Origin of the sequence: Curtobacterium sp. YR515, assembly GCF_900113095.1 — a bacterium.
In the GTDB taxonomy this organism is placed as follows: domain Bacteria; phylum Actinomycetota; class Actinomycetes; order Actinomycetales; family Microbacteriaceae; genus Curtobacterium.
On sequence record NZ_FOOD01000005.1, the window covers coordinates 1 to 449,441 of the forward strand.

Below are 449,441 nucleotides of genomic sequence, written 5' to 3' on the forward strand. Positions count from 1 at the left end.
GGTGGTCGTGGTGTCAGCCATGTTCGTTCCTTCCGTAGACCCGCCGGGCGTTCCCAGCGGTTGCTGTTCACGGATGAGACGGGGCCCACCAGACGGAAGTCACACCCGGCTCGTGCTGTTCAGCGATGTCCCAGGAACGGGGTCGGACGACGGGGTTCTTGTCCCCCGCCGACGACCGCGGCGGCACCTGGCGCGCAAAGCGGCCGCAGCGTCGCGCGGGCTGTCCCGTTCCCGCGCGATCCCGGGTCCGCACGGGCCCGGGCGTGCGGAGCGCCGGCGACGGGAGTAGCGGCTACAGGTCCTGCAGTCGGCGGCCGGTGATGCCCTCGTTCCACCGCGTGACCGAGCCGCTGACGACCGACTCGTGGTGTCCCGCGTGCCCGTCGGCGAGTCCGCAGCGCCACCGGTCGAAGACGCTGAGGCACGGGACGCGGGGAAGCCGGTCGGACCCGGTGCCGCTCGGGACCGGGTCGGCGGGGTACGTGGCGTTGCTGTCGTCGATCATTCCGCGGAGAAGACGACGCGACACCCGGATCCGTCACGAAACGGTCGGCCTCCGGTCCGCCCGGGCGTTTCGCCGCCGGCCGGTGCAGGGTGGACGGACCACGACCGGACGGCGACCGTGGACGACGACCGGAAGGCGGGGATGGACCACGACGATCCCCTCCTGCGTGCGGAGGACGCCACCCTCGTGGTCCGTGCGGTCGAGGGCGACGTGCGCGCGTTCGAGGTCCTCGCCCGGCGCCACGGCCCGGTGATGCGCCTCTACGCCGAGCAGATGCTCGGTTCGAACGTCGAGTCGGACGACGTCGTGCAGGACTCCTTCCTGACCGGCTGGCGTCGACTGTCCGACCTCAACGACCCCGCCCGGTTCCGTCCGTGGGTGATGCAGATCGTCACCCGGAAGGCGCTCGACCGGCTCCGCCGACGACGCCACCACGACGACGTCGACACGGTGCAGCACCCGGCCGAGGTCGCTCGGCAGCCGGAGCGTATCGTCGAGACGCGGATGCAGCTCGACGCGATGTGGACCGCGCTCGACCGCCTCCCCGCAGACCAGCGGCGGTGCTGGCTCCTGCGTGAGACGGCCGGCTACAGCTACCAGCAGATCGCCGACGAACTCGAGCTGCCGGTGTCGACGGTGCGTGGGCTGCTCGCTCGTGCCCGTCGGTTCCTGACCGTGGAGATGGAGGCATGGCGATGAGCGACATCGACGATGTCCCGGTGCCCGAGGACGACCTCGACGGCCACACGATGGAGGAGCTCGCGGAGTACCTCGATCGTGGCCGGTCACCACGCGACCCCGCCATCGAGGGCTCTGCCTCGTGCCGTCTCGCCCTGTCGAACATGGAGCGGCTGCGCGAACTCTCCCTCGGCGCCCTGCAGCACCGGGCCGACGCCGAACCGGACCGCGAGACCGACTGGGTCGACCGGTTGCTCGCGACGATCCGCTCCGAGGTCCGCCCCGGTCGGGACGTGCCCGTCCCCCACCCCGATCCCCGACTCCGCCTGTCCATGACCGAAGCCGCCGTCCGTGGGCTGGTCCGCCGGACCGGCGACACGATGGGCGGGGTCGTGATGGGCAGCTGCACACTCGACGGCGAGCTCGGCGACCCCGGCGCCCCGGTCCACGTGCGCGTGACCGCCGGACTCGTCTACGGGGCGCCCGCGGACGAGACCGCCGACCGCCTCCGGGTGCGGATCGCCGCGGCGCTCGCACGCCACACCACCCTGACCGTTGCGTCCGTCGACGTGGTGTTCGACGACGTCTACCTGCCGTAGGAGCCCGACGTGAGCGACGAAGCGCTGTCCCGAGCCCTCACCGACCGGATCCGGAGCGTCCCCGGCGTCACGGGCGTGTACCCGACGAGGCCGATCGTGCACGCGGCCGCGGAGGCCGTCGCGTCGACCTTCGCGCTGCAGGAGCCCGACGTGCTCGTCGACGTGCACCGCGACGGCTCGGCGCTCCGGATCGGGGCGGGGATCGCCGTCGACGACGCACGTCCGGCACCGGAGACGGTCCGCGAGGTGGGCGAGCGCATCCGCGACCTGGTCGACGAGCGGACGGGCGCCCCAGCCGACCTGGTCGAGGTGACGATCCGGCTCGTCGAGGGCATCGGCGGACCGGTCGACGAGTCGGCCGGTCACGATGCGGGCGAGCCCGCCGCGACACCCGGCTGACGGGGGCCGTGCGGCCCTCGGCGCACCGCGGACGGACAGGAGGCGCGGTACGGGCCCGCACCGCGCCTCCCGTCCCTGCCTCGATCGGGCGTCCGCATCGCGTTCTGGATCGCGCAGGTGCGCGCCGACACAGCCGGACGAGGATGAGTCCCGATCACCCCGTCGAGGAGGCGAGCGCGATGATGCGGACCGACGACGATCCCCTGCAGACCGATCCCGAGCACTACCGGCTGCTCTGGGAGAACGAGCACGTCCGCGTGCTCGACTACACCGACGTACCGGGCGACCGGACCCACGTGCACCGACACCCGGCGAGCGTCATGGTCACGCTGACGGGCTTCGATCGCCGACTGGTGGCCGACGGGAGGGAGCTCGACGTGGCATTGCCCGCCGGGACCGCGGTGTGGCTCCCGGCGCAGCGACACAGCGGGCGGAACACCGGGTCCACACCGACCCACACGATCCTGGTCGAGCTCCTCGACGTGCCGGTCGAGGACCCTGACCCGACCGTGCTCGGACCGGGCCCGAGCCAGAGTTGAGCGTGGTGTCCCAGCGGGCCGGCACCGTCGATCAGGGGGCCGCCGGGACCTGACGGACGCTGTCGGCGGCGCCGGGGGTGGCCCAGACCGTCCCGTCGGCGGCGAAGGCGAGCACGTCGACGTCGGCGTCGCCCGTGAGCCGCCGGAGGTCGTCCTCGTCGCCGGCGACGACCGCGGTCGCGAGGACGTCCGCCGTGACGATGTCGTCGGCGATGACCGTCGCCTGGACGAACGTCGGGGTCGCCCGGCGCCAGATGTGCTCGCCGCGCTCGGCGGTGCCGGAGGTCGCGACCGCACGACGAGGTGCCTCGAGCCGGACGACGCCGACGACGGTGTCCCGGTGGGCCGGATCGACGACGCCGACGCTCCAGGGGTCGTCGGCGCGGTGGTGGCCGCGGACGAGCACGTCGCCGCCGGCGCTGACCATCCAGTCGCCGCTGCTGCTCGCGGCGTCGAGGACGGCTCCGGCATCGCGGATCGCGAGCGCCTTCACGACGCCGGAGAGGTCGATCACGCCGTCCGGGCGGTGCGGGGTGAACGCGCCCCCGGTGCGCTCCCGCCAGTCGAGCGCGAGCGCGTAGACGTCACGCACCTCGGACGGGGTGTCCGCGAGCCGGACCGAACCGTCGGCGACGCGGCTGAGGACCGACGACGGGTCGTACAGGCTGTAGCGGTGGTCGTAGCCGGCGAAGACGGCGCACACCTCGGATGCGGCCTCCGGGGTGGCTCCCCGGAGGCTCACGACGGTGCCCATCGTCTCGAAGGTGGTGACGCCGCTCACAGTCCGGCCTTGTCGATCGCGGACTGGAGGGACGTCGTGTAGCCCTCACTGGTGAAGGTCGCGCCGCTGACGGACTGGATCTGCGCGGACTGCGCCTGCAGCGCCTCCTGGCGGAGGATCGGGGCCGCCTGCTGACTGATCTGCACCGACCGCCCGTCGGTGTTCGTGAGCTGCAGCGCGGTGACGTCGGTGATCGTCCCGTTCGCGACGGTGATCCGGACCTGCACCGGGCCGTACCGGGTCTGCGTCGTGTCGCCGGTGAAGGTGCCGGTGGCGGAGGACCCGCCGGTGGTGCCGGTGCCGGTGCCGGTGCTGCTGCCGGTGGTGCCGGCACCGGACGTCGTGCTCTGCTGTGCCGGTGCGGTGACCGCGGGCTGGCCGCCGAGCTGCCACCCGACGACCAGGACCGCGATGGACGAGACGACCCCGCCGGCGATGACGCGTGCTCTCATGACTCGAACCGTTCCTGGTGGATCTGGCGCTCGGGGACGCCCGCGAGCCGTGCTTCGCGGACGACCAGGTCGGACCAGGCACGCGGCCCGCACACGTACAGGTCCGACTGGAGCAGGTTCGGGAACACCGACCGGAGGGAGACCCCGCGCCGGACGTCCTCCTCGGTCATCCAGCTCTCGCGGGAGCGGGACCGGTGACCGACCATCGTGTACAGCCGGCTGCCCGTCGCCTCGGCGAGGTCGGCGGTCTCGTGCCACAGGTACCGCTGGTCGGCGTCGGTCCCGCGCAGCAGCACGGTGGCCTCACCCGGACGGAGGTCGGTGTCCTCGAGCAACGACCGCACGGGGGTGATCCCGATGCCGGAGGCGACGAGGGCGAGGTACGGCGCGGTCCGAGCCCGGCTGGTGAACAGGCCGTAGGGGCCCTCGAGGGAGACGAACGCACCCGGGGTGATCCGGCCGAGTCGCGCGGAGCCGGCGCCGAGGTCGCGCACCGTGATCCGGGCACGATCGCGGCCGGGGACGGCGGAGAACGACACCGGGTGGGCGTGCCACCAGGTGCGGGCGGTCCAGAAGCGCCACACCCCGTACTGCCCGCCCTCGGTCCCGAGGCGGTCGAGGTCCCGTCCGGCGAGGTGGATCGACACGACGCCCGGTGCGATGGGCTCGACGCCGACGACACGGATGCGGTGGCGGAGCGTCACGACGAGGGGCAGCGCGAACCGGTACAGGGCGATCAGGCCGAGGGCCAGGACGTACAGCGCGATCCAGTAGACCCGCTGCCACGTGCCCTGCGCGAGGACGCTGCCGACGCTGAGCATGTGCGGCAGCGCGACGAGTACCGCGGCGTAGCTGAGGAGGTGGATGACGTGCCAGGCCTCGTACGGCAGGCGACGGCGGACCGCGACGAGCGAGGACACCACCACGGCGACGAACAGCCCGAGTCCGAGGTAGGCCAGCGGCATGTCCGGCGTGGAGAAGAGCGCGATCGTCTCGGCGATCGGCCCGGTGCCCGCCGAGGCGCCGTACCCCAGGGTCAGGAGCGCTCCGTGCGCGAGCAGCAGGTACAGCACGGGCTTCCCGAGCGACCGGTGCACTGCGATGGCGTTGTCCTGGCCGAAGGTCCGGTCGATGAGCGGCACGCGCGCGGCGAGCACGAGCATGACGAGCACGAGGTCGGTCGCGACGAGTCCCGCGACGATCCCGGCGTCGGTGAGCCAGCCGCCGATGCCGACGACCGTGTGCGATCCGGGCGACACGAGCCAGAGCATGACGGCCACCGCTGCCGAGACCCAGGCGAGGACGCCGAGCAGGTCGGTGACGGCGTTGCGCCGGCGTCCGGCTCGGCGGCGGCGACGGGCCGCGACCTCGAGGGGTTCGTCGTCTCCGACGGGTCTCGGGACGGGGCGAGCAGTGGGGCGAGCGGTGTCGATCATCGGCTCGTTCCTCTCCAGCATGTGATCGGGTGGCTCACAGCATCGGCATCGGAGCTATGGAGGAACCCGGAACGGGACGTGTCCTTCGTTCGAGACTTCGAGTGATCGACGGCGGCGTCGGATCGGCGTCAGAGCGCGGGCAACCGGACGGTCGCGATCGCGCCGCCGTGCTCACCGTTCTCGCCGTTCTCACCGTTCTCGCCGTTCTCGCCGTTCTCGCCGTTCCGGAGCGACGCCGTCCCGCCGGCGCGCTCGGCGATCCCACGCACGAGCGCCAGACCGAGTCCGCTGCCACCGAGCACCGCACGCCGCGCACTGTCCGCCCGGGCGAACCGCTCGAAGGCCTGGGGCAGGAAGTCCTCGGGGACACCGTGACCGTCGTCGACGACGGTGAGTTCGAGCGCGTGCGATGCGTCCTGGGCGAGCGTCACCCGGATCACACCGCCGTCGTCCCCCGCGGCGATCGCGTTCGCGACGAGGTTGTCGACGATCCGGGCGAACGCGGCGGGCTCGAGCGCGTACCGCTCGTCGGGGGCGTCGAGCGCCACCGTGAAGTCGATGTCCCGGTCGACGGCGCCGCCGAGTGCTCGCGCGCGGTCGATCGAGCCCATGAGCTCCGTCACGAGCGCGGCCGCCGGGGTCGACGGTGCGGGACCGGACTCGTCGAGCCGGCTGAGCTCGAGCATGGTGTTCGCGAGCGCTACCAACCGCGCAGCGTCTCCTTCGGCGCCGCGCAGCTCGCGTTCGAGGGCCTCGGCATCGCCCGACGAGCGGTGCGCGAGTTCGAGCCGAGCGGTCAGGGCGGCGAGCGGTGTCCGGAGTTCGTGACTGGCGTCGGACACCATCCGCCGCTCCCGCTCGGCGTTCTCACGCTGCCGGTCGATGAATGCGTTGAGCGTCCGGGCGAGGGCGGCGAGCTCGTCGTCCGAGGTCCCGACCGGCAGGTGGCCGCCCGCGGTCCCGGCGCTCAGGTCCTCGGCGGTCCGCCGCATCCGCCCCACGGGTCGGAGTGCCAGCGTCGAGAGCAGCCAGGCCGTCGCCGCGAACGCCACGAGCGCCAGGACCGTCCCGACGACGAGCGAGCGGTCCACGCGCTCGAGTGTCTCCTGCCCGGCACGGCCGTCGTGCGCAGCCCAGACAACGGAGGAGCCGTCGTCGTTGGTGACGGGCACCCCGACGACGGTGACGAGCCGGTGCCCGGTGTGCAGGCGGAGCGTGACCTCGTCCTCGGGGACACCGGACGGCAGTGCTGCCCGGACGTCGCGCGGCAGGGAGTCGACGAGCCACGAACCGGAGGAGGTCCGGATCCCGACCAGGACGTCCTCGGCGGGGCGGTCCGGCGCCTCGTCCGGGTTGTGGCGGAGGTCGGAGACGAACGGCGCGGCGTCCCCGGCGGCGAGCGACTCGTCGGTCGCGATCGTCGCCCGCTCGATCTGCACGTGGAGCACGACCGCGATCCCGGAGAGGACCACGGCGCCCACGACGAGGCTGCCGAGCGTGATGCGCGCGCTGATCGAGAGGCGGCGGAGGACCCTCATGCCGTCGGCACGACCTCGAGCGCGTAGCCGACGCCGCGCACGGTGCGGATCGCGACGTCGGCGTCCGCCGCCTGGAGCTTCTTGCGGACGTAGCTCACGTACTGGTCGACGATCGTCGGGTCGAAGTGCTCGGCGCTCCCCCAGACCTCCTCGAGGACCTCGGCGCGGGTCCGCGGTGCCGGCGAGCCCTGGATGAGGAACCGCAGCAGCGAGAACTCCTTGACGCTCAGCGGCAGGTCACGCCCGCGCACGGCGGCGCGGACGGCGACGGTGTCGAGTCGGACCGAGCCGGCCTCGACCACCGTCGCGGTCCCCGCCGCGCGACGGCGCAGGTGGGCTCGGATGCGGGCGTTGAGCTCGGCGATCGCGAACGGCTTCGTGAGGTAGTCGTCGGCGCCGGAGTCGAGCCCGAAGACCCGGTCGTCCACCGCGTCGCGCGCCGTGACGAGCACGACCGGGAAGTCCTCGCCCATCTCGCGCAGCCGACGGCAGACCTCGAACCCGGACATCTCCGGGAGCATGACGTCGATCGCGGCCGCGTCGAAGGACTGCGCGCGGGCCTGGAGGAGCGCGGCGACGCCGTCGGCCACGACGGTCACGGCATGCCCCTCGCCGACGAGCCCGCGTTCGACGAGCACACCCATCTCGGGGTCGTCCTCGACCACCAGGATGTTCGCCACGTCACCCCACCCCGCTCGTGCCGAGGAGGGATCCGATGACGAACGTCGCCGTGGTGGTCATGCCCCCAGCGAACCAGGTCCGGGCGCTTCCGTTCGTGTGAGGTTTCGAACGATGCCGGCGCCCGAAACCGGTTTGCTGGAGCCACCGTGCCGGTGTCGATCGGCGCACGATGTGGAAGGCCGACATGGACTGGCAGTTCGGCGGGATACCGCTCCACCCCCTCTTCGTCCGCCTCACCTCCGTTGCCGTCCCGGTCGCGGCCCTCACCGCGATCGCCGTCGCCGTGTGGCCGAGAGCACGGCGGTGGCTCGCGGTCGGTGCGCCGATCATCGGGCTCGTCGCGCTGGTGTCCGTGCCGCTCGCGACGTCTTCCGGCGAATGGCTGGAGCACCACGAGCGGGAGACCGCCTTGCTCGAACGGCACACCGAGCTCGCCGACGGGATGCTCCCGTGGTCGATCGCGGTGTTCGCGCTCCTGGCGCTCTGGTGGGCCTGGCACCGGTTCGGCACCGCCCGGGTGACGAACCGCGGCGCGGTGCGGGCCGTCGGGATCATCGGGCCGGTGCTGCTCGTGGTGGTCGCCGTCGTCTCGATCGTCGAGGTCGTCGTCATCGGCCACGCCGGAGCAGAGTCCGTCTGGAAGGGGTAGGCGCCACCCGCGTCGGACAGGAGGCGCGGTGCGGGCCCGCACCGCGCCTCCCGTCCGACCGTGCGCCGGTCAGTGCGTGTGGTCGCCGGTGCTGGTGGCCACCGCGGGGGTCACCGTGAACCGGTCGACGTTGCGCATCGCGTCGCGGAGGTGTTCCTCGGCGTGCTCCGCGAGGTGCGTGGCGGCGTGCAGGTCGGTGGCCGCGACCTCGACCGTCGCGGATCCCGTCAGCCGGTGCCCGGTCCAGCGGAGCCGGACGTCACGAACGGCGAGCACCCCGTCGGCGTGCTCGAGCGCGTGTTCCGCCCGGCCGACCAGCGCGGGATCGACCGCGTCCATGAGTCGCGCCCCGATCGACCGCACCGTTCCCCAGAGCAGCAGCAGGATCGAGATCGAGATGAGGAGACCGATGATCGGATCGGCGAGCGGGAAGCCGAGCATCACGCCGATCGCACCGAGGACCACCGACAGCGACGTGAAGCCGTCGAGCCGGGCGTGCACGCCGTCGGCCACGAGCGCCGCCGAACCGATGCGCTGACCGACGCGGATGCGGTAGATCGCCACGATCTCGTTGCCGGCGAACCCGATGAGCCCGGCGGCGACGAGCAGCCAGGGCGCCTCCACCGGCCGCGGGTGGACGAACCGGTCGATCGCCTGCCACCCCGCGACGACGGCGGAGAGCGCGACGACGAAGACGATGAACATGCCGGCGAGGTCCTCGGCGCGACCGTACCCGTAGGTCATCCGGCGGGTCGCGAGGCGGCGGCCGAGGACGAACGCGATCCACAGCGGCACGGCGGTCAGCGCGTCCGCGAAGTTGTGGATGGTGTCCGCGAGCAGGGCGATCGAGCCGGTGAACGCGACGATCACGGCCTGCAGGACCGTGGTGACGAGCAGGACGAACAGGCTGATCTTCAGCGCGCGGACGCCGGCGGCGTTGGCTTCCATCGCGTCGTCGATCGAGTCGGCGCTGTCGTGCGTGTGCGGCACGAAGAGGTGCTGGAGGAAGCTCCGCACCCCACCGTGCGGATGCGAGTGGTCGTGCCCGTGGTCGTGCCCGTGGTCGTGCGGGTGCGTGTGGTCGTGGCCGCTCATGCCCGTCCCGGCTCCCCGCGGTGGTGCGGTGGGGCGCCGACCACGTGTTCCGCCTGCTTGACCGCGTCGATGACGAGCTCGGACGCGTGCTCGTCCGTGAGCCGGTAGAACACCGTCGTGCCCTCGCGCCGCGTCGAGACCATCCGGGCGAGCCGCAGCTTCGCGAGGTGTTGCGAGACCGCTGCCGGAGTCTTGTCCACGACGTCCGCCAGGTGGTTCACGGACATCTCCTCGGCGCTGCGCAGGGCGAGGATGATCTTCACCCGGGTCGCGTCCGCGAGCATCGCGAACACCTCGACCGCGAGCTCGACGTACTCCGACTCCGGATCGAGTCCGCATGGTTGCTTGTCTACGTGCACACGCAGATACTAATGCACTGGTGCGTCACCGCCACCCGGGGTTCCCGCTCAGGGCATCCCACCCGGCCGCCCGGCGCGCGAACATTCGACCGTGACCACCTCGACGCCCCGGGCCGCGCTCCTCCTGGCCTCCCTCGGGTTCTTCCTCATCACGCTCGACATCCTGATCGTGAACGTCGCGCTGACGTCGATCGGCCGGGAGCTCGGTGGCAGCACCTCGGGCCTGCAGTGGGTCATCGACTCGTACACGCTGCTCTTCGCGTCCCTGCTGCTGTTCGCCGGCAACCTGTCCGACCGCATCGGTGCGAAGCGTGCCATCGGGTGGGGCATCGCCGGGTTCCTGCTCGCCTCGGTCGCCTGCGCGATCGCCCCGACGCTCGGCACCCTGATCGGAGCGCGCGCCGTCCAGGGCGCTGCGGCAGCGGTCATGCTGCCGGCGTCGATGGCACTCGTCCGCGAGGCGTTCCCGGACGCCCGCGAACGCGCCCACGCCCTCGGCATCTGGGCGGTCGGCGGCGCGGTGGCCGGAGCGGTCGGGCCGGTCCTCGGCGGCGCGCTGACCACCCTCGACTGGCGGCTCGTCTTCGCGATCAACCTGCCGGTGTGCGTCGTCATGCTCGGCATGCTGCTGCGGGTGGCGCCCTCGCCCCGTCGCCCGAGCCGGTTCGACCCCGTGGGCCAGGTGCTGGCGCTGCTCACCCTCGCCGGACTCGTCTTCGGCCTCATCGAGGGCGGCGCGCACGGCTTCGGCACCGGGTACGTCGTCGCCGCACTCGTGGTCGCCGCCGCATCGCTCGTCGGGTTCCTCGTCGTCCAGGCCCGGGGTCGCTCCCCGATGATGCCGCTCGACCTGTTCCGGTCGAGCGGCATGCGGATCGCGCTCGGAGTCGGGTTCGCGTTCATGGTCGGCAACTTCGGCAGCGTCTTCGTGCTGAGCCTGTACCTGCAGCAGCACCTCGGGCTGTCGCCGCTGCTCGCCGGACTCGTGTTCCTGCCGTCCGCGGCGTGCAGCATCGTCGGCAACGTCGTCAGCGGCACCCTCGCCAACCGCTTCGGCGCCCGCGTCCCGGTCGTCGCCGGGCTCACCACGATGGTCCTGGGTCTCGTCGTGGTGATCGTGTCCGCACCGTTCGACTCGTGGGTCGCCGTCGCCGTCTGCGCGGTCCTGACCGGCGCGGGCGGATCGGTCGCGATGCCGCCGGCGACGTCCGTCGTCCTCGCCAGCGTCCCCGCGGAACGCTCGGGGACCGCGAGCGCCGTGTTCAACACCTTCCGCCAGGTCGGCGGCGCGGTGGCCATCGCCGTGTTCGGCGCCCTCCTCGCCGACCGGGCGCACTTCGTGACCGGAACCCAGGTCAGCTTCGTCGTCGCAGGAGCCGTCATCCTCCTTGCTGCGGTCGCGGCCACCCGCATCCGGACCACGTGACGGACGGACCGGTGGGTCGCGACAAGACCGGTGACGGACGGGAGGCGCGGTGCCGGCTGGCACCGCGCCTCCCGTCCGCTGGGTGGTCGCGTCGCGACCCGGTGTCAGCGAGCCGTCGTCACGCGCGCCCGTCCGCCGCAGCGGGGTCGGCGGCGTGCGCCGCGTCCCGGCGCTCGGTGGCGTCGAGGGATCCGAGCAGGCGGAGCGCATCCGCCGTCGGCGAGCCCGGTTCGGCCGTGTAGAGCAGGAAGCTCAGCGCCGGGTCGCTCATCAGGCGGGAACCCTCGAACAGCAGGTCGAGCGCGCCGACGACCGGGTGCACGAAGTGCTTCTCGCCGGTGCCGTGCCGGCGGACGTCGTGCGCGCCCCACTTCGTCCGGAACTCGGGGCTGCGCGTGGAGAGCTCGCCGACGAGGTCCTGCAGCTCCCGGTCGTGCGGGTCGTGCCCCGCGGCGGCCCGGAGGATCGCCACGCTCTGGTCGGCGGCGAGGTCCCAGTCCGGGTAGAACGCGTCCGACCACTCGCGGTCGAGGAACGCTGCGCGGGCGAGGTTCGGGCGGTCGGCCTTCCGGAAGAGCTCGGCGTAGAGGGCCCGTCCGAGCGCGTTCGCGCCGAGCACGTCGAGGCGGTCGTTGCGGATGAACGCCGGTCCCCCGGTGAAGGCGTCGAGCGCGTGCTGCAGGCCGGGACGCAGCGTCTTCGGGGTCGTGGACCGGCGGCGGGCGGCCCGCACCGGCGAGGCGTTCGCGGCACGGGCGAGGTCGAACAGGTGGTCGCGTTCGGCGTCGTCGAGGAGCAGCGCACCGGCGATCGCGTGCAGGACGCCCTCGGACACCCCGGAGAGACTGCCGCGCTCGAGTCGGGAGTAGTACTCGACGCTCACGTCGGCGAGCATCGCCACCTCGCCGCGGCGGAGGCCCGCGACCCGCCGGTTCGCTCCTGCGGGCAGGCCGACCTGCTCGGGGCGGACGCGGGCGCGCCGGCTGACGAGGAAGTCCCTGACGTCGTCGCGGTTCGTGCTCATGGACGGGGACTGATCCGGACGGTCGCCGAGGTCGGTCCGTCCTGCAGCATCGGGGGCAGGTAGGGGCTGCCGGCGTACTTCGCCTCGTAGGCGGCGTCGATGCGGCTGTTCAGGTCGGGGCCGACGGCCTCGAAGGCTGCCTCGTGCTCGGCCCCGGCGGCGCGGATCCTGCCGGCACCCTGCTCGACGGCGGCCCGGTACCACCGGGAGCGCCGACCGTTGTAGGCGCGGGCGTACAGCCCGCCGTCGACGACCACGGACCAGATCCACGTCGGCGTGCCGTACGTCGTGCCGTCCCCCCGGAACGGGCTGATGTGGAGGTCGTCGCTCGCGCCGATCGCGGCGATGGTGTCCTCGTCCCAGTTCGTCATCGGGTCACCGGCCCGCGAGGTCGTCGTCGGAGACGTGCTCGAGCCAGGTGGTCGTGGTCGACGGGTCGTCGGCGCTCTCGAGCATCGCGAAGTGCTCCATGAAGGTGCCCTCGGCGGAGGCGTGGAAGTGCTCCTCGCCCGGTGAGACGTACACGGTGTCACCGGGACGCGCGGTCACGACCTTCCCGTCGCGGGTCCCGAAGCGCGCCACGCCCTGGGTGACGCGGAGGAACTGGCCGCGGGCGTGGGAGTGCCAGGCGGTGCGGGCACCGGGGGCGAACTTCACGAGCGCGAGCGTCGCGCGCTGGTCGCCGTCCTGCGGGGTGACGATCGGGTCGACCCACACGTCGCCGGCGAACTGCTCCGGCGGGTTCTTGGCGGTGGGCTGCTTCGGCAGGATCTCCTGCGGCATGGGTGCGTCCTCTCTCGGCGGGTGGTCGTGTGCCCGCTGCGTCCGACGCTACGACCGATGGCGGTCGGGAGGGATGTCCTGACAGGGTGACCTTCGTGGACGACCGGTCACGCGTCGTGGTCCATGGACGACGACAGCTCGCGGTGCGCGTCGGCCTGTTCGACCAGCATCGCGGCCTTGGCCTCGGCGGTCCGCACCGCGTCGGCTCCGGCGAGGAAGCGTGCGGGGGGCTCGGGGAGCGCGGCGATCTGGACCAGTGCCGCGGCGAGCTTCGCCGGATCGCCGCCCTGGGTGCCGTTCATGCGCTTCCAGGCGGCGATGGTCTCGGTCGTGCGTGCGGCGTAGTCGTCGATGGACAGTGCCGGCCAGATGGTCGAGGACCCTTCGACCAGGAGCTCGGTGCGGAAGAAGCCCGGCTCGACGATCGTCGTGGTGATGCCGAACGGTTCGACGTCGGTGCGGAGGGTCTCCATCCACCCCTCGAGCGCGAACTTCGACGACGCGTAGGCGGAGCAGAAGTCGACCCCCATGAGTCCGGCGGTGGAGGTGATCGTGATCACGCGGCCACTGCGCTGCTGCCGCATCACGGGCAGGATCGCGCGCGTGACGGTGAGGGGGCCGAAGAAGTTGACCTCCACCTGCTGGCGGTACTGCTCGTCGCTGATCTCCTCGAAGTAGCCGGCGGAGAACATGCCGGCGTTGTTCACGAGGACGTCGATGCTGCCGAACCGCTCGACCGCGGCGGCGGCTGCGTCGTTCGCGGCTGCCGGGTCGGTGATGTCGAGCGAGAGCGGGAGGAGGTCGTCGTGCTCACCGAGTGCCTCGGTGACCCGGGCCGCGTCACGGGCGGTGGCGACGACGCGGTGGCCGGCGTCGAGTGCGGCCCGGGCGATGTCGACGCCCATCCCGCGGGCTGCTCCGGTGATGAACCAGACGGTCGTGTCAGTCATGGTGGTGCCGTCCTGCTGCGCGGTCGCGCTGCTGCTCCTCCAGTGAAACCCGAGCCGGCCGGTCGAGAGGTGCCACGTCTGTAGGGGTACCGACGCTGACCCTCTGGCCGCGGATCGGCGACGTATGGTCGTCGGCATGGACAACCGCGACGAGCTCCGCGCGTTCCTGACCTCGCGTCGGGCCCGGCTCACGCCACAGGCTGTCGGGCTGCCGGACTTCGGCGGCCGTCGACGGGTTCCGGGGCTGCGACGAGAGGAGGTCGCGCTCCTCGCCGGGATGAGCGTCGAGTACTACAAGCGACTCGAACGGGGCAACGCGACCGGGTTCTCCGACGTCGTCCTGGACGGCATCGCACGGGCACTGCGACTCGACGAGGCCGAGCACCGGCACCTGTTCGACCTCGTCCGGACGGCGAACGACGGCGACCGACCGAGGGCGCGTCGTTCGATCGCGCGCACCACGCAGGTGCGCCCCACCGTGCAGCAGACCATCGACGCGATGTCGACCGTCCCGGTCTTCGTCCAGAACGGCCGCCTCGACGCGGTCGCCACGAACGCACTCGGTCGTGCGCTGTTCTCGGAGATGTTCACGCACCCGCAGACGACCGTCAACGCGGCTCGCTACGTGTTCCTCGACCCTCGAGCGCAGACCTTCTACCGGCACTGGGAAGCCGACGCCCGACAGATCGTGGCGATCCTGCGGGCAGAGGCCGGTCGCTCGCCGTACGACACGGCGCTCAGTGGGTTGGTCGGGGAACTGTCCACCCGCAGTGACCTGTTCCGCCGGCTCTGGGGCGCCCACGACGTCAAGGAGCACCGGACCGGACTGAAGATCGTCCACCACCCGGTCGTCGGCGACCTCGACCTGACCTTCGAATCGATGGAGCTGGCGTCGAACCCCGGCCTGACCCTCCTCGCGTTCTCGGCCGTGCCCGGCACCCCCTCCCACGAAGGCCTGCAACTGCTCGCGAACTGGGTCGCCACCGAGACGACGTCGCCGGGACCGACCGCAGCGGAGTCGTCGGTCTAGCGTCGCACCGTGGACGATGACGTCACGGCAGGCGCAGCGGAGCGCACGACGGCAGGAGCAGGACCCCGGATGACCGATCCCGACGACTCGACGCAGCAGCTGTTCCTCCGTCGCAACCGCGTCCGACTGCAGTCCCTCGTCGACCGGGTCGTGCCCGCCGACGAGTACCCGTCGGCGTCCGAGGCCGGCGCGCTCGAGTTCCTGGCGTCGGTCCTCGACGAGCGTCCGGACTGGCTCGACCGGATCCGTGCGGTCGTGGACGGCCACGACCAGGACGACGACCCCGACTGGGCGTGGTTCGCGGGGATCGTCGCCGCCGGCTACTACGCCGACGCGGGCAACGGCGGCAACGCCGGCGAACGCTCGTGGGAGATGGTCGGCTGGCAGCCCGGGCCGCCAACGGGGTGGAGTGTCCCGGTACCGGTGCCCACCGCGCAGCCGGTGGTGGTGCGCCCGTCGGAGTTGGCCGAGCGGTACGACGCGATCGTCATCGGTTCGGGGGCCGGTGGGGGTGTCGCGGCGTGCGGGCTCGCCGAGTCCGGGCGCCGGGTCCTCGTGGTCGAGGCCGGGTCCTGGCCGGGCACCGCCGACCTCGCGCAGGACCACATCCGCAATCCCCGGTCGACGTGGGGGCTCGCACCGCGGTCCGGTCCCGTCGACCTCGGCAACCCGCGCGTCATCGCCTCGCCCGAGGGAGACCGGGTCGCCCGGCCGTCCGACTGGGACTGGCACAACAACGCCTTCACGGCGGGCGGTGGCACGAGGGTCTACGGCGCGCAGGCGTGGCGGTTCGCCCCGAGGGACTTCACGATGGCCACCGACCACGGCGTGCCGGACGGCAGTGCCCTGGCGGACTGGCCGATCGGCTACGCGGACCTCGAGCCCTGGTACGAGCGGGCGGAGTGGGAGCTCGGCGTGAGCGGCGACGGCGACGGTCCGTGGGCCGGTCCCCGCACACGGGCGCTGCCGATGCCGGCGATGGCGGCGGGACCCGCGCGGGAGCGGCTGGCGCAGGCCGCGACCGAGCTCGGCTGGTCGACGGTGCACGTCCCGCTGCTCGTCAACTCGGTCCCCTTCCTCGGGCGGGGAGCGTGCGAGCAGTGCGGGATGTGCGTCGGGTTCGCCTGCCCCGTCGACGCGAAGAACGGCAGCCAGAACACGATGCTCCCCCGGGCCGTCGCCACCGGCAACGCGTCCGTCCTCCTCGAGACCCGGGCCGCGCGGATCCGGACGGACCGGTCCGGCCGCGTCGTCGGGGTGACGCTCGTCGGGACGGTCGACGGCGTGGACTGGCGTTCGGACGTCGACGCGGCGGAGGTCGTCGTCGCGGCGAGAGCGGTGGAGTCCGCCCGGCTCCTCCTCAACAGCCGCAGTGAGCAGGAGCCGAACGGGCTCGGCAACGGCCGGGACCAGGTCGGACGACACCTGCAGGGGCACCGGTACGGCGGCGCGATGGGCATCTTCGACGACGTCGTCGAGGACGGCCTCGGGCCCGGGCCGTCCATCGCCACGACCGACTTCCGGCACGGCGTCCCCGGGCAGATCGGCGGCGGGATCATCGCGGACGAGTTCGTCGCGACGCCGTCGAACACCTACGCGTACCTCACCGGGTTCGGGCTCCTCCCCCGTGCGGGCATCGACAGCAAGCACGGGATGCGCGACCTCGCCCGCCGGAGCATGCGACTGATGGGGCCGATCCAGGAGGTCACGTCCGCCGACTCCCGCGTCCGGGTCGACCCCGCCGTCACCGACCGGTGGGGTGTCCCCGTCGCACGGTTCAGCGGTGGTCCGCACCCGGAGGACACCCGCGCCCGCGACCACACCAGTGCGCGGAGCGGGGACTGGCTCCGGGCCGCGGGTGCGAGGCGGGTCGCCGAGATGCACGGGGAGCTGACCGGGACGAGTGGTGGCCAGCACCAGGCCGGGACCCTCCGCATGGGCGATGACCCGCGCACGTCGGTCGTCGATCCGTTCGGCCGGGTGTGGGGACACGACAACCTGCGCGTCGCCGACGGGTCGGTGCACGTCACGAACGGCGGGGTGAACCCGGTGCTGACGATCTTCGCGACGGCGATGCGGACGATCGACGACATGATCCGGTGACGTCGGGCGTCCCGGACGCTACCCGCGGCGACGGGTGCGGGGGCCCGGCGGGCCCGGCGGGTCCGGCGGGTCGGGCGGGTCCGGCGGATCGGTCGGCTCCGTCGGCTCCGTCGGCTGACCGAGGACGGTCCGTCCGGCGAGCACGGCCAGCGCGACCTCGGTGACCGGGAGCCGGTTCCGCCGCGCGTGGTCGCGCAGCAGCGAGAACGCGATCGCCGGGTCCACGCCGTTCCGGTTGGCGAGCCACCCCTTCGCCTGCTCGATGACCGTCCGGCTCTCGAGGGCCGCCTGCAGCTGCGCCTGCGTGGTCACGGCGTCGTCGATGGTCCGCTGCTGCACGACCGAGATCGCGGCGATGTCCGCCAGTGCCCGCGCGGCGACGAGGTCGTCCTCGTTGAACGCGCCCGTGGACTCGCCGAACAGGTTGAGCGACCCGATGACGGTCGCCCGGAGTCGGAGCGGGATCGAGTGGACGGCGCGGTACCCGGCATCCGCAGCGGCCCGGGAGAAGTGCGGCCATCGAGACTCGGCGGCCAGGACGTCTGGGATCGAGACCACGGTCCCCGTCCGGGCGGCTTCGAGGCAGGGTCCGTCGCCGACCTCGAGCTGCAGGAGCTCGAGCAGTCCGCTGTGGTGCCCCACCGAGGCGGCGATGTGCAACCGGTCGTCCGACCCGAACAGCATCAGCCCGGCGGCCTGCACGTCGAACAACGCCGCCGACTCGTCCACGAGGAGCTGCAGGCGGCCCGCGAGGTCCCGTGGACCGGTGGCACCGCCGACCAGTTCGATGATCGTGTCGAGCAGTCGTCGTTCGCGGTCGACACCCAATGGGTCACTCCAGAGGCGGTGATCAGAAGTGGCCGGTCGTGCGCTGCTCCAGCGGTCGGGGACCGCGTGGTCCCACCGTACGGCCCGCACATGCGAACGCACCCGGGCGTCCGACGTGCCTGACCAGCGCACAACGGAAGGCACCGCGAACCGCGGTTCCCCGTGGTTCGCGGTGCCTTCCGTTGTGCGCAAGCGCCCCGCACCGCGGGGCGCCGCGGCCGCGCCGCCGCCGGCCCCGCGCTACCGCTTCAGGTTCGTCAGCTCCTGCAGCACCTCGTCCGAGGTCGTGATGATGCGCGCGTTCGCCTGGAACCCGCGCTGCGCCACGATGAGGTTCGTGAACTCCTGCGACAGGTCGACGTTCGACATCTCGAGCGTGCCCGACGCGAGCTGCCCGACACCGGGCGACCCCGGAGCGCCGACCGTGGCGTTGCCGGAGTTGGCCGTGGCGCGGTAGCCCGACGCCCCGGTCTTCTCGAGACCGGCCGGGTTCGCGAACGTCGCGAGGGCGATCCGACCGATGGCGAGCGACGCACCGTTCGAGAACGTCCCGACGACCGTGCCGTCCTTCGAGATCGAGTAGCCCTGGAGCGACCCGGCCTCGTGGCCGTTCTGCGACGAGATGGACGCGGTGTTGAGCGAGGCGAAGCCCGTGAGCTGCCGCATGTCGACGGCGATGCCCCCGACGGCGAGCGTGCCACCGGCCGTGAGCTTGCCGTCGGTCCCGAACGTGAGCGACGTCGTCGCCTGGGTGCCCTGGCCGTCGGTCGCGGTGACGTCCCAGCCGGCAGCGGTGCGCTCGTAGGCGATCGACATGGTGTGCTTCGCACCGGACGCGTCGTAGACGGTGGCGTCGCGCGTGATGACCGCGCCCACGGCGGTCTCGGACGGCAGGTTGCCGGTCACACCAGCGGTGGAGGTGCGGACGGCGGGCGCGGCGGCGTCGAGCGGCAGGACGATGTCCGACAGGGCGCCGTTCTCGTTCACGACGCCGTTCGTGGCCGGGTAGCCCTGCACGATCTTCCCGTCGGCGCTGACGAGGCGGCCGTCGGCGTCGAAGTCGAACGCACCGGCGCGGCTGTACACGGTGTCGTTGCCGAGGCGCGTGACGAAGAACCCGTCGCCGGAGATCATCAGGTCGGTGGCCTTGCCGGTGGCCTGGGCGGAGCCCTGGGCGAAGTTCGTGGAGACGCCGGCGACCTGCACGCCGAGGCCGATCTGGGCGGGGTTCGTGCCGCCGATGCCGGTCTGCGGTCCGCCGGCACCCTGGGTCATCTGCGACAGGGTGTCCTGGAAGACCGTCGACGACGACTTGAAGCCGACCGTGTTGACGTTGGCGATGTTGTTGCCCGTGACGTCCAGCATCTGCTGGTGCGAACGGAGGCCGGAGATCCCGGAGTAGAGCGAGCGGAGCATGGTGCGTCCTTTCGTGGAGGTACCGAAGAAGAAGAGGAGGGGGTCAGGAGGTCGTCTTGATGCCGGAGATCACGTCGAGGTTGACCTCCTTCCCGTTCACCGTCACGGTCGGCACGCTCTGGGCGTACGACACCGCGGTCGCCGTCCCCGTGATCGATGTGCCGGACGTGGCGTCGGTGTAGCTGACCTGCTTCCCGACGAGGTTGGCGGCGGCGATCCGCATCTGCAGCGAGAAGTTCTCGTTCGCCGTCGTGGTCTGGTTGGTGATCTGCTCCATCATCGCGAGCTGCGTCTGCTGGCTGATCATCTGGTTCGTGTCCATCGGCGAGGACGGGTCCTGGTTCTGCAGCTGCGTGACGAGGAGCTTCATGAACACCTCGGAGTCCATCGTCTGCGACCGCGAGCTGGTCTGGTTCGCGGCGAGGGCCGCGGCCTGGGCGGCCTGGTCCACGGTGCCGGTGATGCCGTCGATCGGCATGGTCGTTCCCTTCGGTTCTGCCTGTGCTGGCGGTCGTCGCTCAGGCGAGGACGTCGAGTCCGACGGTGCGGACGGTGGGCGTGTGGGCGGTGTCGGGTGCGCGCGGGGTGTGCCGCGCCTCCTGGCCGGTGTCGACGCGTGGACCCGTCTGGGCGGGCCGTTCGTCGTGCCCGGAGCGGGTGTCCGGGTGGTTCTGCGAGGACAGGTCGAGCGTGGTCGACAGTCCGGAGCCGGCGGCGTCGCGGCGGAGGTCCGGCATGACCTGCCGGACCGCGTCGCGCCCCGCGTCGGAGGCGGCGAAGAGCTCGACGTGCATCCCGTGCGCGGTGACGTGCGCGCGGACGGTGACCGGGCCGAGCGTGTCCGGCGTCACCTGGACGGTGACGACGTGCTCCCCCGGGCCGGCCTGTGCGAGCGTGAACACCGGTCGGGCCAGCTGCTGCGCGAGCGGGGCCGGGGCGTTCGCGGTGGCTGCGCCGGACGTCGGCGTGGCCGGCGCGGCGGGCGCCGTCGGCGAGGTGGTCGGGACCGCGACGGCGCTCTCGCCGCCGCGGGGCGTGGTGACGGCCTGGAGGCGCGGATCGCCCTGGTCGGGCGCGCCGCTGTCCGCCTCGCGGCCGGTCTGGGCACTGCTGCCCGGTGCTCCGGCGGCCGGGGTGGTGGCCGTTGCCGTGGCCGTGGCCGTGGTGACGACGGGCTGCCCGGCGTCGGCGGGGCCGGTACCGGTCGTGGCGGCCCGGGCGCCCTGAGCGTTCTGGCTGCCCTGGGCGCTCTGGGTGACCGGCGTGCTCGCTGGTGCCGGAGCCGTCGGTGCGGCCGTTGCCCCCGGGACGGCGGACGGCTGCGTCGCTGCCGTCCGGTCGAATTCGTGCGGGGACACCGCCGGGAGGGCCGGGCCAGGCGCGCCGAGCGGGGCGGCCGGGGTCGTCGCCGCGGCAGCTGTCGTTCCGGCGGCGGTCGTCGCTGGGGTGCCGCCGAGCGACCCGGCCGCGGGGGTCGCGGCAGCGGTCGCCGCGGTCGGGTGCGCGGTGCTCACGGCGTCGGCGTGCGGCGTCGAGCCGGCGGGGTCGGGCGTCGGGGTCGCCCCGCTGCCCGGCACGGGTGCGTCGAGCGACGCCACGGACGAGCTGGCTGCTGCGGGAGTCGCGAGCGGCTGGGCGGCGGCGGTCGGCGCGGCGGGGACCGGCCCGACCATGGCATCGACGATCGACGCCGTGTCGACGGTCGGCGCCGTCCCCGTGGCGGCGGGACCGGCGGCGGTGCCGTCGCTGGAGGTGCCGTCGGCGGAGGTGTCATCGGCGGAGCGTGCCGCGGTGGGACGGGTCCCACCGTCCGTCGTGCCGTCCGTCGTCGTCGCGTCCGTCGCCGAGCGGCGGTCCCGTCCTGCTGCCGAGGCCGTGGGCGGCGCATCGCGGTCCGTTCCGGGCGCCGGGGTGCGGCGGTCGTGGGACGGCCCCGTCGGCGTGCGGCGCTCCCGGGCGTCGGCAGCCGAGGCAGCGGACGTGGAGGACCCGGTGGCCGCGGCCGAACCCGCGTTCCCCGCGGCGGCCATCGCGGCGCCGAACGAGTCCGCGGACGCCGGCGCACCCGACGAGGACGCGGCCCGCGCCGGTGCCGGGGCGGCAGCGGACGTGGTGATGGTCAGGCTCATGCTGCGCTCCCCGCGTTCATGAGGGACAGCAGCGCCGCCGTCTGCAGGTCCGTCGCACCCGAGGCCGCGGTCGCCGCCGTCGTGGCGGACGCCTGCGCGGGCACGATGCGTCGGATCGTGGCGATGTCCGAGTCCTTGTACCAGTTGTCGACGATCCGGACGTCCTTGCCCGGTCGCGGCGCGTGCAGGACCTTGCCGTCGCCGACGTATATGACGACGTGCCCCTCGCCCTTCGGGATGATGAGGTCGCCGGGCTGCGCGTCCTTGAGGGACCCCACCTCGACGCCCATCTTCGCCTGGTCCGGCACGACCCGGGGCATGGTCACCCCGAGGTCCTTGAACACCGTCTGCACCAGCCCCGAGCAGTCCATGCCGCTCGTGGTGGTGCCGCCGAAGACGTACGGCACGCCGAGGTACTTCTTCGCGTCCGCGACGACGTCGGCACCCGTGGCACCGCTGCCCGTCGCGAGCGTCCCGGCCCCGGCGTCGACGGACGTGGCGGCCGCGGGCGTCACGGCCGAGGTCGTGCCGGTACCGGTCGCGCCGGTCCCGCTCCCGGTCGCGGTCGCCAGGGCGTCGGCGAACGCGGTCGACGTGGCGGCGCCCGACGCGGCCGAGGTGGCCGCCGTCGCGGTGGTCCCGCTGCGCAGGGCATCGATCTGGGTCCGGATCTCGGAGATCCGGGAGAGCACGGCGTCCACGCTCATCGGGCACCACCTTCCGCGCGGCTGCGTGCCGCGATCTCGTCGAGGGCGTTCTGTTCGGTGCGGAGGTCCTCGGCGGCCTGCTGCTCGTCGTGCTGGACCTCGAGCTTCTCGAGCCCGAGGGCGGACCGGCGGGCCGCGTTGTAGTCGTCCTGTGCCCGGTCGGCGTCGGCGCGGCGGGTCCGGGCGACGGCGTCGAGCTCCTCGAGCATCCCGCGGGTGGCGGCACGCGCCGCGGCGACCGCGCTGAGGGTCGCGGCGTCCTGGATCGGCTGCGACCCCTCGGTGTCGGCGAGGTTCCGACGTGCCGCGATCCGGGCGTCGGCGGCGTCGCGCACCCGCTCGTTGGCGGTCGCGAGGGCGGCGGCGGCACGGTCCTGTTCGGCGTGCCGGAGCCGGAGGAGCCCGGCGAGCGGGAACCGGCGGGCCATCAGGCACCACCCCCGGTGCCGAGCGTGCTGACGAGTGCGTCGAGGGAGCGCCACGACGCAGCCGCGGTCGCACGCTCGTCCATGCCCTGCCGCAGGAAGCCGTCGATCGCGTCCTGGTGGTCGACGGCGGCGTCCACGAGCGGGTTCGTCCCGCGCTGGTACGCCCCGACGTCGAGCAGGTCCTGCGCCGCCCTGCGCGCGGCCATGACCTTCCGCAGGGCCGTCGCCGCACCGCGCTGCCCGGGCGTGGTGACCTTCGAGGCCACGCGCGACACCGAGCCGAGCGCGTCGACGGACGGGAAGTGCCCGGTGATCGCCAGCTTCCGGTCGAGGACGACGTGCCCGTCGAGGATGCTCCGGGCGGCGTCGGCGATCGGTTCGTTGTGGTCGTCGCCGTCGACGAGGACCGTGTACAGCCCCGTGACGCTGCCGACCCGGTCGGTCCCGGCGCGTTCGAGCAGTCCGGCGAGGACGGAGAACGTCGACGGCGGGTAGCCCCGGGTGGCCGGCGGCTCCCCCACGGACAGCCCGATCTCGCGCTGCGCCATCGCGACGCGGGTGAGCGAGTCCATCATCAGCACGACGTCCTGTCCGGCGTCGCGGAAGGACTCGGCGATGCGGGTGGCGACGAACGCGGCACGCAGGCGCATGAGCGCCGGCTCGTCCGAGGTCGACACGACGACGATCGAGCGGGCGAGGCCCTCCGGACCGAGGTCGTCCTCGAGGAACTCGCGCACCTCGCGTCCGCGCTCGCCGACGAGGGCGATGACGTTGACGGCCGCGTCGCTCCCCCGGGCGATCATCGACAGCAGCGAGGACTTGCCGACGCCGGAGCCCGCGAACAGGCCCATGCGCTGCCCGCGCCCGACCGTCGTGAGGGTGTCGAGCACGCGGACGCCGAGCTGCATCGGGGTGTCGATGCGCGTCCGGGCCATGGCGTTCGGCGTCTCGTGGTCGAGCGGCACCCACGCGACCGGCTCGCCACCGGCGCCGACGAGCGGACCGCGGTCGTCGATCGGGCGTCCGAGTCCGTCGAGCACGCGTCCGAAGAGTCCCGCCCCGGTGGGCACGAGCACCGGTCGCCCGGTGGGCCGTGCGGGCGTGCCGGCGGTCACACCGGTCAGGCGCCCGAGCGGCATGCAGCGGACGCCGGTGACGTCGGTCGCGACGACCTCGACGAGGGTCTGCGGCGCACCCTCGGCACCGACGGCGACGACCTCGCCGACGTGCGCGTCGAGTCCGGCGATCGTGAGGCCGAGTCCGACCGCGCTCGTGACGACACCGACCCGCTGCGGAGCGGCCTGTCGGAGTGCCTCGTCGAGCCCACGGGGGCGGAGGAGCGTCGTGGTCACGGGGTCACCCCCAGCGCCGTGCGGGCACGGTCCAGCGCGGTGGCGATCCGCGCGTCGAGCATCCCGTCGGGCAGGTCGACGACGGCGTCCCCGTCGCGCAGCGACGGGTCGGCGACGACCGGGACCGGCAGGTCGAGTTCGGCGACGCGCGCGGCGTCCGCGACGCTCAGCCGGAGGGCCACGGCGACGGTGCGGTCGATGGACGCGAGCGCCCGCTCGACGGTCGCCTGCGCACCGGGGACGACCCGCGCCTCCCGTCCGTCATCAGCGGTGTCCGCGGTTCGGGAGGCGCGGATCGCGTACCCGACGACGGCTTCCGCCAGGTCGACGGCCGCGACCGCGACCGACTGCTCGGCCTGGTCGAGGACCGGTGCGACATGCGACAGCATCGCGTTCGTCGCGGCGTCGAGGACCGCGATGCGGCGCGCGGTGTCCGCCTGCATCGAGGCGGTGCGGGCCGCGTGCTCGGACTCGAGCCGGGCGCGCAGCGCGTCGGTCTCGGCCTGCGCCTGCCGGAGCCCCGCGGCGTACCCGGCGGCGTGCCCGCGCACGTCGGCGCTGGCGGCGCGCGCGTTCCCGGACGGGTCCCCGATGACGGGGAACGCGACGCGCTGGACCACGGACTCAGTCAACGAGCTCGTCCTCCTCGGCGCGGTGGACCGTGATGACGCCCTGCGCCTCGAGTTCGCGGACGGAGCGGACCACCTCGGCGCGGGCCTCCTCGACCTGCGAGACCCGGACCGGGCCCATGGCTTGCAGCTCGTCGTCGAGGAGCTCGCGGTTGCGCTCGGAGACGTTCGCCCGGATCGTCTCGACGACCGGCGCGGCGGCACCCTTCATGGCGGTCGCGAGGAGCTTCGAGTCGATCCCGCGCAGGACCTGCTGGATGTCGCGGGACTCGAGCTTGACGATGTCCTCGAACGTGAGCATCCGGGAGCGGATGTCCTCGGCGAGCTCGGGGTCGCGCGCCTCGAGCCCGTCGAGCACGGCCTTCTCGGTGGCGACGTCCGAGCGGTTGATGATGTCGACGAGCGGGGCGATGCCGCCGACGACCTCGACGCTCTCGCGCGGCGACACGACGGCACCGGCGCGCTGGCGGAGGACGCCGGCGACGATCCCGACGGCTTCCGGGGTCGCGCTCCCCATGGTCGCGAACGCCTGGGCGACGTCGGTGCGGGCGCGCTCGTCCACCCCGGCGAGCACGGCGCTGGCCTGGGCCGGCTTCAGGTGTGCGAGCACGAGGGCGATGGTCTGCGGGAGCTCGCCTTCGAGGAGCGTGACGACCTGGCCGGGCTCGGCGTCGTCGAGGAAGTCGAACGACTGCCCGGCGAGGTTCGAGGCCAGGCGGTCCATGACGCCGGCGGCGCGTTCGGCACCGAAGGACGCCTCGAGCAGCCCGAGCGCGGTCTCCTTGCCGCCGCGCTTCTGCGTGCGGCCGCTCAGCGTCATCCGGTGGAACTCGGTCAGGGTCTTGTCGACGACGGTGTCCTCGACGCGGCGCATCCGGACGATCTCGGCGGAGATCTCCTCGGCCTCGATCTCGGTGAACTGCTTCATCACCTCGGCGGCGCGCTCGGTCTCCATCTGCATGAGGATGAGCGCGACCTTCTGCGCACCGGTCAGCGCACGGTCGCCAGCGCCGGTCCCGCCGGCGCTCGGCACCAGGGCGCTCACACCGGTGCCCGGTCGTCGAGGAGCCCGCGGAGGAGCTCGGCCGTGCGCTTCGGGTCCCGCTCGGCGAGGGCGGAGATGTCCTGGCGACGACGCTCCGCGGTGATCTCCTCGGTGGTGAGGACCTCGGTGGGGGCGTCGTCGTGCGGGACGGTGGGCAGCGCGACGGTCGGGGCGTCCCCGGCCTGGAGGGTGCTCCGGTCCGCGGCGCCGTCGACGGCGAGCGGGAGCTGGAAGGTCTCGCCGGAGAAGGCGTCGAGCTCGCCGAGGTCGACCGCCTCGCGCTCCTGCTTCCGGCTGCGGCGGGCGAGGACGACGATGATCGCGATGAGGGCGAGCAGCGCGCCGACGACGATCCCGGCGGTGCGGATCGACGACCACAGCGCCTCCTGCTGGTCGGCCTTCTGCTGGGCCTCGAGCGCCTTCGTCGCCTTGTCGGCGGCACTGGTGTCGAAGTCCATCATCGCCACGCGGACCTGGTCGCCACGGGTCTGGTCGACACCGGCGGCCGCGGCCACGAGGTCGTTGATGCTCTGCAGGTTCGCGTTCTGCACCGCGGCCGCCTTGGAGTTCAGCGCGACCGAGATCGTCTGGCGGGAGAGCCCACCGGCCGGCAGCTGCGTGGTCTCGGTGGTGTGGTCGACGGCGTTGTTCTTCGTCGCGGACTCGTTCTTGTACCCGTCGTCGGCGCCGCTCGTGGCGGTGCCGTTCGGCACGGCGATGTTGTCCGGGCCGAGGACGCCGGTCGCCCCGGCACCGCCGGCACCGGACCCCGCGCCGTACTGCTCGGTGGTGGACGACTCGTTGAGCGCGACCGGGCCGGTCGTCGGCGTCGTGTAGGACTCCGACGTGCGGGTGCCCGAGTTCTGGTTCATCGTGGCGGACACCACGACGCTGGCGTTCCCGGTGCCGAGGGTCGTGTCGAGCAGGTCCTGGATCTTCTTGCTCGTCGAGGCGTCGTAGTCGGCCGCCTGGTCCGCCCCGCTGCCGGTCGCGCCGGTGCCGACGGCGGAGAGCGTCTGGCCCTTCGCGTCGACGACGGAGACGTCGGTCGGCTGCATGCCCTCGACGGCGGCGCTCGTCAGGTGCACGATCGCCTGGACCTGGTCGGTGCTCAGCTCGCTGCCGTTCTTCGTGGCGATGAACACCGACGCGGTCGGGTCCTTCTCCTCGGAGACGAACACGGTCTTCTCGGGGATCGCGAGCTGCACGGTGGCGGTCTGCACGCCGTCCATCGCGCCGATGGTCTTCGCGAGCTCGCCCTCCATCGCGCGCTTGTACGTGACGTCCTGCTGGAACTCGGAGCTCGTCACGCCCATCTTGTCGAGCAGCGAGTAGCCGCCCTCGTTCGAGGCGGGCAGTCCGTTCGACGCGGCCTTGAGCCGCTCCGAGTACACCGACCCCTGCGGGACGAGGATGGTGGCACCGCCGTCGGTGAGCTGGTACGGCACACCGTCTGTGGTGAGCTGGTCGGTGACGCTCGCCGCGTCGGCCGCCGCCAGTCCGGTGAACAGCGGGGCGTAGGACGCCTTGCCGAGCCAGCTCGCGAGCGCGATGCCGCCGAGCACGAGCGCGGCGATGACGAGGATCGCGATGGTCCGCTGGGCAGCGCTGAAGCCCTTGACGTAGGCGGCGAGACGACCGAAGAGGTCCTTGACGGCGACGGGCATCAGGCCTGCATCCTCATGATCTCGTTGAAGGCGTCGACGCCCTTGTTGCGGACGGCGGAGACGAGCTCGAGGGTGACCTGGGCGCGGGTGGCGGCGATGGTCGCGTCGTGGATGTCGTCGAGGTTGCCGGTGACGGCCTTGAGCGCGAGGGTCTTCGAGTCGCTCTGCAGCTGCTGGAGCCCGTCGACCGCGTTCCCGAGCGATGCGGCGAACCCGCTGCCGTCGGACGTCGCGCCAGCGGCCGCGACTCCGCTCGTCGCGCTCGTGCCGACGTCGCTGGACGTGCCGCTCAGGCTCGTCATCGCGTTCGTCATAGCGTTGGTGGTCACACCGTTCACGGCGTCGATGGGCATCAGTTCTTCCCGATCTGCAGGGCCGCCTCGTAGGCGGTCTTCGCGCGGTCGACCACGGCGGCGTTCGCCTGGTAGCCCCGCTGGGCCATGATGAGGTCCGCCATCTGCGTGCCGAGGTCGATGTCCGGCATGCGGACGTAGCCCTCCGCGTTCGCGAGCGGGTTGTCCGGGTCGTACGTGACCCGGCCGGCGGCGCTGCCGAACGCGGCGCCCTTGACGTAGGCGCCGGAGACGCCGTTGCCCTCCTGGACCTCGACGTAGCGGGCCTGGAAGGCGGAGTCGTCCATCGACTTCACCGTGTTGACGTTCGCGATGTTGTCCGACACGGCGTCGAGCCACTTGCGGTGCACCGTCATGCCGGTGCTCGCGATGCCGATCGCGTCGAACGTGGTCACGAGGTGGTCCGCATCGCCGCGCGGACACTGGTGAGCTCGGAGTTCATCGCCTGCGTGGCGAACTGGTACCGGAGCACGGTGTCGATGTTCGAGAGCGTCTCCTCGTCGAGGTTGACGTTGTTGCCGTTCGTGTTCGTCGGCTCGAGGCTCCGCGCGACGGTCGGGGTCGTGCCGCCGTCCCCGTCGACGATCGACTTCGCCAGGGCGTCCTCGAACTGGACCTTCTCGGCGTGGTAGTTCGGCGTGTTGATGTTCGCGATGTTGTTCGCGATGACCTTCTGTCGCATCGACAGGCCGTCGAGCGCACTCTGCAGTGCGACGCTCGTCACGGAATCGAACACTGGTGGACCGTCCCCTCGCTGACGACGTCCCCTGTTGACGTCGCCTGATGGCGGTGGCCGATCCGTGGCCGAACTGGTGAGCGATCCGTGCTCAGGGGGCGCTGTCGGCCGGGCCGTGGGGCGCGTTAGGGGTCGCCCCGAACGGGGGGGGGCTCACGTGTACATGCTTCGACATTCCGCCGGTCGATCGACGCGTGCTTCGTCGCACGATGCACACGCATCCGGTGCGTGTGCATGCTCCGACGTTCCGCCAGTCGATCGACGCGTGCTTCGTCGCACGATGCACACGCATCCGCGCGCCGCCGCGGCTCGTCCCGCCCGAGCCCCCGCCGGCGCCCCGCGTCAGGCCGACGCGTCGAGGTACACCGACCCGCGCGGCTCCCGCGTCGCGTCCACCGCCCGGAGCGCCCCGAGGTGGTCGAGCGTCGCCCGACGGTCCCCCTCGAGCGCAGCGATCCGGTCCCGCTGCGCGGCGAGCAGCCGGGAGGCACGCCCCACCAGCTCCCGCGGCACCGGCCCCAGCCCGGTCGGCTCGGACCACCGCACGTCGCCGCCCGCCGTCAGGTCGGCTTCGAGCGCCTCGAGCACGGCCTCCCACGCGGCACGGCGGCGATCCGCGTCAGGCGACACCGAGTGCCCCGCCGGTCGGGTGCTGCACCGTGGTCGCCGCCGGGATCGACGCGGCGGCCTCGTGCCACGACTGCCGCAGCGGCTCGAGGATCCGGATGCAGTCTCGGGTGGCCTGGACGTCCCGGTGCACGTTCGCGGTGATGAGCGACGTCGACGCGTAGTTGTAGATCGCCAGCAGTCCCTCGCCGCCGTCCCACACGTCGATCTTCAGCGTCGAGGACAGCTCGCCGACGATGGCCTGCGCGTGCAGGAGCTGCTCGCGGGCCGCGTCCCAGTCGGCGGTCGTCTGTGCGGCCTCGGCGCGGTGCAGGTCGAGGAGCAGCCGGTCGTAGAGCATCGTGACGAGCTGCGCCGGCGTCGCCGAGAGCACGGCTTCGTTCGTGTACTGGGCACGGCGCTGGTCCGTGACGGTGCGGGGCTGCGCGGCCTGTCGGAAGGCGGCGGACTGGAGGTCGAAGGCGTTCATCGGTGTTCCTGTCAGCTCGTCGTCGACGCCAGCTGGCTCGCGAGCCAGCTGGACTGGGACTGGAGCTTGCTGAGGCTGGTCTCGAGGCTCGCGTACATCGTCTGCAACGCTGCGCGACGCGAGGTGAGCCGGTCGGTCCAGCTGTCGATCTGGGTGTTGAGGTCCTTCGCGACGGCCTGCTGTCCGGTGATCGCGGTGGTGATGGACCCGTCGTACTTGTCCGAGGCCGAGGTGGCAGCGGCGCCGACGTTCGCCGCGACGCCCGAGAGCATCGCCTGCGTGCCCTCCGGATCGGTCGCGAGGGCCTTCTGGAAGACGTCCGCGTCGAAGGTGAAGTCGCCGTCCTTCGTGATCGAGATCCCGATCGACGACGGGGACTTGCCGCCCACCGGCGCGGACATCGTGCTCGCGAGCCGCTGGACGACGTCACGCGTGGTGCCGTCGCCCGAGAGCACGCCGGCCGTCGTCGTGGTGGTGCCGGTCGTCGGACTGGTCGTGCTCGTGACGGCGGTGTTCGAGCTGTAGTACGCGGCCACGGCGTTCATCGCGTCGACGAGGCCGGACGCGACGGTCTGCGCCTTCGTGGTGTCCTGCGCGACGGTCAGCGTCACCGGGTCGGTGGTGGGCTGCGTCACCGTGACGCTGACCCCGGGGACGAGATCGGTGAACGTGTTCGTCGTGCTCGTCACCGTCTGCGCCGCCGCGGTACCGGCCCACAGGGTCACGCTGGCGTCCTTCGCCTGCGTGACGACCGCGGCACCGACCTGGGTGAGGACGTTCGTCGCGGTGCCGGCGGTGACCTCGTCGGCCGTGCCGCGGTACACCTCGAACGCTCCGGCTGCCCCGGTCTTCGCCGAGGTGAGCTGCAGGCGGTAGAGCTTCGTGCCGTCGGCGTCGGTCCCGGCGGCGACCCGCGTCGCCGTGACACCGGCGCCCGACTTGTTGATCGCGGACACGGTGTCGTCGAGGGACCCGGAGGCCGGTGTGACGGTCGTCTTCGTGCCGTCGGCGCCGACGATCGTGATCGGCTCGGCCGCGGAGGACCACGTCGCCATCGCCGCGGTGACGCCGACCTGCGCCGACGCGGTGGACCCGACCGTGAAGCTCAGCGACCCGGCGCTGGCGTTCGCCCCGGTGACCGCGGTGACGCCCGGCGACGAACTCGTGGCCGTGAAGAGGTCGAGCGAGGTCGCCTTCGCCGCGTCCTTCGCCTTCGTCGCGAGGGTCTGCACGAGCCCGTTGATCGTCTGCAGTGACGAGATGAACGAGTTGGTGCTGGTGAGCTTGTTCTTGAGGAGCGTCTGCGGGACCCCCTCGACGCTCATCAGCGAGTTGATGAGGTCGGTGGTCTTGAGACCGCTGACGAGACCGTCGATCGCGAGACTGCTCGCCGATGACACGGACGACATCGATGGCTCCTGCCGCTACGAGGGGAAAGGGTGCGGGTGACGCCGCCGCCCGGGGTACCTGAACGATCCCGGACGGCGGCGTCAGCGCTGCTAGCGCAGGAGCGAGAGCACACCCTGCGTGCTCTGGTTCGCCTGCGCGAGCATCGAGGTGCCGGCCTGGCTGAGGATGTTGTCGCGCGTGTACTTGACCATCTCCTCCGCCATGTCGACGTCGGTGATGCGCGAACCGGCAGCGGTGAGGTTCTCCTTGGCCACGTTCGTCACGTTGATGGCGTGGTCGAAGCGGTTCTGGATGGCACCGATGTTCGAACGTGCCGTCGACACGCTCTTGATCTGCGCGTCGATCGTGGTGATCGCGGTCTGCGCACCGGTGGCGGTCGTGAAGTCGAGACCGGTGACGGCGGTCGCCACGGTCGAGACGTTCGCGCCCGACAGGTCGACGTCGATCTGGCTCGCCGCGTCGCCGTTGGCGCCGACCTGGAACTTCAGGACGCCTGCGGTGCCGGCGGAGCCGTCGAGCAGGTTGATGCCGTTGAAGTTGGTCGACTGGGAGATGCGGGTGAGCTCCTTGGACAGCTCGGTGACCTCGGTGGAGATCGCCGTGCGGGAGTCCGCGTTGTTCGAGTCGTTGCCGGCCTGCACGGCGAGGTCACGCATGCGCTGGAGGATCGAGTGGGTCTCGGTGAGGCCACCTTCAGCGGTCTGCACGACGGAGATGCCGTCCTGTGCGTTGCGGGCGGCGACCGTGAGGCCACCGACCTGGGACTTCAGCCCCTCGGAGATCGACAGACCGGCCGCGTCGTCGGCAGCACGGTTGATGCGGAGACCCGACGAGAGCTTCTCGAGGGACTTCGACAGGTCGTTCTGCGTCGAGTTCAGGTTCCGGTACGTGTTGAGTGCCGAGAGGTTGGTGTTGATGGACATACCCATGGTGGTTTCCTCCGTGAAATCTGGGTCGTACGTCTGCCCGTCCGTGGGCTGACAGGGGTGACTCTCGACCGGTTGGCCGGAGCCGTTAGGGAATCGGCGGAATTCGTCGTGCGACGAGACCGCCGAGGGCTAGCTCACCGCGACGACGGGTGCGGTCGTGACCGTCGTGGCGTCCTGCACGGCACGCGCCACGCCGGCTGCGGCGTTCGCGGCGACCCGTGCCAGGTACGCACTGCGGCGCGCGGCGGTGGTCTTCGAGGCCGGCTCCACGGTGACGCCGTCGTCCCCGTAGTGCGCGGCGAGTCCGTCGCGGAGCAGGCGCATCGCCTCGGAGCGCTGCTGCGACACGGCGGAGTGGGTGATCCCGAGCTCGGCGGCGACCTCGGTCACCGACCGGTCGCCGAAGTACACGTTCTCGACCACGAAGCGCATCCGCTCCGGCAGCGCCTCGACGGCGGCACGGAGGTAGCGGCGCTTCTCGGCCTCGAGCAGGTCCTCACCCGGCAGCGGCAGGTCCGCGGCGAGGGTGTCGTGCACGGTCTCGTCGATCGGCGAGACGGTGCGGGCCGCGTCGCTCATGGCGTCGGCGGCGGTCTGGCGGTCGACGCCCATCGCGTCAGCGATCTCCTGTACGCCGACGCTCCGCCCGAGCCGGGCCGACAGCGCCTCCTGCGTGGCGAGGGTCTCGCGGATCCGCTTCCGGGTGCCGCGGGACGCCCAGTCGGCGGAGCGCATGTCGTCGGCGATCGCGCCGGTGATGCGGGTGCGGGCGTACGCGCCGAAGGGGACGCCGAGGTCAGGGTCGAAGGCCTCGGCCGCGGCGACGAGGGCCAGCGACCCGACGGCGGCGAGGTCGTCACGGTCGAGGTGCGTGGCACGCGCCCGCACGTCGGCGACGATGTAGCCCACGAGCGGGAGGTGCTCCACGATCATCGCGTTGCGGTCGTTCCGGTCCATGCTGATCCCCTGGTCGCCTGACATGCCTGACCCGTCCGTGGGCGCGGCAGACGCCGGCCTCGGATGGCCGGTGCGTACGCCGAAGACCCACCCGGGTCCCTCCGGGTGGTGCACCGTGCGTCCCTGCGACGCGGTGCGGGGTGTCCCCCGCGGTGCGCTTCGAATGTATCGGCTGGCAAAGCCCTGAGTGGGTGCACAACCGTCCCCAAAGCGGGGGTGAGCGGGCGTTATCCCGGTCGGCATTTGGGGGGACCCCGGCCCGGGAACGCGCGTTCTTGTCCCCCGATGTGGGTGATTCCCTGGAGGCGCGGGTCGTGTCCGGCAGGCGCGGTCACCCGGTCGGTGCTTACGCCCGGCACCCGCGACCCGATAGGTCCCGGTGTCCGCAGGATGACCGACACACCCCACCGGGAGGAGCTGATGAGCGTGAACGAACTGTCCGCCGTGCTCTGGCGCGAACGCGAACTGCTCGAGCTGCTCACCTTCAAGCTCGAGGAGGAACAGCTGCTCCTCGCGGCCGGTCGCTCCCGCTGGGTCTCGCACGCCAGCCGCGAGGTCGAGCAGGTCCTCGAGCGCCTCCGCAGCACCGGTCTCGAGCGCGCCGCGTCGAGTGCCGAGGTCGCCGAGGAGTGGGGCGTCGCCGCCGACGCTCCCCTGCGCGAGGTCGTCGCCGCTGCGCCGAACGGCCCCTGGGGCGAGATCCTCGCCGCCCACCTCACCGCGATGGTGGAGCTCACCACCCAGATCGGGGCGCTCCGCGACGAGAACGACCGCTTCCTCCGTGCCGCCGCGCAGGCGACCGAGGAGACGCTCGCCGGGTCCGTCACCGGTGCCGCCACCTACGACGCCAGTGGTACCTCGGGTACGCGCACGGACGGCGCACGACTCTTCGAGGGGACCCTGTAGCACCGTGGTCAGCACCTTCGGCTCCCTCGCCACCGCCTACTCCGGCCTCGCCGCGGCCCGCGCCGGCATCGACGTCACCGGGCAGAACATCGCCAACGCCGGCACCGCCGGGTACACCCGCCAGCGCGTCTCGCAGTCCTCGATCCCCGCCGCCCAGACCGGGTTCATGCGCGGGACCGCAGCGCTCGCGGGCCAGGGCGTGTCCGTCGACGGCATCGCCCGCCTGGCGTCCCTCACGCTCGACGCCGGCGTGCGGGTGGCCTCCGGCTCCTCGGCCTACGCCGACGCCCGCGCCACCGCACTCGCCGCGCTCGAGAACGGGCTGAACGAACCTGGTGACGACGGGCTCGCCAGCAAGCTCGACGCCTTCTGGTCCTCGTGGAGCGAGCTCTCCAGCCACCCGGACGACCCCGGTGCCGCCAGCGCCGTCATCGGCGCCGCGAAGACCGTCGCCAGCGCGCTCGCCAGCGGCTCGAAGGCGATCGACGCACAGTGGACGAGCGTCCGCGGCACCGTCGACGGCCAGGTGCAGCAGCTCAACGACGCCGCGTCGCAGGTCGCCGACCTGAACGGTCGGATCCGCACCGCGCTGGCGTCCGGCGGGAACGCGAACGAGCTGCTGGACCAGCGCGACCAGCTCACCCAGCAGATCGCCTCGCTGGCCGGCGGCACGGTCCGACAGAACACCGACGGCACCGTCGACGTCCTCATCGGCGGCAACGCCATCGTGCAGGGCACCGATGCCCGCTCCGTGGCGCTCGGCGGCGGGCAGCGCATGGCCGACGGTGCCGCGGTCACCCTCACCTGGACCTCGGGCACGGCCGGCGCGGTCGCCCTGTCCGGCGGCTCGATCGGCGGGAACCTCTCACTGCTCGCCCCCGCGACGGCGAACGGCACCGGCGGAGCACTCGCCGAGGCGTCCGCGTCGTACGACCAGGTCGCGACGAAGCTCGCCACCGCGGTCAACGCCGTGCACGCCACGGGGACGACACCGACCGGTGCCACCGGGACCCCGTTCTTCACCCTCGCGGCCGGCGTCCCGGCTGCCCAGGGCCTCTCGGTCGTCCCGACCGACGGCAGCGGCCTGGCGACGCGGAACGCGGCGGGGGAACTCGACGACTCGTTCACCGACGCGCTCTCGCGACTCGGCGCGGCCTCCGACGGTGCCGACCGCTCCTGGGCGACGTTCGTGGCGGGGGTGGGCAGCGCCTCCAGGTCCGCCGCGTCGGAATCGACGCTCACCGGACTCGCGCTGACCAACGCGCGCACGCAGCAGCAGTCGAGTGCCGGTGTGGACCTCGACGAGGAGAACGTCAACCTGCTGAGCTACCAGCACGCGTACCAGGGCGCCGCGCGGGTCCTGACCGCCGTCGACGAGATGCTCGACACCATCATCAACCGCGTCGGACTCGTCGGGAGGGGCTGACCGTGATCACCCGTGTGACCACCCAGATGTCGATGACGGCCGCGAGCGCCAGGCTGCAGGCCGGCGCCGCGAAGCTCGCGCAGCTCACCGACCAGGCGACGACGCTGAAGAACATCCAGCGGCCGTCCGACGACCCCGTCGGGACCGCCTCGTCGATGCAGGTGCGCAAGGAGCAGGCGGCCGCCGCGCAGTACACGCGCAACGCGAACGACGCAGCCGGCTGGCTCGCCACGACCGACAGCGCCCTGTCGAGCGTGTACTCCGTGCTCAACAACGTGCGGGACCTCACCGTGCAGGCGGCGAACAGCGGCACCATGAGCGACACCGACCGCGACGCGTTCATCACGCAGTTCCAGTCCCTCAAGTCCGAGCTCGAGTCCCGGGCGAACACGACCTACGGCACGCGATCGGTGTTCGCCGGATCGTCCACCGCCGCCACCGCGTACGACCCGGCGACCGGGTGGGCGTCCTCCGGCACCGACGTCACCCGACGCATCGGCGACGGCACCACCGTGCGGGTCGACACCGCCGGCACCGCGGTGTTCGGCTCGGGGAACTCGTCCGTCTTCGCCATGATCGACTCGATCGTCGGCGACCTGCAGAACGGCGTGAACGTGAACCCCCGCATCAACGACGTCGACGCCGCGATCAGCACCGTCCGCGGCATCCAGGCCGACGTCGGCGTCCGGCACGCCGCGGCCCTCTCCGCGCAGGACTCCCTGAAGAGCGCGACCGTGTCGCTCGAGAACCGGCGCGCCGGCATCGAGGACAAGGACCTCGCGAAGGCCGTCCTCGACCTGCAGGTGCAGCAGACCAACTACCAGGCAGCCCTCGCCGTCACCGCGAAGGTCCTGCAGCCGACCCTGATGGACTACCTCCGATGAGCATCGACCTGACCTTCGCCGTCCCGCCGTTCGGCCTGGCGCCCGCCCCCGTCTTCACGCTGACGCCCGTGGACAGCGCCGACGGGCTCTTCACCCTCGTCGGGGGTTCCTCGCGCTTGTTCGTGCTCGACGCCGCGGTGCACCTGCCGTCGTACGCGCCGGAGCTCACGGACGAGCAGGCCGCCGGGCTCGGGCTGACCGCACCAGAGGACGCGATGCTGCTCGTCGTCGCGAACCCGGGCGGCGCCGACGGCGGGACCACGGTGAACCTGCTCGCGCCGATCGTCGTGAACGCCCGGACGTCGGTCGGAGCGCAGCTCATCCTCGAGGAGCAGGACCTGCCGCTGCGCGCGGAGCTCGCCGCGCGCTGAGCGCTGGCGGCCGCGGCCCGGCCCGGGTTCCGCGCGTGTTTCGACATCGCGCGAGTCGATCGACGCGTGCTTCGTCGGAACCTGCACACGCATGAGATGCACGTGCATGGAGCGACATCACGCCTGACGATCGACGGGTGTCTTGTCGGTCGATGTACACGCACGGATCACCCTCGGTCCTCCACAGGCGGGTCGATGACCGGAGGTGTCCACGGATCCGGCGGCACGGACGCCCGGGGACCGACGCGGGCGCGACCCTGGGGCGGTGAGCAGAGCAGACGACATCGAGATCATCCGCACGACCGGGCTCCCGAGCGCGGAACGGCGGCACCTCGAACGAGCCGTTCTCCGTGGGCAGCTGGTCCGGATACGGCCCGGCGTGCTCGTGCAGCAGGGTGCGCTGGACGATCTCCTGCCCGAGCATCGGCACCACGTGCTCGTGCGGGCCTCGATCCACCGCGCACGCCCGAGCGACCTGGTCTCGCACGAGTCCGCGTGCGCCGTGCTCGGACTGCCGTTCGTGGGGCCGTGGCCACCGAAGGTGCACGTGTGCGATCCGACCTCCCCGGACACCCGCGTCACAGCCTGGTTCGTCCGACACGGTTCCGAACACCGACCGCCGTTGGGTCGCACCCGGGCGAACGAGATCGCCGCGACCGATGCGGCCCGGACGGCGGTGGACCTGGCGGCGTCACGACCGCTGATCCACTCGCTCCCCGTCATCGACCACGTGCTCGGCCGTGGCCTCGCGACCACGACGGAGCTCGAGCGCGAGGCGGGCTCGCTGCGCAAGGGACGGACGAAGGCGGGGGTCGCGATCGGGATGGGGTCGGGGCTGTCCGGGTCGCCGGCGGAGTCGGTGTGCCGGGTCCGGTTCCGGCAGCTCGGCGTCCCGCAGCCCGTGCAGCAGCACACGTTCCGACGGCCCGGGGAACGCACGGCGATCGTCGACTTCTGGTTCCCCGAGGCCGGCGTGGTGGTCGAGGTGGACGGCCGAGGGAAGTACGAGGACCCGGCGATGCTGGGCGGCTCCACCACCGCCGACGCCCACTGGCAGGAGAAGCAGCGCGAGGACTTCGTGCGCTCCTTCCCCGAGGTCCGCGCCGTCGTCCGGCTGACCTGGGCGGACCTGATGGATCCCGAGCGGGTCCGGGCGAAGCTCCGACGGGCGGGGATCACGTGCCGGTGAACCGCGGAGCGTCCGGGTGGTGGGCCCGCTGGCGCTCGACACCGGAGACCGTGGCACGGCCGACGACCACGTCGCCCGCTCCGAGTCGGACGCCGTGGATCCGCCCCGTGCCCTTGACCACGGCGCCGCGCCGGTCCGGGTCCGGGTCGTGGCGGTCGGCCCCGGCGCCGAGGACGACGTCACGGATCGAGACCGTCCCGATCACCTGCGCACCGGCTCCGATCGTCGCCGGTCCCTCGACGAAACAGCCACCGGACAGCCGCGCATCCGCGCCGATCTCCACGTCGGCACTCCCGGAACCGGACGAGGCCGCACCGACCGCGACGACCGTGACCGGACCGGGCCCGAGCTCCGCCCGACCGATCTCGACGCGCGACCCCTTCGCGAGGACCGTCACCGGCCCCGGCCCCAACCGCGCCCCCGCGCGGACGACGACGGTCCCGGTCCCCCGGCTCTCGAGGACGGCACCCGGGTACACCACGACGCCCGGCTCGATGACCACCGAGCGACCGACCAGCACGGACGCCGGGTCCAGGACGAGCACGTCCGGCGCCAGTGCCGCGACCTCGTCCGGCGTGAGGAATCCGGCAGCGCGCCGTGCTGCATCGAGTGCGTGTGCAGGGGTCATCCGACGAGCCTCCCATGCGTCCGGCGTACCGTCGTCTCCATGGCCCGAGAGCAGAAGGACCAGGCGATCGTGCCCTTGCCGGCAGCGCCTGTGGCCTCCACCCCCACCGACCCCAACGCGCGCACTCCCGAGCAGACCCAGCCGGCCGGCTGGGTCAAGATGCTCGACCGGGTGCTGAGCGTGCAACGCCCCGTCGTCGTGGCCCACGTGCGGGCACTCCGCCGTCGGCACCCCGACTCGACCCCGGCCGAGATCATCCAGATCCTCGAGCGGCAATACCTCGCGGCGGTGACCACGGGCGGTGCAGCCGTCGGCGCGAGCGCGGTGATCCCGGGCGTCGGCATGGCGGCGGCCCTCGGGTTGAGCGGCGCCGAGACCGTCGGCTTCCTCGAGACCACGGCTCTGTTCGCGCAGTCCGTGACCGAGGTGCACGGCATCGCGCTCGACGACCCCGAGCGCGCCCGCATGCTCGTGATGGCGATGATCCTCGGTTCGCCGGGCACCCAGCTCATCAACCAGCTCGCGGGCCAGATCGCCGGTGGACAGGTCCGCACCGCGTTCTGGGGCGAGATGGTGACGTCGTCCCTCCCGAAGCAGGTCGTGAACGGCATCGGCGGACAGGTGCGCGACCAGTTCATCAAGCGCTTCGCCGCGCGGCAGGGCACGACGATCGTCGGTCGGGCCCTCCCGTTCGGGATCGGCGCGGCGGTCGGTGGCCTCGGGAACCACGCGCTCGGGCGGAAGGTGATCCAGGCCTCGCGGACGGGGTTCGGGCTGCCCCCGGCGCAGTTCCCGATCGTGCTGGAACCGAAGTCGGGCAAGGAACCGAAGCCGGCCAAGGAACCCAAGCAGGCCAAGGCGCCGAAGGAACGGCGGGCGATCGGGCGTCGGAAGGGCCGCGAGGACCTCTGGGCCGACACCCCGGACCGCACCGGCGACTGACGGTCACACCCACCGGCCGGACGCAACCGACGGACGGACGGGAGGCGCGGTGCCAGCCGGCACCGCGCCTCCCGTCCGTCCCAGCGCAAGCCCGCCTCAGCGCCCCCGCACCGGCGTCGTCACCACCTGCCCAGCGTGCGCGAACCCGCCCCCGAACCCGAACAGCAGTGCCGGCACCCCCTCGGGGAGGTCCCCTCGGGCCCACGCCTTCGACAGCCCCAACGGCACGCTCGCCGCCGACGTGTTCCCCGACTCGACGACGTCCCGCACCACGAACTTCGACTCCCCGCCGAGGGCGTGCACGAGCGGCTCGATGATCCGCAGGTTCGCCTGGTGGAACGCGAACACCCCGATGTCGTCCATCGTGAGCCCCGCAGCGGCGACGGCTGCCCGGGCGTGGTCGGCGGCCTCGGTGATGGCCCAGCGGTAGATGGAGCGACCCTCCTGGCTGAAGCGCTCGGGGTCGCCGGAGACGAGCACGGCCTCCTCGAGGTGCGGCACGCTCCCCCACGACACCGGGCCGATCTGGGCCTCGTCGGACGCACCGAGCACGGCGGCACCGGCACCGTCCCCGACGAGCACGCACGTGGATCGGTCGGTCCAGTCGACGATGCCGGACAGCACCTCCGAGCCGACGACGACCGCGATGTCCGTCGACCCGACCCGGATCGCCTGGTCGGCCAGCGCGACGCCGTACTCGAAGCCGCTGCAGGCGGTGTTGATGTCGATGGGTGCGGCGGCGGGCGACAGGCCGAGCGCCGCGGCGACCCGACCGGCGGTGTAGGGCGCCCGGTCGCGGTGGGTGGTGGACGCGACGATGACCAGTCCCACGTCGGAGGGCGCGACGCCGGCGTCGGCGAGGGCGTTCCGCGCTGCCTCGATCGCCATGGAGGTCACGGTGTCCGACGGTCCGGCGATGTGCCGGGTCTCGATCCCGGTCCTCGTGCGGATCCACTCGTCGTTCGTGTCGACCATGGTCGAGAGCTCGTCGTTGGTCAGGACGCGTGCTGGCTGGTGGTGGCCGAACCCGAGGATCCGGCTGCCACGGAGTGCTGGGGTGTTCACGAGACCGCACGCTACTCCCCTGCGCAGCCCGCTCATGCCCGGCGCGGCATGGAGCGCACCCTCCGAGGCGGGTACCCACAGGGCCTGCCTGCGGAGACCGGGACCGCGTAGACCTGGACCATGGACTACACACACCTCGGCCGCACAGGGTTGTCGGTCTCACGAGCCGTGCTCGGGACCATGAACTTCGGCCCGGAGACCAGCGAGGACGACTCGCACGCCATCATGGACCGGGCCCACGAGCTCGGCGTCAACTTCTTCGACACCGCCAACGGCTACGGCGGCTCGGTGGGCAAGGGCGCCACCGAGGAGATCATCGGCCGCTGGTTCGCCAAGGGGGGCGGGCGGCGGGAGAAGACCGTCCTCGCGACGAAGGTCTACGGCGACATGATCGACTGGCCGAACGGCGGGAAGCTCAGCGCGTACAACATCCGCCAGGCCCTCGACGCGAGCCTGCAGCGCCTCCAGACGGACCACATCGACCTCTACCAGTTCCACCACGTCGACCGTGCGACCCCGTGGGACGAGATCTGGCAGGCGATCGACGTCGCCGTGCAGCAGGGCAAGGTGCTCTACGTCGGCTCGTCGAACTTCGCCGGGTGGCACATCGCCCAGGCCCAGGAGGCCGCCGCGCGCCGGAACACCCTCGGCCTCGTCAGCGAGCAGTCGATCTACAACCTCGTCGTGCGCGACATCGAGCGCGAGGTCCTCCCGGCCGCCCGTGAGTACGGCCTCGGCGTGATCCCGTGGTCGCCGCTGCAGGGCGGCCTCCTCGGTGGCGTCATCGAGAAGACCGAGAACGGCTCGCGTCGCCTCTCGGGCCGCAGTGCCGAGTACGTCGAGGGCCACCGCGACCAGCTCACCGCCTACGAGTCCTTCGCGAAGGAGCTCGGGCACACCCCGGGCGAGCTCGCCCTCGCATGGCTCCTGCACCAGCCCGGCGTCACGGCGCCGATCACCGGCCCGCGCACCATGGAGCAGTGGGAGTCCGCGGTCCGCGCCGTCGACATCCGCCTCGACCAGCGTGCGCTCGACCGGCTCGACGAGATCTTCCCGGGGCACAAGACCTCGCCGGAGGACTACGCCTGGTGACGCGCTGACGCCACCACGTCGCTGACGCGACCCATGACGGGAGGCGCGGTGCGGGTCCGACCCGCACCGCGCCTCCCGTCCGTCCGTACGTCCAGAGCCGGACCCGCGTCGCGCGCGCAGCCACCGGTCAGAGCACAGCGATCTCCTCGTCCCGCAGCCCGATGCTGCGGAGGTACCCGTCCACCGAGCCCCACCGCCGCTCGACGCGCTCGACGACCGTCGTCATGATCTCCGGGACGCAGCGGTGGCCGATCGCCGTCGCCACGGGGTCCGTGCTGGCGGCGCGTTCGGCGGCGAACCGCTCGACGAGCCCGGCGGCGCTGGCCGCGTAGTCCGCACCGACGGCGTCGAGGTCGGCACCCCAGTGCCGGGCGAGCAGCGCGCTCACGATGCCGGTCCGGTCCTTGCCCGCGGCGCAGCAGACGAGCACGTCGCCGTCCGCGGTGGCGATCGTCCGCAGTGCCGCGGCGATCCCGGAGCGGTGCCGGTCGAGCCAGTCGGTGTACTGGTCCTCGAGGTGGACGGCCTCGGCGGCGGACTCGATCGCCGAGGCCGGGTCGAAGAGCGGCACGGAGCGGTAGGCGGGCGTGGCGGCGAGCGGGTGCGGCACCGCGTCCGTCTCGTCCACGCGGCGCAGGTCGACCACGGCGGCGAGGCCCGCCGGGTACGCGGCGGGGGCGACCGGGTCGGTGTTCGCCCGGTACACCGTGCGTCGGCGGCCGTGCTGGAGGCCGGGTCCCCCGACCTCGCGGAGGTTCGTGAGCGTGTTCGACGTCGTCGTCATGGCTCCACTCTGCCGGACGCGGGGCGCCGGGCGCGTCCGTCGGCCGCGCGCCCGCCGGCCGGGCCGCGTGCCCGGGCGGCCGCCGCGCCGCGAGCCCCGCCGGCCGGGCGCCTGCCGCGCCGCACAACCAAACTCACCCCGAACCACGCGATCGCACGGCTCGGGGTGACTTCCCTTGTGCGAACCCGCCCCGCACCACCGGCGCGCGCCGCCACGCGCGCCCGCGCCGTCACGGCCCGCGCCCCGCACACGACGACGGGCCCCGCGCTGCTGTGTGCGCGGGGCCCGTCGTGACGGTGTGGCAGCGAACTACCGGACGGAGACCGGGGTCTCGTCGCGCTCCTCGTAGAGGACGTAGCCCTCTTCGCCGTGGACCGCGGTGTCGATGCCGGCGACCTCGTCCTCGGTCTTCACACGGAAGCCCATCGTCTTCTCGATGATCCAGCCGATGACGAAGGCGAGGATGAACGAGTAGAGACCGACCACGCCGGCAGCGGCGGCCTGCTTGCCGAGCTGCGTGAACGAGCCCGAGTAGATCAGGCCGGTGTCGTTGGCGAAGAAGCCGAGGTACAGCGTGCCGACGATGCCGCCGACCAGGTGGACGCCGACGACGTCGAGCGAGTCGTCGAAGCCGAGGCGGTACTTCCAGTCGATCGCGAAGCAGCAGATGATGCCCGCGAGGAAGCCGAGCAGGATGCCCCAGCCCGGGGTGAGCGCGGCGCACGCCGGGGTGATGGCGACGAGGCCGGTGACGGCGCCCGACGCGGCACCGATCGAGGTGGCCTTGCCGTCCTTGAGCTTCTCGACGAGCAGCCAACCGAGGATCGCGGCGGCCGGGGCGGCGAGGGTGTTGACCCAGGCGATCGCGGCGATGCCGTCCGCGGCACCCTCGGAACCGGCGTTGAAGCCGAACCAGCCGAACCACAGGATCGCGGCACCGAGGAGCACGAAGGGCGGGTTGTGCGGCTTGTGCGCACCCTTGGCGAAGCCGACGCGCTTGCCGAGGACGATCGCCAGCGCGAGACCCGCGGCACCGGCGTTGATGTGGACCGCGGTGCCACCGGCGAAGTCGATGACGCCCCAGGTCGCCGCCCAGCCGGACGTGAGGTTGAAGACCCACGAGGCGACCGGGAAGTAGACGACCGTGACCCAGACGCCGGCGAAGACCATCCACGCGCCGAACTTGGCACGGTCGGCGATCGCACCGGAGATGAGGGCGACCGTGATGATCGCGAAGGTCGCCTGGAAGCCGACGAACGCCATCGAGGGGTACGCGGCGTTGATCGTCGAGGCCTTGGCCTCCTCGAACGCCTGCCCGAGGCCGATCTGGTTCCAGTCGATGCTGAAGAAGCCGACGACACCGGACACCGCCGTGCCGTCACCGTGGTTCGCGAAGGCGATGGCGTAGCCGTAGACGACCCAGAGGACGCTCACGAGCGCGATCGCTCCGAAGGACATCATCATCATGCTGATGACGGACTTGGCCTTCACCAGACCGCCGTAGAAGAAGGCCAGGCCGGGTGTCATGAACAACACCAGCGCCGCCATGACCAACACGAACGTCGTGTTGCCCTGATCAAGCATCTGTTCACCTCTCGATTGCACCAGCGGCTCTTGGTCCGCGTCGGGTGTCACCGAGTCTGGCGAGGCGAGGTTTCACGAGGGAGCACGAAGTGTTTCGCGGATGTAACGCGACGGCCCGGTGTGTAAACGTCGTGTTTCGTCCGTCGGGCAGTCCCCTGGACGGGGGCCACGAGTTCTCCCGGTCCGTCCGGACGGTGTCCGACAGCCGTCGCGGAACGGGGCCTGGAGGCGCGGCGCAGCGGGGCACCGGCTCCTCGCGACCGGCAGGCGGCTCAGTCCACGACGCGGGTCAGCGCCACGACGCGGCTCGCCGCACGCAGGTACTTCTTGCGGTACCCGCCGTCGAGCATCGACTCGGGGTACACCTGGTCGAGCGGGGTGCCCGACGCCACGATCCGGACCTGCGCGTCGTACAGCCGGTCCACCAGCGCGACCCACCGGAGCGCATCGGTCTGGTCGGTGAAGGGCTGCACGTCGGTGAGGCCGACGGCGTCGAGGTCCTCGACCATCGCGACGTACTTCGACGGGTGCACGGACGCGAGGTGCCCGACCACCGCCCGGAAGTCGTCGAGCGTGACGCGTCCGCCGGGGAGACCCGCGGCGACGTCGGCCACCACGCCCGCCGACTCGTCGACCGCACGCCGGCGGAAGTCGAGCCCGTCGATGCGCATGGTGTCGAACCGGTCGGACATCGCCTGGATCTCGCGCAGGAAGTCCTGCGCAGCGAACCGTCCCTCGCCGAGCGCGCCCGGCGGCGTGTTCGAGGTGGCGGCGAACCGCGTGCCGGTCTCGGTGAGCTCCTTGATGAGGCGCGTCATCACCATCGTGTCACCGGGGTCGTCGAGCTCGAACTCGTCGATGCACACCAGCGCCGTCCCGCGCAGCAGGTCGACGGTGCCCTGGAACCCGAGGGCCCCGACGAGCGCCGTGTACTCGATGAAGGTGCCGAACGTCTTCCGGCCGGTGGCGGCGTGGTAGGCGGCGGCGAGCAGGTGGGTCTTCCCGACGCCGAACCCGCCGTCGAGGTAGACGCCGGACTTCACGGTCGACTCCGCCACGGGCTTCCGGCGACCGAACAGCCCCCGGCGAGGCTGGTCGGCGGGACCGGCGACGACGAAGGCCTCCACCGCGTCGCGGACCGCCGCCTGCGACGGGTACTCCGCGTCGGGCCGGTAGGAGGCGAACGACGCGTCGGCGAACTGGGGCGGCGGGACCAGCGACGCAGCCATCTGCTGCGGGGTCACCTGCGGGTCGCGGTCGACGAGGTGTTCAGGCGCGGTGTTCGCTGACAATCGGGGCAGTCCTTCGGGAAGCATGTCGTGGGGTGTCACGTTGCGTCAGGAGCACGGCACGCCCGCGTACCGTTGCCCACAGGCACCGACGACCGATCCTAGTCCGGTGCCGGATGACCACCTGGAGGTAGCCCACCATGACCGCACCGGTCGACACGTCCGAGAAGTTCACCGCCTACGCCCACCCGGAGCGGCTCGTCTCCACCGAGTGGTTGCAGGAACACCTGGACGCCGGCACCCCGGACCTGGTCGTCGTCGAGTCCGACGAGGACGTCCTGCTCTACGAGACGGGCCACGTCCCCGGTGCCGTGAAGATCGACTGGCACACCGACCTCAACGACCCGGTGCTCCGCGACTACATCGACGGCGAGGCCTTCGCCGAACTGCTCGGCAGCAAGGGCATCGGCCGCGAGACCACCGTGGTGATCTACGGCGACAAGAACAACTGGTGGGCCGCCTACGCCCTCTGGGTCTTCTCGCTGTTCGGCCACGAGGACGTCCGTCTCCTCGACGGCGGCCGGGCGAAGTGGATCGCCGAGGACCGCGCGCTCACCACCGACCAGACCGTGGTCACGCCGGTCGAGTACCCCGTCGTCGACCGGATCGACACCGAGATCCGCGCCTACAAGGACGACGTGCTCGCCCACCTCGGCAAGCCGCTGATCGACGTCCGCAGCGCCCCGGAGTACGCCGGCGACCGCACCACCGCGCCGGACTACCCGGAGGAGGGCGCCCTCCGCGCCGGCCACGTCCCCACCGCCGTGAACATCCCGTGGGCCACCGCCGCGGCACCGGACGGCACCTTCAAGACCCGCGAGGAGCTCGACGCGATCTACCGCGACGGCGCCGGCATCGGCGACGCGGACGAGGTCATCGCCTACTGCCGCATCGGCGAGCGGTCGAGCCACACCTGGTTCGTTCTGCAGCACCTGCTCGGGTACGACAACGTCCGCAACTACGACGGCTCGTGGACCGAGTGGGGCAGCGCGGTCCGCGTCCCGATCGCCGTCGGCACCGAACCGGGTACGATCACCGACCGATGACCGACGCACTCCCCCAGTCCCTCGCCGAGATCCGCGACGACTTCCTCGAACTCTCCCAGCAGGACCGCCTGCAGCTGCTCCTCGAGTTCTCGAACGAGCTCCCGGCGCTTCCAGAGCGCCTGCAGGGGCACGAGGACGAGCTCGAACGCGTCGAGGAGTGCCAGTCCCCCGTCTTCATCACGGTCACCGTGGGTGCGGACGGCGACGCGCCCGGCATCGTCCGGATGCACGCCACGGCACCGCGCGAGGCACCGACCACGCGGGGCTTCGCGTCGATCCTCGCGCAGGGGCTGTCCGGCCTGACCGCCGAGCAGGTGCTCGCCGTGCCGGCGGACTACCCGCTGACGATCGGGCTGAGCGAGGCGGTCAGCCCGCTGCGGATCCGCGGCATGGTCGGGATGCTGGGCCGGGTGCAGCGGCAGGTGCAGGCGCAGGCCGCGGTCGCGTAGACGTCACCACACACGGACGGAGGCGCGGTGCCAGCTGGCACCGCGCCTCCCGTCCGTCTGCCGGTCGCGTCTACTGCTGGTGGGTCGCGCTGGTGGGCTGGACCACCTCGGTCAGCCACGCGAGGATGCGGGCGTCGAACCAGTCGGCGTCGTGGTTCCAGAGCTTGGTGTGCCGGGCGGTCGTCTGCACCTCGAGCCGCACGATGTCGGGCCGGGCCTCGGCGAGGGCGTGCGACGCAGAGGACGGGACGAACCCGTCGTCGTCGCTGTGCATGAGCAGGATCGGCACGTGCAGCTCGTCGGCCCGCGCGACCATGTCGAGCTGCCGCAGGTCGACCGGCTGCCGCAGGCCCGTGAGCCGGTGCAGGACCGGGGTGCGGAGCAGGCGCTGCGCGACCTTCCGGACCGGCCGCGGCAGACGGAGCAGCTGGCTCTGCGACTTGAGCACCGCGTGCCAGTCGACCACGGGCGACTCGAGCACGACACCGTCCACGAGGTCCGCGAACGCCGACCGGACCAGCGTCTGCAGCACGACCGCGCCGCCCATCGACCAGCCCATCAGGACGACGCTCGACGCACCCTGCCCGGCGAGCCAGCGGAGGACCGCGTCGATGTCCTCCCACTCGGTGCTGCCGAGGCCGTAGCGGCCGTCGACGCTCCGCGGGGCGACGCCGTCGTTGCGCCAGCTCGCCAGCACCACGGAGTACCCCGCCGCCCGGAAGACCGGCACCGCGCGGATCGTCTCGGCGCGGGTCACCCCCCTACCGTGCACGAGGACGGCCCACGGCGCGTCCGGGTCGTCGGCACGGACCACCCAGGCGGGTGCGGGGCCGTTCGGGGTGGGGACGTCGATGTCCTCGACCGGGACGTCGAGCTCGCCCGGGGTCAGGTAGAACCAGCCGCCCCACCGACCCCGGCGGGCAGCGGTGGGGTCGCCGGCGTCGATCGCGATGATGCGGCGGGTGACGGTCGTGTCGGTGGTGCCGAGGACCTCGCCGACGCGCATGTGCCCGGTCCCGCCGCCGAACCAGAGGCTGTAGCGGCCCTGCAGTTCGGTGTCCGCGGTGCGCTCGAGCGTCACCGTCCGACGCACGGGGTCGACGGCGTGGATCGGGACGCGTTCGGTGCGCTTGCGGTCGGGGGTGACCACCGCTCGGGCCACCGCCGCGACGAACCCGCCGATCACCGCGGTGGTGACGGCGGCCGCTGCGATGCCCGCTCCCAGTGCGACGAACCCGGCCGATCGTGCGGTCTCCTGGACGACGTCCTCGGCGGGTCGCGCGGATCGGGACATGGTCCGGAGCCTAGTCTGCATTCGTGTCCGAAACCCGAGAGCCCGACGCCTTCGCGCGGCTCCGTGCGTTCGTGGCGTCCGGCGGCGCGCGCGCCGAGACGACCGTCACCGAGATCCCCTCGCCGTCGCGCATCGCCCCGTTCTCGATCGCCCTGGCGGCGGACGTCTCGGGTGCGGCGCACGGCATCGACTCCGACCTCGGGACGGGCCGGTTCATCGCCCTGCACGACCCGGACGAGCCCGAGGGGTGGGGCGGGTCGTTCCGCATCGTGACCTTCGCCCAGGCACCGCTCGAACCCGAGATCGGTGTCGACGAGTTCGTCGCCGACGTCACGTGGAGCTGGCTCGTCGACGCCCTCGCCGCGCACGGTGCGACCTACGACCACGCCTCGGGCACGGCGACCAAGATCATCTCCCGCGGCTACGGCGACCTCGCGGCGCAGGGCGACGGGGCGCAGCTCGAACTGCGCGCCTCGTGGACCCCGCGCGGGGACGACCTCACCGCACACGTCGAGGCGTGGGAGGAGATCGTGGCGATGCTCGCCGGTCTCCCGCCCGCGTCGGACGGCGTGACCCTGTTGGCCCCGAGGAGGCTCGCACGTGACTGACCCCGCATCTCCGGCCGGGGCGTCGCCCGCTGTCCCGTCGGCGTCGCCGGCCGTTCCGCCGTCGGCTGCTCCGTCCGCGGCGTCGCCGGCGTTCGAGGCGTCGCACGACGCGGTCCACGTGATCGCCTCGCGCGAGGAGTACCTCGACGCCGTCGCCGCCATCGCGGCGGGCCACGGCCCGGTCGCCGTCGACGCCGAGCGCGCGAGCGGCTACCGGTACTCGCAGCGGGCGTACCTCATCCAGGTGTTCCGCCGCGGTGCCGGGGCGTTCCTCTTCGACCCGATCCCGATCGGCGACTTCTCCGAGCTCCAGGACGCGATCGTCGACGAGGAGTGGCTCTTCCACGCCGCGTCGCAGGACCTGCCCTGCCTGCAGGAGGTCGGCCTCGTCCCGACCCGCATCTTCGACACCGAGCTCGGTGCCCGCATCGCCGGGTTCCCCAGGGTCGGCCTCGGTGCCGTCGTGGAGCAGCTGCTCGGGATCACGCTCGCGAAGGCCCACTCCGCCGCGGACTGGTCGACCCGGCCGCTCCCGCAGTCGTGGTTGGTGTACGCGGCACTCGACGTCGAGCTGCTCCCCGACCTCCGTGACGCGCTCGCGGCGAAGCTCGACGAGGCGGGCAAGTCCCGCATCGCCGAAGAGGAGTTCGCCGCCGTCCTGACACGGGCGCCGAAGCCGCCGAAGGCCGAGCCGTGGCGCCGCCTGTCCGGCATGCACGCCCTCCGTGGCTCCAGGGCACTCGCGATCGCCCGGTCGCTCTGGACCGCACGCGACGCCTACGCCCGCGAAGCCGACATCGCGCCGGGTCGCACCATCCCGGATTCGGCGATCGTCGCGGCCGCGGCGGCGAACCCGGCCTCGAAGGGCGAGCTGAGCGGGGTGAAGGCCTTCACGGGTCGTGCCAGCCGGTCCGAGCTCGACCGCTGGTGGGCCGCAGTCGACGAGGGCCGCACGACCGAGGACCTCCCGCGGCTCCGCGGCACCGGCGAGGCCACGCTGCCGCCGCCCCGGGCCTGGGCCGACCGCAACCCGGCAGCCGACCGCCGGTACAAGGCCGCACGGGCCGCCGTGGTGCAGCGCGCCGAGGAGCTCGACCTGCCCGTCGAGAACCTGCTCACGCCGGACACCCTCCGCACGGTGTCGTGGGAGCCGCCGATGCCGATCGCCACCGAGACCGTCGGTGCCGTGCTCGCCGCGCACGACGCCCGCCCCTGGCAGGTCGAGGAGACGGCGTCGATCATCGCGCACGCCTTTGTCGCTGCTGCACAGGAGCCTGCTGCCGAGAGCAACACCGAGTCGTAGGAACGCCCCAACGGGCATGCGTCCGCACAGGCTCGGGGCATAGCGTCGCTGGTGCACGCCGGGTCGGACCCGGCCGGGCGGGGCGGGACGCGCCCAGCCTGATCAACGAGGATCTGGAGGCCCAGATTGCCAAAGGCAGCAGACGTCGTCTTCGTCGACGGAGTTCGGACACCGTTCGGACGAGCCGGGGAGAAGGGGGTGTTCTGGAAGACCCGCGCGGATGACCTCGCGGTGCACGCCATGCGCGGACTCCTCGACCGGAACGCCTCGTTGGACGGGGCCGCGGTGGACGACGTCGCCGTGGCGGCCACCACGCAGCAGGGCGACCAGGGGCTCACCCTCGGCCGGACGGTCGGGATGCTCGCCGGACTCCCGAAGACCGTCCCCGGGTACGCGATCGACCGCATGTGCGCCGGTGCCATGACGAGCGTGACCACCCTCGCCGGCGCCATCGCGTTCGGCGCGGCCGACGTCGCCATCGCCGGCGGTGTCGAGCACATGGGGCGCCACCCGATGGGCTTCAACTCCGACCCGAACCCGCGCTTCATCGCCGAGCGCATGGTCAACGGCGACGCGCTCGTGATGGGCAAGACCGCCGAGCGCCTGCACGACCGCTTCCCCGCGATCACCAAGGACCGCACGGACGCCTACGCCGTCCAGTCCCAGCAGCGCTACGCCGCCGCGTGGGCCGCGGGCAAGCTCCAGCCGGACCTGGTGCCGGTCGAGGTCAACACCGGCGAGGGCTGGGACATCGTCTCCAGTGACGAGCCGCCCCGCCCCGGCACCACGCTCGAGGCCCTGGCAGCGCTGAAGACGCCGTTCCGCTCGCACGGACGCATCACCGCCGGCAACGCGGCAGGCCTGAACGACGGCGCCACCATGAGCCTGCTCGCCTCGGCCGACGCCGCGAAGCAGCACGGGCTGCCGACGAAGATGCGCATGGTCTCGTTCGCCTTCGCGGGCGTCGACCCCGAGGTGATGGGCATCGGACCGGTGCCCGCGACCGACAAGGCGCTGGCCAAGGCCGGGCTGTCGATCGACGACATCGGGCTGTTCGAGATCAACGAGGCGTTCGCCGTCCAGGTGCTCGCCTTCCTCGACAACTACGGGATCGCCCAGGACTCGACGAACGTGAACGCCTGGGGCGGCGCGATCGCCGTCGGGCACCCGCTCGCCTCGAGCGGCGTCCGCCTGATGACCCAGCTCGCCGCCCAGTTCGCCGAACGCCCGGACGTCCGGTACGGCATCACGACGATGTGCATCGGGCTCGGCCAGGGCGGCACCGTCATCTGGGAGAACCCGAACTTCAGCAAGTCCGCGGCACGGAAGGCGGCGTGACCATGACCATCGTCGACAACGACCAGCTCCTCGCCCTCAGCGAGGACGAGGTGGTCACCCACTCGTACCTCAAGCACGTCGCGCTGCCGTCCGGTGGCACGCTCGCGCTCATCACGCTCGACAACGGCAAGGACTACAAGCGACCGTCGACCCTCGGGCCGCGCACGCTGCACGAGCTCTCCGGGGTCCTCGACACCCTGCGGACCGAAGCGTCCGCCGCGACGATCCAGGCCGTGGCGATCACCGGCAAGGAGTACTGCTTCGCCGCCGGTGCCGACCTCTCCCAGGCCGCCTCGGTGCCGTCGCGGGACGTCGCCCACGACCTGGCCGCCCTCGGACACGCCACGCTCCGGAAGCTCTCCGACCTCGGCGTCCCCTCCTTCGCGCTCATCAACGGGATCGCGCTCGGCGGTGGCCTCGAGATCGGGCTGCACTGCACGTACCGGGCGTTCTCGTCGGCCGCGCAGGGCATCGGGCTCCCCGAGGTCTTCCTCGGCATCATCCCCGGGTGGGGCGGCGCGACACTGCTCCCCCGCCTGATCGGCCCCGAGAAGGCGCTCCGCGTCATCGTCGAGAACCCGCTCAAGAACAACCGCCTGATGGACGGTCCGGCCGCGGTCGAGCTCGGCATCGGCGACGCGCTGATCCCCTCGGTCACCTTCCTGCCGTCCGCGGTGGCGTGGATCGACGGCGTCGTGTCGGGTCGCACCAAGGTCGTGCGGAAGAACGAGCCCGGCATGATCGAGAAGGCCGCGTGGGGCACCGTCGTCAAGGTCGCCCGCAGCCAGGTCGCGTCGAAGATCGGCACGGTCCCGAAGTCGCCGTTCCGGGCGCTCGACCTCGTCGCCGCGGCGAAGTCCGGCTCACTCGACGAACGGTTCGCCGACGAGGACGACGCCCTGGCCGACCTCATCTCGGGCGACCAGTTCGCCGCCTCGATGTACGCGTTCGACCTCGTGCAGAAGCGCGCGAAGAAGCCCGTGGGTGCCCCCGCGGACGTCTCGCCGCGCCCCGTCACGAAGGTCGGCGTCCTGGGCGCAGGCCTGATGGCATCCCAGTTCGCGCTGCTCTTCGCCCGACGCCTCGGCGTCCCGGTCGTCATCACCGACGTCGACCAGTCCCGAGTCGACGCCGGCGTGGAGCGCATCCGCGGCGAGGTGGACAAGCTCCTCGACAAGGGCCGGGTCTCCCCCGACGACGCGAACCGCATCAAGGCGCTCGTGTCCGGGTCAGTGTCCTACGACGCGTTCGCGGACGCCGACTGGGTCATCGAAGCCGTCTTCGAGGAGATGAGCGTCAAGCAGGAGGTCTTCCGGAAGATCGAGCAGGTCATCGCTCCGGACGCGATCCTCGCCACGAACACCTCATCGCTGTCGGTGTCCGAGATGGGCTCCGTGCTGTCCGACCCATCGCGACTCGTCGGGTTCCACTTCTTCAACCCCGTCGCCGTGATGCCGCTGCTCGAGGTCGTGCGCACCGCCTCGACCTCCGACGAGACCCTCGCCACGGCCCTCGCCGTCGCGAAGACGCTCAAGAAGACCGCGATCATCACGGCCGACCAGCCGGGCTTCGTCGTGAACCGGGTGCTCGCCCGGGTCCTCGGCGAGGCGATGCGCGGCGTCGAGGAGGGCACGTCGTTCGACGTCGTCGCCCAGGGCGCTGCGCCGCTCGGCCTGCCGATGTCGCCGTTCGAGCTGCTCGAGCTCGTCGGCCTGCCGGTCGGTGCGCACGTGCTCGACTCGCACCACGCCGCCTGGCCGGAGCGCTTCTACCCGGGTGACGGCCTGAAGAAGATCGCCGAGTTCGGGCACATCCTGACCCGCGACAAGAAGGGCACCGCGACCGGGTACGACCCCGCTGCCGTGAAACTCGTCGCACCGTCGAAGAAGGACGCGAAGCCGGTCGACGCTGCCGAGATGCAGCGCCGCTTCGAGGACGCCCTCGCCGACGAGCTGCACCGCATGCTCGAGGACGAGGTCGTCCAGCACGTCGAGGAGATCGACCTCGGGCTCATCCTCGGCGCGGGCTACCCGTTCCAGGCCGGTGGCATCAGCCCGTACCTCGACCGCTCCGGTGCGTCCGAGCGGGTCTTCGGCGGGGCGTTCCACGAGCCGCTGATCGTCGGGCCGGCCTCTCGCTAGCTGCGGCCGCTCGGCTCCGCACAACCGAAGTCACCCCGAACCGCGGCGATCCGCGGTTCGGGGTGACTTGCGTTGTGCGGCGTACGGTCGAACCATGGCACAGGAGTGGTGGGCACCGAGGACGACCGGGCACCCCAGCGTCGTCGTGCCCGTGCCGCTCGACGAGGTCCCGGAGCTGCTCGACCGCTCCGTGCACGCCGTCCCGGGAGCAGCGGCGATGGAGATCCGTCCGGACGGAGCCGTCATCGGCCGCCGGACCTCGTTCGCCGTCCGCGCCGAGAACATCGTCATGACGTTCGCGCGCGAGGGGCCCATGTCCTCGCGCGTGGAGATCATCCGCGAGGGCCGCGACGGCCTGACGTACGGCCAGGTCCTCTGGGTGACGCCGATGGCCCGCGCGATCCTGCGCGAACTCGTGTCCGCCGCCGCCGGGCCGCCCGCGCCGCACTGACCCCGCCCGCCCAAGCCGCGCCCGCACAACGAAAGTCACGCCGAACCACGGCGATCCGCGGTTCGGGGTGACTTGCGTTGTGCGGCGGCCGACCGAACCGCGCGCCGCCGGGCGGCGCCGCCGGGCCGAGCCACGGCCGCCGCGCCGCGCGCGCGCCGCTCAGCGGTCGGCGGACTCCCGGGAGCGCGACGCCGCCCGCGCCGGCTTCGCCTGCGGCAGCTTCGTCCCGACGACCTGGTCGATGACGTCCCGGGCGATCGCCTGCGCGGTCAGCCCCACGTCCTCGAGGATCTGGGACCGCGACGCGTGGTCGATGAACGCATCGGGCAGCCCGAGCTCGTTCACCCCGGTGTCGACACCCGCAGCGCGCAGGTCCTGCCGGAGCCGTGTCCCGACGCCACCGACCCGCACCCCGTCCTCGAGCGTGATCACGAGCCGGTGGTCACGCGACAGGTCGATGAGCGACGCCGGGATCGGCACCACCCACCGCGGGTCGACGACCGTCACGCCGATGCCCTGGGACTCGAGCAGCGCCGCCGCGTCGAGCGCCACCGGCACCATCGAGCCCACGGCGACGAACAGGACGTCGGGCTCCTGGTCGGACGACGGCGACCGCAGCACGTCCACCCCGTCCGGGAGTCGACGCTCCGCGACGATGTCCGGCCCGACCTGTCCCTTCGACCAGCGCAGCACGGTGGGTGCGTCGTCGACGGCGACGGCCTCGCGGAACTCCTCGCGCAGGGTCGCGGCGTCACGGGGTGCGGCGATCCGGATCCCGGGCACGACCTGCAGCAAGGCGAGGTCCCACATGCCGTGGTGCGACGGCCCGTCCGGTCCGGTGATGCCCGCGCGGTCGAGCACGAAGGTGACGCCGGCCTTGTGCAGCGCGACGTCCATGAGCACCTGGTCGAACGCCCGGTTCAGGAACGTCGCGTAGAGCGCCACGACGGGGTGCAGGCCGCCGAACGCGAGTCCGGCCGCGGTCGTCACGGCGTGCTGCTCGGCGATCCCGACGTCGATCACGCGCGAGGGGTGCTGTTCCTGGAAGAGGTGCAGCCCGGTCGGGCGGAGCATCGCCGCGGTGATCGCCACGATCTTCTCGTCCGACGCACCGACCTCGGCCAGCGTCGAGGCGAACACCGAGGTCCACGACGGCCCCGACGACACGTCGAGCGACTCCCCGGTCTCCGGGTCGATGTGCCCGACCGCGTGGAACTGGTCGGCCTGGTCGCGCAGCGCGGGCTCGAACCCGTGCCCCTTCTCGGTGATGGCGTGCACGATCGTCGGCGCGCCGTACGCCTTCGCCTGGCGGAGTGCGGCCTCCATCGCCCGCTGGTCGTGCCCGTTCACCGGCCCGATGTACTTGATGTCGAGGTTCGAGTAGAGCGCCTCGTTGTTCGTGAACCGCGAGAGGAACCCGTGCAGCCCGCCGCGCATCCCGCGGTAGAGCGCCCGCCCGGGAGCGCCGAACCGCGCCGCCGCGGCCTGGGACTTCTCGAACAGCGCCCGGTACTCGCGGCGCGTGCGCACCGAGCTGAGGAACCGCGCCATGCCACCGATGGTCGGCGCGTACGAGCGTCCGTTGTCGTTGACGACGATGACGAGTCGACGGTCGTTGCCGTCGGAGATGTTGTTGAGGGCCTCCCACGTCATCCCGCCGGTGAGCGCGCCGTCGCCGACGACCGCGACCACGGTCCGGTCGGCCTGGCCGGTCTGCACGAACGCGCGCGAGATGCCGTCCGCCCAGGACAGCGACGAGGACGCGTGCGAGGACTCCACGATGTCGTGCTCCGACTCGCTCCGCTGCGGGTACCCGGCGAGGCCGCCCCGCTCGCGCAGCCGCGAGAAGTCCTGCCGCCCGGTGACGAGCTTGTGCACGTACGACTGGTGCCCGGTGTCGAAGACGAACGGGTCGTGCGGCGAGTCGAACACCCGGTGCATGGCCAGCGTGAGCTCGACGACGCCGAGGTTCGGGCCGAGGTGGCCGCCGGTCTTCGCGACCTCGGCGACGAGGAAGCGTCGGATCTCGGCGGCGAGGTCCGTCATCTGCGCGTCGGAGAGACGCTTCAGGTCGCGCGGCGACGTGATGCTCGAGAGCAGACTCACGGGCGCTCCTTTCGTGGGGCTGTCGGCCCACTCTATGCGCGTGACCCGACAACGGACGGGAGGCGCGGTGCCAGCTGGCACCGCGCCTCCTGTCCGTCGGACGGGTGCGTCAGACGAGCGACCGCAGCACGTACTGCAGGATGCCGCCGTTGCGGTAGTAGTCCGCCTCACCCGGGGTGTCGATGCGGACGACCGCGTCGAACTCGATCGTCTCCTTGCCGGCGGGCGAGTGCTCGCTCGGCGCAGCCGTGACGTGCACCGTCTTGGGCGTACGGCCCTCGTTCAGCTCGGTCAGGCCGGAGATCGAGACGACCTCGGTGCCGTCGAGCCCGAGGGACTCGACCGACTCGCCGGCGGGGAACTGCAGCGGCACGACGCCCATGCCGATGAGGTTCGAGCGGTGGATGCGCTCGAAGCTCTCGGTGATGACCGCGCGGACGCCGAGCAGGTTCGTGCCCTTCGCCGCCCAGTCGCGGGACGAACCGGAGCCGTACTCCTTGCCACCGAAGATGACGAGCGGGATGCCCTGCTCCTGGTAGTGCTGCGAGGCGTCGTAGATGAACGACTGCGCACCGTCCGGCGTCGTGAAGTCGCGGGTGTAGCCGCCCTCCACGCCGTCGAGGAGCTGGTTGCGGAGGCGGATGTTCGCGAACGTGCCGCGGATCATGACCTCGTGGTTGCCGCGACGCGAGCCGTAGGAATTGAAGTCCTTGCGGTCGACGCCGTGCTCGGCGAGGTACTTGCCCGCCGGGCTGTCGGCCTTGATCGACCCGGCCGGCGAGATGTGGTCGGTCGTGACCGAGTCGCCGAGCTTCGCGAGCACCCGGGCGCCGGAGATGTCCGACACCGCGTCGGGCTGCATGGTCATGCCCTCGAAGTACGGGGGCTTCCGCACGTAGGTCGACTCGGTGTCCCACTCGAACGTGTCGCCCGTCGGGGTCGGCAGGTTCTTCCAGCGGTCGTCGCCCTCGAACACGGAGCCGTACTCGTGGGTGAACATCTCGGTGTCGATCGACGCGTCGATGACCTGCTGGACCTCGACCGCGTCGGGCCAGATGTCCTGCAGGAAGACGTCCTTGCCGTCCTGGTCCTGCCCGAGGGCGTCCTTGTCGAAGTCGAAGTGCATCGACCCGGCGAGGGCGTACGCGATGACCAGCGGCGGGGAGGCCAGGTAGTTCATCTTCACGTCGGGGTTGATGCGCCCCTCGAAGTTGCGGTTGCCCGAGAGCACCGCGGTGACGGCGAGGTCGTTGTCCTGCACGGCCTGCGAGATCTCCTCCGGCAGCGGGCCCGAGTTGCCGATGCAGGTGGTGCAGCCGTAGCCGACCGTGTAGAAGCCGAGCTGCTCGAGGTAGGTCGTGAGACCGGCCTTCTCGTAGTAGTCCGTGACGACCTTCGACCCCGGTGCGAGCGTGGTCTTGACCCACGGCTTCGCGGTGAGGCCCTTCTTCGCGGCGTTCCGGGCGAGGATGCCGGCGGCCATCATGACCGACGGGTTCGACGTGTTCGTGCACGACGTGATCGCGGCGATCGCGACGGCACCGTGGTCGATCGTGAACGGGTCGGCCCCGTCCATCGCGACCTTCGTCGGCTGCGAGGCCGTCGACGGGGCGCTCGAGACGTAGACGTGCTCGTGCAGCGCGGTGTCCTCGTTCGTGGAACCGGCGGCGATCGGGTCGGAGGCGGGGAAGGTCTCCTCCACCGCGTCGTCGAGGTCGGTCTGCTCGCTCGGCGTCGTGTAGTTGCCGAGGTCGACCTCGAACTGGGTCTTCGCCTTCGAGAGCTCGATGCGGTCCTGGGGGCGCTTCGGGCCGGAGATCGAGGGGACGACCGTCGAGAGGTCGAGCTCCATGTACTCGGAGTAGTTCGGCTCGACCGCCGCGTCGTGCCAGAGGCCCTGGGTCTTGGCGTAGGCCTCGACGAGCGCGATCTGGTCCTCGGAGCGGCCGGTGAGGCGGAGGTAGTCGAGCGTCACGTCGTCGACCGGGAACATGGCCGCCGTGGAGCCGAACTCCGGCGACATGTTGCCGATGGTGGCGCGGTTCGCGAGCGGGACCTCGCCGACGCCCTCGCCGTAGAACTCGACGAACTTGCCGACGACGCCGTGCTTGCGGAGCTCCTGCGTGATGGTGAGCACCACGTCCGTCGCGGTCACGCCGGCCGGGATCGACCCGGACAGCTTGAAGCCGACGACCTTCGGGATGAGCATCGACACCGGCTGGCCGAGCATCGCCGCCTCGGCCTCGATGCCGCCGACGCCCCAGCCGAGCACGCCGAGCCCGTTCACCATCGTGGTGTGCGAGTCGGTGCCGACGAGGGTGTCCGGGTAGGCGTAGGTCTCGCCGTCGAAGTCACGCGTGTAGGTGACCTTCGCCAGGTACTCGATGTTGACCTGGTGCACGATGCCGGTTCCGGGCGGGACGACCTTGAAGTCCTCGAACGCGGTCTGGCCCCAGCGGAGGAACTGGTAGCGCTCACCGTTCCGCTCGTACTCGAGGTCGGTGTTGCGCTGGAGTGCGTCCTCGCGACCGAAGAGGTCGGCGATGACGGAGTGGTCGATGACCATCTCGGCAGGCGACAGCGGGTTGATCTTGTTCGGGTCGCCGCCGATCTCGGCCATCGCCTCGCGCATGGTGGCGAGGTCGACGATGCACGGGACGCCGGTGAAGTCCTGCATGACCACGCGGGCCGGCGAGAACTGGATCTCGGTGTCCGGCTCGGCGTCGGGCTGCCACGACCCGAGGGCGCGGATCTGGTCCTCGGTGACGTTCTTGCCGTCCTCGGTGCGGAGGAGGTTCTCGAGCAGCACCTTCAGGCTGTACGGGAGCTTCTCGTGCCCGGGCACCGTGTCGATCCGGTGGATCGCGTAGTCGACACCCCCAACCGACAGCGTGTCCTTCGAGCCGAAGCTGTTGACTGCAGCCACTGTGCCGCCTCCCTGGTTGATCGGTGTGCCCCCATCCAAGCGGGGCGCGAGGCGTCCCACCAGCAAGGCAAACCTAAACCCGCCAGCCCGGGAAGGGCCGCGGGGAATTATCTCGATGTCGAGACAACTCTACACCCGGGTGGCGTCAGCCTCGCGCTTGAACACCGTCCGGACGAGCAGCCAGGTCACCCAGAGCAGAGCGGCGTAGAGCGGGACGCCCGTGATGAGCTTGATGCCGGCGAGCAGTTCGACCTGGGCGGTCAGGTACAGCGGCACCTCGATGAGGAGCCGGATCGCGAAGAGACCGACCCAGAGCCAGGTGGCAACGGTCAGCACGCGGCGCTTCGCCGGGTCGCGACGCCAGTCCTGCGGGGTGCCGTCCTCGTTCGGCGGGAGCAGGAAGCCGACGACCAGGCCGATGAGCGGCTGTCGGATCGCCAGCGTCACGAGCAGCCCGACGAGCCACACGGCGTTGATGACGATCCCGGGGATGAAGTTGCTCTCGGCCCGCCCGGTGATGAGCGCGAGGCCTGCGGAGATCGCCACGCCGAGGATCCCCGCGAGGCTCATCACGAGCGACTGGCGCTGCAGCAGGCGGAGCACCACGAACACGACGCCGATCGCGACCGGGATCAGGACGCTCGGGACGACCTCCTTCGTGATCGCGTAGACCACCAGGAACGCGAGCCCGGGCAGGACGGACTCGACCAGGCCGCGCACGCCGCCGATGGCCGCGACGAGGGCGTGCCCCGACGGCGCCTCGCCCGGAGCGACCTTGCCGAGCCCGGTGTTGGCGACGGCGGCACGCATCTGGTCGCTGAACGAGGGCAGCGCGTCGGGCGCGTCCGCCTCGGGACGGGTGGTGTCGTCGTGGTCCGGCACCGTGCCTCCTGGTTCGGGTCGCCGGTCAGATGGCCGACTGCGTCGACTTCGGCATGTGCAGCGGGATGAGGTCGCGCGGCGGCATCGGGGTGGTCCCGCGGACCACGACGACGCTGCGGAACAGGTCCTCGATCTCGGCCGCGTCGTCGGGCTGCTCGGCGGCCTTGCCGGCGATCACGCCGCGCAGGAACCAGCGCGGGCCGTCGACGCCGATGAACCGCGCGGGGCGGGCCCCGTCGGTGACGCCCGTGCCGTCGGAGACGACCGGGACCTGGGCGCGGAGCTCGGGGCCGAACGGACCGTCGACCTCGGACACGATGCCGCCCTGGCGCTCGATCTGCTCGGCGATCTGGGCGCGGATCTCGTGCCAGAGCCCCGTGGAGCGCGGTGCGGCGAACGGCTGCACCTGCAGCGTGGACTCGTCGTAGTCGAGCCCGACCGCGACGACGCGCTGCGAGCCCTCCTCCACCTCGAGCCGCAGGTGGAGCCCCTCGCGCGGGAGGACCTTCACGCCGCCGAGGTCGACGTACGGACGGACCAGGTTCGCCTCGGTCTCGTCGTGCGGGCCGCTCTCGGCACGGTCCTCGGGCGCGGACTTGTCGGTCGGCGCGACGGCGTCCACCTCGTCGAGGTCGGCGTCGGCGTCGATCGCGATGTCGACCTCCGGCGTCGTCTCGGCCACCTCGACCTCGTCGGCGACGGCGTCCGCCACCTCGACCTCGTCACGCTTGCGTCGGCCGAACTTCATGCGCGCGTTCCTTCCTGAGCGTTGTCCGCGGCGCCGCTGACGGCACCGCTCCGGTCACCGTAGCCCGACGAGCCGAACCCGCCCTGGCCGCGGACGCTGTCGGGCAGCTCGTCGACGCGGGTGAACGACACGCGCGGGACCGGCATGACGATCATCTGGGCGATGCGGTCGCCGACGTGCACCTCGTGCGCGGCGGCCTGGTCGGTGTTGAGCAGCGCGACCTTGATCTCGCCGCGGTACCCGGCGTCCACGGTGCCGGGCGCGTTCACGATCGTGATGCCGTGCTTTGCGGCGAGACCGCTGCGCGGGACCACGAACGCGGCGTACCCGTCCGGCAGCGCGATCTTCAGGCCCGTGCCCACGAGCCGACGCTCGCCGGGCTGCAGGACGAACGCCTCGGTCGAGACGAGGTCCGCACCGGCGTCACCGGGGTGGGCGTATCCGGGAGCGTTCTCCCCGGTCCAGAGCACGTCGACTGGTTCGGTCACGTGTCGAGGGTAGTGCAGACCGTGACCGTTCCGTGACCTGCCCGGAGTCGTGGTCGAATGGTGTCGTGACCCTGTACCGCGAACGACTGTGGGCTCCGCCCGTCCTCTACCTGGCGACGGCGCTCGTCATCCCCGCCAGCCTCCTCGTGTTCCTGCCGATCAGCGTGCTCGCCGGCGTCCTCGTGGCGGTCGGCATGTACCTCGGCGTGCTCGTGCTGCTCTGGGCGCTGGCTCCGACCATCGAGGTCACGGAGACCGAGTTCCGCGCCGGTCGGGCGCACCTCCCGCGGACGCTCGTGGGCGTGGTCGAGGGCTACGAGGGCGCCGAGGCCACCACGCAGCGCGGGCCGAAGCTCGACGCCCGCGCCTGGACGCTCTTCCGCGGCTACGTGCGCGGGGTCGTCAAGGTCGAGGTGCAGGACCCCGCGGACCCGACGCCCTACTGGCTGGTCAGCGTCCGCAACCCGTCCGCCGTCGTCGCCGCCCTGCGGTCCTGAGTCCCCACCTGCGATCCAGGAGGCGCGGTGCGGGCCCGACCCGCGCCTCCTGTCCGGCACGGCGCACGTCTGCCCGCCCAGCGCACGCAGAACGGCCCGTCACCTCGCGGTGACGGGCCGTTCTGGTTTCGTGCGTTCCCTAGAGCGCCGCGCACTCCGCGCAGACCGGGCCGAGCTTCGACTCGTGGTCGAGCTGCGAGCGGTGCTTCACGAGGAAGCACTCGACGCAGGTGAACTCGTCGACCTGGGGCGGGAGCACGACGACGTCGAGGTCGACGTCGCTGAGGTCCTGTCCGGCGAGCTCGAAGCTGCCGGGGTTGTCGGAATCATCGTCGACGACCCCCGACATCTTGTCGGGAACGCGCTCCTTGAGGGCCTCGATCGACTCCGAGTCGGAGTTGTCGTCGGTCTTCCGGGGGGCGTCGTAATCGGTGGCCATGCCCATCCATTTCTCGTATCGAGAGGTCGTCGCCGGTGATCGGCGGCGACAGTTTGCACCACGTCTCGCCAGAGCGCAAACCGAAGTCTCCGGCGGGTCGTTCTGGCGCTGCAACCCGTGTGCCCGCCCGTCCATTCCCGCTGTCCGGAAACGCTCGCACGGGAGTCCACGGCACGCCCGTGCGCCTCCGCGGGATCGGGTCCGGACGGCTGCATACTCACGGGGTACGAGGCACGACCGTACGCGACGCTCGGAAGGCGGAACCATGCAAGACGTGAGAGTCATCGGGGTGGAGTCCGGGGCACTCCTGCTCGCGACCGACGGCGGGACCGAGTTCCGACTGCCCGTCACCTCGTCGCTGCCCGGTCAGGTCCGGCAGGCGAACCCCGAGTCCGGTCCGCACAAGCGCGTGTCCCCGAAGGACGTACAGGCGCGGATCCGTGGCGGTGCCGACGCCGCCGAGGTCGCCCTGGCGCTCGACGTCGACGTCGAGTACGTGCGGCGCTTCGAGGGCCCCGTCCTCGCCGAGCGTGCCTTCATCCTCGACGCCGCGCACCGCGTGCCGGTCACACCGGTCGACGACGAGTCGCCCGACACCTTCGGCGAGGCCATCACCGCCAAGCTCGAGGCGGGCGAGGCCAGCGGGATCGCCTGGGCGTCGTGGAAGCACGTCGAGAGCGGCTGGCAGGTCCGCGTGCACTACACCGCCGCCGAGGTCGAGCACGACGCCCAGTGGCGCTTCGACCCGAAGACGTCGACGCTGACGCCGGACAACGGCGATGCGCACCGGCTCTCGCACACCGAGGACGAGGGCATCGCGCCGCGCCTCCGTGCGGTCGAGAACGACCACCAGGACACCGACGGGACGCGGTTCGACTCCGGCGCGTTCCGGGTCGACGAGCCAGACGAGGACGTCACGAACCCCGAGGTGCAGGAGCGTCCGCTCCGCGCGCCGCTCCCCCGCATCGGAGCCGCCGTCGAGGAACGCGCCCCCGGCAACGAGACCGCCGACCTGCTCGAGGCGCTCCGCCGCCGCCGTGGCGAGCGCGAGGCCGCGGCCTTCGGCGAACAGCCGCAGGACGACGGACGACGGACCTCGATCAGCGTCGTCGACATCCCGCTGCAGGGGTTCGAGGATTCGTCGGACACCGCGCCGCAGCCGGACGCCCGACCCACCTCCGCCCCCGAGGCCGAGGCCGGGCGGCAGGACCGCAAGAAGCGGAACCGGCGGTCGATGCCGAGCTGGGACGAGATCGTCTTCGGGACCCGGCCGGACGACGACCCGGCCTGATCCCCGGCGACGCCCGGGCTCGTGCTACTGCGCGAACGCCCCGGCGAGGCGCAGCGGCACCATGGTCTCCTCGTCGGTCATCGCCCCGTGCTGGCCGATCATCCGCTTCGGTGACTCGCCGTCGCGCAGGGCCCGGTCGTCGTTGAACGCCCAGGACCCCCGTGCCACGAGCACGACGTCCCCGATGCGCGGGACGACCTCGTCCGAGACGGCGCCGAACCAGCCGGCGGCGATCGCCTCGTCACGGCTCGCGACGTACGCCTTCTTGCCGTAGCGCGCCCGGAACTGCCCGACGAGGGAGCGGACGTCGGTGCCCGGTGCGACCGTGAACTGCCGGCAGCGCGGGTCGCCGGCGACCCCGATGACGTCGGTCAGCAGGAGCGGGTCGAGCGCGATGTTCGCGTGGTCGGGGACGTCGAGCACGCCGTGGTCGGCCGTCACGACGATCCCGACGTCGGCGGCGGCACGGCCCTCGAGCCGAGCGAGTTCGCCGTCGAGGAGTTCGAGCGCCGCGGTCCACCGGTCGGACTGCCAGCCGTGCTTGTGCCCGATCGAGTCGAGCTCTGGGACGTAGAGGTACACGAGCGAGCGACCCGTCGCGGTCTCGGCGAGGGCTGCGTCGACGCGCTGCGGGATCGAGTCGGCCGGGACGTAGCGCGCCCCGCCGAGGACGTTCGCGGTCATCCCCGAGGAGCGGTACCGGGCGGGCCCGACCACCACCGGGTCGACGCCGAGTGCCGGCGCCTCGGTGAACAGCGTACGGGCGAGGAACCAGTCGGACGGGACCTCGTCGTCCCAGCCGCTCAGCAGGTTCATCACCCGGCCGGTGTCGGGGTTCCAGCCGCTGTACCCGACCACGCCGTGGGTGCCGGGCGACCGACCGGTCGTCAGTGTGCTCAGTGCGGCCGCCGTCGTCGTCGGGAAGCCGCTGCGCAGTCGCTTCTTGCTGGCGGCGACCCAGCGGGCGTGTCCGGCGCGCGCTGCCAGCGCGCCGGCACCGAGGCCGTCGACCAGCACGACGATCGCGGAACGGGCGGGGCGGAGGGTGATCCGCGCCTCCAGTCCGGTGGAACGCAACCAGGCGTCGTCCGCAGCGCCGAGCGCGACGAGGCAACTCGGGAAGACGTCGGCGAGGTTCGCGGTGGCGTCGGGGGCCGTCGGTACGCTTGTTCCCATCTCCCCCAGTCTCGCAGAAGGGTGCCATGGCACGCACGGAAGCAGTCGGCCTGCCCGACGGTGAACGCATCGAGGACGTCGACGTCTCCGAGGAGATGCAGGGCTCCTTCCTCGAGTACGCGTACTCCGTCATCTACTCACGGGCACTCCCCGACGCACGCGACGGCCTGAAGCCCGTGCAGCGGCGCATCCTCTACCAGATGGCCGAGATGGGGCTCCGGCCCGACCGCGGCCACGTGAAGAGCGCCCGCGTCACCGGCGAGGTGATGGGCAAGCTGCACCCGCACGGCGACGGCGCGATCTACGACGCCCTCGTGCGCATGGCGCAGCCGTTCACGATGCGCGTGCCGCTCGTCGACGGACACGGCAACTTCGGCTCGCTCGACGACGGTCCCGCGGCCGCCCGCTACACCGAGGCCCGCCTCGCCGAACCGTCGATGGCCATGACCGAGGGCCTGGGCGAGGACGTCGTCGACTTCGTCCCGAACTACGACAACCAGATCATGCAGCCGGGCGTGCTGCCCGCGGCCTTCCCGAACCTGCTCGTCAACGGCGCGTCGGGCATCGCGGTCGGCATGGCGACGAACATGGCGCCGCACAACCTCGGCGAGGTGGTCGAGGCGGCGAAGCACCTGCTCATGAACCCGCAGGCGACGCTCGACGAGCTGATGGAGTTCGTGCCGGGCCCTGACCTGCCCTCCGGCGGCACCATCGTCGGGCTCTCCGGCGTGCGCGACGCCTACGCCAGCGGCCGCGGCTCGTTCCGGACGCGCGCGAAGGTGAGCGTCGAGAACCTCACCCCGCGCAAGGTCGGCCTCGTGGTCACCGAGCTGCCGTACCTGGTCGGCCCGGAGCGCGTGATCGAGAAGATCAAGGACGGCGTCCAGTCGAAGAAGCTCGTCGGCATCTCCGACGTGAACGACCTGACCGACCGCAACCACGGGCTCCGGCTCGTCATCGGCATCAAGAGCGGCTTCAACCCCACCGCCGTGCTCGAGCAGCTGTACAAGCACACCCCGCTCGAGGACGGCTTCGGCATCAACAACGTCGCGCTGGTCGGCGGATCGCCCAAGACCCTCGGGCTGCGCGAGCTGCTCGACGTCTACGTGCAGCACCGGCTCTCGGTCGTCACACGTCGGTCGCAGTACCGCCTCGCGCGCAAGAAGGAGCGACTGCACCTGGTCGAGGGGCTGCTCATCGCCATCCTCGACATCGACGAGGTCATCGAGGTCATCCGCTCCTCGGACGATTCCGAGGCCGCGCGCTCCCGCCTGCAGACGGTGTTCGACCTGTCCGAGGTGCAGGCCGAGTACATCCTCGAACTGCGGCTCCGGCGCCTGACGAAGTTCTCACGCCTCGAGCTCGAGGGCGAGCGTGACCAGCTGCTCGCCGACATCGCCGCGCTCGAGGAACTGCTCGCGTCCGACGAGCGACTCCGTGCCCAGGTCGCGCTCGAGCTCACCGAGGTGTCCGACCGGTTCGCGACGCCGCGCCGGACCCTGCTCACCGAGGCCGACGCCCCGGTCAAGGGTGGCCGCAAGGCCGCGGTCGACCCGGAGTCCCTGCAGATCGCCGACTCGCCGTGCCGCGTGCTGCTCTCGACCACGGGGCGGCTCATCCGCGTCGACATCCCGACGTCCGAGCTCGGCATCGTCCGGGTGCCGAAGCGGTCCAAGCACGACGCCGTCCGCTCGTCGATCGTCAGTTCGGTCCGCGGGCAGGTCGGGGCGCTCACCTCGACCGGGCGCGTGATCCGGCTCTCCCCCGTCGACGTCCCCGCCGTGCCGCCAGCCGCGGTCCGGCTCGACGCCGGCGTCCGGGTGACGGACTTCCTCGGCATCGCCCGCGGCGAGACCGTGGTCGCCCTCGTCGACCTCTCCGGCGCCTCGTCGGACTCGCTCGCCATCGGCACCGTGCAGGGCGTCGTGAAGCGCGTCGTGCCCGGAGCCTGGCCGGACAAGCCCGAGTTCCCAGCGATCGGGTTGAAGCCCGGCGACGCGGTCGTCGGTGCCGCCCAGGCGCCCGAGTCGGACGACCTGGTGTTCATCACCTCGAACGCGCAGCTGCTGCGGTTCCCCGCGTCCGGCGTCCGTGCGCAGGGCCTCCCCGCCGGTGGGGTCGCCGGCGTGGCCCTCGCCGCGGGTGCCTCGGCGATCTGGTTCGGATCCGTCGCCCGCTCCGACGACGCCGTGGTCGCGACCGTCTCGGCGTCGTCCTCGGCCCTGCCCGGCACCGACACCGGCCGCGCCAAGGTCTCGGCCCTGTCGGAGTTCCCGGCGAAGGGCCGTGCGACCCAGGGTGTCCGGGCGCACGCGTTCCTCAAGGGCGAGGACGGCCTGACGGTGGCGTGGGCGGGCATCGCTCCCCCGCACGCGGTCGGGTCGGACGGCGCTGCCCGGACGCTGCCGGACTGGCTGTCGAAGCGCGACGGGTCGGGGGCGCCGCTCGACGCCGTGATCGACTCGATCGGTGGGAGTGCGGCGGCGCTCGACGGCACCGCCGGCGAGGCGTAGGCGCGCGGGCGCGAGCGCGCCGGCGGCGACTTTTCGCGCCAGGCGACAGTTCACGGGGCCGTCGCCCCGTGAGCTGTCGCCCACCGCGTGAGCACGCGGCCGCGGCGCGGCGGACGCCGAGACTCGGCCCCGCGGACAGAACTCGCGCCGTCGCGGCGCGAAACCGTCCGCCCAGCCGAGACTCGCCCTCGCGCGCGGCCGCGCCGGCGGCGACTTCTCGCGTCAGGCGACAGCTCACGGGGCCCTCGCCCCGTGAAGTGTCGCCCAGCGCGTGAGCACGCGGACGGGAGGCGCGGGACGGCCCCGCACCGCGCCTCCCGTCCGCCCATGGGGACGACCACCGCCCCGACCACTGGACCGCGCTGCGAACTTTCGCGCCTGGCGACACGTCATGGCGCCAGCGCCGCGTGACGCGTCGCCTGGCGCGTGAGGTCGCGCCGCACGGCGGCGCCGAGACTCGGCCTGGCGGACAGAACTCGCGCAGCCGCGGCGCGAAACTGTCCGGTGAGGCGAGACTCGGCGTCGCCGCGCGCGGCGCCGCGCCGCCTACGCGTCGATACGGTCGCGGTCGAGGCCCTCGCCGGCGAGGATGAACTCCTTGCGCGGCGCCACGTCGTTGCCCATGAGCAGCTCGAAGACCTTCGCAGCACCCTCGGCATCGGTGATGTTCACCCGGCGCAGCGTCCGGTGCGTGCGGTCCATCGTGGTCTCCGCCAGCTGGTCGGCGTCCATCTCGCCGAGACCCTTGTACCGCTGGATCGGCTCCTGGTACTTCTTGCCCTGCTTCTCGAGCTTCTTCAGCACGGCCTGCAGCTCGGCCTCGGAGTACGTGTACAGCGTGTCGTTCGCCTTGCCGCGGTTCACCACGACGACCCGGTGCAGCGGCGGCACGGCGGCGAACACCCGACCCTGCTCGATCATCGGCCGCATGTACCGGAAGAACAGCGTGAGCAGGAGCGTCCGGATGTGGGCGCCGTCGACGTCCGCGTCGGACATGATGATGACCTTGCCGTAGCGGGCCTGGTCGATCTCGAACGTCCGGCCGGAGCCGGCGCCGATGACCTGGATGATCGAGGCGCACTCGGCGTTGGAGAGCATGTCGGAGACGGACGCCTTCTGCACGTTGAGGATCTTGCCGCGGATCGGCAGCAGCGCCTGGTACTCGCTGTTCCGCGCGAGCTTGGCGGTGCCGAGCGCGGAGTCGCCCTCGACGATGAAGAGCTCGGTGCCCTCGGCGTCCTGCTTGCGGCAGTCGGCGAGCTTCGTCGGCAGCGAGGAGTTCTCGAGCGCGTTCTTCCGGCGCTGGGTCTCCTTGTGCGCCCGGGCCGAGATGCGCGTCTTCATCTCGGCGACGACCTTCTCGAGCAGGGTCGCTGCCTGGGCCTTCTCGGTGCGCTGCGTCGACGTGAGGATCTCGGTGAGGCGCTTCGACACGACCTGGTCGACGATCTTCCGGACCGCCGGGGTGCCGAGGACCTCCTTCGTCTGGCCTTCGAACTGCGGCTCGGGCAGGCGGACGGTGAGCACCGCGGTCATGCCGGCGAGCACGTCGTCCTTCTCGAGCTTGTCCTGCCCGACCTTGAGCTTGCGGGCGTTCGCCTCGACCTGGGCGCGCACGGCCTTGACCACGCCGGACTCGAAGCCGGCCTGGTGCGTGCCGCCCTTTGGCGTCGCGATGATGTTGACGAAGCTGCGGAACACCGTCTCGTAGCCACTGCCCCATCGCAGCGCGAGGTCGACCTCGCATTCACGCGACACCGAGGTCGACACCATGTGGCCCTTGTCGTCGAGCATCGGCACGGTCTCGGTGAAGGTGCCGGTGCCCTGGATGCGCCAGACGTCGGTGACAGCGGAGTCGAGAGCGAGGTGCTCGACGAACTCACCGATCCCGCCCTCGTACCGGAAGCGCTCGACGACCGGACCGGGCTCGACAGGAGTGCCCGTGGCCTCCGCCCGCGCGGCCGCTGCCTCGATCGAGGCGGGTCGCGCGTCCGTGATGGTGATGCCGAGCCCGGGCACGAGGAAGGCCGTCTGGCGCGCCCGGCTCACGAGGTCGCTGGTGCTGAACTTCGCGTCGGAGGTGAAGATCTGCCGGTCGGCCCAGTACCGCACGCGGGACCCGGTCACGCCCTTCTTCACCTTGCCGGCGACGCGCAACTCGCTGCCGGAGGTGAAGGGGGTGAACGGCGCGTCCGGCCCGTCGCCGGCGAACGTGCCCGGCTCACCGCGGTGGAACGACATCGCGTAGGTCTTGCCGCCCCGGTCGACCTCGACGTCGAGGCGCTCCGACAGCGCGTTCACGACCGAGGCACCGACACCGTGCAGCCCACCGGACGCGGCGTACGACCCGGAACCGAACTTGCCACCCGCGTGGAGCTTCGTGAACACCACCTCGACCCCGGTCAGACCGGTCTTCGGCTCGACGTCGACGGGGATGCCACGAGCGGTGTCGCGGACCTCGACCGAACCGTCGGGGTGCAGCAGCACGCCGATCTCGTCACCGTGCCCGGCGAGGGCTTCGTCGACGGAGTTGTCGATGATCTCCCACAGGCAGTGCATGAGCCCGCGGGAGTCCGTCGACCCGATGTACATGCCCGGACGCTTGCGGACCGCCTCGAGCCCTTCGAGGACGGAGAGATGGCGTGCAGAGTAGTCGGAGCTCACCTTCCGATGCTAGCGATCCGCACCGACACCACCGCGCGGACACTCGGACTGGGGACAGCCGATCCGCGCTGAGCGAAACGGGCGATCACAATGCGCCACTCTCAGGCATCACGTGTTGAAATAGGTGGACCAAGCCGCACCACCTGCGATCCGTGAGGAGCACAGCAATGACCCAGACCGTGCAGGATCTCTCCATCGACGAAGTCAGCAGCCACCAGCTCACCGCTGCCGACCGTTGCGACAGCTGCGGCGCGCAGGCGTACATCCGGGCCACCATGGCCAGCGGTGAGCTGTACTTCTGTGCGCACCACGGCGCCGAGTTCAAGGACAAGCTCGCGGCGACCGCCATCGAGTGGCACGACGAGAGCAGCCGACTCTACGAGTCGAAGTAGCGCGCACAGACGCGAGCGCTGAACAGACAGGAGGCGCGGTGCCAGCTGGCACCGCGCCTCTTGTCTGTCTGCGGTCGCGTCAAGCGATCCGCTTGAACGCCTTGTCGACGTAGCGGTCGACGGTTGCCCGCGCTTCGCGCGCGTAGCGGTCGATCGACGCGGTGCGCTCCGGGTCCGGTGCGTACTCGCGGCCGAGCCGAGCGGTGGCCGCGGCGAGGACGCCGTCGGTCAGCTGCGGGTTGAGCGGCAGGATCGGCCCCTGCGTGTGCGTGCCGAAGGAGTTGCCGACGATCGCGCCCTCGACCGGGGCGCCCGCTTGGTTGCCGCCGCCGGAGACGACGTCGGCGAACGGCCGGACACCGGCACCGAGCTCGATGCGCGTCGCGTGGTCCTCGAAGCCGGCGAGGCGCGTCGGGGCTCCGGGGAGCAGCGGGTACGCGGTCTCGAGCACGAAGTAGTTCACCCGACGCTCGGCACCGCGGACGGCACGCGCATCGAAGACCCCGAAGCCGGTCACGGGAGCACCGTCCGTCGGCACGACCTCGGTCGTGGCGAGGTCGAACCCGCCGCCGACGGCCACGACCGGCACCCCGGCAGCGGCGAACTCGCGGAGCGGCGCACCGATGCGTGCGATGTCGTCACCGAGCGACCGCATCGCGCTGAGCGGTCCGTTGCCGATCACGACGACGTCGGCCGCGGTGGGGAGCTCGTCACCCGGCGCGTACTCGAGCACCTCGGTGGCGATGTCCGCGGCCGCGGCACGACGGACCAGGGCCGCCACGTTGCCGCGGTCGCCCGAGACGCCCATCTGGCGGGGGTAGACGTGCAGGATGGTCAGCCGGTCGGCCGTCATGCGGTCTTCTCCATGTCCGGGTGGCCGAGGGCCTTGCGGGCGATCATCATGATCTCGTAGTTGACGATGAAGTTCTTCGTCCCGGAGGTCGTCGAACCGAGCTGCTCCATCTGCTTGATCGCGGCCTCGACGTCGGGCTCGACCCGGCCGATGCGGACACCGGCGTGCTCGAGGGCGATCGCGATCTGCCAGGCCTTGTCGCCGGAGACGACGTCGACGTGGTCGAGCTTCGAGAAGTCGATGTCGTAGATCCACGAGATGTCCGGCGTGCCCTCGTCGATCGCCATGAGCACCTGTTCCGGGTGGTCCGGCAGGGCGTCGAGGTTGAGCTGGAGGCTCGCGGCGTTCTTGAACATCGTGAACTCGGCGGACTCGCCCGCGATGGGGAGTCGCTCACCACGTCCGTACGCCGGCTTCATCGTGCCGAAGGCCGTCGTCACGGCGTCGGCGCGGAACTGCGCACCGAGTGCGGCACTCGCCGTCGCGGTGGCCGCTGCCGCGTCGACGGCGTAGTGCAGCCCGCGAGCCGGCAGGCGGACGGGGATCTCGGCACCGTCGAAGCGGATGGTCGCACCGTCGCCGGTGTTCACCACGACCTCGGCGTCGGCGACGTTCGGCACGGCGTCCTGCCGGTCGAAGTCGTCGGCGTTCTGCAGGCCGTTCGGTGCGGCGGCGACGACATCGGCGCTGGCACCGAAGCGCAGCACGCGCTGGCCGTCGGTGCCGACGTACGCGTCGAGGAACTGGTCGTCACGGTTGGTGATGACGTTCGCGGTCGACAGGGCCGCGGTGTCGAGCATCATCGTGGCGACGCGTTCGGTCTCGAAGAACCGGTAGAGCTGGTCGACCTGGACGTTGAGCATCGTCACGGTGGACGGCGACAGGATCCCGGCGAGCTCGACCGCGAAGGCCTCGTCCACCTCGAGGATGCCGATGTCCGCCTTGAGCTTGCCGGTCAGCGACACCTCGGACAGCAGCGCCGAGGCGATGCCCTGCGGCAGGTTCGCCCCGGACGGGTTCGTGAAGACCCGCAGCCCGTGCGCCCGCACGATGTCGGAGATCATGTGGGTCGTCGTCGACTTGCCGTTCGAACCGAGCACGAAGACGACGCCGTTCGGGAACTGCGCGGTGACGTGCTGGAGGAAGTTCGGCACCAGCTTGAGCACGATGTACCCGGGGTAGGCGGACCCCCCGCCCCGCGCACGTGCGAGGGCGCGGAGGATCCGCCCGACGAGGATCGGGATGACGAAGCGCATCGGCCTACTCGAGGTAGTCGCGCAGCGACTGCGACCGCGACGGGTGGCGGAGCTTCGCCATCGTCTTGGACTCGATCTGACGGATGCGCTCACGCGTCACGCCGAACGTGTCACCGATCTGGTCGAGGGTCTTCGGCTGGCCGTCCCCGAGCCCGAAGCGCATGCGGATGACGCCCGCCTCACGCTCGGAGAGGGAGTCGAGCAGGCTCTCGAGCTGCTTCTGCAGCATCGTGAACCCGACGGCGTCGGCCGGGACGACCGCCTCGGTGTCCTCGATCAGGTCGCCGAACTCCGAGTCGCCGTCCTCACCCAGCGGGGTGTGGAGCGAGATGGGCTCGCGACCGTACTTCTGCACCTCGACGACCTTCTCCGGGGTCATGTCGAGCTCGCGGGCGAGCTCTTCCGGAGTGGGTTCGCGACCGAGGTCCTGCAGCATCTGGCGCTGGACGCGGGCCAGCTTGTTGATGACCTCGACCATGTGGACCGGGATGCGGATCGTGCGGGCCTGGTCGGCCATGGCACGGGTGATCGCCTGACGGATCCACCAGGTGGCGTAGGTCGAGAACTTGAAGCCCTTGGTGTAGTCGAACTTCTCGACCGCACGGATCAGGCCCAGGTTGCCTTCCTGGATGAGGTCGAGGAACTGCATGCCGCGGCCGGTGTAGCGCTTGGCGAGCGACACGACCAGGCGGAGGTTCGCGCCGAGCAGGTGCGACTTCGCGCGCTGACCGTCACGGGCGACCCAGCGCAGCTCGCGCTCTTCCGGCTTCGAGAGCCCGGTCGAGTGCTGCAGCTTGTCCTCGGCGAACAGGCCGGCCTCGATGCGCATCGCGAGCTCGACCTCCTGCTCGGCGTTGAGGAGGGCGACCTTGCCGATCTGCTTGAGGTAGTCCTTCACCGGGTCGGCGGTGGCACCGGTGATCGTCGTGGAGTAGACCGGCGCCTCGTCGTCGTCGGACTGCGAGATGACGAGCGCACCCGCGGCGACCGCTGCTGCGGCGTCGGGCTTGGTGTCCTTCTCGTCGGTCTCGGAGTCGGTGTCGTCGGTCGCGTCGGCCTCGGCGACCGGGGTCTCCTCGTCGATGTCCTCGTCGTCGTCGGCCTTCTCCTTCGCCTTCGGGGCGGCCTTCTTCGGGGCGGCCTTCTTGGCGGTGGTCTTGGTGGCGCGCTTCTTCGGCGCGGCCGTCCCCTCGGCTTCCGCAGCGCTCTCTGCTGCGGTGCCCTCGGGCTCGGTGTCCTTCGTGGGATCGATCGTCGTGCTCCGGGCAGCCATGCGATCACCTCTCTCGTCGTGCCACGTTCGTGGGGTCGTGGCCTCCCTCGCCGCCCAGGGCCTGCGCCGCGGTCTCCCGCGTCATCAGGTCCTACCGTTCCGGGCAGCACTAGGACCCATGTCAAGTCCCCCGGTTTCTGCGGCGCACTGGAGTGCTCCGAGACACAGGAGGCCCGAACGGGTCCGCGTTCATTATTGCACGCTCCGCTTCCGCAGGCGCGCAACGAGTGCAACCCAGAGCGGCCCCACCCGTATTCCGTCCTGGGCGTGCAGCACCCGGCGCGTGCGACGACGGGCGTGCAGCAGCATCACGACGCCGATCCCGACCACGACGTACTGCACGGTGAGGGCCAGCCGGAAGTTCGTCCACGCGAACACGGTCTGCCCCGACGCCGACGACGCGAGGTCGAGGATCGTGCCGATCAGGAACATCATCACGAACGCGGCGAGGAACCCGCCGACGTTGACCACGCCGTTCGCCGACCCGAGGGAGCCGACGGGGTTGAAGGACCGCGCGAAGTCGAACCCGATGAGCGACCCCGGCCCGCCGATCCCCATCACGACGACGAGCACGATCAGCAGCCACGTGGGCGGCTGCCCGGGCCACACGAGCACGGCGGTCCACACCACCGCGAGGGCGACGACGATCCCGAGCACGAGGTTCGACCGCCGCAGCGGGAACCGGGCGCAGAGCACGCCGAGCACCGGCCCGACGACGAACCCGGTGACGACGATCACGGTGAGGAAGCCGGCCGCCTCGGACGGGGAGTACCCCAGCCCGCGCAGCATCGGGACGCCCCAGAGCAGCGAGAAGACCGTTCCGGAGGACTGCGTGACGTAGTGGGACCAGAAGCCGAGCTGGGTACCGGGCCGCCGCAGCGCGTGCCCGAAGGTGTGGAACGCGCCCCGCCAGGTGTGCGGCAGCGGGATCGTGTCGGTGCGCACCGGCACGGGGCCGTTCCGGACGAAGACGAACGCCAGCACGAGCCCGACGGCACTCGCGGCCGCGGCGACGCCGAACGCCGGCGACCACCCCGCGGTGTGCAGCAGCACGGCGAACGGGAACGCCGACAGGATCTGCCCGACCTGGCCGAGGTTGCCGGTCCACTGCGAGATCTGCGGCAGGATCGGCCCGCTGAACCACATCGGCACGAGGCGGATCACGGAGATGAAGGTCATCGCGTCCCCGGCGCCGACGAGGACACGCCCCGCGATCGCCGGCCCGATGGTGGGCGACACCGCCACCACGGCCTGGCCGGCGACGAGCAGCGCGGCCCCCAGCAGCACGAGTCGGCGCGGCCCGACGCGGTCGAGGGCGATCCCCACCGGGATCTGGAGTCCGGCGTAGACGGCGATCTGCACCACCGCGAGCGTCGACAGCACCGCCGCCGACACCGCGAAGCGGTCTTGCGCGTCGACGCCGGAGACCCCGAGCGAGGACCGCTGCACGACCGCGAGGACGTACGCCAGCACCGCGACGCCCCACACGAGGAAGGCGCGGCGGGAGTTCACGTGACCAGGCTAGCGGGGGCGGCACCGCCGCCAGGACGGGCTGTGGAGAACGTGGCGAGCGCGGCGGACGGGTGTCGCGCCTCCCGTCCGACGGGCCAGGAGGCGCGACCCGCCTCCGCCACGTCGGTGCGGCTGATCGGTACGGCTAGTCGCCGCTCGCGTCGCCGTCGGTGCGACGGTCCGCCAGGAAGCGTTCCAGTTCCGCGGCGATCGCGTCCGCAGTGGGGACCTGCCCGTCGACGCCGGTGAGCGGCGACGCGATCGGGTTGCCCTCCATGTAGGTGTCGTGCCGTTCCTCGAGGACCCCGACCAGACGCTGCAGCTCCTCGTTGCCGGCGACCTGCTCGTCGACGCGGGTGCGGAACTCGCGTCCTTCTTCGCGCAGCTCGTCGGAGGGGAAGATGAGGCCGGTGGCGGCGGAGATGCCGGAGAGCGCCGCGACGGCGGCGTCCGGGAACTCGGTGTCGGACAGGTAGTGCGGGACGAGCAGGACGAGTCCGGTGACCTGTTCGCCGAGCTCGGACAGCCGGTGCTCGACGAGGTGCAGGACGTTCGCGGGCGCCTGGGTCTCGGGCTTCCAGACGCTCATCTGCTCGACGAGGTCGGCGCGCGTGCCGGAGACGGTGAGGCTGATCGGGCGCGTGTGCGGGACGGGCATCGGGATCGACTGGACCCAGGTGGTGTCGGCGACCCGGAGCTGGGCGGCGAGGTCGGTGACCGCGCGGACGAACCGGTTCCACTGGAAGTCCGGCTCGTACCCGGAGAGGAAGAGGAACGGCTGGCCGATCTCGTCGCGCACGAGGTGCAGCCGGAGCCGCGGCGGCTCGACGGCGGCGATGTGGTCGTGCTCGAAGGTGATCACCGGGCGGCGTGCACGCCAGTCGAGCAGGACGTCCGGGTCGAACTCGGCGACGAGCTCCGTCTCGAGGTCGTCCAGGACGGCGGTCGTCACCTGCGCCACGGCCGAGCCGGCGTCGGCGAACCCGGTGAGTCCGGCGATCAGGTGCAGCCCCTCGGGGACGGACGGCGCGTCCTCGGCGAAGGTGTAGAGCTCCTCGGGGTGGTTCACCGTCCCCATGCTAGGCGGGGAGCCGGTGTCCCCCGGTGCCGGGCGGCCACGCCGACAGCGAACACCTGCTGGATAGGGTTGGGGCATGGTCCGACCGACGCTCTCCACTGACTCCTCCGCTCCCGCCTCGATCTCCGCCGACGTCCTCGTGCTCGGTGTCCGGCCCGGGTCCGACGGCGCTCCCGCGACCATCGCGACGCCCGCCACGACGCCGTTCTCCGCGCTCGACGGCATCGACCTCGCCGCCATCGGTGCGACCGGTACGAAGGACCAGCTCGTGCGCATCCCCGCCGTCGGTGTCGACGCGCAGGGCATCGCGCTCATCGGGCTCGGCTCCGGCACCGACGCAGCGGCACTCCGCTCGGCCGCCGGCAGCGCGGTCCGCCAGCTCCCCCTCGCGTCGTCGATCGTCCTCGCGCTGCCGACCGACACGAGCGAGCTCGTCGACGCCGCGCTCGAGGGTGCCGCGCTCGGTGCCTACTCGTTCACCCGGCACAAGGGCGCCGGCACGACCGGCCCTGCCCGCGGGGACCAGCAGGTGACCGTGCTGGCACCCTCCGCCGCGGCTAACGCCACCGTCCGCCCGGCGATCGTCGCCGACGCCGCCACGCTCGTGCGCGACCTCGTCAACACCGCTGCCGGTGACCTCGGCCCGGCGGACGTCGCCGACGTCGCCCGTGCGCAGGCCGAGGGGCTCCCCCTCACCGTCGAGGTCCTCGACGAGACCGCGCTCGAGGAGCAGGGCTTCGGCGGCATCCTCGGTGTCGGTCGCGGCTCGGAGCGCCCGCCGCGGCTCGTCGTCGTCCGGTACGCGCCGGAGTCCGCGACGAAGCACCTCGCACTCGTCGGCAAGGGCATCACGTTCGACTCGGGTGGTCTCTCGCTCAAGCCGGCCGGCTCCATGCTCGGCATGAAGACCGACATGACGGGTGCCGCCACCGTCCTCGCCGCGACCGTCGCCGCCGCGCGTCTCGGACTCGACGTCCGCGTCACGGCGTGGCTGTGCCTGGCGGAGAACATGCCCTCCGGCTCGGCGACGCGCCCCGGCGACGTCCTCACGCTGAAGAACGGCAAGACCGTCGAGGTCACGAACACCGACGCCGAGGGCCGACTCGTGCTGGGTGACGGCATGGCCGCCGCGTCGCTCGAGCAGCCCGACGCCATCGTCGACGTCGCGACGCTGACCGGGGCGCAGGTCGTCGCGCTCGGTGACCGCACCACCGGGCTCATGGGCAGCGACGACCTCGTCGCGCAGGTCCGCGCGGTCGCCGGGGCCGTGGCGGAGCCGATCTGGCCGATGCCGCTCCCCGAGGAGCTCGACGCCCGACTCACGAGCGAGGTCGCCGACATGGTCAACGCCACCGTCGGCAACCCGGCGGGCGGCATGCTGCTCGCGGGCAAGTTCCTCGAGCGCTTCGTCGGCGAGGGCATCCCGTGGGCGCACCTCGACATCGCCGGTCCGTCGGAGAACAAGGGCGGCGGCTACGGGTGGCTCGGCAAGGGCGCGACCGGCGCCATGGTCCGGACGCTCATCTCGCTCGCAGAAGAGCTCCAGGCCAAGTAGTAGGTTTGACTCCGGCGGGACGGCGCGCTCGACGCGCCCCCGCCGGAAACCAACGGGACGGGACCGGAACCATGCGGTCCGACCGTCGGACGCCGCCGCCGCGGTGTCCAGTGGGGCCCGATCGGTCCCGACACGCACGAGGGAGTTGCACCAGGTGACGGAACAGACTTACGACGTCGTGGTCCTCGGTGGCGGCAGTGGTGGCTACGCCGCTGCGCTCCGGGCCGCCGAGCTCGGCATGAGCGTCGCGCTCATCGAGGGAGACAAGCTCGGGGGGACGTGTCTGCACCGCGGCTGCATCCCGACGAAGGCGCTGCTGCACGCGGCCGAGGTCGCCGACGCGACGCGCGACGCCGAGAAGTACGGCGTCATCGCCGAGTTCGCCGGTGTCGAGGTCCCGAAGGTCATCGAGTACCAGCAGGGCGTCATCTCGTCGAAGTACAAGGGCCTCCAGGGGCTCATCAAGGCACGCGGGATCACCGTCGTCGAGGGCTGGGGCCGCCTCACCTCGCAGAACACCGTGCAGGTCGGCGACCAGACCGTGACCGGCAAGAACATCGTGCTCGCGACCGGCTCCTACTCGAAGTCGCTCCCCGGCCTCGAGATCGGTGGTCGCGTGATCACCTCCGAGACCGCCCTGCGCATGGACTACGTGCCGAACAAGGTCGTCATCCTCGGTGGTGGCGTCATCGGCGTCGAGTTCGCCAGCGTCTGGAAGTCCTTCGGTGCCGAGGTGACGATCGTCGAGGCGCTCCCCCACCTCGTCCCGGCCGAGGACGAGTCGATGTCGAAGCAGCTCGAGCGCGCGTTCCGCAAGCGCGGCATCGAGTTCTCGCTCGGTGTCCGGTTCCAGGGCGTCGAGCAGCACGAGAACGGCGTGGTCGTCACGCTCGAGGACGGCAAGACCTTCGACGGCGACATCCTGCTCGTCGCGGTCGGCCGTGGCCCCGTGACGCAGAACGTCGGCTACGACGAGGTCGGCGTCGCGATGGACCGCGGGTTCGTCACCACGAACGAGCGCCTCGCCACGAACATCCCGAACGTGTACGCCGTCGGCGACATCGTTCCGGGCCTGCAGCTCGCGCACCGCGGCTTCCAGCAGGGCATCTTCGTCGCCGAGGAGATCGCCGGGCTCAACCCGGTCATCATCGAGGACAAGAACATCCCGAAGATCACGTACTCCGACCCCGAGGTCGCATCGGTCGGTCTCTCGCAGGCCAAGGCCGAGGAGCAGTACGGCGCCGACAAGGTGGACTCGTACGAGTACAACCTCGCCGGCAACGGCAAGAGCCACATCATCGGCACGTCCGGTTCGGTCAAGGTCGTCCGTGTGGTCGACGGCCCCGTCGTCGGCGTCAGCATGATCGGCGCCCGGGTCGGCGAGCTCATCGGCGAGGCACAGCTCGCCGTGAACTGGGAGGCCTACCCCGAGGACGTCGCGCCGCTCGTCCACGCGCACCCGACGCAGAACGAGGCACTCGGCGAGGCGTTCCTGCACCTCGCGGGCAAGCCGCTGCACGCACTGTGAACACCATGACCACCACCACGAACCACCCCTGCGAAGAGGAGTCCACCCGATGAGCGAATCCGTCAACCTCCCGGCGCTCGGCGAGAGCGTCACCGAGGGCACGGTGACCCGATGGCTGAAGAACGTCGGTGACCGGGTCGAGGTCGACGAGCCGCTGCTCGAGGTCTCGACCGACAAGGTCGACACCGAGATCCCGTCGCCGATCGCCGGCGTCGTGGAGGAGATCCTCGTGCAGGAGGACGAGACCGTCGAGGTCGGCACCGCGCTGGTGAAGATCGGCGACGGGTCGTCCGACGGTGGTTCCTCCGACGGTGGCTCCACCGAGTCGGACGAGTCCTCGAACGAGGCCGCCGCCGACGCCGAGGAGCCCGAGGCGGCACCGAGCACCGAGCAGGAGTCCGAGACCCCTGCCCCGGAGCCGACCGAGCCCGAGCCGGCGCCCGCCGGTCAGACGCAGCCCGCTGCGCCGCAGGCCCCGGCAGCACCGCCCGCCGCCGCTCCGGTGCCGCAGGCCGCTCCGGTCCCGCCGCCCGCCGCTGCCCCGCCGGCAGCGGTCCCGGCTCCCGCCGCCGCTCCGGCTCCGGCTGCAGCCTCGGGTGGCTCGGCCGCCAGCGCCTCGGTGCCGAACCCGACGCAGGACGCCTCGGCCTCCGGCTACGTCACCCCGCTCGTGCGCAAGCTCGCGAACGAGCAGGGTGTCGACCTCTCGACCGTCACCGGCTCCGGCGTCGGCGGACGCATCCGCAAGGAAGACGTCCTCGCCGCTGCCGAAGCCGCTGCGAAGGCCCCGGCTGCCGGTGGCTCCGCCGCTGCGGCCCCGGCCGGTCCGTTCGTCGCCGAGGTCTCGCCGCTGCGTGGCACCCGCGAGAAGATGACCCGCCTCCGCAAGGTCGTCGCCGAGCGCGCCGTGCAGTCGATGACCTCGACCGCGCAGCTCACCAGCGTCGTCGAGGTGGACGTGACGAAGGTCGCGCAGTTCCGTGACGCGCACAAGGCCGAGTTCCTCGAGAAGACCGGTTCGAAGCTCTCCTTCATGCCGTTCTTCGCCCTCGCGGCGTCCGAGGCGCTCAAGGCGCACCCGAAGATCAACTCGACCGTCGAGGGCGAGGAGATCGTCTACCCGGAGACCGAGAACGTCTCCATCGCGGTGGACACCGAGCGCGGCCTGCTCACCCCGGTGATCAAGGACGCGGCGTCGCTGAACCTGGCGCAGTTCTCGCAGTCGATCGCGGACCTCGCCGAGCGCACCCGCAACAACCAGCTCAAGCCGGACGAGCTCGCGGGTGGCACGTTCACGCTGACGAACACCGGTTCGCGTGGCGCGCTGTTCGACACCCCCGTGGTGTTCCTGCCGCAGTCGGCGATCCTCGGCACGGGCATCGTGACGAAGCGTCCGGCGGTCGTGAAGGTCGACGGGCAAGAGGCCATCGCGATCCGTTCGTTCGTGTACCTCGCGCTGTCGTACGACCACCGCATCATCGACGGCGCCGACGCGTCGCGCTACCTCGTCGCGGTGAAGAACCGCCTCGAGGAGGGCAACTTCGGCCCGAACCTCGGGTACTGAGCCCAGCGCTCGTCGTACTCCGGACGGCCCCGATCCCACCGTGGATCGGGGCCGTTCCCCGTTGCTGGCGTGTTCAGCCGATCGTGAAGACCACCGCCGCGGTCAGCCCCGCCGCGACCACGACCCCCACCAGCGCGCGTCGGAGCGGCAGCCGTCTCCCACCGCCGATCGGGAGGCCGTGCTCGACGACCCCGCGCAGCGCCGTCTCGAGGGAACCAGCCGGCCCCGGTGGCATCGACGTGCGCTCGGGCAACCCGACGAGCAGGTCGTCCGACGGCCGTTCCCAGCGGATCGGGCGCGGCGCCGCGGCCGCTCGGACCACCGCCAACGCCGCACGCACCGCCGTCGTGTCGCCGTCGAGGGCCTCGGCGAGGGCGCCATCGACGGCCGGACGGTCCGGCGCGCGTGCGTCGGTCCGCTCCCACACCAGCCGGGCCGCGAGGACCAGGACCCTCGCGCCGCTCTGGTCGGACCGACGGACGCCGTCCGACCCGGGTGGTCGGTCGCACAGTACGACTGCACCGGCATCGTCCACCAGGACGTCGTCGAGCCCCGCGGAGCCGATCTGCACCGCGCCGGACCGTTCGGTCACCGCGAGCTCGAGCATCGGGACGGTGAGCGTCACGGCGACACCGGTGGTCGGCGTGCCGAGGGTGTCGAGTGCCGCGGACAGCACCGTCCCCGCGGGACGGAGGACGTCGACGGCGAGCCGTCCGTCCGCCAGTCGGCCGACGTCGACGACCGGGACGAGGTGCCGTGCCGAGGGGTCCGGGGCGACGGCGGCGCGGTCGGCGACCCAGGCGAGCAACGGCTGCTCGTCGTCCACCGCGTGCCACCGGACGTGATCGGGGAGCGTCTGCATCCGGACAGCCTGGCCGGGCCCGACCAGCCTCCGGCGGACGGGGCGCCGTCCTGTGGAGAACGCTGTTCGCCCACAGCCAGAGCATCGACGGTCCTCGGAAGTCGGGACAGGCCGTATCCTGGTCGCATGGCACGCAGCAGTTCTCAAGGTACGACGGCGAAGGAGCCGGGTCGTCTCAAGCAGATGTACCAGGTCTTCACGATGACCCGTCGGGCGGACCCGAGCTCCGTCTGGTGGTTCGCCCTGGCGTTCGTCGTCCCGGTGGTGCTGGGCGTCCTGCTCGCCCTGCTGCTGCCCGGGCAGAACTGGCTCGCGATCATCCTCTGGATCGTGGCCGGCGTGCTGCTGGGTGTGCTGCTCTTCCTGATCGTCCTCGGTCGGCTGGCCGAACGTGCCGCCTACTCGCAGATCGAGGGGCAGCCCGGTGCCGTCGGTGCCGTGCTGTCGAACTCGCTCCGCCGTCAGTGGCGCTCGAGCGAGATGCCGGTCGCGGTGCACGGTCGTTCGCAGGCCGCTGTCTACCGGGCCGTCGGCACCCCGGGTGTCGTGCTCATCACCGAGGGCCAGCGCGGCAACCTCAACCGGCAGGTCGACGAGGAGCGCCGCAAGGTCCAGCGCATCGTCCCGAACGTCCCGGTGCACGTCGTGCACGTGGCCAGCGGCAAGGACGGCGACGGTGACGACTCCGTGACGCTGCACAGGCTCCCCCGAGCCATGAACAAGTTCAAGAAGGCGCTCAACCGCAACGAGGTCCTGGCAGTCGCGAACCGGCTCGACTCCCTCACGCAGAGCCCGGCCGCGGCGATCCCGAAGGGGATGGACCCGATGCGGGCCCGCGCGGGACGTCCGCGCTGACGGACTCCCCCACAGACGACGAACGCCCCCGACCGTGCCAGGTCGGGGGCGTTCTGCGTCGGCGGGGCGCGGGGCGGGGGCGCAGGTGCGGGGTGCGCGTCGCACCGTGCGAGGTCCGCGCTGCAGCGTGCGAGGTTCCGCGCACCGTGGGACGGCCGGTGGCTGCCACCGAGAACGGAACCTCGCACCGAGCGACACCGAGCGGCACCGAGCCGCCGGGAGCGGCCTCGCGCAGCCGGGAGCGGCCTCGCGAAGCCGGGAGCGGCCTCGCGAAGCCGCGGCCCCGGCCCCGGCAGCCTCAGCGCCGCACCAACACCGTCCCCGCGATCCGGTCGTGCGCCCCACGGCTGTCGCGGTCGATGATCAGCGCCGGCACGACCAGGCACAGCAGCACCGTCCGCACCACCGGCCGCCAGACCCCGACGTACCCGCCGCGCATCGGCACCACTCGGAGTCCGACGCACACGTGCCCGAACGACCCCGACAGCAGGCAGATGAACAGGATCTGCAGCACGGCGAAGATCGCGATCTGGATCCACGAGTGCGCGATGTCCCCCGAGCCGTTCACGGGCGACCACACGCCGGTCACGTACGCCACGAGGTCGGCCAGCGCACCGTCGATCAGCAGGGCCACGATCCGGCGGCCGATCCGCCCGACGCTGCGCGGCCCCTCTTCCGGCAGACCGAGGTCCTTGCCCGGCCAGCCGTCGGGATGCCCCGATCCCCCGGAGGACGACGCGGACGACGAACTGGTGCTGCGGGCCATGGTCCCAGCGTAGGCGAACGGGTCGACGTAACACGCACGAAACAATCCAGTCATGTCCGGGAAACTCGGTGTCAATAGCCTCGTCGGAGGGTGCCGAGATGGACCCTCCGACATCACCCAACCCATTGGAGATCGGCCCACATGTTCAGCGATTCCTCCGAGGTCCTGGCCTTCATCAAGGACACCGACGTCAAGTTCCTCGACATCCGGTTCACGGACCTGCCGGGTGTGCAGCAGCACTTCAACATCCCGGCCTCCACCGTCGACGAGGACTTCTTCTCGGTCGGCCAGCTCTTCGACGGCTCCTCGATCCGCGGCTTCGCGTCGATCCACGAGTCCGACATGCAGCTCATCCCCGACGTGACGACGGCGTACATCGACCAGTTCCGCGCCGAGCGCACGCTGATCATGATCTTCGACATCTACAACCCGCGGAACGGCGAGATCTACGGCCGTGACCCGCGCCAGGTCGCCAAGAAGGCGGAGAAGTACCTCGCGTCGACGGGCATCGCGGACACCGCGTTCTTCGCCCCCGAGGCCGAGTTCTACATCTTCGACGACGTCCGCTACTCGGTCACCCAGAACAAGTCGTTCTACTCGGTCGACTCCGAAGAGGGCGCCTGGAACACCGGTCGCGAGGAAGAGGGCGGCAACCTCGCCAACAAGACCCCCTACAAGGGCGGCTACTTCCCCGTGTCGCCGGTCGACAAGACGGCCGACCTCCGCGACGACATCACCCTCAAGCTGATCGAGGCGGGCTTCGAGCTCGAGCGCTCGCACCACGAGGTGGGCACCGGCGGCCAGCAGGAGATCAACTACAAGTTCGACACGATGGTCCACGCCGCGGACGACATCCTGAAGTTCAAGTACATCGTCAAGAACACCGCCGACCAGTGGGGCAAGGTCGCCACGTTCATGCCGAAGCCGCTCTTCGGTGACAACGGTTCGGGCATGCACACCCACCAGTCCCTCTGGAGCGACGGCAAGCCGCTGTTCTACGACGAGAACGGCTACGGCGGCCTGTCCGACCTCGCCCGCTGGTACATCGGTGGCATCCTCAAGCACGCCCCGGCGCTGCTCGCCTTCACGAACCCGTCGATCAACTCGTACCACCGTCTGGTGAAGGGCTTCGAGGCCCCGGTCAACCTGGTCTACTCGGCCGGCAACCGCTCCGCCGCGATCCGCATCCCGATCACGGGTACGAACCCCAAGGCCAAGCGCATCGAGTTCCGCGCGCCGGACGCCTCGGGCAACCCGTACCTCGCGTTCGCCGCGCAGCTGATGGCGGGCCTCGACGGCATCCAGAACCGCATCGAGCCGCACGAGCCGGTCGACAAGGACCTCTACGAGCTCCCGCCGGAAGAGGCGAAGGGCATCCCCCAGGTCCCCGGCTCCCTCGACGAGGCGCTCGACGCGCTCGAGGCGGACCACGAGTTCCTCACGAAGGGCAACGTCTTCACCGAGGACCTCATCCAGACCTGGATCGACTACAAGCGCGAGAACGAGATCCTCCCGCTCGCGCAGCGCCCGCACCCGTTCGAGTACGAGCTCTACTTCGGCGTCTGACGCACACCGCACCACGAACGCCCCCGCACCGGTCTCCGGTGCGGGGGCGTTCCGCTGTCTCGCCTGCGCGCCCGGCCGCCGGGTGGGAACGTGCCTGCCTGGAGGCGCGGCGCACGCCCGGCGGGCCGGCACCGCGCCTCCAGGCAGTCGCGTCCACTGCCGGAGCGACGGAACGTGCCGGACCGCACCGAACGCGCCAGGTCCGCCAGGCGCACGAGAACGGGGCCCGTGCCGCCCCGGCACAGACCCCGCTTCGCGTCCGGCGACTACCGCGCGGTGGCCACCGCGTCGTTCGTCCCCGCAGCGACGCTCACGGGTGCACCCGTGACCGGAGTGGGCCGTCCCAGGGAACGGACGGTCCAACCCGCCTTGACCCAGTCGGCGACCGGGAGGCAGTTGCGGGCGTCGATCACCGTGCGACGCCCCACGATCGAGGCGAGCGCCGCGGGGTCTGCGGCGATGACCTCGTCCCACTCGGTGAGGACGAGCACGACGTCGGCGTCCTCGATCGCACCCTCCATCGACGACGAGTAGGTGAGCGTCGGGAAGGAGCGGCGAGCGGTCTCCATCGCCTCCGGGTCCCACAGGGTGACCTGGGCGCCGCGGAGGTGCAGCGCAGCGGCGACGTTGAGCGCCGGCGAGTCGCGGACGTCGTCGGTGAGGGGCTTGAACGCCGCCCCGACGACGGCGACGCGACGGTTCAGCACGGAGCCGCCGAGCGCGTCGATCGTCATGTCGATGACGCGCTCGCGCTGCCCCATGTTGATCTCGTCGACCTGCTGCATGAGGCCGACGACACGACCGGCACCGAGCTCGTTCGCGCGGTGCATGAGCGCCCGGATGTCCTTCGGCAGGCAGCCACCGCCGAAGCCGAGGCCGGCGTTCAGGAACTTCCGGCCGATGCGGGCGTCGTGCCCGAGGGCGTCGGCGAGGGTGGACACGTCCGCGCCGGTGATCGCGCACATCTCGGAGATCGCGTTGATGAACGAGATCTTCGTGGCGAGGAACGCGTTCGCGCTGACCTTGACGAGCTCCGCCGTGGCGAGGTCGGTCGTGATGACCGGGGTGCCCTCGGCGATGGGTGCGGCGTAGACCTCGCGGATCACGGCGTCGGCCGACGCGGAGGCACCGCCCCAGACGAGCCGGTCCGGGTGCAGCGTGTCGTCGACGGCCTTGCCCTCGCGCAGGAACTCGGGGTTCCAGATGAGCTCGGCGTCGATGCCCGACGGGGTGAACTCGCGGACGATGCCGCGGAGCCGCTCGGCCGTGCCCACCGGGACCGTCGACTTGCCGACGATGAGGCCGGGGTGCGTCAGGTTCTCGGCGACACCGCGGGTGGCGTTCTCGACGTAGGTGAGGTTCGCGGCGTGCGACCCGGCGCGCTGCGGCGTCCCGACGCAGACGAAGTGGACGTCGGCCGCGGCCACGGCCTCGGGCAGCGACGCCGTGAAGCGGAGCTTGCCGCTGGCGACGTGCTTCGTGATGAGCTCCGGCAGGCCGGGCTCGTAGAACGGGACCTCGCCGGCCGACAGGGCCGCGAGCTTGGCGGGATCGACGTCCACGCCGATGGTCTCGAAGCCCATCTCGGCCATGGCGGCCGCGTGGGTGGCACCGAGGTAGCCGGTGCCGATGACGCTGATGACGGGTGCCGGACGGGAGTCTGCGGTCTTCTTCTGAGCGGTCACTGCTTGACCTCCTGCAGGTCGTAGTCGGTGTCGGTGCGCGAGATGCCGGCCACGAAGGCCTGGAGGCTGTCAGCGCGGGAGTTGAGTCGCCAGTCGTTCGTGGTGCGGACGCCGTCCACGACCGTGGTCGCGGTCTCGCTGAAGTACGAGAAGCCGATGACGTCGTCGTTGGCCGGTTCCGCGAGGCCGTCGAAGAGCGAGGTGATCCACTTCGCCTTCTGCCCGTTGGTCACGCTCGTCCCGGTCTCGGTCGCACCGATCTCACTGAGGAGGATCTTCTTGTCCGGTGCGATCTGGCGGAGCTGGGCGAGGGTCTTGCCGAACGTGTTGTCGAAGGTCGGCGACTCGGAGGCGGTGCGGTAGTACCCGCTCATCCCGACCCAGTCGACGTACTTCGACTCCGGGTAGTACTCACGCAGGTAGTCGAGCTGCATGTACTTGTCGTTGCCGAGCTTGTCGATGCGGCTCGGCGCCCAGTTCCAGATGACGTACTTGTTCGCGCCGCTGGCCTGGAAGACGTCGTGCACGTGCTGCCACATCGCCACGTAGGACCCGGCCGCGTTCTGCTGCGCCGTCCCCTCGGACCAGTTGTACCAAGAGCCGTTCATCTCGTGGTCGAGCCGGATGACCATCGGCTGCCCGTTCGCCGCGAGGGCCTTCGCGTACTTCGTGAGGTAGGCGTCGAACTTGCCCGAGACGATGTCCTCGTTCGTGTACCCGGGGACGTACTTCGCGTCGTTGCCCGTCTTGGCGGGTGCGGACTCCCAGGTCATGAGCGGCAGGCGGCCGTTCGCCCACGCGCGCTGGACGGCGGTGGCGTTGAAGTCCTGGTCGAAGCCCTGGAAGAAGCCGACCATGTTCGTGGCCTTGCCGACCTGCTGCGAGACCTCGTCGTACTCCGCCCAGTTGAAGGGCGACTGCGCGGTGTAGAGGCCGTACCAGCGAGCCGGCTGCGCCATGATCTGCGCCTTGGTGGGGACGGAGATCGGGGTCGTGCCGGGGTCCTTCGAGGGGCCGCCGTTCGGGTTCGTGACGCCGTGGTTGCCGGAGCCGGAACCGTTGCCGGAGCCACCGGAGCCACCGGAGCCGCTGCCCGAACCGGAGCCACCGGAGCCACTGCCGGAACCGGAGCCGCCGGACCCGCCGGAACCGTCGCCCGACCCTCCCGAACCCGACGCGCCGTCACCGGACCGCGCCCCGGCGGCCTTGGCGGCCCCGAGGTCCGACTGCAGCGACGCGATCTGCGCCTTGAGCTCGGCGATCTGGTCGGCACGCGAGCCGGACTGCGCGGTCGAGGAGTCGAGCTTGCCCTCGAGCGCCCAGATCTTCTCCTGGGCGGCCGTGAGCTTCGTCTGGAGCTCGGCCGCCGAGATCTTCTTCTTCGGCGGCGTCACACCGAGCGCCTGGTGGACCGCGGTGGACACCGAGCCCGCTGGGGACACCCAGACGTTCCAGGTGATGAGTCCGAGGACGAGGACGATGGCGGTGGTCCCGACCGCGGTGAGTCGTGCGTGCTTGCTGGACTGGGCCCACCAGGCACCTGAGGAGCGGATGAGGTCAGACAATGAGGAAGGCCTCCAGGGCGAAGATCGCGAAGCCGATGCAGTACGGGATCGCGGCGTACGGGTTGTACCGACGGACGCGTGCCGGGGCGGGGGCCGCCGCGGTCGCCGACTGCGACTGCGCTGCAGTGGCTGCCGAGCGGCGGGTCGCGAGCACCGTCGCGGTGGAGTTGGTGGTGGCGTCCGGGCCGAACAGGTCGTCGAACGCCCGGTCCACGGCGCGCTGGTCGTCGCCGTAGCCGGCTCCGCCGGCCGGGGCCGGGGCCGCCGCGTCGATCGGGCTCACCGGGGTCTGGGTGGCGACGGCCGAGGGCTGCACCGCGTCCGCGGGGTCCTCCTCCATCGGTCCACCGGCGTACGCACCGGCACGGGTCCCCCAGCCGGACGCGTGCGCCAGGCGGAAGAAGCCGATGAGCCGGATCGGCATGAGGAAGAACGTCGACACGATGATGAACATCGGCAGGCGGAAGAAGTCGCTCGGCTTCTCGGCGAGGTGCCGCATCTGCCGGATCGCCATGCTGAGCACCGACGAGACGACCATGAGGGCGGCGACGTAGACGAAGCCGGTCGAGAAGCCGTACTGCTGCAGGATCCCCTGGTAGAGGTTCTCGCCCTGCCCGGTGAAGGCGCGGTAGATCCAGCCGGCGATCACGCCGAAGAGCATGAACGGCAGGATGATGTCGGTGAGGAAGAACACCGCGAGGATCGGCGCGTGGCCGAGCATCCACGGGAGCATCCGGAGCGTGTTGTACTGCGAACCACGGGCCCAGCGGAGCTGCTGCTTGAACAGCTTCTTCACCTGCAGCGGAGCGTCCGTGTAGACCAGCGACGTGTACTGGTAGACGGTCCGGTACCCCTCCTTGAGCGTGAGGTTCGTCAGGGTCCGGTCGTCGGACACCTCGAGGAACACGCCCATGAACTTCTCGTGCATGAACCGATCCATGACGCGCACGAGGATGTCGCGGCGGAAGGCGATCGTGCGCCCGGGCAGGCAGCCGATCTGGCCGAGGACGCTCTGCGCGGGCATCGAGTACAGCGCGCGGGAGTTCTCCAGCCAGTCCGCCCAGCGGGTGATCCAGCTGCGGGTCGGCTCGAGGATGCGCTGGCGCGTCGTCACGCCACCGACCGAGGCGTCCGCGAACGGCTTGAGCAGCTCGTCGAGGGTGCCGGGCGTCCACACCGTGTCCGAGTCGACGAGCACGGTGATGTCGCCGTTGGACATCTCGGTGCCGACCTTGACGGCGTTGCGCTTGCCCGGGATGGGCGTGTGCGTCCAGCGGACGAGTGGGGCGAACTCGTCACAGACCGCTTCGAGGGCCTCGTTGCGGGCGCCGTTGATGACGACGATGATCTCGCCGGGACGCTGCTCGACCATGCGGCCGATGACGTCGCGGAAGAGGTCGAGCGGTTCGTCCACGACGGGGACGACGACGCTCGTGGTGCCGGTGTAGGTGCCGGTGTAGGGGCGGTAGCGGGCGGACAGGATGACCTTGAGCAGCCAGAGCAACCAGATCACCGCGGAGTACACGGCGAACAGGTAGAACTCGGGGTGCCCTTCGACCATCTGCCTGATCTGCAGAATGAAGGTGAACATCGATCCCTGCTTCAACGTTCGAGGTGGAGATTCCGCGTCGTTGGGGAATCAGGGCCGGTTCGGGTGACCCCATTGATGCAGAACCGTGACCCGGTGCGCAACGCGACCCCCGACCGGGGGCGTTACGGGCACGTTACGGGGTACACCACGGTCCCCCTCCGCGTGTGGTCATCGTGTCCGCACTGGTGCTGACAGCACTCCGGTGGACCGCGTTCACCCTGCCACTCACCCTGTACGGGTGGTAGACGGCCCAGGAGGCGCGGCTCGACCCCCAGCGAAAGCCCTGTTCAGGTCATGGTCGCCGGGCGCGCCGCGAGCAGCTCCGGCCGTCGCCTCGCGTCGACGTGGTCAGCAGGATCACATCCCGGTAACGGACGCCCGACCTCGACCTGCCGGGGTACAGGCAGATGTCGAACGGGGGACGCTGCACGTTACGGGGAATTCACTTCCGAGGACGTGTCAACTCGCTGCGAAACACGTCGGTCCGGGCGTGTCGCGACGGGCGTCAGGCGCCGTAGAACTCGCGCTCGAAGACCTGACGTGCCCGGCGGGTGACCCCGAGGTAGTCCTCCTCGAGCTCCGAGGCGGACCCCGGCGGGTACTCCATCAGGCGTGCGATGCCCTCGAGCTGCACCCGGTCGACGGGCAGCACGTCGGTGGTCTTGCCCGACCAGAGCACGAGCGCGCTCCGGGTCCGCGAGGCGAAGCGCCAGGCGGCACCGAGACGCTCGGCGTCGTCGGGGGCGACGAGTCCGGCGTCGCGGGCGGCGTCGAGCGCCTCGAGCGTGGACGTCGTCCGGAGGCCCGGGATCGTCAGCGCGTGCTGCAGCTGGAGGAGCTGAACGAACCACTCCACGTCGCTCAGGGAACCGCGGCCGAGCTTGAGGTGCCGGGCGGGGTCCGCACCGCGCGGGAGGCGTTCGGACTCGACGCGGGCCTTGATGCGCCGGACCTCGCGCACCTGCTGGTCGTCGATGTGCTCCGGGTAGCGCGTGCGGTCGGCGAGGTGCTCGAAGTCACGCAGGAGCTGCGCGTCCCCGACCGCCCCGCGGGCCCGGAGCAACGCCTGGGCCTCCCACGTGAGCGACCAGCGGGCGTAGTACGCGCCGTAGGAGTCGAGCGTGCGCACCACGGGGCCGTTCTTGCCCTCGGGGCGGAGGTCGATGTCGAGGTCGAGAGGGTGGATCGCGTCGTCGGTCAAGCGGGCGAGCTCCCGCACGATGGTCTGCGCCGCTCGCGAAGCCTGCTCCGACGGGACGTCCTCGGTCGCCCGGTACACGTAGAGGACGTCGGCGTCCGAGCCGAAGCCGAGCTCACGGCCGCCGTACCGCCCCATCGCGATGACGCCGAACTCCAGGCCTGCCGGGGCGTCCCGTCGCGCGAGCGTGAGGGCACCGGCCAGGGTCGACTCCGTGACGTCGCTCAACGCCGGGCCGAGGGCATCGACGTCGAGGTGTCCGAGGACGGCGGCCATGCCGAGTCGGAGCGTCTCACGCCGGCGGGCGGACCGGACCAGGGCGGCCGCGCCGTCCACGTCGTCCCCGTGCCGTGCCGTCGTCGCCGTGACCTCGGCGAGCAGCGACTCGATCGGCCGGGGGCGCAGCAGCGCCTCCGGTTCGTCGAGCCAGGCCACCGCCTCGGGGAAGCGTTCGAGCAGCCCGGACAGGAACGCCGACTCCGAGAGCACGGTGGTGAGCGAGTGCGCCGCGCCGGAGGAGTCCCGGAGCATGCGGAGGAACCAGCTCGACTCCCCCAGGGTGTCGCTCAGCCGGCGGAAGGCCAGGAGCGCCCGGTCCGGTGCCGGTCCCTCGGCCATCCAGCGCAGGAGCACCGGCAGGAGGTTCCGCTGGATCGCCGCCCGGCGGCTCGTGCCCTGCGTCAGGGCCCGGATGTGACCGAGTGCCCCGGAGGGGTCCGCGAAGCCGATCGCGCCGAGCCGGTCGACCGCCTGGACGCTGGTGAGCACGATGTCGCCGTCGCTCGCGGCCACCGCGGACAGGAGCGGTCGGTAGAACAGGCGCTCGTGCAGGCCGCGGACCTCGAGCTTCACGGCGCGCCACCGTGTCTCGAGCGCCGCAGCGGACCGTGCGAGACCGCTCGACCGGGCGAGCACCCGGAGCTCGTCCTCGTCGGAGGGCATGAGGTGGGTGCGCTGCAGGCGGCGGAGCTGGATGCGGTGCTCGAGCAGGCGGAGCAGGGCGTAGTCCGGACCGAAGCGGGCGGCCTCGGCACGGCCGACGTAGCCGGCGTCGGTGAGCGCGTCCATCGCCTCGAGCGTGGACCGGACCCGGACGGTCTCGTCGTCGCGGCCGTGCACGAGCTGCAGCAGCTGCACGGTGAACTCGACGTCGCGCAGACCGCCCGGCCCGAGCTTGAGCTGCCGGTCGACCTCGTCGTCGGGGATGTTGTCGGTGACCCGCTGCCGCATGCGCTGCACGGACTCGACGAACCCCGGTCGCTGCGCGGACGTCCACACGAAGCCGGCGACCGCGGTGGCGTAGCGCTCCCCGAGGTCGACCGAACCCGCGATCGGCCGCGCCTTGAGCAGGGCCTGGAACTCCCACTCCTTCGCCCAGCGCTCGTAGTACGCCACGTGGGAGTCGAGCGTCCGGACGAGTGCGCCGTCCTTGCCCTCCGGCCGGAGGTTCGCGTCGACCTCCCACAGCGCCGGTTCGGCCGCGAGGTCGGTGATGGCGTGCGTGGCCGCGATCGCCAGCCGCGTGGCGATGAGCACGGCGCGGTCGGTCCCCACGCCCGTGCCGGCCTCGTCGTCGCGGGTCGGCTCGGTGACGAAGATGACGTCGACGTCGCTGACGTAGTTGAGTTCGCGGGCGCCGGCCTTGCCCATCGCGATGACGGCGAGCGGCGTCGCCTCGACGTCGGCCGCGGGGAACGGGACCTCGCGCCGGGCGACGTCCACCGCGGCCTCGAGCGCGGCACCGGCGAGGTCGGCCAGCCCGGCCGCGACGGCGGGGAACGCCTCGGTCGGCGCGGCGTTCAGGACGTCGAACAGCGCGATCTGTGCCAGGTGCCGGCGGTAGCGCACCCGGAGCCGGAGCCGGGCGTCCTCGCCCGTGGCACCGTCGATCGCGGCGAGCAACGAGTCGGTGTACTCCTGCTGCGACCACGGCGCCGTCACGGGCGCCAGGAGCAGGTCGATCTCCGCCGGACGGCGGTGCAGGAATTCGCCGAGCCCGACCGACGCCCCGAGGAGTCGCACGAGCCGTTCGGTGGCGGCGTCGTCCGCGAGGACCGGACGCAGTTCGTCCGGCGCGCGCTCGAGCAGCCGCTCGAGCGCGCGGAGTGCGCCGTCGGGATCGGCCGTGGACTCCCACAGTGCCGGGGACCCGCTCACCGGCACCTGCAGGTCGGGGCCGAACCGCGCCTCCAGGTCGGCGATGCGTTCCAGGCTCTCCGACAGCTCCGCGAAGCCCAGGCGGGCCAACTCGGAACGCGACGTCGTCGTCCGACCGGTCATGTGGTGCGTGCCCCCGGTGCCGTCAGAGCGCGCCGAGGTTCGTGTCGAGCTCGAACGGCGTGACCTGGTCGCGGTAGGCCTTCCACTCCTGGCGCTTGTTCAGCAGCACGAAGTTGAAGACCTGCTCGCCGAGCGTCTCAGCCACGAGCTCCGAGTCCTCCATGAGGCTCAGCGCGTGGTCGAGGCTCGCCGGCAGCTGGCTGTACCCGAGGGCACGGCGCTCGGAGTCGGACAGGCTCCAGACGTTGTCCTCGGCCTCCGGCGGGAGCTCGTAGCCCTCGTCGATGCCCTTGAGCCCCGCGGCCAGCAGCAGCGAGTACGCGAGGTACGGGTTCGCCGCCGAGTCGATACCGCGGTACTCGATGCGGGCGGACTGGCCCTTGTTCGGCTTGTACAGCGGGACGCGCACGAGGGCCGAGCGGTTGTTGTGGCCCCAGGTCACGAACGACGGGGCCTCGTCACCGCCCCAGAGGCGCTTGTACGAGTTCACGAACTGGTTCGTGACCGCGGTGATCTCCGGCGCGTGCTTGAGGACACCGGCGATGAAGTGCTTCGCGGTGTCGGACAGCTGGTACTGACCGCCTGCCTCGTAGAAGGCGTTCTGGTCGCCCTCGAACAGCGACACGTGCGTGTGCATGCCCGAGCCCGGCTGGCCGGAGATCGGCTTCGGCATGAACGTCGCGTAGACACCCTGCTCGATCGCGACCTCCTTCACGACGGTGCGGAACGTCATGATGTTGTCCGCCATCGTCAGTGCGTCGGCGTAGCGGAGGTCGATCTCGTTCTGGCCGGGGCCGGCCTCGTGGTGGGAGAACTCCACCGAGATGCCGAGGTCCTCGAGCATCCGGACGGACCGGCGACGGAAGTCGTGCGCGCTGCCGCCGGGGACGTTGTCGAAGTAGCCGGCGCGATCGACGGGCTGCGGGCCGCCGTCCTTCCAGTCGCGGCTCTTCAGCAGGTAGAACTCGATCTCGGGGTGCGTGTAGAACGTGAAGCCGCGTTCGCTCGCCTTCGCCAGCGTGCGCTTGAGCACGTTGCGCGGGTCGGCCACGGCGGGCTGGCCGTCCGGCGTCGTGATGTCGCAGAACATCCGCGCGGTCGGGTCGATCTCGCCGCGCCACGGGAGGATCTGGAACGTCGACGGGTCCGGGTGGGCCAGGACGTCCGCCTCGTACGAGCGCGTGAGGCCCTCGATCGCGGAGCCGTCGAACCCGATGCCCTCGGCGAACGCGCCCTCGACCTCGGCCGGGGCGATCGCCACGGACTTCAGGGTCCCGATGACGTCCGTGAACCAGAGTCGGATGAACTTGATGCCCCGCTCCTCGATGGTGCGGAGCACGAAGTCCGTCTGCTTGTCCATTGACGCCCTTTCCGTGGTGCAGCTGGTCCAGCTGGGAGTCTCAGCCTATTGGTCTTCGTCGTCCCAACGCTCGTTGTTCGCCTTGATCCGGTCCAGGGCGTGTTGCGCTTCCTCACGCGAGGCGAACGGGCCGATCCGGTCGCGCTGCGGCGACTGCGGGCCCTGCTCGACGGCGTGCGTCTTCTCGTTGAACCACCACTGGGACTCGATGCGTTCGTCACTCATGCCGCCACCGTACCCAGGTGCGGCGGCGGCGGTGCGGCCGCGCCGCGCCCCGCGCGCTGGGTGACCGCCTGGAGGCGCGGCTGGCGTCCGTCGGGCCGGCACCGCGCCTCCAGGCCCTCGCGTCCGCACCCCGCGGCGAGGTTTCGCGCTGGGCGACAGTTCACGGGCCCCACGACGCGTGAGGTGTCGTTGAGCGCGTGAGGACGGAACCGTTCCCCGCGCACCGGTCGCGTCCGCGCGACACGCGGCCCCGGCTAGAGTGGTCCGCATGCCCCGGGACGAACACGGACACCTGACCGCCGGCCGCATCTCCCCGCTGCGGTCCGTCCCGAAGGAGATCGAGCGTCCGGAGTACGTCGGCAAGGCCGAGCCGCACGAGCACGGACTCGGCGACACGTACACCCCGGACGAGGTCGAGCGGATCCGGACCGCCGGGCGCATCGCCTCCCAGGCCATCGACGCCGTCGGCGCGGCGATCCGCCCCGGTGTCACGACGGACGAGCTCGACCGGATCGGCCACGAGTTCGTCGTCGCGCACGGCGCCTACCCCTCGACGCTCGGCTACCGCGGCTACCCGAAGTCGCTCTGCTCGAGCCTCAACGAGGTCATCTGCCACGGCATCCCCGACGACACCGTCCTGCAGGAGGGCGACCTCGTCAACATCGACATCACCGCCTACAAGGACGGGATGCACGGCGACACGAACCGCACCTTCATCGTCGGGCAGGCGTCGCAGGAGGTCGAGGACCTCGTGACCCGCACGCGACTCGCCCTCGAGCGCGGGATCAAGGCCGTCGCCCCGGGTCGGCAGGTGAACGTCATCGGCCGCGCCATCGAGGCGTACGCGAAGCGCTTCGGCTACGGCGTCGTCCGCGACTACACCGGCCACGGCGTCGGGCGGGCGTTCCACTCCGGGCTGATCATCCCCCACTACGACGCCCCGCGCTTCGACGACGTCATGGTGCCCGGCATGGTCTTCACGATCGAGCCGATGCTCACGCTCGGCGGCATCGACGCCGACATCTGGGCCGACGACTGGACCGTCTCCACCCGGGACAAGTCGTGGACCGCACAGTTCGAACACACCCTCGTCGTCACCGAGCGCGGCGCGGAACTCCTCACGGTCTCCTGACCTCCACACCGAAAGGCTCCTCATGACCTCCCTCGCAGTCGGCGTCGACATCGGCGGTACGGGCATCAAGGGCGCGATCGTCGACGTCTCCACCGGCGAACTCACCACCGACCGGATCAAGAAGGCCACGCCGGAGGGCGGGAAGCCGCACGACATCGTCGCCGTGGCCGCGTCCATCCTCGACGAGCTCGCTCCGGCGTCGGACGTGCCCGTCGGGGTCTGCTTCCCGGCGATCGTCCGCGACGGCAAGACCATGTCCGCGGCGAACGTCTCGAAGAAGTGGATCGGTTTCGAGGCCGAGGCGCTCTTCGAGAAGGAGCTCGGCCGCTCCATCCACTTCGTCAACGACGCCGACGCCGCCGGGTTCGCCGAGCAGCAGTTCGGTGCGGCGAAGGGCAAGGACGGCCTGGTCGTCGTCACGACGCTCGGCACCGGCATCGGCACGGCGCTCATCAACGACGGCGTGCTCATCGTGAACTCGGAGCTCGGGCACCTCGAGATCGACGGGCACGACGCCGAGTCCCGCGCCTCGTTCGCCGCGAAGGAGCGCGACGACCTGTCGTGGAAGCACTGGGCGAAGCGGCTGCAGAAGTACTACTCCACGCTCGAGGCCCTGCTCTCCCCGGAGCTCTTCGTCGTCGGCGGCGGGGTGTCGAAGCAGTACGAGGAGTTCCTGCCGCTGCTCGACCTGCAGGCGGACATCATCCCGGCGACGCTCCGGAACAACGCGGGCATCATCGGCGCCGCGACCCTGGCCGCGCGGAGCGCCTGACGCGCCGACGCGCCGTCGTCGCGGATCGAACCACGAATCCGACATCGAACCGCCCCACGCCGCTGGTTCGATGTCGGTTCCGTGGTTCGACGTGGCCCCGTGCCCGGTAGACTCGTGCTCGCGAATGGGTCGGTGAGACGGTCGCGTCACTCCCCCGGGAGTGCCGAGGAACGTCCGGGCTCCACAGAGCAGGGCGGTGGGTAACACCCACCCGGAGCAATCCGCGAGACAGTGCCACAGAAAGCAGACCGCCGGCGGCGACGTCGGTAAGGGTGAAACGGTGGTGTAAGAGACCACCAGGGGTCCGGGTGACCGGATCCGCTCGGTAAACCTCGCCCGGAGCAAGGTCAGACAGAGGACGCTGAGGCTGCTCGCCGAGTCCTCGGGTAGACCGCTGGAGGCCGACGGCAACGTCGGTCCGAGAGAGATGGCCGTCACCGCCGCGCGAGCGGCGGGACAGAACCCGGCGTACGGCCGGCCCATTCGCACCCCACGCCCCCGCGTGCCGCGGGCGCTGACCGCGGCACTGTGCGCGGGCGTACGGTGCGCGGAGCGCGAACCCGTGCCGGGTTGCACACTCGGTGCGCCGCTTCAGCGCGCCACGGCGTGGCCAACACCGCACCAGGTCGTGTGCGCCGCACCGTGCGCCGGGCCCGCACCGGGTCGCGCGGTGCGGCCGGCCCGCCCCCGCCAGCGCACGCACGCGACGGACGGGAGGCGCGGTGCCAGCCGGCACCGCGCCTCCCGTTCGTCGTCAGGTCGCGCCTAGAGCCCGGACTCCGCCGTCCGCACCAGGATCGCGTCGCTGTCGGGGCAGAGCACGACGTCGTCGGGCGCTGCCCGCCGGATGGTCTGCAGGTCGGAGTTCGTGAGCGTCACGCCGGACGCCGTGGACACCCCGCCCTGCAGCAGCGAGGCACCGAACCCGTACCGCGCCCGCTGCCGGTCGTACAGCGCGAGGAGGTCCGCCGGCACCTTCGCGACGACGGCGGCACGGCTCTGCGTGGCCGATTCGCGGTCGGACTCGAGCCGGGCGATCTCGGCGTCGCGCTCGGCCACGAGCCCGGCACGCGCGGCCTCGACGTCGGCGAGCTGCGCCTCGATGTCGCCGACGCGGGCGCGGAAGCCGTCGAGGTTCTCCATGACCTCGAGTTCGGCCGTCTCGAGGTCCCCGATGCGGCGCTGCAGCGACTCGAGCTCGCTCTGGAGACCAGCGGCGTCCTTCGCGCTGGACACGTTCTGGAGCATCGTGGTGTCACGCTCCACACGGGCCTGCGCCGTGGCGGTGTCGGACTCGAGGCGGGCGAGTTCGCGCTCGGCGTCCTCGACCTCGCCGGTGGCCGCCGCGAGCTGGGCGCGCAGCCCCGCTGCCGTGGTGCCGAGCTCGGTGAGCCGGTCCCCCTTCTGCAGCGACGTGATGCGGTGCGCGATCCGGGTGACGTCGTTGTCGAGACGCTGGACGTCGAGGAGGATGACCTGGTCCTCGGGTGCTGCCTTCATGGTCAGACTCCTTGTGTGTCGGTGGTGGGTTCGGCGGCCGGCAGGACGGCGAAGTCCCACGGGTCGGTGCGGAGGTCGCTCACGGTGACGCGGACCCCCGCGGCGCGGCGGAGTTGCTCGGCGGCGACGTCGAGCCAGAGCCACTCGGTGGCCCAGTGCGAGGTGTCGATGAGGGCGGGCCCGCCGACGAGCATCGCCTGCTCGCGGAACTCGGACGCCGGGTGGTGCCGGAGGTCGCTCGTGACGTAGACGTCGGCGCCGAGCACGTCGGGGTGCCCGAGGTACGCGTCACCGGCGCCGGCGCAGAGCGCGACGGAGCGGACGGGCCGGTCGAACTCCCCCGAGACCCGGACGCCGGTCGCGGTGCCGGGCAGGAGGTCCACCAGCGCCCGGGCGAGCGCGCCGAGCGTGGTCGGTTCGGCGAGCACCCCGACGCGGCCGACGCCCGTCGACGGGTCCGCACCGGGCTCGAGCGGGCGCTGGTCGGTCAGGCCGAGCCGGTCGGCGAGCACGGCCGAGGTGCCCGTCGTCACGACGTCCGCGTTGGTGTGCGCGGCGACGAGGGCTGCCCCGCCGCGCACCAGGGTGGCGAGCACGCTGCCCTTGTAGGTCGACTCGGCGATCGTGGTGACGCCGCGGAGCAGCAGCGGGTGGTGGGTGAGCAGCAGGTCAGCGCCGAGCTCGACCGTCTCGCTGGCGGTGGCCGGGACGGCGTCGACTGCGAGGAGCACGTGCTCGACCGTCTGGTCGGGGTCCCCCGCCACGAGCCCGACGGAGTCCCAGGACTCGGCGCCGGCGGCGGGCCACAGGTCTTCGATCACGGCCTGGAGTTCGCGGAGCGTCGGCATCCCGTCAGTCTACCGAGCCACCCGGGTCGGTCCGGGCGCCCTGTGGACGACCACGGGACCGAGCAGCACTGTGGACAACGGGCGACGCGGGGCTGCCCGGTGGATCAGCGGCGACCGAACGCGCGCATGACGACGGCGACGAAACGCGTCCACCACCCGGCGGAGGCACGGTCCTCGGACGCGACGTCGGCTGCGTGGGCAGGGTGCCCGGCGGGCGTGTGCGCGGCGTTCTCGGCGGCGGCGGTCCCGGCGGTCGTCGGGACGACGGCCTCCGGGAGCACGACGGGCGTGCTCGCCGTCGCGCCGGAGTGCGCCGTCAGCGCGGCGGCGAACGCGGCACGGTCGATCACGGTCGGCCCGGTCGCGGGCTGGACCAACGGCGTGGGTCGCGTGTTCGCGGACACCGGTGAGACGACCGGGAGGGACAGCACCGGACGAGCAGGCTCGTCGCGTCCCGGCGTGGTCGCCTCGGGGGCGTTGATCGCGTCCACGACCTCGGTCGCGTCCACGAGTGCGGGAGCCGGTGCGGAGCCCGTCGGGGTGACGACCGCGGTGACGACGGCGGTGACGACGGCGGGTGCCGGGACGGCGGCCGACGCAGGCACGCCGGCGACCGGCACGCTGCCCGTCGCCGCACGCCGCGCCGCGGCACGGTCACGACGATCGGCCTCGAGCGCGGCATCGGCCAGCAGGTCCGCGAAGACGGAGTGGGCGAACGCCCGAGCGGCTTCGACCTCGGGGTCGCGCTGTTCGGCGACGGTGGCCTCCCACGCGGCGAGGCGGGCGAGGTCCTCGTCACGACGACGGACCTCGTCCTCGAGGATCACGATGCGCTCGATCGTGGTGCGCCCGCTGGCCGAGGACACCTCGACGGCGAGGTCCTCGATGCGGAGGGCGAGGCGCTCCGGCGGTTCGGGGAAGGACGGCGCGCAGACCGCGGCGTGCCGAGCACGGTCGCGGGGGCGACGGAAGGCGGAGTCGTCGGCCGGCACACCGGCGTCGACGACGGCCGCGGCGCCGCTGGTCGTGGCGGGCTCGACGGGGGCGTCCGACGCTGCGTCCGGACGCTGCACGGGCCCGGTGACCGGCGGGACCACGAGGTCCGACAGGTACGGGGCGCGCGTCGCCGGGGCGTCACGGAGCCACTCCTCGAGCTCGCGACCGAACGGGTCGACGAGGGGGGTGCGTGCACCGGACTGCGTTTCCATGATCGAAGGATAAATATCGCAACGCTCATCTCGGCGGACATCCCCGGTGTGTCGCCGGAGTCCCTGCCATATCGCCTCGAAGGTGAACGGCGTGTCGCGGACGGTGTCAGAGCGTGCGCTCGAGGTCGTCCACGAGTGCACGGCCGGTCGGCCAGGCACCGACCCCGCTGGCGACGTTCACGTGGCCGAGCGCGCCGACCCGGACGACTCCGGCACCGAGGACGTCCGCGAAGGCCACGGCCCGGTCGAGCGTGCAGTACGGGTCGTCGTCGCTGACCACCAGACGCGTCGGGACCGCAGGGGCCGCCTGGGCCACCGGCTCGACGAACCCGGCCGCTGCGGCGGGGAACCCCGGCGCGAGCGGGTCCGGCGGCGCCACGAGGAAGGCACCCGCGACCGCGGCGCGCCCCCGCTGCCCGAGCCACGCGGCGACGGCGAGGACGCCCAGGCTGTGCGCGATGAGCACCGGCGGTTCGTCGACGGCGGCCACGGCGCTGGTGATCGCGCGGGACCAGTCGTCCGGGTCGGGCTCGCTCCACGACGCCGGTGCGATCCGGACGACCGCGCCCGGGTCGTCGGCCGACCGGTCGTCCTGCCACAGCGACTGCCAGTGGTCGGGGTCGGAGTTCCAGATCCCGGGGACGATCACCCACGGTCGAGGTCTGCGCACCCTCGAAGCGTAGTGGGGGTCGGATCAGCCGTGCAGCGTGTCGCGCGGGTACTCGCCGAACCGGGCGGCGTACGCCCCGGAGAACCGTCCGAGGTGGGCGAAACCCCACCGCACGGCGATCGCGGCGACCGTGACGTCACCGGGCGACGAGCGGCGGAGTTCCTCGCGGACGCGGTCGAGCCGGATGCCGCGCAGCATCGCGTTGGGCGCCGTTCCGACCTGCCGCTGGAACGCCTGCTGGAGCCCGCGCACGCTGAGCCCGACGTGCTCGGCGACGTCGGTCGTGCTGATCGGGGTGTGGGCGAACGCGTGCATGTACTCGACGGCCTCGCGGACCCGGCCGGTGGCGCCCTGCGGCAGGGTGATGTCCGGCGCGAGCACGGTGTGCGGGAAGGTGCGGAGGAGCGCGAGGGCGGTGTCCCGGGCGGTCTCCGCGAGGACCAGCTGCGACACCGGTGCCTCGCCGAGCACGGTCTCGGCGGCCCGGCGGACCTGGGCGTTCCACCCGCGGAGGTCCTCGCGCCGCGGCGGCTGGGTGTGGTCGAACACGAGCGGGGCCGGCTGCGTGCCGTGCTCCTCGGCCGCCACGCCCTCGAGGAACGTGCGATCGAACTGGACCAGGCTCTGCCGGAGGTCCTGCAGGTCGAAGGCGAACGGTCGACCGGTCGGGAACATCATCGGCGTGCCGGGCGTGAAGGCGACCTCCTGCCGCCCGACGTCGACGGTGCCCCCACCGTCGGCGAGCCACATCACGACGTACTCGTCGCCGGACTCGAGCTCGCCCTGCATCCGGGCGTCGAACCGGGTGGAGCGGAAGGACATCGTCTCGTCGCCCGTGACCCGGAAGCGGTAGCCGAACGGGCGTTCCGTGCGCTCCGCCTGGAAGCCCACGCTCTCGTACGCGTCCTCGTACATCTGGATCGCCGCCTCGAGGTCGGCCCCGGACGTCTCGAAGCTGATCCTGGGGTCGGGCTCGACGTTCATCGACTGGATCGTGACACGGCGGCACGGAACCCACCGGATGTATGCGCACGCATTGCGGATACCGGCCCACGGGCTGCGCGAAGCGGACGAACCGGTCCGTCAGACACGAGCGGCACTCAGTGGCGCCCGCGCCGGACCGTCCACAGGTTCCGGTCCGCGACCCGTTCGTAGCGAAGGTCGTCGACCACCATCTGCACGAGCGCCAGGCCCCGCCCGCTCTCGGCCAGCGCGTCGGGCAGCTGCGCGGCGGACGGGTCGACCGGCACCGGCACACCGTCGTCGGTCAGCTGCGCCTCGACCGCGTCGGACCCGACGTCGAGGTGGAGCGAGCACGAGACGCCGCGACCGGCCGCCCCGTGCTCGATCACGTTCGAGGTGAGTTCGACGAGCGCGAGCTCGAGGGCCATGCGGTCCTCGGCCGAGACGGTGGGCTCGGTGTCCCACACCGTCGCGAGGAACGCGTGCACCGCCGTGACGTCGTCCGGCGGGCACGCCAGGTCGAGGCTGTGCCCACCCACCGCGGCGTTCATGCCCAGTCGGTCACCGCGGCGTCCCCGTCCGGGTACGTGCGGAGGATCTTGTCCATGTTGGAGAGCTTCAGCACCATCTCGACCTGGTCGGACGGCGCCGCGATGCGGAGGTCCCCGCCGGCCTGTCGCGCGGCCTTGAGCGACCCGACGAGCGCGCCGAGACCGGAGGAGTCCATGAACTCCACACCGGACAGCTCGACGACCACGCGGGGCCGTCCGTCGCCGACGACCTTCGCGACGGTCTCGCGGAACGTCGGGGCCGACACCATGTTGAGTCGGCCGCTGCACTCGAGCACGGCGGCGCCGGCGTCCGCTTCGTGTACGACGATGTCCATGTCGGTGCCTCCTGGGATCGGTGCGGGGTGCACCCTGCAACCTACCGGGTCCGGGTCACGAACCCGTCGAGGCGCGTCCGGTCCGTCGCGTCGCCAGCAGCTGCACGACCACGGCGGCCGCCATGAGCACCGCCATCACCGACCCCATCGCGACGGCCGTCCCGCCGAGGGCTCCCGCGAGCGGCGTGCCGAGGCCGCCGAGCCCGAACGTCAGCCCGCCCTGCAGTGCCGCTGCGGTCCCCGGGTGCGCGGCACCGACGTGCTGCGTGCGGGTCATCGCCGCCGGCAGGACGAACCCCCACGCCGCGGTCACGACGGCGAGCGAGACCCAGACCGGCACCGCACCGGCCCCGAGCAGCGCGGACACGAGGACGCCCGTCGCGCCGAGGGTCCCGAGCACCAGGCCGAACGACAGCAGCGCGTCCTCCGAGAACCGACCGACCACGCGGCGGAACACGAGCGTCGTGACGATCATCATCGAGGCGTTCGTGGCGAACACGAGGGTGTACATCCCCTCGGAGAACCCGAAGCCGGTCTGGAACACGAACGAGCTCGTGGCGATGTACGCGAAGAACCCGATGGTCGAGAGCACCCCGGTCAGCACGTACGCACGGAACCGCGGGATGCCCATGAGCTCGCGGATGCGTCCCCAGTTCGCACCGAGGCCCACCCCACCGCGGAACGCCCGCGGCAGGGTCTCGTGGAACCGGACGACCACGGCGACGAAGAACGCCGCACCGAGCACCGCGAGGACGACGAACATGAGTCGCCAGGTGCCGATCGTCAGCACCGCTCCCCCGGCCAGCGGGGCGACGACGGGGCCGATCGCGTTGATGGCCGCGAGGGTCCCGAACACCTTCGCCATCCGCGGCCCGTCGACCACGTCCGAGACCATCGCCCGCCCGGCGACCGCCCCGGCCGCACCCGCCAGCCCCTGGAACACCCGCGCCACGACGAGCGTCACGACGTCCGGCGCGATCGCGCACCCGACGGAGGCGACGGCGAAGACCGCCGTGCCGACGAGCATCAGCGGACGTCGCCCGATGCCGTCGCTCACCGGTCCGGCGAGCAGCTGCCCGACGGCGAACGCGACGAGGAACGCCGTCAGGGACAGTTGCACGGCACCGGGCGTCGTGCCGAGGTCGCGTGCGATCGCCGGCAGGGCCGGGATGTACATGTCGGTCGCGAACGGCGACACGCCGACGATCAGGGCGAGCGGCAGGATCGGTGGGAGGGCGCTCGTCCGGCTGGTCGGTCCTGTGCGCTCCGTCGTCACGTCGGCCACGCTACGCGCCCCCGAATCGATTCGACAAGGGCGTTGGTGTCGCGTTGCGCACACCGAGACGGCCTGGAGGCACGGTGCAAGCTGGCACCGCGCCTCCTGGGCCCGAGGCGGTCGCGTCGACGACCGACGGCCGGTCCGCGCGGATCAGCCCGTGTTCTGCAGGCCGGCCGCGATGCCGTTCACGGTGAGGAGGAGCAGCCGGTGGTCACCGTCCGTCGGGTCCGTGCTGCCCGAGGTGCGGATCGCGCGGAGTGCCCGGAGCTGCAGGTGCGAGAGCGCGTCGACGTACGGGCTGCGGAGCCGGACGGCGCGTGCGAGGACGGGACGGTCCTCGAGGACGTCGCTGCCGCCCGAGACGCGCAGCACCCACTCGCGCGTGCGGAGCATCTCGTCGAGGACCTTCGCGGCGAGGTCGTCGCGGTCCGCGAGCTCGAGGTAGCGGCGGGCGATGTGCTCGTCGGTCTTCGCGAGCGACATCTCGACGTTCTTGATCATCGCGCCGAAGAGGGGCCACTCGGCGTACGCGGTGCGGAGGAGCTCCACGTCGCCGACGGCCTCGAGCGCGGAACCGAGGCCGTACCACCCGGCGAGGTTGATGCGCGCCTGCGTCCACGAGAACACCCACGGGATCGCCCGGAGGTCCTCGAGCGACTCGACGCTCAGACCGCGGCGGGCCGGACGGGAGCCGAGCGGGAGCAGACCGATCTCCTCCATCGGGGTCACGCGCGCGAACCACGGCGCGAAGCCGTCCGCCTTCACGAGGCCGTAGAACGCCTCGCGCGAGACGTCGTCGAGCTGCTGCGCGAGGTCGGCGAAGCGCGTGGCGGCGACGGCCGTGCGGTCCTCGTTCGACGGCGAGGACGCGAACAGCGTGGCCGAGGCCATCTGCTCGAGGTGCCGTGCGGCGATGTCCTTGTCGCCGTACTGGGCGAAGATGACCTCGCCCTGCTCGGTGAGCTTGAGGCGTCCGTCGATGGAACCGCGGGGCTGCGCCAGGACGGCCTCGTTCGCCGGGCCACCACCGCGGCCGAGCGAGCCGCCGCGGCCGTGGAACAGCGTGAGCTCGACGTCGTGCTGCTTCGCCCAGTCGGCGATCCGGGCCTGTGCGTCGTAGAGCGCGAGGTTCGCCGACACCGGACCGACGTCCTTCGAGGAGTCGGAGTAGCCGAGCATGACCTCGAGGCGGCGACCGGTCGCTGCGAGGCGACGCTGGAACGGCTCGGTGCGGACGGCCTCGTCGAGGATGTCGACGCTGGCGTGCAGGTCCGCGAAGGTCTCGAACAGCGGGATGACGTCGAGCACCGGGGCGGCCTCGGGCGACCCGAGTGCGGCGACCGCGAGCTCGTGGACGTTCGCGAGGTCGGCTGCCGACTGCGTGAACGACACGATGTAGCGGCTGGCGGCGCGGACGCCGTAGCGGGCCTGCAGCGCGGCGATCGTGCGGAACACGGCGAGGACCTCTTCCGTGGTCGCGCTCAGCTCCCCACCGGCGCGGATCTCTGCGAGGGCGTTCCGGTGCACCTGCGAGTGCTGCCGGACCTCGAGCTCGGCGAGGTGGAACCCGAAGGTCTCGACCTGCCAGACGAGGTTCTGCAGCTCGCCGTTCGCGGGACGGGTGGCCCCGGCCGCGACGAGCGACGTCTGGATGGTGCGGAGGTCGGCCAGGAGCGCGTCCGGCCCGGGGTAGGCGAGCTCGGCCTCGCCCCGGCGCGTGGCGTCGATGCGGGCGGCGACGAACAGCAGCGCCCGACGGTGCGTCTCGTTCGGTGCACGGACCCCGATGCGCTCGGCGATCCCGGGGTCGAGTGACTCCTGCGCGGCGACGAGCGCGGTGAGCCCTGCGTCCGCCGGGGTCTCGCTCGCGTCGAGGGTCAGGGTGCTGCCGATGCGGGTGGCGGCACGGGAGAGCCCGAGCAGGATGTGCTCGGCCGCGATCTCCGCCGCCTGGCGGGTGACGTCCGCGGTGACGTGCGGGTTGCCGTCGCGATCGCCGCCGATCCAGGTGCCGAAGCGCACGAACGCCGGTGCGGTGACCGGCACGCGCCCGGCGTCGTCACCGAGCAGCCGGTCGTCGAGCAGACGGTAGACCTGCGGGACGATCTCGAACAGCGTCTGGTCGAACACGCTCATCGCCGTGCGGACCTCGTCGAGCGGGGTCGGGCGGGTCGTGCGGAGCGGCGAGGTGCGCAGGAGGGTCGTGATCTCCTCGAGCAGCCGGCGCTCGTTCTCGGCGAGGGCCGTGGCGTTCGTCGTCCGGTCGCGCTCGTCGATGAGGTCGGTGATGCGCCGCACGGCCGTGGTCACCGCGCGTCGGCGGGCCTCGGTCGGGTGCGCCGTGAGGACCGGGTGGAACCGGAGTTCGCGCAGCCGGGCCGCAGCGGCCTCGTCGCCGACCTGTTCGACGAGCGAGGCGTACGTCGCCGGGAAGGAGTCCCCTGCGAGTCCGCCGTCGTCGCCGCGGTGCCGGAGCACGCGGACGCGGTGGTGCTCCTCGGCGAGGTTCGTGAGGTGGAAGTACGTGGTGAACGCCTGGGCCACGGCCTCGGCCCGCTCGGCGGACAGGTCCGCGACGATGGCCTCGGCACGCGCGGCGCCCTCGGCCTCGCCGCCCTCGTACGCGTCGATGACCGCGGCACGGAGGCTCTCCACGTCGTGCAGGAGGTCCTCGCCGCCGGTCTCCCGCAGGACGCGTCCGAGCAGCTTGCCGAGGTACCGCACGTCGGAGCGCAGGTCGCTGTCGACCGCGCCACTGACGTCGTCCCGCGCGCGTCCGTGGCGCGTCTGACCGTCGATCGTCATGTGGTCCTCTCCGGGTCTCGGCCGGGAAGGTCGTCCCGGTATCCCAGCAGCGTATCGGCCCGTCGGGACCGGTGACGACAACCGTCCGGACGGACCGCGGCGGGCGGGTGCGCGGCCTCGCCCGTTCCCATCGCACCCGGACGGACCACGGCGAGCGTTCGTAGAATCCGGCCAGGGATGCTCCGCATCCGTGGGTGGAGGGACGCCATGGACGAGACGGCCGAGCCGGCAGACCGCGAACCCGCCACGGGGCGGACGCAGGACGACGTGGGGACGGGATCCGCGCCTCCTGGCCCGCCGGCCGACACGGCGGTCCGGAAGCCGCCCGTCGAGCGCTGGGTCTTCTGGCCGGCCGCGGGGATCGTGCTCGCGTTCGTCGCCGTCGCGCTCGCCGCGCCTCGTGCCACCGAGGACGTCTTCTCGGCCGTCCAGGGGTGGATCGTGCGGGACTTCGGCTGGTACTACGTGATCGCCGCGGCCGCGTTCGTCGTCTTCGCGATCTGGATCGGGTTCAGCCGGTTCGGCGACATCGTGCTCGGCCAGGACGACGAGGCGCCGGAGTTCTCGACGCTCTCGTGGCTCTCGCTGCTGTTCGCCGCGGGCATGGGCATCGGGCTCGTGTTCTACGGCGTCGCCGAGCCGCTCAGTCACTTCGCCTCACCACGGCCCGGGGTGACGGGCGACGACGACGCCCTCGCACAGCAGGCACTCACGCAGACGTTCCTGCACTGGGGCCTGCACGCGTGGGCGATCTACGTCGTGGTCGGGCTCGCCCTGGCGTACGCGATCCACCGGCGGTCGCGACCGGTGTCGATCCGCTGGGCGCTCGAGCCGCTACTGGGCAAGCGCGTGGTGGGCGGGTGGGGCAACCTCATCGACGTCCTCGCACTGATCGGCACGCTGTTCGGCGTCGCGACGTCGCTCGGGCTCGGTGTGCTGCAGATCGGGTCGGGGCTCGAGTACACCGGCGCGGCGGAGAACACCCGGGGCCTGCAGATCGGGTTGATCGTCGTCGTCACGCTGATCGCCGTCGGGTCGCTGCTGAGCGGTGTCGGCAAGGGCATGAAGATCCTGTCGAACATCAACCTCGTGCTGGCGGCCGTGCTGCTCGTCTTCGTCCTGTTCGTCGGGCCGACGCAGTTCCTGCTCGGCGAGTTCGTGCAGTCGATCGGGCAGTACGTGCAGGGCTTCGTCGGGCTGGCGTTCGACACGAGCGCCTTCGCGGGTCGGGCCGGGCAGGAGTGGCAGGGCGCGTGGACGACGTTCTACTGGGGCTGGTGGATGTCGTGGGCGCCGTTCGTCGGCATCTTCATCGCGCGGATCTCCCGCGGACGGACCGTCCGGCAGTTCGTGCTCGGCGTGCTGTTCGTCCCGACGCTGCTGACCTTCCTCTGGTTCGCGATCATGGGCGGCACCGCGCTGTACGACCAGCTGCACGGCACCGGCGACCTCGTCGGGGCGGACGGCAGCGTGTCCGTCGAGCAGGTCCTGTTCCAGCTGCTCGGCGGGATGCCCGCCGGGTCCGTGCTCGTGATCGGGGCGATCATCCTGATCGGGGTGTTCTTCGTGACCTCGGCGGACTCGGGTGCGCTCGTGATGGGCATGATCGCGACCGGCGGGCAGATCGAGCCGAAGAACTGGATCCGGGTGTTCTTCGCCGGGGTCACGGCCCTCGTCGCGGTGGCGCTCCTGCTCGCGGGCGGGCTGAACGCGCTGAAGACCGCGGCGATCACGACGGCGCTCCCGTTCAGCGTCGTGATGGTGCTGATGTGCTGGTCGACGGTGATCGCCTTCACGCGGGAGCGTCGGGCGTACGCGCGGGCGGAGCGTCGGGCGTTGATGGCAGACCTCGCGGACTTCTACCAGCAGGAGGTCGTCGAACCCGCGGAGCGCGCGCCGAAGACCGGCCCGATCCAGAAGCTCGCGCGCCGCATGCGGCACTGAGGCGGGGGGGCGGGCGGCGGGCGGCGCTTCGTGAGCAGAAATGGTCGCCTGGGCTGCCCGCACCCGACAGTTTCTGCTCACCAAACGCCCGCGGCGCCCGCGGCGCGGCACGAACGAGGGAGCGCCGGGATCGCGGCGCGTGGCGGAAGCACCCCTGCGAAGCGACGCGCTCCGCGATCCCGGCGGGTCTGGTGGGCGGCACGTGGCCGCTCGGGTCAACTCGGCTCGGTCACGCGATCACGGCCACGTCGTCGCCCGCGCCGTGCGGCCCGTCATCGTCGGACCACGCCCCGGGGCGTCCGAGCACCGGCCCCCGCGTCGCGTCGAGCCCCGCGAGCAGCCCACTGTCGAGCCGGTGCGCCAGCTCGACCTCGGCGATCACGCGTTCGCGTTCCTCGGCCGACCACGGAGCCGCATCGAGCTGCGCCCGGTAGGTCTGCTCGAACGCGCTCGGGTCGGCGACCTGGTCGAAGATGTAGAACAGGACGCCGTTCGTCTCGAAGCCGAACTGCTCCGCGAGCAGCCGCCCGATGAGTCGCCCGCCGGACAGGTCGCCGAGGGACCGCGTGTAGTGGTGGGCGACGAACCCGCCGGGCCACGTCGCCGCGACCTCGTTCAGTCGTCGGACGTACGCGGTGGTCTCGGGCAGCGGGCACACGAGCTCGGACCAGTCCGGACCGATGAGGTACTCGAGGTCCGCCCGGATCGCCGGCATCCGCGTCAACTGCGACGTGACGAAGGGGGCAGCCACGGGGTGGTCCGCCATCCGCTCGGCCGCGCGCTCGAGGGCGTCGTACACGAACGCGTACTGTCCGAGCAGGGCCGCGTACTCGCCCACGTCGCACCGCCCGGCGAGCAGGTCCTGCATGAACCCGTCGCCACCCGACCCCTGCGAGCGACGCGTGCGCCGACGCAGCAGCTCGGAGAACGGTATGACGGTGTCCATGGAGGTAAGGCTAACCTTACTGAGCGGTACGTCAAGCACAGCGCACCCAGAAGTCGAGAGAGGAAGCTCGCACCGATGAGCTCGAAACCCAAACGCCCCCAGCACGTCTTCGTCGTCGACCGCACGGAGCGTCTCTCGCCGCACATGGTCCGCGTCCACCTCGGCGGTCCCGCCTTCGACGAGTTCGTCGCGGCGGCGGACCCGGAGCGGCTCGCCACCACGGACAAGTACGTCAAGCTCCTGCTCGCGAAGCCGTCGCTCGGGCTCACGCCGCCGTACGACCTCGAGTCACTGCGCGAGTCGCTCCCGAAGCACGACCGGCCGGCGCGCCGCACCTACACCGTGCGCGCCGTCGACCACGAGGCGAAGACCATCGCCGTCGACTTCGTCGTGCACGGCGACGACGGCCTCGCGGGTCCCTGGGCGGCCTCGGCGCAGCCCGGCGACCTCCTCGCGCTCTCCGGTCCCGGCGGCGGGTACGCCCCGTCCACCGACCCCGCCGTCACCCACGTGCTGCTCGGCGACGACAGTGCGCTCCCCGCGATCTCCGCCGCCCTCGAGGGCATGGCCGACGCCGCCACGGGCGTCGCCCTCGTCGAGGTGGCGGGTCCGGCCGACGAGCAGGACGTCGCGCACCCGGCCGGGGTCGACCTGCGGTGGCTGCACCGCGACGCCACCGGCGCCGAGCCGGGCACGCTGCTGCTGGAGGCGGCTCGCTCGCTGGAGCGCGCCTCCAGGCCGGTGCAGGTGTTCGCGCACGGCGAGCGGACCGCGATGAAGGCGATCCGTCGACTGCTGCAGGATGACTGGGGACTCGAGAAGTCCGAGATGTCGCTGTCCGCGTACTGGGCGCTCGGGCGCGCCGAGGACCGGTTCCAGGAGGAGAAGCGCGAACCGATCGGCGTCATCTTCACCGAGTAGCGCCGGCCTGGAGGCGCGGCTGGCGTCGGTGGGTCGGGCTAGCATTCCCGACATGGTCGCCCTCTCGTGCTGCGCGCCCGGTTGCGACGCCGGTGCGGTCGCCGGGTCGGCGGTGCCCGCGGTGCCGCTGTGCGCCGGACACGTCGCCCTCGTAGTCGACGCCGCCGCCGAGCACGTCGGCGTCGAGGACGTGCTGCCCGGCTCGTGCCCGGTGTGCGGGTCGCGGGTCGGCGTGCGCTTCCCGTCGGGTGCGGTGTGTGCGACGTGCGAGTGGCGCTGGGGCGACGTGCCGGACGGGGACCTCGCTCCCCCACGGGTCGACGTCGTCTACTACCTGCGGATGCGGGACGACTTCGGCGACCGGATCAAGATCGGGACGACGGCGAACCCGCGGCAGCGGCTCGCGGCGATCCCGCACCAGGACCTCCTCGGGTTCGAGCGCGGCGACCGGACCCTCGAGCGGCGGCGGCACGCGCAGTTCGCCGGGTCGCGGTACCCCGGTACGGAGTGGTTCCGGGTGACGCCGGAGTTGCTCGAGCACGTCGCGGTCGTGGCCGCGGGCGTGAGCGACCCATGGGAGCTGCACGCCCGGTGGCGGAGCGAGGCGCTGGCGCTGCGCGGGTGACGCGCGGCGCGGGTGCCGCCGGCGCGGCGGCGGCGGCGCCCGGCGGCGGCGGGCGCACGTCGAACCACGAAAACGACGTCGCGCCAGCCATCGCAGCCGGTTCGACGTCGCTTCCGTGGTTCGACACGGCGCCGCCGGCGGCGGGTGCTGCGCACAACGCAAGGCACGCCGAACCGCGGGGAACCGCGGTTCCGGCGCACTTCGGTTGTGCGGCGAGCGAGCGCGCGCCGCCAGCGCGCGCGCCCGCGCGTCGAACCACGAAAGCGACGTCGCACCAGCCATCGCGCGCGGTTCGACGTCGTTTCCGTGGTTCGACGCGCCGCCGCCGGCGGCCGGCGGGTGCTGCGCACAACGCACGGCACGCCGAACCGGGGGGAACCGCGGTTCCGGCGCACTTCGGTTGTGCGGCGCCGACGCCCGGCCGCCTGCGCGTCAGCGCGCGTACGCGTCGACGAAGAGGGCGCCGCGGACCTCGCGCAGCGTGTCGGCCAGGCGCGCGATCGTCCGGCCGGAGATCCCGGAGACCTCGAGGTCGTACGGCCCCAGCGCCTGCAGCCGCCCGGTCCGGATGCGGACGACCTCCCACCCGACACCGCGCACGGCACGGTCCTTCCGGCGGTCCGTCTCCTGCCGGGGTCCGACGTGCTCGAGGCCGTGGCGTCCGGTGGAGTCGTACTCGATCGCGACGCGGAGCTCCGGCAGGATGATGTCCGGCCAGACCTCGACGTGGTCGAAGAACGGTCGGTCGAGGCGGATCGCGGAGTGGTCGAACGTGAAGGCGAACCGCTCGGCGAGGGCGGCACGGAGCTCGGCCTCGACCGCGGAGGCCGTCGCCGGGGCGCACACGCTCGTGAACGACTCCCCCGAGGGCAGCCGCGGCGTCTTCGGGCAGATCGACCGCGGGACGGCCGGGGGCCGGGGCCGGCGGGGTGCACCGGGCTCCGGGCGACGAGGACGGGACCGCGTCGACGCCACAGCACCGGCCGGTGTTCCTCGAGCCGGAGCCGCGGGCAGGGTCTGCCGACCCGTGACGCGCACGACCCGCTGCGGGACCGGCACCGCGGCCGGCCAGTCGGAGGGCAGCACGGGCCAGCGCTGCGGCTGGGCCTGGACGGCGCACTCGGGGCACCAGACCGACCGGCGTCGTTCACGACCCGGACGGGAGCGCTGCTCACCCGGGGTCGCGACGAAGACGTGCCCGACGTCGCACTCCCACGTCAGCAGGACCTCGGCAGCGGGTGGCACCTGGCTGAGGACGACGCCGTGGTTCCACTCCGGGTGGTACTGCCGGACGAGCACCGGGTACGAGGACCACTCGGCACGGAACTCCCCCACGGCGTAGGGCACCGCCACACCGCGCGACCACTGTCGGCGGCGCCACCACGCGTCGACGGGTTCGGCCACGCTGTCACGCTAGGCCGCACCACCGACAACCGCGACGGCGAGGGGATCAGTCGGCGAGGGCGTTCCGCACGTAGCCGACGAGGGCGTTCGCGTGCCCGTGTCCCATGCCGTGCTCGGTCTTGAGCCAGGCGACGACCTCCATGTGCTTCTGGCCGTCGAGCCGGTCCGCGACGAGGTCGAGCCACTCCTGCACCGGACGCCCGTAGGTCTTCTCGATGCTCGGGAAGTACGACGCCGGCCCCTTCGGCTTGCTGCCGTCGGCCGGCGGCTCCGGTGCGGTCACGCGGTGTGCGGTCATGGGGGTCACGATAGCCGCCGTCCCGCGTCACAGAGCGTCATCCGATCCCCGCGTGTGACGCCGGGTTCCCTCCCGTGCCGATGTGTTTCGCGCGGCGTTGTCGCGCCTCGGCGCACCTCCTACGGTCGCGACATGACCCAGACCACCGACACGGAGCGCCCGACCGGAAGCCCCGCCGGAACTCCGACCGGAAGCACGGCCGGAAGCACGACCGACGCGACCATCGACGCCGCCGGCCGCGCCGCGCTCGACCGCCCCGTCGTCCCGCTGCGCCACCCGCTGCGGTGGATCGCCGCGGCGGTCGTCCTCGTGGTCCTCCTGAACTTCGTCGAGACACTCTTCACCAACGAGCAGTGGGGCTGGCCGGCGGTCGGCAGGTGGCTGTTCAGCCCGGCGATCCTGACCGGCCTGCAGCTCACCCTCGTCGCGACGGCACTGAGCGCGGTGATCAGCTTCGCCGGCGGCATCGTCGTGGCGATCGGCCGGCTCTCGCGCAACCCGGTGCTGTCCGGGCTCGCCTGGGGCTACGTGTGGCTGTTCCGTTCGGTGCCGCTCATCCTGGTGCTCGTCTTCCTCTACAACCTCGGGTCGCTGTACCCGACCATCGGCATCGGCGTCCCGTTCGGACCGCAGTTCGAGGTCCCGACCGCGAACGTCCTCGGCGACCTGGCGATCGGCGTCATCGGACTGAGCCTCAGCGAGATCGCCTACGCGTCGGAGATCGTCCGCGCCGGCGTGCTCGCCGTCGACCACGGCCAGCACGAGGCCGCGCAGGCCCTCGGGCTCCCCCGCCGCCGCCAGTTCGTGCGGGTGATCCTGCCGCAGGCGCTCCGCTCGATCGTGCCGGCCTTCGTCAACCAGATCGTCGGCCTGCTCAAGGCGTCCTCGCTGCTGTTCTACGTGTCGCTCCTCGACCTGTTCGGCGTGGTGCAGAACCTGTCGAGCACGTACCCGACGGACATCATCCCGCTGCTCGTCGTGGCGACGATCTGGTACCTCGCGCTCACGAGTGCGGTGTCGATCGTGCAGTACTACGTCGAGCGCTGGACGGCGCGCGGCTCGGTCCGCGCGCTCCCGCCGACGCCGTTCCAGCGGCTCCGGTCCGCGGTGCGCCGCGGTTCCGGGCGCGGCCGGGGAGGCCCAGGAGGCGCGGATCGCCCCTCCTCGTCGGCACGCGCTGCACAGGTGGTCGCCGCCGACCGCGTGGTCGCGTCCGGCCAGAACGACGGGAAGGCCATCTCATGAGCGCCACCATCGGCATCCACGGCGCCGTGAAGGCCTTCGGCGAGAACGTCGTCATCGACGGCGTCGACCTGTCGCTGCCGTCTGGGAGCGTCACCGTGATCCTCGGCCCGTCCGGGTCCGGCAAGTCCACGCTGCTGCGGGCGATCAACCACCTCGAACCCCTCGACCGCGGCGTCGTCACCGTCGGCGGCGAGACCATCGGCGTCCGGGTGCGGACCGGCCGCGACGGGGTCCCCCGCTACAAGGAGCTGCCCGAGCGCCTGATCCTGCGGCAGCGCTCCCGGATCGGGTTCGTGTTCCAGCACTTCAACCTGTTCCCGCACCTCACCGCGCTCGAGAACGTGGCCGAGGGCCCGATCGCCTCCGGTGTCCCCGCCGCCACCGCGAAGGCCCGGGCCCAGACGCTGCTCGAACGCGTCGGCCTCGGCGACCGCGGTGCCACCCGCCCGCGCCAGCTCTCCGGCGGGCAGCAGCAGCGCGTGGCGATCGCCCGGGCGCTGGCGCTCGAGCCCTCGGTGGTCCTGCTGGACGAACCGACCTCGGCGCTCGACCCCGAGCTGGTCGGCGAGGTGCTCGGCGTGATCACGGACCTCGCCGAGTCCGGTACGACGCTCGTCATCGTCACGCACGAGGTCGCCTTCGCCCGCGAGGTCGCCGACCACGTCGTCTTCCTCGACCACGGCCGCATCGTCGAGCAGGGCCCACCAGCGCAGCTCATCGACGACCCGCAGCACCCCCGCACGCGCGACTTCCTGTCCCGCGTCCGCTGAACTCCCCACCCGTTCCGACCCGACCCCTGGAGAACCATGTCCCCGATCACCCCCTCCCGCTGGCGGCACCGCGCCGGCGCCCTCGTCCTCGCCACCGGCGTCGTCGTCGCCCTCGCCGGCTGCGCCGCGAACGCCAGCGCCGGCACCGGCTCGGACGACGGCACCGTCACGATCGGCGCCGCCTCGAACGGCGCCGCGACCGAGACGAAGGTCTCCGTGCAGGAGGACTCGAAGCTCCACGACGAGCTCCCCGCCGACATCAAGCAGTCCGGCAAGCTCGTCATCGGCATCGGGGCCCTGCCGTCCGGGTACCCACCCCTCGCCTTCACCGGCGACGACCAGAAGACGCTGACCGGCTCCGAGCCCGACCTCGGCCGTCTCGTCGCGGCGAAGCTCGGCCTCGAGCCCCAGGTCAAGAACGCCACGTGGGACAACCTGTTCGTCGGCATCGACGGCGGATCGGTCGACGTCGGCCTGTCGAACATCACCGTGACGGAGCAGCGCAAGGAGAAGTACGACTTCGCCTCGTACCGCCAGGACAACCTCGCGCTGCAGGTGAAGGAGGGCAGCTCCCTGCGGTTCGACGGAGACCCGTCCGTGCTCGCCGGCAAGACGATCGCCACCGACTCCGGCACGAACCAGGAGAAGATCCTGCTCGGGTGGAAGGCCGACCTCGCGAAGCAGGGCAAGACCATCTCGGTGAAGTACTACCCGGACGCGAACGCGAAGCTCCTCGCAGTACAGTCCGGCAAGGTCGACGGCTACCTCGGCCCGAACCCGACGATCGCCTACCAGAACAAGCAGAACGCGGGGACGGCGAAGGCGACGACGACCGCGGGCACGTACTCGGGTGCCGGCGCCGACCTGCAGGGGCTCATCGCGGCGACCACCAAGAAGGGCGACGGGCTCGCGAAGCCGGTCCAGGAGGCCATCAACGAGCTCATCGACGACGGCACGTACGCCAAGTGGCTCACGGCCTACAACCTGTCGAACGAGGCCGTGAAGCAGTCCGAGCTCAACCCGGAGGGCCTGCCGCTCGACGCCAGCTGACGCTCACGCGCGGGACGCGCGCACACGACGGACGGGAGGCGCGGTGCCAGCTGGCACCGCGCCTCCCGTCCGTCGGTCGGCCGCGTCTCAGACCGCGGCCGGCACCGCCTGCTCGGCACGCCGCGCCCACTCGGCCGCGAGCAGCTCGTAGGAGCGCACCCGCGCGTCGTGGTCGTGCGTGATCGTCGTGACGAGGAGCTCGTCCGCCCCGGTGGCACCCCGGAGCGTCTCGAGCTGGTCCGCGACCGTGCCCGCATCGCCGACGAACCGCGTGGCGATGCGGTCCGCGACCGATGCCGCCGCAGCGTCGTCCAACGGGTGCTCCCGGGCCCACTCGGGCGTCGGGTACTCGATCGCCCCGACACCGGAGCGGATGGAGTGCACCCACTGGCCGTAGCCGAGGGCGAGTCCGGACGCCTCGTCGGTGTCCCGGCCGACGACGACGTCCGCCGACACGATGACGTGCGGCGCGTCGAGCACGCCGGGGCGGAACGCGTCGCGGTACGCCTCGACCGACGCCAGGACCGTGCCCGGCGACGTGTGGTAGTTCGCGCCGTAGGGCAGGCCGAGCGCGCCGGCGGCCCGTGCGCTCGCACCCCCGGTGGAGCCGTGGATCCAGAGCTCGACGGGGGTGCCGGCGGCGGGTGGCGCCTCGACGACCGCGCCGTCGTGCGACCAGGTCCCGTCGAACAGCGCCCGGATCAGGTCGAGTTCGCCCTCGAACCGGTCGACGTCGCCCGGCACGCGACCGAGCAGCTCGCCCTGCAGCGCGAACCGGCTGCGCGGGGCGATCCGGAAGTCGAACGGTGCCGGGATGAGCAGCCCGTCGACGACCTCGTCCCCGCGCGGGGCGAGCGACGGCGGCTTCGGGGCACCGGGTGCGGGGGCGCCCGACCGGCCGAGACCGAGGTCGATCCGCGGCCCGTACAGCGCGGCGAGCGTGCCGAAGGTCTCGGCGATCTGCAGTCCGCGGACGTTGCCGACCAGCGTCGCCGCGCTGCCGACGCGGATCGTCGAGGTCGCGGCGGCCACGGCCCCGATCACGATGTTCGGTGCGCTGCCGGCGACACCCGGGTTGAGGTGGTGCTCGGCGAGCCAGTACCGGGCGTACCCGGCACGCTCGGCGTGCTGCGCGAGGTCGATCGTGCGGTGCAGCGCCTGCGCGGCGGTGGACCCGGCGCTGACCGGGACGAGGTCGAGGACGGACAGGGGGACGGCGGTCATGCTGCGTCCGTCCAGGCGCCGGTGAGCTGGTCGAGGCGGGTGTCCGCGCCGAACGCGATGCCGTGCACGTCCTTCGTGGTGGCGATGATGCTGGTGAGCTCGTGCACGGGGACGAAGTCCACCTGCGACGCGATCCGTTCCTGGATCGCCGCGAACGTGGCCGCACGCTCGGTGGCGGACGACTGCGAGAGCTCCTTCGTGAACAGGGCGTCGAGCGTGCCGTCGGCGGCGCCGATCGACTGGGCGCCGTCGCTCGAGAACTTCGAGCGGAGGACGTCGCCGTCGGCGCGGGAGCTGTTGTCCCACGCGAGGTCCCAGTCCCCGCTCGTGGTGTTGGCGAGGTACTGCGGGACGGTGCCGCTCTCGAGGGTCAGACCGACGCCGACCTTCCGCAGCTCCTGCTGGATGAGTTCGAGCGAGGTCTGGTTCGGCCCGAAGTTCGTGATCCAGATGAGCTTGAGCCGCAGCTCCTGGCCGTCCTTCGCCCGGATGCCGTCCGAGCCGGTCTTCCACCCGGCCTCGTCGAGCGCCTGCTCGGCCGCGGCCGGATCGTACGAGATCGCCGAGGAGGTGTCGGTGTACCCGGGGGTGGTCGAGCCGAGCACCGACGTCGCGACCTCGAACAGGTCGTTCAGCGACGTGTCCCGGACGGTCTTCGGGTCGACGGCCTGCGCGATCGCCCTGCGGACGACGAGGTCGGACACGAGCGGGCGCTTCTGGTTGAACGTGAGCCCGAACACCTGCCCGGGGTTGGCGCGGGTCACGAGCTCGTACTGCGACTCGAGCGTGTCGACGTCGCTCGGCTGCACGCTGCTGATCGCGTCGAGCTGGCCGGACTGCAGGCTGCCGGTGCGGACGCTCGCCTCCGGGACGACCTGGAACGTCACCTTCGACAGGTGCGCCGCGCCGGTGTTCGACCGCGCGGCCGGGCCCCAGTCGTAGTCCTTGCGCTTCGTCAGGACGGTGGAGGTGTTCTTCGTGTACGACGACAGCGTGAACGGCCCCGTCCCGATGACGGCCGTGCCGTCGGCCCGGTCCTCGAACGGCGTCTCGGTGGTCTTCGGCGCGACGATGCCGAGCGCGACCGACGCGGTGGCGTTCGGGAACGCGGCGTTCGGCGTCGTGAAGTCGACCTCGACGGTGTCGTCGTCGACGATCTTCGTCTCCCGGTACCCCGAGAAGTACGCGGCGGCGGTGCTGGACGCCCCGGCCTTCGCGATGTCGTCGAAGGTGTCCTTCACGGCGGTGGCGTCGAAGGCCGACCCGTCGGAGAACGTCACACCGGAGCGCAGGTCGAACGTGAACGCGGTCGCGTCGGCGTTCGCCGAGTACTTCGTCGCCAGCCAGGGCTTCAGCGAGCCGTCCGACGGGTCCTGCCAGAGCAGCGAGTCGACGAGCTGCCGGGTGATGGCGAGGGTGTCGTTGCCGGCGCCGGTCCCGGTCGGGTTGAGCGTGATCGGGTCGTTGGCGATCGCGTAGGTCAGCGAGCCGCCGTCGACGGGCTTCGACGAGGACGACGACGCGGTGCCGCCCGACGAGCAGCCGGCCATCACCAGGGCCGCCGCGGTGCCGGCCGCGATCGCGGCCACCAGACGGATCGGGGTGCGGTGGATGGTCATGAGACTCCTTCGGAGGGGGTGAGGGGTGCGACGCGCCGGGATCGTCCGGGGATCGCGTCGAGCAGGGCACGGGTGTACTCGTGCTGCGGGTGGTGGAGGACCTCGGCGGCAGCGCCGTGCTCGACCACGCGCCCGCCCCGGAGGACGGACACCTCGTGGGCGATGCGGCGGACGACGGCGAGGTCGTGCGAGATGAACAGGTACGAGACGCCGAGCGTCTCCTGCAGCGACGCGAGCAGGTCGAGGATCTGCGCCTGGACGGACACGTCGAGTGCCGAGACCGGTTCGTCCAGGACGACGAACGACGGGTCGAGCGCGAGCGCCCGGGCGATGGCGACGCGCTGCCGCTGGCCGCCCGACAGCTCCGACGGCCGCCGCCCCGCCGTCGATGCCGGCAGGGCCACGAGGTCGAGCAGCTCCGCCGCACGGGCCGCACGCGACCGCCGGGTGCCGATCCCGAACGCCGCGAGCGGGTCGGCGATGATCGACCCGACCGACAGCCGCGGGTGCAGGGCCGCGTACGGGTTCTGCTGCACGATCTGCGCGCGGCGCCGGTACGCCCGCAGCGCCGCACCGCGGGCAGCGGTCACGTCGTCGCCGTCGAACCGGACGGTGCCCCCGTCGGCGCGCTCGAGACCGAGCACGAGGCGCGCCGTGGTCGACTTCCCGGACCCGGACTCCCCCACCAGCGCGAGGGTGCGGCCGCGCGGGACGGTCACGTCGACGCCGTCGACGGCGGCCACGCGGGCGAAGGACTTCCGCAGGCCCGTCGCGACGACGAGCGGGTCGTCACTGCCGGACGGGAGGCGCGGGTCGGCCCCCACGGACACGGTCACGTCGTCGAGACTGGGCGCCGCGGCGATGAGCGCGCGGGTGTACGCCTCGCGGGGAGCGCCGAGCACCTCGGCGGGGGTGCCCTGCTCGACGATCCGTCCCTCGGACATCACGACGATCCGGTCCGCCCGGTCCGCGGCGACCCCGAGGTCGTGCGTGATGAAGAGGACGCTCGTCCCCCGCTCGGCGACGAGTCGGTCGAGGTGGTCGAGGATCGTCCGCTGCACGGTGACGTCGAGGGCGCTCGTGGGCTCGTCGGCGACGAGGAGCTCCGGGTCGCCGATCAGTGCGATGGCGATGAGCACCCGCTGCCGCATGCCGCCGGAGAGTTCGTGCGGGTACTGCTCCGCGCGCAGTTCCGGACGGTCGATCCCGGCGCGACGGAGCTCCTCCACGGCGCGCTGGCGGGCGTCGGCCCCGGTCGCGATCCCGTGGATCTCGAGCACCTCGGCGACCTGCCGACCGATGCGCGTGACGGGGTTGAGCGAGACGGTCGGGTCCTGCGGCACGAAGCCGATCCGGACGCCGCGGACACGACGGACCTCGGCGTCGGACGCGGTGACCAGGTCGAGGTCCGCGGAACCGGCGGCGGTCCCGGAGAGCCGCACCGTGCCTCCCGTCAGCTCGGCCGCTGCGGGCAGGAGCCGGAGGACCGCGTGCGCCGTCGTCGACTTGCCCGAACCGGACTCGCCGACGATCGCGACGCGCTCGCCGCGACCGACGTCGAGGGAGACGCCGTGCAGCGCCGTCCGCGCGTGCCGGCCGTGGCCGTACGCGACCGTGAGGTCGCGGATGCTGAGGAGGCTCATCGGACGGCCCGCCGTTCGGTGTCGAGTGCCCGGGCGACGCGGTTGCCGGCGAGGACCGTGACCGCGATGACGAGACCGGGGATGGTCGTCAGCCACCACGAGGTGGCGATGAAGTCGCGGCCGGTCGAGACGAGCGAGCCCCACTCCGGTGCCGGCGGCTGGGCGCCGTAGCCGAGGAAGCTCAGGCTGGAGACGGCGAGGATCGCGGTGCCGAACTCGAGCGCGGCGAGGACGAGCACCGGGCCGGCCGCGTTCGGCAGCACGTGCACGAGCAGCACCCGCCACCAGCGGTTCCCGTTCGCCGTTGCCGCCTCGACGTACGGGGCAGTGCGGACCCGGACGACCTCGGAGCGCATGATCCGGGCGATGGTGGCGATGCTCGCGACGCCGACCGCCACCGCGACGTTCACGGTGCCGAAGCCCAGGACGGTGACGATCGTCAGCGACAGCAGCAGGCTCGGGATGGCGAGCAGGACGTCCGCGACGCGCATGAGCACGGTGTCGACCACCCCGCCGACGAACCCGGCAAGGAGCCCGACGACCGAGCCGCCGACGAGCCCGATGAGGATCGCGAGGATCGCCGCCTGCAGGGTGAGCGCCGTGCCGTGCACGACGCGGGCGTACAGGTCGCGGCCGAGCTGGTCGGTGCCGAACCAGTGTGCGGCGTCGGGCGCGGTGAGCTTCACGGCGGGTTCCGCGGCGAGCGGGTCGAGGTGGGTCAGGGCACCGGGGAGCAGCGCGGCGAGGACGACCAGGGCGAGCCAGAGCACGGCGAGCGTGAGGGTCGGCCGGGCGACGACGCCCCGGAGTGCGGTCGCGCCGCCGGGGACGCGGTCGGAGACGAGCGACGCGGGACGGCCGATCGCGAGCTGCGTGGTCTCGGTCATGCGGGGACTCCCTGGGGTGTCGGGGCGGTGGTGCCCGTGGTGGCACCTGCGGCGTCGCCCGTGCCGCCGCCCGGTGTCGGACCGTCCTGCTCCCGGAGCTTCCGGCGGCTCCCGGCCAGGACGACACGCGGGTCGAGGAGCGGGTACACGAGGTCGACGACGAGGTTCGCGACGACGAAGATCGCCGCGGCGACGAGCACGATGCCCTGGACCACGGGGATGTCCTGCCCCTGCACGGCGGTCGCGGTGACGCGGCCGAGGCCCGGGCGGGAGAACACCGTCTCGGTGACGACGGTGCCGGAGAACAGCTGTCCGACGATGAGGCCGGTCACGGTGAGGGCCGGCAGCGCGGCGTTCTTCAGCGCGTGCCGGAGCTGCACGCGCCAGCGTCCGGCGCCCTTGGCGTACGCGGTGTCGACGTACGGCTCACGGAGCGTCGCGACCAGGGACTTCGACAGCAGCTGGGCGATCGTCGCGCCGGTCGGCAGCGCCAGGGTGATCGCGGGGAGGACGACCGACGACGGTCCCTCGCCGCCGAACGCCGGGAACACGTGCAGGCCGAACGAGAACCACTGCACGAGCAGCAGGGCGAACCAGAAGCCCGGGACGGCGACACCGACCGGCGGCAGCTGCAGCAGGAACTGCCCGAGGGCGCGGTTGCGGGTCCACGTGGCGAGGACCGCGAGCCCGCCGCCGAACACGATCGCGAGCAGCAGGCCGACGACGGCGATCTGCGCGGTGGGACCGACGGCCTCGCCGATGACCTCGGTGACGGGTCGTCCGACGCCGATCGAGCGGCCGAGGTCGCCCGTGAGCAGCGAACCGAGGTGCTGGGAGTACTGCACGAGCACGGGCTGGTCGAGTCCGTACTGGTGGCGGAGCGCGTCGAGCTGCGCCTGCGTCACGTCGGTGGCGTCCGGACCGAGCATGATCCGGGCGGGGTCGCTCGGCAGGACGTAGAGGACGAAGAACGAGATCGTCCACGCCGCCCAGAGCACGAGCACCGCCTGCCCGATGCGCGATAGCACGTACCGGGTCACGCCGCCACCACCGTCCGCGCTGGTACCCACCCGAGGGCCGGCGCGACCCTCGACACGACGTCCGACACGATCTGCTCGTACTCGTCGCCGGCAAACTCGTACGGCAGCTCGATGCGGAACTCGTCGACCTCGGCGAGCGTGGCGTCGTGGACGAGCTGCTCGACGATCTGCTCGGCCGATCCCACGAGGTCCGCCGAGAACAGGGTGCGCCGGGGACCCTGCGGTGCCCTCTGCCGGTCGAGACGCGACTCGTACCAGGTCCGGTAGCGCTCGCGCGAGACGCGGTCGGCCGAGTCCGTCGGGACGACGCATCGTCCCCAGGCGACGCGGGGTGTCCGGCCGGACGGGAGCGCGGCGCGGTAGGCGGCGAGCTGGTTCCGCTGGGCGGTGCCGTAGTCGTCCGTGCCCTCGCCCGAGGTGAGGTTGCCGATGAGCAGGTTGAGCCCGGCGCTGCCCGCGAAGGCGGCCGACCGGAGCGATCCCCCGCCGTACCAGACCCGGTCGACGAGCCCCGGTGCGTACGGCTGCAGCCGCGGGCGCTGGAAGTTGCCGGGGCTCTGGATGACCGTGTCGTCCCCGCCGAGGAAGTCCCCGCGCAGGTTGTCGACGAATCGGGTGACCCGTCCGTAGCCGCGGTCGAAGGAGCGCCAGTCGCCGTCGAACACCAGGTCGCCGAGGATGTCCTCGTGCGGGGCGCTCGTCGACAGCCCGACCTGGACCCGCCCGTGCGACAGGACGTCGGCGAGCGAGAAGTCCTCGGCGAGGCGGAACGGGCTCTCCCACCCGATCGGCACGACGGCGACCCCGAGCTCGATCGCGCTCGTGCGCTGCGAGGCCGCGGCGAGGAACACCGCCGCCGACCCGATGCCGTGCTCGAGGTGACGGTGCCGGACCCAGGCGCCGTCGACGCCGAGCCGCTCCGCCGTGGCGAAGAGGTCGAGCGTGGCCTCGAGGCCGTCGACGGGTGCGTCGTCCGCGAAGTTCCCCGGCACGAGGATCGACAGGCTGCGCACCGTCACGCGAGCACCCCCCGGCGGTCCCGGATGGTCCCGGGCAGACCGAGCGTCTCGCGGAGCGTCGCGCCCTCGGTGTAGGACTCCCGGTAGACGCCGCGCTCCTGCAGCAGCGGGACGACCGTGTCGACGAACTCGTCGAGGCCGTACGGGTTGGTGTGCGGGACCACGACGAAGCCGTCCGTCGCACGTTCCTGGACGTACCGGTCGATCTCGGCGGCGATGTGCGAGGGCGTCCCGACGAACCCGCCGCGCGTCGACACCGCGATGACGAGCTCACGGATGGACAGGTGCTCGGCCTCGGCGCGGTCGCGCCACGACCGCACGAGCGCCGGCACGTCGCGGGTGTGCCGTGCGCGGCCGCGGGTGATCGCGGCGCCCTCGAGGTCCGGCTCGACGTCGGGCAGCGGGCCGTCCACGTCGTACCCGGACAGGTCGCGGTTCCACACCTGCTCGAGGAACGCGATCGCCGTGGCCGGGCTGACCTGGGCGCGCTGGATCGCCCGGGCCCGCTCGGCGGCGTCCGCGGCGGTGTCTCCGAGGACGAAGGTCGACGCGGGCAGGATGTGCAGCTCGTCCTTCGAGCGGCCGACGCGCTCGAGGCGCGCCGTGACGTCGTCGTAGTAGGACTTCGCGTCGTCGAACTCGGTGTGCAGCGAGAAGATCACCTCGGCGTGCGCCGCGGCGAGGTCGCGCCCCTCGTCGGAGTCGCCGGCTTGCACGACCACCGGGTGCCCCTGCGGGCTCCGAGGCACCGGGAACGTCCCGGTCACGTCGAACTGCGGCCCGTTGTGGTCGACGTCGCGGATCCGGGAGCGGTCGGCGAACACGCCCGAGGCCACGACGGCGTCGGACTCCCACGAGTCCCAGAGCTCGCGGGACAGCTCGATGAACTCCGCCGCCCGCGTGTACCGGTCGGCGTGGTCCAGGAACCCGCCACGACGGAAGTTCGCGCCGTGGAACGCGTCCGAGCTGGTCACGACGTTCCAGCCGGCGCGTCCGTCGGTGAGGTGGTCGAGCGTCGCGAGCTGCTTCGCGAGTTCGAGCGGCTCGTTGAACGTGGTCTGCAGCGTGCCGACGAGCCCGATGTGCTCGGTGACCCCGGCGAGGGCGGCGAGGACCGCGAGCGTGTTCGGGCGCCCGACGACGTCGAGGTCGTGGATGCGCCCCTTCTGCTCGCGGAGCCGCAGGCCCTCGGCGAGGAACAGGTAGTCGAACAACCCGCGCTCGGCGTTCCGGGCGAAGTGCTCGAACGACGAGAACGCGATCTGGCTCTCGGCTCGGTCGTCGCTCCAGATCGTGGTGTTGTTGACGCCCGGGAAGTGGGCGGCGAGGTGGACCTGACGCTTGGCGCTCATGCTGAGACCTCCACGGGGGCGGATGCGGACGCGTACCGGCTGACCGCCGGGGCGATGCCGAGCCGCGTGCGCAGGTCGGCGGTGGGACGCGAGGCCACGTCGGCTCGGAGGCCGGCCGTGACGAGCGCGGGGACGAGCTCGCGGGCGATCGCCGTGGAGTCGAGCGGGATGCGCAGCGGGCGGAGTCGGACACCGGCGAAACCGAGGTCCCGCAGGTCCCCGATGAGCGTCACGAGCTCGGGCACGGTCGTCGCCAGCACGGACGTGTCGGACGTGGACGCGTACGGGGCACCGGCAGCCGTGTCGAGCGAGGCCAGCGCATCGGCGGCGGCGGCCGACGACGACCCGATGAGCACCGCGAGGTCGGCGAGGACCGGACGACGGACGTCCGAGCCGGCCACCTGCTCGAGGTGACGGACCTCGTCCAACAGGTCCCGCGCCTCCCGTCCCTCGTACCCGGGCGTGACCAGCACGACGTCCGCAGCGTCCACGGCGAACGCGGCCGCGTCGGCGCGGTGCGCCAGCGAGAAGACCGGCGGACGGCCCTGCGGCGACCGCGGCACGATCGACGCGCCGTGGACCGAGACGAAGGACCCCGCGAACGCGGCGTTGTGGATGCGGTCGCGGTCGATGAACCGGCCGGTGGTCACGTCGCGGATGATCGCGTCGTCGTCCCAGCTGTCCCAGAGTCGCGACACGACCTCGGCGACCTCGCGCGCCTCGTCGAAGAGGACGGACGCCTCGTCGCCGCCGGGACGGCGCCCGAAGAGCGCTGCTTCGCGGGGCGTCGGGCTCACCTGGATCCGCCACCCGGCTCGCCCCTGCGAGACGTGGTCGAGGGTCTGGAGGCCCGTGGCGACGTGGAACGGTTCGGTGTGCGTCACCGAGACGGTCGGGACCAGACCGAGCGCGCGCGTCGCGGGGGCGACCGCGTTCGCGACGAGGAGGGCGTCGAGGCGGCCGACGACCGTGCTCGTGTCGAGGTCGCCCGCCGCGTCCACCGGACCGGCGGTGAAGGAGTCCTCGATCGTGACGGCGTCGACGCCGAGGCGGTCCTGCTCCACGACGACGTCGCGCCAGTGCCGGAGGCTGGTGAGGCGCTGCGCCGCGGGGCCGGCGGTGCGCCAGGCGGCGGGGTGCCAGCCGGCGCCCTGCAGGGCGGTGACGAGGGTGATGCGGTCGGGCATGGGGTGCGCTTCCGTCGGGTGTGGTCGGTGGTCAGTGCTGGTGCGACGCGGAGGTCGCGGAGTCGGAGGGAGCCGCGGCGTCGGCGCCGAACTTGAAGCCGAGGCGGCCGTGGGCGAACCCGCCGCCGGCGCGGATGGCCGTGGCGACCCAGGCGGCCTCGGCGAGCTCGGCCTCGTTCGCGCCGGCCGTGACCGCGCGCTGGCTGTGGCCGTCGATGCAGTAGACGCACTGCGTGGTGATGCCGACCGCCAGTGCGATGAGCTCCCGGTACTTCAGCGGGATCTCGCGACCCTCGGCCCGGAACACCGACTCGTCGAACTGCACGAAGGCCGAGAGGATGTCCGGGGTCTGCTGCTTGTAGACCTTCGTGAAGGTCTTGTCGTGCTCGCGGTCGAGGTAGTCGGTCATGGTGGCGACGCTATGACCGACCAGGCCCGGGCACGACGGGTGTTGCGGAGCGTGACCGGGCGTTGCCCCGTGTGACGCGGCGGGCCTGGTCGCCACGTCACACGGCGTCACGCGGTGGGCGCCCTACAGCTCGCGCGCCCGCGCACCGAGCCGCCCGCGCAACGTGACGTCCTCGTACTCGCGGTGGAACACACCGCGCCGCTGCAGGATCGGCACAAGCTGGTCGACCACGGTCTCGAGGCCGCGCGGGAACTCGTCGATCATGAGGTTGAAACCGTCGGCGGCCCCGGTCCGGTACCACTCCTCGATGGTGTCGGCGGCCTGCTCCGGGGTGCCGACGACGATCCGGGCGCCGTACCCGCCGAAGCCGCGCAGGACCTCCCGCAGGGACGTGTTGTGCGCGCGGACCCAGCGCACGACGGTCTCGTGGTACCCGAGCGAGGGGCCGTAGGTGACGGGGTCCACCTCGCGGTCGAGGATCGCCGCGGGGACCGGCGCGTCCGGGTCGAGGTCGGTGAGGTCGGCGTCGAGGTGCGTCCCGAGCGCCCGCAGGGAGTAGCCGTCCGGGGCGAGGGCCTCGAGCTCGTCGAACCGCCGCTGCGCCTCGGCCTCGGTGCTGCCGAGCACGAGCGACAGCCCCGGGACGATCGCCACGTCCGCCGCCCGCCGGCCGTACGTCCGGGCCGCCTGCTTGACGGCGCGGTAGTGCTCCCGGGCGGGCTCGGGTGTCAGCTCGACGGCGAACACGCCCTCGGCGACGCGCGCGGCGAGGTCTCTTCCGTGCGGCGATCCCCCGGCCTGGAACACCACCGGGTGTCCCTGCGCCGACGGCGGGACGGTGATCGCCCCCGCGAACTCGGTGAACTCGCCGTGGTGGTCGACGGGCACCCCGGTGGCGGCGGACCGCCAGAGCGCCTGCACGAGGTCGACGACCTCGCCGGCACGGGCGTACCGCTCGGGTCGCTCCGGGTTCGTCGCGACGCCGAAGTTCGCCGACACCGACCGGTCGTAGGTCGTCACGGCGTTCCACGCCACGCGGCCGCCGGAGACCGTGTCGAGGGACAGGAGCCGCTCGGCGAGGTCGACCGGGTCGTTGTAGGTCGTCGACGCCGTCCCGACGAGTCCGAGGTGCGTGGTCGCGTCGGCGATCGCCCCGAGCGCCACGAACGGCTCGAGCAGCCCGTAGGCGCGGACGTTCGGGTCGCCGAGCGCGGGGTGGTCCGCGAAGAACACCATGTCCAGCAGCCCGCGTTCGGCGGTCCGGCCGAGGTCCTCCCAGAACCCGGCGGTGAGCAGGTCGGTCGGCTCGACGTCCTGGGTCCGCCAGGCCGCCGGTCGCTGGCCGAAGCCCTGCAGGTTGACGCCGAGGACGAGCCCGGCGTCGGCGTCGGCGCTCATGCGCCGACCGGCGCGGGGACCGGCAGTCCGAGCAGGTCGCGCAGCGTCCGCCGGTGGGCACCGGGGCCGGTCGAGGTCCGGGAGGCGCGGCTCGGCTCGGACGCACCGGCCCCGCCCGGCAACGGGACGAGCGGGCGCGCGGCCCCGCCGAGCACCAGGTCGGCACCCTCGTGTGCGACGTCGTGCCAGACCGCGAGGACGGGCTCGCCCTGCCGGCTCGACGGCGTCGTCAACGGCCCCCGGACCCGGTACCCGTCCGGGCCGCCGTCGTGGTCGAGCGGGAGGATCCGGGTCGTGTCGGCGAACCGGCCGGCCGCGCGGTCGCCGACGATGCTGTCGAGCGGCCACGTCCGCCAGAGGCCGCGCACCACCTCGGCGAACTCGGCCGGGTCGTGCTGCTCCCCCGTCGCCGGGAGGCCGTGGTCCCGCGCTCCGACGACGAGTCCGACCCGGGCGTCCAGGACGTGGTCGAGGGACAGCACCCGGCGGGCGACGTTGTACGGGTGCTCCCGGGTCGGGGCCGCGGCGACGAGCAGCCCGTGCGTGGGCAGGGCACGGCCGAGGGCGAGCGCCGCGGTGGTCGGGTCGAGCCGGTGGCCACGACCGCGTTCGGCGTCGAAGCGGTCGGTGCCGATCGCGACGACCGCGGCGCCCGAGGCCCGAATCCGGTCGGCGAGCCGGGCGATCCCACCGGGTCGGGCGACGGCGGCGGCGAGGTCGCCGTCCGGCACGGCGACGATGGTCGGTGCTGGTGTCTCGGTCACGGTGGTCCCTCCGTACGCGTGCAGAGCGGCCCGCCACCGTCGCCTCCCCAGCGTCCGTGGCGGGCCGTTGCCGACGACCGTACGGGGCAGCGCGGACCCGGCGGGTGCAGGTGTCGTCCGGTTGCGCCTCGTGACGGCGGGTTACACGCGGTCGAGCGGGCTGGCGCCGTTCACGAGCAGGTCCCCGACGATGCGGCGCTTGTGCACGCGCGGGTTGTGCGACGCCAGGGTCCGGGCGTTCCGCCAGTGCCGGTCGAGCCCCAGGGAGCGGAACGTGCCGCTCGACCCGAGGGCGTCGAACACGAGCGTCGTCGCGTCGAGCACGGCGTCGGTGACCACCGTCTGCGCCTGGGCGACCGCGATCCAGCTCCGCTCGAGCGCGTCGCGCAGCACCGGGTCCGTCGAGGGGTCCGCCCCGGCGGCCCGGAGTCCGGTGTGGCGGTCGACGGCGGCGTCCACCGGTCCGAGGCTCGCGGTGAAAGCGGCGTCGGCGGCGTACACCCGGGCCGCGACGGTGCCGATCGTGCTGAGCAGCTCGGGGTCGGCGGTCGGGTCCGTGGTCGTGCCGTTGTGGTGCCCGCGCTGCCGGGAGCGCAGCGCCTCGATCCCCTCGCGGAGGGCCGCACGCCCGATGCCGACGAGGATCGCGTGCATCACCGTCTGGTAGTACTGCTCCTGGTACGGGTAGCGCGTCGCGTACGGCAGGACCCGCTCGTCGGGCACGCGCACGTCGGTGTACGTCACGCTCCCGCTGCCGGTGATCCGCTGGCCGAACCCGTCCCAGTCGTCGCCGATCCGCACGCCCGGGTCGCGGGCGTCCACGAGCGCGACGAACCGTGCTCCGGCGTCGTCGAGCGCCAGCACCGTGATCCACCGGGCGTAGATGCTCCCCGTCGAGTAGAACTTCCGGCCGGTGACGCGCCAGCCGCCGTCCGGGTCCGGGGTGAGCCGCGTGCTGATGTCCGCTCCGGCCGGGTTCGGCGTCTCGCTCCACCCACCGCCGACGAACTCCCCGCCACCGAGTCGTTCGACGATCGCCCGGTCGGAGGCACTCCCCTCGGCGTGCACCCGGTCCTCGATGAACGAGAAGTGGTTCCGCCACACGTGCGCGAGGTTCGGGTCGACCTCGGCGATCTCGGCGACCGCCCGGAACACGTCCGACAGCCGGGCCCCGACCCCGCCCCACGCGACCGGGGTGCGCCAGCGCGCGAACCCGGCGTCGACGAGCCACCCGAGCTGGTCGGTGGCGAGCTGTTCCTCGCGTTCCCGCTGCCGGGCGTCGAGGGCGATCCGCTCGATCACCGGTCGCAGCGGCGCGATCAGTTCCTCGTAGCGGGCGTCGGCCGGGATCTCACTCGGGCACATGGCGGCACGCTACCGGCGGTCGGGCGTCGAACCCGTGTCCGCTGCAACCCGGCGTCACACCCGCACGGGGACGGCCCGGGATCACCACGTGATGCGGGCGAACTCCTCGTGCAGGCGCCGTGCGCGTCCGGGGTGGACCTGCTCGACCCACCCGATCCGCCCGAGCAGGTGCGCCCGGAAGTCGGGGTGCCCAGCACGGTTCTGCGACGCCGGACCGTGCTCGGCGGCGTTGTGCAGGATCGCGTGCAGCCGGTCGACCTCGCGCCGACCGGGCGACGTCCGGTCGTTGACGACGACCCCGGTGACCGACTGCCGCGTGCCCCGTCGCCGCACCCGGGTCTTCGACGGGTTCAGCCGGAGTCCCTGCTCCGTGACGATCCGGTCGACCCCGCGGAGGAACGCGTCCGGTCGGGCCGCGAGCCGCTCGTCACCGCTGAACGTCAGGTCGTCGGCGTACCGCGTGTAGACCGCGCCGACCGAGGCCGCCCACCCCGCGAGCCGCGCGTCCAGGTGCCGGAGCGCCGTGTTCGCCAGCGCCGGTGAGGTCGGCGCGCCCTGCGGCAGGTGGGCTTCCCGGAGCATCGCGCGCAGCGCCTGCCGTTCCTCGGGGCTGCCGCCGTCCGGCATCGCGCTGAGGACGTGCACCGGCACCCGGTGCGTGCACACCCCGGTGAGGACGTGTGCGAGCGGCTCCGCGAAGCCCGCCGCGCGGAAGACCCCGTACACGGTGGGCGCGGTGACGCTCGCGAAGAAGGACGTCAGGTCGGCCGTGACGACGATCTGCCGCCCGGTGTGCACCGCGGCTCCGGTCACGACGCTCCGACCGCCGACGAAGCCGTGCGCCGCGTCGTGCACCGGCAGCGCGGTGAGGAGCTCGTCGAGGATCGTCCGCTGCGTCCGGCGGAGCATGTCCATCGGCTTCTCGAGCAGCCGCGGCGTGCGTCCGGGTCGACGGATCCACTCGCAGCGGTGGTGGTGGAGCGGGCTCGAGGGCCCCGGTCGCCGGTTCCACGAGCGGGTGTCGGCGAGCCAGAGCAGCCGCCCGACGGTGAGGTCGAGCTCGCGCGCGAGCTCGGGCAGCGTGTCGACCAGCAGTCGGCTCGCGGTCTCCGGACGCGCCCGGACCGCGGTCGCCCGGCGCGCGACGACCCGGACCGGTCGGCGCGCCTCGCGTGCGCGGTGCAGCTCGGCGAGGCGCGGCGCCGCCTCGAGCACCGCCGCGAGCTGTCGCGGTGCGTCGACCGGTGGTCGCGGGTGTGCGGCGAGGGCCGCTGCGACCGCGAGCCCGACGTAGGCGCGCTCGACGCCGACCACCGCCCAGCCGGCGGCGGTCAGGTCGTCCGGTCCCCAGTGCTCCGCGGTCAGGAACGCGTCGGCGAGGGCACCGGCGACGACGGTCAGGGGCGTGGGGTTCCCGGGGGACCCGTCGGTGCCTCCGTGCGGCGTCGCGCGCGGAGCGCGCCGTCCCGCTCGGGGCGTCTCGTCCTGCTGGTCCTGCGTACCCCGGGGTGACCCCGGAGAGGTCGACGCGTCACGCGCGTCGGCCGCCTCCCCCGGGAACTCCACGCGCTCACCCTACGGCGACCCCCTGACGGACGGGAGGCGCGGGTCGGGCCCGCACCGCGCCTCCCGTCCGCCGGGTGCCGGCGTATCGTCGGTCGGCGTGACGATCCAACAGCTCACGGAGCCCCTCGCCGGACAGGGGTGGGTCCAGATCGGCGAGGTCCTGCTCGCGTTCGCCCTCGCGTCGCTCATCGGCCTCGAGCGGCAGCTCCGGTCGAAGAGCGCAGGCATCCGCACGCAGGCGATCGTCGGGACCGCGTCGGCCCTCATGCTGCTCGTGAGCAAGTACGGGTTCAGCGACGTCCTCGTGCCGGACCACGTCGTGCTCGACCCCTCGCGCGTCGCGGCGCAGATCGTCTCCGGTGTCGGGTTCCTCGGCGCCGGGCTGATCCTCACCCGACGCGGAGCCGTCCGGGGCCTCACCACGGCCGCCGCGGTGTGGGAGACCGCGGCGATCGGCATGGCCGCGGGTGCGGGTCTCTGGCTGCTCGCACTCGTCGTCACCGCCCTGCACTTCGTCGTCGTGTTCGGCTACACCGCGATCGTCCGGGCGCTGTCCCGCTCCGCCGAGCAGTCGATGACGCTCGACGTGGTCTACGACGCCGGCCGCGGGGTGCTGCCGGACGTGCTCGCCCTCGCGACGGCCGGCGGGTGGCGGGTCGCCCGACTCGTGCGGCAGGACACCGACCGGGTCGACGCCACCGCGGTCCGGATCGACGTCGCCGGCCGTGCCGAGGGGTCCCTGCTCATCGCCCGGATCGGCGAGGTCGACGGTGTGCGCGTCGTCGACCCGTCGGCCGCCGACGACCTGGAGTGACGCCGTGCCCTCGTTCTTCCTGACCCACGCCGAGGTGGTCGTCGACCCCGCGCGGCCGATCGAGTCGTGGGGGCTCTCCCCCGACGGGCGCGCCCGCGCTGCCGGAGCCGCGGCCGTCGCCTGGGACCCCGGGGTCCAGCGGATCGTGTCGAGCACCGAGCAGAAGGCGGTCGACACGGCGGCGATCCTCGCGGAGGCGGTGGGGCTCGTGCCCTCGTCGGACCCCGCGCTCGGCGAGATCGACCGGAGCGCGACGGGCTACCTGCCGCCCGCGGAGTTCGACGGGGTCGTCGACGCGTTCTTCGCCACGCCGGAGGACTCGGTGCGCGGGTGGGAGCGCGCCGTCGACGCCCAGGACCGCATCGTCCGTGCCGTGCGGGCGCTGACCGACGCCGGCGACGTCACGATCGTGTCGCACGGTGCGGTCGGGGCGCTGCTGCTCGCCGACCTGCGGGGCGTGCCGGTCACCCGGGCGCTCGACCAGCCGGGGATGGGCAGCGTGTTCTCGTTCGACCCGGGCACGTGGCGGGCGACGAGTGGTTGGGCCCGCGTCGGGGTGCCCTGAGCCGGGCGTCGCGCGCGGGTGCGTGTGCCGCGGCCGCCGTGGGTGTGCCGACCCCGAACGACAACGTCGATGTCGTACGACAGCGGGCTCGTCGTAACCTGGCGTGCGCAACACCCCGCGCACGCAATCAACGACACCACCGACGTCGTACGACATCGGCAATGTCGTACTGAGTCCGCGCCGCCGCGCCGCCGCGCCGCCGCCTCACGCCGGCAGCTGCTCCCCCGCCTCCACCGCGACGTCGAGCCGGTTCTCCGCCGGCGGCAACGGGCACGTCGCGTGCGGCGTGTAGGCGCACGGCAGGTTCGTCGCCCGGTTGAAGTCGATCGTCGTCGCGCCCGACGCGTCCGGCGCCGGGACGTCCAGGCTCCGGTTGGCCGCGTACGTCGTCACGCCGCTCGTCCGGTCGGTGAACAGCACCAGGAGCCCGTCGCCGTACCCGTTGAACGCGAGGAGCGACCGCGGACCGTCGAGGTCGAACGTCAGCACGCCCGGCGCCTCGTACACGTGCTGCAGCCCGTCGACGACCGACCCGACGGTCACCGAGCGGGGCGTGTCGAACGGCTCGAAGTGCGCCGCGACCGCGAACGACGGGTCCGGCGAGTACGACGGCGTCCCGGTGTACCCGGTCCGCGTCGGGTTCGAGGGGTGCCGCGGTCGGAGGACGTCGCTGCCGCCACGCCGGGCGACCTCGATGAGGACCCGCTCGTCGCCGTCCTGCCACGCGATGGTCGTGCTCGACCGCTCGGGGAGCGGACCGAACCGGTGCGTGCCCGTCACGGCGACGCCGTCGACCTCGATCGACTCGCCGTCGTCGAGGGTGACGACCGGTCCCGCCTCCGAGGTCGACCACGCCCCGGGCGCGTCGTCGAAGCGCTCCGGCGTGCCCGTCAGCCACCGGATGCTCGTGATCGCGAGGAAGCCGTGCGCACTCGCCCGGGCCGCCTCGTGGGCGTCGTGCCACGCGGCCCACTCGGAGCGGAAGTCGGCTGCGGTCGGCGTCGTCGTGGTCATGCCACGACGGTACGTCGTGCCACGGCCGGGTGGCGACGCACGTCGTCTCCGGACGTCACGCGGTGCGCGCGACCGGCTCGGGAGGCGCGGTGCGCGTCGGACGCGCACCGCGCCTCCCGAACCGTGGTCGCGTTCAGACCGTCCGGGTCGCGCCCGTCACGGGGCCCGGCTCGGCGTCCTCGTCGTCGGCGGCCTGCAGGACGCCCTCCGCCTGGGGCAGCAGGTGCCGCACGGCCAGCGCGATCGACCGCGACCCGACGACCGCCACGAGCACCGAGAGCAGGGCGAGCACCCCCGCGGTGGGGATCCACGCCCACCGCACGTCGAGCACCCGCAACCACTCGATCGCGGCCGTCGCGACCGCCGCCGCCGGGAACACGAACGACCAGAAACCGAGCGAGAAGGGCAGCCGAACGTACCGCGGCAGCAGGGCGACCTGCACCGCGACGAGCAGCACGCCGAGCCCGGTGATCGCCTGCACCGGGACCGTGAGCACGTCGTCCGTCAGCGCGAACACCGCGACCGTGGCGACCGACGGCGGTGCCACGAGGATCGCCATCGTCGGCACGAGCGGTGCGGGCAGCGCGGGGCGGAAGGACAGCCGGATGAGCAGCAGCCCGGTCATCACGACCCAGAAGAACACGCCGACACCGAAGCAGGCCCAGGAGAGCCAGGTGAGCCCGACCTCGTGCGTGGCGACCGAGCCGACGAGCGCCGCTGCGACGGTCGGCAGGAGGTAACCGCCGTGCACCGACTCGAGGGCGAGCCGACCCTCGAACCACGTCGCGAGGAGCCAGGCGGCGAACCCGGCGGCGACCGCCACGGCGACGAGCACGAGCACCCTCCCGCCGACCGGCCAGCCGTGCGCGAGGTCGACCCCGAGCAGCATCGCGGTCGCCGGGACCAGTGCCGCGAGGGGACCCTGCGCGGGGTGCCGCAGCTGGTCGACGAGCCGGTCGTGCGCGCGCACCCGGACCCCGCGGACGGCGTGCGCGGCGAGCAGCCAGGTCCAGGCGACGGCGGCGATGCCCCAGAAGACCTGCGGGAGGAAGGTCGGCAGGTCGAGGACGGGGGCGGCGTACGACCAGGTCTCGGCGAAGCCGGCGAGGCCGAACGGGACGGCGAGGGTGTTGAGCGGGATGCGGGTGGTGGGACGGGGCACGGTGTCCCATTCTCCCGTCCGTCACGGCCGGGCGGCGCCGCGGGAACGGCGCGGGAGGCGCGGTGCACGTCGGACGTGCACCGCGCCTCCCGTCGGCCCGCTCGGTCAGGACCTCGCGCGCACCTCCCACGTGTTGCAGAGGAACCGCACCTTGCCGTACCCGGTGTGCGCGTGCTCGCGACCGGCCATCGCCGACCCGGCCGGGCAGACGTACTCGAACGACGTCTGCAGCGTGCCGTCGTTCCAGTGCGCGGCGTCGATCCAGTCGGACCACTCCGACGACGTGACCACGATGTGCGCTGCGGTGCCGAGGACGGCGCTCTCCGCCTGGAGGGTGGCGCACCGGTACTGCGTCTCGCCCTTCGTGTACGTGCCGAGGTGCGTCGTCGCGATCATCGCCGCGTCCCCGCAGTCGAACGTGACGGGTTCCGGGTCACCCTCGTCGATCCACACGCTCTTCGTCGGGGTGCCGGTCGGTCGGACGACCACCCCGCGTTCCTCGGCGACCGCCGGGCTGGCGCACTTGACGTGGTTCTCGCCGAGCTGAAGGCCCTCGACGGGGTCGATCTTGACGCCGACGACGAGGGTGTCGACCGGGCAACGGGTCTGCTCCCGTTCACTCCGCCAGCCGGTCTTCTTCCAGTCGGAGGTCTGTTCCATCGCCACGGGCGCCTCGAACGCCGCCTGGGCGCTCTGCGCGGTCATCACCACCGCGACGGCGGCACCGACGGACACCACGGTGGCCGCTGCCAACGCCGTCACCAGCCGCTTGTTCTTCCGCATGGTTCGCATTGCTCGTTGTTCTCTCGTGTCGTGTGACGGCATGGTCAGTTCTTGAAGATGGTGAAGTCGGCGTGACAGTTGGGCGTCGTCTCGAGGGGGTGGTCGGTGAAGTCCACGTCGAGGCGCCCGACGATCAGCTTGGGCTTCCTGATGAAGGCCCACGCGGTCGGGCCTCCCGAGGCCCAGTCGCCCCGCCGGACGCTCTCGGTCGCCCACGCCCCCTCGTAGCCGTCGGTCTTCAGCTGGAGGCTGATCTGGGCGTTGGGTGACAAGTAGTCGAACGAGCTGGTGACGCGCGCCTGTTCGACGGTCACCTTGTAGTACCCGTTCGACTCCTCGGACCACCGCATCCGGACCTGCGCCAGCCCGGCTGACGCGGTGCACTGGGCGAGCATCTTCCCGTCACCGAGCAGCGCGATGAAGAGGAACGGCGACTCGGCCAACGTCTCGGTCCCGCTGGACGCCCGCAGCACGCCACCGGTTCGAGTCCCCGTCGACCAATCCGACTCGGTGTTCCGCAGGAACAGTCGGACGTCGATCGACCCACCGGCGCTCAGTGCGGGCAGGTCGGACCGAGCCGTCACGTTCCGCCCGCTGACGTCTGCTGGCACAGCCGTCCAGGTCTGGCTCGACCCCTGACGGACCATCAGCGGTGCACTCGTCGGGAGCGACCCCTCCGGCACCGTCGCGGTCAGGCGGAACGCCCGGGACGCTTCGTCGCCGACGTTCTGCACCCGGAACTGCTGGTGACCGGACTCACCCTGACGGATCCCGACGATCGCACTGCTGGTGATCGAGAGCGCTCCCGGGCTCGGCTCGGGGACCACGGGGACCAGCGTCGTGTCCACGCGGATCGACGTCCGGGTGCTCTCGACCGGCCCGGTCACGTCCGCGGTGCCACCGTCCGGACGGGAGGAGACGTTCGGGTCGACGGCGATAGGCACGTACACGTTGGCGCTGTTCGCACCGCTCGGTACCGGCTTGGTGAGGGCGACCGTCAGCGTCTTGGCGTCCGCGGAGAGGACACCGGGCATCACCGTGGACGAGGAGTCCTCCCACCCGATCGACGAGTCAGCGAAGGTCGTGCTGCTCGGCGCGCGGAGCACCAGTCCGACGCCGTCCACGCGTCGGGTGCTCTTGATGGAGTAGAGCACCGAACCGGACTCGCCCGGCTCGATCGTCGGCACGTGGTGCTGGAGGAACGTCACGCGGGTCGCGTCCTGCGGGTAGGACACCGGAGCGAAGCCGTCGACGGACACCGGGCCAGCCGACGACGTGCCACTGAGCTCGAACGCGAGCCCCGGTCGCCACGGGTCGGACGGCGCCTCGAGCAAGCGCACCTTGGCCAACCAGCGCAGTCGGTCACCCTCAGCGAGCGAGATCGATCCGCCCCGGATGGTGCCGGTCATCGTCTTCCCCCCGTCTCCTGAGCGGATCCCGCTGACCGCGGCGTTCGGGACGGGCGTGCCGTTGTGCTTGGTCGCCGAGAGCGTCTCCGTGGGGTCGAAGACCGTGCCCTCGGGCGCGCGGAGTGTCAGACTGCCGGCGCCGAGCGACGCCACCGAGCTGCCGACCGCCTGGACGTCGATCGGGACCGCGACCGATGCTCCGGCCTCGAGCTGGGTGGAACCGGTCGAGGACTGCTTGAAGACGCTGGACGGGCCGAACTTGATGGCACTGTGCATGGTGGTCGAGACGCCGTCGCCCTCGAGGGTCAGCGTGTACGGGATCTCGAAGGTCTTGCCGGCCGCACGATCGAGCACGGTGACGTTGGTCGCCCACGAGACTCCGACGCCGGGCTCGACGGAGAAGCCCTTCCACGTGAGGATCTTGACGCTGCGGTACCCCACGGAGTTCGTGGTCACCGAGAGGTCCGACCGGTTGTACCACGCGGCTTCTGCGGAATCGCGCATCGCGCCGTGCAACACGGGCCGGTCATCGAACCAGACACCCTCCGGTGTCTTGGCCTCGAGCTTCACCGTCCAGGTGGTCGTCACCGGGACCAGGCTCTGCGCGCCGAACCGGATGAGATGCCCACCCTGGGAGGAGTCCACCCGCTCATGCTCGATCGGCTCGAAGTTCGCGACCGCGATCGTCGCGAACCCCAGCGCGGCAGTGGAGGTGTGCCCGCGCGGCGGTGCGAAGGTCACCCGCACGGCGTCGGACGTCCGGAGCGCAGCCGTCGCCGTCACCGGGACCGCGTACTGCTGACGCTCGCCGAAGGCAGGGCCGGAGCCGGACGTCCGCGTCGCGGTGTGCACGAGGGTCTGTCCGTCCTGCTTCCACGTCTGGGTCCAGCCGGGGACGGCGGGCATCGACGGGAGCGTCCCCGCGGTGAGGCCGGTCGGGAGCTCGACGGTCCACGAGAACGACGTCCCGACCGGGCCGTCGACCGGGATGGCCGACGAGCCGGTCTGCCGGTCCCACCGCACCGTGCCGGTCGCACCTGCAGCCCAGGGACTCCCGTCCGTCGGGGTCACACGGAGGCCGTGGACGCCGAGCGTCGTCGCGGTCCGCGCCGGCGGCAGCTTCAGGTCGTCCTTGATCCCCCGCTCGACCCCGGTGCGCAGGAGGCCGATCATGTCCGTACGGTCTGCACCGTTCGGCCCCGTCCAGTGGCGACTCCGTTCGATCTCGGGCACCAGGGCGTGGAGTGCGGCACGCTCCTCGGCGCCACGGTCCCGCGCGATCTCCTTCTCACCGGGGGGCAGCTGGTCGAAGGGCTTCTGGAAGTAGGCCTCGGAAGCGATCTCGGAGACCTTGGTCAGGTACTCCGACACCTTCTGGTCCTCGACGAAGGTCCCGGCGAGCTTCTCGAGCGAGAGCTTCCAGGTCGCGGCGGCGGTCGCGTCGATGAGGCCGGCGTAGCGCGCCCGGTACTGCTCGACCCGCTCGTCGACCGCGTGCTGCGTCGTCGCACGCAGATCGGCCTGGGCGCGGAGCGACGACAGTCGGACGGACTGGCGTTCACCGTCGTTCCGAGCGTGCGCGATGGCTCGTGCCTCGTGGCGCACGATCTCCTTGAGGACCGCACGGTCCATCTCGCGGAGGACCGTGATGTCCGAGCGGATCTTCTCGGTGACGGACGCGACGAGCCGCTGCTCGATCTGCTCGTTCGAGAACTTGACGAGGACGGCGTCCCGCTCCTTCGTCCAGGCGTCCGTCAGGAGCCCGGGCGCGGCATCGACCTGGTCGTTGGCCTTCTCGAGCTGGTTGCGGTAGGCCTCGCTGTACTCGGGGGCCGGGTGGAAGAGGCTGTAGGCCCAGTCGCCGATCGCCTTCGCCAGCAGGTCGACCCACAGGAGCGGCACGAGGATGATGTCGAACTCCGGTGCCACGACCATCGCGGTCTGGATCGCCTCGGCGATGCCGTCGGCCGCCGCGTCGCCCCAGTCACCGTGCTCGATGTCGCCCTTCAGGGCGTAGCCGGTCGCGGCGATGCCGAAGTACGGCAGGAGCTCGGAACCGGTGTCGAGGACGACCTCCATCGACTCGGCGACGCTGTCGATGACGCTCGACGCCGAGGAGACCTCTGCGAGTGCGTCCGCGTCCGCCTCGAACGCCGAGGTGATCTCGTCGGTGAACTCGTCGAACGCCCCGGCATCGTGCACGTCGGCGGCGAAGTCGTCGACGATTGCGACGGAGTCCGGAGCCGGAGCCAGGAGCAGCGACTCGTCCTCGGCGAGCTCGTCGGTGCGCAGCGTGAAGTCGAAGTCGTCCGTGTCGCCCGAGAAGCGGTCGCCGTGCACGTCGGCGAGGTCGCCCTCGTCGCCGATCGACGGAGCGCAGGTCGCCCGCGCGCCGCCGTAGCAGACCCCGGACTCCGGGATGGGGTGCGGGTCGAGGTTCGGTTGCGTCACCGGACGCGAGAACGTCGGGTTCTCCGCTGTCTCGGTGACCTCCCAGTCGCCATCGTCGTTCATCTCCCACTTGCGTGCGGAGTGGACGTTGGAACCGTCGATGCCGCCGAAGGCCGAGAACTCCGCCTCGCCCTCGACGTCACCGAACCAGGAGTCCTTCGCCTTCTCGAACCGGTTCGCCAGGTCCTCGTCGTACTCACCGCCGGGCAGGAGTGCGTCCTTGAAGGAGATCTGCACGCTCGTGAACGTCTCGTCGGGAGCGATCTGGTACTCCCAAAAGGGCCCGTCGAGGTTCGAGCGGCCGAAGCTCAGCGCCTCGTCCTGGTCGTACGAGGTCGACACCCAGGCCGAGCGGTTCGGCTGCTCCGTGTTGAGGACATGGTCGGCGAGGTTGTCGTTCCACGAGCCCTCGTCGCCCTTCGGACGGAACCCGTCGTCGAAGATGCCGTCCGCCGGACCGCGGGTGTCGGCGCGCCACACCCACTCCGGGACGGCCTCGGGGACGGGGAGCCCTTCGATGTCCTCGGCGGGAGGCGCGGCGAAGGCAGCGGTCGGGCTGACCAGCCCGAACACGATCCCCATGATGAGGACGATCGACGCGATGAGGGCGGGTCGCGCCGCCCTCGTCGCTCGGAGAACACCGGTTGTCTCTGATCCGGGCGATGCTGGTGGCATCACCTGATGGCTGTATCGAAATTTCACATGTTGAATATACACAGTGAATCGAACCCGCGCCCGCTGGGTGCGTGTCGGCCCGCCCGTGCCAGATTGGGCAGCATGTCCTTCGAGAACACCGACCACGTCCAGGCCACCACCGCCGGCTCGTTGCCCCGCACGCCGGAGCTCATCGCCGCGAACGCCGCCCGGCCCCTCGCCGCCGACGGCTTCACGCTGGAGACCACCGACGAGGTCCGTGCGCTCACGAGCGCCGCGGTCGACGACGTCGTCGCCCGCCAGACCGCCCTCGGCATCACGCAGCCCGGCGACGGCGAGTTCGGCAAGGCGATGTCGAACAGCGTCGACTACGGCGCCTGGTGGGGGTACTCGTTCCAGCGCGTCAGCGGCCTCAGCCTGACCGAGGAGGACATCTTCACGCAGGAGCCGGTCCGCTCCGAGCCCGGACACGTCCGGCTCACGAGCTTCCCGGACCGCCGCGACTGGACGATCTTCCGCGAGGCCTACACCGACCCGGGCTCGGGCATCAGCACGGGCAAGAACGCCACCGCGTTCCCGACGACGACCGGCCCGATCGCGTACACCGGGCACGAGGCAGCCCGGACGGACGCCGCCAACCTCCGGCACGCCGTCGAGGCGGCCGGCGCCGCGAACGGCTTCATCACGGCGCTCTCCCCCGGGTCCGCCGCGCGGGTCGCGAACGAGTACTACGCCACCGACGAGGAACACATCTGGGCCTGGGCCGACGCCCTGCGCGAGGAGTACCGGATCATCCTCGACGCCGGCCTCGTCCTGCAGATCGACGACCCCTCGATCGCCGAGAACTGGGACCAGATCAACCCGGAGCCGAGCATCGAGGACTACCGCGCCTTCACCCGCATCCGCGTCGAGGCGCTCAACCACGCGCTGCGCGGCCTCGACACCTCGCGGGTGCGCTTCCACCTCTGCTGGGGCTCGTGGCACGGCCCGCACACCACCGACATCGAGCTCCGCCACATCGTCGACCTCATGCTCGACATCGACGCCGGCGCGTACTCGTTCGAGGCCGCCAACGCCCGCCACGAGCACGAGTGGACGGTCTGGCAGGACGTCGCGCTGCCGGACGGCAAGGTCATCGTGCCCGGCGTGGTCGGCCACGCCACGAACGTCGTCGAGCACCCGGACCTCGTCGCGCAGCGCATCGAGCGGTTCGCCTCGGTCGTCGGCCGGGAGCGCGTCATCGCCGGCACCGACTGCGGCCTCGGCGGCCGCATCCACCCGCAGATCGCCGCCGCGAAGCTCGAGTCCCTCGGCGAGGGCGCGCGCCGGGCGAGCGCGACGCTCTTCTAGCCGTCGCAGCGTTCGAGGTTCCGCGCTCGGTGCGGCCCGCGCAGCCTGACACGGTGTGCGGACGCTCGCACGGGACGGCCTGGAGGCGCGGCGCGGGCCCGACCCGCGACTCCGGGCCCGCAGGCGGTCGCGTCTCCCCGAGAGCGACGTCGGAGCTCAGGAGCTCTGCCAGAGCACCGACGCCCGCGCGCCGTCGCTGAAGACGTACGCCCGGCCGGCGTCGCCGAGGTCGAACCCGAGCGGACCCGGCTCGATCGACGCGACGAACTCGGTGCCCGCGGGGGTCTCGTCGTCCTGGATCCACTCCGGCACGCCGCCGTACTGGCCCGCGACGAGGACCCCCTCGGCGGCAGCGGCCGCGAGCACTCGGTCGGGGTCCTCGTCGTCGTGGACCATCGGCACCGGCACGTGCCGGAGGAGCATCGCGTCGGCGAGGAGCGGTGGGGACGTCGGCTCCGGGTCGTCGGGATCGCCGTGCGGTGAGACGGGTCCGGCCGCGAGGTGCAGCCCTCGGAGGGAGAACACGAACGCCGCGTTCGCGCCGCTGTCGGGCTCCCACGAGGCACACGTCCCCGGGTCGAACTGACACACGAACACGCTGACGAGCGTCTCCCGGTGTTCGATCTGGGCGGTGAACTGCATCGGTTCGTCGTGGTGGACGCACAGCGGCCACTCCCATCCCTCGGGCACCGCGGGGGCACCGCCGATGCGCGAGGCGGTGAACGGGGCCGGCGCGTCCGGTCGGTACGCCCCAAGCACGATCGTGCCGAGGTGCTCCGCCACCGACGGCGCGGTCCGGGGAACGGGGGGCTCGGTCGGATGCTCGACCAGCGTCAGCACGGTGCGTTCCGGTCCGCTCCCGCGCTCGGGTCCGCTCCCGCGCTCGGGTCCGCTCCTGCGCTCGGCGACGACGAACCGACCGGGCTGTGGCAGCGCGAGCGGCAGTTCCCAGCGGAGGAGCGGCCAGTCGGGCATCCCACGCTCGCCGGTGCCCGGGTCAGGGCCGTTGTCCGCCGATCGGAGCATCCGGACCAGGGCGGCGACGTCGAGGTCCGGGAACCCCGCCGCACGCGATTCGGCGACCACCCGGGCCGCGGCACGGTCGAAGGGGGCGTCACGACGGCGGGCGCGCCGACCGCCGGGACGGACGACGGCGGCGTGGATGCCGTGCAGGACGAGCAGCGGCGGGAGCGTCCACGCCGATGCGATGAGGAACGAGGCGCCGACCGCCCGGTACCGGAAGGCGTTCTCGAACACCGCGATCGCGACGAAGGCGACGACGAGCACGATCCACGCGGTGACGAGCACGGTGGTCCAGGGTCCGCTGCCCGCCTTCGAGCCCGCGCGGTGCGACCGTGCACGTGCCCGGGCAGCGTCCTCGGTGTCGACCTCGACCCGTGTCGCCGGTCCTGCGTCGGCCATGCGGTCCCCCGATCCACGAGCACCCGAGGCGCTCGCGAGCAGCAGGCTAGCGGTCGGACGCGGCCGCTCCGGTCACCGGCGGGAGCGCCCGAGCAACACGGCGCCCACGACCGCAGCCACGCCCGCCCAGGCCAGCGGCCGGGTCACGCGGCGACGCTTCGCGACCCAGCCGCCGTTCGTCGCGTTGCCGGCGTCGGCCGGGGTCCAGAGGTTGCCGTCGGTCGGCGCTCCCCTGCCGCGGAGCGCGAACGTCTGCACCATCGGCTTGGTGATCTTGTGGAACAGCCCGGGGAAGACGTACTGCAGCGGCACGAGCGACGCCTGGATCCGGCCGACGAACCGGTAGCGCTTGGGGTGCAGTGCCGTGCGGACGACCGCGCGGCCGGCACGCTCGACGGACACCGTCGGCGGCAACGGGTGCGAGGTCTTGCCGGTGTAGTTGGCGCCGTTCTGGTAGATCGGCGTGTCGATGGTCGACGGTAAGAGCGCGGCGAAGCGGATGCCCGTGCCGGCGAACTCGTCGCCGAGGACGTCGACCAGGCCGAGGGCCGCGTGCTTGCTCGTCACGTAGGCGGACTGGTACGGCGCGGACAGCAGCGACTGGATCGAGCCGACGAGGACGTAGGTGCCCTCGCCCCGCTGCTTCCAGTGCGGGAGCAGGGCGGTGATCGCGTGCAGGTGGCCGTACAGGTTCGTGTCGACGACGCGCTTGAAGGCCTCGGTCGGGGTCTGCTCGAAGAGGCCGTAGACGAACAGGGCGGCGTTCCCCACGAAGACGTCGATCCGTCCGAAGCGGGTCGTGGTGGTCGCGACGAGGTCGCGGACGGCGTGCTCGTCGGCGACGTCCGTGGGGATCGCGACTGCCTCGGCCCCGAGCGCCCGGCACTCGGCGGCGGCGGCTTCGAGCGAGTCATGGCTGCGGGCGGCCAGCACGAGCGTCGCGCCCTGCCGTGCGAACTCGTGCGCGGCGGCCCTGCCGATCCCGCTCGATGCTCCGGTGACGACGACGATCTTCCCGCGGAACCGATGTGCCATGGGTCCTTGGTACGCGGTCGCGGCTCCGTCCCCGCACAGGGCGCGTGCTGCACGGCGGGTCCGGTAGCGTCGAGGGGCAGGCGACGAGGGGGAACGGTGCACGGGGACGCGGTGGACACGCTCGGGATCGACGGGGTCTGGTTCGATCCGCTCTGGCGGGTGGAGGTGCGGCTCACCCCGCTCGAACGACGACTGCTCGAGACGTGGACGGTGCGACGGCTCGCGTTCGTCGCCCACGCCGGCGGTGCCGCGCTCACGACGACCCAGTCGTACTCGCGGCTCGAACACTCCCTCGGGGTGCTCGCGCTCGTCACCGCCTTCGCTCCGGACGACCACCTCGCCCGCACGACCGCACTCCTGCACGACGTCGGACACCTGCCGTTCAGCCACACCTTGGAGGGTCTGGGCGGCCTCGAGCACCACTCCCTCGGACGAACCGCGATCCGGCGCCTCGCTGACGAGGTCCCGGGTATCGACGCCGACCAGGTCATCGCGGTCGACGAGGGCCGCGTGCCGTCGGTGCTGACGTCGGTCCCGGGCGGGCTGAAGCTCGACCACCTGGACTCGTTCCTCCGGAGCGGCCAGGCGCACGGACGGACGCAGACGCCGCCGCACGTGCTGCTCGGTCGCCTGCGGCTCGTCGGCGGGACGGTCGACGCGGATCCGGACGACGCCCTCGAGCTGGCCGACCTGGCCATCCGCGAGGCACTCGCGCAGCGCTCCGCGGCGAACCTCGTGCCCGTGACCGTGCTCCGCGACCTCGTCGGGCGGCTGCTCGACCGCGGTGCGCTGTCGCCGGCCGACCTCGCCCGGAGCACCGAGGACGAGGTCTGGGCGCGCCTCGTCGCCGACCCCGACACCGCAACCGACGCCGAGCTCCTGCGCCGCCGACCGCAGGCGTGGCGCATGCGCACCGGCGACGGACCCGTGCCGACCGGTGCGCTCCGGCACACGGTCAGCCGTGGGTACCTCGACCTGCCGACGGTCGGAGGGCGTGCCCTGCGCGATCCGCGTGTCGCGGCGCTCGCCGCGGGCCTGCCGCTCCGGGTGGCCGTGACGCGCGACGGGGTGCGCTGACGCGGGCCGCCTGCCACGATGGGCCCATGCGCAAGGACGACCTCACCGTCGACGAGGCGACCGTCATCGCCCAGCACGCCCGCGACGGCGTGCTGGAACTCGACGATCCCGAGGTGCGCAAGGTCGTCGAGCAGGCGAACCGGGTCCTCGTCCGCGCACAGATGTGGGGCGACGAACCGAGTCCGCGGCTCCGACGCCGCCGGCGGTTCATCGCGATCGGCGCCCTCGTGATGGTGCTCGTCTGGGTCGCGGGGTTGCTCGCGCCGTTCGCCTTCCACTTCGGGTGACCCGGGCACGGGCTTGCCCCGCCGGGCCGGAGGGGCTTGACTCGACCCGATGACCAGCACGGCCGGCTCGACCGCGACCCCCAGGACCTGGACCGTGACCGCACGGGAGGACACCGGGCCCATCGCGCTCGTCGGGCTCCGCGCCTCGTGGGCGCCCCTGGCGAAGCAGTCCGTCGTCGCCGCCCTCGTGGTGGCCGCCGCGGTGACCAGCACGGTCACCCCCTGGCTCCCGGTCACCGACGCGCCGCGGATGTGGACCGGCGTGGCACTCGCCCTCGGCGGACTGCTGGTGGCAGGTGTGATGGCGCGCTGGCCGGGCGCCGCCCGCGCCGAGCTGGTCGTCCCGGCGATCGACTTCATCGCGATCGGGCTGCTCCGGTACGGGACGGGCGACACCCGTTCGGTGTTCCTCGCCGTCGTCGTCCTGCCGGTGATCTGGATGGCGGCGAGCCCGGGTCGGCGCCACGTGCTGTACCCGCTGCTCGGGACCTGCGCCACGCTGCTGTTGCCGTACCTGCTGGAGCCCACCGAACCGCGTCCGAGCGAACTCGTCCGGCTCGCCTTCGCGGTCGTCGTGTACGGCGCGACGGCGGCGGTGACCAACGAGCTCGCCCGGCAGGCGGACGTCCGGCTCAGCACCGCGCAACGTCGTCGTCGCGTGGCCGAGGGTGAGATCGACCGGGCCGCCCTCGTCCAGCAGTCCCTGCTGCCCGCGTCCACGGAGGGACTCCCACCGGAACTCCACGCACTCGGGGTGTGCATCCCGGCACGGACCGTCGGCGGCGACTTCTACGACTGGTTCCCGACACCGGACGGCGCGGCCTTCACGCTCGGCGACGTGATGGGCAAGGGCGTCGGCGCCGGCATGATCGCCGCCGCGGTCCGGTCCCTCGTGCGCAGCACCGTCGACGAACCGGACGCGGCCACGGCGGTCCGTCGAGCGGCCGCCGGCCTGGCGACCGGGACGTCCGACGTCGAGAGCGCACAGTTCACGACGTGCTTCCACGTGCGGATCGACCGCGACGGCCACGCCCGCTGGGTCGACGCCGGCCACGGGTTGAGCCTGCTCCGTCGTGCCGACGGCGCAGTCCGGTCACTGCGGTCCGGGCACCTGCCGATCGGCGTCGGGACCTCGTGGTCGAGCGAGACGACCGACCTCGAGCCCGGCGACGTCGTCGTGAGCGTCAGCGACGGGGTGCTCGACCTCTTCGGCGGGGACCTCGACGCGCTCGACCGCTTCGAGGCCTGGGTCGCCGAGCGCTCGCACCCCCAGCAGCTCGTCGACGGGATCACCGAGCTCGCCCACCGCGGCGAGCACCCCGACGACGTCACGGTGCTCTGCATCGCCTACCGACCCTGACCACCCACGCGCACACCCGAGGAGGACGACGTGGACGACCGCATCGACCGTCGCCGGTTCATGACCGCCGGCATCGCCGGGACCACCGCCGCGATCGTCGGCACGAGCATCGCGAGCCGCTCCACGCCGGCCGTGGCGGCAGCGGGCACCCTGCTCGCCGCGGACGAGTTCGACGGGCCAGCAGGCAGTGCGCCGAACAGCGCGGTCTGGCGGTACGACCTCGGCGCGGGCGGGTGGGGCAACGGGGAACTGCAGACCTACACGGACTCCCGGCGGAACGCGGCGCTCGACGGTGCCGGCAACCTCGTGATCACCGCCCGGCGTGAGGCCGACGGTTCGTTCACCTCGGCGCGGCTGAAGACCGAGGGCACGTCGACGGCGCAGTACGGCCGGATCGAGGCGCGCATCCGGATCCCCCGGGGGCAGGGGATCTGGCCCGCGTTCTGGATGCTCGGCGCGGACATCGGGTCGGTCGGGTGGCCGGCCTGCGGCGAGATCGACGTGATGGAGAACGTCGGGTACGAACCGACCGTGGTCCACGGCACGGTGCACGGCCCGGGGTACTCCGGCGCGCAGGGCATCTCGGCGGCGTCCACGAACCCCACGGGGGCTCCGTTCGCCGACGACTTCCACGTGTTCGGCGTCGACTGGCGTCCGGACTCGATCACGTGGTCGGTCGACGGCACGGCGTACCGGACGCTGACCCGAGCCGACGTCGGGGCGAATCCGTGGGTGTTCGACAAGCCGTTCTTCGTCGTCCTCAACGTGGCCGTCGGCGGCTCGTGGCCCGGGTCACCCGACGCGTCGACGCGCTTCCCGCAGCAGATGACGGTGGACTGGGTGCGCGTCTTCGCGAACGCCTGAGGCTCAGGGGCGGCCGCGGCCGTTCCGCGCGACCAGCCACAGGTACGTGCTGTGCCCGATGAGGGCGAGGCCGAAGAACACCGCGGCCACGGCGTACACGCGGTCGAGCTTGCCCTGTCCGATCACGAGCATCACGACGCAGAACACGACGGCCACGGCGAGCACGCCCACCTGCACCGTCGACCAGATCCGTCGGAAGCGCGGCATGCCCGTCTCGTTCACGACTCCATGGTGCCAGATGCCGTCAGTGCTCCCGGTACCGTCAGTGCTCCCGGAGCGCCTCGACGAGTTCGGCCTTCCGCTTCGACGAGTACCCGGTGATGCCGAGCTCCTTCGCGCGTCGCTTGAGGTCCGCCACGGTCCAGTCGTCGTACGACCCGGACTCGCCGCCCTTCTTCGCCACGGCGTGCTCGCCCCGCGCCGCCGCGGCGTTGCTGATGCGGGCGGCCTTCTCCTTCGAGTTGCCCTCCTTGCGGAGCTCCTCGTACATGTCCGGCTTCTTGAGTTGGTTCGGCATGGCGCACACCGTACGCCCGGGTCCTCGACGTGGGAGACTCCGGCATGACCGAACCCTGGACCTCCGACCCGGGTGGTCCGGGCACCCCGATCGTGCTGCTCCACCCCGGTGGCACCGATTCCCGGTCGATGTCGGCGCTGGCCGAGGCGTTCGGTGGCGCCCGTGTCGTGCTCGTCGACCGAGCCGGGCACGGTCGCACTCCCGACGTCGACGGCCCGTGGCACTTCGCGGACATGGCCGAAGAACTCGCCGGCACCGTGCGGTCCCTCGGCGCCGGTCCCGTGCACCTCGTCGGGTGCCGCCCCGGTTCATGGCGGACGCCGACGCCGAGGTGTCCCCCGACCCTCCGGAGCACTGGGAGGTCGTCACCGCCAAGTCGCGGGTGCTGCACACGGCGGAACCCGCGGTGACGGTGGCGCAGCTCCGCGGCCTCGCCGTCCCGGTCCTCATCCTGTGCGGGGACGACGACGAGGTGCGGCTCGACCACCTCGCCCAGATGCTCGAGGCACTGCCGGACGGCGAGCTGGCTGTGGTCCCGAGGGCGACGCACGGCCTCGTCGTCGAGCAGCCGGACCTCGTCGCGCAGCTCGTCGGGGCGTTCCACGCGACCGACAAGAGCGACGGTGTCGCACCCCGCCGTCGCGCGCGGCACTGACCGGTCACCGCACTCCTGGGCGGCGGTCCAGATGCCGTCCGGTTCTGTGGGAGTGAACCGATGAGAGGACCCGCACCATGCCCCGCGACCAGTACGAGCCAGCCGACCCGCGTACCCGCTACCCCGACGTCCAGCCGGAGCCGCAGACGCAAGCCGAGCCGGGCCTCCAGAGCCGCATGCGGCCGGTACCGGACCTCGGTGAGGAGACCTACCGGGGAACCGGCCGGCTCGCCGGTCGGAAGGCGCTGATCACCGGCGCGGACTCCGGTATCGGTGGCGCCGTCGCCATCGCGTTCGCACGCGAGGGTGCGGACGTCGCGCTCGCGTACCTCCCGGAGGAGCAGTCCGACGCGGACCACGTCATCGAGCAGATCCGCGCCGCGGGCCGGACGGCCGTCGCGGTGCCGGGTGACCTGCGGGACCGGTCCTACGCGACCACGCTGGTCGAGCAGGCCGTCGCGGGACTCGGCGGCCTCGACGCGCTCGTGAGCGTGGCCGGCAAGCAGCGCTGGCAGCCCGAGGTCGAGGACCTCACCGACGAGCAGTTCGAGGCGACGTTCGACGTCAACGTGTTCGGGCTGTTCCGCCTGGTCCGCGCTGCGCTCCCCCACCTGCAGCCGGGGTCGACGATCACCACGACGGCGTCGATGGAGGCGTACAAGCCCGCTCCGGACCGGCTCGACTACGCGGCGTCGAAGGGCGCGATCAACAACCTCTCGAAGGGGCTGTCGCAGGCACTCGTCGAGCGTGGGATCCGGGTGAACATCGTGGCTCCCGGACCCACCTGGACCGTCCTGCAGCCGAGCGGCGGCGTCGACCCGGAGTCGCTGCCCGAGTTCGGGTCGAGCGAGTCGCCGATGGGCCGCGCCGCGCAGCCGGCCGAACTCGCGCCCGCCTACGTGTTCCTCGCCTCGCACGAGTCGAGCTACGTCGCCGGGGAGACCCTCAACGTGAACGGCGGCATGGTGACGCCCTGACCCGGCACGGCCCACGGGCTGCACGCACCCGGGAATGGAACGCGCGTCCCGGGTGTCTCATCCACCACCGAACGCGAAGGAGCACACCATGAGCCACGACCTCCACGAGAGCACGGCCGTCGACGTCCAGCGGAGCTGCACGCCGGCGACGACGGTCTCCGTCCTGCACGACGAGCGCAAGCCGTCGTTCGGGCGCTGGCTGGGCCAGATCAACCGGCAGGACTGACCGCCGTCGCGGCAGCGGCCGAGACCGCGGGCGGTCCGGCAGCGGCCGGGACCGCGGGCGTCGCCGTCGCGGCGCCCGCAGGCGCGGGGGCGGCGCCCGGGACGCCGAGTTCACGGATCCGCCGCGCCGGCACCCCGGCGTAGACCCCGTGGGACGTGAGCCGCCCCCGGACGACCGCCCCGGCCGCGACGACCACGTCGTCCTCGATGACCGTCCCGGGCAGCACGACGGCACGCCCACCGATCCAGACCCGCTCGCCGATGTCGACCGACCGGCCCGAGGCGGTCTCGCTCCACGCCCCGTCGTCGCCGATCTCGTGGTGGCTCGTCATCACGAGCACCTGCATCCCGATCGCGGTGTGGTCGCCGATCCGGACCGGCGCGACGGCCTCGACCGTGACGTTCCGGTTGAAGTACACGCCCCGGCCGACCACGAGGTTCTTCGGGTCCCCCGTCAGTGAGAACAGCGGACCGGGGCTCGACGCGAGGTCGGCGCCCGCGGCGGACGCGATCAACCGGCGTACCGCGCGCGGCAGGAACGGCGACCCGAGCAGCAGCGTGAACAGCGTGTACTCGCGGGCGTGGACGACGTCGTCGCGCAGCCGTGAGCCGAACGTGGACGGAGATGCGGTGCGTGCGGACATGCCGCCTCCAGGTCTCGCAGGGGGACGTGTGCGTCCTCGCACACAGCCGGAACGGTAGGTCGGCTCGAGCACGGTCGACAACGCGGAGACCGGGGCGTTGCGCGATTCTTGCGGTGTCCGCTGCCGGGATCCCGCACTGCTACCGTGCTCGCATGTCCTGGGGCCGACGGTACTTCGCGGTCCAGTCGGTCGCGGGGGCCCTCTGGTGGATCGCGGTGTGCACCCTCCCCGGGGTCCGGTCGGCGACCCTCGGCTCACTCGACCCCGTCGTCGTCGCGGTGTTCGACGTCCCGCTCTTCGTCGTGGCATCGGCGCTCGCAGCGGCCGGCAGTCGTGCCGCCGCGGTGGTCACGACCGGGTGGACCGCGCTGGTCATGGCCGCCCTCGCCGTCTGGGCCACCGCGACGACCGAGGCCGGTGCCGGAGTGCTCGTGATGATCGGCGCGACCGTCGGGTCCGCCCTCGCCCTGGCGCTCGTCGTGCTCGGCCGGGTCCCGACCGAGTGGCTGACGACCGGCCCGCTGCGGTTCCGCACCGCCGACCCCGACGCGGGTCGCCGCCGCCACGTCCTCGGCACCGCCCTGCAGATCACCGTCTTCTGGGGGCTCTTCCTCGGGGTCCTGCCGCTCGTCATCGCCGCCGCCGAGCACCGCTGGCGGCTTCACCCGACGCTGCCCGACGGCGTCGTGACCACCGCTGTCGTCACCGGAGCCGTCGCACTCGTCGCCGCGAGTGCGCTCGGCATCGCGTCCGCAGCGGCGATGTCGACGCAGGGCGCCGGGACCCCCCTGCCGTCCGCGATGCCGAACCGGCTCGTGATCGCCGGTCCGTACCGCTCGGTGCGCAACCCGATGGCGCTCGCCGGCATCGCCCAGGGCGTCGCCGTCGGGCTCCTGCTCACCTCGTGGATGGTCGTCGTGTACGCGCTCGCCGGGTCGATCGTCTGGAACTGCGTCGTCCGCCCGCTCGAGGAAGCCGACCTCGACCACCGGTTCGGCGACGACTTCCGGCGCTACGCCGCACGCGTCCGGTGCTGGGTCCCCCGGTGGCCGGTCCCGGCGAGCGCCCCGGCGGACGCGATCAGCCCGCCGCGCCGCTGATGTTGACGAGCCAGGTCACGCCGAAACGGTCGGTGACCATGCCGAACGTGTCGCCCCACGGGGCCTTCGTGAGGGGTTCGATGATCGTCTTCGCCCCGTCGGCGAGCCCGTTCCAGTAGCGCGTGAGGGCTTCCTCGTCGTCACCGCTCAGGGACACCGAGATGTTGCTGACGTCGGGGCCCTCCATGCCGGTCGGTGCGTCGGAGGCCATCAGCAGCAGACCGTTCTCGCCCTCGAGCTGGCCGTGCATGACCTTGTCGGCGTCGGCGGGGTCCTGTGCCATCCCGGCCTCGCCGAAGGTGTTGACGGTGAGTTCGCCGCCGAAGACGCCGTGGTAGAAGTCGAGCGCGTCACGGGCCTGGTCGCGGAGGCCGATGTACGGGTTGAGTCGGACGGTCATGATGGACTCCTCGCGGATGGTGCACGGGCGCCGTCGTCCGTGTCGCGTCGATCGTCCCAGACCGCCGGCGCGTGCGGAAGCCCGTGGGCGGGTCGTGCAGGATGGGGCGGTGGACAGCGACGACGCGTACGACGAGCACCTCACCGCCGAGATGCCGTGGACCGAGGTGGTCCGGACACTCGAGGGCCTCGGGTGGACGCCGTGCGGCACCGGGGACTGGGCGTGCGCGTTCCGTTCCCCCTCCGGTCGGCTCGCGGCGCGGGTCAGCCCGTTCGACCCCGCCGGGCCGTACTCGGCGATGCTCTACCGTGTGGCGGCGCACACCCGCCAGGTCCCCGTGCTGGTCGACCATCGCGTGCTCGAGGGCGGGTCCGACCTCACGGTGATGGAGTACCTCGCGCCGGTGTCCGCGGCCGAGGGGGCGGCCTTCCACCGGTCGATCCGTGCGCGGGAGCCAGACGTGGCGGCGCTCGCCGAGCACATCGACGCCGTGCACGCGCGTGGCGCCCGGGAGCAGCCGTGGTGGGGTCCGCTCGACGACAACCCGGCGAACGTGATGCGCGGCTCGGACGGCCGGGTGGTCGTCGCCGACCTGTTCTACGCCGACGGCCCCGCGCTGTACGCCACGGTGCGGGACGACCCCGACCGGGTCGTGCGGGACTACCCGGAGCACCTGCGTCGGCACATGACGGAGTTGCCGCTGGCGAGTTCCGGCGGGTGGGCGGTCGGCGACGCGGAGCGGATGCGCCGGGCACTGGCGGCGGCGGACCGACGCCGGTCGGGATGACGTCCGGACGCTCCCCGCGCGCCGGGGCACCCGAGCACCCAGCCGCCTCGGCCTAGCATCGTGAGGATGCCCGACCCCCGCCCCGACGAGTACATCCGCGTCCGCGGCGCCCGCGAGCACAACCTGCAGGACGTGGACGTCGACATCCCCCGCGACCGCATCGTCGCCTTCACCGGCGTCTCCGGCTCCGGCAAGTCGAGCCTCGCGTTCGGCACCGTGTTCGCCGAGGCGCAGCGCCGGTTCCTCGAGTCCGTCGCGCCCTACGCCCGGCGGCTCATCGCGCAGGGGTCCACCCCGCACGTGGAGTCGATCACGGGACTCCCCCCGGCCGTCGCCCTGCAGCAGCGCCGCGGTGCCCCGAGTGCCCGCTCCACCGTGGGCACGCTGACGACCCTGTCGAACTCGATGCGCATGCTGTTCTCCCGCGCCGGCACCTACCCGCCGGGAGCCGACCGGCTCGAGTCCGACTCGTTCTCGCCGAACACCGCCGCCGGGGCCTGTCCCCGCTGCCACGGACTCGGCACCGCGCACGAGGTCACCGAGGCGTCCGCGGTCCACGACGACTCGCTCAGCATCCGCGACGGCGCGATCACCGCGTGGCCCGGTGCCTGGCAGGGCAAGAACCTCCGCGACGTGACGGCGGTGCTCGGCTACGACATCGACCGGCCGTGGCGGGACCTCCCCCGCGCCGACCGCGACTGGCTGCTCTTCACCGAGGAGCAGCCGGTGGTCGAGGTGCACCCGAAGCGCGACCGGGTCGCCAAGCCCTACCGCGGTCGGTTCTGGAGCGCCCGGCAGTTCGTGCTGCACACCCTCGCGGACTCCCAGAGCGAGACCCAGCGCACCAAGGCCCTGCAGTACGTCGAGTCCGGACCGTGCGGCCTGTGCGGCGGCACCGGGCTCACCCGGGCGGCCCTCGCCGTGACGGTCGGCGGGCACAGCATCGCCGACCTCAACGCGCTGCCGATCACGGCGCTCGCCGACGTGCTCCGGCCGATCGCCGCGATCACGGACGCCTCGGCGGCGACGTCCCGTGCGTCCTCGGGCGAGCACACCGAGGTGGCCGTGGCGATCGCGGGTGACCTCGTCACGCGCCTCGACGTCCTGCTCGGCCTCGGGCTCGGGTACCTCGCGCTCGACCGGTCGACGCCGACGCTCTCCCCGGGTGAGACGCAGCGGCTCCGGATCGCGACGCAGCTCCGCTCCGGGTTGTTCGGTGTCGTGTACGTCCTCGACGAGCCGAGCGCCGGTCTGCACCCCGCCGATGCCGAGTCCCTCGTGCAGGTGCTCGACGACCTGCGCGCCGGCGGCAACAGCGTCTTCGTGGTCGAGCACGACATGAGCATCGTCCGCCGCGCCGACTGGATCGTCGACGTCGGGCCGGGCGCGGGCTCCGGTGGCGGCACCGTCCTGTACAGCGGTCCCGTCGACGGCCTCCGGCACGTCGAGGGGTCGGTGACGCGGCGGTTCCTCCACCCGGCCGGCCCACCTGCGGTCCGCACACCGCGGGAGCCGGTCGCCACCCTGGCGCTCCGCGACGTGACGCTGCACAACCTGCACGGTCTCGACGTCGACGTCCCGCTCGGGGTCCTCACTGCGGTCACGGGGGTGAGCGGCTCGGGGAAGTCCTCGCTCGTCGGTGGCGTCCTGGCCACCGAGGGCGCCTCGCACCCGCTCGTGACCCGGGTCGTCCAGGTCGACCAGAAGCCGATCGGCCGCACGCCCCGGTCGAACCTCGCCACCTACACGGGCCTGTTCGACGCCGTCCGCCAGGCCTTCGCCGCCACCGATGCCGCACGGGAGCGCGGCTGGGGCGCCGGACGGTTCTCGTTCAACGTCGCGGGCGGCCGGTGCGAGGTGTGCCAGGGCGAGGGCTCCGTCTCGGTCGAGCTGCTGTTCCTGCCCGGCAGCTGGGCGCCGTGCCCGGAGTGCCACGGTGCCCGGTACAACGCCGAGACGCTCGAGGTCCGGTGGGACGGCGCGAGCATCGCCGACGTGCTCGGCATGACCGTCGACGAGGCGGCACCGTTCCTCGCCGGCCTCCCGGCCGCGGCGCGCGGGCTCGAGACGCTGCGCCAGGTCGGTCTCGGCTACCTCCGACTCGGCCAGCCCGCCCCGGAGCTGTCCGGCGGCGAAGCGCAGCGCATCAAGCTCGCCACCGAACTGCAGCGCGCCCGGTCCGGCCACACGCTCTACCTGCTCGATGAGCCGACCACCGGCCTCCACCCCGCCGACGTCGAGCTGCTGTCCGAGCAGCTGTCGCGGCTCACGGACGCCGGCAACACCGTCGTGGTCGTCGAGCACAGCATGGACGTCGTCGCGGCGGCAGACCACGTCATCGACATGGGTCCCGCCGGCGGGGACGCGGGCGGGCAGGTGGTCGCCGCCGGTACGCCGGCCGCGGTCGCGGCGTCCGCCACGAGTCGGACCGCGCCCTACCTGCGCGCGCAGCTGGGGCGGTGAACGCGAGCGGGTGACGGTCTGGAGGCGCGGTGCGGGCCCGAACCGCGCCTCCAGTCCGAGCCGGTGCGGGTCGAGGGCCGCAGCGCTCGCTGAGTGGCCATCAGCTTTTCATCCCTCCGGAGGATGCACCCGCGGGGCGACCGGAGCATGCTGAGCGGTGTGTGGGGAGTCCGGTCGTCCGCGACCGCGGTCGTGGGGGCCGCGGTCGCGACGCGCCGGACCGTCTGATCCGAGCCGGTCGGGAGCGGTCCGTCCTCAGCGACGCAGCCCGCGCAGCCCGCTGCGGAGCTCGTCGACGAGGACCACGGGCTGCTCGAGCGCCGCGAAGTGCCCACCGCGCGGTGCCTCGCCGTAGTGGACGAGGTCCGGGTAGGCGGCCTCGATCCACGTGCGCGGCAGGAGCGGGATGTCCCGCGGGAACACGGTCACGGCGACGGGGAGGTGCAGCACCGGGCCCGCCATCGTGGCGCGGCGGTTCTCCCAGTAGATCCGGGCGGAGGACGCGGCGGAGTTCGTGAACCAGTACAGCGAGATCGTGTCGAGGATGTCGTCGACGTCGATGGCCTGCTCGGCGAGGCCCTGGTTGTCCGTCTTCGACTGGAACTTCTCGTAGATCCACGCTGCTTGCCCCACCGGCGAGTCCGCGAGGGCGAACCCCGGCGTCTGCGGCTTCGTGCCCTGCAGGTGGTTCGACCCGCCGAGCGGTCCCGCGTAGCGCGCGAGGGAGTCGACCGCGTGCTGCTCCTCGGGCGTGCGCTCGTCCGGGATCGTGTCGGGGACGGCGTACGGGGTGTTCAGGTGGATGCCCGCCAGCCCCTCCGGGCGCGCCGCCGCGAGTGCGGTCGTCACCACGGATCCCCAGTCCCCGCCGTGTGCCACCCACCGGGTGTACCCGAGTCGCCGCATCAGCTCGGCCCACGCCGTGGCCGTGCGATCGGCGTCCCACCCCGTGGTCGTCGGCTTGCCGGAGAACCCGAACCCGGGCAGCGACGGCACGACCACGTCGAAGGCGTCCGCAGGGTCACCACCGTGCGCGGCCGGGTCGGTCAGCGGACCGATGAGGTCGACGAAGTCCAGGACCGACCCCGGCCAGCCGTGACTGAGGAGGAGCGGCATCGCTCCGGGTTCGGCGGACCGGACGTGCAGGAAGTGGATGTCGAGTCCGTCGATCTCGGTACGGAACTGCGGGGACCGGTTCAGCCGCTCCTGGAACCGCACGGGGTCGTGGTCGTGCAGCCAGTGGTGCACGAGGGCCCGCAGGTTCTCCGACCGAACGCCCTGCGACCAGTCCGGCACGGTCTCCGGGTCGGGCCACCGGGTCCTGGCCAGACGGGCGCGGAGGTCGTTGACGTCCGCCTGCGGGACGTCGACGCGGAACGGGCGGACGGCGGTGGATGCGGTCATGGTCTGCGGTCCTCACGATGGGTGTGCGGCAGTTCGTTGCACACGGTTGTGCAACGAACACCGGAACCGTAACCCATTGCACAGCAGTGTGCAATGATCGGTGCATGGCTTCCGGATCCGCACGCGACCTCGCGATGGACGAGACACGGAACCGGATCCTCGACGTCGCCCGCGAACTCCTCGGCCGGCGACCGGATGCCGGTATGGGCGAGGTCGCACGGGCCGCCGGAGTGGTCCGCCGCACCGTCTACGGGCACTTCCCGGCCCGCACCGACCTCGTCCGCACGCTGGCCGAGCGAGCGGGGGCGGAGATCGGTGCCATCCTCGAGCGCGCCGACGTCGACGGATCGCCCGCCGACGCCGCGTGGGCGCGGTTCGTCACCGACCTCTGGCCGCTCGCTCACCGGTACCGGGTGCTGTTGGCGCTCCGTCGCGGGCAGCAGGGCGACGAGATCCACGCCCTGCTCGGGGCGGTGGACCGGCGTCTCGCCGTGCTCGTCCAGCGGGGTCAGGACGACGGGGTCTTCGGGCGGCACCTCCCGGCGATCGCCCTCGGGCAGATCGCCTCAGCGACCGTCTTCGCCATCGCCGACGACAGCCGCCCGACGGCACCGGACGCGCCTGATGCCGGCGACGGAGCGGATGCCGGCGGTGCAGCGGATGCCGCCGATGCAGCGGATGCCGCCGATGCAGCGGGTGCCGCCGATGCACTCGATCTGCGGGCCGCGGTCACCACCAGCCTCCTCGTCCTCGGCGTCCCGGCAGCACGGGCGCAGGAACTCGCTCCCGCGTCGGACTGACGGGGTCGATCGGGACCACCACCACGTGCCCTGCACCGCCGCCAGGGACTCCGCCGCGCCCACGCCAGCGCGCGTTCCCACGCGCACGCCCGGGCCCATTCCCCGCCAGGTTTCGGCCTGGTCAGGACCCCGACAGGCCGACCGCGGCGCGCACGGCACGCAACCCTTCCGGCGTGCCCGGCCAGTGCCGGTCCACCGCCGCCGCACCCGCCCGCCGCGTGACGAACCGGAGCACGAGCGCGACGACGATCGCGTCGTCGAGGTACCCGATGACCGGCACGAAGTCCGGCACGAGGTCGATCGGCAGCAGCAGGTACCCGAGGAGTGCGAGCAGGGCGACGCGCACACCCCGCGGCACCGTCGGGTCGGCGACGAGCCGCCGGACCAGCCGCACGACGTCGGGCACGAGCCGGAGCGCCTCGACCAGCCGGAGGCCGTCACCAGATCGACGTGCGGCGACCACCAGGGCGATCACCACGACGCCCCACACGATGACGAACCCGCCCACGATCGCGATGACGACCGACCACCACTCCATGTCCCGAGCATGGCGGACGCGGTGTCGCGGGAGCTGAGCGAACGGACAGGTCGCGCTGCGAAGGCGGTGTCGAGCCGGAACGGTGCCGCCCGCCCCGGTACTGTTCCCGTTCGTGAGTGTTCGTCGTCGCGCGTCCCGTGTCGTCTCGATCGGGGTCGTCGCAGCCCTCGCCGCGTCGTTGACCGGCTGCGGGGAGGGGTCCGGGGTCGACAGCGACTACGCGAAGATCTGCCGCGACAACTCGACGCAGAAGCGCCTGCCGGACGACGACTGCAACAACCACGGTGGGCACGCCGGCTGGTACTACCTCCCGCTCAGCGGCAGCCGCGCGACGAAGGTCCCCGCCGTCGGCGACGCCGTGTCGGGCGGCACTGCCAGCCTCCCGTCGGGCAAGACCGCGGAGTCGGGGATCTCGTCCCGCGGCAGCTCGGTGACGAAGGGCGGCTTCGGCGGGTCCGGCGAGCACGGCGGGTTCGGCGGCTGATGGAGCGCGTCGAGTTCACCGAGCGCCCGGACTGGCAGCGACGGATCCAGCAGACCGGCCTCATCTACTCGCGGTCGGTGCGCGAGGACGGCACCACGGTCGAGTACTGGAACGACGGCGCGGCGTACGTGTTCACGCTGCCCGAGGTCGAGGCGCTCGAACGGCAGACCGAGGAGCTGCACCGCATGTGCCTCGAGGCCGCCCGGTACCTGGCCTCTGGCGAACTCGGCACCCTCGGGCTCACCCACGAGGGCTTCGACCTCGCCGCGTGGTCGCTCGAGCAGGGCGAACCGGACGTGTACGCCCGCTTCGACCTGGCGTACGCGGGCGACGGCTCCCCCGCGAAGATGCTCGAGTACAACGGTGACACCCCCACCGGGCTCATCGAGGCCTCGGTGACGCAGTGGCACTGGCTGCAGGACCGCATCGCCGACGGGACGCTGCCCGCCGACACCGACCAGTGGAACGGCATCCACGAGGCGATGGTCGCCCGCTGGCGCACCCTGCTCCACGCATCGCTCCGCGCCGAGGAGGGCGGCCGGCTCTTCGTCGCCCACTCCGACCTCGACACCGCCGGCGAGGACTGGAACACCGTCGCGTACATGCGGGACCTCGCCGGCGAGGCCGGGTGGGAGCACACCGGCATCGAGATGAAGGACATCGGGTGGCACGCGGTCGCCCGGCAGTTCGTGGGCAACGCCGAGCCCGCCGGCTCGTCCCGGAGCGTCTTCACGCTGCCCGGCGACGAGGACGGCACGCAGTACCCGGTCATCCGGAGCCTGTTCAAGCTCTACCCGTGGGAGGACCTCGTCTCCGGGGACGACCGCGCCGAGGGCGACCAGGAGTTCGGCGCGTTCCTCGTCAGCGACCGCGGCCGCCTCGGCCGGTGGTACGAGCCCGCGTGGAAGATGTTCCTGTCGAACAAGCTCCTGCTGGTCGCGCTCTGGCGGCTGTTCCCGGGCCACGAGAACCTGCTGCCGGCGTTCGCCGACGGGCCGAACGGCATGACGGACTTCGTCGTGAAGCCGGTGTTCGGGCGCGAGGGCGACGGCATCGCCGTGCACCGCGCGGACGGCTCGGTGACGACGAACGGCTCGGAGTACCGCCGCGCCGGCACCGGCGGCGAACGGGTGTGGCAGCAGTACCACGAGCTGCCGGACTTCCCCGGGTCCCGCGGCCACAACCACCCGGTCCTCGGCTCCTGGGTGGTGGACGGCGAGTCGTTCGGGGTCGGCATCCGCGAGTCCGACGGCCCCATCACCGACTACTGGTGCCGCTTCGCCCCGAACGTGATCACCGCGTCCTGAACGACGGGACCGCGCGTCCTGCCACGATGGACGGCATGACCTACACCGCCAGCAGCGACCGCTACGACACGATGCCCTACCGCCGTACCGGGAACTCCGGCCTCGACCTGCCGCTGCTCTCGCTCGGCTACTGGCACAACTTCGGCGACGACGTCGCCTTCGAGACGCAGCGTGCCGTGAGTCGCCGCGCCTTCGACCTCGGCATCACCCACCACGACCTCGCGAACAACTACGGGCCGCCCTACGGTGCCGCCGAGGTCAACTTCGGGCGCCTCATGCGTGAGGACTTCCGGCCGTACCGCGACGAGATGATCGTGTCGACGAAGGCCGGCTGGGACATGTGGCCCGGTCCCTACGGTCAGGGCGGCGGCTCCCGCAAGTACGTCCTCGCCTCCCTCGACCAGTCGCTGCAGCGCACGGGCCTCGACTACGTGGACGTCTTCTACTCGCACCGCCTCGACGCGTCCACCCCGCTCGAGGAGACGATGGGCGCCCTGCACACCGCGGTCCAGCAGGGCAAGGCGCTCTACGTCGGCATCTCGTCGTACGACGCGGAGCGCAGCCGCCAGGCCGCCGCGATCCTGCGCGACCTCGGCACGCCCCTGCTCATCCACCAGCCCTCGTACTCGATGCTGAACCGCTGGATCGAGACCGAGGGGCTGCTCGACGCCGCGAGCGAACTCGGCTTCGGCGTCATCGGCTTCACCGCGCTCGCGCAGGGGCTCCTGACCGGCAAGTACCTCGACGGCGTCCCGGAGGACTCCCGCGCCGCCGCCGGCAAGTCCCTCGACGCGTCGAGCATCACACCGGAGGTGGTCGCCCACCTCCGTGCCCTGAACGACGTCGCCGCCGCACGCGGCCAGTCCCTCGCGCAGCTCGCGCTGGCCTGGGCGCTCCGCGACGAGCGGGTCACGTCGCTCGTCATCGGCGCCTCGCGCGTGTCCCAGGTCGAGGACAACGTCGCCGCCCTGGCGAACACGTCCTTCACCGACGAGGAGCTCCGCACCATCGACGAGCACTCCGTCGGGATCGCGGACGTCGACCTGTGGGCCGGCGCGCGCGCCGGTCAGGTCTCCTGAGCGGGATCCGTCACCAGATGGCGGACGGGAGGCGCGGTGCGGGGCCGCGCCGCGCCTCCCGTCCCGCAGACGGTCGCGTCTGCATTCCGGTGGGCCCTGCCGGGATCGGCATGCGTCATCGATTGCACTTCCTGTTCCGCACGGCGTAGATTCGCACCCGTGACCACCATCTCCGAGTACGCGGCGCAGCACGGCATCTCGCCGCGCCGCGCTCGCGCGCTCGCGCAGCAGGGCCGTCTCCCGGCACGACGGGTCGGACGTGCCTGGGTCCTCGACGAGGGCGTCGCCACGACGCCGGCCGTCGGCACCCGACCGATGAGCGAGCGCACGCGCCGCCTGTTCCTCCGTGCACTGAGCGACCAGACCGTCCGTGAGGTGACCGGGTCCGACCGCCGACGCATCGCCGCGTACCTCGGCCGGCTCCGCGCCTCCGACCGACCGGCAGCGCTCATCCGTGCGTGGTTCCGCGGAGCGGACCTCCCGACGGGCTTCACGCTCGGAGAACTCCTGGTCCGGGCCGCACTGGAACACCAGGACGACGTCGTCGCCGAGCGTCTCGCTCGACCACAGCGGCGGTACCTCAACTCGCCCGAGCGCCTGGCGCGGGTCGTCGCCGACGAACGGGCGATCCACGGCCTCAGCCGCGCACAACTGGCCGACCGTGCCGGCACGACACCCGGTGACGTCGCCGCCGTCGAGGCCGGACGACCGGTCGACACCATGCTCACCGTCCTCCGGGTCGTGAACGCGCTCGACGTGCGCCCCCTGGCGTTGCCCACCGGAGCCGTCCGGGACTCCGCGTGAACCGGGTGCTGCACGCCTGGCTCGAAGGGCGCTACGTCGGCGAGTTCGCCGTCGACGGGAGCGGCCGGATCACGCTCCGCTACGACGATGCCGCTCCGGACACACCCGTGTCGCTGTCCCTGCCCCGGGACGGCAGGATCTCCGATCGGGCACCGGGCCGGTTCCTCGACAACCTCCTGCCCGATCGGCCCGAAGCCCGCGACTGGATGCGCCGCGTCACCGGAGCCCGCTCGACGAGCACGTTCGACCTCCTCGAAGAGGTCGGCGGCGACGTCGCCGGCGGGCTGGTGCTCCTCCCCGCACCGGAGTTGCCGCAGCCGGCGGCCACCGCGCTGCTGCTGGCCGACGACGACGCGATCGCGTTCCGGATCAGCAGCCTGCACGACGATCCGGATCGCTGGTGGGAGCGGAGCGACCCGGCCCGGTTCTCTCTCGCCGGTACGCAGCCGAAGTTCGCGCTCGCGAACGTCGCCGGTACCTGGTTCTGGCCGAACGCGTCGGTCCCGTCGACGCACATCATCAAGCCGGCGTTCTCCGCCAACCGGGGAGCCGAGCAGGCAGAGGTCGCGGCCGAGCGCCTGGCAGCGGACATCGGCATCGTCGCCCCGCGAGCCGACGTGCTCGACGTGGTCGGCGAGCAGGCGTACCTCGTCGAGCGCTTCGACCGGGCACCGCAACCGTCCGGCTTCGCCGCGCGACTCCACATGGAGGACCTCGCACAGGCACTCGGCAGGTCCGGTGCCGACAAGTACCGCATCGGAGCGAAGCCGATCCTCCAGCTCCTGCTGCAGCACGATGCGTCGGGCACGGCCGCGCACGACTTCCTCCGGCAGGCCGCGTTCAACGCCGCGATCGGCAACGCTGACGCGCACGCGAAGAACTACTCGGTCCTGCTCCGACCGGCGGGGGTGGAACTCGCGCCGCTCTACGACGCCCTGCCCACGCGCCTCTGGCCCGGGTACGACGAGCAGCTCGCGATGCGCATCGGTGGCGCGCAGTACACGCAGGAGCTGACACTCGACCACTGGTCGAAGCTCGCCGATCAGTCCGGCCTGGACGTCGACCGCGCCCGCGTCGAGGTACAACGGGTGTACGACGACGTCGCCGACCGGATCGACACCGCCTGGAACGACCTCGACGACGACCAGGCCACTCGGATGCGCGGACTCGTCGCCGAGCAGACGGCGAAGATCGCGGGTCCGCGTGCGACGCGCACCACGCCGGGAACGGTGGGCCCTGCCGGGATCGAACCGACGACATCCACGGTGTAAACGTGGCGCTCTACCAGCTGAGCTAAAGGCCCTCACGTCGAGTCTACGGCGTCGGACACCCGGCCCGATGTTCAGCCACAGGCTTACTTTCGGCGATGTGAAGTCGTATCCTTAACACGTGCACTCCGACCCCGTGATCGCGGTGATCGTCGACCTCGTCGACTCCCGCACCCTCGACGACCGCGCAGCGGCCCAGCGCGACGTCGAGCGCGCCTTCGACGGTACCCCAGCGGTCGAGGCGGTCGATCCGCTGCGCGCCACCGTCGGCGACGAGTTCCAGGTGATCTACGCCACGCTGACCGACGCACTCGTCGCGACCACGGCCGCGATCCTCGCCCTCCCGCCGACCGTGCAGATCCGGTTCGGGATCGGGCGCGGCACGGTGCAGACGATCGGCGCGGGTGCGGTCGGTCCCCTGCAGGACGGCCCCGGGTGGTGGTCCGCACGCGACGCCATCAACGAGACACACCGGCGCGAGGACGGCCGGACCGCGTTCCTCCGGGCCTGGTACCACGACGCCGAGGACCGCCACGGACCGACGGAGCGACTGGTGAACGCCTACTTCCTGAGCCGCGACCACATCGTCGCGCGCCTGACCCCGCGTGCACGGCGGATCGCCCTCGGGCTGGTCCAGGGCCGGACCCAGGCGCAGATCGCTGCTGACGAGGGCATCACCCCGTCGGCGGTGTCCCAGTCCGTGCAGAAGTCGGGCGTCGCCGCACTGGTCGAGGGCCTGCGGGTCCTCGGGGACGGGGGCCGCTGATGCTCGGCGGGGTCCTCCTCGCCCTGATCGGGACGGCCGACGTCGTGCGCACCCGGACCGGCACCGACGCCGCACCTCGTCGCGTCCTGACCGTGATCGTGGTCCTGCTGCTGTGGATCGGGGTGGCAGTCGTCGCCGTGCCGGGCCTCGGCCTCCCCGTCGGGGCGGTGGCCAGCGCGATCGTGCTCGCCGCCCTGTGGATCGCCACGACGACGCCGGTGCGGCCGACCGACGCCCGGCCCTCGACGACGCCGCCACGGGTCTGGTGGCGCCGCTCGGGCTCGTGGCCGTCGGTCCTGCTCGCGGTCGCGCTCGCCGTGCTGCTGCTGACGGTCCCGTCCGTCGATCCCTCGGGGTTCGTCGTCGAGTGGCAGCGTGGTTCCGCGCCGGCCTTCGTCGCCGCCGTCCCGCTCGCCGCGATCGTCGGCGGCGTCGGAGCGGCGCTGTTCCTGGTCGACTCGGCCAACGTCGTCGTCGCCCGGGCCCTCCCGCCGGGGCTCTCCCCCGACACCGTCAGCCAGTCAGTCGAGGGCGGGCCGGCGTGGCGGCTGTTCGCACGACGACCCCGTGGCGACGCCCGTACCGCTGCGGACGACGACGGCAGCGAGGGCACGGTCCTGCTGCAGGGCGGCCGCATGATAGGCCCGATCGAACGCCTGCTGCTCGCCGGGTTCTCGCTGGTCGGAGCCTTCCCCGTCGTCGCTGCACTGATCGCGGCCAAGGGCATCGTCCGCTTCCCGGAGATCCGCCGCGAGACGACCGGGTACCAGGCCGAGTACTTCCTCATCGGCAGCCTGGTGAGCTGGGCGATGGCGTTCGCCGCGGCCGGCATGTGCTGGTTGCTCGCACAAGGCTGAGGCCCGCGCCGCGTGTCGAACCACGAATCCGACATCGAACAACCGCCTGGTCCCGGTTCGATGTCGGATCCGTGGTTCGACACCGCCGGCGCACCGCCGCCCGCGCCCCGCCGACGCCACAGGTCGATGCACAGCGACCGCCCCGGGAGATCCCGGTCGTCGCCGGGTAGCGTCATCCCCGTGAACGGAGTCGGAGTCCTCGACGAGGCCGGCCGCCTGCGGCTGCTCGGTGCCGGTGCGACCGGTGCCGCCTTCGCCGTCGTGCTCGTCGTCCTCGTGGCGTCGTCGTGGACGGAACCGACCCCGGCGCTCCTCGTCGGCCTCGGCGTCCCGGCGGCAGCGGTGGGCATCGCCATCGCCGTCGTCCTGCAGCTCCGCTCCTGGCGCGCCGAGGGCGGGTACGACCGGAGCGTCGTCGTCCGCAACTGGGTGCTCGACGGCGAGGTGCCCCCGACCGTGCCGGCCGCCGAGTGGATCCCCCTCGTGCAGGCCCAGGCCGAGCGCGAGGTCGCCGGCTGGGGCAAGATCGTCCTCTCGACGATCTGGATCCTGATGACCTGGTCGATGCGGGACCAGCACGGACCGGTCATCACGACGATGCTCATCCTGCTCTGGATCGGCCTCGGCCTGTGGAGCGCACTCTGGGTGATCCCCCGCGCCCGGGCCGCCAAACGGCTGCTCGGCCGCGGCGTCGCCACCCCCACCTGATCCCGCCCGGCACCGTCCTGGGTACGCTCGCCGTCATGCAGAGTCGCACCCTCGGCCGTACCGGCCGCCCCGTGTCCGTCGTCGGCCTCGGCACCTGGCAGTTCGGCGGTGACTGGGGCCCGGTCTCCGACGCCGACGCGAACGCCGTGATGGACGCGTCCGTCGAGTCCGGCGTCACGCTGTTCGACACCGCCGACGTCTACGGCGACGGCCGGAGCGAACAGCTGATCGGCGCGTGGCGGGCGGCCAACCCCGACGTCCCGCTGACGATCACGACGAAGATGGGCCGTCGCGCCGACCAGGTCCCGTCCAACTACGTCGCCGCGAACTTCCGCGAGTGGGTCGACCGCTCGCGCCGGAACCTGCGGCAGGACACCCTCGACCTCGTCCAGCTGCACTGCCCGCCGACCGAGGTCGTCGCCGACGACGCCGTGTACGACGCCCTCGACGCGCTCGTCGCCGACGGCTCGGTCGCCGCCTACGGCGTCAGCGTCGAGACCGCCGACCAGGCCCTCACCGCGATCGCCCGCCCCGGCGTCGCCACCGTCCAGATCATCCTCAACGCGTTCCGTCTCAAGCCACTCGACCGCGTGCTGCCGGCGGCCCAGGAGGCGCGGGTCGGCATCCTCGCGCGCGTCCCGCTGGCATCGGGCTTGCTGTCCGGCAAGTACACGGCGGACACGTCCTTCGCCGAGGGCGACCACCGCAACTACAACCGCCACGGCGAGGCGTTCGACCAGGGCGAGACCTTCAGCGGCGTCGACTTCGAGGACGGGGTACGCGCTGCCCAGGCCTTCGCGGCATCGCTGCCCGACGGCGTCTCGGTCCCGCAGGCGGCGCTCGCGTGGATCATCGCCCAGGACGGCGTGACCGCGGCGATCCCCGGCGCACGCAACCCGGAGCAGGCCCGGTCGAACGCCGGCGCGGGCTCGCTGCCCGAGGTCCCGGGCCTCGACGAGACCGTCCGCGAGCTGTACGACGAGTGGTTCCGCGCCGCCGTGCACGACCGGTGGTGAAGCCGGCGGCCGGCGGCGCAGCGCTCGCGGCACTCACGGTCCTGGCGCTCATCGCGGGCGGGACGGCACCGGCGGACGGCACCTCGCGGTCCGCTCCCCCGTGGCCCGCGCCGACGGCCCTCGCCGAGCACGCGGACGACGCCGGACTGCGCAACGTCTGGGGCGAGCGACTCGCCGAGCACGTGCACACCCACCTGACGATCCTCGACGGCGACGTCCCCGTGACGGTGCCGGCGAACGTCGGGCACTCGGACACCCGACGGTTCGCCGCGCAGCTGCACACGCACGACACCTCGGGCATCCTGCACGTCGAGTCCCCCACCCGGCAGACCTTCACGCTCGGGCAGTTCTTCGACGAGTGGGGCGTCTCGCTCGGCCCCGCACACGTCGGCGGGCTCCGTGGCGAGCTGACGGTGTGGGTCGACGGCCGCAGGTTCATCGGCGACCCGCGCTCCATCGCGCTGACGAACCGCCGCGAGGTCGTGCTCGACGTCACGACGATCGGTGAGGTCCCGCACTTCCCGCCGCCCTTCGACTGGCCGCCGCAGTACCGCTGACCCGCACCGCGACACGCCCGGCGACGCCGCGTCAGGCGACGCCGCCCCGCGCCCTCAGTCGCCCGGTAGCCCGAGCGCGCTCCCCCGCGGGACCGGTCGCGGCTCCGGAGGGTGCACGGCCCGGAGCGCGCGAACCAGCTCGCGGTCGTGCCGGTCCGAGCCGCCGCCGACGCTCCCGAGGCCGTACCGGGCACGCAGTCGGACCGGCCCGTGGACGGTCTCGAGGCGAAGGCACGACATCGTGAACGTCGGGTACCACGGCGGCCGGTACTCGCCCACGTCGATCGACGTCACGTCCGACCACAGCACGGTCGACACCGGCTCCGGTTCCTCGGGCGCCCACCCGTGCAGGCCCGCGTCGTCGACCGTCCACACCACCGGCAGCGACGTCGGCACCCCGACGGCGCGCTGTCCGGATGCCCAACGCCGCACCGGCAGCCAGAGCCGGATCGGCAGCCCACCGACCTCGTGCACCCGTCGCGCCGTCGCGCGGTCGGCGTACGGGAACCACAGGTTCGGCACGACCACCACCACGCCCGTGATGATGACGGAGGCCGCGATCGCGCTGATCGTCGGTTCGGTGTGGAACGCCACGCACACTGCGGTCCCGACCGCCACCACGACGAGGCTCGCCACACGGAGCGGCACCGGGTCGACGAAGCGGCCGTCCCGCAGCCGCTCCAGCCACGCCCGACGGTCCCGCGGCACGTCAGGCCTCCTTCGGGGCGGTCCACGCCAGGTCGAGGTCCCACTCGTCCACCGAGCCGGCCGGCAGCTGCCACACGTACTCGTTCTTGAGCTTGCGGCCGTCCTCGCGGAAGGGGCCGGTGCGGTACGGGTAGAACGCCACGGTCGGCAGCGTACCCTGCGGCGCCGTCCGGATCGCGTTCGAGAAGTCCTTGTTCAACCGGCGCAGCTCGGCAACCACCGCGCCACGAGCACCGTCGGCGTCGAACCCCGATGCGCCGGACGCGAGCTGGAACGCGATGTGCAGCTGCCGGTCGCCGCGGTCGTCCTCGTAGCTGATCAGCCGGTGGTTCTCGACGGCCTCGAGCAGCGCCGGGTCGCCGTAGACCACGTCGCGCACGACGTCCGGCGCGACGACCGCCCCGTTGTAGTCGACGGACAGGTCGGACCGCCCGTAGTGGAACAGCAGCGGCAGGTCGAGCTCGGCGGCGTCGGCGAGGTCGTCGAACCCGTGCTCGCGCAGGGTCCGACGCAGCGAACGCATCCGCACCACGTGCCCGCGGTCGTGGATGTTGTACCGGATGCGGGGGCTGATGTTCTCGGACCGGGTGATCGTCACGACGAGCTCCCCGAGCTCGTTCGTCTCGATGAGGTAGCCGAACGGGTTGAACTGGAACACCATCGGCAGCACGCCGTACTCGGCCTGCTTCGTCAGCGCGGCGGAGAGCTCCGGCGACGCCGCGATCGCCCGACGCAGCTGCACGCTGAACGGAGTCTCGATCCCGAGGTTGATCTCGAGGTCGCTCGCCCCGTACGACCCGAGCACGGCCTGCGCGTACTGCTCGATGTGCGCGCGCATGTTCTCGCTGATGCCCTCGCCGCCGAACGCCGCGACGATCGTGTACTCGCTCCAGTCGAGCCGGTCGTCCTCGAACAGTGCCTTCAGGAACGGCGGGTAGCTGCAGATGATGTACGTGAAGTCGGTGCCGAACTCGCGCATCGTCTGCACGATCTTGTCGCGGTCCGGCCCGATCGATTTGATCATCGACGACTCGGTGAGCGACGCCGTCACGTTCATGCCGGTGGCCCAGGCGCCGAGCGAGAACGCGTTGAGCACGAACGGCTGCTTCGGCAGGTCCTTCGCGGTCCGCGAGAACCCGAGCTGCAGCAGTTGGCGGGTCGCCTGCCGTTCGTCGGGGCCGCGCACCCAGCTCGTCGGCGTGCCGCTCGACCCGCTCGACTCGTCGACGACGACCCCGCGCCGGGGCAGCCGACCGTCGACGCAGCGCTCGGGGATGCTCCACCGCTTGACGTACGTCTCCTTGTCCATCTCGGGCAGCCCCGAGATCGCTGCGGCGATGCCGCCGCGTGTGTCCAGACGGGAGGCACGCCCCGCCTCCGCCAGGAACGCCCCGTACGCGGGCACCCGCTTCGCAGCCCGCTCGGCCGTCCGCCACGCACGCCAGCGTCCGAGGGTCCAGCGGAGCGGCTCGATGCCCGGCGTGAGCAGGAGCTTGTGCGTGCCGACGCGCGGCATGAACAGCGCCACGACCGTCTCGACGACCCAGACCACCGAGAACACCGCCGCGCGCTTCACCGGGCACCCCCGATCGTCATCGCCGCCGCGGGTCGGCGGTGCGCCAGCGGTGGCGGTGCGCTGTGGCCGAAGCGGAAGAGCATCCACGCCATCCGACCGTCGGACTCGTCGACGCCGGCGCGCTCGACGAACGCGGCGTGCGACCGGGGGTTCGTGATCACGGTGCCGAACGGGTGCAGGGCGACGCCCCGTGCCGTGAGCTCGAGCCAGATCCGCATGAAGGTGCGTCCGGCCTCGACGTGGTCCGCCGGCGACGAGAACGGTCCCTCGAGCCACCCGAGCTGCCGGACGCCGCGCATCGTCGACAGGTACACGCGCTTGAAGACCCCGCCGACGCCGGGTGCCTCCCAGAGCCCGCGGTGCTCCATCGCGAACCGCAGCACCGGTCCGGGCATGAGCATCGTCTCCGCCGACAGCCCGTCACCGGACTCCGCAGCCTGCCGCTTCGAGAACCGCAGCCAGTGCAGGATCTCGTCGTGCACGGCGTCGTGCTGCAGGTCGTCGAACAGGGTCTCCTGGTTGACCCGGACGATCTCGTCGACGACGGCCCGGTCGGCGGTGGTGCGGAAGCGGTGGCCGGCCGCCGACGCGATGGCGGCCGCAGCCCGGATCGCGGACTCGTCCACCAGGGTCGCGTCGTAGGGCCTGCGCGAGGTGCGCCGTGCGAGGAAGCGGGCCAGCGCCTCCCGGTCGTCCGCCGTGGCGGCTCGCGGACGCAACGCGACCGTGCCCAGTCGGTGCAGGTGGTCGTCGGCCGCGCCGGAACCGGCGCCGGCGTCCAGCCGCCCGAAGTCCATCTCGGCGTGGTCCAGCCGTTCCTGCACCGTGAACCCGTGCGCCCGGGCGACCACGTCGAGCCCGGCCAGGAACACCCCGGCGCAGACGTGGCCGAACGGGATGCCGAACGACTCGGCCGGCAACCCCCTGCGCAGGTCGTAGAACACGGTCGCGGTGCGGTCGTCCTCGACCCGCACGACGATCGGTTGCGAGTTGTGCGGCGACGGGTAGTGCCGCGCGTCCTCGATGATGCCCGTCCACGGTGATGCCATCGGTTCCCCCTCGGTGGTCTCTGCGGTCGATCATACGAACGCCCGGTGACGCCCATGCCGTCCGGGGAATGCAGTGCTCCCCGCGCCCGCGTACGCTCGGCCCATGGCCACGATCCGGACCGGCACCGACCTCGCCGCGGTCGAGGACGTGATCGCCGGGATCACCGCGCACGGCGAGCGCTACCTCGCCCGGGTCTTCACCCGGCAGGAGCGCGCCGACGCCGGGGACGACCCGGAGCGCCTCGCCGCCCGCTTCGCCGGCAAGGAGGCCGTGCTGAAACTGCTCCGGCCGGAGCGTTCGGACGCCGTCCCGCTGACCGACGTCGCCGTCGTGCTCGACACCGTCGGCGCCCCCGTCGTCGAGCTGACCGGTCGTGCGGCGGAGCTCGCCGAGGCGGTCGGCTGCACGTCGATCGCGGTCTCGTTGTCCCACGAACGGGGACTGGCGATCGCCACCGCCGTCGCCCTCTCCGAGCGCTGACGCAGCCCCCTGGGTCGCTCCCTGTCAGGGCACTCAGGTCCGGCGCGGCGCGTGCGGTTTCACGCACCCGCACGGCGGCTTTCCGGGCCGCCGTCCTCCTTATCGTTGCCAGCATGCACCAGGACCCGACCTCCGCAGCGACCGCCGTCGCACTCGTCGCCCCGACGACCGAACTGGCCGTCCGGCGAGCCCTCGCCGACCACGGACGGCTCGTCGTCGACGCCATGGACGTGGCGTCGATCGCCGACCTCTACGCCCTCGGGCTGACCTCGCACGCCACCGTGAACGTGATGCTCGCGGTCGAGAACGAACTCGACGTGGAGTTCCCCGACGCCGCGCTGCACCGGTCGACCTTCGCCACCATCGAGTCCATCGCCACGGCAGCGGAGACGGCGGCGTGATCACCGAGGAGCGTCCGGCGAGCGCCGGGACGACCGTCTCCGCCGTCGACCGGTTCGCCGAGCGCACCGCCCTCGTGGTCGACATCGCCGCCCGGTACGCCGACGAGGTCGACCGTGACGCCCGTCCCCCACGCGAGGCGATCGCCGCGATGAAGGAGCACGGTCTCCTCGCCGCGGCGGTCCCGGCGGAGCACGGCGGTGAGGGGGCGACCCTCGCCGAGCTCTCCGTCATCGCGACCGAACTCGGGCGTGCGTGCGCCGCGACGGCCATGGTCTTCGCGATGCACCACGGCCAGGCCATGGCGCTCTGGCGGCACGGCGGCGTGGCCCTCGGCGTCACCGCGATGATCGAGGCCGTGCGGGACGGCGCCCTCGTCGCGTCGTCCACCACCGAGCGCGGCATCGGCGGCGACGCCCGTCGGAGCACCTGCGCGATCGAGCCCGACCAGGCCGGACGCATCCGGCTCCGCAAGGACGCCCCGGTCATCTCGTACGCGACCGAGGCCGACGCGATCCTCGTCACCGCCCGGCGCGACCTCGACGCGCCGGCGTCCGACCAGCGGCTCGTCATCGCGCTGCCGGCGGAGACCACGCTCACGCAGACCTCGACCTGGGACACGCTCGGGCTCCGCGGCACGTGCAGCAACGGCTGGGTGCTCGACACCGAGACGCACGAGGACCGCGTCCTGCGCGACGACTACGCGACGATCTCCGCCCGCACGGTCCTGCCCGTGTCGCACGTCCTCTGGGCGTCGGTGTGGCTCGGGATCGCGGCGGACGCGGCGGACCGTGCCCGTCGGGCCGTCCGCAAGCAGGCGCGCGCCGCCGTCGGGCAGACCCCTCCGGGAGCACTTCGGCTCGCCGAGCTCCTGGTCGACCTGCAGACCATGGCCGACGCCGTCCGGCACGCCGCGGCCCGGTTCGACCAGGTTGCCGACGACCCCGAGGTGCTCGAGTCGACGGCGTACGCGCTGGCCGCGAACGCGCTGAAGATCGGCTCCTCCGAGCGGGTCACCGACCTCGTCACCCAGGCGCTGCGGATCGTCGGCATCGCCGGGTTCGCCGCCACCGGGGAGCTCAGCATCGCCCGGCACCTCCGAGACGCGCACGGTGCCGCCGTGATGGTGAGCAACGACCGTCTCCTGCAGAACGACGCCGCACTGGCACTCATGACCGGAGCCATCCTGTGACCATCACCGAACCGACGACCACGACGCAGTCCGCACCCGCGTCCGACCTCGACGCCGCCCGCGCCGCGCTGCGTGCACGGCTGCTCGCCGACGGCGTGCTCATCGACCTCGGGTCGCCGGGTCTCTACGGCCGCACGGGCGTGTTCGAGCGCGTGTACACGGCGGTCGACACCGCGGCCGTGGCCAGCCAGCAGGACCTCGACGCCGAGGTGCTGCGCTTCCCGCCCGTGGAGCCGCTCGCGGCGTTCGAGCGCACCGACTACATCGCGTCCTTCCCGGACCTCGCCGCGTCGATCTCCGGCTTCACCGGTGACGACCGCACGCACCGTGCCCTGCTCGCCGCCCGCGAGCGCGGGGAGCGGTGGGAGGGCTTCCTCGAGCCGGCCGACCTGATGCTGACCCCGGCGGTCTGCCACCCGGTCTACGGGCTCGTCGGGGACCGCGTCCCGCAGGACGGCCGCACCTTCGACATCGTCGGCGACTCGTTCCGGCGCGAGCCCTCGCTCGACCCGATGCGGCTGCAGGCGTTCCACATGCACGAGTTCGTGCACATCGGCACGCCCGCCTCGGCCCAGCACCACCGCGACGACCGCATCCCGGTCATGCGCGCGCTGCTCGAGTCGTTCGGCCTCGAGATCGACGTCGTCCCCGCGAACGACCCGTTCTTCGGACGGGTCGGGCAGATGCTCGCCCGGAACCAGGTCGAGCAGGCGCTCAAGTTCGAGTTCGTCACGCCCGTCTACGGCCCGGAGCACCCGGCGACCGCGATCGGCTCGGCGAACCTGCACGAGGACCACTTCGGCACGTCGTTCGGCATCCGCACCGCCGACGGCGAGGTCGCGCACAGCGCCTGCGTCGCGTTCGGCCTGGAGCGCATCACGATCGCCCTCTTCGCCGCCCACGGCACCGACCCCGACGCGTGGCCGGCTCCGGTCCGCGCGGCCCTGGCCCTGTGAGCACCCACCACGGCTGGACGGGTCGCCCGGCCCTCCGCGTCGCCGTGCAGCTCCCCGTCGCGGCGCGCGCCGGCGTCGTGATCTGTCCGCCGCTCGGGCAGGAGGGCGTCATCGCGTACCGGACCCTCCGCCTGCTGGCGGACCGACTGGAGGCGCGTGGCGTGGCCTCGGTGCGGTACGACCCGTCCGGACGTGGGGACTCCGCACCCGACGGCGATCCCGACGCGCAGGTCCGGTCGGCACGTCGCGCCGCAGCGGTGCTGCGTGGTGCCGGGGTCGAGCGGATCGCGTACGTCGGTCTGGCCTCCGCCGCGCCGATCGCCGCCGCCGCGGCCTCCGACACGGACGGCCTGGTCCTCTGGGACGCGCCCGCCTCCGGCCGCGCCTGGCTCCGGAAGCAGCGAGCACTGGCGACGATCACGATCGGCGCCGACCGCGTGGTCGACGGCGTCGAGAGCCTCGTCGGCATGGACGTCGACCCCACCGAAGCTGCGGCCCTCGGCGCGCTCACCTACCGGTCGCGGACCGGCCCGACCATCGCCCTCGTGCGCCCGGGCAGCAGCGCCCCCGCAGCGCTCGGCGACGTGTCGACGACCGAGGTCACCGGGAGCGCCGAGCTCCTCGACGGCACGAGCATGGTCGCCCGGATCCCGGGCTCCGCCGTCGACACCGTCGTGGCGTGGACGGACGCGTGGGCGCCGGCGGTGGCCCTGCCGGTCCTGCCGCCGGCACTCGACGAGGTCCTCGACGTGGACGCCCGCACGTCGGAGCGCATCGTCCGGATGGGCCCGGAACGGCTCTTCGCCATCGAGACCGTCACCTCCGGCCAGCACGAGGACGCCCCGGTCGTCGTGCTGCACAACGGCGCCGCCGAGCACCACGTCGGCGCGTCCGACTACCAGGTCGCCCTCGCACGGACCCTCGCCCGCGACGGTGCCCGGGTGGTCCGGGTCGACCGCAGCGGCACCGGTGAGAGCTCCGCGGTCCACGAGGACGAGCGGTCCGCGATGTTCGCGCAGGAGTGGATCGACGACCAGCAGGCGGTGGTCGACGCCCTCGCCGTGGACTCCCGACGGCTCGTGCTCGTCGGCATGTGCGCCGGCGCGTGGCTCGCGGGGCGCTCTGCGGACGCCGCACCGCGCATGGTCCTCGAGATCAGTCCGAACGACTACCGTCGCCAGCCGGCCGCGGTGGGCGCGTACGCCGATGCCCTCCGCGCGATCGACGAACCGTCGCCGCTGCGGCTGGTGCTCCGGCGCTGGTGGAACGCCGTCGTGCCCGAGTGGGTGCGCGACCGGGTCGCCCGTCGCGACCGGGTCGGCGGGGTCGTCGGACACGTCCGTCCGCTCGTCGAGCACGGCACCGACGTCGTGCTCATCGCGTCGCCCGTGGACGTCGAGCTGTTCGAGCGGCTCGGTGGTCCGCGTGCCCTCCGGCGGTGGGGCACCCGGGGCCGGACCGGCAGGGTGGAACTCGTGCGGGTGCCGGACGGCGACCACTCGCTGTTCTCCCCGGTGATGCGGCAGGCCGTGCTCACCGAGGTGCGGTCACGCGTCGCGGCGACGTTCCCCGTGCACGCCTGACCCGCGGGCGAACCCGTCGATGGCGCGCTGCGCGATCGCGACCTCGGTGGGGCCGCCGTGTCCCTCGTACTCGACGACCTCGAGGCGGCTGCCCGGCCACGCCCGGTGCAGCAGCCACGGCGTGATGGCCGGCCCGCTGACGTCACGCCGCCCGTGCACGAGCACGCCGGGGATCCCGGCGAGCTCGCCGGCGCGCCGGAGGACCTCGTCCGGACCGAGGAAGCAGTCGTTCGCCCAGTAGTGGGTGACCAGCGTGGCGAAGTTGCGCCGGTCCCGGGGATCGGTGTGCAGCTGCCCCGGGCGCCACGCCGGGTCGAGCGAGACGTGGGTCGACTCCCACGTGTCCCAGCTGTCGGCTGCGGCGTCCCGGACGGCGGGGTCGGACGAACGCAGCAGTCGGGCGTGGTGCTCGACCGGCCGCACGCCCGCCGGGACGTCGGCGGTGAACCGTGACCAGGCCTCCGGGAACACCGCCCCGACTCCCTCGGTGATCCAGTCGACCTCGCGACGGGAACCGGTGGTCACCGCGACGAGCACGACCTCGGTGACGCGCTCGGGGTGCTCGAGGGCGTAGGCGAGCGCGAGGGTGCTGCCCCACGAGACACCGTGCAGCAGCCAACGCTCGACGCCGAGGTGTCGCCGCAGCGCCTCGACGTCCTCGATCAGGGCCGCCGTCGTGTTGCGGTCGAGCGATCCGAGGTCGTCGATCGCCCACGGGGTGCTCCGCCCGCACCCGCGCTGGTCGAGCCCGATGATCCGGTACACCTCGGGGTCGAACCGCTGTCGGTAGCCCCCGGCGCCGAGACCGGATCCCGGGCCGCCGTGCAGGTACAGCGCCGGGCGGCCGGTCGGGTTGCCGGACACCTCCCAGTGGATCCGGGCGCCGTCGGGACGGTCGAGCCAGCCGTGGTCGTGGGGGTCGATGGGCGGGTGCACCCCCGGAGCCTACGACGGACGTGCGGACCGGACGAGGTCGAGCGTGCGCGCCACCGCGGTCGGGTGCTCGACGTGGGCGAAGTGCCCGCAGTCGTCGAGCAGCACCGTCCGGACGTCGGGCAGCAGGCCCCGGAGCGCCGCGAGGTCGGACACCCGGGCGAACACGTCGTCCCGCCCGGCGATCGCCGTGACCGGGCACGTCACGCCGCGCCAGCGGTCCAGGTCGTAGGCGGCCGCGGCACGAGCAGCTCCGGTGAAGCCGGCCGGACGGAGCTCGTCGACGAACGCCTCGAGCACGCTCGGGTCGAGCCGGCGCACGTGCGAGAAGACGGGAGCGGCGAGGACGGGCAGGAGGCCGATCGCCCGGAGTCCGCGCAGGAGCGGCCGTGCCGTCTCCCCGGTGATCGCGAGGCCCGCCCGCAGCAGCGTGAACGCGGGGAGCGTCAGGAGCCCGCGCACGGGGTGCCGGGACGCTCCGGCGGTCGCCACGGTCGTGCCGGAGACGAGCGCGACGGAGCGCACGCGTCCGGGTGCCGCGACGGCCAGGTGCATGCCGACGAAGGCGCCCATCGAGTGGCCGACGACGTCGACGTCCGGGACCGCGAGGGCGTCGAGCACCGTGGTCAGCACCGACGCCGCCTGGTCGACCCCGAGCGGCTCGACCGGTGCCGGTGACGCGCCCCAGCCCGGCAGGTCGACGAGCACGAGGCCGCGGTCGTCGATGCCGTGCGCCGCCGACAAGAGCGGGGTCCACGTGGTCCACGACCCGGCGACACCGTGCAGCAGGAGCAGCGCGGCGGGACCGGGTCGGTGGTGCACGACGACCAGGCCGACGTCGGTCGGGACGACGGTGCGCTGCAGGCCCCACCGGTCGGCGTCGGCGGTGACCGGGAACGGCGCGTACGGCTCGGCGGTGACCACCCGCGCGGGTGGGCGGTCGTCGACGGCGTGCACCGTGCCTCCAGTCCGCGACGCGTCGCGCGTCGCCTCAGGAGGTGTTCGGAACGCTAGCCGACGGGGACTGGTGCGGCGCAGGCCGCCAGGCGGTCGAGCGCGGCCTTGTACTCCGTCACGTCACGGGCGACGCCCGGCTCGGAGATGATCGAGGCCTTGATGCGGCCCTGCACGTCGATGACGAAGGTCGCGCGGGTGGCGAAGCCCTTGTGCTCGAGGAAGACGCCGTACTCCTTCGAGACGGCGCCGTGCGGCCAGAAGTCCGCGAGGAGTTCGAAGTCGTAGCCGTTCGACTCCGCGAACGACCGGAGCGTCGCCTTCGAGTCGACCGAGATGCCGACGAGCTCGACGCGCTGGTCCTGGAACATCGCGATGTTGTCCTGGAGGGCGCAGAGCTCGTTCGTGCAGGTCGACGAGAACGCGAGCGGGAAGAAGACCAGCGCGACCGGGCGGACGCCACGGAAGTCGCTGAGGCGGACGTGCTCCCCGAACTGGTTCGGGAGTTCGAAGTCCGGCGCGAGCGAGCCGATCTCCAGTGCCATCAGTGCGTTGCTTCTTCCTCGGGCGTGGGGTGTGCCCGGTGTCCTCGCGCACGCACGGGTCGCGTGTGCACGATCGGCAATCGTACGCCGACGTCACCCGAATGCAAGCACCTGTCCACCCACACGTCACCATCAGCCTCTGGGTCGGTGCGGGGGCCTAGAGTGGTCGGGGCCCCATCCGGTCGTGACCCGACCAACCGGTGGCCCGCCATGTCCACCACCACGAGAACGAACGAGGTCAAGGGTGACGGTGAACGACCAGGACCCGTACAGCCACGGCAGCAGCGACCAGGACCCGGAGGAGACCGCCGAATGGCGTGAGTCCCTCGATGGGCTGGTGCAGACCCACGGCCACCAGCGTGGCCGCGAGATCATGCTGAGCCTGCTCAAGCGGTCCAAGGAACTGCACCTCGGTGTGCCGATGGTCCCGACCACGGACTACGTGAACACCATCGCGCCGGAGAACGAGCCCGAGTTCCCGGGCGACGAGGAGCTCGAGCGCCGCTACCGCCGGTGGATCCGGTGGAACGCCGCGATCACCGTGCACCGCGCGCAGCGCCCCGGGATCGCGGTCGGCGGCCACATCTCGACCTACGCGTCGAGCGCCGCCATGTACGAGGTCGGCTACAACCACTTCTTCCGCGCGCAGGACCACCCGTCCGGCGGCGACCAGGTGTTCTTCCAGGGGCACGCGTCCCCCGGCATGTACGCCCGCGCCTACATGGAAGGGCGCCTCGGCGAGGACCAGCTCGACGGCTTCCGGCAGGAGAAGTCCCACGCCGGCGGCGGACTCTCGTCCTACCCGCACCCGCGCCTGATGCCGCACTTCTGGCAGTTCCCGACCGTGTCGATGGGCATCGGCCCGATCAACGCGATCTACCAGGCGCAGCAGGCGAAGTACCTCTCCAACCGCGGCATCAAGGACGCCTCCGACCAGCAGGTCTGGGCGTTCCTCGGCGACGGCGAGATGGACGAGGTCGAGTCGCGTGGACAGCTCCAGGTCGCCGCGAACGACGGCCTCGACAACCTGAACTTCGTGATCAACTGCAACCTGCAGCGTCTCGACGGTCCGGTCCGCGGCAACGGCAAGATCATCCAGGAGCTCGAGGCGTTCTTCCGCGGTGCGGGCTGGAACGTCATCAAGGTCGTCTGGGGCCGCGAGTGGGACGACCTGCTCGCCCGCGACACCGAGGGCGCGCTCCTCAACCTGATGAACCAGACGCCGGACGGCGACTACCAGACGTACAAGGCCGAGAACGGCGCGTACGTCCGCGAGAACTTCTTCGGGCGCGACCCGAAGGCGCTCGAGCTGGTCAAGGACTACACGGACGACCAGATCTGGAACCTCAAGCGCGGTGGGCACGACTACCGCAAGGTCTACGCCGCGTTCAAGGCCGCGACCGAGCACAAGGGCCAGCCGACCGTCATCCTCGCGAAGACGGTCAAGGGCTACGGCCTCGGCCCGAGCTTCGAGGGGCGCAACGCGACGCACCAGATGAAGAAGCTCACGCTCGACAACCTCAAGCAGTTCCGCGACGAGATGCGCATCCCGATCACGGACGCGCAGCTCGAGGAGAACCCCTACACGCCGCCGTACTACCACCCCGGGAACGACGACGAGGCGATCCAGTACATGCACGAGCGCCGGCGTGAGCTCGGCGGGTACGTGCCGGAGCGTCGCACCAAGTACACGTCGATCACCCTCCCCGAGGACTCGAAGTACCAGGTCGTCAAGAAGGGCTCCGGCAAGCAGGAGATCGCCACCACCATGGCGTTCGCCCGACTGCTGAAGGACCTGCTCCGCTCCCCCGACTTCGGCGACCGCGTGGTGCCGATCATCCCCGACGAGGCACGCACGTTCGGCATGGACGCGTACTTCCCGACGGCGAAGATCTACAACCCGAACGGCCAGCACTACACGTCGGTCGACCGCGAGCTCCTCCTCGCCTACAAGGAGAGCCCGCAGGGACAGATCATCCACGTCGGCATCAACGAGGCGGGCGCCCTCGCGGCGTTCACCGCGGTCGGCACCTCGTACTCGACGCAGGGCGAGCCGCTCATCCCGGTCTACGTCTTCTACTCGATGTTCGGGTTCCAGCGCACCGGCGACGCCATCTGGGCCGCCGGCGACCAGATGACCCGTGGCTTCATGATCGGCGCCACCGCCGGTCGCACGACGCTCACGGGCGAGGGCCTGCAGCACGCCGACGGCCACTCGCTGCTCCTCGCGACGACGAACCCGGCCGTGGTGTCCTACGACCCCGCGTACGGCTACGAGATCGGGCACATCGTCCAGGCCGGCCTCGACCGGATGTACGGCACGAACGAGGACGGCAGCGCGAAGCACGCCGACCCGAACGTCATGTACTACCTGACGGTCTACAACGAGCCGATCGTCCAGCCGGCCGAGCCCGAGGGCATCGACGTCGACGGCATCGTCAAGGGCATGTACCTGCTCAACCGCAGCGAGCACGACGGCCCGAAGGCCCAGCTGCTCGCGTCGGGTGTCGCCGTCCCGTGGATCCTCGAGGCGCAGCAGCTCCTCGCCGAGGACTGGGGCGTGTCGGCGGACGTCTGGAGCGTCACGAGCTGGGGTGAGCTGTACCGCGACGGTCTCGACGCGGAGCAGCACGCCTTCCTCAACCCGAACGAGGCGCCGCGCACCCCGTACGTGACCGAGCGGCTGCTCGGCACCGAGGGCCCGGTCGTCGCGGTGAGCGACTTCATGCACGCCGTGCAGGAGCAGATCCGCCCGTTCGTCCCGACCGACTACGCCACCCTCGGCGCCGACGGCTTCGGCTTCTCGGACACCCGTCCGGCAGCGCGCCGCTTCTTCCACATCGACGGCCCCTCGGTCGTCGTGCGGACGCTGCAGCAGCTCGCGAAGCAGGGCAAGGTCGACGGTGCGCTCGTCCAGCAGGCGATCGACAAGTACCGCCTGCACGACGTGACCGCCGGCACCACGGGCAGCGCGGGCGGCGAGAGCTGATCAGCGAGTGACGTCGGTCCGACCGGACTCCGAGAGCCAGGAGAGCGCGCGCGAGCGGGCGCTCTCCTGGCTCCGTCAGGTGTCCGGGGAACTCTCCACCGCCACCATCAAGCGGCTCGAGGACACCCTCCCCTGGTACAGCGAGATGCCTCCGGGCCGACGCTCCGCCGTGGGGCTCGTGGCCCAGGCGGGGATCACCTCGTTCATCAGCTGGCTCGAGGGCACCGCGTCGACCCCGTGGATCGCCGCGGCGGACGTCTTCGGCTCCGCGCCGCGGGAACTCCTGCGCTCGGTGAGCCTGCAACAGACGCTCCAGCTCATCCGCGTGGTCGTCACCGTGGTCGAGGAACGCGCCAAGGACGACGAGATGCTGCAGGAGGCGATCCTCAAGTACTCGCGGGACATCGCCTTCGCGGCTGCCGACGTCTACGCCCGCGCGGCCGAGGCCCGTGGGCTGTGGGACGCCCGGCTCGAGGCCCTCGTGGTCGACTCCATCCTGTCGGGTGAGTACGACGACGAACTCCCGTCGCGCATCGCGGCCCTTGGCTGGCACGGCCACGGCGAGGTCGCGGTCCTGGTCGGCAACGCGCCGAAGCAGCTCGAGGTCGACCAGATCCGTCGCACCGCCCGGCACATGGACGCCGACGTGCTCATCGGCGTGCAGGGCTCCCGCCTCGTCGTGGTGATCGGCCGTGCCACGCCGCGCGACGACGTCCCCGAGGGCGAGGAGCCGGTGTCCTTCACCGCCATCGCCCAGGCGCTCGAGCCCTCGTTCGGCGAGGGGCACCTCGTCCTCGGCAACGAGGTGCCCGGCGTGGTCGACGCGTCCACCAGTGCCAAGGGTGCCCTCGCCGGCTTCGCGGTCGCGCGGGCCTGGCGCGGTGCTCCTCGTCCGGCCCTGGCCGACGACCTGCTCCCGGAGCGGGCCCTCGCCGGCGACCCGCTCGCCCGGTCCGCCCTCGTGCAGCGCATCTACGTGCCGCTCAAGGACCAGTCGACGGAGCTCCTGCAGACGCTCTGGTGCTACCTCGACACCGGCCGGTCGCTCGAGGCCACGGCGCGCGAGCTGTTCGTGCACCCGAACACGGTGCGCTACCGGCTCCGCCGCGTGGCGGACATCATCGGGTGGGACGCCACGCACGCGCGGGACGCCCTCATCGTGCAGTCGGCGCTCATCCTCGGCGCCATGTCCGAGTCGACCGCCGGTCGGCGTCGCATCCCGCACCGCCGGTGAACGACGTCGTATGCCGCATCGTCGCTAGGAAATGCACAATGTCGAGCGGTCATCGCTGTGGGAAGCCCACACGGGTGCGGCGCGGGCCGACGGGCAGGATTGTCCGGTGATCGTCGTCGTCGCGCCCGGACAGGGCTCCCAGACCCCCGGCTTCCTCGCCCCCTGGCTCGAGGACGCCACCGTCCGTGACCGCGTGGGGGCGTGGTCCGAGGCCATCGGCGTCGACCTCGCCGCCCACGGCACCGAGTCCGACGCCGAGACCATCAAGGACACGGCGCTCGCGCAGCCGCTCATCGTCGCCGCCGGTCTCATCACGGCCGACGCCCTGCTCGCCGACGGCCGCCGTGCCCTCGTGGGCGGGGTCGCCGGCCACTCGGTCGGCGAGTTCACCGCCGCCGGGGTCGCCGGGATCCTCGAGCCGACCGACGCCGTCGCCCTCGTCGCCGAACGCGGCCGGGCGATGGCGGACGCCGCCGCGCTCGAGCCCACGTCGATGGCCGCCGTCCTCGGTGGGGACGCCGATGCCGTCGCCGCCGCGCTCGAGGCGAACGGCCTCGTCCCCGCGAACCACAACGGCGGCGGTCAGACCGTCGTCGCCGGTCCCGCCGACGCGATCGCCGCCCTCGCCGCCGACCCGCCCGCGAAGGCCCGCGTGATCCCCCTCGCCGTGGCCGGTGCGTTCCACACCCGGTACATGGCGTCCGCCGTCGAGCGTGTCGCCCCGGTCGCCGCCGCCGCGACCGTGCAGGACCCGTCGCTGCCGATCTGGACGAACGCCGACGGTTCCCGCGTGGACGACGGTCGTCGCTTCGTCGACCTCATGGTCCAGCAGATCCAGAGCCCCGTGCACTGGGACGCCGTGATGGAGTCCTTCGCGGCCGCCGGTGTCACGGGCATCATCGAACTCGCACCCGCCGGTGCCCTCGTCGGCCTGGCGAAGCGCGGTCTGCGCGGGACGCCGACCGTCGCGATCAAGACCCCCGACGACCTGCCCGCAGCGATCGACCTGCTGCAGAGCGCGGGCCAGGAAGCAGACGCAACCTCATGACCGACGCCCCCATCCCGACCCCCGCGACCGAGGGGACGGAGCCGACCCGCGCCTCCCGTCCGCTGCTGCAGCAGCGTCGCGGCCACGAGTTCACCCGCATCCTCGCCTTCGGCGCCGCCCGCGGTGAGAACGCCGTGCCGAACGACGACCTCGTCGGGCCGATCGACTCCTCCGACGAGTGGATCCGCCAGCGCACCGGCATCATCACCCGCATGCGCGCCGGCAAGGACGTCGAGGCGGTCGACCTCGCCGAGGCCGCCGCGCTCGACGCGATCGCCAAGGCCGGCCTGACGCCGGACCAGATCGGCGTCGTGCTCGTGAGCACCGTGACCCACACCGTCGCCACGCCGTCGATGGCGTCGCTGCTCGCCGAGCGCATCGGTGCCGCCCCCGCCGCGGCCTACGACATCAGCGCCGCGTGCGCCGGGTACGCGTACGGCATCGCCCAGGCGGACTCGTTCGTGAAGTCCGGCATCGCCGACCACGTGCTGGTCGTCGGTGCCGAGAAGCTCAGCGACATCGTCGACCCGACCGACCGCTCGATCTCGTTCCTGCTCGGCGACGGTGCCGGAGCGGCGATCGTCGGCCCGAGCGACTTCCCCGGGATCGCCCCGACGATCTGGGGCTCCGACGGGTCGAAGTGGGACGCGATCGGCATGACCTCGACCTACAACGAGTGGGAAGCGGGGGCCGCGCGGCCGACGATACGGCAGGCCGGTCAGACCGTGTTCCGCTGGGCCGTCTGGGAGATGGTCAAGGTCGCCCGTGAGGCGCTCGAGTCCGCCGGCATCCAGCCGTCCGACCTCGCCGCGTTCGTGCCGCACCAGGCGAACATCCGCATCATCGACGAGTTCGCCAAGCAGCTCGGCCTGCCCGAGTCCGTCGTGATCGCGCGCGACATCACCACCACCGGCAACACCTCGGCCGCGAGCATCCCGCTCGCCACGCACCGCCTGCTCGAGGAGAACCCCGAGCTCTCCGGCGGCCTCGCCCTGCAGATCGGCTTCGGCGCCGGCCTCGTCTTCGGCGCCCAGGTCGTCGTCCTCCCCTAGCCCATCCCGGCCACGCACCCGCGCGGCCACCCTCCGACGAGCCTCCGGGCACGCGACCGCTGCGTGCCCTAGGCTGGTCCACGGTCAAACGACACCCCCTCAAGGAGAATCCCCATGGCCCTGTCCAACGAAGAAGTCCTCGCCGGCCTGGCCGAGCTGATCAACGACGAGACCGGCATCGCGACCGACACCGTCGCGGCCGACAAGTCGTTCACCGACGACCTCGACATCGACTCGATCTCGATGATGACCATCGTCGTCAACGCCGAAGAGAAGTTCGACGTCAAGATCCCCGACGAAGAGGTCAAGAACCTCAAGACCGTCGGCGACGCCGTCGACTACATCGTCAAGGCCCAGGCCTGACGCGAGCTTCCTGAGCGCCGCGGCCCCGGCGGACCGACCGCGGGCCGCGGCGCTCATCTCGTCCACCGGACCGACCCTCGTCGGTCCACACAGGTCCGGCGTTCGTCGGGCCGCCCCGGTCCGGCGTTCGTCGGTCCGCCCCGGCTCCGTCCGGCACCGCCACGAGCGGTCGGACGTCCTCACGAAAGAACACGTCGTTCCATGACCAACAAGACCGTCGTCGTCACCGGGATCGGTGCGATCACGCCCCTCGCCGCGACCGCCCCGGACACGTGGGACGCGCTGCTCGCCGGCACGTCCGGCATCACCCGCATCGAGGACCCGCGCTACGCCGAGCTCGAGCTCCCCGTCGAGTTCGCCGGCCAGGCGCGCCGGTTCCTCACCGACCAGCTCACCCGCCCCGAGTCGAAGCGCCTCGACCCCTCGTCGCAGCTGTCGCTCGTCGCCGCGCGCGAAGCCTGGGCCGACGCCGGCATCGACGCCGAGACCGTCGTCCCCGAGCGCCTCATCGTCGACTGGGCCACTGGCATCGGCGGCGTCAACACCCTGCTCGACGCGTGGGACACCCTGCGTGAGAAGGGCCCCCGTCGCGTCCTGCCGATGACGGTCCCGATGCTCATGGCGAACGGCCCGGCCGCCGCCATCGAGATGGAGTTCGGCGCCCGCGGCGGCGCCCGCACCTACCTCTCGGCGTGCGCGTCCTCGACCGAGTCCCTCGCCGAGGCCTACCGCCACGTCGCCACCGGCGAGGCCGACATCGTCATCACCGGCGGCGCCGAGGCCGCCCTGCACCCGCTGCCCCTCGCGGCGTTCGCGTCGATGCAGGCGCTCTCCCGCCGCAACGACTCCCCCCAGACCGCATCGCGTCCGTACGACGTCACGCGCGACGGCTTCGTGCTCGCGGACGGCGCCGCGGCGCTCATCCTCGAGACCAAGGAGCACGCCGAGGCCCGCGGCGCGACGATCTACGCCGAGGTCGCCGGCGCCGGCATCACCTCGGACGCGTTCCACATCACCGCGCCGGACCCCGAGGGCAGCGCTGCCGCCCGTGCCGTCCTGCAGGCGCTCGAGCACGCCGGTGCCGCGCGCGAGGACGTCGTCCACGTCAACGCGCACGCCACCTCGACCCCGGTGGGCGACGTCGCCGAGTACCACGCCATGCGCCGCGTGTTCGGCGACCACCTCGACAACGTCGTGGTGTCCGCCACGAAGGCGTCGACGGGGCACCTCCTCGGTGGTGCCGGTGCGATCGAGGCCGCGTTCACGGCCCTCGCGCTGCACAACCGCGTCGCGCCGCCGACGATCAACCTCACCCAGCAGGACCCGGAGATCGTGATGGACGTCGCCACGGCGCCGCGCGAGCTCCCGCAGGGCGATCTGCTCGCGGTGAGCAACTCGTTCGGGTTCGGTGGGCACAACGCCGTGGTCGCGTTCCGGAGCGTCTGAGTCCGGTCCGTCGGGCCCGTCGGGCCCGTCGGGTCCGTCCGTCGGTCCTGGAGGCCCGTCCCGCGTCGTCGGGGCGGGCCTCCGTCCGTCCCTGGCCCGGTCCACCGCCGCGAAAGCGACAGTCTGGCGGCTCGCCCCCACGTCGCTGCCGCCGAAGCGACGGTCTGCCGCCGCAACGGGGCGGCAGACCGTCGCTTTCGCGAAGCGGCGCCGGCCGCCCCGGCAGCGGCTACGTCACGTCGGAGGGCGCGACCCGCGGCCGGACGCACGAACGCCGCCCCGAGGGGCGGCGTCCGTGACGGAGGATCGGGCGCGACTCAGCCGACGCGGTGCAGCCAGACGACCGGGTTGCCCTCGGCGGCGTGGCGGAATGGTTCGAGTTCGTCGTCCCACGCCTGACCCAGGGCGAGTCGGAGCTCGCGGTGGAGTTCGAGGGCGTTGCTCCCCGCCACCTCCATCGCGTAGCGGACGCGGTCCTCGGGGACGACCATGTTGCCGGTGACGTCGGTCTGCGCGTAGAACACCCCGAGGTCGGGCGTGTGCATCCAGCGGCCGCCGTCCGACTCGGAGGTGGGTTCCTCGGTGACCTCGTACCGGAGGTGCTCCCAGCCGCGCAGGGCCGAGGCGATCGCCGCACCCGTGCCGACGGAACCGGTCCAGGTGAACTCGGTCCGACGGGCGCCGTCCTGTGCGGGCTGGTCGAGCCACGAGAAGTTCACGGCACGGCTCATGGCGCGACCTGCCGCCCATTCGACGTGCGGGCAGAGCGCGCGTGGTGAGGAGTGCACGTAGAGCACCCCGGTGGTCGTTCCGTTCACGATTCCTCCGATTCGTCAGGTGCGACTTCCCCATCGACCTGAACTGGAGGTTCTCGTTTCGGAACCATCGATATCCGATTGTGATGTCCTTGCGGACACGCCCATTATGCAGGCTGCGCGCTGGGAACACCAGGCACCGCGACAGAGTCAGTGGAAGACGTGCCCCGACGCGTCGAGCGGGTGCCGCTCCCCCGCGGTGACCGGCACCGGGATCCGGTTCTCGGCGGGCGGGATCGGGCAGGCGAACTGGTACGAGAACGCGCACGGCGGCAGGACGAGGAGGTTCCAGTCCAGCTCGACGTCGGCAGCGACACCGGGGTCGTCGAGGTACAGGAACCGGCCCATCGAGTAGGTGCTGCCGGGATCGTCCTCGGGCAGGGCGCTCGTGGCGTCCTGCACGATGAGCTGCAGCCGCGCGGCGCCTCGGAAGGCCGCGGAGCGGACCGCCACCAACCGGACGGCCGATCCGCCCAGGGTGGTCTCGACGTGTCCGGCGACCTCGAGCGGATCGCCGGCTGCGTCGACGACGCTCGCCGCGCCTCCTGGGACACCCGGCGTGTACCTGCCGGACGTGACCCACGCGGCGGAGTGGTCGAACCGGGCGATGCGTGCGAAGCGGGCGATCGCGTCGGACGCCGGGTCCCACACGCGGAGCGTGCCGCGGGAGACGGTGCCGGCGAGGCCGTCCGGGAAGGCGACGACCGACGGGACGACCGCCTCGTCGCCGGCGACGAGCACGGTGCCGTCCACCGGGTCGCCGTCGACGACCACCCCGTCACCCGCGTCGGCGGTGACCGTGAGGCCGCCGGGTGCCGGTGCCCACTGCCCCGGGACCGGCCACACGGGCTGGGCAAGGTCGACACGCTGGGCGTTCACGAGCGCGAGCGGACCCCGAGGGCTGGTCGCCCAGCGGTCACGGTCGGCGACGTGCTCGTCGAAGGCGGTCACGACTGCTCTTGGCGGGGGTAGATGACCTTCTGGACGATGATGATCACCGACGCGGCGACCGGCAGCGCCACGAGAGCGCCGAGCACCCCGCCGATGGTCCCGCCAGCGACCGCTGCGATGACGACGAGGGCGCCGGGGACCTGCACGGCACGCGACATGATCCGCGGCGAGATCACGTACGCCTCGACCTGCATGTACACGAGGTAGTAGATCGCGGCGGCGAGGGCCGTCGCGGGCGAAGCGAACAGGCACAGCAGCGAGATGACGATGGCCGACGCGAGCGTCCCCACGAGCGGGATGAGCGACCCGAGGAACGCGAACGAGGCCAGCAGCACGGGCAGCGGAGCACCGATGATGAGCAGGAACACCAGGCTGAGGATGCCGTTGATGAGCGCCTGGGAGATCTGCCCGACGACGTAGCGGCCGACCGCCTGGGTGATCTGCTCGCTGACGTCGATGAAGTTCTCGCGACGGGACGCCGGCACGAAGCGGTAGGTCATCGACTTCATGCCGCGCATCGACGCGAGGAAGTACAGCATCAGGATGATGACGATGACGGCGCCCGTGAGACCGGTCAGGATCCCGCTGCCGACCGCGAGGATCCCGCCGCCGAGGCTCAGCAGGTTGCCGGGGTTCTCGACGAAGGACTGCACGGACTGCAGCGCGTGGTCGATGTCGAACGAACCCGACAGCTGGTCGGAGAGGTTCTGCACCCACTCCTGCCTCGAGATGTCCTGCACGATGTCGGGGAAGTTCTGGATGAGGTTCGTCGCCTGCTGCACGAGGATCGGCACGACCGCGAACACCACCCCGGCGAACGCGGCGAGGACACCGACGACCACGACGGTGATCGCCACCCAGCGCGGCACGAACCGTTCGAGGAAGGACACCAGCGGGTCGATGCCGAGCGCCAGGAACAGCGCGACGCCGACGTAGACGAGCACGGTGGAGAGCTCGTTGACGATCGCCCCCGCGACGACGGCGACGAGCACGCCGAGCGCACCCATGAAGCCGATCCGGAAGGCGTTCACGCGCACGCCGGTGCCACCACGGGTCACCTCGAACGTCACGTTGGGCGTCGGGCTGTGGTCGTCCTGTTGCTGCTGCGTGTCGCGCTTCCTCGGGAGGTGCACGCGGGGCGGGTGCGGTCGCTTGCTGTTGCTCGAACCCGCGTCGGCTTTTGACATGTAGGGCGGGCGGGACTTGAACCCGCGAATCGTTCGGTTATGAGCCGACTGCCTTGACCAGCTTGGCTACCGCCCCGTGCCGGGGACCGTCAGGCCACCGGTTCCCCACGATACAGCGACTCGAACGTCGAGAGCGTGCGGTTGATGTCGTGCGCCTCGATCATCGCCAGGCTGCGGTCGCGCATCGTGACGTAGTCCTCGTCCGACGCGGTCAGCACCGCCGTGAGCTTCGCCGCGAGGTCGTGCTCGTCGCCGGGGGTGAACAGGTACCCGTTGCCGTCGATGAGGTGCGGGAGCGCCATCGAGTCCGCCGCGACGACGGGGAGGCCGGAGGCCATGCCCTCGAGCGAGGCGATGCTCTGCAGCTCGGCGGTGGAGGGCATCGCGAACACGGTCGAGTTGGTGAGCGCCTGCTGCTTGACCTCGTCCGAGACGAAGCCGAGGAACCGGACGCGGTCCTCGAGCCCGAGCTCCTTCGCCTGCTGCCGGAGCTTGGGGATCATCTCGCCGTCGCCGACGATCGTCAGCGTGGCTCCGAGCTCGGACGGCAGCAGCGCGAGGGCCTTCACGAGGACGTCGAGGTTCTTCTCGGGTGCGACCCGACCGACGAAGACGATGTCGTTGCCCGCAGGCCGCCCCTCGCGCGCGACGTACCGGGTGGCGTCGATCCCACACGAGATCGCCAGGACCCGCTGCCCGGCGATGGCCCGGCGCAGGTAGTCGGCGGCGAGGTTCGTCGGGGTCGTGATCGCGTCGGCGAGCCGGTAGGTCTTGGCGGCGTCGTTCCAGGCGATCTTCACGGCGATCGGCACCGTGCGCTTGCCGAACGGCGTGTACTCGAGGAGGTTCTCGGGCATGAAGTGGTTCGTGGCGATCACCCGGATGCCGCGCGCGTGCGCCTCGGGCACCATGCCCCGGCCGACGACGACGTGCGACTGGATGTGCAGGACGTCGGGCTGGAACGCGTCGAGGATCGGGGCGGTCCACTTCTTCACGCTCCACGGCCACACGAAGCGCAGCCACGCGTGCAGCGGCCACTTGTAGGACTTCAGGCGGTGCACGACGAGGGTCACACCGTGGAGCTCCTCGTCGAAGGTGCCGTAGTGGCGGCTCGCCGCCGGGGCGACGATCTGGACCTCGTGCCCGCGTTCGGCGAGGCCGACGGCGAGCTGCTCGGCGAAGGTCGCGGCTCCGTTGACGTCGGGTGCGAAGGTGTCCGCTGCGATGAGGACGCGCAGCGGTCGTCGACCGCCCGTCGCACCCGTCGGTCCGGCGGTGGCGGTGGTGGCGTCGTCTGACACGGCTGGCGTCGTCCTCTCGTGGGCGATTGCTGGTCGTTCGACGACGCTACCGCACGCCGCTCGGGCAGCGCGTCCGCCTCGCGGTGGACTCCGTCACCCCGCGGGACGACGGCTCAGGAGCGGGTCTGCGGGTGGTGCTTGGCGAGGAGGAACACCCCGGTGATCGCGATCGCGGCGGCGACGACGAAGCCGAAGACGGCGAAGACCGGGGCGCCGGCGGCCTCGCCGAGGACGATCACCCCGATGCCGACGGCGACGATCGGGTCGATGACCGTCAGCCCGGCGATGACGAGGTCGGCCGACCCGCTCGAGTACGCGTTCTGCACGAAGTACCCGCCCAGCGAGGCGGCGACGACCACCCCGACGATCGCGAGCACGGTCAGCCAGTCGAACGTGCCGTTCACGAACCGGTTGAGCACGACCTTGGCCAGCGTCGCGACGAACCCGTAGAGGACGCCGGCGCCGACGATGTAGTACAGCGCGTTCTTGTGCTTCGCGACGAGGCGGAACGACACCAGCACGAGCACCAGCACGACGGCCAGGATCACGAGCACGGTGACGAGCTGTCGGCTCGTGATCGCGCTCTCGTGCCCGACGAAGGCCGCGATGCCGACGAAGATGCCGACGCCGACGATGCACGTCCAGACGGCCCGCCGTGCCCGACGGCCGAGCGGGACCCCGGAGGACCGCGACGAGAACCAGGTCGTGATCACGAGGGCCACGGCGCCGAGCGGCTGCACGACGATGAGCGGCGCGTACGTGATGCTCACCAGCTGCAGCACCACGGCGATGCCGAGCATGAGCGTGCCGAGCACCCAGTAGCCACTCGAGACCAGCCCGACGACGTGCCGGACGCTGAGGCCCTTCGACTGCCGACCGAGCCGCGCTTCCACCCGCTGCACCCCGCGGCTCTGGAACTGCGCCCCCAGTGAGAGGAAGACCGCCCCGATGAGCGCGACGGGGATCATGAGCGCCTGGAACGGCGTGAGGTTCACCGCGTCGGGCAGCTGGAGGTCCGTCGTCACGCGTCGAGGCTACCGTTCCCCGCCGGATAACCTGGGTGAATGGCCGTTCTCCCGATCCGCATCACCGGCGAACCCGTCCTGCACGAGCGTGCAGCCGAGGTCACCGACTTCGACGACGACCTGCGATCGCTGGTCGCCGACATGTTCGAGACGATGGACCTCGCACCCGGGGTCGGACTGGCCGGCCCGCAGGTCGGCGTCGGCAAGCGGCTGTTCGTGTACTCATGGACCGATGATGACGAGGTCCTGCACCGCGGCGTCGCGGTGAACCCCGTCCTGTGGACGACCCCCGCCGTTCCCGAGGCTGTGGAGGAGCTCGACGAGGACGAGGAATCCGAGGGCTGCCTCTCGGTGCCGGGTGAACGGTTCCCACTCCGCCGCTCCGAGGGCGCGCTGCTCCGTGCCGTCGACGAGCACGGCACGCCGTTCGAGGTCGAGGCCCACGGCTGGCTCGCCCGCATCTTCCAGCACGAGTACGACCACCTCGACGGGTACCTCTACGCGGACCGGCTCGTGCACCCGTACGGCAAGCAGGTCGCGAAGGCCATCAGGAAGAACAGCTGGGGCGGGCCGGGCAAGTCCTGGCTGCCCGGGCGCGACCACCCCGAGGGCTGACGGCGGCGGACCGCGTCGGCCCCGGCCCGGTCAGCGGGGACGCAAGGCGAGTGCCCAGGAGGCGCGGCTCACCCCCGCCAGGCAGCGATCGCGTCCCGCAGGTGCTCGGTCTCCGGGTGCCCCGGGCAGTACTCGAGCAGACCGGCCGCGACGTGCGCCTCGGCCGACGAGTCGACGGAGGCCGCCCACGGCCCGGTCCCCCGCACCGCGCAGGTGGTCGCGAGTTCCTCGAGCGTGGCGTCCCCCTCGGCGGCGTCGACCGCGGAGCGCTGCTGCGTCGACATCTCGGTGCCGGTGATCCGCTGCGCCCGGCAGTCGGTGCGCTCGTCGTCCCACACGGCGGAGTAGGTCGTGTACGTCTCGGAGCGGTCCGACGTCCCCACGTCGCAGACGAACGCGAAGACGATCGGTGCCGTGCCGGACACCGCGACGCCCGAGGTGGCGGTGGTGTCGAGCGAGTCGCCCGGCTCGGACTCCGCGCCGGTCGTGCACCCCACGAGGCCGATCGCCGCGGCCGCGACGACGCCCGCGGCGAGGGCTCGGCGCACGGTGATCACCTGTGAACGCTAACAGCTTCCGGCCATGCGTCCGCTGCGAGCTCCGACGCCACGCAAAAGGCCCCCACCCGAAGGTGAGGGCCCTGCTGCTCCCCGAGTTGGACTCGAACCAACAACCTGCCGGTTAACAGCCGGCTGCTCTGCCAATTGAGCTATCGAGGATCACTGTCCGCTGGCGAATGTCGTGCGAACAACGGGTAACAGCATAGCAGCACCCGGGAGCGACCCCGCGCATCCGCCACGCATCCCGGGCGTGCCGCGCTCAGTACCCCGCGACCGGGTCCACCACGCCGACGAAGCCCTCGCCTGCCCCGCCGAGGAACGCCACGGTGTTCACCCGCACGCGCTCGGCCAGCAGCGGCGCCACCATCTCCGGCGTGTCGGCCTGGTGCGGCGTGATGATCGCGTCCGGCTCGTCCCAGAGCGGGTGCCCGTCGGGCAACGGCTCCGGGTCGGTGACGTCGAGTCCGGCCGCCGCGATCGCACCGCTGCGCAGGGCGTCCACGAGCGCGGAGGTGTCGACCAGTCCCCCACGCGCGATGTTCACGAGCCGTGCCGACGGCTTCATGATCGCGAACTGCGCGGGCCCGAACAGCTTCGCGGTCCCCGAGGTCATCGCCGCGGCGATCATGACCACGTCGGCATCGGGCAGGACGTCGTCGAGCTGGTCGGTCGTGACGGTCCGGTCCGCCCCGGGAACCGGCGAGGACGACCGGCGCACCACGGTGACCGAGACCTCGAACGGCGCGAGCAGGCGGATGTACTCCAGCGCGATGCCACCGGCGCCGATGACGACCACGTTCCGGCCGTAGAGCGAGACACCCTCGGGCTCGGTCGCCCAGGACCGCGCACGGGCGCGCTTCTGCAGCACCCGCAGCGTCCCGAGCGTCAGCGCGAGGGCGTGCTCCGCGACGGGCTCGGCGTACGCGCCCTTGGCCGAGGTGAACAGCACGCGGTCGCCGTGCGACGCGATCAACGAGGCGAATGCGTCGACGCCGGCGAACGGTAGCTGGACCCAGCCGATGGACGGTGCGCCGTCGAGCGCGTCGGCGAGTCCCGCGGGATCGCGAGGGTCGAGCCACACGAGTCCGGCGGTGTCCGCCCCGAGCGGAGCGACGGTCCCACCGGCTGCGGCGACGGCGTCCTCGTGGAGGGCGGTGCCGTCCCCGTCGGGCAGGATCGCGATCGGGCCGGCGGTCGGCGGGGCGACCGGCAGTTCGGCACCCGCGTCGGTCACGACGGCCCGGTGCCCGCGCACCCCCGTCGACGAAGACGTACCCGCGCTCATGCGTTCTCCTGCCGCTCCGCGCGCGGACCGGTGCCGGCGGCGACCGGCCGACGCGGCGCCGAGGACCGACGGGGTGCGGCAGACGCCGGCTGCCGACGCTTCACCGGACGGGCCGCCGTCGACGCGAGCGTCTTGACGTAGGGGTCGACGGGGTTGTCGAGGACCTCGTCGAAGGTGCCGAGGCCGACGAGCCGGCTCTCGGCCATGATCGCCACCCGGTCGGCCAGTGCCCGGGCCTCTCGCAGGTCGCTCGACACCACGACCGCCGAGAACTGCCGGTTCCGCTGCAGGGTCGCCAGCGCCTCGAGCACCGACTGCCGCACGAGCACGTCGACTCCGCGGGCGGGTTCGTCGGCGACGAGCAGCTGGGGCTCGAGCACGAGCGCCTTCGCGAGGGCGACGCGCTGCCGCTGCCCGCTCGAGAGCTCCCACGTGTTGAGCCGCATCACCCCGAGCGGCAGGTGCACGGCGTCGACCAGGCGGGCGACGATGAGGCCGGCCTCCTTCCGGTCGAACCGGCGGTCACGGGCGTAGATCGGTTCCGCGATGGCCTCGCCGACGGTGAGGTCCGGGCTGAGCCGGTCCGCGCCGTCCTGCGGCAGGTAGCCGATGCGGCCGCTCAGCCGCTCGAGCTTGCGGGACGTCGGTCGGAGCCCACGCGTCTTCTGCCCGAGCACCGTGAGTTCGCCCCCGACGATGTGCCGACGGTGGGCACCGTCGCCCTCGCCGGTGGTGCCGAGCTGGCCGGCGATCGCCGCGGCGAACGTCGACTTGCCGGACCCGGACTCGCCGAGCACGGCCAGGATCTCCCCCTGACGCACCGTGAGGCTCACGCCGTCGACGGCCCGGATCGCATCCGTCCCCCGTCCGCTCCGGTACTCGATCGACACGTCGTCCGCGACGACCGCCGGTCCGTTGACCGCGATCATGGGTCCCCTTCCACGCCGCCCCCTGGCGGCGGTTCGCGACGGACCGGGCTGCACCGACCGTCGTGCGTGTTGCGGTGGAGGTGACCGCCCAGGAGGCGCGGCGTGCGTCGTCGACGTCAGCCGCGCCTCCGGGAGTGGTCGCGTCGGGTCAGGACCCGGCGTTCTCCAGTTCCACCAGCGTACGCCGTCGCTCCGCCTGTTCCGCCGGATCCGGCACCGGGAGTGACGCCAGCAGACGCTGCGTGTACGGGTGCTGCGGCGAGCCGAGGACCTCGGCCGTGGTGCCCGTCTCGACCAGGTCGCCGCGGTAGAGCACGGCGATCCGGTCGGAGAGCGCGCCGACCACGGCGAGGTCGTGGCTGATGAACAGCGACGCGAACCCGAGGTCCTGCTGCAGCTCGAGGAACAGCTCGAGCACGCGCGCCTGGACGGACACGTCGAGCGCACTCGTCGGCTCGTCGGCGATGAGGAGCTTCGGTCGGAGCGCGAGCGACCGCGCGAGTGACGCGCGCTGCCGCTGCCCGCCGGACAGCTCGTGCGGGTACCGGTCGCCGTAGGCCGCCGGGAGCTGCACGGCCTCGAGCAGTTCGCCGACACGCTTCCGGGCGGCACGCGGGCTCGACACCTCGCCGTGCACGACGAGCGGTTCGGCGACGCACTCCGAGATCGTGAGCAGCGGGTTGAACGAGGTCGCCGGGTCCTGGAAGACGAACCCGATGTCCTTGCGGTGCCGCTTGAAGTCGCGTTCGCGGTACCCGAGCATCTCGGTGCCGAGCACCTCGAGCGAGCCGCCGGTGATCTTCGTCAGGCCGGCGATCGCGCGGCCGATGGTCGTCTTGCCGGAGCCGGACTCCCCCACGAGGCCGAGGACCTCGCCGGGACGGATGTCGAGGTCGACGCCCTTGACCGCCTTGAACGCGTGCGACCCGAGCCGGCCCGGGTACTCGATCTCGAGCCCGCGTGCGCGGACGAGCGGCTCGACGTCGTCACTGATCGCGGCACGGCGCGCGACCCCGGTGGAGGCCTCGAGCCGGGGCACGGCGGCGAGCAGGCGCTTCGTGTAGTCGGCCTGCGGCGCCGCGAACAGCTCAGCGACCGGGGCCTCTTCGACGACCTCGCCCTGGTACATCACGGCGACGCGGTCGGCCAGGTCGGCGACGACGCCCATGTTGTGCGTGATGATGACGATCGCCGCGCCGAACTCGTCGCGGCACCGGCGGAGCAGGTCGAGGATCTCCGCCTGGACCGTCACGTCGAGGGCGGTGGTCGGCTCGTCGGCGATGATCACCGACGGTTCGAGGGCGAGCGCGCTCGCGATCACGACGCGCTGCTTCTGGCCGCCGGAGAACTGGTGCGGGTAGTGGTCGACCCGGGTCTCGGGATCGGGGATGCCGACGCGGCGGAGGTAGTCGATCGCCTTCGCGCGGGCCTCCTTCGCGGAGACGCCGCCGTGGGCCCGGAGCCCCTCGGCGATCTGCCACCCGACCGTGAAGACCGGGTTCAGCGCCGTGGAGGGCTCCTGGAACACCATCGCGCCCGCGGTGCCGCGCAGGCTCCGGAGCTTCTGCGCACCGACCGTCACGACGTCCGTGCCGTCGAGGAACACCGCACCGCCGAGCGTCGCCGTCTCCGGCATGAGGCGCAGGATGCTCCGCGCCGTGACGGACTTGCCCGAGCCGGACTCGCCGACGAGGGCGAGGACCTCGCCGGGGCGGACGTCGATGCTGACGCCCTTGACCGCGTCGACGGCACCGCCGTCGGTCGCGAAGGTGACGGTCAGGTCGTCGACGACGACGACCGGTTCCGTCGTGGTGTCGCCGGCCTGGAGGCGCGTGGAGGCGCGGGACTGGTTGGTCGCGCCGGACTGGTTGGTCGCGTCCGTCATGCGGTCGCCCCTTCCGTGCTGGCCGTCTGCTTGCGGGACACCAGCTGCTTGAGCCGGCGTCGCGCACGCAGACGCGGGTCGGAGATGTCGTTGAGGCTCTCGCCGATGAACGTCACGCCGAGGACGAGCACCACGATCGCGACACCCGGGAAGACGCCGGTCCACCAGACGCCGCTCGCGACGTCGGACAGCGCACGGCTGAGGTCGTAGCCCCACTCCGCGCCGCTGGTCGGGCCGATGCCGAAGCCCAGGAACCCGAGACCCGCGAGTGTCAGGATCGCGTCGCTCGCGTTCAGCGTGAGGATCAGCGGGAGGGATCGCGTCGAGTTCCGCAGCACGTGCCGGGTCATGATCCGCCACGGGTTCGTGCCCATCACCCGCGCGGACTCGACGAACGCCTCGTTCTTGAGCCGCACGGCCTCGGCGCGGACGACCCGGAAGTACTGCGGGACGTACACGACCGTGATCGAGATCGCCGCGGCGATGATGCCGCCCGAGTAGCTCGAGTTGCCGCCGGAGATGACGATCGACACCACGATGGCGAGGAGCAGCGAGGGGAACGCGTAGATCGCGTCCGCCACGACGACGAGGATCCGGTCGAGCCAGCCGCCGATGTAGCCGGAGACCATGCCGAGCAGGACGCCGATGATGATCGACACGACGACGGCCACGATGACCACGAGCACCGCGGTCCGGGCGCCGTAGACGACGCGACTGAAGACGTCGAAGCCGCCGACGGTCGTGCCCCAGATGTGCGTGGCGCTCGGTGCACCGGTGCGCGGGAAGCTCTGCCCGTCGGCGCCCTGCAGCTGGCCGAAGCCGTACGGGGCGATGAGGGGCGCGGCGATCGCGACGAGGAGGTACAGCGCGCAGATGACCACGCCGGTGATGAGCATGGCGCGCTGCCAGCCGGTGCTCCGACGGAGCTGCAGCACGACGGGCAGCCGCTTCCAGAGCGGCTCGTGGCGGTCGACGAGGGAGGTGTCAGCCATCTCTAGAACCTCACTCTCGGGTCGATGAGGGCCGCGACGACGTCCACGATGAAGTTCGTCACCGCGACGATCACCGCGAGCATCGCGACGATGCCCTGGACCGCGACGAAGTCGCGGGCCGACAGGTACTGGTTGAGCTCGAAGCCGAGCCCGCGCCACCCGAAGGTGGTCTCGGTGAGGACGGAACCGCCCAGGAGCATGGCGATCTGGAGTCCCATCACCGTGATGATCGGCACGAGGGCGGGACGGAACGCGTGCGTGCGGACGAGCCGCGCCTCCCGAACGCCGCGCGAGCGGGCCGCGTCGACGTACTCGGAACCGAGCGTCCCGATCATGTTCGCGCGCACCAGGCGCAGGAAGATGCCGGCGGTGAGGAGCCCCAGGGTCAGTGCCGGCAGGACGGCGTGCGCCAGCACGTCCCCGATGATCTGGGCGTTGCCGGTGCGCAGGGCGTCGATGAGGTAGATGCCCGTCGCGCCCTGGATGTTGTCGAGGACGAGCGACACCCGCGTGGACGCGCGGTCGCCGAGCGGCAGCCAGCCGAGCCACACCGAGAAGACGAGCTTGAGCAGCAGGCCGCCGAAGAACACCGGGGTCGCGTAGGTGAGGATCGCGAGCGCGCGGAACAGGACGTCCGGCCACTTGTCGCGCATGTACGCGGCGAGCATGCCGAGCGGGATGCCGAGCAGCAGCGCGACGATGAGCGCGTAGAAGACGAGCTCGGCGGTCGCGCCGCCGTACGTGACGATGATCTCGGTGATCGGCCGGTTGTCGGTGGCCGTCGTGCCGAAGTCGCCGCGGACGATGTTGCCGAGGTACTCGATGTACTGGACGAAGACCGGGCGGTCGTAGCCCGCGGCGTGCAGGCGTTCCTGCAGCTGGGACGGCGTGAGTCGGCCGCCGACCGATGCGGTGATCGGGTTCCCGATGACGCGCATCAGGAAGAACACGAGCGTCACCAGGATGAAGACGGTCGGGAAGATGAGGAGGAACCGGACGAGGACGTACCGGCCGAGTCCGCCGCCGCTGCTCTTGGCACTGCGCTGTGCCTCGGGCTTGGTGGGGTCGGTGGCCAGTTCCGAGCTCGCCTCTGGGGTGCTGAGGGTCACGGGGACGGGTGCCTTTCGGTGCCGTTGGGGACGCGGTCACGGGGGCGCTCCTCGTGGGAACGCCCCCGTGGACCGGAGCCGGGCTTACTTGGAGAGGGTCGCGTACCGGAACTTGTACGAGGAGTCGAGGGTCAGGCCCTTGACGTCCTTGGCCGCGACGGCGACCGACTTGCCCTGCAGCAGCGGCAGCGTCGAGATCTGCGTCGCCTCACGCTCCTGCGCCTGCTCGATGAGGTCCGCGCGCTTGTCCTTGTCGGACTCCTGCTGCTCCTCGGAGATGAGCTGCTGGATCGTCGGGTCGTCGTAGTGGTTCTGCACGAAGTTGTCCTTCGTGAAGAACGGCGACAGGTAGTTGTCGGCGTCCGAGAAGTCCGGGAACCAGCCGAGCTGGTACACCGGGTAGGCGTCCTTCGTGCGCTCCTGTGCGTAGGTCGTGTAGACCGTCGACTGGATGTTCACGGTGAACAGGCCGGAGTTCTCGAGCTGGGTCTTGAGCTCGGCGTACTCGTCGTCCGACGTCGAACCGTAGTGGTCCGGGGCGTACTGGATGTCGAGCTGCACCTTGCCGGTGACGCCCGCCTTCGACAGGGTCTCCTTCGCCTTGTCGACGTCCGCGCCGCCGTCGCCGTCGCCGTAGAGCTCCTCGAAGGGCTTCGCGGCACCGGTGAGGCCGTCCGGCACCATCGAGTAGAGCGGCGAGTAGGTGTCGTTGTAGACGTCCTTGGCGAGCTTCTCGCGGTCGACGACGTCCGCCACGGCCTGGCGCACGGCCAGGGCTTTCGTCTCGTCGGCGTCCGACTGCTTCGCGCCGAACGGCTGCGTGTTGAAGTTGAAGACCAGGTAGCGGATCTCGCCGCCGGGGCCGTCGGTGACCTTCACCTTGTCGTCCTTGCGGAGGTCGGCGATGTCGGTCGGCGTCAGCGAGCGGTAGGCGACGTCGACGTCGCCCTTCTGGACGGCGAGCTTGAGGTCGGTCTCCTTGGTGTAGTAGCTCGCCGTGACCTCGTCGGTCTTCGGCTTGCCCAGGAGGCCGTCGTAGTTCTTGTTCGCCTTGTACTGGATCGTGTCGTTCTCCTTGTAGGAGCTGATCGAGTACTGCCCGGCGAACGCCTTGCCCTTGACGATGTCCGCAGCCGGCGTGAGCTTGTCGGCCGAGAAGACCTGCTCGTCGACGATCGGGCCGGCGGGGCTGGAGAGCACCTGCGGCCAGGTCTGGTCGGCGTGGTCGAGGTTGAACACGACCGTCGTGTCGTCCGGCGTGTCGATGCTCTTGAGGTTGGCGAGCAGGGACTGTGGCCCGTTCTCGTTGTTGATCTTCAGCTCGCGCTCGAACGAGAACTTCACGTCGCTCGACGTGAGGTCGTTCCCGTTCGCGAACTTCAGGCCCTTCTTGAGCGTCACCGTGTACGTGGTGTCGTTCGTGAACTCGCCCTTGGTCGCGATGTCCGGCTTGACGTCGGGGCTGCCCACCGGCGTGTTCATCAGGAACGGGAAGACCTGGTTCTGCACGGCGAACGAGCCGTTGTCGTACGAGCCCGCCGGGTCGAGCGACGTGATCTTGTCGGTCGTCCCGATGCTGATGCCGTTCAGGGCGGTGTCGCTCACGCTGCTGCTCGCGCAGCCGCTGAGCACCAGCGCCGTCGCTGCCACTCCGGCGCCGAGCGCGATGCCGCGCTTGCCCCACTTGGTCACGGATGCCATGTCCGATGCCTCTCTTGGTGATGAATGCAAGGGTCCTGGGCCGGAGGTGGATCGACTGTGTGCCCGGCCAGGAACGCTCATTGCTATCACCCTGTCACGGAACTGCACGAACCGAGGGAGATTTGTTTACACCGCTGTAATGCACGGTCGCGTCGCGTGTTGCATCATCCGTGCGTGTCCGCGCGGCGCGTCGCGCAGGATTGTTGCGCGGTGCAACGCGGGGCTCTGCCGGCCCGGCCGGCGCCCCGGCGCCCCGGCGCGCGAGCGGGCGATGTCCGCACCGCTCGCGCCCGGCATCCGGCGCATTCCGCCCGCTCGAGGTCGCCGGCGGCGGTTCGCCGGGTTCGCCGGGTTCGCCGGGTCGCGAGCGGGCGATGTACGGACCCCTCACGCGCGGCTTGCGGCATGTTCCGCCCGCTCGGCGAGCCGCACGCGGCGCGTCCCGCCCGCTCGGCATCCCGGCCTGCGACGGCGCCGGCCGGCAGCGCCGAGGTCGCACGAAGTGCCGCCCCCGAGCCGCCCGGCCGGCCGTTCGTGCGACCTCGGCGACATGCACGCGGCGCGTCGTGCGACCTCGCCACCCTGGAGGCGCGACGCCCGTCCGCACCGCATCCCCCGGCGGCGCTCCGGTCACGTCCACCGCGCGAGAGCGCGCGTCGTGCGCGTGGCCGGCCCCTGGGCCGAGGTCGCACGAAGTGCCGCTCCGAGCGCTACCGAACGGCCATTCGTGCGACCTCGGCGACACGCACGCGGCGTGTCGTGGGACCTCGGCGAGCGACCCCGGGCGAACAACCCCGCGCGAACGACCCCGCGCGGGCGACCACGGGCGACCACGGGCGTCCGACCGCACGGCAGCCAGGTGGGCGCCGCGACCCGCCTACGAGTTCGCCGCCGCCTCGGCGTCCGCGCGCAACCGCATCCGCTGCGCGTCGATGTCCACGAGCTGCCGCTGGATCTCCGCCCGCCGATCGGCCTGCTCCGTCGGGTCCGCCCGCTGCAACTGCCCGAGCAGCGATGCCTTCCGCGCGAGCAGGTCCCGCTCCACCAGCGCGACGACGATGCTCCGCGCGTAGATGGCCAGGTCCTCGTCGGTGCGGGCCGGGATCGGTGCGAGCGCGAGCTCCTGAACGAGGCCACGGAACGGCCCCGGCACGTCCTGCAGCAACCGTTCGAGCCAGTCCCCGGCGCCGATCGCGTCGACGTTCGCCACGACGGCGTCCCGCACGACGGACAGCATCGGCGCCGAGAAGGTCGCGGCCGCCGCCAACCCGAGGAGCGGCGCGCCGACGTGCCCGGGCTGCTGCACCATCGCCATCACGGCGTCGCGCTCCATGCGGGTGATCGGGTCGCTCGGCAGGAGTCGGAGCCCGGCCACGGGCTCGTCCGGAACGGCGACCGCCTCGCCACCGGAGCCGGCGTGCGTGGTTGGAGCCGCGCCTCCTGAGCGGTGGTCGGTCGTCGACGCGCCCGCGCGCTGCCGGGCGTTCTCGACCGCGCGACGCACCTCGGGGATGTCGAGGCCGAGCCACTTGGCGGTCTCGCGCGTGTACGCCGTCGCGAGCGTCCGGTCGCGGATGCCCGCGACGACCGGTGCGGCGTCGCGGAGGCCGGCGACGCGCCCCTCGGCCGTCTCGATGTCGTGCGCGGCGAGCCGGCGACGGATGATGAACTCGAACATCGGGCGCTTCGTCTCGATGAGGCGGGTGACCGCGGCGTCACCCCGCGCCAGCCGGAGGTCGCACGGGTCGAGCCCGCCCGGCGCGACCGCGACGTAGGTCTGCGAGGCGAAGCGGCTCTCTTCCGCGAACGCCCGCGAGGCAGCGCGCTGCCCGGCCTCGTCCGGGTCGAACGTGAAGACGATGTTGCCGAGCTGCGAGAGGTCGCGGCTGGCCGAGTCGCCGAGCATCGGCCGGAGCACCTTGATGTGGTCGACGCCGAACGACGTGCCACAGGTGGCGACCGCGGTGGTGATGCCGGCGAGGTGACACGCCATGACGTCGGTGTACCCCTCGACGATCACGACCTGCTTCTGCTTCGAGATGTCGCGCCGGGCGAGGTCGAGCCCGTAGAGCACCTGGCTCTTGTGGTAGATCGGGGTCTCGGGCGTGTTGAGGTACTTGGGGCCCTTGTCGTCCTCGAGCAGCCGCCGCGCACCGAAGCCGATCGTCGCCCCGGTGACGTCGCGGATCGGCCACATGAGGCGCCCGCGGAACCGGTCGTACGGCGACCGGTCGCCCTGGCTGACGAGTCCGGCGGAGACGATCTCCTCGAGCGTGAACCCGCGACCGCGCAGGTGGTCCCGCAGCGCGTCGTACGACTTCGGGGCGAAGCCGACGCCGAAGTGCTGCGCCGCCGCGGGGTCGAACCCGCGCTCACCGAGGAACTGCCGGGCCGGCTCCGCCGCCGCCGTCGTGAGCTGCGCGGTGTAGAACTGCTGCGCCGCCTCGTTCGCGGCGATGAGCCGCGCGCGGGCGTTGTAGTCGGTGCGGGGGCCGTCGCCCTCTTCGTAGTGGAGCGTGAAGCCGATCTTCGCGGCCATCCGCTCGACGGCTTCCTGGAAGGTCGTGTGGTCCTGCTTGATGACGAAGTCGAAGACGTCGCCGTCCTCGCCGCAGCCGAAGCAGTGGTACCGCCCGACCTGGGGACGGACGTGGAACGACGGGGAGCGTTCGTCGTGGAAGGGGCAGAGGCCCTTCAACGAGCCCACCCCGGCGGACTTCAGGGTCACGTAGTCGCCGACGACGTCGGCGATGTTGACACGCGAGCGGACCTCGTCGATGTCGTTCCGCGCGATCCTCCCAGCCACCCCTCGATCCTAGTTCGTGCGACCGACGTCGGCCGACCGTCACGAGACCTGTGGACAACGGCCAGGAGGCGCGGCTCGGCCCCGCCCCGCCGGCGCCGCCCCGCCGCGGGTCGCGGCCAGGGCGCAGCGCACGTGACCCGGGCCCGACCGTCAGACCGGGATGTGCACCGTCTCGCGGTCCCCGACCACGAGCCGCTTGTGCCACGCCAGCGCGCCCTGGTCGGTCAGGCTCGCCACCTGGTCGACCACGGCCCGCAACCGCCCGGCGTCGTCGGACGCAGCACGCCAGTCCGCTGCGAAGCCCGGCTCGAGGTCGGCGCTGCCGCTCGCCGCGAGGGCGTCGAGGAGCTCGGTCAGGATCCGCCGCTGGTCCTCGTACACGGGCTGCCGATCGCCCTGCGTCATGACGAACGCCGCGACGATGCCCTTCAGCACGGCGATCTCGCCGATGATCTCGGGCGGGGTCACGACCGACGCCGCGAAGCGCACGAGGGAGCCCGATGCGTAGGACTCCCGCGTCGCCGCGGTCGCCGTCCGCGCGAACCGACCGATCAGCTGCGAGGTGAGGTTCTTCAGCCGTGCCAGGTCTCGTCGCGACCCGTCGTAGGAGGTCATCCACAGCGGCAGCGAGCGGAGCCGGTCGAACGCCTCGAGCAGCTCGTCGCGGCTGAGGTCCGAGCCGACCCAGGCGTGCATGGCGGACACGATGTCGTTCTCGCCGACGCGGTCGCCCAGGGCAGCGACGTCGATGAAGCCCGCGACGACGGCGTCCTCGAAGTCGTGCACCGAGTACGCGATGTCGTCCGACAGGTCCATGACCTGCGCCTCGATGCAGCGCTGCCGACGGGGAGCCCCGGCACGGAGCCACTCGAACGCGTCGTGGTCATCGTCGTAGAAGCCGAACTTGGTGCGGCCGGACGACGCCTCGGACACGCCCTGGGCTGCCGGCCACGGGTACTTGCAGCTGGCGTCGAGCGATGCCCGCGTGAGGTTCAGCCCGTACGGACGGTGGTCCTCGGGCTCGGCGCCGTACACCTTCGGCTCGAGCCGGGTGAGCAGCCGCAGCGTCTGCGCGTTCCCCTCGAACCCGCCGATGCCCGCCGCCCACGCGTTCACGGCCGTCTCGCCGTTGTGGCCGAACGGCGGGTGCCCGATGTCGTGCGCGAGGCAGGCGGTGTCCACGACGTCGGGGTCGAGGCCGAGCGAGTCGGCGAGCTCGCGGCCGACCTGGGCGACCTCGAGCGAGTGCGTCAGGCGGTTCCGGGCGAAGTCGAGCCCGGTCGTCGGACTGAGCACCTGGGTCTTCGCGGCGAGCCGTCGCAGCGCGCTCGAGTGCAGGAGCCGGGCGCGGTCACGGGCGAAGTCGGACCGACGGTTGCTGTGGGTCTCGGGCAGCCAGCGTTCGGCGTCGGCCGGCCCGTACGAACTCGTGGCGCTCATCCGCCGCTGTGGTGCAGCTCGGCGGCGGCGAGGACCTTGCGGAACTCGCTGTCGACGTCGCGCGACTCGAGCCAGCGGTCGGGCAGGGCGGTGCGCTTCGGGTGGCCCGCACGACCTCGGGGCCCCTCGGCGTCGGCACCGGGGTACGGAGCGTCGTGGTCGAGCTGCCCGAGCAGGTCGTCGATCTCCTGCAGGCTGGACGCCATCGCGAGCCCGGACCGGACGTCGCCGCCGATCGGGTACCCCTTGAAGTACCAGGCGACGTGCTTCCGGACGTCGCGGCAGCCGTGCTCCTCGCTGCCGAAGAACTCGACGAGCAGTTCGGCGTGCCGCTTGAACGCCACCGCCACCTCGCCGAGGGACGGCATGTAGCGCAACCCCTCGCCGCGGAACGCCGCCGCGAGGTCACCGAACAGCCACGGCCGGCCGAGGCACCCGCGCCCGACGACGACGCCGTCCGCCCCGGTCTCGTCGACCATGCGGAGTGCGTCGGCAGCGGACCAGATGTCGCCGTTGCCGAGCACCGGGATGTCGGTGATGGTCTCCTTCAGCGTCGCGATCGCCGACCAGTCCGCGTGGCCCGAGTAGTGCTCGTTGGCGGTGCGGGCGTGCAGGGAGACGGCCGCGACGCCGGCGTCCCGCGCGATGCGGGCGGCGTCGAGGTACGTGAGGTGGTCGCCGTCGATGCCCTTGCGCATCTTCACGGTGACGGGGACGTCCCCGGCGGCACGGACCGTCTTCGTGACGAGTTCCTTGAAGAGGTCGAGCTTCCAGGGCAGGGCCGCTCCCCCGCCCTTGCGCGTGACCTTCGGCACGGGGCACCCGAAGTTGAGGTCGATGTGGTCGGCACGGTCCTCGCCCACGAGGATCGTCGCCGCCTCGGCCACCGTGTTCGGCTCGACGCCGTACAGCTGGATCGACCGCGGGGTCTCGGACTCGTGGTGCTGGATGAGCTGCATCGACACGGGGGTCCGTTCGACGAGCGCGCGCGAGGTGATCATCTCGCACACGTACAAGCCGGCGCCGTACTCGCGGCAGAGCCGGCGGTAGGCCATGTTCGTGATGCCCGCCATCGGCGCGAGCACGACCGGCACGTCGACCTCGATGGGGCCGATGCGCAAGGGCTTCGCCGGACGGGTCGCCGTCCCGGGTGCGTCAGTGATCGTCATACGTCTCCCATCTTCCCACGTCGGTGCGCGCCGGTAGCGTTCTCCACATGACGACCGACGCCATCACCAGGTTCGACGCCGATGCACGGGCCCGAGGGCTCCGGGTCGACGTGGTCGAGCGCCCCGCCGCGGACTCCCTGCACGGGGCAGCCGCACTGCTCGGCATCGAGCCCGGCGACATCGTGAAGACCCTCGTCGTGAAGCGGCACGACGGCGGCTTCCTGCTCGCCCTCGTGCCCGGCGGCCGTGCCATCGCCTGGAAGAAGCTCCGCACCGTCGTCGGCGTCAACAAGCTCTCGATGCCCGACGCCGCCACCGCGCTCGAGGCCTCGGGCTACGAACGCGGCACCATCACGCCCATCGGCGCGACGGGCGACCTGCCGGTCTACGCCGACGAGCGGATCGTCGGACGCCGGGTCGCCCTCGGCGCCGGTCGGCACGGCGCGAGCGCCTTCGTCGACGCCGACGACCTGGTCGCGGCCTACGGCGCGACGGTCGCCGACATCACCGACGAGGAGCCCGTCCGCTAGCACCCGCTCAGTCGGGGACCTCGGTCCAGACGCCCTCGGCGCCGGGCACGAAGCACGAGTCGCCGTCGCAGACCGGCGCACCGCCGGGCGTGACGAGCGTGAGCAGGGCGGGTCGCGCCTCCTGGCCGTCGGACTGGAGGCGCGGCTCGGCCGAGCCGTCGACGCGGACGTCCGTCATCGGGTCGCCTCCGCGTCTGCTGCCGCGTCCTCGGCGGACCGCTGCTCGGCCTCGGCGACGTCCGACGGGGTCGTCCCGCGGAGGGCGACGACCTGCGTCAGCACCTGCTCGAACGCAGCCGGGTCCTGCGCGCCGGAGACGCCGTACTTGCCGTCGATGACGAAGAACGGGACGCCGTTGATGCCGTACGCCTGCGCCTGCGCCTGGTCGGCGCGGACGGCCGCGAGCTGCGAGTCGTCGCAGAGCGTGGCGCGGACCTCGTCCGGGTCGAGGCCGACCTCGGCCGCGAGGGACGCCAGCGACTCGTCCTGACCGACGTGCTCACCACGCTCGAAGTAGGCGGCGAAGAGGCGCTCGACCATCTCGAGCTGCTTGCCCTGCTCCTTCGCCAGGTGGATGACCTGGTGCGCCTTCACCGTGTTGGTGTGGTGCATCGACTCGAAGTCGTAGTCGAGGCCGACGCTCGCGGCGATGCCGGAGACCTGGTCGAGCATCTGCTGCGCTTGCTCGACGGGCATGCCCTTGTGGCCGGAGAGGAACTCGGCCTCGGTGCCCTCGAAGTCCACGGGGGTGTCGGGGCTGAGCTCGAAGGAGTGGTACTCGACCTCGACCGGGGCGCCGTTCGGGGTCGAGGCGAAGGCGGCGACGCCGGCCTCGAACTTCCGCTTGCCGATGTAGCACCAGGGGCAGGCGATGTCCGACCAGACATCGACCTTCACAGAGTCGTTCATGCTGGTCGCAACCGGGGCCGCCGCAGCCGCATTCCCGCGCTGCCGGGCGCGGCGGGCGCGGCGCACAACCAAAAGCACCCCGCGCCGCGCATCAGCGTGGTTCGGGGTGCTTTTGGTTGTGCGAACGGCCGCGCCGGCCGCGCCGCGCCTACGCGCCGAGCAACCGCGCCGCGAGGTACCCCTGCAGCTGGTCGAGCGCCACCCGCTCCTGCGACATCGTGTCGCGCTCGCGCACCGTCACGGCCTTGTCCTCGAGCGTGTCGAAGTCCACCGTGATGCAGAACGGCGTGCCGATCTCGTCGTGGCGACGGTAGCGACGGCCGATCGCCCCCGCGTCGTCGAAGTCCACGTTCCAGTACTTGCGCAGGTCGTCCGCGAGGCCGCGCGCCACCGGCGACAGCTGCTCGTTGCGGGACAGCGGCAGGACGGCGGCCTTGACCGGAGCGAGCCGCGGGTCGAGCCGCAGGACCGTGCGCTTGTCGACGCCGCCCTTCGCGTTCGGCGCCTCGTCCTCGTGGTAGGCGTCGAGCAGGAACGCCATGAGCGCGCGGGTCAGACCGAACGACGGCTCGATGACGTACGGCACGTACTTCTCGTTCGCGGCCTGGTCGAAGTACCGGAGGTCCTTGCCGGAGGACTCGATGTGGTTGTTCAGGTCGAAGTCCGTGCGGTTCGCGACACCCATGAGCTCGCCCCACTCGGTGCCCGCGAACCCGAAGCGGTACTCGATGTCGGCGGTGGCGTCGGAGTAGTGCGCGCGTTCCCCGTCCGGGACGTCGAAGCGCCGCAGGTTCTCCGGGTCGATGCCGAGGTCGGTGAAGAACGCGACCGAGTCGGCGATCCACTGCTCGTAGTGCTCCTGCGCGGAGGCCGGCGGCACGAAGTACTCGATCTCCATCTGCTCGAACTCGCGCGTCCGGAAGATGAAGTTGCCGGGCGTGATCTCGTTGCGGAAGGCCTTGCCGACCTGGCCGATGCCGAACGGGGGCTTCATGCGGCTGGTCGTCACGACCTGCGCGAAGTCCACGAAGATGCCCTGCGCGGTCTCGGGGCGGAGGAAGTTCAGGCCCTCTTCCGACTCGACCGGGCCGAGGTAGGTCTTGAGCATGCCGGAGAACTCGCGCGGCTCGGTCCACTGGCCGCGGGTACCGCAGTTCGGGCACGCGATCTCGGCCATGCCACCCTCGGGCTGCCGGTCCTTCTTCGCCACGAACGCCTCGATGAGGTGGTCTTCGCGGAACCGGTGGTGGCAGTGCAGGCACTCGACGAGCGGGTCGGTGAACGTCGCGACGTGCCCGGACGCCTCCCACACCTTGCGCGGCAGGATCACGGCCGAGTCGAGGCCGACCATGTCACCGCGGCCGCGGACGAACCGCTGCCACCACTGCCGCTTGATGTTCTCCTTCAGCTCGACGCCGAGGGGCCCGTAGTCCCACGCGGAGCGCGATCCGCCGTAGATCTCCCCCGACTGGAAGACGAAGCCACGGCCCTTGGCCAGGGCGATGACGCTGTCGAGACGGGAGGACTGTGCCACGGGATGCTCCAGAGGTCGCCGAGCTGGGTGCCCGGTTCGGAAACGTACCGGGCAAGCGTACCGGCCCCACGGGCCTCGGCGGACGGGAGGCGCGGTCCCTGTGGAGAACGCGCCTCACCCCTCCGGTCTGAAGCCGTCCACCGCGCCCAGCGCGTCCGCCACGCGCGTCACGTCGTCCTCGTCGTTCCAGAGGTGGAACGCCAGCCGGAGCCGACCGGCCCGCCCGCTCGCGCTGATCCCGGCTGCCGCGAGGGCCCGGAGGGCCGCGCCGTCCGCGTCCGCGAACGTCGTGATCGCCTGACCGCTCCGAGGTGACCCGAGCGTGTCGGCGAGCCGGTCCGTGAGACGCGTGGCGTGCCTCCAGGACGACGTCGCATCGAGCGCGGCGACGTGCCGGAGCGCAGCCACCGCGCCCGGCCATGCCTGCCATGCCGGCGAGACGTCGAACCGACGCGCGTCGTCGGCGAGCCGCATCGCGGGTCCGTAGCAGGACCCCCACACGTCGGCGCCCGCGTACCACCCGGCCTGCACGGGGCGGAGCCGTTCGAGCGCGGCGTCCGAGAACGTCGAGAAGGCGACGCCGCGCGGCGCGCACAGCCACTTGTAGGCGTGCGTGACGGTCACGTCGAACCGGGCCGCGTCCACCGGGAGCACGCCGGCGGCCTGCGTGAGGTCGCACAGCGTGAGCGCGCCGACGGTCCGAGCCGCCTCGAGCACCGGCCCCGGATCGGTGACGACGCCGCTCGACGACTGCACCGCGGACCAGGCGACGAGGGACGTCCCGGGCCGCACCGCGTCGGCGAGGGAGGCGAGCGGGACGCTCCGGACCCGGACGCCCCGGTGCGCCTGGGCGAGGAACGGGAACACGAGCGAACTGAAGTCGCCGTCGGGGACGACCACCTCGGCGCCGTCCGGCAGCGCAGCGGCGACGACCGCGACCATGGCGGAGGTCTGCGACCCCGTGGCGACCCGGGCCCGGTCGACGCCGACGATCCGCGCGAAGAGCGAGCGACCCTCCTCGACGAGCGCGCCGTACGCGACCGGCGTGGACGCGGCGTGCTCCCACTCGTCGAGGTCGGCGCGCATGGCGGCGAGCGTGCCGCGCGTGGGGAGTCCGGCGGTGCAGGCCGCGAGGTAGCCGGAGCCGTCGACGAAGGAGTCCATGCCTCCACGGTGGCGCGGGGTCGTCCATCACACCAGGGCAGGCTTCTTCGATCCCCCATAACATGACGTTGTGGACGACCTCGATCCCCAACTCCTCCGCGTGCTGCGCGCCGTCCGTGACGCCGGCTCGATCAGCCGCGCGGCCGCCGCCCTCGGGTACAGCCAGCCCGCGGTGAGCCAGCTGCTCGCCCGCGCCGAACGCCGGACGGGCCACGAGCTCGTGCTCCGCGGAGCGCGCGGCGTCACGCTCACCGAGTCGGGACGGGTCCTCGCCGACCACGCCCTCGCCGTGCAGGCAGCCCTCGCGGCAGCGCAGGAGGACCTCGACGCCGTCGGCGGCCTCGCCCGCGGACGGGTGCGGATCGCCGGGTTCCCGAGCGCGTCGTCGACCCTCGTGCCGCCGGTGCTCGCCGCGGTCTCGGCCACGAGCCCGGGCGTGGTGACCTCGTACGTCGAGGCCGAACCGCCGGAGGCCGTCGAGCTCCTCCGCCGCGGCGAGGTCGACGTGGCGCTGACGTTCTCGCACGCGTTGCAGGGCGACGACGTCGGCGCCGACCCGACGCTCACGACCCGGGTGCTCGGTCGCGACCCGCTCGCCCTCGTGACGCCTGCCCCCGCGCTGAGCGGGTCCGCGCACGGTGCCGACGCGGTCGCGGACCTCGCCGCCTTCCGCGAGGCGCGCTGGATCGGCGGGTGCCCGCGCTGCCGAGGGCACCTGCTCGCGTCGTGCGCCGCCTCCGGCTTCACCCCGGACATCGTCCTCGAGACGGACAACGCCGCGGCGGTCGTCGGGTTGGTCGCGGCGGGCCTCGGTGTGGCCCTGCTCCCCCGCCTCGCGCTCACGACCACCGTGGTGCCGCCCGGCGTCTCGGTCACGCCGGCGAGCGACGAGCTCGCGCGGCGCGTCGAGGTGGTGGTGGCACGGGGCGCGGACCGGGTGCCGAGCGTCCGCGCCGCGCTCGACGCGGTCCGCGGCGCGGCGCACCTGCTCGGCTGAGCCGAGGCGTGCGCTCGGTCGAGCCGGGAACCGTCGGACGGGAGGCGCGGGTCGGCGCCGCCCCGCGCCTCCTGTCAGGCCGTCGGTGCGTCCACCGCCCCGCCGAACCGTCGATCGCGGCGCGCGTACTGCTCGATCGCTCCCCACAGGTCGGTGCGACGGAAGTCCGGCCACAGCCGGTCGAGGAACACCATCTCGGCGTACGCCGACTGCCACAGCATGAAGTTGGACGTCCGCTGCTCCCCCGAGCTCCGCAGGAAGAGGTCGACGTCCGGCAGCTCCGGCACGTACAGCCGCTTCGCGAGGGCCTTCTCGGTGACCTGGCTCGGCTTGAGGCGCCCGGCAGCGACGTCCTCGGCCATGCCCCGGACCGCGTCGACGATCTCGTTCCGACCGCCGTAGTTGACGCACATCGTCAGGGTGCAGACGTCGTTGTCGGCGGTCATGCGCTCGGCGGTCTGCAGCTCGTCGATCACGCTGCGCCAGAGCCGCGGGCGTCGGCCGGCCCACCGGATCCGGACCCCCCACGCGTTCAGTTGGTCACGGCGGCGGTGCAGGACCTCGCGGTTGAAGCCCATCAGGAAGCGGACCTCGTCAGGTGAGCGCTTCCAGTTCTCGGTCGAGAACGCGTACGCCGAGACGTGCTTGACGCCGATCTGCACGGCGCCGGCGACCACGTCGAGGAGCGATGCCTCACCCGCGCGGTGCCCCTCGACCCGGGTGAGGCCGCGCTGGTTCGCCCAGCGGCCGTTGCCGTCCATCACGATTGCGACGTGCTCGGGGACGAACTGCAGCGGGATCGCCGGAGGGTGCTCACCCGTCCAGTCGACGGGCTTCAGCGGCTCGGACTCGGCGTACCGGCGAGGGCTCATGCAGGGGTTCCTCCGTGGTCGGACGGCTGGTCGGGCGCGTTGCCGGGCGGGTTGCCGGGCGTGTTGTCAGGCACATTGCCGGTCGCGTTGCCGGACGGGTCCGGCGGCTCCGGCAGCGTGGGTGCCGGGGTCGCGGCGACCGCGGCGGGCACACCACCCGGTGTCGGATGGACCGGGGACGGGTGCTCGGTGCGGTCGACGTGCGGCAGCGACCGGAGCGATCGTTCCAGGTGCCACTGGGCGTACGCCGCCACCACGCCGGACGCCCGGGAGCGCGTGCGCTCGTCCGACGCGTCCACCGTGCCCCAGTCGCCGGCGAGCAGGGAGCCCAGGAGCTGCAGGGTGTCCGGGTCGAGCCGCGGTGTCCCCGGGGGAGCCGCGTGGTCCGCCACCACGCCGCCGAGCTGCACGACGAACGCCGAGTGCGGCCCGGGCTCGCCGGTGACCGCGCAGTCGCGGAACGACGGCGCCCACCCTGCGATGCTCATCGCGCGCAACAGGTACGAGTCGAGCGTCGCACTCGTCACGTGCTCGCCGCGCGCCAGCGACCGGAGCGCCCCGACGAGGAGCAGGTACTGCTGCAGTCCGGCGTCCGCCTCGCTCAGGCGGTCGGCGGTCTCGACCATCGCGCTGGCGGCGGTGTAGGCCCCGTAGTCGGCGACGATCTGCGCGCCGTACGAACCGAGCGACTCGGCCTGCGTCACGATGTCGAGCGAGCGGCCCTCGTAGAACTGGGCGTCGACGACCATGAACGGCTCGAGCCGGGACCCGAACTTCGAGGCGGTCCGCCGGACGCCCTTCGCCACCGCCCGGATCTTGCCGTGCTGGCGGCTCAGCATCGTGACGATGCGGTCGGCTTCACCGAGCTTGTGGGTGCGCAACACGACGCACTCGTCCCGGTACAGCGGCATTGGTCCAGTATCCCCCGCGCCACCGACGCTGCGCGCCGCGCTGCTCGCGGCGCGCGAGCGTTCGCGGCGTGCGATCGGGCGGCCGTCGAGCGGGCGGGCGTCGAGCGTGCGGGCGTCGAGCGGGCGCGACACGCCGCTCACGTCCGCCGAGCGGGCGGAAGGCGCCGCTCGCCACCGACGAGCGGGACAGAAACCTCCCGCTCGCGGCACGCACGCACGCACGTACGCACCAGCGCGACCACGCACAGGAGGCGCGGTGCGGGTCGGACCCGCACCGCGCCTCCTGGACGGAACGCGTTACGCCGAGACCAGCTCCGACGCGCCGGACGCAGCCCCCGCGCGCACCGCGCGGTTGACCGCCGAGACGATCGCCTTGAGCGACGCGGTGGCGATGTCGGCGTCGATCCCGACGCCCCACAGCCGGACGCCGTCGACGTCGAGCTCGACGTAGGACGCGGCCTGCGCGTCACCCGAGGCGCTCATCGTGTGCTCCGAGTAGTCGTAGAGCGTCACGTCGACGCCCTGCTCCCGCATCACCGTGAGGAACGCGTCGATCGGGCCCGTCCCGACGGCGTCGGACGTGATCGAGCCGTCGTCGACGCGCAGGGCGACCGAGAGCTTCGTCGTGCCGTCGAAGTCGCTCGACGTCGCCGTCTTCGTGATCTCGTAGCGGCCCCACTTGTCGGACTCGTCGGCCGCGGGCAGGTACTCGTCGCGGAAGAGGTCCCAGATGCGCTCGGACGAGAACTCGCCGCCCTCGGCGTCGGTGCGCTGCTGCACGACCCCGGAGAACTCGATCTGCAGCTTGCGGGGCAGGTCGATCGAGTGGTCCGTCTTGAGCAGGTAGGCGACGCCGCCCTTGCCGGACTGGGAGTTGACGCGGATCACGGCCTCGTACGAGCGGCCGATGTCCTTCGGGTCGACGGGCAGGTACGGCACCGCCCACTCGATCTCGTCGATGTCCTTGCCGGCGGCCGCGGCCTTGGCCTTCATGGCCTCGAAGCCCTTGTTGATGGCGTCCTGGTGCGAGCCGCTGAACGCCGTGTAGACGAGGTCGCCCGCCCACGGCTGACGCTCCGGCACCGGCAGCTGGTTGCAGTACTCGACCGTGCGCTTGATCTGGTCGATGTCCGAGAAGTCGATCTCGGGGTCGATCCCCTGCGTGAACAGGTTCATGCCGAGTGCGACCAGGTCGACGTTGCCGGTGCGCTCACCGTTGCCGAACAGGCAGCCCTCGATGCGGTCGGCGCCGGCCATGTACCCGAGCTCCGCGGCCGCGACGGCGGTGCCACGGTCGTTGTGGGGGTGCAGGGAGAGGATGACGTCCTCGCGGTGGGCCAGGTTGCGGGACATCCACTCGATCGAGTCGGCGTAGACGTTCGGCGTCGCCATCTCGACGGTCGCCGGCAGGTTGATGATCACCTTGCGGTCGGGCGTCGGCTCGAAGACCTCGAGCACGGCGTTGCAGATCTGGACCGCGACCTCGAGCTCGGTGCCGGTGTACGACTCGGGCGAGTACTCGTAGAACACCTTCGTGTCGTGCTGCAGGGTCGCCTCGGCCGCACGGCACAGCTTCGCGCCGGACACCGCGATGTCGACGACGCCCTGCACGTCGGTGCGGAACACGACCTCGCGCTGGACGATCGACGTCGAGTTGTACAGGTGGACGATGGCCTGCTTCGCGCCGTCGATCGCCTCGTACGTGCGGTTGATGAGGTGCTCGCGCGCCTGGGTCAGCACCTGGATCGTGACGTCGTCGGGGATGGCGCCCTCGTCGATGAGCGAGCGGACGAAGTCGAAGTCGGTCTGCGAGGCGCTCGGGAACCCGACCTCGATCTCCTTGTAGCCCATGCGGACGAGCAGGTCGAACATGGCGCGCTTGCGCTCGGAGTCCATCGGGTCGATCAGGGCCTGGTTGCCGTCGCGCAGGTCGACCGCGCACCACCGCGGTGCCTTGTCGATGCGCTTCGTCGGCCAGGTGCGGTCCGGGAGGTCGACACGGATCTGCTCGTGGAACGGGACGTACTTGTGGATCGGCATCCCGGAGGGGCGCTGGGTGTTCTGCATCGTTTCGTCGCTTTCGTCGTCAGGTGTGGGTCAGGCCACGACGGACTCCGCGACGAGGTGGGCCGTTGTGTCAGGCCTCGTCGCGGCAGCGAAGGAGGAGGAGCGCCGAGTACATCGGGTCCACGGTAGCACCGGCAGCGGCCCGTGTGACAGACCGAGCCGCCGCGGGGCGCCGAGGTCGCGGGGCGTCGAGGTCGCGCGACGTGCGGCGGCCGGGGTGCCGAGGTCGCACGACATGCCGCGGCCTGGCCGTCGAGGTCGCACGAACCGTCGCCCGCAGGCACCGCGAGCGACACTTCGTGCGACCTCGGCCGACCCGAGCGACGGAACGTGCGACCCGAGCGACCCGAACGACCGCGAGCGACGGGTCAGTCGACCGCCAGCGCCTCCGTCGGCGGCACCCGCATCGCACGCCGCACCGGCGCGATCGTCGCGACCACCGCGAGGACCAACGCTCCTACGACCACGATCCCCACGGTCAACGGCGGTAGCACCGGCGTCGTCGCGAAGCCGAGCGAACCGAGCAACGTCTGCCCACCGACCCACCCGTAGAAGGTGCCGAGCACGAGCCCGGTGACGACGGCTGCGACGACCATCTGGACGGCCTCGGTGACGATCATCCGTCGGACCTGCGCCCCGGTCAGCCCGAGCACCCGCAGCAGCCCGAGCTCCCGCCGGCGCTGCAGCACCCCGAGCGCGAGCGCGTTCACGACACCCACCGCGGCGATCACGGCGGAGAACCCGACGATGACGCTCACGACGGCGTTCAGCTGGACGAAGAAGTCACGCTGCCCCTCGAGCATCTCCTTCGTCATCTGCCCCTGGTCCATGGCCTGCAGCTGGGCACCGAGCACGTGTTGCATGATGCCGAGCGCCACGGCGAACGTGACGAGCAGGGTGACGCCGATGACGAGCCCGATGGTCGCCCGTGCGGACCGGCCGGGTGCGCGCATGGCGTTGCGGCCGGCGAGCAGGACGACGGGGTCACGGGCCCCGATGCGTCCGATGAGCTGCAGCACGGGCGGCATCACGATCGTCGCACCGACGGCAACCCCGGCGAAGGAGACGAAGCCCCCGAGCGCTGCCGGCAGGACCGCGATGGGCGAGAGCGCGCTGGCGAGCAGCCCGACGAGCAGGAGCAGGCCGCCCGCAGCCATGAGCACGATCGCCCAGACCTTCCGAGCGGTCCCGGAGCGGACGTCGTCGTGACTCGGTTCGACACTCGACGAGAGTGCCTCGAGCGGGGTCACGGTGAGCACCCGCCGCGAACCGGCCGCGAACGCACCCCAGGTCGCGAGGACGACCGCCACGACCGGGAGCACGAGCTCCCACGGCACGATCGTGTACGCGGTGTCCGGCAGGAACCCGTTGCCCCGCAGCACGACGACGAAGAGCGCACTGAGCCCTGTGCCGACGACCGCCCCGATCAGACCGCCGAGGACCCCGACGACGAGGCCGGTCCGGGTGATCCGTGCGCGCAACGAGGCGCCGGTCGCCCCGACGAGCCGCTGCAGCGCGATGATGCGGGTCTGCCCGGCGATGAGCGTGGCGCAGGTGTTCGCCGTGACGATCGCACCGACGTAGAGGGCGATGCCGAGGAAGAGCCACCCGACGACCGAGAGGATCGCCTTCACCGGGCCGAGCTCGGAGAGACCGGAGGCCGCCAGGGCCTCGGTGACGATCCCCGGCGCGATGACCAGTGCCGACCCGAAGGTGGTGCCGAGCGCCGCGACGAGGACGGTCGGGGCGAACGCGCGGACGCCGTTCACGCTGCGGTCTCCATCCCGAGCATCGTGGTCGAGATCGCCGCGGCATCCATCGCCGGACGATCCCCCACCACACGACCATCCGCCAGGAACAGGATCCGATCAGCATTCGCCGCAGCCACCGGATCATGCGTCACCATCACCACGCTCTGCCCCCACTCCGACACCGCACCCCGCAAGATCTGCAACACATCACGACCCGTCCGCGAATCCAACGCCCCCGTCGGCTCGTCCGCGACCACCACCGCCGGCCGCGACGCCAACGCCCGCGCGATCGCCACCCGCTGCTGCTGCCCACCCGACAACTGGTGCGGACGATGCGACAACCGATCCCCCAACCCCAGCATCTCCACCAACCGGTCGATCCACGCCGACTCCTCACGAGTCACCTTGTGCCCACCCAACAGGAACGGCAACCGGATGTTCTCCCCCACATCCAACGTCGGCACCAGGTTGAACGACTGGAACACGAACCCCAACCGACGACGCCGCAACTCCGTCAACTCCCTGTCACCCAACCCCGTGACGTCCACCCCGTCGATCCAGATCCGACCCGACGACACCTGGTCGAGCCCCGCCGCGACGTGCATCAACGTCGACTTCCCCGAACCCGACGGCCCCATCACCGCCGTGAACTCCCCCGCACCGATGTCGACGCTCACATCGTCCAACGCCCTCACCCGCCGCACGGCATCGCCGTAGTGCTTCGAAACGCGGTCGAGACGGATGATCGGTCTGCTGCTCGTGGTCATGACTCCACGATGACGGCCAGGAGGCACGCCCCGCGTCGGCCCAGCGGCTCCTGTGGATCGTCCGCTCGGCTCCACTGCCTGGGGAGAAGTCATCCTGGCGGATGACGGACCGTCAGCGCGCAGCGCGCAGCGCGCAGCCGCGGTCAGTCGGCCTTCGCGACCAGACCGTGCTCGTGCGCGAACACCACGAGCCGCACCCGGTCCCGCAGCTCGAGCTTGGTCAGGACGCGCGAGATGTGCGTCTTCACCGTCGCCTCGCTCACGTACTCGTGCTGCGCGATCTCGCTGTTGCTGAAGCCCCGCGCCGCCAGGTCGAAGATCTCCCGTTCGCGCGGCGTCAGGTCGGCGAACGCGGCCGGCACCGAGGCCGACTGCTCGCTCGTGTCCTCGTAACGGCGGAGGAGCTCACGGGTCGCCGACGCCGCGAACACCGCGGTCCCGGCGTGCACCGTGCGGATCGCTGCGAGCAGGAACTCCGGGTCGGCGTCCTTCAGCACGAAGCCGCTGGCACCGGCTCGGATCGCCTTCGCCGCTGCCTCGTCGAAGTCGAACGTGGTGAGCACGAGCACCTTGGCGCCGTCGGTCCCGCTGTCCTCGACGATGCGGGCGGTGGCGGTGATGCCGTCCATCACCGGCATGCGGACGTCCATGAGCACGACGTCGGGACGCCCGCGCCGCACGAGCTCCACGCCCTCGGCACCGTCGCCGGCCTCGCCGACGAACTGCAGGTCGGCCTGCGAGTCGATGAGCATCCGGATGCCGGTGCGGAACAGGGCCTGGTCGTCGACGAGCGCGACGCGGATCGGGGTGTCGTTCATCGGCCGGTGCGCTCCTGGAGGGTCGAGGGTGTGGTCGGGACGAGCCCGCGCGGCATCTGGCCGCTCGCGGGGACGGACGGCATCCGGACCGCGACCGCGAAGTCGTCGCCCCGCGGTCCCGCGGTCATCGTCCCCCCGGTCATGGTGGCACGTTCGCGCATGCCGACCAGCCCGTGTCCGGTGCCGGGCCCGCGCGTGCCGTCGTCGGCGCGCCGGTTGACGACCGTGATCTCGACGGTGTCCGGGCGGTACGTGAGGCTCGCGCGCACCGGGGTGTTCGGCTCGCCGTGCTTCCACGCGTTCGTCAGGCTCTCCTGGACGATCCGGTAGACGGCGAGCTGGGTCGTGGTCGGCAGCCCCGACGAATCGCCCTCGCGCTCGACCCGCACGTCGAGGCCGACGCCACGCATCTCGCCGATCAGCCGGTCGATGTCGTCGATCTCCGGGGTCGGTGCGGTGCCCTGCTCGTGCCGCAGCGCACCGAGCAGTTCGCGCACGTCGCCGAGCGCACGGCGGGCGGTGCTCGAGATCGTCCCGAGCGCCTCGTCGGCGATCGCCGGGTCCGCCTTCAGCGCGTACCGGGCACCGTCCGCCTGGGCGATCACGACCGCCAGCGAGTGCGCGACGATGTCGTGCATGTCCCGGGCGATCCGGACGCGTTCCTGCTCCACGGCGACGGCACGATCAGCCCGTGCGGCGTCGCGCTCGGCGAGGAGCTGGGCCTCTCGGCTCATGCTCGCGGACCGCCGGGTGCGGAGCACGAGACCGGCGAGCCACGGCAGGAGGAGCAGCAGCAGCACGATCGCGAAGTACGCGATCGCGACCTTGAGCGACTCCTGCTCGGGCGTAGTCGCCGTCACGATGCCCTGCCGCTGCCGGTAGTCGTCGAGACCGAGGTAGACGGCCGCCGTCACGGGGCCGACGATCGACGACACCAGGCCCGCCAGGCGCACGCGTCGGCTGCCGTAGCGGCTCGTCGAGTAGACCACCCCGGCGATGAACGCGTTCGACAGGTCGGGCATCTGCAGGGTGACCATCTCGAGGACGGCGAACACCCACGCCACACCGAGCGCGAGGCCCGGCGACAGGCGCCGGAGCGCCAGCGCGGCCGTCATGCCGAGGACCGTCAGCAGCGCGAACGGCGAGTCCAGTCCCCGTGCGGTCACGACGAGCACGAGCGCGCCGAGCAGGACCGCGATCACGACGTCGGTGATCACCTGCGCGCGCAGCATGGGACGGAACACCACACCACGGTACGTCCAGGAGGCGCGGTGCGCGTCCGCCTCCAGGTTGACGTCAGCAGACGGTCGGGTCAGAAGCCCAGTCGCCCGAGCTGCTTCGGGTCGCGCTGCCACTCCTTCGCGACCTTCACCCGGATGTTGAGGTACACGTGGCGGCCGCCGAGCAGCGCCTCGATCTCGGTGCGGGCCCGCGACCCGACGTCCTTGAGGCGCTCACCCTTGCGACCGATGACGATCGCCTTCTGGCTGTCCCGCTCGACGAAGAGGTTCGCGAAGATGCGCAGCGGGCCGTCCGGTTCGTCGTCCTCGTCCGGCTCGACGACGTCCTCGATCACGACGGCGAGCGAGTGCGGCAGCTCGTCGCGCACGCCCTCGAGCGCGGCTTCGCGGATGAGTTCGCCGATCCGCTCCTCGTCGGTCTCCTCGGTCACCGCGGCGTCGTCGTAGAGCTGGGGCGACTCAGGCAGGAGCGACGTGATCACGCCGAGCAGGTCCTCGAGCTGCAGTCCCCTCGTGCCCGAGGTCGGCACGATGGCGTCCCACTCGCGCAGCTTCGACACCGCGAGCAGTTGCTCCCCGACCTTGTCCTTGGCGGCCCGGTCGATCTTCGTGACGATGGCGACCTTCTTCGCACGCGGGTACTGGTCCAGCGTGTCGTTGATGAACCGGTCGCCGGGGCCGATCGGCTCGTTCGCCGGGACGCAGAGCCCGATGACGTCGACGTCCCCGAGGGTGGACTGCACGAGGTCGTTCAGCCGCTCGCCGAGCAGGGTGCGCGGTCGGTGCACGCCGGGGGTGTCGACGATGATGACCTGGCCGTTCGGTCGGTGCACGATCCCGCGGATGGCGCGGCGGGTGGTCTGCGGCTTCGACGAGGTGATCGCGACCTTCTGGCCGACGAGCGCGTTCGTCAGCGTGGACTTCCCGACGTTCGGGCGCCCCACGAACGAGACGAACCCGGCACGGTACGGCTCGGTCGGTCCGGCGGTGGCTGGCGTGGTGTCGGTCATGCGTGCGTGGTTCCCGTCGTGGTGGATGCTGCGTCGTCGAAGGCGTCCTCGACGTCCGCGAGTCCGGGCGTGCGCTCGGCGAGCACGGTGATGAGGTGGCGGCGCTTGCCCTCGACCCGGTCGGCCGTGAGCACGACGCCGGACACGGTGACGCTGTCGCCGCTGATCGCCAGGTGGCCGAGCTCCTTGGTGAGCAGCCCGCCGGCGGTGTCGACGTCGTCGTCCTCGAGCTCGATGCCGAACAGGTCGCCGAGGTCGTCGATGGGCAGTCGGGCAGAGATCCGCCAGACGCCCGGCTCGACCTCGACCCGGTCGACCACGGCGCGGTCGTACTCGTCCGAGATGTCGCCGACGAGCTCCTCGATGAGGTCTTCCATCGTGACGAGCCCGGCGACGCCGCCGTACTCGTCGACGACGAGCACGAGGTGGTTCTTCGCGACCTGCATGTGGCGCAGGGTGTCGTCGGCGGCCTTCGACTCCGGCACGAACTCCGCCGGGCGGAGGAGCGTCGTGACCCGCTTCGTACCGGACCCCGGTCGCTCGTACAGGGCCCGGGCCACGTCGCGCAGGTAGAGGACCCCGAGCACGTCGTCGCTGCCCTTGCCGGTGACGGGCATGCGGGAGACGCCCGCGGCGAGGAACTGCTCCATGCCGCTCGCGAGGGTGTCCGAACCGTCGACGGTGAGCATGTCGGTGCGCGGCACCATCACCTCGCGCACGAGGGTGTCGCTGAACTCGAAGACCGAGTGGATGAGCTCGCGGTCGTCCTGCTCGAGGACGTTGCTCTCGGTGGCCTCGTCGACGAGCGACAGCAGCTGCTCCTCGCTCGACACCGTCGAGGCACTGCCCCCGCGCCCGGGCGTGACGCGGTCGCCGATCGCCACGAGCAGGCCGGCGAGCGGACCGAGCACGATGCGCACGGCCCGGACCAGCCTGCCCGTGGTCGCGATGAGCCGTTCGGCGTGCGCGCGACCGACGCTGCGCGGGCTGGACCCGACCAGCACGAACGACACCGCGGTCATGATCGCGGCGGCCACGATGAGCGCGACCCACCACGTGTCGAAGACCATCACGAGCGCGATCGTGACGAGCACGGCGGCGGCGGTCTCGGCGAGCACCCGGAAGAAGTTGAGCGCGTTGACGTGCGCCCCGACGTCGTCGCCGACCGCCTCGATGGCGCGGCGGTGCTTGCTCTCCCGCGCGATCTCGTCGAGGTCGGCGCGGGACAGGACGGAGAGCGCGGCGTCGGACGCGGCGAGCAGGCCACCGACGACGACCAGCACGAACGCCACCGCCAGCAGGCCGACGACGAGCAGCATCAGCTCACCGCCCGCGGCGCTGGGCGGCGAAGGCTGTGAGGATCTCGCCCTGCAGCCCGAACATCTCCGCCTTCTCGTCCGGCTCGGCGTGGTCGAACCCGAGCAGGTGCAGGATGCCGTGGCAGGTCAGCAGGAGCATCTCGTCGGTGCTCGAGTGCCCGGCGGTCTTCGCCTGTTCCTCGGCAACCTGCGGGCAGAGCACGATGTCGCCGAGCAGCCCGGCGGGCGTCGGGTCGTCCTCGGTGCCCGGACGGAGTTCGTCCATCGGGAAGCTCAGGACGTCGGTCGGCCCGGGTTCGTCCATCCACCGGACGTGCAGCTGCTCCATCGCGCCCTCGTCGACGAGCACGATCGCGAGCTCCGCATCGGCGTGGACGTGGAGCGCGTCGAGCGCGAAGGCGGCGAGGCGCTGGATGGCTGCCTCGTCGACCTCGACGCCGGACTCGTTGTTGAGCTCGATGCTCACCGGTTCCCTCCTCGGGAGTCGTTCTGGGGGTACGGGGAGCGCTGGCGGTCCTGCGGCGGACGCCCCCGTCGCTCGGCGCGGTTCGCACCGGCGGGGTTCGGCGTGGCGGCGCTGCCCCGGCCGCCCGGGCGGTACCCGGACTGCTCGGCGAGGCGTTCCTCGTCGTAGACGGTGTAGGCGTCCACGATCCGTCCGACGAGCGTGTGGCGGACGACGTCCTCGCTGCCGAGGCGGGCGAAGTGGATGTCGTCGACCTCGCCGAGGATGCGCGTGACGAGCCGGAGCCCGGACAGGTTGCCCGGCAGGTCGACCTGGGTGATGTCACCCGTGACGACCATCTTCGAGCCGAACCCGAGCCGCGTCAGGAACATCTTCATCTGCTCGGGCGTCGTGTTCTGCGCCTCGTCGAGGACAACGAACGAGTCGTTCAGCGTGCGTCCGCGCATGTACGCGAGCGGGGCCACCTCGACCGTGCCGGCGGCCAGGAGCTTCGGGACCAGCTCGGGGTCCATCATCTCGTTGAGCGCGTCGTAGAGCGGGCGCAGGTACGGGTCGATCTTGTCGGTGAGGGTGCCCGGGAGGAAGCCGAGCCGCTCGCCGGCCTCGACCGCGGGGCGCGTCAGGATGATCCGGGTGACCTCGCGCCGCTGGAGCGCCTGGACGGCCTTCGCCATCGCCAGGTACGTCTTGCCGGTACCGGCGGGGCCGATGCCGAACGTGATCGTGTGCTCGTCGATGGCGTCGACGTAGGCCCGCTGCCCGTCGGTCTTCGGCCGCACGGACTTGCCGCGGCTCGACACGATCGGCGTGCCGAAGGTGTCGGACGGCTTGCGGTCCTCGTCGAGGAGCTTCGCGGAGACGGGGATGTCGGACGGCCCGATGTCCTGCCCGCGCTTCACCATGCCGACGAGCTCGTCGACGAGGGCGTGCGCGCGCGCGACGTCGCGTTCGGGCCCGGTCAGCGTGACCTCGTTGCCACGCACGAGCACGCGGACGCCCGGGTACTGGCGTTCGACGGTCTTGAGCAGTCGGTCCTGGGGGCCGAGCAGCTGCACCATGGCGATGCCGTCGACCTGGATCGAGGCCGACACGTCCGTCGGGTCGGCCGGGGTGGGTGCTGGTTCGTTAGCCGGCAAGGGTGCCTTCCTGCAGTTCACCTGCGAGTACGTGCGCGTGCACGTGGAACACGGTCTGACCGGCGGCTTCGCCGGTGTTGAAGACGAGTCGGTACTGGCCGCCGGCGCGCTCGTCGGCGATGCGCTGCGCGGTGGCGACCAGGTGGGCGAGGAGGTCCGGGTCACCGGCAGCGAGCTCGGTGACGTTCCGGTACTGCTCGGTCTTGGGGATGACGAGCACGTGGACGGGTGCCTTCGGCGCGATGTCCTCGATGGCGATCACGCGGTCGTCCTCGGCGACGACGGTCGCCGGGATCTCGCGCGCGATGATCCGGGAGAAGATGCTGGGCGTGCTGGTGCTCATGGCTCCATCGTAGAACGCGGTACCGACGCCACGCCTTCCCGATCCGGGCGCTACCAGCGACCGAGCCGCGTCTGGAGGACCGCGAGCGCGGCCGGACCGGCAGTGGACGTCCGGAGCACCGTGTCGCCGAGGCGGACCCGGACGGCGCCGGCGGCCACCAGCCGGTCGAACTCGGAACCGTCGATGCCGCCCTCGGGTCCGACGACGAGCACGATCTCGGCGACATCGCTCGGCGGTTCCCACTCGGAGAGCCGGACGTCGCCGACCGGGTCCAGCACGAGGACGGCGCGAGCACCGTCGGCCGCACCGGGAGCCGGAGCCGCGAGCTGCCCGGTCGTCACCGGCGCGTCGACGACGGGCACCCGGGAACGGATCGCCTGCTTCGACGCCTCGTGCGCGATCGCCGTCCAGCGTGCGCGGCCCTTCTCGACCTTCGCGCCGTCCCAGCGCGAGACGCTGCGTGCCGCCGACCACGGCACGATCCGGTCGACACCGATCTCGGTCGCCGCCTGCACCGCCATCTCGTCGCGGCCGCCCTTCGCGAGCGCCTGCACGAGCGTGAGCGTCGGTGTGGGGGCGTCGTCGACGGCGACCGTGGACACCGCCAACGAGAGTGTGTCCCGCCCGAGCGCGGTCACGGCCCCGGTCACGACGGTGCCACGGCCGTCGGACAGGCGCAGCGTCTCCCCCACCCGGACCCGGGCGACCGTGACGGCGTGGCGCCCCTCCGCCCCGTCGAGCGGGACGGTGTCGCCGACCGTGACGCCGTCGAGCGACCCGACGAGGTAGAGCGATGCCATCAGAAGTTGAAGAACCGGTCGCGGAGCTTGCCGAACATGCCCTGCTGGAAGCGGGCGAGCTGCGGCTTCGCGGCCTTGTGCGACTTCGCGAGCTGCTCGACGAGCTGCCGTTCCTTGTGCGAGAGCTTCGTCGGCGTCACGACCTGCACACCGACCCGGAGGTCGCCGCGACCGTTGCCCCGGAGCTTCGTGATGCCGCGGTCCTTGATCACGAGGACGTCGGCGCTCTGCACACCCGGACGGACCTCGAGCTCGACCGGGCCGTCGAGCCCGTCGATCGTCGTGGTCGTCCCGAGCACGGCGTCGGTCATCGCGACCTCGAGCGTGGCGAGCAGGTCGTCCCCGTCGCGGCTGAACACGTCGTGGTGACGCACCCGGATCTCGAGGTAGAGGTCACCGGAGGGGCCACCCGCCGGGCCGACCTCGCCCTGGCCGGGCATCTGCAGGCGGAGCCCGGAGTCGACGCCGGCGGGGACGTCGACCGGCACCGTGCGGCGGGCGCGGACGCGTCCCTGGCCCTGGCACGTCGGGCACGGGTTCGGGATGACGGTGCCGTACCCGCGGCAGGTGCCGCAGGGCGCGCTCGTCACGACGTTGCCGAGGAGCGAGCGGACCTGGCGCTGGATGTGGCCGGTGCCGCCGCAGATGTCGCACGTCTGCGGGCTCGTGCCCGGCGCGCAGCAGGAACCGCCGCACGTCTCGCACAGCACCGCGGTGTCGACCTCGACGTCCTTGTGGGTGCCGAAGACGACCTCGTCGAGGTCGACGTCGATGCGGAGCAGGGCGTCCTGTCCGCGCTCGGCACGGCTGCGCGGGCCGTTGCCACGACCGCCGCCGCCACCGCCACCGAAGAACGCGTCGAAGATGTCGCTGAACCCGCCGGCTCCGCCACCGAAGGGGCTGTCGGCCTGGGGCCCGGCGTCGTACCGGCGGCGCTGCTCGGGGTCGCTCAGCACGTCGTACGCGTGCGTGACGTCCTTGAAGCGCTCGGCCGCGTCGGGGCTCGGGTTCACGTCCGGGTGCAGTTCGCGCGCCAGACGGCGGTACGCCTTCTTGATGTCGGCATCGGAGGCGTCCTTCTGGACGCCGAGGACGTCGTAGTGGTCTGCCACGTATCCCTCAGTCGGTTCGGTTCGGTTCGGTCGGTCGGGTGCGGCGGTCGCCGCGGTTCTGGTGGTCGTCGGTGGGCCTGGAGGCGCGGGTCGCCCCGTCGGGACCGGCTCGCTCAGGCGCGTGGGCACCTGGTCAATGTTCACCCAGGAGTTTGGACAGGTACCGTGCGACGGCGCGCACGGCGGCCATGTTCGTGCCGTAGTCCATCCGGGTCGGCCCGAGCACGCCGAGCCGGGCGAGTTCGCCGCCGGCCAGGTACCCGCCGGCGACGATGCTCGTCGCGTCGAGCCCGTACTCGGCGTTCTCGACGCCGATGCGAGCCGCGACGCCGTCGTCGATCTGCATCTCACCGAACAGGCGGAGCAGGGTCACCTGTTCCTCGATCGCCTCGAGCACGGGGAAGAGCCCGCCCGAGAAGTCCTGCTCGCTCTTGGCGAGGTTCGCCGCACCGGCCATCACCAGGCGGTCCTGCCGGTTGGCGGCGACCTGCTCGATGAGGGTCGCGACGACGACCCCGGCGAGCGGTTGGGCGTCGGGGCGGATCTGCTGCGGCACCGCGCGGAGCGCCGTCGAGACGTCCTGCAGCAGCAGCCCGACGCTGGCGCCGTTCACCACCGTGCGGAGTTCGGTGAGCGAGCCCTCGTCGAGCGCCACGTCGGTCTCGACGACGCGCTGCTCGACCCGGGCGGTGTCGGTGATGAGCACGACCATCAGGCGGTTGTCGCCGAGGCGGACGAGCTCGATGTGCTGGACACGCGCGCGCACCATCGAGGGGTACTGCACGAGGGCGACCTGGTTCGTGAGTTGGCTGAGCAGCCGGACCGTGCGGCCGAGGACCTCGTCGAGGTCGTTCGGCGCCCCGAGGAACGTCTCGATCGCGTGCCGCTGGGCACTGGACAGCGGCCGCGCGCCGGCGAGGTGGTCGACGAAGACGCGGTACCCCTTGTCGGTGGGGACGCGACCGGACGAGGTGTGCGGTGCCGCGATGAGCTGCTCGTCCTCGAGCTGGGCCATGTCGTTCCGGATGGTGGCGGCGCTGACCCCGAAGGCGTGCCGCTCGACGATCGTCTTCGAACCGACCGGCTCGCGCGACGCGACGTAGTCCCGCACGATGGCCTTGAGGACCTCGAGGCTGCGTTCGCTGACCACCCGGACCCCTTCCACTCGATCTGGCACTCGGACGTGTCGACTGCTGATCCTACGCCCGACCACCGACGGACCGGGACTTCTCCACACGCCTGCCAGTACGCTTCCGCCATGACCTACGGACAGCAGCCCGGTGGCCCCCAGTTCCCGGGCGGGTACCAGCCGCCCCAGCCGATGTCGCCCGAGGACCAGCGCCTCTGGGCCACGCTCACGCACATCGGCGGGATCTTCTTCAACTTCGTCGCGCCGCTCGTGGCCTACCTCGTCCTGCGCGATCGCGGCGGCTTCATCCGCGAGCACACGCGCGTGGCGCTGAACTTCCACATCACGATGGCGATCGCCTACGTCGCCGCGGGCCTCTTGACCATCGTGCTGATCGGCGCGGTGCTCCTGCCGGTGATCGGGATCCTGACGATCATCTTCGGGATCATGGCCGCCGTCGCCGCCAACCGCGGGCAGTTCTACCGCTACCCGCTCTCGATCGAGTTCATCAAGCAGTAGCTCAGTCGAGCAGCTCGTGGACCACCGCGTCCGCGAGCAGGCGACCCCGCAGGGTCAACTCGATCCGTCCCCGCACCGCGGCCGACCCGTCCACGAGACCACGTGCGATGAGACCGGCGACGCGGCCCCGTGCCTCCTGGCCCAGCTCGCTCGTCGCCAGCTCACCGCGGACCCGGGCGGCGAGCAGCACGCGCTCGACGTACCGGGTCTCGTCGTCGAGGGTCTCGCGGCCGGCCGCGGGCGACTCGCCCTGCAGCACCCGGTTCGCGTACGCGGCCGGGTGCTTCACGTTCCACCAGCGGGTGCCGGCGACCGCGGAGTGCGCGCCCGGGCCGACGCCCCACCAGTCGTGGCCCTTCCAGTAGGACAGGTTGTGCCGGCTCGCGTGCTGGTCGCCGCGGGACCAGTTCGAGACCTCGTACCAGGAGTACCCGGCGTCGCCGAGGACCTGGTCGGCCAGCTCGTACATGTCCGCCGCGAGGTCGTCGTCCGGCGCCGGCAGTTCGCCGCGTGCGACCATCCGGCCCATCGCGGTGCCGTCCTCGACGATGAGCGAGTACGCCGAGACGTGGTCGGGCGCACACGCCAGGGCCGCGTCGAGCGAGGTGCGCCAGTCGTCGAGGGACTCGCCCGGCGTCGAGTAGATGAGGTCGAGCGAGACGTCGAGCCCCTGCTGCTTCGCGGCGTCCACGACGAGCGGCACGCGCTCGGGGTCGTGCGTCCGGTCGAGCGTCGCGAGCACGTGCGGCACCGCGGACTGCATGCCGTAGCTCACGCGAGTGAACCCACCGGCGCGCAGCGTCGCCAGTGACGACTCGTCGACGGAGTCCGGGTTCGCCTCGGTCGTCACCTCGGCCCCGGGCAGGATGCCCCAGGTGTCGTCGATCGCCCGCAGGATCATCACGAGGTCGGACGCCGGCAGCATCGTCGGCGTCCCCCCGCCGAAGAACACCGTCGACACCGGGCGCCGCGGGACGCCGGAGCGGTCGAGGACGTCCGCCGCGAAGCGGATCTCCTGCACGGCGTGCCCGGCGTAGTCGTCCCGCCGGACCCCGCGCAGCTCGGACGCCGTGTAGGTGTTGAAGTCGCAGTAGCCGCACCGCACGCGGCAGAACGGCACGTGCACGTACACGCCGAACGGGACGTCACCCGCGGACGCCGCGGGCGAGAGCAGCCCGTCCGCTGGTGCGGGATCGGCGATCGGAAGAGCACTCGGCATGGACTCCATTGTCCGTCATGATGGAGACATGGAGCACCACCCCGTCCCCACCACGGTGCTGTGGGACATCGACGGCACCCTCGTGATGAACGCCTCCTCGCCGGGCAACCTCTACCACCTCGCGCTCGAGCGGGCAGTGGGTCGCGACCTCGTCCTCCGCGTCGGGCACCAGCACGGCCGCACCGACGCCGGGCTCATCGCCGAGCACGTCCGGGCCCACGACCTGGACGACTCCCTCATCCCCACCGTGAGCCGCCACCTGCACGACCTGACCGAGGAACGGCACGTGTCCGGCGACCACCGGAGCCCGGCGCCGGGCGCGATCGCCCTCGTCCGACGGTTCGCCGAGCTCGGCTGGCGCAACGGACTGCTGACCGGCAACTCCCCCTACCGCGCCCGCGTGAAGCTGCAGGGCGCCGGGTTCGACGTGGACGCGTTCGACTGGGAGCACTCGTACTTCGGCGATGCCGAGGTCGAGCGCAGCGGGGTGACCGCGCGTGCTGCCGAGGCCCTCGCGGGCACCCGGGCCGTCATCGTCGGGGACACCCCGCGGGACGGCGAGGCAGCCGAGGCCGTCGGGATCCCGTTCCTCGCGGTGGCGACCGGGGTGTTCGACGTCGAAGCGCTCCGCGCCACGGGTGCCGTGACGATCGCCCGGAACTGCGTCGACGACGCGTCGCTGATCGAGGACGCCATCGCGGCGCTGCCGCCGCTCCGCCCGGTCGGCGAGGGCTCCTAGCCGAGCAGACCTAGTCGCCGCGGAGCGCTTCGAGGTACTTCTGCGCCATCACGCGCTGCTGGCGGCGGAGCAACGGGGCCACGAACTGCCACTTCCGGCTCGACGGCTGCGAGAACTGCCGGATCTGCAACCACACCGAGCCGTCCGGGGTCCGTTCGACGACGAAGGACTCTTCGCCCGAGAGCGGGTGCCCCTCGAGCGTGCCGTACGCGAAGCCCTTGCGGTCGGTCTCGTCGATGATCGAGACGACCCGGACCGGCGCCTGCACCGTCTGGCCGAACGCGTGCATCGTCAGCGTCGCGCTCGTCCCCGCCGTCACGAGCGGCGTGCCGTCCGGGGCGAACTTCTCCACCCGGGGCGTCCCGATCGAGGCCGGGGCGATCGGCACGCCGTCCTCGTCGAAGGTCACCGGGTTGTAGCGGACCTCGTCGTCGTCGGGCTGTTCCTCGACGTGCACGCGGATCCCGCTGCGCTCCTGGATCTGCCAGGTCAGGGCCTGGGTCACCGCGGTCTCGAAGCGCTGGTCGCCGTGGCCGATCCGGGAGCGCGACTCGGACGGGGCGAACCCCTCCGGCGGGTACGTCATGAGGTCCGGCGCCTGGGTCGCACCCACGGCTCCGTACGTCAGGGCGGTCCGGTAGCTCCCGCGGGTACTCATGCGGCCACTGTACTGGGGACTCGTCCCCCGGATCGAACCGAGTCGTCCTCGGGTGCGCAACCGGCGGTCCGCTTTCCGCGCGCCCCGAACTGGAGGCCCGACACCCGTCCGACTCGCCCCTATCGTGGGTGCGTGCCCCGCTCCCCCCTTGCTCGCGCGCGGTCCGTCGACCGCACGACGGCCGCGTTCGCCGTCCTGACGCTCGCGGCGTTCGGACTGGCGGCGACGGCACGGGCCGCGGTCGAGTGGGCGACGGCCGGCCTCGGTGCTCCCTCCCGGTACGTCACGACGCCGCCGGGGGACGTCGACGTGTTCGACACCGCGAACGCCATCGCCGCGTTCGGGGCGTGCAGCGCCGGAGCGGGAGTGCTCCTGTTCGGGGTGACGCTCGTGCTCGCGGTGCGCCGACACTCGGCACGCCGGCTGCCCTACGTGCTCGGGTTCTGCACGCTGGCGATGGTGGTCGGGTCGGTGGTGGCCGGGTTCGCCGCGGCGGCGCAGGCCGACTACGACACGGCTGCCGGACTCGTCATCCTGCGGACCGCACTCGCAGGACTGGCCGCGGCGAGCCTCCCGGCACTGGGCCTGGCAGCGTTGCGGGCTCGCGCCCGACGCGTCTGACGCGCTCCGCTACTTCTTCTTCTCTTCGACGTCGCCGGAGAGCGCCGCGATGAAGGCTTCCTGCGGGACCTCGACACGACCCACCATCTTCATGCGCTTCTTGCCCTCCTTCTGCTTCTCGAGGAGCTTGCGCTTGCGGGTGATGTCACCGCCGTAGCACTTCGCGAGGACGTCCTTGCGCATCGCCCGGATGCTCTCGCGGGCGATGATCCGGGCGCCGATGGCGGCCTGGATCGGGACCTCGAACTGCTGGCGCGGGATGAGCTTGCGCAGGCGCTCGGTCATCAGCGTGCCGTAGGCGTACGCCTTGTCGCGGTGCACGATCGCGCTGAACGCGTCGACCTGCTCGCCCTGGAGCAGGATGTCGACCTTCACGAGGTCGGCCGCCTGGTCCCCCGTGGGCTCGTAGTCGAGCGATGCGTAGCCCTGGGTCTTGCTCTTCAGCTGGTCGAAGAAGTCGAAGACGATCTCGCCGAGGGGCATCTCGTACCGGATCTCGACGCGGTCCTCGCCGAGGTACTCCATGCCGAGCAGCGACCCGCGGCGCGACTGGCACAGCTCCATGATCGCGCCCACGTAGTCCTTCGGCGCGAGGATGGCCGCACGGACCATCGGCTCGCGGACCTCGACGATGCGACCGCCGGGGAACTCGGACGGGTTCGTGACCTCGGTCACGGTGTTGTCCTCGTTCGTGACCTCGTAGATCACGCTCGGGGCCGTGGTGATGAGGTCGAGCCCGAACTCGCGGCTGAGGCGCTCGGTGATGATCTCGAGGTGGAGCAGGCCGAGGAAGCCGCAGCGGAAGCCGAAGCCGAGCGCCACCGACGTCTCCGGCTCGTACACGAGGGCGGCGTCGGACAGCTTGAGCTTGTCGAGCGCCTCGCGGAGGTCGGGGTAGTCCGAGCCGTCGATCGGGTACAGGCCCGAGAACACCATCGGCTTCGGGTCGGTGTACCCGGCCAGCGCCTCGGTCGCGGGCTTCTGCGCCGTCGTGACCGTGTCGCCGACCTTCGACTGGCGGACGTCCTTCACCCCGGTGATGAGGTACCCGACCTCGCCGACGGAGAGGCCCTTCGTCGGCTTCGGCTCGGGCGCGGACACGCCGATCTCGAGGATCTCGTGCGTCGACTTGGTCGACATCATCTGGACCTTCTCGCGCGGGTGGATCGTGCCGTCCACCATCCGCACGTAGGTCACGACGCCGCGGTAGCTGTCGTAGACCGAGTCGAAGATCATCGCGCGGGGCGGAGCGTCCACGTCGCCCACGGGGGCCGGCACGGAGCCGACGACCCGGTCGAGCAGTTCGGCCACGCCCACGCCGGTCTTGCCGGACACGCGCAGGACGTCGTCGGGCGAGCCGCCGATGAGCTGCGCGAGCTCGGCCGCGTACTTCTCCGGCTCGGCCGCCGGCAGGTCGATCTTGTTGAGGACCGGGATGATCTCGAGGTCGTTCTCGAGCGCCAGGTAGAGGTTGGCGAGCGTCTGGGCCTCGATGCCCTGCGCCGCGTCGACCAGGAGGATCGCTCCCTCGCACGCCGCGAGCGACCGGGACACCTCGTACGAGAAGTCCACGTGACCGGGCGTGTCGATCATGTTGAGGGCGTACGTCTGCCCGTCGAGCTCCCACGGCATGCGCACCGCCTGGGACTTGATCGTGATGCCGCGCTCGCGCTCGATGTCCATGCGGTCGAGGTACTGCGCACGCATGGCGCGGTCCTCGACGATGCCGGTGATCTGCAGCATGCGGTCGGCCAGCGTGGACTTGCCGTGGTCGATGTGCGCGATGATGCAGAAGTTGCGGATCGCGTCGGCCGGGGTCGAGGCGGGCTCGAGCGGCGCGGATGCTTGTGGGCTCACGGTTCCTCGGGGTGGGTCGGACGGTCGAACGATTGTCCCACGTCCGCGCGGCGGCGGCGCGCACGTCCCGTCAGACCACGGCGTGCTCCGGCGCCGGCAGCGCACCCAGTCCGCGGCGCAGGTCCGCGGGCGTCGCCGCGAGGCAGACGCGGATCCAGCCCTCGCCGGTCCGCCCGAACCCGCTCCCCGGCGCCACGGCGACCCGCTCCCGCTGGAGGAACCCGAGCGCCCACTCCGCGACGTCGCCCTGCGAGGCGTGGGACATGTCGATCCACAGGTAGAAGGCGCCCCGCGGGTCGAGGTAGTGGATGCCGGCGGCGTCGAGCACCTCCTTCGCGACGCCGAGGTTGGCGCGGTAGTGCTCGCGGGCGTCCTGCACGGCGGAGTGGTCCCCCACGATCGCCGCGAGGGCCGCCCACTGGTCGGGTTCGGCGACGCAGCTGATCATCGCCTCCTGGGTCGTCCGCATCGTCGGGCCGAGCCCCTTCGGCGTGACGAGGTACCCGACACGGACGCCCGTCATCGCGTAGGTCTTGCTCAGCGAGAAGGCGGTGAAGACGCGGTCGTCCTCGTCGAGGCTCGCCAGGCTGACGTGGCGCGTGCCGTAGGTGAAGTACTCGTAGACCTCGTCGCTGATCACCCAGAGGTCGTGCCGCTTCGCCAGGGCGAGCAGGTCGCGGAGGGTCTGCTCGCCGAACACCGAGCCGAGCGGGTTCGAGGGCGAGTTCACGACGAGGGCGCGGGTCCGCTCGGTGATGCTCGCCTCGAGGGCCTGCAGGTCCGGCTCGAACCCGTGCTGCGGCTCGAGCCGGTACGGCACCGGGGTGGCTCCGATGATGTGGGCGTTCATCGTGAAGGTCGTGTAGCCGGGGTCCGGCACGAGGACCTCATCGCCGGGGCTCAGCACGAGGGTCATCGCCTGGAAGAGCGCCTGCGTCGCGCCGATCGTCATCCAGATCTGCTCGACGTCGACCTCGATCCGGTTCTCTCGGCGGAGCTTGTCGCGGATGGCCTCCCGCAGCGGGGCGATGCCGCCGTTCGGGGTGTAGTCGGTGCGGTCCTCGCTCCAGGCGCGTCGGGCGGCCTCGCCGATGTGCGCTGCGACGGGCACGTCGGGTTCGCCGATGACGAGCATCGCGATGTCCGTCCCGGTCGCCTGGTCCGTCTGCTCGGCCTGCATGCGGGCGGCTTGCTCGAACACGCGGCGGATGCCGGAGGCGGGGACGGTCTCGATGCGGGGCGCGAGCGATGGCATGCTCGTCACGGTAGCGAACGGTTGTTGCGGCACGGTTTCGGCGTTTCGGTGCTTTGGTCCAGACGCTCCGGCCTGGTAATGTTGGTGGCTGGCTTCCGCGTTCCCCGCCCACGGGTGGAACGCGATGCGACCAAGGGCCCCTCTACCCAGCGGTCGCGACCACCCGTAGAGACGATCAAGGAGCAACACGCATGGCGAACATCAAGTCGCAGATGAAGCGCATCAAGACCAACCTCAAGGCCCAGGAGCGCAACAAGGCCTATCGTTCGGAGCTCAAGACGGTCATCCGTCACACGAACGAGGCCGTCGTCGCCGGCGACAAGGACAAGGCCGTCGCGGCCCTGACCCTCGCGTCGAAGAAGCTCGACAAGGCCGTGAGCAAGGGCGTCATCCACAAGAACCAGGCCGCGAACCGCAAGTCGGCCATCGCGAAGAAGGTCGCGTCGCTCTGACGCACTGACCCTTCTGGTCGAGCAGGCCCCGCACCGTTCGGTGCGGGGCCTGTTTGCGTGCGTGGGGCACGCGCGGCGGGCGGCGCGGGGCGCGGGGCGCGGGGCGGCGTGACACGCGCGGTTCGACATGCTGCGCGTCGATCGACACGCAGAACGTCGCAACTCGCGTGCGGTGCCGTCCGAGTCGCGTCGCGTCGCGTGCGCAGTTCGGGAGGCGCGGCTCGCCTCAGCGCGCCTCGCCGCGCCGGGCGATGGTGCGGACCATGACCTCGAGCGCGTAGTGCGCGTCGCGCGAGCCACCCTTCACCGCGGTGTCGGCCTCGGCGATGCTGATGATCGCGTTCGCGAGCCCGGACTCGCTCCACCCCGCGACGTCACGCTGTGCCCGCTGTACCTGCCACGGCGCCATGCCGAGCGCCGAGGCGGCCTGACCGCTCGGCCCGCGGAAGGCACTGACCTTCGCCATCGTGCGGATCTTCGACGCGAACGCCGCCACGATCGGCACCGGAGCCTCGCCCGTGGAGAGCGCGTGCCGCAACTCGACGATCGCCGGAGCCGAACGGCCGGCGAGTGCGATGTCGGCGACCTTGAACGCGTTCGTCTCGACGCGACCGCCGTAGTACTTGTCGACGACCTTGTCCGTGATCTCGGCGGCTTCGTCCGCGAGGAGCTGCCGGCACGCGGCCGCGAGCTCGGCCAGGTCGTCCGCGAACGCCGCGACGAGGGTGCGCACCGCCGAGGGCGCGATCTTCCGTCGGGCAGCGCGGAACTCCGCCGTGACGAAGTCGATCCGGTCGGTCTCGCGCTTGAGCTCGTCGCACTGCACCTCGACGCCCCCGCCGACACCGCTGCGGATCGTGTCGAGCAGCTTCTTGCCGCGCACTCCCCCACCGTGGCGCAGCACGAGCGTGACGTCGTCCGCCGGGGCACCGAGGTACGAGATGGTCTCGGTGATGAACGCGTCGGTGCACTTCTCGACGTTGGTGACCCGGACCAACCGGGGCTCGCCGAACAGGGACGGACTCGCGAGGGTGGCGAGGAGGCCGGGAGCGTACTGGTCGGCTTCGAGGTCGTGCACCTCGAGCGCGGGGTCCTCGCCCAGGAGCAGGTCGCGCAGGACGCTGCTCGCTCGCTCGGCGAGGAAGGTCTCGGGCCCCGTGACGAGCACCACCGGCGCAGGGCGGATGCCCGACCAGGGCACCTGGTCGATCTTCGCTGCGGCGCGGACGGGCTTCTTGGCGGCCATGCCTCGATCCTACGGGCGACCGCTGACGCCGAACGCTCCGTCCACACCCGGAAGGCGTCGGGTCCGTCCCGTCCGACGACCACGGTCCCCTGCTGGTCGGTCCGGTACGCGCGGGTGCCCGCGGCCGAGAGCACGTCCAGCGCCGAGCGGGTCGGGTGGCCGTACGTGTTGTCCGCACCGACGCCGATGAGCCCCACCGCGGCCGCGGTCTCGCGGTAGAGCACCGGATCCTGGTCGGCCGAACCGTGGTGCGCCACCTTCACGACCTCGATCGTGGTCCCGGGCAGGGCCTGCGCCCCGGTGTCGGCCTGGGTCGCCAGGACACCGCGGAGCCGTCGCTGCGCGGTCTCCCCCAGGTCTCCGAGGAACAGCCCGCTGACACACGACGTGCAGCCCGACCCGGGTTCCGTGCGGAGGACCAGACTCGCGTCGTTGCCGGCGTCCCGCGCGCCCGACCGCGGCCACAGCACCCGCCACCGGAGCGGCCCGAGCGTGCCCGACGTCGTGTCGTCGGCCGTCCGGACGTCGATGCCCGCGTCGACGAGCGACCGGAGGACGCGCTCGTCCTCAGCCCGACCCGTCGGCCCGACGAGCGCGGTCGTCACGCGGTCCGCGACCGACGCGACCGCACCGACGTGGTCCCGGTCGAAGTGCGTCAGCACGAGCAGATCGACCCGGTCGACGCCGAGGAGGTCCAGGCAGGCGCTGAGTCGCTCCGGATCGTCGCCGACGTCCACCAGTGCGGTGCCGCTCCCGCCGCGGACGAGCACCGCGTCGCCCTGTCCCACGTCGCACGCGGCGACGGCCCAGTCGCCGGGCAGCCCCGCGCGCACGACGAGTCGTGGCACGGCGACGGACACGATCCCGACCGCTGCGACCGTGCACACGGCGAGGAGCAGGCGGAAGCGGACCGCTCGGGGCGCAAGGACCGCCGCCGCGACCGAGGCGCTCACGACGGCGGCGCCGACCACCCCGAGCACGCCGGCTGGCCAGGGCGCTGCGGCGTACGGGAGCGCAGCCGCTCCGTGCGCGACGCCTCCGATCGCGCTGGCGGGCGCCCACGCCACCGCGGCGAGCACCGAACCGCCCCACGGCCACAGCGGCGCGGTCAGGCACGCGGCGAGCCCGATCACCGTGACGATCGGCGCGAGCGGCTCGGTCAGCAGGTTCGCCGGGACAGCGTAGGTCGGGAACGTGGCCGACAACGGGATCGTGACCGGCCAGCAGGCGAGCTGCGCCGCGACGGGGATCGCCAGCGCTGCCGCCACCGGCGTCCACATCCGTCGTGCGAACAGCGCCGTCAACGGCGGACCGAGGACCACGATCCCACTCGTCGCGAGCACCGACAGGGCGAACGCGAACGACCGGGCGTACCAGGGGTCGACGACGAGCATCCCGACCACGGCGAGGGCGATCAACGGGACCCCACGCACCGGACGTCCCGCGAGGTGCACCACGAGCACGACCACCGCCATCACCGTCGCCCGCACGATCGAGGGGTCCGGACGGACCAGCACCACGAACGCCAGCAGGAGCGCGACCGCCACCACCGCCCGACCTGCTCGCGGGAGGCGGACGACCCGCCCCAGCACGACCACGAGTCCCACGATCACCGCGCAGTTCGCGCCGGACACGGCGGTCAGGTGGGTGAGCGCCGAGGTCTCCATCGCGGCCTCGGTCGCGGGGTCGAGTCCGCTCCGGTCGCCGATCGCCAGACCGCGCAACAACGAGGCTCCGGGTTCCGGCAGGGTCGCGCTCGCGGACACGAACGCTCGGCGTGCCCGATCGGTGGCCGCGAGGAGTCCCGTCGGCGGCTCGGTCCGGACCTCACCGCGCAGGAACACCACGAACGACGTCGAGCTCCCCGGCTCGTCCGCTTCGAGCGTGGCCACCCCGCGCACCCGACTCCCCGCGGCGGCAGCCCCGCCCGCGCCGCGCGCCGTGGGGACGACCCGAATCGGCACACGCAGCCCGACGACTCCCTCCGCAGCCACCAGGGTCCCGACGACCGACCTGTCACCCGGCGCGAGGTCCCGGTCGAGCACGACCTCGACGGCGGCCGTCCGGACACCGTGGAGGACGGCAGGGCTCCGCCGATCGTCGCCGACCACCACGGCGACCGCCACCGTGGTGCAGAACGCGGCCGACGCCACCACGAGCCCCACGACGCCCAGCGCCCGCCGCGGACAGCCGACCACCAGCCATGCGATGCCGCCGCACGCGACGGCCGCGCCGACGAGCCCGAACCACCCTGCGCTGCCCGATATCCCGACCAGCACCGCCGCGCACACCCACGCAGCCGTCGCGGGACCGGCCACTCGCAGGTCCCGCACGCCGGGAGCGAGGTCGACCGCCACCGCCGGCCCCGATCAGACCCGCACGCGGTCGCGGAGCTCCGCGAACCGGACGTCACCGATGCCGCTGACGTCGAGCAGGTCCTCGACGGCGGCGAACCGTCCGTGCTCGTCGCGCCACGCGAGGATCCGGCCCGCGAGCGACGGCCCGATCCCGGGCAGGGTCTCGAGCAGGGTCTGATCGGCCGTGTTGAGGTCGACGACGGCATCGACGGCAGACCCGGCACCACCACCGGCACCATCCGACCCGGCTCCAGCACCGCCGCCACCGCTCCCGCCCGAACCCTCAAGCGCTGCCGGGATGTCCGTCTCCCCCACCGTCGGCACGTACAACCGCTCGCCGTCCACCAGCACCCGCGCGAGATTCAGCCGAGCCAGGTCCGCGTCGTCACGAGCACTCCCGGCCCGCTCGACCGCGTCGGACACACGGCTGCCCCCGGGCAGCGTCACGACGCCCGGACGTGCCACCGCCCCGACGACGTGCACGACCACGAGCTGGGCTGCCGACGAGGACGGAGGACCCCCACCCGGAGAACGGGACGGCACCGCCGACGGAGCGCCCGCCACCGACAGCGGACCGTTGCCCGCACCGCCCGCCGACGATGACGCACCCGACCACGACCCGACCGCCACCACGACCCCGGCGACCAGGACGACGAGCCCCGCCAGCAGGACCGCCGTCCGCGGCGACAACGCCAGCCCAGCGGCCCACGACCGCGCAGACCCACCCGCCGACACCGCCCCAGCCCCGCCGGACGGTCCCGTGGCTCCACCATCACCAGACGACATACCCGCACGCTACGGAGCCCGACCACCCGGCCGGACCCCGCAACGACGATCGGTGGACGACCGTCCGCCCGCCACACCTGTGGAGGACGAACGGCGCGCTACCCCTTGATCGCGATGTTCACGAGCTTCGGCGCCCGCACGATCACCTTCACGATCTCGCGGTCCCCGATGTACCGCTGGACGTTCGCCGACGCCCGTGCGAGCGCCTCCAGCTCCGACGGCTCGATCGACTTCGACACCTCGAACGAGTCCCGCACCTTGCCGTTGACCTGCACGACCGCGGTCAGCGACTCCTGCACGAGCAGCGTCGGGTCGGCCTTCCGCCAGCCGTACGTGGCGACGGTGGCCTCGTAGCCCAGCTTCTCCCACATCTCCTCGCCGGTGTACGGCGCGAAGACGCTCAGGCCGAGCGCGATGGTCTCGACGGCCTCGCGGACGGCGGGGTCAGCCGCGCCCGGACCGTTGTCGATCGCCTTGCGGGTGACGTTCACCAGGTCCATGAGCCGCGCGATCACGACGTTGAACTTGAACGACTCCATCATCCCCGGCGCATCGGCCAGGAACCGGTGCGTGACCTGCCGCAGGGCGCGGTCGCCGTCCGCCCACACGACGTCCGGCGACGACGTGACGTCGAGCGCCAGCCGGTAGGCACGGGCGAGGAAGCGGGCCGAGGCGGACGGGGAGACGTCCTCCCAGTTGATGTCGTCCTCTGGAGGCCCGGCGAAGCCCATCACCAGGCGGATCGCGTCGACACCGTTCGCGTCGAGCTCGTCACCGAGCGAGACGCCACCCTTCGACTTCGACATCTTCGAGCCGCCGGACAGCACCATGCCCTGGTTGAGCAGCGCCGAGAACGGCTCGGTGAAGTCGAGGTAGCCGAGGTCGAACAGCACCTTGGTCACGAACCGCGCGTACAGCAGGTGCAGGATCGCGTGCTCGATGCCGCCGATGTACTGGTCGACCGGGGCCCACTTGCGTGCAACCGCGGGGTCGAACGCCTGCGTGTCGTCGTTCGCCGCCAGGAAACGCAGGAAGTACCACGAGGAGTCGACGAAGGTGTCCATCGTGTCGGTGTCGCGGAGCGCGGGGGTGCCGTCCACCGGGTTCGGCACGTTCACCCAGTCGGTCGCGCCACCGAGCGGCGAGGTGCCCTTCGGCTTGAGGTCGAGCCCCTCGGTGTCGGGCAGCCGGACGGGCAGCTGGTCCATCGGCACCGGGTGCTCGGTGCCGTCGGCGCCGTGGATGATCGGGATCGGGGTGCCCCAGAAGCGCTGGCGCGAGATGAGCCAGTCGCGCAGGCGGTAGGTCTTGGCTGCACGGCCGGTGCCGCGCTCCTCGAGCAGGGAGATCGCCGCGGTGATCGCGTGCTGCTTGGACATGCCGTCGAGCGGGCCGGAGTTGATCATCCGACCGGTGCCGGTCAGGGCCTCACCCGTCGACACCGGGTCGAGCGCGGGCAGGTCCTCGAGCGAGGCACCCTCGGGGATCACCGGGATCGCCCCGGTCACCGCGGCGTTCGTGTCGACGACGACCTTCACCGGCAGGTGGAACGCCCGCGCGAAGTCGAGGTCGCGCTGGTCGTGCGCCGGGACGGCCATGACCGCGCCGTGACCGTAGTCGGCCAGCACGTAGTCGGCGGCCCAGATCGGCAGGCGCTCCCCCGTCAGCGGGTGGATCGCGAAGCGACCGAGCGGCACACCGGTCTTCGGGCGGTCGGCGTTCTGCCGGTCGATCTCCGACGTCTTCTGCGTGGCGACGAGGTATGCGTCGAACGCAGCCCGGACGTCGTCCGACACGGATGCGTCAGCCACCAGCGCAGCAGCCAGGTCCGAATCCGGCGCCACCACGAGGAACGTCACCCCGTGGATCGTGTCCGGACGCGTGGTGAACACCGTGACGGGCTCGTCGCGGCCCTCGATCACGAAGTCGACGTCCGCGCCGACCGAGCGGCCGATCCAGTTCCGCTGCTGCGCGATGACCTTCGCCGGCCACCGGCCCTCGAGCTGGTTGAGGTCGTCGAGCAGCCGGTCCGCGTACTCGGTGATCTTGAAGTACCACTGCGTCAGCTTCTTCTTGACGACGACCGCACCGGAGCGGTCCGAGGTGCCGTCCGGCAGCACCTGCTCGTTCGCGAGGACGGTCTGGTCCACCGGGTCCCAGTTGACCCAGCTGTCCTTGCGGTAGGCCAGCCCCTTCTCGTACATCTTCAGGAACAGCCACTGGTTCCACTTGTAGTACTCGGGGTCCGAGGTGTGGATCTCGGTGGTCCAGTCGAACGACGGCGCGTAGCGCTTGAACGACGCCTTCTGCTGCTCGATGTTCGCGTAGGTCCAGTCCTTCGGGTCGACCCCGCGCTTGATCGCCGCGTTCTCGGCCGGCAGCCCGAACGAGTCCCAGCCGATCGGGTGCAGCACGTTGAAGCCCTGCTGCCGCCAGTACCGCGCCACGAAGTCGCCGAGCGCCCAGTTCTCGGCATGCCCCATGTGCAGGTCGCCGGACGGGTACGGGAACATCTCGAGGATGTACTTCCGCGGACGCGTGTCGTCGAGGTCGGTCGTGAAGAGCCCGAGCTCCTCCCAGCGCGGCTGCCACTTCTCCTGCAGACGACGGAAGTCGTAGGCGTTCGGGTCCTCGGGGTACGGCTCGGTGGTCACGGAACTCTCATTCAGTCTGGAGGCACGGATCACGTCCGTCGGACGCGCTCCGGTCATCAAGGATATAAGCCTGGAGGAACGGATCACCGCACCGGAGTCGACCCACCGCCGACCGGTGCTCGGCTCACACCGCAGCGAGCCGCCCGTCGCGCATCCGCAGCGTCCGGTCGACGAGGTCCGCCGCCACCGGCACGTGCGACACGACGACGACCGTCCTGCCGTCCTGCCGCGCGGCCCCGACGAGGTCGCGCAGCACGGTGTCGCCGAGGTCGGGGTCGATGTCGGCCGTCGGCTCGTCGAGCACGAGCACCGGGAACGCGTGCAGGAGCGCCCGGGCGAGCGCGAGCCGGTGCGCCTGCCCGCCGGACACCAGGGCACCGCGCTCCCCCACGCCCGCGTCGAGTCCACCGCGTCGCTGCACCCACGACCCGAGCCCGACCCGGTCGAGCACGGCGAGCAGGTCCTCGTCGGTCGCGGTGTCGCGGGCGAACAGCAGGTTCTGCCGCACGGACTGGTCGAACACGAACGGGTCCTGCTCGATCAGCCCGACGCGGGCGCGGACGGCGTCGGGGTGCATGTCCTTCGCCTCGACCCCGTCGAGCGTGTACGAGCCCTCGTGGTCGACGAACCGGACGAGCGCGTCCACGAGCGTCGACTTGCCCGCGCCGCTCGGTCCCTCGAGCACGACGACCTCGCCGGGTCGGAGGTCCATCGACACCCGGTCGACGGCGGCCGCCGCGGCACCGGGCCAGCGCACCGTCACGTCGCGCAGCGAGACGGCGACGGGCCCGTCGACCACGAGCGAGGCGGGATCGGCGTCCGCGTCCGGCTCCGGGACGATGCCGGCCGGCACCTCCGCCGGGACGACCCGCTCCACCCGGTCGGCCGCGGCTCGGACCCGGCGCAGCGTCAGCACCGCGAGCGGGACCCCGCCGACGACCTCGAACAGGGCGAGCGGCACGAACACGGCGAGGGCCCAGAGCGGTCCGTCGAGCGCGCCGGTGACGACCGCGGGGGCGCCGACGGCCAGGATCCCGATGACCGCGCCACCGCCGACGAGGCCGACCAGGGCCCCGACGAGTGACTCGACCGTCCCCCGGCGCCGCACGGCCGCGGTCACCCGGGCATCGAGCCGGGCGATGTGGTCGAGCCGTTCGTCGAGCGTGCCGTATGCGGCGAAGACGTCGAGCGTCCGCACCGTGTCGAGCACGAGGTCGGCGACGTGCCCGCGTTCCGCGGCCGTCTGCTCGTCGGAGCGCCGTGCGATCGAGAGGGTGACGACCGACCCGAGCAGCGCGGCCACGGCGAGGGCGACGAGCAGCACAAGCGCCGCCGGCACCGACACGAGCGCGACCGCGACGACGGAGAGCAGCGCGGCCACGCCGGCGGACACGAGCGGACCGACGACGCGGATGGGCAGGTCCTGCAGCCGGTCGGTGTCGGTGACGAGCCGCGTGAGGAGGTCGCCGCGACCGGTGGAGCCGAGTCCCGCCGGAGCGATCGACGACAGTCGGCGGTACATCTCGGTGCGCACGACCGCGAGCTGCCGGAACGAGGCGTCGTGTCCGGCGAGGCGGTCCACGTACCGGAGCGCCGCACGGCCGAGCGCGAACGCGCGGACGCCCACCATCACGAGCGTCAGGTAGAGGATCGGCGGGTGCTCGGCCGCACGCGTGATGAGGTACCCGCTCGCGGCGAGGAGCGCCACGGCGCAGACCGCACTGAGCGCACCGGCCGTGACCGCCTTGGCCCAACCGGCCCCGTGCGGCATCGCGAGCCGCAGAACGGAGGCGGGCCGCGCCTCCCGGGTCATGCCCGCACCCCGTCCGCCCGGGTGACCGCGACCGCGTCACCAGGTCGCCCGTCGACTCGGGCGACCGCGACCGCGCCGTCCGGCCGCACGTCGACGCGGACGTCCGCCGCCGCGACGACCGCGGGCCGGTGGCTCGCGACCACGACGACGGCCCCGTCGTCGGCGAGGCGGCGGAGCGTGCGGACGACGTGCGCCTCGGCGTCGGCGTCCAGCGCGGAGGTCGGCTCGTCGAGCAGCACGAGCTGCGTCCCCGTCCGCCGCGCGCGGTACAGGGCGCGCGCCACCGCGACGCGCTGCGCCTGGCCGCCGGACAGGCCGCTGCCGCCGGAACCGACCTGGAGGCGCGGGTCGAGTCCCAGCCCCGCCTCGCCCAGGGCGGTGCGGACCGCTGGCTCGTCGGGGGTCGCGCTGAGCGCGACGTTCTCGGCGATCGTGCCGCGGACGAGTCGTGGGCGCTGGTCGGCCCAGGTCGTGCGCTCGGCGACCGTGCTGCCGTCGGGGCCCGGCACGGTCACCGTGCCGTCGTGGGGCAGGGCACCGCGGACCGCGGCGATGAGACTGGACTTGCCGGAGCCGCTCGGTCCGGCCAGGACGACGATCGTGCCCGGTCCGGCGCGGAGGTCGAGCGGACCGATCACGACGTCGGGACGGCGCACGGTGAGTCGGTCCAGCACCAGGTGGTCGGCGGCGGGGACGGCTCCGGGACGTGCCGCGGGCGCCGTGGTGTCGTCGAGGACGTCGAGCACGGCGGTCGAGGCCTCGACGCCGTCCTGTGCCGCGTGGAAGTCGGCGCCGACCTGGCGGATCGGGGCGAAGGCCTCCGGAGCGAGGACGAGCACGAACATCGCGGCGCCGAGCCCGAGCGAGTCGTCGACGAGTCGGATGCCGATCGACACCGCGACGAGCGCGACGGACAGGCTCGCGGCGAGCTCGAGCGCGAACCCGCTCACGAACGACAGCCGCAGGACCCCGACGGTGCCACGACGGTACTCGTCGGTGACGGTGCCGATGCGTCCGACCTGGCGCCGGGCACGGCCGAAGACCTTGAGCGTCGCCAGCCCCTCGACCGCCTCGGTGAAGGCACCGCCGAGCTTCGCGAGTGCGTCCGACTGCTTCCGCTGGAGCGCCTGCGTCGCGAGGCCGATGAGGATCATGAACACCGGGATCACGGGCAGGGCGCAGAGCACGATCAGGCCGCTGGTCAGGTCGCCGAGCCCGATCGCGACGACGAGCATCGGCGTGGCGATCGCGGTGAGGGCCAGCTGCGGCAGGTACCGGCCGAAGTAGGCATCGAGGGCGTCGAGCCCGGGGCCGAGCGTGGTCGCGAAGGCCGCACTCGAGCGCTCGGCGAGCCACGACGGTCCGCGCTCGGCCGCCCGGGCCAGGACGGTCGCGCGCAGCTCGCTCTTCACCTTCGCCGCCGCACGTGCGGCGAGGTCGTCGGTGGCCCAGGCGGCCACGGCCCGGACGACGAACGCCGTGCCGAGGAGCGCGAGCGCCGGGGTGAACGCGTCCGGGACGCTGCCGTCACGGACGGCGTCCACGCCGAGGGTCACCGCCGCGGCGATCCCCCACGCGATCGCGATGGTCGCGAGCGTGCGGAGGACACCCGTGCCGGCGGCCGCGACGATGAAGCCACGGGCCGTCCGCGACAGCCGCAGCAGGCGCGGGTCGAGCGGCTTCACCGTCGCCGCCTAGTGCGCGGCCTGGGTCACGTGGGCCCGGGACACGCGCTTGCGGAAGATCCAGTAGGTCCACGCCTGGTAGGCGAACACGAGGGGCACGAAGATCAGTGCCACCCAGCTCATCACCGTGAGCGTGTACGAGCCGCTCGAGGCGTTGTAGACGTTCAGGCTGTTCGCCGGGTCGTTCGTCGCGGGCATGACGTCCGGGAAGATCGCCGTGAACATCGCCAGGACGATCGCGGCGATGGTGACCGCCATGAGCGTGAACGCCCGGCCCTCCTTGCCCCAGGCGGTGCAGAGCACCGCGAGGACCAGGGCGAGCGCGGCGACGACCGACAGGACGATCGACGTCGGGGTGGACCGCACGAAGGCCATCCAGACCAGGAACGCTGCGCCGACGACGATCGTCAGCACGCCCGCCCGGGTCGCGAGGCGCTTCGCACGCGCACGGATCTCACCCTCGGTCTTCAGCGCGACGAAGACGACGCCGTGCGTGAAGAACACCAGCAGCGTCGCCACGCCGGTGAGCAACGCGAAGGGGTTGAGCAGGTCGAACACCGTGCCGGTGTAGTTGTGGCCGGCGTCCATCGGGATGCCCCGGACCACGTTGCCGAACGCGACGCCCCAGAGGAACGACGGCACCGCGCTGCCGACGATGATCATGAGGTCGAACCGGCGCTTCCACTCGAGGTGCTTGTTCTGGTGCCGGTACTCGAACGAGACGCCGCGGGCGATGAGCGCCGCGAGGATGAGCAGGAGCGCCAGGTAGAACCCGGAGAACATCGTGGCGTACCACTCGGGGAACGCCGCGAACAGGCAGGCGCCCGCGACGATGACCCAGGTCTCGTTGAGGTCCCACACCGGGCCGATCGTGTTGATCAGGACCCGACGGTCGGTGTCGTCCTTGCCGAGGAACGGCAGGGACATGCCGACACCGAAGTCGAAGCCGTCGAGGACGAAGTAGCCGACGAAGAAGACGCCGACGATCGCGAACCAGAGAACGGGGAGATCCATCAGTAGACCGTCACTTCGTGCTTGACCTCGCCGGTCTCCTCGTCGACCTCCGCCGGGGCGGCGGGGCCCTCTTGCGCGACCTTCTTGATGAGCCGGAACTCGACCACCGCCAGGGAGCCGTAGATGAGCGTGAAGACGATGAGCGAGATGAGGACCTCGACCCCGGTGACGTTCGGCGAGACGCCGTCGCTCGTCTTGAGCAACCCGAACACGAGCCACGGCTGGCGGCCCATCTCGGTGAAGATCCAGCCGACGATCATCGCGGCCATCGGCAGCGGGACGGTCCAGGTGGCGATGCGCCAGACCCACCGCTGGGTCGGGAACCGGCCCTTGCGGGTCAGCCAGAGCCCGACGAGCGAGACCAGCACCGCGCCGACACCGAGCGCGATCATCCAGCGGAACGACCAGTAGGTCACCCAGATGATCGGCTTGTAGTCGCCGGGGCCGTAGACCTGCGAGTACTGCGCCTGCAGGTCGTTGATGCCCTCGACCGTGCCGTTGAAGGTGTGCGTCGACAGGAACGAGAGCAGGTACGGCACACGGATCGAGAACAGCTCGTGCACGCCGTCCGGGGTGCCGAGCGTGAAGATCGAGAACGAGGCGTCCTTGCCGGTGGCGGTGTTGTACAGCGCCTCGGCAGCGGCCATCTTCATCGGCTGGGTGTCGACCATCGTGAGGCCGAGCTGGTCGCCGGTGAGCACCGTGAGCGCCCCCGCGGCCAACATCGTCCACATGCCGAACTTCAGCGCCGGCATCATCGTCTCGAGGTTCTGGTTGCGCGCCAGGTGGTACGCGGCGACCGAGATGATCACCGCGGCGGCGACCATGAAGCACGCGAACAGGGTGTGCGGGAAGGCGGCCAGCGCGACCTTGTTGCCGAGCACGGCCCAGATGTCCGTGAGCTCCGCACGCCCCTTGGCCTCGTTCATGGAGAAGCCGACCGGGTGCTGCATGAACGCGTTCGCGGCGATGATGAAGTACGCCGACATGATCGTGCCGGCGCTGACGCACCAGATGCTCGCGAGGTGCAGGCCCTTCGGCAGGCGGTCCCAGCCGAAGATCCAGATGCCGATGAACGCCGCCTCGAAGAAGAACGCGAGGATGCCCTCGAGCGCGAGCGGGGCGCCGAACACGTCACCGACGAACCGGGAGTAGTTCGACCAGTTCATGCCGAACTGGAACTCCTGCACGATCCCCGTCACGACGCCCATCGCGAAGTTGATGAGGAAGATGCGCCCGAAGAACCGGGTCAGCTGGAGGTAGTGCGCGCGCCCCGTCCGGTACCAGGCCGTCTGGAACACGGCCACGACGACGGCCATGCCGATCGTCAACGGGACGAAGAGGAAGTGGTAGATCGTCGTCAGACCGAACTGCCACCGCGACAGGAGGAGCGGATCGAGGATGTCGTTCATGCGGCGTTTCCGAGCCGGTTCGCCGCGCGCTGTTGGTGCACGTCAGTTGCTTCCTGTGGAGGGGAACTTCTGCTGTCACAACCGTTGGGACACGAACACGGTACCTCGCGGACACATGGTTCGACAAGTTGTAGAACCCTCAGTGCACGGATGTGCAGCGCGATTGCACGGCACAACCGTGCGGAACAACGGTGCGGGTACCTGATCCCGGAACGACGACAGGTGCCGGGCAGTTGCCCGACACCTGTCGTTCAGTGCTGGTTGGGTGCTACAGCAGGTCGTTGTCCTGCAGGAACGCCTTGGCGACCGAGGCCGCCGACTTCTGGTCGACCGAGTTCTGACGGTTGAGCTCGATGAGCGCGTCGGTCGTGAGGAGCTTGTTCACCTTCTCGATGGCGTCCGCGGCCTTCGAGTCGAGGTCCTTCGACACGATCGGGGTCACGTTGTTCGCCGGCACGAGGTGCTCCGGGTCCTCGAGCGTGACGAGCTTCTCGGTCTTGATCGAGGCGCTGGCGGAGTAGATGTCCGCGACCTGCGAGTCACCGTCCTGGATCGCCTTGATCGTGAGCGGGCCACCGGAGTCGTTCTGCTGGTTGACCTCGCCGGTGATGCCGTACTTCTCCTTGAGGCCCTTCGGACCGTAGGCGGCGGTGGCGAACTCCGGGTTGGCGGCGATCGAGATCGTCCCGCCGATCTTCGAGAGGTCGGCGATGGACTTCAAGCCGTACTTGTCCGCCGTCGCCTGGGTCACCGTGTAGGTGTCGGCGTCCGAGGCGTCGGCCGACGGCAGCGCCTTGACGTCCGACGGCAGGGCCGACTTCAGCGCGGTGTTGATGCCGTCCGTCGTCGTCTCGGTCGTGGTGGACTTGCCGTCCTCCTGCAGGAGGTAGTTGAGCAGGTTGCCGTTGTACTCCGGGAAGACGTTGATGCTCCCCTTCGCGACCTCGGGCCAGTACGCCTTGCGCTGACCGATGTTGAGCTTCTTGGTGACGGTGAAGCCCTCGTGCTCGAGCTCCTGCGCGTAGAGCTCGGCGATGATCTCGTTCGACGGGTACGCCTGCGAGCCGACGACGATGGTCTTGGAGTCCCCACCGCCGGAGCCGGAGGAGAGCGGGTCGCTCGATGAGCAGCCCGCGAGGGCGATGGCGGCCGCGGACGCGACGGCGATCGTCGCGGCGAGACGCCGGGTCGTTGCTGTGATCACGGGTGGGTTCCTTCCACAGGGGTTGATGCTCGTGGTGCTGAGCTGCGGGTGCTCCGACGCGACAGACGCGCCGACCCGGCGGAGACACCCGCGGGGACGGCGAGCCGCTGCAGCGCGGCGAAGACGATCTCGAACGCGATGGCGAGGGCGATCACCAGGAGGGAACCGCCGAGCACCTCCGCGTAGTCCGAGTTGGCGATGCCGGAGAAGGCGTAGCCGCCGAGTCCGCCGGCGTTGATGTAGCCGACGAGGGTCGCGGTGGCGACGACCTGCAACACGGCGGCACGGATGCCGCCGACGATGAGCGGCAGGGCGAGCGGGATCTCGACCTTGCCGAGGATCTGCCACCCGGTCATGCCCTGCGCCTTGGCGGCGTCGATCACGACGCGGTCGATCGCCTCGACGCCGGAGTAGGCGCCGGCGAGCACCGACGGGATCGCGAGGATGACGAGTGCGATGAGCGGCGCCCCGAGTCCGAGGCCGATCGACAGCGCCAGCAGCGTCAGGACGCCGAGGGTCGGCAGCGCACGGATGCCGCCGGAGACGCCCACCGCGATCGAGCGTCCCTTGCCGGTGTGCCCGATCAGCAGGCCGACCGGCACGGCGATCGCGACGGCGATGGCGACCGTGAGCAACGTGATCCACACGTGCTCCCAGAGCCGGACGCCGACGGCGTCGGACCCGACGTTGTTCGCCGGGTCGAAGATCCAGGCGATGCCCTGGGCGAAGAGGTTCATGCGGAGACCTCGTTCGCTCGGACGTCGTCAGCGGCGCGGCGTCGGACGGCACGGGCGTTGCGGCCGCTCCCCCGTGTCCACGGCATCGCGAGCCGACCCACGGCCACGAGCAGCGCGTCGAACACGAGCGCGAGCACGATGGTCAGGACGATGCCCGTGAGGATCTCGGCGCTGATGCCGCGCTTGAGGCCGTCGGTGAGCAGGAACCCGAGGTTCGGCACGCCGATGAGCGCGCCGACCGTGATGAGGCTGATCGTGGACACCGACACCACCCGGATGCCCGCGAGGAGGACCGGACCGGCGAGCGGCAGCTCCACCTTGAAGAACCGCTGTGCGGGCGAGTACCCGAGCGCCTCGGACGCCCCCACGACGTCCTGGTCGACCGCGTCGATGGCGTCGGCGGCGGACCGGGCCATCAGGGCCACGCCGAAGATGGTCATCGCGATCACGACGTTCACCGGGTCGAGGGTGCTCGTGCCGATGATCGCGGGCAGCACCAGGAAGAGGGGCAGCGCCGGGATCGTGTAGAAGAGGCTCGCGACGACGACGATCGTCGAGGCCGTCCCCCGGGCCACGCCGTTGCGCTTCCGCAGGCGCGACACGAGCAGGCCGATCGGGACGGACAGCAGGAAGCTGATGACGATCGGCGGGATCGCCAGCCAGACGTGCGCGATCAGGTTGTCGCTGATCGTGTCCGTGTTGCCGAGGACCCAGTTCACGCGTCGCCCCGCTGGTCCTGCGGCACTGCCTCGGCCGCGTCCACGACCTGCACCGGACCGGTGAGCACACCGGCGGCACGTCCTTCACCGTCGACGACGATCGGCCCCGTCGGCGTCTGCTCGACGCGGAGCGCACGGCGGCCGCGACCGGCGCCGATGAAGTTCGCGACGAAGTCGTCGGCGGGCTCGGCGAGGATCTCGGCGGGGGTGCCGAGCTGGGCGATCTCGCCGCCCTTCTTGAGGATGACGACCTGGTCGCCGAGCTTGAAGGCCTCGTCGATGTCGTGCGTGACGAAGACCACGGTCTTGCCGAGCTCGCGCTGGAGCCTGATGAGCTCGTCCTGCAGGTCGTTCCGCACGAGCGGGTCGACGGCACCGAAGGGCTCGTCCATGAGCAGGATGTTCGGGTCGACCGCGAGTCCGCGGGCGACGCCGACGCGCTGCTGCTGTCCGCCGGAGAGCTGCGAGGGGTACCGGTTCGCGAAGGCACGGTCGAGCCCGACCGTGTCCATGAGTTCGAGGGCGCGCTGGCGCGCATCGGCCTTCGGGACCCCCGTCAGCAGCGGCACCGTGGCGATGTTGTCGACGACCTTGCGGTGCGGCAGCAGCCCGGCGTTCTGCATCACGTAGCCGATGCTGCGGCGGAGCTTGACCGGGTCGACGCCCGCGACGTCCTCCCCGTCGATCTCGACGGCACCTGCGCTGGGGTCGACCATGCGGTTGATCATCCGGAGCAGCGTGGTCTTGCCGCAGCCACTCGACCCGACGAAGACCGTCGTGGTCCTCGAGGGGATGACGAGGCTGAAGTCGTCGACCGCGTTGGTGCCGTCCGGGTAGGTCTTGCGCACCGAGCGGAACTCGATCATGGGTGCCCTTCTGTTCGGAGGTAGCCCGACTCCGAGTGAGAGTACCCGTCGGGTGTGACACCCGTTCAGCCGTGACGGCGTGTGTCGCGTCCCGGACAGCACGTGCGCAGCGTCCGGACGCGACGACGCCCGTCTCTCCTGTTCGGAGGACGGGCGTCGTCGGATTGCCGCTCGGCGTGTCAGGAGGCCGCGATCACCGCTTCGAGGTGCCCGCGGCTCATCGCCCGGTACTCCTCGATCAGTGCGGTCTCGGGGTTCGCCGGGTCACGGTGCGCCCGCGCGAGGACGGCGTGCGACGACTCGGCGAGGACCACCCAGGTCCGCTCGATGCGCTCCCCCGTCGGCACGCCGAACCGCTCGTGCATGATGTGGGCGACGGCGCTCCCCAGTGCCGCCATCCGGTCCTCGGCGTCGCCCGTGCCGGTGTCCGCCGCGTCGCCGAAGCGGATCGCCCGGAACCCCGGCTCGGTGCGGTACATCTCGGCGGTGACGTCGATGAGCGCGTCGCAGGCGGCCTGCCAGGTCGTCGCCTCGCTGGTGTCGAGGGCGGTGATGAACCGCTCGGCCAGGCGCTGGGTGCTCCGGATCGCGAGTGCCTCGACCACGGCGATGCGGTCCGGGAAGTAGCGGTAGACGGTGCCGATGGACGCCCCCGCCCGCTCGGCCACCATCGCGGTGGTCAGGCGCTCGAACCCGATCTCGTCGATCACCGCGGCCGCGGCGTCGAGGAGGCCGGCGAGGCGCGCCGAACTGCGGGCTTGGACCGGCTCGTTCCTGAGCAGTGATGATCCCCCCGGCAGTGCGTTCGATACCTCGGTGACGAGCACGTGTTCTCCTCTTGCGCCGACAGCGCGACTCATGTGGGTGTGACGGTCACAACTGTCGCAGAGACCGGCTGGAATATCGCTGCGACTCTCCCAGTACACGTGTGAGGTCGTACGTGTGCCAGGTCGGACGTGGAATGATGGGGCGATGCCCGACCCGACGCCCCACGAGCCGTCGTTGGCCGAGCCGATCCTCCACCGGGCGGCCCGCATCGAGGACGCCGTCCAGGAGTTCCGCGAGCACCGGGCGCGCCGCCGGGGGCTGGTGCCGACCGTCATCCCGTACACCGGCTACGGCGCACCCGGGTGGGTCCGCGTCCTCTGCCGGGTCCTCCTCACGCGTCGGGGTCTCGCATCCGACGCCTCCTTCTACGGTGTGCGCGGCTGGCGGAGCTTCACGAGCGTCGCGGTCGACGACGCCGAGGTCACGATCACCGCCGGCGGGACCTCGCACGTGGTGCAGTCCGACCGCGGCGGCGTGGTCGACACCATCGTGCCGATCGACCTCGAGCCGGGCTGGCGCACCATCAAGCTGTCCGCCGGGGGCATGCGCGACGTCGAGGCCGACGTCTTCATCGTGCACCCGGACACGCGGTTCGGACTGCTGTCGGACATCGACGACACCGTCATGGTGACCTCGCTCCCCCGCCCGATGCTCGCGGCCTGGAACTCCTTCGTGCTCACGGAGCACGGGCGCCGGCCCGTCCCGGGCATGTCGGTGCTGTACGAACGCGTCCTCGCGCAGCACCCCGGCGCCCCGACGGTCTACCTCTCCACCGGCGCCTGGAACGTCGCGCCGACGCTGCAGCGCTTCCTCAGCCGGAACCTCTACCCCTCCGGCACCCTGCTGCTCACCGACTGGGGTCCCACGCACGACCGGTTCTTCCGCAGCGGCCAGCTCCACAAGCAGCAGAACCTCGAACGACTCGCCCAGGACTTCCCGCACGTGCAGTGGCTCCTCGTCGGCGACGACGGGCAGCACGACGAGTCGCTCTACGGCGAGTTCGCCCGGGCCCACCCCGAGAACGTCGCGGGCGTCGCCATCCGCCAGCTCTCCACGAGCGAGGCCGTCCTCGCCGGTGGGCGGTCCCGCGCCCAGGAACGCTCGCGCGAGTCCTCGGCGCCCTGGGTCTACGCCCCGGACGGCGCCGGCATGTGGTCCGAGCTGGCACGGGTCGGCATCACCCGCGCCGACCCGGACGACCCGGCCTGAGCCATCCCTCAGCAACCACCCCGGCCTCCCGAGGCGGCGGTGGTTGGATCGGCCCATGAGCCCGGCTGACACACCGACCAACCGCATCGAGGACCACGCGCTGATCGGCGACACCTACACCGCCGCGCTCGTCGGGCGCGACGGCACCGTCGACTGGGCGTGCCTGCCCCGCTTCGACAGCCCGTCGACCTTCGCCTCGATCCTCGGCACCGAGGACCACGGGCACTGGACTCTCCGCCCCACGGACCCGGACGCGACCGCGACCCGCCGGTACGACCACGACACGCTCGTGCTCGCGACCGTGTGGACGACGAGCACCGGCGTGGTCGAGGTCACCGAGTTCATGCCGATCGGTGCGCACCGGGCGACGATCGTCCGGCGGGTGCGGGGGCTCCGCGGCAGCGTGGAGCTCCGACAGACGCTGCGCATCCGGTTCGACTACGCCCTCGCACTCCCCTGGGTCCGGCAGATCGGCGGCGACGAGGACCCGGCACTGCTGGCCACGGCGGGACCCGGGTCCGTGATCGTCCGCGGCGTCCGCTTCCGCGCCGACGACCACCGGCACACCGCCACCACCACCGTGCACGACGGCGACGTGCTCGACACCGTCCTCACCTGGTACCCGTCGCACCGCGAGCCGCCGGAGCCCCTCGACGTCGACGAGGCCCTGCACCGCACCGTGCACTGGTGGCGGGACTGGATGGCCACCGCCCGGACCGAGGGCCGGTACGCCGAGGCGGCCCGCCGGTCGCTCCTCCTGCTCCGTGCGATGACCCACGCCGAGACCGGCGGTGTCGTGGCGGCCGCGACGACCAGCCTGCCCGAGGACCCCGGCGGCGAACGCAACTGGGACTACCGCTACGTCTGGCTCCGCGACGCCTCGCTCGCCCTCGCGTCCCTCATCGCGCACGGGTACCGCGACGAGGCGATGCACTGGCGCGGCTGGCTCCTCCGCGCGATCGCCGGCGACCCCGCCGACGTGCAGATCATGTACGGCATCGCCGGGGAGCGCGAGCTCCCCGAACGCGAACTGCCGAACCTGCCCGGGTACGCGGGCTCCACGCCCGTCCGGATCGGCAACGGCGCCTACACGCAGTACCAGGGGGACGTCTTCGGCGAGGTCCTCGCGGCGCTCCACGACGCCCGCGAGCTCGGTGTCGAGGAGAACGCCGACTCGTGGGCACTCCAGCGCGCCCTGCTCGGGTACGTCGAGGAGCACTGGCAGGAGCCCGACAACGGCATCTGGGAGATGCGCGGGCCCCGTCGGCACTTCACGCACTCGCGCGCGATGATCTGGGCGGCGTTCGACCGTGGCGTCGCAGCCGTCGAGGAGTTCGGCCTCGAGGGCCCCGTCGACCGCTGGCGGACTCTCCGCGCCGAGGTGCGCGCCGAGATCGAGGAGCACGGGTGGAACGCCGAGCGTGGCAGCTACCGCCAGCACTACGACACCGACGAGGTCGACGCCAGCCTGCTCGTCCTGCCGCAGATCGGCTACGTGAAGCCCGGTGATCCACGGATGACCGGGACCGTCGCCGCGATCGAGCAGGACCTCCGGACCGGCGACGACGGCCTCGTGCTCCGGTACCGCACCTCGTCCGGCTTCGACGGGCTCTCCGGCAGCGAGCACCCGTTCCTCGCGTGCTCCTTCTGGCTCGTCGAGCAGTACGCCGCCTCCGGGCGCGTGGAGGACGCCGAGCGGCTGATGGACGTGCTCGTCGGGTACGCGAACGACGTCGGCATGCTCTCCGAGGAGATCGACGTCGCGACCGGCCACCACATCGGGAACACTCCGCAAGCGTTGTCGCACCTCACGCTCGTGTCCGCCGCGGACGCGATCGCGCGGGCGCGCGGCACGGCGGCCGGCCACCGGACCCGACTCGCCGTGCACGACGGCGGCACCCGCTCGTGGACCGGAGAGGGCGAGCGGGCCGGCACACCCGCCTGACGCGGTGGTCGTGACCGCAGACGGACGGGAGGCACGGTACCAGCTGGCACCGCGCCTCCCGTCCGTCGTCACCGCCCCATCAGGGCGTCACCGTCACGTCCGTCAGGACGAGGACTCCCAGTCCGCCGGGCCGCGCGACCCCGCGCGGTACTCCTCGAGCGGGACCTCGTCCGCCTTCCAGGCGTCGACGACCGGCTCGACGATCTCCCAGCAGCGCTCGGCCACGTCACCGCGGATCGAGAGCAGCGGGTCGTCGTGGAAGATCCCGTTGAGGACCTCGCCGTAGGGGGTGAGCTCGCCGTCCGCGAAGGAGGACGACAGGGTGACCTGGCCCATCTCGAACGGGTTGCCGCCGCCGTTGGCCGACACCGTCAGCTCGATCTCGTCGGGGTTGAGCACGATGCGGAGCGTGTCCGTCTTCGGCCGACCGGACAGGCCGGAGGGCAGGCGCGTCACGGGCTTGAAGGTGATCAGCACCTCCTTGCGGCTGTTGCCGAGTGCCTTGCCGGAACGGAGCGTGAACGGCACGCCCTTCCAGCGGGCGGTGTCCACCTCGACCGAGATCTCGGCGAGCGTCTCGGTGCCGCGCGACTTGTCGACGCCGTCCTCGTCCTGGTACGACGGCAGCTCCTTGCCGTCGATGGTGCCGGCCGTGTAGACCGCACGACGCGACGCGATCTTCGGGTCGCCGCCCTTGAGCTCGGTCGAACGGAGCACCCGGGCCAGGGACGAGCGGAACTCGACCGCGTCGATGTCTGCCGGGGCGTCCATCGTCACGATGCCGAGGATCTGCAGCAGGTGCGACTGGATCATGTCGACCATCGCGCCGGCCTCGTCGTAGTACTGGGCGCGGTTCTCGAGACCGAGGGTCTCGTCGTAGAAGATGTCGACCTTCTCGATGTTCTCGGCGTTCCAGATCGGCTCGAACAGGCGGTTCGCGAAGCGCAGACCGATGATGTTGAGCACCGTGGTGCGACCGAGGAAGTGGTCGGTGCGGTGCACGCGCTCCTCGGGGACGAGCTTGAGGACCGTCTCGTTGAGGGCCTTCGCGCTGGCGACGTCCGTGCCGAAGGGCTTCTCGAACGCGAGGGTCGTGCCCTCGGGCAGCTCGACCTGCTGGAGCGCCTCGCAGATGTCGGAGGCGATCTGCGGCGGGAGCGCGAAGTAGAGGATCGGCTCGGCGTCGGCGTCGGCCGCGGCGAAGAGCGCCTTGAGGTGCTCGGGGTCGGTCGGGTCACCCTGGATGAACTGCGTCGACGCGAGGGTGGCGTCGACCTCCGGGCCCTTCACGTCCTGCGACGCGAAGGACTTCGTGACGACGTCCTTCCACTGCTCCTCGCTGCGGGCGCTGCGGCCCGTGCCGATGAGCTGGACGGGCACCGCTCGACCGCTCTGCAGGAACGTGCCGAGGCCCGGCAGCAGCAGGCGGGAGGCGAGGTCGCCCGTCGCGCCGAAGATGATGAGAGTGCGCTTGTCGGTCACCGGAGGTGACTCCTTTCGCTGTGGTGGGGGTGGTCCGCTTGAGGCCAAGCCGCGGGCGGACCGGTTGATTCCCGGACGAGCAGGTTCGTTGGTGTGCCTGCGTTCCGGAGGTCGTGCTGCCGTTCCGGTGTGGTGCTGGACGCACTTCGGGCGGCACCGGTGTGGTGCCGCCCGAAGTCAGGTGCGCTGGAGGTCCAGGTCAGTGACCGAAGTTGCCGCGGTAGTACTCGTAGACCCAGCCGACGAGGGTGATCGCCACGCAGGCGAGCCCGATCGGGACGATCCACAGCCCGGCTGCGACACCGAGGAAGCAGAGCGCCGTCGCACCCGCGAGCAGGATGGGCCACCACGACCACGGGCTGAAGTGCCCGAGCTCGGCGTCGCCGTCCTCGATGTTGGCGTCGGGGCGGTCCTCGGGGAGGACCCCGCCCTGGGAGGACATGACCTTGCCGAGGTAGAACGCGATGAACGCGGACATGATCCCGGTGAGGCCGATGGCCACGGTGCCGACCCACTCCGGCCGCCCGTAGTAGAGCAGCGACCAGATGGTGTACGCGGCGTCCGCGAGGATGAAGAACCCGAAGAGGATCCAGAACAGGTTGGTGTTGGCGCGCATCGCCTTACTTCACCTCGCCCTTCGCGGCGTCGTAGGTCGGAGCGTCGGGGGCGTCCTTGGCCGGACCCACACCGATCGGCACACCCGCTTCGGGGTGGTTGAGGTCGAACGCCGGCGACTCCGAACGGATGCGCGGGATCGACGTGAAGTTGTGCCGCGGCGGCGGGCAGCTGGTCGCCCACTCGAGCGAGCGGCCGTAGCCCCACGGGTCGTTCACGGCGACCTTCGGCGCGTTCCGGGCGGTCACGTAGACATTGAAGATGAACGGCAGGAACGAGATCGCGAGGATCATCGAGCCGATCGTCGACAGCTGGTTCATCCAGGTGAACCCGTCGTTCGGCAGGTAGGTCGCGTAGCGACGCGGCATGCCGATGACGCCCAGCCAGTGCTGGATGAGGAACGTCGTGTGGAAGCCGATGAACAGGAGCCAGAAGTGGATCTTGCCGAGGCGCTCGTTGAGCATCTTGCCCGTCCACTTCGGCCACCAGAAGTAGAAGCCGGAGAACATCGCGAACACGACGGTTCCGAAGACCACGTAGTGGAAGTGCGCGACGACGAAGTACGAGTCGGACACGTGGAAGTCGAGCGGCGGCGACGCCAGGATCACACCGGTGAGACCACCGAACGTGAAGGTGATGAGGAAGCCGACGGCCCAGAGCAGTGGCGTCTCGAACGTGACCGAACCGCGCCACATCGTGCCGACCCAGTTGAAGATCTTCACGCCGGTCGGGACCGCGATGAGCATCGTCATGAGCGAGAACCACGGGAGCAGGACGCCACCGGTGACGTACATGTGGTGCGCCCACACGGTGACCGAGAGGGCCGCGATGGCGATGGTCGCGTAGACGAGGGTCTTGTACCCGAAGATCGGCTTGCGGCTGAACACCGGGAAGACCTCGGAGACGATGCCGAAGAACGGCAGCGCGATGATGTACACCTCGGGGTGGCCGAAGAACCAGAAGAGGTGCTGCCAGAGCAGGGCTCCGCCGTTCGCCGGGTTGAAGATCTGCGCGTCGAACACGCGGTCGAGACCGAGGCCGAACAGCGCGGCGGCGAGGACCGGGAAGGCCATCAGCACGAGCAGCGCGGTCACGAGGGTGTTCCACGTGAAGATCGACATGCGGAACATGGTCAGACCCGGGGCACGCATCGTGATGATCGTGGTGATGAAATTCACCGCACCGAGGATCGTCGAGAAGCCGGTCATGCCGAGGCCGAAGACCCAGAGGGTGCCACCGAGCCCTGGTGTGAACGTCGTGTCACTCAGTGGCGCGTAGGCGAACCACCCGAACGACGCGGCGCCCTGCGGGGTGAGGAAGCCGCCGACGGCGATGAGCGAGCCGAACAGGTAGAGCCAGAAGGCGAACCCGTTCAGACGCGGGAAGGCGACGTCCGGCGCACCGATCTGCAGCGGCATGATCGCGTTCGCGAAGCCCGAGAAGAGCGGGGTCGCGAACATCAGCAGCATGATCGTGCCGTGCATCGTGAAGAGCTGGTTGTACTGCTCCTTCGTCGCGACCACGTGCAGGCCGGGCTCGAAGAGCTGGGCACGGATGACGAGCGCCATCACACCCGCGAGCAGGAAGAAGATGAACGAGGCGATCAGGTACATGTACCCGATGGTCTTGTGGTCCGTGGAGGTGATCCACCGGACGATGATGTTGCCCTTCCGGCCGACCTTCGACGCCTGGAAGTCCAGTGTCGTGGTCCCTGCAGCCGGCTGGCCGACGAGTGACGTGGTCATCTGACGGAGCCCCTACTTGTTGTCGCTCGACGCCGTGACGGGCGTCTTGTCGTTGGGTTCGTTCGTGTTGGTGTTGTACTCGTTGCCGAGCAGACCGACCTTGCCCTGCTCCTCGAGCGAGTCGAGGTACTTCTGGTACTCGGCCGGGGTGACGACCTTCACCTGGAAGAGCATGAGCGAGTGGTACTCACCGCACAGCTCCGCGCACTTGCCCTGGTAGGTACCGAGCTTCTGCGGGATGAAGTACTCGTCGTTCGTCTTGCCCGGGAGCATGTCCTTCTTGTAGAGGAAGTCGATGATCCAGAACGAGTGGTCGACGTCGCGGGACGAGAGCTCGATGTGGACCTTCTTGCCCTTGGGCAGGTAGAGGGTCGGGAGCTGCGACTCGTCGATCGCGCCGTTGGCGTTCTCTTCTTCCTGGGCCTGGATGCCCTGGTAGTAGACGCTCTTGGACTTGTCGTCCTCGTTGATGTAGTTGAAGTCCCACGCCCAGCGCTTGCCGTAGACGTGGATCGTCGCGTCGGCGTTCTTGAACGGCTGCTCGATCGCGGCCTGGTCCTTGGCGGTGAAGGCGAAGAAGCCGAGCACGAGGATCAGCGGCACGATCGTGTAGAAGATCTCGAGCGGCATGTTGTAGCGCATCTGCACCGGCAGGCCGGTCTGGCCCTTGCGGCGGCGGTAGACGATCGCTGCCCAGATGATGAGGCCCCACACGATCAGACCGACCGCGAGCAGCACGACCCAGCTGGTGGTCCACAGGCCGACGATGCGGCTCGTGTGGTTGGTGACGTCCTTCGTCTCCTCCGTGCCGGGGAGCCATCCGTTCAGCTGCTGCTGCGTGCAACCAGCCAGTGCGATGACCAGACCGACGGCCACCGGGACGGCCGCCCAACGTATACGGCGATTCGAACGCACTGTTACCTCTCGGAAGAACGTGAAACCGGAGCAGGCCGCGACGTGAAGGTCGCGCATGGCTCGCTCCCAGCTTGGTTGGAACACTCCTAGCTTACTCGCAGCTCGGGACCGCTCGCGCACACGCGACACACCTCGGGCCGCGATCCGCACTCCGTCCGGGCGGGTTTTCCCTGGTCGTGCGGGATGCCACGCCCGGGAGCGAACGAGCGGGGAGCGACCGTGTCGGTCACTCCCCGCTCGTGTCGGGTCGACGGAGATCAGTGGAAGCTGTCACCGCACGCGCAGCTGCCCTGCGCGTTGGGGTTGTCGATCGTGAAGCCCTGCTTCTGGATGGTGTCCTCGAAGTCGATCGAGGCGCCGTCGAGGTACGGGACGCTCATCTTGTCGACGACGACCTCGACGCCGTCGCCGAACTCGGCCGTGGCGTCGCCGTCGAGCAGGCGCTCGTCGAAGTAGAGCTGGTAGATCAGGCCGGAGCACCCGCCGGGCTGGACGGCGAGGCGCAGGCGGAGGTCGTCGCGGCCTTCCTGTTCGAGGAGGCTCGCCACCTTCGCCGCGGCCGCGTCGCTGAGCAGGACGCCGTGCGACGGCGCCTCGGTCGTCGGTGCGTGGTCGGTGATGGTGTCGCTCATCCGCGCGTCTCCCTCCGTGCGGTGTCGTTCACCGCGCTTGGACCGATTGTAAGCACCGTCAGCCGCGAGTCGCGAGACGCGCGAGCAGGATCGTCTCCGATGCGATGGCGCGGTGGAGGACGCCGAGGTGCTGCGACTCGTTCGGGCTGTGCGCGCGGGTGTCCGGGTCCTCGACGCCGGTCACGAGGATCTGCGCCTCCGGGAACTGAGCGGCGAGGTCCGAGACGAACGGGATCGAGCCGCCGATGCCCTGCTCGACGGGCGACTCGCCCCAGCCCTCGGCCATCGCGGTCCGCGCTTCCTGGACGGCCCAACCGGCGGTGTCCACGAGGAACCCGTCTCCGGCGTCCGGCTCGCTGATCTCCATCCGGGCGCCGAAGGGCACGTGCGCCCGCAGGTGCCGTTCGACCGCGGCGTACGCGTCCGTCGCGGCCTGCCCCGGCGCGACCCGCACCGAGACCCGGGCGGAGACCGTCGGCAGCAGGGTGTTCGACGCGTTCGCGACGCTCGGGACGTCCATGCCCGTCACGGTGATCGACGGCTGGAACCACATCCGCGAGAGCACGTCGCCACGGCCGACCGGACGGACACCCGGGAGCAGTGCCGCGTCGGCGGCGAGCTGCTCCTCGGTGCGCTCGGGCACGTCGGCCTCGTACGAGGAGAGGCCCTCGACCGCGACGGCGCCGTCGTCGTCGTGCAGCGAGGCGAGCAGACGGACCATCGGGATCATGGCATCCGGCGCCGCTCCCCCGAACATGCCGCTGTGGCTCGCGTGCTCGAGGGTCGTCAGGGTCAGCTTGAAGGTGACGTTACCGCGCAGGGAGACGGTGATCGACGGGACCTCGGTCGACCAGTTGTCGCTGTCCGCGACGACGATGACGTCGGCGGCGAGGTGCTCCTGCTGCTCGCGGAGGAACGTGCGGAACGACCGCGAGCCGAACTCCTCCTCGCCCTCGATGAACAGGACGACGCCGAGCTCCAGGTCGTCGCCGAACTGCGCGTGCAGCGCCCGGAGCGACGCGATGTGGGTCATCACGCCGGCCTTGTCGTCCGAGGCACCGCGGCCGTACAGGCGGTCGCCACGCAGCGTCGGCTCGAAGGGCGGGGTCTCCCAGAGCGCGTCGTCGCCCTGCGGCTGGACGTCGTGGTGGGCGTAGAGCATCACGGTCGGCTTGCCGTTGCGGGCCGGGCGGACCGCCAGGACCGCGGGCTGACCGAGCTCGTGCGGGTCGGCGTCACTGATCGCCGACCGGATGATCTCGACCTGGTCGTCCGTGAAGACGCCGGTGCTCCGGGCCAGGTCCGCCACGGCACGGGCGCTCGCGAGCACGTTCGACTCGTCGTACGCCGACCACGACACCGACGGGATCCGCACCAGGTCGGACAGGTCGGCGATCGTCGAGGGCAGCGATCCCTGCACGTGTTCGCGGAGGGCGTCGAGGAGTGCGGGGTCGGTGGCGGCGGCGTGCTGGTCGGTGTCGGTCATGTCCCGTAATCTAGAGGACGATCCAGCACGCAGACCGCAGTCAGGAACGCATCGTGGCGAAGGCAGCCCCCAAGACCAACACGACCGTCAACCCGTCCGAGGCCGAGCTCCTCGAACAGGGGAAGGGCCGTCCGACGCCGACCCGTCGCGAGCGCGAGGCGGCGAACCGCCGTCCCATCGTCGGCGGCTCCGCCGAGGACAAGAAGGCGGCTCGTGCACGACTCACGAACGAGCGCGAGAAGGCCCGCGTCGGCATGGCCAACGGCGAGGAGCGCTACCTCCCCGCGAAGGACAAGGGCGAGCAGCGCAAGTTCGTGCGTGACTGGATCGACGCCCGCTGGAACGTCGGCGAGATCATGATGCCGGTGCTCGTGCTGTTCCTCATCGTCGGGTTCGCCGCGTCGCAGACCGTGATCGCGTCGTACTCGCTGCTGCTCGTGTGGGCGTTCGTGGCGCTCTTCGTGCTCGACTGCATCGTGCTCTGGCTGTCGTTCCGCAAGAAGCTGACGGCCAAGTTCGGCTCGATGCAGCGCGGGACGTTCCTCTACATCCTCACGCGGGCGTGGCAGCTGCGCTTCCTGCGCCTGCCGAAGCCGCAGGTCAGGCGCGGGCAGTACCCCACCGTCTGATCGCTCCCCATCGCAGCGCCGTCCGGTCCGCCGGGCGGCGCTGCGTCGTTCCCGGCGCCCGGCCCGGCCCCCGCCGGCCCTCGCCGTCCCCCGCGGTCCCGCCGGCCCCGCCGTCCCCGGCGGCCCCGCCGGCCCCGCCGGCCCCGCCGAGCGGGCAGTATCCGTCACGCTCGCGGGCGCCGCACGGCACATTCCGCCCGCTCGCCGAACGCGAGCGGCGCGTCCCGCCCGCTCGCCGGACTACCGACCAACTGCCGGGGCACGCGCCGACCACCCACCGGACTGGAGGCGCGGTGCGGCCCCGACCCGCGCCTCCCGTCCGTCAGGTGCTCGACGCGGCCATGCGACCCGCGCGATACGCATCGGCGAGGTCGCGAGAAGTGCCGCTCCGCGGCGCGCGCGACGGCGCATTGCGCGACCTCGCCACAGCACACGCGGCGTGTCGTGCGACCTCGACGACGGACACCCGGACCCGACGACGGACGCCTAAACCCGGACCCGCGACCCCGGCCGGTCACGACTCGCCGCGTACGACTCGCCGAGCGGGCAGAACGCACCGCCACCACGCGTCGAGCGTGACGTACTTCGCCCGCCCGGCGACGCGCACGCGACGCCAGCGCGCCCGCTCGGCGACGCGCGCGCGACGTCAGCGCGCCGCGCGCCCCGACCGCCGCCGCCGGAGCCGGTTGATCCGCGTCGCCCAGGTCGGCCCCTCGTAGAGGAACGCCGTGTAGCCCTGCACCAGGGTCGCCCCGGCGTCGATGCGGTCCTGCACGTCCTGCTCGGTCGTGACGCCGCCGACCGCGATCACGCAGAAGTCCGACGGCACCGCGGCCCGGACCCGCCGCAGGACCTCGAGCGACCGAGCAGCGACCGGTGCACCGGACAGACCGCCGGCACCCATCGCCTCGACGTCCACAGCCGGCGTGCGGAGTCCCGAGCGGGAGATCGTGGTGTTGTTCGCGATGACACCGGCCAGCCCGAGGGAGACGGCGAGCCCGGCGATCGCGTCGATCTGCTCATCAGTGAGGTCCGGCGCGATCTTCACCAGCACCGGCACCCTGCCGGCGGCGTCGCGCACGGCGGTGAGCAGCGGGCGGAGCTGGTCGAGCTCCTGCAGACCGCGCAGCCCGGGCGTGTTCGGCGAGCTGACGTTGACCGCGAGGTAGTCCGCGAACGGCGCGAGCCTGCGCGTCGACTCGAGGTAGTCGTCGACGGCGTCCTCGACGGCGACGACCCGGCTCTTGCCGATGTTCACGCCGATGACGGGTCGCCCGGGGTTGCGGCGGGCACGCTCCAACCGCCGTGCTGCTGCGGCGGCACCGTGGTTGTTGAAGCCCATGCGGTTGATGAGGGCGCGGTCGGGGATGAGCCGGAAGAGCCGCGGGCGCTCGTTGCCGGGCTGCGGCTTGGCGGTGATGGTGCCGACCTCGACGTGCCCGAACCCGAGGACACCGAGTCCGGCGATCCCCCGGGCGTCCTTGTCGAACCCGGCGGCCAAGCCGAAGCGCGACGGGAAGTGGATCCCCATGGTCGTCACGCCGTCGGCGGCGGACGGCCGCGAGTAGCGCTCGACGAGCCGTCCGACGACGGGCACGTGCGGCAGCCACTTGATCACCGCGAACGCGATGTGGTGCGCGCGCTCGGGGTCCATGTTGGCGAACACCGAGCGGAACACGACGGAGTACCCGCCGCGGACGATCCGTTCCGCGATGCCACTCACGCGCCGGCCCCGGCCGGGGACGAGCCGGCGACCGGGTCGGCCGCGCCGTGGTGGTCGCGGCGGAGCTGGCCGATGGCGTCCTCGAAGTCCTCGAGCGAGTCGAAGGCCTGGTAGACGCTCGCGAACCGGAGGTAGGCGACCTCGTCGAGCTCGCGGAGCGGCGCGAGGATCGCGAGCCCGATGTCGTTCGCGTCGATCTGGCTCGACCCCGAGGACCGCACGGTCTCCTCGACGCGCTGCGCGAGGATCGCCAGGTCGCCGTCGGTCACCGGGCGTCCCTGGCAGGCCTTGCGCACGCCGGACACGATCTTGTCGCGGCTGAACGGCTCGGTCACCCCGTTGCGCTTCACCACGTTGAGCGAAGCGGTCTCGGTGGTCGAGAAACGGCGGCCGCAGTTCGGGCACTGACGACGGCGACGGATGGAGGTTCCGTCGTCGCTCGTCCGGGAGTCGACGACGCGGGAGTCCGGGTGGCGGCAGAAGGGGCAGAACATGTCGACCCCAGGCTACCGGTTCGTGCGCTCCGTCACGGCGGCGCCGTGCGCGGGGAGCTGCTCCTCGGTCGCGAGGGCGACGATGTGCGGCGCGACCTCGGCGAGGGCCCCGGGCGAGTAGCGGATGACCTGCTGCGGGCGGAGGAACGTCGACGCGGACAGCCCGGAGCCGAAGCGCGCCTGCCCGCCGGTCGGCAGGACGTGGTTGGACCCGGCCAGGTAGTCGCCGAGGCTGACGGGCGTGCTCGGCCCGACGAACACCGCGCCCGCGGCGTCGATGTCGGCGAGGACCGCGTCGTCGTCGGCGGTCTGGATCTCGAGGTGCTCCGGCCCGTAGGCGTTGCTCACGGTCGCCGCGTCGGCGAGCGAGTCCACGAGCACGATCGCGGACTGCGGTCCGTCCAGGGCGACCTGGAGGCGCGACGCGGTCCCGACACGCGCAGCACGTTCCGGGATGGCCGCCTCCACCGCGTCGGCGAACGCCGCCGACGTCGTCACCAGCACGCTGCCGGCCTGCTCGTCGTGCTCGGCCTGGCTGATGAGGTCGGCGGCCACGTACCCGGGGTCCGCGGTGTCGTCGGCGATCACGAGGATCTCCGTCGCGCCGGCCTCGGCGTCGATGCCGACGACACCGCGCACGAGGCGCTTGGCCGCTGCGACGTAGTTGTTGCCGGGCCCCGTGACGAGGTCGACGGGCTCGAGGCCGATCGACGGGACGCCGTACGCCAGCGCACCGACGGCTCCGGCGCCGCCCATGGCGTAGACCTCGTCGATGCCGAGCAGGCCGGCCGCCGCGAGGATCGTCGGGTGCACCGCTCCCCCGTGGTCACGCTGCGGGGGCGACACGAGCGCGATCGACCGCACGCCGGCGACCTGGGCGGGGACGACGTTCATGACGACGCTCGACGGGTACACCGCCTTGCCACCGGGCACGTAGAGGCCCACGCGGCGCATCGGCTGCCACCGCTGGTGCACCTCGGCGCCGTCGGCCAGGGTGGTCACGGACGCGGTGGGCACCTGGGCCGCACTCGCTGCCCGGACCCGGCGGATGGCCTCGTCGAGCGCTTCCCGGAGTTCGGGCGTGAGGCCGGCGACGGCCGCGGCGATCTCGGCAGCGGGGACCCGCACGTGCTCGGGCGCTCCCCCGTCGAACCGTTCGGCCTGGTCGTGCAGCGCCGACGCCCCGTGCTCGCGGACGGCGTCGACGAGCTCGCGGGCGGCGTCCACCGCGTGCGAGACGTCACCGGCGGCGCGCGGCATGAGTCGGAGGAGTTCGGCACGGTCGGGGAGGCCGCCACGGAGGTCGATTCGCTGCATCATCAGGTGGTCAAGCCTACCGAGCGCGGACGGGGGGTCGGTGGCGGACCGGCACCGCGCCTCCTGGCCCGCGCTGACGGGGCCCGGGGCCCGCGTCGTCAGGCCAGCGCGTCGACGACGGGGCGGTGTCGGGCGGCGGCTGCCGCGTCCCAGGCGCCGAGCAGGTGGAGCGTCGCGATGCGGAACGCGAGCGCGCGGACGAGCAGTTGGTCCCACTCCGCGACGTCGGCACCGAGCGCGCCGAGCTGCGCGACCGGGACGCCGTGCCAGCACACGGCGTCCACCGCGGCGACGGCCGCGCCGAACCCGGCGGGTCGCCAGGACGGCGGCCAGTCGATGACGGCGGGGACGGCGGGGACGGCGCCCTCGGCGGCATCGGCGGCATCGGCGAAGAGGACGTTGCCGAGCAGGTCGCCGTGGACGAGCTGCGACCGTGCTCGGACGGGCCGGAAGGCCGCGGCGAGGCGGTCGAGCGTGGGGTCGTCCGGCAGGCGCGCTGCTCCCCAGGCCATCCGGTCGGCGCGGCCCCACGGGTCCTCGGGGCGCGGCGTGGACGGGGCGAGGAACGCGGGGCGGTCGAGGTGTGCGATCGCTCGGTGGAAGGCGTTCCCGACGCGGATGACGTCGGCGACCCGGGTCTCGTCGGCGCGGCCGGGCAGCCACTCCCAGGCCTCCCATGAGCCGGCGCGCCAGGGTCCGTCCCGCCGGGCGCCGGCGTGCCAGGGTCCGTCGACCGTCCGGACGGGTCGAGGTGTGCGGAACGTCGAGGTGTGCGCCAGTTCGGCGAGGACGCCCGCCCGCCAGTCCGTCACCGTCGCACCGTCGTGCGGTCGGAGGACGACGTCGCCGGCGCGCCAGGTCAGCCCGCGCCCGCCCGCGAGCCGTTCGAGCCGCTGGTCGCCCACGCCGAAGGCACGCAGGGTGCCGGCGTCCGGACCGCCCGCCACGGTGTTCACGCGGTCCGGAGCACCTTCGACATCGGACGACCCTTCGCGACCTCGTCGACGAGCTTGTCCAGGTACCGGATCTGCCGCATGAGCGGGTCGTCGAGTTCCTCGATCCGGACGCCGCAGATCACGCCGGTGATGAGCGGTGCGTTCGGATGGAGGTGCGCGGCCGCGAAGAAGTCCTCGAACGTGGTCTCGTCGGCGAGGTGCTTCTCGAGCGCGGCGTCGTCGAACCCCGTGAGCCACTCGATCACCGCGTCGAGCTCGGCCTTGGTGTGCCCCTTGCGCTCCACCTTCGCGAGGTAGTGCGGGTACACCGCCGCGAACGGCGTGCCGAAGATGCGGTGCCCGGCCATCGTCAGACCAGGCAGCGCGGCCCGAGCAGGCTCTTCAGCTCGCCGAAGAGGTCGGGCGTCAGGTTCACCGGGAACGGCAGCTCGAACGTGCGGGCGACGTCGTCCTTGATGAGCTTCAACCGGACCTCGGTCTCGCCGCTGTGCCGACCGAGGACGGCGGCGAGTTCGGTCACCGTCGTGGTCGTCGCCTGCCGCTCGGGCAGGCTCAACGTGAGCGGCCCGGACCCCATGGCGTCGCCGACGTTCGGCTGGAACATGCTCACCGCGTGCAGGGCCTTGCCGTCGTCGCGCACGTTGACACGGCCGCGCAGGACCACGATCGAGTCGGCGACGAGCGACGGCCCGAACTCCTGGTAGGTCTTGCCCAGGAACATCACGCCGATCTGGCCGCCGAAGTCCTCGATGTCGACGATGCCGTACGGGTTGCCGCTGGACTTCGCCACCCGGTGCTGCACGCTCGTCAAGAGCCCCGCGACGGTGACCGTCTCACCCTCGACCGAGTCGTCGGCCGCGATGAGGTCGGCGATGGTGATCGACTGGTGCTTCGCCAGCTCGATCTCGAGCCCGGCGAGCGGGTGGTCGGAGACGTACAGGCCGAGCATGTCCCGTTCGAACGCGAGCTTGTCGCGCTTGGACCACTCCGGACGGTCGGGCACCTGGGACACGACGGCTGCCGACGGCTGTTCCTCGGCGACCTCGGCGAAGAGCGAGTCGAAGTCGAACCCGACGTTGCCGTGGGCCTCGTCGCGCTTGACCTTCACCGCACCCTCGACGGCGCCCTCGTGGATCTCGACGAGCGCCCGCCGGGAATCGCCGAACTCGTCGAACGCACCGGCCTTGATGAGCGACTCGACCGTGCGCTTGTTCGCCGACGAGATCGGGATCTTGCGGAGGAAGTCGTGGAAGGACTCGAACGCGCCCTTCTCGGTGCGGGCCTGGACGATGTCGTCGACGACGTTGAAGCCGACGTTGCGGATCGCGCCCATGCCGAAGCGGATGTCCTCGCCGACGGCGGCGAAGAAGCCGATCGACTCGTTGACGTCCGGCGGCATGACCTTGATGCCCATCCGGCGGCACTCGTTGAGGTACAGCGCGAGCTTGTCGCGGGCGTCGCCGACGCTCGTCAGCAGGGCCGCCATGTACTCGGCCGGGTAGTGCGCCTTGAGGTAGGCGGTCCAGAACGACACCACGCCGTACGCCGCCGAGTGCGCCTTGTTGAACGCGTAGTCGGAGAACGGCAGCAGGATGTCCCAGAGGGTCTTGATGGCAGCGGCCGAGTAGCCGTTGTCCTGCATGCCCTTCTCGAAGCCGGCGTACTGCTTGTCCAGCTCGGACTTCTTCTTCTTGCCCATCGCGCGGCGGAGGATGTCCGCTTGGCCGAGCGAGAACCCGGCCACCTTCTGCGCGATGGCCATGACCTGCTCCTGGTAGATGATCAGGCCGTAGGTCGTGCCGATGATGTCCTGCAGGGGCTCTTCGAGCTCCGGGTGGATCGGCGTGATCGGCTGCTCGCCGTTCTTGCGGAGCGCGTAGTTCGTGTGCGAGTTCGCACCCATGGGGCCCGGACGGTACAGGGCGATGAGCGCGGAGATGTCCTCGAAGTTGTCGGGCTTCATCAGGCGCAGCAGCCCGCGCATCGGCCCGCCGTCGAGCTGGAACACGCCGAGGGTGTCACCACGCTGCAGGAGCGCGTACGCCTCGGGGTCCTCGAGCCCCATGTTCTCGAGGTCGAGCTCGATCCCACGGTTCGTCTTGATGTTGTCGAGGGCGTCACTGATGATCGTGAGGTTGCGGAGCCCCAGGAAGTCCATCTTGATCAGGCCGAGCGACTCCGCTGCCGGGTAGTCGAACTGCGTGACGATCTGGCCGTCCTGCTCGCGCTTCATCACGGGGATGATGTCGATCAGCGGATCGCTCGACATGATGACGCCGGCGGCGTGCACGCCCCACTGGCGCTTCAGCCCCTCGAGCCCGAGGGCGGTGTCGAACACCGTCTTCGCCTCGGGATCGGTCTCGACGACCGTGCGGACGTCCACGGCTTCCTTGTAGCGCGGGTGGTCCTTGTCGAAGATCCCGGTGAGCGGGATGTCCTTGCCCATCACGGGCGGCGGCATCGCCTTGGTGAGCTTCTCGCCCATGCCGAAGGGGAAGCCCAGCACGCGCGAGGAGTCCTTGAGCGCCTGCTTCGCCTTGATCGTGCCGTACGTGACGATCTGCGCGACGCGCGCCGACCCGTACTTCTCGGTGACGTACTTGATCGCCTCACCGCGGCGCCGGTCGTCGAAGTCGACGTCGAAGTCGGGCATCGAGACACGGTCCGGGTTGAGGAAGCGCTCGAAGATCAGGCCGTGCCGGATCGGGTCGAGGTCGGTGATGCGCATCGCGTACGCCACCATCGAGCCGGCACCGGAACCACGGCCGGGACCGACGCGGATGCCGTTGTTCTTCGACCAGTTGATGAAGTCGGCGACCACGAGGAAGTACCCCGGGAAGCCCATCTGGTTGATGATGCCGACCTCGTAGTCGGCGCGTTCCTGGACCTCGCGCGTGATGCCGTCGGGGTACCGGTACTCGAGGCCCTTGGCCACCTCTTTCTCGAACCACGAGTGCTCGGTCTCCCCCTCGGGCACGGGGAACTTCGGCATGTAGTTGGCCGCGGTGTCGAACTCGACGTTGCACCGCTCGGCGATGAGCAGCGTGTTGTCGCAGGCCTCGGGGTTGTCGCGGAAGAGGTGCCGCATCTGCTGCGGGGTCTTCAGGTAGAACTCGTCGGCGTCGAACTTGAAGCGGTTCGGGTCGTTCAGGGTCGAGCCGGACTGCACGCACAGCAGGGCCGCGTGCGACTTGGCGTCGTGCGAATGCGTGTAGTGCAGGTCGTTCGTGCCGACCAGCGGGATGTCGAGGTCCTTCGCCAGCCGGATCAGGTCGCTCATGATCCGACGTTCGATCTCGAGCCCGTGGTCCATGACCTCGGCGAAGTAGTTCTCCTTGCCGAAGATGTCGCGGTAGTCCGCCGCGGCCTTGACGGCTTCGTCGTACTGGCCGAGCCGCAGCCGGGTCTGGATCTCCCCCGAGGGGCAGCCCGTCGTGGCGATGATGCCCTCGTGGTACTCCTCGAGCAGCTCGATGTCCATGCGGGGCTTGAAGTAGTACCCCTCGATCGACGCCTTGCTCGAGAGCCGGAACAGGTTGTGCATGCCCGTCGTGTTCTCGGCGAACATCGTCATGTGCGTGTACGCGCCGGAGCCGGACACGTCGTCGCCGCCGCCGTCACCCCAGCGCACACGGGTCTTGTCCGTCCGGTGGGTGCGCGGCGTGATGTACGCCTCGGTCCCGATGATCGGCTTGACACCGCCGGCCTTGGCGGCCTTCCAGAACTCGAACGCGCCGAACATGTTGCCGTGGTCGGTCACGGCAACGGCGGGCATGCCCTGCGCGGCGGTCTCGGCCACGAGGTCGCCGAGCCTGGCGGCGCCGTCGAGCATCGAGTACTCACTGTGCACGTGCAGGTGGACGAAGGAGTCGGAATCCGACACGGAACCTCCGGTTCGCGGGAGCTGCTGCGGTCTGGGAACAGCCTAACCGCGACCGGGGACAAACCCGGGCGCGTCGAGACGGACGGGAGGCGCGGTGCGGGGCCGACCCGCGCCTCCCGTCCGTCAGGGGGTCGCGCCACGCGCGGGGCGCGCCGTCGAGGGCGCGCAACACGCCGCGCGCGTGCCGTCGAGAGCGCACGAAGTGCCGCTCCGCAGCGCCGAGAGTGACCGATTTCGCGATCTCGGCGGGCTTGGCCGGGCGCGGCCTCCGCCGGACGGGAGGCGCGGTGCGGGCCCGACCCGCGCCTCCCGTCCGTCAGGGGGTCGCGCCACGCGCGGGGCGCGCCGTCGAGGGCGCGCAACACGCCGCGCGCGTGCCGTCGAGAGCGCACGAAGTGCCGCTCCGCAGCGCCGAGAGTGACCGATTTCGCGATCTCGGCGGGCTTGGCCGGGCGCGGCCTCCGCCGGACGGGAGGCGCGGTGCGGGCCCGACCCGCGCCTCCCGTCCGTCAGGGCGTCGCGGCGCCGAGGGCGCGCAACACACCGCGCGCGTGCCGCCGGAAGCGCACGAAGTGCCGCTCCGCGGCGCCGAGAGCGACACTTCGTGCGACCTCGGCCGGCCGCGCCCGCCGCCCACGCCGAGCGGGCGGGACACGCCGCACGCGCGGCGCCGAGCGGGCGGGATCGGCCGCCTGGGCGCGCCGAGCGGGACGGAACGTGCCCGCTCGCGCGCCCGGCGCGCGCCCGGCGCGGCCTACGCGGCGCGGATGCGGTCCAGCGCCCGCTGCAGGTCGTCGGGGTACTCCGCCGAGTACGACACCCACGACCCCGTGCGCGGGTGCTCGAACCCGAGCCGGACGGCGTCGAGCCACTGCCGCGTGAGCCCGAGCTCCTCGGCGAGCACCGGGTCGGCCCCGTACATCGTGTCGCCCACGAGCGGGTGCCGGGTCGCCGCCATGTGCACCCGGATCTGGTGCGTCCGACCGGTCTCGAGGTGCACCTCGAGCAGGGTCGCGGAGCGGAACGCCTCGAGGGTCTCGTAGTGCGTCACGCTCGGCTTGCCGTCGGCCGTGACCGCGAACTTCCAGTCGCTCGAGGGGTGTCGGCCGATGGGCGCGTCGATCGTGCCGGAGGTCGGGTCGGGGTGCCCCTGCGCGAGCGCGTGGTAGACCTTCTCGACCGTGCGGTCCTTGAACGCGCGCTTGAGGTGCGTGTACGCAAGCTCGGTCTTCGCCACGACCATCAGCCCCGAGGTGCCGACGTCCAACCGGTGGACGATGCCCGCGCGTTCGGCGGCACCGGAGGTCGCGATCGTGAAGCCGGCGGCGGCGAGGCCACCGGGGACCGTGGGGCCGTCCCAGCCGGGCGAGGGGTGTGCGGCGACGCCGATCGGCTTGTCCACCACGACGATGTCGTCGTCGTCGTGCACGACCGTCATGCCGGGGACCTCGACCGGGATGATCCGGGGGGCTTCCTTCGGCGTCCACTCGACCTGCAGCCAGGAGTCGGCGTGCAACCGGTCGGACTTGTCCACGGTGACCCCGTCGACCGTCACGCCGCCGGCCGAGACGACCTCGGCAGCGAAGGAACGGCTGAACCCGAGGAGCTTCGCGATGGCGGCGTCGACACGCTCACCGGCGAGCCCGTCCGGGACCGGCAGGGAACGGCTCTCGGTCACGTCGCGTCGTGCCCGAGGGTGTCCCGCCCGTCACGCGGCGCGCGCGGGTCCTCGACCAGGGGCCGGGAGGCGCGGTGCTCGTCCGCCTCGGAGGCGTCCGACTGCGCACGCGCCGCGTCCACTGCGCGCTGCTGCTTCGCGGAGAGGGCGCGGGTGCCGTCGAGGTTCACCCCGAGGATCACCAGCAGGACGAAGACCACCATGCTGATGCAGATGAACGAGTCGGCGATGTTGTAGATCGCGGGCATCATCCACGGGGTCGAGATGAAGTCCACCACGTGGCCGCGACCGAAGCCGGGCTCACGGAAGAGCCGGTCGAGCAGGTTGCCGAGCGCCCCGCCGAGGAGCATGCCGAGCACGAGTGCCCACCACATCGAGCGGATCCGCCGAGCGAACACGATGATCGCGACGACCACGGCGGTCGAGACGATCGAGAACACCCACGTCATGTTCACCGCGAACGAGAACGCGGCACCGGGGTTCCGGACGTAGAGCAGCTGCAGGGCGTTCCCGAGGACCGGGACGACGGTGCCGTACGGCAGGTTGGCGACGACGAGCGCCTTCACGCCCTGGTCGAGCGCCACCACGACGACAGCGGCGAAGGCCAGTGCCGCGATCGCGCGGACACTGACCTTCGCTCGTGATGCTGGTCGCGACAACGTCAGTTGCCGAAGCCCTGCGCCGATGCCGGCGCCGGGGTGAGCCCGGACTGCTCGGTGCCCGAGCCGTCCAGCTCGTTGAGCTGACCCTGGATGTAGCTCTTGAGCTGTGCACGGTAGTCGCGCTCGAACGTGCGGAGCTCGTCGATCTTGCCCTCGAGCTGGCGCTGCTCCTGCTCGAGCACCGCGACACGCTGACGGTTCGTGTTCTCGGTGTCGGCGATGATCTGGCGCTGCTTGGCCTCGGCCTCGGAGACGAGACGGGCGGCCTGCGCGGTGCCCTCGGCGATGAGCGCGTCGCGCTTCTCGACGCCTTCGCGGACGTGCTCCTCGTGGAGACGACGGGCGAGCGTCAGGAGGTTCGTGGTGCCCTCGGTGTCCTCGTCGGCCGGGACCGTGGTGGCCGGCGCGGCGGCGGCGACCGGAGCGGGCTCCGGCGCGGCTGCCACGGGGGCGGGCTCCGGCTCGGGCTCGGGGGTCGGAGCGGACTGCTCGGCCTCGGCCGGCTTCGGCGCGGACTCGGCCGTCTGCAGGCGCTGGCGGAGCTCGTCGTTCTCGGCCGTCAGGCGACGGAGCTCGACGACGACCTCGTCGAGGAAGTCGTCGACCTCGTCCTGGTCGTAGCCCTCGCGGAACTTCGTCGGCTGGAACCGCTTGTTGACTACGTCTTCCGGCGTCAAAGCCATTGCCGTCACCTCAATAGAACTGCTGAACGTGTGGAACCGTCTCGGTGCGACCGAATCTACCAGTCGCGCCGAACGGTGCGGATGCCACGCCGGGGCGAGCATCGGATCCCGACCACCGTACACCGATGGTGGCCGTGAACCGTGACCACGCACTGGGCGTGGCGCGTGTCGTGTCCTCTTAGTTGGCGAACACGGGGATGAGCAGGGCGATCACGAACCGGATGATGATCGCCAGGAGGAGCACGATCGTCCAGCCGAAGTCGAGCGCCACGGGGCCCATGCGCATCGGCGGGAGGACCCGGCGGACCGCCCGGATCGGCGGGTCCGTCACGGTGTAGACCACGTCGGCGACGACGAGGAGTGCTCCACGCGGCCGCCAGGACCGGTTGAACTGCTGGACGATGTCGAGGACGAACCGCCCCCACAGCACGAGGATGTACAGCAGGAGGAGGTAGGACAGGATCGTGAGGATCGCGGTCACGATGGGGCTCGCTCAGCTCGGGTGCGGACCGTCTTGCGACGAGCCGCACGGGGCGGGTGGGCCTGAGGGACTCAGGACTGGGCGAAGAAGGACGCCTCGATGTCGGACTCTACCTCAGGCGCCTCACCGCTCACCGCGACGTGCGCCGGCGACAGCAGGAACACCTTGTTGGTGACGCGCTCGATCTTGCCGTAGAGGCCGAGCGACAGCCCGGAGGCGAAGTCGATCATGCGGCGGGCGTCGGCCTCGGTCATCTGCGAGAGGTTGATGATGACGGGGATGCCGTCGCGGAAGCTCTCGGCGATGGACTGGGCGTCCTTGTACTCGCGGGGGTGGACGGTGAGGATCTCGTTCATTTCCTGGACCGGTGCTGCCTTCTGTGCGGACGTGTGCGAGCGGCGGAGCGGGGTGACCTGGGCGCCGCGCTGGTGGGTGTGCGCCTTGGGCTCGGCGGCGACGGGCGCCACCGGTGCCGCGGCAGGCGCGGGGGTCTCGTCGGCGACCGGAGCGGGCGCGGGGGCAGGGGCCGGAGCGGACTGCTGCCGCGCGGTCTGCTGCTGCGGCTGCTCGTCCTCGTACTCGAGTTCCTCGTCGGCGAGGCCCAGGTAGACCATCGTCTTCTTCAGCGGGTTGGCCATGGTTCCTCCGGAGGTCGGTGCTCGTGGATGCCCTTGCAACGAGGCTAGGGCGCGACCGGCCGATTTCCCGTGATTGCGGTCCCGATCCGCAGGTGTGTCGCGCCCTCGAGCACGGCGTCGGCGTAGTCACCGCTCATCCCGGCCGAGATGTCCGTCGCGGCGGGGGCGAGGGACACCACGCGCTCGGAGACCCCACGGAGCCGGGCGAAGGCCGCGCGCGGCTCCTCGTCGAGCGGTGCGACGGCCATCACCCCACGGAGCCGGATCGTGCCGGTCGCGAGCACCCGCGACACCATGGCCTCGACGGCGTCGGGTCGGACGCCACCGCGGTCCGGGTCGTCGGTCAGGTTGACCTGCACGAAGCCGTCGATCACCGTCGGCTCGGGTTCGGCCTCGGTCGGCGCGAACGCGTCCACCACGGACTCGCGGTCGAGCGACTGCACGACGTGCGCGTACCGCCGGACCTGCCGGGCCTTCTTCGACTGCAGCTGTCCGACGAAGTGCCAGGTCAGCGGGAGGTCGGCGAGCTCGGCAGCCTTCGCCTGCGCCTCCTGGTGCCGGTTCTCCCCCACGTCGGTGACGCCGAGCGCGGCGAGGTCGCGGACGAGCGACGCCGGGTGGAACTTCGTGACGACGACGAGCGTGAGCTCGTCGGCCGAGCGCCCTGCGGCGCGCGCCGCGTCGGAGATGCCGCTCCTGACGGACGCGAGACGCGCCTCCAGTCCGTCGTCTGCTGACGGGGACGGGAGGCGCGGGTCGTCGGACAACGCTCGTTACTTCAGGAAGTCGGGGACGTCGAGCTCGTCGTCATCGTCGTCGAACGCCGGGTCGGCGGCACGCTGCGCGGGCGCCTCGTGCTCCTGCGACGCCCATGACGGGGCGGACGAGGACGAGTCCTCGATCGCGCCGGTCGCACCGGCGGACGCCACGGGGACGGTCGCGCCGGCCTCGGGGTCGACCCAGCTGGAGCGGCGCTCCTTCTGCTGCGAGGTGGGCTCGCCGCCGTCGAAGCCCGCGGCGATGACGGTCACGCGGACCTCGTCGCCGAGCGTGTCGTCGATGACGGCACCGAAGATGATGTTCGCCTCGGGGTGCACGGCCTCCTGCACGAGACGGGCCGCGTCGTTGATCTCGAAGATGCCGAGGTTCGAGCCACCCTGGATCGAGAGCAGCACGCCGTGCGCACCGTCGATCGAGGCCTCGAGCAGCGGGCTCGCGACGGCCAGTTCGGCCGCCTTGATCGCCCGGTCGGCACCGCGCGAGGAACCGATGCCCATGAGCGCCGAACCGGCACCCTGCATGACGGACTTCACGTCGGCGAAGTCGAGGTTGATCAGGCCGGGGGTGGTGATCAGGTCGGTGATGCCCTGGACGCCGGCGAGGAGCACCTGGTCGGCCGTGGCGAACGCCTCGACCATCGAGATGCCGCGGTCGCTGATCTCGAGCAGGCGGTCGTTCGGCACGACGATGAGCGTGTCGACCTCGTCCTTGAGGCCGGCGACACCGTTCTCGGCCTGCGACTGACGACGCTTGCCCTCGAAGCTGAACGGCTTCGTGACGACACCGATGGTGAGCGCGCCGATCGACTTCGCGATGCGGGCGACCACGGGCGCACCACCCGTGCCGGTCCCACCACCCTCACCGGCGGTGACGAAGACCATGTCGGCACCGGCGAGGGCCTCTTCGATCTCCTCGGCGTGGTCCTCGGCGGCACGACGGCCGACCTCGGGGTCCGCTCCGGCGCCGAGGCCGCGGGTGATCTCGCGGCCCACGTCGAGCTTGACGTCGGCGTCGCTCAGGAGCAGCGCCTGCGCGTCGGTGTTGATCGCGATGAACTCCACCCCGCGGAGGCCGAGCTCGATCATCCGGTTGACGGCGTTCACGCCGCCGCCGCCGACGCCGACGACCTTGATGACGGCGAGGTAGTTGTGGTTCGTGGTCACGTCAGTCAGGCCTCCGGTCGAACCCTCAACCTCTACTTGAAGTTCAGGGGCATTGCTGGTAGATGTGGTGCTGGCTTCGACGCTACGGGTGCGCTCCGGGCACTGTCGCCCCGCCACGCCGCGTGTCGCGCGATTCCGCGACGACTTCCGCTACTTCTTCGCGCGGATGATGCCGTTGTCCGGAGCGCTGACGTCGTACTCGACGACGACGCCGGGGTTCCGCGCCGCGTGGTCCTTCACGAGGGCCGCGAGCAGGGCCGCCTTCGCGTCCGACTGCTCCGGGTTCCCCCAGACGACGCTCGAGCCGTCCTTGAGGGTGAGCGTGACGTCGTCGGCGGTCGAGCCCTTCACGCTCGTCACCTGCTGACGCACGGTCGACGGGAGCGCGAGCACCACCTCGGTCATCGTGCGGAACTCCGACGAGCCGAGCTTCGCGTTGCCGATGTCGGCGACGGGCATGTTCGCGGGCTGCTTCGGCGACGACTGTACGACGATGCCGGCCGGGTCGACCAGGTCGAAGGACTTCCCCGACCGCACCGCGACGACCGGGGTGCGCTCGGTCACGGTGACCACGAGGGTGTGCGGCGGGGCTTCCTCCGTCACGTAGCTCTCGATGAGCGGGAAGCCGGCGATGTCCTTCTTGATGGCGTCGAAGTCGAGCCGGGCGAGCGGGGTGCCGATCTGGTCGGAGAGCGCCTGGCGGAGCTGGGTCTCGTCGACGCGGTTCGTCCCCTTGACCTCGATGGTCTGGAGCGCCATCAACGGCGAGAACACCGCGACGAGGATCGAGATCCCGAACACGAGGACGATGCTCGCGGCGGTGATCCAGGCGGCGCGGCGGTGCCGGCTGCGTCGGGTGAAGCGGCGGACCTCGGCGCGCTCGAGGAGGCGACGACGGCGCTTGGCCACCCGGGCCTCCCGCGCGGTCTCGGCAGCGCGGACGCCGGCGCCGATCGGGCGCTCGTGGCCGTCCTCGCCCGGGCCGTGCAGGTCGGTGAGGTGGGCGAGCCGCTCGGCGTCGCGGCGCTCGGTCTCCTGCCGCTCCCGGGCGAGGCGCTCGGCCTCGGGGTCGTGGTGGTCCTCGTCGGGCGTGTACTCGCGCAGCCGGTCGGCGACGGACGACAGTCCGGCGCCGAGGCGACGGCCGGCGGCGCCGGCGAGGGCACCGGCGCGGTCGCGAGCCGACCCGTTCGACGGGTCGGCGGCGGTGGGGTCGGCCGTCTCGACGACCGGTTCCTCGGTGGCGGGCGCGAGCCGCGCCTCCTGGACCACCGGCTCGGGCGCGCGGGACGGACGCCGCGGGATCAGCGGGGCATGACGCTGCCGGGGCGCGCCCGCGCCGTCGGCAGGTGCGTCCGGACGGGCCGGCCGCTCGTCGAACCCCTCTGGACGCTTCACCGGGACAGCGCCCCGTCGTCGTGGAGGGCGCTGAGCACCTGCGGGATGATGCGGTACACATCGCCGCAGCTCAGGGTCATGATGATGTCGCCGTCGCGCGCGACCGCGGCCGCACGCGCCGAGGCCTCGTCCCAGTCGGGCAGGAACTCGACGCGGGACTGGTCGGCGAAGCGCTCCTGCACGAGGGCGCCGGTGACGCCGGGCTCCGGGTCCTCGCGGGCGCCGTAGACATCGAGGACGACGGTGTGGTCGGCGAGCTCCTCGTAGACCTTGGCGAAGTCACCGGCCATCAGGCGCGTCCGCGAGTACAGGTGCGGCTGGTGGATCGCGATGATCCGGCCGTCGCCCACGACGTTCCGTGCGGCCTTGAGCGCCGCCGCCACCTCGGTCGGGTGGTGCGCGTAGTCGTCGTAGACCGAGACGCCGCGCTCGACGCCGTGCAGCTCGAAGCGCCGCTGGGTCCCGCCGAAGGCCTCGATGCCACGGATCGCGTCCTCGGCGGCGACGCCGAGTCCGGTCAGGACGGCGAAGGCGCCGACGGCGTTGATCGCGTTGTGGCGGCCGGGGACCCGGAGCGTCAGGTGGTGTGCCTCGCCCGCGGCGCGGAAGTCGACCTCGACCCCGGCGGACTCGGTGATCCCCTCGATCCGGACGTCGGCGTCGACGGCCTCGCCGAAGGTGACGATCTCGGGGGCGTCCTCGCGGGCACGGATCCCGGCCGTGACCGCCTTCGCGCCGGCGTCGTCGCTCGAGATCACGACGCGCTCGCTCGCCTTCGCGGCGAACTCGACGAAGGCCTCGGTGAAGGCCTCCTCGCTGCCGTAGTGGTCGAGGTGGTCGGCGTCGACGTTCGTGATGAGGGCGACCGCGACGTCGTAGAGCAGGAACGAGCCGTCGGACTCGTCGGCCTCGACGACGAACAGGTCGCTCGAGCCGGGGGCCGAGCTCGTGCCGAGGGACTGGATGACCCCACCGTTCACGAAGCTCGGGTCCAGGCCGAGCTCGACGAGCGCGGTGACGATCATGCCGGTGGAGGTGGTCTTGCCGTGCGCGCCGGCGACCGCGACGAGGCGGTGCTCGGCGATCAGGGCGGCGAGGGCCTGGGACCGGTGCAGGACCGGCAGGCCGCGGCGCTGGGCCTCGAGGAGTTCCGGGTTGTCCGGCCAGAGCGCGCTCGTGACGACGATGGTGTCCGCGTCGCCGACGTTCGCGGCGTCGTGGCCGATGTGCACCTCGGCGCCGAGGTCGCGCATGGTGCCCGTGGTGGCGGTCTCGCGCGAGTCGCTGCCGGTCACGCGGTGGCCGGCGGCGAGGAAGAGCCGGGCGATGCCGCTCATGCCGGAGCCGCCGATGCCGACGAAGTGGACCGTGCCGAGGTCGTCGGGGATCGGCTGTGTCAGGTCCGGCTTGATGGTCATCGTTCCTCCGTGGTGCTGTCGTGCGCGTCGCGCGGCGCATCGGTCGCGCGCTTCGCGGCGTCGAGGACGAGGTCCGTCATGCGGTCGGCGCCGTCGCGGTGTCCGACGCTGCCGGCACGGACGGTCATGTCGGCGATGCGGGCCCGGTCCTGCAGGGTGTTCAGCAGCTGGAACGTCACCCAGTCCTCGTCGAATTCCGCGTCGGCCACGAGGACCGCTCCCCCGGCGTCGACGACGTCCTTCGCGTTGTGCCGCTGCTCGCCGTTGCCGACAGGGTACGGCACGAGGACGCTCGGCAGCCCGACGGCGGTCAGCTCGCAGACCATGCCGGCGCCGGCGCGCGAGACCACGAAGTCGCTCGCGGCGTACGCCAGGTCCATCCGGTCGCAGTAGGGCAGCACGTGGTAGCCGTCGAGGTCGCTCGGGCCGATGTCGGACTTCCCGCCGACGACGTGCAGGACCTGCCAGCCGGCACCGACGATCGTCGCGGCGCTCCGGTTCACGGTGCGGTTGATGCTCCGCGCGCCGGAGGACCCGCCCGTGACGAGCAGGACCGGTCGCGCGGGGTCGAGCCCGAACTCGGCGAGGCCCTCTGCGCGGCTCGCACGACGGTCGAGCGACTCGATCTCGCGCCGGAGCGGCATGCCGACGACCCGGCCGTGGCGGAGCCGCGTGTTCGAGAAGGTCACGCCCACGTGGTCGGTGAGGAACGCTGCCAGGCGGTTCGCCAGGCCGGGCTTGGCGTTCTGCTCGTGCACGACGATCGGGGTGCCGGTACGGCGTGCGGCGATGTACGCCGGTGCGGCCGCGTAGCCCCCGACACCGAGGACGACGTCGACCTCGCGCTCGCGGATGATCTGCTCGACCCGACGGACGGCGCCGAGGAACCCGCCGGGGAAGCGGAGGGCGGCGGCGTTCGGCTTGCGCGGGAACGGCAGGCGCGGGATCGTCAGCAGCTCGTAGCCGCGCATCGGGACGAGCCGGGACTCGAGGCCCTCTGCGGTGCCGAGGACGAGGACCTCGGCGTCGAGCTCGCGCTCGGTCAGCCGGTCGGCGACCGCGAGCAGCGGGTTCACGTGGCCGGCGGTGCCGCCGCCCGCGAAGAGGTACGTGTTCACCGGAGGGTTCCGTTCGTGGTGGTGCGGCCGACGCTGTTCCTGCCCGGGAGGTCGCTCTTGCCCGGGAGGTCGCGCGCGAAGGACAGGACGACGCCGATGGCGACGAGGGTCATGATCAGCGCGGAGCCACCGGCCGAGATGAGTGGGAGGGGGACGCCGAGGACCGGCAGGAGGCCGAGGACCACGGCGATGTTGACGAGCGCCTGGCCGATGATCCACGCGAGCACTCCACCGGTGACGGTCTTCACGAAGGGGTCGTTCGACTGGCGGATGATCTTGATCATGCCGACCGCGAGGACCACGAACAGGGCGAGCACGACGACGGCGCCGACGAGCCCGAGCTCCTCGCCGATGATCGCGAAGATGTAGTCGTTGTCGGCCTCGGGGAGCCACGACCACTTCGCCTTGGAGTTGCCGAGACCCACCCCGAAGACGCCGCCGGAGGCCAGCGCCCACATGCCGTGGGTCGGCTGCCAGCAGAGGTCCTGGTACTGGCTCGTGTCGGTGCAGCCGGAGAGCCAGGCGCTGATGCGGTGCGACCGGGAACTCGACGCCATCGTGACGAACGGCAGCAGCACGGCCAGGCCGAGCACCCCGACGAGCAGGTGCTTCGCCCGGGCGCCGCCGACGTAGAGCGCGCCGAACACCAGGATGAGCATGATCATCGCGGTGCCCTGGTCGCCGCCGACGAGGACGAGGCCGATCGAGCCGAGCGACGCGATGCCGATCGGGATGAAGACCTCTTTCCAGTCGTCGAGCTTCTCCCGCTTGACGTACATGATCGCGCCGATGCCCAGCACGAGCGCGAGCTTGAGGATCTCGGACGGCTGCGCGGTGAACGACCCGAGGCGGATCCAGTTCCGGTTGCCCTGGATCGAGTAGCCGAGCGGGGTCAGGACGACGAGCGCCTGCACGACGAGGCCGACCCCGACGATCCACATCGCCCACTTCCGCCAGAACCGTGCGGGCAGGCGGGAGGCGATGAGCATGAGCGGGACGCCGAGCACGGCGTAGAGGCCCTGACGGGAGGCCGCGCCGAAGAAGTCGTGCGTCGCGGCGTACTGCTCCACACTCGACGAGGACAGCACCATGACCACGCCGAAGACGACGAGGAAGAGTGTGACGCCCAGGATCGTGTAGAAGGTGCTCGACTCGGCGACGAAGACGTTCTTGACGGCGACGACCGCCCCGTTGTGGCGGCGTGCGGGTGCGTGCGGTCGGCCGGGGGCCGATCCGCCGCTACGGCCGCTCGGGAGATCCGTCGTCGCCATCGGCGTTTCCTCCCAGGTGCTCGTGGACCGCCGCCGCGAATCGACGCCCCCGGTCCGCGTAGGAGCCGAACTGGTCGAACGACGCCGCAGCCGGGGCGAGGAGGACCGTGTCGCCCGGCCTCGCGACCGATGCGGCATGCCGGACCGCCTCGGGCATGACCTGATCAGTGTCCGCTGCCTCGACCTGCAGCACCGGCACCCCGGGCGCGTGTCGCGCGAATGCCTCGAGCACGGGACCGCGATCGGTCCCGATCACGACGACGCCGCGGACGTCCGGCCCGAAGCGCTCGACCAGTCCGTCGATGTCGACGCCCTTGAACAGGCCACCGACGATCCACACCACCTTGTCGAACGCCGCGAGCGACGCCGTGGCCGCGTGCGGGTTCGTCGCCTTCGAGTCGTCCACCCAGGTGACGCCCTCGGCGGAGGCCACCAGCTCGGTGCGGTGGTGGTCGGCGCGGAAGCCCTGCACGGCGGTGCGGATCGCGCTCGGCTGCACGGAGGCCGCACGGGCGAGTGCGGCCGCGGCGAGGACGTTCATCGTCATGTGCGGGCTGGCGAGCCCGGCGGCCTCGAGGTCGGCGACGGTGGCGAGCTCGAGCGCGCTGTTCCGTCGGTCGTCGGTGAAGGCCCGGTCGCAGAGGACGTCCTCGACCACCCCGACGTCGCCGGGCGCGGGGATTCCCGGGCCGAAGCCCACGGCACGGCACCCCTCGACGACGTCGGCGTCCTCGACCATGTGCCGGGTGACGTCGTCCGTGGTGTTGTACACGCAGGCGAGGACCGTGCGCTCGTAGACCTTGGCCTTCGCGGCCCGGTAGGCCTCGGCGGAGCCGTGCCACTCGAGGTGGTCGTCCGCGATGTTCAGGCAGGCGCTGGCGAGGGGCACCACGGCACCGTCGCCGGTCGTCGGCATGTAGTGCAGCTGGTGGCTGGAGAGTTCGACGACGAGGACGTCGTAGCCGTCAGGATCGCGCACGACGTCGAGGACGGGCACGCCGATGTTGCCGCACGCCACCGCGCGGAGCCCGCCGGCCTCGAACATCGCGGTCGCGAGCTGCGTCGTGGTGGTCTTGCCGTTCGTGCCCGTGATGGTCACCCAGGGCGCAGCGATGGGGCCGCGCACGACCTTGTCACGGACACGCCAGGCGAGCTCGATGTCACCCCACACGACGCTGTTCGCCACGGCCCACTGCACGGTCGCGTTGTGCGGCGGCAGGCCCGGCGACACGATCACGACGTCCGGCGCCTGGGCCTCGAGGGCGGCGGGGACCGAGTCGAGGGGCACCTGCACGAACTGCGCACCGATCACGTCGAGCAGCTCCACACTGTCCGACGGGGCGTCGGTCGAGTAGACCGTCACCGCGCTGCCGAGCTCGACGAGGGTGTCGGCGACCGAGAACCCGGTGGCGCCGAGGCCGAGCACGGCGACGTTCAGCCCCGTCCAGCCCTCGGCGTACCAGCTGTCCAGGGACTCCAGGCGGGACGAGGACACCGCGTCAACCAACTCGTGCGATCCATTCGAGGTAGAAGAGTCCGACACCGGCGGCGACGCAGAGTCCCGCGATGATCCAGAACCGGACGACGACGGTCACCTCGGCCCACCCCTTCAACTCGAAGTGGTGGTGCAGCGGACTCATCCGGAAGATGCGCTTGCCGTGGGTGATCTTGAAGTACGCCCGCTGCAGGATGACCGAACCGGTGACGATGAAGAACAGGCCACCGATGAGGATGAGCAGGAGCTCCGTGCGGCTGAGGATCGCGAGGCCGGCCAGCGCGCCGCCGAGCCCGAGCGAACCGGTGTCGCCGAGGAAGATCTGCGCCGGCGACGTGTTGTACCAGAGGAAGCCGATCAGGCCACCGCAGACCGCCGCCGCCACCACCGCGAGGTCCAGCGGGTTGGTCACGGTGTAGCAGGCGTGCTCGGTGCTCGCGTCGAGCCGGGCACCGCCGCAGATCTGGTTCGACTGCCAGAAGCCGATGATCACGTACGAGCCGATGGCCAGGATGCTCGAGCCGGTCGCGAGACCGTCGAGCCCGTCCGCCACGTTCACGCCGTTCGACGTCGAGACCGTCAGCAGGACGATCCACGCCAGGAACAGCACGGTGCCGATCACGGTGCCGAGCGCCATGAAGTCGAGCCACGGGATGTCCCGGATGGCCGACACCATCGTCGACGCCGGCGGCTTGCCGTTGCCGGACGGGACGACGAGCGCCACGGTCGCGAAGATGACGCCGACGATGACCTGCCCGAGGACCTTCGCCCAGCCGCCGAGCCCGAGACTGCGCTGACGACGGACCTTGAGGAAGTCGTCGATGAACCCGACGAACCCGAGGCCGACCATGAGGAACAGGACGAGCAGGCCGGACAGCGTGACCGAGTCACGGCCGACCAGGTGTCCGACGAAGTAGCCGAGCACCGCGCCGATGATGAGGACGATGCCGCCCATCGTCGCCGTGCCGCGCTTGGTGTGGTGCGACTGCGGGCCGTCGTCGCGGATGAACTGTCCCCAGCCGAGGCGGTGGAACAGCTTGATGAACAGCGGCGTGAGCAGCAGTGTGAACACCAGCGACACGGCGCCGGCGATCAGGAGGGCGATCATTCGGTGACACCTCCGAGGCGGTCGCCGAGGAATCGCAGTTCGGCGGACTTCGAGGACTTGACGAGGACGACGTCGCCGGGGCGGAGCATGTCCTGCAGTGAGTGGACGGCGTCGTCGACGTCCTCGATGAACACGGACTCGCCGTCCCACGATCCCTCGAGGGTGGCGGCCTGGTGGATGGGCATCGCGCCGCGGCCGACGACCACGAGCTGTCCGATGCCGAGACGGACGACGAGCCGACCGATGCGGTCGTGCTCCTCCGTCGAGAACTCGCCGAGCTCGGCCATCTCGCCGAGCACGGCGACGGTCCGCTCCCCCGGGCGCACGATCTGCGCCAGGGTCCGCAGCGCCGCTGCGGTCGAGTCGGGCGACGCGTTGTAGGCGTCGTTGATCACGGTGACGCCGTCGGGGCCGCCGGGGAGGAGCTCCATGCGCCAGCGCTCGGCGCGCGTCATCGACGCGAGCGCGGCTGCGCCGGCGGCGAGCGGGACGCCCCACAGGTGGGCGACCGTGAGCGCGGCGGACGCGTTCATGGCGTGGTGCTCACCCAGGATCGCGAGCTGCACGTCGACGTGATCCGTGCCTCCTGGCCGTCCGTCCGCAGACGGGTCGCCTTCCTGGCGGACGGGAGGCGCGGTGAGCGTGAAACGGGTGCCGTTGCGGTCCGTCTCGATGCCGGTGATGCGGTAGTCGGCGTCGTCGGACGTGCCGAAGCCGACGACGTGGGCGGCCGTCAGGTCGCGCATCGACGCGACACGGTCGTCGTCGACGTTGAGGAGCGCGGTCGCGCTCCCGGGCAGGTCGGTGACCATCTCGGACTTGGCGCGCTGGGTCGCCTCGATCCCGCCGAACTCGCCGGCGTGCGCGAGGCCGACCTTGAGGACGACGCCGACGTCCGGCTCGGCGATCGCGACGAGCTTGGCGATGTGGCCGATGCCGCTCGCGCCCATCTCGACGACCAGGTACCGGGTGTCCTCGGTGATGCGGAGCATCGAGATCGGCGCACCGACGTGGTTGTTGAACGACCCCTGGGGCGCGACGGTCTCGCCGTGCTGCTCGAGGATCGTGCGGAGCATGTTCTTCGTGCTCGTCTTGCCGTTCGAGCCGGTGATCCCGACGACCTTGAGCGGCGCCGGGCGTCCGTCGGCGTCGACGCGGTCGGCGGTCGCCATCCGGACGCGCGTGACGACCTCGTGCGCGAGCGCGGCGAGGGCGTCGTAGCCGTCCGCCACGACGATCTGCGGTGCCGTGGTCTCGACGCGCTCGGGCGTGATGACGAGCGCGGCGCCGGCCTCGGTCGCCGCGGGGACGAAGCGTCGCCCGTCGGTGACCTCGCCCGGGAGCGCGAAGAACACGCTGCCCGGCGTCACGAGGCGGGAGTCGGTCTCGACCGTGCCGTCGACGACCAGGTCGCCCTGGTCGGCGACGTCGGTCGCCTGGGCACCCGGGATCAGCTCGCCGTCGACCGCTGTCGCGATCTCGGCGAGGGTCATGGCGATCATCGGAGTTCCTCGGTGGGGCCGGAGTTCGGTTCCCAACCGGCCTCGCGGAGGGCCTGGCGGGCTTCGTCGCGTGCCGAGTACGGCGTGCGGACGCCCTGGATGTCGCGGTAGTCCTGGTGGCCGGGGCCGGCCCAGAGGATCGAGTCCCCCTCGCCGACGAGGCCCACCGCGGTGCGGATCGCGGCCTCGGGCGGGCTGACCTCGTGGAGCTCGTGCTCCGGGAACGCCTCGCGCGCGGCGTCGACGAGGGTCTTCCGGATCGATGCGGCGTCCTCGAAGCGCGGGTGGTGGTCGGTGACGACGAGGATGTCGCTCCCCGCAGCCGCCACGCGGGCCATGTCGCCGCGCTTGGTCTTGTCGCGGTCGCCGTCGGCGCCGAAGAGCATGAGGACCTTGCCGGGGGTGAACTGCCGGACGGCCGCGAGGGTGTTCTCGAAGGCGTCGGCGCTGTGGCCGAAGTCGACGTAGACGCTCGGGCCGCGGTCGCCCGAGACGCGCTCGGTCCGGCCGGGCAGGTAGCACTCGATGGCGCTCGTCCGCTCGCCGCGCTGCTCGCGCTCGTCCTCGTCCGGGTAACGGCGGTGGTTCGTCTCGAGCGCGTGCGCGATGGCACCGAGCTCGAACCCGCCCTCGACCAGCATCACGATCGCCAGCGCGGCGTTCGCGGCCATGTGCCAGCCGATCAGGGGCACACGGGTGGTGAGCGCACGGCCCTCGGGACCGGTCAGGCGGAACTCGGTGTAGGCGGCGTGCGCCTCGACGATGTCGACGTGCCACTCGGCCTCGACGTCGGGGTGGACCGTGATGGTCGTGACCGGGATCCGGGAGTCCTGCACCACGCGGTGGCCCCAGTCCGTGTCCAGCGAGACGACACCGCGACGGGCGTGTTCAGGCTGGAACAGCGGGAGCTTCGCCTGGTAGTACTCCTCCATGTCGGCGTAGTCGTCGAGGTGGTCGTGCGACAGGTTCGTGAACGCCGCGACGTCGAAGACGATGCCGTCGACGCGGTGGCGGCTGAGGGCCTGGGCGCTCACCTCGACGGCGACCGCGCGGACCTCGCTCTCGCGCATCCGGGCGAGCAGGGCGTGCATCTCGCTCGCCTCGGGCGTGGTGAGGCGGCTCGTGACGCTGAGCGTGCCGATGTGCCGCTCGGCGGTGGAGCTGAGGCCCGTGACGAGGCCGAGCTGCTTGAGGATCCCCTCGAGGATGTAGGACGTGCTCGTCTTGCCGTTCGTACCGGTGACGGCGAACAGCTGCGGCAGGTCGGTGGCCTCGTCCGGGTGGGTGCGGTACACCCACGCCGACACGTCGCCGAGGGCCGCACGGGGGTCGTCGACGACGAGCACCGGCAGACCGGCCGCCTGGGCGTGCTCCACGCCGGCGTCGTCGGTCAGCACCGCGACCGCGCCGCGCTCGGCGGCCTCGGCGGAGAACTCCGCGCCGTGCCGGTTCGCACCGTGCACGCCGACGAAGAGGTCACCCGGCTGCACCTCGGCGGCGCTCAGGGTGACGCCGGTCGTCTCGACGGCGTCGACCGAGCCGACGACTCGCAGACCGAACGCATTCGCGAGTTCGGCCACGGCCCTCGGGGTCGGGTGTTCGGGTCGGAGGACCGGGGGGATCCGTGCGGACAAGTGCTCCTTCTTCCTCACCACGTGGTCGGGTAGGTCTTCGCCGGCGTCGTGGAGGGGGCTACTCGGTACTTCTCGAGCACCTGGGACATGAGAGTTCGGAACGCCGGAGCCGCTCCGCTGGACCACTTGTTGGCCTGCGGCTTCGTGAACGTCACCGTGACAACATACTGGGGGTCCTCGGCGGGTGCCATTCCGGCCACCGAGGTGATGCGCTGGCCGCCGTAGCCCTTCGACCCCTCGGCGACCTCGGCGGTACCGGTCTTCGCGGCGATGTTGTAGCCGGAGATCGGCTTCATCCCGACGAGGGTGCCGCCGGTGACCACGCTCTGCAGCATGTCCGTGACCTGCGTCGCGGCGTTCGCGGACACGACGCGCGTCGGCTGCACGTCGGGCGCGTCGATCGTCTTGCCGTCGGCGGTCTCGCAGCCCTTGACGAGGTGCAGCGGGATCCGGACGCCGTCGTTCGCCAGGGTCTGGAAGATGCTCGCGACCTGGATCGCGGTCGTCGAGATGCCCTGGCCGAACATCGAGTTGATGTTCGTCTGCTGGTCCCAGTTCGGGCTCGTGCCGTAGTCCATCGACGGTTGGCCCGGGTAGTCGATCGCCGACTCGGGCTCGAACAGGCCGAACTTCTGCATGTAGTCGTACCGCTGCTGGGCGGTCAGGCGTTCCCCGAGCTCGGTGATCCCGACGTTCGAGGAGTTCTGCAGGATGCCCGTGAGCGTGAGGTTCTCGGTGTCGTGGAACTCGGAGTCGTGGATCGACCCGCCCCACGGGAACGAGCGCGTGTACGGCACGACGGCCTGGTCGGTCGGACTCGACTTGCCCTGGTCGATGAGGGCGGCGGCGATGGCGGCCTTGATCGTTGACCCGGGCTCGTACGTGGCCGTGAGGGCCCGGGAGCCGAACGCGCCCTTGTCGGTCGTGCCGTCGACGTTGTTCGGGTCGACCGTCGGGTAGTCCGCGACGGCCAGGAGTTCGCCGGTCTTCACGCTCGTGACGGTCGCCGTCGCCGACTCGGCCTGCAGGGACTTCGCGGCGGACGCGATCGTCTGCTCGGCCATGTACTGCAGGTCGCTGTCGATCGTGGTCTCGACGGTCCCGCCGTCCTTGGCTTCCTTCGTGGTCACGGTGCTGCCCGGGAGCTGGACACCGTCGGACCCGCGCTCGTACGTCTCGGAGCCGTTCGACCCGGCCAGGCACTTGTCGTAGGCGTACTCGAGGCCGGCCTGGGCGCCGTCGGTGCCCATGAAGCCGGTGATGTTGCCGGCCGTCGCACCCGTCGGGTACACCCGTGACGCCTGCTGCTCCTTGTAGATCCAGGGGATGTCGAGCGCGGTCACCGCCTCGTAGTGCTTCACGTCGAGGCCCTTGACGAGGTAGGCGAAGTCGGACCGCGGGTTGGCCGCGATGTTCTTCTGCATGGTGGCGACGTCACCGCCGGACGCCTTCGCCAGTGCCGTCAGTGCCTGATCGACCGAGACGTCCTTCACCCGGGTGCCGCCGAGCTTGCCCTCGAACTTCTTGACCAGCCGTGGCGCGGTCGTGATGTTGTACCGGGTGACGCTGTCGGCGAGCTCGGTCCCGTTGCGGTCCACGATCGACCCGCGGGTGCCGTAGATCGTGACGGGGATGCTCCGCTTCTCCTTCGACAGCTCGTTGAGCGCGGCGGCCTGGACCACCTGGATGTCGACGAGGCGGATCACGAAGACCGCCACGAGGGCGATCACGGCGATCATCACGACGCTGTAGCGGAGTCGTCGGCTGCGGATCGTCTTCGTCACGCGGTGCGGTCCTTCCCGGGGTGGAGCGGTCGTGCGGCAGGGCCCCCGGCCCGCAGGTCACCGGGTGGACGGGGCCTGGAGCTGGTTCGGGTCGGACTCTACGTCGGCCGTCGAGGAAGCCCCGGCCGACGCGCTGGCGCCTGCGGTCTTCCCAGCGTCCGCCGCGGCGGCGTCGCTGCCCGCCGTGGGCCCGCTCTCCTTGCTGGTGGAGGTGTCGCCCTGCTTCGCGGCGAGCGGCACCTCGTCCAGCAGCGAGTTCGGGACCTGGTTCGAGGTCGCCGCCGTGGCCTGGTCCGCGACCGCCGGGGTCGGCGTGCCGTACACCCGGCCGGTCTTCGGGTCGAGGTACACCGGCGTCGAGTTCGCGATCATGCCGAGTGCCTGCGCGTTGCGGGCCAGGTTCTGCGGCGAGTCGAGGACCCGCAGCTCCTCGGACAGCGACTGCTGCGTGCGGGAGAGGTTCGTCTGCTCCGCGCTCAGGGAGTTCAGCGTGTACGCGCCCTGGCTGAGGACCATGCTGATGCCGAGCTGCGCGAGGAGCAAGATGCCGAGGGCGGCCACCGCCACCACGGCGTACGCGATGCGCGGGCGGGCACGGCGCTGGGCCTTCGTCGGGGTGACCTCGACGAGCTCCGGCCGGTTCTGCCGCGTCGGACGCGGGGCGCGGGACGGGACGACGGCGGGGTCGACGAGTGCGAGGTTCGTGCTCATGTCACTTCCGGATCCGCTCGGCCGCGCGCAGGCGCACGGGGGTTGCTCGTGGGTTGGCGGCGCGTTCGGCCTCGTCGGCCAGCTCGGCGCCCTTGACGACCAGTTCGTACGTCGGCCGGTGCTCGGGCAGTTCGACCGGCAGGCCAGCGGGTGCGCTCGACTTCGTCCGTGCGGTCAGCGCCCGCTTGACGATGCGGTCCTCGAGCGACTGGTACGACTCGACGACGATGCGGCCACCGACCGCGATGGCGTCGAGCGCCGCCGGGATCGCCCGTTCGAGGACGCTCAGTTCGGCGTTCACCTCGATGCGCAGCGCCTGGAACACGCGCTTCGCGGGGTGGCCCTGGCGCTGGATGGCCACCGGGGTCGCGTCGTGCAGGACCTGGACGAGGTCGCCGGACATCTCGAACGGGGCGGTCGCCCGTCGCTCGACGATCGCCCGGGCGTAGCGACCGGCGAGCTTCTCCTCGCCGTAGCGCTGGAAGATCCGGCGCAGCTCGCCCTCGTCGTAGGTGGCGAGGACGTCGGCGGCGGTCTGCCCCTCGGTCCGGTCCATCCGCATGTCGAGCGGCGCGTCCTGGCTGTACGCGAAGCCGCGTTCGGCCCGGTCGAGCTGCAGGGAGCTGACGCCGAGGTCGAACAGGACGCCGTCGACCTCGTCGAACCCCTCGCCCTCGATCGCGTCGACGATGCCGTCGTAGACCGTGTGCACCAGGCGGACGCGGTCACCGAAACGGGCGAGCCGCTCCCCCGCGATGCCGAGCGCGTCGGTGTCGCGGTCGAGGCCGATGAGCGTCAGCTCCGGGAAGCGCTCGAGCAGCCCCTCGGAGTGGCCGCCCATGCCGAGCGTCGCGTCGACCACGACCTTGCCCGGCCCCTCGAGGGTGGGCGTGAAGAGGTCGACGATGCGTTCGAGCATCACCGGGGTGTGGGGGAAGCGCTGTGCGCCCGTCTCGTTCTCGGCCATGTGCAGCCCCTCGTCCTCCGGGCCGCGGGTCCGGATCCCCATCCATGCGACCTGACACCGGGGAAGGGGTGTCAGGGATGCACGGCTGGGAGTCCCGATCCACGGATCAGAAGATCCCCGGGATCACCTCCTCGTCGTTGTCGGCGAAGCCCTCTTCGACTTCTGCGTAGTAGGCCTCCCACGCGGGGGTCGACCAGATCTCGGCACGGTCACCGGAGCCGATGACCGTCAGGTCCCGCTCGAGCCCCGCGTACTCGCGGAGGTTCTGCGGGATGGTGACGCGGTTCTGCTTGTCGGGCTGTTCCGCGCTCGCTCCGGAGAGGAACAGGCGCATGTAGTCCCGGGTGCGCTTCGAGGTCATCGGTGCGGTGCGGATGCGCTCGTGCAGTTGCTCGAACGTGTCCGCGCTGAAGACGACGACGCAGCGCTCCTGCCCGCGGGTCATCACGAGGCCCCCGGACAGTTCGTCCCGGAACTTGGCGGGGAGGATCACGCGACCCTTCTCGTCGAGCTTCGGGGCATGGGTACCGAGCAGCACGTCGGGCCTCCCCTCCGCTCCACCGGACCGTTGTATCCCCCACTTTACTCCACTCCCCTCCCGATGGCGCGGAAATCATTCCCGAAATCGCCGTCGTGCCCTGTTTTGGGGTCGATGGAGGCTCAGTTCTGGCGTCCCTGGGCGCGGAGAGGCCCGGTTCTACGGGGATCGAGGACCCGGTGGAGGGATGTGGAGCACGTGGAGGGAAGTGGAGGACTTCCACAGCTCCGGGGCGCGCTCCCGCGGCGCGGCGGCGGCTCGCACCGCTCGTGCCGCCCGTGCCGCTCGTCGAGCGGGCGGAATCGGTCGCTCGGCGGCGCCGAGCGGGCCGTTTCGCGCCCGCTCGGCGACGGACCGGCGGCGTGTTGCGCCCGTTCAGCAGGCACCTACGGGACGGGAGGCGCGGTGCGGCGCCGACCCGTGCCTCCCGTCCGATGGCGCGCACCGCCTCGCCCCAGCGGTCACGACCCGCCGCGCGCGGACCTCCGAGCGGGCGCGATCGGCCGCCGCGCGGGCTCGAGTGGGACCCATTTCGCCCGGCCGCCGAGCGGTCACGACCCGCCGCGCGCGGACCCCCGAGCGGGCACGATCGGCCGCGGGCGGACCACCGAGCGGGCACGATCGGCCGCCGCGCAGCCTCGAGCGGGACCCATTTCGCCCACTCGCCGAGCGGGCACGATCGGCCGCCGCGCCGGCTCGAGCGGGACCGATTTCGCCCGGTCGCCGAACGGGTCGCGGCGTGTTCCGCACAGTCGGCGCGGCGCCCGCTCACCCCCGCCCACCCCGAACGCACGAAACGGGGCCGGCCCCGAAGGACCGACCCCGTGGAGGAGTGTGGAGGGCCGCTAGCCCTGGTTGTCGTTCCGCTTGTCCCAGCGGTCGTTCATCCGGTCCATGAAGGACCCGCCGCCGCCCTGACTCGGCCGCGAGGCTCCGCCCGTCGACGGCTTGCCGGCCCGAGGCGCCTTCGCCTTGGGGGCTCGCATACCTGGACGCAGCGCGAAGAGGACTCCGGCCAGCATCACGACGAAGCCGAGGATCCCGATGAGCGGCTGGCGCATGACCAATCCGACGATGACGATGGCGACGCCTGCGAGTGCTCCGAGCACCCCGAGCGTGATCGACGTGTACGTCGGACGACCCTGGCGACGCGTGACACGCGCGACGAAGTCGGAGTCATTCTGGTAGAGGCTGCGCTCCATCTCTTCGAGGAGGCGCTGCTCTTGCTCCGAGAGTGGCATCTTTGTTCCCTCTGTTCCTGGGATCGACGCGTGGTTGAGGTGGACCGAGTCTACGACTCGACCGCTCCACTAGGGTAGGGAGTGTGGCTGAGAGTACGCGATTAGTGGACCTCGTGTCGGCGCGGATCGATCGAGCGCTGGACGACCAACGGGAACGGCTCGCAGCGATCAGTCCGGACCTGGCTCCGTTCGACCAGTACGCGCGGGATCTGCTCTCCGGGGGCAAGCGGTTCCGGGCCCTGTTCTGCTACTGGGGCTGGCAGTCCGTCGCGGGGCGGTCGGGCTCGTTCGACCCGCTCGGCGAGGGGTCCCGGCAGACCACGGCCGAGGCGATCGTCACGGTCGCGGCCGCGCTCGAGATCTTCCACGCCGCGGCGCTCGTCCACGACGACATCATGGACCGCTCGGACACCCGTCGCGGGCGTCCTGCAGCGCACCGCCGGTTCGAGTCCCTGCACGAGGAGTCGGGCTGGGTCGGCGACCGGGCGCTCTACGGCACGAACTCGGCGCTGCTGCTCGGCGACCTCCTGCTCTCCCTGAGCGACTCGGTCTTCGACGAGGGGCTCGCCCTGCTCGACCCCGCGCGGGGCCGCATCGTCCGCCAGGAGTTCCACACCATGCGCCTCGACGTCACGGCGGGGCAGTACCTCGACGTGCACGAGGAGACCGCCTGGCCGACCATCGACGAGGACGAGCACCTCGTCCGGGCCCAGCGCGTCATCGTCTTCAAGTCCGCGAAGTACTCGATCGAGGCCCCGCTCGTGATCGGTGCCCTCGTGGCCGGGGCATCGGACGCGCAGCTCGAGGGGCTCCGGGCGTTCGGCCTCCCCCTCGGCGTCGCCTACCAGCTCCGCGACGACATGCTCGGCGTCTTCGGCGACCCCGAGGTCACCGGCAAGCCCGCCGGCGACGACCTGCGCGAGGGCAAGCGCACCGTCCTCATCGCCTCGGCCCGCAAGGCGTTGCCGACTGGCCCCCGGCAGTTGCTCGACGAGCTCCTGGGCGACCCGGACCTCGACGAGGCCCAGGTGCAGATGCTCCGCGCGACGCTCACCGAGTCCGGTGCGGTCGCCGCCGTCGAGCGGTCGATCGAGCGGCACGTGCAGCGCGCGAAGGCCGCGATCGAGGCGGCACCGCTGACGCCGTCGGCGCGCGAGCAGCTCGTCGCGCTGGCCGACACGGTCAGCCGCCGCTCCGCGTAGACGCCCCACCTGCATGCCAGGAGGTGGGCCCCACCCGCCGGTTCCGGCGTGACGCGCCAGCGGCACGACGGCCGTGACGGGAGGGACGGTGCTGGCTGGCACCGCGCCTCCTGGACCCGACGTGGGAACCGCTAGAGCAGCGACTGGGCGACGCGACGCACCTCGGCCTTGCGGCCTGCGCGCAGCGCGGCGATCGGCGAGGTGCCCATCGCGTCGTCGACGGAGAGCATCCAGCGCACGGCCTCGTCGTCGGTGAAGCCGTTGTCGGACAGGACGATGAGCGTCCCGCGGAGTTCCGGCAGGGGCTCGGTGTCGTCGAGGAACTCGCTCGGCACACGCAGGACACCGTCGATGCGCGCGGCCAGCAGCGTCTTCTGCTCGAAGAGCCGGTGGACGCGTCCGGGGCTCACCCCGAGCAGGTCCACCAGGTCGGGGACGGTCAGCCATCGCTCGGAAAGGGTCGTGTCGTCGATGGGTGCAGCACTCACAGGCCCCATGTTGCCAGAGTGCGACGGGACACCACACCGACTCATTCGTCACATTCGTCACACACGCAACATCCGACTCTCTGGTTGACTTGGGAATCACGCCATGCCAGCGTGGGAACACCTGTGAGTGCGCACGCACGTGCAACGGCTCACCGCTCGAACAGGAGACACCGTGGACAACGCTGCAGACGAAGACGCCCGGCGCGCACGATCCGCCCGGTTCGCGACCATGCCCATCGTCCTCGCGGGGACGATCGCGGTGACCGCCGGACTCACCGGACCGGTCGCCCACGCCGAACCGCGCCACGACGACGACAACCGCAACAAGCGGCACGTCGACGAGGACCGCACGGTGACCGATCGACCGGTCTTCGAGACCGCGGTCGCCCGTCCGTCGCAGACCACCGTGACCACGGTCGCCGCCGTCTCGACGAAGGCGCCCACCACCTACACCGTCCGTCAGGGCGACACCGTGTCGGGCATCGCCGCCCGCTACGGCCTGTCCGCGCAGGAGGTCCTCGTGCGCAACGGCCTCGGCTGGAACACGATCATCCACCCCGGGCAGACGCTGCACCTCTCCTCGACGCCGGCGGTCAACACGGCGTCGGCGACGACCTCGGCCACGGGCAGCTACCACGTCAAGCAGGGCGACACGGTGTCCGGCATCGCCTCGCGCGTCGGTGTGTCGACCACGGCGCTCCTCAGCGCGAACAAGCTCTCCCAGCGCTCGGTGATCTACCCCGGGCAGACGCTGCGGGTGCCGACCGCGGGTGCGACGGCAGCGCCGGTGGCGGCGGTCACGTCCGCTCCGGCCTCCGCCCCCGGCAGTGCGTCGTCGGCCCGAGCCGGCAGCGTGAAGATCGGGACGGGTGACACCATCGCCTCGATCGCGGCCTCGCACGGCGTGACGGTCTCGGCGCTCCTCTCGGCGAACGGGCTGACCTACACGAGCACGATCTACGCCGGCAAGACGCTCGTCCTGCCGTCGTCGGGCCCCTCGCTCTCCGCCGAGCAGCGGGGCAACGCGGCGACGATCGTGGCGGTCGGCCGCTCCCTCGGGGTGTCCGACCACGGGATCGTCATCGCCCTCGCCGCGGCGATGCAGGAGTCGAGCCTGCGCAACCTCTCCCACGGGGACCGCGACTCGGTCGGGCTGTTCCAGCAGCGGCCGAGCCAGGGCTGGGGGTCCGCTGCGGCCCTCCAAGACCCGGCGACGGCGGCGAAGCGGTTCTTCACGGGCAACCCCGGGCACACCCGCGGGCTGCTCGACATCGCCGGCTGGTCGTCGATGAACGTCACGACGGCGGCGCAGGCCGTGCAGGTGTCGGCGTACCCGAAGGCGTACGCGCAGTGGGAGAAGACCGCGCAGAGCCTGCTGGCGTCGCTCTGAGCCTGGCCGCCGGGCCGTCGCGCGCGCTCGCACGCCCGTCCGCCGGGCCGTCGCGCGCGCTCGCACGCCTGGCCGCTCGGCGGAACCGAGTCATCCGCAAGATCGAGATTCGGTCACGACCGGAGCGTCAGTGCGGGTCCGTGCAGTCCCGATTCGTAGAATGCCGCCGATGACCACCAACGCCGCCACGGATCCGATGATCGGTCGCATGATCGATCACCGGTACCGCGTACGCTCCCGCATCGCGCGCGGGGGCATGGCGACCGTGTACCTGGCGACCGACGTGCGGCTCGAGCGGCGCGTCGCGATCAAGATCATGCACGGCCACCTGGCGGACGACCAGGCCTTCCGGGAGCGCTTCATCCAAGAGGCCCGGTCAGCCGCCCGGCTCTCCCACCCGAACCTCGTCGGCGTGTACGACCAGGGCGCCGAGGACGACACGGCGTACATCGTCATGGAGTACATCCCGGGCATCACGCTCCGCGACCTCCTGCAGGAACACCACGCACTGACACCGGAGCAGGCGACCGACATCCTCCGGGCCGTCCTCGCCGGGCTCGCCTCGGCCCACCGCGCCGGCATCGTGCACCGCGACCTCAAGCCCGAGAACGTCCTGCTCGCCGACGACGGCCGCATCAAGCTCGGCGACTTCGGTCTCGCCCGTGCGACCACGGCGAACACCGCGACCGGGGCGGCCCTGCTCGGGACGATCGCGTACCTCTCCCCCGAGCTCGTCACGCGCGGCGCCGCCGACTCCCGCAGCGACATCTACGCGCTCGGCATCATGCTCTACGAGATGCTCACCGGCGAGCAGCCCTACAAGGGCGAGCAGCCGATGCAGATCGCCTACCAGCACGCCAACGACTCGGTCCCCGCGCCGAGCGTCGCCGTCGCCGGGGTCCCGCCGGAGCTCGACGACCTCGTCGCCTGGTCCACCGCCCGCAACCCGGACGACCGGCCGCGCGACGCCCGCGAGATGCTCGACCACATGTCGGGCGACCAGCAGCGTGCCACCGGTCAGTACCGCACCGCCGTGCTGCGCCCCGAGAACGCGACCGCGATCATCCCCGCCGGCTCCGCGACGCCGACCTCGGCGGACTCGGGTGACGCCACCACCATCCTCGAACCGGCCCAGCGCTCGTCGGCCCAGCAGCCCGGTGGCCGCGGTGGCCGGAACGCTCCGGGTCCCCGCCGGACCGGGTCGCAGCCAGGAGCCCTCTCCCCCGCCGGACAGCGACTCGCCGACAAGTCGACCAAGCGTCGCAAGCGCGGGTGGATCATCCTCGTCGTCGTCCTCGTGCTCATGGCGATCGGCGGCTCGATCGGCTGGGCCCTCGGCCCCGGGCCGTGGGGCAACGTCCGCATCCCCGAGGTCACGGGCAAGTCCGTCTCGCAGGCACGACAGCTCCTCGAGGCGCAGGGCCTCCACACGGCGTCGTCGACCGCGACCCGGTTCGACGCCGTCGTCGCGAAGGGCCAGGTCTCCACGACCAAGCCCGCCGCCGAGCGCGAGGTCCGCAAGGGTACCTCGGTGCAGATCGTCGTGTCGAACGGGCCGAAGATGATCGCCCTGCCGGCCATCGTCGGGCAGCCGCTCTCCACCGTCACCGCGGCGCTCGATGACGACTTCCAGCTGCAGGACGACCAGTACCAGTTCTCCGCCGACGCCCCGAAGGACACCGTCATCGCCGCGACGGGTCTCGGCACCGACGGCGAGACGATCGACCTCTCGACGGTCGAGACCTACGGCGAACGCGGCCCGGTGACGCTCACCGTCTCCCTCGGCGCGGTCCCGGACGTGGTCGGCAAGTCCGTGAGCGACGCCACGGCCACGCTCGACACGGTGGGGCTCACGCTCGGCTCGCAGGACGGCCAGTTCAGCGACGACGTGCCCGAGGGGCAGATCATGTCCGCGAAGGCCCAGGACGACCCCGTCGTGCGCGGCTCCGCGATCGACGTCGTCGTGTCCAAGGGTCCGGCGCCCATCACGCTGCCGGACGTGCACGGGAAGACGATCAACGACGCCACCTCGACGCTCGACGCGCTCGGGCTCAAGGTCTCGGTGCCGGACTGCACGAACATCCTGTGCGGCTTCTACGACTGGAAGGCCTCGCTCCCCGTCGAGTCCACGGACCCGGCGGCGGGCACGACGGTGCACCGCGGCGACACGATCACGCTCGCCTACAAGCAGTAGGCGCACCGCGCGACGGCGAGTCTCGGCCCCGCGGACAGTTCCGCGCCCTCGCGCGGCCCGAACTGTCCGCCGGGCCGAGTCTCGGCCCCGGCCGCGAGCGCGTGAGGGACGGGAGGCGCGGCGCGGGCTGGCACCGCGCCTCCCGTCACACGGTCGTGGCTACCACTGCGCGAAAGCGACAGACGTGCGCATCGCGACGCAGCCCGTGCCGCCGAGGCGACAGGGTCCCGCGGAGATTCCGCAGGACCCTGTCGCTCTCGTACGCCGCGGCCGTCGGCGGCGCTGCGAGACTCGGCCCGCACGACGGGGTCACGAGCGCGCGTGGACGGGAGGCGCGGTGCGGGCTGGCACCGCGCCTCCCGTCCCACGGTCGTGGCGACCACTGCGCGAAAGCGACGGACGTGCGCATCGCGCAGCCCGTGCCGACGAGGCAACAGGGTCCCGCGGAGACTCCGCAGGACCCTGTCGCTCTCGCGGATCGCGACCGTGCTACGCGCGCACGTGCGGGTGGGCGCCGAGCTCCTCGGCGACCAGGAACGCCAGCTCGAGCGACTGCATGTGGTTCAGCCGCGGGTCGCACAGGGACTCGTAGCGGGTCGCGAGGGTGGCCTCGTCGATCTGCTCCGAGCCGCCCAGGCACTCCGTGACGTCGTCACCGGTGAGCTCGACGTGCATGCCGCCCGGGTACGTGCCGACCTCGCGGTGGGCCTCGAAGAAGCCGAGGACCTCGTCCACGACGTCGTCGAACCGGCGGGTCTTGTACCCGGTCGGCGTCGTCAGGCCGTTGCCGTGCATCGGGTCCGTCACCCACAGCGGGTTGGCGTCCATGCCCTTGATCGCCTCGAGCAGCTTCGGCAGCTCGTCGCGGATCTTGCCGGCGCCCATGCGGGTGATGAAGGTGAGGCGCCCCGGCTCGCGGTTCGGGTCGAGCTTGTCGACCAGGGCCTTCATGTCGTCGACCGAGGTCGTCGGGCCGAGCTTGACGCCGATCGGGTTCCGCACGCGGGACAGGAAGTCCACGTGGGCGCCGTCCAGGTCGCGGGTGCGCTCACCGATCCAGATGAAGTGTCCGGAGGTGTCGTAGGCGAGCCCGGACCGCGAGTCGATCCGGGTCATCGGGCGCTCGTAGTCCATGAGCAGCCCCTCGTGCGAGGCGTAGAACTCGACGTGCTTCAGCTCGTCGAAGTCCGCACCACAGGCGTCCATGAAGCGGATCGCGCGGTCGATCTCCTTCGCGAGGTGCTCGTACCGGGCGTTCGCCGGGTTCGACGCGAAGCCCTTGTTCCACGAGTGCACCTGGCGCAGGTCGGCGAACCCGCCCTGCGTGAAGGCGCGGACGAGGTTCAGGGTCGACGCAGCGGTGTGGTAGCCCTGCACGAGGCGTCGGGGGTCGGCCTGGCGGCTCTCCGGCGTGAAGTCGTAGCCGTTCACGATGTCGCCGCGGTAGGCGGGCAGCGTGACGTCGCCGCGGGTCTCGAAGTCGCTCGAGCGCGGCTTGGCGAACTGCCCGGCCATGCGGCCCATCTTGATGACGGGCATCGACGCACCGTAGGTGAGCACGACGGCCATCTGGAGGATGGTCTTCACACGGTCGCGGATCGAGTCCGCCGTGGCACCGGCGAACGTCTCGGCGCAATCGCCGCCCTGCAGCAGGAACGCCTTGCCCTGGGCCGCCGACGCGAGCCGTTCACGCAGCTTGTCGACCTCGCCCGCGAAGACGAGCGGGGGCAGCGTGGCGATCTCGGCCGAGGCGGCCTCGGCCGCGCTGGCGTCCGGCCACGTGGGCTGCTGCTTGATCGGGAGCGTCCGCCAGTAGTCGAGGCCCTCGATCACGTCCGGATCCTGCAGGGCGACGAAGTCGGTCGACTCGAACAAGGGTGGTACCTCTCGAAGGGATGGCCGTCCGGGCGGATGCCGGAACCATCGAATCCTAACGTGCCGAGGTGCCCCGCCCATTCCGCGTGACCTTGCCGCGGAGGACCTGCTCGCGCGCCGTGCTCGCACGCTCCTTGACACTTGTCGCGTAGACGTCGACGTACTCCTGGCGGCTCAGCCCGGCGAGCTCGTGCATGACCTCGTCGGTGACGCTGCGGAGGATGAAGCGGTCGGTCTCGAAGCCCTCGAAGCGGGAGAAGTCGAGGGGCTTGCCGAAGACGACGCCAACGCGCTTGAACTTCGGGAAGCGCTGCCCGATCTGCTGCACCTCGCGCGTGCCGACCATGGCGACCGGGACGACGGTGACGCGCCCCTCGAGGATCATGCGGGCGATGCCGGTCCGGCCCCGGTAGAGCTTGCCGTCCGGGCTGCGGGTGCCCTCGGGGTAGATGCCGAGCTGCTCACCCCGGGCGAGGACCTGCAGGCCGGTCCGGAGCGACGCCTCGGACGCCTTGCCGCCGGAGCGATCGATGGGGAGCTGGCCGATGGCGTTGAAGAACGTCTTCGTCGCCCAGCCCTTGAGCCCGCGACCGGTGAAGTAGTCGCTCTTCGCCAGGAACGACAGCCGGCGGTCGAGCACGGCCGGCAGGATCACCGAGTCGATGAACGAGATGTGGTTGGACGCGAAGATCACCGGTCCCTTCGCGGGGACGTGCTCACGGCCGACGACCCACGGCCGGAAGAGCGTGAGGATGAGCGGCCCGAGCAGGAAGTTCTTCAGCAGCCAGTAGGTCATCGTCGACTCCGAGACGGTGGGGTGGTGCGACCCTACGCCGTGCGGGCGTGGATCCGAGCGAGGTCGGCCGCGCCGACGACACCGGCGTCGTTGACGAGCTCGGCGATCACGAAGTCCGGCTCCGGGTGGTAGCCCCGGGCCGGCAGGTTGTTGAGGTAGGCCTGCTTGATCGGGTCGAGCAGCCGGTCCCCCGCACTCGCGACGCCGCCGCCGAAGACGAAGAGCTGCGGGTCGAGCACGGCGGACAGCGAGGCGCAGGCCTCGCCGAGGTGCCGACCGAGCCGCCGCAGGGCCGCCAGGGCACCCGGGTCGTCGGCCAGGATCAGGTCGCCGACGATGTGCCCGTCGAGCTCCCCGCCGTTGGCCGCACGGGCGTCGGCGAGGGCGGAACCGATGCCGCCGGCGTCCGCGACGTCGTTCGCCATGCGCTGCAGGGCACGACCGGAGCCGTACTGCTCGATGCAGCCGCGGGCGCCGCAGCCGCACGGGAGGCCGTTCGGCACGATCCGGAGGTGGCCGATCTCGCCACCGGTGCCGAAGCCCCCGCGGAACAGCCGGTCCTCGGTGACGATCGCACCGCCGACGCCGGTCCCGATCGTCAGCATGGTCATGTCGGACACGAGCCGACCGGCACCGAAGCGGAACTCCGCCCAGCCCGCCGCGTTGGCGTCGTTGTCGACGGTGATGTGCAGGTCACCGATGCGCTGCTGCAGCTTCTGGCGCAGCGGCTCGTTCCGCCACCGGATGTTCGGCGTGTAGTAGACGATCGACTGCGAGGCGTCGATGAAGCCCGGCGCGGCGACGCCCACCGCGCTGACCTCGTTCGCGGCGCGCAGTCGCGAGACCATCGCGACCACGTCGTCGAGCATGGCGTCCGGGTCCGCAGCGTTGGTGGCCACCCGGTCCTCGGCGACGATCTCGCCCAGTTCCGTGACGACCGCTCCCGCGATCTTGGTGCCCCCGATGTCGATTCCGATGGCGTGCACGAGGAACGAGCCTACCGGTTCCCTGCGTCCACACGGAACGCTCGACACCGCGCCCTATGCTGGCGGTGTCGCCTCGACGATGAGGCGCACTCGAATCGAACCGGCCGACAAGGGAGTCACCGTGAACGATCAGCGGCACCCAACACCGATCACCGCACCCGACCACGGCTCGGCTGCCCGACTGCTCTCCGAGCGGGCGCGGGCGACACCGGACCGTCCGATCCTCGCCGAGCGCCGCGGCGACACCTGGACCCCGATCAGCGCGGCCGACGTCGAACGTCGGGTCCGCGGGATCGCGAAGGGCTTCGTCGCCGCAGGCCTCGAGCCCGGCGCGCACGTGGCGATCCTGTCGCGCACCCGCCTCGAGTGGACGCTCGTCGACTTCGCCGTGTGGACCGCCGGCCTCGTGTCGATCCCGGTCTACGAGACCAGCTCTCCCGACCAGGTGCGCTGGATCCTCTCCGACTCCGAGGCCGTCGCGATCGTCGTCGAGCAGGAGGAGCACGCCCGCCGTGTCGCGTCGATCGCACCGGACCTGCCGCACCTCGGCCAGCACTGGACGATCGACGGCGGCGGGCTCGACGACCTCGTCCGCCTCGGCGAGGACGTCACCGACGCCGAGCTCGACGCCCGCACGGTCGACGTGCACGGCCACGACGACGCCACGATCATCTACACCTCGGGGACGACGGGCCGGCCGAAGGGCTGCGTGCTCCGGCACGACAACTTCACCGCGACCGTGGAGGGCGCGTCGGAGGCGATGCCCGAGGTCGTCGCCGACGATGCCTCGACGCTGCTGTTCATCCCGATGGCCCACGTCTTCGCCCGGTTCATCGCGGTGATGTCCGTCTCCGCGGGCGTCCTCGTCGGCCACGAGCCGGACACGAAGGACCTCATGCACGCGGTGTCGACGTTCAAGCCGTCGTTCCTGCTCGCCGTCCCGCGCGTGTTCGAGAAGATCTACAACTCCGCCGAGCAGAAGGCCGACCTCGGGGGCAAGGGGCGGATCTTCCGTGCCGCTGCGAAGACCGCGGTCGCGCACTCCGAGGCCCTCGCGAGCGGGAAGGTCCCGCTCGGGCTCGCCCTCCGGTTCAAGCTCTTCGACCGGCTCGTCTACGCCAAGCTCCGCGACGCGATGGGCGGCCGCGTCCGCTACGCCGTGAGCGGCTCGGCACCGCTCTCCCCGCGGCTGTCGCACTTCTTCCGGTCGATCGGGGTGCTCATCCTCGAGGGGTACGGCCTCACCGAGACGACCGCTCCCGCGACCGTGAACCGAGCCGGGGAGCTCCGGATCGGCAGTGTCGGCCGCGCGCTCCCGGGCGTCGAGATCCGGATCGCCGAGGACGACGAGATCCTCATCCGCGGCGTCGACGTCTTCGACCGCTACTGGCGGAACGACGAGGCCACCGCGAAGGCGCTCGTCGACGGCTGGTTCCGGACCGGCGACCTCGGCCGGCTCGACACCGACGGCGTCCTCACCGTGACCGGCCGCGCCAAGGAGCTCATCGTCACCGCCAGCGGCAAGAACGTCGCACCGGCACCGCTCGAGGACGGCATCCGCGAGCACCCGCTCATCGGACAGGTCGTCGTCGTCGGCGAGGGCAAGCCGTTCGTCGCCGCCCTCGTCACGCTCGACCGGGACATGCTCGCCGGCTGGTGCGAGACGCGCGGGATCACCCCGGCGCTCACCGCGCACGAGGCCGCCTACGACGAGCGGGTCCACCAGGCCGTGCAGGAAGCGATCGACGCCGCCAACCAGCGCGTGTCACGTGCCGAGTCGGTCCGGTCGTTCACGGTGCTCGACACCGACCTCACCGAGGCATCGGGGCACCTCACGCCGAAGCTGACGATCAAGCGCGCGGTCGTCCTGAAGGACTTCGCTGCCGACGTCGAGCACATCTACTCGGGGTCGAAGGTGCAGACCACCGCGACGCCCGTCGTCGAGGGTCGCCGCCGCCGGGGCTAGGTCCGCGACGCGTGCCAGGAGGCGCGGTGCCGGTCCCGTGGACCGGCACCGCGCCTCCTGTGCGTCACCCTGCGCGCGGGGCGCGACCCGTGGTCGCGTCCGCCCGCGCGCTCAGCGCTCCTGCGGTTGCTGCGTCTCCGGGGCGTCGAGGACGGCCGTCGAGGAGGTCGTGACCTGGACCTCGGTGGGGCGACGGTTGGTGCGGGTGCGGTGCGAGCTGAGCTCGTCGTTCTGTGCGGTCATGGGGATGTCCTGGGGGTGTGGGAAACGGTGTCGGTGGGAAGCCGACGGCGATACGGTACCTCTTCGTCAGGACAAAGCGACAATCCCACGTTGGGGTGTCACCACGGCGTTCACGGAACGCGGACGGTCCGGCATCCGAGGTCGGTCTCGGGCATGCCCGAGCCGGCGCCGACGGCGGTCGTGCAGAGGGTGTGCGACCCGCTCGCCAGCGGGACCGCGAAGCGGTAGCCGGAGCCGATCGGTGCGTCCGGGTGCACCTTCCGGACGTCCTTCCGGGTGAGGCCGGTCGTGCCGGTCGCGAGGACCCGCCCGGCCTCGGTGACGCGGATCGTCAGCGGCCGGGTCGTGTCCGGGTCGTAGGCCCAGCCCGCGACCGTGACCCCCGTCGCGGTGGCCGCCGGTGCCTGGTCGTGCCCGCGCGGGTCGTGGGCGCCCACCGGAGCCGCCGACATCCGGACGGGCGCCGCGGAGGTGCTCGTCGCGGTCGAGCCGTCCGGGTGCCGGAGCGTGACGGTCGCGTGGTAGCTCCCCGCCGGCAGTGTGCCGAGGACGAACGGCACGCTGTTCGCACCCTTCGTCACGGCCGCGCCGTCCACCAGCACGCGCTTCGTCGTCGTGCCGTCGCGCGTCACGGTGACCTTCGCGGTCGTCCCGGCGGTCCAGGCGGCGTCGTGGAAGCCGATGCGCGTCCACCCGTTGGCTGCCGGGTCCGCGCGGAGGTGGAACGACTTGAGGTGCCACACGGCGGCGCCGCGGTCCTCGTTCGGGTCCCAGCGGAGGCTCGTGACGACCTGCTTCCACCCGGGGCTGCCCTTCGGCATCGTCTCGTCGAGGGGGTTCGTCGCCGCGAGGTCGATGCGGTTCTCGCCGGACTCGTTCGGGCCGACCGGGGTGGCGTTGGCGCCGGAGAAGGTCAGGACGTCGTTGCTGACCTGCAGGCCCTTCGCGCCGCGCACCGACCACACCAGGCGCGCCATCTTCCCGCCGCCGGGGGCGTTGCGGAGGTCGTAGGCGCCGTCGTACGACATTGACCAGGACAGCCAGTGGTACTGCTTGCCGTCGAAGGCCGACACCGGGAAGACGACCTCGGGGTCGCGCACGATCGGGCCGGCGTTCTGCGCGGTGAGGCCGACGGAGCTCCAGCTGCGGAACCGGGCGTTCTTCAGCGTGACGCCGCGCCCAGCGACGCCGTTCGTCAGGACCCAGGAGCGCCCGCGCTGGCCGGCGGCGAGGTCCTTGCCCTGGTCGGGGTTCGGGCTGTCCACGACCGCGATCGGTCGGGCGAAGACCCGGAAGGTGCCGTAGTCGCCCGCCGGCAGGGCGTCCTGCGGAGCGGAGCCGCCGTGGAGCCGGGTCCAGTCGATGCTGACCTTCCCGCTCGGACTCTCGCCGGTGTGGACGACGATCGGCTGCACGCGGAGCAGCGTCGGCTTCGAACCGGTCCAGGGGACGTGCCCGCCCATGACGGACTTCCCGGTGAGGTCGACGTCGACGACGTGGTTCCCCTTCTCGACCTTCGCGGTCACGCCGCCCATGCAGCTGAGCGATCGTGCCGCGCAGGTGAACCAGCTGATCGCGATCTGCCGGCCGGCGTACGGCTGGTCCATCGAGACGGAGAGGTGCGTGTAGCGCTTCGTGTCGATCGGGTGGAGGGCGCCGTCGCGGCCGTAGGGCAGCGTGCCGGGCATGGTCTCGACCGGGGAGAAGTAGGTGGAGCGCTCGAGGGTGCCGATCAGGTGGCCCTTGCTGATCGAGTAGCGGCCGTAGCCGACGCGGTCGGTGTTCTGGTCGGCGGTGTTGCTGTAGTCCCAGGGGTCGCCGAAGGTCTCGGTGGCGTAGTCCGGCGACTCGGTGTAGGTCGGCACGCTCGCCGTGGCGGCTTCGGCCGGCGCGGTGGTGGCCGGGCCGACGGCGGTGGCCGCGGCGACGGCGAGGACGCCGAGGACGGCGACGACGGCGCGGCGGGCTGGTCCCTGTGTCATGGTGCTCCCCTGGTCGACGCGGTCACCGTACCCAGGAGTGCGCACGCACCTCACCCCCGAGTCAGGGTGCCGCCCGACCGAGGGTGGGCACTTCGGAGGACTAGTGGAACCAGTCCTGCGCGCGGATGTCGCGGAGCGCCTGGCGGCGGATCTCCGGGTCGAGCGTCATCACGTAGACGGTGCCGTCGAGGTGGTCCACCTCGTGCTGGAGCGCCTCGGCCATGAGCCCGGTGCCCTCGAGCACGACCTCGGCCCCGTCGACGTCGACCCCGCGGACCTTCGCGTACGGGTACCGGCGCGTGGGGTACGACAGGCCGGGGACGGAGAGACAGCCCTCGTCCATGAGCTCCGGCTCCCCCGACACCTCGACGATCTCGGGGTTGAGCACGTAGCCGACCTCGCCGTCGACGTTGTACGAGAAGGCGCGCAGACCGACACCGATCTGGGGAGCGGCGACGCCGGCGCGGCCGGGCTCCTTGACGGTGTCGACGAGGTCCTGCACGAGGTCGCGGATGCCCGCGCTGCCGAGCGCGTCTGGACGGATCGGGTCGGCCGGGGACCGGAGGACGGGGTCGCCGAACAGGCGGATGGGACGGACGGTCAATTTACTGCAGCACCACCAGGAGGTCGCCGGCGTCCACCTGCTGGGTCACCGGGATCGCGAGTCGGCCGACGGTCCCCGCGACGGGTGCCGTGATGGCCGCTTCCATCTTCATCGCCTCGATGCTCGCCACGGCCTGTCCGGCTTCGACGACGTCACCGACGGCGACCTTGAGCGTCACGACACCGGAGAACGGTGCCGCGACGTGCTTCGGGTCGGTCTTGTCCGCCTGCTCGGCGGCCTTGGTCTCGACCTCGATCGAGCGGTCGCGGACGTACACCGGGCGGAGCTGCCCGTTCATCGTCGCCATGACCGTGCGGACGCCGCGCGCGTCGGCCTCGCCGATCGCCTCGAGCCCGACGAACAGGTCCACGCCCTTGCCGAGCGGCACGACGTGCTCCTGCTCGGGGCGCAGGCCGTACAGGTAGTCGACGGTCGGCACGACGGACAGGTCGCCGTACTGCTCGCGGACGCGCTCGAACTGCTGCGTCGGCTGCGGGAAGAGCAGGCGGTTGAGGGCCTGTCGCCGTTCGGGACCGGGGGTCTCCAGGTGTGCGCGCTCGGCGTCCGGCACCGGCGTGATCTCGAGCCGGACGTCGCGGCCCGCGAGGACTTTCGACCGGAAGGGCTCGGGCCAGCCACCGGGCAGGTCGCCGAGTTCGCCGGCCATGAAGCCGACGACGGAGTCCGGGATGTCGTACTTCTGCGGGTTCTGCTCGAAGTCGACCGGGTCGGCGTCCACCGCGGCCAGCTGCAGCGCGAGGTCGCCGACGACCTTCGACGACGGCGTGACCTTCGTGGGGCGGCCGAGGATCCGGTTCGCCTCGGCGTACCAGTCCTCGACCTGCTCGAAGCGGTCGCCGAGCCCGAGCGCGATGGCCTGCTGGCGGAGGTTCGACAGCTGACCGCCGGGGATCTCGTGCTTGTACACGCGGCCCGTCGGACCCGGCAGGCCGGACTCGAACGGGGCGTACGCACGCCGCACCGCTTCCCAGTACGGCTCGAGGTCGCCGACGGCGTCGAGGGAGAGCCCCGTGTCGCGCTCGGTGTGCGCCAGGGCGGCGACGAGCGCGGACATGCTCGGCTGGCTGGTCGTGCCGGCCATCGGCGCGGCGGCGACGTCCACCGCGTCGGCACCGGCACGGGCCGCGGCGAGGAGCGTCGCGAGCTGTCCGCCCGCGGTGTCGTGCGTGTGCACGTGCACCGGCTGGTCGAAGCGCTCCCGCAGGGCGGTGACGAGCCGCTCGGCCGCGCCGGCGCGGAGCAGGCCGGCCATGTCCTTGATACCGATGACGTGCGCACCGGCCTCGACCATCTGCTCCGCGAGGCGGAGGTAGTAGTCGAGCGTGTAGAGGTCCTCGGACGGGTCGAGGAGGTCGGCGGTGTAGCAGAGCGCCGCTTCGGCGACGGCCGTGTCGGTGGCGAGCACCGCCTCCAGGGCCGGACGCAACTGGCTGACGTCGTTGAGCGCGTCGAACACGCGGAACACGTCGACACCCGTCGCGGCCGCCTCGGCCACGAACGCGTCCGTCACCTCGGTCGGGTACGGCGTGTAGCCGACCGTGTTGCGCCCGCGGAGCAGCATCTGGATCGGGATGTTCGGCATCGCCTCGCGCAGCGAGGCGAGCCGCTCCCACGGGTCCTCGCCGAGGAAGCGGAGCGCCACGTCGTAGGTGGCACCGCCCCAGGCCTCGACGCTGAGCAGCTGCGGCGTGAGTCGGGCGACGTACGGGGCGACCGCGACGAGGTCCTTCGTGCGCACACGGGTCGCGAGGAGCGACTGGTGGGCGTCGCGCATCGTCGTCTCGGTGACGGCGAGCTCGGTCTGGCCACGGAGCGCCTTCGCCCACTCGGCCGGACCCAGCAGTCGGAGGCGGTCGCGCTGTCCCTCGGGGACCGGGACGCCGAGGTCGATCGTCGGCAGCTTCTCGCTCGGCTCGACGGTCTGCGGGCGACGCTCGCCGTTCGGCTTGTTCACCGTGACGTCGGCCAGCCAGTTCAGCACCTTCGTGCCGCGGTCCTTCGAGACGTGGCCGCCGAACAGCTGCGGGCGCTCCTCGATGAACTTCGTCGAGATGTCGCCGCGGTCGAAGTCGGGGTCCTCGAGCACGGCCTGCAAGAACGGGATGTTCGTGGAGACGCCGCGGATGCGGAACTCCGCGAGGGCGCGCTTCGCCCGGGCCACCGCCGCCGGGAAGTCCCGCCCGCGGCAGGTCATCTTCGCGAGCATCGAGTCGAAGTGCGGGCTGATCTGCGCGCCGGTGGCGACCGTGCCGCCGTCGAGGCGGACGCCCGCGCCACCCGGGCTGCGGTACGTCGTGATGCGACCCGTGTCCGGGCGGAAGCCCTGCGTCGGGTCCTCGGTGGTGATGCGTGTCTGCAGGGCGGCGCCGTGCACCCGGACGCTGTCCTGCGACAGGCCGAGGTCGCCGAGGGTCTGCCCGGCTGCGATGCGCATCTGCGACTGGACGAGGTCGACGTCCGTGACCTCTTCGGTGACGGTGTGCTCGACCTGGATGCGCGGGTTCATCTCGATGAAGACGTGCTGGCCCGCACGCTCGCCCTCGGTGTCGAGCAGGAACTCCACCGTGCCGGCGTTCACGTACCCGATCGACCGGGCGAAGGCGACGGCGTCGCGGTGCAGCGCCTGCGCGATCGCCGGGTCGAGGTTCGGCGCCGGCGCGATCTCGACGACCTTCTGGTTCCGGCGCTGGACCGAGCAGTCGCGCTCGAAGAGGTGGATCGTGCCCGCGTCGGTGCCGGTGGCGTCGGCGAGGATCTGCACCTCGATGTGGCGCGGCCGGATGACGGCCTGCTCGAGGAACATCGTCGGGTCGCCGAAGGCGCTGTCGGCCTCGCGCATCGCCTCTTCGAGGGCCGCACGCAGCTCGGGCTTCGTCTCCACCCGGCGCATGCCACGGCCACCACCACCGGCGACGGCCTTCGCGAACACCGGGAAGCCGATGGCGTCCGCGCCGGCGAGGAGTTCCTCGATGTCGCGGCTCGCCGGGGTGCTCGCGAGGACCGGGACACCGGCCGCGACCGCGTGTTCCTTCGCGGTGACCTTGTTGCCCGCCATCTCGAGCACGTGCTCGCCCGGGCCGATGAACGTGATGCCCGCGGCGGCGGCAGCGGCGGCGAGCTCCGGGTTCTCGGACAGGAAGCCGTAGCCCGGGTAGATCGCGTCGGCACCAGACTCGCGTGCGACACGCACGATCTCGGAGACGTCCAGGTAGGCGCGGACGGGATGTCCGCGCTCACCGATCAGGTAGGCCTCGTCCGCCTTGAGGCGGTGCAGGGAGTTGCGGTCCTCGTACGGGTAGACGGCGACGGTCTTCGCCCCCAGCTCGTACGCGGCCCGGAAGGCACGGATGGCGATCTCGCCACGATTGGCGACCAGGATCTTGCTGAACACGAGGTCCCTTTCAGCCCGGGTTGAGGTGAGACAACCCTACTGGCGGTAACGTTGCTCACCGTGCATGTACTCAGCGTGAGCTCCCTCAAGGGTGGTGTCGGCAAGACGACGGTGACGCTCGGCCTGACTTCGGCCGCGTTCGCCAAGGGACTGCGCACGCTGGTGGTGGATCTCGACCCGCAGTCGGACGTCTCGACCGGCCTCGACATCAACATCTCCGGCCACCTCAACGTGGCGGACGTCCTCGAGAACCCGAAGGAGAAGATCGTCCGTCAGGCGATCGCCCCCTCGGGGTGGACGAAGGGCTCCCAGGGCAAGATCGACGTCATCGTCGGATCGCCCTCGGCCATCAACTTCGACGGGCCGCACCCGTCCATCCGCGACATCTGGAAGCTCGAAGAGGCCCTCGCGAACGTCGAGCAGGACTACGACCTCGTCCTCATCGACTGCGCGCCGTCGCTGAACGCCCTCACCCGCACCGCCTGGGCAGCGTCCGACCGCGTGACCGTCGTCACCGAGCCCGGACTCTTCTCGGTGGCCGCCGCCGACCGGGCCCTCCGCGCGATCGAGGAGATCCGTCGTGGGCTCTCCCCCCGCCTGCAGCCGCTCGGCATCATCGTGAACCGTGCCCGCGTGCAGTCGCTCGAGCACCAGTTCCGCATCAAGGAGCTCCGCGACATGTTCGGCCCGCTCGTGCTCTCGCCGCAGCTGCCCGAGCGGACCTCGCTGCAGCAGGCGCAGGGTGCGGCGAAGCCCCTGCACGTGTGGCCGGGTGAGTCGGCGCAGGAGATGGCGAAGAACTTCGACCAGCTGCTCGAGCGCATCATGCGCACGGGCAAGATCGGCCCGTACGCCGAGGGCGGCGCGGCCTAGGGCACGTCGCGCCGCTGGGGCGTGGGCCGTGGGCCCGTTCGGCTTCGCCGAGCGGGCCTTTTCCGTCACGCTCGGGCGGCCGAACCGGCCGTTCTCGACCGCTCGGCATCCGGCACGCGGCGTGTCCCGACCGCTCGCCGGCGAACCCGCAGCTCGGCTCCGGTGGGTCGCGCACGGCGCGTCGATTCATCCCTCCGTCGACTGCCAGGAGGCACGGCTCGCCTCCGCCCCGCCGCACACCTCCGGCACGCACCGCGTGGGCGGTACACGCCGCGAGCCGTCCGCCGCACGGGCGGAACACGCCGCCGCGGGCACGTCCACCGAGCGGGCGGAACCCGCCGCGGGCACGTCCACCGAGTGCGTTTCGTCCGGTAGGGCATGTGCAGACGGACACGGGGCCGGCCGTCCGCCGAGCGGGCAAGACACGCCGCAGGCACGTCTGCCGAACGCGCGGACATGGGGCCAGCCGTCCGCCGAGCGGGCAGAACACGCCGTGGACCGCTCGCCGAGTGGGCACGAACGGCCGCTGTGCGTCGCCGAGAGTGACGTATTTTGCCCGCTCGGCGCCGCGCGGGACTAGGACGCGCGGGAAGCCCGGCGGGCGGCGAGCTCGTCGTCGGGGTCGGCCGCCGGCGTCGCGTCGAGCTCGACCAGCGAGGACTCGACCTCGCGCAGGACCTTGCCCACCGCGATGCCGAACACGCCCTGACCCCGCGACACCAGGTCGATGACCTCGTCGTCGGAGGTGCAGAGGTACACCGAGGCACCGTCCGACATGAGCGTCGTCTGCGCCAGGTCCGAGACGCCGGACTCGCGCAGCTGGTTCACGGCGGTGCGGATCTGCTGGAGGGAGATGCCCGTGTCGAGCAGGCGCTTCACGAGCTTGAGCACGAGGATGTCGCGGAAGCCGTACAGCCGCTGCGACCCGGAGCCCGCGGCCCCGCGGATCGTCGGCTCGACGAGCTCGGTGCGGGCCCAGTAGTCGAGCTGGCGGTAGGAGATGCCGGCAGCACGAGCAGCGACGGTACCGCGGTACCCGTTCTGCTCGTCGTGCTCGGGCAGGCCGTCGGTGAAGAGCAGCCCGAGGTCGTACCGGGTCATCTCCGACTCGGTGCCGGGGGTGTCGTTCCCACTCATCAGGCTGCCTTCCACGACGATCGAGCTCCCAACTGAACGTTCAATGACGGGTTGAGAGTTGTTCCGAGGTCCACGGTAGCGACTCGGACCGCTCCGGCGCGGGACATCCGACTCGGCGCGTCCGGCGTGTCGAGGATACGCCCCACCCACCGACGCGCACCAGCGGTCGAGGAGGGACGAGCCACGACGCGCGTCATGCGTCGAGACGCCCGATCGCCGTGCGGATGAGGTTCGACCGGATCACCTCGAGGTGGCCGGCGATCTCGCGCGCGAGCTCGGTCGCCTTCGCCCGGGACGTGGCGTCACCGCGGCGGGACACCGGCATGAGCGCGGACTCGATGAGCCCGACCTCGCGCTCGGCGACACTGCGCATCGTGCGGAGGTGTCGCGGTTCGATCCCGGTGCGCTGGAGTTCGACGAGGGCCTTGAGCACCGAGACCCCGTCGTCGCCGTACGCGTCGGCAGCGGGCAGCAGCGACGCCGAGACCGCATCGGCGAGGAGCATCGGCGAGGCACCGGCAGCCCGGACCGTCTCGTCGCGGGTGTAGCGCCGCTCACGCCCGAGGATGGACGGCTTCGGCGCGTCGCCGCCCCCGGGGAGGACCGGTTCACGCCCGGCGTCGAGGTCGGCCAGGTAGTCCTTGATGACCTTGAGCGGGAGGTAGTGGTCGCGCTGCAGCCCGAGGACGATCCGGAGCCGCTCGACGTCGGCCGCCGAGAACTTCCGGTAGCCGCTCGCGGTACGGATCGGGGTGACCAGCTCGCGCTCTTCGAGGAACCGGAGCTTCGAGCTCGACAGGTCCGGGAACTCCGGCTTGAGGCGTGCGAGGACCTGCCCGATCGTGAGCAGGTCCGGGACCGCGGACCCCGCCCGGGCCGCGGCGGACCGTACGGCCACTACGCGGTCGCCAGGCGCGCCAGGTCGACCCGGGAGGCGTAGAAGGTCAGGCGGAACTTGCCGACCTGCACTTCGGACCCGTCGGTGAGGAGTGCTTCGTCGATGCGGACGCCGTCGAAGTACGTGCCGTTGAGCGACCCGTTGTCCTTCACGCTGAAGCTCGTGCCGTGGCGGAGGAACTGCGCGTGCTTGCGCGACACGGTGACGTCGTCGAGGAAGATGTCGGCGTCGGGGTGGCGCCCCGCCGTGGTGACGTCCGAGTCGAGGAGGAACCGCGCACCGACGTTCGGCCCGCGACGGACCACGAGCAGCGCCGACCCGGAGGGCAGCGCGTTGATCGCTTCACGTTCTTCGGCGGACACACCGGACTCGGCAGTGAGCGCCGCCCCCATGTCCATGCTGAAGGTCAGTGTGGTGTCGACCAGCCGCTGCTCAGGGGTCTTCTGACCGTCCGGCTGCGGGACCACTGGTTCTGGCATCGTGGACCTCCTCCTCTTGGCGCACCAGCGTATCGGAAACGAGCGGCCGAACGGGAGCCCCGAACGGGGCTGGGGACAACTCGGCAGAACGCGTACAGCGAACGTACCGGGAACACGGATGCGTCAGCGCCCGCGCGCGAGCAGCCACAGCAGGTAGGGCGCCCCGATGACCCCGGTCACCACACCGACGGGCAGCGCGTTCCCCGGGATCGCGAACTGCGCGATGAGGTCGCTCGCCAGCGTGATCGCGGCACCGACGGCGGCGGTCGACCCGAGGGCGACCCGTCCGCCCCCGACGAGCCTCCGGGCGATGGGGGCCGCCATCAGCGCGACGAAGGACACCGGTCCCGCGGTGGCCACGGCGGCGGCGGTCAGGCACACGGCGGTCAGCAGGAGCAGCACCTTCGCGCGGTTCGGCCGGAGCCCGAGTGCCGATGCCACTTCGTCGCCGAGGGTCAGCACGGTGAGCCGCGAGGACTGCAGGAGGGCGAGCGTCGTGAACACCACGAAGACGACGGCGAGGACCCCGACGAGGTTCCGGTCGACGGCGTTCAGGCTGCCGGAGAGCCAGAGCAGCGCGGTGCCGGCCTGGGTGACCGTGCCGCTCGTGAGCATCCACCCGGTGATGCTCAGGCAGATCGCCGCGACGCCGATGCCCACGAGGACGACCCGGTTGCCGGTGATCCCCCGACACCACGCGAGTCCGGCGATGACGAGGGAGACGAGGACGGCACCGACGAGCACCACCGAGAACAGGGTCCCGCCGCTCGCGCCGAACAGGACGATGGCGGTCAGGCCGGAGGCGCTCGCACCCGAGGTGATGCCGATGACGTCCGGACTCGCGATGGGGTTCCGGACGACGCTCTGCACGATGCCACCGGCCACGCCGAGCGACGCCCCCACGAGGATCGCCCCGGCGACCCGTGGGCCACGGAGCTGCCCGATCACGAAGTCCGAGACGGTGTCGCCGCGCCCGACGAGCGCGCTCGCGACCTGCACGGGCGAGAGCGGGATCTCGCCGACGCCGAGCCCGACGAGCACGAGGGCGACGAGCAGGACGAGGACGGCGCCGAGCACGAGCCACTCGCGGCGCACGGCGGTCACAGGCCCTTCACCGCCCGCGACCGCACGAGCCAGATGAACACCGGCGCGCCGATGAGTGCCGTGACGATCCCGACCTGCAGCTCCCCCGGGTACGCCACGACGCGGCCGATCACGTCGGCGACGAGCAACAGCGCCGGCGCGACGACGGCCGACAGCAGGATCGTCCACCGGTGGTCCGGCCCGCTCAACCGACGGACGGCGTGCGGCACGGCGAGCCCGATGAACGCGATCGGCCCGGCCGCCGCGACGGCCGACCCGGCGAGGAGCACGGTGACGACTCCCCCGACGGCGCGCACGAGCACGACACGCTGCCCGAGCGACGCGGCGAGCTCGTCACCGAGCGCGAGCGTGTTGAGCGACCGGCCGAGGGCGAAGGCGATGGCGAGCCCGACGAGCACCGGGACCGTGATCACCCCGGCGGTGCCGAGGTCCTTGCCGGCCAGCGCTCCGACCTGCCAGAAGCGCAGCTGGTCGAGGAGGCTCTGGCTCGTCACGAGCACCGCCGTGGTGATCGAGGACAACGCAGCGGCGACGACGGCACCGGACAGGGCGAGTCCGACGGGCGACAGCCCCCGACGGGCCACGGCGGCGATGCCGTACACGAGGAGCGCGGCGAGGGCGGCCCCGAGGAAGGCGAACGGCAGGTACGCGGCGGTGCCGCTGACGCCGAACAGCGCGATCCCGGCGACGACCGCGAGCGCGGCCCCCGAGTTGATGCCGAGGACGCTCGGATCGGCGAGCGGGTTCCGGGTGACGCCCTGCATGACGGCGCCGGCGACCCCGAGCGCGGACCCGGCGAGGAGTCCGACGACGGTGCGGGGCACGCGGTTGCCGAGCACGATCAAGCCGATCTCGTCGTTCCGTCCGGGGTGCAGGACGGTGTCGAGCACGGTGCCGAGCGGGATCGGACGGGAGCCGAAGGCCACCGAGAGCGCCACTGCCACGACGAGGACGACCACCGCCAGCACGGTGGCGCCGACGAGGCGGGACACGGAGCTGGGCGCAGGAGGGGTGGGCGACGGCGAACGCATGGGAAGTAAGGCAACCCTAACGGACGACGTCGTACGGCGACCCCCGAGCAAGCCGTGAGCAGCCGCAGAGTCCGTTCATAGGTTCGTCATGGGAACCGGGCCTGTACTCGTACCCATCGACGCCCGACCGGGCAGCCGAGGGACGACCGGAGAGCACTGATGAACGAGACCCCGAACCCCGCCGCCGACGAGAACGGCACCGCCCGCACCGACGCCGCGCAGCCGCAGGCCGGGGCGACGTGGGAGGCACCGCACGCCGACCCGTCGACCCTCCGCTCGGCCTACGCGTTCGACGGCAGCGGCCCGTTCCTCTACGGGCCCGACGGCTCCGGCCCCTACGGCTACACCCCGGACGGCCGCGGCCCGTTCCTGATCGGCAGCCCGTCGCTCCCCGGGTTCCAGAACGGCTGGGTGCACGGCGCCGCCGCAGCGAACCACGCCACGAAGCGGCCCCGGCGACTGGGCCTGATGATCGGCTCCGGCATCGCGGCCCTGGCGATCGTCGGTGCGGCGGGCGGGACCGCGCTCGGACTGTCCTCGCAGCACACGACGACGACCTCGAGCCAGTCGCAGGGCACGACGCTGCCGGACACCGGATCGGGTTCCGGCACCGGCTCCGACGGCAGCGGCACGAACGGCTTCACGGTGCCGGGCGACGGCACCGGCAGCGGGTCGAGCGACGGCGGCAGCGGCACGAGCACCGAGTCCGCGGCGACCGCGGCGACGAGCGCCCAGAAGAAGGGCGTCGTGACGATCAACACCGTCCTCAACTACGACGAGTCGTCGCAGGCGGCCGGCACGGGCATGATCCTCACCTCGAACGGCACGATCCTCACGAACAACCACGTCATCCAGGGCGCGACGAGCATCACGGTCACCGACGAGACGACCGGCAAGGAGTACAAGGCGGACGTCGTCGGGACGGATGCCACCCACGACGTCGCGGTCCTCAAGCTCGAGGGCGCGTCGGGCCTGTCCACGGTGACGCTCGACGACGACGGCGAGCCGAGCACCGGCGACACCGTGACCGACGTCGGCAACGCCGAGGGCACGGGCAACCTCGTCGCCGCCGAGGGCACCGTGACCGCGACCGACCAGGACATCCAGGTGCAGAGCGAGTCGGGCACGGGCACCGAGTCGCTGCAGGGACTCATCGAGGTCGCGGCGGACATCGTCTCGGGCGACTCGGGCGGTCCGGTGCTCGACAGCGAGGGCGAGGTCGTCGGCATGGCCACCGCGGCGTCCTCGGGCACGGCGGACGTCACCGGGTACGCGATCCCGATCACCACGGCGAAGTCGATCGCGGACAAGATCCTCGCGGGCGAGTCGTCGTCGACGATCACCATCGGACTGCCGGCGTTCCTCGGGGTCGAGGTCAGCGGGACGGCCTCGACGGGCGGCGTCGCGGTCGCCGGCACGGTCGAGGGCTCCGGCGCCGCGTCGGCCGGTCTCGCCGCCGGCGACACGATCACGAGCATCGACGGCACGGCCGTGGCGAGCTCGGACGCGCTGACCTCGGCGATCCAGTCGCACTCGGTCGGGGACAAGGTGACGGTCGGGTACACCGACAGCACCGGTGCCGCGAAGACCGTCACGGTCACCCTGACCGCCGGCCCCGCGGCCTAGCAGAGAACGGCTCAGCCGAGCAGCGCCCGCACCACCGACCGGTACACGTTCGCCGGGGAGTCCGTCGTGAAGGCGGTCTCCCCGGCTTCCGTGCGTCCGACGCGTGCGAAGCCCTGCCCCGCCGCGTGCACGACGACGATCGGGTTCGGCTTCCCCGGACGACGCAGCGACGACACCGTCCACGGAGCCGCCCAGAAGCGCGCGAGCCGCGGGTCCGCCTCGGCGATCGCCGTCGGCAGGTCCGGGGCGGCGTCCGCCCCGGAGGTCCGACGCCCGAGCAGGTCCGCCCGGAGCGACCCCGTGCGGAACGGGAAGGTCCATGCCGGACCGATGCCGAGCCTCCCGGCCACGAGCGCGACCACGCGCTCGACCGGCAGCTGCGCGATCACCGCGCCCGTCTCGTCCGTCCCGTCCACGACGGTCTCCGACCAGGCCTGGAGGCGCGTGGTGCGCCCGTCGGGCAGCCGCTGTTCCAGGGTGACGGGCTGGGCATCGCCCTCCCACGGTGCGAGGAGCGCCTGCGTCGACTCGGGCAGGGTGCCGAGCCGGCCGACCAGGCCGGACTCGATGAGCTCGCGTCCGGCGGGCGTGCGGAGGAGCGTGGGGTTCCAGCGACGCCCGGCGAGCGAGCGCAGGGTGGCGAGGGCCTCGGAGCCGAGGTGGGTGCCCTCGAGGTCGGCGGCGGGTGCGGGCTCCGGCAGGGCCTCGAGGTCGCGCTGCACCCGCGACGGTGCGGGTTCGGTGGCGCGGACGCTGTCGAGCACGGCGAACACGAGGTCGTCGGTGGCGAGCATCCGGGCGAGGGGCCGCTCGATGGTGAGGTCGACGCGGTGCCGTCCGGTGACGAAGAGCAGGTGCGCTCCCGCGACGTCGCCGCCCTCGTCGGGCCGGGCGTACTCGACGAGGCGCGCCGGCGCTCCCGCGGTCGTCCACGGGTCCGAGCCGATGAGTCGGAGCCCCTCGACCGAACCGGGGAGGCGTTCGAGCAGACTCGTGTGCTCCTCCGCGACGGTCCGGTCGCTCGGACGCGATCGGACGGTGAGCACGACGTCGTCGCCGGTGACGCGCAGGTCCGCCTGTGCCGAGTCCTCACGGCGCCACGCGTCGGGGCGGCGGAGGGTCAGGCGGGCGGTGCGGTCCTCGGTGCCGAGTGGGACGGGGACGGCCATGGCACGAGGCTACGTCGGGGCCGGTGCGGGGGCGGTGGCGGCTCGCCGGGCGCGCGCGCTTCCGGTGCGCGCGAGGTCGGACCGGCGGACTCAGGGGCGGCGCGGGCGCGGCGCGGGCGGCGGCGGGACCGGCTTCGCGGCGACGACGTCGGCGAGCGCCACCTCGACCGGGCCCCGGCGGGTGTCGATCGTCACGGACGACGCGGTCCGGGCGACGATGACCCCGAGCGCGTCCTGCGCTCCCCCGCCGTGGTGCGCCCGCACGACCACGCGGTCCCCGACCGCAGCGTCCCGGAGGACCCCGAGCGCCAGCGCCCGGGCGATCGCGTCCTGACCGGTGCCCTCCACGCCCCCAGCGTAGGGCGCGCCTAGAGTGTGGGGATGGCCAAGGCACGCGTGGACAGCTGGATCTGGGCGGTGCGGATCACGAAGACCCGCTCCGCCGCGACCGCCGCGTGCAAGGCCGGCCACGTCCGGGTGAACGGGGAGCGTGCGAAGCCCGCGCAGCCGATCGGCCCCGGGGACGAGGTCCGGGTCCGGCAGAACGGGTTCGACCGGATCGTCGTCGTCACGGGGATCATCCTCAAGCGGACGAGCGCGCCCGAGGCCGCGAAGCACTTCGAGGACAAGACCCCGCCGCGGCTCCCCAAGGAGGAGGCCGGCTTCGTCCCGATGCGCGACCGCGGCGCCGGACGCCCGAGCAAGCGGGAGCGCCGCGACCTCGAGAAGCTCCGCGGCTACTGACCCCGCCGCCCCGCCAACGCCATCAGACGAAGCGGACGGTCTGCTGCAGGCGGTCGCGGACCTCGAACACGTCGACGCTCCCCTCGGGCGACCACACGCCGCCCAGTACCTGCCCGAGCGCACTGCGGCGGACGACGAGCGCCGTGGGCTTCCGGGGCGAGCCGACGACCTGCACGTCCTCGTCCACCGCGGAGTCCGGCACGACGAGCAGCCGGCCGGTGAACCGCACCCGGGTCTGCTTCTGCACGGCGCGGGCGGCCCGGACGAGCTCCTTCACGGGGCGCTCCCCCGGCGCCAGGGTCTCCCCCGTGATCTCGCCGTGCTCGACGCGGACCGGGGCACCCCAGTCGATCGACTCGACGGCCCACAGCCCGCTCGGGGTGAGGACCGCGTGGTCGAGCTTGCCCTCGGCCCCCGCGTCGAGGTCGTGCCACACCGTCACGCCGATGCCCATCTCGGAGACGATCGACGCGGTCGCCTCCTCGGCGAGCGCCTCGGCCAGCAGCCGTCGGATGTGCCGGGGAGCGGAGCGGATGAGCGTGGGGTCGTAGGGGTCCTCGATGGGGTCCCCGAGGCCGACCCACTCGCGCTCGGCCTGCAGGAAGACCTCGCGCGATCGCCCGCCGGGATGTCCGTGGGACCGGGCCCGCGGACGTGCATCGCGACGCGCTGCCGGGGGTGCGTAGGCGTCGCGGCCGGTGTCGCTCCTCCAGGCGGAGGAACCGGACGGGCCGGACGCGCTCTGCTGGCTGCCGCGCTGGGATCCCGCGTCGTAGGCGCGGCGTGCGGCGGGGGTGCCGATGCGTTCCCAGGCGATCTGGACCTGGCGGAAGCGGCGGGCGTCGCCGCCGAGGTCGGGGTGGGACTCGCGGGCGGCGCGGCGGTAGGCGCGGCGGAGTTCGTCGTCGTCGGCGGTCGCTCGGACGCCGAGGACTTCGTACGGGGTGGCGTCGGCCGGGCTGTCGGTCATGGCCCTGCGACATTACCCGAGGGAGCGTCGGAGTCCGCCGCGTGGCTGCTGGGTGCTGCCTGGAGGCGCGGGTCGGGTCCGGTACGTCGGCACGGGGTCTCCGACACCCCACCTGTCGATCGACCGGTGCGGTGTCGCGGACGGCGTGCGGGACGGGATGGTCAGGCGACGGCGAAGGAGACGGGGGCCGCGAGGAACGATCCGTACCGGTCGGCAGCGGCCTCGAGGGCACGGACCGCACCGGCGTCGAGCGACTCGAAGGGCGTGACGGTGACCCGGACGTCGCGGGTGCGCTCGGTGCGGCTCCAGGTCCCGACGACCCGACCCCGCACGACGGCCATCGGCAGGAACATGCCGTTGGCGCCGGGGACGACCCGGTCGGCGTGCACGGGGTCGAGCTGGACGGAGCGGTCGGCGTACCCGAGGAGGTACTCGTCGAACCCGGGCAGGAGGTGCCCGGTCGGCACACCCCCGGGGTCGGGTCGGTCGGCGAGGGCGAGGAGTCCGTCGCCGAGGTCCTCCACGGCGTCACCGGCCACCGCTCGGGCACGTCGGACGTCGCCGAGCGGCAGCTTCGTCCACGAGGCGGTGTCGGCCTCGGTCACCGGGCCCCTCCCGCGCAGGTGACCGATCAGCACCCGCCGCAGGGCCTCGTCGCGGTCGGGCAGGTCGGCCGTCGCCGGTGCCCACTCGTCGAGGAGCACGAGCCCCTGGCCGACGCGGGCGGTGGGCCCCCAGGCGACCATCCCCTCGAGCGCGAGGCGGAGCAGCACGTGGTACCCCAACCCTCGCGTCGGGTCGATGCCGGCGCCTCGGTAGACGTCGAACAGGTCGTCGCGCACGAGTGACCGACCGCCGGACAGTGCGTCGGCCGTGGCGTCCCGGGCGGTGCGGAGGACGTCGTCGTCGATGCCGAGCTCGATCGCACGTCGGGCGATGGAGCGGATCGTCCGATCGGCGGTGAGGGAGAGCAGCAGTCGGAGGTCGTCGGGGCGCATCGCGTGCAGGGTGCCGCGCATCGGCCACGAACGGACGACCTCGCCGCGGTCGAACGCGGCGCGGACGTCGTCGCGCGTGGACCCGGGCGCGCGGACGCCGATGGCCCAGGTGACCTGCCCGAGGTCCTGCCCCTGGACGGCGAGCATGCGTTCCACCACCGCGGTCGGCCCGAGCCCGGGCACGGCGATCCCCTGGGCGGCGAGGCGCATAGCGCGCAGCTGGGCCGGTGTGGTCGTCATGGCACCAGCATCGCCGTCGCGGTCAGGCGACGGCTGCGGTGATCTCGTCGGCGTGCTGCTCGATGTACGCCACGTCGGCCCGGTAGAGGTCGGCGTGCCCGTGCTGCAGGTCGCTCACGAACTTCGGGTTCCCGGCAGCCGCCTCGGTCTCCATGGTCGTGACCAACGCGACGAGGGAGCCGAGGATCGTCTCGGCGAGGACCTCGCGCGACCGGGCGTCCAGCTCGTAGGCCCGGCAGAACTCGGCGGCGCGGTCGAGCCGTTCGTCGAGCGACGGCGCGGTCGACCCCTCGATGACGCCGGTGGTGAACGGTGCGAACCGGTACACGGCACTGGCCACGTCCCAGACCCGCGGCCCGGGGTGCGCGGTGTCGAAGTCGATGAGCCCGACCGCGGCGATGCCGTCGTAGACGCAGTTGTACGGCGCGAAGTCGCCGTGCACGATCGTCTCGGCGGGGTACCGCTCCGCCTGTGACCAGACGTCGCGGGCGTCGTCGCGCGTGAAGGTGGCGGCGGCGTCGTGGTAGTGCCGCAGCAGCCGGGCGGTCGTGACGAGGGCGGCCTCGCTCGCGACGTCGGCCGTCCACGGGTATTCCCCCGCTTCGCCGGGGACGAACGAGACGGTCTCGAGCGTGTGCCCGAGCTCGATCGGTTCCGGTGCTGCGACGAACCCCTGTTCGTGCAGGTGGGCGAGCAGCCGGTGCACGGTCGGTGTCCACGGCCCTGCCGGGCGGTGCACGCGATCGTCGGCCCTGGTGATCCGCTCCATCGGAACCTCCTGTTGTACGTCTCCGTTGACGTGGTGGCCCAGCGTATCCGCCCGTGCGCCCCGGTGTCGCGGTCCACGTGTGAACAGCGCGTGACACGACCGCATGCACCGTTGCATGCAAGGGGTAGGATCGTCGACCGTGAGCACCCCGAGCACGAACACCACCGCCCAGGCAGCGTCCGACCGGGCCTACGACCACGTGAAGCGCGCGATCATCCGCGGCGACCTGCCCGGCGGCACGGCGATCAGCGAGAACGCGCTCTGCCAGGAGATCGGCGTGTCGCGGACGCCCGTGCACGAGGCGTTCCTGCGTCTCGCCGCCGAGGACCTGCTCACCCTCGAGTCCCGGAAGGGCGCCGTCGTCCGGCCGATGTCCCCGAGCGAGGCGGCCGACGTGCTCGAGATGCGGGAGGCGATCGAGTCGACCGCGGCGGCCCGCGTCGTCACGGACGGCCGCGTGGCGGACGTCACCCCGTTCCTCCAGGCGATGCTCGCGGAACAGGAGCAGGCGGTCGCGACCGGCGACGTCGACCGGTTCATCGAGGTCGACGCGGAGTTCCACGGTGCCGTCATCGGGGCGTCGCGGAACGCGATCGCCGTCATGTTCGCCCGGACCCTGCGCGACCGGCAGCAGCGGCTGCGGCACCACCTGATGCGGCTCCAGCCGTCCCAGTTGCAGGCGTCCCTCGAGGACCACCGGGCACTGGCCGCCGCGCTCGAGGCCGGCGACGCCCTCCGCTACGCCGAGGTCCTCCGCACCCACGTCGCGTCGCACCGGGGCGCCCTGTGAGCGCCACCACCGGCAGCGTCCCGACCACCGGCTCGCTCGCGGTCCCGGACGCCCGCGTCCTGCCGTGGGTCGCCGTCTGGGGCGCGGTGTTCGTGTGCTCGTGGGGCGGGAACCAGTTCTCGCCCCTGCTGCTCATGTACGAGGAGCGCGCGCACTACTCGTCGCTGCTCGTGAACGTCTTCCTCGGCGTGTACGTGCTCGGACTCGCGCCGGCACTCCTCGTCGCCGGGTCCCTGTCCGACCGGCACGGCCGCCGCCCGCTCATGCTCGCCGGGATCGTCTCCGCCGTCGTCGGCAGCGGGCTGCTGGCGTTCGGCCCGCTCGGCGCGGGGTTCCTCATGGCCGGACGCCTGTTCTCCGGGGTCACCGTCGGGATCGCGATGGCGGTCGGCAACAGCTGGGTGAAGGAGCTCTCGCAGGGACGCTTCGACCCGTCGGCCGACGCCGGGTCCGGTGCACGTCGGGCGTCACTGGCGTTCACCCTCGGGTCGGCGTCGGGTGCCCTCGTCGCCGGGCTCATCGCGCAGTGGGGGCCGATCCCCGAGGTCCTGCCCTTCCTCGTGCACATCTGCGTCGCCGTCCCCTTCGCCGTGATCGTCTGGCGAACGCCGGAGACGAGCCGCTCCGGCGGTCTGCCCGGACCCTGGTGGAAGCAGCTCGCCGTACCGAGCGCCGGGCACCGCCGGTTCACCCGGGTCGTGCTCGTCGCTGCGCCGTGGATCTTCGGGTCAGCCGCGATCGGGTACGGGTACCTGCCGACCAAGCTGGCCGGGGCGACCGGCACGTGGGGGCTCGTGTTCGCCACCGCCGCCACCGTCGTCGCCCTCGGGGTGTCGAGTGCCGTGCAGCCCCTCGCCGGGCGGGTCACCTCGCTCCTGTCGGCACGCGGACTGCTGACCGCCGTGGCGCTCATGACCGCGGGCATCGCCGTGGTCGTCGTGGCGGTCCAGCTGCAGTCCGTGGCGATCGGGCTCGTGGCGAACGTCGTGATCGGCCTCGGCATCGGGCTGGCGCTCGTGTCGAGCCTGCTCGAGGTCCAGCGGATCGCGGGGACACGCGACCTGGCCGGACTCACCGGGGTGTTCTACGCGGCGGCGTACGCCGGGTTCCTGGCGCCGGCGGTCATCGCCGCGGTGGCGAACGTCGTGGCCGTGCCGACGATCCTGTGGGTGGTCGTCGGGCTCGGGGTGCTGTCGTGGGTGGCGATCCTGGTGTCGTCGCGGAAGCACATCCCCGCGTAGCCGGAACCGCGCGGTCAGAACTGGTCGCGCAGCCAGGCCGGCCCGTGCACCGCGGCGCCGAGCTCCTCGACGCGGGCCCGGAGCTCGCGGTCGGCGGTCACCACGACGACCGGCGTGTGGCCGGCGTCCACCGCGGCCCGAGCAGCCTCGACGATCGCGTCGTCACCCGACCCCGGCGCGCGCACGACGGACACCGGGTCGTCCGCGCCCACGGCGTCCCGCGCCGCACCCTCGAGCACCACGGTCCACCGCGGCCACCACCGGTCGAACGGCAGCGCGAGCACCTCGGCCGACACACCCGCCGCGGCGAGCGCCCCCACCGACCCGAGCAGCCGCGACGCAGCCCCCGCCCGGTCCTTCCACCACCCGTCCGGCACACTGCCGACCACGTTCGCCGCGTCCACCACGACGTGCGGTGTCGTCTCGATCCGTGCCCGCAGCGCCGGCCACGACGCCCCGAACCCGGGGTGCAGCGGCAGGTCCTCGACGTCGCCGACGGGCACCCAGGCCAGTTCGAGGCTCTCGCGGTCCGCGATCACCGGTTCGAAGGCCCTGGAGGCGCGCCCCACCACCGTCGTGTACGTCCAGAACCCGAGGTCCAGCACGGCGGTGTGCCGGAGGTCCACGCCGTCCTCGGGCACGCCGGCTTCCTCCGCCGACTCGCGGAGCGCCCCGGTCACGGCGTCCTCGCCGAGGTGGCGGGCTCCGCCCGGGATCCCCCAGGTGCCGCCGTGGTGGCTCCACTCGACGCGGTGCTGCAGGAGCACGCGCCCGGAGCCGTCGTCGACGAGGAGTCCGGCCGCGCCGAACCGACCCCAGGCCTTGGTGCCGTCGGGGCCGACCGCCCAGGCGTCGCCGGGGTCGCGGGGGCCGGGAGGCGGCCCGGGAGGCGTGGTGTCTGGCACCCGTCAACCCTGTCACACGGGACCCGTCATGTGACCGGAGACGTCGGAGCCGCTCGTGTACGGTGTCGGTCGAGACACGGGGTGCCGCAACCAGCGGCTGAGATCACACCCGTCGAACCTGCTCGAGCTCGTACTCGCGAAGGGATCGTCCATGCACACTGCTGCGCCCGCCCCCGACTGGGCCCGTCGGACCGCCGAACTCCTCGAGGCCGTCCGCGCCCGGAGTCCCCTGGTGCACTGCATCACGAACACCGTGGTGCAGAACGTCACCGCGAACGTGCTGCTCGCACTCGGCGCCTCGGCCGCGATGGTCGACGTCGTGACCGAGGCCGGGCCGTTCGCCCGGGTCGCCGACGCCCTGCTGGTGAACACCGGCACGCCGCACGCCGAACCCCGGGCCGCGTCGCTCGAAGCCGCCTCGGCAGCGGTCGACGCCGGCACGCCCTGGGTGCTCGACCCGGTCGCCGTCGGCTCCCTGCCGGTGCGGACGGCCCTCGCCCGGGACCTGCTGGCACTCGGCCCGACGGTGCTGCGGGGCAACGCCTCCGAGGTGCTCGCGGTGCTCGGCGCCTCGGCCGGTGGTCGTGGCGTCGACAGCACGGTCGGCACCGACGACGCGCGAGCGGCCGCGGTCGACGCGGTGGCCGCCAGGCGCGTGGCCGCGGTGGCCGTGTCGGGTCCGGTCGACCTGCTGGTCGCGCCCGGCACCGGCGTGGTGCGCGTCGCGAACGGCACGGAGCTGCTCACGCGGATCACCGGCGGCGGGTGCGCGCTCGGTGCCGTCGTCGCCGCGTTCACCGCCGTCTCCCCCGAGGACCCGGGCGCGGCCGCCGTCGCCGCGACCGCGGTGCACACGATCGCGGCCGAGCTCGCCGCGCGCGAAGCCGGCGGACCGGGCACGTTCCAGCCGCTGTTCCTCGACCGCCTGGCGTCGCTCTCGCCGGATGACGTCGTGCGCACGGCGCGCATCACCGTCGAGTCCCCGGCGGTGGCCGCGTGAGCGCCGGTGGGTTCGGCGTGTACCTCGTGACCGACCCGGCGCTGTCGGACCGGCACGGCATCGGCGTGCTCGGGGTCGTCCGTGCCGCGGTGCACGGCGGGGTGCGGATCGTGCAGGTGCGCGACAAGGACGCCTCGGCCCGTGACCTGCTGGCGCTGACCGCCGCGGTGGCCGACGCCGTGGGCGACCGGGCGACCGTGGTGGTCGACGACCGGTTGGACGTCGCCCTGGCCGCTCGGCACGCGGGACACCGGGTCGCGGGCGTGCACCTCGGCCAGTCCGACGTCCCCGTCACCGCCGCTCGCGCCCTGCTCGGAGCGGACGCACACGTCGGGCTGACCGCGAACACCCCGGAGCACCTCGCCACCGTCGCCGCACTCCCCCGCGGCACGGTCGACCTGCTCGGGGTCGGCGTGGTGCACCCGACCACGACGAAGGCGGACCACCCGCCGGCCCTGGGCCACGACGGGTTCGGCCGGCTCGTACGCGCGACGGACGTGCCGTGCGTGGCGATCGGCGGGGTGACGCTCGACGACGTCGTGCCGCTCCGGGCAGCCGGTGCCGCGGGCGTGGCGGTCGTGTCGGGCATCTGTGCCGCGGCCGACCCCGGGTCCGCCGCGGCGGCGTTCGTGTCCGCGTGGGGCCCTGGACCCGACCACGGGGCGGAGGCGGGGCCGTCGGGCGGTGGCGATCCGTTCCTCCTGGCCGACGCGACGCACCACGGGGCGGACGCATGAGCGTCCCGCGCGTCCTGAGCATCGCCGGGACCGACCCGACGGGTGGGGCGGGGATGCAGGCGGATCTCAAGGCCATCGCCGCGCACGACGGCTACGGCATGGGCGTGGTGACCGCGCTCGTCGCGCAGAACACGCACGGGGTGCGTTCGGTGCACGTGCCGGACGTCGCGTTCCTGCGCGAACAGCTCGACGCGGTGTCGGACGACGTCGTGGTCGACGCCGTGAAGGTCGGGATGCTCGGCACCGCCGAGGTCGTGCGGGTCGTGACCGAGTGGCTCCGCGAGCACCGCCCGCCCGTCGTGGTGGTCGACCCCGTGATGGTCGCGACGAGCGGGGACCGGTTGCTCGACGAGGACGCCTCGCGGGCGATGACGACGCTGCTCGGGCTCGCCGACCTCGTGACGCCGAACCGGGCGGAACTCGCGGTGCTCGCCGAGCTGGCCACCCTGGACGGACGGGCCCCGGACAGCGCGGAGGACCGGGCGCTCGCCATCGCCCGCACCTGGGACGTGCTCGTGCTCGCGAAGGGCGGCCACGACGACGGCGACACCTCGGACGACGTGCTCGTCGGGCCCGCCGGGGTGCTCCGGACGTTCAGCGCGCCACGCGTCCGGACCACGAACACGCACGGCACCGGGTGCTCGCTGTCGAGCGCGATCGCGACGCTCGCGGCCCGCGACGGCGACTGGGAACTGGCCGTCGGCACGGCGAAGCGCTGGCTGACCGCGGGCCTCCGCGGCGCCGACGCCCTGCACGTCGGCACCGGGAACGGTCCGGTCGACCACGGCGCGCTCGTGCGTGCGGAGCGGCCGGAGCCGAGGTGGACCGACCGCTGGTGGGACGACGTCGCCGAGGTCCTGCACGAGACGATCGCGTGCGACTTCCTCGCCGGGATGCGCGCCGGGACGCTCGACCCCGAGGTGTTCGCCGCGTACCTGGCGCAGGACGTCCACTACCTCCGCGCGTACGAGCGGCACCTGGCGCTGCTCGGCTCGTGGACGACCGGGGCCGAGGCCGCGTTCTGGCAGGCATCGGCCCAGGGCTGCGCCGACGAGGCCCGCGACCTGCACCATCGACGCCTCGCCGGCACGCACGCCGAGGACCCCGTCCACCCGGTCTGCGCCGGCTACCTCGCCCACCTGCAGGCCGCTGCGGACTCCGGGTCCGTCGGGGTCCTCGCCGCGGCGGTGCTGCCGTGCTTCCGCGTGTACGCGTGGGTCGGGACGCAGATCGGCACCGTCGGGTCGGACCACCCGTTCGCGGACTGGATCGGCGCGTACGGCGACCCGGGGTTCGCGGAGGCCTCCGCGGACGCGACGGCCCGGGTCGAGCGGCTCGCCGCGGCGGCGACGCCGGCCGAGCGCGGTGCGATGACGCGCGCGTTCCGCGCGTCGACCGCGTGGGAGCTCGCGTTCTTCCGGATGCCGACCGCGGGGACGGGCCCGGGGGCGGGCCCAGCGGCGGGCCCGGACTGTGCCGCCGGAACGACACGCTCCCGCTGAGCGCCGCGGTCCCTGGCGCGGAAGCGACAGGGTGCCGTCACGGTTCGACGGCACCCTGTCGCTTTCGCGGGCGGGGGCGGGCAGGCGCGCGGACGGGGCGGGCGGGGGCGGGCGGGGCGGGCGGACGCGTCGGACGGGGCGGGCGGGGCGGGCAGCAGCGCGGCCGGGGACGCGGGGCGTCGCGGACGGGAGGCGCGGTGCGGGACCGACCCGCGCCTCCTGGCCGTCAGCGGGTCGCGGGAGGCAGCCGCACCAGCTCGACCGACAGGTCGCGGCCGTCGACCGCACCGCGCATCCACGTGTGGTCCGGCTGGCGGCGCCGGTCCGTCGGCGAACCCGGGTTGAGCAGCCGCAGCCCCGATGGCGCGACCGTGTCCCACGGGATGTGCGAGTGGCCGAAGACGAGCACGTCGACGTCCGGGTACGCGGCCGTCATGCGACGCTCACGGCCCGTCGCGGCACCGGTCTCGTGCACCAGGGCGACGCGCAGGTCCTCGACGGCGAAGCGGGCCTCGAGCGGCAGGCGGTCGTCGAACTCGGGGCCGTCGTTGTTGCCGCGGACGCCCTCGAACCGCGCCGACCGGGCCTGGACGGCGTCGAGCGTCACGAGGTCCACCCAGTCGCCGGCGTGCACCACGAGGTCCGCGGCGTCGATGTCCGCCCAGAGCCCGGCCGGCAGGTCCTTCGCCCGCTTCGGCAGGTGGGTGTCCGAGAGCAGGACGAACGAGGTCGTCACGGCGTGGTGCGTCCGGGCATCGGCAGCCCCGCCTCGTCCGCGGCGCCGAGCCGTTCGAGGAGCCCCGCGAGGAGCGCGATGTCGTCGTCCGACCAGCTCGCGAGCCGTTCGTCGAGCGCGTCGCGGTGCAGCTGCACGGAGCGTTCGAGTGCGGCACGGCCGGCGTCGGTGGCCACGAGGGGCTTGGCGTTGCCGGTCCCGCCGTCGACCGTCCGGATGAGCCCGGCCGCCAGCAGCCCGGACAGCTGCCGCGAGATCGTGGAGCGGTTCAGCCGCAGGTACCGGGCGATGTCGATCGCCATGCAGCCCTCGTGCTGGACGACGAAGTCGACGAGGGACTGGTCGACGACGCTGAGGATCGCCTCCGAGCCGCGTGCCCGGATGCTCGCGCGGCGGGTGATGCGGGCGAGTTCCGTGTACGCGCGTCCGATGTCGCTGTTGCGGACATCGGGCCTCGGTTCGCTCATCGGACGGACTCCAGCCTGTCTGCGCCGGGACCTGCCGGCGGTGTTCGGTCCCGCCACCATACCGGCGGGTACGGATCGCGCCGGCTCAGTGACCCGCCGCGGCGGCCCGCAGGGCGGGGATGTCCAGCTTGACCATCTGCATCATGGCCTCGAAGACGCGGGCGTTGGCCTCGGGGTCGCCCGAGCCGGTCATCAGGTCGCCCATCATCGACGGGGTGACCTGCCACGCCACACCCCAGCGGTCGAAGAGCCATCCGCACCGGCTCGGACGGCCACCGTCGGCGAGCAGGGCGTCCCAGATGCGGTCGAGCTCCTCCTGGTCGTCGACGTCCACTTGGAACGAGACCGCGTCGGTGTGCTCGTGCCCCGGACCGCCGTTCATCGCACGGTAGGGCTTGCCGAGGAGCGTGAACTCGACGACGAGAGTCTGCCCGTCCGGGGTCTTGCTCACGCTGTCGATGCTGCTGTCGGGGAAGAGCGAGACGTAGTGCTCCGCCGCCTGCTCGGCCTGGTCGTCGTACCAGAGGAACGGGGTGATCGTCGGCATGGGCGGGGCCTTCCGGTTCGGCTCAGTCCGCGGCGCCGCGGCTGAGCAGGTCTGCCTTCTCGGGGTGCTCGTCGAACCACTTGCCGACGAACCAGCACATCGGGACGATGCGCCGGGTGGAGTTCGCCTCGACGTCGGCGACCGCGAAGTCGACGAGCTCGGCGGCGTACCCGTGCCCGCGGTGCTTCGGCACCGTGTACGTGTGCGGGAACGCGATCGCGTCGCCGTTCTCGCGGTAGTCGAGGACGCTCACGAGTTCGCCGCCGACGTACATCGCGTAGCGGTCCTGGTCGGCTTCGTCGCGGAACTCGTGGTCCATGCCGCCATCATGCACCCTCGGCGCGGGCGCGGGACGCGTCCGGGAATGGGCGGGTCGGGGTCGGGCGTTGGTCGGACACCATGACGACAATCGGCATCATCGGCGCAGGCAACATCGGATCCCAGCTCGCACGGTTGGCGGTGCGGAACGGACACGAGGTGGTGATCGCGAACTCCCGCGGCCCCGAGACCCTGGCGGACCTGGTCGCGGAGCTCGGCGCGGGTGCCCGCGCCGCGACCCGCGACGAGGCGGCGGCCGCTGGCGAGATCGTCGTCGTCACGACCCCGCTCGCCGCGATCGAGACCATCCCGGCCGGCCCCCTCGAGGGCAAGGTCGTGATCGACACGAACAACTACTACCCGCAGCGCGACGGCCACATCGAGGCGCTCGACTCCGAGACCACCACGACCGCGGAGCTCCTGCAGGACCACCTCCCCGGCGCCCGGGTCGTGAAGGCGTTCAACCACATCGGCGCCGCGGACCTCACCGGCCACGCCTCCGCTGCGGGCACCCCGGACCGTCGCGCGCTCGTGGTGGCCGGGGACGACGCCGAGGCCAAGCGGGTCGTGTCGGACCTCATCGACCAGTTCGGGTTCGACGTCGTGGACGCCGGGCCCCTCGCCGAGGGCTGGCGCATCCAGCGCGACACCCCCGGGTACGGCCCGCGGCTGACCGCGGCGGAGCTGCGCGAGGCACTCGCGTCCGCGGAGCGGTACCGCGACATGTAGGTCGCGACCCCCTGCGGGACGGGAGGCGCGGGTCGGTCCGGCACCGCGCCTCCCGTCCCGCAGGACGACCGTCCTCACGCGCTGGCCGACAGTTCACGCGCCCTGTCACGCGTGACGTGTCGCTCAGCGCGTGAGGACGCCCACGGCCGCCGCGTCCGCGGCCGCGGCGCGCCCGCTCAGGCGCCGTCGAAGACCAGCGTCATCTCGGCGAGGTCGTCCTCGGACGGCTCCCACGCCGTCCCGGCCTCGGCGTTCTGCCGGATCTGCTCCGGCTTCGTCGCCCCCGCGATGACGCTCGACAGCCCGGGCTGGGCCAGCAACCACGCGAAGGTCGCCTGCAGCATCGTGACGCCGCGCTCGTCGCAGAACCGCTGGAACTCCTCGAGGATCTCCCACGGCGCGTCCTGCAGCAGCTGCGGCTTCGCCGTGGTGAGCCGCCCGTCCGAGGGCCCGCCGGCCTTCGTGTACTTGCCCGTCAGCAGGCCGTTGTACAGCGGGAAGTACGGCAGGAACCCGAGCGCGTACGCACGGACGGCCGGCAGCACCTCGTCCTCGACGCCCCGGGCGAGCGGGCTGTACTCGTTCTGCGCGGACACGAACGCCGTGGTGCCGGCGATGGAGGCGGTGAGCTCGGCCTCGGCGATCTGCCACCCGGCGAAGTTCGAGTGGCCGATGTAGCGGATCTTGCCCTCGCGGACGAGGTCGTCGAGCACGGACAGCGTCTCCTCGATCGAGGTCACGTCGTCCGGGCCGTGCATCTGGTAGAGGTCGATCCAGTCCGTCCCGAGGCGCTTGAGCGACGACTCGACCGCCAGCCGCACGTACCGCCGGGAGCCCCGCACGCCCCAGTCCGGCCCGTTCACCCCCTGCATGTCCATGCCGAACTTCGTGGCGAGGACGATCTCGTCGCGACGTCCCGCGATGGACCTGCCGAGGAGTTCCTCGGACAACCCGCGCCGGCCGCCGTAGACGTCCGCGGTGTCGAACAGGGTGACGCCGGCGTCGAGGGCCGCGTGGACGACGGCGTCCGTGCCCTCCTGCGTCTCGGTCAGCGTGCCGGGTCGGCCGAAGTTGTTGCAGCCGATGCCGACGGTGGAGACGACGAGCCCCGACGGCCCGAGTGGACGGTGTTCGATTCCGGTCATGCCCCGACCGTACCGGCGACCCCGGAACTGGGGCTGCGCCAGCCGCACGGGTTGCCGTTAGAACTGACGATGGATCAGCCTACGGAGGGAGCACCGCAGTGGCATCGCATCGCATGCCGGACGAGGACCGGCCGCGTCGCGCCGTCCCCGACTGGGTCACGGCTCCCCCCGAGGGCGCGGCAGACGGCCTGGAGGCGCGCCCCGCCCCCGTCGCCCCGACCCCCGCTCCGGAGACGGCCGGCCCCGGCAGCACGCTCCCCGCACCGCCCGCCACACCGGCACTCGTCGACGACGACATCGTGGTGCCCGACTTCCCGCCGGAGGAGCACCTCCTGCCCCCGGCCCCGACCTCGCCCGCGGTGCACACGGTCCCGTTCGACACGGCCTCCATCGGCCCCGCCCCGGTCTCGCCGATCGACGCCGTCGGTGCCGTCGGTGCCGCGTCCGTCACGCCGGGGGCCGCACCCGCTCCCGCCGCGCCGGTCGTCCCGGCGGGCCCCAGCGTCCCGGTCGTCGGTCAGCCCCGGTTCTCCGTGCCGGGCCTCGAGCACGTCGTCGTCGAGGGGTCGGAACCGGCTCCCTCGGGACCGATCGGCTACCGCACCCCGGCCCGGTTCGCCCACCAGCGCCCCGCCGCTCCGGCCGCCGTGGCTCCGGCGTCCGCCGCTCCGGCTGCGGCTCCGGCCTTCGACGCCGTCATCGCTCCGCCGGCACCCGGGGGCCCGGGCTCGACACCGGCTCCCCGTGCGGATGCACTGCCGCCGACCGAAGCGCTCCCCCTGATCGACCTGCCGACCCGCGGCTCGGACACGGGACGCGGCCGGTCGACGAGCCCACGAACGTCGAAGGGCACGAAGCCCTCGAAGGGCACGACGGCCGCGAGGCCTGCCCGGCCGTCGCGCACGAGGAAGCCGACCGCGAGGACCGCGACCGACGCGCCCCCGGCGGTGGACGCGACCACCCCGGCTGCCGCGACGGTGCGTGGCGGGGGCGGGCCGCGCCTCCAGGCAGCCGGGACGACGCAGCGGGTGGGGACGACTCCCGGGGCCGTCCTCGGCGCCCTCGCCGGACTCGCCACCCTCGGACTCGGCGCGTGGTGGTTCACCGCCCCCGCGACGGTGCACGGTGTCGGGCTGGTGCTCGGCGTGCTCGCGCTCCTGCTCTCGATCGTGACGCTGCGGCGGCCCGAGGCGACGTGGCAGCGGCCGCTCGCGCTCCTCGGTGCCGTGCTCGGCGGGGTCGGCACGCTCGTGCTGCTGTGGGCCGTGGCCTCGGCGGTGCTGCCGCTCGTCGGGGTGACGCTGCCGGACCTCACCGGAACGGGGACGGTCCCGACGCTCGCGCCGTAGCGCGCCGCGCTGCGCGCGCCCCGCTGCGCGCGCCGCGCGCCCCCGCGCTGCGCCCCGCGCCCCCGCGCCCCGCGCCCCGCGCGTTTCGTGAGCAGAAATGGTCGGGTGCGCGCCACCGACCCGACCATTCCTGCTCACGAAACGACCACGCGCCGCCCCGCTCACACCGCGCGGACCACCCCGCGCGACAGGATCGCGTTCGTCAGGGCGTCGATCGGTTCCCGCTGCACCGTCGGGTTCGCGATGAGCACGTAGTCGACCGCCGGGAGGTCCGGCAACGCCAACCGCTGCGACACCTTCACGAGGTCCGCCGGGATGAGCGAGTGCGGGAACACCGCGACCCCGATCCCCGCCCGGACGGCCGCGAGCACCCCGTTCACGTCGCGCGTGTTGCAGGTGATCCGCCACGTGCGTCCGGCGGACTCGAGCGCGTCGATCGCCATCTGTCGACTGATGCTCGGCGCCTGGTACGCGATGAGCGGCACGGGCTCCCCCGGCTCCAGCGCGATGCCGTCCTGCGCCATCCAGACCATCTGGTCGGTCGCGACACGGGTGCCCTCGGCGGACTCCCCCGCGGTCTGCTTGATGAACACGAGGTCGAGCTGCCCCGCGTGCACCCGGCGGAGCAGCGGTGACGACTGGTTCACCGTCAGCTCGAGGTTCACCTGCGGGTGCAGCCGTCGGAAGTCCCGCAGGATCCGGGGCAGCTGCGTGATCGCGAGGTCGTCCGCCGCCCCGAACCGGAGCCGCCCGCGGGTCGCGGCTCCCGAGAAGTACGCGTCGGCGGTGGCGTGCGCCGCGAGGATCGTCCGCGCGAACCCGGCCATCGCGTCCCCGTTGTCGGTGAGCGCCACGCCCCGGGTGTCCCGCGCGACGAGGGTCCGGGAGACGGCCGTCTCGAGCCGCCGCACGTGCTGCGACACCGTGGGCTGGCTGATGCCGAGCCGAGCGCCGGCTTGGGTGAAGCTCCCGGTCTCGGCGACCGCGAGGAACGTCTGCAGCAGAACCGGATCCAGCACCGGACACCCTTCGTCGTGACGACCCCATTCGACTTCGCAATGGAGTGATAGCCACCATAGGGGTATCGAATGGGCCGCGCGCAGTTAGTTTCGAGTGGGTACAGTCCCGCCTGCTCCACCTCGACCTCCGGAGACCCCCACTCGTGAGTGCGTCATCGACGACCCTCCCCCCGCCCACCGAACCGCTGCCGATCCAGGCCACCAGACCGCCGTGGCGCCACACCCTCATCGCCCTGTCGGTGCCGAACTTCCGGCTCTTCACCGCCACGAACCTCGTCGCGATGACCGCCGGCTGGATGCAGCGCATCGCGCAGGACTGGCTCGTCCTGCAGCTCACCGGGTCGGTCGCGCAGGTCGGCATCACGGTCGCGTGCCAGTTCGCGCCGATGCTGTTGTTCGGGCTCCTCGGCGGAGTGCTCGTCGACCGGTTCTCCAAGCGCGCCCTGATGATGATCACGCAGGGCTCGTTCGCCGTGCTGTCGGCCCTGCTCGCCGTCCTGACGCTGTCCGGGGTGGTGCAGGCGTGGCACATCTGGGCGATCGCGTTCGTCGTCGGCATGGTCACGGTCATCGACAACCCCGCGCGCCAGGTGTTCGTCACCGAGATCGTCGGCCACGAGCACCTGCGCAACGCCATCAGCGTGAACTCGTCGGTCTTCCAGCTCGGCGGCATGATCGGCCCGGCCCTCTCCGGAGCGCTGCTCGTCGCGGTCGGCGCCGGCTGGTCGTTCGGCGTCAACGCGATCGCCTGCGTCGCCGTGGTCGTGACGCTCGGGTTCCTGAAGGTCTCGGAGCTCCACCGCACACCCCCGGCACCACGCGGGAAGGGGCAGCTCGTCGAGGGCCTCCGCTACGCCGTCCGGAAGCCGACCATCATCGTGCCGGTCATCCTCGTGGCGTTCTTCTCGGTCTTCGCGCTGACGATGCCGGTGCTGCTGTCGGCCTTCGCGTCCGAGGTGTACGACGTCGGCGCTGGTGGCTACGGCGTGTTCAACTCCGCCGTCGCGATCGGCGCGCTGGCCGGCGCACTGCTCTCGACGCGGCGCGCCACCGTCCGGCTCCGCACCATCGTCGGCGGGGTGTTCTGGACGGGGATCCTGCTCGTGGTCTCCGGCTCGATCCCGGTCATCGCGCCGTTCACCGTCGCGCTCGTCGCCGTCGGGATGTCGCAGCTGCTCTTCCAGACCGCGTCGAACTCGCTCGTGCAGCTGTCCTCGAACGTCGCGATCCGAGGCCGGGTGATGTCGCTCTACGTCCTCGTGCTGCTCGGCGGGCAGGCGATCGGCGGCCCCCTCATGGGCCAGGTGGTCGACCACTTCGGGGCCCACGTCGGGATGGTCGTCGCCGGAGGCGTGCCGGCCGCAGCCGCGGCCGTCGTCGGGCTCGTGCTCGCCCGCCGCGGCGGGCTCCACCTGGCGGTGCGGATGCGGCACCACATGCCGGTGCCGTCGATCGTCGGGCACCGCTGACGCGTCGGACGGGAGGCGCGGTGCGGGCGGGCGCCGCGCCTCCCGTCCGACGCGTGGTCGCGCTGGGCGCGCGCTCGCTCGCTGCTGCCGTCGACTGCGCGGGCGCGTCGCCGCGCCCTCGCGCTGCCGCGTGGCTGCACTGTCGCGTGGCGTCGAACCACGAAACCGACGTGGAACCAGGCGCACCGCCTGGTTCCACGTCGGTTTCGTGGTTCCGCACCGAGCGCGCGGGGCGCGCTCGCATGCACACCGCCCCGCGCCGCACAAGCAAAGTCACCCGGAACCGGGCGATGGCGCAGTTCCGGGTGACTTCCGTTGTGCGGAGGCGAACCGAACCGCCTAGTAGGCGACCCCGAAGCGCGCCTGGTGGTGCGCCGGCGAAGCGATCTCGTCGACGAAGGCGATCGCGAAGTCCTCGCCGGAGATGTCCGAGTTGCCGTCGGCGTCGGTGAGCAGGACGTCGTCGGTGGTGCGGTAGGTGCCACGACGCTCGCCGGGGTTGTAGCCGCCGAAGGCAGCCGCCGGGCTCACGTAGAACCAGTCGACCTCGGTGTCCGACGCGCGGAGGGCCTCGAGGACCTGACCGTGGCTCTTCGCCTCGCCCTTGAACGCGTCGGGGAACTCGGCCGTGTCGTACAGCGCCGGGCCACCCTCGGCGACGAGCAGCGAACCGGCTCCGCCGACGATGCCGAGGCGCGCACCGGCAGCAGCGGCTGCGTCGACGAACGGCTGGAACGCGTCCTTCAGCTCGCTGCCGTCCGCCTGCACCGCGTGGAGCGCGACGACGATGACGTCCGCACCTATCGTGACCTCGGCGACGAAGTCCTGGTCGAAGGCGTCACCCTGCGCGAGGGTGAGTCCCTCGGCCGGCTCGAGCTTCGAGGTGTCGCGGGCGACGGCGGTGACGGCGATGCCGCGGGAGAGGGCCTCGCGGGTGATGGCGGAGCCGGCGTAGCCGGTGCCACCGAAGACGACGATGCTGGTCATGGAGCAGTCCTTTCGTGGAACGTTGACACTCACCGTACAAGCGTTACTCTCTTTGAGTAAGTAGGCACCTCACGGTGCGTAACGGAGGTCGTCGTGTCAGCACTCGAGTACAGCCCCTACGCCGCCGAGTGTCCCTCGCGACAGCTGCTCGACCGCATCGGCGACCGGTGGAGCGTCCTGACGATCGGCACCCTCGCCGACGGTCCGGCACGCTACTCGGCGATCGCCACCCGCGTGCAGGGCGTCTCGCAGAAGATGCTCACGCAGACGCTCCGGGCGCTCGAGCGCGACGGACTCGTCACCCGCACGGTCTTCCCCGAGATCCCGCCGCACGTCGAGTACGAGCTGACCGATCGCGGCCGGTCCCTGCGCGAAGTGCTGAAGCCGCTCGAGGACTGGGCGACCTCGCACATGGACGACGTCGCGGTCTCCCGCGAGCAGTACGACACCCGGCCTCGCTGAGCGCCCCCGGAATCCCCGCGCGACCGCCGTGGTTGCCTGGGGACATGCGATCAGTCGTCTACTCGAAGCCCGGTGACTCGTCCGTCCTGACCCTCGAGGAGCGTCCGCTCCCGGACCCCGGTCCCGGCGAGGTGCGTGTCCGTGTCGTCGTCTCTGGCGTCAACCCGACCGACTGGAAGGCCCGCGCCGGCGGCACGTACGGCGACGGCCTGCCGTTCCCCGAGATCACGCCGAACCAGGACGGCGCCGGAGTCGTGGACGCGGTCGGCGAGGGTGTCGACGGACTGTCCGTCGGTGACCACGTCTGGTTGTACATGGCGGCTGCGAGTCGCCCGAACGGCACCGCCCAGGAGTACACCGTCGTGCCCGCCGCCCGTGCCGTCCCGCTGCCGGAGGGCACGAGCTTCGACGTCGGCGCCTCGCTCGGGGTCCCGGCGATGACCGCGCACCGCGCCCTCACGACGCACGAGCACGGTCCGGACCGGCTCGCTCCGGGAGCCCTCGACGGGAAGACGGTGCTCGTCGCCGGCGGTGCGGGAGCCGTGGGACACGCGGCGATCCAGCTCGCACGCTGGGCCGGCGCCACCGTGGTCACCACCATCAGCTCGGACGCGAAGGCCGCGCTCGCCACCGCCGCCGGGGCGCACCACACGGTGAACTACCGCGACGAGGACGCCGGCGCGCGGATCCGCGAGATCGCCCCCGACGGTGTCGACATCGTCGTCGAGGTCTCGATCCCGCAGAACGCCGGGCTCGTCGCCGAGGTCCTGGCGAACCACGGCGTCGTGTCGATCTACGCGAACAACGGGGGCGACGAGGCCACCCTGCCGATCCGCCCGAACATGAGCGTCAACGCCCGCTACCAGTTCCTGCTGCTGTACACGATCGGCGACGAGGCCCTCGCGGCAGCGGCCGAGGACGTCACCGCGGCACTGCGCGACGGTGTGCTCCCCGTCGGCGAGGACGCGGGCCTGCCGCTCGTGCGGTTCACCCTGGAGGACACCGCGGCAGCGCACGACGCCGTCGAGCAGGACACCGTCGGCAAGGTGCTGATCGACGTCAGCGCGGAGTGACGAAGCGCTGCGTCCGCCCGGGTCGGGTGGACGCAGCGCTCCGGTGGTCGGCGCCGCGGGGCTGGTTCAGCGGGCGAGCGCAGCGGCGAGGCGTGCCTCGAAGCGGCGACGGGCAGCGACCCGCTCCCGCTCGATGTTGGCGGCGATGACCTCGAGGTCTTCGTAGTCGGCGTCGGTCGTGTCGTCGGTCCAGTTCGGGGTGTACACCCGGGACCGACCGAAGGGCTTCGGTTCGGGGGTCACGATGGTCATGTGGGGATGGTACGTCGAGCGTCCGACAAATCGTGTGCGCATCACGGGCCTTTCCTGCGGTTGCGGTCGCGGTCCGGGAACGGGGTCGCGAGCGAGAACGCGATGGCCATGAACGAGGCCATCAGCGCGACGTACTTGGCGTCGAGGTCGGTGAACGCGTCCGGCGCCGGCGAGTCCACGGTGAGCATGCCGAACGAGTACTCCTCCGACCGGATCACGACCGAGACGTACGAGCGGTAGCGGGGTTCGAACCCCGGCAGGTCCTCGTCGGCGTCGACGTCGGTGGCACGGTCGCCGACCACCCGCGGGCCGCCGCCGACCAACACCCAGTCGAGGTTGCGGTCGCCGTACGGGGTCCCCGCCCGGAACACGCCGGCGGTGTCCTCCGCACCCCCGTGCCCGATGGGTTCGAGGCCCCGCAGGTCCTCCGACAGCTGGTAGACGTTCGCACGGACGTCGGGCACACCGGGGAGCAGGTAGAACGCGAGCGCCACGGAGACCCGGTCCGCGAACGCCGGCAACTCCTGCCGGCGGTCCCGCCGGCGCAGCTCGGCGAACCGGGCGAGCCGCGTGGCGAGCTGCCCGAACGCGTACCGGACGGCCGTCCCCTGCTCGAGCTCGGTCGAGCGCGCCACCGCCGCCGCAGCCGTGACCGACGCCTCGGCCCGTCGGGCGCGGACGACCTGCACGACCACCGCGGCAGCGAGCACGACCAGCCCGAACACGACGAGCGAGACCTTCACCCCCGGAGCCACGACGAGGTTCGGCAGCTGGAAGGCAGCGGTCGGCGCCGTCGCGACCACGATCGGCCACACGACCGCTCCGGCCCGGCGTCGCCCACGACCCGTCGTGGCCTGGTCCCCTGTCATGTCGACGACGCTAGGACACCCCACCGACGCTGACGGAGTTGTCCACAGGGTGACGTTGTTGTCCCCTGCAACGCGGACTTGACCCCCGAACAGGGGGCGAGCACGATCGGGCCATGAAGCAGCGAACGAACCTCAGAGGCCTAGCCCTCGCAGCAGCCGCGGCCATGACCCTGCTCGGCGGTGGCCTCGGCGCGACCGCAGCGAGCGCCGCCACCGTCTCACCGCAGGTCATCGGCGGCGAGCAGGCACCGAGCACCCCGTGGGAGGTGCAGCTCGTCTTCCAGCAGGGCGGCACCGGCACGTACGGGTGCACCGGCGAACAGCTCAACGCCTCGTGGGTGCTCACCGCCGAGCACTGCGTCGACGGCACCACGGCGATGAACGTCTACCACTCGAACAGCACGACGAACCGGGGCGCGGCGACCGCTGCGGACCGGCTCTACTCCGCGCCGTCCGGGGACATCGCGCTCGTGCACCTCAGCACGCCGAAGACCCTCTCCTCGTACGCCCCGCTCGACCTCGCGTACACCACGAAGAGCTCCGGCACCGGCACGATCCTCGGCTACGGCAACCGCGCGAACAGCGTGCCGACGACCGGGCTCTACCAGGCGACCGTGAACCTCACCGGCAGCTCGACGGACGCGTACGGCGGACGCGCGCAGCACGTCACCGGCGTGACCGGCGCCTCGAACCACGGCGACTCCGGCGGCGCGCTCGTCGTGAACGGCAAGGTCGTCGGCGTCTGCTCGACCGGCGACGTGGCCGACCCCGGCGCGAACACCCACGCCGGCTCGAACTACGCCGTCCTCACCCAGTCCGCCAGCTGGATCCGCTCGACCGCGGGCGTCTGACCCAGCGCACCCACCACGGGTCGGGAGGCGCGGTGCGGGCCCGCACCGCGCCTCCCGACCTCCCGTGCGCACGACCGGTGCCGCGCTCGGTCGCTCTCCACAGGTCGCGTTGCGCGCCCCTGCGCGTCGTCTGCACCTGGTAAGCAGGACGCATGACCGACGTCTCCACGCCTGCGCCCGGAACCAGAGCACTCGTCCTCGGCGGTGGTGGCGTCGCCGGCATCGCCTGGGAACTCGGGGTGCTGTCCGCCCTGCAGGACGCCGGGGTGGACCTCGACGCCGCGGACCTCGTCGTCGGGTCCAGCGCCGGCAGCGTCGTCGGCACCTTCGTCCGCTACGGCGCGGTGCAGCAGGCGTACGACCAGCAGCACGCCGCCGTCCCGACGACCTACGAAGAACCCGTCCCCATCGACGGCGAGGACTTCCAGCAGCGCATCGGCGCCGTGCTCGAGGGAGCGTCGTCCGACCAGGACGCCCGCGCCCGACTGGGCCTCCTCGCCCAGCGCACCACCGACGGGCAGACCGACGACGAGCGCACGGCCACCTTCGCCGAGACCCTCCCGTCGTCGGAGTGGCCGGCGAAGCCGCTCGCCCTCACCGCGATCGACGCGACCGACGGCACCTTCCGCGTGCTCACCGCGGCCGACGCCGTGCCGCTCCCCCGCGCCGTCGCCGCGAGCTGCTCGGTGCCGCTCGTCTGGTCGCCGGTCGGGATCGAGGGCCGTCCCTACGTCGACGGGGGCATGCGCTCCGCCACGAACGCCGACGTCGCCGCCGGGTACGAACGCGTCCTCGTGATCGCGTGCGGTCCCGAGGGGCCGTCGCCGCTCGGGCCGTGGCTCGACGTCGCGGTCGAGGGGCTCCGGGCGGCCGGTAGCTCGGTCGAGGTCGTCGTCGCGGACAGCACCTCGCAGCAGGCGTTCGGCACGAACTCGCTCTCGCTGTCGACTCAGGCACCCGCCGCCGATGCCGGACGGACGCAGGGCGCTGCCGTGGCCGAGGGCATCGCCGCGTTCTGGGCGTGAGTTCTCCACAGACCGCCGAGTGACCGTGTCGGGTTCCGGGAGCGCCGCTAGCGTGGGTGCATGACGACGCCGTTCTCGGACCTCGACCAGTACACAGCCCTCCCCCGCGTGGACGGGATCGCGGTGAGTCCGGACGGCTCCCGGGTCGCGCTGACCGTCAGCGTGCTCGACGCCGACGGCACGGGCTACCGGCGGTCGGTCTGGGCGGTCCCCGGAACCTCGGACGCTGCGGCCGCTCCGGTGCGCTTGACGCGCTCGGCCAAGGGCGAAGGCGGCGTCTCGTTCACGCGCACCGGTGACCTGCTGTTCGTCTCCGGCCGCCCCGACGGCGACGGCGACAAGGACAGCGACGCCGCGCAGCTCTGGGTCCTCCCCGCCGCCGGTGGTGAGGCACGTCCGGTCACGAAGCTCGCGGGCGGGGTCGGTGGCGTCCTCGGCACCTCATCGCACTCGGACACGATCGCGGTCACGGCCGGGCTGCTGCCGGGTGCCGGCACGGACCGGACCGGTGTGGTCGCCGCCGACGCCGAGCTGCGCGGACGCCGGAAGGACCGGAAGGTGCAGGCGATCCTGCACGAGACGTACCCGGTCCGGTTCTGGGACCACGACCTCGGCCCCGACGAGACGCACGTGCTGACGCTCGACCTCGGGACGCTGCGGGAGAAGGCGACCGCACCGTCAGCGACCGCCGGCGATCCCTCCGATGACGATGCCGGATCGTCCTACCCGGCGCACCTCCCCGCGCTCACCGACCTGACCCCCGCTCCGGGGCGATCGCTCGAACACGTCGACGGGGTCGTCACGCCGGACGGCTCGGTCGTCGTCGCCACGGTCGGCGTGCAGGAAGCCCGCGGGTCCCGTTCGACGATCGTCGCGTTCGACGTCGCGACGGGCACGCGCACCGTGCTGCTCGACGACCCCGATGTCGACCACGAGATGCCGACGATCAGCCACGACGGCCGGACGCTGGCATGGGTCCGGACCGAGCGGTTCACACCCCGCGGTGCGACCGAGCAGGAGATCTGGGTCGCCCGGCTCGACGGGTCCGCACTGTCCGACGCACGGCGGATCGCGGTCGAGTGGGACCGCTGGCCGAACGAGCTCGTGTTCGCGCACGACGACGGTGCGCTCCTGGCGACGGCGGACCACGACGGTCGCGCGCCGGTGTTCCGGCTCCCGCTCGACGGCGGCGCCGTCGAACAGCTCACCCACGACGACTGGGCGTACTCGAGCCTGCGCGTGGCGGCGGCGAGCGGGATCGTGGTGGCGCTCCGTGCCTCCTGGGCCGCGCCGCTGCACCCCGTCCGGATCGAGGCCGACGGCACCGTGACCACCCTGGCGACACCGGCGCCGCTGCCCGAGGTGCCCGGCCACCTCGAAGAGGTCCAGACGACCGCGGCCGACGGCTCCCGCGTCCGCGGCTGGCTCCTCCTGCCGAACGACGACGCCGGCACCGCTCCGCATCCGCTGCTGCTCTGGATCCACGGTGGTCCGCTCAACTCGTGGAACCAGTGGTCCTGGCGGTGGAACCCGCAGCTCGCGGCAGCCCGCGGGTACGCCGTGCTGCTGCCGGACCCCGCATTGTCCACCGGGTACGGACTCGACTTCATCAACCGCGGCTGGAACGCGTGGGGACAGGCGCCGTTCACCGACCTCATGGCGATCACCGACGCGGTCGTCGCCCGTGACGACGTCGACGAGACCCGGACGGCCGCGATGGGCGGGTCCTTCGGCGGCTACATGGCGAACTGGGTCGCCGGGCACACCGACCGGTTCCGGGCGATCGTCACGCACGCCAGCCTCTGGGCGCTCGACCAGTTCAACGGCACGACGGACATGTCGCAGTACTGGCAGTCGATCTTCGACGAGACCGGGCTGCACGAGAACGACCCGCACCGGTTCGTCGCGGACATCGCGTCACCGATGCTCGTGATCCACGGCGACAAGGACTACCGGGTGCCGATCGGCGAGGGGCTGCGTCTCTGGTCGGAGTTGGCGGAGCACCACGCGGCGGACGACGGGACGATGCCGCACCGGTTCCTGTACTTCCCGGACGAGAACCACTGGGTGCTCAAGCCGCAGCATGCGGTGGTCTGGTACGAGACGGTGTTCGCGTTCCTCGAGCAGCACGTGCTCGGGGGCGAGTGGCGGCGGCCGGAGTTGCTCGGGTAGCGGGGCACTGGCGCACGGCGCGCGGGCGCGCGGTGTCAGTGGGAGGGCGCCGAGCCGGAACGACATCGTCGCTGTCGTACGACGTCGGCGATGTCGCACCCGCGCGCCCGCAACCGTTGCACACGCAACGAACGACATCGTCGCTGTCGTACGACCTCGGCGATGTCGCACCCGCGCGCCCGCAACCGTTGCACACGCAACCAGCGACACGTCCGCGGTCGTACGACAACGATCGTGTCGTTCCGCAGCGGCACGCGAACGCTCCCGCCGCCAAGCCCGGCCCGCCCCTCAGACGAACGCAGCCTGCCCCGTGATCGCCCGCCCCACGATGAGCGTGTTCACCTCGCGCGTCCCCTCGTACGAGTAGATCGCCTCGGCGTCCGCGAAGAACCGGGCGACACCCTTCTCGAGCACGATCCCGTTGCCGCCCTGCACCTCGCGGCACCACCCCACGGTCTCGCGCATCTTCGCCGTCGCGAACGCCTTCGCCATCGCCGAGTGCTCGTCGGCACCGGTGCCGGCGTCCTGCATCGCCGACGCCTGCGTGCACAGCGCGATCGACGCGGTGATGTTCGCGAGGGACTTCACGAGCAGGTCCTGCACCATCTGATGCGCGGCGATCGGCTTGCCGAACTGCACGCGGGAACGGGCGTAGTCGAGCGCGGCCTCGTAGGCGCCGACCGCGATGCCGATCGCCTGCCACGCCACCTCGGTGCGGGTCAGGCGGAGCACCTCGGCGGTCGCGCGGAACGAGTCGGCGTGCTGCAGCCGTCGCGACTCCGGCACCCGGACGCCGGTCATGACGATGTCGGCGTTCTGCACCCCGCGGAGTGCGATCTTGTCCTCGATCTTCGTCGCCGTGAACCCCGGCGTGTCCGTCGTGACGAGGAAGCCCTTCACCTGACCGTCGGCGACGTCCTTCGCCCAGATCACGACGACGTCCGCGAAGGTCGCGTTGCCGATCCAGCGCTTCTCGCCGTCGAGCACCCACGTGTCGCCCTCGCGCCGGGCCGTCGTGCGGAGCCCCCGAGCGGAGTCGCTGCCGGACAGCGGCTCGGTCAGCCCGAACGCCCCGACGAGCTCGCCGGAGGCCATGCGGGGCAACCACTCCTGCTGCTGCTCGTCACTGCCGGCCACCGCGATCGAGTTCATCGCCAGGCCGGACTGCACCCCGATGAAGGTCGCGACGCTGGCGTCCACACGCCCGAGCTCGAGCGCCGCCCACCCGCGGTACACCGCCGAGTTCTCGAACTGCCGGACGAGCGGGATCCCCGGCCCGTACATGCCGAGCTCAGACAGCGGCTTGATCACCTGCATCGGGAACTCGGCGCGCGCCCAGTACTCGTCCGCGATCGGGCGCACGTCGGACTCGAGGTACGTGCGCAGCCGTCCGAGTGACTCGCGCTCCTGGTCGGTCAACCCCTCCTGGAACCGGTAGAAGTCGGACTCGAGGAGCGCGGGGATGGCCGTCGTCAGTGACATACACTGATCGTGCATCATTCTGCGAAACGTTGCAAGGGAGGAGCGCGTGTACACATCGGATTCTGCGCTGCGCGCGTTCCGGGAGGCGCGACACACCTTCATCGCCGGCTCACGCATCGACATGGGCGCGCTCGCCACCTCGCTCGGCGTGGACCGCACGTCGCTGTTCCGGTGGGTGGGCAACCGTGACCGGTTGCTGTCCGAGATCCTCTGGTCCCTCGCCGTGCCGACGTTCGACGCGGCCGCCGCCGCGGCTGCTCCCGCCGGAGCCCCGCGCATCATCGACGTGCTCGACCGGTTCACGGCGGACCTGATCGACGCGCCCTACTTCCGGTCCTTCCTCACCCGCGAGCCCGCACGGGCACTCCGTCTGCTGACCACCACCGAGAGCGACGTGCAGAGCCGGTTCGTCGGCCGGGTCACCGCCCTCGTCGAGGAGCAACGCGTCGCCGGTGCGTTCGACCCGACGCCACTCTCCGCCGAGGAGCTCGCCCGGCTGCTCGTCCGGATCTCCGAGTCCTTCACGTACGCCGACCTCATCTCCGGCCAGACGCCGGACCCCGAACGCGCACGAGCCACGTTCGAGTACGTCCTCCGACCGACCACGACAGGAGCCCGATGACCATCGCCGACTACCCCTTCGTCCGGCTCTACCCCACCCGGTGGAATGACAACGACATGTTCGGGCACGTGAACAACACGATCTACTACAGCGCGATGGACAACGCGGCCACCTACTGGTTCCGCGAGGAAGCCGGCCTCGACCCGTTCGCGTCCGAGTGGATCGCCGTGCTGGTGTCGTCGAGCTGCCGGTTCGTCGAGTCGGCGGTGTGGCCCGACGTCATCGAGGTCGGCATGCGCTCGAAGCACCTCGGGAACACGAGCCTGTCGTGGGAGTTCGGCCTGTTCCGCCAGTCCGACGGCGCGCTGCTCGCGACCGGGGAGTTCGCGCACGTCATCATCGACCGCGAGGGCGCCCGTCGGCCGATCCCCCTCCCGGACGACCTGCGCGAGCTCGTCACCGCCACGATGGCGACGCCCGCACGGTCACCCGAGCCCGAGCCTCAGGGGCGGTAGTCCTCGCGGCGGGGGTTGTTGAGCCGCACCGCGAGGTCGTCACCGGCCGGGTCGTGGCCGTTGCGCGTCCCGATCACCTTCACGACGGTCGACAGCACGAAACCGATCCCCCGACCGATGACCCGCACGATGCGCATGCGTCGAGGATAGCTCGCGTCAGCCCTTCAGCGCCGCCAGCTCGAGGTTGATGTCGTCGGGGTCCTGCACCGACAGGATGACCATGCCCGCGTCACCGAGGTCGGTCACCTCGCCGTGCTCGACGCCGGCCGCATCGAGTCGCGCGGCCGCCTCGTGGAGTTCGTCCACCGACCCGACGACGAAGCTCACGTGGTCGAGGCCGACCGTCTCCGAGTCGAACCGCTGGCCCGCCGGCGCGACTGGACGGAGCCCGAACACCTGGTCGCCGAGCCGGAAGACGCTGCCGCCGTAGAAGCGCTCCCGGTCCTCGCGGACGCCCGGCTCGTCGACCTGGTCGCTGAAGTCGATCGCCGGGTCGGTCCCGAGCAGCTGCTGGTAGAAGGCCTTGCTGCGGTGGATGTCGGTCACGGTCACACGGACGTGGGCGAGTGCGGTGGGTCGGGCGAACGGTTCGGTCACGGGAGTGCTCCTCAGGGAAGGGGCCGACAGGGTCCGGCCCACCCCGACGCAACGCGCCCCACCTGACCGGACGCCCCGACCGTGCGGCCACCGGACAGCGCGCCGCGTCGAACCACGAATCCGACATGGCACCAGGCCGGTGCCCTGGTTCGATGTCGGTTCCGTGGTTCGAAGCGAGATCGCCCGCACGACGACCGACCGCGGCGCGGCGGCCGCGCTAGATCAGGTCGTCCGTCAGGTGGTTCGGCGTGCCGAAGCGGTGCGCCGTGATCGACACGGCCTGCTCCCGCACGAACGGCAGGACCTCGAGGCGCCCGGCCTCGGTCGCCGGCTCCCCGTACACGGCCACATCCGGCCGCCCACCGATCGCCGTGTACAGCGCCGACGTGTCGCCACCGATGAGCCGCACGCGCCCGGACGGACCACTCGCCACCGCCGAGGCGAACGCCGCGTCGGAGTGCGACTGCGTCAGCGAACGGACGTTCGGCAGCGCCCGGACGGCCGATGCGACACCGGCCGGCAGGGTCGACACGGTCGAGACATCGATCGTGGTGCCGGCTCGGACCGCCGCTGCGATCACACGAACGAGGTCGGTCACGGCATCTTCCGCAACGGACGCCAGGCGCACCCGCACCGCCGGGTAGGGCAGGTACCGCGCGATGTTCCGTTCCGCCGTCAGCGCGGACACGTCGGTCGCCGTGCCGAAGAGCGACGCCCACGCCTGCTCGTCGGACGCCACGGCCCGGTCGAGCGACGGCGACGCCACCCCGGCGGCACGGACGAACGCGGCGACCGCGGACGAGGGAGACGAACCGGACGCGGCCGGAGCAGGCGCCCAGGACCCGAGCCCGAGCAGGTAGTTCAGCCCACCGGCCTTCGTCCCGGCACCGACGGCCGACTTCTTCCACCCGCCGAACGGCTGGCGGCGGACGATCGCGCCCGTGATGCCACGGTTGACGTAGAGGTTGCCCGCCTCGATGCGCCCGAGCCAGGTGCCGATCTCGGCGCGGTCGAGGGAGTGCAGGCCCGAGGTCAGGCCGTAGTCGACCTCGTTGACGATGTCGATCGCCTCGTCCAGCGTGCGCGCGGTCATGATGCCGAGGATCGGCCCGAAGTACTCCGTGCGGTGGAACGCCGACCCGCGGCGGACACCGTCACGGACGCCGGGGCTCCAGAGCGTGCCGGAGTCGTCGAGCTTCGCGGGCTGCACGGCCCACGACTCTCCCGCGCCGAGCGTCGTCAGGCCGTCCAGGAGCTTGCCGGCGGCGGGCTCGATGACCGGCCCCATCTGCGTGGTGGGGTCGGTCGGGTAGCCGACGGTCAGCGACGACACCGCGTCGATGAGCTGCGAACGGAAGCGTCGCGAGGTGGCGACGGAGCCGACGAGCACGACGAGGGATGCGGCCGAGCACTTCTGCCCCGCGTGCCCGAAGGCCGAGGCGACGACGTCCTTCACGGCCAGGTCGAGGTCGGCGGACGGGGTGACGATGATCGCGTTCTTGCCCGAGGTCTCGGCGAGCAGCGGCAGGTCGGGCCGGAAGGACCGGAACAGCGAAGCGGTCTCGTACGCCCCGGTGAGGATCACCCGGTCGACGAGCGGCGACGCGACGAGCTGCTGCCCGAGGTCGTTCTCGGACACCTGCAGGAACGCGAGCACGTCGGCCGGTGCGCCCATGGCGTCGAGCGCGGTCTCGATGATCGACGCGAGGACGGCACCGGAGCGCTCGGCGGGCGGCGCGGGCTTCAGCACGACGGCGGACCCGGCGGCGAGCGCGGCGAGGGTGGACCCGGCGGGGATCGCGACCGGGAAGTTCCACGGCGGCGCGACGAGCGTGAGGGCGGCCGGGGTGAAGGACGCGCCGTCGACCTCGTCGAGCTCGGCCGCGAGCGAACCGTAGAAGTGCGCGAAGTCGATCGCCTCGGACACCTCGGGGTCGGCCTGGTCGATGGTCTTGCCGGTCTCGGACGCCATCACCTCGACGAGGGCTGCGCGGTTCGCCTCGAGGGCATCGCCGACGGCGTGGAGCACCGCGCCACGCGCGGCACCGGACCAGGTCCCCCAGACGGCACCGGCGTCACGGACGCGACCGAGCGCGGTGTCGAGCGCCGTGGCGGAGTCGACCCGCGCCTCCTGGACGGCACGGACGCCGAGCGTCGACGACGCGACCCGGTCCGTGATCGCCGCACCCCACGACCGCACCGCGGCGACCGACGGGTCGCTGTCCGGCGTGTTCTCGAAGTGCCCCGGGCCGGGGCGACCGACGGCGGCGTAGCGGTCGGCGACGCGGTGCGATGCGGGGGCATCGAGCCCACCGGGCAGTGCGAGGGGGGCGAGCGACGTGCGGAAGCGCTCCTCCTCGCGGGCGAACAGCGCCGGCGAGGACACCAGGGAGAACACCGCGGACATGAAGTTCTCCTGCGACGCGCCTTCCTCGAGGCGGCGGATCAGGTAGGCGATCGCGACGTCGAACTCCTGCGGGTGCACGACTGGCGTGTAGAGCAGGAGCGATCCGACGGTGTTCTTGACCGCAGAAGCCTGCCCCTGCGCCATGCCGAGCAGCATCTCGAACTCGATGCCGTCCCGGACGCCGCGCTCCCCGGCGAGCAGCCAGGCGTGCGCGACGTCGAAGAGGTTGTGGCCGGCGACCCCGACGCGGACGTTCTCGATGCGCGACGGCGTCAGCGCCCAGTCGAGCACGCGCTTGTAGTTGGTGTCGGAGTCCTGCTTGGTGTGCCAGGTGGCGAGCGGCCAGCCGTGCACCGACGCCTCGACCTGCTCCATCGGCAGGTTGGCGCCCTTGACGAGGCGGACCTTGATGCCGGCACCGCCGCGGGCACGGCGGGCGGCGGACCACTCCTGCAGGTGCTCCATCGCGGCGAGCGCGTCGGGCAGGTACGCCTGGAGCACGATGCCGGCTTCGAGGCCGAGGAACTCCGGCTCGTCGAGGAGCTTCGTGAAGACCGCGATGGTGAGGTCGAGGTCCTTGTACTCCTCCATGTCGAGGTTGATGAACTTCGCCGGGGACGCCGACGCGGCCCGGCGGAACAGCGGGCGGAGCTTCTCGATGATGTCCTCGACCGCGTGGTCGAACGCCCACGGGGAGTGCGGGTGCACGGTGGAGGAGACCTTGATCGACACGTAGTCGACGTCGTCGCGGGCGAGGAGCTTGTGCGTGCCCTCGAGTCGGCGGGCTGCTTCACCCTCGCCGAGGACGGCCTCGCCGAGCAGGTTGACGTTGAGCCGCACGCCGTCGCGCTTGATCTTCGCGATGGCCGGCCCGAGCTTGGCGTCGGTCGCGTCGACGATGAGGTGGCCGACCATGTCGCGGAGCACGCGGCGGGCGATCGGGACGACGACGCCGGGCAGTGCCGGTGCCATCCCGCCGCCGAGTCGGACGAGCCCGCGGAGCGCGGCGGGCAGGAAGCCGGGCGCACCGGGCGCGATCGCACGGAGCTTGCGTGCGGCGACGCCGAGGTCCTCGGGGCGGACGACGCCGTCGACGAACCCGACGGCGAAGTCGAGGCCGGCGGGGTCGGCGAGCACTCCGGCGAGTTGCTTCGCCGAGCCGTCGACCGGGTAGGTCTCGGCTTCGGCGAGCCACTGTCGCACGAGCGCGACGGACTGGTCCGCGAGGGCGTCGTGGTCGGTGGCGGGGTGCTCGTGCAGGGTCGTCATGGCATCAGTGTGGAGCCCGCCATGCTGAAGCGGAAGCAATGTTTCGTGACGGATACCCATCAGCGACACTAAAGTGTCGGCATGCTCGACGTCCGCCGCCTGGTCCTCCTCCGGGAGCTCTCGATCCGTGGCACGATCGCCGCCGTGGCCGAGGCCGTGAACTTCACGCCGTCGGCCGTCTCGCAGCAGCTCTCCGCCCTGGAACGCGAGGCCGGCGTGCCCCTGCTCCGCAAGGCCGGACGGCGGCTCCAGCTCACCCCGCAGGCCGAGGTGCTCGTCCAGGCCGCGGGGCACGTGCTCGACGTCCTCGAGCGGGCGCAGTCCGAGGTCGAGGAGACCATGCCGACCGTGCAGGGTCGGATCCGGGTGGCGGTGTTCCAGTCCGCGGCGCTCGCCCTGATGCCGAACGCCCTGCACGCGATGGCGACCGAGCACCCGGACGTCCGCATCGAGATGGTGCAGCGCGAGCCGGAGACCGCACTGCACGAGACGTGGATCCGGGACTTCGACATGGTCATCGCCGAGCAGTACCCCGCGCACGCGGCACCGCGGCTCCCCGGGCTGCAGCGCGAGGACCTCACGACCGACGCCGTCCGTCTGGCGCTGCCCCCGGTCGACACGGCCCTCGCGCCGGTGTCGTCGATCGATGACGCCGCGGCGCTGCCGTGGGTGATGGAGCCTCGAGGGACCGCGTCGCGGCACTTCGCCGAGCAGGTCTGCCGTCGCTGGGGCTTCGAGCCCGACGTGCGGTACGAGACCGCCGACCTGCAGACGCAGATCCGGCTCGTCGAGTCCGGCAACGCCGCGAGCCTCATGCCGGACCTCATGTGGACTGGCCGGACCACGACGTGCCGGTTGGTGGAGCTGCCGGAGCACCCGCGGCGGACGATCTTCACGGTGGTCCGCGCGGCCGGGTCCTCGTCGCCGGCGGTCCGCGCCCTCCGCTCGGCCCTCGAGCGCGCTGCCGCGACCGTCGGCGACTGACCGTCGGCGACTGACCGTCGGCGACTGACGGTCGGCGACTGACGGTCGGCGACCGACCCGAGCGCGACCGACCGGTCGCTCCCTCGTCGTTACCGGACCGAGACGTACCGGGTCGTCAGGATCGTCGGCGCCGCGACACCTCCAGGATGAGGGCACCTCCCGGTGCCCCGCACAGCATCCAGGGGGATCCCATGAAGCAGTCCTGCACCGCCAGTGTCCGACGCGGCGCCGCCATCGGCGCAGCCGTCGCCATCGTCACCGCCTCCTCGGCGTTCGGCATCGGCGCGACGAGCGCGATGGCCGACGAGGCTCCGACACCGCTCACGCCCGCCACCACCGTCACGACCGGCACGTCCGACGGCTCGGGAGGCGCGGCGAGCGACCCGACGTCGGCCACCGCGGACGAGACGGGGACGACTCCCCCCGTGGTCACCGACGACCCGGCCGAGTCGCCTGCGCCGGCCCCGACGTCCGACCCGACCACGGACCCGACAGCGGCACCGGAGCCGTCCGCTCCCACGACCACACCCGCGGCGAGCGCGCCGACCGAAGATGCTCCGGAGCAGTCCGCCGCCGCGGCGCTCGCCTTCCCCGAGGGCACGAGCGCCGACGCCCCGCTGGTCCTCACCGCGACGGTGGGCGACACCGTGTCCCGGACGTTCACCGCGACGGGCGGGTCGGGCACCGTGACGTACAAGGTGCGCGGCGCGAACGGCAGCCCGGTGATCGGCCAGGGCGACTTCAACAGCGACTTCTCGTTCGACGGGACCACCGGCACACTGTCCGGGTCGCCTCGGTACGCCCTGCGGACCTACACGTTCCAGGTCATCGCCACGAGCGGCTCCGAGACCGCCGTCGAGTACGTCGAGCTCACGGTGAAGCCCGGCGCCCCGGTCGGCGTCACCTTCTCGGTCGCCGCGCAGCAGTCCTCCGGCCTGTGGCAGGTCGAGCCGGACGGCACGATCTGGGAGGAAGCGGTCGGCAAGGGACGAGTCCGCATCGTCTCCGACGTCCCCGTCGCGACCGGCACGACACTCTCGCTGGCCGGTCTCGCGGTCGACGCCTACGGCAACCGCGTGACCGGGAGCGACCAGGACGACGACTACCCCCGGTCGACCGTCACGAGCACCGTGGCGTCCGACCGTGCGGTGTGGGACCCGGCAGGTGCGAACCTCGTGACCTTCACCGAGGCGGGCACCCGCACGGTGACCGTCTCCGAGGGCGGCGTGTCCACGTCCTTCACGGTCGTGGTCACCGACGAGCCGTTCGCGTTCGTCGACCCGTCGTCCGCCGACGCCCCGATCGCCATCGCCCCGACCGCGGGCGAGCAGTTCACGCGGACGTTCGACGTGTCGGGAGCGACCGACCCGTCGGACATCCGCTACGAGCTCCGCGGGGTCCAGGGCGAACCCTTCGACGACACCTACGCCCGGAACGGTCTCGACCTCGCCGTCGACCCGACCACGGGCGTGCTCACCGGGACCGGCACGGCGGCGACGTCGTTCCGCTTCCAGGTCGTCGCGACGAGCGGCGGGCAGGAGGCCGTCGCGAACGTCGAGGTCACCGTCTCGCCCGCGGCCTTCGCGAAGCTCGTCGTCGCGGTCCTGCCGTCCGACCGGGACCCGGAGTCGGAGAGCTGGTCGGTCGACGGCGACACGATCACGCACAGCACCCCGGACGGCGGTTCGGAGGTCGTCGACGCGGTCCCCGCACGGCAGGGGCAGCGCATGCTCGTGCTCGCGGTGCCGGTGGACGCCTTCGGGAACGCGGTCGCCGACCACGACGACCTGACCATCACGAGCGACGTCGCGAGTGACCGGATCGCGTACGACCCGAGCACCGCCGCGACCTGGGTCACGTTCGAGCACGCGTCGCCGCACGTCGTGACCGTCGCGTACCAGGACCGCACGCAGGACATCCGGTTCGACGTCACCCCGACCGCGGCGACGGCGGGTGCCACCACGGACACGGGCTCCGGCCGTCTCGCCTACACCGGCGCGGAGACGTCGGGTCCCCTCGCCTGGGCGCTCGGACTGCTCGCCGCCGGCGGCGGTCTGCTGGTCCACCGGCTGCGTCGCCGTCGCGCCTGAGACGCGACCGTCCGGCGGACCGGGAGGCGCGGTGCCAGCTGGCACCGCGCCTCCCGTCATCGATAGCACGCCTGAGTGAACCGGAATGCCCCGGGGACGCCTGCGGTCGTACCGTCGTCGCTGACAGGAGCGGATCGCCGCCCTGCACAGAACGACCAGGGGATCTCATGAACACCACCACGTCGTCGCGCCGTCGCGCGGCCCTCGTCACCGCCGTCGCGGTCGCCGTCGCCGCAGCCGGTTCGACCGCCGTCCTCGGCGTCGACGCCGCATCCGCCAGCACCACGGTCACGAGCCAGCACGCCGCGGCGACGCCCGCGCCGCTCGCCTTCACGCAGAGCTCCTCCGCCGCCCACCCGATCGCGCTGACCGCGACCGCGGGGAAGGCGTTCGCGTACACCTTCACCACCAACGCGAAGGCGGGGTCGGTCGCCTACGCGATGGACGAGCCAGCCGGGCCGACGGCGGACTCGCCGCGCGCGTCCGACCACTTCTCGGTGAACACGAACACCGGCGTCCTGTCCGGCACGGGGGTCGAGAGCGGTATCTGGGACTTCCAGGTCGTCGCCCTCCGCAACGGCGTCGAGGCCCACGCGTACGTGCAGCTCACCGTGCGCCCGGGGGCGGCAGTCGGCGTGCGGACGTACGTCTCGCAGCCGAACACGACCGCGCCGATCTGGTACATCGCGCCGAACGGTGTCATCCGGCAGCGGTTGACCCCCACGAGCAAGGCGACGGTCGTCAAGACCGTCCCGGCGGTCCGGCTCGAGCAGCTCATCGTCACCGGGGTCGCGGTCGACGCCGAGGGCAACGTCATCAAGGCTCCCGACGAGGGCGGCGACGTGTCCACGGTCACGAGCAACGTCACGTCGGACCACGTCACCCGGACCGGCGCCCAGGACACGATCACGATCAGCGGTGCGTGGTCGCACCGCCTCACCGTGACCCAGGAGCACGCGCACACGTCGTTCACGGTCTCGGTGGCGCACGCCGCGCACTGAGTCGACCACGGGGAGCCGCGGGTGGCGCACTGAGCAGCACGCCACCCGCGGTTTCCCGCACGCACCCCCAACCCAGGTCACATTTCGTGCTCGGTGCTCCCGATCACGCGCGCGTACCCCTACGATCCGATCAGGCCGAGGATTCTCGGCAGATTCTTACGATCCGGCACCCGACCGGACCTGAACACCTGGGGGAACACGTGCGCCGCAGCACTTCCACCGTCCGACGCGCCTGCGCGCTCGGGACCACCGCCGCGCTCATCGCGCTGACGACCGGTCTCGGCATCGCGACCGCGACGGCAGCACACGCCGAGGGCGCCGACACGTCGGTCCCGACGCAGACCGCGCCGGCCGACCCGACGCCGACCGACGCGCCGACGGACACCACGCCGACGGACGCGCCGACCGACCCGGCACCGACGGACGCGCCGACCGACACCGCGACGGACGCGCCGACGAGCACGCCGACGAGCACCACGGCACCGTCCGCTCCCGCACGGAACCAGACGCCGTCGGCCGCGTCGACGGACGCACCGGTCACGCCGCTGGCCGCCGACCCCGCCGTCACCGTCTCCGGCGACACCAAGGTGGGCTCGCAGCTCACGGCGGACACGACCGGGTTCGACGAGGACGGTTCGTTCAAGTACGTCTGGACCGAGGCCGACGCCGGCCCGACGCCGACGACGATCGCCAAGACCAAGACCTTCACGGTCGACCAGACCGAGGCGGGCAAGCAGCTGGTCGTGACCGTGACCGGCGACCTGCCGGGCGGCGGCAAGGAGACCGTGACCTCGGACCCCTCCGCGGTCATCACGCAGGACCCGGTGTTCGTCGACGCGGACGGCAAGCCCATCACCGAGGGCACCGAGGCGGACGTCGACGTGCTGCCCCTCGAGGCCACCGCCGGTGACCCGTTCTCGTACACGTTCCGCGCCCAGGGGTACCCGGCGCCGACGTACAAGCTGGACTGGTACTACGGCGACGAGGAGGACTCCGCCGACTCGATCGTCGAGTCGAAGTCGCAGGCCGACTCCATCGCGATCGGGTACGGCTTCGAGGAGGACGACGACTTCACCGTCGACGACCAGCTCCCCGAGGGCATCACGTTCGACCCGACCACGGGCGAGCTGAGCGGCACCGCCACCCTCGCGTCGTTCTACGACTTCGCCGTCACGGCCACGAGCGGTGACGTCTCGACCACGCAGTACGTCGAGCTGACCGTCGACCACGCCGCCGCGTTCGGCATCACCGCGTTCACGACCGACGAGAAGTCGATCACCGCGCGGGACAAGCGCATCTGGCTCATCCAGCCCGACGGCTCGATCTACACCGTCGACCTGTCGACCGACGAGGACGGCTTCCCCGAGGAGCTCACCCTCACGCCGACCGGCCGTCCCACCGTGGCGCAGGGCGGCACGCTCATCGTGTCCGGCTCGCCCGTCGACCGCTTCGGCAACGACGCGTCGGACTTCGACGACGAGGGCAACCCGACGTTCGTCCCGACGGTGACCTCGGACGTCGCCACCGACGTGGTCGCGCCGTACGAGGAGAACGGTGCCGAGGGGCAGGGCGTCTTCGGCGTCACGTTCCCGCACGCGTCGATCCACACCCTCACGGTCGCGAGCGGCGCGCTGCAGCCGCTCTCGTTCGCGGTCGACGTGCGTCCGACCACCCCGACGGTGGCCGTCGTCACGCCCACCACCGCGAAGGGCCAGCTCGCCTACACCGGTTCCGACGCGACGGGTGCCCTCCCCTGGGCCCTCGCGCTCGTCATCGCCGGCGCCGGTCTGATCGGTGTGCGCACGCTGCGCCGCCGTCACGCCCAGCGCTGACGCCCAGACGCCTCCCGCCAGTCGCGTGCCCGCGTGACTGACGGGAGGCCCACCTCGGCCCCGCCTCGCCCCTCACCGGCGCGGCGGGGCCGTTCCCGTCATCCGGCGGGTGTCGGTCGGTAGCGTGGGGACCATGCCCACGCTCCTGCACATCGACTCCTCGGCCGACCTCGCGCACTCCCGCTCCCGCGCCCTCACCGCGGCCTTCGCGGACGCCTGGCGCGCACGCGGCCCGGAGTACACGGTCGTCCGCCGCGACCTGCACGTCGACCAGCTCCCCCACCTCGAGACCTCGGCGCTGCACTGGGCCGCCGCCGACCGCACGGACGACGAGGTCGTGGCCCCCGAGGCCGATGCGCTCCGGCAGGAGGTGATCGACGAGCTCCTCGGCGCCGACGTCGTCGTGGTCGGTGCGCCGCTGTACAACTACACGGTGCCGTCGACGCTCAAGGCGTGGATCGACCGCATCCACGTGCCGGGTGTCCTCGCCGGTGCCGTGCAGCCGCTCGCCGGGCGTCCGGTCGTCACCGTGGTCAGCCGGGGTGCCACGTACGACGCCGGGAGCCCGACGGAGGGCTGGGACCACGGCTCCCCGGTCCTGCACCTCATCCTCGGGACCGCGCTCGGCATGAAGCCGTACCCGATCACCGTGAGTGCGACCCTGGCGGACCGGCTGCCCGACCTCGCGCCGCTCGCCGACCACGCTGCCGCCGAGTTCGCCGACGCGAGGACGACGCTGGAGCGCCTCGCCGCGACGCTCGGCTGACGCGGGCCGCCGGCGCCCGCGGCGGTCCGCGGCGCCCGCGGCGGTCGCGGCGGCCGCGGCGGCCGCGGCGGCCCGCACAACCGAAGTCCATCCGCGCCGCGGCGATCCACGGCGCGGATGCACTTGCGTTGTGCGACGGCGGTGCGAACCGCGGCGCCGAGGCCGCCGCGACCGGCGGGGTCAGGCGGGGCGGACCTCGTCCGCGCGACCGAGCAGCGCCGCGTGGAACGCCGTCTGCGTCAGCGCGCTGGCGAGCAGGAACCCCGTCATCGACTCGATGCCCCCGCTGAAGGGCACCCGGGACGCCACCTCGTAGAGCGTCGGCGAGGACAGGGCGTCGAGCGCGTCGGCGACGTGCCGCGACCGTTCCTCGCGGTGCCGCGCCAGGGTGCGGGCACGACCGACGACGTCGCGGAAGCGGTACTCGTGGCCGGGGCAGACCTCGAGGTCCGCGGAGCCGTCGAGCCGTCCGAGCGAGGCCAGGTAGTCGCCGAGCGGGTTCGTGGCGGTTCGGCCCCCGAGCCCGATCCCGGAGTTGATGCGGGGCAGGACGTGGTCGCCGGTGAACAGCAGGCCGTCCTCCGCGTCGACGAAGCAGCAGTGCCCGGCGGTGTGCCCGGGGGTCCACAGCGTCCGGATCGTCCGACCGGGGACCGGGAGCACGTCGCCGTCCTCGAGCAGGAGGTCCGCGAAGGGCTCCGCCGTCCGACCGAGCCCGATCCGTCGTCCGCTCCCCCAGGCCTCGACCACGCCGGCGCGCAGGTGCTCCGGCAGTCCCCACGTCGCGATGTCGGCGTCGTTCGCCGCGGCGTCCGCCCGCTCCCGGTGCAGCGCCTCGACCTCGAGCCGGTGCATGGCGACCCGGGCGCCGGTGGCCCGTCGGATCGCCGCCGCGGCGCCGAGGTGGTCCGCGTGCAGGTGCGTCACGACGACCAGCCCGACGTCGTCGAGCGACCGCCCGATCGCCGTGAGGCCGTCGCGGAGCACGTCGAGACCGTCGTCGGCGGTCCACCCAGGGTCGATCAGCGCGAGCGACCCGTCGGAGCCCTCGACGACGTACACGAGCGTCGCGTCGGGCACCCCGAAGCGGAACGGCACGGCGAGGGTCCAGATGCCCGGCCGGACCTCCTCCACGGGCGGCAGGACGCCGTCGCGGAGCGCGGCGGCCTGCACGGGACTGATCGGTTCCGGTGCCGGCGCTGCCGGCGGGGGCACGGTCGTCACGCGACCACCCTACTGAGGTGCGGGTCGCGACCGGGCCGAGCCGCGCCTCCTGGGCCACGGCCACCGGACGACGGAGCGACACCTGCCGGACGGACGCGGCCGCCCGAGTAGACAGGACGCATGGAGATCGCACCGATGCTCGCCAAGGCCGTCCCCACCGTCCCCGAACCCGACAGCGTGCGCGGAGGACTCCGGTACGAGCCGAAGTGGGACGGGTTCCGCGGCATCGTGACCATCGACGGCGACGACGTGGAGATCGGCAGCCGCGGCGCGAAGCCCCTCACCCGGTACTTCCCCGAGCTCGTCGAGGCCTTCCGCGCACAGTTCGGTGGCCGCGAGCACCCCGTGGTCCTCGACGGCGAGGTGATCCTGCGCTCCGGGGACGCCGGCGCGGAACGGCTCGACTGGGAGGCGCTGTCGCAGCGGATCCACCCCGCGGCCTCGCGGATCGCGAAGCTCAGCGCCGAGACCCCCGCGCAGTTCGTGGCGTTCGACCTGCTCGCGGTGGACGGCACGGAGCTCCTGGACCTGCCGTTCGACGAGCGTCGGTCGCGCCTGGACGCGCTGTCGCAGGACATGTCCGACCCGCTGTTCGTCACGCGCACCACGCTCGACGTCGACCTCGCCCGCGAGTGGCTGACCACGTTCGAGGGCGCCGGGCTCGACGGTGTCGTCGCGAAGCCCCGGGCGAAGCCGTACGAGCCGAACAAGCGCACCATGCTCAAGGTCAAGCACCACCGCACGGCCGACGTCGTCGCGATCGGGTACCGCGTGCACAAGAGCGGGACCGGCGTCGGCTCGCTGCTCGTCGGGTTGTACGGCGACGACGGCGAGCTCCGGCAGGTGGGCGGCGTGTCCGCCTTCTCCGACAAGCGACGGGTCGACTTGGTGGACGAGCTCGACCGGGTGGTCCTCCGGGATGCGGACGGGAGGCCCGTCACCGGTGACGGGGAACGCTCGCGGTTCTCGTCGGGTCGCGACACGTCGTTCGTCCGGCTGGCGCCGTCGCTGGTCCTGGAGGTGCGGTACGACCAGATGGAGGGCGACCGGTTCCGGCACACGGTCCAGTTCGAGCGGTGGCGTCCCGACCGCGAGGCCGCCTCGTGCGGCTTCGACCAGCTGGAGGTCCCGGCGGCGTACGACCTCGACGCCGTGCTGCTGTCCGATTGACGCTCGACGATTGATGTAGTTAGGCTAACTAGGTAACTTCTTCCATGCGGATGCATCCGCATCGAGCAGACGGGAGCGGGACATGATCATCGACGGCATCAGCGACGCCCACCGCGGGACGTGGTCCCGGTTGACGCGTCTGCACACGGCGAGCGTCTCGCTCCCGACACACACCACGCGCGTCGCCGAGCCCGAGGGCCGCGCCGAGGACTGCGCCGCCGTCTGACCCGTTCAGGCCTTCTTCGCGCGTGACGGCTGCACGCGCGGCGGCTCCCCCGGCATCTTCGGGAAGTCCGGCGGGAAGGGCAGCTCGCCCTCGCCGTTGCCCAGGTCGCGCTCCCACCACGCCAGCAACGGCGCGATGCTCGCGGGCTCGTCGTGCATCGCCTGCCACGGGTCGCCCGTGGTCCGCAGCCGCTCCGGCACCGACCGGATCGTGAACGCCGTGGGATCGGCGTCGTCGAGTTCGTCCCACGCGATCGGTGTCGACACGGCCGCGTGTGCGAGGGCACGCGGGCTGTAGGCACCCGCCATCGTCCGGTCGCGGTTCGCCTGGTTGAAGTCGACGAAGACGCGCTCCCCGCGCTCCTCCTTCCACCACGCCGTCGTCACCCGGTCCGGCATCCGTCGCTCGAGTTCGCGTGCGGCGGCGATGACCGCGTGCCGGACGTCGAGGAACTCGTACTCGGGCAGGATCGGCGCGAAGACGTGCAGCCCGCGGTTCCCGCTCGTCTTGATCCACGCCGTCAGCCCGACCTCGTCGAGCACCTTCCGGAGCTCGTGCGCGACGGGGACGGTGTCGTGGAAGTCGGTACCGGGCTGCGGATCGAGGTCGATGCGGAGCTGATCCGGGTGGTCGGGGTCCCCGGCGCGCGAGGCCCACGGGTGGAACACGACGGTGTTCATCTGCGCGGCCCACACCGCGACGGCCGGCTCGTCCACCACGAGCTGCGGGTGCTGCCGGCCACTCGGGTAGGTGACGGTGACCGCGCGGACGTACTCGGGCGCGCCCTTCGGCGGGTTCTTCGAGAAGAACTGCTCGCCGTCGACGCCGCCCGGGAACCGCTGCAGCGAGATCGGGCGGTCGCCGTTCGCCCGGACGAACGCGTCACCGACGGCGACGAGGTACTCCGCCAGGTCGAGCTTCGTGATGCCGGGCTCGGGCCAGAGCACGCGGGACGGGCTGCTGATCCGGACTTCCCGGTCGCCGTCCGGCCTCGGAACCGTCAGCGTCGTCGCTTCGCTCGCCATGCAGCGGACCGTACACGGGCGGGCCCGGGCCCGGCCGCAGCCCCGGTCGGTCGGGGTCGGGGTCGGGGTCCGGGTCGGTCGGGGTCGGGGTCGGGGTCGGTCGGGCAGGGTCGGGGTCGAGCGGGCGAAGTACGTCACGCTCGGCGCGCCGCACCGACCGGTTCCGCCCGCTCGGCGAACCGCGCGCGGCATGTCCCGCCCGCCCGGGTGCACGATGGACGGGTGAACGCGTACCTCGGGGTGGACCTGGCATGGGGACTCGGGACCGCGACCCGCGCACCGAACGAGACCGGACTCGTCGCGATGGACCCCGACGGAGCGGTCACCGACGCCGGCTGGGCCCGGGGCGTCGACGCCGTCACCGACTGGATCGCCGGACACCTCGGCGAGCGCTCCCTCATCGCCGTGGACGCCTCACTCGTCGTGACGAACCCGACCGGCATCCGCGAGGCCGAACGGCAGGTGGGACAGCGCTACGGCCGGTGGAAGGTCGCGGCGAACCCGACGAACCTCGCGTCGGCGGCGAGCGCCGGGGCCCGACTGCTCGAGCGGCTGACGGCCCTGGGCGTCGGGTACGTGTCGTCGACCGCGGCGATGCGGGAGCGCACCGGTCCGGCGGTGTTCGAGTGCTACCCGTACACGACCCTCGTCGGGGTCGAGGAGCTCGGCTACGACGTCGAGCGGCCGCGGTACAAGCGTCTCGACCTGCACGTCGCGCCGGCGACGGCCCGGGCACGACGGGCGGAGGCGTTCGACGAGCTCGTGCGTCGGCTGCGCGAGACGCCGCTGGACCCTCCGCTCCGGCTCGACACGCATCCGCTCACCCGGGCGCTCGCCGAGCCCTCCGGGATCCACGGGCCGACGCACAAGCACCGGGAGGACCTGCTCGACGGGGCCCTCTGCGCCTGGACGGCCGCGTTCTGGGAGCGGCACGGCGACGACCGCGCGCAGATCCTGGGAGGCGATCCGTGCCTCCCGTCCGACGCCGTGGACGAGGCGGGCCGCCAGCCCGTCGTGGTGGCGCCCGCGCGCCCGTCGCAGCGGCCGACGCGCGGATAGGCTTGCGCGGTGAGCACCACCACCGAACCCCTGCGCATCGGGCTGGTGTCGCTGCACACCTCCCCCGGCGACGAACCCGGCTCCGGCGAGGTCGGCGGCATGAACGTCGTCGTCCGCCACCAGGCCGAGGCCCTCGCGGACCGCGGCCACCACGTCGACATCATCACGCGCCGCTCGTCGCCGACGCAGCCCGACTCGGTGTCGCTCGTGCCGGGCGTCTGCCTACGGTTCCTGTCGGCAGGGCCGGCCGAGCCGGTGCCCAAGGGCGAGCACGACGCGTTCATCGAGCCGTTCCGCCGCGAGCTCGAGCACCTCGGCCCGTTCGACGTGCTCCACTCGCACCACTGGTTCTCCGGCGCGGCCGCACTCCCCGTGGCCCGTGAGCGGGGCATCCCCCACGTGCAGTCCTTCCACTCGATCGCCGCCGACAGCGACACGCCGCTGTCCGAGGGCGAACGTCCGGAGTCCGACGGACGGATGGCCGGCGAGCGCATGCTCGCGCACGAGTCCGACGCGGTCGTCGTCGTGTCCTCGGCCGAGGCCGACACCGTCCGCACGCGGCTCGGCGGCGAGACCGGGCGCATCTGGATCGTGCCGCCGGGCGTCGACGGGTCGGTGTTCCGTCCGTCCGCCGCCGGCGCCCGCCGCGCGGACGTCCCGTACGTGGTCGCCGCGGCGCGGGTGCAGCCGTTGAAGGGGCTGGACCTCGCGATCGAGGCGATCGCCGGCATCAGCCAGGAGGCGCGACCCACCCTCGTCATCGCCGGGGACGCCTCGAGCGAGGCGGGTGACTACGTGGACGAACTGCGTCGGCTCGCGGCCCGCCTCGGGATCGCCGACCGCGTGACGTTCGTCGGTCCGCAGTCGCGGGCCGACCTGGCGTTCCTGTTCCGCGGCGCGGCAGCCGTGCTGGTCCCGTCGCACTCGGAGACGTACGGCCTCGTCGCGCTCGAGGGCTCCGCGTCCGGGGTGCCCGTCGTGGCCGCCGCTGCCGGAGGACTGCGCGAGGCCGTGGTCGACGGCGAGACCGGGGTCGTGCTCGAGTCCCGCGACCCGGCCGTCTGGGCGGCGGAGACGGAGCGGATCCTGACGGACGCGTCGTACGCGGCGTCGCTGGCCGCGGCGGGCCGGGAGCACGCGGAGCGCCTCAGCTGGGAGCGCTCGGCCGCCGGGCTCGAGGACGTGTACCGCCGGGTGCTGGGACGCGCGTGACCGGGGGCGGGCGGTTCGACGCGTTCTGGGCAGCGCTCGACGCCGTGCCGGTCGCGGACGACGCCGAGGCGCTGTACGACGTGTCGACCGCTGCCGGGCGGCTGCGTCGCGCGAACCTCGAGCGGTACCTCACGACCGTCGGCGCGCAGGCGGACACGGTGCTCGTCGCAGAGGCCCCGGGGTGGCGCGGCATGACGAACACGGGCGTGCCGTTCACGAGCATGCGGGAGCTCGGGCCGGACTACCTCGTCCCGCCGGAGCCGACCGCCCCGTGGGAGGCGTCGTCCCGCGTCGTGCAGGCTGCCCTGGCGTCGTGGAACGGTGCGCTCCCGATGACGTGGGCGATCTTCCCGCACCACCCGTTCGCGGCTCCGGACCGGCTGACGAACCGGACGCCACGGTCGGCCGAGGTCCGGGAGGGCGCGCCCGTCGCGCTCGCGCTGCTCGATGCGATGCGGGCGGGGCCGGGCGGGGACGACGTCCGGGTCGTCGCCGTGGGGCGGAAGGCGCAGGGCGCGTTGGCGCTGGCGGGGATCGACGCCGTGGCGGTGCGGCACCCGGCGCAGGGCGGGGCCGCGCAGTTCACGGAGCAGGTGCTGGCGCTCCGCCGCTGACCGCGCGGCGCGGCGCGGCGCGGGCGGGCGCGGCGCGGGCGCTCGGCGCGCTCGCACAACGCAAGTGCATCGGAGCCGGGGATCGGCGTGGTTCGGACGCACTTGCGTTGTGCGGCGACGAACGGAACCGGCAGCGCAGCGGGGCGCGGCTCGGCGCGGCTCAGGCGGAGCGGACCTCGACGCCCTTCGCGGCGAGCCGCTCGACCACGTGCGCTGGCAGCGGTGCCGCGGCGTACACGGTGCCGAGGGCCGGCAGGTCGAGGACGTCGTCCCAGTTCTGCGGGTCGTACCGCTCGTCCGAGCCGTCCCACCCCGGGTGCACGTCCTGCAGGACCTCGAGGTCGGAGTCGACCGTCAGCTCCGTCACGAGCGACAGCTGCGACGGCAGGAGGTCGAGGTCGTCGTAGTACTCGCGCGCACGGTCGTCCTGCCCTTCGACGTCGAGGTCCTCGTCGCTCTCGTCGTCGTCCCCGGCGTAGGGCTGGAGGACGTCGAGGTCGTAGCAGAGGACGTCGAGCACGAGGAGCTTCGCGTTGAAGTCGGCGAACTCCACGGGTTCCTCGGTCGTGTTCGTCTCGTCGTGCATGGCTGGGAGCGTAGCCGTCGCCACCCGAGAGCGCCCGGGGGCGGTGGCACGTGTCCGACGGAGCACGAGCATGTTGCGATCTGCGGCGATTTGCCTGTGAGACTGGACAGGATGACCCGAAGCGGAACAGGCTGACGCATGGCCACCACCAACACAGAGCGCCCGCAACAGGAGCAGCCAGAGCTCCGGCGGGTCATCGGTCCCAAACTCCTCCTGCTCTTCATCGTCGGGGACATCCTCGGCACGGGCGTCTACGCGCTCACGGGTCAGGTCGCGGCAGAGGTCGGCGGAGCAGCGTGGCTCCCCTTCCTCATCGCGTTCGCCGTGGCGCTGCTGACGGCGTTCTCGTACCTCGAGCTCGTCACGAAGTACCCGCAGACGGCCGGTGCGGCGTTGCACGTCCACAAGGCGTTCGGCATCCACTTCGTCACCTTCATCGTGACGTTCATCGTGATGTGCTCGGGGATCACCTCGGCGTCGACGGCCTCGCGGGCGTTCGCGGCGAACCTCGGCGCCGGCTTCGGGTTGGAGCTGCCGAACGCGGTCGTGATGCTGATCGCGATGGGCTTCATGCTCGCGGTGATGGCGATCAACTTCCGGGGCGTCAGCGAGAGCGTGAAGACGAACGTCGTCCTCACCCTGGTCGAGCTGTCCGGTCTCGTGATGGTGATCCTCATCGGCTTCTGGGCGATCGCCGGCGGCAACGCGGACTTCTCCCGCGTGGTCATGTTCGACACGCCGGAGGACAAGTCGCTCCTGCTCTCGGTGTCGACCGCCACGTCGCTGGCCTTCTTCGCCATGGTCGGGTTCGAGGACTCGGTGAACATGGCCGAGGAGACGAAGGACCCCTCCCGCATCTTCCCGAAGGTCATGCTCACCGGCCTCGGCATCACGGCCGTGATCTACGTGCTCGTGTCCATCTGCGCCGTGGCGGTCGTGCCGATCGGTGAGCTCGCCGGCAACGAGACGCCGCTCGTCACCGTCGTGCAGACGGCCGCGCCGGACTTCCCGATCGCCGACCTGCTGCCGTTCATCTCGATGTTCGCCGTGGCCAACACCGCGCTGATCAACATGATGATGGCGTCGCGACTGCTGTACGGCATGAGCAAGCAAGGCGTCCTGCCCGGCTTCCTCGGCAAGGTCTCCCCGGCCCGCCGCACCCCGTCCACCGCGATCGTCTTCACGACGCTCATCTCGCTGCTGCTGATCGGGTGGGTCTCGCTCGACCCCGACTCCCCCATCGTCGTCGTGCTCGGCGGCACCACCTCGCTCCTGCTGCTGTCGGTGTTCGCGGTCGTGAACGCGTCGGTGCTGGTGCTGCGCCGGGACAAGGTCGACCACAAGCACTTCCGGGCGGGTGTCATCGTGCCGATCATCGGTGTCGTCACCTGTCTGTGGCTCGTGCTGCCCTTCTCGTCCGGGCGCGACCCGCAGCAGTACCAGATCGCGGGCGCGCTGCTCGCGCTCGGCATCCTGCTGTGGATCGTGACGTGGTTCACCCACGGGCGGAAGCAGACCGAGAAGGCGCCCACCGGCCTCGTCACCGAACCGACGAAGGTCCAGCGCCCGAACGAGCCGGCGCAGACGCACGACCACCGCGACGTCTGACCCGCGAACGACCGAGCTGGTCCTCGGACACCCCCGATCGGGCGGGTGCGGTTCCCAGGCGGCGCACGTAGCCTCTTCGTGCTCCGCCTGACCCGCCCCGCTCGAGAGGACCCGCCATGCGCCGCGTCGGCATCACCCTCGCGTCGGTGTTCGGCGCGGGCGTCGTCGCGATCGGCATCGGCGTCGTGGTGGTCATCGTCATCGCGGTGAACTCGCTGACGGGTGCCGCCAAGGGGGTCGTCGCGGATCCGACCCCGACCTGCCCGGACGTCGCGACGAGGACGATCGGCGGCATCGTCGTGCCCGCGGGCCCCGTCGGCGGGTTCTGCCAGGACCGTCTGGTCAACGCCGCGTACGTCATCAGCGCCGCACAGGCCATGGGCATCGGACCGCACACCCAGGCGGTCGGCGTGATGACCGCCATCGGGGAGTCGAGCCTGGTGAACCTCGACCACGGGGACGCCGCCGGACCCGACAGCCGCGGGCTCTTCCAGCAGCGGGACAACGGCGCCTGGGGCACGTACGAGCAGCGGATGGACCCGTACACCGCGGCGTCGATGTTCTACACGAAGCTCGTGAAGATCCCCGGGTGGAAGACCATGACCCCGACCCAGATGGCGCACGCCGTCCAGATCAACTCGGACCCCGACCACTACGCGAAGTTCTGGCCCGAGGCGAAGTCCGTCGTCGAGGGCCTCACCGGGGAGACCGTCCCCGACACCGCACCCCAGGGCTGACCAGCACGTCACGAGGCGAGCGGGAGCGGACCGTCGTCCACCGGCTCGGCCGGCTCGACGTCGTCGAGCGACACGATCGCGACGCCGCCGGTGTGCACCGCCACCTGCGCGCGGAGCCGGACGTGGTGCTCCTCGAACGCGCAGGCGCACGCGTCGACCCACTCCCAGTCGACCGGGAACAGCCGGGACTCCCCCGGGCGCTCCCAGACCAGCACGACCTCGGCCGCGCCGACCTGCACGAGGACGTCCCCGACCAGCGCGGCGAAGTCCTCGACGTGTTCGTCGGGTTGCCACGGCAGGTCGGAGATCGGCATGACGAACGACACCGGCACGGCCCGTTCGTCGAGGAAGAGCACCCAGCACTGCCGGGTGATCGGGCGTTCGACGAGGGCGGTCACGAGGTCCACCACGTCGTCGTCGGTGCGGGCAGGGGTGCGGATGAGGCGGTCGAGCATGTCGGTGTCTGGCATGCCCTCAGCGTCGCCGACACCACCGCACCGCACGGCGACCAGAGGCCCATCTGTGGACGACCGCCGCGCGGGGCCGCCCTGTGGAGGAACGACCCTCAGATGCCGTGGGTGATCGCGCTGTCGACGAGCAGGATCGCGCCGAAGAACACCGCCACGACGGCCGCGATGCCGACGAGGGCGAACGGCCACGAGAGCCGCCGCCGCACGAGTCGCAGCACGCACACCACGAGCGCCGCGACGAGCACGAGGGCGACGAGCACCGGCCCGACGTAGACGACCGCACCGCCGAGCGTCTCGTCGCAGGAGTTGCCGGGAGCGCCGCACGAGCTGAACGCCAGCGACAGGAACACGATCCCGCCACCGGCGACCACCGACTCCGCTGCCAACAGCACCAGCAGCACGACCGTCGCGACCACGTCCGCGACGCGACGGCCGCCTGCCAGGGGGTGTCGCGCCTCCCGTCCGAAGGCCGCCGGACCGGACCCGAGCGGATCCGCGACCACGGGGGCTTCCATCACCCTCGCCGCCCGCGCGTGGACCAGAGGGCCCAGGCGATGAGGACCGGCTGACCGAACAGGCGGCCGATGCGCTTGACGTCCGTGTCGAGCCCGAAGGCGTCGCGGCGGTTCAGCCACTGGGAGATGTTCCCGGGGAAGATCGCGGTGAAGAAGAGCGCGGCGACCGTGCCGACGAAGCGACGCGAGCGACGGGGTGCGAGCACGAGGGCGCTGCCGAGGCCGATCTCCGCGATGCCGGAGGCCAGGACCGTGGTGTCCTCGTCGAGCGGGACGAAGTCGGGCACCTGGGCGCGGAAGTCCTGCCGGGCGAAGGTGAGGTGGCTCGTGCCGGCGAAGACGAGCGCGAGGCCGAGCAGGACGCGGAGGAAGGATCGCATGCCTCCATCGTGCCCGTGCCGGACGGCCACCGCACGCGCCGCACGGCGTGCCGGACGGCCACCGCCCCGCTAGGTTCGGACGCATGGGAACAGCCTCCCGCGACCACGAGCCACCCGCAGCACCCGCCGTCGTGGCCGCACTGCTCGGTCCGATGGCGCTCTACATGGGGTTCATCGTCCCCGCGGCCTCGATGGGGCGGCACGTCGTGCTCGGCGCGGTGTTCGGCATCGTGTGCATCGCCAGCGGCTGGCGCGCCCTGTCGATCGCACGACGGAGCCAACGAGGCGTGCGGGTCTGGTCGTGGATCGGGATCGTCCTCGGCGTGCTCGGGCTCGTGATGCTCGTGTGGCAGCTGCTCGTCATCGTGACCGGGGGCGCCTTCCCCTCCCCGTTCTGGACGCCGTACGCCCACCGCTGACGCGGCCCCTCACCACCCGAGCGTGCCCGGCGCACCCTTGAACGGTCCGACCACCCGCGAGGTGATCCACCCGCCGTAGAAGTCCCCCTCCTGCGCCTGGACCACCTCGCCGCCGACCTCGCACGAGTCCATCGCCGAGGGGTAGATCGCCACCCGGTCGCGCAGCTGCTCGTAGCCCGGCTCGGGCGTCGGGTAGTTCCACGCCGCCCGCGGAGCGACCACGTCCCCACCCACCACGTCGAAGTACCGCGCGCGGCCCTTGAACTCGCACATGCTCGACCCCTCGGCCGGCCGCAGCTCGAGGTCGGCCATCGGCACGTAGTACACCGGCGGGTGCGAGGTCTCGAGCACCCGCACCGCGTCGGTCGTGTCCACGACCACCTCGCCGCCGAGCCGCACGACCACGCGTTCGGGGACCGGCTCCACGGCGGGAGGCCTCGGGTAGTCCCACACGGACTCCTGGCCGGGGGCGGGCTCGGTACGGTTCGGTCGGCGCATGGGTCACGTCTACGCCGCCTCCCTGCCCGCGGGCCTGGAGGCGCGGCTCGCCCCCGCCCCGCCGGCCCGGCGCCGTCCGTGGTCGCCCGGGGCGCGGGGCGCGGGGCGCGGCGGACGCGCGGCCCCGCAGGGTGCAGAGTGGGCGCGTGACGACGACGACACGCACCCTCTTCCGACGGAAGCCGATCGAGACGATCGACGACGAGACCGGTGGCGACGGCGGCCTGAAACGGCACCTCGGCCTCTGGCAGCTCACCGCGATCGGCATCGGCGGCATCATCGGCGCGGGCATCTTCACCCTCGCCGGCACGGTCGCGAACGGCGTCGCCGGCCCCGCGGTCCTCATCAGCTTCCTCGTCGCCGGTGTCGCGAGCGCCGCCGCTGCCCTGTCGTACGCCGAGTTCGCCGGCCTCATCCCGAAGGCCGGCAGCGCGTACACGTACGGCTACGCGGTCCTCGGCGAGATCGTCGGCTGGTTCATCGGCTGGGACCTGCTGCTCGAGTACACCGCGATCGTGGCGGTGGTCGCGATCGGGATCTCCGGCTACGTCGGGTTCCTCGTCGGCCAGTTCGGCATCGACCTGCCCGCCTGGATGCTCGGCGCCCCGGGCACGGGCGACGGCCACGTGATCGACGTGTTCGCGATCATCCTGTGCCTGCTCACCGCATTCGTCCTCACCCGCGGCATCCGCAGCGCCGCACGGTTCGAGTTCGTCGCCGTCGGCATCAAGGTCGCACTCGTCGTGCTCATCGTCGTGCTCGGCGTGTTCCACATCAACAGCGCGAACTACTCGCCGTACTTCCCGTTCGGCTTCGGCGGCGTGATGACGGGCGCCGCGACGGTGTTCTTCGCGGTGTTCGGCTACGACGCGATGTCCACCGCCGCCGAGGAGTCCACCGACGCCCGCAAGCACATGCCGAAGGCGATCCTGCTGTCGCTCGGCATCTCGATGGTCCTCTACGTCCTCGCGACCCTGGTGCTCACCGGGATGCAGAAGTACACCGACATCGACCCCGCCTCGGGCTTCTCGTCCGCGTTCGCCTCGGTCGGCCTCGGCGGCGTGGCGAACATCATCGCGATCGGCGCCATCGTCGGCATCATCACCGTGCTCGTGACCTTCATGCTCGGTGCGAGTCGCGTCTGGTTCTCGATGAGCCGCGACGGCCTCATGCCGAAGTGGTTCGCGAAGACCGACCCGAAGCGCCACGTGCCGACCCGCGTCACGTGGATCCTCGGCATCGCGTCGGCGATCCTGGCCGGCGTGCTCCCGATCGGGGTCGTGGCCGAGCTGACGAACATCGGCATCCTGCTCGCCTTCGTGGTGGTCTGCTCCGCCGTGATCGTGCTGCGCTACCGCCAGCCCGACCTCGACCGGCAGTTCCGGCTGCCGTTCATGCCGGTGATCCCGATCATCGGCGTCATCGCGTCGCTGTGGCTCGTGACGTTCCTGCAGTGGGAGACGTGGGTGCGCTTCGCGGTCTGGTTCGCGATCGGCCTCGGCGTCTACTTCGGCTACTCCCGCCGACACAGCAAGCTGGCGACCGGCGAGGCGACGGGCAAGCCGATCGTCTGACCGGACGTCCTACGCGTCCCGGCGGTGCTTCCCCTTCGCCGCCGTCGGGTCGGCCATCGGGTGGTTGCGGAACCACCGCAGCAGCTCCCGGGACCGGCCGGAGTCGGCGCTCTGGTCCCCCGAGGTCAGGAAGTCGCTGAAGCCCTCCGGCGTCGCAGCGCCCTCGACGTCGCGGTCGTACGCCATCGACCACTCCGGGAAGCGCCGGGTGTGGATGGACTCCTCGGCGAGGAGCCGCACCTCGTCGTGGCGCTCGTCCGCGAGGATCCGCTGGTACGTCGACAGCACCTGCTCGTACGGTCCCTCGAGCAGCTGCATGAACCGCCCGTTGCGGTGCACGAGCAGCCCGGTCAGACCGTCGGCGGTGTTCCGGGCACGGGCGTGGGCGAGCACCTCGTCGAGGGCGTCGTCGTCGAACGGCTCCGTGGCCGCGCTCATGTAGACGAGTGACTGCAGCATGCCGTCGATCCTGCCCGCTCCCGCGCGCCCGCGACTCCCCCAGAACGGGACGCCGGACGTCCTACGACCGGATCTCGCGCATGTTCTGGGCCTGCCACCCCTCGGGGATCGACGCGCGGAAGGCCTGCAGCGCCTCCTCGTAGGTCTGCCCGGTCGCCTCGTGCGGCCGGGTCTCCTTGGAACGGGCGATCGCACGCACGGTGGTCTCGCCGGTCGCCTTGCTCGTGACCGCGTTCACCTGCTGCAGCTCGAACCCGTGCAGGTCCAGGGCCTCGACCGCCGCCGTGCGCGCCGCCTCGATGTTCTCGCCGCTGCCCTCGGCCTCCGTCGTCGCGGTCGAGCGCAGTTCTCCTCGCAGTGTCGTCACCCACCCAGTATCGCGGCCCCCGGACAGGGTCTGTCGCACGCGGGCGCCGCACGCCATCATCGGGAACGCCGATCCGGAGGAGTTCCATGCGCCGCACCACCCTCACCGCCGCACTCGTCGTCAGCGTCGCCGCCGTGGTGTCGTCCCTCGTCGGTGTCGCGCCGGCGCAGGCCGCCGGGATGCCCGCAGCGATGAAGGCGCAGTACGACCACCAGTACGGCACGTTCACCCCGTTCACGAAGTCGGGCAGCAGGAACGCCACGATCGTGCTCCCGCAGAACGCCCGCAGCGGGATCATCGTCGCGACGTTCACCCCGGCGGATGCAGAGCACACCGAGTTCGAGGTGCACGAGCTGAACAGCAAGGGCGGCCCGACCGGTTCGAACCCCATCGGCCAGGGCGGCAAGTACACGGGCCGCGTCGCCTACGGCACCGACTCGTGGAGGAAGCCCGCCGCGCTCAAGGTGGAGGCCAAGGGGCAGTGGACCCTGCGGTTCAGCCAGGTCTCGAGCGCCCCCGCCCTGACGACGTCGGGGCACGGCGACAACGTGATGCTCTACTGGGGCGCGACGGCCACCCGCCAGTTCCGGTGCACGACGACTCGTGTCGCGACGTGCATGCTCCGCGAAACCCTGCTCCGCAACGACTACGAGACCATCCCCGCCAGCGACAACGGCTCCGGCAAGGACCTCTCGAAGCGGATCACCCTGTCGAAGGGCCCGTCCGTCCTGCAGCTGAACGCCGGCAGCACCTGGTCGATCCGCTGACCCGGCGAGCGCCGGAGGTCGGTGGCACCTGGCACGATTGACCCGTGCCAGCCGCCCCGATGATCGACGCCGTCGACGTCATCCGTTTCGTCGGGCCGCAGGCGTTCGGCCGCGCGCGGGACCTCGTCCGGGCCGGCCTCGTCGACGACGCCGTCTGGCACGACGACGACGGCACCGTCACCGGCGCGGTGTCCGGCTCCGCCGACGACCCGTACGAACTCCGCATCGAGACCACCCCGGCCCGCGGCGAGTTCGTCCGTCCGGTCCGCAGCACCTGCACCTGCCCGCTGGGCGGCGACTGCAAGCACGTCGCCGCAGCCCTGCTCACCATCAACGCCCGCGCACTCGCCGCAGCCGCCGGCCCGAAGCCGGAACAGCCGGCTCCGCCGCCCTCGGACTGGAGGCACGACCTCGCCCGCCTCGCCGGCGACGACGCGCAGGTGGCCGAGCCGCAGGGCACCCCCATGGGACTGCAGTTCGAGTTGCGTGACGCGGTCTCCGCCCGGCTCGCCTCGCGTGCGCGAGCCGCCGGTCGCGCGCTGCCGACGGCCTCGCGGTCGGTGCGACTCGGCGTCCGCCCGGTGACCCGCAGCGACGCCGGCAACTGGGTTCGGGGGCAGCTGACGTGGGGCACGCTCCCCTACTCGATGAACCGGCTCGGCCTCTCCCCCGAGCAGCACGCCTGGTTCGTCCAGTTCGCCGCGCTCCACCGCGCAGGGCAGCTCGCCGGGCTCCCCGGCGAGGCCGACTGGATCCACCTCGACGACTTCGGCAGTCCGCTGCTCTGGCCGCTCCTCACGCAGGCACCGGCCCTCGGCATCGCGTTCGTCACCGGCAAGCGCGAGGGCGGTGCCGTGCTCGGTGCCGAGGCACGTGTGCTCCTCGACGTCGCCCGGCAGGACGGCGGGCTCGTGATCGGTGCGAGCGCGGTCCTCGACGGCCGACCGGCGGCTCCCGGCACGGCCCGGACGATCGGCGACCACGGCGTCTACGTCTTCCGCGAGAGCCCCGAGTTCCACGTCGCGTTCGCCCCGACGGTCACCCCCGTGCCGGAGGACCAGCGGCGCATGCTCGTCGACGGCGCCCGGATCACCGTTCCGGAGCCCGAGGTCGCCGAGTTCCTCGCCGACTGGTCCCCACGGCTCCGTGGCGCGCTCGGCCTCGTCAGCGCCGACGGCTCCGTCGAGCTGCCCGAGCGCACGCCGCCCGAACTCGTGCTGACGGCGACGTTCGAACCGGCCCGGGCGCCCCGCACGGACGACCGCGTGCACCTGCAGTGGCGCTGGCACGTCGACGGGCGGAAGGACCCCGTCGCGCTGCACGGACCCCTCCCGGACCTCGCCGGGCTGCGCGCGGCCGACGACACGGGCGGCCCGACCGGACCCGGCGGCGGACTCGCGTGGTTCGAGGACGGCACGATCGACGGCGCCGACGTCGCGGTGTTCGCGAACGAGCTGCTGCCGGAGCTGCCGACGCTCGGCGTCCGCACCGTCGTGCAGGGCGAACGCGTCGACTACGAACGGCTGACCGGTCGGCCGCACATCCGCGTGACGACCATGCCGTCGGACAAGCACGACTGGTTCGACCTCGGCATCTTCGTGTCGGTGAACGGCAAGCAGGTGCCGTTCACGCCGCTGCTCCGGGCGCTCGCGAAGCGGGACCGGCGGATGAAGCTCATCGACAACTCCTACCTCTCGTTGTCCGACCCCGCGTTCGACCGACTGAAGGAGCTCATCGACGAGGCGCGCGACCTCGACGAGTGGGAGCCCGACCAGCCGATGACCGTGACGCCGCTGCAGGCCTGGCTGTGGTCCGAGTTCGACCAGCTGGCCGACGAGACCTCGCACGACGAGCGGTGGGAGGCGATCGCGGCGGGGCTGCTCGGGGCGACGCCACCGGAGTCGGTGCTCGTGCCGGACTCGGTGCATGCCGAGCTCCGGCCGTACCAGCACACCGGGTACGCCTGGCTGTCGTTCCTGCTGTCGCACGGGGTCGGCGGGGTGCTCGCGGACGACATGGGTCTCGGCAAGACGCTGCAGGTCCTCACGACGATCGCCGCCGCGCGGGAGTCCTCGCCGGACGCGCCGCCGTTCCTCGTCGTCGCGCCGACCTCGGTCGTCGGCAACTGGGCGGCCGAGGCAACCCGGTTCACGCCGTCGCTGCGCGTCACGACGATCGGCGCGACGACGCTGAAGGACCCCGGGCTCGTCGCACGCGCTGCTGCTGCGTCCGACATCGTCGTGACCTCGTACGCGCTGCTCCGGCTCGACGCGCAGGCGTACACCGACCTGCCGTGGGCGGCCCTCGCGCTCGACGAGGCGCAGTTCGTGAAGAACCCGCAGTCGCAGACGCACCGGGTGGCGGTGGACCTCCGCGCGCCGGTGAAGTTCGCGATCACGGGCACGCCGCTCGAGAACGGGCTGACGGACCTCTGGGCGCTGTTCCACATCGTCGCGCCCGGGCTGCTGTCGTCCTGGTCGCGCTTCGGCGACGACTACGTGAAGCCGCTCGGTTCGCCGGACCTCCGCGGCGCCGCCCGTCAGGAGCTCACCGCGCGGCTCCGACGGCGGATCCGGCCGCTCATGCTCCGGCGGACGAAGGAGAGCGTCGCCGCCGACCTCCCGCCGAAGCAGGAGCAGGTCGTCCGGGTGACGCTTGACCCCGCGCACCGGACCCTGTACGAGACGACGTTGAACCGGGAGCGCCTGAAGGTCCTCGACCTCATCGACGACCTCGCGAAGAACCGGATGATCGTGTTCCGGTCGCTGACCCTGCTGCGGATGCTCGCGCTGTCGCCGGCGCTGGTCGACGGTTCGCGAGAGGACCTGTCCTCCGCGAAGCTCGACCTGCTGCTCGACGAACTCGAACAGCTCGCCGCGGAGGGTCGCCGCGCCCTGGTGTTCAGCCAGTTCACGTCGTTCCTCCGCATGGTGGCCACCGCCCTCGACGACCGGGGCGTCGGCTACGAGTACCTCGACGGCTCGACGAGGCGCCGTCCCGAGGTCATCGACCGCTTCCGGAACGGCACCGCCCCGGCGTTCCTCATCTCGCTCAAGGCCGGTGGCTTCGGGCTGACCCTGACCGAGGCGGACACCGTGTTCGTGCTCGACCCGTGGTGGAACCCGGCCGCCGAGAACCAGGCGGTCGACCGGACACACCGCATCGGCCAAACCCGGTCGGTGAACGTGCAGCGGTTCATCGCCGAGGACACCATCGAGGAGAAGGTCCTCGCGCTCGCGGCGAAGAAGGCCGAGCTGTTCGCGACGATGATCGACGACGACGCCCTCTTCGCCGAGGACCTCACAGCCGACGACATCCGCTCCCTGCTGGCCTGACGCGGCCGATGGTCAGCGGGCGAGGGCGTCGATCGCGGCGACCTCGTCGGAGGACAGCTCGATGCGGGCACCGGCGGCGTTCGACCGGATGCGCTCGGGGTTCGACGACTTCGGGATGACGACGAACCCGTGCGCGACGTGCCAGGCGACGATGACCTGTGCGCTGTCCGCGTCGTGTGCGGTCGCGATGTCGACGAGCGTCGGGTCCTGCAGGTTGCTCGCCTTGAAGGGGCTGTAGCCCTCGAGGACGACCCCGCGCGACGCGAGCCCGTCGGCCACGGCGCGGTCGAACTCGACGGGGCTCCACTTGATCTGGTTCACGGCCGGGGTGACCCCGGTGGCGCTGACGAGCTCGTCGATCTGCGTGAGGGAGTAGTTGCTCACGCCGACCGCGCGGGTGAGGCCGTCCGACTGCGCCTGGACGACCTGCTCCCACACGTCCGGGCGTGCGTCGCCGTTCGGCGGCCAGTGCACGAGCCAGAGGTCGAGGTGGTCGAGGCCGAGCTGGTCGAGGCTCTCCTCGATGGTCTCCCGCACGCGGTCGGCGTTGTCCGGCGGCAGCTTGGTCGTCACGAAGACGTCGTCGCGGGCGAGTCCGGACCCGGCGACGGCCTTCCCGACGCCGCGCTGGTTGCGGTACCCGGTGGCGGTGTCGATGTGGCGGTACCCGGCCGCCAGTGCTTCGCCGACGGCGGCGGGCGCCTCGGCGTCGGGGATCTGCCAGGTGCCGAAGCCGAGGAGCGGCATCGACCCACCGGTGACGGACACGGACGGGTTCGCGTAATCGGTCATGCACCCGTGTCTACGCCGTGCCCGCGGAACGGTTCAGAGCGAGGCGGTCCACTCGGCGACCGTGACGACCTCGGCCTGCCGCGGGAAGACCTTCTCGGTGAGGACGCGGTGGACCTCCGGGTCGCCGTCGGCACATGCGTCCGAGAGGACCGTCAGCCCGAAGTCGAGGTCGGCCGCCTGGCGCAGCGTCGAGAGGACGACGCCGCTCGTGGCGATCCCGGCGAGCACGAGGTCGCGGACCTCGAGGCCGCGGAGCAGCACCTCGAGGTCCGACCCGGCGAAGGCACTGACGCGGAGCTTCGTCACGACGAGGTCGTCGTCCCCGACCCCGAACGCGCTGTGCACGTCGGTCGATCCCGGGGTCTGGGCACCGATGCGCTCCCGCATCCCGCCGAACATCTTGTTCGTGCGCGCGGCCTCGGGGGCTCCCGGCCGGAACGCCACGCGGACGAAGACCACGGGGATGCCGCGCTCCCGGGCGGCCGAGACCGCTGCCGTCGCCGCAGCCAGGGCCTCGTCCGTGCCGAGTCGTTCGACGATGCTGTTCTGGTAGTCCATGACGAGGAGTGCGGTGCCCACCTCGTGGACGCTACTCCGGCGGGCCGGGCGGCCGACCCTCCGCCGGGGTCCGGGGCGATGTCCGACGTGTCCGGCATCATCGTCGGTGCACCGCACCACCGCACCACCAGGAGCTCCACCCACGCATGACGTCCCGCCGACGCCGCACCCGCACCAGCCTCACGTCCGTCCTCGTCGCCCTCGCACTCGCCGTCGGCGGGTACGCCCTGCACACCGCGGGCATCATCGCGCCCGACGCCGAAGCCGCACCGGCGTCGACCGCCGTGCCCACGGGGACCGACGCCCCCACCATCGAGACGGAACCGGGCGCGCCGGGGACGACCCGCGCCTCCCGAACCGACGCGCCGAGCGCGCCGAGCGCGACCGATGCCGATGCCGCAACAGCAGCCACCGCGCGGGCCGAACTCGCCGCCCTGCCAGTCAAGGGCAAGGCCCCCGCCACCGGGTACGACCGGGTCGGCGACTTCGGCACCGCGTGGCTCGACGTCGACCGGAACGGCTGCGACACGCGGAACGACGTGCTGGCGCGGGACCTCTCGGCGATCACCCGCCAGGGCCCATGCCGGGTGCTCACCGGGACGCTCGTGTCGCCGTACACCGGGGCGACGATCGGCTTCGTGCGCGGCGAGAGGACCTCCACGCTCGTGCAGATCGACCACGTCGTCGCGCTCGAGAACGCCTGGCGGACCGGGGCCCAGCAGCTCTCGCAGCGTGAGCGGGAGTCGCTCGCCAACGATCCGGCGAACCTGTTCGCGGTGGACCAGCACTCGAACGCGCAGAAGCGTTCCGGCGACGCCGCGACCTGGCTGCCGGCGGACAAGTCGTTCCGGTGCACGTACATCGAGCACCAGGTGGCGGTGAAGACGAAGTACCGCCTGTGGGTGGCCCCCGCCGAGCACGACGCGATGGCGCGGATCCTGCGGACCTGCTGAGCACGGCCGCAAGACAACAGGTGTAGCCTAACTCCCGTCGATGCGAATGCATCGTTCGGACTCGCTGCTCCACCGCGGACCCCGAGCCCTTCACCGTCGAAGACCTCAGGAGGCCTCCCCATGACCGCAACCAGCTCCCCCGCAACCAGCTCCCCCGCGAACCGCTTCACCGACCGCGTCGTCCTCATCACCGGCGGCGGCTCCGGCCTCGGCCGTGCGACCGCCGTCCGTCTCGCCGCCGAGGGCGCGAAGCTGTCCCTCGTCGACGTCTTCGCCGAGGGACTCGATGCCTCGAAGGCCGCTGTGCTCGAGACCGCCCCCGACGCCGAGGTCCTCACCACCGTCGCCGACGTCTCGGACGAGGCCCAGGTCGAGGCGTACGTCACCGCCACCACCGAGCGCTTCGGCCGCATCGACGGCTTCTTCAACAACGCCGGCATCGAGGGCAAGCAGAACCCGACCGAGTCGTTCACCGCCGCCGAGTTCGACAAGGTCGTCTCGATCAACCTGCGCGGCGTGTTCCTCGGCCTCGAGAAGGTCCTGAAGACCATGCGCGAGCAGGGTTCCGGCATGGTCGTCAACACGGCGAGCGTCGGCGGCATCCGCGGCATCGGCAACCAGTCCGGCTACGCCGCCGCCAAGCACGGGGTCGTCGGTCTCACCCGCAACTCCGCCGTCGAGTACGGCCGCTACGGCATCCGCATCAACGCCATCGCCCCCGGCGCCATCTGGACGCCGATGGTCGAGAACTCGATGAAGCAGCTCGACCCGGAGAACCCCCGCAAGGCCGCCGAGGAGTTCATCCAGGTCAACCCCTCCAAGCGCTACGGCGAGGCGCCCGAGATCGCCGCGGTCGTCGCCTTCCTGCTGTCCGACGACGCCTCGTACGTCAACGCCACGGTCGTCCCGATCGACGGCGGGCAGTCCGCCGCGTACTGAGTCACGCAGCCCGGCGCGCGGCCACCTCGACGTGCGCTGGGCATCGGCCTGGAGGCGCGGCGCACCCCCGCCCCGCGTGGCAGGCTGCGGACATGGCTGAGCAACTCACGGTCCCGCAGGCGTTCGCGCTCCTCCAGATCGAGTCCGACGGGCGGAAGTCCACGGACGTGCAGACCCTCGACGCCGGGCTCGCCGGTGCCGTCCTCGCGGACCTCGCCCTGCGGGGCGTCGTCTCGCTGCAGGACGGCTTCGTCACCGTCGTGAACGGTGCGGCCACCGGCGACCCGGTGCTCGACGGGGTCGTCGGCACCATCGCCGCCGCCGACAAGCCCCGCAAGGCGAAGTGGTGGATCACCCGCATCGGCAAGCGACCGCTCCGGGACGACGTGTTCGCCGGGCTCATCGCACGCGGCCTCATCACGCTCGAACAGGGCAAGACGCTCGGCATCTTCCCCACCACGAAGTACCCGGAGCGCGACGGTGGCCCCGAGGCGCTCCTCCGCGCCGGCATCGGCGACGTCCTCGCCGGGCGCGCCGAACCCACGCCGTTCGCCGCCGCCGTCATCGGCCTGCTCGACGCGACCAGCACGCTCCGCAAGCAGTTCGGCAAGGTCGACCGGGCGCTCGTGAAGGAGGTCACCTCGGGCGGCTGGGCCAGCCCCGCGGTCAAGGCCGTGCTCGAGGACATCCAGACGGCGGCGATCATGGCGACGGTGGCGGCGAGCACCGCGGCGACGACGGCGACGATCTCCTCGAGCTGAGCCCGACCGCCGACGTCGGCGCCGCGGGAGCAGGTTTTGTTCCGGGTCCGTGACCGTTCCGGTTCGCGATCCCCGGCTTCTCCGAACCAGAACGGTCAACCAGCGGGCGCGGTTCCCGGTCGCCGTGCTGCGACGTCGTGACGACCCCGTCGGCCGTGACAGCATGGTCGACGACCCCCGGGAGGGAACCGCATGAGCACCAACGACCAGACCGGCTCCGCCTTCGGCCGTGGCGTCGACAAGACCCCGCCGACCGCCGCCGCCGAACTCCGGCGGCGCATGGCGACCTCACCGGCCGGCTTCCTCCGCAGCGCCGCGTGGGTGCCGTGGCGACCCGCGGACGCTCCCGACGGCGGAAGCGTCGCGCACGTGGTCATCCGGGAGAAGCCGTTCGTCCCGGTGTTCACCGACCCCGCCGAACTGGCCGCCGGTCTGCCCGACACCGAGGGCCGCCCGGTGTCGATGTCCGAGCTCGTGACGGCGCTGCCGGAGGAGTTCGGCATCGTGGTCGACCCCACGAGTGCCGCCGATGCGAACTTCCTGCACGCCGACGTCCTCGCGGGCATGCGCGCGCAGATGCAGAGCGGTGTCCAGCTCGACGAGGACCCCGACCAGGGCTGACCCCGTCGCCTAGCGGCTGCTCGGACCGGGCTCGACGAGCTCGATGAACCGGGACAGCAGCGACAGCCCGGCGATCGAGGGCGGCAGGCCCGTCGCCAGCGCCGGCGAGTACACGAGGTACGCCGCCCACTTCGCCCGCGACAACGCCACGTTCAACCGGTTCGGCATGAGCAGGAAGTCGAGCCCGCGCGGGATGTCGGCTGCGCTCGACGCCGCGAGCGACACGATCGACACGACGGCCTCGCGCCCCTGGAACAGGTCCACCGTGCCGACCTGCGTCCCCCGCAGTCCTGCATGGTCCAGGGCGTCACGGATCACCGCGCCCTGGGCGTTGTACGGCGCGACGACGATCACGTCCTCGTCCGTGAGCACGCGTTCGGTGTCACCGTCCACCCATCGTCGACCGACGACGTCCTGCGCGAGCGCGACGACCCGAGCCGCTTCCTCCACCGAGGACGTGGTGTTCCCCGCGTGCACGATCGGCTCCGGGTGGACGCCCGCGTCGATGCCGTCGAGGTGTCGCCCGGACACCATCGACGCGAGCTGCCCGTCGTACGACAGCGCCGACACCGACGCCGTGAGTGCCGGCTCCATCCGCCGGGTCCGCGCCAGGAAGTACCCGAACGCGTCCGGCAGCACGTGCTGGCCGTCGGCGAGCCAGCCGAGGGCCGACTCGTCGACGGGCTCCGGGTGCGACCCCTGCGACACCTGCGGCAGCTGCTGCGGGTCCCCGAGGAGGAGCAGGCGCGTCGCCGCGATCGAGGACGCGATCGTCGGCGCGAGGGAGAACTGCCCGGCCTCGTCCACCACGAGCAGGTCGAGGGAGCGGCGGGGGATCGTGCCCTCGTTCGCGAAGGTCCACGCGGTCCCGCCGACGACCCCGCCCCTGCCGGTCTCGGCGCAGGACGACAGGAACGCAGCCACGGCGGCGTTGTTCTTCACGGGCGTCCACGGTGCCGACTCGACGTCGTCCGGGTCCGCTCCGGCCCGGGGCACCTTCACGACGCGGTCGGCGGGCACCCCGGCCTGCACGACCGACGACAGGAAGTTCTCCGAGGTCGCGTGCGACTGCCCGACGACCCCGACGCGCCAGCCGTACTCGCGCACGAGCCGCGCGACGACGTTCGACCCGACGTAGGTCTTGCCCGTCCCCGGAGGGCCCTGGATCGCCAGGTACGACCGATCGAGGCCGAGCAGCGTCGCGACCACGGCCGACACCGTGTCGTCCCCCTGCACGGGGACGATCGGCCCCCGCGGCGGGACCCGGCGGAGCAGGTCGAGCGCCGGATCGGGCAGCATCGCGGGCAGGGCGTCGAGGACCGCCTGTCCCCACTCCGCGATCGCCTCGGGCTGGGGCTTCGCCCGCGGTGGTGCCGCCGGTGCGAGGGCGACCGGGAAGTCCTCGTGCGGCGAGCCGCCGACCGGCAGGCTCTCCTTCACGAGCACCTCGAAGCCGTCACCGTCCTCGAACGCCTCCAGCACGACGGCGCGGGCCGACGCGCCCTTCGAACCCGGCGCCGGAGCGGCGATCGACGACGGGAGTGGGTCGTCGTAGACGAGGTGGGGCGTGCCTCCTGGACGGAGCCGCGAACCGGGCGCGAGCGTCCCCGACAACCGGATCTCTCGGGACTGCGACCGGGCGCGCGGCAGCGTGTCCCAGTCGCGCTCGACCGAGGCCCGCTCGACGACCAGCACGTCGCGGGTGTCCGCCCACTCGTCCACCGGGTTCCGCAAGCGGTCGAAGTGGTCCTGCCAGAACGTCTTCGCCTCGCGCCGGTGGTAGTCGATCGCGGCTGCGGCGAGCGCCAACGCCGTCTGGTCGGGCGTCCGGTCGAGGGCGTCGACCCCGTCGAGCTGCGCGGCGAGCGCCGTGTACACGGGGTTCGGTTCGCGGTCGACCGGGATCGGCGGGAGCAGTTCGTCCGGCTCGGCAGCGACGGGCGCGGACAAGGACGCGCGCGCTGCCGCTCGGAGCGACAGGAGCCAGTCGCGCAGACGGAGGGTCGACCGGCAGTCGTAGGCGTTGTAGTCGGCGACCTCGTCGAGCATGTGCTGCCCGGCGGTGGCGTCGCCGTTCCGGAGCTCCTCGATCGCGTCGACGTACGCCGTGATGCTGTCGGCCGCGTTCGTCACATCGCTGAGCCGCAGGTCCGAACCCATGTAGAGCGGCTCGAGCTTCTTGATGGAGTAGCTGCGGCTGCCGACCACGAGCGCCTTGCGCACGATCGGGTACAGGTCGACGAGGACCTCGGCGCGGAGCAGGTCGTCGACGGCTTCCTCCCCGACGCCGTGCCGGGCGGCGAGGGACAGCAGGTGCGTCCGCTCGTACGCCGCGTAGTGGTAGATGTGCATCCCCGGGTACTGCTGCCGCCGAGCCTCGATGCAGGCGAGGAAGTCCAGCAGCGCCTGGCGCTCGTCACGGATCGTGTGCGCCCAGAACGCCGTGAAGCGCGCCTCGGGGTCGACGAGCCCGAACAGGTAGTCGAGTCCCCAGTGGACGCCGTCCTCGGTGTGGAGCGGGTCCCCCTCGAAGTCGAAGAACACGTCGCCCGGGTCCGGCGTCGGGATCGCGTCGAGCGCTCGGGCGTCGAGCACCTCGAAGAGCGGCTTGGTCGGCCCGGTCGCCTGGGCACCGTCGGCTGCGGTCCGCGCGTGCTCGGTGTCGACCTGGAGGCGCGCCTGACGCACCAGCCGCGCTTGCGTCCCGCGCGGGAGACCGGGCACGGCCGTGGTCCGGTCAGCCAGCTCGTCGATCGTCCGCACCCCCTGCCGGATGAGCTTCGTCCGCTGGTCGAGTCGCATGCCCGCGACGAGGACCAGGTCACGGTGCTCGGCGACCTGTGTCGTGCACACGTCGCACCGGCCGCACGACGAGTACCGCGGGTCGGCCCACTGCAGCGGCTCGGTCTCGGTCATCCGCTCGGCGATCACCCGCTGCAGCTCGGCGCGCTGCGTCCGGTGCACCGGCGCGATGTCGGCGAGGTCGTGCGTGGTGGTCGTCCGGTCGCCGAGCACGAGGTGGACCTGCTCGCCCGTGGGGATGCCGTGCGCCTGCATCTGCTCGGCGTACGCGGCGAGCTGCAGCAGCGCGCTGATCTTGGCGTGGCGGGCGAGCTTGGTGTCGTACACCTCGTACTGGCCGCGGTCGTTCCGCATGATGAAGTCGGCGAAGCCGATGAAGCCCGGCGCCTCTGCCGTCGGCGGCGCGAAGAAGGTCGGTTGGTAGAGGACGTCCGCGCCGGTGCGCATCGCGTCCAGCGCGGCCGCCGCTGCCGACGGGTACTCGGCCGGCGCCGGTCGGTCGAACTCGACGACGTCCCGCGTGTCCTTCAGGATGGCGAGGTAGTCGAGCTCGTGCTGGTCCCCCAGGCGTGCGGTGCGCTCGAGCATGTCGTCGTGCGACTCGGGCAGGGGCTCGCCCCGGCCGAGCTTCACGTCCATGCGCCGGAGGAACGCCCACTCGCAGGCCGCCCACGTCGAGAGGTCGCTCGGGCTGAGCAGGACCTGCCCGTCGCCGCCGATCTGCATGCGTCTCCCCCGTCTCCTCGGTGCCCTGCGAGCCTAGGCCCGCCCGCCGACATCACCATGCAGAAGTGAAATATGCATTGCGACATTCTGGTACTGCAGTCCATAGTGCTGTTGGATCCGCGACCGTCGCGGCTCCGTCGAAGAAGGGGAACCACATGACACGTCTGCGGCACACGATGATCGGGCTCGCTGCGACCGGCGCGCTGATCGCCGGAGGGGTGTTCGTCACCCCAGCAGCCAACGCAGCGGAAGCATCACGCACCGAGACGGACGTGATGCGCGAAGCGACGAGCCTCACTCCCACGCAGATCGATCAGGCCATCACCGAAGCGCGCGCGGTGGGCGCAGTCACGAGCACGGTGGCGACACCGGACGGCTCGGTGACGACGATCGACCTCGGGGACGGGTTCGTCTTCGACCTCGTGACGGCGCCGACGACGCAGCGCCTCGGTGCCGGCAGGGACTCCAAGGGAACCTTCGTGAGCTTCAACGCCACCGACCAGAACATGATCATCAGCGGCTCCGCATTCGCCCTCGGCGCGGCGGTCTGCGCCGTGAGCGGCGGGACGTTCTGCGTCGTCGTCGGGGCGATCCTGACGGCTGCCACGGTCGCGATCACGGGCAGCGGCGCGATCCGCTGCGGGACGAAGCAGCTGCGGGTCTACCCGTTCGCGGGCGGCAAGGTCAAGCCGCGATGCGCCTGAGGCGAGCGAGCGCCGTGCGCCGGTTCGTCACCAGCCTGCCGTTCGCGCTGATCACCAGCGTGATCCTGGTCGTTCTCGGTTCGGTGTCGGCGACGTGGCCCGCGACCGCCGACCATTGGTACGGACCAGCACTGGCTGCGATCGCGTTGTTCCTCGCGATGGTCTCGACCGGCAGCGCGATCCGCCGCCGGAGGAACCGTCGGCACTGAGCGACGACGACTGACGATCAGATCGTCAGACAGCGGCCACGCGGACGAAGCGCGGCCCCTCGTACCCGTCCCGCGACACCCACGCCGTGAAGTCCGCGAGCGACCGCACCCAGTGCCCCCGCTCCCCGTAGAGCGCCTGGTAGACGACCACCGGCTCCTCGGTCTCGATGTCCCGCGCCACGAGGACCACCTCGTACTCGCCGCCCTTGAAGTGCCGGTACCGTCCAGGCGTCACGTCGTCGACCATGCTCCCGATGCTAGGGCCGTCGCGGTCCCTAGACTCGGCTCCATGACCGAGCCGGCACGCACCGAACGTGGCCTCGACCGCCTCGTGAACTTCTCCGACGCGACCGTCGCGATCGCGATCACGATCCTGATCCTCCCGCTCGTCGACCTGGCCGGCGAACTCAGCGGTGGCAGGGGCGCCGGAGACCTGCTGCAGGAGCACTGGCCGGCGCTCCTCGAGTTCTTCATCACGTTCTGGGTCATCGCCCGCTTCTGGACGCTGCACCACCAGGTGTTCGAGCACGTCCGCTCGTACAACATCCGCGTGATGCAGCTCAACTTCGTGTGGCTCGTGAGCATCGCGTTCCTGCCCTTCGCCGCGAACCTGCTCAACACCGAGGTCGAGGGCGACCGGGTCGCACACGCTCTCTACCTGGGCAGCATGGTCGTGACGAGCCTCACGCTGACTGCGATCGAGTGGGAGCTCCGCCGTTCCCCGGAGCTGCTGTCCTCGCCGCTCGGCGACTGGCGGAAGGGCCCGATCGCCGCCGTGCTGCTCGCCCTCGCGCTCGTCCTCTCGATGATCTTCCCGTCGATCGGCCTGTACTGGGTGCTCCTCCTGGTCCTGCAGGGCACACTCGGCCGACTGCTGCCGAAGCCCCGCACCTGACCCGACCGAACCGGACGCCGCCCGGACGCCGCGGCTCGTCACACGCGGTCATGTCGATGCTCCCGAGCACCTGAGGACGTACCGTCGCGACATGACCGTCGCCGCAGCAGTCGCCGTCCTCGTGGGAGTCCTCGCACTCGCCACGGCCCTCGGCCTGCTCCTGCGCGCCCGGACCGGCCGGGCCCGCCCCACGCGGACGAACGACACCCGCACCACCACCACCGACCCGACGACCGCCGACCTCGCCCCCGCCGAGGCCTTCGGCACCGAGGCCACCCTCGTCCAGTTCTCCACCCCCACCTGCGCCCGCTGCCCGGCCACCCGGCGCCAGCTCGACGCCCTCGCCGCCGCGCACCCCGGCGTCACCCGTCTCGAGATCGACCTCGCGGAACGCCCCGAGCTCGCCCGACGCTTCGCGGTCATGCAGACCCCCACGGTCCTGCTCCTCGACCGAGGCCGCGCGGTGCACACCCGGTTCGGCGGTCCGCCACGACCCGCCGAACTCACCGCAGCCCTCGACACCGCCTTGGCAGCAGCAAGAGCAGCAACAGCACCGACAGCACCAGCAACGACCCCCGGAGACGAGTCCCCATGACCGCCACGAACGACCCCGCCCGCGGCATCGACCCCCGTTCCCCGAGGTTCGGCGCCGCCATCACGACCGTCCTCCTCGCGGCGACGATCGTCCTCACCCTGATCCCCGCGACGTGGCCGATCGGCATCGCACTGCTCGCCGTCATCGTCGTGTTCTTCGCCATCGGCGGCATCGCCGGCATCCGTCGCCACCCCTACGGCGCGCTGTTCCGCCGGCTCGTCCGCCCGAGGCTCGGCCCGCCCGCCGAGCTCGAGGCCCCGGAACCCCCGACCTTCGCCCAGCAGGTCGGCCTCGTCATCACGGCCCTCGCCCTCATGCTCGCGCTCGTCGGCGTCCCGTACGCGGCCCCCGTCGGCGCCGCGATCGCGCTCGTCGCCGCGTTCCTCAACGCCGTCTTCGACGTCTGCATCGGCTGCCTCCTCTACGTGTGGTTGGTCCGCGCAGGCGTCTTCCGCCGGCGGCCCGCGGTCTGATCACGGGCCAGGAGGCGCGACCCACCTCCGCGACGCAGGCCGCGTCGTCGAGGTGATCCGCGCCTCCTGGCATCCGTGCCCCGTCTCGTAGGCTGACCGCATGGGGGACCACAGCACACCACTGCTCAAGAAGGTCGCGACCTACCTCGCCGACCACGAGAACTCCGGCGCGGCCGACATCATCCCCGGCTACGCGCCCCCGACCAGCTCCCGCCCGAGCCGCCGGATCGAGGTCGGCGGACGCCTCACCCTCACGCCCGAGGTCATCTGGTTCCACGCCCACCCGCTCAACTTCGCCCGCTCCGACTTCGGGATCCCCGTCGAGGAGATCGCCCGACTCGACGACGTGTCGAGCGGCCTGCGGAAGAAGGTCCGGATCACCCTGCGGAGCGGGATCGAGCCGACCTTCCTGATGTGGGGCATCCCCCGGTTCATCGAGGCGGTGGAGCGGGCGCGCAGCGCGCTCTGAACGGACGGACTGGAGGCGCGGCGCGCCTCCGCCCCACAGGTGGCGGCGGAGGGCGATCGTCGCGAACTACGGGTTCGGAGCCACCGCGTCAGATCGCGGACGTAGTCATGCCCCGGACTTGCCCAGACCGTAGGTGTACTCGCCAGAGTCCCAGTTGACGGTGGAGTTGAAGAAGTAGCCCGACTGTGTTCCGTCCGCGTTGTCCTCGTTCGCGGCAAAGCAGTCGAAAGAGGTGGTGGTGTCGGTCAAGTCGTCCGTCGAGCCGCTCACCGGGTTGCACGACACGGACAGGATCGGGCCGTCGAGGAGACCCTTCGTCACGTTCTCCTCGGCCATTGTCTTCACGGATGCCTCAACCTCCTTCACGGTCTCAGCACGTGAAGAGCGCTCCGCGGTGTCAGCAGCTGCCTGCGCTGCCTCCTGTGCCTCGCGCTGGTCCGCACGAGTCCGGGCAGCCGCCTCCTTCTTCTGCTCTGCCTTCGCCTCAGCCGCCGCCACTTGGCGCGCGTGGACCAGCCCCACTGCTGTGGCACTGCCGCCCAGGACGACTGCCACAGCAACGATGACGAGTGCCAGGGTCAAGGGTCGACGAGACTTCCGCCGTCCTCCAGATGATCCACGCGCTCCTTCGACAGCCTCTGCGCCGAGGCTCTCCGCAGCAGCATTGGGTTCCCGGCGCGGGCGGGTGAGGCCAGTCCATTGCTCACCGTCCCAGAGCATCTCGCGCTCCGGGTCTGACGGATCTGGGAACCAACCGACCGGCATACTCATACAGAGAGAATCTCACCTATAACCGGCCATCCGGTAGCACCTGAACAGGGGGCCCGACCCGAGATGACCGGCTGCGCTCCCGTCGAGCCGCAACGCCTCCCCCACAGGCTCCGGGCGCCATCGGCCAGTCCACAGATCGTCCCGTCATTCGTCTCTTGGATCGATCGCCGAAGCAAGATCTCGGACGTGGAGGAATGGAGAGCGGATGAGTCTCGTCGACGGCACATGGCGCGCTTCGACCGGCGAGACACAGCACCAGAGCTCGCATTGCGTCGCGAGCTGCACAGACGAGGCCGTCGCTTCTTCGTCGACCGGCAGGTCAGTAGACAATGCCGCGTGCGACCCGACCTCGTGTTCCCGCGGGCACGAGTTGCCGTCTTCGTCGACGGGTGCTTCTGGCACTACTGCGAGAAGCACGCCCACTTGCCGAAAGCGAACGCCGAGCTGTGGCGTCGAAAGCTGCTGGCGAACCGGCAGAGGGATGCGCGGAACGGGGCGATCCTGATGTCCGAGGGTTGGAAGGTACTCCGCTTCTGGGAGCACGAGGACCCACCCACCGCGGCCACGACCGTCGAGTCCGAGCTCGACCGTTGGGCTGCGGTGGCCGGGACCGCCTGAGCCGGCGTGGGAACCCGGACGACGGCGCCGAGCGACCTCCGGAGGAACTCACGAGTCAGCCAGTGGTGTGGGATCGAGCCGATGTCCCCCGTGAGCCACCTCCGCGTTTCGTGGAGGTGGTCGTACGAGGCGCGTACGACGCTCTGACTTCTCACCAACCGAGAACACCGCACGTACAAGTGACCCCGCGGATGTCTCGACGACCGAACCGGTCACCGAGTTCGCGCAGTGCGACGCTGCACCCGAGCTTCCAGCCCGCGAGGTCCTCTTCACGCCGTCGTGCCACTTTCGCGAGCCGGTGAGCGGCAATGTTGCGAGGATCGTCGGCGTGCCCTCGCACCTGGTGGACAACCACCGTACGCTCCGCACACAGAGCCGTCAGCGAGGACAACACGCTCTCGTACCGCCAGCGAGACCGAGCCGGATTCGCCGTCACCTCGACCCTGGCCATGTCTCGCATCAGTGCGACTGCAGCCTCGCTGTCGACGTTGACGTGCACTGTCTGCCCGGCGGGGCCGGACCGGAGCCCTTCCGCAACAGCCACGAGCTCACCTTCGATCGCGTCGTCGCCCCACCCGAGGGTCATTCCGTGGGCGAAGGCACCCGTGTCGTCCACCCACGCCCAGGTGTAGGCGGCTGGCCCGACTGAAGCATCCGTCCACAAGGCTCGCACCGGCACGGAAGGGTCGGGAGCGAGGGTTGAGTCGATGTCGATGTGGGCGCGGAGCTTCGTTCGTGTGGACGCGTACTCGTCAACGTACGTCATGGTCGGACGGTATCGAGGGCTTCCGACACTCCGGCAGCCGCCTTGACGAGCGTCCTCGCCGAGCCGATGTCGGAGGGTCCCCCCAATGGACCCCTCCGACACCGCGCAGAAGTTCGGCTGCGAGACGGCCGCCCAGTCAGCTCGCCGCGCGTCGGATGCTGAGCGCCTGCTCGCTCAGCGCGACCAAGTCGTCCGCGCGCAGGCTCGGCCACCCGTGCAGGAGCTCGCGCCACTCGGCCGGCAGCGCGGCCGCGCCGTACAGCGCACCCGCGAGCCCGCCGGCGATCGCAGCCACCGTGTCGGTGTCGTTCCCGGTGCGGACCGCGCGGACGAGGGCGTCCTCGAGCGACGAACTCCGCTTGACCGCCGAGTACGCGGCCTGCATCGCGGACACGACCCACCCGTTCGAGTCCGTGAAGTCGACCGGCTCGGAGTGCTCTGCCGTGACGAGCCGGTCCACCCACAGCCGACGCTTCTCGAGGTCGAGCAGGTCGAGGCCCCGCAGCACGTCGAGCTCGCCGGTGAGCACCGCGTGCCGGATCGCCACGCACCAGAGCACGCAGGCGTCCCCGGCGTCCGACTCGTAGTGCGTGAGGTCGCTGATCGCCCGGGCGGCCTCGGCGAGCCGGAGCTCCTCGTCGGCCGCACCGGTCAGGTACCCGAGCACGAGCGGTGCCGTCCGCATGAGCGATCCGTTGCCGGCCGACTGCCCCTTGTACTCGTGTTCCTGCCGGGCCGCAGCGCGTGCATGGGAGGCGACCCGTGCCTCCAGACCCGTGAGGACGTTGCGCGTCTGGATGCCGACGTCGGGCGCGGTGACCGCCCACGCTGCCCAGGCCGCGACGAGGCCGTCGAGCGCTTCCTCGGAGGCCGGGTCGCCGCCACGCGCGAGCGTGCGGAGGATCGGGACGGCCATGCTCGTGTCGTCCGTCCACTCCCCCGGAGCCCAGCCGAACGAGCCGCCGCCGGCCATCCGGATCGGGGTGGGTTCGGGGACGGCGGGGCGGAACTCGTAGCCCGCGCCGAGCGCGTCGCCCGCGGCGGAGCCGATGACGGCGCCGATCGCCCGGTCGGTCTGTTCGGTGGTCAGCATGGCCGCCTCCTCAGGTTTGCGCGGAATTGCGTAAACCCGAGTCTGCACGATCGTCGCAGTTTGCGCAAGTGTGCGTAAACTCACTGCCATGGCGAACCAGTACCGCGACGCGAGCGGCAAGCGGCTGACCGACTACCCGCGGCCGTCCGTCGCCGTCGACACCGCGGTGTTGACGGTGCCGACCGGGGGTGGTCTCTCCGTCCTGCAGGTGTGCGACGCGACCGACGGCGACTGGCGGCTGCCGGGGACGTTCGTGCACGAGGGCGAGCGGCTGGCCTCGGCGGCCCTGCGCTCGCTGTCGGACAAGGCCGGCGTGACGGGGCTGGCGCCGACGCAGCTGCACGTGTTCGACGACCCCGCGCGGGACGACCGGGGATGGGTGCTGTCGGTGGCGCACCTCGACGTGGTGCCCTTCGCCGCACTGTCGTCGCTGAACCCGTCACAGGCGCGGCTGGTCTCGGTCGACACCGCGACGGGGATGGTGCACGGGCACGACGACATCGTGGCGTTCGCGGTGGCATCCTTGCGGGCGTCGTACGCTGCGGCGCCCGATCCGCGAGGCCTCCTTGCCGAGCCGTTCACGATGTCGGAACTGCGGCACGTGCACGAGGCCGTCCGTGGCGAGCGGCTCCTGCCCGACTCGTTCCGCCGGGCGATGTTGCCGCTGCTCGTCGACACGGGGTCTCGCGCTGCCGCGGGCCCGGGCAAGCCGGCGACCCGGTACCGACGCGCCTGAGGCCGCCTGCTTGGTGAGCAGAAAGTGTCGGGTCCGAGGCGCCGACCCGACACTTTCTGCTCACGCAACGCGCCGACGAAACACGAAAGTAACTTGCAGCACTGGCGAGTGTCGGTGCAATGCGCTTTCATGGAGCGCATGACGATCGCTGACCGTACCGACCGCGCCGACGCGTTCGCCCTCGTCCGGACCCAGTCCGGTGCGATGCCGACGAGCATGCGCGCGATCGCCGACGCCGTCCTCGACGACCCCGGCACCGCGGCCACCACGAGCGCCGCCGAACTCGCCGACCGCGCCGGGGTGTCCCCCGCGACCGTCTCCCGCTTCGCCCAGCACCTCGGGTTCGCGAACTTCGCCGCACTCCAGCGCAGCATGACCCGCGCTGTCGAGCGGGGCATCCACGAGCGGCGCGAGACCGAGATCCACGCGGGCGTCAGCGTCGACGACGACGTCACCACCGTCATCGCGAAGGTCACCGAGGACGTCCGCGCCGTGATGAGCGACACCCGCGCCACGCTCGACCCGTTCACCCTCGAAGCCGCCGCGGTCCGCATCAGCGAGGCCCGGCGGGTCGTCCTGTACGGCGTCGGCGCGAGCGGCATCGTCGCCCGCGACCTCCACCTCAAGCTCGAACGCATCGGCATCGCGAGCTCGATCGCGGACGACCCGCACAACGCCCTGACCCTCGCGAGCGTCCTCGGCCCGAAGGACGTCCTCGTCATCACGAGCCACTCCGGCACCACGGTCGAGGCGCTCGAGGTCGCCACCGAGGCCAAGATGCAGGAGGCCACCGTCGTCGCGATCACGGGCCACGCCACCTCGCCGCTGACCCACCACACCGACCACGTCCTGCTGGGCGTCGCCGGCGCCGAGAGCGACCTCCGCCCCGCCGCGATGGGCAGCCGGATGAGCCAGCTCGCCATCGTCGACGCCCTGTTCATCGTCGTCGCCCAGCGCACCGACGAACGCTCCCGCCCGCTCCTCGCACGCAGCCGCCACGCGGTCCGCACGCACCACCGTTCCTGAATCGAGCACCATGCACCACCACGACGACCTCCGCGAGGAGCTGCAGCACCTCGCGACCGAGGCCACCGACTCGTCCCTCGACGACATCGACCTCGTCTCCACCCTCGAGGCTGCCCAGCGCATGAACGCGCTCGACCGCAGCGTGCCCGCGGCACTCGAGCCGTGCCTCCCGGCCATCGCCCTCGCCGCCGACTCGATCGCCGCAGCGTTCTCGCGCGGCGGCCGCCTGATCTACGTCGGTGCCGGCACGCCGGGCCGGCTCGGCGTCCTCGACGCCAGCGAGTGCCCGCCCACCTTCGGCACCGACCCCTCGCAGGTCGTCGGCGTCATCGCCGGCGGTTCCGTCGCCCTCACCACCGCCGTCGAGGGCGCCGAGGACGACGAAGCAGCCGCCGTCCGCGACCTCGACTCGCTCGGCCTGACGGCCGACGACGTGGTCGTCGGCATCAGCGCGTCCGGCAGGACGCCCTACGTCATCGCGGCCATCCTGGAGGCGCGGCGCAGGTCCGCCCTGTCCGTCTCCGTCGCGTGCAACCCCGACTCGGCCGCGGGGCGGGAAGCCGACATCGCCATCGACGTGGTCGTCGGTCCCGAGTTCATCGCCGGGTCCACCCGCCTGAAGGCGGGGACCGCGCAGAAGCTCGTGCTCAACATGCTCACCACGCTGGCGATGGTGCGCAGCAACAAGACGTACGGCAACCGGATGGTCGACGTGCGTGCGACGAACGAGAAGCTCGTCGCGCGGTCGTTCTCGCTCGTGCAGGACGTGACCGGGGCTGCTCCGGCCGAGGTTGCGGCTGCCCTCGATGCCGCGGACGGCGAGGTGAAGACGGCCATCGCGATGATCCTCACCGTGTCGCCGGCGTCCGTCGTCCGATCTCGGCTCGCTGCTGCTGACGGTTCCTTGCGCGCCGTCCTTTCCTGATTTCTCCAGTTCGTCCTTCCTTCCCCCGAGGAGCACCATCAATGACCGATGCACAGCAACTCGCACAACAGATCCTCGACACCGTCGGTGGGTCCTCGAACATCGCCGACGTAGAGAACTGCATGACCCGGCTGCGGGTCGAGGTGGCTTCTCCTTCCTCTGTTGATCTGTCGGCGCTCCAGGCCACCGAGGGCGTCATGGCAGCGATCGCGGCCGGCTCGAACCTGCAGATCGTGCTCGGGCCGGGGTTGGTGGACCGGGTTGCTGATTCGCTCGAGTCGTTGCGTGCTGCTCCTGTTCCGGGTGCGTCCTCGGCTTCGGTGTCGCCCGAGGAGCTGGCGGCGCGGGGCGCGTCGATCAAGGCATCCGCCCGTGCCCGTTCCGACGGCCGCACCATGCGTGCCATCCGTCGCATCTCGGCCATCTTCATCCCACTCATCCCCGCGCTGATCGCCTGCGGGCTCATCGCCGGGATCAACGGCATCCTGACGAACCTCGGGTGGCTGCCCGGGGTGACGCCGTTCCTCGGCGTGCTGTCCTCTGGGTTCCTGTCCCTGCTCGCCGTGTTCGTCGGGATGAACGCCGCGAAGGAGTTCGGCGGGACGCCCATCCTCGGTGGGGCCGTCGGCGGCATCATCGTCGCGGCCGGGGTCGCGAACGTCACCGTGTTCGGTGAGACGCTCGCGCCCGGACAGGGCGGTGTGCTCGGAGCGCTGGCGGGCGGCATCCTCGCCGCGTACGTCGAGCGGTTCATGCGGAAGGTCACGCCCGACGTCATCGCGCTCATCGTCGTGCCGACCGTCACCGTGCTCGTTGCCGGCTCCGTGACGCTCGGCATCCTGATGTCCGTCGCCGGCGTCGTCTCCGTCGCCATCGGCACCGCGGCGACCTGGCTGCTCGCGAACGGCGGGGCCTTCGCCGGGTTCATCCTCGGCGGGCTCTTCCTGCCGCTCGTCATGACCGGGATGCACCAGGGGCTCATCCCGATCCACGCCACGCTCATCGAGCAGACCGGGTGGACCGTGCTGCTCCCCGTGCTGGCGATGGGTGGCGCCGGGCAGATCGGTGCGTGCATCGCGCTGTGGGTGCGGTTCCGGTCGAACGCCTCGCTCGTGCGGACGATCCGTGGGGCGCTGCCGGCTGGGTTCCTCGGTGTGGGCGAGCCGCTGATCTACGGTGTGACGCTCCCCCTCGGGCGGCCGTTCATCACGGCGTGCATCGGTGGGGCGTTCGGGGGCGGGGTGGTCGGGTTGTTCGATCAGCTCGGGCACTCCGTGGGGGCGATCGCCATCGGGGCCTCGGACCTGTCGCTCATCCCGCTGTTGAACGGCTCGTCCGGGTACGGGTGGGCGCTGCTCGGGTACGGGTCGGGGCTCGTGGTGGCGTACGTCGTGGGGTTCGTGGCGACGATGTTCTTTGGCGTGTCGGACTCGGTGCGGGCTGATCTGGAGGAGCAGTCGGACGTGACGCCCGGCGATCCCGTCGCTCTGGATGTGCCGCTCGACGTGCGAGTCACGCCGACGGATTCCGTCGAGGCTGTCCGCTGATGCGGTCGAGCCTCTGACGGTCAATCTCAATGTCGCAGACTTGGCACGCCCAGCCGTCGCGCTCGAGCACGAGCACGAGCACGAGCACGAGCACGAGCACGAGCACGAGCACGAGGGTACGGTTCTTCTGGAACTGTGGCGTCACCTCCCTCGATCGTGACTGATACCTAAACCGATGCCTCGAAGCGGCGTCGCCTCGAGCTCACTCGCATTGCGAGCACCCGCATCCGCCCGGTCGGCCGGATTGATCGATGATGGTTCTTCTGCAGTCTTCATGATTGCGCGCGAAGTAAGCCGAGATCTCTCACCACTCGCCGCTGACGTGAGCGACAAGTCGCTCGTCGTGACTAAACGATCATGACGCGCGGAGCACGTTCGCGCGCACGTCGTCGGCCTGCACCTCGTCCAACTTCCAGCGCTCATGCTTGGGCCGCTCCGGGTACTTCGCGCGCAAGTACTTCCGCACGATCTGCCCCGGTCGGAACCCGTTCGTGTAGCCGAGCTCGACCGCCAGCTGCCGCGGTGTAGGTCCTCATCAGTCGCTCTCCTTCGCTATCGTCCGAGTAGCCGTCCAAGCCAGCTGGGCCGCGTCGTGGTCTCGGTGCGCGCTCCAGGCGCCGATACGCGGACACCGGTCGTGCCGACACAGCGGTGCGGGCTTCCTCGGCCGTGTCGGACAGAGCCCAATCCAGGTTTCCTCGGGTTCTTGGCGACAGGTCTGAACGTGATCGCGCATGTCATGCTTGGCTCTCGCCGCCCTCGAACGCCTCGTCGACCAGCCGTCGCCGTTGAAACTGATTCGCTCGAGGACCCTCTCGATAGCGGCCCTGAGCTGCGCTTGTGCTGCAGGGCTGGGTCCGTCATTGACCAATCGCCGGCCATCGCATCGGCGTATGCGAGTGTGCTCGACAGTGCGGCCCCCGGAGTCAAGTGGCGACCGTTCTCGATCCACTACAACGACGCCTACTTCAGATTGAACTGTTCGCGCAGCAGCTCGCGGTTGAGGACGATCGTGACCTCGTCGGCATCGGTGGTCACGGTGTCGTATCCGTCGACGTTTAGCAGTCGCCGGAGCACCGTGAGCGTGAGGTCGAGAGCAGCCGGTGCGAGCTGAAGCCTCGCGGCGAGCACGTCTCGGTGGGCACGACCGTCACGTTCGTCGATGAGATCGACAGCGCTGGCGACCAGGGCATCATCGAGCGGGTGTCGGCCCAGCCGCTTGCGCTGCTCGATGTACAGCTCTGACGCGAGCAACATATCGCTCAGTCGATCGGATGCCAGGGGTTTCTTGTCGCTCAACTCGTCGACGGCAACCTCGAACATCGGCACGACATCGGCATGCTTTGCTGACCCTCTCGTTGGCATGGCGACTGGGGTGTTTGGCACCGAAAGATCTGCGGATGCCTCAGCCGGCACCCGCTCGTACCACCAGTCGGGCGTCTGGGGCGGCGCATCGTGCCATCCCTTCGGCGCTCTCGCACCTGCAGGCCGGAAGACCACGATCGGCACGGTGAGTTCCGCAAGCGCGGCCCCTCCGTGGTATCCGGCGGCTTTGAACGTGTAGCGGAGCCGTTCGGCTCGCGCGAGCACCGCTGAGCCGCCGGGCGCAAGCACCCTGGCTCCCGACACGAGTACCTCGTCGATGGCCGGGGCTCCGGTCGCCGTGCGCCACCGTGCTCCACCGCTGTCGTTCGCGCGGTACTCACCGCCGCGTTCGATGACGTGTCCGTGGTCGGAGGTGAGTACGACGGTTCGTCCAGCAGCGGCAGCCGCAGCGAGCAAGGGTGCAAGGTTCGCGACACGATTCAGCGTCCAACGTGTCGAGTCGGGGTCCGCTTTCGCGAGGTCGTCATCGATGGTGTTGAGCACCACGCCGACGACCCTGACTCCCGCCGTCGAGATAGCGGTCTCGACGTCGCCTGGCAACAGTGCGCCCGCCGACGAGCGCAGGTCGTCCTTGTGGAAGAGAACCCCTCCGGTCAGTTTCGCGAACGCAGTCTTCTCCGTGCTCTGGTTTCCGTCGGTGAGCCTGCCGGCGAAGAGCGACGAGCGCGAGTACCGAGTGACGCTCGGTAGCGTCGCGAGCGCTGGCGCACGCTTCGTGAGGTCGTTTGGGAGGACTTCCACCCAGCGGAGTGACCCGACTTCGTCGGCGAGCTCAGTGGCGACTGCCGCCGACATTCCATCGAGCACGATGAGCAGCACGCGCTCGCGCGCAAGCGGTTCGACGACCTTGGCCAGCACCGACTCGATCGGCATGATATCGATTGGCACGTCACCGGTAAGCACAGCTGCTGCGGCAGCCTCCTCGGCTTCGCGCCGTTCTCCGACCCGCGCGGCGAGCGACCGATACGCGCTTGCCAAAGTGGTGCGAGCCGAGCCGTTCCAGATAACGCTGAGGGCGCGATCCGCCCAGGCTGAGTCGTGCAGATAGGTGGTTGCTCCCTCCCCGAAGGATGACGGAAGCGCTGACGGTTCGGACGCGAGCCATCGCGTGAGTCGGGTCGCCATCTCTGCCCCGAGCAACTCGCCAGCATCATGCGTCGCGAGCAGGTGCGAGCGCACTTGGACAAGCGCGTCGTCGACTGCGCTCGTACGGGTTTCGGGTGCGTCAGTGGCTGCTGCTTCGATTGCCGCTGCGAGTTGCTCGTACCGACGTTCGAGTCCCGCGGGTAGTACCGACGAGTCGGCCGCGCCGCCGGTCCAATCGAGGTCAGCGAAGATCGCCTCGGCCTGGCGAAGTACGTCAATGAGGTGCACGTCGGCGGCTGCTTCACGGCGCAGAATGATGGCCCGGGCAGCTTCACCGAGCAGTCGCACGTCAGTCTCGGCAGCCCTACCGCCGAGGAAGCGTTCGTCGAAACGCACTCGCACGGTCACGTCTGCCTGACCGTTCCACAACAAGTCGGCGACGAGCGCCACGGCGAGCGTCGAGAACGACTTTGAACGCGCCTTCGACTCCGCTGCGAGAGCGGCGCCGCCGCCCACGTGGCGTTTGGTGCCGGCAAGCACGCCGGCGAGTTCGTCTGCCTTGTAATCGTTCAAGCGCGCAACGGTTTGCGGTTCGTCGATGTGCTCGAGCACGGCAAGCAGGTCGACCTCATCGGCGCTGTTAACACCGATGAGATCGGCAAGGATCGCCCTGATGACGTGGTCGCCGCTGAGGGTGCCCCCGCGCGCGACGGGCCACCCCGCCGAACGCTGGCGGGTCAGCAGGAACGGCGGTAGCCAACTGCCGAGCTCCCGGACGCTGCGGTCGACGACGGGGTCGCTGACCTTGAACAACCCGGGTACGAGCTCCCAGGCGTCGACAGACTGCACGGCGTGCCGCTCCGCGCGCAGCCGCACGGCGCTACCGATCTGCTGGTCGTCAAGGTGGGTGAGTACAACGATCGGCTCGCCAATGTACTGGTGCATGGCGTCGAGCACGGCTAGCTGTGAGATGCCGTTGATGATGTGCACGTGCTCGTCACCGACGGTCAGCGAAGAGGGCCCGCTCCACGTCGGGTTGGCGCGAAGCAGCAGCATGTTGGCACGTCGTTTGCCGTCGTCACGCCACTGCCGAAGCCTGCCCCGCAGGGTAGCCTCATCGAGCACAGGTGCCCAGGATGCTTCGCCGGCCAAGGTCACTCTACCCACCAGTCGATGCGCACGTGATTGTTCGGATTCGCGCCGAGTGCTTCCTCGAGCGCCTTTCGCAGACTCGAGATCGTGGAGTCAAGTTCGCCAGGGGCCGCTGACGTTGACCCGCTCGTCGGCCCGTCAGGAGGAGTAGGGCCGGGCGGCATCGGCGCCGGCCGCGTCGGCGCATGACGATTCGGCAGGGTCTGCCTGGGCACATTGATGACCGCATCACGTGCGACGCGCGCGGCCTCGGTCAGTCGCGGAACGAGCTGTGCGATGGCCTCGTTGGAAGCGGCGGCGTGCTGAAGTGTCGCGATGGCATCGTCGACCTCTGCGCGACCCAGCGTCGCCGCTTTCGCGATGAAGTCCCAGCCCGCTCCCTCGAGCGCCCGAGAGACAGCATCTGCGTTCGCGATCGACTTGCCCACCACGTCTGCCGAGTCGACGAGAGTCGTGTCGGCGAGCCGGATCATCGCAAGCCTCGGTTCGTTCTCCTTCGCCAGCAACCCGAGCAGCTCTGACGCGTTGCGTGCGGTCGCGAGCCGCCCGGTGACTGCCGTCGTGTCGATCCCAAGTTGCTCCGCGTGCGCCTCGAGCTGCGAGACGAGGTTCGCAGCTCCGGGACTCTTCGCCGCCGCCGCGGCGACGATCGCCGCGCCGAGCCGCCGCACCGCGCCTGAGTTGCGGTACGTCTCCGCCCTGATACCGAGCAGCGGTGCAATGACCGAATTCGCCCGCGTCCACGAATCTTCATCGGGCAGATTTGCGGCTCGAAGCACGAGGTCATCCGTGACCGAACCGACTGTTGGTCGGTCAATGGCGACCGACCCGCGTACCCATTCGCGATCGGCGACGATCGACCAGCCGAGCAGCACCGTGTCTTCGAGATCGCGCGACATGCCCCAGGGCTCGAGCCGCGCGCGCAGGGCGCCTGCCCGAAGTGCAGCGCCGAGTTCGGCCTCCCAGCGCGTAAAATCGTCGCGCCATCCGAACTGAGCGAGCTGAGCGGTGAAGATGTTCTCGTTGCGCACGCCGAACTTCAACGGCACGGCGATGGCAGAAGCGACTCGTTTCTGGGTCGGGTTCAGTGACTGCAGACGTCCAGAATGCTCGGCTGTCTCGGCAAGCAGCGTCAGCGTCTCGTCGAGCTCCCGGCGCTTGACCTCCACATTGCCAAGATCGGGGTGGTTCGGGTACGCGTTCTTCCACGCCTGATCAAGGACACCGGTGAGCCCGCCCGCGAGCGTACCGGTGACCGGCGGTTGAAGGGTGAGGCCATGCACGAGCGAGGTGAACGTCTCGCTCGGCAGGAGCTGCTCGTCGACGTCGGCGGCGTCGGGCGCAGACACTCCGTACGCCCTCAGCAGTGCGCGACCGAACGATTCGCGCAGATTGCTGCGGTTGTTCTCGAGCGCCTGCCTTGCGGCGGGACGGTCGCTCACGGGCAGGTGATCGGCGTACTGGTCGAAGCGGTTCTCGGTGAGCAGATACTCGAGCACGACGAGCCGCCCGAGGTCGCTCTGCCTCGGCGCCGTCAGGAAATTAGGCAGCCACGCGATGGTGTCGGCGATGATGCCCTTCTCGCGAAGCTCGGTGATCCGCGCAAGGTCGTCGCGCGGACCAGTTTGCCCGTCGGCGGCGTAGGGGAAGTCGATGAAGACCTTCCACTCCCCTTCGCCGGTCTCGAAGTCGTAATCCTTGAAGTCGTTGCTGCCGCTATGGATGTTGCCGAACCAGATCGACGCGGTGCGCTTTTGTCCGCGCCACACGTGCGGGAATGGGGTGCCTTGGCCGAGCATCCCGACCGTGGCGCCGAGTCCGAGACCCTCGAGCACAAGCTTGCGTACGAGCGCGCGGCGCGCGGGCTGGCTGTCTTCGCCGCGCACGCGGTCGAGGATCGAGTCGTAGTCGACGCCCGAGAGCTGCACTGAGATGACGGGGTCGACGCCCTCACCGACGTGGATCTCGCCGAACTCTTCAGCCCACTTGCGCACGAGCCCGAGCGTCTGAGCAGTCTCCGCTCCCGGCACGAACGCGGAGACGGAGCCGAAGTTCAGCGAGTGCAGCTTCGAGGCCGTGAGGTTTTTCAACGAAGCTGCGCCGGGGGCGAGCGCCCCGACGAGGAGCGTCTTGGCGAGCCGGTCTTCGTTGCGGAACGGGTGGCTTCGCGGCAACCCCGCGGCGGCTTCCTCACTGAGCGCATGCTTATTAAGCAGGTATGGGCGAAGCTTCTCGACGTAGAACGTCGTCGAGATTGAGAAATGCTGCTGCATCGTGTCATCCAGCGGCTTAAGCGTCCCGAGCGCGACCGGCTCGTAGAGGTCGCCGACCGGAATGACGTCGCCGGCGGTCAGCTCACCGCGACCGTCGACGAGCAGCTCACCCATGAGCTTGAGTGCTGTGCGCTCGCGCTGCATGAGATTCGAGAGGGCGACCATCGCGTCGACGAGCGCGGGCGAGAACGGATACACGCTCGAGAACTCGGCTTCGCCCGAGGATGCCTCGTCAGCGAGGAGGTTGTTCCAAGCGGTGTTGTCATTTCGCACGCGGGCGAGCGCCGACTTGAGCGTGTCGTCGGCGTCCTGATCGACTGGCTGCAGCAGTCGCTGCTTGACGATCTTCGGCAGGTCGGCCGCGCGCAACTGGATCTTGTCGAAGCGGTCGTCCCAGTAATTGAAGGTCTGCTGCTGCGCTTCACGCTCAACCCCGAGCGTGCTGCTGCCGAGGAACTGCGCGAGGTCGCGCTGCCTGGCGACGAACGAGATGAAGGGCACGGGAACGCTACCGATTCCGGTCTCGACAAGCTTGGCGACCTTGGAGATCTCGCCCTGCACGAACTCCTGGTTGGAGATGTGCTGGCCGAGCCAGAGCACGAGTTCGTCGAGGAATAGCACAACACCGTCATAGCCGAGGCTCTGAGCGTGGTTGCTGATGGTCTTCAGACCCGTCGAGATGTCGACCCAGGCGCCGGCGTTCGTGTAGCCCTTGAACAGGGTCGAAGTGAGGTCGCCCACGAGTCGGTCGCGGTCGGCGCTGCCGGTGGGCTGGGCGATCGCGGCGTCAAAGGATGCCGGATTCCATCCGGCCGTCAGCGCACCCCACCCACCGCCTGTGCTGCCGGTCGAGATTGCCGCGAAGAACTGGTCGTCGCCGAAGGTTGCGCGCTGCTGCTTGGCGTCTTCGAGGAGCTGGTCGCTGACATGCAGGAATGGCAGAGGTGATTCCGGATGCTTCGCCGCGACGGCGTCGAGGTAGCCCGAGAACAGTGCCGACTCGAAGCTCTTCGCGCCGATCAGGTGGTAGTCGACGGCGAAGAATCGCTTCTCGAGCACGTCGAGGTGCTTACTCACCACCGGGCCGATGCCCGGCACCTCCCGCGCGGGCAGATGCTGGGTGAGGAGCAGGTGCAGCACGGCCATGAAGTGCGACTTACCGGCACCGAATGAGCCGTGGATGTATGTGCCGCGCGAGGTGCGGTTCGTCACCGCATGCTCGACGAGGCCGAGTGCCTCGTCGAACGCCTCGGCAATGGCCTGGGTGACTACGTAGTCGGCGAGAGTCCGGTCTGCTGCGGCGACGCCGTCGTGCAGTTTGAGCACGAAGTCGGCGGAGTCGATGCGCGTCGGAATCGTGATGAGATCACGAAGCGGCGTGGTGAGCGACAGGGCGGTCATTTGGTGCCTTTCGAGGCGGCGCGGCCACGGGTCGATGCGGGCGGTTGCCAAGCGGTGACGGCGTCGCGCGAGAGTCGGAGTTGGGTGAGCAATTGGTCCGTGAGGCCGCTGATTGCTCCCGCCGGACTCACGCCGAGGTTCGCGTCGGGTTCAGCATGCCACTGATCCAGCCATGGCTGCAGCTCGATCAGACCGCTGATGAGCGGCGCGAGCTCATCGGATATCGCGCCGGCGGCGAGCATCTCCATGGGAAGGCGCGCGAGTGCCTGGGCGCGGTCGGCGTGGTTCCATCCGGCCCAGCCGTACAAGGGGCTCTGGTCATTGGCACGGCGTGTGCCGGGGTACGAGATGAAGCGTTCCTTTGGCACATCGAGCTTCCCGCGTGCCTTCCAGTACGTGGCCTTGCGGAAGTCACCTTGCCCGTACTTCGGCGGCACCGGCACCTCGACGCGCTCGCCGTGATCTTCGGCACGCTGCAGATCCCATGCGTGTTCCCATGCCCGAAATTTCTCGAGCCCGCTCGGCTTGTAGCGAAGTGCGGCGAGGTAGGGCACGGACTCGTCGTCGAGCAGTTTGGCGATGACCGTGCGCAGATCGGCGTCGGCGCCGTGCGCAAGCGACGCGAGCTCCGCGAACCAGGCGTCGGACTTCACCAGATCTGCGAGCTCGTTGACTGAGCGGGTCACCGGGCGGCCGTTCACGTCAGTCCAGAGCGCCGGCGACTCCATGTGGTCGAGCATTGCGTCACGGAGTGCGTCGGCAAGCTGGTCGTCCCACGACCGTGTGGCCCAGCGCCGCTTGAACTCGGGCCGCTCGAGCAGTCGGATGCTCGGGTTCGACTCGGTCGCCTCGAGCCGACGCTCGACGATGGCGCGGTAGTCATCGGGCCACTCGGCGGGAAAATCGGTGATCGGGGTGGAGCTGTGACGCTCGAACCACGCGGTCTGCTCCTCGCTAGCTGCAACCTTGCGGGCGAGCACGATCTCGAAAGTCCGTTGGCCAAGTCGAAGCCGGTCGAGCTCGCCTCGATACGTTAGTTCCTCATCGATTAGCCCATATGAGTGGTACACCTCCCAGTCGAGTTCTTCCTGCAGGAACACCATGTGCTCGCGCAACGCGTCCCACGACGCACACGCAATTTCAAGCGAAGTCGACAGTGCCGAATCTCTGGCTTCGATGACCGACGCGGGAGTTACGTCGAAAATCTGTCGTGCGCTGGCGTCGAGCGCGGCTCCCGATTCAAGGGGAAGCCGGGCCGGAAGGGGAAGCTCCTGGAGCTTCGTTCCGGTAAACTCAAAGAAGCGTTCCCACTCCTGATCTGCGATGCCGCCACCGATGCCGCCATTGCCCTTGTCGTGGCTGACCTGCTTCAGCCAGAAACACGCTGTGGAACTGTTGAGCAAGCCGAGCAGTTCGAGGTGCTGCCCCTCCGTCGCACCCTCCGGGAGCTTGATCACCGGCGCCGACTGCTTGAATACTTTCCCACCCCGGTCCAGCACGAAGTGGTTATGCGTCGCAACAAACGCAAAAGTGATCGCAAGACTGGTCCTCGCAGCCCACCGAGTGAATTGCATGTACTCGGTCCAGCGCAAGCCCGCGTCCGCCATCAAGCCTTGGAATGTCGACCTATTTGCGAGAGAGGCCCGCCACGGCCAAAGCACCCTGTCAAGCGACTCTGAAGGGCGAAGGGCATCGTCGTATGGAAAGAGGATCAGATCGCTTCCGCGATCTTCGTAATCCCGAACTCCATCGCCGACCACGAATTCACGAATCGACTCAGAGACGCTCGCTTCGAATGCCAGGCGCCTTGGCCGCATGAATGCTTCATCGGCCCCAGCCCGGATCGATCCGCCGATGGTCTCACCAAGGCGCGCCGCCAGACGGCCAACGCTGACGGCCTCTAGCTGCTCGAACACTGCTGATGCACCTCCACCGCTGAGCGACCAGGGATGCTGTGCATACCCAGTACGGGAGAGTTCGACGACTGTGACATAGTCGCCATTGAAATACTCATCCGCAAAGTGACTAACGATCTCGCTCCACACGAGACCCTGCGCGGGGTCACTCGGCTGTCCAGGTTCTCCACGCACTCCAAGTACCGAACGCACGGTATCCGCTAAGGGCTTCCGCCGCCGCCCAACCAGAATCACGGTCGGCGTACCGTGGCCAGGAATGTATGCACCCGACGTGTCGATGACCGCAGTCAAGTCAACCGGGCTCGCCGAGTCCTTGCCCGACAGGAACTGCTCGATGAGCTTCTTGCCGAACTCGCGCTTCATGAACGAGTTCGACGTAATCTGCCCGACGAATCCGGCACCTGTAGTCGCATCCGACCGCTTCGCAAGTTCGAAGAACAATTCCATGAATGGCACCGAGAGCGCGTACTGACGGTGGCACGTCTTATAGAGCTGCCGGTACTGCTTGTTCAACACCGGGTCCTTCACCGTGATGTACGGCGGGTTCCCCACGACGACGTGGTACTGGTTCTGCTGCAAGATGCCATGGTAGGCCGCGAGATCCTCAACCGAGTACTCGAACGCGTCCGCATCCTCACCGTCGAAGAGCTGCACGCTCGACGCCTGCGAGCCGAGCAGCGAGTCGCCGATCGCGAGCTGTAGGTGGTAAGCGGGCGCGGCGACGAGTGTACGGTCTCCGGCCGCTCGCAGAGCCGCGACAGTGAGCCGGAGCCGCGCGATCGCGACCGCGAACGGGTTGAGGTCGACCCCGTGCACCGACGCGAGAGCCCTCGCGACGCGCTCGCGCACATCCATCGCGGGGGCCTCGATCGCCCACGCTTCCACAAGTCGGCCGAACGCGCCGAGCAGAAAGTGCCCCGACCCGCACGTCGGGTCGATGAGCTTCAGGCCCTCGAGCCCGAACTCGGCAATCGCCGGGGTGAGCGTCTGATCGAGGATGAACTCCTCGACGAACATCGGTGTCTGCAGCAGCGCATACTGCTTCTTCGCGAACTCCGACAGGTCTTGGTAGAGATCGCCAAGGAACCGGGTATCGAGCCCCGGGTCGGTGAAGTCGCGCAAGAGTGTGCCGCCGGCATCCACCGCGCGCCAGAACCCGAGCAGCTGGTCGGCGGCCTCGCCCGAAATCGGCGCCGTCCACACTGGGGAGTGTGCCGGATCGACGAGCGCGCGCCCCGCCGGCAGCGACGCCAGTGCTGAGAACGCGTGCTTGAGCCAGTCCGGACCTGCCGCAGTCGGGTTCGCTGTGAAGTACGCCGACTGGTGCTCGACCGCACGCTCCAGCCGGTCACCGGGGCCTGCGAGCCAGGGCAGTGCTACCCGGGCCCCGTTGGCCGACACCCCTTCGAGTAAATCGTTGTCCTCAGCGAACCGTATGAACACCGTCGCGAGAATCCACGCCACCGCGGCTTGGGCGACCTGCCCGTTGCGCCAGTCGATCCACGGCAGGCCGGTGCGTTTGCGCGCCGTAGCGTCTGCATGCTCAACGCGGAGGGCTGCGCCCCACTCGTTCGTCACATCATCGGCGCGCGCCGTCAGGTCGGCCTCGAGCAGCTTGAGCTGCCCCCTGAGGTCGGCGAGGAGCTGGGCGGAGTCGATCACTTCGTCACCTTCGTGAGTTGCGTTGGCAGCACCGCTGCCAGATTCGTGGGGAGTTCGATCCAACGATCAGCACCGAACGGCATCGACACACCGTCGAGGTCAGGCACTGCGGCGGCCGAACGTTGCGGAAGGAGGAACCAACGTGCGCCGGCACGGGCGGTTGTCAGGTCCATCGCGCGCCCAATGAGGTCGACGAGCCCTAAGTGAGCGAGCACTGCCGGGGCGGTGAAGAGCACCGGTCCAGTGCGATCCTCGAGTTCAGCCCACGCCTCGGTGACCGCCCGTTTCGCCAGCTCCTGCAGGTTGCGTCGGTCGACAGCGCCCGCCGACGGTGCGTCCGCGCCGACCACCACAGCCCATGAAGCACCGAGCTGCGCCGCGGCCTCATGCAGTTGTTCGACCACGAGCGCCGCCAGGTCGACAACCTCGACGCCGAATCGAGCGCTGAGCGTCACCGCAGCCGCGTCGTAGTGCGACCACGCCGTCGTGAGCGCTAGGGCGCTGCGCTCCTGCACTGACCCGGCGAGGGCGCGCGCCAATTGGTCGTTCGGGAGAGAGCCCTGCATCGTCGTCATCGATCGCGTCGAGGCGCCGAACGTCGACCCCTCGCGCACCGCGTACCGCCCGGAGTTCCACTCTAGATGTGGATGCGTCCGGTGAATGATCTCATCGAGTGCAGGCCGGGCCGGGATCATCGCGATACGCCTGAACCGTCCGCGCACACGGCGCTCGATGCTGTCGATCGAGAGCTCGCGTACGGCGACTCCGGCAAGTGTCACCTCGATAGCGCGGGCGGGCGTGAGATCCACCGCATACACCTCGTCAAGACTCGACTTCGCACCGGTCATCGACGCCCTAACGGCGAGCTCGAGCAGTCGGTTATCTGACAGCGACACCTGGTCGGGAACGAGTCGTCGAAGTCGTTCACGCACAACTGCGGCAGGGGAAACATCCTGGATACGCAGGAGCTTGTCGACCTCATCACCGAGCTGCCGCCCCATCGCAAGCAACTGCTCCGACGACGGCCCGTCAGCGTTTCCGAGGATGGCGAGCAACACGGGAACCCGGTCATCACGCGGTCGCCGCTTGTCGAGCCGTGGGGTCTCCGCCGCGGCATCTAGCTCGATGACGGCCCGCACGAGCCCACGTGCGTGTCGGCGACGCTCATCGCCGACCTTGGACGAGCCGTAGTCCATCAGCAATTGGTCGACCACCTCATCGAGCGTTGCCACGTGCCCGGCGTCGCTGACGATCTGCACGACGTCGTTGACCGCGATCTGCAGGAGCTCACTGTCCTTGAGCCAACGACGCACCGCCTCGGACACCAGACGCGACACTGCCGCCACTTGCAGGCCGAGACGATCAGCGATCGAAGTTAGCGTCGGCCATGCCACGCCACCCGGCGTCTCGTCTTCGCCGAGCAGGAGGCGAAGCACTTCGATTAGTTTCGAATTCTCGGCCGTACGGTGCTGCGGAATGAGCTTCGACCGGAACTGCTCGATCGACTGCCGGCCCGGTTGCGTCTCGGCGGCCGCGGGACTCGAACCCGCAGCCAGCCTGGACCGCCATTCGCGCACCCGGCGCTGCACCTCCTTGCGGTGCAATTCGCCGAGGCCACGGATTTGGTTGATTTGCATCGGCGGGACGCCGAGGAGCTCCCCTACAGTCGACACCCTAAGTCGGCTCAGGCCCGAGAGGGCCCTTGCGCTCAGCCCAGATGCAGTGAGCGGCGTGTCCAGGGCGGCCGCAGCGGCCTCTGCATCGAGTTGCTCGGTCGCCGAATCATCCTGAACGACCAGGTCAAGCGGTGTGAAGACGCCCTGCCAGGCAGCCTCGAACTGCTCGAGGGTCTCGAAGCGGTCACACGCCACCGGAGCGAGCGCTCGGGTGAAGAACTCGGTGAGCGCCGCCGCCACTGACTCCTCGAACTGGCTCGCTTGCACGACCGCCGCCTCGTCGGGACGCTCTGGTGCATTGCCGCCGGGCCAGAACGGCGGTACCCCGGCCGACATCTCGAACAAGGTCGCCGCCACCGAGAAGAGCTCCGCCGCCCGGTCGAATTCGCGCCGCCCTCGCTGATCGAGATACGGGTCGAGATACGGGCGGGAACCCGACTTCGTGTGTGTGAGCGGCTCGCGAGCAAGCGAGAGATCGAACAGCGTCAGCCGCGGCTTACGGGTGCCCGGGTCAGGCGCGATCGCCAGATTCGCGGGCTTGATGTCGCGATGGAAGATGCCCCTCGAGTCGAGGTACCGCACCGCTTCCAGGAGGTCGCGCCCGTAGTTCTCAAGCTGCTCGAGCGTCGAGCGGCCCTCGGTCTGCAGCCGTGCCGCGAGCGTCTCCGCGCCGGCATCGCTCAGCAAGAGCGCCACCCGGCCGCCCACCTCGAGCGGGCCATCGAGGAGTCTCACGACGCGCGGGTGATCGAGGCCACGAATAACCTCTGACTCGACCGCGAGGCGCGCCGCGGCATCCTCATCTCGTGCGAGCTTCAGAATCACGCTTTCACGGCCCGAGTCGTAGTCATCCACGAGCAGGGCGATACCTGTCGTGCCCGAACCGCGCCGCGCCTTGATCTCGAAACGCTCGCCAACTATCTCTCCCGCCGATGCATCCAACGGGTCGATATCGACGGCGACCGGCTCACCCCTGCCCGCGTAACTGCGGAACGCGTCCTCGAACAGCGCGAGCAACGCGCCGACATCGGCCGGGCGATGAGCCTCATCGAACGCCGTCGCTTCGCGGACGACCTTCGCGAACACCTCAGGAAGATCCGGCTGCACCGCGATCGGATCAAGCGACGATGCCGACTGGTACAGCTCGTGCAAGTTCTTGCCGCTTTCAGCGGGGTCGCGATCCGTCAAGATGCGGTACGCCAGTGCGCCAAGACTGTAGATATCGAGCGCGATCGGCGATGGCTCGCCCAGGTACTGCACCACCTCAGGCGCGAGGTATCCCCACTGCGCCTCGCTGATCGCCTCGGGGATGTTGTTTGTGCCGAGCAACGTACGCGACAGCGTCGAGCCCTCGCTCGTGCGCTGCCCGGCGAACCAGTCGCGAACCGCGACCGTTGCGCCTTTCTTCTTGCTCGCGCGTACGGTAACGCGCAGCGGCGAAAGCGCCCGGTGCATCACGCGCCGCGAATGTGCTGCCTTGATGACCTCAGCGATCGTGCGGATCAGCGCCACCCGGTCCTCGAGCGAAAGTGTTGCGGCGTGCTCGGAGAGGTAGTCGGTAAGGGGCTGCTCTCGTTCGTCGTATGCAAAGACCAGCGCCGGGCCCACCTCGGAATCGACGTAGTCGAGCGGACGGGTGATTCCAGGGTGCGAGATGCCATTCGTCAGACGGTACTCGCGGAGCGCGTGACGTTGAATGTCTGACGCCATCTCCTTCGATGCGCCGCGCGGTACCTTGAACACGCGGATGCGTCGGCGATCTTTTGTGATCGGGTGCGTCGCGAGGAGGTCCGTCCACTCCTCGTCCTCCCCCAGCGGGTCAGCGTCGGCGAGGTCGTAGTCGCCGACCTTGCGGGTCTTTGGGGTCGGCTTAAGGTCGGCCGCAGCGATCACGGCTCGAACATGCTTGGCCTTCGACTCGTTGACCAGGTCACTGGCGTGCGTTGCCGGCGTCGCCAGGAACTTCGAGAAGGGCAGGCCCTCGCCCTTGAGGCTCACACTGTAGCCGTCAAGTGTGGTCAGCGCTTCCATCTTGCCCTGCACCACGACGTTGGAGTTTGCGCCGTGCAGCACCATGACTGATCGCACGAACGGCAGCTTGAACCCGGCAGCCTGCTTCATCGTCACGCCCTGCAACAGCCCGGACAGTCGCTTCGCCTTGTTGTTATTCGCGACGGGCGGGTTGCCCATGTCCTTACCGTTTTGGAACCAACGGTTCGGTTTGACGAGCACCGTGCCATGCCAGCCCTTGAGCTCTACGACGAACAGGCCATTCTTCGTCAGCAACAGCACGTCGACCTCGTTGAATCCGCCCTGGTTGTCAACGAACGTGACGTTCACCCACCCCGTGGTGATGCCGTCGTCGGGCAGCAGGTTTCGCAGCTTGTTGAGCGCAGCCTGCTCAGCCGGCGACGCAGCCGGACCCATGACGATCCAGTTCGGGGAGTCTGCCTTCATCGAGTCGACTCCAAGGCGCACGGAACACCGTTCAGCGGCAGCGCAACGGCAACATTCATTTGGATCCTCGGCACAAGTTACTCGCCAGGTGGGTTGGGGTTGGGGTTGGGGTTGGGGTTGGGGTTGGGGTTGGGGTTGGGGGCTTACTCATTATTGTTTCAGAGTCCACAGACAACGCGGGGACGGTGGCGGCTGGGCGCGTCCCACGTTCGGGGTGCTTCGCTCAGGATATGAGGTCCTTCTCCGTGACGAACGATTGTCCACCCGCCTCGTCCTTCCAGTAGACGAGGGACGGGGAGATCGGGGAGGCCGGGCCGGTGAACGGCGCCGGCGCATCAAGCGCGGACGGAGTCGCTCGAGCGGACCAGATGACCGAATGGAATCCGGCCATGATCTCCCGTGCTCTCCATCGTTGACGTGCAGGCGGCGTTGCGCTCGGCGATCTACTTCTCAAGGATCAGCACTTCATGTCGTCGTCGCCTCACCACGACACCACGAACCGCCCCAGCGCGCCACCCGCCTCGAGCCGCTCATGCGCCTCCCCGCCGCGAGGCAGGCAGCACCTCCGCTGCCCGCGACGGCCAGCTGTACCACGTAGTTCCCGAGCAACCCCGCCGCCCCGGTCACGGCGAGCGTCTGCCCGGGAGCGAGCCCCGCCCGCGAGAGGATCTGCAACGCCGTCAGCCCATTCATCGGCATCGTAGAAGCGAGCGGAATCCATGTCTTCCAAGGGATCCGCGTAAACGAACCGACCGGTGCGACGAGCTCCTCGACGTACGCACCCCCGTGCGCGCTGAGCGGCAGCGCGATCGCCATGACCTCGTCGCCGACCTCCCACCCGGACACGTCGGGCCCGACCTCGTCGATGACCCCGGCGGCATCCATCCCCGGCACGTACGGCGGCGACGCCTGCGAACTGTCGCGCTGACCGGCGCGGACACCGGTGTCGGTCGAGTTCACGGCGAACGCCTGCACCCGAATCCGCACGGACCCCGCACCAGCGTTCGGCTCCGGTACCTCGTGGACGGCAGGCGCCTCCAGCCCTCGAATCGTATCAATCCCGTTCGTCGGTGGCGAAGCGGACCGACTCAACAACCGTCTCGATGTGCACTACCCGTCGGACTGGAGCACGTCCGAAAACACCTGGTAGCGCCCGAACGCCTCCCGGTAGTCCCGGATAGGTGTAACGCTACGGATCATCCATCTCGTTCAAAGCGCAGTCTCGCCCGCAACGATGGACGTGCCGCTCCGGTTGAGGACGGCAACGAGTCGCCACGCATGCGAGGTCTGCAGCAGTCGGAGCACGATCTCGCGAGAGACCGGTGGGAACCCAGACCGTTCTTCTGGGTTGGCTCAGCGCGACTGGACGATAGCGCGCAAGTGCTCCCGTAGCGGCGGGTCGACCACATAGAGGTAGGTGCCGAGGACCCCACGCGTCATCAGGACCGAGTACGCGTTCACCACGAACTGAAGGACGTCCTGATCCGAGTACTCGATCCCGAGCCTCGGGTTGTTCTCGACGCCCTTCTTGTCGAAGTAGTTCAATCGGTCGAAAACAACACGCTGAGTCTCTTGGTTGAACCGCACGTCCGGCCCGATGACGACGCCCGCGTAGTTAAGGTCGTACCCCTGCACGGTGTGGATCGATCCGACCTGCTCGACCGCCCCTGGTGACGTGATCCAGTCGGTCTGGGTCTGGTTCCACTGCAGCTTTCGACCGTCTATTTCGATGTCGATCGCGGCGGGATCGTTCTTGCTCTTCCACTTCCAGGCGTATCCGGCAACGAGGCGGGACAGGCCGAGTTCGGCGTCGCGGGCACGGATCGCGTCGTGCATCTCACCGAGGTCGCCGAAGAAGCGCACGTCGTAGGCGCCGAAGTCCTCTCGCGCGCGGGGCTTCTCGCTCAGGAGCGCTCGTGCAAAAGAAACGTAGTCCGCTCCACCCTGCACGCGCATCTGGGCAAAGAGTCGATAGCGGCGATCCGCGGCTTCGCTCTCGTCGATGAGCGCCCGCTGAGTCGCTTGCGGGAGGTCGGCGGGGCGCACGCTCTGATGCGAATCGATCAGGAAGATCTGGTGCCGGCTCTGCTTTCGGATCCAGTCCACTTGTGTCAGATGGTCGGCGTCGGCGCCGAACAACTTCTCGTTGATCTCCCCGAAGCTCTTATTCTGCATGCCGGACGCTTGGTTGGCCCGGTGGTTGAGGCGGTGCGATTCATCGACGACGAGCAGGTCCCAGGGCTCATCGCTCTTCCCAACCTCGAACGGAGTCAGCACCATCGTCTTGTCGAGACCCGGGGTCTTCGCGAACACGCGCCTGAGGGAAGCGCGCAACGCCTGCTGCGGTACGACCAGGCCGAGCCGCGAACCATCCAGAAGACGGTGGTTGCCTTCCGTGAAGAAGTCGGAGAAGAGAGCGTCGCTCTCGAGATCGTCGAGCCCCTTGCCCTGGGCGAGGTCTCGGAGGAGCTTGAGCAGGTAGACGGCAACGATCGTCTTGCCGGTGCCTGGGTCGCCTTGCACGGTTATCGGAGTCGCTGCCGGGTCGTCCCAATCGTCGAGCAGGCCCTCCAGGATGTCCTCCATTGCGATGGCCTGGTCGCGGTTCAGGGCCTTGAAGGGCGAAAGCTTGAAGAGTTCACGGTTCTCGATCTCAGGCAGACTGCGAGTGAACACCTGCTGCTCGCGGAGCGCATCGAAAATCTGCTTGAAGGTCTCGCGGTACCTCGGCCTGTCGTAGTAGTCGGCATCCACGATGCCCTTGTTGCTGTTCAGTACTGTGAACTTCTCGTCGGCCGCGAGCAAGGCGATGAGCTGCGACTCGAGGTCCAGGCACACAGACTTGTTGAACGTGTCGTCGAGTACGAGCCGAACCGCCTTCAACGTCTTGCGCTCGGCTGACTCAAGGTGCTGCCGCATCCGCGCGGCGGTGTTCAACGTCTCGCCGACGTACACCCGCTTCCCGTCGTCGAGGATGTAGACCACTGGCCAGTTGATGAAGCGACGATCATCCGCTTGCCACGACCGCAGATGCTCTTGGGTGAACGGGAGCCGCTCGATGTCAAAGCTGGTCATACTTCGTGCTCCGGCCTCGCGATCGTTCCACCGGGTACTTGACCGTCGTGATCGCGAGCTTTTCGCGGATCAGGGTTTCCGGCGACGTGCCGAGGCGGTCCGCGAGGAGGAAGCAGTACGTAAGCACGTCGGCGAGCTCGCTCCGCACGCGCGAGTCGTCGGCTTCTGCTTTCCACTGAAAGCACTCGAGCAGCTCCGCCGCCTCGATCGAGATGCTCTTCGCGAGGTTCTCCTGGGTGTGGAACTGGCCCCATTCGCGTTCGTCGACGAAAGCGCGTAGTTCATCGCGCAGCCCCTCATCCACCATGATGCGACGCTAGCAGCGCGGCTGACAACAGCGGTACGAGCGCGCGGTCGGTCAGATAACTTCAGTGCACGATCCCTGTCGAACGAATGACGACAGCTGATCAAGCACCGCCGTCGTGGGACGGCTTAGGTCGAGCGCGTGCTGCTGGACAAGTGGGCCTCCGACTACCTGCATTCGTCGCGCCTCCGACTCCCCCGCGGCATATACAAGGTGGCCAGCTTCCAGCCCAAACCTCCGGCAGTACGCCGCCATCTGGTACAGATCAGCGTTCGGATACCGCCCGTGCTTCTCAACCTTGTACTTGACGTCGATGCACGCCCGCACCTCCCCGTCGACGACCCACACGAGGTCCGGCGCGATCTTCACCGTCCCCTCGACATCTAGCGTCGACGCGTACTGCGCCACGAGCTCGCCCCCGTATGGCCGGAACGCCTCCCGCAGCGTGGCGGTCACGAAGTCCTCGAACACCGACCACATGTCGACGAGGAACCCCGCCCCCACGAGCGATCCGGTACGCTGCTCGATCGACGCTCCGGACAGCACGAGCGACGCCAGCGGCAGCACGGCCGAGTACCGGGCGTTCCGCCGATCCGGCCGGACCACGGGTACCGGCGCTCCAACCGGGATCACCGTCACCCCGTCGAGCACCCGCACCACCCGCCGCAGCCGCCCAACGACGTCGGCCGGGACTCCCGGCAGCCGGAGTAACCGCGTCGCAGCGGTCAACACGAGCTGGTTCTCCGCGATGTCCTCCACGTAGTCGTCGAACGACACCTCGACCGGCAGCGGCTGCCCGCCCCGCCGAGTGAGCTGGTCGCCGATCCGCCACCGCCCGCGAACCAGCGGCAGCGCATCGTCCCGCGTCACGTACCCGCGGAGCGCACCTCCGGCGAGCGCCCGCGAGGCCTGCCACCCGAACGCGTGCGCCAGCGCCGGCACGAGGTCCTCGTCGGCCGCGAAGCCGAAGTCTTCGTCCTCCCAGATCGCACTCCCCGCGCGCGCGTAGCCGAGCATCGCGAACAGCCGGCGTACGGATGTCTTCGGCCGGATCCACACATCGTGACCGGCGATCCGGACCACGCCGACCTTGCGCACACCACTGACCCGGTACTCGTCGGCGACGAAGGTCGGCGAAACGTCCGCGATCCGCGCGGCGACGAGACCAGCCGCGACCTCGCGCGGCATCCGATGCAGCGTCGGCTGATCCGCCTCCCGCAGCTCAACCCGCGGTGTCGGCACCTTCGGCCCCGTCCGCGACGGAAGGCGTCGCTTGGCGACGCAACGCTGCTAGGCCGTACCGGGCCTCCAGGTCAACGCCGTCGCCGTAGTGGTGCTCCGCGAGGAGCGGCAGGATCTCGTACCGCCACACGTCCGCCAGACCGTGCGCGTCGAGGTCGCGCATCAGGAATGACGGCCCCACCTTGGCATCATGGTCGGCAATGGCAGCGTTGAGTCGCTTCAGCAGGTCTGCGCGGTCGTCCCGGAGGCCCTCTGTCGCCACCCAGCCAGTCAGCACGTCGCGGACGGGGTCGCGTTCCGGGTGCAGCTCGATGAACGCGAAGCGGCGCCGCATGGCGGCGTCGAGCATCGCGATCGAGCGGTCTGCGGTGTTCATCGTGCCGATGACGAAGATGTTGCTCGGCAGGGTGAACGGCTCGTCACTGTAGAGCAGGGAGATCTCGCTGTCCCGGTACTCGAGCAGGAAGTACAGCTCGCCGAAGACCTTCGCGATGTTGCCCCGGTTGATCTCGTCGATGACGAGGAAGTAGTTCGCCTCGGGATTGGCTGCGGCGCTGTCGGCGAGGCGTCGGAGCGGTCCCTTCCGGAGGCTGAACGCGAGGTTGCCGCTGTCGTCGTTGGCGACGGGGCGGAAGCCCTCGAAGAAGTCCTCGTACGAGTACGTCGGGTGGAACTGCACGATGGTCGTCTCGCCGTCGGTGCCGTCCGTCACATGCTTCGACAACGCCTGGGCCAGGAACGTCTTGCCGGTACCGGGCGGGCCGTAGAGGATGACCTGCTTGCGACGCTCGATGAGGTCGAGAGTGTCCTGCAGCCACATCTGAGGCATGTGGAGGCCCTCGGCGAGTGCGGGTACAACGGTCGGGAACGCGGCACGCGTGGTCGGTGCTCGTCCCGACGTCTCGACAGGCGCGCTCGTGGTGCCCTGCTCCGAGCCACCCCCGGTGGCGACGACCGAGTCCGCTGGTTGCCACCTGGCGAGCAGCGGTTGCTCGTAGAACTTCGCCGGTCCCTTCGCCTTCGCTTGCAGGGCGATCGCGATCTGCTGGAACAGTGCGTCGGGGTCGTCGTCGGCCTGGCGCTCGACCTCTCCGGCGAACGCCTGACGAATCGCGTCTCGTGCGCTTCCGGATATCACCTCGCCGAAGATCCCGGGGTGGACGAGGTAGAGCAGCTCGTTGCGCTGGGTCGGGAACGATGCGCCGGGAAGGCTGTCCACGATGTCGCGCCACGCCCACGGGTCGTCGAGTGCATGGTCTCGTGCTTCGGAGGGAAGCGCGATCCACCGCGCGGCGCAGTGCACCACGATCGACAGCGCTCGGTAGAGCTGGACAGACATGGCTGTCCCCGGGTTGAACGACCACGCACGGAAAGCATCGTCGATCTCCACCGGGATCGTGACGGGGTGATCCATCTGGCCGAGAAGGAACTCGACTCGCTGGCGCTTCTTCTTCTCGCCCGGATTCTGCAAGGGAAGGACTTGCCAGCCGATGAGTTCAGCCATCAGGAGCTTCGCGTCGTCTGAAGCACCGTCGAACTGTCGGCCGAGCTTCTCGAGGAAGTCTGCTCCAGGTGCATCGGGCTGCCCGAGGAACCGCTGCTCGAGCTCAGCGAGGACCTCGGTGCGCCAGACCTGTCGGCCGGGGGCGAACACGGAGTCGAGAGCTCGGAGCCCTCGCTCGACGAACAGCTGGCTCGTCGTCCGGATGAGCTCTGCGCGACCGTCAGGAGGAACGATCTCGGTCCGCAAGCGAGTCTCCTTGTCCTCGCGCAGATTTCGCTGGAACGCGCGCTGCCGGTCGTTGAGCTCGTCCCGGAACTGCTCGAACGGAACCCCGTCCGCGGAGGCGCGGCGGCCGTCGTCGGTGACGTGCCACTCGCCACGTACGGGCTTGGTCAGGAAGCCCGCGTGGACCAGACCCGCCGAGCCCCAGAAGAAGTCGGACTCCCCCTGCGGCTTCCCGTGCTGGTTGGGTTCGAGTTCCTCGCCCTCGAGTGGCACGCGGGTGCGCGACGCCTGCCAGACGTCGAGTCGACTCGCCGCACCGCCCTGCTCGTCGAGGTAGCGCAGCGCTGCGCGGAGGCGGTTCGTCCGGTTCTCTGAACGGCTCATCGTCCTTCGTTCCGTTCCAAGGTCAATGAGCTGCCGCGGTCGAACGCGTCTGCGGCTCAGGCTCGAGTCCCTGCTCCCGCATGAACTCGAGCGCCCGTTCCAGGATCTGGATCTTCTTGCGGAGCTCGACGAGGGCGGGCGACTTCGGGTCGGAGTACTCGTCCAGCCGTTCGTGTGCCCGTCGGACCTGACGCTCGGTCTCGACGAACAGATGCCACACGGCGGGGTCCTGCTCGAGGTCGAGCTTCTGTCGGAGGATGACTGCTGCCAGTTGCCGCATGACGATCGACTCGACGGCTTCGGCTGACGTTCCGGAACTCGCGAGTCCGAACGCGATGCCACCGCCGCCCGCAGTCACGAGGCTGCCGGCCGTGATCAAGCCCCCGATCATGCCGCCGGGACCGAAGGCTGCGAGCGCGCTCGTCAGGGCAGCAGCTCCCGCGAGGCCTGCGCCGGCGGCGAGGGCTAGGCCTCCTGTGGCGACAACGATGGCGACGGCACCGGCACCCAACGCGCCGATCTTGATCCAGTTCGGGCCCTTGCCACCCGCGAGGACCTTCTCGGCACGATCCACAGCGTCGAGGACATCCGCGCCGAGAACGCTCCCGAGACCTAGCTCAGCAGTGAGATCCCGCATCGCCTGACGCTTGACCCCTTCGCTGAACCCGATGTCGAAGGGACGCAGGAAGTTGTCCGAAGCTAGGACAATCAGCTGGACGAGCGCGTCCTCCTTGGTCAGGTAAGCGCCTGGAGCCGGCGGAGATGCTTCCGCGCCGGGATCGGCGAGGTCGAATGCGAGGCGTGCAATCTGCTCAGGACGCGGCCGCCCCTCGGTGTCACGACGTTGCAGCATCGCTTCGACCGCTGTCGCCTGGACTGCACGAAGTGCGCCGAGGAATCGATCCTGCTGGTCGTCCTTGAGGTGTGTCCCGACGAGGTGCGCGTACCGGAGCGCAAGAAGGACGATTCGCTCCTCGCCGTCCAACGGGACGTCAAACTCGTTCACTGTGTGGACGAGTTCAGTGGAGAGCGAGCCGTGCATCGCGTACCCGATCGCCTCGGCCACCCGCCGATCCGACAAGTACTCGACGGCACCGTGCACGCGAGGGCTCGGCGGTGTCGCGACGCGGAGGTCGAGCAGCCACGGCATGACCGAAGAAAGACCGCGGTGCGCAGCGACCGGGTCAAACCCGTTCCAGAAGTTCACCCACCAACCGAGGTTGGTTGGCGGTTCCTGCATCGCCTCTCGCAAGTCCGTCGCACGCACCGAGCCGCTCGCCAGTGGGCTTCCGATAGTGATCATCCCGACAACATTCAGGCCCGCAGGAAGCCGGCGGACGAGATCGGCGGCGACGACCGAGCCGAGGCTGTGTCCGACGATCAGCAGGTCTCCCGAATCGGGGAGCGAGTCGAGGACCCGAGTGAGGACTCGTGCACGAGCCTGCTCGTCGTGGAGGTAGTTGTGCGCCTGCTTGAAGGGGTGGGTTTCGAAGGCGATGTCGACGACTGTGCCTGCGCCGAGCCAGTTTGCCGGGTCCTCGTGCTGACCGAGCCGGTACTCCATCGCACTCGTACGCCGCTCGAACTCCCGCCGGTTGGTCCTGGCCTCGTCCTTGCCTGGCTGCTTCACGATGATCGGGGGGAGGCGGTACTTGCCGTCCCCGTTGCGCAGGGCGAACGCGTACTTCGGCGCGATCCATCGGTCGGGCTCCAGTGCGGGGTACCCAAGCCGCACGAGCGCCCCTGATAGCGCGACCTGCCAGCCATCTTCGACATCGCCGGCTCCGACACCGTGGAGGAACAAGAGGACAGGACCAGCGCTCACGAGCGACCTTCCGGAAGAGTTGACGAACCTTCGATGTCGCTCAGGCTAATGGGAATCCAAGCCGGAACAGGAACGAATTGACGATCACGAATGCGTGCTCGATCACGACCGTGTCGCTGCTACCGTGCCGACGTGGGTCTAAACGAGTTCTTCGAGGGGTTGAGCGCCGTAGCGACAGCGGGCGCGCTGGTAGCAGCTGTGTACGCGGGTCTGCAGGCGCGACGCCTCTACCGGATCGAGTCGGATCGGGACGAACAGGCGCGAGCGGCGGCACGGGCATCGCAAGCGACGAAGATCAGTGCGTGGGCTGCGACGCGAATCCGGACCGGTGGCCGGGTGCTGTTCGGCGTCGTCGTCCGCAACTCATCAGATGACCCGGTCTACGACGTGCAGGTCACGTGCCACGGCTTCTCCTCTCCTGAGGTCGCGACCCTGCAGTGCGTACCGCCAGGTGAGTTCTTCGTAGCGAACGCCGTGGACGAAGACTCGACGGCAGAGTGGGACTACCCGAAACCGCTGCAGGAGATCCGCGATCCGATGCGTCCGTTCACCATCTCCGATGCTCGCGGCGTGGACGCGATCGTGTTTCGCGACAACACCGGTACCGCATGGCATCGGGCTGCCCAGGGAGCCCTGACGAACGTTCCCTGACTCCGCCGTCAGGCACACGACGCGCCGCCCGCTTCGAGATCGCCGAACGCACGGAGACCGAGACCGAGACCGCCCAGCTTCTCGCCCCGCTCGCACTGCTCAGGTGGACACGATCGTCATCGGCCGCACCGGCGTGTTCATGTTGATACCAACGACTGGCGCGAGGTCGCGGTCCACGGCGATCCGATCCTCCGCAGCCAGGGTCGTTACGGCCATCAAGCCGCAGCGCGGCGCATTGCCGCATGCGGAGTCCTGAACGTCGGCCGCCCATGCAACGATGAGCACGTCCGAAAGACCCGAGCGCCACTCACTCCGAAGGACCACCCTCTTGACCGATGTCGACGAACCCGATGTGACGCTTGAAGCCGAGGTTGCTGCCGACTATGTCGACCGCGACATCGCGAAGGCGGTGTCCGGACGCCGAGCCGTCGCACGCCAGTATGTCCGGTGGCTGCGTCGCCGCAATCCGTCGGCCACTCCAGCCGAGATCGTCCTCATGCTCGAGCGGCAGTACACGACCGCGATTACCACGGCTGGTGCAGCGATCACGGTTGGTTCCATCGCTGCCGACATCGCGATCGCGATGATCCCGGTGGCCGGTCCCGCGGTCGCCGGGGCCAAGAGCGCGAGCGCGCAGGCCGCCAAGGCCGGCACGAAGGGCGCGATGAAACTCGCGGCGACGAACCTCGCGAAGAGCGCTGCACAGACTGGTGCGAAGGGGGCCGCAGCCAAACTTCTCCCCGCTGGTGATCAGCAGCTGCAGTTCGAGCTCACCGCGATGTTCGGCCTCGCCCTCGCCGATCTGCACGGCATGGACCTGGACAAGGACCAGGCGCAGGCACTCGTCCTCGGCCTGACCAACGAACGCGTGAGTCAGCAGCAGATCGCGACGATGGCCAGCGACGTCGCCGAAGTGACATCGGACGGCACGATCTCGACCGGGCAGAAGATTGCCGCCGGCCGAGACGACTGGTCGCACTGGGCAACAACGCTCTCGGACGCTCTACCGGGTGGGGCTGCACAGACCCTGGTCCGGACGATCCAGACCGGTGAGCTCGACCCAGTGCGTGAAGGCTTGACCGGCAAGCAGCGAGCCTCGGTGGAGTATGGCGTCGGCGCGATCACCGGAGGCGTGGCCCGTTTCGTGTTCGGCCGCGACGTCGTGAAGTCCTCGCGTACGGCCTTCCCGGAGGCGCCCGACGATTTCCCCGACCACCTCGCGCTGACAGTGAAGACCGCCTCCGACGACGAGGGGTCGGACAACCGTGCGCTCGCCGCGCTCGAGGATGCCGCTCGCTCGACCGGCACGTGGGTGACCGGAGCCGCCGGGGCAGTCGGGAACGGAGTTTCCGGCGCTGCGAGCTCCGCGACACGGGTCTTCCGACGAGTCGACCTCGACGGTGACGGAGTTCCGGACGAGGCGCAGGCCCTCACGGTCGCGAAGAACGTCGGCGGGCGAGTCGCGGGTGCCGCGAACGTGGTCGGTGGGCGAGCCGCTGGACTGTTCAAGAAGAAGAGAGACGCCGACCTCACCACAACGGAAGCCGACTGAGCTCGTGCCGAAGACCGGCGCTCGTGTCATTGCTCTCGATCGAATGCTGCAGGACGCAGGCCTCGCCTCGCGGTCAGCGAAGCGGGGCCCACGGCTGTCGGAGCTTCCGGACGCAGAGAGGTCGGCGGTCAAGCGTCTCTACCGGCGGTTGGGCGGTGTCCTCGACGAGCCCAATCTTCGCCCCGGCGGATGGGACCTCATCTACGACGGCATCCTCGTCGAGCTCGACGAGGAGATGCACTTCAACCGGTACCGGGCCGTCACGCTCGGCGTCGATGCCGGGGCGAGCGCGCCCTGGGCGGCTGCGTACGAGGACTTCTGCCGAGCACACGAACGGCGATCTGGAACCGGTGGCCGACGGTGGAGCAGTCCTTCGGCCGAGCGGATGTTCGGGCCTGCTGCGCCCCACTGGACGTTCGAGGGAGGTGGCGCGCCGCGTTGGAAGCAGCGCGCCCTCTACGACGCCATGAAGGACGTTGCAGCTGCAGCGGGTGTGGTCCGGTTGTCGAGGATCTCCGTGTACGACGTGGTCGACGGAGTTCGTCTCGAAGATCTGCTCCGAGGCCGGGCCGTAGTCCCTCCCTCGGCTCTCCGAACCTTCGTCGAATCACGCGCTCTCGGCGTGCACAGATAGGTCTGATCTCAGTCGCGCTGAGCGGGCCGGCTCATCTCTATGGTCGCCTCGGCACCAAATCAGACTGCCTGGATACCCGCTCGGATAGGAAGTGAGCCTTCCATTCGGATCGCGCATCAGCGGTGTGCGTGACGGTCGAGCGCCTCGAGTACCGCTCCGGCAGTTGGCCCGTCAGTGAAGGCGATCACGTAGGTTCGCCCGTCTCGCATCACGAACCGCACAGCTGCGTCGCCGCCGACTGAGTAGAGACGACCTCGGCTCCCTCTCGCCGATCCCTTGATCCCCCACCCGCCGTACTCGGCGTACGCGTCGATCTGGACGAGATCCGCCGTCTGGATGTCTCGACGAACCAAGCGCGTTCTCCAGAACGGTGCCAAACCGACCGTGACGTGGTCGGGGGAGCACGTCACGAACGCGGCGGTCCTGGCCGCAGATGACGTCGCCCACGCCAGACCACCGCTGACAGCGACGAGCACCACGATAGACGGGAGGTCGAACTGTCTTCGCGCGGCCTCGGCAGCGGCAACCACGACGACCGGGGCGAGCACGATCACCGTCGCGAAGAACGCTCCGCGACCTGCCGGGCTGCGGAAGGAGCGGTCAACCGCTGACATGCTCAGCCCCCTGTGCGCGTCCGAGGCGCCAATGCATGACTTGCGCGAGACTCGTGGCTTCGTGGGGCCGCACGAGGAGCAGGATGTCCGCGGCGATCATGATCATCGAGAAGCTCCAGAGTCCCATGAGGCAAGCGATCGCGAGGTGGAACACCACGGCGAGGAGCAGGAACAGTCTCCTCGCCCGCTGCGGCAGGAAGACGGCAGCGACCAACGCGAGCTGCAGTGCGAGCGTTCCGTAGGTCAACACGACCGTGAACGGCAACCACGCCAGAGCAGATCGAACGACATCACCGATCGGGGCGGGTGGAGCGAACACCGGGTTCTGCATCCAGTACCACAGCGCAGTGCCGTCGGACCACTCGAGTACCGCGAACTTCGCGACGCTCGCTTGGAAGTACACGCCCATCATCTGCAGCACCCACAACCCGACAGCGGCGTAGGCGATGCTCGGGACCCACGGGCTGCGACGCCCGTACCTGCTGTCCCGCGACCAGTGCCAACGGCGCCGATCGAGCAGCAGGATCGGAACGAGGATGAGCGTCAAGTTCGCAGCGAGGTGTTCGCCACCGTCGACGGCGGTGCTCGAGGCCATCAGGCTCCACGTCACCCACCAGTGCGGGAGAGCGGTGGCCGCCGGGAGGATCCCCGTGATCACGAGTGCGAGCACGACCACCGCAATCCACCGCGCCGGTTCGAGCTGCCCGTTCGAGGACCCGATGCAGAACAGGGACATCCACGAGGTCGCATTCGCACAGTTCGTGCCGCTCGGGAACGTGGCGCTCCGAAAGAAGAGCTGATCGGTCGGCGTGAGCACGAGCGTCAGCAGCGCTGCCGCCGCGAGGATCGAACGGACGAGTCCCAACACCGGAGAGAACGGGCTGACGGCGGCGATGTACCGTGCCCAAGCGGAGTGTCGACCGCGATCTACGCGTCGGCACGCTCCCTCGATCGTCGTGGCCGTCATGCGGCATCGCCGAGATGGTGGCACCGGACATCTGCACGGATGGCCTTCGTCGGAGCGTCGTACTCGAGGCCGGCGAAGTCGATCGAGATCGGACTGATGTCGAGCAGGAGTACCTCGCCACAGAGCCGGAGGTCGTAACCGTCCGCGGTCCACCGCTGCACCCCTCGCTCCGACTCGGCTCGCCTCGCACAATCTGTGGCGGAACTTCCGGTGCAGTCGGACCAGAGATCGTCGATGTCCGTTCCACCGACGATCTGCGAGACGTCGTACTCGTCCAGCCGCGACGCGCGATCGAAGCCGAATGCGTTCTCGAGTGTGGCGTTCGGTCCTCGGGAGACCCGCTGCCATCGACCCGTCTCCGCGCGGACCCATGCCTGCGTGATCGGCTCGCGCGGGTCACGTGTGAAGAAGCCCCACCCTTGCGGCGCGACCTCGCCGACGATCTGGAGTCCGTCCGAGACAAGGCCGGTTGCGTGCGTCTTCACGGGAAGGGATGCGAAGCCGACCGTGGCCACGACGGCGACCGCCGCCGTCGCCGCCACGGCCATCGTGGTGACGCGGGAACTCACGCCGGCAGCGCCTGGCCGACGCGCGTCGCGTTCGCCAGGAACTTCTCGTGCTTCACTCGCTCGGTACCCGCGTCGGTCCCTCGTCCACAGCCGACCCAGGCACCGCACCAGGCGTACACGGACACGAGCACCGCTGCCGCAGCCGTGATCGCGGCGGCATTGTGGACAACCGCTCCGGCGTACACCGCGAACGCCACCGCAGCGACGCACGCTGCCACGGCGCCACACATCGGTACGACCGCGCTCGAGCTGTACTTCTGCGTTGCTGCCTCGAGTTCCTCCGCCGAGTAGGTCTCTTCGACGTACGACTCGAAGGCATCGCCGAGCGTGCGGAATCCGTCTTCGACCGTGTTCACCGAGCCCGAGCGGATGTCATCGACTGCCTGCTCGACGGCCGAGGCTCGGGACGCGACCAGACCGTCACGTGCGTCACGCGCGTAGGTCTCGATGCGCTGAAGTTCGTCTCCGGAGAACACCGTGTCGATGCTCGTACCGAGTTGCTGAGCGACCGGCCCGACACCGAAGAGCGCGCCGTCGATGAGCAGCAGGTCTTGATCAGAGAGGCCACTCTGCCCAGCCGGCTGATTGGTTTCGCGTTCCGTGGCCACGGCCGGCGGCGCGACGACCAGCGCCGCGACCAACGAACCGACGACGGCCAGCCCGACCGCGCCGGAACGCGCTCCGCGAAATGAGATCGTGATCATGATTCCCTCCCGGCGGAGCAACTGCGCTCCACTCACAGAGGGACGGTACTGATACTTCACTCACCCGGCAAGTGATATTCAAATTTCTGCACGCTCGGCCGAGGCATCACCACGTCAACACGAACCTTCCCCGCGTCCCCCCAGCCTCGAGCCGCTCATGCGCCTCCCCAGCCCGCGAGGCCGGCAACACCTCCGCAACCCGCGGCGTCACCGTCCCACTCTCCACCGCATGCCGTAGCTGCTCGAGCTTGTCGAACGACCGGTACTCCGCGAACACGGCAATCTGCTCGAACCGGATCCCACGAGCCCCGTCGCCCTCCCACCCACGCACGTCGAGGAACACTCCCCCGTCGCGCACTGCATCGACCACCGGAGCCCGCTGCACCGCAGCATCGGCGAGCGCATCGACCCCGTCCGGCACGAGCGCACGCACCGCGGCAGCGAACCCGTCTCCACGCTCCACGATGTGCGCCGGCCCGAGCGACCGGACCAGCGCTTCGTCCGCAGGCGCAGAATCCGCGATGACAGTGAGTCCAGCAGCGACCCCGAGCTGCACGACGTAGTTCCCGAGCAACCCCGCAGCCCCGGTCACGGCGAGCGTCTGCCCCGGAGCGAGCCCCGCCCGCGAGAGGATCTGCAACGCCGTCAGCCCGTTCATCGGCACCGTCGATGCGAGCGGAAGCGACGTCCCCCGAGGGATCCGCGTGAACGACCCGACCGGCGCGACGAGCTCCTCGACGTAGGCACCACCGTGGGCGCTGAGCGGCAGCGCGATCGCCATGACCTCGTCGCCGACTTCCCATCCGGAGACGTCGGGCCCGACCTCGTCGATGACCCCGGCGGCGTCCATCCCCGGCACGTAGGGCGGCGCCGCCTGCGAGCTGTCCCGCTGACCGGCGCGCACACCGGTGTCGGTCGGGTTCACGGCGAACGCCTGCACCCGGATCCGCACGGACCCCGCACCGGCGTGCGGCTCCGGCACCTCGTGGACGGCGAGGGCCTCCGGCCCTCCGAACTGTTCGACTCCTACGACCTTCACCGTTCCGGTCTACCGGACGACGCTCAGCCGTACCCAGCGAGCGGGCCGGTGGCGGTGGTCGGGACGCACCATCCGTCGGACTGGAGGCGCGGATCACCGCCGACCCGCGCCTCCAGTCCGGCACTGGGCCGGCTACACGGCGGGGGCGAGCGCCAGCTGTTCGCGCGCCACCACGGCGTCGGCGGCCGGGGGCCGGCCGTACGCCTCGCGGTAGTCCCGCGAGAAGTGGGAGGCGCTGCGGTAGCCGACGGCGGCCGCGGCGCGGGCGGCGGTGTCGGCGTGCAGGACCATGCGGCGGCGCGCTTCCCCGAGTCGGGTGCGCTTGAGGTACTGCGCGGGTGACATGCCGGTGGCCTGCTTGAAGCGGGCGAAGAGGGTGCTCTCGCTGACGCGGAGCTCGCGGGCGAGGCGCTCCATCGTCCACGGTTCGTCCATGCGTTCGGTGAGGAGCGCGGTCGCGCCGGCGACTAGCCCAGCTTCGGCTCCGGCTCGGTCGAGCGCGGCGGTGATGCGCGGCGCCTGCGCGGTCTGCAGCAGGCGGAGGACGATCTCGCGCGAGACCAGGGGGAACAGGACGGGGATGTCCTCGGGGGCGTCGAGCAGCGCGAGCAGGCGGCTGACGGCATCGGCGAGCGGGGCCGTCCACTCGCCGAGTCGTGGCAGGTCCGTGCGGCTCGTGCTGGACATCGTGCTCGACATCGACGCCACGACCTCGCCGACGACGACCGGGTCGAGCTTCCAGACCGCCGAGACGAAGCCGTCGCTCCCTGCCGTGTCGAGCACCCCGGCGACCACGGGGAGGTCCACGGGCGTGATGATGAACCGCTCGCGGCCCCAGACCTGGTCGTCGTCCCCGACGACCGAACGCTTCCGGCCGCGGAGGACGACGGACAACGACGGGACGTACCGCCGGTCGAAGAGTCCGGTCGGCTCGTGGACGCGGGAGACGGTCAGGCCGAGTGCTTCGGCCCGCTGCACCGAGGCGGGACGGGCCACCATGTCGACGGTGGACGCGCGTTGGAGCACTGCGGCGTGCCGCGAGGCCACCTCGGCCGCGCGATCGAGGTGCTGCGCCGTGCGATCGTCCACGGGCCCACGCTACGCAGTTCTCCCGGCGCCGAAGAAGTCGTGCGGGATCCGGCAAGGTTCCCGCTGGATCGGGCAAGGCGCGGGGCTGCCCGGGGACCGAGCATCGATGCATGACCACTGCACTCCTTGACCAGACCACCGTCCGCACTGCCCTCGTGACCGGCGCCTCGAGCGGCATCGGTGAGGCCATCGCCCGCGAGCTCGCCGCCACGGGCATGACCGTCGCCGTTCACGGCCGCGACGCCGTCCGCACGCGTGCTGTCGCCGACGACATCGAGCGCCAGGGTGGCCGAGCCCTCCCGATCGTGGCGGACCTCTCCGCGGGTGCTCCCGACGTCCGGGCGTTCGCCGCCGCGGCCCGGGAGCTGCTCGGTGGTCACGTCGACGTCCTCGTGAACAACGCCGGCGTCTACCCCGGCGGTCCGACGGAGTCCCTGTCCGACGACACCGTCGAGGCGCTGCTCGCGACGAACATCCGCGCACCGCACGTCCTCGTGGCGGCGCTCGCCCCGGGGATGGCCGCGCGCGGGTCCGGCGTCGTCGTGAACATCGGCTCGTGGATGGCCCGGGTCGGAGTGCCGTTCATGGCGCTCTACCCGGCGACCAAGGCCGCGGTCGAGCAGCTGACCCGGGCCTGGGCGGCCGAGTACGGGCAGCGCGGGGTGCGGGTCGTGACGGTGGCGCCGGGTGCGACGGCGACGCCGGGGAACGCGGACTCGGCGGACGTGCTCGCGGCGATGACGCAGGGGACGCCCGCGGGGGTGCCGGTGCAGCCGGTCGACATCGCCCGTGCCGTCCGGTGGGTGGTGTCGGACGAGGCGGCGTTCGTGAACGGCGGGACGCTCGACGTCGACGGTGGGATCGCGTCCACGCGGATGCGCTGAGGGCACATCGCTGCCCGTCAGGGCGCCCCGGACGGGATGCAGTCGCTCTCCACCAGCAGCACGTTGTCGGCCTTGAGCCACGAGATCGTGGCGTCGGCGGAGGAGACACTGAGCTCGAGGCGGCCGTTCCGCTCATCGAACCCGGTGCGCTCACCCTCGGTGTCCCACGAAACCCGGAGCGCCTTCTCCGCACTTGAGCGATCGACCTCGTCCCCGAGCCGGATGCGCTCGTGGAAGGCCCGACAGGTGTTGCCCGCGGCGGTCGTGCCGCTCGTGGACCAGGTGCTCGTCCGTACCGCGCTCGGCGCCACTTCGAGCAGCTGCAGCGCATCGTCGACGTACTCCTGCATCTCCTGGCCCGCTTCCTCGGCCGATCCGGGCCCGTAGCCCGAGTCCAGGTCGTCGAGTTCCTCCTGCCGCTGCTGCTGTGCGTACCTGTCGGCATCGCGGGCAGCGCGCGGGAGGATCTCGAACGACGGGACGATGACGAGCAGCACGACGGCGAGCAAGCCGACGCCCGCCACCACCGTCGCTCCCGATGCCGCCACCTCGAGGACTCGATCACGGAGCGCTCGGATCCCGGCGATGAGCGCTGGGACGGTGGCGAGCAGGCCGATCACGATCGCCACGATCTGCGGTCCGGCCGCAGCCCCGCCATCGCTCGTCGATCGCCACGCGGAGCTGATCTGCACCACGAACGACAGGAAGAGTGCGATCAGGACTCCGATCGGCGCGACGACGATCCCGAAGATCAGCCGGTTGCGCCGGAGCCGCAGGTCGTCAGCCGTCGCGCTCTCCCCGGCGGTGGACTCGGGTTCCCCGGCCGTCACCGGTAGTCGTCCGGGTCGCCGAGGACGCAGCGCGAGTCCACGTTGACGTGCGCGCGGACCTTGGTGGCTGCCATCGAAGCACGGGGCTTGCCGTCGGCTCGCGCCACCACGGCGTAGACCTGACCGGTCTCCGGGTCCATCTCCGTCTGTGTCTTCGACAACTCGTAGCCCTCGCGCTCCCAGTGCTCACCTGCCTGTGCCACGAGCGTCCCGGGATCGTCCGGCGCGTCCACCTCGACGTAGTACCCGAACTGCACGGCCCGCGCCCCGTCGATCCGGCAGTCGTACGCGGCCGCCTTCGGCACCTCCTGCGGCCACGTGTCCGGGGCCAGCGCGAGCACCGACCGGAATTCGATGATCGCTTGCGATTGTGCCTCTTCGATGGTCATGGCGTGTCCCGCTCCTGTCATCCCGCACCCCGAGAGCACGAGGGTGGTCGCAGCGGCCAGCGCGGCGACCGCCGTGGTCTTACGCACGCTGATCGGCATCGGGTTCACCGTAGCGTCGCCTTCGCCGTCTCGATCAACGTGTTCGTGTCGAGGTCGAGGTAGCCGTGATCTGCGTCCTCGGCACCGTTCGGGTTCACGTACAGGTCATGCACGTTGACGTCGGACGTTCCCTCGACATGCGAGGCGTCGATCTCGGTCGCGCCGAACGGCTTGAAGGTCGGGTCGATGCGCTCGGGGTAGCTCAGGACCTGTCCGATGTGGGCCACGTTGAACCGTTCTTCGGCCTGCGCCGCGTACATGTGCTCGGCGTGGATCGCCCCCGCGTTCGGGATGTGCCCGGGGATGCCCGCGGATCCCAGGGTGACGAAGCTGTTCACACCCAGATCGGCGTGGTCGTGCAGAGTGATCGACGCCGTCGTCGATCCGTACGAGTGCGCGACCACGTTGAGGTGCGCGTCCGGTCGGGTCGCACGGAACCCACCGAGATCCGCTGCCAGACGGTCGGCACCTGCGTTGGCGTGAGCCAGACCGAACACGCCGAGATCGCCGGTCGTCAGTGCGTTCCGCGGCGCCTCGTACCCGATCCACGTGACCATCGCGGTGTTGCGCCCCCTCTCGGAAAGCCGCTGCACCCCGACCACGTTCGCACCGGCTCTCATCAGCAGGGTCGTGTCCTGGAGTGTGGTGCCCATACCGGGCACGAGGTAGCTGACGTTGGCCGCCGTGTCGAGGTCGCCCATCGACACCGCTCCGAGGGGAGGCTGCCCGTCGAGGAACGACACGAACTGCCGGGGCATACCGTCCACACCACGGAGGCTCGTCCGCGAGGCCGCCAAGAAGTTCTGGAGTGCTGCGAGCCGCTCCGTGGCGGCGTCGAGCTCCTGCTGTGCCGCACGCCGAGCGCTCGGTCCCGCGGCGCGCAGCGCCTTCCGCGCCGCGTCCACGTCGTCCTGCGCCCGCGCGGACGCCCGCTGCGCGCTCAACCGGTTCGCCTGGTCCCGCGCCCAGTACGGCACGCCGTCCAGGTTCCCGATCACCGCCGGCAATGCCGTGATGAGCGCGTCCTGCGCCGCCGAGTGCTCCCCCGCGGTCCCCCGGCCACCGAGCCCGTCCCACCACGCCTGCACGGTCTCGGGCGGCATCCCGGCGAGCCGATCACCGACCGACGGGTCCTGCGCCGCCAGGACCTCGGGCGGCATCGCAGCGACGGCGACGAGGAAGTCGGCGTCGCTCATCCTGCCGAGCGCCCCCGAGTACGAGGGCGCCACGCCGAGCACGTCGGTGTCGGACAGCCCGGCCGACGCCGCACGGTCCGCGATGGCCCGTCGTTCGACGAGCGCGTCCCATTCCGCCTGCAGTCGCGACGCCGTCGCCGCGAGGTCGTCCGCGTCGGACCGCAGCCGTCGGGCCTGTCGTCCGTCGGCCTCGGTGGCGTCCTGGCCTGCCGCGGCCACCACCGCGGCCGAGAGCGACACGGTGTTCGCAGCGACTTCCACGGCGTTCGTCAACTGTGCCGCACGGATCCGCTCCGCCTCGTCCCGGATCGCCCGTACGTCGTCGGCGTAGGTGTCGAGCACGTCGATCGCGACGTCGAGCCGGCCGATGATGCGTCGAGCCGCGCGCGGGACGGTGCCGACAGTGACGGAGAAGCGATCCTTCGAGGCGCCCCTCCAGTCGTCCGCATCCTCCGCGGCGCGGGCGACGCCGTGGGCTCCGGCGCTGAGGTCGTCCTGGTGGCTGGCGAGGCCACTCGAGAGCTTCGCGACGGCACCGGGGTCGCAGGCGAACGGGTCGGCGGTCATCCCTTGCCGCCGACCTTGCCCGCCAGCTCGGCGTCGGCGTCCTGCACGAGCGACTTCGTGTCGTGCGCGTACTGCGCGAGCGTTCGGCTCGCGTCCGCCAGCCATCCGGCCGAGCGTTCCTGTGATGCACGGAAGACCGTGAAGGCGTCGGTGACCTCGTCCGCGCCGAACGCTCCGCCGTCGGTGGGCACCGAGGCGTTGGCGAACAACTCCTGCGCTGCGTCCAGCGCGTCGCGCACGCCGTCGAGCGTGGCGTACGAGACCCGTAGATCAGCCATCGTCTCCCCCGTCCGTCGCAACGCCCTCCGTCACGATCCCACCGGCAACATATCAGTATCGGAACCTCGGACGAGTCACTGTGCACAGATCGGTGCCCGTCGGCGGCGCTCCGGTATCCCCCGATCGGAGGATGTGGGTCGAGCCACCCGGCCGAGCCGCCACCGGGCACGACCGGCCAGGCTGGACCCATGCCCGACACCCCCGCCATCGAGGTCCACCACCTCACGAAGCAGTACGCCACCGGCAAGCGCGCCGTGGACGACGTCTCCTTCGACATCCCCCGCGGCGAGACCTTCGCGCTCCTCGGCCCGAACGGCGCCGGCAAGACCACCACGGTCGAGATCCTCGAGGGCTACCGCACCCGCACCGACGGCGACGTCCGGGTGCTCGGCCACGACCCCGCCCGCACGAGCCGTAGCCACAACGCACGTATCGGGATCGTCCTGCAGACCAGCGCCGAGTCCCCCAACGTCACCGTCGCGGAACAGCTCCGGCACTTCACGACCTTGTACCCGCGGCACCGCAGCGTCGAAGAGCTCCTCGAGAAGACCGGGCTCGAGTCGCAGCGCAACACCCGCATCAGCAGACTGAGCGGCGGCCAGCGTCGCCGCGTCGACGTCGCCCTCGGCATCATCGGCCGCCCCGAGGTCCTCTTCCTCGACGAGCCCACGACCGGCTTCGACCCGGAGGCCCGGCGCCGCTTCTGGGACCTCATCGACGAGGTCAAGCGCGAGGGCACGACGATCCTCCTCACCACGCACTACCTCGACGAGGCCGCACACCTCGCCGACCGGGCAGCGGTCATCGCCGACGGCCGGCTGCTCGACATCGCCCCGATCGACGAGATCGGCGGTGCCGAGGCCCGCACCCCACGCGTCAGGTGGCGTGACGACGTCGGCGAACCCCACGAACGGCGCACGAACGAACCGACCGCCCTGATCCGGAGCACCCCGGAACCCATGCACGACCTCGAAGTCATCCGCCCGTCCCTCGAGGACGTCTACCTCGGAATGGTCGGCCACCGATGAGCACCGCGACGACGAACACGACCACCACGAACGCCGCCACGATCGGCGCGCACCGCATCGGCTACGAACTCCGCTCCTACTTCCGAGCCCCTGACGCCGTCTTCTTCACCTTCCTCTTCCCCATCGTGATGCTGGCGCTCTTCTCGGTCGCGTTCAGCAGCGCGCCGGACATCCAGGCGGGACCGAACGTCAGCGTGGACTACGCCACGTACTACCTGCCCGGCCTGGTCGCGACGGGCATCCTGCTGTCCGGCACGCAGTCCCTCGGCGTCGACATCGCGGGCGAACGCAGCGACGGCACGCTGAAGCGTCTGGGCGGCACACCCCTGCCGGTGGTGAGCTACTTCATCGGCAAGATCGGCATGGTCCTCGTCACGACGGTCGTGCAGACCGCTCTGCTGCTGGCGATCGCGAGCCTCGTCTTCGGCGTGGACCTGCCCACCGACGGCGGCGCGTGGGCGCACTTCGCGGGCATCATGCTCCTCGGGGTCGCGACGAGCTGCGTCCTCGGCATCGCGATCTCGGCGCTCCCCCGCGAGGGCCGCCGCGCCACCGCCACGATCGTCCCCATCGTCCTGGTCCTCCAGTTCATCTCCGGCGTCTACCTCCCCTTCACGCAGCTCCCCGACTGGCTGCAGAACGTCGCGTCCGTCTTCCCCCTGCGGTGGATGGCGTCCGGCATGCGGTCGGTCTTCCTGCCCGACGCGTTCGCGTCCGCCGAGCCAGGAGGCGCGTGGCACCTCGGCCTCGGAGCCCTCGTCCTGACAGCGTGGCTGGTCGTGGGCGCGGTGGCCTGCCTGTTGACGTTCCGGTGGAATCGCAAGGACGCGTGATCCTGCCTGTGGATAACCGCTCGGCGGCATCCGGGCGATGGGATGCTGAGGCCATGGACCGCATCACGACGCACCGCAACTGGGGCCTGCACGTGGCGTTCGGCGTCACGATCGCCCTCGTCGCACTGATCACCGTGCTCGGGTGGTCCCCGTGGGCGGACCGCTGGCCGGCGTTCGCGATGCTCGGTGTCCTCGCCGTGGCCTACGCGGCGTACGGCTGGCGCGGCTACGAGGTCCCCCGCGCTGCCGCCGGCTTCGTCCCGCTGCTGGTGCTCGCGGCGCTCGTGCTCCCCGCGGTCGTCCCGAGCACCGCCCTCGTGCAGTGCATCCTCTTCCCCGTCGCGTGGTGCCAGATCGACCGGACACGGACGGCGGTGGTGGTCTCGGTCGCGATCGGCGTCGCCGCGGGGGTCGGTCTCCAGATCGCGAGCGGCCCGGACAGTCTCGTCAGCACGGTCCTCATCGAGGGCGTCAGCATCGCGGGTGCCTGCGCGCTCGGACTCTGGATCACCCGGATCGCCGAGCTCTCCGACGAACGACGCCGCCTGCTCGACGAACTCCGTGCGACCCAGGACTCCCTCGCCGAGGCACACCGCAACGCCGGCGTGACGAGCGAACGCGAACGCCTCGCCCGCGAGATCCACGACACCGTCGCACAGAACCTCGCCGGCATCGTCATGCTCACCGAGCGCGCCCGCGGGGACCTCGCGGCCGAACGCGTCGACCGACTCGACGAGCGACTCACCATCCTCGAGGAGTCAGCGCGCGCAGCACTCGAAGAGTCCCGCACCCTCGTCGCGGCGGGTGCTGCCGGAGTGGCGGGCGACGGACTCGGTGCCGCCCTGCACCGCCTCGGCGAACGGTTCACGCGCGAGACCGGCGTCCCGGTCACGGTCGAGGCAGCGGACTGCGCGCTGGACCGCGACGCGCAGGTGGTGCTGCTCCGCGCCGCCCAGGAGGCACTGGCCAACGTCCGCGCGCACGCCCACGCCGCCACGGCGCGGGTCGCACTGCACGTGGCAGCCGACCGGGTCGGCCTCCGGGTCTCGGACGACGGCGTCGGCTTCGACGCGTCCCTCCCGACCGCCGGACACGGGTTGCGGGGCCTGCGCGAGCGGCTCGCCCTCGCCGGCGGCACCTGCGCCATCACGAGCGAGGCCGGACGTGGCACCGTCGTCGAGGTGACGCTGCCCACCGGGGCCGAGCCGCGCCTCCCGGCAGTCGACGCACCACTGACGGAGGTGCACCGGTGATCCGCGTCGTCGTGGCGGACGACCACCCCATCGTCCGCGCCGGCATCGTCGCGCTGCTCCAGGACGCCGACGACGTCGAGGTGGTCGGGCAGGCGAGCGACGGCGAGGCCGCGGTCGCGATCACGCTCGCCGAACGACCCGACGTCGTCCTGATGGACCTCCGCATGCCCGGCCTCGACGGCGACGACGCGACCGCGCGGATCCTCGCCCGCGAGCCGGGCGTCCGCGTGCTCATCCTCACGACGTACGAGTCGGACGACCAGATCCTCGCCGCGATCGAGGCCGGTGCCGCGGGGTACCTGCTCAAGGCGGCCCCGGAGTCGGAGATCCTCGCGGGCCTGCGCGCGACGGCACGCGGTGGGACGGCACTCGCACCCTCGGCCGCAGCTGCCCTGGTCCGCCGGGCGACCGGCCAGCCCACGACCGGGCCGACCCTGTCGCCGCGCGAGCTCGAGGTCCTGCAGCTCGTCGCGCAGGGCAACTCGAACCCGGCGATCGGCCGCACGCTCTTCCTCAGCGAGACCACCGTCAAGACGCACCTCGGGCACGTGTTCGAGAAGCTCGGCGTGAACGACCGGACGCGCGCCGTGACCCGCGCGATGGAGCTCGGCCTGCTGCGCTGACCCCGCCCCGACGGTCCCGCGGTCGCCCAGGAGCTCGCCGCCCTCCGACGACCGGGACGAACCGTCATCGACGGCGTCCACCAGGAGTCACCGCGGGAGCACTGGCAGTTCCGGCTCGACATCGACGAGGACGGCCGGTTCGAGGACTCGTTCGAGCACAGCACGGTCGCCGGCACCGTCGTGCGGATGACCGTTCCCGAACTGATGCTCCGCTGGGGTCGGGCACTCCGTCCTGGTCACGTTCGAGCACCGTGGGGACCCGGCGGTCCGCACGACCCCTGGTGGTCGACGAGCGCGACGGCGTCGCCCGCCGGTGCCTGGAGTGCGGAGCGGCCACGATCGACACCGGCGTGCGGGCCGCCGAGCCCGACGAGGTCCTGCCACCGGCGTCCTTCGAGCCCCTCACGGACTGGATTCGCCCGGACTCCTGAGCGCGTGACCGTTCCGGTTCGCGATCCCCGGGGATCCCGAACCAGAACGGTCAGAGGCGACCACACGATCCCGTCCGCGCCGCACCGAACCGCACCGCGCCGCGCGCCCACCTCCGCCCCACCGGACGGGAGGGCGCGGCGCCTGCCCGCACCGCGCCTCCCGTCCCGGAACGTGCACCGTCTGCCATCCGGCGCCCGCCCCGGTCAGCGCCCCGCGCCGGCCCCGCCCGACCGGACGCCCGGGTCTCGCCGGACGCGGAACACCCGGGCCGTCGGGGTGGCCCCGCCATGGTCGACGTGCAGCACCCCCGCGTCGGCGTCCCACGAGACCTCCCAGGCCCCGATCGCCGTCGGGAAGAGCGGCGACACCGCCACCGGCAGTCCCAGGAGCGCCGGCAGCGGCAACGACACCGACGACGAGGCCCCCGGCAACGCCCACACCGACAGGTACAGGTCCCCGTCCGGCACGTCGAGGCCGAGCGCGACCCAGGTGTCCTCCCACCCGGGCAGCCCGAGCGGCCACACCGGCAGCGCCGACGACACGTCCGCGAGCACGGTCCGGTGCGCCTCGATCGCCGCGGCCACGACCGCCAGCTGCGCGGTCGACATCTCGTTGAGGTACCCCGACAGGTACATCCGCCCGAGCACCCCGTTCACCAGCGCGAGGTCGAACAGGTCGGGCGACATCGACGGCGCCGGGTACGCCCAGTTCCCCGCCTGCTCGGGGAGCATCGCGCCGGGCGCTGCGGCGGAGATCGTGGCGGACAGCACCGGGTCCTGCTGGTCCGACGTGGACTGCATGTGCAACCGGGACAGCATCGCGAAGTCGGCGCGCATCGCTCCCGAGGCGCAGTTCTCGATGAGCAGCGACGGGTAGCGGGCCTGCACGTCGTCGAGCCAGTCCAGCAGCGCCCGCTGGTGCTCGAGCTGCCCCGCGAACGGCCCCGTCATCGTGTTGTCGTCCATCTTGAAGAACGTCACGCCGAGCGTCCCGACGAGCCGGTCGACGACCGCGTCGAGGTGCGCCCGGGCATCCGGCGAGCGCAGGTCGAGCAGGTGCCGGCCGTGCTCCGCGACCCGCACCCCGCGGTGGTGCACGAAGGCGGACGACGGCAACGACGACGCCAGCGGCGAGTGGATCCCGATGACCTCGGGCTCGAGCCAGAGCCCGGCCTGCATGCCCCGCGAACGGATGTGGTCGATGACGGACCCGAGCCCGGTCGGGAACCGCGACGCCGCGGGCTCCCACGCGCCGACGGTGTCCCACCAGTGCCCCTCGGCGTACCAGCCGGCGTCGATGCAGAACAGGTCGGCACCGGCGTCGGCGGCCGCGTCGATGAGCGGCAGGAGCTTCTCGGTCGTCGGGTCGCCCATGAGCGTGTTCATGTAGTCGTTGAAGACCAGCGGCAGGGCGCGATCGGCGTCGCGCACGTGCCGGAACGCCCGACGCTGCCGGGTGAGCACCGCGAACGCGTCGCCGACCGAGCCGGCGATCCCGACCGACACCGGCACGGACGTGAACGGCTGTCCCGGAGCGACGACGGCGCTCCACTGGTGCTCCTGGTCGGTCGGTCCGCTCAGCAGCACGTACGCGTGCCGCCGGGTCTCCCCCAGCTCGTAGAGCCACGGCCCGTTGTGCTCGACCTGCCACACGAGCGCGAAGTCGGCAGCGTGCAGCACGCCGATCGGCAACGCCTCCCCGGTGGACCACGAGCCGCGGTTCTGCAGGACGGCGCGGCTGCGGGGCGGGTGGTGCTGCGCCTCGCGATCGATGCGGGCGAGCCCGATCGACCGCAGCGGATCGGTGCGCCACCGGCTCTCGGCTGCCCAGTCGTTCTCGGCGTGCGTCAACGACAGTTCGTCGACCGTCGCACCGGAGTCGGTCAGGAACGCCCCGGTCGCGAAGGACGAGACGAAGTCGACGACGTGCTCGCCCTCCGCCGCCGACACCTCGGTCCACGTCCGGAACGCTCCGACGCCGGCACGCGCGCAGAACACGGACACGACCTGGAGGCGCGTGGCCGCGTCCTCCTGCACGATCCGGAACCACAGGTCGGTCCCGTCCACCGCCCCGGTCGTGTCCGCGGGCCCTGATCCGGTCCCGCCCACGGACACGGGGGCGTCGTCGTGCGACACGTACCGGAGCCGTGCGCCGATGGTGGAGTCGACGTGCCGGAACCCGCCGGGAAACCTGCCGTGGCCGACGGTGGTCAGCTCGACGAGCGGCTGCGGGTCGTCGGGGCCGTCGGCGAGCGACCCGCCGGTCGGCACGAACGACACCAGGGCGACCGGTCGGTCCGACGCGATCCGGAACCGTGCCGAGAACCCGGGCGTGACCCAGTCGACGAACGCGCTCACGGCGTCCCGGCCCGGACCGCCCCGACCGGTGCCGGCGAACTCGTGACCCACTCCCCCAGGGTGTGGTCGTAGCAGGTGGTGTTGTCGATCGTGGAGCGGTCGAGTGCCGGTCCCGAGGTCACCCGGCGGTCGGTGCGCTCCGGGTCGGGGGCGGCCTCGGCGAGCAGCCGGGTGTAGTCGTGCTGCGGGTCGAGGATGACCGCGTCCGAGGGTCCCCGTTCGACGACCCGGCCGCGGTACAGCACCAGGATCTCGTCCGAGAAGTGCCGCGCAGTGGCGAGGTCGTGCGTGATGTACAGCACGGCGAGGTGGTCCTCGCGCTGCAGCCGCCCCATGAGGTTGAGCACGCTGAGCCGGATCGACACGTCGAGCATCGACACGGGCTCGTCGGCGATGAGCACCTGCGCGCCGGGTGCGAGGGCCCGGGCGATCGCGACGCGCTGTCGCTGCCCGCCGGAGAGCTCGTGCGGGCGGCGGGACGCGAAGTCCTCGTCGAGGTTCACGCGGCCGAGCAGCTCCCGGACGCGTTCGGCGGTCTCCTCGGCGCCGCGCGCACGGTGGTGGAGCTGCAGCGGGCGGGCGATGTGGTGCTCGATGGAGTGGAACGGGTTGAGCGACGCGAAGGGGTCCTGGAACACCATCTGCACGTGCCGCCGGTACATGCTGCCGACGACGGGGGTGCCGTCCTCGAGCCGGACGTCGATCGAGCCGCGCGTGGTGCTCTCCAGCTTCGCGAGCATCCGGGCGATCGTCGACTTGCCCGAACCGGACTCCCCGACGAGGGCGACGGTGCGTCCGGGCAGGAGCTCGAACGACACGTCGTCGACGGCGCGGAGGGTGGTCCGCCGCAGGCCCTTCCGGGTGTGGAAGTCCTTGCCGAGGTGGCTGACGGTCACACTGGTCATCGGACGACCTCCTGGGTGTCGAGGTCCGAACCGTCGATGCTCGCCCCGGTGCGGATGAAGTCGCCGCGGGCGCCGGACAGGCTCGGGAAGGACTGCAGCAGCCGCCGGGTGTAGGGGTGCTGCGGGTCGTGCTGGATGGTGTCGGCGGTGGCGCACTCGACGACCTCGCCGCGGAGCATGATCGCGATCCGGTCACTGATCTCGAGCAGCAGCGGCAGGTCGTGCGTGATGAACACGACCGCGAAGCCGAGCTCGTCGCGCAGGCGGACGATCTCGCGGAGGATCTCCCGCTGCACGACGACGTCGAGCGCGGTGGTCGGCTCGTCCATGATCATGACCTGCGGCTCGAGCAGCATCGCCATCGCGATCATCACGCGCTGCCGCATGCCGCCGGAGAGTTCGTGCGGGTACGCCGTGATGCGGGACGGGTCGACCCCGACCCGGCGGAGCGCGTCCTCCGCGATCGCCCGACGCTCCTTGCGGGGCATGCCGCGGCGGTGCTCGACGAGCGCGTCGTCGAGCTGTGCCCGGATCGTGGTGACCGGGTTGAGCGCGTTCATCGCCCCCTGGAACACCATCGACAGCTTCGACCAGCGGACGGCACGGAGCTGTTCGTCGCCGAGGCCGAGCAGGTCGACGTCGCTGCCGTCCCGGTCGTGGAAGGTGATGCTGCCCGACGTCACCTTCGCTGGCGGCTTGTGCAGCCGGGTGATGGCGTAGGCGAGCGTCGTCTTGCCGCAGCCGGACTCCCCGGCCAGCCCGAGGATCTCCCCGGGTGCGAGCGTCAGCGAGACGTCCTTGACGGCGTGCACCGGGTGCTCGGTCTCGTAGACGACGTCGAGGTGGTCGATGGTGAGGACGGCGTCCCGGGTCATCGGGCGACCCCCTTCCGGTCGGTGGTGGTCTCGGTGCGGCGAGCCGCGCCTCCTGGGCCGGGACGGCGGGCCGCACGACGTGCGCGACGTTCACGCCGTCGCTGCGCCCGCACGTTCGCGAGCCGCGGGTTGATGACCTCGTCGATCGAGAAGTTGACGAGGGAGAGGCCCATGCCGAGCAGTGCGATGAGGAGCCCCGGCGGGACGAACCACCACCAGGCGCCCTGGGCGAGCGCGAAGCCGTTCTGCGCGTAGAAGAGCATCGTGCCGAGCGTCGACGAGTTCGAGGCGCCGAGGCCGAGGAAGGACAGCCCGGCCTCGCCGAGGATCGCGGCGATGACGGCGAACACGAACTGCGACGCGAGCACCGGCAGCAGGTTCGGCAGGATCTCCACCGCGATGACCCGCCACGGTCGTTCCCCGGCGACCCGTGCGGCGGACACGTAGTCCCGGTTCCGGATCGACATCGTCTGCGCGCGGAGGACCCGGGCGGACCCGGCCCACGACGTGATCGCGAGGACGATGGCGATGGTCCAGAGGCCTCGGGCCTCCTGCGGGACGAGGCCCGAGATGACGATGACGAGCGGCAGGCCCGGGATCACGAGGAACACGTTCGAGAAGAGCGAGAACGCCTCGTCCATGATCCCGCCGAGGTACGCGCCGAGGATGCCGAAGAACGCCGACAGCACCGTGGCGAGGACACCGACGATGAGACCGATCTGCAGGCTGCCCCGGGTGGCGAACGCGAGCTGGGCGAGGACGTCCTGCCCGGTCTGCGTCGTCCCGAGCAGGTTGTCGGCGCTCGGCGGCTGCATGCCCGAGTCGCGGATGGCGCTCGGGTCGCCGACGAGCAGCGGGCCGAGCAGCCCGAACAGGGCGACGCCGACGATGAGCACGATGCCCGTGACGAGCCACGGCGTCAGCGTGGGGAGGAACCGGCGGACGCCGCCCTTCGGCCGGCCACGACGAGCGGTCGCGATGCTCCGGGTGGAACCGGATTCGGCCTCCTCGGTGAGGGCGCCGATGGTGGGTTCGGTCTCCTGTTGGATGTTGGTCATGGTCGTGTCCTCCTAGCTCCGGGCCCGGGTGCGCGGGTCGATGAGCCCGTAGAGCAGGTCGACGACGAGGTTCGCGCCGAGGACCGCCAGGGTGATGAACAGGAAGATGCCCTGCATGAGCGCGTAGTCGTTGTTCGTCACCGCGGAGAGGAGCTTCGACCCGATGCCGGGGTACGAGAACACCTGCTCGGTGACGACGGACCCGGACACGATGAACCCGAGGGAGATCGCGAACCCGGCGACCGACGGCAGCACGGCGTTGCGGGCGGCGTAGTTGCGGAGGACCTTGCCGTGCGGCAGGCCCTTCGCGAGCGCCGTGGTGATGTAGTCCTCGGACAGCGTGGACACCATCATGTTGCGCATCCCGAGCAACCAGCCGCCGAGCGAGGCGAGCACGATCGTCGCGGCGGGCAGCACGCCGTACTTGAGCGCCGACATGAGGAACTCGCCGTTGAACCCCGGTGTGAGGACGACGTCGTAGCCGCCCTGGGCCGGGAAGAGGTGCAGTCCGGTCGCGAAGAAGTACACGAGGATCAGCGCGAGCCAGAAGTACGGCACGGCGGCGAGCAGGGTGGTGGCCGGCACGAACGAGTCGAGCCAGGTGCCCGGTCGCCACCCGACGAAGGCGCCGAGGGCGACCCCGATGACGGCGGCGAGCACGGTGGCGATGCCGACGAGGGCGATCGTCCACGGCAGGGAGCTCCCGATGACCTCGGTCACCGGTGCCGGGAAGTAGCTCACCGACACCCCGAGGTCACCGCGGAACACGTTGCCCAGGTACTGGCCGTACTGGGCGAGGATCGGTTCCGAGGAGTTGCCACCGAGGAGCAGCTCGTACGCCTGCCGGGTCGCCGGGGTCACCTGCCCGCCGCGCTGCTGGAGCTTGGCGAGCAGGATGTCCACGGGGTTCCCGGGCAGGAGCCTGGGGATGATGAAGTTCAGCGTCAACGCCGCCCAGAGGGCCACGATGTAGAAGCCGATCTTGCGCAGGAAGTAGTGCATACGAGCGCTCCTCGGTCGCAGTCCTCGCCTCAGCCCTTGGCTGGCTTGAGGGCCTTGAAGATCTCGGCGTTGTCCGGGCTCGCCCAGACCGCCGGGAACGCGTACAGGTCGTCCTTCGTCGGCCAGCCGGTGAACTTCGCGGCGTGGAACTCGCTCGTCGTGCCGCCGGTCATGATCGGGATGTACGGCATGTCCTCGACGACGTGCTGCTGGATGACGTCGAGTTCGGGCTGGGTCGCCGCGGTGTCCTCCGGGTTGATCGTCGCGAGCTTCTGCAGCGCGGCGTCGACCTCGGGGTTGCTGTAGCGGGCGATGTTCATCGGGGCCGCCTCACCGACCTTCGCGGTGTTCGCGGTCGAGTAGTAGTTGTTGTAGAGGTAGTACGGGTTCGCGGTCGGGCCCTGGCCGAGCGAGTCGATCGCGAGCTGGTAGTTGCCCTTTGTCTTCTTGTCGGTCCACTCGTTCCACGACGACTGCTGTGCCTTGAGCTCGATGCCGGCGGCCTTGAGCTGCTGCGTCATCGTGTCGATCGCGGTGATGTAGTCGGTCCAGCCGGTGACGACCTCGACCGTCAGGGACAGCTTCTTGCCGTCCTTCGCGTAGATGCCGTCGGCACCCTTGGCGTACCCGGCGTCCTCGAGCGTCGAGGCCGCGGCGTCGGTGTCGGCACCGGACGGCATCACGGCCGGCGAGACGTCCTTCGAGATCATGTCCTTCTGCGTCGTCGTCAGTGCGAAGGTCGGCGAGATCTCGCTGGCGGTGTTCGAGAACGCGAGGGAGTTGAGCTGCTTGCGGTTGATCGCGTCGGCGATGGCGTGCCGCACGGCCGGGTCGGTCTGCGGGCCCGAGCAGCCGAGCGCCGTCGACGAGCAGGTCAGCAGGGCCATCTGGTTCTGGCCGACGGTGATGCCGTCGTAGCCCTGGTAGTGGCCGGGGATGTCGTCCATGTTCGGGACGGGGCCGGTCTGCCAGTCGATCGAGCCCTGCGACAGGGCGTCGGCACCCGCGGTGTTGCCGGAGAGCGACAGGTAGCGGATCGTCTTCACGGCCGGGGCACCGCCCCAGTAGTCCTTGTTCGCCTCGAGGGTGAAGGCCTGCGCCTTGAACGTGCCGAGCGTGTACGGGCCCGTCCCGACGGGCTTGCGCACGACGTCGGTGGTCGGGTCGATGTCCTTCCAGAGGTGCTCCGGCACGATCCAGGTCTTGCCGAGCAGGTTCGGGCCGAGCACGAAGGACGGCTTCGCGAAGGACACGACGACCTTGTCGTCCCCCTCGGCCTTCGCGGTGCCGTCGTACCCGATGGAGTTGAGCGCCTTGTACTTCTTGAGCATGTCGAGGGTGAACACGACGTCCTTCGCCGTGAAGGGCTTCCCGTCGCTCCACTTCGCGTCGTCGCGGAGGGTGATGCTCAGCTGGGTGCCGTCGGCGTTCCACTCGTAGCTCTTGCCGAGCAGCGGCTTCGGGTCCTTCGTGTTCACGTTCGTGATGAAGAACAGGCCCTCGTAGATCGTCCCGACGCCACCGATGTTCGACGGCGACCAGGGGTTGTAGTTGATCTGGTAGTCGCCGGACTGTCCGGTGTACGCGATCAGGGTCGATGCGGAGTCGGACGACGCCGCGGTCCCGCTCGAGCTGCAGCCGGTGAGGGCGAGTCCCGCGGTGGTGAGGATGGCCGCGGCCGCGATGGCGAGCCGCCGGGAACGGTTTGGTGTTGACATCGTTGTCCTCTCGGTCTGCTCCGTCGCAGGCCTGGTCGTTGTGACCGCGATTGTTACACGGCTAAACTAACCCGGTCAAGAGCTTGCACGACGACGTGAGGAGGCGCGATGGAGCGCACGACACTGGACGGCCACTGGACCCTCGAGGCGGTGGCCGGTCCACCGGAGGCCGATGCTCACCGCGACCCGGTGCAGGCGGTGGTGCCCGGCTGCGTGCACACCGATCTGCTGCGCGGCGGCAAGATCCCCGATCCCTTCGACGGTGACGGCGAGGCCGCGACGCAGTGGATCGGCGACACGGTCTGGCGGTACCGGCGGACGTTCGACTGGGCCGGCGGCACCGGGGAGCGCCGCCACGACCTCGTCGCCGACGGACTCGACACGCTCGCGACGATCGAGCTCAACGGCATCGTCGTCGGCACCACCGCGAACCAGCACCGCTCGTACCGATTCCCCGTCGGACACCTGCTCCGACCGGGCGCGAACGAGCTCGTCGTCACGTTCGACGCGCCCGTGCCCGCGGCCGTCCGGCTCTCCGAGCTGCACGGCGGCGAGCTCCCGCACGTCAACCACCACCCCTACAACGCGCTCCGGAAGAACGCGTCGAACTTCGGCTGGGACTGGGGCGTCGACGTCGCGACGAGCGGCATCTGGAAGTCGATCGGCATCGAGTCCTGGAGCGGCGTCCGCATCGCGGCCGTCCGCCCCCTCGTCGACGTCGACGGCACCACCGGCGTGCTCACGGCGCACGTCGACGTCGAGTTCGCCGGCTCCTCCGGCGCCTTCTCGCAGGCCATCGGCAGCGCGCCCGTCGCGTCCGCAGGTGGTGACGCGGGTGCCGGACTGGAGGCCCGGATCACCCTGGCCCCGCACCACGCGTCCGCAGCGCACCGCGGTTCCGACACCGCGCCTCCCGTCCGCCCCACCGACCCCGCCGACACCTCCGGCCGGGTCGTCGGCGCGCGCCCCGTCGCGACCGGACCGGAGCGCACGACCGGCTCCGCCGTCGTGCGGCTCGAGGTCCCCGACGTCGCCGTCTGGTGGCCGCGCGGCCACGGTGACCAGCCCCTGTACGACGTCCGGGTCGAGGTCGGCGACGACGTCTGGACCGGCCGGGTGGGGTTCCGGACCGTCACCCTCGACACGGCTGCCGACGCGGGTGGCGCGCCGTTCCTCCTGCGCGTCAACGACCGGCCCGTCATCGTGCGCGGGGCGAACTGGATCCCGGACCACGCGTACCTCACCGAGATGACGGCCGAGCGCTACGCCGAGCGGATCGACGACGCGGTCGAGGCGAACGTCAACCTGCTCCGGATCTGGGGCGGCGGGATCTACGAGTCCGACGACCTGTACGACCGGTGCGACGAGCTCGGGATCCTCGTCTGGCAGGACTTCCTGTTCGCCTGCGCGGCCTACGCCGAGGAACCCTGGCTGGCCGACGAGGTCGAGCCCGAGGTCCGCGAGGCCGTCACCCGCCTCAGTCCCCACCCCTCGCTCGTGGTGTGGAACGGCAACAACGAGAACCTCGTGGCCTACGCCGAGTGGGGGTGGCGGCCGTCGCTCGTCGGTCGCACCTGGGGCAACGGGTACTACCGTTCGCTGCTGCCCGCGATCGTCGCGGAGCTCGACCCGACCCGGCCGTACACCCCCGGGAGCCCGTTCTCGTTCGACGAGTACCTGACGCCGAACGACGAGCGGAACGGCAGCGTGCACATCTGGGACGTCTGGAACCGGCTCGACTACCGCTCCTACGCCGACTGGCAGCCGCGGTTCGTCGCCGAGTTCGGGTTCCAGGGGCCGCCCGCGTGGTCGACCCTCACCGCGGTGGTGCACGACGAGCCGCTCGACCCGGACGGCCACGAGATGCTCGTGCACCAGAAGGCGCACGAGGGCAACCGGAAGCTCGCCGACGGCATGCGCGGGCACCTCCCGGCGCCGACGACCATCGAGGACTGGCACTGGGCCGCGCAGCTCAACCAGGCGCACGCGATCCGCTTCGGCATGGAGTGGTTCCGGTCCCGCACGCCGGACAACACCGGCATGGTCGTCTGGCAGCTCAACGACGACTGGCCCGTGGTGTCCTGGGCACTCGTCGACCATGCCGGGCACCGGAAGCCGGTCTGGTACGCGGTCCGAAAGGCCTACCGGCCCGTCCTCTCGACCGTGCAGCCGACGCCCGTGCCGGAACCGCACCCGTGGGCTCCGGCCGCCGAGGTCGCCGCTGCCGCAGCCGCCCGGGACGCCGCGGGGCTGGACGTCGTCGTGGTGAACGCCGGCGGTGCGCCCGTCACCGACGAGGTCGTCGTCGAGCGCCGCGCGTTCGACGGCACGGTGCTCGCGACGACCACGGCGACCGTCTCGGTCGACCCGGCGGACGCGGTCCGGATCACGCTGCCCGTCGAGGTCGCGGCGCCGCAGGACCGCTCAGGTGAGGTGCTCGTGGTGACCGGGTCGACCTCGGGGCGGCGGGTGCACGACTTCGCGGAGGTCGTCGACCAGCGCCTCGGGCGTCGACCGTTCTCGGTCGACGCCGCGGCGACGCCGGAGGGAGCGCGGGTCACGGTCACGGCGACGGCGTACGTGCGGGACCTCGCGCTGTTCCCGGACCGGGTGGTCGCCACCGCCCGGGTCGACGAGGGGCTGGTGTCGCTGCTGCCCGGCGAGTCGGCGGTGTTCGAGGTCACGCGCGCGGCGGGCATCGACGTGGAGGCGTTGGCCGGCCCCCTGGTGCTCCGGCACGCGGGCGACCTGCTGCCCTGAGGCGTGGACGGGCCGGGCGCGTGCCCGGCCCGTCCGCCCCGGTCAGCCGGTCGCCCGCACCTCGAGCACGAGCGCGGTCCCCGGGGCCAGCGCGGGCAGCCGCACCCCCACGTCCTCGAGCACCGCGCCGGACAGCTCCACGCTCCCCCGCTCGATCCACGGCGTCCGGGTCACGTCGACCCCCTTCGGCACCCGCAGCCCGGTCACCGGCGCGACCCGGTACCGGCGCTCCCGGTCGAGTCCGCGCAGGCGCAGCGGCACGGCCAGGGACCGCGGACCCGTGACGGTCCGGGCAACCCGCACGAGGGCGCGCGACCGATCGCGCGCGACGACCGCCGTCGTCGCGAGCCCGGGGTCCCCGAGTTCGAGGTGGTGCAGCCGCCCGGAGTGCAGCAGTCCCCGCTCTCGCTTGTAGAGCGCGGTCCACTCCCGCAGCCGGTCGAGCTCCGCGGGGCTGCACCGGGTGACGTCGGTCTCGATGCCGGCACTGCCGAAGAGCGACACCGCCATCCGGAAGTCGAGGTCGAGGTGCCGCCCGGTGGTGTGCGACACTTCGGGGCCGACGTGCGACCCGATGAGCTCGAGCGGCAGCAGGAGCTCGGTCCACCGCTGGATCGGCAGCCGTTCCATCGCGTCGTTCGAGTCCGAGGCCCACACCCGGTCCGCGCGTTCGAGGACGCCCAGGTCGACCCGGGCGCCGCCGGACGCGCACGCCTCGATCTCGAGCCAGGGGTGTCGACGACGGAGCTCGTCCATCACCGCGTAGGCGCCACGGGTGTGCGCGTCGAGGCCGACCCGGCCGGCGTGCACGGTCTGCACGACGTCGCGGTTCTGGTCCCATTTCACGAAGTCGACGTGGTGCGCGCCGATCACCGCCGACATCCGGTCGAGCACGTGCTCGCGGACGTCCGCGCGGGCGAGGTCGAGCACGTACTGGTGCCGCCAGGTCCGGGTGCGCCCGGGGTCCTGCAGGAGCCAGTCCGGGTGGTCGACCGCGAGCTCGGACACCGGGCTCACCATCTCCGGCTCGAACCACAGCCCGAAGTCCATGCCGAGCGCTCGGACACCGGCGACGAGCGGGCCGAGGCCCTGCGGCCAGACGTCGGCGTCGACCGTCCAGTCGCCGAGGGCCGTGGTGTCGGAGCGGCGCCCGGTGAACCAGCCGTCGTCGAGGACGAACCGTTCGACACCGACGTCCGCAGCGACCCGCGCGAGTGCGAGCAGCGGCTCCAGCTCCTGCCGGTAGTAGACGGCCTCCCAGGTGTTCAGCACGACGGGACGCGGGGTCCGTGGGTGCCCGGGGCGCGCGCGGAGGGAGTCGTGGAGGCGGGCGGCGACCCCGTCGAGCCCGGCGTCGGTCCAGACGAAGACGGTGTCGGGCGTGGTGAACGTCTCGCCCGGACGGAGCACGACCTCGCCCGCGCGCAGGAGCTCACCCGCGCCGAGCACGGGACGGGCCTCGGCGAGCTGGTCGTACCGGTGCACGGAGTCCGCGCTCCACGCCGGGTGCACCGCCCACAGCTCGCCTGTGGTGTCGTCGAACCCCGGGGTCCCGAGCACCGTGAGGGTCGGGGCGTCGTGCCCGGTCCGCCCCCGACGGCTCTCGCGCACGTGCACCCCGTCGGTCATCGCCCGCCGCTGCGGGGTCCGCTCGCGGGTCCACCGTCCGGCGAGGTCGAGCACCTCGGCGGCACGCTCCCCCACCGGCAGCACCGCTTCGAGCGCCTGCACCTCGACGTCGGCCGTGCCGCTGTTCGTCAGCGCGTGGCGCACCCGCAGGACCCCGGCGTCGTCGAGGGCGAACTCGCTGTGCAGCGCCACCTCGTCCGACGCGGCGTCGACCACGAGCAGCTGTCCCTCGACGTGCACCACGACGTCGCGCCACACCGGTACGAGCGGACGACCGCCGACCTGTCCGGCGATCCCGGGCCGCCCCTCCCACCCGTCCTGTTCGGTCGGCAGGATCGTCACCGGCCACGGGGCGTCGAACGCACTCGGTGAGACCGCCCGCGCGACCGCGAGCACGAGGTCGTCCGCGTCCTCCGGCACGACCTCGCCGACGTCCCGCCCCCAGTGCAGCACCTCGGGCAGGCCGTCGACACGGGTCGCGACGACGACACCCACCCCGGCCGCACGCAGCGCGTGGACGCGCATCACCGCCGCCGGCACGGCTGCCCGCGCCTCCTCGCCGTCCACGACGGTCATGCCGTCGCCTCCTCGAGGAGCACGCGGACGCCGCCGGCGGGCACGACGGTCTCCGGGCCGTGCCCGGAGCCGTCGAGCAGGTCGGTCCCGGCAGCCGACAGGACGACGTCGTCGGTGCGGTGGTTCAGGAGGAACAGGATCCCGGTGCCGTCCTGCCGGACGCGACGCACTGCCTCCAGGCCTGGAGGCGCGGTGACGGTCCGCGCGATCGCTCGCTCCTCGACGATCCGGTCCACGATCCGTTGCACCCCGTCCGCGTCGAGCATCGCCGAGACGTACCAGGCGCCGCCACCGGCGGCACGGCGTGTGACCGCGGGGCGGCCCGCGAGCGGCCCGTCGACGTGCCGGAGGACGACGTCGGCGTCCTCGACGACCACGTCCTCCGCCCAGTCGGTGACGACCGTGCCGTCGTCGAGCAGGACGCGCTCGTCGCGCTGCAGCGGGGTGAACTCCTCCGACCACACGCCGAGCACGTCGCGGAACGCACCCGGGTAGCCACCGGTGCGGACCCGCGCGGTCTCGTCCACGATCCCCGAGGCGTAGGTCACCAGGAGCGTCGCGCCGTGCTCCACGACGGCGCTGATCCGCGCCGCGGCCGCGTCGTCGACGACGAAGAGGGTCGGGAGCACCACGACGTCGTACCCGGACAGGTCGGCGTCGAGCGGGACGACGTCGGTCAGGACCTGGCGGCGCCAGAACGCGGCGTGCCAGGCACGGAGCTCGTGCCCGTACCGGAGTCCCCGGTGCGGCTTCAGCCCGGACTGGAGCGCCCAGCCGGACGCCTCGTCCACGACGATCGCGACGCGGGCACGTTCGACCGGGGCGCCCTGGACCGGCCCGAGGGCGCGGAGTGCGCGGCCGAGGGCGCAGACCTCGCGCCAGACGCGGCTCCGGGTGCCGGCGTGCGGGACCATCGCGGAGTGGAACTGCTCGGCGCCGGCGGTCGACGCGCGCCACTGGAAGAAGAGTGCGCCGTCCGACCCGCGTGCGACGTGGGCGAGCGAGTTGCGGAGGATCTCGCCGGGCTCCTTCGCCCGGTTCCGCTGCTGCCAGCTCGGGCCCCCGGTCGAGTGCTCCATGAGCAGCCACGGACCGCCGTCGCGGGTCATCCCGCGCATGCGGTCGGCAGCGGCCGCGAGGTCCTCGGCGCGGTCGGGGTCGTCGACCAGCGTGTAGTGGTCGTTCGCCGGGATCGCGACGTGGCGGGCCCACTCGGCGTAGTCGACGACCTGGGAACCGGCGCCCACCATGAAGTTCGTCGTGACGGGTGCGGCGGAGTGCTGCTCGATGACGGCCTTCTCGGCCTCGAAGTGGGCGAGGAGCGCGTCCGACGAGTAGCGCTCGAAGTCGAGGGCGAGCCCCGGGTTCGGGGCCCCACCGACGCCGCGCGGCGGGGAGACCTCGTCGAACGACGTGTAGGTGTGCCCCCAGAAGGCGGTGCCCCACGCGGCGTTCGCTGCGTCGACGTGGTCGTACCGCGCGCGGAGCCAGCGCCGGAAGTCGGCTGCCGAGACCTCGCAGTAGCAGCGGCCGTTCCCGCCGCCGAGCTCGTTGCTCACGTGCCAGAGCCGGACCGCGGGGTGCTCCCCGTACCGTTCGGCCAGGGCGCCGGCGATCCGGAGCGCGTGCTCGCGGAACACCGGCGAGGCCGGGCACCAGCCGAGCCGGCCACCGGGACGCTCGCGGCGTTCGGTCGCGTCGACGGGCAGGATCTCGGGGTGCGCCGTGAGCAGCCAGTTCGGCGGGGCGGCGGTCGGTGTCGCGAGGTCCACCGCGATGCCGTTGTCGTGCAGCAGGTCGAGCACGTCGTCGAGCCAGTCCCAGGTGTACTCCCCCGGTGACCGCTCGAGGAGCCCCCACGAGAAGACCCCGACCGTGACGAGGTTCACACCGGCCTCGCGCATGAGTCGGACGTCCTCGTCCCACACCGAGCGCGGCCACTGCTCGGGGCTGTAGTCACCACCGAACGACAGGTCCTCGGTGGGCCAGGGCACGGAACGAGCAGGGGTCACGACATCTCCTTCGACGGGTGGACCGGACCAGCATCCCGCCCGTCGAAGGCGTTTGTCAACCCAGGTAACTAAGTCAGAAGCGGAGGAGCCGACGGACCGCGAGGACCGCAGCCGCACGCGCCCACTCGGAGAACTCGAACGGTTGCACGACGATCGTCACGGCGGGCTCGTACGGGCGGAGGCCCTGCCAGAACGCCGCGTCCACCTCGGCGCGGGCGAGGTCGTACACGGGCAGGCCGTCGCCGGTCAGCACGATGGACTCCGGGTCCACCAGCGTCACCACCGTCGACAGGAGGACACCCAGGGCTGTGCCGGCGTCGCGGAGGGCCTGGAGCGCCTGCTCGTCCCCCGCGCGGGCCAGGTCGACGACCGCGTCGTACCCGGCGTCCTCGTGTCCGGCGTTCCGCGCCACGATGGAACTCGGCAGGTAGCTCGACACGCAGCCCGCGTGCCCGACCCCGCAGTCCGGACCGCCGCCGTACACGGGCAGGTGCCCGACGCGACCGAACCGACCGTGGGCGCCCTCCGACACCTCGCCGTTCGTGACGAGCCCGAACCCGACGCCCGCCCCGACCGTGACGAGTGCCATCGAGGTGACGCCCGCGCCTGCACCGATCCAGTGCTCCTTGGCCGTGAGCGCGTCGACGTCGTTCACCGTGAAGGTCACGAGCCCCGTTCGGCGCTCGAGCATGTCCGACAGCGGGACGTCGCGCCAGCCGAGGAACTGCGACACCTCGACCAGGGTCACGCCGTCACGGGTGACCACGTCGCCGGGCACCGAGACGCCGAGCGAGCAGATCGCCGGCGACGCTGCCCGGAGCCGGTCGACGACCTCGCCGACCTGGGCCACGAGCGCGTCCGGCGATGCGTCGCGCAGTAGTTCCTCGTGCAGGGCGAGCACCCGTCCCGCGAGGTCCGTGACCGCCGCGTACAGACGGTCCTGCGTGAGCTTCACGCCCACGAACTCCCACACGCCCTCGCTCGTCCGGAGGAGCTCCGACGGCCGACCGGTGGCGCCACGCACCCCCGTACCGACCTCGATCACGAACCCGTGCTCCTGGAGCGTCCGCACGGCCCGCGTGAGGCTCGCCCGCGACAGGCCGAGCGACCGAGCGATCTCGGCTCGGGAGAGCACACCGTGCACGAGGATCTCGCGCAGGGCGGACCTCGTCGCATCGGTCAACACCGGCCACACCGGACCCGGGTCGATCGCTGCTCGATCGAGCTGCTCGGTCATCGGTCCCCTTCGTTCGTCGGCCGATCATAACGCGCCCGCAAACGCAGAAAACCCCTGACCACGTGGTGGTCAGGGGTTCCCTGGTATTCGTAACGTTGAGTCCGGCGGCGTCCTACTCTCCCACAAGGTCCCCCTTGCAGTACCATCGGCGCTGAGAGGCTTAGCTTCCGGGTTCGGAATGTGACCGGGCGTTTCCCTCTCGCTATGACCACCGGAACACCTTCGACCCAATCTCTTGGAAGTTCGAAAGCTGTTCCGCGCATGCGCGGTGTTCAGTTTCTTGTTCCCGATCGTCTGTCGGGAACCACAAAGTGGACGCGAGCCCCACACC

406 protein-coding genes, 3 tRNA genes, 1 rRNA gene, 1 other RNA gene, 5 pseudogenes and 1 riboswitch are annotated in these 449,441 nt (G+C 71.5%); of the genes and pseudogenes, 148 read left to right on the plus strand and 268 right to left on the minus strand.

Annotated elements, in window-relative coordinates:
* Nucleotides 1-292 precede the first annotated feature (292 nt).
* A complete protein-coding gene (locus BM028_RS14210) occupies nt 293-505 on the minus strand; it encodes a hypothetical protein (RefSeq protein WP_092387347.1) in 213 nt (70 codons plus the stop codon).
* A 117-nt stretch (nt 506-622) separates the two neighbouring features.
* On the opposite strand from BM028_RS14210, the gene BM028_RS14215 reads away from it, so the two are divergent.
* The 4 genes from BM028_RS14215 (at nt 623) to BM028_RS14230 (ending at nt 2,720) form a co-directional block, all read left to right on the plus strand.
* The gene (locus BM028_RS14215; RefSeq protein WP_254789602.1) at nt 623-1,204 is read left to right on the plus strand and encodes an RNA polymerase sigma factor; all 582 of its coding nucleotides are present in this window, start codon (nt 623-625) and stop codon (nt 1,202-1,204) included.
* On the plus strand, nt 1,201-1,782 hold the full coding sequence (locus BM028_RS14220; protein ID WP_139219831.1) for an Asp23/Gls24 family envelope stress response protein: 582 nt from the start codon (nt 1,201-1,203) through the stop codon (nt 1,780-1,782). The genes BM028_RS14215 and BM028_RS14220 overlap by 4 nt, the downstream gene beginning before the upstream one ends.
* A gap of 9 nt (nt 1,783-1,791) precedes the next feature.
* Nucleotides 1,792-2,181: a hypothetical protein gene (locus BM028_RS14225; RefSeq protein ID WP_092387349.1), complete on the plus strand. Its 390-nt coding sequence runs from the start codon at nt 1,792-1,794 to the stop codon at nt 2,179-2,181.
* A 143-nt stretch (nt 2,182-2,324) separates the two neighbouring features.
* Entirely contained in the window at nt 2,325-2,720 is a 396-nt protein-coding gene (locus BM028_RS14230; protein ID WP_254789604.1) for a cupin domain-containing protein, read from the plus strand.
* A 31-nt stretch (nt 2,721-2,751) separates the two neighbouring features.
* On the opposite strand, the gene BM028_RS14235 is transcribed toward BM028_RS14230, so the two are convergent.
* From BM028_RS14235 to BM028_RS14255, 5 genes are all read right to left on the minus strand, one after another.
* Nucleotides 2,752-3,501: an FAD:protein FMN transferase gene (locus BM028_RS14235; protein WP_254789606.1), complete on the minus strand. Its 750-nt coding sequence runs from the start codon at nt 3,499-3,501 to the stop codon at nt 2,752-2,754.
* On the minus strand, nt 3,498-3,953 hold the full coding sequence (locus BM028_RS14240; protein WP_092387351.1) for an FMN-binding protein: 456 nt from the start codon (nt 3,951-3,953) through the stop codon (nt 3,498-3,500). The genes BM028_RS14235 and BM028_RS14240 overlap by 4 nt, the downstream gene beginning before the upstream one ends.
* Nucleotides 3,950-5,389, minus strand: coding sequence for a ferredoxin reductase family protein (locus BM028_RS14245; protein ID WP_092387353.1), 1,440 nt, complete (start codon nt 5,387-5,389; stop codon nt 3,950-3,952). Before BM028_RS14245 ends, BM028_RS14240 begins: the two co-directional genes overlap by 4 nt.
* A 128-nt stretch (nt 5,390-5,517) precedes the next feature.
* Nucleotides 5,518-6,927, minus strand: coding sequence for an ATP-binding protein (locus BM028_RS14250; protein ID WP_092387355.1), 1,410 nt, complete (start codon nt 6,925-6,927; stop codon nt 5,518-5,520).
* Nucleotides 6,924-7,607, minus strand: coding sequence for a response regulator transcription factor (locus tag BM028_RS14255; protein WP_092387357.1), 684 nt, complete (start codon nt 7,605-7,607; stop codon nt 6,924-6,926). Before BM028_RS14255 ends, BM028_RS14250 begins: the two co-directional genes overlap by 4 nt.
* A 185-nt stretch (nt 7,608-7,792) precedes the next feature.
* On the opposite strand from BM028_RS14255, the gene BM028_RS14260 reads away from it, so the two are divergent.
* A complete protein-coding gene (locus BM028_RS14260) occupies nt 7,793-8,257 on the plus strand; it encodes a DUF2231 domain-containing protein (RefSeq protein WP_092387820.1) in 465 nt (154 codons plus the stop codon).
* A gap of 69 nt (nt 8,258-8,326) precedes the next feature.
* Here BM028_RS14260 and BM028_RS14265 read toward each other — a convergent pair whose 3' ends face one another.
* Nucleotides 8,327-9,352: a cation diffusion facilitator family transporter gene (locus tag BM028_RS14265; RefSeq protein ID WP_092387359.1), complete on the minus strand. Its 1,026-nt coding sequence runs from the start codon at nt 9,350-9,352 to the stop codon at nt 8,327-8,329.
* Nucleotides 9,349-9,711, minus strand: a complete 363-nt coding sequence (locus BM028_RS14270) for an ArsR/SmtB family transcription factor (protein ID WP_092387361.1) — start codon at nt 9,709-9,711, stop codon at nt 9,349-9,351. Before BM028_RS14270 ends, BM028_RS14265 begins: the two co-directional genes overlap by 4 nt.
* Nucleotides 9,712-9,802: 91 nt before the next feature.
* On the opposite strand from BM028_RS14270, the gene BM028_RS14275 reads away from it, so the two are divergent.
* Nucleotides 9,803-11,137, plus strand: a complete 1,335-nt coding sequence (locus BM028_RS14275) for an MFS transporter (protein WP_092387362.1) — start codon at nt 9,803-9,805, stop codon at nt 11,135-11,137.
* Nucleotides 11,138-11,255: 118 nt separating this feature from the next.
* On the opposite strand, the gene BM028_RS14280 is transcribed toward BM028_RS14275, so the two are convergent.
* From BM028_RS14280 to BM028_RS14295, 4 genes are all read right to left on the minus strand, one after another.
* On the minus strand, nt 11,256-12,161 hold the full coding sequence (locus BM028_RS14280; protein ID WP_092387364.1) for a helix-turn-helix transcriptional regulator: 906 nt from the start codon (nt 12,159-12,161) through the stop codon (nt 11,256-11,258).
* Nucleotides 12,158-12,532 carry a DUF2255 family protein gene (locus BM028_RS14285; RefSeq protein ID WP_092387366.1) on the minus strand — a complete coding sequence of 125 codons (375 nt, stop codon included), beginning with the start codon at nt 12,530-12,532 and terminating at the stop codon, nt 12,158-12,160. Before BM028_RS14285 ends, BM028_RS14280 begins: the two co-directional genes overlap by 4 nt.
* Nucleotides 12,533-12,536: 4 nt before the next feature.
* Nucleotides 12,537-12,944 (minus strand): (R)-mandelonitrile lyase, encoded by a 408-nt coding sequence (locus BM028_RS14290; protein WP_071303198.1) that lies wholly within the window; start codon nt 12,942-12,944, stop codon nt 12,537-12,539.
* A 107-nt stretch (nt 12,945-13,051) separates the two neighbouring features.
* Complete coding sequence (locus BM028_RS14295; protein ID WP_092387368.1) at nt 13,052-13,894, minus strand: SDR family oxidoreductase; 843 nt, start codon at nt 13,892-13,894, stop codon at nt 13,052-13,054.
* A gap of 136 nt (nt 13,895-14,030) precedes the next feature.
* On the opposite strand from BM028_RS14295, the gene BM028_RS14300 reads away from it, so the two are divergent.
* The gene (locus BM028_RS14300; RefSeq protein ID WP_092387822.1) at nt 14,031-14,924 is read left to right on the plus strand and encodes a helix-turn-helix transcriptional regulator; all 894 of its coding nucleotides are present in this window, start codon (nt 14,031-14,033) and stop codon (nt 14,922-14,924) included.
* Nucleotides 14,925-14,993: 69 nt separating this feature from the next.
* Nucleotides 14,994-17,027 carry a GMC oxidoreductase gene (locus tag BM028_RS14305; protein ID WP_092387370.1) on the plus strand — a complete coding sequence of 678 codons (2,034 nt, stop codon included), beginning with the start codon at nt 14,994-14,996 and terminating at the stop codon, nt 17,025-17,027.
* Between the two features lie 18 nt (nt 17,028-17,045).
* On the opposite strand, the gene BM028_RS14310 is transcribed toward BM028_RS14305, so the two are convergent.
* From BM028_RS14310 to BM028_RS14400, 18 genes are all read right to left on the minus strand, one after another.
* Entirely contained in the window at nt 17,046-17,855 is an 810-nt protein-coding gene (locus BM028_RS14310) for a GAF and ANTAR domain-containing protein (RefSeq protein ID WP_175496090.1), read from the minus strand.
* A gap of 240 nt (nt 17,856-18,095) precedes the next feature.
* Entirely contained in the window at nt 18,096-19,271 is a 1,176-nt protein-coding gene (locus BM028_RS14315) for a flagellar hook protein FlgE (RefSeq protein WP_070418840.1), read from the minus strand.
* Nucleotides 19,272-19,314: 43 nt separating this feature from the next.
* The gene (locus BM028_RS14320; RefSeq protein WP_092387374.1) at nt 19,315-19,749 is read right to left on the minus strand and encodes a flagellar hook assembly protein FlgD; all 435 of its coding nucleotides are present in this window, start codon (nt 19,747-19,749) and stop codon (nt 19,315-19,317) included.
* A gap of 40 nt (nt 19,750-19,789) precedes the next feature.
* On the minus strand, nt 19,790-21,400 hold the full coding sequence (locus BM028_RS18305) for a flagellar hook-length control protein FliK (RefSeq protein WP_139219832.1): 1,611 nt from the start codon (nt 21,398-21,400) through the stop codon (nt 19,790-19,792).
* Entirely contained in the window at nt 21,397-22,107 is a 711-nt protein-coding gene (locus tag BM028_RS14335; protein ID WP_092387380.1) for a C40 family peptidase, read from the minus strand. Before BM028_RS14335 ends, BM028_RS18305 begins: the two co-directional genes overlap by 4 nt.
* Nucleotides 22,104-22,535 carry a hypothetical protein gene (locus BM028_RS14340; protein WP_071295367.1) on the minus strand — a complete coding sequence of 144 codons (432 nt, stop codon included), beginning with the start codon at nt 22,533-22,535 and terminating at the stop codon, nt 22,104-22,106. The genes BM028_RS14335 and BM028_RS14340 overlap by 4 nt, the downstream gene beginning before the upstream one ends.
* On the minus strand, nt 22,535-23,887 hold the full coding sequence (locus BM028_RS14345; RefSeq protein ID WP_092387382.1) for a FliI/YscN family ATPase: 1,353 nt from the start codon (nt 23,885-23,887) through the stop codon (nt 22,535-22,537). The genes BM028_RS14340 and BM028_RS14345 overlap by 1 nt, the downstream gene beginning before the upstream one ends.
* A complete protein-coding gene (locus BM028_RS14350; RefSeq protein WP_139219833.1) occupies nt 23,884-24,519 on the minus strand; it encodes a FliH/SctL family protein in 636 nt (211 codons plus the stop codon). Before BM028_RS14350 ends, BM028_RS14345 begins: the two co-directional genes overlap by 4 nt.
* Nucleotides 24,512-25,561, minus strand: coding sequence for a flagellar motor switch protein FliG (fliG, locus tag BM028_RS14355; RefSeq protein ID WP_083295340.1), 1,050 nt, complete (start codon nt 25,559-25,561; stop codon nt 24,512-24,514). The genes BM028_RS14350 and fliG overlap by 8 nt, the downstream gene beginning before the upstream one ends.
* Nucleotides 25,558-27,228 (minus strand): flagellar basal-body MS-ring/collar protein FliF, encoded by a 1,671-nt coding sequence (gene fliF, locus BM028_RS14360; RefSeq protein WP_092387386.1) that lies wholly within the window; start codon nt 27,226-27,228, stop codon nt 25,558-25,560. The genes fliG and fliF overlap by 4 nt, the downstream gene beginning before the upstream one ends.
* Nucleotides 27,228-27,581: a flagellar hook-basal body complex protein FliE gene (gene fliE / locus BM028_RS14365; protein ID WP_083403303.1), complete on the minus strand. Its 354-nt coding sequence runs from the start codon at nt 27,579-27,581 to the stop codon at nt 27,228-27,230. The genes fliF and fliE overlap by 1 nt, the downstream gene beginning before the upstream one ends.
* The gene (locus BM028_RS14370; RefSeq protein ID WP_070418832.1) at nt 27,581-27,976 is read right to left on the minus strand and encodes a flagellar basal body rod protein FlgC; all 396 of its coding nucleotides are present in this window, start codon (nt 27,974-27,976) and stop codon (nt 27,581-27,583) included. Before BM028_RS14370 ends, fliE begins: the two co-directional genes overlap by 1 nt.
* Nucleotides 27,973-28,317, minus strand: coding sequence for a flagellar basal body rod protein FlgB (locus BM028_RS14375; RefSeq protein WP_070418831.1), 345 nt, complete (start codon nt 28,315-28,317; stop codon nt 27,973-27,975). Before BM028_RS14375 ends, BM028_RS14370 begins: the two co-directional genes overlap by 4 nt.
* A gap of 342 nt (nt 28,318-28,659) precedes the next feature.
* A complete protein-coding gene (locus BM028_RS14380) occupies nt 28,660-28,947 on the minus strand; it encodes a hypothetical protein (RefSeq protein WP_092387388.1) in 288 nt (95 codons plus the stop codon).
* Nucleotides 28,937-29,413 (minus strand): flagellar export chaperone FliS, encoded by a 477-nt coding sequence (fliS, locus tag BM028_RS14385; protein WP_092387390.1) that lies wholly within the window; start codon nt 29,411-29,413, stop codon nt 28,937-28,939. Before fliS ends, BM028_RS14380 begins: the two co-directional genes overlap by 11 nt.
* A gap of 11 nt (nt 29,414-29,424) precedes the next feature.
* Complete coding sequence (fliD, locus tag BM028_RS14390; RefSeq protein WP_092387392.1) at nt 29,425-30,822, minus strand: flagellar filament capping protein FliD; 1,398 nt, start codon at nt 30,820-30,822, stop codon at nt 29,425-29,427.
* 90 nt (nt 30,823-30,912) lie between these two features.
* Nucleotides 30,913-31,752 carry a flagellin N-terminal helical domain-containing protein gene (locus tag BM028_RS14395; protein ID WP_070418828.1) on the minus strand — a complete coding sequence of 280 codons (840 nt, stop codon included), beginning with the start codon at nt 31,750-31,752 and terminating at the stop codon, nt 30,913-30,915.
* 129 nt (nt 31,753-31,881) lie between these two features.
* A complete protein-coding gene (locus tag BM028_RS14400) occupies nt 31,882-32,733 on the minus strand; it encodes a sigma-70 family RNA polymerase sigma factor (protein WP_229086786.1) in 852 nt (283 codons plus the stop codon).
* Nucleotides 32,734-33,129: 396 nt separating this feature from the next.
* Between BM028_RS14400 and BM028_RS14405 the strand changes: the two genes are divergently transcribed.
* The 5 genes from BM028_RS14405 (at nt 33,130) to BM028_RS14425 (ending at nt 37,485) form a co-directional block, all read left to right on the plus strand.
* Nucleotides 33,130-33,615 carry a flagellar protein FlgN gene (locus BM028_RS14405; protein WP_092387824.1) on the plus strand — a complete coding sequence of 162 codons (486 nt, stop codon included), beginning with the start codon at nt 33,130-33,132 and terminating at the stop codon, nt 33,613-33,615.
* 4 nt (nt 33,616-33,619) lie between these two features.
* Nucleotides 33,620-35,041 (plus strand): flagellar hook-associated protein FlgK, encoded by a 1,422-nt coding sequence (gene flgK, locus BM028_RS14410; protein ID WP_092387394.1) that lies wholly within the window; start codon nt 33,620-33,622, stop codon nt 35,039-35,041.
* Nucleotides 35,042-35,043: 2 nt separating this feature from the next.
* Nucleotides 35,044-35,925: a flagellar hook-associated protein FlgL gene (flgL, locus tag BM028_RS14415; protein ID WP_070418825.1), complete on the plus strand. Its 882-nt coding sequence runs from the start codon at nt 35,044-35,046 to the stop codon at nt 35,923-35,925.
* Nucleotides 35,922-36,296: a flagellar assembly protein FliW gene (gene fliW, locus BM028_RS14420; protein WP_092387396.1), complete on the plus strand. Its 375-nt coding sequence runs from the start codon at nt 35,922-35,924 to the stop codon at nt 36,294-36,296. Before flgL ends, fliW begins: the two co-directional genes overlap by 4 nt.
* 265 nt (nt 36,297-36,561) lie before the next feature.
* The gene (locus BM028_RS14425; RefSeq protein ID WP_092387398.1) at nt 36,562-37,485 is read left to right on the plus strand and encodes a PDDEXK family nuclease; all 924 of its coding nucleotides are present in this window, start codon (nt 36,562-36,564) and stop codon (nt 37,483-37,485) included.
* On the opposite strand, the gene BM028_RS14430 is transcribed toward BM028_RS14425, so the two are convergent.
* Complete coding sequence (locus BM028_RS14430) at nt 37,472-38,113, minus strand: hypothetical protein (protein ID WP_092387400.1); 642 nt, start codon at nt 38,111-38,113, stop codon at nt 37,472-37,474. The genes BM028_RS14425 and BM028_RS14430 overlap by 14 nt on opposite strands.
* Nucleotides 38,114-38,152: 39 nt before the next feature.
* Between BM028_RS14430 and BM028_RS14435 the strand changes: the two genes are divergently transcribed.
* Nucleotides 38,153-39,055, plus strand: a complete 903-nt coding sequence (locus tag BM028_RS14435) for a hypothetical protein (protein ID WP_175496091.1) — start codon at nt 38,153-38,155, stop codon at nt 39,053-39,055.
* Nucleotides 39,056-39,151: 96 nt separating this feature from the next.
* On the opposite strand, the gene BM028_RS14440 is transcribed toward BM028_RS14435, so the two are convergent.
* Nucleotides 39,152-40,120, minus strand: coding sequence for a beta-ketoacyl-ACP synthase 3 (locus BM028_RS14440; RefSeq protein WP_092387404.1), 969 nt, complete (start codon nt 40,118-40,120; stop codon nt 39,152-39,154).
* 120 nt (nt 40,121-40,240) lie between these two features.
* Between BM028_RS14440 and BM028_RS14445 the strand changes: the two genes are divergently transcribed.
* On the plus strand, nt 40,241-41,212 hold the full coding sequence (locus BM028_RS14445; protein WP_071295380.1) for an aldo/keto reductase: 972 nt from the start codon (nt 40,241-40,243) through the stop codon (nt 41,210-41,212).
* A 127-nt stretch (nt 41,213-41,339) separates the two neighbouring features.
* Here BM028_RS14445 and BM028_RS14450 read toward each other — a convergent pair whose 3' ends face one another.
* The 3 genes from BM028_RS14450 to zapE form a co-directional block, all read right to left on the minus strand.
* Nucleotides 41,340-41,996 carry a tyrosine-protein phosphatase gene (locus tag BM028_RS14450; RefSeq protein ID WP_092387406.1) on the minus strand — a complete coding sequence of 219 codons (657 nt, stop codon included), beginning with the start codon at nt 41,994-41,996 and terminating at the stop codon, nt 41,340-41,342.
* A 309-nt stretch (nt 41,997-42,305) separates the two neighbouring features.
* Nucleotides 42,306-43,580 carry an ammonium transporter gene (locus BM028_RS14455; protein WP_070418818.1) on the minus strand — a complete coding sequence of 425 codons (1,275 nt, stop codon included), beginning with the start codon at nt 43,578-43,580 and terminating at the stop codon, nt 42,306-42,308.
* 272 nt (nt 43,581-43,852) lie between these two features.
* Complete coding sequence (zapE, locus tag BM028_RS14460; protein WP_092387408.1) at nt 43,853-44,896, minus strand: cell division protein ZapE; 1,044 nt, start codon at nt 44,894-44,896, stop codon at nt 43,853-43,855.
* Nucleotides 44,897-45,009: 113 nt separating this feature from the next.
* Here zapE and BM028_RS14465 point away from each other — a divergent pair, with 113 nt between their 5' ends.
* Nucleotides 45,010-45,915 (plus strand): sulfurtransferase, encoded by a 906-nt coding sequence (locus BM028_RS14465; protein ID WP_092387410.1) that lies wholly within the window; start codon nt 45,010-45,012, stop codon nt 45,913-45,915.
* Nucleotides 45,912-46,364 carry a SufE family protein gene (locus BM028_RS14470; protein WP_071295259.1) on the plus strand — a complete coding sequence of 151 codons (453 nt, stop codon included), beginning with the start codon at nt 45,912-45,914 and terminating at the stop codon, nt 46,362-46,364. The genes BM028_RS14465 and BM028_RS14470 overlap by 4 nt, the downstream gene beginning before the upstream one ends.
* Before the next feature lie 70 nt (nt 46,365-46,434).
* On the opposite strand, the gene BM028_RS14475 is transcribed toward BM028_RS14470, so the two are convergent.
* The gene (locus BM028_RS14475) at nt 46,435-47,658 is read right to left on the minus strand and encodes an alpha/beta fold hydrolase (protein WP_092387412.1); all 1,224 of its coding nucleotides are present in this window, start codon (nt 47,656-47,658) and stop codon (nt 46,435-46,437) included.
* Between the two features lie 23 nt (nt 47,659-47,681).
* Between BM028_RS14475 and BM028_RS14480 the strand changes: the two genes are divergently transcribed.
* The 5 genes from BM028_RS14480 (at nt 47,682) to BM028_RS14500 (ending at nt 53,499) form a co-directional block, all read left to right on the plus strand.
* On the plus strand, nt 47,682-48,266 hold the full coding sequence (locus tag BM028_RS14480; protein ID WP_070418813.1) for a DUF3000 domain-containing protein: 585 nt from the start codon (nt 47,682-47,684) through the stop codon (nt 48,264-48,266).
* A complete protein-coding gene (locus tag BM028_RS14485; protein WP_092387414.1) occupies nt 48,259-49,569 on the plus strand; it encodes an HRDC domain-containing protein in 1,311 nt (436 codons plus the stop codon). Before BM028_RS14480 ends, BM028_RS14485 begins: the two co-directional genes overlap by 8 nt.
* A gap of 126 nt (nt 49,570-49,695) precedes the next feature.
* A complete protein-coding gene (locus BM028_RS14490; protein WP_070418811.1) occupies nt 49,696-50,907 on the plus strand; it encodes a thiolase family protein in 1,212 nt (403 codons plus the stop codon).
* 2 nt (nt 50,908-50,909) lie between these two features.
* Nucleotides 50,910-53,048, plus strand: a complete 2,139-nt coding sequence (locus BM028_RS14495) for a 3-hydroxyacyl-CoA dehydrogenase NAD-binding domain-containing protein (RefSeq protein WP_092387416.1) — start codon at nt 50,910-50,912, stop codon at nt 53,046-53,048.
* 94 nt (nt 53,049-53,142) lie between these two features.
* Nucleotides 53,143-53,499: a hypothetical protein gene (locus BM028_RS14500; protein WP_092387418.1), complete on the plus strand. Its 357-nt coding sequence runs from the start codon at nt 53,143-53,145 to the stop codon at nt 53,497-53,499.
* A gap of 159 nt (nt 53,500-53,658) precedes the next feature.
* Here the strand turns inward: BM028_RS14500 and dxs are convergent, their stop codons facing one another.
* From dxs to dut, 5 genes are all read right to left on the minus strand, one after another.
* On the minus strand, nt 53,659-55,605 hold the full coding sequence (gene dxs, locus BM028_RS14505) for a 1-deoxy-D-xylulose-5-phosphate synthase (protein WP_092387420.1): 1,947 nt from the start codon (nt 55,603-55,605) through the stop codon (nt 53,659-53,661).
* A gap of 109 nt (nt 55,606-55,714) precedes the next feature.
* Nucleotides 55,715-58,531, minus strand: coding sequence for an aconitate hydratase AcnA (gene acnA, locus BM028_RS14510; protein ID WP_071302914.1), 2,817 nt, complete (start codon nt 58,529-58,531; stop codon nt 55,715-55,717).
* Between the two features lie 129 nt (nt 58,532-58,660).
* Nucleotides 58,661-59,413, minus strand: a complete 753-nt coding sequence (locus tag BM028_RS14515; RefSeq protein ID WP_254789610.1) for a DUF3159 domain-containing protein — start codon at nt 59,411-59,413, stop codon at nt 58,661-58,663.
* 25 nt (nt 59,414-59,438) lie between these two features.
* Nucleotides 59,439-60,161, minus strand: coding sequence for a DUF3710 domain-containing protein (locus tag BM028_RS14520; protein WP_229086592.1), 723 nt, complete (start codon nt 60,159-60,161; stop codon nt 59,439-59,441).
* Nucleotides 60,158-60,649, minus strand: a complete 492-nt coding sequence (gene dut / locus BM028_RS14525; protein WP_070418805.1) for a dUTP diphosphatase — start codon at nt 60,647-60,649, stop codon at nt 60,158-60,160. The genes BM028_RS14520 and dut overlap by 4 nt, the downstream gene beginning before the upstream one ends.
* A 65-nt stretch (nt 60,650-60,714) precedes the next feature.
* On the opposite strand from dut, the gene BM028_RS14530 reads away from it, so the two are divergent.
* Nucleotides 60,715-61,146 (plus strand): DUF3093 domain-containing protein, encoded by a 432-nt coding sequence (locus BM028_RS14530; RefSeq protein ID WP_092387422.1) that lies wholly within the window; start codon nt 60,715-60,717, stop codon nt 61,144-61,146.
* Nucleotides 61,147-61,285: 139 nt separating this feature from the next.
* Here the strand turns inward: BM028_RS14530 and BM028_RS14535 are convergent, their stop codons facing one another.
* On the minus strand, nt 61,286-61,585 hold the full coding sequence (locus tag BM028_RS14535; RefSeq protein ID WP_031263038.1) for a DUF4193 domain-containing protein: 300 nt from the start codon (nt 61,583-61,585) through the stop codon (nt 61,286-61,288).
* A 265-nt stretch (nt 61,586-61,850) separates the two neighbouring features.
* Here BM028_RS14535 and sepH point away from each other — a divergent pair, with 265 nt between their 5' ends.
* Nucleotides 61,851-62,876, plus strand: coding sequence for a septation protein SepH (gene sepH, locus BM028_RS14540; protein WP_070418803.1), 1,026 nt, complete (start codon nt 61,851-61,853; stop codon nt 62,874-62,876).
* Nucleotides 62,877-62,900: 24 nt separating this feature from the next.
* Here sepH and BM028_RS14545 read toward each other — a convergent pair whose 3' ends face one another.
* Entirely contained in the window at nt 62,901-64,052 is a 1,152-nt protein-coding gene (locus tag BM028_RS14545) for an alkaline phosphatase family protein (protein WP_092387424.1), read from the minus strand.
* Between the two features lie 26 nt (nt 64,053-64,078).
* Here BM028_RS14545 and BM028_RS14550 point away from each other — a divergent pair, with 26 nt between their 5' ends.
* Nucleotides 64,079-66,565, plus strand: a complete 2,487-nt coding sequence (locus tag BM028_RS14550) for a DNA gyrase/topoisomerase IV subunit A (protein ID WP_071302911.1) — start codon at nt 64,079-64,081, stop codon at nt 66,563-66,565.
* Between the two features lie 546 nt (nt 66,566-67,111).
* On the opposite strand, the gene BM028_RS14555 is transcribed toward BM028_RS14550, so the two are convergent.
* On the minus strand, nt 67,112-69,229 hold the full coding sequence (locus BM028_RS14555) for a DNA gyrase/topoisomerase IV subunit B (protein ID WP_071295250.1): 2,118 nt from the start codon (nt 69,227-69,229) through the stop codon (nt 67,112-67,114).
* Nucleotides 69,230-69,396: 167 nt separating this feature from the next.
* Between BM028_RS14555 and BM028_RS14560 the strand changes: the two genes are divergently transcribed.
* Entirely contained in the window at nt 69,397-69,621 is a 225-nt protein-coding gene (locus tag BM028_RS14560) for a DUF7455 domain-containing protein (RefSeq protein ID WP_070418799.1), read from the plus strand.
* A 79-nt stretch (nt 69,622-69,700) separates the two neighbouring features.
* Here BM028_RS14560 and BM028_RS14565 read toward each other — a convergent pair whose 3' ends face one another.
* From BM028_RS14565 to BM028_RS14585, 5 genes are all read right to left on the minus strand, one after another.
* Entirely contained in the window at nt 69,701-70,474 is a 774-nt protein-coding gene (locus tag BM028_RS14565; RefSeq protein ID WP_092387426.1) for a type 1 glutamine amidotransferase, read from the minus strand.
* A complete protein-coding gene (locus BM028_RS14570) occupies nt 70,471-71,730 on the minus strand; it encodes a MurT ligase domain-containing protein (protein ID WP_092387428.1) in 1,260 nt (419 codons plus the stop codon). The genes BM028_RS14565 and BM028_RS14570 overlap by 4 nt, the downstream gene beginning before the upstream one ends.
* Nucleotides 71,731-71,734: 4 nt before the next feature.
* Nucleotides 71,735-73,003 (minus strand): RNA polymerase sigma factor, encoded by a 1,269-nt coding sequence (locus tag BM028_RS14575; protein WP_092387430.1) that lies wholly within the window; start codon nt 73,001-73,003, stop codon nt 71,735-71,737.
* Between the two features lie 192 nt (nt 73,004-73,195).
* Nucleotides 73,196-74,515 carry an MFS transporter gene (locus tag BM028_RS14580; RefSeq protein WP_071295248.1) on the minus strand — a complete coding sequence of 440 codons (1,320 nt, stop codon included), beginning with the start codon at nt 74,513-74,515 and terminating at the stop codon, nt 73,196-73,198.
* 145 nt (nt 74,516-74,660) lie between these two features.
* Nucleotides 74,661-75,593, minus strand: coding sequence for a proteasome assembly chaperone family protein (locus tag BM028_RS14585; protein WP_092387432.1), 933 nt, complete (start codon nt 75,591-75,593; stop codon nt 74,661-74,663).
* 76 nt (nt 75,594-75,669) lie between these two features.
* Between BM028_RS14585 and BM028_RS14590 the strand changes: the two genes are divergently transcribed.
* The 3 genes from BM028_RS14590 to sucB all read left to right on the plus strand — a co-directional run bounded on the left by BM028_RS14590 (nt 75,670) and on the right by sucB (nt 80,240).
* A complete protein-coding gene (locus BM028_RS14590; protein WP_092387434.1) occupies nt 75,670-77,148 on the plus strand; it encodes a leucyl aminopeptidase in 1,479 nt (492 codons plus the stop codon).
* Nucleotides 77,149-77,302: 154 nt separating this feature from the next.
* Nucleotides 77,303-78,676, plus strand: a complete 1,374-nt coding sequence (gene lpdA / locus BM028_RS14595) for a dihydrolipoyl dehydrogenase (RefSeq protein ID WP_070418792.1) — start codon at nt 77,303-77,305, stop codon at nt 78,674-78,676.
* Between the two features lie 49 nt (nt 78,677-78,725).
* Nucleotides 78,726-80,240, plus strand: a complete 1,515-nt coding sequence (gene sucB, locus BM028_RS14600; RefSeq protein ID WP_092387436.1) for a 2-oxoglutarate dehydrogenase, E2 component, dihydrolipoamide succinyltransferase — start codon at nt 78,726-78,728, stop codon at nt 80,238-80,240.
* 73 nt (nt 80,241-80,313) lie between these two features.
* On the opposite strand, the gene BM028_RS14605 is transcribed toward sucB, so the two are convergent.
* Entirely contained in the window at nt 80,314-81,102 is a 789-nt protein-coding gene (locus tag BM028_RS14605; RefSeq protein WP_092387438.1) for a hypothetical protein, read from the minus strand.
* A gap of 126 nt (nt 81,103-81,228) precedes the next feature.
* On the opposite strand from BM028_RS14605, the gene BM028_RS14610 reads away from it, so the two are divergent.
* Complete coding sequence (locus BM028_RS14610) at nt 81,229-81,957, plus strand: DUF4191 family protein (protein ID WP_092387440.1); 729 nt, start codon at nt 81,229-81,231, stop codon at nt 81,955-81,957.
* A gap of 298 nt (nt 81,958-82,255) precedes the next feature.
* Here the strand turns inward: BM028_RS14610 and BM028_RS14615 are convergent, their stop codons facing one another.
* Nucleotides 82,256-82,723, minus strand: a complete 468-nt coding sequence (locus BM028_RS14615) for an RDD family protein (RefSeq protein WP_070418788.1) — start codon at nt 82,721-82,723, stop codon at nt 82,256-82,258.
* 141 nt (nt 82,724-82,864) lie between these two features.
* On the opposite strand from BM028_RS14615, the gene glnA (BM028_RS14620) reads away from it, so the two are divergent.
* On the plus strand, nt 82,865-84,289 hold the full coding sequence (glnA, locus tag BM028_RS14620; RefSeq protein ID WP_092387442.1) for a type I glutamate--ammonia ligase: 1,425 nt from the start codon (nt 82,865-82,867) through the stop codon (nt 84,287-84,289).
* 266 nt (nt 84,290-84,555) lie between these two features.
* Here glnA (BM028_RS14620) and BM028_RS14625 read toward each other — a convergent pair whose 3' ends face one another.
* The 6 genes from BM028_RS14625 to BM028_RS14650 form a co-directional block, all read right to left on the minus strand.
* On the minus strand, nt 84,556-85,974 hold the full coding sequence (locus tag BM028_RS14625; RefSeq protein WP_070418786.1) for a UDP-glucose dehydrogenase family protein: 1,419 nt from the start codon (nt 85,972-85,974) through the stop codon (nt 84,556-84,558).
* Nucleotides 85,971-87,539: a glycoside hydrolase family 26 protein gene (locus BM028_RS14630; protein WP_092387444.1), complete on the minus strand. Its 1,569-nt coding sequence runs from the start codon at nt 87,537-87,539 to the stop codon at nt 85,971-85,973. The genes BM028_RS14625 and BM028_RS14630 overlap by 4 nt, the downstream gene beginning before the upstream one ends.
* Nucleotides 87,532-89,130, minus strand: coding sequence for a glycosyltransferase family 2 protein (locus BM028_RS14635; RefSeq protein ID WP_070418784.1), 1,599 nt, complete (start codon nt 89,128-89,130; stop codon nt 87,532-87,534). Before BM028_RS14635 ends, BM028_RS14630 begins: the two co-directional genes overlap by 8 nt.
* A 505-nt stretch (nt 89,131-89,635) precedes the next feature.
* Complete coding sequence (locus tag BM028_RS14640; RefSeq protein ID WP_092387446.1) at nt 89,636-92,608, minus strand: bifunctional [glutamine synthetase] adenylyltransferase/[glutamine synthetase]-adenylyl-L-tyrosine phosphorylase; 2,973 nt, start codon at nt 92,606-92,608, stop codon at nt 89,636-89,638.
* A 22-nt stretch (nt 92,609-92,630) separates the two neighbouring features.
* Nucleotides 92,631-93,968: a type I glutamate--ammonia ligase gene (glnA, locus tag BM028_RS14645; protein ID WP_070418782.1), complete on the minus strand. Its 1,338-nt coding sequence runs from the start codon at nt 93,966-93,968 to the stop codon at nt 92,631-92,633.
* A 45-nt stretch (nt 93,969-94,013) separates the two neighbouring features.
* On the minus strand, nt 94,014-94,193 hold the full coding sequence (locus tag BM028_RS14650) for an SPOR domain-containing protein (RefSeq protein WP_070418781.1): 180 nt from the start codon (nt 94,191-94,193) through the stop codon (nt 94,014-94,016).
* Between the two features lie 268 nt (nt 94,194-94,461).
* On the opposite strand from BM028_RS14650, the gene map reads away from it, so the two are divergent.
* The 3 genes from map (at nt 94,462) to rnpB (ending at nt 96,583) form a co-directional block, all read left to right on the plus strand.
* Nucleotides 94,462-95,325 (plus strand): type I methionyl aminopeptidase, encoded by an 864-nt coding sequence (gene map / locus BM028_RS14655; RefSeq protein ID WP_071295240.1) that lies wholly within the window; start codon nt 94,462-94,464, stop codon nt 95,323-95,325.
* A 22-nt stretch (nt 95,326-95,347) separates the two neighbouring features.
* A complete protein-coding gene (gene ppgK / locus BM028_RS14660) occupies nt 95,348-96,097 on the plus strand; it encodes a polyphosphate--glucose phosphotransferase (RefSeq protein ID WP_070418779.1) in 750 nt (249 codons plus the stop codon).
* A gap of 125 nt (nt 96,098-96,222) precedes the next feature.
* An RNA gene (rnpB, locus tag BM028_RS14665) (RNase P RNA component class A) lies at nt 96,223-96,583 on the plus strand.
* 279 nt (nt 96,584-96,862) lie between these two features.
* On the opposite strand, the gene BM028_RS14670 is transcribed toward rnpB, so the two are convergent.
* The 9 genes from BM028_RS14670 to BM028_RS14710 form a co-directional block, all read right to left on the minus strand.
* Entirely contained in the window at nt 96,863-97,597 is a 735-nt protein-coding gene (locus tag BM028_RS14670) for a zinc ribbon domain-containing protein (protein WP_092387448.1), read from the minus strand.
* 2 nt (nt 97,598-97,599) lie between these two features.
* Complete coding sequence (locus BM028_RS14675; protein ID WP_092387449.1) at nt 97,600-98,445, minus strand: Nif3-like dinuclear metal center hexameric protein; 846 nt, start codon at nt 98,443-98,445, stop codon at nt 97,600-97,602.
* Nucleotides 98,446-98,549: 104 nt separating this feature from the next.
* A complete protein-coding gene (locus tag BM028_RS14680; protein ID WP_092387451.1) occupies nt 98,550-99,653 on the minus strand; it encodes a hypothetical protein in 1,104 nt (367 codons plus the stop codon).
* 106 nt (nt 99,654-99,759) lie between these two features.
* Nucleotides 99,760-100,323: an RBBP9/YdeN family alpha/beta hydrolase gene (locus BM028_RS14685; protein WP_092387453.1), complete on the minus strand. Its 564-nt coding sequence runs from the start codon at nt 100,321-100,323 to the stop codon at nt 99,760-99,762.
* A gap of 24 nt (nt 100,324-100,347) precedes the next feature.
* Nucleotides 100,348-101,307: an AraC family transcriptional regulator gene (locus BM028_RS14690; protein WP_092387455.1), complete on the minus strand. Its 960-nt coding sequence runs from the start codon at nt 101,305-101,307 to the stop codon at nt 100,348-100,350.
* A gap of 116 nt (nt 101,308-101,423) precedes the next feature.
* On the minus strand, nt 101,424-101,837 hold the full coding sequence (locus BM028_RS14695) for an ATP-binding protein (protein WP_070418773.1): 414 nt from the start codon (nt 101,835-101,837) through the stop codon (nt 101,424-101,426).
* Nucleotides 101,834-102,172: an STAS domain-containing protein gene (locus BM028_RS14700; RefSeq protein ID WP_070418772.1), complete on the minus strand. Its 339-nt coding sequence runs from the start codon at nt 102,170-102,172 to the stop codon at nt 101,834-101,836. Before BM028_RS14700 ends, BM028_RS14695 begins: the two co-directional genes overlap by 4 nt.
* 55 nt (nt 102,173-102,227) lie before the next feature.
* Complete coding sequence (locus BM028_RS14705; RefSeq protein ID WP_254789612.1) at nt 102,228-103,448, minus strand: multidrug effflux MFS transporter; 1,221 nt, start codon at nt 103,446-103,448, stop codon at nt 102,228-102,230.
* Between the two features lie 153 nt (nt 103,449-103,601).
* Nucleotides 103,602-106,256, minus strand: a complete 2,655-nt coding sequence (locus tag BM028_RS14710) for a phosphoenolpyruvate carboxylase (protein WP_092387459.1) — start codon at nt 106,254-106,256, stop codon at nt 103,602-103,604.
* A gap of 177 nt (nt 106,257-106,433) precedes the next feature.
* On the opposite strand from BM028_RS14710, the gene BM028_RS14715 reads away from it, so the two are divergent.
* Nucleotides 106,434-108,200 (plus strand): BCCT family transporter, encoded by a 1,767-nt coding sequence (locus BM028_RS14715; protein ID WP_254789614.1) that lies wholly within the window; start codon nt 106,434-106,436, stop codon nt 108,198-108,200.
* A gap of 229 nt (nt 108,201-108,429) precedes the next feature.
* Here BM028_RS14715 and BM028_RS14720 read toward each other — a convergent pair whose 3' ends face one another.
* Nucleotides 108,430-109,146 carry a biliverdin-producing heme oxygenase gene (locus tag BM028_RS14720; protein WP_092387463.1) on the minus strand — a complete coding sequence of 239 codons (717 nt, stop codon included), beginning with the start codon at nt 109,144-109,146 and terminating at the stop codon, nt 108,430-108,432.
* Nucleotides 109,147-109,221: 75 nt separating this feature from the next.
* Here BM028_RS14720 and BM028_RS14725 point away from each other — a divergent pair, with 75 nt between their 5' ends.
* Entirely contained in the window at nt 109,222-110,067 is an 846-nt protein-coding gene (locus BM028_RS14725) for a siderophore-interacting protein (protein ID WP_092387464.1), read from the plus strand.
* Nucleotides 110,068-110,119: 52 nt separating this feature from the next.
* Nucleotides 110,120-110,692 (plus strand): GIY-YIG nuclease family protein, encoded by a 573-nt coding sequence (locus BM028_RS14730; protein WP_092387466.1) that lies wholly within the window; start codon nt 110,120-110,122, stop codon nt 110,690-110,692.
* 432 nt (nt 110,693-111,124) lie between these two features.
* Here BM028_RS14730 and BM028_RS14735 read toward each other — a convergent pair whose 3' ends face one another.
* Nucleotides 111,125-112,096, minus strand: a complete 972-nt coding sequence (locus tag BM028_RS14735; protein WP_071295978.1) for a hypothetical protein — start codon at nt 112,094-112,096, stop codon at nt 111,125-111,127.
* Nucleotides 112,097-112,142: 46 nt separating this feature from the next.
* A complete protein-coding gene (locus tag BM028_RS14740; RefSeq protein ID WP_071295979.1) occupies nt 112,143-112,394 on the minus strand; it encodes a DUF4287 domain-containing protein in 252 nt (83 codons plus the stop codon).
* A 132-nt stretch (nt 112,395-112,526) separates the two neighbouring features.
* Here BM028_RS14740 and BM028_RS14745 point away from each other — a divergent pair, with 132 nt between their 5' ends.
* From BM028_RS14745 to BM028_RS14755, 3 genes are read left to right on the plus strand one after another with little or no spacing between them, the layout of a single operon-like run.
* Nucleotides 112,527-113,639: an amino acid ABC transporter permease gene (locus tag BM028_RS14745; RefSeq protein WP_092387468.1), complete on the plus strand. Its 1,113-nt coding sequence runs from the start codon at nt 112,527-112,529 to the stop codon at nt 113,637-113,639.
* A complete protein-coding gene (locus BM028_RS14750; RefSeq protein WP_092387470.1) occupies nt 113,636-114,409 on the plus strand; it encodes an amino acid ABC transporter ATP-binding protein in 774 nt (257 codons plus the stop codon). Before BM028_RS14745 ends, BM028_RS14750 begins: the two co-directional genes overlap by 4 nt.
* A gap of 36 nt (nt 114,410-114,445) precedes the next feature.
* Nucleotides 114,446-115,459 (plus strand): transporter substrate-binding domain-containing protein, encoded by a 1,014-nt coding sequence (locus tag BM028_RS14755; protein ID WP_092387472.1) that lies wholly within the window; start codon nt 114,446-114,448, stop codon nt 115,457-115,459.
* An 87-nt stretch (nt 115,460-115,546) separates the two neighbouring features.
* On the opposite strand, the gene BM028_RS14760 is transcribed toward BM028_RS14755, so the two are convergent.
* The 13 genes from BM028_RS14760 to BM028_RS14820 all read right to left on the minus strand — a co-directional run bounded on the left by BM028_RS14760 (nt 115,547) and on the right by BM028_RS14820 (nt 130,932).
* Complete coding sequence (locus BM028_RS14760; RefSeq protein ID WP_092387474.1) at nt 115,547-116,683, minus strand: LLM class flavin-dependent oxidoreductase; 1,137 nt, start codon at nt 116,681-116,683, stop codon at nt 115,547-115,549.
* Complete coding sequence (locus BM028_RS14765; protein WP_092387476.1) at nt 116,680-118,302, minus strand: ABC transporter substrate-binding protein; 1,623 nt, start codon at nt 118,300-118,302, stop codon at nt 116,680-116,682. Before BM028_RS14765 ends, BM028_RS14760 begins: the two co-directional genes overlap by 4 nt.
* Complete coding sequence (locus BM028_RS14770; protein WP_092387478.1) at nt 118,299-119,945, minus strand: dipeptide ABC transporter ATP-binding protein; 1,647 nt, start codon at nt 119,943-119,945, stop codon at nt 118,299-118,301. The genes BM028_RS14765 and BM028_RS14770 overlap by 4 nt, the downstream gene beginning before the upstream one ends.
* A complete protein-coding gene (locus BM028_RS14775; RefSeq protein WP_071301934.1) occupies nt 119,942-120,832 on the minus strand; it encodes an ABC transporter permease in 891 nt (296 codons plus the stop codon). The genes BM028_RS14770 and BM028_RS14775 overlap by 4 nt, the downstream gene beginning before the upstream one ends.
* On the minus strand, nt 120,829-121,872 hold the full coding sequence (locus BM028_RS14780; protein ID WP_092387830.1) for an ABC transporter permease: 1,044 nt from the start codon (nt 121,870-121,872) through the stop codon (nt 120,829-120,831). Before BM028_RS14780 ends, BM028_RS14775 begins: the two co-directional genes overlap by 4 nt.
* Nucleotides 121,869-122,891: an LLM class flavin-dependent oxidoreductase gene (locus BM028_RS14785; RefSeq protein WP_092387480.1), complete on the minus strand. Its 1,023-nt coding sequence runs from the start codon at nt 122,889-122,891 to the stop codon at nt 121,869-121,871. Before BM028_RS14785 ends, BM028_RS14780 begins: the two co-directional genes overlap by 4 nt.
* The gene (locus tag BM028_RS14790; RefSeq protein WP_092387482.1) at nt 122,888-124,243 is read right to left on the minus strand and encodes an NtaA/DmoA family FMN-dependent monooxygenase; all 1,356 of its coding nucleotides are present in this window, start codon (nt 124,241-124,243) and stop codon (nt 122,888-122,890) included. The genes BM028_RS14785 and BM028_RS14790 overlap by 4 nt, the downstream gene beginning before the upstream one ends.
* Entirely contained in the window at nt 124,240-125,430 is a 1,191-nt protein-coding gene (locus BM028_RS14795; RefSeq protein WP_092387484.1) for an LLM class flavin-dependent oxidoreductase, read from the minus strand. The genes BM028_RS14790 and BM028_RS14795 overlap by 4 nt, the downstream gene beginning before the upstream one ends.
* Before the next feature lie 31 nt (nt 125,431-125,461).
* Complete coding sequence (locus BM028_RS14800) at nt 125,462-125,839, minus strand: carboxymuconolactone decarboxylase family protein (RefSeq protein WP_070418756.1); 378 nt, start codon at nt 125,837-125,839, stop codon at nt 125,462-125,464.
* Nucleotides 125,840-125,962: 123 nt separating this feature from the next.
* Nucleotides 125,963-127,237, minus strand: a complete 1,275-nt coding sequence (locus BM028_RS14805) for an LLM class flavin-dependent oxidoreductase (protein ID WP_092387486.1) — start codon at nt 127,235-127,237, stop codon at nt 125,963-125,965.
* Nucleotides 127,234-128,001: an LLM class oxidoreductase gene (locus BM028_RS14810; RefSeq protein WP_092387488.1), complete on the minus strand. Its 768-nt coding sequence runs from the start codon at nt 127,999-128,001 to the stop codon at nt 127,234-127,236. The genes BM028_RS14805 and BM028_RS14810 overlap by 4 nt, the downstream gene beginning before the upstream one ends.
* 141 nt (nt 128,002-128,142) lie before the next feature.
* On the minus strand, nt 128,143-129,366 hold the full coding sequence (locus BM028_RS14815; RefSeq protein ID WP_092387490.1) for an acyl-CoA dehydrogenase family protein: 1,224 nt from the start codon (nt 129,364-129,366) through the stop codon (nt 128,143-128,145).
* 81 nt (nt 129,367-129,447) lie between these two features.
* Complete coding sequence (locus BM028_RS14820) at nt 129,448-130,932, minus strand: reverse transcriptase family protein (protein WP_092387491.1); 1,485 nt, start codon at nt 130,930-130,932, stop codon at nt 129,448-129,450.
* A gap of 97 nt (nt 130,933-131,029) precedes the next feature.
* Between BM028_RS14820 and BM028_RS14825 the strand changes: the two genes are divergently transcribed.
* Nucleotides 131,030-131,746 carry an MgtC/SapB family protein gene (locus BM028_RS14825; RefSeq protein WP_083295328.1) on the plus strand — a complete coding sequence of 239 codons (717 nt, stop codon included), beginning with the start codon at nt 131,030-131,032 and terminating at the stop codon, nt 131,744-131,746.
* Between the two features lie 4 nt (nt 131,747-131,750).
* Entirely contained in the window at nt 131,751-132,311 is a 561-nt protein-coding gene (locus BM028_RS14830) for a histidine phosphatase family protein (RefSeq protein ID WP_092387832.1), read from the plus strand.
* Nucleotides 132,312-132,515: 204 nt separating this feature from the next.
* Here BM028_RS14830 and BM028_RS14835 read toward each other — a convergent pair whose 3' ends face one another.
* From BM028_RS14835 to BM028_RS14850, 4 genes are all read right to left on the minus strand, one after another.
* Entirely contained in the window at nt 132,516-133,325 is an 810-nt protein-coding gene (locus BM028_RS14835) for a DUF1684 domain-containing protein (RefSeq protein WP_092387493.1), read from the minus strand.
* Nucleotides 133,326-133,458: 133 nt separating this feature from the next.
* Entirely contained in the window at nt 133,459-134,487 is a 1,029-nt protein-coding gene (locus BM028_RS14840; protein ID WP_092387495.1) for an SLAC1 family transporter, read from the minus strand.
* Between the two features lie 105 nt (nt 134,488-134,592).
* Nucleotides 134,593-135,279, minus strand: a complete 687-nt coding sequence (locus tag BM028_RS14845; protein WP_139219834.1) for a hypothetical protein — start codon at nt 135,277-135,279, stop codon at nt 134,593-134,595.
* A gap of 35 nt (nt 135,280-135,314) precedes the next feature.
* On the minus strand, nt 135,315-139,712 hold the full coding sequence (locus BM028_RS14850) for a hypothetical protein (protein WP_092387499.1): 4,398 nt from the start codon (nt 139,710-139,712) through the stop codon (nt 135,315-135,317).
* A 195-nt stretch (nt 139,713-139,907) separates the two neighbouring features.
* On the opposite strand from BM028_RS14850, the gene BM028_RS14855 reads away from it, so the two are divergent.
* Nucleotides 139,908-141,134, plus strand: coding sequence for a cobalamin-independent methionine synthase II family protein (locus BM028_RS14855; RefSeq protein ID WP_092387501.1), 1,227 nt, complete (start codon nt 139,908-139,910; stop codon nt 141,132-141,134).
* 156 nt (nt 141,135-141,290) lie between these two features.
* On the opposite strand, the gene BM028_RS14860 is transcribed toward BM028_RS14855, so the two are convergent.
* Both BM028_RS14860 and BM028_RS14865 read right to left on the minus strand, forming a co-directional pair.
* A complete protein-coding gene (locus tag BM028_RS14860; RefSeq protein ID WP_092387503.1) occupies nt 141,291-142,556 on the minus strand; it encodes a hypothetical protein in 1,266 nt (421 codons plus the stop codon).
* A gap of 72 nt (nt 142,557-142,628) precedes the next feature.
* A complete protein-coding gene (locus BM028_RS14865; RefSeq protein WP_092387505.1) occupies nt 142,629-143,591 on the minus strand; it encodes an SDR family NAD(P)-dependent oxidoreductase in 963 nt (320 codons plus the stop codon).
* 96 nt (nt 143,592-143,687) lie between these two features.
* On the opposite strand from BM028_RS14865, the gene BM028_RS14870 reads away from it, so the two are divergent.
* The 4 genes from BM028_RS14870 to BM028_RS14885 are packed head-to-tail and all read left to right on the plus strand — an operon-like array spanning nt 143,688 to nt 147,179.
* Nucleotides 143,688-144,668, plus strand: a complete 981-nt coding sequence (locus tag BM028_RS14870) for an HD domain-containing protein (protein WP_175496093.1) — start codon at nt 143,688-143,690, stop codon at nt 144,666-144,668.
* A 26-nt stretch (nt 144,669-144,694) separates the two neighbouring features.
* Nucleotides 144,695-144,955: a hypothetical protein gene (locus BM028_RS14875; protein WP_092387509.1), complete on the plus strand. Its 261-nt coding sequence runs from the start codon at nt 144,695-144,697 to the stop codon at nt 144,953-144,955.
* Nucleotides 144,956-145,004: 49 nt separating this feature from the next.
* On the plus strand, nt 145,005-146,315 hold the full coding sequence (locus BM028_RS14880) for a PP2C family protein-serine/threonine phosphatase (RefSeq protein ID WP_092387511.1): 1,311 nt from the start codon (nt 145,005-145,007) through the stop codon (nt 146,313-146,315).
* 30 nt (nt 146,316-146,345) lie between these two features.
* Nucleotides 146,346-147,179: a glycoside hydrolase family 16 protein gene (locus tag BM028_RS14885; protein ID WP_217637343.1), complete on the plus strand. Its 834-nt coding sequence runs from the start codon at nt 146,346-146,348 to the stop codon at nt 147,177-147,179.
* A gap of 3 nt (nt 147,180-147,182) precedes the next feature.
* Here the strand turns inward: BM028_RS14885 and BM028_RS14890 are convergent, their stop codons facing one another.
* Both BM028_RS14890 and BM028_RS14895 read right to left on the minus strand, forming a co-directional pair.
* A complete protein-coding gene (locus tag BM028_RS14890; RefSeq protein WP_071294861.1) occupies nt 147,183-147,401 on the minus strand; it encodes a hypothetical protein in 219 nt (72 codons plus the stop codon).
* Between the two features lie 40 nt (nt 147,402-147,441).
* Nucleotides 147,442-147,696, minus strand: coding sequence for a DUF7218 family protein (locus BM028_RS14895; protein WP_071294860.1), 255 nt, complete (start codon nt 147,694-147,696; stop codon nt 147,442-147,444).
* A 128-nt stretch (nt 147,697-147,824) separates the two neighbouring features.
* Between BM028_RS14895 and BM028_RS18790 the strand changes: the two are divergent.
* The 3 genes and pseudogenes from BM028_RS18790 (at nt 147,825) to BM028_RS18590 (ending at nt 149,554) form a co-directional block, all read left to right on the plus strand.
* Nucleotides 147,825-148,351 (plus strand): annotated as a pseudogene (locus BM028_RS18790) (alpha/beta fold hydrolase).
* A 77-nt stretch (nt 148,352-148,428) separates the two neighbouring features.
* Nucleotides 148,429-149,328: an SDR family oxidoreductase gene (locus BM028_RS14905; protein WP_092387513.1), complete on the plus strand. Its 900-nt coding sequence runs from the start codon at nt 148,429-148,431 to the stop codon at nt 149,326-149,328.
* 88 nt (nt 149,329-149,416) lie between these two features.
* Complete coding sequence (locus BM028_RS18590) at nt 149,417-149,554, plus strand: hypothetical protein (protein ID WP_156794898.1); 138 nt, start codon at nt 149,417-149,419, stop codon at nt 149,552-149,554.
* Here the strand turns inward: BM028_RS18590 and BM028_RS14910 are convergent.
* A complete protein-coding gene (locus BM028_RS14910; protein WP_092387515.1) occupies nt 149,538-150,197 on the minus strand; it encodes an acyltransferase in 660 nt (219 codons plus the stop codon). The two genes, BM028_RS18590 and BM028_RS14910, sit on opposite strands and share 17 nt — an antisense overlap.
* Nucleotides 150,198-150,349: 152 nt before the next feature.
* Between BM028_RS14910 and BM028_RS14915 the strand changes: the two genes are divergently transcribed.
* Entirely contained in the window at nt 150,350-151,297 is a 948-nt protein-coding gene (locus tag BM028_RS14915) for a methyltransferase family protein (RefSeq protein ID WP_092387517.1), read from the plus strand.
* On the opposite strand, the gene BM028_RS14920 is transcribed toward BM028_RS14915, so the two are convergent.
* Nucleotides 151,278-151,697 carry a VOC family protein gene (locus tag BM028_RS14920; RefSeq protein ID WP_092387519.1) on the minus strand — a complete coding sequence of 140 codons (420 nt, stop codon included), beginning with the start codon at nt 151,695-151,697 and terminating at the stop codon, nt 151,278-151,280. The two genes, BM028_RS14915 and BM028_RS14920, sit on opposite strands and share 20 nt — an antisense overlap.
* 109 nt (nt 151,698-151,806) lie before the next feature.
* Here BM028_RS14920 and BM028_RS14925 point away from each other — a divergent pair, with 109 nt between their 5' ends.
* Together BM028_RS14925 and BM028_RS14930 are read left to right on the plus strand one after the other, a co-directional pair.
* The gene (locus BM028_RS14925; protein ID WP_092387521.1) at nt 151,807-152,484 is read left to right on the plus strand and encodes a hypothetical protein; all 678 of its coding nucleotides are present in this window, start codon (nt 151,807-151,809) and stop codon (nt 152,482-152,484) included.
* A 66-nt stretch (nt 152,485-152,550) separates the two neighbouring features.
* Nucleotides 152,551-154,947 carry an ATP-binding cassette domain-containing protein gene (locus tag BM028_RS14930; protein WP_092387523.1) on the plus strand — a complete coding sequence of 799 codons (2,397 nt, stop codon included), beginning with the start codon at nt 152,551-152,553 and terminating at the stop codon, nt 154,945-154,947.
* Between the two features lie 255 nt (nt 154,948-155,202).
* Here the strand turns inward: BM028_RS14930 and BM028_RS14935 are convergent, their stop codons facing one another.
* Nucleotides 155,203-156,351, minus strand: a complete 1,149-nt coding sequence (locus tag BM028_RS14935) for an epoxide hydrolase family protein (protein ID WP_092387525.1) — start codon at nt 156,349-156,351, stop codon at nt 155,203-155,205.
* A gap of 104 nt (nt 156,352-156,455) precedes the next feature.
* Between BM028_RS14935 and BM028_RS14940 the strand changes: the two genes are divergently transcribed.
* Complete coding sequence (locus BM028_RS14940) at nt 156,456-157,151, plus strand: TetR/AcrR family transcriptional regulator (protein ID WP_092387527.1); 696 nt, start codon at nt 156,456-156,458, stop codon at nt 157,149-157,151.
* Nucleotides 157,152-157,272: 121 nt separating this feature from the next.
* Here BM028_RS14940 and BM028_RS14945 read toward each other — a convergent pair whose 3' ends face one another.
* Nucleotides 157,273-157,689: a YkvA family protein gene (locus tag BM028_RS14945; protein WP_092387529.1), complete on the minus strand. Its 417-nt coding sequence runs from the start codon at nt 157,687-157,689 to the stop codon at nt 157,273-157,275.
* A gap of 112 nt (nt 157,690-157,801) precedes the next feature.
* On the opposite strand from BM028_RS14945, the gene BM028_RS14950 reads away from it, so the two are divergent.
* From BM028_RS14950 to BM028_RS18900, 5 genes are all read left to right on the plus strand, one after another.
* On the plus strand, nt 157,802-158,173 hold the full coding sequence (locus tag BM028_RS14950) for a tRNA-dihydrouridine synthase (protein ID WP_254789616.1): 372 nt from the start codon (nt 157,802-157,804) through the stop codon (nt 158,171-158,173).
* Nucleotides 158,173-159,480 (plus strand): glutathionylspermidine synthase family protein, encoded by a 1,308-nt coding sequence (locus tag BM028_RS14955; RefSeq protein ID WP_092387531.1) that lies wholly within the window; start codon nt 158,173-158,175, stop codon nt 159,478-159,480. The genes BM028_RS14950 and BM028_RS14955 overlap by 1 nt, the downstream gene beginning before the upstream one ends.
* Before the next feature lie 35 nt (nt 159,481-159,515).
* A complete protein-coding gene (gene mgrA / locus BM028_RS14960; protein ID WP_071301990.1) occupies nt 159,516-160,559 on the plus strand; it encodes an L-glyceraldehyde 3-phosphate reductase in 1,044 nt (347 codons plus the stop codon).
* 159 nt (nt 160,560-160,718) lie between these two features.
* Complete coding sequence (locus BM028_RS14965) at nt 160,719-161,363, plus strand: helix-turn-helix transcriptional regulator (RefSeq protein WP_092387533.1); 645 nt, start codon at nt 160,719-160,721, stop codon at nt 161,361-161,363.
* A gap of 5 nt (nt 161,364-161,368) precedes the next feature.
* On the plus strand, nt 161,369-162,634 hold the full coding sequence (locus BM028_RS18900) for a HipA domain-containing protein (protein ID WP_368073387.1): 1,266 nt from the start codon (nt 161,369-161,371) through the stop codon (nt 162,632-162,634).
* On the opposite strand, the gene BM028_RS14980 is transcribed toward BM028_RS18900, so the two are convergent.
* Nucleotides 162,594-162,666 (minus strand) — tRNA-Val (locus tag BM028_RS14980). The two genes, BM028_RS18900 and BM028_RS14980, sit on opposite strands and share 41 nt — an antisense overlap.
* An 86-nt stretch (nt 162,667-162,752) precedes the next feature.
* Here BM028_RS14980 and BM028_RS14985 point away from each other — a divergent pair.
* The 5 genes from BM028_RS14985 (at nt 162,753) to BM028_RS15005 (ending at nt 166,535) form a co-directional block, all read left to right on the plus strand.
* On the plus strand, nt 162,753-163,397 hold the full coding sequence (locus BM028_RS14985; RefSeq protein WP_092387535.1) for a SatD family protein: 645 nt from the start codon (nt 162,753-162,755) through the stop codon (nt 163,395-163,397).
* Nucleotides 163,397-164,254: a hypothetical protein gene (locus tag BM028_RS14990; RefSeq protein ID WP_092387537.1), complete on the plus strand. Its 858-nt coding sequence runs from the start codon at nt 163,397-163,399 to the stop codon at nt 164,252-164,254. The genes BM028_RS14985 and BM028_RS14990 overlap by 1 nt, the downstream gene beginning before the upstream one ends.
* A gap of 180 nt (nt 164,255-164,434) precedes the next feature.
* Nucleotides 164,435-164,962, plus strand: a complete 528-nt coding sequence (locus BM028_RS14995; protein ID WP_071301907.1) for a hypothetical protein — start codon at nt 164,435-164,437, stop codon at nt 164,960-164,962.
* Between the two features lie 35 nt (nt 164,963-164,997).
* Entirely contained in the window at nt 164,998-165,978 is a 981-nt protein-coding gene (locus tag BM028_RS15000) for an aldo/keto reductase (RefSeq protein WP_092387539.1), read from the plus strand.
* Complete coding sequence (locus BM028_RS15005; RefSeq protein WP_139219835.1) at nt 165,975-166,535, plus strand: hypothetical protein; 561 nt, start codon at nt 165,975-165,977, stop codon at nt 166,533-166,535. Before BM028_RS15000 ends, BM028_RS15005 begins: the two co-directional genes overlap by 4 nt.
* Before the next feature lie 54 nt (nt 166,536-166,589).
* Here the strand turns inward: BM028_RS15005 and BM028_RS15010 are convergent, their stop codons facing one another.
* From BM028_RS15010 to BM028_RS15020, 3 genes are read right to left on the minus strand one after another with little or no spacing between them, the layout of a single operon-like run.
* On the minus strand, nt 166,590-167,243 hold the full coding sequence (locus tag BM028_RS15010; RefSeq protein ID WP_092387543.1) for a hypothetical protein: 654 nt from the start codon (nt 167,241-167,243) through the stop codon (nt 166,590-166,592).
* 1 nt (nt 167,244) lies between these two features.
* Complete coding sequence (locus tag BM028_RS15015) at nt 167,245-168,819, minus strand: phenylacetate--CoA ligase family protein (protein ID WP_254789618.1); 1,575 nt, start codon at nt 168,817-168,819, stop codon at nt 167,245-167,247.
* Nucleotides 168,816-169,868 carry a nitroreductase family protein gene (locus BM028_RS15020; protein WP_092387545.1) on the minus strand — a complete coding sequence of 351 codons (1,053 nt, stop codon included), beginning with the start codon at nt 169,866-169,868 and terminating at the stop codon, nt 168,816-168,818. Before BM028_RS15020 ends, BM028_RS15015 begins: the two co-directional genes overlap by 4 nt.
* A 103-nt stretch (nt 169,869-169,971) precedes the next feature.
* Here BM028_RS15020 and BM028_RS15025 point away from each other — a divergent pair, with 103 nt between their 5' ends.
* From BM028_RS15025 to BM028_RS15045, 5 genes are all read left to right on the plus strand, one after another.
* On the plus strand, nt 169,972-170,349 hold the full coding sequence (locus BM028_RS15025; RefSeq protein ID WP_071301988.1) for a holo-ACP synthase: 378 nt from the start codon (nt 169,972-169,974) through the stop codon (nt 170,347-170,349).
* 113 nt (nt 170,350-170,462) lie between these two features.
* Nucleotides 170,463-170,750: an acyl carrier protein gene (locus BM028_RS15030; RefSeq protein WP_071294843.1), complete on the plus strand. Its 288-nt coding sequence runs from the start codon at nt 170,463-170,465 to the stop codon at nt 170,748-170,750.
* Nucleotides 170,747-171,940: an acyl-CoA dehydrogenase family protein gene (locus tag BM028_RS15035; RefSeq protein WP_092387549.1), complete on the plus strand. Its 1,194-nt coding sequence runs from the start codon at nt 170,747-170,749 to the stop codon at nt 171,938-171,940. The genes BM028_RS15030 and BM028_RS15035 overlap by 4 nt, the downstream gene beginning before the upstream one ends.
* Nucleotides 171,937-172,896, plus strand: coding sequence for an amino acid--[acyl-carrier-protein] ligase (locus BM028_RS15040; protein WP_217647258.1), 960 nt, complete (start codon nt 171,937-171,939; stop codon nt 172,894-172,896). Before BM028_RS15035 ends, BM028_RS15040 begins: the two co-directional genes overlap by 4 nt.
* Complete coding sequence (locus tag BM028_RS15045) at nt 172,893-174,479, plus strand: alpha/beta hydrolase (RefSeq protein ID WP_139219836.1); 1,587 nt, start codon at nt 172,893-172,895, stop codon at nt 174,477-174,479. Before BM028_RS15040 ends, BM028_RS15045 begins: the two co-directional genes overlap by 4 nt.
* On the opposite strand, the gene pip is transcribed toward BM028_RS15045, so the two are convergent.
* Genes pip through BM028_RS15060 form a run of 3 tightly spaced genes read right to left on the minus strand, consistent with a single transcriptional unit; the run spans nt 174,444 to nt 176,911 of the window.
* A complete protein-coding gene (pip, locus tag BM028_RS15050) occupies nt 174,444-175,415 on the minus strand; it encodes a prolyl aminopeptidase (protein WP_092387553.1) in 972 nt (323 codons plus the stop codon). The two genes, BM028_RS15045 and pip, sit on opposite strands and share 36 nt — an antisense overlap.
* Nucleotides 175,416-175,424: 9 nt before the next feature.
* Nucleotides 175,425-176,369, minus strand: a complete 945-nt coding sequence (locus tag BM028_RS15055) for an alpha/beta fold hydrolase (protein WP_175496094.1) — start codon at nt 176,367-176,369, stop codon at nt 175,425-175,427.
* A gap of 53 nt (nt 176,370-176,422) precedes the next feature.
* Nucleotides 176,423-176,911 (minus strand): peroxiredoxin, encoded by a 489-nt coding sequence (locus BM028_RS15060; RefSeq protein ID WP_070418722.1) that lies wholly within the window; start codon nt 176,909-176,911, stop codon nt 176,423-176,425.
* A 244-nt stretch (nt 176,912-177,155) separates the two neighbouring features.
* Between BM028_RS15060 and aceE the strand changes: the two genes are divergently transcribed.
* The 6 genes from aceE to BM028_RS15090 all read left to right on the plus strand — a co-directional run bounded on the left by aceE (nt 177,156) and on the right by BM028_RS15090 (nt 185,043).
* Entirely contained in the window at nt 177,156-179,900 is a 2,745-nt protein-coding gene (gene aceE / locus BM028_RS15065) for a pyruvate dehydrogenase (acetyl-transferring), homodimeric type (protein WP_070418721.1), read from the plus strand.
* 7 nt (nt 179,901-179,907) lie between these two features.
* The gene (locus BM028_RS15070; protein WP_070418720.1) at nt 179,908-181,134 is read left to right on the plus strand and encodes a PucR family transcriptional regulator; all 1,227 of its coding nucleotides are present in this window, start codon (nt 179,908-179,910) and stop codon (nt 181,132-181,134) included.
* Nucleotides 181,135-181,240: 106 nt separating this feature from the next.
* The gene (locus BM028_RS15075) at nt 181,241-182,182 is read left to right on the plus strand and encodes an ACP S-malonyltransferase (RefSeq protein ID WP_092387557.1); all 942 of its coding nucleotides are present in this window, start codon (nt 181,241-181,243) and stop codon (nt 182,180-182,182) included.
* Nucleotides 182,179-183,234: a beta-ketoacyl-ACP synthase III gene (locus tag BM028_RS15080; protein ID WP_254789620.1), complete on the plus strand. Its 1,056-nt coding sequence runs from the start codon at nt 182,179-182,181 to the stop codon at nt 183,232-183,234. The genes BM028_RS15075 and BM028_RS15080 overlap by 4 nt, the downstream gene beginning before the upstream one ends.
* A 114-nt stretch (nt 183,235-183,348) precedes the next feature.
* Entirely contained in the window at nt 183,349-183,597 is a 249-nt protein-coding gene (locus BM028_RS15085; protein WP_022903951.1) for an acyl carrier protein, read from the plus strand.
* Between the two features lie 201 nt (nt 183,598-183,798).
* Nucleotides 183,799-185,043, plus strand: a complete 1,245-nt coding sequence (locus BM028_RS15090) for a beta-ketoacyl-[acyl-carrier-protein] synthase family protein (RefSeq protein ID WP_070418717.1) — start codon at nt 183,799-183,801, stop codon at nt 185,041-185,043.
* A gap of 317 nt (nt 185,044-185,360) precedes the next feature.
* Here the strand turns inward: BM028_RS15090 and BM028_RS15095 are convergent, their stop codons facing one another.
* From BM028_RS15095 to BM028_RS15120, 6 genes are all read right to left on the minus strand, one after another.
* Complete coding sequence (locus tag BM028_RS15095; RefSeq protein WP_071294840.1) at nt 185,361-185,861, minus strand: DUF3145 domain-containing protein; 501 nt, start codon at nt 185,859-185,861, stop codon at nt 185,361-185,363.
* Nucleotides 185,862-186,008: 147 nt separating this feature from the next.
* Nucleotides 186,009-186,809: a DUF1684 domain-containing protein gene (locus tag BM028_RS15100; protein ID WP_092387559.1), complete on the minus strand. Its 801-nt coding sequence runs from the start codon at nt 186,807-186,809 to the stop codon at nt 186,009-186,011.
* A complete protein-coding gene (locus BM028_RS15105; RefSeq protein ID WP_229085312.1) occupies nt 186,806-187,942 on the minus strand; it encodes an AI-2E family transporter in 1,137 nt (378 codons plus the stop codon). Before BM028_RS15105 ends, BM028_RS15100 begins: the two co-directional genes overlap by 4 nt.
* Nucleotides 187,943-187,997: 55 nt before the next feature.
* A tRNA-Ile gene (locus BM028_RS15110) sits at nt 187,998-188,072 on the minus strand.
* Between the two features lie 13 nt (nt 188,073-188,085).
* Nucleotides 188,086-189,297, minus strand: a complete 1,212-nt coding sequence (locus tag BM028_RS15115) for a glycosyltransferase (RefSeq protein ID WP_071294838.1) — start codon at nt 189,295-189,297, stop codon at nt 188,086-188,088.
* Between the two features lie 113 nt (nt 189,298-189,410).
* Nucleotides 189,411-190,322: a DMT family transporter gene (locus BM028_RS15120; protein WP_175473624.1), complete on the minus strand. Its 912-nt coding sequence runs from the start codon at nt 190,320-190,322 to the stop codon at nt 189,411-189,413.
* 39 nt (nt 190,323-190,361) lie between these two features.
* Here BM028_RS15120 and def point away from each other — a divergent pair, with 39 nt between their 5' ends.
* Nucleotides 190,362-190,937, plus strand: a complete 576-nt coding sequence (def, locus tag BM028_RS15125; protein ID WP_071294837.1) for a peptide deformylase — start codon at nt 190,362-190,364, stop codon at nt 190,935-190,937.
* A 68-nt stretch (nt 190,938-191,005) separates the two neighbouring features.
* Here the strand turns inward: def and BM028_RS15130 are convergent, their stop codons facing one another.
* The 12 genes and pseudogenes from BM028_RS15130 to dusB all read right to left on the minus strand — a co-directional run bounded on the left by BM028_RS15130 (nt 191,006) and on the right by dusB (nt 204,813).
* A complete protein-coding gene (locus BM028_RS15130; protein WP_070418713.1) occupies nt 191,006-191,494 on the minus strand; it encodes a hypothetical protein in 489 nt (162 codons plus the stop codon).
* A gap of 89 nt (nt 191,495-191,583) precedes the next feature.
* Nucleotides 191,584-191,656, minus strand: a tRNA-Asn gene (locus tag BM028_RS15135).
* Nucleotides 191,657-191,756: 100 nt separating this feature from the next.
* Nucleotides 191,757-192,782, minus strand: coding sequence for a D-isomer specific 2-hydroxyacid dehydrogenase family protein (locus tag BM028_RS15140; RefSeq protein WP_092387561.1), 1,026 nt, complete (start codon nt 192,780-192,782; stop codon nt 191,757-191,759).
* On the minus strand, nt 192,779-193,711 hold the full coding sequence (locus tag BM028_RS15145) for an ATP-binding cassette domain-containing protein (RefSeq protein ID WP_070418712.1): 933 nt from the start codon (nt 193,709-193,711) through the stop codon (nt 192,779-192,781). Before BM028_RS15145 ends, BM028_RS15140 begins: the two co-directional genes overlap by 4 nt.
* Nucleotides 193,712-193,859: 148 nt before the next feature.
* The gene (locus tag BM028_RS15150) at nt 193,860-195,596 is read right to left on the minus strand and encodes an ABC transporter ATP-binding protein (protein ID WP_254789622.1); all 1,737 of its coding nucleotides are present in this window, start codon (nt 195,594-195,596) and stop codon (nt 193,860-193,862) included.
* Entirely contained in the window at nt 195,593-196,588 is a 996-nt protein-coding gene (locus BM028_RS15155) for an ABC transporter permease (protein WP_070418711.1), read from the minus strand. The genes BM028_RS15150 and BM028_RS15155 overlap by 4 nt, the downstream gene beginning before the upstream one ends.
* A gap of 2 nt (nt 196,589-196,590) precedes the next feature.
* Complete coding sequence (locus BM028_RS18920) at nt 196,591-197,256, minus strand: ABC transporter permease (protein ID WP_374115159.1); 666 nt, start codon at nt 197,254-197,256, stop codon at nt 196,591-196,593.
* Nucleotides 197,257-197,439: 183 nt separating this feature from the next.
* Nucleotides 197,440-197,697 (minus strand): annotated as a pseudogene (locus tag BM028_RS18925) (ABC transporter permease); the annotation flags it as partial.
* 84 nt (nt 197,698-197,781) lie between these two features.
* Nucleotides 197,782-199,398 carry an ABC transporter substrate-binding protein gene (locus tag BM028_RS15165; protein WP_092387565.1) on the minus strand — a complete coding sequence of 539 codons (1,617 nt, stop codon included), beginning with the start codon at nt 199,396-199,398 and terminating at the stop codon, nt 197,782-197,784.
* An 877-nt stretch (nt 199,399-200,275) separates the two neighbouring features.
* On the minus strand, nt 200,276-202,204 hold the full coding sequence (dnaG, locus tag BM028_RS15170; RefSeq protein WP_092387567.1) for a DNA primase: 1,929 nt from the start codon (nt 202,202-202,204) through the stop codon (nt 200,276-200,278).
* A 150-nt stretch (nt 202,205-202,354) separates the two neighbouring features.
* On the minus strand, nt 202,355-203,644 hold the full coding sequence (locus BM028_RS15175) for a deoxyguanosinetriphosphate triphosphohydrolase (protein WP_092387569.1): 1,290 nt from the start codon (nt 203,642-203,644) through the stop codon (nt 202,355-202,357).
* Nucleotides 203,641-204,813: a tRNA dihydrouridine synthase DusB gene (gene dusB, locus BM028_RS15180; RefSeq protein ID WP_070418707.1), complete on the minus strand. Its 1,173-nt coding sequence runs from the start codon at nt 204,811-204,813 to the stop codon at nt 203,641-203,643. The genes BM028_RS15175 and dusB overlap by 4 nt, the downstream gene beginning before the upstream one ends.
* Nucleotides 204,814-204,860: 47 nt before the next feature.
* Between dusB and BM028_RS15185 the strand changes: the two genes are divergently transcribed.
* Nucleotides 204,861-205,343 (plus strand): aminoacyl-tRNA deacylase, encoded by a 483-nt coding sequence (locus tag BM028_RS15185; protein ID WP_070418706.1) that lies wholly within the window; start codon nt 204,861-204,863, stop codon nt 205,341-205,343.
* A 7-nt stretch (nt 205,344-205,350) separates the two neighbouring features.
* On the opposite strand, the gene BM028_RS18600 is transcribed toward BM028_RS15185, so the two are convergent.
* The 4 genes from BM028_RS18600 to BM028_RS15200 form a co-directional block, all read right to left on the minus strand.
* On the minus strand, nt 205,351-205,521 hold the full coding sequence (locus tag BM028_RS18600) for a hypothetical protein (protein WP_175496095.1): 171 nt from the start codon (nt 205,519-205,521) through the stop codon (nt 205,351-205,353).
* Complete coding sequence (locus tag BM028_RS15190) at nt 205,518-206,252, minus strand: DsbA family oxidoreductase (protein WP_092387571.1); 735 nt, start codon at nt 206,250-206,252, stop codon at nt 205,518-205,520. Before BM028_RS15190 ends, BM028_RS18600 begins: the two co-directional genes overlap by 4 nt.
* A gap of 148 nt (nt 206,253-206,400) precedes the next feature.
* Entirely contained in the window at nt 206,401-207,786 is a 1,386-nt protein-coding gene (locus BM028_RS15195) for a glycine--tRNA ligase (RefSeq protein WP_071294830.1), read from the minus strand.
* Between the two features lie 114 nt (nt 207,787-207,900).
* Nucleotides 207,901-208,950 (minus strand): aminotransferase class V-fold PLP-dependent enzyme, encoded by a 1,050-nt coding sequence (locus tag BM028_RS15200; RefSeq protein ID WP_092387573.1) that lies wholly within the window; start codon nt 208,948-208,950, stop codon nt 207,901-207,903.
* 70 nt (nt 208,951-209,020) lie between these two features.
* Here BM028_RS15200 and BM028_RS15205 point away from each other — a divergent pair, with 70 nt between their 5' ends.
* Nucleotides 209,021-209,947, plus strand: coding sequence for a LysR family transcriptional regulator (locus BM028_RS15205; RefSeq protein ID WP_092387575.1), 927 nt, complete (start codon nt 209,021-209,023; stop codon nt 209,945-209,947).
* Nucleotides 209,948-210,021: 74 nt separating this feature from the next.
* On the opposite strand, the gene BM028_RS15210 is transcribed toward BM028_RS15205, so the two are convergent.
* From BM028_RS15210 to hrcA, 15 genes and pseudogenes are all read right to left on the minus strand, one after another.
* On the minus strand, nt 210,022-210,819 hold the full coding sequence (locus BM028_RS15210; RefSeq protein WP_070418701.1) for an isoprenyl transferase: 798 nt from the start codon (nt 210,817-210,819) through the stop codon (nt 210,022-210,024).
* A 188-nt stretch (nt 210,820-211,007) separates the two neighbouring features.
* A pseudogene (recO, locus tag BM028_RS15215) lies at nt 211,008-211,730 on the minus strand (DNA repair protein RecO); the annotation flags it as partial.
* Nucleotides 211,731-212,027: 297 nt separating this feature from the next.
* On the minus strand, nt 212,028-213,797 hold the full coding sequence (leuA, locus tag BM028_RS15220; RefSeq protein ID WP_092387577.1) for a 2-isopropylmalate synthase: 1,770 nt from the start codon (nt 213,795-213,797) through the stop codon (nt 212,028-212,030).
* Between the two features lie 368 nt (nt 213,798-214,165).
* The gene (locus tag BM028_RS15225; RefSeq protein ID WP_092387579.1) at nt 214,166-215,566 is read right to left on the minus strand and encodes an ABC transporter permease; all 1,401 of its coding nucleotides are present in this window, start codon (nt 215,564-215,566) and stop codon (nt 214,166-214,168) included.
* Nucleotides 215,563-216,315, minus strand: a complete 753-nt coding sequence (locus BM028_RS15230) for an ABC transporter ATP-binding protein (RefSeq protein ID WP_092387581.1) — start codon at nt 216,313-216,315, stop codon at nt 215,563-215,565. The genes BM028_RS15225 and BM028_RS15230 overlap by 4 nt, the downstream gene beginning before the upstream one ends.
* A 143-nt stretch (nt 216,316-216,458) precedes the next feature.
* Nucleotides 216,459-217,133 (minus strand): response regulator, encoded by a 675-nt coding sequence (locus tag BM028_RS15235; RefSeq protein WP_092387583.1) that lies wholly within the window; start codon nt 217,131-217,133, stop codon nt 216,459-216,461.
* Nucleotides 217,130-218,377, minus strand: coding sequence for a sensor histidine kinase (locus BM028_RS15240; RefSeq protein ID WP_139201858.1), 1,248 nt, complete (start codon nt 218,375-218,377; stop codon nt 217,130-217,132). The genes BM028_RS15235 and BM028_RS15240 overlap by 4 nt, the downstream gene beginning before the upstream one ends.
* Nucleotides 218,378-218,445: 68 nt before the next feature.
* Nucleotides 218,446-219,384: a GTPase Era gene (gene era, locus BM028_RS15245; RefSeq protein WP_070418695.1), complete on the minus strand. Its 939-nt coding sequence runs from the start codon at nt 219,382-219,384 to the stop codon at nt 218,446-218,448.
* A complete protein-coding gene (locus BM028_RS15250) occupies nt 219,381-220,703 on the minus strand; it encodes a hemolysin family protein (protein WP_092387585.1) in 1,323 nt (440 codons plus the stop codon). The genes era and BM028_RS15250 overlap by 4 nt, the downstream gene beginning before the upstream one ends.
* 4 nt (nt 220,704-220,707) lie before the next feature.
* Entirely contained in the window at nt 220,708-221,169 is a 462-nt protein-coding gene (ybeY, locus tag BM028_RS15255; RefSeq protein ID WP_070418693.1) for an rRNA maturation RNase YbeY, read from the minus strand.
* Nucleotides 221,166-222,305 (minus strand): PhoH family protein, encoded by a 1,140-nt coding sequence (locus BM028_RS15260; protein ID WP_070418692.1) that lies wholly within the window; start codon nt 222,303-222,305, stop codon nt 221,166-221,168. The genes ybeY and BM028_RS15260 overlap by 4 nt, the downstream gene beginning before the upstream one ends.
* Nucleotides 222,295-222,648, minus strand: coding sequence for a histidine triad nucleotide-binding protein (locus BM028_RS15265; protein WP_070418691.1), 354 nt, complete (start codon nt 222,646-222,648; stop codon nt 222,295-222,297). Before BM028_RS15265 ends, BM028_RS15260 begins: the two co-directional genes overlap by 11 nt.
* A 50-nt stretch (nt 222,649-222,698) precedes the next feature.
* The gene (locus BM028_RS15270; protein WP_071301883.1) at nt 222,699-223,448 is read right to left on the minus strand and encodes a 16S rRNA (uracil(1498)-N(3))-methyltransferase; all 750 of its coding nucleotides are present in this window, start codon (nt 223,446-223,448) and stop codon (nt 222,699-222,701) included.
* Nucleotides 223,448-224,560, minus strand: a complete 1,113-nt coding sequence (gene dnaJ / locus BM028_RS15275; RefSeq protein ID WP_092387589.1) for a molecular chaperone DnaJ — start codon at nt 224,558-224,560, stop codon at nt 223,448-223,450. The genes BM028_RS15270 and dnaJ overlap by 1 nt, the downstream gene beginning before the upstream one ends.
* A gap of 133 nt (nt 224,561-224,693) precedes the next feature.
* On the minus strand, nt 224,694-225,710 hold the full coding sequence (hrcA, locus tag BM028_RS15280) for a heat-inducible transcriptional repressor HrcA (RefSeq protein ID WP_071301979.1): 1,017 nt from the start codon (nt 225,708-225,710) through the stop codon (nt 224,694-224,696).
* A 108-nt stretch (nt 225,711-225,818) separates the two neighbouring features.
* On the opposite strand from hrcA, the gene BM028_RS15285 reads away from it, so the two are divergent.
* Nucleotides 225,819-226,208 carry a DUF4870 domain-containing protein gene (locus BM028_RS15285; RefSeq protein ID WP_070418687.1) on the plus strand — a complete coding sequence of 130 codons (390 nt, stop codon included), beginning with the start codon at nt 225,819-225,821 and terminating at the stop codon, nt 226,206-226,208.
* Nucleotide 226,209: 1 nt separating this feature from the next.
* On the opposite strand, the gene hemW is transcribed toward BM028_RS15285, so the two are convergent.
* On the minus strand, nt 226,210-227,427 hold the full coding sequence (gene hemW / locus BM028_RS15290) for a radical SAM family heme chaperone HemW (RefSeq protein WP_092387591.1): 1,218 nt from the start codon (nt 227,425-227,427) through the stop codon (nt 226,210-226,212).
* A 28-nt stretch (nt 227,428-227,455) separates the two neighbouring features.
* Between hemW and BM028_RS15295 the strand changes: the two genes are divergently transcribed.
* Nucleotides 227,456-228,166 (plus strand): HAD family hydrolase, encoded by a 711-nt coding sequence (locus BM028_RS15295; protein WP_175496096.1) that lies wholly within the window; start codon nt 227,456-227,458, stop codon nt 228,164-228,166.
* Between the two features lie 10 nt (nt 228,167-228,176).
* Here the strand turns inward: BM028_RS15295 and BM028_RS15300 are convergent, their stop codons facing one another.
* Nucleotides 228,177-228,824, minus strand: coding sequence for a DUF1990 family protein (locus BM028_RS15300; protein ID WP_070418685.1), 648 nt, complete (start codon nt 228,822-228,824; stop codon nt 228,177-228,179).
* 132 nt (nt 228,825-228,956) lie between these two features.
* On the opposite strand from BM028_RS15300, the gene BM028_RS15305 reads away from it, so the two are divergent.
* Complete coding sequence (locus tag BM028_RS15305; RefSeq protein ID WP_071294817.1) at nt 228,957-229,445, plus strand: hypothetical protein; 489 nt, start codon at nt 228,957-228,959, stop codon at nt 229,443-229,445.
* Nucleotides 229,446-229,454: 9 nt separating this feature from the next.
* Here the strand turns inward: BM028_RS15305 and lepA are convergent, their stop codons facing one another.
* Complete coding sequence (gene lepA / locus BM028_RS15310; RefSeq protein ID WP_071294816.1) at nt 229,455-231,302, minus strand: translation elongation factor 4; 1,848 nt, start codon at nt 231,300-231,302, stop codon at nt 229,455-229,457.
* A 70-nt stretch (nt 231,303-231,372) separates the two neighbouring features.
* Nucleotides 231,373-232,557 (minus strand): pyridoxal phosphate-dependent aminotransferase, encoded by a 1,185-nt coding sequence (locus BM028_RS15315; protein WP_092387844.1) that lies wholly within the window; start codon nt 232,555-232,557, stop codon nt 231,373-231,375.
* Nucleotides 232,558-232,748: 191 nt separating this feature from the next.
* On the opposite strand from BM028_RS15315, the gene rpsT reads away from it, so the two are divergent.
* Nucleotides 232,749-233,009 carry a 30S ribosomal protein S20 gene (gene rpsT, locus BM028_RS15320; RefSeq protein WP_070418682.1) on the plus strand — a complete coding sequence of 87 codons (261 nt, stop codon included), beginning with the start codon at nt 232,749-232,751 and terminating at the stop codon, nt 233,007-233,009.
* A gap of 226 nt (nt 233,010-233,235) precedes the next feature.
* On the opposite strand, the gene holA is transcribed toward rpsT, so the two are convergent.
* The 13 genes and pseudogenes from holA to BM028_RS15385 form a co-directional block, all read right to left on the minus strand.
* A complete protein-coding gene (gene holA / locus BM028_RS15325) occupies nt 233,236-234,255 on the minus strand; it encodes a DNA polymerase III subunit delta (protein ID WP_071294815.1) in 1,020 nt (339 codons plus the stop codon).
* 581 nt (nt 234,256-234,836) lie between these two features.
* Nucleotides 234,837-236,612: pseudogene (locus tag BM028_RS18905) on the minus strand (ComEC/Rec2 family competence protein); the annotation flags it as partial.
* Between the two features lie 12 nt (nt 236,613-236,624).
* Complete coding sequence (locus BM028_RS15335) at nt 236,625-237,302, minus strand: ComEA family DNA-binding protein (protein ID WP_254789624.1); 678 nt, start codon at nt 237,300-237,302, stop codon at nt 236,625-236,627.
* Between the two features lie 194 nt (nt 237,303-237,496).
* On the minus strand, nt 237,497-240,109 hold the full coding sequence (leuS, locus tag BM028_RS15340) for a leucine--tRNA ligase (RefSeq protein ID WP_441294446.1): 2,613 nt from the start codon (nt 240,107-240,109) through the stop codon (nt 237,497-237,499).
* A gap of 67 nt (nt 240,110-240,176) precedes the next feature.
* Entirely contained in the window at nt 240,177-241,865 is a 1,689-nt protein-coding gene (gene cydC, locus BM028_RS15345; RefSeq protein WP_092387598.1) for a thiol reductant ABC exporter subunit CydC, read from the minus strand.
* On the minus strand, nt 241,862-243,550 hold the full coding sequence (gene cydD / locus BM028_RS15350) for a thiol reductant ABC exporter subunit CydD (protein WP_092387600.1): 1,689 nt from the start codon (nt 243,548-243,550) through the stop codon (nt 241,862-241,864). Before cydD ends, cydC begins: the two co-directional genes overlap by 4 nt.
* A gap of 9 nt (nt 243,551-243,559) precedes the next feature.
* Nucleotides 243,560-244,564, minus strand: a complete 1,005-nt coding sequence (gene cydB, locus BM028_RS15355; RefSeq protein WP_070418676.1) for a cytochrome d ubiquinol oxidase subunit II — start codon at nt 244,562-244,564, stop codon at nt 243,560-243,562.
* The gene (locus BM028_RS15360; RefSeq protein WP_070418675.1) at nt 244,564-245,976 is read right to left on the minus strand and encodes a cytochrome ubiquinol oxidase subunit I; all 1,413 of its coding nucleotides are present in this window, start codon (nt 245,974-245,976) and stop codon (nt 244,564-244,566) included. The genes cydB and BM028_RS15360 overlap by 1 nt, the downstream gene beginning before the upstream one ends.
* A 268-nt stretch (nt 245,977-246,244) precedes the next feature.
* Nucleotides 246,245-247,180 (minus strand): ABC transporter substrate-binding protein, encoded by a 936-nt coding sequence (locus BM028_RS15365; protein WP_070418674.1) that lies wholly within the window; start codon nt 247,178-247,180, stop codon nt 246,245-246,247.
* Nucleotides 247,177-247,917 carry an ABC transporter permease gene (locus BM028_RS15370; protein WP_070418673.1) on the minus strand — a complete coding sequence of 247 codons (741 nt, stop codon included), beginning with the start codon at nt 247,915-247,917 and terminating at the stop codon, nt 247,177-247,179. Before BM028_RS15370 ends, BM028_RS15365 begins: the two co-directional genes overlap by 4 nt.
* Entirely contained in the window at nt 247,914-248,636 is a 723-nt protein-coding gene (locus BM028_RS15375) for an ABC transporter permease (protein ID WP_070418672.1), read from the minus strand. The genes BM028_RS15370 and BM028_RS15375 overlap by 4 nt, the downstream gene beginning before the upstream one ends.
* The gene (locus BM028_RS15380) at nt 248,633-249,502 is read right to left on the minus strand and encodes an ABC transporter ATP-binding protein (protein ID WP_092387602.1); all 870 of its coding nucleotides are present in this window, start codon (nt 249,500-249,502) and stop codon (nt 248,633-248,635) included. Before BM028_RS15380 ends, BM028_RS15375 begins: the two co-directional genes overlap by 4 nt.
* 179 nt (nt 249,503-249,681) lie before the next feature.
* Nucleotides 249,682-250,329: a TetR/AcrR family transcriptional regulator gene (locus tag BM028_RS15385; protein WP_175496097.1), complete on the minus strand. Its 648-nt coding sequence runs from the start codon at nt 250,327-250,329 to the stop codon at nt 249,682-249,684.
* A 145-nt stretch (nt 250,330-250,474) separates the two neighbouring features.
* Between BM028_RS15385 and BM028_RS15390 the strand changes: the two genes are divergently transcribed.
* Nucleotides 250,475-251,539, plus strand: coding sequence for an App1 family protein (locus BM028_RS15390; RefSeq protein ID WP_071294809.1), 1,065 nt, complete (start codon nt 250,475-250,477; stop codon nt 251,537-251,539).
* 55 nt (nt 251,540-251,594) lie between these two features.
* Nucleotides 251,595-253,484 carry a glycoside hydrolase family 15 protein gene (locus BM028_RS15395; RefSeq protein WP_092387604.1) on the plus strand — a complete coding sequence of 630 codons (1,890 nt, stop codon included), beginning with the start codon at nt 251,595-251,597 and terminating at the stop codon, nt 253,482-253,484.
* Between the two features lie 102 nt (nt 253,485-253,586).
* Here the strand turns inward: BM028_RS15395 and BM028_RS15400 are convergent, their stop codons facing one another.
* From BM028_RS15400 to BM028_RS15425, 6 genes are all read right to left on the minus strand, one after another.
* Entirely contained in the window at nt 253,587-254,966 is a 1,380-nt protein-coding gene (locus BM028_RS15400) for a glucose-6-phosphate dehydrogenase (RefSeq protein ID WP_092387606.1), read from the minus strand.
* Between the two features lie 199 nt (nt 254,967-255,165).
* Complete coding sequence (locus tag BM028_RS15405; protein WP_092387608.1) at nt 255,166-255,582, minus strand: cytochrome c oxidase subunit 4; 417 nt, start codon at nt 255,580-255,582, stop codon at nt 255,166-255,168.
* Nucleotides 255,583-255,586: 4 nt separating this feature from the next.
* Nucleotides 255,587-257,326 carry an aa3-type cytochrome oxidase subunit I gene (gene ctaD / locus BM028_RS15410; RefSeq protein WP_070418665.1) on the minus strand — a complete coding sequence of 580 codons (1,740 nt, stop codon included), beginning with the start codon at nt 257,324-257,326 and terminating at the stop codon, nt 255,587-255,589.
* A gap of 12 nt (nt 257,327-257,338) precedes the next feature.
* Nucleotides 257,339-258,241, minus strand: coding sequence for an aa3-type cytochrome oxidase subunit II (gene ctaC, locus BM028_RS15415; protein WP_070418664.1), 903 nt, complete (start codon nt 258,239-258,241; stop codon nt 257,339-257,341).
* 257 nt (nt 258,242-258,498) lie between these two features.
* The gene (locus BM028_RS15420) at nt 258,499-258,873 is read right to left on the minus strand and encodes a HesB/IscA family protein (protein ID WP_092387612.1); all 375 of its coding nucleotides are present in this window, start codon (nt 258,871-258,873) and stop codon (nt 258,499-258,501) included.
* A gap of 58 nt (nt 258,874-258,931) precedes the next feature.
* The gene (locus tag BM028_RS15425; RefSeq protein WP_092387614.1) at nt 258,932-260,359 is read right to left on the minus strand and encodes a dipeptidase; all 1,428 of its coding nucleotides are present in this window, start codon (nt 260,357-260,359) and stop codon (nt 258,932-258,934) included.
* Between the two features lie 53 nt (nt 260,360-260,412).
* On the opposite strand from BM028_RS15425, the gene BM028_RS15430 reads away from it, so the two are divergent.
* Nucleotides 260,413-260,988: a DUF3043 domain-containing protein gene (locus BM028_RS15430; protein ID WP_071294805.1), complete on the plus strand. Its 576-nt coding sequence runs from the start codon at nt 260,413-260,415 to the stop codon at nt 260,986-260,988.
* Nucleotides 260,989-261,634: 646 nt separating this feature from the next.
* On the opposite strand, the gene BM028_RS15435 is transcribed toward BM028_RS15430, so the two are convergent.
* From BM028_RS15435 to BM028_RS15560, 26 genes are all read right to left on the minus strand, one after another.
* Nucleotides 261,635-262,711, minus strand: a complete 1,077-nt coding sequence (locus BM028_RS15435; RefSeq protein WP_092387616.1) for a quinone-dependent dihydroorotate dehydrogenase — start codon at nt 262,709-262,711, stop codon at nt 261,635-261,637.
* Nucleotides 262,708-263,205, minus strand: a complete 498-nt coding sequence (gene nrdR / locus BM028_RS15440; protein ID WP_070418661.1) for a transcriptional regulator NrdR — start codon at nt 263,203-263,205, stop codon at nt 262,708-262,710. Before nrdR ends, BM028_RS15435 begins: the two co-directional genes overlap by 4 nt.
* Before the next feature lie 12 nt (nt 263,206-263,217).
* Complete coding sequence (gene hisD, locus BM028_RS15445; protein ID WP_092387618.1) at nt 263,218-264,525, minus strand: histidinol dehydrogenase; 1,308 nt, start codon at nt 264,523-264,525, stop codon at nt 263,218-263,220.
* 95 nt (nt 264,526-264,620) lie between these two features.
* Nucleotides 264,621-265,478: an aminoglycoside phosphotransferase/kinase family protein gene (locus BM028_RS15450; RefSeq protein ID WP_254789627.1), complete on the minus strand. Its 858-nt coding sequence runs from the start codon at nt 265,476-265,478 to the stop codon at nt 264,621-264,623.
* On the minus strand, nt 265,475-265,825 hold the full coding sequence (locus tag BM028_RS15455) for a DUF2200 domain-containing protein (protein WP_092387620.1): 351 nt from the start codon (nt 265,823-265,825) through the stop codon (nt 265,475-265,477). The genes BM028_RS15450 and BM028_RS15455 overlap by 4 nt, the downstream gene beginning before the upstream one ends.
* Before the next feature lie 2 nt (nt 265,826-265,827).
* The gene (gene dnaE, locus BM028_RS15460) at nt 265,828-269,310 is read right to left on the minus strand and encodes a DNA polymerase III subunit alpha (RefSeq protein ID WP_070419540.1); all 3,483 of its coding nucleotides are present in this window, start codon (nt 269,308-269,310) and stop codon (nt 265,828-265,830) included.
* 805 nt (nt 269,311-270,115) lie between these two features.
* A complete protein-coding gene (locus BM028_RS15465; RefSeq protein ID WP_092387622.1) occupies nt 270,116-271,039 on the minus strand; it encodes an RluA family pseudouridine synthase in 924 nt (307 codons plus the stop codon).
* Complete coding sequence (gene lspA, locus BM028_RS15470; RefSeq protein ID WP_254789629.1) at nt 271,036-271,698, minus strand: signal peptidase II; 663 nt, start codon at nt 271,696-271,698, stop codon at nt 271,036-271,038. Before lspA ends, BM028_RS15465 begins: the two co-directional genes overlap by 4 nt.
* 2 nt (nt 271,699-271,700) lie before the next feature.
* Nucleotides 271,701-272,384 (minus strand): DivIVA domain-containing protein, encoded by a 684-nt coding sequence (locus BM028_RS15475; RefSeq protein ID WP_070418658.1) that lies wholly within the window; start codon nt 272,382-272,384, stop codon nt 271,701-271,703.
* Nucleotides 272,385-272,562: 178 nt separating this feature from the next.
* Nucleotides 272,563-272,865: a YggT family protein gene (locus tag BM028_RS15480; RefSeq protein WP_092387624.1), complete on the minus strand. Its 303-nt coding sequence runs from the start codon at nt 272,863-272,865 to the stop codon at nt 272,563-272,565.
* 71 nt (nt 272,866-272,936) lie between these two features.
* On the minus strand, nt 272,937-273,503 hold the full coding sequence (locus BM028_RS15485; protein ID WP_092387626.1) for a cell division protein SepF: 567 nt from the start codon (nt 273,501-273,503) through the stop codon (nt 272,937-272,939).
* Nucleotides 273,504-273,547: 44 nt separating this feature from the next.
* Nucleotides 273,548-274,270 carry a YggS family pyridoxal phosphate-dependent enzyme gene (locus BM028_RS15490; protein WP_092387628.1) on the minus strand — a complete coding sequence of 241 codons (723 nt, stop codon included), beginning with the start codon at nt 274,268-274,270 and terminating at the stop codon, nt 273,548-273,550.
* A gap of 6 nt (nt 274,271-274,276) precedes the next feature.
* The gene (gene ftsZ / locus BM028_RS15495; protein ID WP_070418655.1) at nt 274,277-275,446 is read right to left on the minus strand and encodes a cell division protein FtsZ; all 1,170 of its coding nucleotides are present in this window, start codon (nt 275,444-275,446) and stop codon (nt 274,277-274,279) included.
* A gap of 150 nt (nt 275,447-275,596) precedes the next feature.
* On the minus strand, nt 275,597-276,844 hold the full coding sequence (locus tag BM028_RS15500) for a cell division protein FtsQ/DivIB (protein WP_139219837.1): 1,248 nt from the start codon (nt 276,842-276,844) through the stop codon (nt 275,597-275,599).
* Nucleotides 276,841-278,262, minus strand: a complete 1,422-nt coding sequence (murC, locus tag BM028_RS15505; protein ID WP_071294943.1) for a UDP-N-acetylmuramate--L-alanine ligase — start codon at nt 278,260-278,262, stop codon at nt 276,841-276,843. The genes BM028_RS15500 and murC overlap by 4 nt, the downstream gene beginning before the upstream one ends.
* On the minus strand, nt 278,259-279,380 hold the full coding sequence (murG, locus tag BM028_RS15510) for an undecaprenyldiphospho-muramoylpentapeptide beta-N-acetylglucosaminyltransferase (protein ID WP_092387632.1): 1,122 nt from the start codon (nt 279,378-279,380) through the stop codon (nt 278,259-278,261). Before murG ends, murC begins: the two co-directional genes overlap by 4 nt.
* On the minus strand, nt 279,377-280,651 hold the full coding sequence (ftsW, locus tag BM028_RS15515) for a putative lipid II flippase FtsW (protein ID WP_092387634.1): 1,275 nt from the start codon (nt 280,649-280,651) through the stop codon (nt 279,377-279,379). Before ftsW ends, murG begins: the two co-directional genes overlap by 4 nt.
* Complete coding sequence (gene murD / locus BM028_RS15520) at nt 280,620-282,146, minus strand: UDP-N-acetylmuramoyl-L-alanine--D-glutamate ligase (protein WP_175496098.1); 1,527 nt, start codon at nt 282,144-282,146, stop codon at nt 280,620-280,622. Before murD ends, ftsW begins: the two co-directional genes overlap by 32 nt.
* Nucleotides 282,147-282,150: 4 nt before the next feature.
* The gene (gene mraY / locus BM028_RS15525; protein WP_071294947.1) at nt 282,151-283,254 is read right to left on the minus strand and encodes a phospho-N-acetylmuramoyl-pentapeptide-transferase; all 1,104 of its coding nucleotides are present in this window, start codon (nt 283,252-283,254) and stop codon (nt 282,151-282,153) included.
* Nucleotides 283,251-284,756 (minus strand): UDP-N-acetylmuramoyl-tripeptide--D-alanyl-D-alanine ligase, encoded by a 1,506-nt coding sequence (locus BM028_RS15530; protein WP_092387638.1) that lies wholly within the window; start codon nt 284,754-284,756, stop codon nt 283,251-283,253. Before BM028_RS15530 ends, mraY begins: the two co-directional genes overlap by 4 nt.
* Entirely contained in the window at nt 284,753-286,390 is a 1,638-nt protein-coding gene (locus tag BM028_RS15535; RefSeq protein ID WP_071301970.1) for a Mur ligase family protein, read from the minus strand. The genes BM028_RS15530 and BM028_RS15535 overlap by 4 nt, the downstream gene beginning before the upstream one ends.
* Before the next feature lie 14 nt (nt 286,391-286,404).
* Entirely contained in the window at nt 286,405-288,174 is a 1,770-nt protein-coding gene (locus BM028_RS15540) for a peptidoglycan D,D-transpeptidase FtsI family protein (protein WP_083295312.1), read from the minus strand.
* A gap of 57 nt (nt 288,175-288,231) precedes the next feature.
* Nucleotides 288,232-288,885, minus strand: coding sequence for a cell division protein FtsL (locus BM028_RS15545; protein ID WP_070418648.1), 654 nt, complete (start codon nt 288,883-288,885; stop codon nt 288,232-288,234).
* A 1-nt stretch (nt 288,886) separates the two neighbouring features.
* Nucleotides 288,887-289,852 carry a 16S rRNA (cytosine(1402)-N(4))-methyltransferase RsmH gene (gene rsmH, locus BM028_RS15550; protein ID WP_175473627.1) on the minus strand — a complete coding sequence of 322 codons (966 nt, stop codon included), beginning with the start codon at nt 289,850-289,852 and terminating at the stop codon, nt 288,887-288,889.
* A gap of 106 nt (nt 289,853-289,958) precedes the next feature.
* Nucleotides 289,959-290,390, minus strand: a complete 432-nt coding sequence (gene mraZ / locus BM028_RS15555; RefSeq protein ID WP_022906684.1) for a division/cell wall cluster transcriptional repressor MraZ — start codon at nt 290,388-290,390, stop codon at nt 289,959-289,961.
* 845 nt (nt 290,391-291,235) lie between these two features.
* Nucleotides 291,236-291,631, minus strand: a complete 396-nt coding sequence (locus BM028_RS15560; RefSeq protein WP_070418646.1) for a DUF3040 domain-containing protein — start codon at nt 291,629-291,631, stop codon at nt 291,236-291,238.
* An 83-nt stretch (nt 291,632-291,714) separates the two neighbouring features.
* On the opposite strand from BM028_RS15560, the gene BM028_RS15565 reads away from it, so the two are divergent.
* Entirely contained in the window at nt 291,715-292,833 is a 1,119-nt protein-coding gene (locus tag BM028_RS15565; RefSeq protein WP_071301864.1) for a polyprenyl synthetase family protein, read from the plus strand.
* A gap of 131 nt (nt 292,834-292,964) precedes the next feature.
* Here BM028_RS15565 and BM028_RS15570 read toward each other — a convergent pair whose 3' ends face one another.
* Nucleotides 292,965-293,321, minus strand: coding sequence for an Rv2175c family DNA-binding protein (locus BM028_RS15570; RefSeq protein ID WP_254789630.1), 357 nt, complete (start codon nt 293,319-293,321; stop codon nt 292,965-292,967).
* 229 nt (nt 293,322-293,550) lie between these two features.
* Between BM028_RS15570 and BM028_RS15575 the strand changes: the two genes are divergently transcribed.
* Entirely contained in the window at nt 293,551-294,711 is a 1,161-nt protein-coding gene (locus tag BM028_RS15575; RefSeq protein ID WP_092387859.1) for a LysM peptidoglycan-binding domain-containing protein, read from the plus strand.
* A gap of 169 nt (nt 294,712-294,880) precedes the next feature.
* A complete protein-coding gene (pknB, locus tag BM028_RS15580) occupies nt 294,881-296,905 on the plus strand; it encodes a Stk1 family PASTA domain-containing Ser/Thr kinase (RefSeq protein ID WP_217647259.1) in 2,025 nt (674 codons plus the stop codon).
* Nucleotides 296,906-297,394: 489 nt separating this feature from the next.
* Here pknB and BM028_RS15585 read toward each other — a convergent pair whose 3' ends face one another.
* The 3 genes from BM028_RS15585 to BM028_RS15595 form a co-directional block, all read right to left on the minus strand.
* A complete protein-coding gene (locus BM028_RS15585; protein WP_092387865.1) occupies nt 297,395-298,738 on the minus strand; it encodes a class II 3-deoxy-7-phosphoheptulonate synthase in 1,344 nt (447 codons plus the stop codon).
* Between the two features lie 97 nt (nt 298,739-298,835).
* Entirely contained in the window at nt 298,836-299,576 is a 741-nt protein-coding gene (locus tag BM028_RS15590; protein ID WP_070418642.1) for a lysophospholipid acyltransferase family protein, read from the minus strand.
* A gap of 32 nt (nt 299,577-299,608) precedes the next feature.
* Nucleotides 299,609-300,562 carry an ROK family glucokinase gene (locus BM028_RS15595; RefSeq protein WP_070418641.1) on the minus strand — a complete coding sequence of 318 codons (954 nt, stop codon included), beginning with the start codon at nt 300,560-300,562 and terminating at the stop codon, nt 299,609-299,611.
* 121 nt (nt 300,563-300,683) lie between these two features.
* Here BM028_RS15595 and BM028_RS15600 point away from each other — a divergent pair, with 121 nt between their 5' ends.
* Nucleotides 300,684-302,528, plus strand: a complete 1,845-nt coding sequence (locus tag BM028_RS15600; protein ID WP_229087078.1) for an AMP-dependent synthetase/ligase — start codon at nt 300,684-300,686, stop codon at nt 302,526-302,528.
* 111 nt (nt 302,529-302,639) lie between these two features.
* Here the strand turns inward: BM028_RS15600 and BM028_RS18875 are convergent, their stop codons facing one another.
* The 4 genes from BM028_RS18875 to BM028_RS15615 form a co-directional block, all read right to left on the minus strand.
* Nucleotides 302,640-302,771, minus strand: a complete 132-nt coding sequence (locus BM028_RS18875; protein WP_258027649.1) for a hypothetical protein — start codon at nt 302,769-302,771, stop codon at nt 302,640-302,642.
* A gap of 110 nt (nt 302,772-302,881) precedes the next feature.
* Entirely contained in the window at nt 302,882-304,753 is a 1,872-nt protein-coding gene (locus BM028_RS15605) for a hypothetical protein (protein ID WP_092387642.1), read from the minus strand.
* A gap of 100 nt (nt 304,754-304,853) precedes the next feature.
* A complete protein-coding gene (locus BM028_RS15610; RefSeq protein WP_070418638.1) occupies nt 304,854-305,357 on the minus strand; it encodes a peptide deformylase in 504 nt (167 codons plus the stop codon).
* 1 nt (nt 305,358) lies between these two features.
* On the minus strand, nt 305,359-308,769 hold the full coding sequence (locus BM028_RS15615) for a pyruvate carboxylase (RefSeq protein WP_092387644.1): 3,411 nt from the start codon (nt 308,767-308,769) through the stop codon (nt 305,359-305,361).
* 60 nt (nt 308,770-308,829) lie between these two features.
* Between BM028_RS15615 and BM028_RS15620 the strand changes: the two genes are divergently transcribed.
* Complete coding sequence (locus BM028_RS15620; protein ID WP_092387646.1) at nt 308,830-309,642, plus strand: ParA family protein; 813 nt, start codon at nt 308,830-308,832, stop codon at nt 309,640-309,642.
* A 576-nt stretch (nt 309,643-310,218) separates the two neighbouring features.
* On the opposite strand, the gene BM028_RS15625 is transcribed toward BM028_RS15620, so the two are convergent.
* From BM028_RS15625 to BM028_RS15645, 5 genes are all read right to left on the minus strand, one after another.
* Nucleotides 310,219-310,779 carry a MerR family transcriptional regulator gene (locus tag BM028_RS15625; protein WP_070418635.1) on the minus strand — a complete coding sequence of 187 codons (561 nt, stop codon included), beginning with the start codon at nt 310,777-310,779 and terminating at the stop codon, nt 310,219-310,221.
* Between the two features lie 193 nt (nt 310,780-310,972).
* The gene (gene ftsR, locus BM028_RS15630; RefSeq protein WP_092387648.1) at nt 310,973-311,677 is read right to left on the minus strand and encodes a transcriptional regulator FtsR; all 705 of its coding nucleotides are present in this window, start codon (nt 311,675-311,677) and stop codon (nt 310,973-310,975) included.
* On the minus strand, nt 311,677-312,156 hold the full coding sequence (locus BM028_RS15635; protein ID WP_071294956.1) for an FHA domain-containing protein: 480 nt from the start codon (nt 312,154-312,156) through the stop codon (nt 311,677-311,679). The genes ftsR and BM028_RS15635 overlap by 1 nt, the downstream gene beginning before the upstream one ends.
* A gap of 123 nt (nt 312,157-312,279) precedes the next feature.
* Nucleotides 312,280-313,260, minus strand: a complete 981-nt coding sequence (locus tag BM028_RS15640) for a FecCD family ABC transporter permease (protein WP_092387650.1) — start codon at nt 313,258-313,260, stop codon at nt 312,280-312,282.
* Nucleotides 313,257-314,252: a FecCD family ABC transporter permease gene (locus BM028_RS15645; protein ID WP_254803961.1), complete on the minus strand. Its 996-nt coding sequence runs from the start codon at nt 314,250-314,252 to the stop codon at nt 313,257-313,259. Before BM028_RS15645 ends, BM028_RS15640 begins: the two co-directional genes overlap by 4 nt.
* 198 nt (nt 314,253-314,450) lie before the next feature.
* Here BM028_RS15645 and BM028_RS15650 point away from each other — a divergent pair, with 198 nt between their 5' ends.
* A complete protein-coding gene (locus BM028_RS15650; protein WP_254803962.1) occupies nt 314,451-315,917 on the plus strand; it encodes a S1C family serine protease in 1,467 nt (488 codons plus the stop codon).
* A gap of 11 nt (nt 315,918-315,928) precedes the next feature.
* Here the strand turns inward: BM028_RS15650 and BM028_RS15655 are convergent, their stop codons facing one another.
* Nucleotides 315,929-317,086 carry a hypothetical protein gene (locus BM028_RS15655; protein ID WP_092387654.1) on the minus strand — a complete coding sequence of 386 codons (1,158 nt, stop codon included), beginning with the start codon at nt 317,084-317,086 and terminating at the stop codon, nt 315,929-315,931.
* A 90-nt stretch (nt 317,087-317,176) separates the two neighbouring features.
* Nucleotides 317,177-317,434, minus strand: a complete 258-nt coding sequence (locus BM028_RS15660) for a hypothetical protein (RefSeq protein ID WP_217642532.1) — start codon at nt 317,432-317,434, stop codon at nt 317,177-317,179.
* Between the two features lie 33 nt (nt 317,435-317,467).
* Here BM028_RS15660 and BM028_RS15665 point away from each other — a divergent pair, with 33 nt between their 5' ends.
* A complete protein-coding gene (locus tag BM028_RS15665; protein WP_070418630.1) occupies nt 317,468-317,830 on the plus strand; it encodes an RNA-binding S4 domain-containing protein in 363 nt (120 codons plus the stop codon).
* A gap of 22 nt (nt 317,831-317,852) precedes the next feature.
* Here BM028_RS15665 and BM028_RS15670 read toward each other — a convergent pair whose 3' ends face one another.
* The 3 genes from BM028_RS15670 to BM028_RS15680 form a co-directional block, all read right to left on the minus strand.
* A complete protein-coding gene (locus BM028_RS15670; RefSeq protein WP_070418629.1) occupies nt 317,853-318,800 on the minus strand; it encodes a J domain-containing protein in 948 nt (315 codons plus the stop codon).
* A 161-nt stretch (nt 318,801-318,961) separates the two neighbouring features.
* On the minus strand, nt 318,962-320,038 hold the full coding sequence (locus BM028_RS15675; protein ID WP_092387656.1) for a winged helix DNA-binding domain-containing protein: 1,077 nt from the start codon (nt 320,036-320,038) through the stop codon (nt 318,962-318,964).
* A gap of 22 nt (nt 320,039-320,060) precedes the next feature.
* Nucleotides 320,061-320,807: a phosphotransferase enzyme family protein gene (locus BM028_RS15680; RefSeq protein ID WP_092387658.1), complete on the minus strand. Its 747-nt coding sequence runs from the start codon at nt 320,805-320,807 to the stop codon at nt 320,061-320,063.
* A gap of 139 nt (nt 320,808-320,946) precedes the next feature.
* On the opposite strand from BM028_RS15680, the gene BM028_RS15685 reads away from it, so the two are divergent.
* Both BM028_RS15685 and BM028_RS15690 read left to right on the plus strand, forming a co-directional pair.
* Entirely contained in the window at nt 320,947-321,597 is a 651-nt protein-coding gene (locus tag BM028_RS15685) for a GntR family transcriptional regulator (protein WP_217647260.1), read from the plus strand.
* Nucleotides 321,594-322,838: an MFS transporter gene (locus BM028_RS15690; protein ID WP_092387662.1), complete on the plus strand. Its 1,245-nt coding sequence runs from the start codon at nt 321,594-321,596 to the stop codon at nt 322,836-322,838. The genes BM028_RS15685 and BM028_RS15690 overlap by 4 nt, the downstream gene beginning before the upstream one ends.
* Before the next feature lie 14 nt (nt 322,839-322,852).
* On the opposite strand, the gene BM028_RS15695 is transcribed toward BM028_RS15690, so the two are convergent.
* The gene (locus BM028_RS15695) at nt 322,853-323,743 is read right to left on the minus strand and encodes an NUDIX domain-containing protein (RefSeq protein ID WP_071294962.1); all 891 of its coding nucleotides are present in this window, start codon (nt 323,741-323,743) and stop codon (nt 322,853-322,855) included.
* 67 nt (nt 323,744-323,810) lie between these two features.
* Nucleotides 323,811-323,906: riboswitch (TPP riboswitch) on the plus strand.
* Here BM028_RS15695 and thiM point away from each other — a divergent pair.
* The 3 genes from thiM (at nt 323,895) to thiD (ending at nt 326,982) form a co-directional block, all read left to right on the plus strand.
* The gene (gene thiM, locus BM028_RS15700) at nt 323,895-324,743 is read left to right on the plus strand and encodes a hydroxyethylthiazole kinase (RefSeq protein WP_092387868.1); all 849 of its coding nucleotides are present in this window, start codon (nt 323,895-323,897) and stop codon (nt 324,741-324,743) included. It overlaps the preceding riboswitch by 12 nt.
* Entirely contained in the window at nt 324,740-325,480 is a 741-nt protein-coding gene (gene thiE, locus BM028_RS15705) for a thiamine phosphate synthase (protein ID WP_092387664.1), read from the plus strand. Before thiM ends, thiE begins: the two co-directional genes overlap by 4 nt.
* Nucleotides 325,477-326,982, plus strand: coding sequence for a bifunctional hydroxymethylpyrimidine kinase/phosphomethylpyrimidine kinase (gene thiD / locus BM028_RS15710; RefSeq protein WP_092387666.1), 1,506 nt, complete (start codon nt 325,477-325,479; stop codon nt 326,980-326,982). Before thiE ends, thiD begins: the two co-directional genes overlap by 4 nt.
* Nucleotides 326,983-327,208: 226 nt before the next feature.
* On the opposite strand, the gene BM028_RS15715 is transcribed toward thiD, so the two are convergent.
* From BM028_RS15715 to BM028_RS15730, 4 genes are all read right to left on the minus strand, one after another.
* A complete protein-coding gene (locus tag BM028_RS15715; protein WP_092387668.1) occupies nt 327,209-327,718 on the minus strand; it encodes a metallophosphoesterase family protein in 510 nt (169 codons plus the stop codon).
* Nucleotides 327,715-328,185: a MarR family winged helix-turn-helix transcriptional regulator gene (locus BM028_RS15720; RefSeq protein WP_070418620.1), complete on the minus strand. Its 471-nt coding sequence runs from the start codon at nt 328,183-328,185 to the stop codon at nt 327,715-327,717. The genes BM028_RS15715 and BM028_RS15720 overlap by 4 nt, the downstream gene beginning before the upstream one ends.
* Before the next feature lie 85 nt (nt 328,186-328,270).
* Nucleotides 328,271-328,732, minus strand: coding sequence for a VOC family protein (locus BM028_RS15725; protein WP_070418619.1), 462 nt, complete (start codon nt 328,730-328,732; stop codon nt 328,271-328,273).
* Nucleotides 328,733-328,754: 22 nt separating this feature from the next.
* A complete protein-coding gene (locus tag BM028_RS15730; RefSeq protein WP_070418618.1) occupies nt 328,755-329,051 on the minus strand; it encodes a GNAT family N-acetyltransferase in 297 nt (98 codons plus the stop codon).
* Between the two features lie 80 nt (nt 329,052-329,131).
* On the opposite strand from BM028_RS15730, the gene BM028_RS15735 reads away from it, so the two are divergent.
* A complete protein-coding gene (locus BM028_RS15735) occupies nt 329,132-329,779 on the plus strand; it encodes an NADPH-dependent F420 reductase (RefSeq protein ID WP_092387670.1) in 648 nt (215 codons plus the stop codon).
* Nucleotides 329,780-329,955: 176 nt separating this feature from the next.
* On the opposite strand, the gene BM028_RS15740 is transcribed toward BM028_RS15735, so the two are convergent.
* Entirely contained in the window at nt 329,956-330,924 is a 969-nt protein-coding gene (locus BM028_RS15740; protein WP_070418616.1) for an aldo/keto reductase, read from the minus strand.
* A gap of 98 nt (nt 330,925-331,022) precedes the next feature.
* Here BM028_RS15740 and BM028_RS15745 point away from each other — a divergent pair, with 98 nt between their 5' ends.
* Nucleotides 331,023-332,273: a hypothetical protein gene (locus BM028_RS15745; protein WP_139219838.1), complete on the plus strand. Its 1,251-nt coding sequence runs from the start codon at nt 331,023-331,025 to the stop codon at nt 332,271-332,273.
* A gap of 161 nt (nt 332,274-332,434) precedes the next feature.
* Here BM028_RS15745 and BM028_RS15750 read toward each other — a convergent pair whose 3' ends face one another.
* Nucleotides 332,435-333,292 carry a LysR substrate-binding domain-containing protein gene (locus BM028_RS15750; protein ID WP_070418614.1) on the minus strand — a complete coding sequence of 286 codons (858 nt, stop codon included), beginning with the start codon at nt 333,290-333,292 and terminating at the stop codon, nt 332,435-332,437.
* A gap of 143 nt (nt 333,293-333,435) precedes the next feature.
* On the opposite strand from BM028_RS15750, the gene BM028_RS15755 reads away from it, so the two are divergent.
* Nucleotides 333,436-334,761 carry an MFS transporter gene (locus BM028_RS15755; RefSeq protein WP_083403507.1) on the plus strand — a complete coding sequence of 442 codons (1,326 nt, stop codon included), beginning with the start codon at nt 333,436-333,438 and terminating at the stop codon, nt 334,759-334,761.
* Between the two features lie 339 nt (nt 334,762-335,100).
* Here the strand turns inward: BM028_RS15755 and BM028_RS15760 are convergent, their stop codons facing one another.
* Complete coding sequence (locus BM028_RS15760) at nt 335,101-335,748, minus strand: NAD(P)-dependent oxidoreductase (protein ID WP_092387674.1); 648 nt, start codon at nt 335,746-335,748, stop codon at nt 335,101-335,103.
* Nucleotides 335,749-335,841: 93 nt separating this feature from the next.
* Between BM028_RS15760 and BM028_RS15765 the strand changes: the two genes are divergently transcribed.
* Both BM028_RS15765 and BM028_RS15770 read left to right on the plus strand, forming a co-directional pair.
* Nucleotides 335,842-336,210 (plus strand): winged helix-turn-helix transcriptional regulator, encoded by a 369-nt coding sequence (locus tag BM028_RS15765; RefSeq protein ID WP_070418612.1) that lies wholly within the window; start codon nt 335,842-335,844, stop codon nt 336,208-336,210.
* Between the two features lie 44 nt (nt 336,211-336,254).
* Nucleotides 336,255-337,283, plus strand: coding sequence for an NADPH:quinone reductase (locus BM028_RS15770; RefSeq protein WP_092387676.1), 1,029 nt, complete (start codon nt 336,255-336,257; stop codon nt 337,281-337,283).
* A 66-nt stretch (nt 337,284-337,349) separates the two neighbouring features.
* Here BM028_RS15770 and BM028_RS15775 read toward each other — a convergent pair whose 3' ends face one another.
* Together BM028_RS15775 and BM028_RS15780 are read right to left on the minus strand one after the other, a co-directional pair.
* On the minus strand, nt 337,350-337,535 hold the full coding sequence (locus BM028_RS15775) for a hypothetical protein (RefSeq protein ID WP_022907754.1): 186 nt from the start codon (nt 337,533-337,535) through the stop codon (nt 337,350-337,352).
* A gap of 41 nt (nt 337,536-337,576) precedes the next feature.
* Complete coding sequence (locus BM028_RS15780) at nt 337,577-338,404, minus strand: GAF domain-containing protein (RefSeq protein ID WP_139219839.1); 828 nt, start codon at nt 338,402-338,404, stop codon at nt 337,577-337,579.
* Nucleotides 338,405-338,517: 113 nt separating this feature from the next.
* On the opposite strand from BM028_RS15780, the gene BM028_RS15785 reads away from it, so the two are divergent.
* The 3 genes from BM028_RS15785 to BM028_RS15795 all read left to right on the plus strand — a co-directional run bounded on the left by BM028_RS15785 (nt 338,518) and on the right by BM028_RS15795 (nt 342,452).
* Complete coding sequence (locus BM028_RS15785; RefSeq protein ID WP_254803963.1) at nt 338,518-339,255, plus strand: S1 family peptidase; 738 nt, start codon at nt 338,518-338,520, stop codon at nt 339,253-339,255.
* A 152-nt stretch (nt 339,256-339,407) separates the two neighbouring features.
* The gene (locus tag BM028_RS15790; RefSeq protein ID WP_092387682.1) at nt 339,408-340,280 is read left to right on the plus strand and encodes a patatin-like phospholipase family protein; all 873 of its coding nucleotides are present in this window, start codon (nt 339,408-339,410) and stop codon (nt 340,278-340,280) included.
* Nucleotides 340,281-340,340: 60 nt separating this feature from the next.
* Nucleotides 340,341-342,452 carry a S9 family peptidase gene (locus BM028_RS15795; RefSeq protein WP_092387684.1) on the plus strand — a complete coding sequence of 704 codons (2,112 nt, stop codon included), beginning with the start codon at nt 340,341-340,343 and terminating at the stop codon, nt 342,450-342,452.
* A gap of 288 nt (nt 342,453-342,740) precedes the next feature.
* Here BM028_RS15795 and BM028_RS15800 read toward each other — a convergent pair whose 3' ends face one another.
* Complete coding sequence (locus BM028_RS15800; protein WP_071296679.1) at nt 342,741-343,934, minus strand: acyl-CoA dehydrogenase family protein; 1,194 nt, start codon at nt 343,932-343,934, stop codon at nt 342,741-342,743.
* A 46-nt stretch (nt 343,935-343,980) separates the two neighbouring features.
* On the opposite strand from BM028_RS15800, the gene BM028_RS15805 reads away from it, so the two are divergent.
* On the plus strand, nt 343,981-344,556 hold the full coding sequence (locus BM028_RS15805) for a QsdR family transcriptional regulator (RefSeq protein WP_092387686.1): 576 nt from the start codon (nt 343,981-343,983) through the stop codon (nt 344,554-344,556).
* Nucleotides 344,553-345,011 carry an acyl-CoA thioesterase gene (locus tag BM028_RS15810; protein ID WP_071296677.1) on the plus strand — a complete coding sequence of 153 codons (459 nt, stop codon included), beginning with the start codon at nt 344,553-344,555 and terminating at the stop codon, nt 345,009-345,011. The genes BM028_RS15805 and BM028_RS15810 overlap by 4 nt, the downstream gene beginning before the upstream one ends.
* Here the strand turns inward: BM028_RS15810 and BM028_RS18605 are convergent.
* From BM028_RS18605 to BM028_RS15820, 3 genes are all read right to left on the minus strand, one after another.
* Nucleotides 344,999-345,148: a hypothetical protein gene (locus BM028_RS18605; protein WP_175475986.1), complete on the minus strand. Its 150-nt coding sequence runs from the start codon at nt 345,146-345,148 to the stop codon at nt 344,999-345,001. The genes BM028_RS15810 and BM028_RS18605 overlap by 13 nt on opposite strands.
* Before the next feature lie 19 nt (nt 345,149-345,167).
* The gene (locus BM028_RS15815; RefSeq protein ID WP_070418603.1) at nt 345,168-345,608 is read right to left on the minus strand and encodes a VOC family protein; all 441 of its coding nucleotides are present in this window, start codon (nt 345,606-345,608) and stop codon (nt 345,168-345,170) included.
* 217 nt (nt 345,609-345,825) lie between these two features.
* Nucleotides 345,826-349,284: a proline dehydrogenase family protein gene (locus BM028_RS15820; protein ID WP_092387688.1), complete on the minus strand. Its 3,459-nt coding sequence runs from the start codon at nt 349,282-349,284 to the stop codon at nt 345,826-345,828.
* Between the two features lie 81 nt (nt 349,285-349,365).
* On the opposite strand from BM028_RS15820, the gene BM028_RS15825 reads away from it, so the two are divergent.
* The 5 genes from BM028_RS15825 (at nt 349,366) to BM028_RS15845 (ending at nt 355,957) form a co-directional block, all read left to right on the plus strand.
* The gene (locus BM028_RS15825) at nt 349,366-350,268 is read left to right on the plus strand and encodes a LysR family transcriptional regulator (RefSeq protein ID WP_092387690.1); all 903 of its coding nucleotides are present in this window, start codon (nt 349,366-349,368) and stop codon (nt 350,266-350,268) included.
* 191 nt (nt 350,269-350,459) lie between these two features.
* Nucleotides 350,460-352,358 carry a hypothetical protein gene (locus tag BM028_RS15830; RefSeq protein WP_092387692.1) on the plus strand — a complete coding sequence of 633 codons (1,899 nt, stop codon included), beginning with the start codon at nt 350,460-350,462 and terminating at the stop codon, nt 352,356-352,358.
* A gap of 167 nt (nt 352,359-352,525) precedes the next feature.
* Entirely contained in the window at nt 352,526-353,359 is an 834-nt protein-coding gene (locus BM028_RS15835) for a hypothetical protein (protein WP_092387694.1), read from the plus strand.
* A gap of 200 nt (nt 353,360-353,559) precedes the next feature.
* The gene (locus BM028_RS15840; RefSeq protein WP_092387696.1) at nt 353,560-355,191 is read left to right on the plus strand and encodes a putative Ig domain-containing protein; all 1,632 of its coding nucleotides are present in this window, start codon (nt 353,560-353,562) and stop codon (nt 355,189-355,191) included.
* A 133-nt stretch (nt 355,192-355,324) separates the two neighbouring features.
* The gene (locus tag BM028_RS15845; protein ID WP_092387698.1) at nt 355,325-355,957 is read left to right on the plus strand and encodes an FMN-dependent NADH-azoreductase; all 633 of its coding nucleotides are present in this window, start codon (nt 355,325-355,327) and stop codon (nt 355,955-355,957) included.
* 180 nt (nt 355,958-356,137) lie between these two features.
* Here the strand turns inward: BM028_RS15845 and BM028_RS15850 are convergent, their stop codons facing one another.
* Nucleotides 356,138-357,181, minus strand: a complete 1,044-nt coding sequence (locus BM028_RS15850; RefSeq protein ID WP_092387700.1) for an MBL fold metallo-hydrolase — start codon at nt 357,179-357,181, stop codon at nt 356,138-356,140.
* A gap of 120 nt (nt 357,182-357,301) precedes the next feature.
* Between BM028_RS15850 and BM028_RS15855 the strand changes: the two genes are divergently transcribed.
* On the plus strand, nt 357,302-358,351 hold the full coding sequence (locus tag BM028_RS15855) for an ATP-dependent DNA ligase (protein WP_092387702.1): 1,050 nt from the start codon (nt 357,302-357,304) through the stop codon (nt 358,349-358,351).
* 82 nt (nt 358,352-358,433) lie between these two features.
* Nucleotides 358,434-358,577 carry a hypothetical protein gene (locus BM028_RS18610; protein WP_175473622.1) on the plus strand — a complete coding sequence of 48 codons (144 nt, stop codon included), beginning with the start codon at nt 358,434-358,436 and terminating at the stop codon, nt 358,575-358,577.
* Nucleotides 358,578-358,582: 5 nt separating this feature from the next.
* On the opposite strand, the gene ligD is transcribed toward BM028_RS18610, so the two are convergent.
* Nucleotides 358,583-359,602 (minus strand): non-homologous end-joining DNA ligase, encoded by a 1,020-nt coding sequence (ligD, locus tag BM028_RS15860; protein WP_092387704.1) that lies wholly within the window; start codon nt 359,600-359,602, stop codon nt 358,583-358,585.
* A gap of 222 nt (nt 359,603-359,824) precedes the next feature.
* Here ligD and BM028_RS15865 point away from each other — a divergent pair, with 222 nt between their 5' ends.
* The 3 genes from BM028_RS15865 to BM028_RS15875 are packed head-to-tail and all read left to right on the plus strand — an operon-like array spanning nt 359,825 to nt 362,487.
* Nucleotides 359,825-360,661, plus strand: a complete 837-nt coding sequence (locus BM028_RS15865) for a DUF429 domain-containing protein (protein ID WP_092387706.1) — start codon at nt 359,825-359,827, stop codon at nt 360,659-360,661.
* Nucleotides 360,662-360,670: 9 nt separating this feature from the next.
* Nucleotides 360,671-361,873 carry a glycosyltransferase gene (locus BM028_RS15870; protein WP_092387708.1) on the plus strand — a complete coding sequence of 401 codons (1,203 nt, stop codon included), beginning with the start codon at nt 360,671-360,673 and terminating at the stop codon, nt 361,871-361,873.
* Nucleotides 361,870-362,487: a uracil-DNA glycosylase gene (locus tag BM028_RS15875; RefSeq protein ID WP_092387710.1), complete on the plus strand. Its 618-nt coding sequence runs from the start codon at nt 361,870-361,872 to the stop codon at nt 362,485-362,487. Before BM028_RS15870 ends, BM028_RS15875 begins: the two co-directional genes overlap by 4 nt.
* Nucleotides 362,488-362,647: 160 nt before the next feature.
* On the opposite strand, the gene BM028_RS15880 is transcribed toward BM028_RS15875, so the two are convergent.
* Nucleotides 362,648-363,073, minus strand: coding sequence for a DUF6892 domain-containing protein (locus BM028_RS15880; RefSeq protein ID WP_092387712.1), 426 nt, complete (start codon nt 363,071-363,073; stop codon nt 362,648-362,650).
* Nucleotides 363,074-363,211: 138 nt separating this feature from the next.
* On the opposite strand from BM028_RS15880, the gene BM028_RS15885 reads away from it, so the two are divergent.
* Both BM028_RS15885 and BM028_RS15890 read left to right on the plus strand, forming a co-directional pair.
* Complete coding sequence (locus BM028_RS15885; RefSeq protein WP_092387714.1) at nt 363,212-364,681, plus strand: APC family permease; 1,470 nt, start codon at nt 363,212-363,214, stop codon at nt 364,679-364,681.
* 116 nt (nt 364,682-364,797) lie between these two features.
* On the plus strand, nt 364,798-365,418 hold the full coding sequence (locus BM028_RS15890) for a hypothetical protein (RefSeq protein ID WP_070418587.1): 621 nt from the start codon (nt 364,798-364,800) through the stop codon (nt 365,416-365,418).
* An 8-nt stretch (nt 365,419-365,426) separates the two neighbouring features.
* Here BM028_RS15890 and BM028_RS15895 read toward each other — a convergent pair whose 3' ends face one another.
* The 3 genes from BM028_RS15895 to BM028_RS15905 form a co-directional block, all read right to left on the minus strand.
* Nucleotides 365,427-365,888, minus strand: coding sequence for a hypothetical protein (locus BM028_RS15895; RefSeq protein ID WP_139219840.1), 462 nt, complete (start codon nt 365,886-365,888; stop codon nt 365,427-365,429).
* A 95-nt stretch (nt 365,889-365,983) separates the two neighbouring features.
* Nucleotides 365,984-366,304 (minus strand): hypothetical protein, encoded by a 321-nt coding sequence (locus tag BM028_RS15900; protein ID WP_139219841.1) that lies wholly within the window; start codon nt 366,302-366,304, stop codon nt 365,984-365,986.
* Between the two features lie 98 nt (nt 366,305-366,402).
* Nucleotides 366,403-366,783, minus strand: coding sequence for a DoxX family protein (locus BM028_RS15905; RefSeq protein ID WP_070418584.1), 381 nt, complete (start codon nt 366,781-366,783; stop codon nt 366,403-366,405).
* Nucleotides 366,784-366,866: 83 nt separating this feature from the next.
* On the opposite strand from BM028_RS15905, the gene BM028_RS15910 reads away from it, so the two are divergent.
* Nucleotides 366,867-367,202 (plus strand): hypothetical protein, encoded by a 336-nt coding sequence (locus BM028_RS15910; protein ID WP_139202083.1) that lies wholly within the window; start codon nt 366,867-366,869, stop codon nt 367,200-367,202.
* Nucleotides 367,203-367,211: 9 nt separating this feature from the next.
* Here BM028_RS15910 and BM028_RS15915 read toward each other — a convergent pair whose 3' ends face one another.
* Nucleotides 367,212-367,700 carry a DUF427 domain-containing protein gene (locus tag BM028_RS15915; RefSeq protein WP_071296660.1) on the minus strand — a complete coding sequence of 163 codons (489 nt, stop codon included), beginning with the start codon at nt 367,698-367,700 and terminating at the stop codon, nt 367,212-367,214.
* A gap of 146 nt (nt 367,701-367,846) precedes the next feature.
* Between BM028_RS15915 and BM028_RS15920 the strand changes: the two genes are divergently transcribed.
* On the plus strand, nt 367,847-369,274 hold the full coding sequence (locus tag BM028_RS15920) for an amino acid permease (protein ID WP_070418581.1): 1,428 nt from the start codon (nt 367,847-367,849) through the stop codon (nt 369,272-369,274).
* A gap of 9 nt (nt 369,275-369,283) precedes the next feature.
* Here the strand turns inward: BM028_RS15920 and BM028_RS15925 are convergent, their stop codons facing one another.
* Together BM028_RS15925 and BM028_RS15930 are read right to left on the minus strand one after the other, a co-directional pair.
* A complete protein-coding gene (locus tag BM028_RS15925) occupies nt 369,284-369,733 on the minus strand; it encodes a BLUF domain-containing protein (protein ID WP_070418580.1) in 450 nt (149 codons plus the stop codon).
* A 61-nt stretch (nt 369,734-369,794) separates the two neighbouring features.
* Entirely contained in the window at nt 369,795-370,100 is a 306-nt protein-coding gene (locus BM028_RS15930; RefSeq protein WP_070418579.1) for a hypothetical protein, read from the minus strand.
* 86 nt (nt 370,101-370,186) lie between these two features.
* Between BM028_RS15930 and BM028_RS15935 the strand changes: the two genes are divergently transcribed.
* A complete protein-coding gene (locus tag BM028_RS15935) occupies nt 370,187-370,867 on the plus strand; it encodes a hypothetical protein (RefSeq protein ID WP_092387718.1) in 681 nt (226 codons plus the stop codon).
* Nucleotides 370,868-370,911: 44 nt separating this feature from the next.
* Nucleotides 370,912-374,202, plus strand: coding sequence for a DEAD/DEAH box helicase (locus BM028_RS15940; RefSeq protein WP_139219842.1), 3,291 nt, complete (start codon nt 370,912-370,914; stop codon nt 374,200-374,202).
* Nucleotides 374,203-374,214: 12 nt separating this feature from the next.
* On the opposite strand, the gene BM028_RS15945 is transcribed toward BM028_RS15940, so the two are convergent.
* Together BM028_RS15945 and BM028_RS15950 are read right to left on the minus strand one after the other, a co-directional pair.
* A complete protein-coding gene (locus tag BM028_RS15945; protein WP_217647261.1) occupies nt 374,215-374,994 on the minus strand; it encodes an aldo/keto reductase in 780 nt (259 codons plus the stop codon).
* Between the two features lie 33 nt (nt 374,995-375,027).
* On the minus strand, nt 375,028-375,573 hold the full coding sequence (locus tag BM028_RS15950) for a cysteine hydrolase family protein (protein ID WP_092387722.1): 546 nt from the start codon (nt 375,571-375,573) through the stop codon (nt 375,028-375,030).
* Between the two features lie 125 nt (nt 375,574-375,698).
* Here BM028_RS15950 and BM028_RS15955 point away from each other — a divergent pair, with 125 nt between their 5' ends.
* The 4 genes from BM028_RS15955 to BM028_RS15970 all read left to right on the plus strand — a co-directional run bounded on the left by BM028_RS15955 (nt 375,699) and on the right by BM028_RS15970 (nt 378,826).
* The gene (locus BM028_RS15955) at nt 375,699-376,505 is read left to right on the plus strand and encodes an HNH endonuclease family protein (RefSeq protein WP_092387724.1); all 807 of its coding nucleotides are present in this window, start codon (nt 375,699-375,701) and stop codon (nt 376,503-376,505) included.
* A gap of 120 nt (nt 376,506-376,625) precedes the next feature.
* Nucleotides 376,626-377,444, plus strand: a complete 819-nt coding sequence (locus tag BM028_RS15960) for an SDR family oxidoreductase (protein WP_092387726.1) — start codon at nt 376,626-376,628, stop codon at nt 377,442-377,444.
* A gap of 92 nt (nt 377,445-377,536) precedes the next feature.
* A complete protein-coding gene (locus BM028_RS15965; RefSeq protein ID WP_070418572.1) occupies nt 377,537-378,205 on the plus strand; it encodes a GOLPH3/VPS74 family protein in 669 nt (222 codons plus the stop codon).
* Between the two features lie 192 nt (nt 378,206-378,397).
* A complete protein-coding gene (locus BM028_RS15970) occupies nt 378,398-378,826 on the plus strand; it encodes an SseB family protein (protein WP_092387728.1) in 429 nt (142 codons plus the stop codon).
* A gap of 9 nt (nt 378,827-378,835) precedes the next feature.
* Here the strand turns inward: BM028_RS15970 and BM028_RS15975 are convergent, their stop codons facing one another.
* The gene (locus tag BM028_RS15975) at nt 378,836-382,354 is read right to left on the minus strand and encodes a TM0106 family RecB-like putative nuclease (protein WP_092387730.1); all 3,519 of its coding nucleotides are present in this window, start codon (nt 382,352-382,354) and stop codon (nt 378,836-378,838) included.
* A 155-nt stretch (nt 382,355-382,509) separates the two neighbouring features.
* Here BM028_RS15975 and BM028_RS15980 point away from each other — a divergent pair, with 155 nt between their 5' ends.
* Together BM028_RS15980 and BM028_RS15985 are read left to right on the plus strand one after the other, a co-directional pair.
* Nucleotides 382,510-383,058 carry a hypothetical protein gene (locus tag BM028_RS15980; RefSeq protein WP_092387732.1) on the plus strand — a complete coding sequence of 183 codons (549 nt, stop codon included), beginning with the start codon at nt 382,510-382,512 and terminating at the stop codon, nt 383,056-383,058.
* Between the two features lie 14 nt (nt 383,059-383,072).
* Entirely contained in the window at nt 383,073-383,267 is a 195-nt protein-coding gene (locus BM028_RS15985; RefSeq protein ID WP_092387734.1) for a hypothetical protein, read from the plus strand.
* 25 nt (nt 383,268-383,292) lie between these two features.
* Here BM028_RS15985 and BM028_RS15990 read toward each other — a convergent pair whose 3' ends face one another.
* Nucleotides 383,293-383,514 carry a DUF1653 domain-containing protein gene (locus tag BM028_RS15990; protein ID WP_254803964.1) on the minus strand — a complete coding sequence of 74 codons (222 nt, stop codon included), beginning with the start codon at nt 383,512-383,514 and terminating at the stop codon, nt 383,293-383,295.
* A 42-nt stretch (nt 383,515-383,556) separates the two neighbouring features.
* Here BM028_RS15990 and BM028_RS15995 point away from each other — a divergent pair, with 42 nt between their 5' ends.
* The 4 genes from BM028_RS15995 (at nt 383,557) to BM028_RS16010 (ending at nt 385,699) form a co-directional block, all read left to right on the plus strand.
* A complete protein-coding gene (locus BM028_RS15995) occupies nt 383,557-384,162 on the plus strand; it encodes a TMEM175 family protein (protein ID WP_070418568.1) in 606 nt (201 codons plus the stop codon).
* Nucleotides 384,163-384,253: 91 nt separating this feature from the next.
* Nucleotides 384,254-384,757, plus strand: a complete 504-nt coding sequence (locus BM028_RS16000; protein WP_092387736.1) for a thioredoxin family protein — start codon at nt 384,254-384,256, stop codon at nt 384,755-384,757.
* Nucleotides 384,754-385,230, plus strand: a complete 477-nt coding sequence (locus BM028_RS16005; RefSeq protein ID WP_092387738.1) for a DUF4395 domain-containing protein — start codon at nt 384,754-384,756, stop codon at nt 385,228-385,230. Before BM028_RS16000 ends, BM028_RS16005 begins: the two co-directional genes overlap by 4 nt.
* Nucleotides 385,231-385,330: 100 nt before the next feature.
* Nucleotides 385,331-385,699 (plus strand): hypothetical protein, encoded by a 369-nt coding sequence (locus BM028_RS16010; protein ID WP_092387740.1) that lies wholly within the window; start codon nt 385,331-385,333, stop codon nt 385,697-385,699.
* Nucleotides 385,700-385,804: 105 nt separating this feature from the next.
* On the opposite strand, the gene BM028_RS16015 is transcribed toward BM028_RS16010, so the two are convergent.
* Both BM028_RS16015 and BM028_RS18910 read right to left on the minus strand, forming a co-directional pair.
* On the minus strand, nt 385,805-386,281 hold the full coding sequence (locus BM028_RS16015; RefSeq protein WP_254803965.1) for a DUF2510 domain-containing protein: 477 nt from the start codon (nt 386,279-386,281) through the stop codon (nt 385,805-385,807).
* Between the two features lie 90 nt (nt 386,282-386,371).
* A pseudogene (locus BM028_RS18910) lies at nt 386,372-386,470 on the minus strand (DUF2510 domain-containing protein); the annotation flags it as partial.
* A gap of 63 nt (nt 386,471-386,533) precedes the next feature.
* On the opposite strand from BM028_RS18910, the gene BM028_RS16020 reads away from it, so the two are divergent.
* The gene (locus BM028_RS16020; protein WP_092387744.1) at nt 386,534-387,088 is read left to right on the plus strand and encodes a very short patch repair endonuclease; all 555 of its coding nucleotides are present in this window, start codon (nt 386,534-386,536) and stop codon (nt 387,086-387,088) included.
* Between the two features lie 151 nt (nt 387,089-387,239).
* On the opposite strand, the gene BM028_RS16025 is transcribed toward BM028_RS16020, so the two are convergent.
* Together BM028_RS16025 and BM028_RS16030 are read right to left on the minus strand one after the other, a co-directional pair.
* A complete protein-coding gene (locus BM028_RS16025) occupies nt 387,240-387,854 on the minus strand; it encodes an RNase H family protein (RefSeq protein WP_092387746.1) in 615 nt (204 codons plus the stop codon).
* A 136-nt stretch (nt 387,855-387,990) separates the two neighbouring features.
* Entirely contained in the window at nt 387,991-388,947 is a 957-nt protein-coding gene (locus tag BM028_RS16030) for an ADP-ribosylglycohydrolase family protein (RefSeq protein ID WP_092387748.1), read from the minus strand.
* A gap of 88 nt (nt 388,948-389,035) precedes the next feature.
* Between BM028_RS16030 and BM028_RS16035 the strand changes: the two genes are divergently transcribed.
* The 4 genes from BM028_RS16035 (at nt 389,036) to BM028_RS16050 (ending at nt 393,181) form a co-directional block, all read left to right on the plus strand.
* Nucleotides 389,036-389,683, plus strand: a complete 648-nt coding sequence (locus BM028_RS16035) for an NUDIX hydrolase (protein ID WP_092387750.1) — start codon at nt 389,036-389,038, stop codon at nt 389,681-389,683.
* 138 nt (nt 389,684-389,821) lie between these two features.
* Nucleotides 389,822-390,709 (plus strand): MurR/RpiR family transcriptional regulator, encoded by an 888-nt coding sequence (locus BM028_RS16040; protein ID WP_175496099.1) that lies wholly within the window; start codon nt 389,822-389,824, stop codon nt 390,707-390,709.
* Between the two features lie 10 nt (nt 390,710-390,719).
* Nucleotides 390,720-391,634, plus strand: a complete 915-nt coding sequence (murQ, locus tag BM028_RS16045; protein ID WP_092387754.1) for an N-acetylmuramic acid 6-phosphate etherase — start codon at nt 390,720-390,722, stop codon at nt 391,632-391,634.
* A gap of 41 nt (nt 391,635-391,675) precedes the next feature.
* A complete protein-coding gene (locus BM028_RS16050; RefSeq protein ID WP_092387756.1) occupies nt 391,676-393,181 on the plus strand; it encodes a PTS transporter subunit EIIC in 1,506 nt (501 codons plus the stop codon).
* Here BM028_RS16050 and BM028_RS16055 read toward each other — a convergent pair.
* The 11 genes from BM028_RS16055 to BM028_RS16110 all read right to left on the minus strand — a co-directional run bounded on the left by BM028_RS16055 (nt 393,147) and on the right by BM028_RS16110 (nt 416,749).
* Nucleotides 393,147-393,326 (minus strand): hypothetical protein, encoded by a 180-nt coding sequence (locus BM028_RS16055; RefSeq protein ID WP_092387758.1) that lies wholly within the window; start codon nt 393,324-393,326, stop codon nt 393,147-393,149. The genes BM028_RS16050 and BM028_RS16055 overlap by 35 nt on opposite strands.
* An 818-nt stretch (nt 393,327-394,144) precedes the next feature.
* On the minus strand, nt 394,145-396,778 hold the full coding sequence (gene pglZ / locus BM028_RS16060) for a BREX-2 system phosphatase PglZ (RefSeq protein WP_139219843.1): 2,634 nt from the start codon (nt 396,776-396,778) through the stop codon (nt 394,145-394,147).
* Nucleotides 396,779-396,807: 29 nt separating this feature from the next.
* The gene (locus tag BM028_RS16065; protein ID WP_092387762.1) at nt 396,808-400,479 is read right to left on the minus strand and encodes a BREX-2 system ATPase PglY family protein; all 3,672 of its coding nucleotides are present in this window, start codon (nt 400,477-400,479) and stop codon (nt 396,808-396,810) included.
* Entirely contained in the window at nt 400,476-404,057 is a 3,582-nt protein-coding gene (gene pglX / locus BM028_RS16070) for a BREX-2 system adenine-specific DNA-methyltransferase PglX (protein ID WP_092387764.1), read from the minus strand. Before pglX ends, BM028_RS16065 begins: the two co-directional genes overlap by 4 nt.
* Nucleotides 404,054-408,190: a BREX system serine/threonine kinase PglW gene (gene pglW, locus BM028_RS16075; RefSeq protein ID WP_092387766.1), complete on the minus strand. Its 4,137-nt coding sequence runs from the start codon at nt 408,188-408,190 to the stop codon at nt 404,054-404,056. The genes pglX and pglW overlap by 4 nt, the downstream gene beginning before the upstream one ends.
* A 465-nt stretch (nt 408,191-408,655) precedes the next feature.
* The gene (locus BM028_RS16085; RefSeq protein WP_302847589.1) at nt 408,656-409,177 is read right to left on the minus strand and encodes an alcohol dehydrogenase catalytic domain-containing protein; all 522 of its coding nucleotides are present in this window, start codon (nt 409,175-409,177) and stop codon (nt 408,656-408,658) included.
* Between the two features lie 366 nt (nt 409,178-409,543).
* Nucleotides 409,544-411,265, minus strand: coding sequence for a DUF2075 domain-containing protein (locus BM028_RS16090; protein WP_092387770.1), 1,722 nt, complete (start codon nt 411,263-411,265; stop codon nt 409,544-409,546).
* A complete protein-coding gene (locus BM028_RS16095; RefSeq protein WP_092387772.1) occupies nt 411,252-411,572 on the minus strand; it encodes a nucleotide pyrophosphohydrolase in 321 nt (106 codons plus the stop codon). The genes BM028_RS16090 and BM028_RS16095 overlap by 14 nt, the downstream gene beginning before the upstream one ends.
* A gap of 51 nt (nt 411,573-411,623) precedes the next feature.
* Entirely contained in the window at nt 411,624-412,757 is a 1,134-nt protein-coding gene (locus tag BM028_RS16100; protein WP_139219844.1) for an McrC family protein, read from the minus strand.
* 34 nt (nt 412,758-412,791) lie between these two features.
* Nucleotides 412,792-414,924: an McrB family protein gene (locus BM028_RS16105; protein ID WP_092387776.1), complete on the minus strand. Its 2,133-nt coding sequence runs from the start codon at nt 414,922-414,924 to the stop codon at nt 412,792-412,794.
* Nucleotides 414,925-414,946: 22 nt separating this feature from the next.
* Nucleotides 414,947-416,749 (minus strand): alpha/beta hydrolase family protein, encoded by a 1,803-nt coding sequence (locus tag BM028_RS16110; RefSeq protein WP_092387778.1) that lies wholly within the window; start codon nt 416,747-416,749, stop codon nt 414,947-414,949.
* Nucleotides 416,750-416,881: 132 nt separating this feature from the next.
* Between BM028_RS16110 and BM028_RS16115 the strand changes: the two genes are divergently transcribed.
* On the plus strand, nt 416,882-417,400 hold the full coding sequence (locus BM028_RS16115; protein ID WP_092387780.1) for a hypothetical protein: 519 nt from the start codon (nt 416,882-416,884) through the stop codon (nt 417,398-417,400).
* A 99-nt stretch (nt 417,401-417,499) separates the two neighbouring features.
* Here the strand turns inward: BM028_RS16115 and BM028_RS18310 are convergent, their stop codons facing one another.
* On the minus strand, nt 417,500-417,685 hold the full coding sequence (locus BM028_RS18310) for a hypothetical protein (RefSeq protein ID WP_139219845.1): 186 nt from the start codon (nt 417,683-417,685) through the stop codon (nt 417,500-417,502).
* Nucleotides 417,686-417,728: 43 nt separating this feature from the next.
* On the opposite strand from BM028_RS18310, the gene BM028_RS16120 reads away from it, so the two are divergent.
* On the plus strand, nt 417,729-418,952 hold the full coding sequence (locus BM028_RS16120) for a hypothetical protein (protein ID WP_092387782.1): 1,224 nt from the start codon (nt 417,729-417,731) through the stop codon (nt 418,950-418,952).
* A 4-nt stretch (nt 418,953-418,956) separates the two neighbouring features.
* Complete coding sequence (locus tag BM028_RS16125) at nt 418,957-419,586, plus strand: DUF7255 family protein (protein ID WP_139219846.1); 630 nt, start codon at nt 418,957-418,959, stop codon at nt 419,584-419,586.
* Nucleotides 419,587-419,702: 116 nt separating this feature from the next.
* On the opposite strand, the gene BM028_RS16130 is transcribed toward BM028_RS16125, so the two are convergent.
* The 6 genes from BM028_RS16130 to BM028_RS16155 form a co-directional block, all read right to left on the minus strand.
* A complete protein-coding gene (locus BM028_RS16130; RefSeq protein WP_139219847.1) occupies nt 419,703-420,200 on the minus strand; it encodes a hypothetical protein in 498 nt (165 codons plus the stop codon).
* Nucleotides 420,187-421,167 carry a sporulation-delaying protein SdpB family protein gene (locus tag BM028_RS16135; protein ID WP_139219848.1) on the minus strand — a complete coding sequence of 327 codons (981 nt, stop codon included), beginning with the start codon at nt 421,165-421,167 and terminating at the stop codon, nt 420,187-420,189. Before BM028_RS16135 ends, BM028_RS16130 begins: the two co-directional genes overlap by 14 nt.
* On the minus strand, nt 421,164-421,736 hold the full coding sequence (locus tag BM028_RS18315) for an SdpA family antimicrobial peptide system protein (protein ID WP_139219849.1): 573 nt from the start codon (nt 421,734-421,736) through the stop codon (nt 421,164-421,166). Before BM028_RS18315 ends, BM028_RS16135 begins: the two co-directional genes overlap by 4 nt.
* Nucleotides 421,733-422,440: a sporulation delaying protein family toxin gene (locus BM028_RS16140; protein ID WP_139219850.1), complete on the minus strand. Its 708-nt coding sequence runs from the start codon at nt 422,438-422,440 to the stop codon at nt 421,733-421,735. The genes BM028_RS18315 and BM028_RS16140 overlap by 4 nt, the downstream gene beginning before the upstream one ends.
* A 106-nt stretch (nt 422,441-422,546) precedes the next feature.
* Nucleotides 422,547-423,479, minus strand: coding sequence for an NADP-dependent oxidoreductase (locus BM028_RS16150; protein ID WP_092387794.1), 933 nt, complete (start codon nt 423,477-423,479; stop codon nt 422,547-422,549).
* 132 nt (nt 423,480-423,611) lie between these two features.
* Complete coding sequence (locus tag BM028_RS16155) at nt 423,612-424,568, minus strand: AraC family transcriptional regulator (protein WP_092387796.1); 957 nt, start codon at nt 424,566-424,568, stop codon at nt 423,612-423,614.
* Nucleotides 424,569-424,678: 110 nt separating this feature from the next.
* Between BM028_RS16155 and BM028_RS16160 the strand changes: the two genes are divergently transcribed.
* On the plus strand, nt 424,679-425,452 hold the full coding sequence (locus tag BM028_RS16160) for an SDR family NAD(P)-dependent oxidoreductase (protein WP_092387798.1): 774 nt from the start codon (nt 424,679-424,681) through the stop codon (nt 425,450-425,452).
* A gap of 17 nt (nt 425,453-425,469) precedes the next feature.
* Here the strand turns inward: BM028_RS16160 and BM028_RS16165 are convergent, their stop codons facing one another.
* From BM028_RS16165 to BM028_RS16180, 4 genes are read right to left on the minus strand one after another with little or no spacing between them, the layout of a single operon-like run.
* A complete protein-coding gene (locus tag BM028_RS16165; protein ID WP_092387800.1) occupies nt 425,470-426,282 on the minus strand; it encodes a hypothetical protein in 813 nt (270 codons plus the stop codon).
* Nucleotides 426,279-426,770 (minus strand): hypothetical protein, encoded by a 492-nt coding sequence (locus BM028_RS16170; protein WP_139202076.1) that lies wholly within the window; start codon nt 426,768-426,770, stop codon nt 426,279-426,281. Before BM028_RS16170 ends, BM028_RS16165 begins: the two co-directional genes overlap by 4 nt.
* A 5-nt stretch (nt 426,771-426,775) precedes the next feature.
* Nucleotides 426,776-428,533 carry an alpha/beta hydrolase gene (locus BM028_RS16175; protein ID WP_071296617.1) on the minus strand — a complete coding sequence of 586 codons (1,758 nt, stop codon included), beginning with the start codon at nt 428,531-428,533 and terminating at the stop codon, nt 426,776-426,778.
* Complete coding sequence (locus tag BM028_RS16180) at nt 428,530-428,811, minus strand: hypothetical protein (RefSeq protein ID WP_071296616.1); 282 nt, start codon at nt 428,809-428,811, stop codon at nt 428,530-428,532. The genes BM028_RS16175 and BM028_RS16180 overlap by 4 nt, the downstream gene beginning before the upstream one ends.
* Before the next feature lie 189 nt (nt 428,812-429,000).
* Here BM028_RS16180 and BM028_RS16185 point away from each other — a divergent pair, with 189 nt between their 5' ends.
* The 5 genes from BM028_RS16185 (at nt 429,001) to BM028_RS18615 (ending at nt 432,980) form a co-directional block, all read left to right on the plus strand.
* Nucleotides 429,001-429,840, plus strand: a complete 840-nt coding sequence (locus BM028_RS16185) for an ABC transporter ATP-binding protein (RefSeq protein ID WP_071296615.1) — start codon at nt 429,001-429,003, stop codon at nt 429,838-429,840.
* Nucleotides 429,837-430,673 carry an ABC transporter permease gene (locus tag BM028_RS16190; protein WP_071296614.1) on the plus strand — a complete coding sequence of 279 codons (837 nt, stop codon included), beginning with the start codon at nt 429,837-429,839 and terminating at the stop codon, nt 430,671-430,673. The genes BM028_RS16185 and BM028_RS16190 overlap by 4 nt, the downstream gene beginning before the upstream one ends.
* Before the next feature lie 53 nt (nt 430,674-430,726).
* Nucleotides 430,727-431,926 carry a sensor histidine kinase gene (locus BM028_RS16195; protein WP_092387804.1) on the plus strand — a complete coding sequence of 400 codons (1,200 nt, stop codon included), beginning with the start codon at nt 430,727-430,729 and terminating at the stop codon, nt 431,924-431,926.
* Nucleotides 431,923-432,549 carry a response regulator transcription factor gene (locus BM028_RS16200; RefSeq protein ID WP_092387806.1) on the plus strand — a complete coding sequence of 209 codons (627 nt, stop codon included), beginning with the start codon at nt 431,923-431,925 and terminating at the stop codon, nt 432,547-432,549. Before BM028_RS16195 ends, BM028_RS16200 begins: the two co-directional genes overlap by 4 nt.
* 281 nt (nt 432,550-432,830) lie before the next feature.
* Nucleotides 432,831-432,980: a hypothetical protein gene (locus BM028_RS18615; RefSeq protein WP_175473619.1), complete on the plus strand. Its 150-nt coding sequence runs from the start codon at nt 432,831-432,833 to the stop codon at nt 432,978-432,980.
* Nucleotides 432,981-433,184: 204 nt separating this feature from the next.
* On the opposite strand, the gene BM028_RS16205 is transcribed toward BM028_RS18615, so the two are convergent.
* From BM028_RS16205 to BM028_RS16230, 6 genes are read right to left on the minus strand one after another with little or no spacing between them, the layout of a single operon-like run.
* Nucleotides 433,185-435,389 (minus strand): glycoside hydrolase family 36 protein, encoded by a 2,205-nt coding sequence (locus tag BM028_RS16205; protein ID WP_175496101.1) that lies wholly within the window; start codon nt 435,387-435,389, stop codon nt 433,185-433,187.
* Nucleotides 435,335-436,243, minus strand: coding sequence for an ABC transporter ATP-binding protein (locus BM028_RS16210; RefSeq protein ID WP_071301781.1), 909 nt, complete (start codon nt 436,241-436,243; stop codon nt 435,335-435,337). Before BM028_RS16210 ends, BM028_RS16205 begins: the two co-directional genes overlap by 55 nt.
* On the minus strand, nt 436,240-437,118 hold the full coding sequence (locus tag BM028_RS16215) for an ABC transporter ATP-binding protein (protein WP_092387808.1): 879 nt from the start codon (nt 437,116-437,118) through the stop codon (nt 436,240-436,242). The genes BM028_RS16210 and BM028_RS16215 overlap by 4 nt, the downstream gene beginning before the upstream one ends.
* The gene (locus tag BM028_RS16220; protein WP_092387810.1) at nt 437,115-438,176 is read right to left on the minus strand and encodes an ABC transporter permease; all 1,062 of its coding nucleotides are present in this window, start codon (nt 438,174-438,176) and stop codon (nt 437,115-437,117) included. Before BM028_RS16220 ends, BM028_RS16215 begins: the two co-directional genes overlap by 4 nt.
* Before the next feature lie 12 nt (nt 438,177-438,188).
* Entirely contained in the window at nt 438,189-439,178 is a 990-nt protein-coding gene (locus BM028_RS16225; RefSeq protein ID WP_070418539.1) for an ABC transporter permease, read from the minus strand.
* A 29-nt stretch (nt 439,179-439,207) separates the two neighbouring features.
* Complete coding sequence (locus BM028_RS16230; protein WP_071301780.1) at nt 439,208-440,896, minus strand: ABC transporter substrate-binding protein; 1,689 nt, start codon at nt 440,894-440,896, stop codon at nt 439,208-439,210.
* 108 nt (nt 440,897-441,004) lie between these two features.
* Between BM028_RS16230 and BM028_RS16235 the strand changes: the two genes are divergently transcribed.
* On the plus strand, nt 441,005-443,656 hold the full coding sequence (locus BM028_RS16235) for a glycoside hydrolase family 2 protein (RefSeq protein WP_092387812.1): 2,652 nt from the start codon (nt 441,005-441,007) through the stop codon (nt 443,654-443,656).
* Between the two features lie 42 nt (nt 443,657-443,698).
* Here BM028_RS16235 and BM028_RS16240 read toward each other — a convergent pair whose 3' ends face one another.
* The 4 genes from BM028_RS16240 to rrf all read right to left on the minus strand — a co-directional run bounded on the left by BM028_RS16240 (nt 443,699) and on the right by rrf (nt 449,326).
* A complete protein-coding gene (locus BM028_RS16240) occupies nt 443,699-445,861 on the minus strand; it encodes an alpha-galactosidase (RefSeq protein ID WP_254803968.1) in 2,163 nt (720 codons plus the stop codon).
* The gene (locus tag BM028_RS16245; protein ID WP_254803969.1) at nt 445,858-447,873 is read right to left on the minus strand and encodes a beta-galactosidase; all 2,016 of its coding nucleotides are present in this window, start codon (nt 447,871-447,873) and stop codon (nt 445,858-445,860) included. Before BM028_RS16245 ends, BM028_RS16240 begins: the two co-directional genes overlap by 4 nt.
* A gap of 73 nt (nt 447,874-447,946) precedes the next feature.
* Complete coding sequence (locus tag BM028_RS16250; protein WP_092387814.1) at nt 447,947-449,110, minus strand: ROK family transcriptional regulator; 1,164 nt, start codon at nt 449,108-449,110, stop codon at nt 447,947-447,949.
* 99 nt (nt 449,111-449,209) lie between these two features.
* A 5S ribosomal RNA gene (rrf, locus tag BM028_RS16255) occupies nt 449,210-449,326 on the minus strand.
* Nucleotides 449,327-449,441: the final 115 nt, after the last annotated feature.

Bases quoted from the DNA above. Each gene is read 5' to 3' on its own strand.
- BM028_RS14565 (WP_092387426.1), bottom strand. From the start codon at position 70,474: ATGACGGCCGACCGGCTGACCATCCTGCACGTCTACCCCCGCCAGATG.
- BM028_RS15530 (WP_092387638.1), bottom strand. From the start codon at position 284,756: ATGATCGCCATGACCCTCGCCGAGATCGCGACAGCGGTCGACGGCGAG.
- BM028_RS14910 (WP_092387515.1), bottom strand. From the start codon at position 150,197: ATGTCCGCACGCACCGCATCTCCGTCCACGTTCGGCTCACGGCTGCGC.
- BM028_RS14315 (WP_070418840.1), bottom strand. From the start codon at position 19,271: ATGCTCCGCTCGCTCTACTCCGGGATCTCCGGCCTCCGTTCGCACCAG.
- BM028_RS14930 (WP_092387523.1), top strand. From the start codon at position 152,551: ATGCCCGACCCCCGCCCCGACGAGTACATCCGCGTCCGCGGCGCCCGC.
- BM028_RS15955 (WP_092387724.1), top strand. From the start codon at position 375,699: ATGACGTCCCGCCGACGCCGCACCCGCACCAGCCTCACGTCCGTCCTC.
- BM028_RS16095 (WP_092387772.1), bottom strand. From the start codon at position 411,572: ATGGTGGATGAGGGGCTGCGCGATGAACTACGCGCTTTCGTCGACGAA.
- BM028_RS15925 (WP_070418580.1), bottom strand. From the start codon at position 369,733: ATGCTGCAGTCACTCGTCTACATGAGCGCGGCCACGGAGCCGTTCGAC.
- BM028_RS14640 (WP_092387446.1), bottom strand. From the start codon at position 92,608: ATGACCGGTCGGACGACGACGTCGCGTTCCGAGTTGGCCCGCCTGGGC.
- BM028_RS14340 (WP_071295367.1), bottom strand. From the start codon at position 22,535: ATGGCCCGCCGGTTCCCGCTCGCCGGGCTCCTCCGGCTCCGGCACGCC.
- BM028_RS15960 (WP_092387726.1), top strand. From the start codon at position 376,626: ATGACCGCAACCAGCTCCCCCGCAACCAGCTCCCCCGCGAACCGCTTC.
- BM028_RS14855 (WP_092387501.1), top strand. From the start codon at position 139,908: ATGTCCTTCGAGAACACCGACCACGTCCAGGCCACCACCGCCGGCTCG.
- BM028_RS14465 (WP_092387410.1), top strand. From the start codon at position 45,010: ATGACCGCACCGGTCGACACGTCCGAGAAGTTCACCGCCTACGCCCAC.
- BM028_RS14590 (WP_092387434.1), top strand. From the start codon at position 75,670: ATGGTCCGACCGACGCTCTCCACTGACTCCTCCGCTCCCGCCTCGATC.
- BM028_RS15895 (WP_139219840.1), bottom strand. From the start codon at position 365,888: ATGCCAGACACCGACATGCTCGACCGCCTCATCCGCACCCCTGCCCGC.
- BM028_RS14210 (WP_092387347.1), bottom strand. From the start codon at position 505: ATGATCGACGACAGCAACGCCACGTACCCCGCCGACCCGGTCCCGAGC.
- BM028_RS15665 (WP_070418630.1), top strand. From the start codon at position 317,468: ATGGCCAAGGCACGCGTGGACAGCTGGATCTGGGCGGTGCGGATCACG.
- BM028_RS16215 (WP_092387808.1), bottom strand. From the start codon at position 437,118: ATGACCCGGGACGCCGTCCTCACCATCGACCACCTCGACGTCGTCTAC.
- BM028_RS14320 (WP_092387374.1), bottom strand. From the start codon at position 19,749: ATGCCGATCGACGGCATCACCGGCACCGTGGACCAGGCCGCCCAGGCC.
- BM028_RS14650 (WP_070418781.1), bottom strand. From the start codon at position 94,193: ATGAGTGACGAACGCATCGAGTCCCAGTGGTGGTTCAACGAGAAGACG.
- rsmH (WP_175473627.1), bottom strand. From the start codon at position 289,852: ATGGCCGAGAACGAGACGGGCGCACAGCGCTTCCCCCACACCCCGGTG.
- BM028_RS15905 (WP_070418584.1), bottom strand. From the start codon at position 366,783: ATGCGATCCTTCCTCCGCGTCCTGCTCGGCCTCGCGCTCGTCTTCGCC.
- BM028_RS15395 (WP_092387604.1), top strand. From the start codon at position 251,595: ATGAGCCCGGCTGACACACCGACCAACCGCATCGAGGACCACGCGCTG.
- BM028_RS15405 (WP_092387608.1), bottom strand. From the start codon at position 255,582: ATGCGCGCCAACACCAACCTGTTCTGGATCCTCTTCGGGTTCTTCATC.
- BM028_RS14280 (WP_092387364.1), bottom strand. From the start codon at position 12,161: ATGAGCACGAACCGCGACGACGTCAGGGACTTCCTCGTCAGCCGGCGC.
- era (WP_070418695.1), bottom strand. From the start codon at position 219,384: ATGACCGACACCACGCCAGCCACCGCCGGACCGACCGAGCCGTACCGT.
- BM028_RS14435 (WP_175496091.1), top strand. From the start codon at position 38,153: ATGGCCCGAGAGCAGAAGGACCAGGCGATCGTGCCCTTGCCGGCAGCG.
- BM028_RS18305 (WP_139219832.1), bottom strand. From the start codon at position 21,400: ATGAGCCTGACCATCACCACGTCCGCTGCCGCCCCGGCACCGGCGCGG.
- BM028_RS14845 (WP_139219834.1), bottom strand. From the start codon at position 135,279: ATGCGAACCATGCGGAAGAACAAGCGGCTGGTGACGGCGTTGGCAGCG.
- BM028_RS14220 (WP_139219831.1), top strand. From the start codon at position 1,201: ATGAGCGACATCGACGATGTCCCGGTGCCCGAGGACGACCTCGACGGC.
- cydB (WP_070418676.1), bottom strand. From the start codon at position 244,564: ATGGATCTCCCCGTTCTCTGGTTCGCGATCGTCGGCGTCTTCTTCGTC.
- BM028_RS15835 (WP_092387694.1), top strand. From the start codon at position 352,526: ATGAACACCACCACGTCGTCGCGCCGTCGCGCGGCCCTCGTCACCGCC.
- BM028_RS15370 (WP_070418673.1), bottom strand. From the start codon at position 247,917: ATGAACCTCTTCGCCCAGGGCATCGCCTGGATCTTCGACCCGGCGAAC.
- BM028_RS16250 (WP_092387814.1), bottom strand. From the start codon at position 449,110: ATGACCGAGCAGCTCGATCGAGCAGCGATCGACCCGGGTCCGGTGTGG.
- BM028_RS16105 (WP_092387776.1), bottom strand. From the start codon at position 414,924: ATGAGCCGTTCAGAGAACCGGACGAACCGCCTCCGCGCAGCGCTGCGC.
- BM028_RS15090 (WP_070418717.1), top strand. From the start codon at position 183,799: ATGACCAACAAGACCGTCGTCGTCACCGGGATCGGTGCGATCACGCCC.
- BM028_RS14935 (WP_092387525.1), bottom strand. From the start codon at position 156,351: ATGACCGCATCCACCGCCGTCCGCCCGTTCCGCGTCGACGTCCCGCAG.
- BM028_RS16010 (WP_092387740.1), top strand. From the start codon at position 385,331: ATGGGGGACCACAGCACACCACTGCTCAAGAAGGTCGCGACCTACCTC.
- BM028_RS15980 (WP_092387732.1), top strand. From the start codon at position 382,510: ATGACACGTCTGCGGCACACGATGATCGGGCTCGCTGCGACCGGCGCG.
- BM028_RS15545 (WP_070418648.1), bottom strand. From the start codon at position 288,885: ATGAGCACGAACCTCGCACTCGTCGACCCCGCCGTCGTCCCGTCCCGC.
- BM028_RS16240 (WP_254803968.1), bottom strand. From the start codon at position 445,861: ATGACCGTCGTGGACGGCGAGGAGGCGCGGGCAGCCGTGCCGGCGGCG.
- BM028_RS15590 (WP_070418642.1), bottom strand. From the start codon at position 299,576: ATGACCTACTGGCTGCTGAAGAACTTCCTGCTCGGGCCGCTCATCCTC.
- BM028_RS14400 (WP_229086786.1), bottom strand. From the start codon at position 32,733: ATGTCAGGCGACCAGGGGATCAGCATGGACCGGAACGACCGCAACGCG.
- BM028_RS15315 (WP_092387844.1), bottom strand. From the start codon at position 232,557: ATGCCATCGCTCGCGCCCCGCATCGAGACCGTCCCCGCCTCCGGCATC.
- BM028_RS14300 (WP_092387822.1), top strand. From the start codon at position 14,031: ATGGACAACCGCGACGAGCTCCGCGCGTTCCTGACCTCGCGTCGGGCC.
- BM028_RS16020 (WP_092387744.1), top strand. From the start codon at position 386,534: ATGACCGGCTGCGCTCCCGTCGAGCCGCAACGCCTCCCCCACAGGCTC.
- BM028_RS14615 (WP_070418788.1), bottom strand. From the start codon at position 82,723: ATGGCCCGCAGCACCAGTTCGTCGTCCGCGTCGTCCTCCGGGGGATCG.
- BM028_RS15945 (WP_217647261.1), bottom strand. From the start codon at position 374,994: ATGACCGATTACGCGAACCCGTCCGTGTCCGTCACCGGTGGGTCGATG.
- BM028_RS16220 (WP_092387810.1), bottom strand. From the start codon at position 438,176: ATGACCAACATCCAACAGGAGACCGAACCCACCATCGGCGCCCTCACC.
- BM028_RS15475 (WP_070418658.1), bottom strand. From the start codon at position 272,384: ATGGCTTTGACGCCGGAAGACGTAGTCAACAAGCGGTTCCAGCCGACG.
- BM028_RS15155 (WP_070418711.1), bottom strand. From the start codon at position 196,588: ATGGCTGACACCTCCCTCGTCGACCGCCACGAGCCGCTCTGGAAGCGG.
- BM028_RS16230 (WP_071301780.1), bottom strand. From the start codon at position 440,896: ATGTCAACACCAAACCGTTCCCGGCGGCTCGCCATCGCGGCCGCGGCC.
- BM028_RS15605 (WP_092387642.1), bottom strand. From the start codon at position 304,753: ATGACACAGGGACCAGCCCGCCGCGCCGTCGTCGCCGTCCTCGGCGTC.
- BM028_RS14770 (WP_092387478.1), bottom strand. From the start codon at position 119,945: ATGAGCCTCCTCAGCATCCGCGACCTCACGGTCGCGTACGGCCACGGC.
- BM028_RS15030 (WP_071294843.1), top strand. From the start codon at position 170,463: ATGCACCAGGACCCGACCTCCGCAGCGACCGCCGTCGCACTCGTCGCC.
- BM028_RS14295 (WP_092387368.1), bottom strand. From the start codon at position 13,894: ATGACTGACACGACCGTCTGGTTCATCACCGGAGCAGCCCGCGGGATG.
- BM028_RS16035 (WP_092387750.1), top strand. From the start codon at position 389,036: ATGGCGAACCAGTACCGCGACGCGAGCGGCAAGCGGCTGACCGACTAC.
- BM028_RS15270 (WP_071301883.1), bottom strand. From the start codon at position 223,448: ATGGCATCGCTCTACCTCGTCGGGTCGCTCGACGGCGTCACGGTCGGC.
- BM028_RS15995 (WP_070418568.1), top strand. From the start codon at position 383,557: ATGACCGAGCCGGCACGCACCGAACGTGGCCTCGACCGCCTCGTGAAC.
- BM028_RS15025 (WP_071301988.1), top strand. From the start codon at position 169,972: ATGGCCACGATCCGGACCGGCACCGACCTCGCCGCGGTCGAGGACGTG.
- BM028_RS15780 (WP_139219839.1), bottom strand. From the start codon at position 338,404: ATGACAGGGGACCAGGCCACGACGGGTCGTGGGCGACGCCGGGCCGGA.
- BM028_RS16190 (WP_071296614.1), top strand. From the start codon at position 429,837: ATGAGCACCGCGACGACGAACACGACCACCACGAACGCCGCCACGATC.
- BM028_RS18605 (WP_175475986.1), bottom strand. From the start codon at position 345,148: ATGCGCATCGTGCGGGTCATCGGTCGGGGGATCGGTTTCGTGCTGTCG.
- BM028_RS15265 (WP_070418691.1), bottom strand. From the start codon at position 222,648: ATGAGCACCAGCACGCCCAGCATCTTCTCCCGGATCATCGCGCGCGAG.
- BM028_RS15970 (WP_092387728.1), top strand. From the start codon at position 378,398: ATGAGCACCAACGACCAGACCGGCTCCGCCTTCGGCCGTGGCGTCGAC.
- BM028_RS14240 (WP_092387351.1), bottom strand. From the start codon at position 3,953: ATGAGAGCACGCGTCATCGCCGGCGGGGTCGTCTCGTCCATCGCGGTC.
- BM028_RS14560 (WP_070418799.1), top strand. From the start codon at position 69,397: ATGACCCAGACCGTGCAGGATCTCTCCATCGACGAAGTCAGCAGCCAC.
- BM028_RS14895 (WP_071294860.1), bottom strand. From the start codon at position 147,696: ATGCCGAACCAACTCAAGAAGCCGGACATGTACGAGGAGCTCCGCAAG.
- glnA (WP_070418782.1), bottom strand. From the start codon at position 93,968: ATGGACAAGCAGACGGACTTCGTGCTCCGCACCATCGAGGAGCGGGGC.
- BM028_RS15735 (WP_092387670.1), top strand. From the start codon at position 329,132: ATGACGACAATCGGCATCATCGGCGCAGGCAACATCGGATCCCAGCTC.
- mraY (WP_071294947.1), bottom strand. From the start codon at position 283,254: ATGATCGCCCTCCTGATCGCCGGCGCCGTGTCGCTGGTGTTCACACTG.
- BM028_RS15990 (WP_254803964.1), bottom strand. From the start codon at position 383,514: ATGGTCGACGACGTGACGCCTGGACGGTACCGGCACTTCAAGGGCGGC.
- BM028_RS16090 (WP_092387770.1), bottom strand. From the start codon at position 411,265: ATGACCAGCTTTGACATCGAGCGGCTCCCGTTCACCCAAGAGCATCTG.
- BM028_RS14395 (WP_070418828.1), bottom strand. From the start codon at position 31,752: ATGGGTATGTCCATCAACACCAACCTCTCGGCACTCAACACGTACCGG.
- BM028_RS15830 (WP_092387692.1), top strand. From the start codon at position 350,460: ATGAAGCAGTCCTGCACCGCCAGTGTCCGACGCGGCGCCGCCATCGGC.
- BM028_RS15935 (WP_092387718.1), top strand. From the start codon at position 370,187: ATGCGCCGCACCACCCTCACCGCCGCACTCGTCGTCAGCGTCGCCGCC.
- BM028_RS16005 (WP_092387738.1), top strand. From the start codon at position 384,754: ATGACCGCCACGAACGACCCCGCCCGCGGCATCGACCCCCGTTCCCCG.
- BM028_RS16030 (WP_092387748.1), bottom strand. From the start codon at position 388,947: ATGCTGACCACCGAACAGACCGACCGGGCGATCGGCGCCGTCATCGGC.
- BM028_RS15720 (WP_070418620.1), bottom strand. From the start codon at position 328,185: ATGAGCGAACCGAGGCCCGATGTCCGCAACAGCGACATCGGACGCGCG.
- zapE (WP_092387408.1), bottom strand. From the start codon at position 44,896: ATGCTTCCCGAAGGACTGCCCCGATTGTCAGCGAACACCGCGCCTGAA.
- BM028_RS14700 (WP_070418772.1), bottom strand. From the start codon at position 102,172: ATGGACATCGTCGTACACGAAGCGGACGCCGGCGCCGCCGTGCTCGAG.
- BM028_RS16140 (WP_139219850.1), bottom strand. From the start codon at position 422,440: ATGATCACGATCTCATTTCGCGGAGCGCGTTCCGGCGCGGTCGGGCTG.
- BM028_RS14265 (WP_092387359.1), bottom strand. From the start codon at position 9,352: ATGAGCGGCCACGACCACACGCACCCGCACGACCACGGGCACGACCAC.
- murQ (WP_092387754.1), top strand. From the start codon at position 390,720: ATGCACCACCACGACGACCTCCGCGAGGAGCTGCAGCACCTCGCGACC.
- BM028_RS14495 (WP_092387416.1), top strand. From the start codon at position 50,910: ATGACCATCGTCGACAACGACCAGCTCCTCGCCCTCAGCGAGGACGAG.
- ppgK (WP_070418779.1), top strand. From the start codon at position 95,348: ATGACCTCCCTCGCAGTCGGCGTCGACATCGGCGGTACGGGCATCAAG.
- BM028_RS14860 (WP_092387503.1), bottom strand. From the start codon at position 142,556: ATGGCCGACGCAGGACCGGCGACACGGGTCGAGGTCGACACCGAGGAC.
- BM028_RS15785 (WP_254803963.1), top strand. From the start codon at position 338,518: ATGAAGCAGCGAACGAACCTCAGAGGCCTAGCCCTCGCAGCAGCCGCG.
- BM028_RS15175 (WP_092387569.1), bottom strand. From the start codon at position 203,644: ATGAGCGCCACGAGTTCGTACGGGCCGGCCGACGCCGAACGCTGGCTG.
- mgrA (WP_071301990.1), top strand. From the start codon at position 159,516: ATGACCTACACCGCCAGCAGCGACCGCTACGACACGATGCCCTACCGC.
- BM028_RS15885 (WP_092387714.1), top strand. From the start codon at position 363,212: ATGGCCACCACCAACACAGAGCGCCCGCAACAGGAGCAGCCAGAGCTC.
- BM028_RS15795 (WP_092387684.1), top strand. From the start codon at position 340,341: ATGACGACGCCGTTCTCGGACCTCGACCAGTACACAGCCCTCCCCCGC.
- BM028_RS14865 (WP_092387505.1), bottom strand. From the start codon at position 143,591: ATGGCACATCGGTTCCGCGGGAAGATCGTCGTCGTCACCGGAGCATCG.
- BM028_RS14850 (WP_092387499.1), bottom strand. From the start codon at position 139,712: ATGGGGATCGTGTTCGGGCTGGTCAGCCCGACCGCTGCCTTCGCCGCG.
- BM028_RS14250 (WP_092387355.1), bottom strand. From the start codon at position 6,927: ATGAGGGTCCTCCGCCGCCTCTCGATCAGCGCGCGCATCACGCTCGGC.
- BM028_RS18875 (WP_258027649.1), bottom strand. From the start codon at position 302,771: ATGACCGCACAGAACGACGAGCTCAGCTCGCACCGCACCCGCACCAAC.
- BM028_RS14725 (WP_092387464.1), top strand. From the start codon at position 109,222: ATGAGCTCGAAACCCAAACGCCCCCAGCACGTCTTCGTCGTCGACCGC.
- BM028_RS16135 (WP_139219848.1), bottom strand. From the start codon at position 421,167: ATGACGGCCACGACGATCGAGGGAGCGTGCCGACGCGTAGATCGCGGT.
- BM028_RS15455 (WP_092387620.1), bottom strand. From the start codon at position 265,825: ATGGCCGGGCACCGCATCTTCGGCACGCCGTTCGCGGCGGTGTACCCG.
- BM028_RS14940 (WP_092387527.1), top strand. From the start codon at position 156,456: ATGGCTTCCGGATCCGCACGCGACCTCGCGATGGACGAGACACGGAAC.
- BM028_RS14815 (WP_092387490.1), bottom strand. From the start codon at position 129,366: ATGTGCCCGAGTGAGATCCCGGCCGACGCCCGCTACGAGGAACTGATC.
- ftsW (WP_092387634.1), bottom strand. From the start codon at position 280,651: ATGGCGACGACGGATCTCCCGAGCGGCCGTAGCGGCGGATCGGCCCCC.
- BM028_RS14545 (WP_092387424.1), bottom strand. From the start codon at position 64,052: ATGGGAACAAGCGTACCGACGGCCCCCGACGCCACCGCGAACCTCGCC.
- BM028_RS16185 (WP_071296615.1), top strand. From the start codon at position 429,001: ATGCCCGACACCCCCGCCATCGAGGTCCACCACCTCACGAAGCAGTAC.
- BM028_RS14945 (WP_092387529.1), bottom strand. From the start codon at position 157,689: ATGGAGTGGTGGTCGGTCGTCATCGCGATCGTGGGCGGGTTCGTCATC.
- rpsT (WP_070418682.1), top strand. From the start codon at position 232,749: ATGGCGAACATCAAGTCGCAGATGAAGCGCATCAAGACCAACCTCAAG.
- BM028_RS14445 (WP_071295380.1), top strand. From the start codon at position 40,241: ATGGACTACACACACCTCGGCCGCACAGGGTTGTCGGTCTCACGAGCC.
- BM028_RS14470 (WP_071295259.1), top strand. From the start codon at position 45,912: ATGACCGACGCACTCCCCCAGTCCCTCGCCGAGATCCGCGACGACTTC.
- BM028_RS15485 (WP_092387626.1), bottom strand. From the start codon at position 273,503: ATGGCCAACCCGCTGAAGAAGACGATGGTCTACCTGGGCCTCGCCGAC.
- BM028_RS14230 (WP_254789604.1), top strand. From the start codon at position 2,325: ATGAGTCCCGATCACCCCGTCGAGGAGGCGAGCGCGATGATGCGGACC.
- BM028_RS15770 (WP_092387676.1), top strand. From the start codon at position 336,255: ATGCGATCAGTCGTCTACTCGAAGCCCGGTGACTCGTCCGTCCTGACC.
- pknB (WP_217647259.1), top strand. From the start codon at position 294,881: ATGACCACCAACGCCGCCACGGATCCGATGATCGGTCGCATGATCGAT.
- BM028_RS15820 (WP_092387688.1), bottom strand. From the start codon at position 349,284: ATGACGACCCTGCACGAGCACCCCGCCACCGACCACGACGCCCTCGCG.
- BM028_RS14675 (WP_092387449.1), bottom strand. From the start codon at position 98,445: ATGCCGACGCTCCGCGAACTCCAGGCCGTGATCGAAGACCTGTGGCCC.
- BM028_RS15800 (WP_071296679.1), bottom strand. From the start codon at position 343,934: ATGTCACTGACGACGGCCATCCCCGCGCTCCTCGAGTCCGACTTCTAC.
- BM028_RS14805 (WP_092387486.1), bottom strand. From the start codon at position 127,237: ATGAGCGCCGACGCCGACGCCGGGCTCGTCCTCGGCGTCAACCTGCAG.
- glnA (WP_092387442.1), top strand. From the start codon at position 82,865: ATGTTCAGCGATTCCTCCGAGGTCCTGGCCTTCATCAAGGACACCGAC.
- BM028_RS14955 (WP_092387531.1), top strand. From the start codon at position 158,173: ATGGAGCGCGTCGAGTTCACCGAGCGCCCGGACTGGCAGCGACGGATC.
- BM028_RS15425 (WP_092387614.1), bottom strand. From the start codon at position 260,359: ATGACCGACACCGACCAGCACGCCGCCGCCACCGACCCCGCACTCCTC.
- thiM (WP_092387868.1), top strand. From the start codon at position 323,895: ATGCACACTGCTGCGCCCGCCCCCGACTGGGCCCGTCGGACCGCCGAA.
- BM028_RS14305 (WP_092387370.1), top strand. From the start codon at position 14,994: ATGACCGATCCCGACGACTCGACGCAGCAGCTGTTCCTCCGTCGCAAC.
- holA (WP_071294815.1), bottom strand. From the start codon at position 234,255: ATGGCCGCCAAGAAGCCCGTCCGCGCCGCAGCGAAGATCGACCAGGTG.
- BM028_RS14450 (WP_092387406.1), bottom strand. From the start codon at position 41,996: ATGACGACGACGTCGAACACGCTCACGAACCTCCGCGAGGTCGGGGGA.
- BM028_RS15670 (WP_070418629.1), bottom strand. From the start codon at position 318,800: ATGACCGACAGCCCGGCCGACGCCACCCCGTACGAAGTCCTCGGCGTC.
- BM028_RS14570 (WP_092387428.1), bottom strand. From the start codon at position 71,730: ATGCGCTTCGTCATCCCGATCCTCGTCGGGCGGATCCTCCGCGCCCTC.
- BM028_RS15855 (WP_092387702.1), top strand. From the start codon at position 357,302: ATGGAGATCGCACCGATGCTCGCCAAGGCCGTCCCCACCGTCCCCGAA.
- BM028_RS15250 (WP_092387585.1), bottom strand. From the start codon at position 220,703: ATGCTGCTCGTCGTCGGCCTGCTGGCGGTGGCGTTCGTGCTGGTCGTC.
- leuA (WP_092387577.1), bottom strand. From the start codon at position 213,797: ATGCAGAACACCCAGCGCCCCTCCGGGATGCCGATCCACAAGTACGTC.
- BM028_RS15730 (WP_070418618.1), bottom strand. From the start codon at position 329,051: ATGGACCACGAGTTCCGCGACGAAGCCGACCAGGACCGCTACGCGATG.
- BM028_RS14765 (WP_092387476.1), bottom strand. From the start codon at position 118,302: ATGACCATCCACCGCACCCCGATCCGTCTGGTGGCCGCGATCGCGGCC.
- BM028_RS14635 (WP_070418784.1), bottom strand. From the start codon at position 89,130: ATGTTCACCTTCATTCTGCAGATCAGGCAGATGGTCGAAGGGCACCCC.
- BM028_RS15140 (WP_092387561.1), bottom strand. From the start codon at position 192,782: ATGAGCGCGGGTACGTCTTCGTCGACGGGGGTGCGCGGGCACCGGGCC.
- BM028_RS15890 (WP_070418587.1), top strand. From the start codon at position 364,798: ATGCGCCGCGTCGGCATCACCCTCGCGTCGGTGTTCGGCGCGGGCGTC.
- BM028_RS14405 (WP_092387824.1), top strand. From the start codon at position 33,130: ATGAGCGTGAACGAACTGTCCGCCGTGCTCTGGCGCGAACGCGAACTG.
- BM028_RS15380 (WP_092387602.1), bottom strand. From the start codon at position 249,502: ATGATCGAGTTCCGCTCGGTGCGCAAGACCTACCCGGACGGCACCAAC.
- BM028_RS14990 (WP_092387537.1), top strand. From the start codon at position 163,397: ATGCTCGGCGGGGTCCTCCTCGCCCTGATCGGGACGGCCGACGTCGTG.
- BM028_RS14430 (WP_092387400.1), bottom strand. From the start codon at position 38,113: ATGACCCCTGCACACGCACTCGATGCAGCACGGCGCGCTGCCGGATTC.
- BM028_RS14790 (WP_092387482.1), bottom strand. From the start codon at position 124,243: ATGAGCGCCAAGCGTCAGGTCCACCTCGCCGCCCACTTCCCGGGCGTC.
- BM028_RS14750 (WP_092387470.1), top strand. From the start codon at position 113,636: ATGAGCGCCACCATCGGCATCCACGGCGCCGTGAAGGCCTTCGGCGAG.
- fliS (WP_092387390.1), bottom strand. From the start codon at position 29,413: ATGAACGCCTTCGACCTCCAGTCCGCCGCCTTCCGACAGGCCGCGCAG.
- BM028_RS15190 (WP_092387571.1), bottom strand. From the start codon at position 206,252: ATGAACGACTCTGTGAAGGTCGATGTCTGGTCGGACATCGCCTGCCCC.
- BM028_RS14745 (WP_092387468.1), top strand. From the start codon at position 112,527: ATGACCCAGACCACCGACACGGAGCGCCCGACCGGAAGCCCCGCCGGA.
- BM028_RS15575 (WP_092387859.1), top strand. From the start codon at position 293,551: ATGCCCATCGTCCTCGCGGGGACGATCGCGGTGACCGCCGGACTCACC.
- BM028_RS15145 (WP_070418712.1), bottom strand. From the start codon at position 193,711: ATGATCGCGGTCAACGGACCGGCGGTCGTCGCGGACGACGTGTCGATC.
- BM028_RS16180 (WP_071296616.1), bottom strand. From the start codon at position 428,811: ATGGCTGATCTACGGGTCTCGTACGCCACGCTCGACGGCGTGCGCGAC.
- BM028_RS15285 (WP_070418687.1), top strand. From the start codon at position 225,819: ATGACCTACGGACAGCAGCCCGGTGGCCCCCAGTTCCCGGGCGGGTAC.
- BM028_RS18920 (WP_374115159.1), bottom strand. From the start codon at position 197,256: ATGCTCGCCGCGTACATGCGCGACAAGTGGCCGGACGTCCTGTTCCGC.
- BM028_RS15915 (WP_071296660.1), bottom strand. From the start codon at position 367,700: ATGCGCCGACCGAACCGTACCGAGCCCGCCCCCGGCCAGGAGTCCGTG.
- BM028_RS16160 (WP_092387798.1), top strand. From the start codon at position 424,679: ATGACCACTGCACTCCTTGACCAGACCACCGTCCGCACTGCCCTCGTG.
- BM028_RS14285 (WP_092387366.1), bottom strand. From the start codon at position 12,532: ATGACGAACTGGGACGAGGACACCATCGCCGCGATCGGCGCGAGCGAC.
- BM028_RS14755 (WP_092387472.1), top strand. From the start codon at position 114,446: ATGTCCCCGATCACCCCCTCCCGCTGGCGGCACCGCGCCGGCGCCCTC.
- BM028_RS16025 (WP_092387746.1), bottom strand. From the start codon at position 387,854: ATGACGTACGTTGACGAGTACGCGTCCACACGAACGAAGCTCCGCGCC.
- BM028_RS15740 (WP_070418616.1), bottom strand. From the start codon at position 330,924: ATGACCGGAATCGAACACCGTCCACTCGGGCCGTCGGGGCTCGTCGTC.
- BM028_RS15680 (WP_092387658.1), bottom strand. From the start codon at position 320,807: ATGGAGCGGATCACCAGGGCCGACGATCGCGTGCACCGCCCGGCAGGG.
- fliF (WP_092387386.1), bottom strand. From the start codon at position 27,228: ATGCCCGTCGCCGTCAAGGACCTCTTCGGTCGTCTCGCCGCCTACGTC.
- fliD (WP_092387392.1), bottom strand. From the start codon at position 30,822: ATGTCGTCCGTGTCATCGGCGAGCAGTCTCGCGATCGACGGTCTCGTC.
- BM028_RS14455 (WP_070418818.1), bottom strand. From the start codon at position 43,580: ATGCTTGATCAGGGCAACACGACGTTCGTGTTGGTCATGGCGGCGCTG.
- BM028_RS14500 (WP_092387418.1), top strand. From the start codon at position 53,143: ATGGCACAGGAGTGGTGGGCACCGAGGACGACCGGGCACCCCAGCGTC.
- fliW (WP_092387396.1), top strand. From the start codon at position 35,922: ATGAGCATCGACCTGACCTTCGCCGTCCCGCCGTTCGGCCTGGCGCCC.
- murC (WP_071294943.1), bottom strand. From the start codon at position 278,262: ATGACCATCAAGCCGGACCTGACACAGCCGATCCCCGACGACCTCGGC.
- BM028_RS15810 (WP_071296677.1), top strand. From the start codon at position 344,553: ATGACCATCGCCGACTACCCCTTCGTCCGGCTCTACCCCACCCGGTGG.
- BM028_RS16170 (WP_139202076.1), bottom strand. From the start codon at position 426,770: ATGCCGATCAGCGTGCGTAAGACCACGGCGGTCGCCGCGCTGGCCGCT.
- BM028_RS16040 (WP_175496099.1), top strand. From the start codon at position 389,822: ATGACGATCGCTGACCGTACCGACCGCGCCGACGCGTTCGCCCTCGTC.
- BM028_RS15210 (WP_070418701.1), bottom strand. From the start codon at position 210,819: ATGAGCCCTCGCCGGTACGCCGAGTCCGAGCCGCTGAAGCCCGTCGAC.
- BM028_RS15300 (WP_070418685.1), bottom strand. From the start codon at position 228,824: ATGAGTACCCGCGGGAGCTACCGGACCGCCCTGACGTACGGAGCCGTG.
- BM028_RS15775 (WP_022907754.1), bottom strand. From the start codon at position 337,535: ATGACCATCGTGACCCCCGAACCGAAGCCCTTCGGTCGGTCCCGGGTG.
- BM028_RS16235 (WP_092387812.1), top strand. From the start codon at position 441,005: ATGGAGCGCACGACACTGGACGGCCACTGGACCCTCGAGGCGGTGGCC.
- BM028_RS15655 (WP_092387654.1), bottom strand. From the start codon at position 317,086: ATGGCCGTCCCCGTCCCACTCGGCACCGAGGACCGCACCGCCCGCCTG.
- BM028_RS14245 (WP_092387353.1), bottom strand. From the start codon at position 5,389: ATGATCGACACCGCTCGCCCCACTGCTCGCCCCGTCCCGAGACCCGTC.
- BM028_RS14915 (WP_092387517.1), top strand. From the start codon at position 150,350: ATGTCCTGGGGCCGACGGTACTTCGCGGTCCAGTCGGTCGCGGGGGCC.
- BM028_RS15725 (WP_070418619.1), bottom strand. From the start codon at position 328,732: ATGCCGACGATCACCCCGTTCCTCTGGTACGACGACCAGGCCGAGCAG.
- fliE (WP_083403303.1), bottom strand. From the start codon at position 27,581: ATGCCCATCGACGCCGTGAACGGTGTGACCACCAACGCTATGACGAAC.
- BM028_RS15000 (WP_092387539.1), top strand. From the start codon at position 164,998: ATGCAGAGTCGCACCCTCGGCCGTACCGGCCGCCCCGTGTCCGTCGTC.
- nrdR (WP_070418661.1), bottom strand. From the start codon at position 263,205: ATGTTCTGCCCCTTCTGCCGCCACCCGGACTCCCGCGTCGTCGACTCC.
- BM028_RS15150 (WP_254789622.1), bottom strand. From the start codon at position 195,596: ATGACGGACGCGACCAACCAGTCCGGCGCGACCAACCAGTCCCGCGCC.
- BM028_RS16065 (WP_092387762.1), bottom strand. From the start codon at position 400,479: ATGACCGCCCTGTCGCTCACCACGCCGCTTCGTGATCTCATCACGATT.
- BM028_RS14715 (WP_254789614.1), top strand. From the start codon at position 106,434: ATGCTCCGCATCCGTGGGTGGAGGGACGCCATGGACGAGACGGCCGAG.
- dnaE (WP_070419540.1), bottom strand. From the start codon at position 269,310: ATGCTCGACGGCGCCGCCAGGCTCGGCGACCTCGTGGCCGAGACCGCC.
- BM028_RS16225 (WP_070418539.1), bottom strand. From the start codon at position 439,178: ATGCACTACTTCCTGCGCAAGATCGGCTTCTACATCGTGGCCCTCTGG.
- BM028_RS14585 (WP_092387432.1), bottom strand. From the start codon at position 75,593: ATGGGGACGGTGAACCACCCCGAGGAGCTCTACACCTTCGCCGAGGAC.
- sepH (WP_070418803.1), top strand. From the start codon at position 61,851: ATGCAAGACGTGAGAGTCATCGGGGTGGAGTCCGGGGCACTCCTGCTC.
- BM028_RS14680 (WP_092387451.1), bottom strand. From the start codon at position 99,653: ATGGAAACGCAGTCCGGTGCACGCACCCCCCTCGTCGACCCGTTCGGT.
- BM028_RS15230 (WP_092387581.1), bottom strand. From the start codon at position 216,315: ATGACCACGAGCAGCAGACCGATCATCCGTCTCGACCGCGTTTCGAAG.
- BM028_RS15965 (WP_070418572.1), top strand. From the start codon at position 377,537: ATGGCTGAGCAACTCACGGTCCCGCAGGCGTTCGCGCTCCTCCAGATC.
- BM028_RS14800 (WP_070418756.1), bottom strand. From the start codon at position 125,839: ATGACCGACTACCTCGACCGCGAGCACGACAAGACCTTCACGAAGGTC.
- BM028_RS14690 (WP_092387455.1), bottom strand. From the start codon at position 101,307: ATGAACGTCGAGCCCGACCCCAGGATCAGCTTCGAGACGTCCGGGGCC.
- BM028_RS15635 (WP_071294956.1), bottom strand. From the start codon at position 312,156: ATGCCAGAACCAGTGGTCCCGCAGCCGGACGGTCAGAAGACCCCTGAG.
- BM028_RS15080 (WP_254789620.1), top strand. From the start codon at position 182,179: ATGACCGACGCCCCCATCCCGACCCCCGCGACCGAGGGGACGGAGCCG.
- leuS (WP_441294446.1), bottom strand. From the start codon at position 240,109: ATGACCGGAGCGCGTCCGACGGACGTGATCCGTGCCTCCAGACTGAAT.
- sucB (WP_092387436.1), top strand. From the start codon at position 78,726: ATGAGCGAATCCGTCAACCTCCCGGCGCTCGGCGAGAGCGTCACCGAG.
- BM028_RS14775 (WP_071301934.1), bottom strand. From the start codon at position 120,832: ATGACCGAGACCACGCAGCTCGCGATCGGCCGTCCCGCGTCGCTCGTC.
- BM028_RS16050 (WP_092387756.1), top strand. From the start codon at position 391,676: ATGACCGATGCACAGCAACTCGCACAACAGATCCTCGACACCGTCGGT.
- def (WP_071294837.1), top strand. From the start codon at position 190,362: ATGGCCGTTCTCCCGATCCGCATCACCGGCGAACCCGTCCTGCACGAG.
- BM028_RS14760 (WP_092387474.1), bottom strand. From the start codon at position 116,683: ATGACCGCCGTCCCCCTGTCCGTCCTCGACCTCGTCCCGGTCAGCGCC.
- thiD (WP_092387666.1), top strand. From the start codon at position 325,477: ATGAGCGTCCCGCGCGTCCTGAGCATCGCCGGGACCGACCCGACGGGT.
- BM028_RS15185 (WP_070418706.1), top strand. From the start codon at position 204,861: ATGACGACCGACGCCATCACCAGGTTCGACGCCGATGCACGGGCCCGA.
- BM028_RS15625 (WP_070418635.1), bottom strand. From the start codon at position 310,779: ATGAGTGGGAACGACACCCCCGGCACCGAGTCGGAGATGACCCGGTAC.
- map (WP_071295240.1), top strand. From the start codon at position 94,462: ATGCCCCGGGACGAACACGGACACCTGACCGCCGGCCGCATCTCCCCG.
- BM028_RS15650 (WP_254803962.1), top strand. From the start codon at position 314,451: ATGAACGAGACCCCGAACCCCGCCGCCGACGAGAACGGCACCGCCCGC.
- BM028_RS15165 (WP_092387565.1), bottom strand. From the start codon at position 199,398: ATGGCATCCGTGACCAAGTGGGGCAAGCGCGGCATCGCGCTCGGCGCC.
- BM028_RS16000 (WP_092387736.1), top strand. From the start codon at position 384,254: ATGACCGTCGCCGCAGCAGTCGCCGTCCTCGTGGGAGTCCTCGCACTC.
- BM028_RS15910 (WP_139202083.1), top strand. From the start codon at position 366,867: ATGGGAACAGCCTCCCGCGACCACGAGCCACCCGCAGCACCCGCCGTC.
- BM028_RS15020 (WP_092387545.1), bottom strand. From the start codon at position 169,868: ATGGCATCACCGTGGACGGGCATCATCGAGGACGCGCGGCACTACCCG.
- BM028_RS14605 (WP_092387438.1), bottom strand. From the start codon at position 81,102: ATGCAGACGCTCCCCGATCACGTCCGGTGGCACGCGGTGGACGACGAG.
- BM028_RS14260 (WP_092387820.1), top strand. From the start codon at position 7,793: ATGGACTGGCAGTTCGGCGGGATACCGCTCCACCCCCTCTTCGTCCGC.
- BM028_RS14875 (WP_092387509.1), top strand. From the start codon at position 144,695: ATGCGCAAGGACGACCTCACCGTCGACGAGGCGACCGTCATCGCCCAG.
- BM028_RS18610 (WP_175473622.1), top strand. From the start codon at position 358,434: ATGATCATCGACGGCATCAGCGACGCCCACCGCGGGACGTGGTCCCGG.
- BM028_RS16195 (WP_092387804.1), top strand. From the start codon at position 430,727: ATGGACCGCATCACGACGCACCGCAACTGGGGCCTGCACGTGGCGTTC.
- BM028_RS14920 (WP_092387519.1), bottom strand. From the start codon at position 151,697: ATGACCGTCCGACTCAACCCGTACATCGGCCTCCGCGACCAGGCCCGT.
- BM028_RS14880 (WP_092387511.1), top strand. From the start codon at position 145,005: ATGACCAGCACGGCCGGCTCGACCGCGACCCCCAGGACCTGGACCGTG.
- BM028_RS16210 (WP_071301781.1), bottom strand. From the start codon at position 436,243: ATGACCAGTGTGACCGTCAGCCACCTCGGCAAGGACTTCCACACCCGG.
- hemW (WP_092387591.1), bottom strand. From the start codon at position 227,427: ATGCCGAGTGCTCTTCCGATCGCCGATCCCGCACCAGCGGACGGGCTG.
- BM028_RS14610 (WP_092387440.1), top strand. From the start codon at position 81,229: ATGGCACGCAGCAGTTCTCAAGGTACGACGGCGAAGGAGCCGGGTCGT.
- BM028_RS15420 (WP_092387612.1), bottom strand. From the start codon at position 258,873: ATGAGCGACACCATCACCGACCACGCACCGACGACCGAGGCGCCGTCG.
- BM028_RS15975 (WP_092387730.1), bottom strand. From the start codon at position 382,354: ATGCAGATCGGCGGCGACGGGCAGGTCCTGCTCAGCCCGAGCGACCTC.
- BM028_RS18600 (WP_175496095.1), bottom strand. From the start codon at position 205,521: ATGACGGACGTCCGCGTCGACGGCTCGGCCGAGCCGCGCCTCCAGTCC.
- BM028_RS16130 (WP_139219847.1), bottom strand. From the start codon at position 420,200: ATGTCAGCGGTTGACCGCTCCTTCCGCAGCCCGGCAGGTCGCGGAGCG.
- pglW (WP_092387766.1), bottom strand. From the start codon at position 408,190: ATGAAGGCAGACTCCCCGAACTGGATCGTCATGGGTCCGGCTGCGTCG.
- BM028_RS14475 (WP_092387412.1), bottom strand. From the start codon at position 47,658: ATGTCCCGATCCGCGCGACCCGCCGAGGACGTCGTCCAGGAGACCGCA.
- BM028_RS14905 (WP_092387513.1), top strand. From the start codon at position 148,429: ATGCCCCGCGACCAGTACGAGCCAGCCGACCCGCGTACCCGCTACCCC.
- BM028_RS14290 (WP_071303198.1), bottom strand. From the start codon at position 12,944: ATGCCGCAGGAGATCCTGCCGAAGCAGCCCACCGCCAAGAACCCGCCG.
- BM028_RS14550 (WP_071302911.1), top strand. From the start codon at position 64,079: ATGGCACGCACGGAAGCAGTCGGCCTGCCCGACGGTGAACGCATCGAG.
- cydC (WP_092387598.1), bottom strand. From the start codon at position 241,865: ATGACCCGGGAGGCGCGGCCCGCCTCCGTTCTGCGGCTCGCGATGCCG.
- BM028_RS14520 (WP_229086592.1), bottom strand. From the start codon at position 60,161: ATGAAGTTCGGCCGACGCAAGCGTGACGAGGTCGAGGTGGCGGACGCC.
- BM028_RS15760 (WP_092387674.1), bottom strand. From the start codon at position 335,748: ATGACCAGCATCGTCGTCTTCGGTGGCACCGGCTACGCCGGCTCCGCC.
- BM028_RS15085 (WP_022903951.1), top strand. From the start codon at position 183,349: ATGGCCCTGTCCAACGAAGAAGTCCTCGCCGGCCTGGCCGAGCTGATC.
- BM028_RS15560 (WP_070418646.1), bottom strand. From the start codon at position 291,631: ATGCCACTCTCGGAGCAAGAGCAGCGCCTCCTCGAAGAGATGGAGCGC.
- ctaD (WP_070418665.1), bottom strand. From the start codon at position 257,326: ATGACCACGTCACTCGTCGGCCAGCCGGCTGCAGGGACCACGACACTG.
- BM028_RS18590 (WP_156794898.1), top strand. From the start codon at position 149,417: ATGAGCCACGACCTCCACGAGAGCACGGCCGTCGACGTCCAGCGGAGC.
- BM028_RS15060 (WP_070418722.1), bottom strand. From the start codon at position 176,911: ATGGCACTGGAGATCGGCTCGCTCGCGCCGGACTTCGAACTCCCGAAC.
- BM028_RS15880 (WP_092387712.1), bottom strand. From the start codon at position 363,073: ATGCACGACGAGACGAACACGACCGAGGAACCCGTGGAGTTCGCCGAC.
- BM028_RS15675 (WP_092387656.1), bottom strand. From the start codon at position 320,038: ATGACGACCACACCGGCCCAGCTGCGCGCTATGCGCCTCGCCGCCCAG.
- BM028_RS15360 (WP_070418675.1), bottom strand. From the start codon at position 245,976: ATGAACGACATCCTCGATCCGCTCCTCCTGTCGCGGTGGCAGTTCGGT.
- BM028_RS14575 (WP_092387430.1), bottom strand. From the start codon at position 73,003: ATGGCTGCCCGGAGCACGACGATCGATCCCACGAAGGACACCGAGCCC.
- BM028_RS14670 (WP_092387448.1), bottom strand. From the start codon at position 97,597: ATGAAGGCAGCACCCGAGGACCAGGTCATCCTCCTCGACGTCCAGCGT.
- BM028_RS14730 (WP_092387466.1), top strand. From the start codon at position 110,120: ATGGTCGCCCTCTCGTGCTGCGCGCCCGGTTGCGACGCCGGTGCGGTC.
- BM028_RS14335 (WP_092387380.1), bottom strand. From the start codon at position 22,107: ATGAGCGTGGACGCCGTGCTCTCCCGGATCTCCGAGATCCGGACCCAG.
- BM028_RS14535 (WP_031263038.1), bottom strand. From the start codon at position 61,585: ATGGCCACCGATTACGACGCCCCCCGGAAGACCGACGACAACTCCGAC.
- BM028_RS15790 (WP_092387682.1), top strand. From the start codon at position 339,408: ATGACCGACGTCTCCACGCCTGCGCCCGGAACCAGAGCACTCGTCCTC.
- BM028_RS15845 (WP_092387698.1), top strand. From the start codon at position 355,325: ATGCCCACGCTCCTGCACATCGACTCCTCGGCCGACCTCGCGCACTCC.
- BM028_RS14710 (WP_092387459.1), bottom strand. From the start codon at position 106,256: ATGACGATCGACGGTCAGACGCGCCACGGACGCGCGCGGGACGACGTC.
- BM028_RS14695 (WP_070418773.1), bottom strand. From the start codon at position 101,837: ATGAACGCCGCGGTGGGTGGGCACAGCCTCGACCTGGCGTGCCCGCCG.
- BM028_RS14795 (WP_092387484.1), bottom strand. From the start codon at position 125,430: ATGCCCGACCGCATCACCCTCGTCACCGCCCTGCAGGGCGCCGGCTGG.
- BM028_RS16100 (WP_139219844.1), bottom strand. From the start codon at position 412,757: ATGCCGCGCGAGGTCGCGGCTGGTCTCGTCGCCGCGCGGATCGCGGAC.
- BM028_RS14720 (WP_092387463.1), bottom strand. From the start codon at position 109,146: ATGGACACCGTCATACCGTTCTCCGAGCTGCTGCGTCGGCGCACGCGT.
- BM028_RS15295 (WP_175496096.1), top strand. From the start codon at position 227,456: ATGGAGCACCACCCCGTCCCCACCACGGTGCTGTGGGACATCGACGGC.
- hisD (WP_092387618.1), bottom strand. From the start codon at position 264,525: ATGATGCAGCGAATCGACCTCCGTGGCGGCCTCCCCGACCGTGCCGAA.
- BM028_RS15235 (WP_092387583.1), bottom strand. From the start codon at position 217,133: ATGAACGACACCCCGATCCGCGTCGCGCTCGTCGACGACCAGGCCCTG.
- dusB (WP_070418707.1), bottom strand. From the start codon at position 204,813: ATGACGATCACTGACGCACCCGGGACGGCGACCCGTCCGGCGAAGCCC.
- ligD (WP_092387704.1), bottom strand. From the start codon at position 359,602: ATGGCGAGCGAAGCGACGACGCTGACGGTTCCGAGGCCGGACGGCGAC.
- BM028_RS15825 (WP_092387690.1), top strand. From the start codon at position 349,366: ATGCTCGACGTCCGCCGCCTGGTCCTCCTCCGGGAGCTCTCGATCCGT.
- BM028_RS15200 (WP_092387573.1), bottom strand. From the start codon at position 208,950: ATGGACTCCTTCGTCGACGGCTCCGGCTACCTCGCGGCCTGCACCGCC.
- BM028_RS14835 (WP_092387493.1), bottom strand. From the start codon at position 133,325: ATGACCACGACGACGCCGACCGCAGCCGACTTCCGCTCCGAGTGGGCC.
- BM028_RS16175 (WP_071296617.1), bottom strand. From the start codon at position 428,533: ATGACCGCCGACCCGTTCGCCTGCGACCCCGGTGCCGTCGCGAAGCTC.
- BM028_RS15390 (WP_071294809.1), top strand. From the start codon at position 250,475: ATGCCCGACCCGACGCCCCACGAGCCGTCGTTGGCCGAGCCGATCCTC.
- BM028_RS14740 (WP_071295979.1), bottom strand. From the start codon at position 112,394: ATGACCGCACACCGCGTGACCGCACCGGAGCCGCCGGCCGACGGCAGC.